Source organism: Parasulfitobacter algicola (assembly GCF_013315265.1).
GTDB lineage: Bacteria > Pseudomonadota > Alphaproteobacteria > Rhodobacterales > Rhodobacteraceae > Parasulfitobacter > Parasulfitobacter algicola.
Genome location: NZ_JABUFE010000001.1, coordinates 345,001 through 758,677, shown reverse-complemented (window position 1 = coordinate 758,677; position 413,677 = coordinate 345,001). Strand labels below are relative to the sequence as shown.

Annotated in this window: 396 protein-coding genes, 2 tRNA genes, 1 rRNA gene, 1 other RNA gene, 5 pseudogenes and 1 riboswitch (1 of these 406 cut by a window edge); of the genes and pseudogenes, 195 read left to right on the top strand and 210 right to left on the bottom strand. The window is 50.8% G+C overall.

Going from position 1 to position 413,677, the window contains the following annotated elements; translation table 11 throughout:
- The 3 genes from HRQ87_RS03710 to HRQ87_RS03700 all read right to left on the bottom strand — a co-directional run.
- Window positions 1-1,792, bottom strand: a 1,792-nt coding sequence (locus HRQ87_RS03710; protein ID WP_174135309.1) for a hypothetical protein, incomplete at its 3' end; no start/stop codon positions are given.
- Between the two features lie 157 nt (window positions 1,793-1,949).
- Window positions 1,950-2,603 (bottom strand): ABC transporter ATP-binding protein, encoded by a 654-nt coding sequence (locus tag HRQ87_RS03705; protein WP_174135307.1) that lies wholly within the window; start codon window positions 2,601-2,603, stop codon window positions 1,950-1,952.
- A gap of 2 nt (window positions 2,604-2,605) precedes the next feature.
- The gene (locus HRQ87_RS03700) at window positions 2,606-3,919 is read right to left on the bottom strand and encodes a KpsE/RkpR family capsule polysaccharide export protein (protein ID WP_425501499.1); all 1,314 of its coding nucleotides are present in this window, start codon (window positions 3,917-3,919) and stop codon (window positions 2,606-2,608) included.
- Between the two features lie 82 nt (window positions 3,920-4,001).
- Here HRQ87_RS03700 and HRQ87_RS03695 point away from each other — a divergent pair, with 82 nt between their 5' ends.
- Complete coding sequence (locus tag HRQ87_RS03695) at window positions 4,002-4,829, top strand: ABC transporter permease (protein ID WP_174135305.1); 828 nt, start codon at window positions 4,002-4,004, stop codon at window positions 4,827-4,829.
- A 9-nt stretch (window positions 4,830-4,838) separates the two neighbouring features.
- On the opposite strand, the gene polA is transcribed toward HRQ87_RS03695, so the two are convergent.
- Window positions 4,839-7,640: a DNA polymerase I gene (polA, locus tag HRQ87_RS03690; protein ID WP_174135303.1), complete on the bottom strand. Its 2,802-nt coding sequence runs from the start codon at window positions 7,638-7,640 to the stop codon at window positions 4,839-4,841.
- A gap of 70 nt (window positions 7,641-7,710) precedes the next feature.
- Window positions 7,711-7,920, bottom strand: a complete 210-nt coding sequence (locus HRQ87_RS03685; protein ID WP_174135300.1) for a zinc-finger domain-containing protein — start codon at window positions 7,918-7,920, stop codon at window positions 7,711-7,713.
- Window positions 7,921-8,019: 99 nt separating this feature from the next.
- Between HRQ87_RS03685 and HRQ87_RS03680 the strand changes: the two genes are divergently transcribed.
- Window positions 8,020-8,955: an ABC transporter ATP-binding protein gene (locus HRQ87_RS03680; RefSeq protein WP_174135298.1), complete on the top strand. Its 936-nt coding sequence runs from the start codon at window positions 8,020-8,022 to the stop codon at window positions 8,953-8,955.
- A 110-nt stretch (window positions 8,956-9,065) separates the two neighbouring features.
- Here HRQ87_RS03680 and HRQ87_RS03675 read toward each other — a convergent pair whose 3' ends face one another.
- A complete protein-coding gene (locus tag HRQ87_RS03675; protein ID WP_174135296.1) occupies window positions 9,066-9,536 on the bottom strand; it encodes a nuclear transport factor 2 family protein in 471 nt (156 codons plus the stop codon).
- Window positions 9,537-9,562: 26 nt separating this feature from the next.
- Window positions 9,563-10,075, bottom strand: a complete 513-nt coding sequence (locus tag HRQ87_RS03670) for a hypothetical protein (RefSeq protein ID WP_174135293.1) — start codon at window positions 10,073-10,075, stop codon at window positions 9,563-9,565.
- 101 nt (window positions 10,076-10,176) lie between these two features.
- Between HRQ87_RS03670 and HRQ87_RS03665 the strand changes: the two genes are divergently transcribed.
- Window positions 10,177-10,773 carry a TetR/AcrR family transcriptional regulator gene (locus HRQ87_RS03665; RefSeq protein WP_174135290.1) on the top strand — a complete coding sequence of 199 codons (597 nt, stop codon included), beginning with the start codon at window positions 10,177-10,179 and terminating at the stop codon, window positions 10,771-10,773.
- 434 nt (window positions 10,774-11,207) lie between these two features.
- Here HRQ87_RS03665 and HRQ87_RS03660 read toward each other — a convergent pair whose 3' ends face one another.
- From HRQ87_RS03660 to rpsF, 4 genes are all read right to left on the bottom strand, one after another.
- Window positions 11,208-12,023: a trypsin-like serine peptidase gene (locus HRQ87_RS03660; RefSeq protein WP_246251658.1), complete on the bottom strand. Its 816-nt coding sequence runs from the start codon at window positions 12,021-12,023 to the stop codon at window positions 11,208-11,210.
- 134 nt (window positions 12,024-12,157) lie between these two features.
- Window positions 12,158-12,793, bottom strand: coding sequence for a 50S ribosomal protein L9 (gene rplI / locus HRQ87_RS03655; protein WP_174135288.1), 636 nt, complete (start codon window positions 12,791-12,793; stop codon window positions 12,158-12,160).
- A 10-nt stretch (window positions 12,794-12,803) separates the two neighbouring features.
- Complete coding sequence (rpsR, locus tag HRQ87_RS03650) at window positions 12,804-13,031, bottom strand: 30S ribosomal protein S18 (protein ID WP_174135286.1); 228 nt, start codon at window positions 13,029-13,031, stop codon at window positions 12,804-12,806.
- 16 nt (window positions 13,032-13,047) lie between these two features.
- Window positions 13,048-13,419 (bottom strand): 30S ribosomal protein S6, encoded by a 372-nt coding sequence (gene rpsF / locus HRQ87_RS03645; RefSeq protein ID WP_174135284.1) that lies wholly within the window; start codon window positions 13,417-13,419, stop codon window positions 13,048-13,050.
- Window positions 13,420-13,621: 202 nt separating this feature from the next.
- Here rpsF and HRQ87_RS03640 point away from each other — a divergent pair, with 202 nt between their 5' ends.
- Together HRQ87_RS03640 and HRQ87_RS03635 are read left to right on the top strand one after the other, a co-directional pair.
- Window positions 13,622-14,248 carry a hypothetical protein gene (locus HRQ87_RS03640; protein WP_174135282.1) on the top strand — a complete coding sequence of 209 codons (627 nt, stop codon included), beginning with the start codon at window positions 13,622-13,624 and terminating at the stop codon, window positions 14,246-14,248.
- 108 nt (window positions 14,249-14,356) lie between these two features.
- The gene (locus HRQ87_RS03635) at window positions 14,357-14,932 is read left to right on the top strand and encodes a YceI family protein (RefSeq protein WP_174135279.1); all 576 of its coding nucleotides are present in this window, start codon (window positions 14,357-14,359) and stop codon (window positions 14,930-14,932) included.
- Window positions 14,933-14,973: 41 nt separating this feature from the next.
- Here the strand turns inward: HRQ87_RS03635 and glcF are convergent, their stop codons facing one another.
- From glcF to HRQ87_RS03615, 4 genes are read right to left on the bottom strand one after another with little or no spacing between them, the layout of a single operon-like run.
- Entirely contained in the window at window positions 14,974-16,260 is a 1,287-nt protein-coding gene (gene glcF, locus HRQ87_RS03630) for a glycolate oxidase subunit GlcF (RefSeq protein WP_174135277.1), read from the bottom strand.
- Window positions 16,260-16,610, bottom strand: coding sequence for a hypothetical protein (locus HRQ87_RS03625; RefSeq protein ID WP_174135275.1), 351 nt, complete (start codon window positions 16,608-16,610; stop codon window positions 16,260-16,262). Before HRQ87_RS03625 ends, glcF begins: the two co-directional genes overlap by 1 nt.
- 3 nt (window positions 16,611-16,613) lie before the next feature.
- Complete coding sequence (locus HRQ87_RS03620; RefSeq protein ID WP_174135393.1) at window positions 16,614-17,741, bottom strand: FAD-binding protein; 1,128 nt, start codon at window positions 17,739-17,741, stop codon at window positions 16,614-16,616.
- Window positions 17,742-17,744: 3 nt separating this feature from the next.
- Window positions 17,745-19,193 (bottom strand): FAD-linked oxidase C-terminal domain-containing protein, encoded by a 1,449-nt coding sequence (locus tag HRQ87_RS03615; protein ID WP_174135273.1) that lies wholly within the window; start codon window positions 19,191-19,193, stop codon window positions 17,745-17,747.
- Window positions 19,194-19,346: 153 nt separating this feature from the next.
- On the opposite strand from HRQ87_RS03615, the gene HRQ87_RS03610 reads away from it, so the two are divergent.
- Both HRQ87_RS03610 and HRQ87_RS03605 read left to right on the top strand, forming a co-directional pair.
- On the top strand, window positions 19,347-20,048 hold the full coding sequence (locus HRQ87_RS03610; protein ID WP_174135391.1) for a DUF599 domain-containing protein: 702 nt from the start codon (window positions 19,347-19,349) through the stop codon (window positions 20,046-20,048).
- Entirely contained in the window at window positions 20,041-20,394 is a 354-nt protein-coding gene (locus HRQ87_RS03605; RefSeq protein ID WP_174135271.1) for a hypothetical protein, read from the top strand. Before HRQ87_RS03610 ends, HRQ87_RS03605 begins: the two co-directional genes overlap by 8 nt.
- An 84-nt stretch (window positions 20,395-20,478) precedes the next feature.
- Here HRQ87_RS03605 and secA read toward each other — a convergent pair whose 3' ends face one another.
- Window positions 20,479-23,163 (bottom strand): preprotein translocase subunit SecA, encoded by a 2,685-nt coding sequence (gene secA, locus HRQ87_RS03600; RefSeq protein WP_174135269.1) that lies wholly within the window; start codon window positions 23,161-23,163, stop codon window positions 20,479-20,481.
- Between the two features lie 172 nt (window positions 23,164-23,335).
- Between secA and HRQ87_RS03595 the strand changes: the two genes are divergently transcribed.
- The 4 genes from HRQ87_RS03595 (at window position 23,336) to HRQ87_RS03580 (ending at window position 27,284) form a co-directional block, all read left to right on the top strand.
- Window positions 23,336-24,202: a peptidylprolyl isomerase gene (locus HRQ87_RS03595; RefSeq protein ID WP_174135266.1), complete on the top strand. Its 867-nt coding sequence runs from the start codon at window positions 23,336-23,338 to the stop codon at window positions 24,200-24,202.
- Between the two features lie 6 nt (window positions 24,203-24,208).
- Window positions 24,209-25,423 (top strand): bifunctional glutamate N-acetyltransferase/amino-acid acetyltransferase ArgJ, encoded by a 1,215-nt coding sequence (argJ, locus tag HRQ87_RS03590; RefSeq protein WP_174135264.1) that lies wholly within the window; start codon window positions 24,209-24,211, stop codon window positions 25,421-25,423.
- The gene (locus HRQ87_RS03585; protein WP_174135262.1) at window positions 25,420-25,818 is read left to right on the top strand and encodes a (deoxy)nucleoside triphosphate pyrophosphohydrolase; all 399 of its coding nucleotides are present in this window, start codon (window positions 25,420-25,422) and stop codon (window positions 25,816-25,818) included. Before argJ ends, HRQ87_RS03585 begins: the two co-directional genes overlap by 4 nt.
- A 518-nt stretch (window positions 25,819-26,336) precedes the next feature.
- On the top strand, window positions 26,337-27,284 hold the full coding sequence (locus HRQ87_RS03580; RefSeq protein WP_174135260.1) for a DUF2927 domain-containing protein: 948 nt from the start codon (window positions 26,337-26,339) through the stop codon (window positions 27,282-27,284).
- A gap of 36 nt (window positions 27,285-27,320) precedes the next feature.
- Here the strand turns inward: HRQ87_RS03580 and infB are convergent, their stop codons facing one another.
- The 5 genes from infB to HRQ87_RS03555 form a co-directional block, all read right to left on the bottom strand.
- Window positions 27,321-29,807 carry a translation initiation factor IF-2 gene (gene infB / locus HRQ87_RS03575; RefSeq protein WP_174135258.1) on the bottom strand — a complete coding sequence of 829 codons (2,487 nt, stop codon included), beginning with the start codon at window positions 29,805-29,807 and terminating at the stop codon, window positions 27,321-27,323.
- Between the two features lie 8 nt (window positions 29,808-29,815).
- Window positions 29,816-30,433, bottom strand: coding sequence for an RNA-binding protein (locus tag HRQ87_RS03570; RefSeq protein WP_174135256.1), 618 nt, complete (start codon window positions 30,431-30,433; stop codon window positions 29,816-29,818).
- Window positions 30,434-30,454: 21 nt separating this feature from the next.
- Window positions 30,455-32,065 carry a transcription termination factor NusA gene (nusA, locus tag HRQ87_RS03565; RefSeq protein WP_174135254.1) on the bottom strand — a complete coding sequence of 537 codons (1,611 nt, stop codon included), beginning with the start codon at window positions 32,063-32,065 and terminating at the stop codon, window positions 30,455-30,457.
- A 1-nt stretch (window position 32,066) separates the two neighbouring features.
- Window positions 32,067-32,639 carry a ribosome maturation factor RimP gene (rimP, locus tag HRQ87_RS03560; protein WP_174135252.1) on the bottom strand — a complete coding sequence of 191 codons (573 nt, stop codon included), beginning with the start codon at window positions 32,637-32,639 and terminating at the stop codon, window positions 32,067-32,069.
- A 213-nt stretch (window positions 32,640-32,852) separates the two neighbouring features.
- A complete protein-coding gene (locus tag HRQ87_RS03555) occupies window positions 32,853-33,116 on the bottom strand; it encodes a spike base protein, RCAP_Rcc01079 family (protein WP_174135250.1) in 264 nt (87 codons plus the stop codon).
- Between the two features lie 223 nt (window positions 33,117-33,339).
- Between HRQ87_RS03555 and HRQ87_RS03550 the strand changes: the two genes are divergently transcribed.
- The 3 genes and pseudogenes from HRQ87_RS03550 to HRQ87_RS03540 form a co-directional block, all read left to right on the top strand.
- Window positions 33,340-34,587: a lipopolysaccharide biosynthesis protein gene (locus tag HRQ87_RS03550; protein WP_174135248.1), complete on the top strand. Its 1,248-nt coding sequence runs from the start codon at window positions 33,340-33,342 to the stop codon at window positions 34,585-34,587.
- The gene (locus tag HRQ87_RS03545) at window positions 34,584-35,135 is read left to right on the top strand and encodes an acyltransferase (RefSeq protein ID WP_174135246.1); all 552 of its coding nucleotides are present in this window, start codon (window positions 34,584-34,586) and stop codon (window positions 35,133-35,135) included. The genes HRQ87_RS03550 and HRQ87_RS03545 overlap by 4 nt, the downstream gene beginning before the upstream one ends.
- Window positions 35,136-35,155: 20 nt before the next feature.
- Window positions 35,156-36,115 (top strand): annotated as a pseudogene (locus tag HRQ87_RS03540) (glycosyltransferase family 4 protein); the annotation flags it as partial.
- 13 nt (window positions 36,116-36,128) lie between these two features.
- Here the strand turns inward: HRQ87_RS03540 and HRQ87_RS20150 are convergent.
- Together HRQ87_RS20150 and HRQ87_RS03535 are read right to left on the bottom strand one after the other, a co-directional pair.
- The gene (locus tag HRQ87_RS20150) at window positions 36,129-37,478 is read right to left on the bottom strand and encodes an O-antigen ligase family protein (protein ID WP_246251652.1); all 1,350 of its coding nucleotides are present in this window, start codon (window positions 37,476-37,478) and stop codon (window positions 36,129-36,131) included.
- Window positions 37,475-38,605 carry a glycosyltransferase gene (locus HRQ87_RS03535; protein WP_174135242.1) on the bottom strand — a complete coding sequence of 377 codons (1,131 nt, stop codon included), beginning with the start codon at window positions 38,603-38,605 and terminating at the stop codon, window positions 37,475-37,477. The genes HRQ87_RS20150 and HRQ87_RS03535 overlap by 4 nt, the downstream gene beginning before the upstream one ends.
- Window positions 38,606-38,769: 164 nt before the next feature.
- Here HRQ87_RS03535 and HRQ87_RS03530 point away from each other — a divergent pair, with 164 nt between their 5' ends.
- The gene (locus tag HRQ87_RS03530) at window positions 38,770-39,702 is read left to right on the top strand and encodes a phage head spike fiber domain-containing protein (protein WP_174135240.1); all 933 of its coding nucleotides are present in this window, start codon (window positions 38,770-38,772) and stop codon (window positions 39,700-39,702) included.
- 3 nt (window positions 39,703-39,705) lie between these two features.
- Here the strand turns inward: HRQ87_RS03530 and HRQ87_RS03525 are convergent, their stop codons facing one another.
- Together HRQ87_RS03525 and HRQ87_RS03520 are read right to left on the bottom strand one after the other, a co-directional pair.
- Window positions 39,706-40,380 carry a sugar transferase gene (locus HRQ87_RS03525; RefSeq protein ID WP_174135238.1) on the bottom strand — a complete coding sequence of 225 codons (675 nt, stop codon included), beginning with the start codon at window positions 40,378-40,380 and terminating at the stop codon, window positions 39,706-39,708.
- A 171-nt stretch (window positions 40,381-40,551) separates the two neighbouring features.
- A complete protein-coding gene (locus HRQ87_RS03520) occupies window positions 40,552-41,856 on the bottom strand; it encodes a UDP-glucose dehydrogenase family protein (RefSeq protein WP_174135236.1) in 1,305 nt (434 codons plus the stop codon).
- 128 nt (window positions 41,857-41,984) lie between these two features.
- On the opposite strand from HRQ87_RS03520, the gene HRQ87_RS03515 reads away from it, so the two are divergent.
- Entirely contained in the window at window positions 41,985-42,998 is a 1,014-nt protein-coding gene (locus HRQ87_RS03515; protein WP_174135234.1) for an SDR family NAD(P)-dependent oxidoreductase, read from the top strand.
- On the opposite strand, the gene HRQ87_RS03510 is transcribed toward HRQ87_RS03515, so the two are convergent.
- A complete protein-coding gene (locus HRQ87_RS03510) occupies window positions 42,995-43,960 on the bottom strand; it encodes a KpsF/GutQ family sugar-phosphate isomerase (protein WP_174135233.1) in 966 nt (321 codons plus the stop codon). The genes HRQ87_RS03515 and HRQ87_RS03510 overlap by 4 nt on opposite strands.
- 244 nt (window positions 43,961-44,204) lie before the next feature.
- Between HRQ87_RS03510 and HRQ87_RS03505 the strand changes: the two genes are divergently transcribed.
- The 5 genes from HRQ87_RS03505 (at window position 44,205) to recF (ending at window position 49,434) form a co-directional block, all read left to right on the top strand.
- Window positions 44,205-44,696, top strand: a complete 492-nt coding sequence (locus HRQ87_RS03505; protein ID WP_174135231.1) for a hypothetical protein — start codon at window positions 44,205-44,207, stop codon at window positions 44,694-44,696.
- A gap of 190 nt (window positions 44,697-44,886) precedes the next feature.
- Entirely contained in the window at window positions 44,887-45,150 is a 264-nt protein-coding gene (rpsT, locus tag HRQ87_RS03500; protein ID WP_174135229.1) for a 30S ribosomal protein S20, read from the top strand.
- Between the two features lie 569 nt (window positions 45,151-45,719).
- Window positions 45,720-47,072, top strand: coding sequence for a chromosomal replication initiator protein DnaA (gene dnaA / locus HRQ87_RS03495; protein ID WP_174135227.1), 1,353 nt, complete (start codon window positions 45,720-45,722; stop codon window positions 47,070-47,072).
- Between the two features lie 106 nt (window positions 47,073-47,178).
- Window positions 47,179-48,297, top strand: coding sequence for a DNA polymerase III subunit beta (dnaN, locus tag HRQ87_RS03490; RefSeq protein WP_174135225.1), 1,119 nt, complete (start codon window positions 47,179-47,181; stop codon window positions 48,295-48,297).
- A 48-nt stretch (window positions 48,298-48,345) separates the two neighbouring features.
- Entirely contained in the window at window positions 48,346-49,434 is a 1,089-nt protein-coding gene (gene recF / locus HRQ87_RS03485; protein ID WP_174135223.1) for a DNA replication/repair protein RecF, read from the top strand.
- A gap of 313 nt (window positions 49,435-49,747) precedes the next feature.
- Here the strand turns inward: recF and HRQ87_RS03480 are convergent, their stop codons facing one another.
- From HRQ87_RS03480 to HRQ87_RS03460, 5 genes are all read right to left on the bottom strand, one after another.
- The gene (locus tag HRQ87_RS03480) at window positions 49,748-50,248 is read right to left on the bottom strand and encodes a ClbS/DfsB family four-helix bundle protein (RefSeq protein WP_174135221.1); all 501 of its coding nucleotides are present in this window, start codon (window positions 50,246-50,248) and stop codon (window positions 49,748-49,750) included.
- Window positions 50,249-50,538: 290 nt separating this feature from the next.
- Window positions 50,539-51,144, bottom strand: coding sequence for a pyridoxamine 5'-phosphate oxidase family protein (locus tag HRQ87_RS03475; protein ID WP_174135219.1), 606 nt, complete (start codon window positions 51,142-51,144; stop codon window positions 50,539-50,541).
- Between the two features lie 12 nt (window positions 51,145-51,156).
- Complete coding sequence (locus HRQ87_RS03470) at window positions 51,157-51,885, bottom strand: 1-acyl-sn-glycerol-3-phosphate acyltransferase (RefSeq protein WP_174135218.1); 729 nt, start codon at window positions 51,883-51,885, stop codon at window positions 51,157-51,159.
- Window positions 51,885-52,790, bottom strand: coding sequence for a cell division protein FtsX (locus HRQ87_RS03465; protein ID WP_174135216.1), 906 nt, complete (start codon window positions 52,788-52,790; stop codon window positions 51,885-51,887). The genes HRQ87_RS03470 and HRQ87_RS03465 overlap by 1 nt, the downstream gene beginning before the upstream one ends.
- The gene (locus HRQ87_RS03460; RefSeq protein WP_174135389.1) at window positions 52,787-53,455 is read right to left on the bottom strand and encodes an ATP-binding cassette domain-containing protein; all 669 of its coding nucleotides are present in this window, start codon (window positions 53,453-53,455) and stop codon (window positions 52,787-52,789) included. The genes HRQ87_RS03465 and HRQ87_RS03460 overlap by 4 nt, the downstream gene beginning before the upstream one ends.
- A gap of 155 nt (window positions 53,456-53,610) precedes the next feature.
- Here HRQ87_RS03460 and HRQ87_RS03455 point away from each other — a divergent pair, with 155 nt between their 5' ends.
- Window positions 53,611-54,372, top strand: coding sequence for a zinc-ribbon domain-containing protein (locus tag HRQ87_RS03455; RefSeq protein WP_174135215.1), 762 nt, complete (start codon window positions 53,611-53,613; stop codon window positions 54,370-54,372).
- A gap of 17 nt (window positions 54,373-54,389) precedes the next feature.
- Here the strand turns inward: HRQ87_RS03455 and HRQ87_RS03450 are convergent, their stop codons facing one another.
- The 6 genes from HRQ87_RS03450 to argH are packed head-to-tail and all read right to left on the bottom strand — an operon-like array spanning window position 54,390 to window position 60,257.
- The gene (locus HRQ87_RS03450) at window positions 54,390-56,942 is read right to left on the bottom strand and encodes a TIGR02302 family protein (protein WP_174135213.1); all 2,553 of its coding nucleotides are present in this window, start codon (window positions 56,940-56,942) and stop codon (window positions 54,390-54,392) included.
- A 34-nt stretch (window positions 56,943-56,976) separates the two neighbouring features.
- On the bottom strand, window positions 56,977-58,242 hold the full coding sequence (gene lysA, locus HRQ87_RS03445) for a diaminopimelate decarboxylase (protein ID WP_174135212.1): 1,266 nt from the start codon (window positions 58,240-58,242) through the stop codon (window positions 56,977-56,979).
- Window positions 58,242-58,559, bottom strand: coding sequence for a DUF2834 domain-containing protein (locus tag HRQ87_RS03440; RefSeq protein WP_174135210.1), 318 nt, complete (start codon window positions 58,557-58,559; stop codon window positions 58,242-58,244). Before HRQ87_RS03440 ends, lysA begins: the two co-directional genes overlap by 1 nt.
- Window positions 58,559-58,678: an argininosuccinate lyase gene (locus HRQ87_RS03435; protein WP_174135209.1), complete on the bottom strand. Its 120-nt coding sequence runs from the start codon at window positions 58,676-58,678 to the stop codon at window positions 58,559-58,561. Before HRQ87_RS03435 ends, HRQ87_RS03440 begins: the two co-directional genes overlap by 1 nt.
- A complete protein-coding gene (locus tag HRQ87_RS03430) occupies window positions 58,675-58,872 on the bottom strand; it encodes a hypothetical protein (protein WP_174135207.1) in 198 nt (65 codons plus the stop codon). The genes HRQ87_RS03435 and HRQ87_RS03430 overlap by 4 nt, the downstream gene beginning before the upstream one ends.
- Window positions 58,869-60,257: an argininosuccinate lyase gene (argH, locus tag HRQ87_RS03425; RefSeq protein ID WP_174135206.1), complete on the bottom strand. Its 1,389-nt coding sequence runs from the start codon at window positions 60,255-60,257 to the stop codon at window positions 58,869-58,871. Before argH ends, HRQ87_RS03430 begins: the two co-directional genes overlap by 4 nt.
- A gap of 21 nt (window positions 60,258-60,278) precedes the next feature.
- On the opposite strand from argH, the gene HRQ87_RS03420 reads away from it, so the two are divergent.
- A complete protein-coding gene (locus HRQ87_RS03420; RefSeq protein WP_174135204.1) occupies window positions 60,279-60,836 on the top strand; it encodes a TlpA family protein disulfide reductase in 558 nt (185 codons plus the stop codon).
- On the opposite strand, the gene HRQ87_RS03415 is transcribed toward HRQ87_RS03420, so the two are convergent.
- Entirely contained in the window at window positions 60,820-61,398 is a 579-nt protein-coding gene (locus HRQ87_RS03415; RefSeq protein ID WP_174135202.1) for a DNA-3-methyladenine glycosylase I, read from the bottom strand. The two genes, HRQ87_RS03420 and HRQ87_RS03415, sit on opposite strands and share 17 nt — an antisense overlap.
- 98 nt (window positions 61,399-61,496) lie before the next feature.
- Between HRQ87_RS03415 and HRQ87_RS03410 the strand changes: the two genes are divergently transcribed.
- The 5 genes from HRQ87_RS03410 (at window position 61,497) to yddG (ending at window position 66,543) form a co-directional block, all read left to right on the top strand.
- Window positions 61,497-62,333, top strand: a complete 837-nt coding sequence (locus HRQ87_RS03410; RefSeq protein ID WP_174135200.1) for an EAL domain-containing protein — start codon at window positions 61,497-61,499, stop codon at window positions 62,331-62,333.
- 149 nt (window positions 62,334-62,482) lie between these two features.
- Entirely contained in the window at window positions 62,483-63,655 is a 1,173-nt protein-coding gene (locus tag HRQ87_RS03405) for an acetyl-CoA C-acetyltransferase (protein ID WP_174135199.1), read from the top strand.
- Between the two features lie 73 nt (window positions 63,656-63,728).
- Window positions 63,729-64,454, top strand: coding sequence for an acetoacetyl-CoA reductase (gene phbB / locus HRQ87_RS03400; protein WP_174135197.1), 726 nt, complete (start codon window positions 63,729-63,731; stop codon window positions 64,452-64,454).
- A gap of 281 nt (window positions 64,455-64,735) precedes the next feature.
- A complete protein-coding gene (locus HRQ87_RS03395) occupies window positions 64,736-65,680 on the top strand; it encodes a transcriptional regulator GcvA (protein WP_174135195.1) in 945 nt (314 codons plus the stop codon).
- Window positions 65,677-66,543: an aromatic amino acid exporter YddG gene (gene yddG / locus HRQ87_RS03390; RefSeq protein WP_174135194.1), complete on the top strand. Its 867-nt coding sequence runs from the start codon at window positions 65,677-65,679 to the stop codon at window positions 66,541-66,543. The genes HRQ87_RS03395 and yddG overlap by 4 nt, the downstream gene beginning before the upstream one ends.
- On the opposite strand, the gene HRQ87_RS03385 is transcribed toward yddG, so the two are convergent.
- From HRQ87_RS03385 to HRQ87_RS03375, 3 genes are all read right to left on the bottom strand, one after another.
- Window positions 66,540-66,707 (bottom strand): YdcH family protein, encoded by a 168-nt coding sequence (locus tag HRQ87_RS03385; protein WP_174135192.1) that lies wholly within the window; start codon window positions 66,705-66,707, stop codon window positions 66,540-66,542. The two genes, yddG and HRQ87_RS03385, sit on opposite strands and share 4 nt — an antisense overlap.
- Before the next feature lie 120 nt (window positions 66,708-66,827).
- Window positions 66,828-67,574 (bottom strand): tRNA1(Val) (adenine(37)-N6)-methyltransferase, encoded by a 747-nt coding sequence (locus HRQ87_RS03380; protein ID WP_174135191.1) that lies wholly within the window; start codon window positions 67,572-67,574, stop codon window positions 66,828-66,830.
- Window positions 67,571-67,786: a putative signal transducing protein gene (locus HRQ87_RS03375; protein WP_174135189.1), complete on the bottom strand. Its 216-nt coding sequence runs from the start codon at window positions 67,784-67,786 to the stop codon at window positions 67,571-67,573. The genes HRQ87_RS03380 and HRQ87_RS03375 overlap by 4 nt, the downstream gene beginning before the upstream one ends.
- A 56-nt stretch (window positions 67,787-67,842) precedes the next feature.
- Here HRQ87_RS03375 and HRQ87_RS03370 point away from each other — a divergent pair, with 56 nt between their 5' ends.
- Window positions 67,843-68,844, top strand: coding sequence for a polyprenyl synthetase family protein (locus HRQ87_RS03370; RefSeq protein ID WP_174135187.1), 1,002 nt, complete (start codon window positions 67,843-67,845; stop codon window positions 68,842-68,844).
- Here the strand turns inward: HRQ87_RS03370 and HRQ87_RS03365 are convergent.
- The 3 genes from HRQ87_RS03365 to HRQ87_RS03355 form a co-directional block, all read right to left on the bottom strand.
- On the bottom strand, window positions 68,837-69,751 hold the full coding sequence (locus HRQ87_RS03365) for a 4-(cytidine 5'-diphospho)-2-C-methyl-D-erythritol kinase (protein ID WP_174135185.1): 915 nt from the start codon (window positions 69,749-69,751) through the stop codon (window positions 68,837-68,839). The genes HRQ87_RS03370 and HRQ87_RS03365 overlap by 8 nt on opposite strands.
- A gap of 22 nt (window positions 69,752-69,773) precedes the next feature.
- Complete coding sequence (locus tag HRQ87_RS03360; RefSeq protein WP_343035126.1) at window positions 69,774-71,474, bottom strand: tetratricopeptide repeat protein; 1,701 nt, start codon at window positions 71,472-71,474, stop codon at window positions 69,774-69,776.
- Window positions 71,475-71,568: 94 nt separating this feature from the next.
- Window positions 71,569-73,221 (bottom strand): electron transfer flavoprotein-ubiquinone oxidoreductase, encoded by a 1,653-nt coding sequence (locus HRQ87_RS03355; protein ID WP_174135183.1) that lies wholly within the window; start codon window positions 73,219-73,221, stop codon window positions 71,569-71,571.
- A gap of 367 nt (window positions 73,222-73,588) precedes the next feature.
- On the opposite strand from HRQ87_RS03355, the gene HRQ87_RS03350 reads away from it, so the two are divergent.
- The 3 genes from HRQ87_RS03350 (at window position 73,589) to HRQ87_RS03340 (ending at window position 75,627) form a co-directional block, all read left to right on the top strand.
- A complete protein-coding gene (locus HRQ87_RS03350) occupies window positions 73,589-74,044 on the top strand; it encodes a hypothetical protein (RefSeq protein ID WP_174135181.1) in 456 nt (151 codons plus the stop codon).
- 129 nt (window positions 74,045-74,173) lie between these two features.
- Window positions 74,174-74,644 carry a transcription elongation factor GreA gene (gene greA / locus HRQ87_RS03345; RefSeq protein ID WP_174135178.1) on the top strand — a complete coding sequence of 157 codons (471 nt, stop codon included), beginning with the start codon at window positions 74,174-74,176 and terminating at the stop codon, window positions 74,642-74,644.
- Between the two features lie 17 nt (window positions 74,645-74,661).
- A complete protein-coding gene (locus HRQ87_RS03340; protein ID WP_174135176.1) occupies window positions 74,662-75,627 on the top strand; it encodes a hypothetical protein in 966 nt (321 codons plus the stop codon).
- Window positions 75,628-76,140: 513 nt separating this feature from the next.
- Here the strand turns inward: HRQ87_RS03340 and HRQ87_RS03335 are convergent.
- Genes HRQ87_RS03335 through HRQ87_RS03320 form a run of 4 tightly spaced genes read right to left on the bottom strand, consistent with a single transcriptional unit; the run spans window position 76,141 to window position 80,276 of the window.
- Window positions 76,141-78,288 carry a molybdopterin-binding protein gene (locus HRQ87_RS03335; protein WP_343035125.1) on the bottom strand — a complete coding sequence of 716 codons (2,148 nt, stop codon included), beginning with the start codon at window positions 78,286-78,288 and terminating at the stop codon, window positions 76,141-76,143.
- Window positions 78,285-78,770 carry a molybdopterin-guanine dinucleotide biosynthesis protein B gene (mobB, locus tag HRQ87_RS03330; protein ID WP_174135174.1) on the bottom strand — a complete coding sequence of 162 codons (486 nt, stop codon included), beginning with the start codon at window positions 78,768-78,770 and terminating at the stop codon, window positions 78,285-78,287. Before mobB ends, HRQ87_RS03335 begins: the two co-directional genes overlap by 4 nt.
- Window positions 78,771-78,774: 4 nt before the next feature.
- Window positions 78,775-79,389, bottom strand: a complete 615-nt coding sequence (mobA, locus tag HRQ87_RS03325; RefSeq protein ID WP_174135172.1) for a molybdenum cofactor guanylyltransferase MobA — start codon at window positions 79,387-79,389, stop codon at window positions 78,775-78,777.
- Window positions 79,386-80,276: a formate dehydrogenase accessory sulfurtransferase FdhD gene (locus tag HRQ87_RS03320; protein WP_174135170.1), complete on the bottom strand. Its 891-nt coding sequence runs from the start codon at window positions 80,274-80,276 to the stop codon at window positions 79,386-79,388. Before HRQ87_RS03320 ends, mobA begins: the two co-directional genes overlap by 4 nt.
- Before the next feature lie 54 nt (window positions 80,277-80,330).
- Between HRQ87_RS03320 and HRQ87_RS03315 the strand changes: the two genes are divergently transcribed.
- Together HRQ87_RS03315 and HRQ87_RS03310 are read left to right on the top strand one after the other, a co-directional pair.
- Entirely contained in the window at window positions 80,331-81,035 is a 705-nt protein-coding gene (locus tag HRQ87_RS03315) for an AzlC family ABC transporter permease (protein WP_174135168.1), read from the top strand.
- Window positions 81,032-81,361 (top strand): AzlD domain-containing protein, encoded by a 330-nt coding sequence (locus tag HRQ87_RS03310; protein ID WP_174135166.1) that lies wholly within the window; start codon window positions 81,032-81,034, stop codon window positions 81,359-81,361. Before HRQ87_RS03315 ends, HRQ87_RS03310 begins: the two co-directional genes overlap by 4 nt.
- On the opposite strand, the gene HRQ87_RS03305 is transcribed toward HRQ87_RS03310, so the two are convergent.
- The 4 genes from HRQ87_RS03305 to HRQ87_RS03290 all read right to left on the bottom strand — a co-directional run bounded on the left by HRQ87_RS03305 (window position 81,358) and on the right by HRQ87_RS03290 (window position 83,135).
- The gene (locus tag HRQ87_RS03305; RefSeq protein WP_174135164.1) at window positions 81,358-81,966 is read right to left on the bottom strand and encodes a hypothetical protein; all 609 of its coding nucleotides are present in this window, start codon (window positions 81,964-81,966) and stop codon (window positions 81,358-81,360) included. The genes HRQ87_RS03310 and HRQ87_RS03305 overlap by 4 nt on opposite strands.
- Before the next feature lie 11 nt (window positions 81,967-81,977).
- Window positions 81,978-82,112, bottom strand: a complete 135-nt coding sequence (locus tag HRQ87_RS03300) for an aa3-type cytochrome c oxidase subunit IV (protein ID WP_174135162.1) — start codon at window positions 82,110-82,112, stop codon at window positions 81,978-81,980.
- A gap of 82 nt (window positions 82,113-82,194) precedes the next feature.
- A complete protein-coding gene (locus tag HRQ87_RS03295; RefSeq protein ID WP_174135160.1) occupies window positions 82,195-82,656 on the bottom strand; it encodes a DUF6173 family protein in 462 nt (153 codons plus the stop codon).
- A 20-nt stretch (window positions 82,657-82,676) separates the two neighbouring features.
- On the bottom strand, window positions 82,677-83,135 hold the full coding sequence (locus tag HRQ87_RS03290) for an Lrp/AsnC family transcriptional regulator (RefSeq protein WP_217430354.1): 459 nt from the start codon (window positions 83,133-83,135) through the stop codon (window positions 82,677-82,679).
- 101 nt (window positions 83,136-83,236) lie between these two features.
- Here HRQ87_RS03290 and HRQ87_RS03285 point away from each other — a divergent pair, with 101 nt between their 5' ends.
- Both HRQ87_RS03285 and HRQ87_RS03280 read left to right on the top strand, forming a co-directional pair.
- A complete protein-coding gene (locus tag HRQ87_RS03285) occupies window positions 83,237-83,476 on the top strand; it encodes a DUF6356 family protein (RefSeq protein WP_174135158.1) in 240 nt (79 codons plus the stop codon).
- Window positions 83,476-84,324 (top strand): class II glutamine amidotransferase, encoded by an 849-nt coding sequence (locus HRQ87_RS03280; protein WP_174135156.1) that lies wholly within the window; start codon window positions 83,476-83,478, stop codon window positions 84,322-84,324. The genes HRQ87_RS03285 and HRQ87_RS03280 overlap by 1 nt, the downstream gene beginning before the upstream one ends.
- Here HRQ87_RS03280 and HRQ87_RS03275 read toward each other — a convergent pair.
- Together HRQ87_RS03275 and HRQ87_RS03270 are read right to left on the bottom strand one after the other, a co-directional pair.
- The gene (locus HRQ87_RS03275) at window positions 84,249-85,307 is read right to left on the bottom strand and encodes an MBL fold metallo-hydrolase (protein WP_174135154.1); all 1,059 of its coding nucleotides are present in this window, start codon (window positions 85,305-85,307) and stop codon (window positions 84,249-84,251) included. The genes HRQ87_RS03280 and HRQ87_RS03275 overlap by 76 nt on opposite strands.
- Window positions 85,291-87,003 carry an acyl-CoA dehydrogenase family protein gene (locus HRQ87_RS03270; RefSeq protein WP_174135152.1) on the bottom strand — a complete coding sequence of 571 codons (1,713 nt, stop codon included), beginning with the start codon at window positions 87,001-87,003 and terminating at the stop codon, window positions 85,291-85,293. Before HRQ87_RS03270 ends, HRQ87_RS03275 begins: the two co-directional genes overlap by 17 nt.
- Window positions 87,004-87,135: 132 nt before the next feature.
- Here HRQ87_RS03270 and HRQ87_RS03265 point away from each other — a divergent pair, with 132 nt between their 5' ends.
- Window positions 87,136-88,062, top strand: coding sequence for an L-threonylcarbamoyladenylate synthase (locus HRQ87_RS03265; protein ID WP_174135150.1), 927 nt, complete (start codon window positions 87,136-87,138; stop codon window positions 88,060-88,062).
- On the opposite strand, the gene HRQ87_RS03260 is transcribed toward HRQ87_RS03265, so the two are convergent.
- Window positions 88,059-89,393 carry an amidase gene (locus HRQ87_RS03260; protein WP_174135149.1) on the bottom strand — a complete coding sequence of 445 codons (1,335 nt, stop codon included), beginning with the start codon at window positions 89,391-89,393 and terminating at the stop codon, window positions 88,059-88,061. The genes HRQ87_RS03265 and HRQ87_RS03260 overlap by 4 nt on opposite strands.
- A 45-nt stretch (window positions 89,394-89,438) precedes the next feature.
- On the opposite strand from HRQ87_RS03260, the gene HRQ87_RS03255 reads away from it, so the two are divergent.
- On the top strand, window positions 89,439-90,701 hold the full coding sequence (locus HRQ87_RS03255; protein ID WP_174135146.1) for an FAD-dependent monooxygenase: 1,263 nt from the start codon (window positions 89,439-89,441) through the stop codon (window positions 90,699-90,701).
- Here HRQ87_RS03255 and HRQ87_RS03250 read toward each other — a convergent pair.
- From HRQ87_RS03250 to HRQ87_RS03230, 5 genes are all read right to left on the bottom strand, one after another.
- Window positions 90,698-90,889 carry a Trm112 family protein gene (locus HRQ87_RS03250; protein ID WP_174135144.1) on the bottom strand — a complete coding sequence of 64 codons (192 nt, stop codon included), beginning with the start codon at window positions 90,887-90,889 and terminating at the stop codon, window positions 90,698-90,700. The two genes, HRQ87_RS03255 and HRQ87_RS03250, sit on opposite strands and share 4 nt — an antisense overlap.
- Window positions 90,886-91,530 (bottom strand): LON peptidase substrate-binding domain-containing protein, encoded by a 645-nt coding sequence (locus HRQ87_RS03245; protein WP_174135142.1) that lies wholly within the window; start codon window positions 91,528-91,530, stop codon window positions 90,886-90,888. The genes HRQ87_RS03250 and HRQ87_RS03245 overlap by 4 nt, the downstream gene beginning before the upstream one ends.
- A 27-nt stretch (window positions 91,531-91,557) precedes the next feature.
- Entirely contained in the window at window positions 91,558-92,472 is a 915-nt protein-coding gene (trxA, locus tag HRQ87_RS03240) for a thioredoxin (protein ID WP_174135140.1), read from the bottom strand.
- Window positions 92,473-92,522: 50 nt separating this feature from the next.
- Window positions 92,523-93,311, bottom strand: coding sequence for an exodeoxyribonuclease III (locus HRQ87_RS03235; RefSeq protein ID WP_174135138.1), 789 nt, complete (start codon window positions 93,309-93,311; stop codon window positions 92,523-92,525).
- Between the two features lie 178 nt (window positions 93,312-93,489).
- Window positions 93,490-94,176: a response regulator transcription factor gene (locus HRQ87_RS03230; RefSeq protein WP_174135136.1), complete on the bottom strand. Its 687-nt coding sequence runs from the start codon at window positions 94,174-94,176 to the stop codon at window positions 93,490-93,492.
- Window positions 94,177-94,312: 136 nt separating this feature from the next.
- Here HRQ87_RS03230 and ribA point away from each other — a divergent pair, with 136 nt between their 5' ends.
- Both ribA and HRQ87_RS03220 read left to right on the top strand, forming a co-directional pair.
- Window positions 94,313-95,398, top strand: coding sequence for a GTP cyclohydrolase II (gene ribA / locus HRQ87_RS03225; protein ID WP_174135134.1), 1,086 nt, complete (start codon window positions 94,313-94,315; stop codon window positions 95,396-95,398).
- Entirely contained in the window at window positions 95,395-95,889 is a 495-nt protein-coding gene (locus HRQ87_RS03220) for a L,D-transpeptidase family protein (protein ID WP_174135132.1), read from the top strand. The genes ribA and HRQ87_RS03220 overlap by 4 nt, the downstream gene beginning before the upstream one ends.
- Window positions 95,890-95,904: 15 nt before the next feature.
- On the opposite strand, the gene HRQ87_RS03215 is transcribed toward HRQ87_RS03220, so the two are convergent.
- The 3 genes from HRQ87_RS03215 to HRQ87_RS03205 all read right to left on the bottom strand — a co-directional run bounded on the left by HRQ87_RS03215 (window position 95,905) and on the right by HRQ87_RS03205 (window position 99,227).
- Entirely contained in the window at window positions 95,905-96,588 is a 684-nt protein-coding gene (locus HRQ87_RS03215) for a YggS family pyridoxal phosphate-dependent enzyme (RefSeq protein ID WP_174135130.1), read from the bottom strand.
- A complete protein-coding gene (locus HRQ87_RS03210; protein WP_174135128.1) occupies window positions 96,588-98,048 on the bottom strand; it encodes a sulfotransferase family protein in 1,461 nt (486 codons plus the stop codon). Before HRQ87_RS03210 ends, HRQ87_RS03215 begins: the two co-directional genes overlap by 1 nt.
- Before the next feature lie 108 nt (window positions 98,049-98,156).
- Window positions 98,157-99,227: a porin gene (locus tag HRQ87_RS03205; RefSeq protein ID WP_174135126.1), complete on the bottom strand. Its 1,071-nt coding sequence runs from the start codon at window positions 99,225-99,227 to the stop codon at window positions 98,157-98,159.
- 243 nt (window positions 99,228-99,470) lie between these two features.
- On the opposite strand from HRQ87_RS03205, the gene HRQ87_RS03200 reads away from it, so the two are divergent.
- The gene (locus tag HRQ87_RS03200; RefSeq protein WP_425501498.1) at window positions 99,471-99,956 is read left to right on the top strand and encodes a DUF3576 domain-containing protein; all 486 of its coding nucleotides are present in this window, start codon (window positions 99,471-99,473) and stop codon (window positions 99,954-99,956) included.
- On the opposite strand, the gene HRQ87_RS03195 is transcribed toward HRQ87_RS03200, so the two are convergent.
- On the bottom strand, window positions 99,910-101,187 hold the full coding sequence (locus HRQ87_RS03195; RefSeq protein WP_174135123.1) for a glycosyltransferase: 1,278 nt from the start codon (window positions 101,185-101,187) through the stop codon (window positions 99,910-99,912). The genes HRQ87_RS03200 and HRQ87_RS03195 overlap by 47 nt on opposite strands.
- A gap of 131 nt (window positions 101,188-101,318) precedes the next feature.
- Between HRQ87_RS03195 and leuS the strand changes: the two genes are divergently transcribed.
- The 4 genes from leuS (at window position 101,319) to HRQ87_RS03175 (ending at window position 105,879) form a co-directional block, all read left to right on the top strand.
- On the top strand, window positions 101,319-103,889 hold the full coding sequence (gene leuS, locus HRQ87_RS03190) for a leucine--tRNA ligase (RefSeq protein WP_174135121.1): 2,571 nt from the start codon (window positions 101,319-101,321) through the stop codon (window positions 103,887-103,889).
- A complete protein-coding gene (lptE, locus tag HRQ87_RS03185; protein WP_174135119.1) occupies window positions 103,876-104,355 on the top strand; it encodes an LPS assembly lipoprotein LptE in 480 nt (159 codons plus the stop codon). Before leuS ends, lptE begins: the two co-directional genes overlap by 14 nt.
- Complete coding sequence (gene holA, locus HRQ87_RS03180) at window positions 104,355-105,377, top strand: DNA polymerase III subunit delta (protein ID WP_174135117.1); 1,023 nt, start codon at window positions 104,355-104,357, stop codon at window positions 105,375-105,377. Before lptE ends, holA begins: the two co-directional genes overlap by 1 nt.
- A gap of 85 nt (window positions 105,378-105,462) precedes the next feature.
- The gene (locus HRQ87_RS03175; protein ID WP_174135115.1) at window positions 105,463-105,879 is read left to right on the top strand and encodes a hypothetical protein; all 417 of its coding nucleotides are present in this window, start codon (window positions 105,463-105,465) and stop codon (window positions 105,877-105,879) included.
- On the opposite strand, the gene HRQ87_RS03170 is transcribed toward HRQ87_RS03175, so the two are convergent.
- On the bottom strand, window positions 105,767-106,981 hold the full coding sequence (locus HRQ87_RS03170) for a TIGR03862 family flavoprotein (RefSeq protein ID WP_174135113.1): 1,215 nt from the start codon (window positions 106,979-106,981) through the stop codon (window positions 105,767-105,769). The two genes, HRQ87_RS03175 and HRQ87_RS03170, sit on opposite strands and share 113 nt — an antisense overlap.
- 50 nt (window positions 106,982-107,031) lie before the next feature.
- On the opposite strand from HRQ87_RS03170, the gene HRQ87_RS03165 reads away from it, so the two are divergent.
- On the top strand, window positions 107,032-107,328 hold the full coding sequence (locus HRQ87_RS03165; protein WP_174135111.1) for an HNH endonuclease: 297 nt from the start codon (window positions 107,032-107,034) through the stop codon (window positions 107,326-107,328).
- On the opposite strand, the gene HRQ87_RS03160 is transcribed toward HRQ87_RS03165, so the two are convergent.
- Entirely contained in the window at window positions 107,325-107,933 is a 609-nt protein-coding gene (locus HRQ87_RS03160) for an enoyl-CoA hydratase/isomerase family protein (RefSeq protein WP_174135109.1), read from the bottom strand. The genes HRQ87_RS03165 and HRQ87_RS03160 overlap by 4 nt on opposite strands.
- Window positions 107,930-108,682: pseudogene (locus HRQ87_RS03155) on the bottom strand (SDR family oxidoreductase). Before HRQ87_RS03155 ends, HRQ87_RS03160 begins: the two are co-directional and overlap by 4 nt.
- A gap of 132 nt (window positions 108,683-108,814) precedes the next feature.
- Here HRQ87_RS03155 and HRQ87_RS03150 point away from each other — a divergent pair.
- The 12 genes from HRQ87_RS03150 (at window position 108,815) to HRQ87_RS03095 (ending at window position 121,807) form a co-directional block, all read left to right on the top strand.
- Window positions 108,815-110,329 (top strand): DUF2125 domain-containing protein, encoded by a 1,515-nt coding sequence (locus tag HRQ87_RS03150; protein WP_174135102.1) that lies wholly within the window; start codon window positions 108,815-108,817, stop codon window positions 110,327-110,329.
- Between the two features lie 93 nt (window positions 110,330-110,422).
- Window positions 110,423-111,766, top strand: coding sequence for a TldD/PmbA family protein (locus HRQ87_RS03145; RefSeq protein WP_174135100.1), 1,344 nt, complete (start codon window positions 110,423-110,425; stop codon window positions 111,764-111,766).
- Window positions 111,753-112,529 (top strand): inositol monophosphatase family protein, encoded by a 777-nt coding sequence (locus HRQ87_RS03140; protein WP_174135098.1) that lies wholly within the window; start codon window positions 111,753-111,755, stop codon window positions 112,527-112,529. Before HRQ87_RS03145 ends, HRQ87_RS03140 begins: the two co-directional genes overlap by 14 nt.
- Window positions 112,530-112,595: 66 nt before the next feature.
- A complete protein-coding gene (locus tag HRQ87_RS03135; protein WP_174135096.1) occupies window positions 112,596-113,336 on the top strand; it encodes a hypothetical protein in 741 nt (246 codons plus the stop codon).
- Entirely contained in the window at window positions 113,314-114,849 is a 1,536-nt protein-coding gene (locus HRQ87_RS03130; RefSeq protein ID WP_174135093.1) for a GH3 family acyl-acid amido synthetase, read from the top strand. Before HRQ87_RS03135 ends, HRQ87_RS03130 begins: the two co-directional genes overlap by 23 nt.
- Before the next feature lie 28 nt (window positions 114,850-114,877).
- Window positions 114,878-116,212 (top strand): B12-binding domain-containing radical SAM protein, encoded by a 1,335-nt coding sequence (locus HRQ87_RS03125; RefSeq protein WP_174135091.1) that lies wholly within the window; start codon window positions 114,878-114,880, stop codon window positions 116,210-116,212.
- Window positions 116,209-117,564: a B12-binding domain-containing radical SAM protein gene (locus tag HRQ87_RS03120; protein WP_174135089.1), complete on the top strand. Its 1,356-nt coding sequence runs from the start codon at window positions 116,209-116,211 to the stop codon at window positions 117,562-117,564. The genes HRQ87_RS03125 and HRQ87_RS03120 overlap by 4 nt, the downstream gene beginning before the upstream one ends.
- Complete coding sequence (locus HRQ87_RS03115) at window positions 117,561-118,631, top strand: hypothetical protein (protein WP_174135087.1); 1,071 nt, start codon at window positions 117,561-117,563, stop codon at window positions 118,629-118,631. The genes HRQ87_RS03120 and HRQ87_RS03115 overlap by 4 nt, the downstream gene beginning before the upstream one ends.
- 43 nt (window positions 118,632-118,674) lie before the next feature.
- Complete coding sequence (locus HRQ87_RS03110) at window positions 118,675-119,259, top strand: nuclear transport factor 2 family protein (RefSeq protein WP_174135085.1); 585 nt, start codon at window positions 118,675-118,677, stop codon at window positions 119,257-119,259.
- Window positions 119,256-120,275, top strand: coding sequence for a Rieske 2Fe-2S domain-containing protein (locus HRQ87_RS03105; protein ID WP_174135083.1), 1,020 nt, complete (start codon window positions 119,256-119,258; stop codon window positions 120,273-120,275). The genes HRQ87_RS03110 and HRQ87_RS03105 overlap by 4 nt, the downstream gene beginning before the upstream one ends.
- Window positions 120,265-121,203, top strand: coding sequence for a fatty acid desaturase family protein (locus HRQ87_RS03100; RefSeq protein ID WP_174135081.1), 939 nt, complete (start codon window positions 120,265-120,267; stop codon window positions 121,201-121,203). Before HRQ87_RS03105 ends, HRQ87_RS03100 begins: the two co-directional genes overlap by 11 nt.
- Window positions 121,181-121,807 carry a phosphatase PAP2 family protein gene (locus tag HRQ87_RS03095; RefSeq protein ID WP_174135079.1) on the top strand — a complete coding sequence of 209 codons (627 nt, stop codon included), beginning with the start codon at window positions 121,181-121,183 and terminating at the stop codon, window positions 121,805-121,807. Before HRQ87_RS03100 ends, HRQ87_RS03095 begins: the two co-directional genes overlap by 23 nt.
- Here HRQ87_RS03095 and HRQ87_RS03090 read toward each other — a convergent pair whose 3' ends face one another.
- Window positions 121,808-122,959 carry an alpha/beta hydrolase family protein gene (locus tag HRQ87_RS03090; RefSeq protein ID WP_174135077.1) on the bottom strand — a complete coding sequence of 384 codons (1,152 nt, stop codon included), beginning with the start codon at window positions 122,957-122,959 and terminating at the stop codon, window positions 121,808-121,810. It lies immediately after the preceding gene.
- Window positions 122,960-123,057: 98 nt separating this feature from the next.
- On the opposite strand from HRQ87_RS03090, the gene HRQ87_RS03085 reads away from it, so the two are divergent.
- From HRQ87_RS03085 to lpxK, 3 genes are read left to right on the top strand one after another with little or no spacing between them, the layout of a single operon-like run.
- Window positions 123,058-123,303, top strand: a complete 246-nt coding sequence (locus HRQ87_RS03085; RefSeq protein ID WP_174135075.1) for a DUF4170 domain-containing protein — start codon at window positions 123,058-123,060, stop codon at window positions 123,301-123,303.
- 9 nt (window positions 123,304-123,312) lie between these two features.
- Complete coding sequence (locus HRQ87_RS03080) at window positions 123,313-124,524, top strand: 3-deoxy-D-manno-octulosonic acid transferase (protein ID WP_174135073.1); 1,212 nt, start codon at window positions 123,313-123,315, stop codon at window positions 124,522-124,524.
- A gap of 3 nt (window positions 124,525-124,527) precedes the next feature.
- Window positions 124,528-125,559, top strand: a complete 1,032-nt coding sequence (gene lpxK, locus HRQ87_RS03075) for a tetraacyldisaccharide 4'-kinase (RefSeq protein ID WP_174135071.1) — start codon at window positions 124,528-124,530, stop codon at window positions 125,557-125,559.
- Here the strand turns inward: lpxK and HRQ87_RS03070 are convergent.
- Genes HRQ87_RS03070 through HRQ87_RS03060 form a run of 3 tightly spaced genes read right to left on the bottom strand, consistent with a single transcriptional unit; the run spans window position 125,495 to window position 127,787 of the window.
- Window positions 125,495-126,607: a CaiB/BaiF CoA transferase family protein gene (locus HRQ87_RS03070; RefSeq protein WP_174135381.1), complete on the bottom strand. Its 1,113-nt coding sequence runs from the start codon at window positions 126,605-126,607 to the stop codon at window positions 125,495-125,497. The genes lpxK and HRQ87_RS03070 overlap by 65 nt on opposite strands.
- Window positions 126,604-127,263: a DsbA family protein gene (locus tag HRQ87_RS03065; RefSeq protein ID WP_174135070.1), complete on the bottom strand. Its 660-nt coding sequence runs from the start codon at window positions 127,261-127,263 to the stop codon at window positions 126,604-126,606. The genes HRQ87_RS03070 and HRQ87_RS03065 overlap by 4 nt, the downstream gene beginning before the upstream one ends.
- Window positions 127,263-127,787 (bottom strand): DUF721 domain-containing protein, encoded by a 525-nt coding sequence (locus tag HRQ87_RS03060; RefSeq protein ID WP_174135067.1) that lies wholly within the window; start codon window positions 127,785-127,787, stop codon window positions 127,263-127,265. The genes HRQ87_RS03065 and HRQ87_RS03060 overlap by 1 nt, the downstream gene beginning before the upstream one ends.
- A gap of 93 nt (window positions 127,788-127,880) precedes the next feature.
- Between HRQ87_RS03060 and mutY the strand changes: the two genes are divergently transcribed.
- Window positions 127,881-128,927 carry an A/G-specific adenine glycosylase gene (gene mutY / locus HRQ87_RS03055; RefSeq protein ID WP_174135379.1) on the top strand — a complete coding sequence of 349 codons (1,047 nt, stop codon included), beginning with the start codon at window positions 127,881-127,883 and terminating at the stop codon, window positions 128,925-128,927.
- A 49-nt stretch (window positions 128,928-128,976) separates the two neighbouring features.
- On the top strand, window positions 128,977-130,110 hold the full coding sequence (locus HRQ87_RS03050) for an alkane 1-monooxygenase (protein ID WP_174135065.1): 1,134 nt from the start codon (window positions 128,977-128,979) through the stop codon (window positions 130,108-130,110).
- A gap of 86 nt (window positions 130,111-130,196) precedes the next feature.
- On the opposite strand, the gene HRQ87_RS03045 is transcribed toward HRQ87_RS03050, so the two are convergent.
- A complete protein-coding gene (locus tag HRQ87_RS03045; RefSeq protein ID WP_174135063.1) occupies window positions 130,197-131,330 on the bottom strand; it encodes an NAD(P)/FAD-dependent oxidoreductase in 1,134 nt (377 codons plus the stop codon).
- 146 nt (window positions 131,331-131,476) lie between these two features.
- On the opposite strand from HRQ87_RS03045, the gene HRQ87_RS03040 reads away from it, so the two are divergent.
- The 7 genes from HRQ87_RS03040 to HRQ87_RS03010 all read left to right on the top strand — a co-directional run bounded on the left by HRQ87_RS03040 (window position 131,477) and on the right by HRQ87_RS03010 (window position 139,260).
- Entirely contained in the window at window positions 131,477-132,376 is a 900-nt protein-coding gene (locus tag HRQ87_RS03040; protein WP_174135061.1) for a MurR/RpiR family transcriptional regulator, read from the top strand.
- A 30-nt stretch (window positions 132,377-132,406) separates the two neighbouring features.
- On the top strand, window positions 132,407-133,984 hold the full coding sequence (locus HRQ87_RS03035; RefSeq protein WP_174135059.1) for an ABC transporter substrate-binding protein: 1,578 nt from the start codon (window positions 132,407-132,409) through the stop codon (window positions 133,982-133,984).
- A gap of 69 nt (window positions 133,985-134,053) precedes the next feature.
- On the top strand, window positions 134,054-134,983 hold the full coding sequence (locus HRQ87_RS03030; RefSeq protein WP_174135057.1) for an ABC transporter permease: 930 nt from the start codon (window positions 134,054-134,056) through the stop codon (window positions 134,981-134,983).
- Window positions 134,980-135,864 (top strand): ABC transporter permease, encoded by an 885-nt coding sequence (locus HRQ87_RS03025; protein ID WP_174135055.1) that lies wholly within the window; start codon window positions 134,980-134,982, stop codon window positions 135,862-135,864. The genes HRQ87_RS03030 and HRQ87_RS03025 overlap by 4 nt, the downstream gene beginning before the upstream one ends.
- Complete coding sequence (locus tag HRQ87_RS03020; RefSeq protein WP_246251648.1) at window positions 135,861-136,817, top strand: ABC transporter ATP-binding protein; 957 nt, start codon at window positions 135,861-135,863, stop codon at window positions 136,815-136,817. Before HRQ87_RS03025 ends, HRQ87_RS03020 begins: the two co-directional genes overlap by 4 nt.
- The gene (locus HRQ87_RS03015; protein ID WP_174135053.1) at window positions 136,814-137,767 is read left to right on the top strand and encodes an ABC transporter ATP-binding protein; all 954 of its coding nucleotides are present in this window, start codon (window positions 136,814-136,816) and stop codon (window positions 137,765-137,767) included. The genes HRQ87_RS03020 and HRQ87_RS03015 overlap by 4 nt, the downstream gene beginning before the upstream one ends.
- Window positions 137,768-137,778: 11 nt before the next feature.
- Window positions 137,779-139,260 carry a M81 family metallopeptidase gene (locus tag HRQ87_RS03010; RefSeq protein WP_174135051.1) on the top strand — a complete coding sequence of 494 codons (1,482 nt, stop codon included), beginning with the start codon at window positions 137,779-137,781 and terminating at the stop codon, window positions 139,258-139,260.
- 70 nt (window positions 139,261-139,330) lie between these two features.
- Here HRQ87_RS03010 and HRQ87_RS03005 read toward each other — a convergent pair whose 3' ends face one another.
- The 7 genes from HRQ87_RS03005 to HRQ87_RS02980 all read right to left on the bottom strand — a co-directional run bounded on the left by HRQ87_RS03005 (window position 139,331) and on the right by HRQ87_RS02980 (window position 145,454).
- The gene (locus HRQ87_RS03005) at window positions 139,331-140,392 is read right to left on the bottom strand and encodes a tartrate dehydrogenase (RefSeq protein WP_174135049.1); all 1,062 of its coding nucleotides are present in this window, start codon (window positions 140,390-140,392) and stop codon (window positions 139,331-139,333) included.
- Between the two features lie 9 nt (window positions 140,393-140,401).
- The gene (leuD, locus tag HRQ87_RS03000; protein ID WP_174135047.1) at window positions 140,402-141,025 is read right to left on the bottom strand and encodes a 3-isopropylmalate dehydratase small subunit; all 624 of its coding nucleotides are present in this window, start codon (window positions 141,023-141,025) and stop codon (window positions 140,402-140,404) included.
- Window positions 141,022-142,419: a 3-isopropylmalate dehydratase large subunit gene (gene leuC, locus HRQ87_RS02995; RefSeq protein ID WP_217430353.1), complete on the bottom strand. Its 1,398-nt coding sequence runs from the start codon at window positions 142,417-142,419 to the stop codon at window positions 141,022-141,024. The genes leuD and leuC overlap by 4 nt, the downstream gene beginning before the upstream one ends.
- A 7-nt stretch (window positions 142,420-142,426) precedes the next feature.
- A complete protein-coding gene (locus HRQ87_RS20420; protein WP_281356565.1) occupies window positions 142,427-142,552 on the bottom strand; it encodes a hypothetical protein in 126 nt (41 codons plus the stop codon).
- 17 nt (window positions 142,553-142,569) lie between these two features.
- A complete protein-coding gene (locus tag HRQ87_RS02990; RefSeq protein WP_174135043.1) occupies window positions 142,570-142,911 on the bottom strand; it encodes a tripartite tricarboxylate transporter TctB family protein in 342 nt (113 codons plus the stop codon).
- A complete protein-coding gene (locus HRQ87_RS02985) occupies window positions 142,904-144,409 on the bottom strand; it encodes a tripartite tricarboxylate transporter permease (RefSeq protein WP_174135041.1) in 1,506 nt (501 codons plus the stop codon). The genes HRQ87_RS02990 and HRQ87_RS02985 overlap by 8 nt, the downstream gene beginning before the upstream one ends.
- Window positions 144,410-144,482: 73 nt before the next feature.
- Window positions 144,483-145,454 carry a tripartite tricarboxylate transporter substrate binding protein gene (locus HRQ87_RS02980; RefSeq protein WP_174135039.1) on the bottom strand — a complete coding sequence of 324 codons (972 nt, stop codon included), beginning with the start codon at window positions 145,452-145,454 and terminating at the stop codon, window positions 144,483-144,485.
- A 111-nt stretch (window positions 145,455-145,565) separates the two neighbouring features.
- Between HRQ87_RS02980 and HRQ87_RS02975 the strand changes: the two genes are divergently transcribed.
- Complete coding sequence (locus HRQ87_RS02975) at window positions 145,566-146,585, top strand: alpha/beta fold hydrolase (RefSeq protein WP_246251645.1); 1,020 nt, start codon at window positions 145,566-145,568, stop codon at window positions 146,583-146,585.
- On the opposite strand, the gene HRQ87_RS02970 is transcribed toward HRQ87_RS02975, so the two are convergent.
- From HRQ87_RS02970 to HRQ87_RS02945, 6 genes are all read right to left on the bottom strand, one after another.
- A complete protein-coding gene (locus HRQ87_RS02970) occupies window positions 146,548-147,435 on the bottom strand; it encodes a LysR substrate-binding domain-containing protein (protein WP_174135037.1) in 888 nt (295 codons plus the stop codon). The genes HRQ87_RS02975 and HRQ87_RS02970 overlap by 38 nt on opposite strands.
- Window positions 147,436-147,554: 119 nt before the next feature.
- Complete coding sequence (locus HRQ87_RS02965; RefSeq protein WP_174135035.1) at window positions 147,555-147,983, bottom strand: cupin domain-containing protein; 429 nt, start codon at window positions 147,981-147,983, stop codon at window positions 147,555-147,557.
- 21 nt (window positions 147,984-148,004) lie between these two features.
- Complete coding sequence (locus HRQ87_RS02960) at window positions 148,005-148,874, bottom strand: haloalkane dehalogenase (RefSeq protein ID WP_174135033.1); 870 nt, start codon at window positions 148,872-148,874, stop codon at window positions 148,005-148,007.
- 430 nt (window positions 148,875-149,304) lie between these two features.
- Window positions 149,305-150,714: an RtcB family protein gene (locus HRQ87_RS02955; RefSeq protein ID WP_174135032.1), complete on the bottom strand. Its 1,410-nt coding sequence runs from the start codon at window positions 150,712-150,714 to the stop codon at window positions 149,305-149,307.
- The gene (locus tag HRQ87_RS02950) at window positions 150,689-151,333 is read right to left on the bottom strand and encodes a hypothetical protein (protein ID WP_174135030.1); all 645 of its coding nucleotides are present in this window, start codon (window positions 151,331-151,333) and stop codon (window positions 150,689-150,691) included. The genes HRQ87_RS02955 and HRQ87_RS02950 overlap by 26 nt, the downstream gene beginning before the upstream one ends.
- A gap of 829 nt (window positions 151,334-152,162) precedes the next feature.
- Window positions 152,163-153,719, bottom strand: coding sequence for a vWA domain-containing protein (locus tag HRQ87_RS02945; RefSeq protein WP_174135028.1), 1,557 nt, complete (start codon window positions 153,717-153,719; stop codon window positions 152,163-152,165).
- 175 nt (window positions 153,720-153,894) lie between these two features.
- Between HRQ87_RS02945 and rtcR the strand changes: the two genes are divergently transcribed.
- From rtcR to HRQ87_RS02925, 4 genes are all read left to right on the top strand, one after another.
- Window positions 153,895-155,469: an RNA repair transcriptional activator RtcR gene (gene rtcR, locus HRQ87_RS02940; RefSeq protein ID WP_174135026.1), complete on the top strand. Its 1,575-nt coding sequence runs from the start codon at window positions 153,895-153,897 to the stop codon at window positions 155,467-155,469.
- A 274-nt stretch (window positions 155,470-155,743) separates the two neighbouring features.
- The gene (locus HRQ87_RS02935) at window positions 155,744-156,877 is read left to right on the top strand and encodes an RNA ligase RtcB family protein (protein WP_174135024.1); all 1,134 of its coding nucleotides are present in this window, start codon (window positions 155,744-155,746) and stop codon (window positions 156,875-156,877) included.
- On the top strand, window positions 156,874-157,515 hold the full coding sequence (gene prfH, locus HRQ87_RS02930; RefSeq protein WP_174135022.1) for a peptide chain release factor H: 642 nt from the start codon (window positions 156,874-156,876) through the stop codon (window positions 157,513-157,515). The genes HRQ87_RS02935 and prfH overlap by 4 nt, the downstream gene beginning before the upstream one ends.
- Window positions 157,516-157,520: 5 nt before the next feature.
- Window positions 157,521-158,759, top strand: coding sequence for an AAA family ATPase (locus HRQ87_RS02925; protein ID WP_174135020.1), 1,239 nt, complete (start codon window positions 157,521-157,523; stop codon window positions 158,757-158,759).
- 203 nt (window positions 158,760-158,962) lie between these two features.
- On the opposite strand, the gene HRQ87_RS02920 is transcribed toward HRQ87_RS02925, so the two are convergent.
- The 3 genes from HRQ87_RS02920 to HRQ87_RS02910 all read right to left on the bottom strand — a co-directional run bounded on the left by HRQ87_RS02920 (window position 158,963) and on the right by HRQ87_RS02910 (window position 161,939).
- Window positions 158,963-160,078 carry a site-specific DNA-methyltransferase gene (locus tag HRQ87_RS02920; RefSeq protein ID WP_174135018.1) on the bottom strand — a complete coding sequence of 372 codons (1,116 nt, stop codon included), beginning with the start codon at window positions 160,076-160,078 and terminating at the stop codon, window positions 158,963-158,965.
- Window positions 160,079-160,167: 89 nt separating this feature from the next.
- Entirely contained in the window at window positions 160,168-160,794 is a 627-nt protein-coding gene (locus HRQ87_RS02915; RefSeq protein ID WP_174135016.1) for a ribonuclease HII, read from the bottom strand.
- Window positions 160,795-160,844: 50 nt separating this feature from the next.
- Complete coding sequence (locus HRQ87_RS02910; protein ID WP_174135014.1) at window positions 160,845-161,939, bottom strand: hypothetical protein; 1,095 nt, start codon at window positions 161,937-161,939, stop codon at window positions 160,845-160,847.
- 168 nt (window positions 161,940-162,107) lie between these two features.
- On the opposite strand from HRQ87_RS02910, the gene parE reads away from it, so the two are divergent.
- Window positions 162,108-164,069: a DNA topoisomerase IV subunit B gene (gene parE, locus HRQ87_RS02905; protein ID WP_174135012.1), complete on the top strand. Its 1,962-nt coding sequence runs from the start codon at window positions 162,108-162,110 to the stop codon at window positions 164,067-164,069.
- A gap of 116 nt (window positions 164,070-164,185) precedes the next feature.
- On the opposite strand, the gene HRQ87_RS02900 is transcribed toward parE, so the two are convergent.
- Together HRQ87_RS02900 and tssH (HRQ87_RS02895) are read right to left on the bottom strand one after the other, a co-directional pair.
- Window positions 164,186-164,665, bottom strand: coding sequence for a type VI secretion system tube protein Hcp (locus tag HRQ87_RS02900; RefSeq protein WP_174135010.1), 480 nt, complete (start codon window positions 164,663-164,665; stop codon window positions 164,186-164,188).
- Between the two features lie 89 nt (window positions 164,666-164,754).
- A complete protein-coding gene (tssH, locus tag HRQ87_RS02895) occupies window positions 164,755-167,358 on the bottom strand; it encodes a type VI secretion system ATPase TssH (protein WP_174135008.1) in 2,604 nt (867 codons plus the stop codon).
- 175 nt (window positions 167,359-167,533) lie between these two features.
- On the opposite strand from tssH (HRQ87_RS02895), the gene HRQ87_RS02890 reads away from it, so the two are divergent.
- The 14 genes from HRQ87_RS02890 to HRQ87_RS02825 all read left to right on the top strand — a co-directional run bounded on the left by HRQ87_RS02890 (window position 167,534) and on the right by HRQ87_RS02825 (window position 186,182).
- Window positions 167,534-168,565 carry a type VI secretion system protein TssA gene (locus HRQ87_RS02890; RefSeq protein ID WP_174135006.1) on the top strand — a complete coding sequence of 344 codons (1,032 nt, stop codon included), beginning with the start codon at window positions 167,534-167,536 and terminating at the stop codon, window positions 168,563-168,565.
- Between the two features lie 141 nt (window positions 168,566-168,706).
- Window positions 168,707-169,225, top strand: coding sequence for a type VI secretion system contractile sheath small subunit (gene tssB, locus HRQ87_RS02885; RefSeq protein WP_174135004.1), 519 nt, complete (start codon window positions 168,707-168,709; stop codon window positions 169,223-169,225).
- Window positions 169,225-170,703, top strand: a complete 1,479-nt coding sequence (gene tssC / locus HRQ87_RS02880; RefSeq protein ID WP_174135002.1) for a type VI secretion system contractile sheath large subunit — start codon at window positions 169,225-169,227, stop codon at window positions 170,701-170,703. Before tssB (HRQ87_RS02885) ends, tssC (HRQ87_RS02880) begins: the two co-directional genes overlap by 1 nt.
- Before the next feature lies 1 nt (window position 170,704).
- Window positions 170,705-172,093: a type VI secretion system contractile sheath large subunit gene (tssC, locus tag HRQ87_RS02875; RefSeq protein ID WP_174135000.1), complete on the top strand. Its 1,389-nt coding sequence runs from the start codon at window positions 170,705-170,707 to the stop codon at window positions 172,091-172,093.
- Window positions 172,090-172,899, top strand: coding sequence for a type VI secretion system accessory protein TagJ (locus tag HRQ87_RS02870; RefSeq protein ID WP_174134998.1), 810 nt, complete (start codon window positions 172,090-172,092; stop codon window positions 172,897-172,899). The genes tssC (HRQ87_RS02875) and HRQ87_RS02870 overlap by 4 nt, the downstream gene beginning before the upstream one ends.
- Window positions 172,892-173,404 carry a type VI secretion system baseplate subunit TssE gene (gene tssE / locus HRQ87_RS02865; RefSeq protein WP_174134996.1) on the top strand — a complete coding sequence of 171 codons (513 nt, stop codon included), beginning with the start codon at window positions 172,892-172,894 and terminating at the stop codon, window positions 173,402-173,404. Before HRQ87_RS02870 ends, tssE (HRQ87_RS02865) begins: the two co-directional genes overlap by 8 nt.
- Entirely contained in the window at window positions 173,397-175,175 is a 1,779-nt protein-coding gene (gene tssF / locus HRQ87_RS02860) for a type VI secretion system baseplate subunit TssF (protein WP_174134994.1), read from the top strand. The genes tssE (HRQ87_RS02865) and tssF (HRQ87_RS02860) overlap by 8 nt, the downstream gene beginning before the upstream one ends.
- Window positions 175,172-176,176 carry a type VI secretion system baseplate subunit TssG gene (tssG, locus tag HRQ87_RS02855; protein ID WP_174134992.1) on the top strand — a complete coding sequence of 335 codons (1,005 nt, stop codon included), beginning with the start codon at window positions 175,172-175,174 and terminating at the stop codon, window positions 176,174-176,176. Before tssF (HRQ87_RS02860) ends, tssG (HRQ87_RS02855) begins: the two co-directional genes overlap by 4 nt.
- Window positions 176,177-176,213: 37 nt before the next feature.
- On the top strand, window positions 176,214-177,371 hold the full coding sequence (locus HRQ87_RS02850; protein WP_174134990.1) for a type VI secretion system-associated FHA domain protein: 1,158 nt from the start codon (window positions 176,214-176,216) through the stop codon (window positions 177,369-177,371).
- Window positions 177,368-178,699: a type VI secretion system baseplate subunit TssK gene (gene tssK / locus HRQ87_RS02845; protein WP_174134988.1), complete on the top strand. Its 1,332-nt coding sequence runs from the start codon at window positions 177,368-177,370 to the stop codon at window positions 178,697-178,699. Before HRQ87_RS02850 ends, tssK (HRQ87_RS02845) begins: the two co-directional genes overlap by 4 nt.
- Window positions 178,699-180,180: a type IVB secretion system protein IcmH/DotU gene (icmH, locus tag HRQ87_RS02840; protein ID WP_174134986.1), complete on the top strand. Its 1,482-nt coding sequence runs from the start codon at window positions 178,699-178,701 to the stop codon at window positions 180,178-180,180. Before tssK (HRQ87_RS02845) ends, icmH begins: the two co-directional genes overlap by 1 nt.
- Entirely contained in the window at window positions 180,177-183,677 is a 3,501-nt protein-coding gene (tssM, locus tag HRQ87_RS02835) for a type VI secretion system membrane subunit TssM (RefSeq protein WP_174134984.1), read from the top strand. The genes icmH and tssM (HRQ87_RS02835) overlap by 4 nt, the downstream gene beginning before the upstream one ends.
- Window positions 183,678-183,689: 12 nt before the next feature.
- A complete protein-coding gene (gene tagF, locus HRQ87_RS02830) occupies window positions 183,690-185,042 on the top strand; it encodes a type VI secretion system-associated protein TagF (RefSeq protein WP_174134982.1) in 1,353 nt (450 codons plus the stop codon).
- Window positions 185,043-185,078: 36 nt separating this feature from the next.
- Window positions 185,079-186,182, top strand: coding sequence for a polysaccharide biosynthesis/export family protein (locus HRQ87_RS02825; protein WP_174134980.1), 1,104 nt, complete (start codon window positions 185,079-185,081; stop codon window positions 186,180-186,182).
- Between the two features lie 170 nt (window positions 186,183-186,352).
- Here HRQ87_RS02825 and pncA read toward each other — a convergent pair whose 3' ends face one another.
- Entirely contained in the window at window positions 186,353-186,958 is a 606-nt protein-coding gene (pncA, locus tag HRQ87_RS02820; protein ID WP_174134978.1) for a bifunctional nicotinamidase/pyrazinamidase, read from the bottom strand.
- A gap of 96 nt (window positions 186,959-187,054) precedes the next feature.
- Here pncA and trhO point away from each other — a divergent pair, with 96 nt between their 5' ends.
- Complete coding sequence (gene trhO / locus HRQ87_RS02815; protein ID WP_174134975.1) at window positions 187,055-187,969, top strand: oxygen-dependent tRNA uridine(34) hydroxylase TrhO; 915 nt, start codon at window positions 187,055-187,057, stop codon at window positions 187,967-187,969.
- A 343-nt stretch (window positions 187,970-188,312) separates the two neighbouring features.
- On the opposite strand, the gene HRQ87_RS02810 is transcribed toward trhO, so the two are convergent.
- Window positions 188,313-189,008, bottom strand: coding sequence for a glutathione S-transferase N-terminal domain-containing protein (locus HRQ87_RS02810; protein WP_174134973.1), 696 nt, complete (start codon window positions 189,006-189,008; stop codon window positions 188,313-188,315).
- A gap of 151 nt (window positions 189,009-189,159) precedes the next feature.
- Between HRQ87_RS02810 and mscL the strand changes: the two genes are divergently transcribed.
- From mscL to HRQ87_RS02795, 3 genes are all read left to right on the top strand, one after another.
- Window positions 189,160-189,591 (top strand): large conductance mechanosensitive channel protein MscL, encoded by a 432-nt coding sequence (gene mscL, locus HRQ87_RS02805; protein ID WP_174134971.1) that lies wholly within the window; start codon window positions 189,160-189,162, stop codon window positions 189,589-189,591.
- 129 nt (window positions 189,592-189,720) lie between these two features.
- On the top strand, window positions 189,721-191,094 hold the full coding sequence (locus tag HRQ87_RS02800) for an L-serine ammonia-lyase (RefSeq protein ID WP_174134969.1): 1,374 nt from the start codon (window positions 189,721-189,723) through the stop codon (window positions 191,092-191,094).
- A 24-nt stretch (window positions 191,095-191,118) separates the two neighbouring features.
- A complete protein-coding gene (locus tag HRQ87_RS02795) occupies window positions 191,119-191,748 on the top strand; it encodes a sulfotransferase family protein (protein WP_174134967.1) in 630 nt (209 codons plus the stop codon).
- Window positions 191,749-191,809: 61 nt separating this feature from the next.
- Here the strand turns inward: HRQ87_RS02795 and rpsU are convergent, their stop codons facing one another.
- A complete protein-coding gene (gene rpsU, locus HRQ87_RS02790) occupies window positions 191,810-192,016 on the bottom strand; it encodes a 30S ribosomal protein S21 (protein WP_007118112.1) in 207 nt (68 codons plus the stop codon).
- A 105-nt stretch (window positions 192,017-192,121) separates the two neighbouring features.
- Here rpsU and HRQ87_RS02785 point away from each other — a divergent pair, with 105 nt between their 5' ends.
- The gene (locus HRQ87_RS02785) at window positions 192,122-192,820 is read left to right on the top strand and encodes a COQ9 family protein (RefSeq protein ID WP_174134965.1); all 699 of its coding nucleotides are present in this window, start codon (window positions 192,122-192,124) and stop codon (window positions 192,818-192,820) included.
- Window positions 192,821-192,831: 11 nt separating this feature from the next.
- On the top strand, window positions 192,832-193,815 hold the full coding sequence (locus tag HRQ87_RS02780; protein WP_174134963.1) for an NAD(P)H-quinone oxidoreductase: 984 nt from the start codon (window positions 192,832-192,834) through the stop codon (window positions 193,813-193,815).
- Window positions 193,816-193,821: 6 nt separating this feature from the next.
- Here HRQ87_RS02780 and HRQ87_RS02775 read toward each other — a convergent pair whose 3' ends face one another.
- Complete coding sequence (locus HRQ87_RS02775) at window positions 193,822-194,451, bottom strand: ribonuclease T2 family protein (protein ID WP_174134961.1); 630 nt, start codon at window positions 194,449-194,451, stop codon at window positions 193,822-193,824.
- A gap of 125 nt (window positions 194,452-194,576) precedes the next feature.
- On the opposite strand from HRQ87_RS02775, the gene HRQ87_RS02770 reads away from it, so the two are divergent.
- On the top strand, window positions 194,577-195,317 hold the full coding sequence (locus HRQ87_RS02770; RefSeq protein ID WP_174134959.1) for a DUF1013 domain-containing protein: 741 nt from the start codon (window positions 194,577-194,579) through the stop codon (window positions 195,315-195,317).
- A 136-nt stretch (window positions 195,318-195,453) separates the two neighbouring features.
- Here HRQ87_RS02770 and recR read toward each other — a convergent pair whose 3' ends face one another.
- From recR to HRQ87_RS02745, 5 genes are all read right to left on the bottom strand, one after another.
- Window positions 195,454-196,044: a recombination mediator RecR gene (gene recR / locus HRQ87_RS02765; RefSeq protein WP_174134957.1), complete on the bottom strand. Its 591-nt coding sequence runs from the start codon at window positions 196,042-196,044 to the stop codon at window positions 195,454-195,456.
- A 16-nt stretch (window positions 196,045-196,060) separates the two neighbouring features.
- Window positions 196,061-196,405: a YbaB/EbfC family nucleoid-associated protein gene (locus HRQ87_RS02760; RefSeq protein ID WP_174134955.1), complete on the bottom strand. Its 345-nt coding sequence runs from the start codon at window positions 196,403-196,405 to the stop codon at window positions 196,061-196,063.
- Between the two features lie 3 nt (window positions 196,406-196,408).
- Entirely contained in the window at window positions 196,409-198,187 is a 1,779-nt protein-coding gene (locus HRQ87_RS02755) for a DNA polymerase III subunit gamma/tau (RefSeq protein ID WP_174134953.1), read from the bottom strand.
- Between the two features lie 58 nt (window positions 198,188-198,245).
- Window positions 198,246-198,611, bottom strand: coding sequence for a YidH family protein (locus tag HRQ87_RS02750; RefSeq protein WP_174134951.1), 366 nt, complete (start codon window positions 198,609-198,611; stop codon window positions 198,246-198,248).
- A 67-nt stretch (window positions 198,612-198,678) separates the two neighbouring features.
- On the bottom strand, window positions 198,679-199,344 hold the full coding sequence (locus HRQ87_RS02745) for a hypothetical protein (protein ID WP_174134949.1): 666 nt from the start codon (window positions 199,342-199,344) through the stop codon (window positions 198,679-198,681).
- Window positions 199,345-199,426: 82 nt separating this feature from the next.
- Between HRQ87_RS02745 and HRQ87_RS02740 the strand changes: the two genes are divergently transcribed.
- Together HRQ87_RS02740 and HRQ87_RS20415 are read left to right on the top strand one after the other, a co-directional pair.
- Window positions 199,427-200,173 carry a DUF6502 family protein gene (locus HRQ87_RS02740; protein ID WP_174134947.1) on the top strand — a complete coding sequence of 249 codons (747 nt, stop codon included), beginning with the start codon at window positions 199,427-199,429 and terminating at the stop codon, window positions 200,171-200,173.
- Window positions 200,170-200,298 carry a hypothetical protein gene (locus HRQ87_RS20415; protein ID WP_281356563.1) on the top strand — a complete coding sequence of 43 codons (129 nt, stop codon included), beginning with the start codon at window positions 200,170-200,172 and terminating at the stop codon, window positions 200,296-200,298. Before HRQ87_RS02740 ends, HRQ87_RS20415 begins: the two co-directional genes overlap by 4 nt.
- Here the strand turns inward: HRQ87_RS20415 and ffs are convergent.
- Both ffs and HRQ87_RS02730 read right to left on the bottom strand, forming a co-directional pair.
- Window positions 200,299-200,397, bottom strand: an RNA gene (ffs, locus tag HRQ87_RS02735) — signal recognition particle sRNA small type.
- Window positions 200,398-200,466: 69 nt separating this feature from the next.
- Complete coding sequence (locus tag HRQ87_RS02730; RefSeq protein ID WP_174134946.1) at window positions 200,467-201,324, bottom strand: LysR family transcriptional regulator; 858 nt, start codon at window positions 201,322-201,324, stop codon at window positions 200,467-200,469.
- Window positions 201,325-201,434: 110 nt separating this feature from the next.
- On the opposite strand from HRQ87_RS02730, the gene cuyA reads away from it, so the two are divergent.
- The 6 genes from cuyA (at window position 201,435) to HRQ87_RS02700 (ending at window position 208,171) form a co-directional block, all read left to right on the top strand.
- On the top strand, window positions 201,435-202,457 hold the full coding sequence (gene cuyA / locus HRQ87_RS02725; protein ID WP_174134944.1) for a D-cysteate sulfo-lyase: 1,023 nt from the start codon (window positions 201,435-201,437) through the stop codon (window positions 202,455-202,457).
- Window positions 202,454-203,137, top strand: a complete 684-nt coding sequence (gene cuyB / locus HRQ87_RS02720; protein ID WP_343035121.1) for a cysteate racemase — start codon at window positions 202,454-202,456, stop codon at window positions 203,135-203,137. The genes cuyA and cuyB overlap by 4 nt, the downstream gene beginning before the upstream one ends.
- Window positions 203,127-204,434, top strand: a complete 1,308-nt coding sequence (gene hisD, locus HRQ87_RS02715) for a histidinol dehydrogenase (protein ID WP_174134943.1) — start codon at window positions 203,127-203,129, stop codon at window positions 204,432-204,434. The genes cuyB and hisD overlap by 11 nt, the downstream gene beginning before the upstream one ends.
- A 651-nt stretch (window positions 204,435-205,085) precedes the next feature.
- Window positions 205,086-205,463 carry a LysR family transcriptional regulator gene (locus tag HRQ87_RS02710; RefSeq protein ID WP_174134941.1) on the top strand — a complete coding sequence of 126 codons (378 nt, stop codon included), beginning with the start codon at window positions 205,086-205,088 and terminating at the stop codon, window positions 205,461-205,463.
- Window positions 205,464-205,541: 78 nt separating this feature from the next.
- The gene (locus HRQ87_RS02705; protein WP_246251642.1) at window positions 205,542-207,074 is read left to right on the top strand and encodes a phosphate ABC transporter substrate-binding/OmpA family protein; all 1,533 of its coding nucleotides are present in this window, start codon (window positions 205,542-205,544) and stop codon (window positions 207,072-207,074) included.
- 77 nt (window positions 207,075-207,151) lie between these two features.
- A complete protein-coding gene (locus HRQ87_RS02700) occupies window positions 207,152-208,171 on the top strand; it encodes a DctP family TRAP transporter solute-binding subunit (RefSeq protein ID WP_174134937.1) in 1,020 nt (339 codons plus the stop codon).
- Window positions 208,172-208,338: 167 nt separating this feature from the next.
- Here the strand turns inward: HRQ87_RS02700 and HRQ87_RS02695 are convergent, their stop codons facing one another.
- Window positions 208,339-208,737, bottom strand: coding sequence for a COG4315 family predicted lipoprotein (locus HRQ87_RS02695; RefSeq protein ID WP_174134935.1), 399 nt, complete (start codon window positions 208,735-208,737; stop codon window positions 208,339-208,341).
- A gap of 130 nt (window positions 208,738-208,867) precedes the next feature.
- A complete protein-coding gene (locus HRQ87_RS02690) occupies window positions 208,868-210,433 on the bottom strand; it encodes a bifunctional AfsR/SARP family transcriptional regulator/alpha/beta hydrolase (RefSeq protein ID WP_174134933.1) in 1,566 nt (521 codons plus the stop codon).
- 540 nt (window positions 210,434-210,973) lie between these two features.
- Between HRQ87_RS02690 and HRQ87_RS02685 the strand changes: the two genes are divergently transcribed.
- Window positions 210,974-211,558, top strand: coding sequence for a regulator of G-protein signaling domain-containing protein (locus HRQ87_RS02685; protein ID WP_174134931.1), 585 nt, complete (start codon window positions 210,974-210,976; stop codon window positions 211,556-211,558).
- A 99-nt stretch (window positions 211,559-211,657) separates the two neighbouring features.
- On the top strand, window positions 211,658-212,467 hold the full coding sequence (locus tag HRQ87_RS02680; protein ID WP_174134929.1) for a M15 family metallopeptidase: 810 nt from the start codon (window positions 211,658-211,660) through the stop codon (window positions 212,465-212,467).
- Window positions 212,468-212,555: 88 nt separating this feature from the next.
- Here HRQ87_RS02680 and HRQ87_RS02675 read toward each other — a convergent pair whose 3' ends face one another.
- The 35 genes and pseudogenes from HRQ87_RS02675 to iolD form a co-directional block, all read right to left on the bottom strand.
- Window positions 212,556-213,533, bottom strand: a complete 978-nt coding sequence (locus HRQ87_RS02675) for a hypothetical protein (RefSeq protein ID WP_174134928.1) — start codon at window positions 213,531-213,533, stop codon at window positions 212,556-212,558.
- A gap of 65 nt (window positions 213,534-213,598) precedes the next feature.
- Window positions 213,599-214,327 carry a PP2C family protein-serine/threonine phosphatase gene (locus HRQ87_RS02670; protein ID WP_174134926.1) on the bottom strand — a complete coding sequence of 243 codons (729 nt, stop codon included), beginning with the start codon at window positions 214,325-214,327 and terminating at the stop codon, window positions 213,599-213,601.
- A gap of 19 nt (window positions 214,328-214,346) precedes the next feature.
- On the bottom strand, window positions 214,347-214,970 hold the full coding sequence (tagF, locus tag HRQ87_RS02665; protein WP_174134924.1) for a type VI secretion system-associated protein TagF: 624 nt from the start codon (window positions 214,968-214,970) through the stop codon (window positions 214,347-214,349).
- Complete coding sequence (gene tssM, locus HRQ87_RS02660; protein ID WP_174134922.1) at window positions 214,970-218,563, bottom strand: type VI secretion system membrane subunit TssM; 3,594 nt, start codon at window positions 218,561-218,563, stop codon at window positions 214,970-214,972. Before tssM (HRQ87_RS02660) ends, tagF (HRQ87_RS02665) begins: the two co-directional genes overlap by 1 nt.
- 2 nt (window positions 218,564-218,565) lie before the next feature.
- Window positions 218,566-219,918: a type VI secretion system protein TssL, long form gene (gene tssL, locus HRQ87_RS02655; protein ID WP_174134919.1), complete on the bottom strand. Its 1,353-nt coding sequence runs from the start codon at window positions 219,916-219,918 to the stop codon at window positions 218,566-218,568.
- Window positions 219,919-219,944: 26 nt separating this feature from the next.
- Window positions 219,945-221,279 (bottom strand): type VI secretion system baseplate subunit TssK, encoded by a 1,335-nt coding sequence (gene tssK / locus HRQ87_RS02650; protein WP_174134917.1) that lies wholly within the window; start codon window positions 221,277-221,279, stop codon window positions 219,945-219,947.
- 31 nt (window positions 221,280-221,310) lie between these two features.
- On the bottom strand, window positions 221,311-221,754 hold the full coding sequence (tssJ, locus tag HRQ87_RS02645; RefSeq protein ID WP_174134915.1) for a type VI secretion system lipoprotein TssJ: 444 nt from the start codon (window positions 221,752-221,754) through the stop codon (window positions 221,311-221,313).
- Between the two features lie 11 nt (window positions 221,755-221,765).
- The gene (gene tagH / locus HRQ87_RS02640; RefSeq protein ID WP_174134913.1) at window positions 221,766-223,139 is read right to left on the bottom strand and encodes a type VI secretion system-associated FHA domain protein TagH; all 1,374 of its coding nucleotides are present in this window, start codon (window positions 223,137-223,139) and stop codon (window positions 221,766-221,768) included.
- Between the two features lie 5 nt (window positions 223,140-223,144).
- On the bottom strand, window positions 223,145-223,435 hold the full coding sequence (locus tag HRQ87_RS02635) for a PAAR domain-containing protein (protein WP_174134911.1): 291 nt from the start codon (window positions 223,433-223,435) through the stop codon (window positions 223,145-223,147).
- A 27-nt stretch (window positions 223,436-223,462) separates the two neighbouring features.
- The gene (locus HRQ87_RS02630; protein WP_217430352.1) at window positions 223,463-224,101 is read right to left on the bottom strand and encodes a DUF6931 family protein; all 639 of its coding nucleotides are present in this window, start codon (window positions 224,099-224,101) and stop codon (window positions 223,463-223,465) included.
- Window positions 224,102-224,112: 11 nt separating this feature from the next.
- The gene (locus HRQ87_RS02625) at window positions 224,113-226,239 is read right to left on the bottom strand and encodes a type VI secretion system Vgr family protein (RefSeq protein ID WP_174134909.1); all 2,127 of its coding nucleotides are present in this window, start codon (window positions 226,237-226,239) and stop codon (window positions 224,113-224,115) included.
- A gap of 27 nt (window positions 226,240-226,266) precedes the next feature.
- Entirely contained in the window at window positions 226,267-226,566 is a 300-nt protein-coding gene (locus HRQ87_RS02620; protein ID WP_174134907.1) for a hypothetical protein, read from the bottom strand.
- Window positions 226,566-228,575 carry a type VI secretion system contractile sheath domain-containing protein gene (locus HRQ87_RS20145; RefSeq protein WP_343035133.1) on the bottom strand — a complete coding sequence of 670 codons (2,010 nt, stop codon included), beginning with the start codon at window positions 228,573-228,575 and terminating at the stop codon, window positions 226,566-226,568. Before HRQ87_RS20145 ends, HRQ87_RS02620 begins: the two co-directional genes overlap by 1 nt.
- Before the next feature lie 330 nt (window positions 228,576-228,905).
- Window positions 228,906-229,376 (bottom strand): annotated as a pseudogene (gene tssB, locus HRQ87_RS20140) (type VI secretion system contractile sheath small subunit); the annotation flags it as partial.
- A 95-nt stretch (window positions 229,377-229,471) separates the two neighbouring features.
- The gene (locus HRQ87_RS02610; RefSeq protein ID WP_174134903.1) at window positions 229,472-230,635 is read right to left on the bottom strand and encodes a hypothetical protein; all 1,164 of its coding nucleotides are present in this window, start codon (window positions 230,633-230,635) and stop codon (window positions 229,472-229,474) included.
- Between the two features lie 175 nt (window positions 230,636-230,810).
- Window positions 230,811-233,510, bottom strand: a complete 2,700-nt coding sequence (gene tssH, locus HRQ87_RS02605; protein ID WP_174134901.1) for a type VI secretion system ATPase TssH — start codon at window positions 233,508-233,510, stop codon at window positions 230,811-230,813.
- Window positions 233,511-233,538: 28 nt separating this feature from the next.
- Complete coding sequence (tssG, locus tag HRQ87_RS02600; RefSeq protein ID WP_174134899.1) at window positions 233,539-234,558, bottom strand: type VI secretion system baseplate subunit TssG; 1,020 nt, start codon at window positions 234,556-234,558, stop codon at window positions 233,539-233,541.
- Window positions 234,522-236,396 carry a type VI secretion system baseplate subunit TssF gene (tssF, locus tag HRQ87_RS02595; RefSeq protein ID WP_174134897.1) on the bottom strand — a complete coding sequence of 625 codons (1,875 nt, stop codon included), beginning with the start codon at window positions 236,394-236,396 and terminating at the stop codon, window positions 234,522-234,524. Before tssF (HRQ87_RS02595) ends, tssG (HRQ87_RS02600) begins: the two co-directional genes overlap by 37 nt.
- Window positions 236,397-236,401: 5 nt before the next feature.
- Window positions 236,402-236,899, bottom strand: coding sequence for a type VI secretion system baseplate subunit TssE (gene tssE / locus HRQ87_RS02590; protein WP_174134895.1), 498 nt, complete (start codon window positions 236,897-236,899; stop codon window positions 236,402-236,404).
- On the bottom strand, window positions 236,892-237,728 hold the full coding sequence (locus tag HRQ87_RS02585; RefSeq protein ID WP_174134893.1) for a type VI secretion system accessory protein TagJ: 837 nt from the start codon (window positions 237,726-237,728) through the stop codon (window positions 236,892-236,894). The genes tssE (HRQ87_RS02590) and HRQ87_RS02585 overlap by 8 nt, the downstream gene beginning before the upstream one ends.
- A 58-nt stretch (window positions 237,729-237,786) precedes the next feature.
- Window positions 237,787-238,323, bottom strand: a complete 537-nt coding sequence (locus HRQ87_RS02580) for an Hcp family type VI secretion system effector (RefSeq protein ID WP_174134891.1) — start codon at window positions 238,321-238,323, stop codon at window positions 237,787-237,789.
- A 73-nt stretch (window positions 238,324-238,396) separates the two neighbouring features.
- Window positions 238,397-239,893: a type VI secretion system contractile sheath large subunit gene (gene tssC / locus HRQ87_RS02575; RefSeq protein WP_174134889.1), complete on the bottom strand. Its 1,497-nt coding sequence runs from the start codon at window positions 239,891-239,893 to the stop codon at window positions 238,397-238,399.
- Window positions 239,894-239,896: 3 nt separating this feature from the next.
- Window positions 239,897-240,406 carry a type VI secretion system contractile sheath small subunit gene (gene tssB, locus HRQ87_RS02570; RefSeq protein ID WP_174134887.1) on the bottom strand — a complete coding sequence of 170 codons (510 nt, stop codon included), beginning with the start codon at window positions 240,404-240,406 and terminating at the stop codon, window positions 239,897-239,899.
- A gap of 65 nt (window positions 240,407-240,471) precedes the next feature.
- Window positions 240,472-241,497, bottom strand: a complete 1,026-nt coding sequence (gene tssA / locus HRQ87_RS02565) for a type VI secretion system protein TssA (protein ID WP_174134885.1) — start codon at window positions 241,495-241,497, stop codon at window positions 240,472-240,474.
- A 62-nt stretch (window positions 241,498-241,559) separates the two neighbouring features.
- Window positions 241,560-242,930 (bottom strand): serine/threonine-protein kinase, encoded by a 1,371-nt coding sequence (locus HRQ87_RS02560; protein WP_174134883.1) that lies wholly within the window; start codon window positions 242,928-242,930, stop codon window positions 241,560-241,562.
- Window positions 242,923-243,795 (bottom strand): Tll0287-like domain-containing protein, encoded by an 873-nt coding sequence (locus HRQ87_RS02555; RefSeq protein WP_174134881.1) that lies wholly within the window; start codon window positions 243,793-243,795, stop codon window positions 242,923-242,925. Before HRQ87_RS02555 ends, HRQ87_RS02560 begins: the two co-directional genes overlap by 8 nt.
- 59 nt (window positions 243,796-243,854) lie before the next feature.
- A complete protein-coding gene (locus HRQ87_RS02550) occupies window positions 243,855-244,916 on the bottom strand; it encodes a peptidoglycan-binding domain-containing protein (protein WP_174134879.1) in 1,062 nt (353 codons plus the stop codon).
- On the bottom strand, window positions 244,913-246,082 hold the full coding sequence (locus tag HRQ87_RS02545; RefSeq protein WP_174134877.1) for a S8 family peptidase: 1,170 nt from the start codon (window positions 246,080-246,082) through the stop codon (window positions 244,913-244,915). Before HRQ87_RS02545 ends, HRQ87_RS02550 begins: the two co-directional genes overlap by 4 nt.
- Window positions 246,079-246,711, bottom strand: coding sequence for an anti-sigma factor family protein (locus tag HRQ87_RS02540; RefSeq protein WP_174134875.1), 633 nt, complete (start codon window positions 246,709-246,711; stop codon window positions 246,079-246,081). Before HRQ87_RS02540 ends, HRQ87_RS02545 begins: the two co-directional genes overlap by 4 nt.
- Window positions 246,698-247,297, bottom strand: coding sequence for an RNA polymerase sigma factor (locus HRQ87_RS02535; RefSeq protein WP_174134874.1), 600 nt, complete (start codon window positions 247,295-247,297; stop codon window positions 246,698-246,700). The genes HRQ87_RS02540 and HRQ87_RS02535 overlap by 14 nt, the downstream gene beginning before the upstream one ends.
- Window positions 247,298-247,996: 699 nt before the next feature.
- A complete protein-coding gene (gene iolG / locus HRQ87_RS02530; protein ID WP_174134872.1) occupies window positions 247,997-248,989 on the bottom strand; it encodes an inositol 2-dehydrogenase in 993 nt (330 codons plus the stop codon).
- A 4-nt stretch (window positions 248,990-248,993) separates the two neighbouring features.
- A complete protein-coding gene (locus HRQ87_RS02525) occupies window positions 248,994-249,821 on the bottom strand; it encodes a class II fructose-bisphosphate aldolase (protein ID WP_174134870.1) in 828 nt (275 codons plus the stop codon).
- Complete coding sequence (locus HRQ87_RS02520) at window positions 249,818-250,660, bottom strand: 5-deoxy-glucuronate isomerase (protein WP_174134868.1); 843 nt, start codon at window positions 250,658-250,660, stop codon at window positions 249,818-249,820. Before HRQ87_RS02520 ends, HRQ87_RS02525 begins: the two co-directional genes overlap by 4 nt.
- An 11-nt stretch (window positions 250,661-250,671) precedes the next feature.
- A complete protein-coding gene (iolC, locus tag HRQ87_RS02515) occupies window positions 250,672-251,652 on the bottom strand; it encodes a 5-dehydro-2-deoxygluconokinase (RefSeq protein WP_174134866.1) in 981 nt (326 codons plus the stop codon).
- On the bottom strand, window positions 251,652-253,553 hold the full coding sequence (gene iolD, locus HRQ87_RS02510; protein WP_174134864.1) for a 3D-(3,5/4)-trihydroxycyclohexane-1,2-dione acylhydrolase (decyclizing): 1,902 nt from the start codon (window positions 253,551-253,553) through the stop codon (window positions 251,652-251,654). The genes iolC and iolD overlap by 1 nt, the downstream gene beginning before the upstream one ends.
- Before the next feature lie 94 nt (window positions 253,554-253,647).
- On the opposite strand from iolD, the gene HRQ87_RS02505 reads away from it, so the two are divergent.
- The 3 genes from HRQ87_RS02505 to HRQ87_RS02495 are packed head-to-tail and all read left to right on the top strand — an operon-like array spanning window position 253,648 to window position 256,820.
- Window positions 253,648-254,751: a Gfo/Idh/MocA family protein gene (locus tag HRQ87_RS02505; RefSeq protein WP_174134862.1), complete on the top strand. Its 1,104-nt coding sequence runs from the start codon at window positions 253,648-253,650 to the stop codon at window positions 254,749-254,751.
- A 15-nt stretch (window positions 254,752-254,766) separates the two neighbouring features.
- Entirely contained in the window at window positions 254,767-255,678 is a 912-nt protein-coding gene (locus HRQ87_RS02500; RefSeq protein WP_174134859.1) for a TIM barrel protein, read from the top strand.
- Complete coding sequence (locus HRQ87_RS02495) at window positions 255,666-256,820, top strand: Gfo/Idh/MocA family protein (RefSeq protein ID WP_174134857.1); 1,155 nt, start codon at window positions 255,666-255,668, stop codon at window positions 256,818-256,820. Before HRQ87_RS02500 ends, HRQ87_RS02495 begins: the two co-directional genes overlap by 13 nt.
- 841 nt (window positions 256,821-257,661) lie before the next feature.
- On the opposite strand, the gene HRQ87_RS02490 is transcribed toward HRQ87_RS02495, so the two are convergent.
- The 6 genes from HRQ87_RS02490 to HRQ87_RS02465 all read right to left on the bottom strand — a co-directional run bounded on the left by HRQ87_RS02490 (window position 257,662) and on the right by HRQ87_RS02465 (window position 262,731).
- Complete coding sequence (locus HRQ87_RS02490) at window positions 257,662-258,660, bottom strand: LacI family DNA-binding transcriptional regulator (RefSeq protein WP_174134855.1); 999 nt, start codon at window positions 258,658-258,660, stop codon at window positions 257,662-257,664.
- 21 nt (window positions 258,661-258,681) lie between these two features.
- The gene (locus HRQ87_RS02485; protein WP_174134853.1) at window positions 258,682-258,885 is read right to left on the bottom strand and encodes a hypothetical protein; all 204 of its coding nucleotides are present in this window, start codon (window positions 258,883-258,885) and stop codon (window positions 258,682-258,684) included.
- 1 nt (window position 258,886) lies between these two features.
- Entirely contained in the window at window positions 258,887-259,660 is a 774-nt protein-coding gene (locus tag HRQ87_RS02480; protein WP_174134851.1) for an ATP-binding cassette domain-containing protein, read from the bottom strand.
- A gap of 13 nt (window positions 259,661-259,673) precedes the next feature.
- The gene (locus HRQ87_RS02475) at window positions 259,674-260,747 is read right to left on the bottom strand and encodes an ABC transporter permease (protein WP_174134849.1); all 1,074 of its coding nucleotides are present in this window, start codon (window positions 260,745-260,747) and stop codon (window positions 259,674-259,676) included.
- Between the two features lie 80 nt (window positions 260,748-260,827).
- Window positions 260,828-261,766, bottom strand: a complete 939-nt coding sequence (locus HRQ87_RS02470; protein WP_174134847.1) for a sugar ABC transporter substrate-binding protein — start codon at window positions 261,764-261,766, stop codon at window positions 260,828-260,830.
- A gap of 431 nt (window positions 261,767-262,197) precedes the next feature.
- Complete coding sequence (locus HRQ87_RS02465) at window positions 262,198-262,731, bottom strand: hypothetical protein (protein WP_174134845.1); 534 nt, start codon at window positions 262,729-262,731, stop codon at window positions 262,198-262,200.
- Between the two features lie 66 nt (window positions 262,732-262,797).
- Between HRQ87_RS02465 and HRQ87_RS02460 the strand changes: the two genes are divergently transcribed.
- The 3 genes from HRQ87_RS02460 (at window position 262,798) to HRQ87_RS02450 (ending at window position 266,299) form a co-directional block, all read left to right on the top strand.
- A complete protein-coding gene (locus HRQ87_RS02460; RefSeq protein WP_174134843.1) occupies window positions 262,798-263,334 on the top strand; it encodes a DUF2975 domain-containing protein in 537 nt (178 codons plus the stop codon).
- Window positions 263,331-263,552: a helix-turn-helix domain-containing protein gene (locus HRQ87_RS02455; protein WP_174134841.1), complete on the top strand. Its 222-nt coding sequence runs from the start codon at window positions 263,331-263,333 to the stop codon at window positions 263,550-263,552. The genes HRQ87_RS02460 and HRQ87_RS02455 overlap by 4 nt, the downstream gene beginning before the upstream one ends.
- A gap of 275 nt (window positions 263,553-263,827) precedes the next feature.
- Complete coding sequence (locus tag HRQ87_RS02450; protein ID WP_174134839.1) at window positions 263,828-266,299, top strand: response regulator; 2,472 nt, start codon at window positions 263,828-263,830, stop codon at window positions 266,297-266,299.
- A 26-nt stretch (window positions 266,300-266,325) separates the two neighbouring features.
- Here the strand turns inward: HRQ87_RS02450 and HRQ87_RS02445 are convergent, their stop codons facing one another.
- The 3 genes from HRQ87_RS02445 to HRQ87_RS02435 are packed head-to-tail and all read right to left on the bottom strand — an operon-like array spanning window position 266,326 to window position 269,110.
- Entirely contained in the window at window positions 266,326-267,003 is a 678-nt protein-coding gene (locus HRQ87_RS02445; RefSeq protein WP_246251640.1) for a GntR family transcriptional regulator, read from the bottom strand.
- Complete coding sequence (locus HRQ87_RS02440; protein WP_174134837.1) at window positions 267,000-268,022, bottom strand: Gfo/Idh/MocA family protein; 1,023 nt, start codon at window positions 268,020-268,022, stop codon at window positions 267,000-267,002. Before HRQ87_RS02440 ends, HRQ87_RS02445 begins: the two co-directional genes overlap by 4 nt.
- Entirely contained in the window at window positions 268,019-269,110 is a 1,092-nt protein-coding gene (locus tag HRQ87_RS02435; protein ID WP_174134835.1) for an isocitrate/isopropylmalate dehydrogenase family protein, read from the bottom strand. The genes HRQ87_RS02440 and HRQ87_RS02435 overlap by 4 nt, the downstream gene beginning before the upstream one ends.
- Window positions 269,111-269,240: 130 nt before the next feature.
- Here HRQ87_RS02435 and HRQ87_RS02430 point away from each other — a divergent pair, with 130 nt between their 5' ends.
- From HRQ87_RS02430 to HRQ87_RS02410, 5 genes are all read left to right on the top strand, one after another.
- On the top strand, window positions 269,241-270,248 hold the full coding sequence (locus HRQ87_RS02430; protein ID WP_174134833.1) for a Bug family tripartite tricarboxylate transporter substrate binding protein: 1,008 nt from the start codon (window positions 269,241-269,243) through the stop codon (window positions 270,246-270,248).
- Window positions 270,249-270,318: 70 nt separating this feature from the next.
- Window positions 270,319-271,068, top strand: a complete 750-nt coding sequence (locus tag HRQ87_RS02425; RefSeq protein ID WP_174134831.1) for a hypothetical protein — start codon at window positions 270,319-270,321, stop codon at window positions 271,066-271,068.
- Window position 271,069: 1 nt separating this feature from the next.
- Window positions 271,070-272,581 (top strand): tripartite tricarboxylate transporter permease, encoded by a 1,512-nt coding sequence (locus tag HRQ87_RS02420; protein ID WP_174134829.1) that lies wholly within the window; start codon window positions 271,070-271,072, stop codon window positions 272,579-272,581.
- On the top strand, window positions 272,581-272,871 hold the full coding sequence (locus HRQ87_RS02415) for a putative quinol monooxygenase (protein WP_174134827.1): 291 nt from the start codon (window positions 272,581-272,583) through the stop codon (window positions 272,869-272,871). Before HRQ87_RS02420 ends, HRQ87_RS02415 begins: the two co-directional genes overlap by 1 nt.
- Window positions 272,868-273,671, top strand: a complete 804-nt coding sequence (locus HRQ87_RS02410; RefSeq protein ID WP_174134825.1) for an N-acyl homoserine lactonase family protein — start codon at window positions 272,868-272,870, stop codon at window positions 273,669-273,671. The genes HRQ87_RS02415 and HRQ87_RS02410 overlap by 4 nt, the downstream gene beginning before the upstream one ends.
- Here HRQ87_RS02410 and HRQ87_RS02405 read toward each other — a convergent pair.
- The 6 genes from HRQ87_RS02405 to HRQ87_RS02380 all read right to left on the bottom strand — a co-directional run bounded on the left by HRQ87_RS02405 (window position 273,668) and on the right by HRQ87_RS02380 (window position 280,738).
- The gene (locus HRQ87_RS02405) at window positions 273,668-274,363 is read right to left on the bottom strand and encodes a Crp/Fnr family transcriptional regulator (RefSeq protein ID WP_174134822.1); all 696 of its coding nucleotides are present in this window, start codon (window positions 274,361-274,363) and stop codon (window positions 273,668-273,670) included. The genes HRQ87_RS02410 and HRQ87_RS02405 overlap by 4 nt on opposite strands.
- Window positions 274,364-274,524: 161 nt before the next feature.
- Window positions 274,525-277,035 carry a hypothetical protein gene (locus tag HRQ87_RS02400; RefSeq protein ID WP_174134820.1) on the bottom strand — a complete coding sequence of 837 codons (2,511 nt, stop codon included), beginning with the start codon at window positions 277,033-277,035 and terminating at the stop codon, window positions 274,525-274,527.
- Window positions 277,036-277,108: 73 nt separating this feature from the next.
- Window positions 277,109-278,287, bottom strand: coding sequence for a hypothetical protein (locus tag HRQ87_RS02395; protein ID WP_174134818.1), 1,179 nt, complete (start codon window positions 278,285-278,287; stop codon window positions 277,109-277,111).
- 144 nt (window positions 278,288-278,431) lie between these two features.
- Window positions 278,432-279,643: a multidrug effflux MFS transporter gene (locus HRQ87_RS02390; RefSeq protein WP_174134816.1), complete on the bottom strand. Its 1,212-nt coding sequence runs from the start codon at window positions 279,641-279,643 to the stop codon at window positions 278,432-278,434.
- Between the two features lie 115 nt (window positions 279,644-279,758).
- Window positions 279,759-280,100: a potassium channel family protein gene (locus HRQ87_RS02385; RefSeq protein WP_174134814.1), complete on the bottom strand. Its 342-nt coding sequence runs from the start codon at window positions 280,098-280,100 to the stop codon at window positions 279,759-279,761.
- On the bottom strand, window positions 280,097-280,738 hold the full coding sequence (locus HRQ87_RS02380; RefSeq protein WP_174134812.1) for a DsbA family oxidoreductase: 642 nt from the start codon (window positions 280,736-280,738) through the stop codon (window positions 280,097-280,099). Before HRQ87_RS02380 ends, HRQ87_RS02385 begins: the two co-directional genes overlap by 4 nt.
- Window positions 280,739-280,916: 178 nt before the next feature.
- Between HRQ87_RS02380 and HRQ87_RS02375 the strand changes: the two genes are divergently transcribed.
- Genes HRQ87_RS02375 through HRQ87_RS02360 form a run of 4 tightly spaced genes read left to right on the top strand, consistent with a single transcriptional unit; the run spans window position 280,917 to window position 283,585 of the window.
- A complete protein-coding gene (locus tag HRQ87_RS02375) occupies window positions 280,917-281,762 on the top strand; it encodes an HpcH/HpaI aldolase/citrate lyase family protein (RefSeq protein WP_174134810.1) in 846 nt (281 codons plus the stop codon).
- 22 nt (window positions 281,763-281,784) lie between these two features.
- Window positions 281,785-282,351, top strand: coding sequence for an NnrU family protein (locus HRQ87_RS02370; RefSeq protein WP_174134808.1), 567 nt, complete (start codon window positions 281,785-281,787; stop codon window positions 282,349-282,351).
- A gap of 1 nt (window position 282,352) precedes the next feature.
- A complete protein-coding gene (locus HRQ87_RS02365) occupies window positions 282,353-282,556 on the top strand; it encodes a DUF1737 domain-containing protein (RefSeq protein ID WP_174134806.1) in 204 nt (67 codons plus the stop codon).
- A complete protein-coding gene (locus HRQ87_RS02360) occupies window positions 282,557-283,585 on the top strand; it encodes a MaoC family dehydratase (RefSeq protein ID WP_174134804.1) in 1,029 nt (342 codons plus the stop codon).
- Window positions 283,586-283,675: 90 nt separating this feature from the next.
- Here HRQ87_RS02360 and HRQ87_RS02355 read toward each other — a convergent pair whose 3' ends face one another.
- The 3 genes from HRQ87_RS02355 to gatB all read right to left on the bottom strand — a co-directional run bounded on the left by HRQ87_RS02355 (window position 283,676) and on the right by gatB (window position 286,935).
- Entirely contained in the window at window positions 283,676-284,146 is a 471-nt protein-coding gene (locus HRQ87_RS02355) for a hypothetical protein (RefSeq protein WP_174134802.1), read from the bottom strand.
- 148 nt (window positions 284,147-284,294) lie between these two features.
- Window positions 284,295-284,993: a pirin family protein gene (locus HRQ87_RS02350; protein WP_174134800.1), complete on the bottom strand. Its 699-nt coding sequence runs from the start codon at window positions 284,991-284,993 to the stop codon at window positions 284,295-284,297.
- 430 nt (window positions 284,994-285,423) lie between these two features.
- Window positions 285,424-286,935: an Asp-tRNA(Asn)/Glu-tRNA(Gln) amidotransferase subunit GatB gene (gene gatB / locus HRQ87_RS02345; protein WP_174134798.1), complete on the bottom strand. Its 1,512-nt coding sequence runs from the start codon at window positions 286,933-286,935 to the stop codon at window positions 285,424-285,426.
- Window positions 286,936-287,059: 124 nt separating this feature from the next.
- On the opposite strand from gatB, the gene HRQ87_RS02340 reads away from it, so the two are divergent.
- On the top strand, window positions 287,060-287,659 hold the full coding sequence (locus tag HRQ87_RS02340) for a transglycosylase SLT domain-containing protein (protein WP_174134796.1): 600 nt from the start codon (window positions 287,060-287,062) through the stop codon (window positions 287,657-287,659).
- 189 nt (window positions 287,660-287,848) lie between these two features.
- Here the strand turns inward: HRQ87_RS02340 and HRQ87_RS20625 are convergent, their stop codons facing one another.
- Window positions 287,849-288,031 carry a winged-helix domain-containing protein gene (locus HRQ87_RS20625; protein WP_425501503.1) on the bottom strand — a complete coding sequence of 61 codons (183 nt, stop codon included), beginning with the start codon at window positions 288,029-288,031 and terminating at the stop codon, window positions 287,849-287,851.
- Window positions 288,032-288,501: 470 nt separating this feature from the next.
- On the opposite strand from HRQ87_RS20625, the gene HRQ87_RS02330 reads away from it, so the two are divergent.
- Complete coding sequence (locus tag HRQ87_RS02330) at window positions 288,502-289,377, top strand: Abi family protein (protein ID WP_174134792.1); 876 nt, start codon at window positions 288,502-288,504, stop codon at window positions 289,375-289,377.
- Window positions 289,378-289,599: 222 nt separating this feature from the next.
- On the opposite strand, the gene HRQ87_RS02325 is transcribed toward HRQ87_RS02330, so the two are convergent.
- The 4 genes from HRQ87_RS02325 to pepN form a co-directional block, all read right to left on the bottom strand.
- On the bottom strand, window positions 289,600-290,457 hold the full coding sequence (locus HRQ87_RS02325; protein ID WP_174134790.1) for a lysophospholipid acyltransferase family protein: 858 nt from the start codon (window positions 290,455-290,457) through the stop codon (window positions 289,600-289,602).
- 95 nt (window positions 290,458-290,552) lie between these two features.
- A complete protein-coding gene (locus tag HRQ87_RS02320; protein ID WP_174134788.1) occupies window positions 290,553-291,092 on the bottom strand; it encodes a hypothetical protein in 540 nt (179 codons plus the stop codon).
- Window positions 291,093-291,167: 75 nt separating this feature from the next.
- Window positions 291,168-291,698 (bottom strand): hypothetical protein, encoded by a 531-nt coding sequence (locus HRQ87_RS02315; RefSeq protein ID WP_174134786.1) that lies wholly within the window; start codon window positions 291,696-291,698, stop codon window positions 291,168-291,170.
- A 35-nt stretch (window positions 291,699-291,733) separates the two neighbouring features.
- On the bottom strand, window positions 291,734-294,286 hold the full coding sequence (pepN, locus tag HRQ87_RS02310) for an aminopeptidase N (RefSeq protein WP_174134784.1): 2,553 nt from the start codon (window positions 294,284-294,286) through the stop codon (window positions 291,734-291,736).
- A 98-nt stretch (window positions 294,287-294,384) separates the two neighbouring features.
- Here pepN and HRQ87_RS02305 point away from each other — a divergent pair, with 98 nt between their 5' ends.
- The 3 genes from HRQ87_RS02305 (at window position 294,385) to HRQ87_RS02295 (ending at window position 295,686) form a co-directional block, all read left to right on the top strand.
- Window positions 294,385-294,762 carry a VOC family protein gene (locus tag HRQ87_RS02305; RefSeq protein WP_174134782.1) on the top strand — a complete coding sequence of 126 codons (378 nt, stop codon included), beginning with the start codon at window positions 294,385-294,387 and terminating at the stop codon, window positions 294,760-294,762.
- Window positions 294,762-295,451 carry a helix-turn-helix transcriptional regulator gene (locus tag HRQ87_RS02300; protein WP_174134780.1) on the top strand — a complete coding sequence of 230 codons (690 nt, stop codon included), beginning with the start codon at window positions 294,762-294,764 and terminating at the stop codon, window positions 295,449-295,451. The genes HRQ87_RS02305 and HRQ87_RS02300 overlap by 1 nt, the downstream gene beginning before the upstream one ends.
- Window positions 295,452-295,524: 73 nt before the next feature.
- Window positions 295,525-295,686: a hypothetical protein gene (locus HRQ87_RS02295; protein WP_174134309.1), complete on the top strand. Its 162-nt coding sequence runs from the start codon at window positions 295,525-295,527 to the stop codon at window positions 295,684-295,686.
- A gap of 10 nt (window positions 295,687-295,696) precedes the next feature.
- Here HRQ87_RS02295 and HRQ87_RS02290 read toward each other — a convergent pair whose 3' ends face one another.
- Window positions 295,697-295,951 carry a hypothetical protein gene (locus HRQ87_RS02290; protein WP_174134778.1) on the bottom strand — a complete coding sequence of 85 codons (255 nt, stop codon included), beginning with the start codon at window positions 295,949-295,951 and terminating at the stop codon, window positions 295,697-295,699.
- Between the two features lie 137 nt (window positions 295,952-296,088).
- Here HRQ87_RS02290 and HRQ87_RS02285 point away from each other — a divergent pair, with 137 nt between their 5' ends.
- The 6 genes from HRQ87_RS02285 to HRQ87_RS02260 all read left to right on the top strand — a co-directional run bounded on the left by HRQ87_RS02285 (window position 296,089) and on the right by HRQ87_RS02260 (window position 301,874).
- Window positions 296,089-297,615 carry an FAD-binding domain-containing protein gene (locus HRQ87_RS02285; protein WP_174134776.1) on the top strand — a complete coding sequence of 509 codons (1,527 nt, stop codon included), beginning with the start codon at window positions 296,089-296,091 and terminating at the stop codon, window positions 297,613-297,615.
- Window positions 297,612-297,773, top strand: coding sequence for a DUF2256 domain-containing protein (locus tag HRQ87_RS02280; protein WP_174134774.1), 162 nt, complete (start codon window positions 297,612-297,614; stop codon window positions 297,771-297,773). Before HRQ87_RS02285 ends, HRQ87_RS02280 begins: the two co-directional genes overlap by 4 nt.
- Before the next feature lie 101 nt (window positions 297,774-297,874).
- Complete coding sequence (locus tag HRQ87_RS02275) at window positions 297,875-300,028, top strand: malate synthase G (RefSeq protein WP_174134772.1); 2,154 nt, start codon at window positions 297,875-297,877, stop codon at window positions 300,026-300,028.
- A gap of 10 nt (window positions 300,029-300,038) precedes the next feature.
- Window positions 300,039-300,467 carry a GlcG/HbpS family heme-binding protein gene (locus HRQ87_RS02270; protein WP_174134771.1) on the top strand — a complete coding sequence of 143 codons (429 nt, stop codon included), beginning with the start codon at window positions 300,039-300,041 and terminating at the stop codon, window positions 300,465-300,467.
- Between the two features lie 92 nt (window positions 300,468-300,559).
- Window positions 300,560-301,336: a gamma-glutamyl-gamma-aminobutyrate hydrolase family protein gene (locus HRQ87_RS02265; protein ID WP_174134769.1), complete on the top strand. Its 777-nt coding sequence runs from the start codon at window positions 300,560-300,562 to the stop codon at window positions 301,334-301,336.
- A gap of 91 nt (window positions 301,337-301,427) precedes the next feature.
- Complete coding sequence (locus HRQ87_RS02260; RefSeq protein WP_246251638.1) at window positions 301,428-301,874, top strand: flavodoxin family protein; 447 nt, start codon at window positions 301,428-301,430, stop codon at window positions 301,872-301,874.
- Window positions 301,875-301,885: 11 nt separating this feature from the next.
- Here the strand turns inward: HRQ87_RS02260 and HRQ87_RS02255 are convergent, their stop codons facing one another.
- A complete protein-coding gene (locus HRQ87_RS02255; protein ID WP_174134765.1) occupies window positions 301,886-302,278 on the bottom strand; it encodes a c-type cytochrome in 393 nt (130 codons plus the stop codon).
- Window positions 302,279-302,372: 94 nt separating this feature from the next.
- Here HRQ87_RS02255 and HRQ87_RS02250 point away from each other — a divergent pair, with 94 nt between their 5' ends.
- On the top strand, window positions 302,373-302,807 hold the full coding sequence (locus HRQ87_RS02250) for a DMT family transporter (RefSeq protein WP_174134763.1): 435 nt from the start codon (window positions 302,373-302,375) through the stop codon (window positions 302,805-302,807).
- 3 nt (window positions 302,808-302,810) lie between these two features.
- Here HRQ87_RS02250 and tig read toward each other — a convergent pair whose 3' ends face one another.
- From tig to HRQ87_RS02235, 3 genes are all read right to left on the bottom strand, one after another.
- On the bottom strand, window positions 302,811-304,142 hold the full coding sequence (gene tig / locus HRQ87_RS02245) for a trigger factor (protein WP_174134761.1): 1,332 nt from the start codon (window positions 304,140-304,142) through the stop codon (window positions 302,811-302,813).
- 24 nt (window positions 304,143-304,166) lie between these two features.
- Window positions 304,167-304,251, bottom strand: a tRNA-Leu gene (locus HRQ87_RS02240).
- A gap of 116 nt (window positions 304,252-304,367) precedes the next feature.
- Window positions 304,368-305,984: an NAD(P)H-hydrate dehydratase gene (locus HRQ87_RS02235; protein ID WP_174134759.1), complete on the bottom strand. Its 1,617-nt coding sequence runs from the start codon at window positions 305,982-305,984 to the stop codon at window positions 304,368-304,370.
- A gap of 176 nt (window positions 305,985-306,160) precedes the next feature.
- Here HRQ87_RS02235 and HRQ87_RS02230 point away from each other — a divergent pair, with 176 nt between their 5' ends.
- The 3 genes from HRQ87_RS02230 (at window position 306,161) to HRQ87_RS02220 (ending at window position 308,394) form a co-directional block, all read left to right on the top strand.
- Window positions 306,161-306,499 carry a P-II family nitrogen regulator gene (locus HRQ87_RS02230; RefSeq protein ID WP_174134757.1) on the top strand — a complete coding sequence of 113 codons (339 nt, stop codon included), beginning with the start codon at window positions 306,161-306,163 and terminating at the stop codon, window positions 306,497-306,499.
- A gap of 63 nt (window positions 306,500-306,562) precedes the next feature.
- Entirely contained in the window at window positions 306,563-307,969 is a 1,407-nt protein-coding gene (gene glnA / locus HRQ87_RS02225) for a type I glutamate--ammonia ligase (protein WP_174134755.1), read from the top strand.
- Window positions 307,970-308,202: 233 nt separating this feature from the next.
- The gene (locus HRQ87_RS02220; protein WP_174134754.1) at window positions 308,203-308,394 is read left to right on the top strand and encodes a hypothetical protein; all 192 of its coding nucleotides are present in this window, start codon (window positions 308,203-308,205) and stop codon (window positions 308,392-308,394) included.
- Window positions 308,395-308,512: 118 nt separating this feature from the next.
- Here the strand turns inward: HRQ87_RS02220 and HRQ87_RS02215 are convergent.
- The 5 genes from HRQ87_RS02215 to HRQ87_RS02195 form a co-directional block, all read right to left on the bottom strand.
- Window positions 308,513-308,586, bottom strand: a tRNA-Thr gene (locus tag HRQ87_RS02215).
- Window positions 308,587-308,758: 172 nt separating this feature from the next.
- Window positions 308,759-309,817, bottom strand: coding sequence for a type 2 periplasmic-binding domain-containing protein (locus HRQ87_RS02210; RefSeq protein WP_174134752.1), 1,059 nt, complete (start codon window positions 309,815-309,817; stop codon window positions 308,759-308,761).
- Window positions 309,818-309,958: 141 nt separating this feature from the next.
- Window positions 309,959-311,512: a phosphate ABC transporter substrate-binding/OmpA family protein gene (locus HRQ87_RS02205; protein WP_174134751.1), complete on the bottom strand. Its 1,554-nt coding sequence runs from the start codon at window positions 311,510-311,512 to the stop codon at window positions 309,959-309,961.
- A 351-nt stretch (window positions 311,513-311,863) separates the two neighbouring features.
- Window positions 311,864-312,418: an ActR/PrrA/RegA family redox response regulator transcription factor gene (locus tag HRQ87_RS02200; RefSeq protein WP_174134748.1), complete on the bottom strand. Its 555-nt coding sequence runs from the start codon at window positions 312,416-312,418 to the stop codon at window positions 311,864-311,866.
- 76 nt (window positions 312,419-312,494) lie between these two features.
- Window positions 312,495-313,118 carry an SCO family protein gene (locus HRQ87_RS02195; protein ID WP_174134746.1) on the bottom strand — a complete coding sequence of 208 codons (624 nt, stop codon included), beginning with the start codon at window positions 313,116-313,118 and terminating at the stop codon, window positions 312,495-312,497.
- A gap of 96 nt (window positions 313,119-313,214) precedes the next feature.
- On the opposite strand from HRQ87_RS02195, the gene regB reads away from it, so the two are divergent.
- From regB to trxA (HRQ87_RS02155), 8 genes are all read left to right on the top strand, one after another.
- Window positions 313,215-314,609 carry a sensor histidine kinase RegB gene (gene regB, locus HRQ87_RS02190; RefSeq protein ID WP_174134744.1) on the top strand — a complete coding sequence of 465 codons (1,395 nt, stop codon included), beginning with the start codon at window positions 313,215-313,217 and terminating at the stop codon, window positions 314,607-314,609.
- 87 nt (window positions 314,610-314,696) lie between these two features.
- Complete coding sequence (locus HRQ87_RS02185; protein WP_174134742.1) at window positions 314,697-316,274, top strand: PAS-domain containing protein; 1,578 nt, start codon at window positions 314,697-314,699, stop codon at window positions 316,272-316,274.
- Between the two features lie 50 nt (window positions 316,275-316,324).
- A complete protein-coding gene (tsaE, locus tag HRQ87_RS02180; RefSeq protein ID WP_174134740.1) occupies window positions 316,325-316,795 on the top strand; it encodes a tRNA (adenosine(37)-N6)-threonylcarbamoyltransferase complex ATPase subunit type 1 TsaE in 471 nt (156 codons plus the stop codon).
- Complete coding sequence (locus HRQ87_RS02175) at window positions 316,788-317,807, top strand: phosphotransferase (protein WP_174134737.1); 1,020 nt, start codon at window positions 316,788-316,790, stop codon at window positions 317,805-317,807. Before tsaE ends, HRQ87_RS02175 begins: the two co-directional genes overlap by 8 nt.
- Window positions 317,783-318,466 (top strand): nucleotidyltransferase family protein, encoded by a 684-nt coding sequence (locus HRQ87_RS02170; protein ID WP_174134736.1) that lies wholly within the window; start codon window positions 317,783-317,785, stop codon window positions 318,464-318,466. Before HRQ87_RS02175 ends, HRQ87_RS02170 begins: the two co-directional genes overlap by 25 nt.
- The gene (gene addB, locus HRQ87_RS02165) at window positions 318,459-321,401 is read left to right on the top strand and encodes a double-strand break repair protein AddB (RefSeq protein WP_174134735.1); all 2,943 of its coding nucleotides are present in this window, start codon (window positions 318,459-318,461) and stop codon (window positions 321,399-321,401) included. The genes HRQ87_RS02170 and addB overlap by 8 nt, the downstream gene beginning before the upstream one ends.
- The gene (addA, locus tag HRQ87_RS02160; protein ID WP_174134734.1) at window positions 321,398-324,760 is read left to right on the top strand and encodes a double-strand break repair helicase AddA; all 3,363 of its coding nucleotides are present in this window, start codon (window positions 321,398-321,400) and stop codon (window positions 324,758-324,760) included. The genes addB and addA overlap by 4 nt, the downstream gene beginning before the upstream one ends.
- A gap of 58 nt (window positions 324,761-324,818) precedes the next feature.
- A complete protein-coding gene (gene trxA / locus HRQ87_RS02155; RefSeq protein WP_174134733.1) occupies window positions 324,819-325,139 on the top strand; it encodes a thioredoxin in 321 nt (106 codons plus the stop codon).
- A gap of 32 nt (window positions 325,140-325,171) precedes the next feature.
- Here the strand turns inward: trxA (HRQ87_RS02155) and HRQ87_RS02150 are convergent, their stop codons facing one another.
- Complete coding sequence (locus HRQ87_RS02150) at window positions 325,172-326,146, bottom strand: phosphotransferase (RefSeq protein WP_174134732.1); 975 nt, start codon at window positions 326,144-326,146, stop codon at window positions 325,172-325,174.
- A gap of 73 nt (window positions 326,147-326,219) precedes the next feature.
- Here HRQ87_RS02150 and hslV point away from each other — a divergent pair, with 73 nt between their 5' ends.
- From hslV to HRQ87_RS02135, 3 genes are read left to right on the top strand one after another with little or no spacing between them, the layout of a single operon-like run.
- Window positions 326,220-326,777 (top strand): ATP-dependent protease subunit HslV, encoded by a 558-nt coding sequence (hslV, locus tag HRQ87_RS02145; RefSeq protein ID WP_174134731.1) that lies wholly within the window; start codon window positions 326,220-326,222, stop codon window positions 326,775-326,777.
- A complete protein-coding gene (gene hslU, locus HRQ87_RS02140; RefSeq protein ID WP_174134730.1) occupies window positions 326,774-328,078 on the top strand; it encodes an ATP-dependent protease ATPase subunit HslU in 1,305 nt (434 codons plus the stop codon). Before hslV ends, hslU begins: the two co-directional genes overlap by 4 nt.
- 50 nt (window positions 328,079-328,128) lie before the next feature.
- On the top strand, window positions 328,129-329,229 hold the full coding sequence (locus HRQ87_RS02135) for an alpha/beta hydrolase (protein WP_174134728.1): 1,101 nt from the start codon (window positions 328,129-328,131) through the stop codon (window positions 329,227-329,229).
- Window position 329,230: 1 nt separating this feature from the next.
- On the opposite strand, the gene HRQ87_RS02130 is transcribed toward HRQ87_RS02135, so the two are convergent.
- Window positions 329,231-329,755 (bottom strand): Smr/MutS family protein, encoded by a 525-nt coding sequence (locus tag HRQ87_RS02130; protein ID WP_217430351.1) that lies wholly within the window; start codon window positions 329,753-329,755, stop codon window positions 329,231-329,233.
- A gap of 55 nt (window positions 329,756-329,810) precedes the next feature.
- On the bottom strand, window positions 329,811-330,473 hold the full coding sequence (locus HRQ87_RS02125; RefSeq protein WP_174134724.1) for a Tim44/TimA family putative adaptor protein: 663 nt from the start codon (window positions 330,471-330,473) through the stop codon (window positions 329,811-329,813).
- 105 nt (window positions 330,474-330,578) lie between these two features.
- Between HRQ87_RS02125 and HRQ87_RS02120 the strand changes: the two genes are divergently transcribed.
- Both HRQ87_RS02120 and secB read left to right on the top strand, forming a co-directional pair.
- Window positions 330,579-331,046 carry an FxsA family protein gene (locus HRQ87_RS02120; protein WP_174134721.1) on the top strand — a complete coding sequence of 156 codons (468 nt, stop codon included), beginning with the start codon at window positions 330,579-330,581 and terminating at the stop codon, window positions 331,044-331,046.
- A gap of 55 nt (window positions 331,047-331,101) precedes the next feature.
- Complete coding sequence (secB, locus tag HRQ87_RS02115) at window positions 331,102-331,590, top strand: protein-export chaperone SecB (protein ID WP_174134719.1); 489 nt, start codon at window positions 331,102-331,104, stop codon at window positions 331,588-331,590.
- On the opposite strand, the gene dnaQ is transcribed toward secB, so the two are convergent.
- From dnaQ to HRQ87_RS02095, 4 genes are read right to left on the bottom strand one after another with little or no spacing between them, the layout of a single operon-like run.
- Window positions 331,587-332,279, bottom strand: coding sequence for a DNA polymerase III subunit epsilon (gene dnaQ / locus HRQ87_RS02110; RefSeq protein WP_174134717.1), 693 nt, complete (start codon window positions 332,277-332,279; stop codon window positions 331,587-331,589). The two genes, secB and dnaQ, sit on opposite strands and share 4 nt — an antisense overlap.
- Entirely contained in the window at window positions 332,272-332,865 is a 594-nt protein-coding gene (gene coaE, locus HRQ87_RS02105; RefSeq protein ID WP_174134715.1) for a dephospho-CoA kinase, read from the bottom strand. The genes dnaQ and coaE overlap by 8 nt, the downstream gene beginning before the upstream one ends.
- Window positions 332,862-333,680 carry a shikimate dehydrogenase gene (locus HRQ87_RS02100; protein ID WP_174134713.1) on the bottom strand — a complete coding sequence of 273 codons (819 nt, stop codon included), beginning with the start codon at window positions 333,678-333,680 and terminating at the stop codon, window positions 332,862-332,864. The genes coaE and HRQ87_RS02100 overlap by 4 nt, the downstream gene beginning before the upstream one ends.
- Window positions 333,677-334,276 (bottom strand): Maf family protein, encoded by a 600-nt coding sequence (locus HRQ87_RS02095; RefSeq protein WP_174134711.1) that lies wholly within the window; start codon window positions 334,274-334,276, stop codon window positions 333,677-333,679. Before HRQ87_RS02095 ends, HRQ87_RS02100 begins: the two co-directional genes overlap by 4 nt.
- A 404-nt stretch (window positions 334,277-334,680) precedes the next feature.
- Here HRQ87_RS02095 and hemJ point away from each other — a divergent pair, with 404 nt between their 5' ends.
- From hemJ to HRQ87_RS02060, 7 genes are all read left to right on the top strand, one after another.
- Entirely contained in the window at window positions 334,681-335,133 is a 453-nt protein-coding gene (gene hemJ, locus HRQ87_RS02090; RefSeq protein WP_174134709.1) for a protoporphyrinogen oxidase HemJ, read from the top strand.
- A 109-nt stretch (window positions 335,134-335,242) separates the two neighbouring features.
- On the top strand, window positions 335,243-336,514 hold the full coding sequence (gene rho, locus HRQ87_RS02085; RefSeq protein WP_174134707.1) for a transcription termination factor Rho: 1,272 nt from the start codon (window positions 335,243-335,245) through the stop codon (window positions 336,512-336,514).
- 27 nt (window positions 336,515-336,541) lie between these two features.
- A complete protein-coding gene (gene mnmE, locus HRQ87_RS02080; RefSeq protein ID WP_174134705.1) occupies window positions 336,542-337,834 on the top strand; it encodes a tRNA uridine-5-carboxymethylaminomethyl(34) synthesis GTPase MnmE in 1,293 nt (430 codons plus the stop codon).
- A 3-nt stretch (window positions 337,835-337,837) separates the two neighbouring features.
- Window positions 337,838-339,709: a tRNA uridine-5-carboxymethylaminomethyl(34) synthesis enzyme MnmG gene (gene mnmG / locus HRQ87_RS02075; RefSeq protein ID WP_174134703.1), complete on the top strand. Its 1,872-nt coding sequence runs from the start codon at window positions 337,838-337,840 to the stop codon at window positions 339,707-339,709.
- Window positions 339,706-340,329: a 16S rRNA (guanine(527)-N(7))-methyltransferase RsmG gene (rsmG, locus tag HRQ87_RS02070; RefSeq protein WP_174134700.1), complete on the top strand. Its 624-nt coding sequence runs from the start codon at window positions 339,706-339,708 to the stop codon at window positions 340,327-340,329. Before mnmG ends, rsmG begins: the two co-directional genes overlap by 4 nt.
- Window positions 340,322-341,137 (top strand): AAA family ATPase, encoded by an 816-nt coding sequence (locus tag HRQ87_RS02065; protein WP_174134698.1) that lies wholly within the window; start codon window positions 340,322-340,324, stop codon window positions 341,135-341,137. Before rsmG ends, HRQ87_RS02065 begins: the two co-directional genes overlap by 8 nt.
- Window positions 341,138-341,141: 4 nt before the next feature.
- Window positions 341,142-342,038 carry a ParB/RepB/Spo0J family partition protein gene (locus HRQ87_RS02060; protein ID WP_174134696.1) on the top strand — a complete coding sequence of 299 codons (897 nt, stop codon included), beginning with the start codon at window positions 341,142-341,144 and terminating at the stop codon, window positions 342,036-342,038.
- Window positions 342,039-342,042: 4 nt separating this feature from the next.
- On the opposite strand, the gene hemW is transcribed toward HRQ87_RS02060, so the two are convergent.
- The 3 genes from hemW to rph are packed head-to-tail and all read right to left on the bottom strand — an operon-like array spanning window position 342,043 to window position 344,512.
- Window positions 342,043-343,200 carry a radical SAM family heme chaperone HemW gene (hemW, locus tag HRQ87_RS02055; protein ID WP_174134694.1) on the bottom strand — a complete coding sequence of 386 codons (1,158 nt, stop codon included), beginning with the start codon at window positions 343,198-343,200 and terminating at the stop codon, window positions 342,043-342,045.
- Complete coding sequence (rdgB, locus tag HRQ87_RS02050; protein ID WP_174134692.1) at window positions 343,193-343,801, bottom strand: RdgB/HAM1 family non-canonical purine NTP pyrophosphatase; 609 nt, start codon at window positions 343,799-343,801, stop codon at window positions 343,193-343,195. The genes hemW and rdgB overlap by 8 nt, the downstream gene beginning before the upstream one ends.
- Window positions 343,802-344,512, bottom strand: coding sequence for a ribonuclease PH (gene rph, locus HRQ87_RS02045; RefSeq protein ID WP_174134690.1), 711 nt, complete (start codon window positions 344,510-344,512; stop codon window positions 343,802-343,804).
- Between the two features lie 105 nt (window positions 344,513-344,617).
- Between rph and hrcA the strand changes: the two genes are divergently transcribed.
- Window positions 344,618-345,682 (top strand): heat-inducible transcriptional repressor HrcA, encoded by a 1,065-nt coding sequence (gene hrcA, locus HRQ87_RS02040; protein ID WP_174134688.1) that lies wholly within the window; start codon window positions 344,618-344,620, stop codon window positions 345,680-345,682.
- Window positions 345,683-345,693: 11 nt separating this feature from the next.
- Window positions 345,694-346,260, top strand: coding sequence for a nucleotide exchange factor GrpE (locus HRQ87_RS02035; protein ID WP_174134686.1), 567 nt, complete (start codon window positions 345,694-345,696; stop codon window positions 346,258-346,260).
- On the opposite strand, the gene mutS is transcribed toward HRQ87_RS02035, so the two are convergent.
- Window positions 346,257-348,878, bottom strand: a complete 2,622-nt coding sequence (gene mutS, locus HRQ87_RS02030) for a DNA mismatch repair protein MutS (protein ID WP_174135367.1) — start codon at window positions 348,876-348,878, stop codon at window positions 346,257-346,259. The genes HRQ87_RS02035 and mutS overlap by 4 nt on opposite strands.
- Before the next feature lie 113 nt (window positions 348,879-348,991).
- On the opposite strand from mutS, the gene HRQ87_RS02025 reads away from it, so the two are divergent.
- On the top strand, window positions 348,992-349,654 hold the full coding sequence (locus tag HRQ87_RS02025; RefSeq protein WP_174134684.1) for a YrbL family protein: 663 nt from the start codon (window positions 348,992-348,994) through the stop codon (window positions 349,652-349,654).
- A gap of 25 nt (window positions 349,655-349,679) precedes the next feature.
- Complete coding sequence (locus tag HRQ87_RS02020; protein WP_174134683.1) at window positions 349,680-351,947, top strand: NADP-dependent malic enzyme; 2,268 nt, start codon at window positions 349,680-349,682, stop codon at window positions 351,945-351,947.
- A gap of 31 nt (window positions 351,948-351,978) precedes the next feature.
- On the opposite strand, the gene msrA is transcribed toward HRQ87_RS02020, so the two are convergent.
- Together msrA and HRQ87_RS02010 are read right to left on the bottom strand one after the other, a co-directional pair.
- Window positions 351,979-352,650: a peptide-methionine (S)-S-oxide reductase MsrA gene (msrA, locus tag HRQ87_RS02015; RefSeq protein WP_425501494.1), complete on the bottom strand. Its 672-nt coding sequence runs from the start codon at window positions 352,648-352,650 to the stop codon at window positions 351,979-351,981.
- A gap of 95 nt (window positions 352,651-352,745) precedes the next feature.
- Window positions 352,746-353,963 carry an argininosuccinate synthase gene (locus HRQ87_RS02010; RefSeq protein ID WP_174134682.1) on the bottom strand — a complete coding sequence of 406 codons (1,218 nt, stop codon included), beginning with the start codon at window positions 353,961-353,963 and terminating at the stop codon, window positions 352,746-352,748.
- A gap of 97 nt (window positions 353,964-354,060) precedes the next feature.
- Here HRQ87_RS02010 and ilvA point away from each other — a divergent pair, with 97 nt between their 5' ends.
- On the top strand, window positions 354,061-355,308 hold the full coding sequence (ilvA, locus tag HRQ87_RS02005; protein ID WP_174134681.1) for a threonine ammonia-lyase IlvA: 1,248 nt from the start codon (window positions 354,061-354,063) through the stop codon (window positions 355,306-355,308).
- Here ilvA and HRQ87_RS02000 read toward each other — a convergent pair.
- Window positions 355,305-355,625, bottom strand: a complete 321-nt coding sequence (locus HRQ87_RS02000; RefSeq protein ID WP_174134680.1) for an Hpt domain-containing protein — start codon at window positions 355,623-355,625, stop codon at window positions 355,305-355,307. The two genes, ilvA and HRQ87_RS02000, sit on opposite strands and share 4 nt — an antisense overlap.
- A gap of 161 nt (window positions 355,626-355,786) precedes the next feature.
- Between HRQ87_RS02000 and HRQ87_RS01995 the strand changes: the two genes are divergently transcribed.
- A complete protein-coding gene (locus HRQ87_RS01995; RefSeq protein WP_174134679.1) occupies window positions 355,787-357,058 on the top strand; it encodes a PP2C family protein-serine/threonine phosphatase in 1,272 nt (423 codons plus the stop codon).
- Here the strand turns inward: HRQ87_RS01995 and HRQ87_RS01990 are convergent.
- Window positions 357,043-357,483, bottom strand: coding sequence for an NUDIX domain-containing protein (locus tag HRQ87_RS01990; RefSeq protein WP_174134678.1), 441 nt, complete (start codon window positions 357,481-357,483; stop codon window positions 357,043-357,045). The genes HRQ87_RS01995 and HRQ87_RS01990 overlap by 16 nt on opposite strands.
- A gap of 80 nt (window positions 357,484-357,563) precedes the next feature.
- Between HRQ87_RS01990 and hslO the strand changes: the two genes are divergently transcribed.
- From hslO to HRQ87_RS01960, 6 genes are all read left to right on the top strand, one after another.
- The gene (gene hslO / locus HRQ87_RS01985) at window positions 357,564-358,562 is read left to right on the top strand and encodes an Hsp33 family molecular chaperone HslO (RefSeq protein WP_174134677.1); all 999 of its coding nucleotides are present in this window, start codon (window positions 357,564-357,566) and stop codon (window positions 358,560-358,562) included.
- Entirely contained in the window at window positions 358,543-359,145 is a 603-nt protein-coding gene (locus HRQ87_RS01980) for a CoA pyrophosphatase (protein ID WP_425501493.1), read from the top strand. Before hslO ends, HRQ87_RS01980 begins: the two co-directional genes overlap by 20 nt.
- A gap of 2 nt (window positions 359,146-359,147) precedes the next feature.
- Window positions 359,148-360,317, top strand: a complete 1,170-nt coding sequence (locus HRQ87_RS01975) for a CCA tRNA nucleotidyltransferase (RefSeq protein ID WP_174134676.1) — start codon at window positions 359,148-359,150, stop codon at window positions 360,315-360,317.
- A gap of 131 nt (window positions 360,318-360,448) precedes the next feature.
- Window positions 360,449-362,281 carry an ABC transporter ATP-binding protein gene (locus tag HRQ87_RS01970; RefSeq protein ID WP_174134674.1) on the top strand — a complete coding sequence of 611 codons (1,833 nt, stop codon included), beginning with the start codon at window positions 360,449-360,451 and terminating at the stop codon, window positions 362,279-362,281.
- 112 nt (window positions 362,282-362,393) lie between these two features.
- Complete coding sequence (locus HRQ87_RS01965; RefSeq protein ID WP_174134672.1) at window positions 362,394-363,212, top strand: ion transporter; 819 nt, start codon at window positions 362,394-362,396, stop codon at window positions 363,210-363,212.
- A gap of 77 nt (window positions 363,213-363,289) precedes the next feature.
- Window positions 363,290-363,784 carry a L,D-transpeptidase family protein gene (locus HRQ87_RS01960; protein WP_174134671.1) on the top strand — a complete coding sequence of 165 codons (495 nt, stop codon included), beginning with the start codon at window positions 363,290-363,292 and terminating at the stop codon, window positions 363,782-363,784.
- Here the strand turns inward: HRQ87_RS01960 and dalA are convergent.
- Window positions 363,768-364,298, bottom strand: coding sequence for a divisome-associated lipoprotein DalA (gene dalA, locus HRQ87_RS01955; RefSeq protein ID WP_174134670.1), 531 nt, complete (start codon window positions 364,296-364,298; stop codon window positions 363,768-363,770). The genes HRQ87_RS01960 and dalA overlap by 17 nt on opposite strands.
- Window positions 364,299-364,465: 167 nt before the next feature.
- Between dalA and HRQ87_RS01950 the strand changes: the two genes are divergently transcribed.
- A complete protein-coding gene (locus tag HRQ87_RS01950) occupies window positions 364,466-365,059 on the top strand; it encodes a L,D-transpeptidase (protein WP_174134669.1) in 594 nt (197 codons plus the stop codon).
- A 35-nt stretch (window positions 365,060-365,094) separates the two neighbouring features.
- Here HRQ87_RS01950 and denD read toward each other — a convergent pair whose 3' ends face one another.
- From denD to HRQ87_RS01925, 5 genes are read right to left on the bottom strand one after another with little or no spacing between them, the layout of a single operon-like run.
- A complete protein-coding gene (denD, locus tag HRQ87_RS01945; RefSeq protein WP_174134668.1) occupies window positions 365,095-366,072 on the bottom strand; it encodes a D-erythronate dehydrogenase in 978 nt (325 codons plus the stop codon).
- A 1-nt stretch (window position 366,073) separates the two neighbouring features.
- The gene (locus HRQ87_RS01940) at window positions 366,074-368,011 is read right to left on the bottom strand and encodes a D-apionate lactonase family protein (protein ID WP_174134667.1); all 1,938 of its coding nucleotides are present in this window, start codon (window positions 368,009-368,011) and stop codon (window positions 366,074-366,076) included.
- A 10-nt stretch (window positions 368,012-368,021) separates the two neighbouring features.
- Window positions 368,022-369,029: an ABC transporter permease gene (locus HRQ87_RS01935; RefSeq protein ID WP_174134666.1), complete on the bottom strand. Its 1,008-nt coding sequence runs from the start codon at window positions 369,027-369,029 to the stop codon at window positions 368,022-368,024.
- On the bottom strand, window positions 369,013-370,932 hold the full coding sequence (locus tag HRQ87_RS01930; RefSeq protein ID WP_174134664.1) for a sugar ABC transporter ATP-binding protein: 1,920 nt from the start codon (window positions 370,930-370,932) through the stop codon (window positions 369,013-369,015). The genes HRQ87_RS01935 and HRQ87_RS01930 overlap by 17 nt, the downstream gene beginning before the upstream one ends.
- A 52-nt stretch (window positions 370,933-370,984) precedes the next feature.
- Complete coding sequence (locus tag HRQ87_RS01925) at window positions 370,985-371,968, bottom strand: substrate-binding domain-containing protein (RefSeq protein WP_217430350.1); 984 nt, start codon at window positions 371,966-371,968, stop codon at window positions 370,985-370,987.
- Between the two features lie 194 nt (window positions 371,969-372,162).
- On the opposite strand from HRQ87_RS01925, the gene HRQ87_RS01920 reads away from it, so the two are divergent.
- The gene (locus tag HRQ87_RS01920; RefSeq protein WP_174134663.1) at window positions 372,163-372,918 is read left to right on the top strand and encodes a FadR/GntR family transcriptional regulator; all 756 of its coding nucleotides are present in this window, start codon (window positions 372,163-372,165) and stop codon (window positions 372,916-372,918) included.
- Window positions 372,919-372,946: 28 nt separating this feature from the next.
- On the opposite strand, the gene HRQ87_RS01915 is transcribed toward HRQ87_RS01920, so the two are convergent.
- The gene (locus tag HRQ87_RS01915) at window positions 372,947-374,020 is read right to left on the bottom strand and encodes an alpha/beta fold hydrolase (protein ID WP_174134662.1); all 1,074 of its coding nucleotides are present in this window, start codon (window positions 374,018-374,020) and stop codon (window positions 372,947-372,949) included.
- Window positions 374,021-374,307: 287 nt separating this feature from the next.
- On the opposite strand from HRQ87_RS01915, the gene HRQ87_RS01910 reads away from it, so the two are divergent.
- The 5 genes and pseudogenes from HRQ87_RS01910 to HRQ87_RS01890 all read left to right on the top strand — a co-directional run.
- Window positions 374,308-375,273, top strand: a complete 966-nt coding sequence (locus tag HRQ87_RS01910) for a TRAP transporter substrate-binding protein (RefSeq protein ID WP_174134661.1) — start codon at window positions 374,308-374,310, stop codon at window positions 375,271-375,273.
- A 67-nt stretch (window positions 375,274-375,340) separates the two neighbouring features.
- Complete coding sequence (locus tag HRQ87_RS01905) at window positions 375,341-375,850, top strand: TRAP transporter small permease (RefSeq protein ID WP_174134660.1); 510 nt, start codon at window positions 375,341-375,343, stop codon at window positions 375,848-375,850.
- Window positions 375,847-377,127: a TRAP transporter large permease gene (locus HRQ87_RS01900; RefSeq protein WP_174134659.1), complete on the top strand. Its 1,281-nt coding sequence runs from the start codon at window positions 375,847-375,849 to the stop codon at window positions 377,125-377,127. Before HRQ87_RS01905 ends, HRQ87_RS01900 begins: the two co-directional genes overlap by 4 nt.
- A gap of 2 nt (window positions 377,128-377,129) precedes the next feature.
- Complete coding sequence (gene ltnD / locus HRQ87_RS01895) at window positions 377,130-378,017, top strand: L-threonate dehydrogenase (protein WP_174134658.1); 888 nt, start codon at window positions 377,130-377,132, stop codon at window positions 378,015-378,017.
- Window positions 378,018-378,073: 56 nt separating this feature from the next.
- Window positions 378,074-378,537, top strand: a pseudogene (locus HRQ87_RS01890) (transposase); the annotation flags it as partial.
- A gap of 247 nt (window positions 378,538-378,784) precedes the next feature.
- Here HRQ87_RS01890 and HRQ87_RS01885 read toward each other — a convergent pair.
- From HRQ87_RS01885 to HRQ87_RS01860, 6 genes are all read right to left on the bottom strand, one after another.
- Window positions 378,785-379,450, bottom strand: coding sequence for a class II aldolase/adducin family protein (locus tag HRQ87_RS01885; protein ID WP_174134657.1), 666 nt, complete (start codon window positions 379,448-379,450; stop codon window positions 378,785-378,787).
- Between the two features lie 4 nt (window positions 379,451-379,454).
- A complete protein-coding gene (locus tag HRQ87_RS01880; protein ID WP_174134655.1) occupies window positions 379,455-380,579 on the bottom strand; it encodes a Tm-1-like ATP-binding domain-containing protein in 1,125 nt (374 codons plus the stop codon).
- Window positions 380,579-381,451, bottom strand: coding sequence for a carbohydrate ABC transporter permease (locus HRQ87_RS01875; protein ID WP_174134654.1), 873 nt, complete (start codon window positions 381,449-381,451; stop codon window positions 380,579-380,581). Before HRQ87_RS01875 ends, HRQ87_RS01880 begins: the two co-directional genes overlap by 1 nt.
- Window positions 381,448-382,362: a carbohydrate ABC transporter permease gene (locus HRQ87_RS01870; protein WP_174134653.1), complete on the bottom strand. Its 915-nt coding sequence runs from the start codon at window positions 382,360-382,362 to the stop codon at window positions 381,448-381,450. The genes HRQ87_RS01875 and HRQ87_RS01870 overlap by 4 nt, the downstream gene beginning before the upstream one ends.
- Before the next feature lie 74 nt (window positions 382,363-382,436).
- Entirely contained in the window at window positions 382,437-383,783 is a 1,347-nt protein-coding gene (locus tag HRQ87_RS01865; RefSeq protein WP_174134652.1) for an extracellular solute-binding protein, read from the bottom strand.
- Window positions 383,784-383,835: 52 nt separating this feature from the next.
- Entirely contained in the window at window positions 383,836-384,909 is a 1,074-nt protein-coding gene (locus HRQ87_RS01860) for an ABC transporter ATP-binding protein (protein ID WP_174134651.1), read from the bottom strand.
- Window positions 384,910-385,058: 149 nt separating this feature from the next.
- Here HRQ87_RS01860 and HRQ87_RS01855 point away from each other — a divergent pair, with 149 nt between their 5' ends.
- The 5 genes from HRQ87_RS01855 to HRQ87_RS01835 all read left to right on the top strand — a co-directional run bounded on the left by HRQ87_RS01855 (window position 385,059) and on the right by HRQ87_RS01835 (window position 389,849).
- A complete protein-coding gene (locus HRQ87_RS01855; RefSeq protein WP_174134650.1) occupies window positions 385,059-385,715 on the top strand; it encodes a GntR family transcriptional regulator in 657 nt (218 codons plus the stop codon).
- A 93-nt stretch (window positions 385,716-385,808) separates the two neighbouring features.
- The gene (locus tag HRQ87_RS01850) at window positions 385,809-386,741 is read left to right on the top strand and encodes an N-acyl homoserine lactonase family protein (RefSeq protein ID WP_174134648.1); all 933 of its coding nucleotides are present in this window, start codon (window positions 385,809-385,811) and stop codon (window positions 386,739-386,741) included.
- Window positions 386,742-386,745: 4 nt separating this feature from the next.
- On the top strand, window positions 386,746-387,591 hold the full coding sequence (locus HRQ87_RS01845; RefSeq protein WP_174134647.1) for a TIGR01459 family HAD-type hydrolase: 846 nt from the start codon (window positions 386,746-386,748) through the stop codon (window positions 387,589-387,591).
- A gap of 3 nt (window positions 387,592-387,594) precedes the next feature.
- Window positions 387,595-388,554: a class II aldolase/adducin family protein gene (locus tag HRQ87_RS01840; RefSeq protein WP_174134645.1), complete on the top strand. Its 960-nt coding sequence runs from the start codon at window positions 387,595-387,597 to the stop codon at window positions 388,552-388,554.
- Window positions 388,551-389,849 (top strand): FGGY-family carbohydrate kinase, encoded by a 1,299-nt coding sequence (locus HRQ87_RS01835; RefSeq protein ID WP_174134643.1) that lies wholly within the window; start codon window positions 388,551-388,553, stop codon window positions 389,847-389,849. The genes HRQ87_RS01840 and HRQ87_RS01835 overlap by 4 nt, the downstream gene beginning before the upstream one ends.
- Window positions 389,850-389,917: 68 nt before the next feature.
- On the opposite strand, the gene hemH is transcribed toward HRQ87_RS01835, so the two are convergent.
- Window positions 389,918-391,006 (bottom strand): ferrochelatase, encoded by a 1,089-nt coding sequence (gene hemH / locus HRQ87_RS01830; protein ID WP_174135359.1) that lies wholly within the window; start codon window positions 391,004-391,006, stop codon window positions 389,918-389,920.
- Window positions 391,007-391,068: 62 nt separating this feature from the next.
- The gene (locus tag HRQ87_RS01825) at window positions 391,069-391,911 is read right to left on the bottom strand and encodes a methyltransferase domain-containing protein (protein WP_174134642.1); all 843 of its coding nucleotides are present in this window, start codon (window positions 391,909-391,911) and stop codon (window positions 391,069-391,071) included.
- 29 nt (window positions 391,912-391,940) lie between these two features.
- Between HRQ87_RS01825 and HRQ87_RS01820 the strand changes: the two genes are divergently transcribed.
- Genes HRQ87_RS01820 through HRQ87_RS01805 form a run of 4 tightly spaced genes read left to right on the top strand, consistent with a single transcriptional unit; the run spans window position 391,941 to window position 394,203 of the window.
- Window positions 391,941-392,654, top strand: coding sequence for a ComF family protein (locus HRQ87_RS01820; RefSeq protein ID WP_174134639.1), 714 nt, complete (start codon window positions 391,941-391,943; stop codon window positions 392,652-392,654).
- Between the two features lie 29 nt (window positions 392,655-392,683).
- Window positions 392,684-392,941, top strand: coding sequence for a glutaredoxin 3 (gene grxC / locus HRQ87_RS01815; protein WP_174134637.1), 258 nt, complete (start codon window positions 392,684-392,686; stop codon window positions 392,939-392,941).
- Window positions 392,942-392,944: 3 nt separating this feature from the next.
- Window positions 392,945-393,763: a nitrilase-related carbon-nitrogen hydrolase gene (locus HRQ87_RS01810; RefSeq protein ID WP_174134635.1), complete on the top strand. Its 819-nt coding sequence runs from the start codon at window positions 392,945-392,947 to the stop codon at window positions 393,761-393,763.
- Entirely contained in the window at window positions 393,760-394,203 is a 444-nt protein-coding gene (locus tag HRQ87_RS01805; protein ID WP_174134634.1) for a MarR family winged helix-turn-helix transcriptional regulator, read from the top strand. The genes HRQ87_RS01810 and HRQ87_RS01805 overlap by 4 nt, the downstream gene beginning before the upstream one ends.
- Here HRQ87_RS01805 and ubiG read toward each other — a convergent pair.
- A complete protein-coding gene (ubiG, locus tag HRQ87_RS01800; RefSeq protein ID WP_174134632.1) occupies window positions 394,200-394,946 on the bottom strand; it encodes a bifunctional 2-polyprenyl-6-hydroxyphenol methylase/3-demethylubiquinol 3-O-methyltransferase UbiG in 747 nt (248 codons plus the stop codon). The genes HRQ87_RS01805 and ubiG overlap by 4 nt on opposite strands.
- A gap of 62 nt (window positions 394,947-395,008) precedes the next feature.
- Here ubiG and pip point away from each other — a divergent pair, with 62 nt between their 5' ends.
- Window positions 395,009-395,989, top strand: a complete 981-nt coding sequence (gene pip / locus HRQ87_RS01795) for a prolyl aminopeptidase (protein WP_174134630.1) — start codon at window positions 395,009-395,011, stop codon at window positions 395,987-395,989.
- A 4-nt stretch (window positions 395,990-395,993) separates the two neighbouring features.
- Here the strand turns inward: pip and HRQ87_RS01790 are convergent, their stop codons facing one another.
- The 4 genes from HRQ87_RS01790 to HRQ87_RS01775 are packed head-to-tail and all read right to left on the bottom strand — an operon-like array spanning window position 395,994 to window position 400,831.
- Window positions 395,994-398,099, bottom strand: a complete 2,106-nt coding sequence (locus HRQ87_RS01790) for a GumC family protein (RefSeq protein ID WP_174134629.1) — start codon at window positions 398,097-398,099, stop codon at window positions 395,994-395,996.
- Window positions 398,086-398,880 carry a metallophosphoesterase gene (locus HRQ87_RS01785; protein ID WP_174134627.1) on the bottom strand — a complete coding sequence of 265 codons (795 nt, stop codon included), beginning with the start codon at window positions 398,878-398,880 and terminating at the stop codon, window positions 398,086-398,088. The genes HRQ87_RS01790 and HRQ87_RS01785 overlap by 14 nt, the downstream gene beginning before the upstream one ends.
- Window positions 398,877-400,190, bottom strand: a complete 1,314-nt coding sequence (locus tag HRQ87_RS01780; RefSeq protein WP_174134626.1) for an O-antigen ligase family protein — start codon at window positions 400,188-400,190, stop codon at window positions 398,877-398,879. The genes HRQ87_RS01785 and HRQ87_RS01780 overlap by 4 nt, the downstream gene beginning before the upstream one ends.
- Window positions 400,187-400,831, bottom strand: a complete 645-nt coding sequence (locus HRQ87_RS01775) for a hypothetical protein (RefSeq protein WP_174134625.1) — start codon at window positions 400,829-400,831, stop codon at window positions 400,187-400,189. The genes HRQ87_RS01780 and HRQ87_RS01775 overlap by 4 nt, the downstream gene beginning before the upstream one ends.
- 88 nt (window positions 400,832-400,919) lie before the next feature.
- On the opposite strand from HRQ87_RS01775, the gene HRQ87_RS01770 reads away from it, so the two are divergent.
- Window positions 400,920-401,330: a hypothetical protein gene (locus HRQ87_RS01770; protein ID WP_174134624.1), complete on the top strand. Its 411-nt coding sequence runs from the start codon at window positions 400,920-400,922 to the stop codon at window positions 401,328-401,330.
- A 4-nt stretch (window positions 401,331-401,334) separates the two neighbouring features.
- Here the strand turns inward: HRQ87_RS01770 and HRQ87_RS01765 are convergent, their stop codons facing one another.
- Window positions 401,335-402,165 carry a fumarylacetoacetate hydrolase family protein gene (locus HRQ87_RS01765; RefSeq protein WP_174134623.1) on the bottom strand — a complete coding sequence of 277 codons (831 nt, stop codon included), beginning with the start codon at window positions 402,163-402,165 and terminating at the stop codon, window positions 401,335-401,337.
- A gap of 126 nt (window positions 402,166-402,291) precedes the next feature.
- Window positions 402,292-402,377, top strand: a riboswitch (glycine riboswitch).
- A gap of 127 nt (window positions 402,378-402,504) precedes the next feature.
- Between HRQ87_RS01765 and HRQ87_RS01760 the strand changes: the two genes are divergently transcribed.
- From HRQ87_RS01760 to HRQ87_RS01750, 3 genes and pseudogenes are all read left to right on the top strand, one after another.
- A complete protein-coding gene (locus HRQ87_RS01760; RefSeq protein WP_174134622.1) occupies window positions 402,505-403,758 on the top strand; it encodes a D-amino acid dehydrogenase in 1,254 nt (417 codons plus the stop codon).
- A 42-nt stretch (window positions 403,759-403,800) separates the two neighbouring features.
- A pseudogene (locus HRQ87_RS01755) lies at window positions 403,801-404,694 on the top strand (SPFH domain-containing protein).
- Entirely contained in the window at window positions 404,691-404,975 is a 285-nt protein-coding gene (locus HRQ87_RS01750) for an NfeD family protein (protein WP_174134621.1), read from the top strand. The pseudogene HRQ87_RS01755 and the gene HRQ87_RS01750 overlap by 4 nt, the downstream one beginning before the upstream one ends.
- Window positions 404,976-405,032: 57 nt before the next feature.
- On the opposite strand, the gene pyrF is transcribed toward HRQ87_RS01750, so the two are convergent.
- A complete protein-coding gene (gene pyrF, locus HRQ87_RS01745) occupies window positions 405,033-405,728 on the bottom strand; it encodes an orotidine-5'-phosphate decarboxylase (RefSeq protein ID WP_174134620.1) in 696 nt (231 codons plus the stop codon).
- A gap of 154 nt (window positions 405,729-405,882) precedes the next feature.
- On the opposite strand from pyrF, the gene clpB reads away from it, so the two are divergent.
- Complete coding sequence (gene clpB, locus HRQ87_RS01740; protein ID WP_174134619.1) at window positions 405,883-408,498, top strand: ATP-dependent chaperone ClpB; 2,616 nt, start codon at window positions 405,883-405,885, stop codon at window positions 408,496-408,498.
- A gap of 39 nt (window positions 408,499-408,537) precedes the next feature.
- On the opposite strand, the gene HRQ87_RS01735 is transcribed toward clpB, so the two are convergent.
- Window positions 408,538-409,035 carry a fasciclin domain-containing protein gene (locus HRQ87_RS01735; protein ID WP_174134618.1) on the bottom strand — a complete coding sequence of 166 codons (498 nt, stop codon included), beginning with the start codon at window positions 409,033-409,035 and terminating at the stop codon, window positions 408,538-408,540.
- 81 nt (window positions 409,036-409,116) lie between these two features.
- Window positions 409,117-409,593, bottom strand: coding sequence for a fasciclin domain-containing protein (locus tag HRQ87_RS01730; protein ID WP_174134617.1), 477 nt, complete (start codon window positions 409,591-409,593; stop codon window positions 409,117-409,119).
- A gap of 264 nt (window positions 409,594-409,857) precedes the next feature.
- Between HRQ87_RS01730 and HRQ87_RS01725 the strand changes: the two genes are divergently transcribed.
- The 4 genes from HRQ87_RS01725 to HRQ87_RS01710 all read left to right on the top strand — a co-directional run.
- On the top strand, window positions 409,858-411,351 hold the full coding sequence (locus tag HRQ87_RS01725; protein ID WP_174135357.1) for an FMN-binding glutamate synthase family protein: 1,494 nt from the start codon (window positions 409,858-409,860) through the stop codon (window positions 411,349-411,351).
- A gap of 70 nt (window positions 411,352-411,421) precedes the next feature.
- Window positions 411,422-412,321 (top strand): protein-methionine-sulfoxide reductase catalytic subunit MsrP, encoded by a 900-nt coding sequence (gene msrP / locus HRQ87_RS01720; protein WP_174134616.1) that lies wholly within the window; start codon window positions 411,422-411,424, stop codon window positions 412,319-412,321.
- Window positions 412,321-412,920 carry a protein-methionine-sulfoxide reductase heme-binding subunit MsrQ gene (msrQ, locus tag HRQ87_RS01715; protein ID WP_174134615.1) on the top strand — a complete coding sequence of 200 codons (600 nt, stop codon included), beginning with the start codon at window positions 412,321-412,323 and terminating at the stop codon, window positions 412,918-412,920. The genes msrP and msrQ overlap by 1 nt, the downstream gene beginning before the upstream one ends.
- Window positions 412,921-413,552: 632 nt before the next feature.
- Window positions 413,553-413,677 (top strand): 16S ribosomal RNA (locus HRQ87_RS01710); it runs 1,340 nt beyond the window's last position.

The following is a 413,677-nucleotide window of genomic DNA, read 5'->3' as shown; positions in this document are numbered from 1 at the left end:
CGCCAGAACCAGAATCACGGTAACTCGCAAAATCAAAACCCAAACCACCGTCCAAAACGTCAGAACCAGAACCGCCACTTAAAGTGTCAGAACCGTCAAGGCCGTAAAGATTGTCAGAGCCAGAACCACCTTGCAGTGTATCATCGCCTGACCCACCATCCAACGTATCATCGCCATCCAATCCCAGAAGAAAATCATTTCCGCTATAACCCATGATTGTGTTGTCAGCACTATTGCCTTCCAGATTTTCTGAATTTGCAGTGCCTTGCAAAAGATTTGCGATGATCATCGCAGGACGATCCGCGCCTGATCTGACGGAACGCATGATATCGTACCAGCTTAAAGACTGACCATTGTAACTATACACTTCGGTTTCATCACCACGCCAACTGATCAATGCACCATAGGATGTAGGAACGATATCCAGCTGAGACGCATCGTATAAGAATGGAAAATGCGACAGATCCAGTTCATCAACAGCCGGGTTAAAGTTTAAAACCCGGTCGCGCTGCTGGTCAAAGTCCAGCACAAAGACGTCGCGGCCTGCACCGCCATCCAAAGTGTCCTCGCCAAAACCATCGCGCAAAATATCATTGCCATCACCGGCCAATATCACATCTGAACCAGACGACCCCACCAGCAAGTCATCCAGACCCGAACCTGTCAAAGCACCACCACTGGCCATCGCCTGCAATACTTGGCCCTGGTCGCTGAGTGAAACGGAAAGTTGTGTCAAACCCGATGAACTCTGCGATGCTGCAAATATCTCAAGACTGTCACTGGTAGACATGGTACTTATCGCCGACACGTTTTCCAGACCGTTTGTCCCAGTACCATTGACCATGGTATCCAGATGCAGCAACTGCCCGCCGGGCATCAAAACAAACAGACTGACCCCATCATCGCCGCCACCTGCAATCACATAAACCCAGTCGCCATCTTCGACGACGGACAGGCTTTGTAACTGCCCAAACCGCGTATCAAGTGTATCCAGAATATGATCTGTAGGGATCAGTGTGCCATGTTCTGTGACCATCATCACACTGATCGCACCTGACGATCCGCCACTGGCCGCAGTCGCGACAATCACATAGGATGTCCCGTGAACCTGCACGACCTCAAGCGCGACAGGAACATTCAGCAACCCCAGACCACGGTCAGCCCCCATCGAACTGGCGATTGTTAACTGACCCGTCACATTATCAATCGCATAAGACGTCACGCCGCGGTCTTCTTTGTTCAGCGCAATCAAATAGCTGTTGTTCCCAATTGTCAGTTCTGCAACATCCACTGGCCGCGCAAATTGGCTGTCATTTGTGGTTTGTGCTGTGACATAACCACCCTGCCCGTCGGGCCGATAAGTTCCCAGCGTACCATCACTGGATACGATAAACAGAAAATCAGAGCTGCTCGGCTGCAACAAATCGCCAGGGCGGGGGCCATTATCCGACAGATCAATCGATTGCTGCGTACCAAATTCGCCATTGGCCTGAAACTCATACCCAATCAGACCAGCTTGGGTATCGGACGCCACCACCGCAACGCTACGATCATTAACTGTCAGAATTTCAATCTGCCCTGTTAGATTTGGCGACATAACCTCTGCAAAGTATAATGTGTCATGCGCCGTCAGGCTGCCATCTGACTGCAGCCGGAAGCTGACGATACCACCAACCTGCCCAGTCGTTGACAGGACATAGCTTTCCCCCCCGATTGTTTCTATCCGCAAGTCACGGATATCCGTTGCCAAAGATCCAAGATCCTGGCCGATAATCGACTTAAACTCCAACACGGCTTAACGCCCCTTTTCACTCACCAAGGACATCATGCAGGAAATTCCCTAACGAGAGCGTTATACATTATGTCAAAAATAAGGCAGTTACATAAAATCAAAATCTGTTTGTTTACTAAGATCGAAATTAAACCCAGATTTTTTATAAAAATAATCGCTATTTCATAATATCTTGGTGAACAGATATCGCTTTCTCTAAATCATCAAAATATTGCAACCGACCTTTTTCCAAAACAATACCGGCATTACAAAACTGGCGAACATCCCCCATCTGATGGCTTACCATTATGGCGCTGGACTGTTGCATACGTTCCTTAAAGACCGCGCGACTTTTTCTGCGAAACTGTGCATCACCAACAGCTGTGACCTCATCAACCAGATAAGTATCAAACCGAATGCCCATGGATGTGCCAAACGCCAGCCTGGACTTCATACCGGCAGAATAGCTGCGAACAGGCATGTTGAAATGCTTACCAATTTCAGCGAAGTCTTCGACAAAACCGATCAGGCTGTCGGTATCGACCCCGTAAATCCGACCGATAAAGCGCACATTTTGTGCACCGGTCAGTTCGGGATGAAACGAACCTGCAAAACCAACGGGCCAGGAAATTGTCCCATCACTGATAACATCGCCGCTGTCTGGTATCATCGTTCCCGCAATAATCTTAAGCAAAGTTGTCTTACCGGCCCCATTACGCCCCAACAAAGCAAGTGACTTGCCAGCCGGAAGCGTTGCCGTCAAATTATCAATGACAACTTTTCTTTCACCATTGACCCGAAAGCTTTTGGTTAAATTCTGGAAACGGATCATGATTACCGTCTGTCACGGATGCTATAGTATATAAGCGCCATTATGCTCCATGCGAGAACCAAAAACAAAACAGTCAGCCCCAAAAGAACGCCGCTTTGCGGAAACTCTGAACTTTGCGCAACGGTAGGCCGAATATAAGCCGCCAAATATCGACTTTGGCGTGACGCATCTGCGCGGGCAATGTCCAAGGCGCTCAATGCAGCACGATAGGTTTCCTCGGCATATTCCCGATCAACGACCAGGCTTTCGTACTCGGCTATCAACGATGGATAATCTGTACCGACTGCACCTGTTGCTGTGCTGTTTGAAGTGAACGTATTGCGTTCTTCTGCGATCCGCTGACGAATGACATCAATCCTACGCTGTACCTGCGACAGACGGGGATCAGATGATGTTGTACTTCCCAAAAGCAGATCATAGTCAATCAATGCTTCGGCCAGTTTTTGCTGCAAATTGTTCATGACGCCCAAGCGTCCCTGCAGATCGGCCTGAGGATCGACAATTTGGGTTCTGGTCCTGAAACTGGTCAAAGCTTCACGCGCAGATTTCAGGCGGTCCAATGCCGTGACCAGGTCAGCCTGTGCATAGCGCATTGCATCTTCGCGGGCAGAAACATTGAGTGCATTTATCATGTTCTGACTTTGCGAAAGAATGGCTTGCGCAATTTGCTGCGCCTTCTCGCGATCAAAGGCCAAAACACGCAATTCAATCAGACCGGTTGATTGATCATAAGAAATTCTGACAACACGCCTCCAGTAATTCAGCAAATCCTCTGTTGTGGCATTATCCGAAAGCGCAAATACAGGATCATAGGGCCATTCGCTGGAATAATGTTCAATCAAACCAACGTCTTCGTTGACCAGTTGCACAAGCTCTTGGCTTTGAATGAATTCATACAGCATATCCGTATCTGATGATACCGACGTGCCGGTAAAGCTTGCCAAGCCACCAAGAAGTTCCGTCGCGCCTGTAGATTCTTCCTGACGCACAGTAAAACCGGTTGTCGATGCATATTGGTCTTTTGCAATCACACTAAGATAAAAGAAAACCATAAAAACCGGCAAAACGACAATGATCAAAAAACTCAGAAAAACGCCCCAATGACGGATGCGCATCTTTGCGGCTGCTGCCATGGGGCGCAGACTAACGATTGTTGCAGCGCCATTATCGTCTTTGGATTTTGGCTGCTGTGCAACGGGTGTATCAGTCTTTGATCCAGTTTCCGAATTCTGGCCTGTTTGCGACGGTCTCGTCACCTGTGGCAGTGCCTGTCCAAGTATAACCGGCTTCGCTTTGTTATTATCAGACAAAAACACATCCCTTTACAAACAAGTGGATTTCATATGGGTATGTGTACATAGTAACTTCGCTATTTCCAATACTGGACTGCGCCAAGCTATGTCTGCGACGCACAATAATACAAAACCACCTGTCCCAAAGTTCAGCAACAGCGGATCAACACGACGCTATGCGACACTTCGCACGATCATAGCGCTTATTCTACGCGAGATGTCTACAAGATATGGCCGTTCACCCGGCGGTTATGTGTGGGCAGTGCTAGAGCCATTAGCGGCCATTATCGTACTGGCGGTGGCCTTGTCGCTTATAATCCGGAACCCGCCACTTGGAACAAGTTTCATACTGTTTTACGCAACCGGATTTCTTCCATTCAGTTTGTACCAGAACCTGTCCCTGACCATATCAAGGGCCATCGTATTTTCCAAAGCACTGTTGTTCTATCCGGTCGTGACGTGGCTGGACGCAATACTGGCGCGCTTCATTCTCAATAGCCTGACAGGCGTCATGGTCGCATATCTGCTGCTTATAATTTTACTGAACCTAACCGAAACCCGCACTGTTCTTGAAATAGGGCCAATCGTAAGCGGCATTGCACTTTCGATGCTTCTGGGCCTTTCAGTGGGTACCTTGAACTGTGCCTTTCTTGGGCTTTTCCCGACATGGGATGTCATTTGGTCGGTGATCACACGACCACTTTTTCTGGCATCCGGGATTTTGTTCATCTACGAAGACTTGCCGACGGTCGCCCAAAATATACTGTGGTATAATCCTTTGATGCACATATCCGGCCTATTCCGAAGCGGCTTTTACCCAATGTACAATCCGATATACGTGTCGGAACTTTATGTAATCATGTCGTCATTAATTGCACTGGCATTGGGGTTGCTTCTTTTGGGTCGATATCACAACGACATTCTTAATAACTAATATCCGGTCTTAATGCGCCTCGGCCCAGTTGGCACCTTGTCCGGCGTCCACTGTCAAAGGCACATCCAGTTTTACCGCAGGATCGGATGCATTTTCCATCACGCCCTTGGCGGCACTGACCAGATCATCCACCGCGTCTTCCGCCACTTCAAACAAAAGTTCGTCGTGCACCTGCAGCAACATCCTGGCAGGCAGGCCCTCAATCGCGGCAGGCATGCGGATCATCGCGCGGCGGATCACATCGGCGGCGGTCCCCTGAATAGGCGCATTGATCGCGGCGCGTTTGGCGAACCCGGCGGTGGGACCTTTGGCGTTGATTTCGGGCGTGTTGATCTTGCGCCCGAACAGCGTTTGCACATACCCGTGTTCTTTGGCGAATTTCGTCGTGTCGTCCATATAGCCGCGAATGCCGGGAAACCGTTCGAAATAGGTGTCGATGAACGCCTGCGCCTCGGCCCGCGGAATGCGCAGGTTACGGGCCAGGCCAAAGCCCGAAATACCGTAAATCACCCCGAAATTGATCGCCTTGGCCTGACGGCGGATCATCGGGTCCATCCCTTCGATGGGCACATTGAACATCTGACTGGCGGTCATCGCATGAATATCCTGACCTTCGTCAAACGCCTGTTTCAACGCGGGAATATCGGCGATGTGGGCCAGGATGCGCAATTCGATCTGGGAATAATCCAGCGCGACCAACACATTACCGGGCTCGGCCACGAACGCTTCACGTATCCTGCGGCCTTCTTCGGTGCGGATCGGGATGTTCTGCAAATTCGGATCGGTCGAGGCCAGCCGCCCCGTGTTCGCCCCCGCAATCGAATAGCTGGTGTGCACGCGGCCTGTATCCGGGTTGATGTGATCCTGCAGCGCATCGGTATAGGTCGATTTCAGCTTCGACAGTTGCCGCCAGTCCAGCACGCGCGCGGGCAGCTCATGTTCGGTTGCCAAGTCCTCTAACACATCGGCACCCGTGGCATAGGCCCCGGTTTTGCCCTTCTTGCCGCCCTCAAGCCCCATCTTATCAAACAGGATTTCGCCCAACTGCTTGGGCGATCCGACATTAAACGTTTGCCCGGCCAGTTCATGAATTTCCGCCTCAAGCCCCGCCATTTTCTGGGCAAAGGCATTGGACATCCGGCTAAGCGTATCGCGGTCGACTTTTACACCGGCCATCTCCATCTGCGCCAACACAGGCACCAACGGACGTTCGAGTGTTTCGTAAACCGTCGTGACCTGTTTTTGATGCAACTGCGGTTTAAAGGTTTTCCAAAGGCGTAGGGTGATATCGGCGTCTTCGGCCGCGTATTTAAAGGCATCATTGATTTTGACCCGGTCAAAGGTGATCGCAGATTTACCCGTGCCAATCAGGCTTTTGATCGGGATCGGCACATGACTTAGATATCGTTCGCTTAGCGTGTCCATGCCGTGATTATGCAGCCCTGCGTTCAACGCGTAGCTCATCAAAAGTGTGTCATCGATCGGCGCGACCGCCACGCCATTGCGCGCAAAAATCTTCTGGTCATACTTCATGTTCTGGCCGATCTTCAGGATACTGTCGTCCTCAAGCACCGGCTTGAGCATCTTGAGCGCCTCGTCTAGATCCATCTGCCCCTCGGCCAGTGCGTCTGAGCCGAACAGATCATCCGACGCGCCATCCTTATGGGTCAGCGGGATATAACAGGCCTGGCCCGGTTCAACACACAGCGAGATGCCCACCAGATCGGCCAGCATTTCGTTCAGGCTGGTCGTTTCGGTATCCACTGCCACATAGCCGCGTTCATAAATCCGGTCGATCCACACCTGCAGGCCAGCGGCATCGCGCACCCATTCGTAATCATCTGGCTTGAACGGCAATGCTTCAGGCGCATCCACCGGGTTGGCACCGGCGGGATCGACATCGGCAATCACAGGCGGCTCAACGTCCAGCGCGGTGGCGATGCGCTTGCTGAGTGTCCGGAACTCCATTTCCACCAGAAAGTCCAACAACTTGTCGGCATCCGGCTCGCGCACCTCAAGATCGTCAATGGTGAAATCCAGCGGTGTGTTTTCGTCCAACTGCACCAACTGCTTTGACAGTCGGATCTGATCCGCAAAATCAATCAACGTTTGGCGGCGCTTGGGTTGCTTGATCTCGCCCGCCCGTTCCAACAGCGTGTCCAGATCGCCGTATTCATTGATCAACAACGCCGCCGTTTTAACACCGATCCCCGGCGCACCGGGGATGTTATCGACCGAATCCCCCGCCAAGGCCTGCACATCGACCACGCGGTTGGGGCCAACGCCGAATTTTTCCTCGACCCCTTCGACATCGATGCGTTTGTTTTTCATGGCGTCCAGCATTTCGACACCGCCGCCCACAAGCTGCATCAAGTCCTTGTCCGAGCTGATAATCGTGCACCGCCCGCCCGCATCACGCGCCTGAACGGCCAGCGTGGCGATGATATCGTCGGCCTCATACCCCTCAAGCTCTTTGCAGGCGATGTTGAACGCCTCGGTTGCGGTACGGGTCAACGGGATCTGGGGGCGCAAATCCTCGGGCATGGCTTCGCGATTGGCTTTATATTGATCGTAAATTTCATTGCGGAAAGTATGACTGCCCTTGTCGAAAATCACCGCCACATGGGTCGGTGCATCAGGGCCGGTGTTGCCTTCAACATAGCGCTGCAGCATGTTGCAAAAGCCGCTGACCGCGCCAATGGGCAACCCGTCAGATTTCCGCGTCAGCGGCGGCAACGCATGATAGGCCCGGAAAATAAAGGCCGATCCATCAATCAGATGCAGATGACACCCTTTGCCGAAATTTCCCATAACCTGCATCCCCCATTCACTGTCACAAGAACAGCTACCCCGTTGCGGCGGGGGGGTCCAGACGCAGGTATCAGCTTTTCACAGCAATCCCGAATTTCGGCAAAACTTCAGCGGCAAAACTGTCATGAACAAACAGCTTATCGCAATAGCCACATTCAACATGACCATCATCGCGATCCACCGAATAATAGACACGCGGATGCCCCAGCGCGCCCTCGCCACCATCACAATGCACGCGCCATGTGGTCACAACTTCATATTCTGGCACGGGAACGGACATATATGGCTCCTTCGGTTGTCGCGGCGGCCGGTTTGGCCTAAGTCGATCACAGCAATAGGCCATCACCCCCGCACGGGCAAGGCCCAGAAGGAAACCGCGATGTCAGAACACGCCATTGAAATCACAGGCCTGCGCAAGACCTATGCCAGCAGTGCGGGCGAACCGCCCAAAGACGCCCTGAAAGGCATCGACCTAACCATTCCCAAAGGATCGATCTTCGGCCTTCTGGGTCCCAATGGTGCCGGAAAATCCACGCTGATCAATATCCTGGCAGGCCTCGTGCTGAAAACCACGGGCCAGGTTCGGATCTGGGGCTTTGATCAGGATGTGAATCCCCGCCAATCGCGTGCATCCATTGGGGTCATGCCGCAGGAACTGAACCTTGACCCCTTTTTCAGCCCCCGCAACGTGCTTGAAGTCCAGGCCGGTCTTTACGGCGTGCCCCGGTCCCAGCGCCGCAGCGACGAAATTCTGGCGATGATCGGCCTGACCGACAAAGCCAATGCCTATGCCCGCACCCTGTCGGGCGGTATGCGGCGGCGGCTGTTGCTGGGCAAGGCGCTGGTGCATCATCCCCACATCCTTGTGCTGGATGAACCCACGGCGGGCGTCGATATCGAACTGCGCAACATGCTTTGGACCAATGTCCGCAAATTGAACGAACAGGGCATGACGATCATCCTGACCACGCATTACCTGGAAGAGGCCGAACAGATGTGCGACGAAATCGCCATTATCAACCACGGAGAGGTCGTGGCCTGCGATACGACCCGCGCCCTGTTGGGCCGTCTTGATACGAAAACTATGGTGATCGAACCCGAAACTGCCGTGCCCGAAGCACTGCAAATGCCCGGCGGGATCGAGATGTGCCCCCGCAGCGACGGCACATTGGCCTTTAACTACAACCGCACCAAAGTCAGCGCCGAAACCGTGCTGAAAGCCGTCCACGACGCAGGTATCCGCATCAAAGACGTCAAAACAGTCGAGGCCGACCTGGAAGACGTATTCCTGTCACTGACATCGTCGACTGCATGAAAATACGGCGGCAGTATAATTGGGTCAAAGTCGGGCTTTAGGCCATACTTTTTGTGTTTAAACCGAAAGCAGCTTCTCAATGACTGCCTCCATTTATTTCATCCAGCTTTTCATTGCCCCGGCGGCGAAAAGAAGCCACGCAACAGGATGATCTGCCCATCTTCGTTAAAGGTGAAGTGGTTGATCCCGTCGAACGTGATTTCAATACCGTCAGGTGTCGTGCCACGCCCTTGCCATTTCGCAACGGCTTCGTTTCCGACAACGTGGACGAAGCTCTCATAAAGGCCGATCTCTTGGAACGCGCCCACAAAGCCCTCGCCTTGTGCCAGTATTGCTTCAGGAGTGTTCTTCACCGGGAACCCCACTGGATCATCCAGCACGGCATCTGTTGCGAATGCAGAAGCCCATTTTGCGGCATCCATACTGCGTGTGCCTTCAAAGTACGTCTCGACCCATTCATGCACAATGGCGGGATCATAGGCACTTGCCTCTGGCGATACTTGCGTTTGCATCACATCTTGAGCATTTATTGCGGTGGTCATCGCGGCAATGGCCACAGCTGCGAGTGTTCTACGAAACATGATGTGTCCTTTCGGTTTAGAATTGATCAGTTATTTTCAGCAAGAATCAGCTGGCCGCCGCCGGTGTCGAAACCATTGATTGATGTGACGCGCAAAGTTCCTGTCGCCCCTTCAAAACGGCCAGTGCCACCGACGAAAGTGCCTTCGACAACGAAACGCGTGCTTGTGCCTTCAAATTCCAACTCTGTGGCGTCATACGACAGGTAAAGCCATCCAGTGCCCGGCGCGCTGCCGTCGATCTCGTGCATATGAAAGCGCATAATACCGCTTAGGTTCGGGCCATCCGGTGTCAACCGAAACAGTGTGGCTGCATCAAGGTGAGCATTGCCGCTTGGGCCGTCTTCGTTTTCAAACCGGAACTTCCAAGCGCCTGTCAGATGCCCAGCACGGGCGATAACCGATTGTTTCATGTCCATGATATCATGCGTTTGTCCAAAGGCATATCCGCCTGAAACCTCGAAGTTCATCTCTGTCTCCTGTGCGAAGGCAGCGCTGGCCGTCAGGGCAATTGCTGCAAGTGCTGTCGTCAGTTTCTTCATGTCATCCTCTTACTTTCGCAACGTTACGTCTCGTATATAAATAGCCATAAGGTCTTGTCAATACGCAACGTTGCGTTTATTAAAAAATAAGGAGAACTCATATGACTGATCAACCATCGCCCCCCCGCGGACGCCCTCGCGACCCCAAAAGCCACGCTGCCGTGTTGGATGCGGCTTTCACTGTTCTCGAACGGGAAGGATACGCAGCCACGACAATTGAACGGATTGCGGCGCAAGCGGGGGTCGCAAAACAAACCATCTATCGGTGGTGGAAGGGCAAGGCGCCTTTGTTCATGGAAGTTCTTGCGCGCAAAGCAAACCAATCGGTCCAATTGCCAGATACGGGTAGCTTTCAAGGGGATCTCACCGCACTGCTCACAGGAACCTTTGCTGCGGTTTCGACGACCCTACGACCATTGATGCGCGCGCTTGCGGTTGAGCTGCTTCAAGATGAAGAGTTCGCAGGCGCGATGCGCGACGTATTCGTTCAACGTCGACGTGCCAATGTGCGCGCACTGGTCCAGCAGGCGATCGGACGAAGCGAATTACCGGTGGACACGGACGTCGAACTTGTCTGCGATCTTGTCTTCGGCATCATGTGGTATCGTTTGATGTTCGATCACGCACCGTTGGATAAATGTGCCGCAAGACAAATCGCCTGCGCCGCGACGGCCGCCGCGGTTCAAAACAATGTCTAACAGAACAGACTTGCCTTGATCCCATAAGCAGGTTTTGCTCGAAAGTCAGCACTGCCCCACATAACTGACCTCTACCGAACCCTTACAATGCATACATCCTTAACAACCGCTTACCTTTTACCAAAACCTTACCCACCGGTTCTTATTGACAGAATCGATAACGCACCCTTTCCATCCATCACACGCAGTTTTGTACAAAACTTTAAGTACAAAACCCGTGTACAAAATATACAAAACTGCGTGCGCATGGGATCCCGGGGCCCCACCTCGCGCAACGGTCGGTGGGGTAAGGTTCAGGGTGACGTAGGGGAATTCGGGCCTAATTCGCGGGATTTACGATGCGTCCAAGGTCGCGGCCTGCGATGATATGGACATAACAAATGGTCGGATTTATTTATTCAAACTAAACGCGCGTAATATTTTATTGTTTAATATCATGGCCTTACGAATTGCGCGCCGATATCACCACGATCTTGCGGGGTGCTAAGTCTGCGCAGGTTTTGCGTGTTGTCCACCGTATACCCCTTACCATTCGTCAGTTCAGCCATAATCACTGCCAAAGGACCGTTCAAATCCGTCCCAATAGAAACATCCCGCCCATCCATTTCAGCCTTGGCCGATATAATCGATACGATCTTTGGTTCGCCTTGCTCAAACGTGAAAACAGGTGACCCGGATGAGCCAAAATCAACTTCGCACGACATCACCAAAGTCCCATGCCGACGCGCGAGTACGTGGCAGGAGTCTTGAATGGATGGCGCGTTAGAGCGATCATGAGCATACGAAACTACGCCAACTTTGGCACCTTTTCTGGGCCTGGAATTCATCTGAAATGGTGTGATACGCGTATCGCGGATCGGGCGTATAAGCTGCAAAACAGCAATATCATTCCTAATCCGACCCCCGCCAACGTCTGTGTTGAACTTATAATCTGGATGAACAACCACGCGCTTGATCTCTCGGTAGGATTGCGCCCTGCCGTTGCGCCAGCCTGCCAAGAACTGCATTTTGTTATGATCCAATGGGGCGCCCGTGTTTTGATCAAACAGGCAATGCGCTGCAGTTAAAACCAGATCAGGCGCGATCAATGAAGCAGTACAGAACCCGCGACCCGAGATATCCAATTGTCCAACTGCATCCCATCCACGACTGTCATCGGCTGTTTGCATCTGCATCAACCCACTATCATCCGCCAAGAGGGGGGCTGCCAGCATGGATAAAAAGCCAGCCATGATAATAGAAAAACGCATCAAAACCCTCGGAATAGTGCAAGTCGCAAAACTGCATGAAATTCTGCGTACAACTTTGACTGGTAAATTGGATTGCGCAACAAAAAAGCCGCGCTGGATTTCAGCGCGGCTTCAAGTGTTGTGAGAAGGCGACTTTATTTATCGTCTTCGTCTGTTTCTTCAGCGTCTTGTGCTTCAACAGACGCAGGCGCGTCTTCGGCCAGTTCGTCCAATGCTGCCCCGCCAATGTCATCAAACAGTTCAGAGATTTCAAATTCAGCCGCAGCTTCTTCTTCTGCCGCCAATTCCTGAATTGATTTACCAGACGCCTGCAGTTCTGCTTCTTCCTGCGACCGCGCAACGTTCAATGTGATCGTCGCTTCGACCTCGGGGTGCAGCGATACTTTCACGTCGTGCAGACCAAGTTCCTTGATCGGTTCAATCAATGCAACCTGCTTGCGATCAACAGAAAATCCGTCAGCTGTTGCTGCATCAGCTGCGTCACGCGTTGTAACAGACCCATACAGAGATCCCGAATCAGAGGCTGAGCGAATAACGATGAACTGTTGTCCATCCAGTTTCGCAGCCATATCTTCGGCTTCTTTTTTAGTTTCCAAGTTGCGTGCTTCCAACTGCGCTTTTTGTTCTTCGAACTGCGTAATATTGGCTTGTGACGCGGTTAGTGCTTTGCCTTGCGGCAACAAAAAGTTGCGGGCATATCCTGGCTTCACATCGACGACTTCGCCCATCTGACCCAGCTTTGCCACACGTTCTAAAAGGATGACTTGCATGTCTTTCTCCTTACTTTACAGCGTATGGCAACAGCGCCAGAAAGCGGGCGCGTTTGATTGCACGGGCCAACTCACGCTGTTTTTTAGCGGATACAGCAGTAATACGGCTGGGAACGATTTTGCCACGTTCCGAGATATAGCGCTGCAGTGTACGCGTGTCTTTATAATCGATTTTCGGGGCATTCTCGCCAGAGAAAGGACAAACCTTGCGACGGCGGAAAAATGGTTTTGCGGCCATAACTTAGTTTCCTTTCTTAACGACGACGGTCGCCGCGATCACCACGATCGCCGCGGTCACGATCGTCGCGCTTTTGCATTTGAATTGATGGGCCTTCGGCATGTTCATCAACTTTGATTGTCAGAATACGCATCACATCTTCATGCAGACGCATAAGACGTTCCATTTCCTGAACAGCGGGTGCCGGTGCATCCGTGCGCAAATAGGCATAGTGGCCCTTGCGGTTTTTGTTGATCTTATAGGCCATCGTCTTGATGCCCCAATATTCACTGTCAACAAGTTTGCCGCCATTGTCGGCAAGGACAGTTCCGAAGTGTTCAACCAACCCTTCGGCTTGCGTGTTGGACAAATCCTGACGCGAAATAAACACATGCTCATACAGTGGCATGGTCTCTCCTGTTTTGTTCCGGCGCACTTCAAAGGGCAGGGTCTTACATCTTCCACATCCCACCCACGAGAGGTCACGCGATTGAATCACCTTGCGGAAGATGGGCCTTCATACACTGTCCGCGAAATTTCGCAAGAGCGCCCAAGTGTTGTCGCAATTAACGTTAGGTTGGAACAGAATAGAATATGATGAGGTCAGACCGATGAACAACAAAACGGCCGAAAAGATACAGCAAGGCGCACAGTTTATAATAGAGGACGAAGACTGGGGATTTATCATCCGCGGCACCTCAAAATCATCACTTCGTACGACAATCGCACAAGTCAGTGCATGGATTACAGCCACCTTGTTATTCTTGGCGGCATTGGGTCTTTGGATTGCGCCGGCCATATCTGCAGGTCAAGATATCGTTTATATAAAGGCGGGCGCATCCATATTTTTTGTCACTATTGGCATTCTGCTTTTGTCTTATTCGGTGCGTGGTACAAAATCTGAATTTCACTTTGATGACGTCAGACACGAAGCACGTGAAGTCATCGTAAACAGATCCGGTGCCCCAACAGAATTGACCTGCTATGACTTCCAAGACCTTGATGGCGTCACAATTCGCCGCCTGAACAAGGACAAGAAAGCCGAAACCCTTTTGTTAAGCTATAAAAATGGTATGCATTTTGTACCTGTTATTTCGGGTGACAGTCAGGATTTGATTGAGCTTAAGAAGCGTGTATTGATGCATCTTGGGGAACGCGAAACGCCAAAAGTTTCACTAAAATCGACAGGCCAAACAAAAAAATTGTTTGGCGAAAAAATTATGTCTAACGCTGCTTGAAAATCTGATCTGTTCGCCAGCGAACAGACCCTGTTGAACAAAGGCCCTTGCCCTGCGACAATTTAAAGCGATGTTACCGGTATGTCCAAATCAACCGGAGAAACGCTTATGAGATCTGTTGCCTTTGCTGCCGCCCTTGCGCTTTTGTCTGCCCCTGCTTTCGCAGCTGCAGAGAAATACATGCTAGATTCCAGTCACAGCCAAGTCGTGTTCAGCTATAACCACCTTGGGTTTTCAACAACTTACGGAATGTTCTCGGGCTTCGAGGGCGAAGTTATGTTTGATCAGGAAAATCCAGAAAACTCTAGTGTTAACGTATCGATGCCAGTCAAAAGCATGTTTACAGGCTGGGAAAAACGGGAAGAACATTTCTTTTCTGCCGATTTCTTTGGTGCAGGCGATGATGATATGATCACATTTACATCGACATCTATCGAAGTGACCGGCGACGACACGGCCATGATCACCGGTGATTTAACGATGAATGACGTCACACAATCTGTTGTGTTGGATGCCAAGTTGAACGCTACAGGCAATCACCCTATGGCCAACAAACAGTGGGCTGGTTTTGATGCAACAACAACGCTGAAACGTTCAGACTTCGGCGTTGGTGCATTTGCCCCTGCGGTTTCAGATGAAGTCGAAGTGGTTATTTCAATTGAGGCCGCAAAAGCGGACGAATAATCAAGAACTAAAAGCGCTGCATCTTGCAGCGCTTTTTACATTTAGTCAGACATCGCTGACGGTTTTGGCCCGCCTGTTGCCCAATCAAGCAATTCGACCGTGTGAACCATCGGGATATCCGTGCCAGATCCAATCTGCATCATGCAGCCAATGTTACCCGTAGCGATGATGTCTGGTGTTTTCGCTTCAAGTGTCTCAACTTTGCGCGCCTTTAGCTGTTTCGAAATCTCGGGCTGCATCAAATTGTAAGTTCCGGCCGATCCACAACATAAATGACTGTCCGCTGGTTCAACAACCTTAAAGCCCGCGCGTTTCAGCAGATCTTTGGGATAGGTCTTGATCTGTTGACCATGCTGCAAAGAACACGCCGCATGATAGGCCACTTTTATCCCCTGATCTTGTAACTTCGGGATATCCAGCTTCATCAAAACTTCGGACACGTCCTTTGCGATTGCGGCGATATTCGCCGCATCTGTGGCTAGATCGGATTGTCGGAACATATGGCCATAGTCTTTGACTGTCGTGCCGCAACCGCTGGTGTTGATCACAATGGCGTCCAGTCCATCCCCCTGTAATTCGCGAGTCCAGGCGTGGATGTTTTTAGCGGCTGTTGCGTGACTTTCGTCGGTTTTACCCATGTGATGGGTCAGCGCGCCGCAACAGCCTTGACCATCCGCGATGACCACATCACAGCCAAGGCGTGTCAGTAGCCGGATCGTTGCATCATTGATATCAGTGTTTAGCGCACGCTGTGCGCATCCGGTCATCAGGGCCACACGCATCTTGCGTTCACCTTGGGCCGGAAACACCTGAGGATCGTCATTTCGACTGACCGGAGGGATCGTTTTCGGTGCCATTTCAAGCATTGCACGCAGCCGTGCGTCTGGCACCAAGGCACGGAACGGACGGCCCAGCTTTGCGCCTGCCAATGCCAGCCGAAACCGCATAGGATAAGGCAGAATTTTCGACAAAATCCACCGCAACGCGCGATCCCCAAGGGGCCGTTTATACCGCTGTTCGATATATTCCCGTGCATGGTCAACCAGATGCATATAGTGCACACCCGACGGACAGGTTGTCATACAGGCCAGGCAACTTAAGCATCGGTCGATATGCTTAACCGTTTTCTCATCAGGGTCACGGTCATTTTCCAGCATGTCCTTGATCAGATAAATCCGCCCCCGGGGGCTGTCCAATTCATCCCCCAGAACCTGATAGGTCGGGCAGGTGGCTGTACAGAACCCGCAATGCACACAACTGCGCAAGATCTCATTCGATCGCTGGATCGCCGGGTCTTTTAGCTGTTCGGGCGTAAAAGTGGTTTGCATTAGAATGGTCCAAACATGATGAAAGCACCCACAGGGGCAATAAGGATGACAAGTGCCGGAAGATAAAGTGTTGGAAGGCCCCTGCGAAGACGATACCAGCGCCAAATCTGTGCTGGGGTGACCAGCGCAATAACAATACCACTACCAATCAGTGGAATTAGTTCGATTCCATGGAACCAATCGTCCGGACCACTTGATGGTTTAAGCGGCAAGACCAACATCGCAGCTAATATCCACAGCACGACAGATCCTGCTAAAGCCCAGAAAAAAACGCGCCCCGCAGGCATACAAGCCAAGAAAAGCAAGACAAGTAACGGTGTACTGAAAGCAAAGATTAAAAATGCCCCCATGACTTATTCCATCAATCCAGTATTCAGTATCCCGTGTGGGTCAAAGCGATCTCTTAATCCTTTTGAGATCGCTGCCACTGGGGCAGGTTCGGGTTGAAAGACAGCCATTTTATTGCGGGTTTCTTCACTGGCCCGGATCAGAGTGGCGTGACCTTCAAAACCGTTTAAACCCGCACGGACATCGTTCCCCCGTGGCACCAAGGCCCAGATCAGCCCACCACCCCAATCATAAAACAGCTTGGACGCATTCAGTTTCGTCGCAACATCGGGCGCATCTGTTGGCTTGGCAGATATGCGCCAGACATCTCCATCTGCTTTTTGAAATCCCATCACATCGCGCGAGGCTTTCCAAATCATTGCAGATTTATCCTGATCCGCTTCCACACTAATTTCACCAAAAGATGCCAGAACATCCTTTAGTTGATCGGCCCTGTAACTGACAGAATTTGCAAAGCCTTCCAGTCTTAGCATCGTCACTGCACCGCCACCCGGAATGTCTGGCGTATGTGCGGCGGCCGATACCTCAAACGGGGAACCAAGTGCGGCAGACATCGCTTTGACTGCATCATGGTCAGATAGATTATGCAACATGACTGTGGCCTGGCTATCTGTTTGCGGCAGAACCTTCAACGATATTTCACTCAGCACACCCAGGGTGCCGTAGCTGCCCGCCATCAGCTTCACCAAGTCGTAGCCGGTGACATTCTTCATAACGCGGCCGCCGTTTTTCACGACCGTGCCCGTGCCATCCACAAACCGAACGCCCAGCATATAATCGCGGCACGCCCCGGCTTGGATACGGCGGGGCCCCGAGACATTGGCCGCAGCGACGCCGCCGATTGTCGGTTCACCTTTGGTGCCCAATAGGCTGCGGTGATCCATGGGTTCAAACGGCAGACGCTGGTTTTCCTTGGCCAGTGCGGCCTCAACCTCAGCCAGGGGTGTTCCGGCCTTGACCACAATTGTCAGCGCGCCAGGTTCGTACAGATCAATCCCGCTAAGACCTTGTGTCGATAAAACCTCGCCGATCACCGGCTTGCCAATCGGGCGTGTACCACCGCCCCTAATACACAGTGTACCTTTGGCAGATGCAATCGCCTCGGCCAATTCAGCTTCAGTTCTAGGAGATATCATTTATTCCGCAGCCACCTGTTGCATTCGCCGCGACTGAGACGCCACCAGCGGAAAGACCTTGGCCGGGTTCAGCAACCACTGCGGATCAAAGACGTCCTTTACGGCCATCTGAGCCTCAAGATCATCGCCGCTGAACTGGTCAAACATCAGATCGCGCTTTTCGATCCCCACACCGTGTTCACCGGTCAGACATCCGCCAGCCTCAACACACAGACGCAGGATGTCGGCGCCGAGTTTCTCGCACAGTTCCAGATCACCGGGTTTGTTGGCATCAAAAAGGATCAGCGGGTGCATATTACCGTCGCCCGCATGGAAAACATTCGCAACATCAAGGCCATAGTCCTTGCTCATCTCGCCAATGCGCTTCAGCACATAGGGCAGCGACGACACCGGGATTGTCCCGTCCAGACACATGTAATCGTTGATCTGCCCCATAGCGCCAAAGGCGGATTTGCGGCCCAGCCAGATGCGCCCGGCCTCATCGGCGTCTTTGGCTTCGCGCAGCTCAACCGGGTTATGCTTGCGCGCGATATCCATGATGACGGACAGTTGTTCGTCGATTTCGGCGTCTGATCCTTCGACCTCGACAATCAGCAGCGCTTCGCACATCGGATAACCTGCCTTGGCGAAAGCCTCGCACGCCTCAATACAAGGGCGATCCATGAATTCGATGGCCACAGGCAACACACCCGCCTTGATGATATCGGCCACACAGGCGCCTGCGACTTCGTTGTCGTTGAAGCCCATCAACACCGGCCGCGCACCTTCGGGCTTGCGCAGGATGCGCAGTGTGGCTTCGGTCACGACACCAAGCTGGCCTTCGGACCCACAGATGACGCCCAACAGATCCAGACCCCCGGAATCCAGATGCGCCCCGCCGATATCGACGATGGTGCCATCCATCATGACCATTTTGACACCCAACAGGTTGTTCGTGGTAACGCCATACTTCAAGCAATGCGCCCCGCCGGAATTCATCGCGATATTGCCTGCAATCGCACAGGCCAGCTGGCTGGAAGGGTCTGGCGCGTAAAAGAAATCTTCTTCCTCAACCGCGCCAGTGACACTAAGATTTGTGCGCCCAGTCTGCACACGGATAAAGCGGTTGTCGTAATCCGTTTCCAGCACCTGATTCATTCGCGCCGTGCCCAGGATCACGCTGTCAGCGGTGGGCAATGCGCCACCCGCCAGAGACGTACCCGCCCCACGCGGCACCACGGGCACATTTTCCTGATGGCAGATCTTCAACACCGCCGCGACGTCTTCGGTCGTGCTGGGCAAAACCGCAGCCAGGGGCGGGCATTTATAGGCCGTCAGCGCGTCACACTCATAGGCTTTGGTTTCAATCTCATCATGGATCACAGCCGATTTAGGCAGTACCTCTTGCAAACGCTCAATAATGCGCGCTTTTTTCGATAATACAGCCATATCGGGTATCGGCATTTCCATTTGAAGGCTCTCCCAATTCAATAAATTGGTAAGAAAATATAACCAATATCAGCATTAAGCAAGAGATTATTCAAAAAAACTGTTCATCAAAATATGGTATATATCTCTAAACTGTTGTTTTCATTAGGGAACAAACTCCGTATGCAAGATGACATGATCATGATGGACATCATAAAGCTGTTCACAGTCTGGGATGGGTTGGCCGTTTCAGTCTTATTCATCAGCTGGATCGGGATGAGTTTCATTATTGAACGTACATCAAACCGTCATCTTTCGGTTTCACTTTTGATGAATGATTACCGCCGAAATTGGATGAAAGAATTCGTCACCCGTGAGCCGCGCATCTTTGACGCACAGATCATGGCAAACCTGCGACAAGGAACGGCATTCTTTGTATCTGCGTGTATGATCGCCATTGGGGGCGGCATTGCGGTTATTGGCAATACAGAACAATTGCTGATGGTGGCCGATGATTTTGCGGTCGATCAAACGCCTGCGGTCGTCGTCGAAATTAAGCTTGTCGTCACGCTTTTATTTATGACCAACGCATTTCTGAAATTTGTCTGGGCGCATCGGCTGTTTGGCTATTGCTCAATCGTCATGGCGTCTGTGCCGAATGATATAACCGATCCAATCGCCCTTACCCGTGCTGAAAAAGCAGCTGAGATTAATATAACAGCTGCCAGAGGGTTCAATCGTGGTATGCGCTCCATCTATTTTGCCTTTGCAGCCGCTGCTTGGCTTTTGGGAACAGTTGCATTGGCCGCTGCGACTGTGATTACGGTGCTGGTGATCTGGCGGCGTGAATTTGCATCGCACTCACGCGCTGTTTTGATGGAGGACGACAATGTATAAATATCTTACCGCACTTTGTGTGCTAACACTTCCGGCACTGGCCGAAGATCCGACAATTGACTCGGTTAAAGCTGTGCAAACTGGGTCAGGATGGCGGTTCGATGTCACAATCAGCCATCCGGATACAGGTTGGGACCATTATGCAGATGGGTGGGACGTGCGCACAACAGATGGCACATCCCTGGGCCTGCGTGTTCTTCATCATCCCCATGTGAATGAACAACCGTTCACTCGTTCCATAAGCGGCATTGATATTCCTGCCGGCATCGACAGGGTGATGATTTACAGCCGATGTAATGAAACCGGATGGTCTGATGACGGTACTGAAGTTATTCTGACTGAATAAACTTTTCACTTCTCGTTTGTTTGCTGCGGCGCACAGCACAAATTATTACACGGGCAAGACGCCGCCCAGCCCGCGCAATATGAATTAAGCCAAACGTCCGTGACAGTGTTTGAATTTTTTGCCCGACCCACAAGGACACTGATCATTGCGACCCGGGTTGCCCCATGTTGATGGGTCATCTTCAACAAAACCATTCTCGGCTGTCTGTGCAGCTGCAGCTTCGGTCGCTTGCGCCATCGCAAGCTGTTGGGCTTTGAACTGATCAAGCATCGCTTGCTGTTCTTCGGGTGTCACTGGTCTGATATTGGCCAGTTTTTGGGTCACCTCTTCACGCAGACTGTCCAGCAGACTTTCAAACAACTGGAAACTTTCTGTCTTATATTCATTCAAAGGATCGCGCTGCGCATAGCCACGAAATCCGATAACGCTGCGCAATTGCTCAAGCACCACGATATGTTCACGCCACTTCGCGTCAATAATCTGCAGCAGCACCTGTTTTTCGACCTGACGCATGTTTTCAGGACCGAATTGCGCAGCTTTTGAGGCCATGAATTCATCGCCCGCCTTTTCCAGACGTTCGCACATCACTTCGTCATCTACACCCTCTTCTGCAGCCCAATCAGCCACAGGTGCGTCCAGGCCAAGGCGTTCCAGAACAGCTTCTTGCATGCCTTTGGTATCCCATTGATCGGCATAGGTTTTAGGCGGCATGAATTCGTCGATCAGATCATCAATCACCTGATGCCGCATATCTTGCGTGATCTCGGAAACGTCTTCCGTTTCCATGATTTCGCGACGCTGGCCAAAGATCACCTTACGCTGATCGTTCATCACATCATCAAATTTCAAAAGCTGCTTGCGCATGTCAAAGTTACGACCTTCGACCTTGGCTTGTGCTTTTTCCAACGATCTGTTGACCATCGGATGCACGATTGCCTCGCCTTCTTTCATACCAAGTGCTGACAATATCTTTTCAAGCCGCTCAGACCCGAAAATACGCATCAGATCATCTTCCATGGACAAAAAGAATGATGACCGCCCTGGATCACCCTGACGACCGGATCGGCCGCGCAGCTGATTGTCAATGCGGCGAGATTCGTGACGTTCGGTCGCCAAAACAAACAGACCGCCTGCCTCTTTGACCTTTTCCTTTTCTTCAGCGACTTCCGCCTCGATCCGGGAACGGACCTGATCTGGATCAGCCTCTGGATCTGCTGTCAGCGCCTGAAGAACACGCATTTCGACATTACCACCCAGCTGAATATCGGTTCCGCGACCCGCCATGTTGGTCGCAATAGTGACCGCATCCAGTTTCCCGGCATCCGCCACGATCTGCGCTTCCTTTTCATGCTGGCGCGCGTTCAAAACATTATGTGGAACACCCGCCTGAGTCAGCAGGTTGCTTAAAAATTCCGACTTCTCAATCGACGTGGTACCGACCAGAACCGGTTGATGTTTTTCATGCGCCATCTTGATTTCTTCTGCAATTGCAGCATATTTTTCGCGCGCTGTACGGAAAACTTTATCGTCTTCGTCAGTACGTGCGATAGGGCGGTTTGTTGGAACTTCGACAACACCAAGCCCATAAATCTCCTTAAATTCTTCAGCCTCGGTTAATGCTGTGCCAGTCATACCTGACAGTTTATTATATAAACGGAAATAGTTCTGGAATGTGACGCTGGCTTGCGTGACGTTTTCAGGCTTGATCTCAACGCCTTCTTTCGCCTCAATCGCCTGATGCAGTCCTTGTGACAATCGGCGGCCCGGTGTCATACGGCCGGTAAATTCGTCAACCAGCACAACTTCACCGTCGCGAACCACATAATCCTTGTCTTTTTCGAACATTCTGTGCGCGCGCAGGCCCTGATTGGCGTGATGGACGATTGTAATGCTTTCAGGATCATAAAGTGATTGATCTTCCGGCAGAATACCAAGCTCGTGCAGGCGCGCTTCCAGAAATTCATTGCCTTCTTCGGTGAAGGTCACATTTTTTTGCTTTTCATCCAATGTGAAATGCTCGTCCGTCAGTTCAGGGATCAGCTTATCAAGCGTGCCATATAAATCAGACCGATCTTCGGCCATGCCCGAGATGATAAGCGGCGTCCGTGCCTCATCGATCAAAATACTGTCAACTTCATCGACAATCGCAAAATTATGACCGCGTTGGGACATATCCCGCAGACTGGATTTCAGATTGTCACGCAGATAGTCAAAGGCCAGTTCATTGTTCGTGGCATAGGTGACATCTGCGGAATAGGCGGCTTTTTTCTGATCATCGGGTTGCATCGAATAGACAACGCTGCAAGTCAGGCCAAGCGCATTATACACTTTACTCATCCATTCGGAATCGCGCTGCGCCAGATAGTCGTTCACGGTAACGATATGCACGCCCTTGCCCGTCAGCGCATTCAGATAGGCCGGAAATGTGGCCACAAGGGTCTTGCCCTCGCCGGTTTTCATTTCCGAAATATTGCCCTGATGCAGAAAGATACCGCCCATCAATTGTGTGTCAAACGCCCGTAAACCAAGGGCGCGGCGCGCGCCTTCGCGGCAATTGGCAAAAGCTTCGGGCAAAAGATCGTCCAGGTTTTCACCGTTCATGGCCCGTGTCGCCAGCTCTTCGGTCTTTTGTTTCAGACCTTCATCGGACAGCGCTTCATACTCAGGCTCAAGCGCATTTATCTGCTCAACCAGCGGGCGCGTCGCTTTAATTTTACGATCATTCGGCGTCCCGAACACTTTTTTAGCGACTGTTCCAATACCCAGCATAATCTCTCCACCAGCGGTCTAACATCTTTGTCATGAGGGAGTTGCTTGCCCGTCCGGGTCCCTGCCCATAGAACATGTGGGAATGCAGGCTCTCACGCACCTTCGCGATGTAAGGGTCCCGTTTCAGAGTGTCAACGTCGCCCTTGCGTGCGACCGATCAAAGGATGAATAGATGTTCAAACGCCATAAGCTTCTTGCTGCAACAATTTTGACCGCTGCGCTGGTACAACCAGCCTTTGCACAAGATGCCGAAACAACGCCGGAAACAGACGTAACTGCGGAAACTGTCGTGACAACGATAAACGGTCAGGACATCACCATAGGTCACCTGATTATCGCGCGCACACAATTGCCGCAGCAATTTCAACAACTGCCAAATGATGTTCTGCTAGAAGGGCTTGTGGATCAACTGACACAGCAAGCACTGCTCTCGCAATCGCTGGATGAATTGCCCCGACGTGCAGAAATGGCGTTGGAAAACGAACGTCGTTCGATGTTGGCCGGTGAAGTTATTCAGGAAGTCACAGGCAGCGCGATCACAGATGAATCTGTTCAGAAAGCCTACGAAGATACATACGCAAATGCCGAGCCAGAGCGCGAATATCAGGCATCGCATATCTTGGTTGATAGCGAAGAAGAGGCTATTACGATCAAGGCAGAACTGGATGAGGGTGCTGATTTTGCAACGCTTGCTGCTGAAAAATCGACTGGCCCTTCGGGTCCCAATGGCGGTGATCTTGGTTGGTTCGGGGCCGGAATGATGGTGGCAGAGTTCGAAGAAGCTACTTTTGCCTTGGAAAAAGACCAGGTATCAGACCCTGTGCAAACACAATTTGGCTGGCATGTTATCAAATTGGTGGACAGCCGTTTGAAAAGTGCGCCTGCCTTGGATGACGTGCGCAGCGAATTGGAAGCTCAGGTTCAGCGCGAAGCCGTTGATGCCCGCATTGAAGAGCTTAAAAGCGCTGCTGAAATCACAACGATCGAATTGGACACGATTGATCCCAACGTGTTGCAGCAATACGATCTTTTGCAGTAACGCATCATGAAAAAATCCCCGCTTGCCCCGGCAGAATTTCCGCAGCTTCCGATTATTGATGGCGTGCGCTTTGCTTCGGTTGAGGCAGGCGTGCGGTATCAGGGCCGCAAAGACGTTATGCTGGCTGACTTGCGACCCGGCACAACAATCGCTGGCGTTTTTACAAAATCGGCAACCAGATCAGCGCCTGTACTGGATTGCCAAAGCAAATTGGGCATTGCCCCTGACCAAGGGGCAGCCATTATCGTAAATTCCGGAAATGCCAACGCGTTCACCGGCAAAAACGGGACAGATGCCACAACGGCAGTAACCAGCGCTGTCGCTGATTGTCTTGATATTCCTGAACAACGCGTTTTTTCATCATCAACGGGTGTGATCGGTGAGGCGTTGGCACACAGTAAGATCACAGAAAAACTGAATGAATTAAAAGCCGGGTTGTCTGAACATGGTATAAAAGGGGCCGCCGAAGCCATCATGACGACCGACACTTTTGCCAAGGGCAGTGCCAAAACCCTGAATATCGGTGGCAAGGCTGTAAATATCAGCGGTATCGCCAAGGGTTCAGGGATGATCGCACCCGATATGGCGACGATGCTGGTCTATATCTTCACTGATGCCAAAATTGCCCATCCTGACTTGCAGGCGATGCTGGCCGAGTTGACTGATATGACCTTTAACTGCATTACCGTTGATAGCGACACATCCACATCCGACACTCTATTAATTGCAGCGACCGGGGCGTCAGGGGTGGATGTCACGAACAGCGCTGACTTTCGACTTGCGTTGCATGAAGTGATGCTGGATCTGGCGCATCAGGTTGTCAAAGATGGCGAAGGGGCCTCAAAATTCGTGGAAATTCGCGTCATCGGTGCCGCGTCAAATACAGAGGCCAAACAAATTGGCCTAGCGATTGCGAATTCCCCCTTGGTTAAAACAGCGATTGCCGGTGAAGACCCAAATTGGGGGCGCGTCGTTATGGCCGTCGGCAAAGCTGGCGCCCAAGCAAATCGTGATCTGTTGTCTATCCGCTTTGGAGATATCCTTGTTGCTGAAAAAGGGTGGGTTTCGCCAGACTACAAGGAACAACAGGGCGCTGATTATATGAAAAATCAAAATCTGCTTTTACAGGTCGATCTGGGCTTAGCTGCTGGAATGGCCACAGTGTGGACGTGCGATCTGACCCATGACTATATCCGTATTAACGCTGATTACCGATCATGAAAGTTGTTTTGGTGTCCGCCGTTGCGCTGATTGACGTGGAAGGCCGGATTTTGTTGGCCCAACGCCCAGAAGGTAAATCGATGGCTGGTCTTTGGGAATTTCCAGGCGGTAAGGTTGAGGTTGGTGAAACACCCGAAGTTGCTTTGATTCGTGAGCTGGAAGAAGAGTTGGGGATCAACACGTGGCAAAGCTGCCTTGCCCCCCTGACTTTTGCCAGCCATGGCTATAACAATTTTCATCTTTTGATGCCGCTATTTGCTTGCCGGAAATGGGATGGAATTCCGCAATCTAAAGAAGGGCAAAAACTGGCCTGGGTGCGTCCGAATGCATTGCGGGATTATCCGATGCCTGCAGCTGACGTCCCACTGATTCCGATTCTTCGTGATTGGCTTTAGCGTCAACATTAAGTTATTTTTACAGGAATTGTTCGCGATCTGCACAAAGTTTCACCAAAAATAATAACAATGTGAGCAATTAGTAGCTGTTTTTTGCACAATATCATTCTACTCTATCATTATCAGACCTTCAAAAAGGTGAAGCATGTTGAAAACAATAATCCTAGGAAGTTGTGTTTCAGTGCAAGGTATTTTGGTTTCAAAACTATCTAACGGTAAGATCCGCGTCCGCGTTGGACAGCAAACATTTGACGGTTTTCCCGTTACTTAACCCATAAATCTTTGGGTAATGAACATGGGGCGCATACGAAAGCCCCGTGTTCAAATTTTTCAAACAAAAAATCCCAGACATAAGGCGGCACAATCATTGCGTGTATCGCCACATCTGTATCTCACTTTCGCCTCTTTTTTTCGTGATAAAAGGGTAGACATTTTCTTGAGATATGTTCGACTGACTGGAAATAAAAATACGAAAGCAGGGTTTATTTCGTAATGATCAACAAGGCGTAAGAGGTGATATGCAGTCTTTTATGAAGGGCGTTTGTTGCGCTGTACTTGGTTTAAGTGTTGCCGTTTGTGGCGCCCATGCTGACCGAAGGCCTGTTCATGTTGAAGGATCCACCTCATCCGCGACGATCAAACAGGGCACAAACTATAGGGCCATCAGTTCCCGCGCGCCCCTTCAAGCCTATTATCAGAATTTAGAAACATATTTTTTGAAACAGGGCCATCTGCGCAATGATTCAAATGCGAGAGGCGTCAACTGGAATTCTGACACACTTATTCGCAATTTCATTCAAATCGCAATGCACAGCGAGTACGGCAGCAAAAGTGGCATGTTTTATTCGATGCAAGCCGAAGGCGTGTTGCGACGTTGGAAAGATCCTATCAGAATAAGTACTGTTTATGGCAAAAGCATCAGCCCCACGCTCAAGCAAAGCTTTTCTGAAGATATCAGCCATACCGTTTCGATATTGCGCAACGCGACGCGGCATAACGTTAGTTTTTCGAACAAGAATCCAAATTTTCTTATGATTGTTGTGAACGACACCGAACGCCGCAATCTTCGCCCATTTTTAAATAAAGTGGCACCGCAGTTAAGCGGCCCGGGGTTACGCGCCATTCTAAAAATGCCCAAAAATGTCATGTGTATGGTTCTGGCGCGCCCTCATGATGATCCTAGATATGGATATAAGGGTGCCATTGTTATCGTGCGGGCAGAACACACCCCGCGTATGCGCAGATCATGTATTCAGGAAGAAATGGCACAGGCCATGGGCCTGCCTAACGATAGTGATGCGGCCAGACCTTCGATCTTTAATGATAACGAAGAATTTGGTGTTCTGACTAATCACGATCTGATGCTACTGCGGATGTTGTATGACCCCAGATTAAAGCCCGGGATGACCATTGAACAAGTCACCCCGATTTTGCCAAAAGTCACAAAGGCCGCTTTAAACAGATAAGGTTGCCGCGAAAATGACGAATAAGCGTTCACTGGATTAATCCAGTGAACGCTCAATCTCTTCGCGCTCGAAAATCTCGATTACATCGCCAGTGCGAATATCATCATAATTCTCAAACGCCATACCGCACTCCTGACCGGATTGTACGTCAGACACCTCGTCCTTGAAGCGCTTCAGCGTTTTCAATGTGCCTTCGTGGATAACAACGTTATCGCGCAGCAAACGTACACCGGCAGATCTGCGGGCGACACCTTCGGTCACCAGACAACCTGCCACTTTGCCAACACCTGATACTTTGAAAACTTCGCGAATTTCGGCATAGCCAATGAAGTTTTCCTTGATTTCCGCGCTCAGCAAACCGCTTGCGGCTTGCTTCACATCGTCAACCAGATCGTAAATTACCGAATAATAGCGTATCTCAACGCCTTTTTGGTTCGCAACATTCCGCGCCGTTGCATTCGCCCGAACGTTGAACCCAAAGACAGGCGCGCCCGACGCTTCAGCCAATCCGATATCAGTTTCCGTAATCGCACCGACACCGGAATGCAGAACGCGAACGCGAACTTCATCATTCCCGATTTTCTCCATCGCCTGAACAATGGCTTCCGCAGATCCTTGTACGTCAGCTTTCACCAAAATCGGCATCTCGCTTACGTCTTCATCCGCTTTTGCATTCGCCATCAACTGTTCAAGTGTTGTGGCGGCACCAGCTGCAGCACGTTTATCCTTGGCGGCATTTTCGCGATATTCAGCGATTTCACGAGCTTGGGCTTCGGTATCAACAACGTTCAGAACATCGCCCGCTTCAGGTGTGCCGTTTAGACCTAGAACCTCAACCGGAACCGATGGACCAGCTTCGGTCACACGGTCACCTTGATCATTGATCAAAGCACGCACTTTACCGTATTGCTCACCCACAACAAAGATATCACCCTGTTTTAGGGTCCCATTTTGCACCAGAACCGTCGCAACCGGACCGCGACCCACATCAAGCTGAGCCTCAATCACCGCACCAGATGCAGCACGATCAGGGTTTGCCTTAAGGTCTAAAAGTTCCGACTGAAGCAGAATATTTTCTAGCAACTGGTCAAGACCTGTGCCTTTGATGGCCGAAACTTCAACATCCAGCACATCACCAGACATCTTTTCGACGATCACTTCGTGCTGCAGCAAATCCGTACGCACCTTGTCAGCATTCGCATCAGGCTTATCGCATTTGTTGATCGCAACAATCATCGGAACCTGTGCGGCTTTGGCGTGATTGATCGCCTCAATCGTCTGCGGCATGACAGCGTCATCAGCAGCCACAACAAGGATCACGATATCAGTGACCTGCGCACCGCGCGCGCGCATAGATGTAAAGGCAGCGTGACCCGGTGTATCCAAGAATGTCAGCTTATGACCTTGCTGCTCAACCTGATAAGCACCGATGTGCTGCGTGATACCGCCAGCTTCGCCAGATACAACCTTGGCGTTGCGGATCGCGTCCAGCAAAGATGTTTTACCATGATCGACGTGGCCCATAACTGTGATGACCGGAGGGCGCGGCTGCAATTCATCGTCTTTGTCTTCAATCTGATGAATGACATCTTCCACATCAGAATCAGATACACGTACAACCTTATGGCCGAATTCTTCGATAATCAGCTCTGCCGTGTCTGCATCAATCGTCTGGTTTTGTGTCGCCATGATGCCATTTGTCATCAAAGCTTTAACAACATCAGCAACACGCTCTGCCATACGGTTGGCAAGTTCCTGAACCACGATAGCCTCAGGCAACTGCACATCACGCATGACCTTTTCACGCGGCTCATTTCCACCCATTGCTTTTTGACGGGCGCGTTCCTGTTTGCGTTTCATCGCAGCCATGGATCGCTGACGTCCGCCTTCACCACCGGCCAAAGCCTGATTCAGGGTTAACTTGCCAGAGCGTCTGCCGCTGTCATCGCCACGGCCCTTGCCACGGTTATTACGGTCATTGTTATTTTCAGCTTCGCGCTCACGACCACGAACCGGTTGTTTTGATGGCGCTGCGCGGGACGGTGTTGTGACCTCTTTTGCAGGGGCTGCCTGTGCAGCGGCCTCGCGTTTTGCGGTCTCTTCCACTTCGCGCTTCTTGCGCTCTTCTTCTTCAACTTTCGCTTTTGCGCGCTCTTCGCGTTCACGCTCTTCGCGTTCTTTGATTTCTTGTTCTTCGCGGCGACGCTTACGATCCTGTTCGCGGGCTTTTTCAGCAGCTTCACGTTCAGCAGCCTCTTGCGACTCGCGGGCTCTGGCAGCCTGAAGCGCTTTTAAGCGACGATCCATTTCGGCATCAGAAATGCCCGCGGGACGCTTGGAAGGATCGCCCACAGAGGAATTTCCGGATGCTTTTGCACCACCAGGTTTGGGCACAACAACGCGTTTGCGTTTCGTTTCCACCACGACGCTTTTCGTCCGGCCATGGCTAAAGCTTTGCTTTACATTGCCCGAACGTGGTCCGCCGCGCAGACCCAAAGTTTTTTTACCGTCGTCTTCACTCATCTAGAGTCTTATCCTTCCCGGCGATCCTTACCGCCGTCCAATCCGCGCACGCCTTTCAGCATTTCAGCGGTCTCTACAACACGCTTGCTGAGTCCACCAGAGGCGAGTGCGCCGTGTATCACACTTTCCCGTCCGAATGCCAAACCCAATTCTGAAGCCGTCAGGATTCCGATGAAACGGCCCCCTTCGGGTGTTCGCAGCTTTGACTTTCCTCGTTCAGAGCCGTCTGTCGCCTGAAGCAGCACTTTTGCTGCATCATTCATCAGCCAGCTTTTAACCTTTTCATATCCCGCAACGGCTTGTCCGGCTTTGCGGGCCAACGATACCAATTCCACCAAACGCCGGGCCAATTGCGTGTCAACGTCATCCAACAACGTATCAGGCACCGTTACATTTTGCTTGGTCGCACGGGAAAACAGCCCCTTATTCACAGCCTTTTCTATAGCATCTTTTTCAGCAGCCACCCAGACACCGCGTCCGGGAAGCTTTTGCAGAATATCAGGAATAACCTGTCCCGTAGGGTGAATCACAAAGCGCATCAGACCTGATTTGGGCTGAACCTCACCGGTTGCAATGCATTTGCGTTCGACCTCATCGCGATCTTTGGTTTTTCCCCCACGTGTCATAACAGTGTCCAAGACCTGAAATCAGGCCTCAGTCTCCTCTTGCTCTTGTTCTGGTGCGTCTTCTTTTCCCAACTCTGTCGGATCGACCCAACCTAGCATGACACGTGCGGTCATAACCAGATTTTGCGCCTCTTCCAGGCTGACGTCAAATTTTTCCAGAACCCCGTCATCCTTGACCCGTTCACCATCGACTGTTGTCCAGCCACCGGCCAGTTCCCAGTCTGCACATGTTGCGAAATCTTCCAGCGTTTTAATATCGTCTTCGGCCAGCGCCTCAATCATTTGGGGTGTCAGGCCTTCGAATTCAACCAAGCTGTCTTCTACACCCAATTCACGGGCTTTTTCCATAGCTTTTTTGTTCATTTCTTCCAGACAATCACGGGCACGCGCCTGTAATTCGCTGGCAGTATCAGAATCAACACCATCGATGACCAAAAGTTCGTCTACTTCGACATAGGCGACTTCTTCAAGCGACGTAAAGCCTTCGGACACCAGAAGCTGGGCAAAAAATTCGTCCAGATCAAGCGTGTCCATGAAAAGCTTTGTGCGTTCCGCAAATTCAGCCTGACGACGTTCAGATTCGTCTGATTCCGTCATAATGTCGATATCAAGTCCGGTCAGCTGTGACGCCAACCGCACATTTTGACCACGACGACCAATGGCAAGCGACAATTGATCATCGGGCACCACAACTTCGATCCGTTCGGCTTCTTCGTCCAGAACAACCTTACTGACTTCAGCGGGTTGAAGCGCGTTCACGAGGAATGTTGGCTGATCTTCATTCCAGGGGATAATGTCGATCTTTTCACCCTGCAACTCATTGACAACGGCCTGCACCCGGCTGCCGCGCATACCAACGCAGGCACCCACCGGGTCAATTGAGCTGTCATAGCTGATGACCGCAATCTTGGCACGTGATCCAGGGTCACGGGCGACCGCCTTTATCTCAATAATACCATCGTAAATCTCGGGCACTTCCATTTTGAATAGTTCGGCCATGAACTCTGGCGCGGTGCGGCTAAGGAAAATCTGCGGGCCGCGCTGTTCGCGGCGCACGTCCTTGATATAACAACGGATACGATCATTCGGGCGATAGCTTTCGCGGCCGATTTTTTCGTTCCGGCGCAGCACAGCTTCACCAGAGCCCACATCAACAATCACATTGCCATATTCTTCGCGCTTGACCTGCGCATTGATGATAGTGCCCGCACGATCCTTGAATTCTTCGAATTGGCGATCACGTTCAGCTTCGCGAATTTTCTGCAAGATCACCTGTTTGGCGGATTGCGCCGCAATGCGACCCATTTCAACAGGTGGCACTTCTTCGATCAGCTGATCGCCAATTTTAGGATCATCCAGATATTGCTTGGCTTGTTCTAAAGTAAATTCAGCCTGATAATTCTCAAGCTCTTCTTCTTCGACCACAGTCCGCACACGGGTAAATGTTGCTTTACCGGTTTTGCGATCAATGGACACATGAATATCCATTTCCGCGCCATAACGGCTTTTGGCTGCACGGGCCAAGCTTTCTTCCATCGCTTCAACAACCAACCCGGGGTCGATCATTTTTTCACGCGCGACGGCTTCGGCCGTTTGCAACAATTCAAGCTGGTTGGCGGAAGTGATTGCCATGTCAGTCCTCCTCAGACTGGGTCTCAGTCTTTATTTCGTCAAAATCGTCTTCATTCACCACACCAGCCGCTTTGCGTTGGCGCAGCATTTCCTTGATCAGATCATCCGTCAGCACAAGTTTTGCATCTGACAGCCAATCGAATTTCAGCCCAATCGTGCCTTCTTCGATATTAATCAAAACCTCATCGCCTTCGATGCCGGCCAGTTCACCTTTGAAGCGGCGGCGGCCATCAATCAGTTCGGTTGTTTCCAACTTGGCTTCATATCCCTGCCATAAATCGAAATCTTTCAGCCGAGTCAAAGGCCGGTCGATTCCAGGCGATGACACTTCAAGCGTATAGGCATCCAGAATCGCGTCTTCCACATCCAACGTTGCACTAACTGCGGTCGAGATGTCTGCGCAATCGTCAACCTCGATCGTACCATCAGATTTTTGCGCCATGATCTGCAAGGTTGATGTTTTACCGCTCATCAATCTGACACGCACAAGTTCAAATCCCATCCCTTCAATCACGGGCAGGATGATTTCAGCCAAACGGCGGTCAATGGCGGCTTTCGCAACAAGATCGTTCATATGGTCAGTTTCTGCATATTCAGAGCACAAAAAAACGGGCGCGCGGCCCGTCGATATTTCCCGGTGGAGCGTTTGGTTTGGACCCCGACGCGCCGCTGTTGTTGTGCATATACGCTTCACTTCGCGAGTCTGCAAGCACTGCTTTGCTTTAATCTTAAAATGAAAAACCCCGCCGGACCGGGCGGGGTTTTAAACGGCAAAGTTTATTGTGCATTAAATCACAAAGGCGTGCAGCCCAGTTGCCGTTGTTCCTGTTGCATTCACCCGAACGATACCCACGGGCAAAACTGCGCGATCACCAACTTCGACAGTACGCTCAAAGCCCTTGATGCTGACAAAGCTGACGGCACCACCATTTTCAACATAAAGCGCAACGGCGACATCGGGTAAATCTTGCCCATCATTCGGTACCACGGGTGCCATATCAGCGGCAGGACCGTTCAGGGGAAGTGTGCGATTCTTGAATGGGTTTGACATATTTATAATCCTTTGCGCAGCCACTGGGGCGTTGTGGGTTCCCGCAAAAACTAGAAACAAAGTCTTAACCATGCCTTTCATCAGCGTACGCACGCAAATTTGCCTGAAGGAAGCACTGTCATTTCAATACGCAAATTGTCGAATTAACCAAAAATCAACCATCGGGGCTTAGCGCATTAACTAAGTTAAACTTTATATAGAGTAACCCAATTTTGGTGATGTATTGACCAATGCAAATGGATCAAATGGCCTGAAAGACCTGTTTGCAGTGGCATCTAATCGTGCATTCGGTCAGATCATTCTGTTTCTGTCCACACTTTATTGCACAACGTTTTTTGACCCTGCCGCGTTTGGGGCTTTGGGTCTTTTTATGTCGGTTGTCGCGCTTCTTGTGCAGTTCACATCTGGTCGCGCTGATGCTGTGGCGTTGGCATCAAAACAGCCCAACACCGCAAGGCGTTACATCGGGATTAGCTACCGACTGAACGGACTATTTTTCCTTTTAATCGCAACTGTTTGCGTCTTTGCGATATTGGGTGGTGCAAACCCGATCTGGGGTTTGCTTCCAATTTCCATTCTCATCACATCGCTCGTTCAATATGTTTTACCCGCACAAATCACACTGTTGGGACATGCTCGCAAAGCGGCACGACCTGTGGGCATTGCATCCTGTATAACTGGGTTTGTTCAAGTGCTTACTGCTTTTCTTTGGCCAACAACCACAGCGCTAATCCTATCGCGCGTCACAGGAAATGTTGTGGGTGCAACAGCGGTATTTAGGTCATTGCGGGAAGGCATGGGGTTTGCCCGAACACACAAACTGACCCGCCGAAATTTACGACCCGTCAAAAGGGAATTCATGCTTGGTGCGCCCTCGGCAACATTAACTATTCTTGGTTTCCAAATTCCAGTTTACCTGCTGTCGTTTTGGGGACAGCCAGAACTAGTTGGGTATTACTGGTTTGGCTTTAATTTGCTTTTGACACCTTATCTTGTGATTGCAGCCAGCTTTCGTCCATTGTTTGCCCGTCAGGTTATAGGCAAAATCAAACAAGGTGCTGCATCGCAATTCATGCTGAAATCAACTGGAATCGCAATCGTGCTTGGCGTTGTGTTTTCAGCCGGTATGACCTTTTTGGCACTTAGCATTATTGCACTGTTTCTTCCCAGCACATGGGCGCCTGCGGTACTGTTCACACAAGCCATTGCATTGATGCTTGTCGGTTTGATCGCAACAACCCCATTGAATGCAGCAGCAACCGCTTTGCGTATTCAACAACAAGCCCTCTGGTTTAACTTTGCACAACTTTGTTTGCGAACAGTGGCGCTAATCTTAACATATTGGCTAACAAATGATGCGATATTGGCAGTTTTTGTCTTTGCGGCCGTATCCTTGACCCTATCACTTGGATACTGCGCGCTTATAATGCGATCGTCACTGGCATCTCAAACACGGGTGGTCATGCCATGACTGTTCGCTTTCATACGCCCGTTCGTAAAGTCATTTGGAAACTGCAGCGGCTGTTTTGGTCAGGTGAAACGCTGGCCCGCAAGTCAGGGGTCACACTTGGTCAAAATTGCCGAATTCTGACCAAGGATTTCGGGTCTGAACCTTTTTTGATCACAATCGGAAACAACGTCACTGTGTCGGGGGATGTAAAATTTATCAATCACGATGGGGCAGGTTGGCTGGTGCGCGATCAAAAAGGGCGGCGGTATTCATTCCGACCTATTCAGATTGGCAATGATGTCTTTATTGGCAGCGGTACGCTCCTTATGCCTGGCGTTAAAATTGCGGACCGCGTAATCGTAGCAGCAGGCAGTGTCGTAACAAAATCAATACCATCGGGCATCGTCATTGGGGGACGACCTGCAAAATACATCTGTGACTACAGCGATTTCGAACAACGCGCGCTTGATTGGGTGTCGGATACGGACATGCCAGATACTGACAGTTATCGTAACAGGATCGAAGCAATGGCAGACCTGTCATTCAAACCCGAGATGGACACTTCGTGACCGAACGAAAGCCCCATATCATGGTGCTTGGCCTGCGCGATATTCAGGCGACTCAAGGCGGGATAGAGACCCATGTGGCGCAATTGGCTAACAGGTTAGCAGATGATTTTCGCGTTACAATTCTGGCGCGGAAACCTTACTATGAAGGTGCTGCAAAGAATGGGGCAATCCATATTGTTCCATTATGGTGCCCGCAAAAAGCCAATCTTGAAACGATCATACATTCACTGATCGGAGTGCTTTATGCAGCATTTAAACGTCCCGATATATTGCATATCCATGCCGTCGGTCCTTGCATCGTTGTTCCACTGGCGCGGCTGTTCGGACTGAAAACCGTCGCGACGCACCACGGCAAGGATTATGATCGCGAAAAATGGGGACAATTCGCACGCTTTATCCTTAAAATTGGTGAACGTTTCATGGCGCGCTTTGCCAACAGGCGGATCGTTATTTCATCCAGCCTGCAAAAAGAATTGGCGCAGAAATATCACAAAAGTTTCACTTTCATACCGAATGGCGCACCTGCCTTATCCAAATCTGCAAATACCGATTTTCTGGATTATCTGGGTCTGAAGCCGGGTCAGTACGGTTTGACTGTCGGACGTCTGGTTCCGGAAAAACGGCAAGATGATCTGATCCATGCGTTTTTGGCGGCAAAGCTGCTGGACGTAAAATTGGTTATTGCGGGCAATGCAGATCACGAGACCACTTATTCCCAAAAACTAAGGGGTTTAGCCATACAATCCGATGATATCGTGCTTGCTGGTTTTGTTACAGGCGAAAACCTACGGCAGCTGTTTAGTCACGCAAGGCAATTTATCCTGCCCTCTAGTCACGAAGGTCTTCCAATTGCGCTGCTGGAAGCCATGCAATACGAATTACCCATCGTTGCCAGCGATATTTCCGGCAATCTTGAGGCAGCTTTGGATCAGGATTTCTATTTTCCAGTGGGCGATATTGATGCGCTGACGCAAAAACTGGAACGGGCTTTTTCTAAACCGCGCGCCGTAATAGATTGGTCTGCCCAACTGTCAAAATACGATTGGGATCTGATCGCCGAAAAAACAGCGCGGGTTTACCACGATTGTCTTTCTGAACACCCTGCAGGAAAGCCAGTGACCAAATCATCAAACACATGAACAAATCGCCGTTCTGCGTTAGATAACTGCCCGTGACATTCAGAACCAATACATATGATACAATAAGTGCCACGCTGTTCGAACGCGGATTATCAAGCTGATTATTCATACATTGGACCATCATCTTAAAAGGGGCAATTAGCACCAAAATCAAACCCACAAGCCCAAGATCCAAGAGTGTTTGTAAGTATCCATTGTGCGCATGGTTCACGACTGCACTCGGACCTTTAATCATATAAAGCGCATCTTTGGCAGATTGCGTCCAACCGACATCATATCCGTGGCCCAGCCAAGGACTGTCAGCCACCAAGGGCCATCCCACAGCCCAAATTGCATCACGGCCTGATAAAGACAAATCACGCCCGGTCAATCCAACCAGATGTTCGATTAAAATCAAGCCATCCAACACTTGGAATAACACAGCACCAATAAGCGCCACATAGGCCGCTGACACGATTTTCACGCCCCACCCAACACGCCATTTCAGACATAAAAAAAACATACCCACAGCGGGTAACGCCATAAACAACTTTGCCGACGCCGACATAAACAGCATCGTCGTTCCTGCGATAACGCACATCCACCAAAGCCATTTTTTTCCAATCAACTCATGGCCAGTCAGTAACACCAGCAAAGCCAACCCCAATATTCTGGCAGTCTCATTCTTATGATAAAATGACCCTCGGAAACGCCCAGCATGTTCGCCGACACCGAAATCCCATGCATTGTGAAAAGCATACATAGGCACCAGAAGCATCAGCATAAGTTGTAAGAAAATAAAGATCATCGCTGACCCGACCAGCGCGCGAAAAACACCTTCGGCTGTCAATATCTTGAGCGTTGCAAAAGCAAATAGAACGATTCCCAGATGGCTTATCGTTTTTTGAAAACTATGCGCAGGATCGCTTGTCCACAGCAGCGAAAGGGCCATCCATACCGTCAGGCAAACTATGGAAATTGTCCCAACTTCAGGGCGCCCTATCTTGGGTTTATACATCAAAACAAGGGCTGATAGTCCAAGAAATGCGACCGATATCAACTGAACCATCAATGATGATGTGACAATGCCATAATGCGATGGATTGCCCGATAACATCCGGTCAAGGCTATTGGAATAAAGCGCGATGCCCAGAACCACAAAAACATAGGAAAAAGGGCGCGATCTAAATGCTAAAGGATCTTGCAGGTGAAACCGCTCCGTCATGCGGGTACAAGCTCCTGCACGCGATCCGTTTTATCAAAGGCCAATTGGAACAATTGATCATATCGATCTGCCACTGTCGGTAAACTGAAATCCATCGCCCTGTGAATTTGCTGATGCCTTGTCAACGGATTTTGCAAAACATTCGCCATGGCATTGGCCGCTGCATTCGCGTCACGCAAGGGAATAAGATGCCCGAATGTCCCATCTGCCAGAATATCAGACGTTCCCCCCGGGGCATCGGTGGCAACGATGCTGGCACCTGCTGCAAGTGCCTCAACAATAACATTTGGAAACCCTTCGAACAGGGAGAACAGCAAAAACCCGTCACAATGACAAAGATAATCCTGTGGCGATTGCCGATATCCCAAAAGATGAACGCGATCTGCGATATACTGCTTTTGCACCATGGTTTGAATTGTATGACGCTCTGGACCTTCGCCCAAAATCACCAGATGGCTGCGATGTTTCTTTTGCAATTTGGCAAAGGCAGTGATCATCGTGGGATAGTCTTTTTGCCTAACCAATCGACCAATGGCTAGAAAAACCGGATCACCATCGTCAGGCATATCAGCGGGCCGGGTGGCAGCTTCAAAACAGCTGTCTGGGACTGGGTTATACGTATTGAATAGGCGCTTTTGATCGATACCGAAAAGTTCAGACATATCCTGTGAGACATCGCGCGACACACATCCAATCGCAGCAGCGCGCGCATAGCTATAGCTTAACAAAGGCTTGATGATGACATGTCGCACAAAAGAATGCTCCCGCAATTCTTGTGACGTGTGATTTCGCACAAGGCATACGACAGGGCAGTGCGATCCAGAAATCCGAGACGCTATAACGCCAGCCACATTCGGACTTAGCAAAGCTGTCACCAATAGGTCAGGACGGTGGTTGCGTAAGTGGCGGGTAAGGCGTGGGATATTGGCAAGGCTGTGTGATGATCCTAACACATACACTGGTACCTTCGGGTTCAACCGCCCGATCAAAGGACCTGTCATTTGATTAACAATCAGCGCAACAGATCGTCCGGCATCATGCCAGTAATTCAAAAGCCTGATGATCGCATTTTCAGCCCCACCACCGTTAAAAGCCGGAATATAAAAGTGAATTTTCTTGTCGTTCATGCATGCCACCCGTTGCGTACGGTGGTCCAAGTCTCTGTTAACGAACCGCGCATAGGTATTGATGAAACATTGATGCACCGTGACAGCACGGCATGCCCAAAGGAGACCCGAAAAATGCGCGTTCCATCATTCCGTAAACCCCACCCTGTCATCGCTGAGGTGAAATGATGTTTGCAATTGGTTTCAGCATCGGTTCGGCAAGTACGATTGGCACTGTAAAAGGCGCCATGGCCCGCGTATTTAACTTTACATCCGGGACACTGCCCAATGGTATTAGCTATTCGCGTAACAGTCCGGCCACGCAATTCGATATTGCAGGACATATGAGCAATGTCGCCAATGACGTACCACGTTTTTCTTTTGATCCTATCATCGCGCAATCTGTTGGGTTGCTGGTCGAAAACGAACGCACCAATATTTTGCCCCATGCCATTGCCACGCGCAACGATTGGTCGCGCAGTGGTGCCACTGTGACAGATCTGACGCTTGATGCATTGGGGTATTTTCCGGGTGTATCGGTCATATCGGGCGGTCAGAACTGGCACCGCATTCTGGATCATGCCACATTGATCGCCAATCAGGTTTATGCGGTGACAATGCTGTATCGCGCAGGCAGTTCCGGCATGGCAGCAGTAACGTTGAAAGACGGCACATCCGGTGCGGCCAGTTCGATTTCGGGCAGCATTGGTATGCTTGCCGCAGAAAATGCCTCTGCGGGCCCAGTTTCGCAACTGACGGAAACACTGCTGTCTGACGGGCTGACCTATCGTTGCACGCTCCTTTACACGCCTAATTTCAGCGGGTCGTTCAATATTGGGTTTGGACCAGACTCTAAAACCGCTGGGGAAGACGTGATACTTCTGGGCATGCAGATGGAACCAGCGTCCGACGCCAGCAGCTTTATTCTGTCGACGAATGCCGCGACCATTCGGGCGGCAGATCAAGTCGGTATTGTGGGGGTAACAGGTCTGCATGATGTTCTAATTACGTATGGTGATAACAGCCAAGAGCTGCTTCAGGCGCAATCCATCGCAGATGGGTATTGGCCAAACATGACACAGAACACTGTGAAACAGATTGCACTGACGGCACTTTAAGCATCATCTTCCTGTGCTTTTCAGAACAACGACCACTGTTTTAAAAAGCAATGCCAAATCATAGCCAAGCGAAACCTGTTCATAATACCGATTGTCATATTTGATCCGGCCCAGAAACGTGGTTTCGTTTCGCCCCTCAACCTGCCAAGGGCCTGAAATGCCGGGCCGCATTTTGAAATAGGCCCGCCCGCCCGCCGCGATATAAAGCTCTTCCTGATCTGTCGTGAAAGGGCGCGGGCCAACAAAACTCATGTCGCCGCGTAATACGTTCCAGATTTGTGGCAGTTCATCCAGACTAGTGGCACGCAAAAAGCGCCCAATCCAAGTGATCCTGGGATCATACGACAGCTTTTGATGCGTATTCCATTCGGCAGCAATATCAGGGTTTTCCGAACACAGGCCCTGTAAAACCTGTTCTGCATCCACGACCATTGTTCGCAGTTTCCAACACTTGAACCGCCGCCCGTCCAGGCCAACACGGTCCTGTCCATAAAATCCGGGCGCACCGTCAAGCCGCGTGATGGCCCAAAGCAAAATAAGAATTGGAATGATGGCGGGCAGAATGACAATCGCCAGAGTGATATCCAGTGCTCGCTTACGTGCACCGATATAGACACCGCGTACTGGAAAAGGCATGGCCGCAGTTTCGAGATTTACATTTGATAAAACATCTTTCATCGCGCGCCTCGTCCGTTGTCGCTCTTGGGACGATTTGCTCGAACAAGTCTCAATTTTTAGTTAAATGCGGCTGTCCTTGGGTCACATATTTAAAAATCTTTTCATAACAGCGCGTTATAAAATTAACCTTCAATCATAGCGTGTATTGCAATACGAAGCTTGTTAAATGATTTAACGACCAACAGCGGAATACTGTTCGAATCCCGCTTTTTCTGCGTCATCATCGGAATAAATATTGCGCAAATCCGCCAACCTCGGGTGCGCCATATTGCTGGCAATGCGTTTCAGATCAAGTGCGCGGAATTCGTTCCATTCTGTCAGCAAGACTACCAAATCTGTGCCTTGTGCTGCGTCATAGGCATCTTCAATCCATGTCACACCGGGCAATAATGCTTCGCCTTCATGTTTGCCTTGCGGATCAACAACAGACACATGCGCACCGCCACCGACCAAAGCTGGTACAATTGTCAAGGACGGTGCGTCGCGCATGTCATCGGTGTTGGGTTTGAATGTCACGCCCAATACGGCGATTTTCTTGCCGTTGAACGACCCATCACAAAGATCCAAAAGCTTGTCGACCATACGGCGTTTGACCGCTTCGTTAACTGCAATCACGGTCTCGGTAATTTCCATCGGGCAGGCGTGATCCTGACCAATGCGCGCCAAAGCTTTGGTATCTTTGGGAAAGCATGACCCACCATAACCGGGGCCGGCATGCAAGAATTTATTCCCGATCCGGCCGTCCAGCCCGATGCCTCTTGAGACCTCTTTGACATCCGCGCCCACGCGTTCGCACAGTGCTGCAATTTCATTGATAAAGGTGATCTTGGTCGCCAGAAACGCGTTTGCTGCGTATTTGATCATCTCGGCGCTTTCCAGATCGGTTCTTACAATGGGAAAATCGCGCAGGAACAGTGGGCGGTAAATCTCAGACATGACATCGGCGGCGCGGTCAGTCTGTACCCCGACAACAACACGATCCGGGCGCATGAAATCATCAATCGCCGCACCTTCGCGCAAAAACTCTGGGTTTGAGGCCACATCGAAATCAGCATTGGCGTTTGTCTGGCGAATAACGCGTTCAACCTCGCGGTTTGTCCCAACTGGGACAGTCGATTTTGTCACAACCACGGCATAATCTTTGATGTTATGTGCAATTTCTTCAGCTGCGGCATAGACATAGGTCAAATCCGCATGCCCATCACCCCGGCGTGTTGGCGTTCCAACCGCAATAAAGACAGCCTCGGCCCCTTCCATCGCCTCTTGCAGATCAAGGGTGAAAGACAACCGTCCCGCTTCGACATTTTTTGCCATCAGCTGATCCAGACCGGGTTCGTAAATCGGAACTTCACCCTTTTTCAGCTTTTCGATCTTTTCGGGGTTTTTATCCACGCAGACCACGTCATGTCCAAAGTCAGAAAAACAGACGCCCGAGACAAGACCAACATACCCGGTTCCGATCATAGCAATGCGCATTTTCCAACCCTTTCATCCATATCTGGAAACTGCACATGACGCTTTGGTAAAATCAAGTCAACCGCTTGGGTCTGGTCATCGGGTGCATTAGCCAGCTATGAAACGGCAAATATCGTGGAAAGGACGCTATGAAAACCGCACTTGTTACCGGGTCTGCCGGCTTCATTGGATATCATTGCTGCAAGCGGCTTTTGGCTGATGGGTTCCGCGTTGTGGGTCTTGATGCGATGGTCGACTATTATGACGTCACGCTGAAAGAACGGCGGCATCAGATGTTGCTGCAATCATCCGGTTTTTCCGCAGACACCCGTCGATTGGAAGAGCCCGACTGCTTGATGGAATTGTTTGAAACCCACAAACCTGATGTTGTCATTCATTTGGCCGCTCAAGCGGGTGTTCGATATTCAATTGATGAACCCCGATCCTATCTTCAGGCCAATCTTGTCGGCACATTTGAACTACTTGAGGCCGCGCGTGCGTTTCCGCCAACTCACATGCTTATGGCATCCACGTCATCAGTTTATGGCGCAAATACCGAAATGCCTTACGGCGAAACCGACAAGGCGGACACGCAGATGTCGTTTTATGCTGCCACTAAAAAAGCCAACGAAGCGATGGCCCATTCCTATGCCCATCTTTATGATTTGCCGATCACCATGTTCCGTTTCTTTACGGTCTATGGTCCATGGGGTCGCCCCGATATGGCCTTGTTTAAATTCACCAAAGCGATTTTGAATGGCGATCCGATTGACGTCTATAATCAGGGCGACATGCGCCGGGATTTCACCTATGTCACTGATTTGGTCAATGCAATCAGGTTGCTTGTCGATACGGCACCGGTCCGCCCAACAAAAGACGCACCGAACGATGAAACCGACAGCCTGTCCTCGGTCGCCCCGTTCCGCGTCGTAAACATTGGTAATTCAGAACCCGTTCAATTGCTGGATTTCATAAAAGCGATCGAAACCGCGACCGGGCGCACTGCCATTCAGAACCTGCTTCCCATGCAACCCGGTGATGTTCCTGCAACGTGGGCTGATGCGACGCTTTTACAAAGCCTGACAAGCTATACGCCGCAAACCAGCTTGTCCGATGGCGTCACAGCGTTTGTTGAATGGTACCGCGATTATTATCAGGTCTAAGCCACACCTGCGCGCAGACAGTCATGTATGCGAACAAGACCGGTCAAATAGCCCTTAGTGTCTGATACAAGAAGAGCTGTGATATTCTGGCTGTTCATGATGCCAAGCGCCTCAGACGCCAATGCGTCTTTGTCAATTGTTCGCGGGTTCGGCGTTGCCACATCCTTGGCAGTCAACTGCATCAAATTTTCAAGATTTCTGCGTAAATCCCCGTCTGTGACAATACCGGTCAGCAGATTATTCTGATCGACAACAGCCGCAATACCAAAACCCTTTGCAGTCATTTCAACCAATACATCCCCCATCGCCCAATCCGGCGCAACACGTGGCAGATCATCGCCGCTGTGCATCAAGGCGCTTACGGTCAATAATTGTGCCCCCAGCTTGCCGCCCGGGTGGAACGACAAAAACCCATCTTCCTTAAAACCACGGTGGTCCATCAAAGCGATTGCCAGTGCATCGCCCAAAGCCAGCGAACATGTGGTGGATGTCGTGGGCGCCTTGCCGATCAAACAAGCCTCTGGCGCATCAGGCAACAGAAGCACCACGTCAGCCTGACGCCCCAACGTACTGTCAGACACTTTGGTCACTGCGATCATCGGAATAGCGAACCGTTTGGCATAGGTAATCAGATCAACCAGTTCGGTCGTTTCGCCCGAGTTTGAGAGCACAATGATAACGTCCTGAGCTGTGATCATTCCAAGATCACCATGGCTTGCTTCGCCTGGGTGAACGTATTGAGCAGGCGTGCCCGTGCTGGCCAGCGTCGCCGCAATTTTGCGTGCCACATGCCCCGATTTGCCCATACCAGACAGAATAACCCGACCTTTGGCCTGCAAAATCAGATCAACAGCCGCTGGCAAATTATCCAGATTTTCATCAGCCATCTGCAACAACGCCTGTGCTTCGGTCTGAATTGTCTTATAGGCCGAAGCTTTGATCGCCTTGGGTGAAGATACCATATCGCAGATCCTTCATGTAATATCATACAGTTGCGTCGCATTAACCAAGAACCGATTTCGAGTCCAGCAGCCGACATTTTCAATTCAATTCGAAAACGTTGAAAAAGCACATAAAATCAGAACGATACCATCTGGCATTTATAATCATTTGTTCAACTCTGATGGTGTTTAACTACCACACGGCAAGGTGGGCTTGCCTGCAGTGTCCTTCGGGGTCGCAGATACATCGTCACGGGGGTGGCATATGAAAAAGCGTTGGATTGGCGCGGCCACTGGGCGCAATTTGTGCTGGCTGGCTGTGTTTTGTGTGATAAGTTTTTGGGTCTTACCCGTTGACGCGCAAACCTATCAGGGCGCTGATGGACAGATTATTGTCAAGGACGACCCTGGCGGTAATCTAGCAGACAGGCTGCGCGTCTTGCAGCGCTTGAAGCAATCAAGACAGCCCGTGGAAATCCGCGGAAAGTACTGTATGTCAGCCTGCACAATGTATCTGGGTCTTCCCAACACATGTATCAGCCGCAAGACGACTTTTGGTTTTCACGGGCCACGGTCTGCAATCTATGGCGTCGGTTTGACACCGGCTGAATTTCAAAAATGGTCCAACATCATGGCCGATCAATACCCCGAACCTTTGCGAAAATGGTATCTTCGGACAGGGCGCAGCATCACCATGGGGTTTTATGAAATCAGTGGCAAACGTCTGATTGAACTTGGTATCGCAGAATGTTTGTAAATGGTCGCTCGTAAGTGATCTAATTCAGTTAGATCTGAAACTCGTCAGACAAAAATGGGATTCTGACTGGGTTTCAGGTCTTTTCGTTAAATAACGCCACGAACACCTTCATCTGCTGTTGACTTGAAACCGACTCGGGTCTAATGACGCGACTTCAGATTTAACCGAACCCTCAAGGGAACGACGAGACATGGCAAATTCGCCTCAGGCTAAAAAGCGCGCGCGTCAGAACGAGACACGCTTTCAAATCAATAAAGCGCGTCGTTCGCGCATTCGTACCTTTTTGCGCAAGGTAGAAGAAGCAATTGAGACTGGCGATAAAGATGCCGCATCGACAGCACTTCGTGCAGCTCAGCCAGAACTGATGCGCGGCGTGACAAAAGGTATTTATCACAAAAATACAGTGGCACGTAAAATGTCACGTCTATCGGCGCGCGTCAAAGCGATCGCTTGATACAATCTAAAAATTGAACTTATCTGAAGGGCGCTCACTAAGCGCCCTTTTGCCATTTCAGGCCCTGAGTGATGCAATAAAAAACACCCAAACAGATTCTTTTTACAAAAGAGTGAGTCAAGCGTGAAGATGAGTTGAAAGACCATGTTTCAACACGCTAACAACATACTCACGATTCACATTGTCTGGGGGGACAAGGTCAAATTCCGGTTTATGCGCCATTGTGCGACAGCCTTGCAGCTATCAAAGGCCGGAATGATCCATAATTCGTGTATCGTGTCTTGATCTTATACGATCTTGGCACATTGCACGTTGGAGGGTTGGTCAGTTTGATCCAACGCATGACCTTATGTCCAGGTCGTAGAATGATGAAACAATGGTCACGCCAATTCGTTTTTGGCGTCCTGTTTGTTTTGTCCTATCGACCCTCATTGTGCAGTAATTTTATTGCTGTTCATTGGGCACGGCCATGGAATCATGTGGGAGTAGGGTTGTGTATTGGTGCGCATAACTCTGGGGTGGGCGATGGCCTGCTCAAGGCGTGGATAAAATGAATGGGTCAAATAAAAATGACAAACGAGACATGGGGACAAGTCCGCAAAGAATTGATCAACACCGTTGGCAAGAATAATTACACGACATGGATTGAACCGCTTGAGTTTCACGACCTGTCAGACGGTGTTGCAACATTCACAGTTCCGACCAGCTTTATGGGCAACTATGTTTCGCAGAATTTTGGCGATCAGATTAAATTTCAGCTTAAGATGAGTGGTGCCGAAGTAAACCGCATTGCGTTTCAGGTGGCCGCAAATTCAACCACACGACCCGCCGTCAAGCCTGCAGTTGCACGCACACATGCGTCAGCCCAAGGCAGTGATGAGTTGACCGGCGCGCCATTGGATGCGCGCTATACGTTTGATGGCTTTGTCGTTGGCAAGCCAAATGAATTGGCCCATGCGGCGTCCAAACGCGTGGCCGAAGGTGGCCCAGTCACCTTTAACCCACTGTTTCTGTATGGTGGTGTTGGTTTGGGCAAAACCCACCTGATGCACGCAATCGCGCACGAACTGCAGACCCGCAGGCCGGAACTGAACGTGCTTTATCTGTCGGCTGAACAATTCATGTACAGGTTTATTCAAGCCTTGCGTGTCAACAAGATGATGGATTTCAAAGAACTTTTCCGGTCAGTCGATGTATTGATGGTCGATGATGTTCAATTCATTGCAGGCAAGGATTCAACGCAAGAAGAATTCTTTCATACGTTCAATGCCTTGGTCAGTGCTAACAAACAGATCATCATATCTGCTGATCGTGCGCCTGGCGAAATCAAGGATCTGGAAGATCGGATCAGATCACGTATGCAGTGTGGATTGGTTGTTGATCTGCATCCCACAGATTACGAATTGCGTCTTGGCATCTTGCAATCGAAAGTTATGCAGTATCGTGATCAATACCCAAATATTGAATTAAATCATGGTGTTCTGGAATTTTTGGCACATCGCATTTCAAAAAACGTCCGTGTTCTTGAAGGGGCCTTGACCCGTCTTTTCGCTTTTGCGTCCCTGGTTGGAAAACCCGTTACGATGGAACTGACACAGGATTGTCTGGCTGATGTGTTGCGCGACAGTGATCGCAAGGTTTCGGTTGAAGAAATTCAGCGAAAAGTCAGCGAACACTATAATATTCGTCTGTCTGATATGATTGGTCCCAAACGCGTCAGAACCTTTGCGCGGCCTCGACAGGTTGCGATGTATCTTTGCAAGCAACTGACCCGACGGTCCTTGCCGGAAATCGGGCGGCGTTTTGGTGGCCGTGATCACACGACAATCATGCACGGTGTTCGCCGAATTGAAGAACTAATCACAACAGATAGCCAGATTGCAGACGATCTTGAACTGTTGCGGCGGGCGCTGGAAGAGTAAGCGCACTTGACGCCACCAGAATTCTTATTGACAGTCTCTTAAAAAAGGCTTGTGCCAGTGGGGGAAACGGGTAGTTTCGCCTTCCCGGCAACGACAGGAGCAAGGGATGAAAATCAGCATTGAACGAGGCGCGCTTTTAAAAGCAGTTGCCCAAGCACAATCGGTCGTCGAACGCCGGAATACAATTCCAATATTAGCAAACGTTCTGATCGAAGCCGCTGATGACAGCGTAAGTTTCCGCGCAACGGATCTGGACATTGAAGTTGTCGACAAAGCGCCCGCACAGGTCGAACGCGCCGGTGCAACGACGGTGTCCGCTGTCACCCTGCACGAGATTGTGCGAAAACTGCCTGACGGCGCCTTGGTGTCGCTGACAGACGACAGTGCCGCTGGCCGCATAACAGTTGAAGCCGGGCGTTCAAACTTTTCACTGGCGACATTACCTAAGGAAGACTTCCCAGTGATGGCAACATCGGAATATTCCGCAAACTTCAGTGCGCCCGCGCCTGTTTTGCGCCGTCTGTTTGATAAGTCAAAATTCGCAATCTCGACCGAAGAAACACGCTATTACCTGAATGGCGTTTATATGCATGTATCCGACGCTGATGGTGGCAAGGTTCTGCGGTGCGTGGCGACCGACGGTCACCGTCTGGCGCGCATCGATGCTGATCTTCCCGAAGGTGCAGGCGATATGCCCGGCGTCATCGTGCCGCGTAAGACAGTGGGCGAAATGCGCAAGCTTTTGGATGATGACGATGTACAGATTGCCGTATCAGTCAGCGAAACCAAAGTGCGATTTGCAACCCCTGATATCACTCTGACGTCCAAGGTCATCGATGGAACGTTCCCAGATTACACCCGGGTCATCCCGCAGGGCAACACACGGAAAATGGAAGTCGATGCCGCGGATTTTGCCAGGGCTGTTGATCGCGTGGCGACCGTATCGTCAGAACGATCCCGCGCGGTTAAGCTGGCACTGGACGAAGATCGGTTGGTCTTGTCCGTCAATGCCCCTGACAGCGGTGCCGCCGAAGAAGAACTGGCTGTCGCTTATGGCGATGAACGTCTGGAAATTGGCTTTAATGCGAAATACCTGTTGGAAATTGCCAGCCAGGTGGACCGTGAAAATGCTGTTTTCATGTTCAACTCTGCGGCGGACCCTACATTGATGCGCGAAGGCAATGACCAATCCGCCGTCTATGTTGTGATGCCAATGCGCGTTTAATAGATACGTCTGCGGCACAGATGCTTTTGAAAAAATGAAGGGCAGACAATGCCCGGCTTAGCCGTAACTGAATTAACCCTGTCCCATTTTCGGTCGCACAAATCTTTGCGTCTGTCTTTTGATGAACGTCCCATTGCGATCCACGGTCCCAACGGTGCAGGCAAAACCAATCTGATTGAAGCCGTTTCCCTTTTGTCGCCCGGCCGGGGGTTACGACGTGCATCGGCCGAAGACATGACGCGCCGACCCGAGGCGCTTGGCTGGAAAGTCAGCGCTGTCTTGCAAAGCCTGAACCAAACCCATGAGCTGCAAACCTGGAGCGAGAATGGAAGCACCAGACAGGTTCGGATCGACGGTAAAACGGCAACTCAAACAGCGCTTGGCAGAATTGCCCGCGTCCTATGGCTTATTCCATCAATGGACCGGTTGTGGATCGAAGGGGCCGAAGGCAGGCGACGCTTTCTGGATCGTATGACCCTTAGTTTTGAACCAAACCATGCAGATGCCACGTTGACCTATGAAAAAGCAATGCGTGAACGGAACCGTCTTTTGAAAGATCAGATACAAGATCCTGCATGGTACAGCGCATTGGAAATACAGATGGCCAAAGCTGGCAGCGTGATCCATACCAATCGTCAAAACACATTGATATTGCTAAGTGCCGCACAACACGAGGCAGAAACCAGCTTTCCAACTGCAGATTTATCATTATCCCATCCGGTTGGATCATCAGATGCCCCGGAAGAGGAAGACAGCCTGCTATTGGCCCTGCAAGGTAGTCGTATGCGCGATATGGCCGCCGGGCGTACCCTGATCGGTCCTCATCGTACAGATATGGGTGCAGTATATCGTGCTAAGAACGTTGAGGCGCGCGATTGTTCAACAGGTGAACAAAAGGCTTTGTTAGTTTCTTTGATTTTGGCAAATGCCCGCGCTTTGGCCGATGAATTCGGCGCGCCACCGATCCTGCTGTTGGACGAAGTCGCCGCCCACTTGGATAAAGATCGCCGGGCAGCGCTTTATAATGAAATCATTACGCTTGGGGCGCAGGCATGGATGACAGGAACAGAGCCTGAGCTGTTTGAGGCCATAGGTGACCATGCGACATATCTGAAAATCCTGCCAGAAGCTTCATAGCTTCTGATGTGAAATGTCAGATGGCATTTACTTTCACGTCACAAACTGAACCGACTTTCGAAAAGCGGCATAGCTGTCGTTCATACAAATCGCAACGAATGTCTTCTTTGCGCCGATTCTGTTAGAAACAACGTGTTGCGAGTGGAGAAAGTGTGGGTACGATGAGTGTGTGAGCGCCTTTGTGATCAGGCTTTGCGGTTTTGCTGTGGTTTGAGCAAATGGAACCTTTAGTGCACAAGGCAAAACTGGTCGAGTATGATTGCGGAACTAGCCTCCTTGGTATCGCAACGAGGTGCGGCCAATGAAACAAGCCTCAGCTGGCGCTGCGTAGCACCTTTCGGATGTAGGTGTTGGCAGACCGGAAATGTGATGGACCGGAAGCCTCGGCAAACCGACCTAGGGTCCATTTGCCTGTCCATGGGTACGTGCCATTGGTGTAGAGCGAGACAGCGTCGTGAGCCTCGATAAAACGACGCAGTTTGTCGTAAGCGGCCTCAAACTCCGAGAGCAGATCTCCCCAAGAGGTCTTATCACCTTTCGCATATAGCGGCGCATTGTACTCCTTGAGCTGGTTCCACTTGTAGCCCTTGGCTGGCACATGCACCTCGCGTCCCGCAATGCCGTCTTCGTACCAGCCGTGGAACATACCCATCCAGTGGGTGCGGTGAGCGATGACACCTTTGATCGTGGTGTCGTCATCAAGCGTCGACAAAGCTGACTGCGCTTCGTCGACGCCATCGAGCGTCTTGCGTAGCTTGGCCAAATCCTTATCAAAGACGGCAAGCAAATCTGTCTTGTTCGTCGCTGCTGGCATGGATCAATGCTACACGAATCAAAAGATCGGTCCCTTGATTTGAGTCAATGATGCTTGGTCTTGTGTAGCGGAGTGGTAGTGGACATTGGAGCTGATGCATTAAATGTCAGCTCCTTGGCACCAAAATGATCTTGGCAGAAAAAGCGGAAATGACCGGTTTAGATCAGAAATCTTTGACATATGGGCCAATATTACCTGACTCTGCTTACTGATCAGCTTCCGAAAACTGCTCCATTCAACCAAAAGTTCCCAACATCGAATATCTGATTACATTTATCTTAGACTAGCGCCTACCACATTGTCTTTGCAGCACGTTCCGCCCAATCATCGTCATAGGTTAGACCGCCCACTTCACCATCGCTCATCTCAGCCAGAATTTGACCGACCGTTGGTAAATCTGTGCTTTTGTCCTGACCGGTCCATAATTCAGAACGGATCAGGGCACGGGCACATTGCGTATATATTTCGCGGATACGAATGATAATGACCGAACGCGGATTTCGGCCGTTTTGATCAAAACGACTGGTCATCGATGTATCCGTCGTCAATCGTGCTTCGCCGTTTAGGCGCACCACATTATTTGATCCTGGTACCATAAACATAAGCGATACGCGGCCATCCCGCACGATGTTACGCAGGCTGTCGATGCGGTTATTTCCATGCCAATCGGGCAATGCCAGCGTTTTTTCGTCCAGCTCAACCACGACCGGACCATCGTCACCACGCGGGCTGCCATCTGTTCCATCAGGCCCCACGGTAGTCAGCACACAAAATCGCGATGCCATAATCCAGCGGCGATATAACGGCGTCAACTGGTGGGCCACCTTGACCATCGCTGCGGGCACCGGGGTGCCATAGATCTTTTCAAGATCGTCTATGGTTGCGATAAATTCCATTTTCACGCACCGTTAGGTATATTGCTTGGCCTCTTCTAATAACCTGTCAGAGGCATCTTCGATGACACGCTCTAGTTCTTCCATGAACTCTTCGCGAGGTTTTCCCGGCGGTATTGGATCAAGAAATTCGACAACCGCCAAGCCAGGTTTGCGAAAAATGCCTGTTCGTGGCCAGAACACGCCGACATTTGTGGCCACAGGCACGCATGGCTGTTGCATTTGTTCGTACAAAAGCCCTGTTCCGATCTTATAAGGCGCCTTAACACCCGGTGCCAGTCGTGTACCTTGGGAATAAATAATCAGTTGTCCTGGGTGCTTGCGCCCCGCTTCAACTTCCTCCAACATTTTTTCGATGGCCGCGCCGCGCTTGTTGCGCACGACCGGCACGCACTCAAGCCGGTATGCATATTGACCAATAACCGGCGTCCAAAGGATTTCCCTTTTCATGATGAACTTTCCTGCCGGAATAGCCGTGAAAATCATCATGATATCTAGAAAAGATTGATGTTTGGCGGCCACCATTGCCTCGTAATCCGGGGGGGTGCCGCGGACTTCGACACGCAGACCGACCATCCATTTAGCCGTCCAAAAAACCCAACGCGAATACGTTTTGCATGCCCCGTACGCGCCTTTACGGGTGAATAATGCAATTGGCGCAAAAGCCAATCCGATCACAGGCATCATAATATAAATCTGTGTCACAAAAAGGATTGATCGAACCCATTGGAATGCATGCTTCACTAAGTTAACTCCCGTAAAAGTCGCAAGGCCGCAGCGCGGGTTGCAAAGAAGGCCAGCAAACCAAACAATAACGGCAAAATTAGCGGCCAAAGCCAGTTTATACCCATCAATCCGAAATCTGTCAGGAAACCAGCGGCCTTGCCAGCGTTAGATAAAAGCATGATTGCAATGATGCCCATTATGACACCAACAGCCGCCCCCACAATCGCACGAAGTGTGAAGCGACGGACAAAGGCTTTGGCAACGAACTCATCCGTCGCACCCACTAGCCGTAAAACATGAATTGTTTTTGCGTTGGCAGACAATGCTGCCTTGGCCGCCAATGTCACCACTGCAATGATTGTTATTGCGATCAAGGACAAACAAAACAGGCTGAACAACCGCAACCTCTGTGCAGCCCTGATCAACGGTTTCTGCCATCGTCCATGATCATCCAGGATAGCATCCGGTGCTTCTCCTTGAAGTCTAAGCCGCAGGCCTTCAGGATCAAAACCATCGGAAGTGGGGATGACTTCTATTAGTTGCGGCAAAGGCAATACATCAACTGGCATATCAGGACCAAACCAAGGGACCAGCAAATCACGCTGCTCATCATCGCTTAAAACGCGTATGGACCCGACCCCGGCCGTGGTTTCCAGCACCCGGACAGTCGCTGCAACTGCGTCCTGCATTTGGTCTTGCGATGCTGTGACCAGGACTGTGGCGCTTTTGGCAAGTTCCTGTGCCCATCTGTCGGCAACACGCCCTGCCGAAAGCGCCATCACAACCGCAAATATCCCAAGAAATGCCATCGTGGCTGTGCTGAAGATCGTCAAATAAGCCGTGAACCCTGTTGGCGGTACAACCATAGCAGCGCGGGTATCCCCGATCAGTAACCCACGTATTTCCGCGAATATAGATTTCATAAATCTGACCCGGCGAATTGAACCTGGCGGTCTTTGATCCTTAGCACACGAACCGCGATTTCTGATTTCGCAAGCCGGATCAGGTTCAAGTCATGCGTTGCGATCAGGACCGTGGTACCCATTTTATTCAGTTCTATCAAAAGGGTCAGCAGTCTTTGCGACATCTCCCAATCGATGTTTCCAGTGGGTTCATCGGCCAGAACGACCTCGGGTGCTTGGATCAAAGCGCGCGCCAATGCAGCACGTTGCCGTTCGCCCCCTGACAACTGCGGCGGTAAAGCATCCGCCCGATGGGTCAAGCCAACCCAAGCCAATAGCTGATCCAAATCATCACGCGCCGATTGCCCTGCGACCGTCAGGGGCAAGCAGATATTTTCGGTCATGCTCAGATGATCCAGAAAATCACAATTCTGATGCACCAGTCCAATCCGACGGCGCAAAAAGGCGATCTGATCGCGGCTCATCTGATCCACGCTTTGCCCAAACAAGCTGACAGTGCCCTCGCTTGGTAACAATTCGGCATAAAGCAATTTCAAAAGCGTGGACTTACCCGCGCCAGATGGACCGGTGAGAAAGTGAAATGATCCCGGCTCAATAGAAAATGACATATCCGACAAAAGCGCCGTATGGCCGTAACTGTAGCTGGCTGCCTGTAATTCGATCACATTCTGATCCCGTTCTATTGTGGCGTTCATGCCGTACACTGAAGACTTTATCAATCATTGCAGTGCTTAAATGCATTGCTCTTCGGCTAAGCATCGTTAAACATAGCGCAAAAGCACGATCAGGTGCAGTATCCTTAACGAGAGCAGGGGACAACATGCGTTTAAAATGTCCAAATTGCAAAGCACAGTATGAAGTTTCGGATGATGTGATCCCCGAAGCAGGCCGGGATGTGCAGTGTTCAAACTGCGGGAACACTTGGTTTCAAGGACCGGATGCCCTGGCCCATGCAGACGACGATGATGAAGTAGATACAGTCGCGGATGATGCGCTTGCCGAAGAAACGGAACAGGTTGCGTCTGAACCAGAGCTGAAATCCGATGGTGGCGGTGATGAGGATGATGATGAAGGCCCATTGCCGGAAAGCGCCCGACCCGCGCCCAAACGTCGTGAACTGCCAGATGAGATTGCCAGCGTCCTGCGCGAAGAAGCTGAATTTGAAGTGCGCGCACGCGATGCAGAACCTGATGTTATAGAAACACAAACAGATCTTGGGCTTGTTGCGGAATCAGCCGATGCAAAACCAGTTGGCGCCCCTATTCTTGGGGCGGCCATTTCATCGGGGTTAACCGGAACAACCCAGCCCGGCGATCTTCCGAATGTTGAAACAATCAATTCTACATTGATCGGAAATCCGGACGCCTCAACATCGCAAACAGCCAAGCCAAACAACGGCTTTCGCAACGGTTTTCTGACAGTTATGTTGATCGGTGTGTTAGCACTGGCCGCGTATGTATATGCGCCCCAGATCGCCAATGGTGTTCCGGCGCTATCTGGCCCCTTGTCAGGCTATGCCGAAACAGTTGATGCATTCAGGCTTTGGATAGACGGTGCATTGCAACCCTCAACTACATCTTAAAACAGCCTTAACCGGCATCAGAACCGGTCAAGCAAGCGGCGCAGATATTCCAGTTCGATTTCAGACCGACCAGTTTCGCTGGACCGTCTGCGGATTTCATCAAGCAGGTTTTGCGCCCGGCGATAGACATCTTCGCCCTGCAGCATGTTTTCTTCCGTACCAGAAGTTCGACCACTTTCATTAAGGCTGCGCCCCAGCGGGTCACGACGCTGTGGTTGCGCCTCGCCCGTGCGTGCCCCTTGCCCATTTTGATTGTTTTGCTGCTGTTCGTTCTGCGCCATGGCATTGCCCAGATTACGCATGCCTTCGCGCAAGGCGTCCATTGCTTCGGCCTGGTTATCAATCGCACCTGGAAGATCGTTGTTACGCAACGCTTCTTCTGCTTCACTCATGGCGCGACCTGCACGATCCAGCGCCTCGCGGGCGGCATCACCTTCGGCCGTTCCAGCACCTGGCAGATTATTACGCTGTCGTTCTAGTTCGCGGCTTAGATTTCGCTGGCGATCTGCCAAGCCTTCTTCGGCGCTTTGTTCGCCAGATTGGCCCTGACCTTCGCCCTCTTCGCTACCGCCTTCGTGGTTCTGCCCTTGACCCTGACCACCGTTGCGGCCTTGATTTTGCTGATTTTCACCCGTACCGGCATTCGGGTTATATTGTTCTTGAAGATCGCGGAATGCCTCGTCGCTTAGCCCTTGCTGGCTGCGCAAACTGTCGGCCAGACCTTCCATCGCCTCTTGCCCCGGGCCACCTTGACCGGGTTGAGACTGTGCGGTCTGCATATTTTCCATCATCTGGTTCAGTTGGTCCAAAAGCTCTTGCGCTTCGGCCATGCGACCTTGTTCCATCAGCTCTTGGATCTGATCCATCATCTGCTGTAATTGATCTTCAGTGATCGTGACGGTGTTCTGATTTTCAGCAGATTGCTGATCGCCATTCTGCGGATTTTGCTGGGCCAATTGGCGCATATAATCGCGGGTCGCATCGCGCAACTCTTGCATCAGTTCTGCAATTTCTTCGTCACTGGCACCGTTCTGTATCGCCTCAGAAAGCCGTTCCTGCGCCTGGCGCAATCTTTCGGCCGCATTCGACAGATCGCCTTCTTCCAGAAGAACGGCCAGATCCCACATCGCTTCGGCAATTTCTTCTTGATGTTCTGTCTTCAAGCCAAATTCGGTCATCGTTTCCAGACGACGCAAGATGACGCGTAAACGAAGATAGGCCGTTTCGGAATCAAACACTTCATCGGGTTTATAGGATACGGCGCGCAAAACCTGCGCCACACGTGGCGCATTTTCGCGGGTCCACAATAAATCACGACGCTGTTCGATAATGGCTGAAGCCATCGGATCAAAAAACCGGCGTCCAGGCAGAATGATTTCAGCAATCTCGGACTGTCCGATTTGACCCTGTTCATCGCGAACATTAAGCTGCAAAGTGACTGGCAAGTTCGCAAAAGGATGCTGTGAGAAATCTTCGATCAAAGTTTCTTCGAAACTGCTGCGATCACCCGAAATTGTAATAGGCAAATCAACGACAATCGGCTCGCGCGTTTCGGGGTCAATCTGCAAACCATGACGCCGTTCAATATTTGCGATATCCAGCGCAATCGTTGCTGTACCCGACATCACGCCATAATCATCTTCGGCCATGAACGGTTGTTGCATCTCACCACTGGGTTGCCGTTTGACCGGCCCAGTGACCGAAACAATTGGCGCTGCGTCGGGCAATATGGTGACCGCCCATTCAGCGCCATTTTGGCCAGCGATTGCAAGTATTCCGCTTTGCGTAATCTCAAAATCATGCGCCATTGCAGGGGGTTCATCTTCGGCAAGCGCTGGTAGATTTGCGACAGATTGCTGTAACTCAAGCGCGCCGACCTCGCCGTAAAACCGCAACGTAATGCTGCTGCCTTCGGGGACCTCAAGGCCCCCTGGCGGAATATCATTCAGATAAAGCGTCGGTTTGCCGGTATAGAATGGCGGCTCAACCCAGCCTTCCCATGTTGCGCCCGCTGCCAATGCTTCGGTCGTTGGGGTCATGCCGCTTACGCTGCTGACGCGATAGATCGATCCGAACAGCAATGCTGTGACAAAAGCGATCAGTGCGACATAACGCAAGGCAAACGGATCACGATCAGAAATTTCCAAGTTTGGATCAACGGGCCGCGCCGCACTTGCGCGTTCCTTCATGCGGACCAAATGGGCCTGCCAGACCTGTTCTGATGCCATATCCCCAGCACCGATGGCTTGTGTATCATTCAGTGCGGAAATCGGCCGACCGGCCATAGTTGCATCAATACGGTCCAACGCCTCGGGCAGTGTGGGCCAGCTGAATTGGCGAATACCGCGTACAAATGTCCAAGCGGCTGCGACGACAAATGTGACCAGACCACCCCAGACGACTTCCAATGGCAACTCGTCGTGCCACCCCATCATCAAACACGCCAAACTCGCGAACATAACGGTCCAGAACGGCCAAAATGAATGGGTTATGCGTTCTGCAATGATACCAAAGCGCGTCAGCGTCGCCGCACGGCGCGTGGATTTAGGAAGCAAAGACTGGTCTAACATCACGTCTCCGGGGGCTAGAAAGCGCAGGATAGCGTTATAGCCATACAGGTATGGTATCGCGTTTTATCATATCGTCAAAGGTCGGACGTGCGCGAATAACTGCAAATTGATCATCCTGGACCAAAACTTCTGGAATCAGAGGCCGTGAATTGTATTCGCTGGACATAACAGCGCCATAAGCACCCGCCGACCGAAATGCGATCAGATCGCCCGCCAATACCGGCGGCATCATCCGCTGTTTTGCAAACGTATCGCCCGATTCGCAAACCGGACCAACGATGTCGTAAGCCGATTGATCCACACCCGGTTTCGGTTCGATCACCGGGATAATATCGTGATAGGCCCCATACATTGCAGGCCGGATCAGATCATTCATCGCGCCGTCCAAAATCAGAAAGTCGCGGTCTTCGCCGGATTTCAGATAGATAACTTTTGTCACCATAATCCCCGCATTACCCGAAATCAGACGCCCCGGTTCAATCTCAATCTCACAGCCCAGATGGCCGACCGTGCGTTTGATCAACGCGCCATATTCTGTAGGCAGCGGTGGCGCATCGTTTGAGCGCGTATAAGGAATGCCAAGCCCACCACCCAGATCAAGCCGCATGATGGTGTGACCGTCAGCGCGCAGTTGTTCTGTTAGTTCCGCGACCTTGGTATAGGCTAACTCAAATGGCTCAAGTTCGGTCAATTGCGATCCGATATGCACGTCGATGCCGATAACCTGAAGGCCTGACAGTTTTGCAGCCAGGGCATATACTTCACGAGCACGCGAAATCGGGATGCCAAACTTATCACCCTTTTTCCCGGTCGAGATTTTCTCGTGCGTTTTTGCATCCACATCCGGGTTGATGCGCACAGTGATAGGGGCAATCACACCCAGACTTGTGGCAACCTCACTTAGTGCGTGCATTTCAGGTTCAGATTCGACATTAAATTGACGAATGCCACCTTCAAGCGCCATGCGCATTTCATCTTGGGTCTTACCGATGCCCGAAAAGACGATTTTGTCGCCTGGCACACCGGCCGCTTTGGCCCGTGCATATTCACCGCCAGACACCACATCCATACCTGCACCAGCACTGGCCAGAAGCTTTAGGATGGCCTGATTGCTGGCAGATTTCATCGCAAAGCAGACCAGATGATCCATTCCCTCCAATGCATCATCAAACAGTTTGAAGTGCCGCAGTAATGTCGCGGAAGAATAGCAATAAAACGGCGTTCCCACCTGTGCTGCGATATCTGCTACAGACACATCTTCGGCAAACAGCGTGCCGTCACGATACAGAAAATGATCCATCAGCGAACGGGTCGCGAACGCAGGAACAAATACAGCGGCAAACCGCAGCTGACCCCGATACAGAAGGTAGCCGGAATAGCGACCAATGCAATCCAGTTTTTGCGGACGGATACTTCGGCAATAACAAAGACCGTCAGGGCGATAGCTGCAATCGTTAGATCCCAAACCAAGCCGCTGCTGGCCGCATTCACATGCCATGCATCAACCATCGCCGACAGGCTGAAGCCATTTGCCAGAAACCAGCTCATGAAATAATACATTGGATGGATGGTGCCCCAGATGGCCAGCACCAGATATAACATGCGTAAAGGTGACATCAGTTAGATCCCACCACACCGACTTCGGCACTGCCACTGACCGTAATGCCGGGTTCAGTCTTGGGCTGCTGAGACGGGCCACATCCAGCAAGTACAACAATCAAAATCAATGCTCTCACAAACTTATCCCCACGCCTGTACCGAATGTTCCTATTTTTACGTTTACGGGGCCTTTTTCGACACCAACAGCAGCACCAGATCGCACTTTATCGCCGTTCGTCCAGACACCTGCATCAAATGTGGGGCGTGTCGGTTCGCCGTCCACCCCGCAGGCAGAAACAGTTATGAAAGCCAGAAGCATCAGTCGTTTCATGCCAGTATTCCTTTCCAACGCACAATTTGTTCGCGCACCTGTGCCGGGGCTGTGCCACCGTAACTTGTGCGTGACGCAACCGAATTATGCACGCCCAATACATCAAAGACATCCTGTCGGATACCATCGTGAACAGATTGCATATCTTCAAGTGTCAAATCCGGCAGATCACAGTTTTTTTCTTCGGCCAAAGCCACCAAAGATCCTGTGATATGATGCGCATCCCGAAATGGCAGCCCCAATTCACGCACCAGCCAGTCGGCCAGATCAGTGGCGGTGGAAAATCCGCTGCTGGCGGCCGCCTCAAGGCTTTCGCGATTGGCCTGCATATCCTTTACCATCCCTTCCATCGCGGCCAAGGCCAGCATCAGGTTATCCGCGGCATCAAAGGTCTGTTCTTTATCTTCCTGCATATCTTTGGAATAGGTCAACGGAAGCCCCTTCATCACCATCATCAGCGCGACATTGGCCCCGAAGATACGCCCGATCTTGGCGCGGATCAGCTCGGCCGCGTCAGGGTTTTTCTTCTGCGGCATGATCGAGCTGCCAGTGGAAAACCGGTCTGACAAAGTGACAAAACGGAACTGGGCCGAAGACCAGATCACCAGCTCTTCTGCCATGCGGGACAGATGCATCGCGCAAATACTGGCGCAGCTAAGAAATTCCAGCGCAAAATCACGATCACTGACAGCGTCCAGCGAATTGGCGGCAGGTCTGTCGAAACCAAGGGCGTCGGCTGTCATATTGCGATCAATCGGAAAAGACGTGCCGGCAAGCGCTGCCGCCCCCAAAGGGCTTTCGTTCATCCGTTCACGCGCATCGCGGAAGCGCGACAGGTCGCGCCCGAACATCTCAACATAGGCCAGCATATGATGGCCCCAAGTTACAGGTTGCGCGGTCTGCAGATGTGTAAACCCCGGCATCACCCAATCGGCGCCACTTTCGGCCTGCGCAAGAAGCGCTCGGCAGAGTGCGACGAGCGCTGCGTCTACCGCATCAATCTGATCGCGAACCCAAAGCCGAAAATCTGCCGCCACCTGATCATTCCGACTGCGGCCCGTGTGCAAACGCCCCGCGGGTTCGCCAATGATCTCTTTTAGCCGCGCCTCGACATTCATGTGGATATCTTCCAGCGCTTTGGAAAATTCGAATTTCCCTGTTTCAATCTCTGACAAGACCGTGAGAAGGCCTTTCCGGATCGCATCTGCATCACTATCACTGATGATGCCACAGGCCGCCAGCATGGCGGCATGGGCCCTTGAGCCGTCAATATCCTGGCGCGCCAACCGCTTGTCGAAATCGATCGAGGCATTAATTGCCTCCATGATCGCATCCGGCCCGGCGGCAAAGCGTCCGCCCCACATCTGGTTTGAGGTTTTTGTCATCGTCAGCCCTTCGGAGGGAAAATGAAATTTATTACGTCAGCGCTTGTCTATACGGCCCTTTTGTTCGGTGCAAACACCGCGTTTGCAGATGCTGAATTGGAAGCCCTGCGCGAAGGCACGATGAAAAAGTTGATGTTCCACTCTGCCCCGGCTGATGTATCAACGACGGGTTTTGTGACAAAGGACGGTGGTGAAAAGACGCTGGCCGACTATCAGGGGAAATACGTAGTTCTGAATTTCTGGGCTACATGGTGCGCCCCATGTCGTAAAGAAATGCCGATGCTGTCCGAGTTGCAAACAGAATTCGGTGGCGATGACTTTGCCGTGGTCACACTTGCGACGGGACGAAATTCACCGATGGGTATTTCCAAGTTTTTTGGCGAAATCGGGGTAAACAACCTGCCTGAATATCGTGACCCCAAACAAGCCGTTGCCCGCGACATGGCCGTTTTGGGGTTGCCAATCACGGTGATTCTAGACCCCAACGGTCAAGAAATTGCCCGAATGCGCGGCGATGCCGACTGGAACAGCAACAGCGCCAAAGCAATTATTGCAGCACTGCTTAATCGCGGATATTAAGTTTTGCGACATCAGCGTGACGTGGGCAATGGGTGACATGATCGTTCACCATACCCACCGCCTGCATGAAAGCATAAACAATTGTTGGACCACAGAACTTAAAGCCTTCTTTCTTAATATCCTTTGAGATTTTCTGCGATAATTCGGTCTGTGCTGGCACATCAGCAAGCGTTTTCCATGCGTTTTGCAACGGCGCACCGCCCATGTAATTCCAAAGATACGTATCAAAGCCTTCGCGCTGTTCAATTTTCTGCCAAACGCGGGCATTGGTGATCGTGGCTTCGATTTTGCCACGATGGCGAATAATACCTTTGTTTTGCAACAGCTTTTCAACTTCAGGTTCGCCCCATGTCGCTATGATGTTGGGATCGAAATCAGCAAAAGCTTCCCTGAAATTATCGCGTTTTTTCAAGATCGTGATCCACGACAACCCCGCCTGAAATCCATCAAGAACCAGTTTTTCCCAAAGCGCGCGACTGTCCCATTCGGGCAAACCCCATTCGGTGTCATGATAATCGATATAAATCTCTTCTTTACCCACCCAGCCACAACGTTCACCCATCACGCAGTCCTTTTTCGTTCAAATTGTATATGTTTACGGCATTTTAGAACATCCAAGGCATGAATGTTTGTGCAGATTGGTGCAAGGGGTGCCGCGTTATGTCGAATAAAAATAAGCCTGGTAAATCTATGGATGCAGCGCAAAGCCCATTGGATTTTGCACTTGGGCAACGCGACAATGCAACTTTGCATATGGTTAAGAATGCGCTTCAGCATAAAGAGGCGATGTTGGCTTATCAACCTGTCGTATTAGCCAATGACCCGGGCCAGATTGCCTTTTACGAAGGGCTAATTCGCGTATTGGACTCAACCGGTCGTACGATCCCTGCGGGGGAATTCATGCCCCTTGTGGAAACCCATGAATTGGGCCGCATGATTGATTGTCTGGCGCTTGAAATGGGGTTGAACGCGCTACTGGCTGAACCCAGCATTCGCCTGTCTATCAATATGTCGGCGCGATCAATCGGTTACATGCGCTGGATGCGAACCCTTGAAAACGGTCTGCGCGAAGATGAAACCATCGCAGAACGTTTGATTTTGGAAATCACCGAAGCATCCGCCATGATGATGCCGGAAGTCGTCATCAGCTTCATGGACGAATTGCAACAAAAAGGCGTTTGTTTTGCGCTGGACGATTTTGGGGCCGGATATACAGCCTTTCGTTATCTGAACGAATTTTTCTTTGATATTCTGAAAATCGATGGCCAGTTTATTCGCGGCATCCACGCAAACCCGGACAACCAGGTTTTGGTGCGTGCGTTGATTTCCATTGGCAGGCAGTTTGAAATGTTCACAGTTGCCGAAAGCGTTGAAGGACCGCGTGATGCTGCGTTTTTACGACAAGCTGGTATCGATTGTGTACAAGGCTATCATCTGGGCGCGCCAACAACATCACCGGTCTGGCGGCAAGATGGCAAAATAAAACAGCGTGCTTAACCTGTAAATACCACCGTCTACAACACGTTCTGCCTATTGCTCTTACTCTGCCAACAGCTTACCTCTGCGTTAAGCGGCGGGGGTCAAGGGGCGCTTTTCATGTGATGCTCTCTTCGTCTGAACTGGATGAATAGAAGAGGGAATCACCTATGACAAACGTTGTTATTGCATCAGCAGCACGGACCGCAGTCGGTAGTTTCGGTGGAAGTTTTGCCAATACACCGGCGCATGATCTGGGTGCCGCAGTTCTGGAAGCCGTAGTCGACCGCGCCGGGATCGACAAATCAGAGGTGTCAGAAACTATTCTGGGGCAGGTTCTGACAGCCGCACAAGGCCAGAACCCCGCGCGCCAAGCTCATATCAATGCGGGTCTTCCCATCGAATCTGCGGCATGGGGCATCAATCAGGTTTGCGGATCCGGCCTGCGCGCTGTGGCACTTGGCGCCCAGCACATTCAGTTGGGTGACGCCTCTATTGTGGCAGCAGGCGGTCAAGAAAACATGACACTTTCACCCCATGCCGCCCACTTGCGTGCGGGTCATAAAATGGGTGATGTCAGCTATATCGACACGATGATCCGCGATGGCCTTTGGGATGCTTTCAACGGCTATCATATGGGGCAAACTGCTGAAAATGTTGCCGAAAAATGGCAAATCAGCCGTGATCAGCAGGATGAATTCGCCGTCGCTTCACAAAACAAGGCTGAGGCCGCGCAAAAGGCGGGCAAGTTTGATGATGAAGTCATCGCCTTTACCGTCAAAAATCGTAAGGGTGATATTGTTATCGATAAAGACGAATACATCCGCCACGGGGCAACCATGGAGGCGATGCAAAAACTGCGTCCGGCTTTTGTAAAGGATGGATCGGTCACGGCCGCCAATGCTTCGGGTTTGAACGATGGGGCTGCAGCAACATTGTTGATGAGCGTCGAGGAAGCTGAAAAACGCGGTATCGAACCGCTGGCACGCATCGCAAGCTATGCCACTGCGGGTCTGGATCCCGCAATTATGGGCGTTGGCCCTATCCATGCATCGCGCAAGGCGCTTGAAAAAGCGGGCTGGTCAGTCGGTGATCTTGATCTGGTCGAAGCCAACGAAGCCTTTGCCGCCCAGGCCTGTGCTGTGAACAAAGACATGGGTTGGGATCCAGCCATTGTGAATGTGAACGGCGGCGCCATTGCAATCGGCCACCCCATCGGGGCCTCGGGATGCCGCGTGCTGAATACGCTTTTGTTCGAAATGCAGCGGCGCGATGCGAAAAAAGGTCTGGCCACGCTTTGTATTGGCGGCGGTATGGGCGTGGCGCTTTGCGTTGAACGCTAACTGATCCAGATCAGCGGCGGCGCGGGAGGCGTCGCCGCTGAGATAAGAAATAACCCAAAAACGGAGGAGAGATATGGGACGTGTTGCACTTGTGACCGGCGGTTCACGCGGAATTGGCGAGGCGATTTCCAAAGCGCTGAAGGATGCAGGCTATACTGTTGCCGCAACCTATGCCGGGAATGATGAAAAGGCGGCAGCTTTTACAGAAGCTACTGGAATTAAAACATATAAATGGGACGTTGGTGATTATGATGCCTGTGCTGCTGGCATCGCTAAAGTGGAAGAAGACAATGGCCCAGTTGACGTTCTGGTTAATAACGCCGGGATTACCCGCGATGCGATGTTCCATCGTATGACGCCGCAACAGTGGAAAGAGGTGATCGACACCAATCTGTCCGGTGTTTTCAACATGACCCATCCGATTTGGCCCGGTATGCGGGATCGTAAATTTGGCCGCGTGATCAACATCAGCTCGATCAACGGACAAAAAGGTCAGGCAGGTCAGGTCAATTATTCTGCTGCGAAAGCAGGTGATCTTGGCTTTACCAAAGCGTTGTCACAAGAGGGGGCGCGGGCCGGAATTACGGTTAACGCCATTTGTCCCGGCTATATTGCGACCGAAATGGTAAAAGCCATCGACGAAAAAGTGCTGAACGAAAAGATTATTCCACAGATACCCGTGGGTCGTCTGGGTGAACCCGAGGAAATCGCGCGCTGCGTAGTCTTTTTAGCTTCGGACGATGCAGGGTTCATTACCGGATCAACGATCACAGCCAATGGCGCACAGTTTTTTGTATAAATGAAAAGGGCCGGCATCTAGACCGGCCCTTTTACTTCCGTTTGACTTGCAACGATCAGCGGGAAGGTCGTCCAAATAGCCAAGCCCAGGCGTTGGCCACCATTTGACCACGCAGATCATGGGCGGCTTTGATTGCATTATGTGTGCGGGTGTCTGTTGCATTTTCTATCATGTCGGTATCCTCTGGATCAGTAATTCTTAACTGTACCCAATATGTTATTTTTTGAATGAACTGACAAACGAGACTTTTCAAAGCATGAGTTAAGTTATACTTATGTGAAATGACGGATCGACTGCCCCCATTAACCGCCCTTCGTGCCTTTGATGCTGCCGCGCGCCATATGTCTTTTGCAAAGGCTGCCGCTGAATTAAACATCACCCCTGCCGCGTTAAGCTTTCAAATCAAATCGCTTGAAGAACACTTGGGGCAGCCCGTTTTTCGCCGCCTGAATCGCGCCGTTGAACTGACTGAAGCCGGGCGTACGCTTGCACCGGGTGCCGCGGATGGATTTGCGACACTGACCACCGCATGGCGCAACACAAGGCGTCTGCAAGATAATACCACCCTGACGGTTACCGCCGGGCCTGCTTTTACCGCAAAATGGCTAGCCCCAAGACTGTATGATTTTGCGCAAGACCACCCCGAAATTGAATTGCGCCTGTCGGCCAGCCTGCGGATTATGGATTTTACACGTGACGAAATCGACGTTGCCATTCGCTTTGGCTATGGACCGGATGACGGTTTATTTTCGCAAAGATTGGCTGACGAATGGATGACGCCAGTGATGACGCCCGAACTGGCAAAACAGGTCAAGACGCCATTGGATCTGGCTGAAATCACTTTGTTGCATGATGACAGTATTCGGTTTTTGAAACCTAGTTGTGACTGGGCGGCGTGGTTCAAGGCTGTAGATGTGAATGTGGATAGCAGCCATGGTCCCCGCTTTAGCCAAGCAGACCATGCGATTGATGCGGCGCTGACTGGCACAGGTGCGGTGCTAGCACGCATATCGTTGTCGCATAAAGAGCTGTACGATGGCCGTCTAGTTGCGCCCTTTGCAACCGCCTTAACCACAAAAGCCCATTTTCGGTTCATTTGTCCAAAGGGAGCCGAAACACGCCCACAGATCAAAGCTTTCTTGGTTTGGATAATGAAAGAGGCTGAAAAAACCCGCAGTTTTGAAGAAGGTCGCAATTTCATTGCGTCCGAGGATATCCAAGGATGACCAAACACAAAGCGACGATGATCGGGTTTATCGCCGTTCTTTTGTGGTCGTTACTTGCCCTTTTCACCAAAGGTTCAGAACCCGTACCGCCGCTGCAGCTGAATGCAATCTGTTTTGCAATAGGCGGCACAATTGGTGTTACTTGGCTGATAGTCACTAAAGAAATCAATACGTTAAGGCATGTTCCAATACGCGTTTATGTTTTTGGGACAGCTGGTCTTTTTGGATATCATTTCCTGTACTTTTCAGCCTTGCGCATGGCCCCTGCTGCCGAGGCTGGGTTGATTGCCTATCTATGGCCTTTACTTATCGTTCTTTTTTCAGGTTTTTTACCTGGTGAACATCTGAAATCCGGCCATGTCATCGGGGCGCTTATCGGCTTTGCGGGGGCGGCTTTGATTGTTCTGCGTGGGGCTGACGGGTTTGACAGTGACGCATTACCGGGGCTTGGGCTGGCCTTTTTATGTGCAATCACATGGGCGGGATATTCCGTTTTATCACGAAGACTTGGCGCAATCCCGACATCGAGCGTGGCTGTGTTTTGTATTTTGACCGCTGTCTTGTCAGCTGCCGCGCATATGGTCATTGAAACGACAGTCTGGCCAACCGATCAGATTGGGTGGGTATCAACAATCCTGTTGGGGCTTGGCCCCGTCGGGTTCGCATTTTATGTCTGGGATATCGGTGTCAAAAAGGGCGACATACAATTGCTTGGCACTGCGTCTTATGCCGCACCGCTTTTATCAACTTTGGTTTTGGTTTTGGCTGGGTTTGCAACTGCAAGTGTGACACTTGTATTGGCGGCCTTGCTGATCACCGCAGGTGCGGCGCTGGCAGCTAAGGCCAGCGCTTGGCAGTCTTAGTTGGCCGAAAGGCGTTCGATCTGCTCTTTCAACTGAAGTTTCTGTTTCTTCAGCGAGGCAATCGTCAGCTGGTCAACACCCGGACTTCGTTGGGCCTGTTCAACCTCGGTTGAGAGATGTTGGTGTTTCTTCCTGAGTTCCTCAATATGGGATGTCAGGGCCATCGGCATTCTCCTCTCAGTTATATGAACATTGGTAGTGCACCATAGATATAGGTACGTGTCACGCCGCAGGTGCATAATTATCAAAAAGATTTTACTAAATTATGTGATGTTGACGGCGCACTAACGCTGCATCAACAATGGTGCCGCATCTCGCAGCACCGCGCGAATTTCAGATCTATAACTTTCACGATCGCCATCATGTTTATCGCCATCATGCAGAATCAACGGGGCAAGCAATTGCGCAGGCGCGCGTGACGCCTTTTGTGACTGAACAATAACAAGTTTCGCTGGCCGTCCAGAACGGGCCGCGATAGGTAAAATCGTAACAGCACCCAAACGTGTATCACAGGCCGCCATGAGGTCGGGCAATCTTTCGGCCCGTTGAATGAATGTCATGTGGCCCTTCGGCTTCAGCCGCTTTATCGCAATATCGACCCAGACATGCAGCGATGTATCGCCAGACCGCGCAATATCACGCCCCGCGTTATCGGATTTTGTGCCATCTTTATAATAAGGCGGATTGGCGATCACATGATCAAAGCTTTGATTGCGCAAATCGGTAGGCATCGACGCCAGATCACTTTCGACAACCGTCAGATCAACATTGTTTTCAGCAGCGTTGCGGCGGGCCAGATCAGCATAATCAACCTGCAATTCGACGCCTGTTATTTTTAATCCCGCAATACGCGTGGCAAGACAAATAGCCGCAACCCCAACCCCGCACCCAAGTTCAAGTACTGTATCGCCAGCTTTCGCGGGAACGCTGGCTGCCAGCAAAACCGGGTCAACACCGGCACGATAACCATTAGCCGGCTGCCAGACCGAAAGCTTGCCCCCTAAAAATGCATCTTGCGTCAGATTGGTCATTCTGACGTATGGATATCATTGTCCGTCATGGCCCGCACCGCCATCCAATGATCCTTTGATCTTACCATTAATCGCCGCGGCATTATGCCTATGGATCCTTCAAGGACGCTCATATTTACGTCCATTTCAAAGCAGTCTATACCCTCACCTTCAAGGAGCGCTTTGGCAAACGCGATGATTGTCGGGTCGTTGGTGCGAAGAAGCTCTTTCATCCTTGTGACATAAGGGCAATAAACCCGGATTGTCGACCCAAGTGAACGGATACGTGATGAGCCTGGATCAAGCCGCTGTCAAACCCCATGAACAGTTAAACGCTGCCCTTGAAACGGAAATGGGCCGGGTCAATGATCTGATCCGCGATCGTATGGCATCAAAGCACGCCCCGCGTATCCCCGAAGTAACGGCCCATCTAGTCGAAGCAGGTGGCAAGCGTCTGCGGCCAATGCTGACCTTGGCCAGCGCAAAGATGTGCGGCTATGATGGGGATTATCATCTGAATCTGGCCGCAGCAGTTGAATTTATTCACACCGCAACCCTGTTGCATGATGATGTTGTGGATGAAAGCGGTCAGCGACGCGGGCGACCAACAGCCAATCTGCTTTGGGATAACAAATCTAGCGTTCTGGTTGGCGATTACCTGTTCGCCCGCTCATTTCAATTGATGGTCGAAACCGGTAATCTGCGGGTTTTAGACATTCTGTCCAATGCCGCTGCCACGATTGCCGAAGGGGAAGTTCTGCAACTGACGGCCGCGCAAAATCTGGCAACGGACGAAGCGATTTATCTGCAAGTGGTTCGCGGCAAAACCGCAGCCTTGTTTTCCGCCGCGATGGAGGTTGGCGGCGTCATCGCCGAAATAGATCATGTCCAGGTACAAGCCCTGTTTGATTATGGCGATGCCCTTGGGATTGCATTTCAGATCGTGGACGATCTGCTTGATTATCAAGGCCAAACCGCAGCGACCGGTAAAAATATCGGTGACGATTTTCGCGAACGTAAATTAACATTACCCGTGATCAAAGCCGTTGCATTGGCGTCGGATAAGGAACGTGCCTTTTGGATTCGGACGATCGAAAAGGGTGATCAACGCGATGGTGATCTGGATCATGCTTTGGCGCTTTTGAACAAGTACAATACATTGTCCGCCACGCGGGATGATGCCTTGGCCTGGTCGGAAAAGGCGAAAACCGCGCTTCAATCCGTACCAGATCACGAAATCCGCCAAATGCTGATTGATCTTGCCGATTATGTGGTGGCGCGCGTTAACTGACTTTGGGCATTGATCGCGCTGATTGGTCACCCAACATGCAGGATTTGACCCACCAATCTGGATATTCTTTCCTGATCACCTTCGCGGCTTGATCAGATGTTTCGCCGTTGGGATAAAGCGCAAAACAAGTGGCGCCTGATCCAGACATGCGCGCAATCAGACATTCATCTGTATCATTCAATGCATTCAGAACATCATCAATCACAGGCGCGATTTCTTTTGCAACTGCTTCCAGATCATTGCGTTGATCCTTTAGCCAGCCAGCCAAATCTGCAGCATGTGTAAATTGCGGCAAAGCGTCGAGCATTGGAGCGTTATCTTTTTGTTTCAACGACTTGAATACATCTTGCGTTGATACAGCCACACGGGGATTAACCAACAGCGCTGACACAGGCGTGAACGTTTCGATCATCTGAAGTTTGTTACCAATGCCAGTCGCCCGGCAAGGCGCGCTAAACAGGCACATTGGAATATCAGCGCCAAGTTTGGCAAGCGCTTCAGTTTCGGCCACCAGATCATCACTTAGTACTTTGCCGTCATGTTCCGCCCAAAGCGGCACCAGCCCGCGAAAAGCAGCGGCAGCATCCGCAGATCCGCCTCCAATTCCCGATGCAACAGGCAATTTCTTGATAAGCGTAAAGGATGCCCCTTGATCTGTCTTAAAGATATCGGCCGTCTTCAGGATCAGGTTATCCGCATCCGCAGACAGGCCATCACCTTCGGCACCATTGATCTTAAGGGAAACAGCTTCACCAGGCCCGATCTTTACAACATCGCCGACCGAAGCGAACGCCACAAGGCTGTCGATCAAATGATATCCGTCGTCCCGCTGGCCGGTAATATGAAGCGTCAGGTTGATCTTGGCGGGCGCAAAAACTTTGACAGAGGTCGTCTTTTTATCTGTCATAGGCCCACCAGTTGTAGTGTGATCAGTTCTGTTCGTTTGCTAGTTGTAACGGATCAGCACCTTCTTCTGCAAGCACTGCGTCCAGGCCAATTTCCAGTTTCCGGCGAATGCGCTTTGTTTCTTCCTGATCGGGATCAAAAGACAACGCACGGTTCCACTGGAACTCTGCTTCGGTCTTGCGACCAACGGCCCAATATGCATCACCAAGATGATCGTTCACAATGGCATCTGTTGGCATTAGTGCGGCAGCACGTTCCATCTGAACGACGGCCTCGTCAAAACGGCCAAGTTTATACAAAACCCAGCCAAGGCTATCGATGATATATCCGCTATTGGGGCGCGCCGCAGCGGCTTGTTCGATCATGCCCAAGGCTTCATCCAGCTTGATTTGCTGCTCGACCAGGGAATATCCCAGATAATTCAGAACCTGTGGCTGTTTTGGGTTCAGCTCAAGCGCTTTGCGAAAGTCAGCCTCGGCAGCATCCCACTGATCCAGGCGTTCATTTGTGATGCCGCGTGCGTAATACATAAACCAGTTGGCGCGGCGCGGTTCTTTGGTCAGATCAACGGCCTGATCATAGGCTGCAATCGCTTCCTCATAACGGTTCATAAATCGCAATGTATCCCCCAGCGTCACATGAACGTCTGGTATTTGCGGGTGGCTTTCAATCAATTGTGTCAACACCTCGACCGCGGCATCCTGATTGCCCGCACGGCGCAAAGATTCAGCACGCCCCAATTCGGCCGTATGGAATGACGGGTGATTTCGCGGGACACGATCATATGTGGCTGTTGCCAGCTTGTAACGATCCAGTTTTTCCAAAAGATCCGCAGACATCAATATCGCATCAACATGATCAGGGCGCAGATGCTCAGCAGCACGTGTGTATAGCAACGTATAATCTTCTGCAGCGTCACCAGACAATGCGGCGGCAATTGTAAAGAAAACCTCAGCCATACCATCGCGGGGCGTTGTCACGTATGTGAAATCCAACATGCTGCCCGCTGACAATTCATTATGAATCGCTTGCAGATCAGGGGAAAGATCCGCACCAAACAAATCATCCAGCATCGCGATTGCATCAGAATTTCTGTCAAGATGGCTTAAAATTTCTGCATGTGCCATAATGCCACGACGGGTTTTGTGCAAAGGTCCCGCTTGAGCACTGGAAAAAATCGCCTCGGATGCTTCAAAATCACCAACAGAGGCTAAAGCCAATGCCTTGTGATAATATGCAAAACTTCTTAACCCTGCAGATCCACCAATATTATCAAAGGCATCGATGGCCTCTGACACGTTTCCATCGCCCATCTTGGCCCAAGCCATGATCAAACCATCGATCAGCGGCCCAATTTTGCGACCCGCTTCAATATCATCGGATAATTGACTGAAATTACCTTTTGCAGATTGATCAACAGCACGAACGATATGCGCGACTTGGCTTTGAATGCCAGCTTCTTGCATTTGCAAGGCAAGCGTTGCGGCTTTGTCCATTTGACCCAGTTTCACAAAGGCTGTCATGGCATTTTCAAGCAGCTCTGCATTTCCTGGATCTTGCAAAAGCGCCTGCACATAAAACCGTGCCGCATTTTCATAATCACTGTGAAACGTCGCATGGCGGGCCGAAAGATAGGCACCTGACGGACTGTCCGCCATAACGGGAACTGATGAAAGCAGACCAACGGTGGCCGCGGTAAGAATGCGAAGAGGGCGTAATGGCACGTAAGACTCCTGTGGCTGCTTGGATTTAAGCTAGTCAGCGATTCTATTCCAAACAATCCTTGCAACCCAAAAAGGCGGCAATGTGTCTTCAATCTTACATATTTGGGTAATTTGGCCCGTCGCCCCCCTGGGGTGTTGCCCAATTTATGTTCTGACTGGGGTCTTTTATATCACAAGTTTTACAGTGCACGCAGTTTTGGAAGTTGATGACAAAGCGCGTATCCTTGCCCTCTTCCTCGACAAACTCATAGACACCGGCCGGGCAATAACGTGCCGAGGGGCCTGCGTATTTCGGCAGGTTTATGTTCACCGGGATCGACGGATCAAGCAGTTTCAGGTGTGCCGGCTGGCTTTCTTCGTGGTTCGTCATCGAAAAGCTGACATTGGTCAAGCGATCAAAACTTAGCGTGCCATCTGGCTTTGGATAGTCGATCACTTTGTGGTCTTCAGCCAGACCTGTGGCTTCGGCATCGGATTTGCCGTGTTTCAGCGTGCCAAATACCGAAAATCCGAACAGGTTGTTCGTCCACATATCAAAGCCGCCCAAGGTCAGTGAAGCCATCAGGCCAAATTTCGACCACAGCGGCTTGACGTTGCGCACGCGTTTCAGGTCCTTGGCAATCGGACCGGTGCGCAGGCTGGTTTCATAGGCCTCAAGCGTATCGCCGGCGCGGCCCGCCTTGATTGCCTCATGCGCAGCTTCGGCCGCGGCAATACCCGACAACATCGCGTTATGGTTCCCCTTGATCCGCGGCACATTGACCAGACCTGCAGAACAACCCAACAGCGCCCCACCGGGAAACGCGACCTGCGGGATCGACTGCCAGCCGCCCTCGGAAATCGCGCGCGCACCATAGGCCACGCGCTTGCCGCCCTTCAGCAGTTCGGCCACCATCGGATGATGTTTAAACCGCTGGAATTCCATATATGGAAACAGGTGCGGATTTTGATAGTTCAGGTGCACCACAAAACCCACATAGACCTGATTATTATCCAGATGATAGATAAACGACCCACCACCGGCGTTGCCGCCCAAAGGCCAACCCATCGTGTGGGTCACAGTGCCTTCGCTGTGCTTTTCGGGGTCGATTTCCCAAATCTCTTTCATCCCCAGACCGAACTTCTGTGGATCTGAATCCTTGGCCAGATCGAACTTGACCATCACCTCTTTGGACAGCGACCCGCGCACGCCTTCGGACAGGAAGACATATTTGCCGTGCAGCTCCATCCCCGGCTCATAGCCGTCAGACGGCGTGCCATCGGCGTTCAGGCCAAACTCACCGGCCACAACGCCCTTGACGCTGCCGTCCTCGGCATAGACCACTTCGGAACATGCCATACCGGGGAAAATTTCGACGCCCAAAGCCTCGGCCTGTTCGGCCATCCAACGACAGACGTTGCCCATGCTGACAATATAATTACCGTGGTTGTTCATCAGTGGTGGCATCACGATATTCGGGATACGCATATGACCCGCTTCGCCCAGCATATAGAAATTGTCTTTTTTGACCGGAACAGTGATCGGGGCGCCTTTTTCTTTCCAATCCGGGATCAAAGCATCCAATCCACACGGGTCCAGGACCGCACCCGACAGGATATGCGCGCCAACCTCGGACCCTTTTTCCAACACCACCACGTCCAGACTGTCATCCAGCTGCTTCAGCTTGATCGAAGCCGATAGACCCGCAGGCCCTGCGCCGACGATTACAACATCATATTCCATGGTTTCGCGTTCGATATCGGCCATTTTGGCTCTCCTCTTGGGCGTAGCTGGTCCAGGTCTTCGCAAAGTCGTATCTTGAAGACTTTCCCACGGTCAATTGTGACACAGCGTTATATGGATGCAAATGGGCAGGTGGCAGCGATTTATAGATAAACTGCGACACTATATCCTTGTTCATTTGGACGATTTGCCAAAACTGGCACAATTACGCGAAAATATTTTAGTTTTATGTATCACTACAACAGATCAAAGCATAAAGCCCCTTAAGAGTGTCACGTGGCTTTGCAAAAGGTAATATAATGTGCGAAATTATCTGATTTTCTTAGCTATTATCGCAGTATTTCTGCCGGGCTGCACAACGCATTCTGTAGCTGAAAATCAAAAGAACGCAATGCAAATCAAAGTCAATGTTGACGTTCCAAGGCAAGTCAATGGGCATTCCATCAATCCTGAAAACCCTGAATATTCCGGCGCATTTCACTATGTACGTCTTGTATTTGCAAATACTGGAAATACAACTGTTGAATTTCCTGCACAGGCTATCGTTCAACAAGTATTGCGTCGCTATAAAAACAACGACACTGGCGACAGTCAGGATTTCTATATAAACGAACCACCCTTTGATACGTTTCAATCTGTAAAATTACAAAGCGGCGAAACATGGACTTATGGATTAGGGTTCGAATATCCTGATACGTTTTTTAGAAAAAACGAAAAGCCAAATAGCCTTTTGATTTGCGCGATCTGGGATAAAAAATCCCTGAACACAGAAATTTACCCGCCCGGCAGCTATGATTGGGCAGAAAGCTTTGAGGCATGCGAAGAAGTTAGCCTGGTTTATAAATAGGTCGTTAAATTTCTGAAATTTACAGCGCTACTTTCGCATTTCCCTTGCAATCGCGGGTCCACTGCGATTGTCTGTATTGATCATACAAGCCAAGTATCGTTTTAAACCAGTAACCTCAGAAGACATCTTATGGAAAAGATACCGTTAACCCGTGCGGGTCATACCCGCCTTGATGAAGAATTGAAACGTCTGAAGTCCGTTGAACGGCCTGCCGTGATCAAAGCGATTGCAGAAGCGCGTGAACATGGTGATTTGTCGGAAAACGCCGAATATCATGCCGCCCGCGAAAAACAGAGCTTTATCGAAGGCCGTGTTAAAGAGCTTGAGGCAATCTTAAGCCGGGCTGATGTGATTGATACATCCAAAATGTCAGGACCGATTAAATTTGGCGCCAATGTCACATTGGTGGATGAGGATACCGAGGAAGAAAAGACCTATCAGATTGTGGGTGAACCCGAGGCTGACATCGAAAACGGGCGTTTGAACATAAAATCGCCGTTGGCACGCGCACTGATCGGCAAAGAAGAAGGCGATAGCGTCGAAGTGCGCACCCCGGGTGGAGAGCGCGCTTATGAAGTGGTAAGCATTGCGTATTCTTGACGCAATTGCAGGCTGGCATGGCCAAAACCGATAAAACAACTCTTGATCTGATGGATCCAGCGAAACCCGCTGTCATCACCTCGACCGAGGTGATCGCGGCGGGTCTTAGTGTGGTGTGGCTGACCGGATCATTGATCTTTTTCTGGATATTAGGTCCGTCATCGCAAGATACAGACGGGCTGATTGTTTTGATGTTGATCCTGGCCGTTATACTGCCCATCGCAATGATCTGGGTTGCAGCATCAGCCGCGCGATCCTTACGGATCGTTCGACAGGAAAGCGAACGCCTGCAATCCGTGATCGACGGAATGCGCCAAACTTATATCCGCGAACAGCAAATGGCGCGGATGAAAGTTCAGCCACCCCAAAAACCCATTGAAGCCATAGAAAAGATCAAAAGCGAAGGCACACCGGTTGCGTTTTCATCCACAAGAGCCCAGCCAGACGTGCTTGAACAAGAAGGCGATCAGGCACTGCTTGAGTTGGATGTGACACACAATGATCCGGGCCCGCCGCTTGAAACTGATGATCTGATCCGCGCATTGCATTTTCCCGAAGATACCGAAGACGAACTTGGCTTTACATCTTTAAGACGCGCCATGAAAAACCCGCGCGCCGGAAAACTAGTCAGGTCAGCCCAAGATATTCTGACCCTTCTTAGCCAGGAAGGAATTTATATGGACGATCTGAAGTACGATCGTGCCCGCCCCGAAATTTGGCGCCGATTTGCAGAAGGCGAACGCGGCCCAGTTATTTCGGCACTTGGTGGCGTGCACGACAGATCGTCACTGGCACTGGCTTCAAAGCGAATGCGCGAAGATCCGGTTTTTCGCGATACAGCGCATCATTTCTTGCGTTTGTTTGACAAAATGCTTCTGGATTTTTCCGAAACAGCGACAGATGCTGAAATCGCCAGACTGTCTATTACGCGCACTGCGATTGCATTTATGCTGCTTGGTCGTGTGACCGGTACGTTCAGCTAACTCTTGGAAAATATGATATGACCCTGAAGCAAATATGTTCCACAGCAGTTTCAAAGCTATCAACTATTACAAGATACCTTTTGTTAAAACATAATACATACTTTGTCATACCCTGCATAATTTTACTTTCCTTGACTGCTGTTTCAGATGCAAAAACTCTTTTAAGACCCGTCGCCCGATCAGTGGAAATTGGTAAGGTTTTTGATGACGGCACATTTCGTGTCAAAGAGGACACTGTCCCCTACATTTACAGGCTATGGGGTGTGCAGCCTGATGTTGATCATTTTCGGACCTTGGTTAAAGGGCAAACTCTTGAATGCTATGATGCCGGAAAATCCTTATCCCCAAGACGTACTATTATCATAATCCTGAACTGCAATATGAATTCTGAAACTACCCCAATTTCCATATCCCAGCATTTGGTTCAATCTGGAAATGGGCGTGAATTATGTATTGAAAGCCGAAACTGGTTCAAGACTTGTGAATGAAACAGCGCTAAAAGCTGACAAAACTCTAGATACCAAAACTTCCAAACGGGATGTAACGCACCATATCACCTGGTTTGATATCGCGTGCCTGATCTTCGATTTCGACGAACCCGTCTGCCCAGCTTAACCCGGATATACGGCCCGACCCTTCGGATTTGAACACCTTTGCATGTCCCTGATCATCCAACCTGGCGCGCAAATATTCGCGCCGTCCCGGTTTTTTGGATTTCGCAAAAGCGGCTGGTACCTGAAACCCGACCGGTGCGGGCCATTCAGCACCTGCAAGCCCCAACATGGCGGGGCGCGCAAAAATCAGCGCACAGGTAAAAGCCGCCACAGGATTGCCCGGCAATCCAAAGACCGGCGTCCCCTTCCACATTCCCATCGCCAGCGGTCGGCCCGGCTTTACGGCAATACGCCACAGCGACATGGATCCAGTTTCATTCAGTAAGGCCGACACATGATCTTCGTCGCCAGCAGACGCCCCGCCAGATGTTAAAATCACGTCTGCTTGCGCGGCCTGATCAAAAGCCTGACGCAGTTTTTCCGGATCGTCCGATATGCGACCGATATCAACCGGCTCAAACCCCCATTGGCGCACCAACGATATTAGCATCGGACGGTTGGCATCATAAATCTGACTGTCACTCGCGTTTTCACCGACTGTTCGTAATTCATCGCCCGTCGATAAAACCGCAACCTTCAATCTTTCACGCACGTCGACGCGATCAACGCCGGTCGCGCTTAACAAAGCCAGATTTGCACCGGTCAAGACACGTCCAGCTTTCAGGACAATGGTGTCTTTTTCGACATCCTCGCCAGCCATACGGGTATTGGCGCCGCGCTTAAGTGGTCCATGAAAGGCGATTTTGCCGTCCGATAGCGTTACATCTTCCTCAAGCACGACCGTGTCCACGCCATCCGGCACAACTGCACCGGTCAGAATGCGTACCGCGTGACCTGTGGGAACCGTTCCATCATAGGGCACACCCGCCGCCGCACGACCATCGATCAACGGCATAATATTTGGGCCGTCGCTGGTGCCACTTTGCGCAAACCCATACCCATCAACCGCCGAATTTGGCAGTGGTGGATTAGACCGTCGCGCATGAACGTCTTTTGACAGAACCCGTCCCGTGGCTGCGGGAACAGCGATTGTTTCAACCGATGTCACGACAGACACCCTTTGACGAAGCTGATTTAATGCATCATCAACGGGGGTCCAATGCACGCCGGGCGGCAAGGCAAAACAGTCATTTTTCAAGGGTGGTGGCGTTATATTTTGTTCTGCACTATGACCTGCACCCAAAATCCAACCTTCTTCCCGGACGACACGGTTAGCGTTTGGCAAATTTGGTATTGCCTTGAAAAAATCTGTCAGATGGCCGCTTTTTTGAAGTCGCGCAAACGCTTCACACATGCCACGCACCTGAACGGCATCTTCGATATCATAAATATCGCTATTGCTTTTCCAGCTGTAATCCAAAGATGGAAACGGGTTTTTATGCGTCAGCATCGACGGATAAATCTCAACCAGAGTGATTGGTGCTGTACCCAAATTCCAGCCCGTTTCCAATGGCCAGACTTGCAGTTTATCGCCGTAACGCTTGCGCAAGGCTTGCAACCTTGGCAATCCTAATAATGTTTGCGACCCGACAGAACCTGTCGTGAACAGCTTCCATACGGGCTGCGCTGACCGAACGACCTGTTCCGCTTGCCGTTTTATAGCAAGCTGCACGTCAGGGGTTCCTTTTTTCTGTGACAAGTTGGGGCCTTCGGCATTTGCAGGACATCCCCACAACGGCCCGTCGCCTATAAATTTCAAATTGATCTGCGCTGCGATATCAAAGCGGTTGTTTTGATTTTTCTCATCATCTTCAATATGCTTTGCAAGCCATTCCCACACAGCCAACGCATCTGGCTTGCCAGTCAGTGTTTCAGCAAACCCGTTTGGATAGCCAAAGGCAAAATCAAAACCCAAAAGCACAGAATGTTCTGCAGAAATAGCCTTGTCCAACAGATCATAAAGAACGTGCATCGCATTATGACGCGTGCGGCAGTACATTGGCACCTTATCATCATGACCAATGTAAATTGCATCTTTGGTCGGTTTTTTCGGCGATGGTTGCGATCGGGCAGACCAATCAACCATAATAAAGCTATCAAATGTCACAGCCCGACCTCGGCCAGAATGAAATCAGCAATTGCTTTGGTGTCATTCAGATCAAACACAGGGCGATCCAGATCAAGGGACGTATCGCTGGCCACCGCCATCACCGTCTTATCCAGGATTAGGTCTTGCCCGGTTTCCGCACGGTGCGCTTCGATCTTGGGATGGAAATCGCGCTTGTATCCTTCGACCAAAATCAGATCGACAGGGGCCAGTTTAGTTAACAGTTCAGACAGCGGTGGTTCGTCCTGATCCCGCAATTCATGCATCAATGCCCACCGTTTTGAAGACGCCAGCAGAACCTGTTGGGCACCAGCGACACGGTGGCGATGGCTGTCTTTACCTGGCTGATCGATATCAAAATGATGATGGGCATGTTTCAACGTCGAAACGCTGATGCCCCGGCGCGTGATATCCGTTACCAGACGTTCCATCAGACCCGTCTTTCCGGAATTTTTCCAACCAACGACGCCATAGATTTTCATAGCCTTATTCCTTTAGCATCGCCTGCGCGTTTTCCAGATCTTCCGGGGTGTTCACGTTAAAAAACGGATCAATGCCGTCAACTGTAAAATGCGCAGTGGCCGCACCATGTCGATCTGTCCACAACACGACCTTGCGCAGCCCATCGTTCAAAGCGGTGCGCAGATCATCACGCAGGGCAACAGGCCATAATCCAAATGTCGGATGCCGTGCCGTACCACGTTTTGGATCAGGCGTTGCGGCCAATGCGATATCAGTTTCAGCAGTTTGGGCCGCCAGTATTAGTTGCGGCACCAGATCACAGGGAAAAAACGGCGTATCCGCGGCGGCCGTCACAATTGCATCTGCACCTTGTGTCGCCGCCCAATCCAAGCCCGCCAAGACACCTGCCAAGGGACCAGCAAAATCATCAATTGTATCGGCCAAAACAGGCAAGTCATATGATGCAAATCTGTTTGGGTCCCCATTGGCGTTGATCGCCATTGCACCCACCTGAGGCGACAGCCGGTCAATCACATGCTGCAGAATTGACTTACCGCCAAGCTGTAAAAACCCCTTGTCACCCCCACCCATACGGGTCGCCTGACCACCTGCCAGGATCACACCAAGCGGCTGTTTCACTGGCCCGATCCCTTGCGGCGATGTTTGGGGCTTTCTTCGACGATTTGCCGCGGATCGATGTCACGCACCAAACGATCTTCGCCCGACAGACACACAAAGCGCTGCCCGCGCATCCGACCGATCAGGGTCAGACCAACCTGCTGCGCGATCTCAACCCCCCAGGCGGTAAACCCGGACCGAGACGCCAGAACGGGAACACCCATCATCGCGGTTTTGATCACCATCTCTGACGTCAGGCGCCCGGTGGTATAAAGCATTTTATCACCGGCACCGACCCCTTCGCTTAGCATCCAGCCTGCGATTTTATCGACGGCGTTGTGACGGCCTACGTCTTCCATATAGACCAGCGGGCGGTCGCCCTGACACAGAACAGTGCCATGGATCGCGCCCGCCTCAAGATACAGACTGGGTGTCCGGTTGATCTTGGCTGCCAATGCATAAAGATCCGAGGTCCGAACAGTCGTCTTTGGTAATTCAAGACCCTCTAGCCCCTCCATCATGTCACCAAAAACGGTTCCAACCGCACAGCCGCTGGTCCGCGTCTTCTTTTTCAGCTTTTCTTCGTATGTGGTCTGGGACGCAGTACGCACGATAACGGTTTCCAATTCATCATCGTAATCAACACCAATAATATTTTCATCAACTGCCAGCATGCCCTGATTACGCAGAAAGCCCAACGCCAGATAGTCGGGATAATCGCCAATCGTCATTGCGGTGACGATTTCCTGGCTGTTCAAAAAGATCGTCAGCGGGCGTTCTTCGACAACAGAAATCTGAATCTGTGCGCCTGTTTGATCAAATCCCACAACGGCCCGTGTCAATCCGGCCCGCGCAGGATCGGGGGCAATCAGGTAATCGTTGAAATCATCACGCGCAGCCAATTGCATCTCTCCTATATGCGGTCTAAAGATTGTGAGTTTGCCAAAACCTAAAGCGAAATCATGACCGCCACCACCACCAAATCAATCTTCTGGAAAGGCGTCCGTGACGGTGCGCCCTTTTTACTGGTGGTCGGACCCTTTGGGCTGCTGTTTGGCGTCATCGCGACCGAAGCGGGGCTGAATCTGTCCGAAACGATGGGCTTTTCCGTTCTGGTCATCGCCGGTGCCGCGCAATTCACGGCCGTACAGTTGATGGTGGATGAAGCCCCTACGCTGATCGTGCTGGCCACATCATTGGCTGTGAACCTGCGTATGGCGATGTATTCAGCGTCAATCACACCGCATCTGGGGGCAGCACCCCTTTGGAAACGCGCCCTGGTATCATATTTTCTGGTCGATCAAAGCTATGCTGTCAGCGTGGCGAAATACGAAAAGGAAAACTGGTCACTTCAACAAAAGCTGGCTTATTTCTTTGGCGTGATCATTCCGATCTGTCCGATGTGGTATGTTTTGACGCTGGTCGGTGCCATGGTCGGCGAAACCATTCCGGACACATGGGCATTGGACTTTGCGATCCCGATCACCTTTCTGGCGCTGGTCGCACCCGCCTTACGAACGCTGCCGCATGTGATCGCTGCATTTGTGTCAATTGTTCTGGCGCTTTTGCTGGCAGGTTTGCCCTATAACTCGGGTCTTTTGATCGCAGCCGTGGTCGCCATGATGATCGGCGCGCAATCCGAACTGATGATTGGGCGGCGCAAATGATCCCCGACAGCGCGCCCATCTGGCTGGTCATCATCGTCCTTGGCGTCGGCACATTCCTGATCCGGTTTTCGTTTTTGGGTCTGGTCGGCGACCGGCAACTGCCGGAATGGCTGTTACGTCATCTGCGCTATACCTCAGTTGCGGTTTTGCCAGGGCTGGTTGCGCCACTGGTTATCTGGCCACAAGCCACAGGTGGTCAGATCGATCCCGCGCGTATGGCAGCCGCGGCGGTTACTTTAGTTGTTGGATATCTGACAAAGAACGTGCTGGCCGCTATCGTTGCTGGCGGCGTCACGCTTTATGCAATGCTGTTTCTGATCGGCTAACTTTCGTCAGGAACATAGGCTTCGCGTGCCACAGTTTTATCATCCGCATCATCTTCATAATGCTTTTGAGTTGTCACGCCAGGTAATCTTGCAAATTGCTGCATCGCGTTTTTCGGAAAAAACGTCTGATTGATGCTTTGTAACCCTGGTAAATCATTCAGAATGTCAGTCACGGCCCGCGAACAGCCTGCTTTTGGAACCGCCCCGTATGTCATGACGCGCTGCAAAGCCATTTCGGCCACCTGTGGCGATACTTCGATACGTTGCGAAATGACGTGAAAGGTTTCGCGTGCGTGATAGCCGACAAAGTATCCTTCGATCCGCGGTGTAGCACCGATGATCACGTCATTGCGTTCCGGAATGGTTTCATGTCCGAATGACCCTGCCGGATCAAAAATCACGCGCTGCGATCCGTTCACCATCAGGGCTGAATGCGCCCCGCTACCGGACCGATTGTTGACCATTGTATATAATGTCAGCGCTGGTGCCCCATCATGGCGATACATGGCACGTGCAACATGTTTGTCAGACGCCCAGACAGACTCACCCGGGCCACAGGCCGCAAGAAAAACAGGCAGCGATAACGCTGCCAGGTACCGTATCATTTTCATCAAGATCAGGACGCGACGATTGCCAGCAAAACCAACGTGACAAGAATCGCGATCACTGAATATTTGGTAAAGGTGACAAAACCCTCAAAGGTTTTTTCCTGTGTGGTGATGTCCATTTCACCTTGCTTATGTTCATCCATAGTTATCTTCCCGGAGTCAATTTTCAAAAGGATTAGACGATTCCCAATAAGAAGTCACGCGGCACATTATCGCGGAAATCACTTACGTTTCGTCGCCATTTAATTCCTGTGCCAGTCGAAAGCCGATACGGTTTGGTTCGGCTTGATCTACCTGCTTGGGCAACGCACGCAGCATAACAGTCAACTGGCTAACATGCTGAATCAACTGTGTTTTAATGCCATTTTGATCGGTGCCATAAAACGTCACGATATCCGGATCAAAATACCCCATGCCTTCGATCTTCAGAATACCAGTGTTGCCGCCGGTAAAGCCCATCGCGACTTCGTGCTCGTTGTCCAGCTGTTCTTCGAAATTCTTTATATAAAGAATAATCCGCTCATATGCCCATTGGGCAGGGCTTTTGGTTTTGACAGATGTCTTCATCTTTTCCGGCAGGACAATATCATCACAGCCCTTGCGATCAGGGTCAGAATGTACTTCACGTAACCGGGGCAGCGCGTCACCTTCATATGCCTCGGCCGAGGTTTGAATTTCACTGTCCATCGTAATCATCCTTCTATCGGCTAAAGTGGCAAGGCTGTGGTATCTTTCATACTTTCCATAACAAAGCTGGCAGAGATATCGGAAACCGGCACTTTGGCAATCAATCTTTTGTAAAACTGGTCATAGGCCGCCACATCGGCCACGCGCACAGTCAGGATATAGTCCAATTCCCCCGTCAGGCGATGCGCCCCCACAATTTCAGGCAGGCTTTGTACCGTTCGATTGAACCGCGCCATCCAACCCGGTTCGTGACTGCTGGTCCGGATCAAAACAAACACCATTTGCGGGCAACCCACATTCTGCGGGTCCAGCAAAGCCACACGCTTGCGGATAACGCCAGATGTCTCAAGCTGTTTGACCCGCCGCCAACAGGCATTGCGCGACAGATGCACCTGATTTGCAAGCTGATCCGCACTAACGGAACAATCATTTTGCAGTATCGCTAAAATTTGATGGTCATATGTATCAAGATTAATCATAATATGGGATGATATCCCAATAATTTAGCAATCAACAGTGATATTTGAGATCAAATATGATGCGAGTTGATATATTCTGCCAAAAACAGGGAGATGTAAGAATGTCAGAGCGTACGCAAGCAGGACTTTTGGGCTTTTTTGTTGAACATCCCAGAAGTGTTGGCGAAACATATCTTGGACATATGTGGTTTGCTGCTACATTTGCGTTTTGGCTGATCGCTGCAGGGCTTGCGGCCTTGGTTCATGCGATTATCCCTGCATTTTTTGAAACAACGGCCAGCAAAATTATCAAACGCCTTCATGCACGGATGGAAAGCCGTGGGCACGGTTCTGACAGCTGATGTGTCGAATTGCGTCTTATCTTGGCCCTGCCATTCCGTTGGAAAACATCATTGTACGGCCAAAGCATTCGCTGTTGACCCAAAGCCATGCCGCGACCGAAGCGAAACTGGCCGTCAACGGCGATGGGTTCGGCATTGCATGGTATAGCGACGACCTGCAGCCTGGGGTTTACCGCGATGTTATGCCGGCCTGGGCAGATGAAAATTTGACCAGCCTTTGCAGAATGGTTAAATCACACCTGTTTATCGCCCATGTACGCGCATCGACCATCGGAACAACATCGCGGGCGAATTGCCATCCCTTTACGCACAAGGGGTGGTCTTTTGTACATAACGGCCAAGTGCCGCACATCCAAAGCATCCGCCGTACGCTTGAAGCGCAGCTGCCTGATCAGCTTTATCAATTGCGGGGCGGGACGACGGATTCTGAGCTGATCTTTTTGACACTTCTTGCAAACGGCTTGAACGATTGCCCGCGAACGGCGTTGCAGACAACAATCAGATTGCTGGGAAAATCCACATCGGACGGGCCAATTCGACTGACGTGTGTTCTGTCAGATGGTCACCGTTTGATCGGGTTTCGCTATGCGTCAGACAACAAAAGTCCAACGCTTTATAGTTCAAATAAACTGGATAATGACGGGATATCGCTTGCATCCGAACCTTTGGATGGCTGCATTCAAAACTGGGCCCGCATTGCTGAAAGCACAATGATCACGATTGATGCCAACAGCACACGCAGCGAACCGATCTTTGACCAATCATCTGCCATTCATGCATTGCGCACCCACAGCCAAGCCCCGTTATCCCCCTTAGATCGTGATACGCGTCCAACATTCAACAAGTGATTCAGATGGGCAACGGCTTCAACCAACGCCAAGCCATATTCTGACCCACCGATCTTGCGCTTGAACAATGCGGGAAAACAATCGTGCGCAGTCTTTGGCTTGGCCAGATGATCTTGCAGCCTGTGCAACGCGCCGTGGTGATTTTCAATCAACTGGTGCATCCGCATACGCAGCCCGGTAAAGGGCAGTTTATGTCCGCCCAAAGCCAGATGATCGTCATGGGCTAGCGCGCCAAGACGTTCGCAGCTTTCCAGCCATTCTGCCAATGGATCTGCATCGGGTTCGGTCGCATAGACCCCAATGTTTGAACTGATTGACGGAATGATCTGATCACCGGACAAGATCAGATTGTCATCTCTGCTCCAGAATGTTGCGTGTTCGGGCGCGTGGCCGTGACCAATGTGAACATCCCAATCCCGGCTACCAATGCGAATGCAATCACCTTGCCGAATGCGATGATAACCAAGGGGCAATGGGTCAACGGCGTCCGCGAAATTGAATGGGCGTTCACCTTCGCGACGCGCGATTTCATCGGCGGGCATTCCGGCACCGCGCCAAAATTTAATTGTCTCGGATGTTGGGCGATCCTGTTCATCAAGCGTCAGCATCCGTGCAAACAGCCAACTGGTACGCGTGGTCCAAAGGCTGGCGTTGTATTCCGACATAAACCACCCAGCCAGACCGATATGATCGGGATGATGATGTGTGACGATGACACGCCCAATGGGTTTGCCAGCCAAGGGACCCTGTATCAGTTTTTCCCAGATACTGCGGGACCGTTTTGAAGCAAATCCCGTATCAATAATGGTCCAGCTGTCACCATCGTCCAGCGCATAACAATTCACATGATCAAGGGCCATCGGCAACGGCAAACGCAGCCATAAGACACCTTCGGCCACTTCGATTGCTTCGCCTTCGGCTGGCGGATTGTCCCAAGGGTATCTGATGGGCGCGAACGTTTTGTCCTTATGCAGCAAGTTCATCAACCGACAGCGCATATAGATCCGCAGCCCCTTCACGGGCATGGACCAGCAGAGCCGTATGATCTGGCAAAAGGCGCTTGATATAGAACGTCGCCAGCTTTTCGCGGGCAGCCCCATCGGCCATTGCGGCCTTTAGATGGAAATGCGCCCCAAGAACGCGTGCAAATGCTCGAAGATAAGGCACCGCACCAGCAAAGCGATCATTGTAATCTTTTTGCTCGACCATCCATTCGGTGGTTTCCCGCAAAGTTTCCGACGCTTGCCAGACAGCTTCGGCCAATTCAGGAAAGTTCGCACGCGCTGCTTCGGCCTGATCTTCCATTTCAGAAATCAACGCAAAGGCCGCATCACCGCCATCCATCAGTTTACGCGCCACCAGATCCATCGCCTGAATACCGTTCGTGCCTTCGTAAATCGCGGTAACCTGCACATCGCGGCAATACTGGGCGGCACCGGTTTCTTCGACAAAGCCCATACCACCATGAACCATCACGCCGGTCTGACTGGTTTCAATACCAACATCTGACCCAAAGGCCTTGGTAATCGGCGTCAAAAATGCAGCGCGTGACTGCCACCCCTGATCACCTGTTGCAGTGCTCATATCGATGGCAACGGCACAAGCGGCTGCAATGGCGCGGGATGCAAAAATATCGGCCTTCATGCCGGTCAGCATACGGCGCACATCGGCATGGTCCACGATGGACCCTGTGCCGTTTTCGATCATCGAACGTCCTTGGCGACGGTCTTGCGCGTAAGACAAAGCATGTTGATAGGCCGCTTCGGCAACGCCGATACCCTGTGCGCCAACACCAAGCCGCGCATTGTTCATCATGGTAAACATCGCAGCCATGCCGCCGTGCTTTTCACCCACAAGCCAGCCCTTGGCGCCATCATATTGCATGACGGCAGTGGGCGATCCGTGCAGACCCAGTTTATGTTCAAGGCTGACGACCTTTAAATTATTTGCCACACCCGCATCGCCGTTTTCGTCCGGCAAACGCTTGGGTACCATAAACAGGCTGATACCTTTCGTTCCAGACGCGCCATCGGGCAGGCGGGCCAACACCAGGTGACATACATTGTCGGTGAAATCGGTATCACCCCAAGTGATATAAATCTTTTGGCCCGTAATCGAATAAGTGCCATCTTCGTTTGGCTCTGCCTTTGACGACAGCGCGCCAACATCCGATCCGGCTTGCGGTTCGGTCAGGTTCATCGTGCCGGACCATTCACCGCTGATCAGCTTCGGCAGGTAAATTGCTTTTAGCTCATCACTGGCGTGATGCTCTAATGCCTCGATCTGGCCTTGGGTCAGAAGTGGGTTCAATTGCAACGCCAAACACGCACCGGACATCATATCATTGACAGCCGTGGTCATCGCCATAGGCAGACCCATTCCGCCATATTCAGGATCAGCCGAAATGCCGACCCATCCACCTTCGGCAATGGCTTTGTGCCCGTCGGCAAAACCGGGAGATGTGCGCACAACACCATTTTCAAGGCGCGCCGGATGCAGATCGCCGGGGCGCTGCAAAGGGGCGATCACATCATCGCACAAGCGGCCCGCTTCGATCAGGATCGCATCAGTAACGTCTTTTGTCGCCTCAGAAAAGGTTTCGGTTTCGCGAACACCGTCCAATCCCACAATGTGGTCAAAAATAAACTGATACTCAGCAACCGGTGCGCGATACGTCATGGTGTCCCCCCTTTACGGTGTCTTGGCAATCATATGCGGTGTCTATAAGGTTTTGCCATTGTGCGCATAACGTTAATCAGACGCGCAGACCTCGCAACCAATACGCAGCGTCATAGATTGATGATCTCACATATGACTAAAATTTTGGCAACGGCTGATGATGCAGCGGAGGTGCTGAAAAACGGCCAACTGGTCGCTTTCCCAACCGAGACCGTTTATGGACTTGGCGCAGATGCCTGTGATGACACAGCCGTTGCGCGTATTTTCGACGCTAAGGGTCGACCAACCTTTAATCCACTGATTATCCACGTTTTTTCCTGTGATATTGCAGAGCAATATGTTGAAATGACCGATCAGGCGCGTATTTTGGCAGAGGCGTTCTGGCCAGGGCCACTGACGCTGGTGTTGCCTTTGAAGGACGGAAAAATATCGCGTTTGGTGACGGCGGGCTTGGTAACTGTCGCGATCAGGGTGCCAAATCACCCTGTTGCACGTGATATGCTGAAAACCTTCGGCGGGCCGGTTGCAGCGCCATCCGCGAATCTTTCCGGCCAGATCAGCCCGACGTGCGCATCCCATGTGCTGCAAGGTCTAAACGGTCGGATAGATGCCATTCTGGATGCTGGCCCCTGCGATGTGGGTCTGGAATCCACGATCATCGGGTTTGATCCTGCCCCCACATTATTGCGCCCCGGTGGGCTTGAGGTTGAAAAGATCGAAAGCGTTTTGGGCCACCCATTGCTTCAGGACATGGATCCGGCAGCACCCAGATCACCCGGTCAGCTTTTGTCGCACTATGCCCCGAAAGCATCGGTTCGCCTGAGTGCAACCGATGTTAAACCTGGCGAAGTTTTGTTGGGGTTCGGTGACGTTGCGGCCGATCTGAACCTGTCCAAAACCGGTGATCTGGTCCAAGCCGCTGCAAACCTGTTCGCGTATCTGCATCAACTTGATGCGCGCGGCGCCAAAACCATCGCCGTATCCCCCATTCCCGAAAAAGGTCTGGGCCGCGCGATCAACGACCGACTGCGACGCGCGGCAAAGCCAAGGTCAAATTAAAGCTCATGCAGCGCTTCTTCAAACGCGTGGCCAAGTCTTAGCAATCGCTCTTCCGACATGGGCGGTGTCATGAATGTGACCCCGGCCGATGGCACGCCCGTTGGCAACGTCAGCGCGCTTAGCCCGAACAGATTGCCGATCCGGGTGTTACGCAGGGCCATCAGGTTTTGCGTAACGAAATAATCCTGATCCGCCTTCAGGCGTTCAAGATTGGGCGGCAGGGTCGGGACGGTGGGCACGATCACCGCGTCATATCCAGACGTTTTTTCAGCAAAGATCGTACGCAGCATATCCAGCTTCTGCCAAGCCGCAACATAATCCGCGGCCAGCACATCCGCACCGCTTTGAAATCTTTTGCGTACCTGATCAAACATCAGATCTGGGTTTGCCTCGATCACATCGCGCCAAGTGCCGTAAGCCTCGGCGGTGTAAAGCGGGCCGGCCAGATCCATCGCGTCTTGCACTTCGGGGATATTGATCGGTTCAACCACGCCGCCAGCGCTTTCGATGCAGGCAACTGCGGCATTAAACCCGGCACGTGGGCCATCGTCCAGATCATCCATCGCCACAGTTTGCAGCAGCGCAAAACGGCAGCCTTTCAGGGATGTCCAGCGCAGATCAATGCGGCCCATGCCTTGCATTGCGGACAGCAGAAAGCCCGCGTCTTCGACCGACCGCGACAACGGCCCCACTGTGTCAAAGCGCGCGCACAATGGGACAACGCCATCCAACGATAACCGACCCGATGATGTTTTCAGCCCCACAAGATCATTCCACGCTGCAGGGACACGCACCGATCCGCCGGTATCTGATCCAACCGCCACCGGGGCCAACCCGAACGCGACCGACGCCGCGGCCCCCGATGAAGACCCGCCCGAAACAGCATCGTGATCATTCACGCAGGGCGGTGTTTGCTTGATCGGGTTATAGCCAAGGCCTGAAAATGCCAGCTCTGACATGTGAGTTTTGCCCAAGCACACCAAGCCAGTGGCCGTTGCAAACTGTACAACCCGGGCATCTTGGGATGGTTTGCGGTCTTTCAGCAGGTCAGATCCCGCTTCGGTCACAGTGCCCGCCGTGTCGAACAGATCTTTCCATGACACCGGAACACCATCCAGCAAACTTAAACGCTGATCCGATTTGGCGCGCATCGCGGCGGCTTTTGCTTCGGCCAATGCACGCTTTTCTGTCAGCCGGGCATATATTCTGTCGCGCATGGGATGAATGCGAATTGCTTCCAGAAATCCTTCGGTCAATTCAACAGGATCAATCTCGCCTGCGCGGATGCCGCGCCCCAAGGCAGCAGCACTCATCTTTTTCCACTGTCTCATCAGACCATTGCCCCATTTAATGTGTGGCCAGCGACACCCAATCGCATGGACAATTCCATGGATACGATCATATTGAAAACTATGAAACACAAAAGCGATATTCTGATTGTTGGCGGCGGTTTAAATGGCTGTGCTTTGGCCATTGCGGCGGCGCAAATCGGGCTGACAGTTACCTTGATCGACAGTCTGCCTGTTAAAACACGGCGGTTGCCGGGCTTTGACGGGCGCAGCTATGCACTGGCGCTGGCATCGAAACGGCTTTTGGGCGCGATTGATCTTTGGGATAATCTGGAAAAAGACGCGCAGCCCATTCTTGAGATCAAAGTTACGGATGGTCACGCAGGCTACGGTCCATCCCCGTTTTTCATGCATTTTGACCATGCCGAAATCGAAGAAGGCCCCATGGGCTTTATGATCGAAGACCGCCATTTGCGCCGCGCATTTCTGGATGCGATGAAAGATATGCCCAATATCACACATCTGGCGGGTGAAACGGTTGTTGCCCAAAATATCACGACGGGCCATGCACAGGTAACGCTGGCATCTGGGGGAACCTGTTCGGCAAAGGTGCTGATCGGCTCGGATGGGCGCAAAAGCGGAACAGCACAGCGCGCTGGCATTCAACGCACCGGCTGGAGGTATGGCCAAACAGCTTTGGTCTGCGCGGTTGAGCATGAAAAACCCAACAACGGCATTGCACATCAATTTTTTATGCCCGGCGGACCCTTGGCGATTTTGCCGCTAACAGGAAACCGCTGTTCGATTGTCTGGGCGGAAAAGACCGAAACAGCAGCACAGATCAGCACACTGTCAGACGCCGATTTCATGAATGCGCTGCGCCCCCGGTTCGGGGATTTTCTGGGCGATATCAAACTGGCGGGGAAACGATTCAGTTATCCGTTGGATCTGACAATTGCCAACAGCTTGATTGCGGATCGTATTGCCTTGATCGGGGATGCAGCGCACGGCATTCACCCGATTGCCGGACAGGGATTGAATGCAGGTTTACGCGATGTTGCTGCTTTGGTTCAGGTTCTGGCCGAAGCCCGCAGACGTGGCGAAGATATTGGATCGCCCTTGGTTCTGGATCGCTATCAAGCTTGGCGGCGGTTTGATGTGGCGACATTGGCGGTTGCGACGGATGCGTTCAACAAACTGTTTTCGAACAATAACCCGGTTTTGCGCGCCAGTCGGGATATCGGGATGGGCCTGATCAACCGCGTTCCAGCCATGCGGCGTGCTTTTATTCGTGAAGCCGCAGGGTTGACCGGACAAGTGCCTAACCTTTTGCAGGGCAAACCAGCCTAGGGCGCAGGGTCATCCAAATTGCGGGCCTCATCCATCAACAGGATCGGGATACCGTTTCGGATCGGAAAAGCCAAATTGGCTGATCTGGAAATCAGTTCCTGCTTTTCAGCATTGTATTCCAACACATTGTGGGTTTGCGGACAAACAAGTGCCTCAAGCATATGACGGTCAAAGGTACCTTCGGTCATTGCAGCATCTCTTCGCTGGTGCCGCCACGCAAAGCGAATTCGATCAGGGTTATCATCGTTTCGCGGCGGGTCGACAATGATGGCGCTTCCAGCAAAGCCTGTTTGTCTTCGGGATCAAAAGGACACAACATCGATAGCGAATTGATCAGCAATTCATCTTCGGCCTCAGTCAGGCTGCCCCAATCTGTCGACAGGTTCTGGGATTCAAAGAATTTTGACAACAATTCCATGAACTCTTTGCGTTTGAACCCTGTGTCATGTTCGACCGGGCCAAGATCGCGTTCGAACCCTTTCCAGCTGACATCACAGCGGCGATAGGGTGCAAAGCCTGTCACTTCGCTTACGACACGAAACCGCGACATTCCGCTTAGCGTGATCATATAGCGACCATCTTCCGTTTCAGAAAAAGCCGTAAGGCGCCCCGCGCAGCCGATCGAATGAAGTCGTTTTTCGTCAGATCCCGGAATTTCATACGGCTGGACCATACCGATCAAACGTTCGGGTGTCTTAAGTGCATCATCCAGCATCGCCAGATACCGCGGTTCAAATATATGCAACGGCAAACGTGCCCTGGGCAACAGAAGTGCCCCGGGCAGAGGAAAAACCGGTATGACGTCAGGCAAATCTGCGTGTTTTAACATAACTGTCAAATTAGCCCGGTTTCGTGATCAGGCAAATATAAGCGACGAAAGTTTGCGACGCCCATTCAGCGCGATGGGGTCTTCCGGCTTTAACGCATCAAAAATGATGAAAAGCTGGGTTTTGGCGGCACCATCATTCCATTCGCGATCACGGCGGAACAGGTCAAGCAGTTCATCCACGGCCTCTTCGATCTGGCCACCAGCATGAAGCGCTGTCGCCAGATCAAATCGCGCCTGATGATTATCAGGATCATTTTCGACTGTAGCCTTTAAATCGGCAATCGGACCTGCGTCTGCAGCCTGCTTTGCCAGCTCAAGCTGGGCGTGGGCCGCTTCTAATTCAGGGCTACCGCTGATCCCCGCGGGTGCGCCATTCAGAATTGCTTCGGCCTGGTCCAGATCATCCATGGCCAGATGCGCGCGCACCAGCCCGCCATACGCTGCTGCATTTTCCGGATCTTCGCCAAGGATCGCAGCAAAGGTCTGGGCTGCATCCACAGCAGCCCCTTCTGCCAACATCGCCTCGGCTACCTCAATCGCATCTGCCAGACCGCCATCTTCTTCGCCGCCGCTAAGGGCCACGATTTTATTGATGAATTCTTCAACCTGCGACTGTGGCAAAGCCCCCTGAAAGCCATCCACAGGCTGTCCCTGCCAAAAAGCATAAACCGTGGGCATAGATTGAATACGCAGTTGTGCGGCGATCGCCTGATTCTGATCAACATCGACCTTAACCATTTTAACCTTGCCACCTGCTTTTGTCACAGCGGCTTCCAATATCGGGCCCAAGGTTTTGCAAGGGCCACACCATGTCGCCCAGAAATCGACGATAACAGGTACAGTCTGGCTGGCCTCTATGACATCGGTCATAAAGGTGGCTTCGGTTGCATCTTTGATAAGATCGTCAGCGGGTGCAGTGGCGTTTTGGCCAAATTCAATCATGGATCAGTTTCCTTCTGTTGGCCTTCATATGTGGAAGACCGCGCACAATGTCAAAGGTCGAAGGTTGCAAAAACCGGGGCGTGATCACTGGGTTTTTCCCAACCTCGTGCAGTTCGCAGAATACGTGACCCATGTACCGCGTTTGAAATATCGGGCGTGGCCCAGATGTGATCAAGACGGCGACCTTTATCAGCCGCATCCCAATCTCGCGCGCGGTAAGACCACCAGGAATAGAGCTTACCATCAGGAATATCGCGGCGGGTGACGTCAACCCATTTACCAGCGTCCTGAGTGTCTTTCAGATGCGCGACTTCAATCGGGGTGTGACTGACAACTTTCAGCAGCTTCTTGTGATCCCAGACATCGTCTTCCTCTGGTGCGATATTCAGATCGCCCACAAGAATGGCCTTTTCAGGCTTGGTGGCATGAAATGCGTCACGAAGTTCGGTCAGGTAATCCAGTTTCTGGCCAAACTTTTCGTTTTGTTCACGATCCGGCACATCGCCGCCTGCAGGAATATAGTGATTATGGATCGTCACACCGTTTTCCAAACGACCAACGACATGACGGGCATGGCCAAGGGACGCGAAATCATGGTGGCCTGCATCCTGCATCGGTAGCTTTGACAGGATTGCAACGCCATTATAACCTTTTTGGCCCCGTGCGACCATGTGGGTATAACCCAAAGCCTGAAACGCTTCGACCGGAATTTTATCAACCGGGCTTTTACATTCTTGCAGACAAAGAATATCGGGAGTCTCTTCTTGTAACAGCTTCACGACCAGCGCTTCGCGCAGCCGGACCGAATTGATATTCCATGTGGCAAGGGTGAAAGGCATGTGGCGCTCCGCAGTATATTTGCGAACACAAGTCCATAAAAAAGGGCCGGGCACAAGGCCCGGCCAAGTCCAACAGGGAGGTTCATGTCATTACCCCGACATGAAAGGGATTTCGCATCGGCCCGCTGGTTGGTTACAGCCCCCCAGCGTGCCGAATAACTTATTACAACAACACTCGTTATGCGACTAATCTATAACCACCAGATTCGGTCACAAGAAGGCGGGCGTTTGACGGATCTGGTTCTATTTTTTGTCTCAATCGGTAGATATGTGTTTCCAATGTGTGCGTTGTGACACCTGCATTATAGCCCCATACTTCATGTAGCAGAATGTCCCGCGCAACAACCCCTTCGGTGGCACGATACAGGAACTTAAGGATGTTTGTTTCCTTTTCTGTAAGGCGGATCTTCTTATCGTCTTCGGTCACAAGAAGTTTCTGCGCGGGCTTGAATGTGTATGGACCCAGCTGGAAAACCGCATCTTCTGATTGCTCGTGCTGTCTTAATTGTGCCCGAATGCGGGCCAAAAGCACCGGGAACTTAAACGGCTTCGTGACATAATCATTAGCACCCGCATCAAGTCCAAGAATAGTATCTGCATCCGAATCGTGGCCGGTCAGCATCAAGATCGGGCACTTCACACCCTGCTTGCGCATCAGACGACACAGCTCGCGACCGTCAGTGTCCGGCAGGCCGACATCAAGAATAACAAGTTCGTACAAACTTTCTTTTGTCTTCTCCATTGCTTCAGTGCCATTTCCGGCCTCAAAGACATCAAAATCCTCAGTCATCACAAGCTGTTCGCTTAGTGCTTCGCGCAGATCTTCATCGTCATCGACCAGCAATATCTTCTTGAGTTGTCCCATCGGGTGCCTCCATTTGCTTTGAACCACATGGAGCGTGTTCACGCATCTGACAAGATTTGCTGCAAACCGCTCACGGTGTCGTGTCAAAAACAGGCGGAATGTTTCATCTTTCAACAAGATAGGCTAGGGAGACGCTATGAGTTTGACGCCAAATCCGACCGAACGCATTGCCCGCGCCCGTGCCGATCTTCGCATGGGTGTTCCCGTCGTCATTGCTGATCGCAAATCTGCCTTGGTTTTTGCAGTTGAAACCCTGAACGAACGCCGTTGGCGGCACGCCCTTCGGTTACTGGAAGATCCAGTAATGACGATTACAGACTGGCGGGCACATACCTTGCGTGCGCGGGTCTATGATGGTGATCTGGCACGTGTTGATATTCCAAAAGACGCCAGTATCGAATGGCTGCAATCGCTGGCTGATCCCGCTTATGACCTGTCATCACCCATGAAGGGCCCACTGAAAACAAAACGCGGCGGAGATACTGTGTTGCACAGGGCTGCCCTGAAACTGGTGAAGTCTGCCCATCTGTTACCTGCTGCGATTGTGATCCCGATCCCAAATGCCTGGACGTTTTCATCGACAAATGACCTGACTGTGATGGAGCTGGACTCTCTGCAATCAGATGATCAAGCCCCCACAATGCACCAGGTCGTTCAGGCCAGTTTGCCGCTTGAGGTATCAGACGCTGGCCGACTGCATGTTTTTCGGCCCGATGATGGGGGGGAAGAACATTATGCCATCGAAATCGGGCAACCAGATCGCAGCAAGCCTGTTCTGTCGCGCCTTCATTCGGCGTGTTTGACGGGTGACTTGCTTGGATCGCTGAAATGCGATTGTGGGCCACAATTACGCGCAGGGTTGCGGCATATCGGGGACGAAGGATCCGGTGTACTGTTATATCTTAACCAAGAAGGCCGTGGTATAGGGCTGGCTAACAAAATGCGCGCCTATTCCCTGCAAGATCAGGGGTTCGATACGGTTGAGGCCAATCATAGGCTTGGCTTTGAAGACGATGAGCGTGATTTTCGCATTGGATCAACCATTTTGAAATCTATGGGGTTTTCATCTGTTCGACTAATGACGAACAATCCTGCCAAGGTCGCGCGGATGGAAGAAAACGGGATTAAGGTTGTCGATCGGGTTCCGCTGAAGGTCGGTAAAAACCATCACAACGCGCATTATCTGGATATCAAAGCAAAGAAATCAGGGCATATTCTGTGACGCCCGAAGATCTGGTACTGACCCGGCGGGGTGTTCGGTTCTGGAATAGATACTTCCCTGCCACAATCGGCCGCACAGGCAAGACAAGCAACAAAGCCGAAGGCGATGGGGCGACTCCGGTTGGGGTGCACCGTATTGTAGGGTTGCTTTATCGACCAGATCGAATGTCAAAGCCAACAGACTGGGCCGTTCCGATCCGTCCACGTGATCTTTGGTCAGACGATGTGAATGATGATGACTATAATCTGATGGTGCGCGCACCTCATGGGTTTAGCCATGAGAACCTGCGCCGTGCTGATCCGCTATATGATATTGTTCTGATCACTGATTGGAATTGGCCGCGCGCGCAAAAGGGAAAAGGATCAGCGATCTTTCTTCATCAGTGGCGCAGGCCAGGATATTCAACAGAGGGCTGTGTCGCCTTTAGGCCAGATCACCTAAACTGGATCATTCAACGTATTACATACCAAACCCGACTAATTGTACGCTGAACGCTTATCAAACCCTTACGGGTTTTCTGCGCTGTCCGTCTGTTTTTGATGCTGCACACGCGCCCCAAAAATCGCAGAACCGACACGGATATGGGTGGCCCCCAGTGCAATGGCACTTTCAAAATCACTACTCATCCCCATAGATAGATCATCAAGTCCATTTCGGGCTGCAATTTTTGCCAATAATGCAAAGTGAAGCGATGGTTCTTCGTCGACCGGTGGGATACACATCAAGCCAACGACGGGCAAATCTAGCGATCGGCATTGCTGAACGAAATCATCTGTATCTGTTGGTAGAACACCCGCTTTTTGATCTTCTTCGCCCGTGTTGACCTGAATGAACAGATCAGGACACTGCCCCTGTTCCTGCGCAAGCCGGGCCAATGTTTTAGCAAGCTTTGGGCGATCAACAGAATGGATCGCATCGAATAAACCCATGGCCTGTCGAGCCTTATTTGTCTGTAATGGCCCGATTAGATGGACAGATACATTGTCGAACTGCGCTTTAAAATCCGGCCATTTCTCTGCGGCTTCTTGCACACGGTTTTCACCAAACACGCGATGCCCCTGATCCAAAACGGCCTGAACCCGGTCGTTTGGTTGAACCTTTGACACAGCGATTAATTTGACAGATCCTGCCGCACGACCAGCCGCCAATTCTGCTTTTTCAATGCGTGCCTGAATTTCTTGCAAAGGCATTACTTGCCCTCCCATGTGTCCAAAAATAGCTTAAGATCATCCTTATAATTTTGCCAGTTTTGCGCAGAGGACGTATAGATCGGCTGACGAACCTGATGGATACTTAGGGTTTTGACCTGTCGCTTATTTTGGCTAAATGAAAGGCAGCTGTCATCCCATTTAAGTCCTGCGGCATCGACAAGTGCGCGCGTTTGCGCCTCGGGCTCAGCAACAAGATTTTCATACTCAATCTCATAAATACTGTCCGGCAGTGTCGCTTTCCAAAACTCAATTATCTTATCAGATGCCTTTATATAGCGCGCTAAATCGTTCAGATCATAGGCATAACGATGTGTGCCATCAGCAAACACATTTTTGTAAACCGACAGCGCAATATCACGAGGATCACGTCGAACAATGATAAACTTGGCCATTGGAAGTGCGCATTTCAGCAAGCCGATGATCAGATGGCTTTGTATTGATTTATCCGTGACAAAGTCCTGAAATTTCAAAATCTCGTGTAGACGATTATGATAAAGCTGGCCCAGTTTGCCGATATCAGTTTCCGCGATATCTGTCAGTTTTTTGAAACTGCCATCAGGCTTACCCATCAAAGCATAGGCCAGTTGAATGCCATGGCGCATCTCTCCGCCGGCTGTCACGTCGGGATGGCTTGATAAAATCTGTTCGACAAGCGTGGTTCCCGAACGGGGTAACCCGGTAATAAAGATCGGGTGAAAATCGTTCGATTGCTTTTGAACCTGTGTGAAATCAAAATCTTTGAAAGCAGTGATCAGGTTTTCAATTTCGGTCTCGCGCGTGGTGATGTCATAGGGAAACGTATCGCGCATCGCATCATTGGCAGGGCGCAGATAAGAAAAGACCTTGGCCGTTTGGCCTGTTTCTTCCATTGCTTTAGCCAGGGCAAAACCCAGATGCATTTTACTGCGACCTTGGACCTTTGGATTGGCATAGGCATTTTCCATCGCGGCAATCAGTGGGTCGCCCACATCTAATTTTTTAGTACCCAAAAAGACGCGATATAATTCGCCATCCAATGGGTTCAGTTTCAGCGCATTTCTGAATTCGACTTCTGCCGTTTTGAAATCCCCCATGCGCTGCATAAGTAAAGCTTTATCTGCCCGTGGCTTTACAGACTTTGGCAGCAATTTGATCAGCGTGTCGTATGTTTTAAGCGCAGTTTTATATTTTCCAACAGCAGCAAAGGCATCGGCTTCGGCCGCCAATAAGGCAGGTTCTTTCGGTTTTAACCTTCGCGCTTTGGAAAAATGGGGCAGCGCATCGTCTGGTTTATTCTGACGCTTCAGAATTTGACCAAGCTGATAATGTGCGTCGGGTACATTCGGGGCACTTGATGCAATCGCTTGAAAAAGTGCTTTGGCCTGATCCAGACGTCCGGCTTTCTGCAGCGCCATAGCCTGTTTGAATTTCGCGGGGATTTGGGCAGGTGGTATATTCATAATCGAGCCTTGGATAAGCAGGTTTCAAAACCCTGCTATCATCCCATACCCACAAAAGAAAAGAGCGGACCAAAAGGCCCGCTCTTTCTTAAACATATCTACGTTAGATTAGAACGAGAATGCCATGCCGAGTGAGAAGTCAGACGCATCATCATCTGGACCACCATCAATGTCATATGCAGACTGTGCAACACCAGCGTGGATAGAAGCGCCACCGCCCAGATCATATGCAGCAACAATCGCAGCACCTGAAAGTGTTACTTCACCATCATCCGCATCAAACATTCCGTAGTTTGCGTGCAAAGAAAGCGGGCCTGATGAATACCCTGCACCAAGACCAAGGTGATAAGCATTATCAATATCTGTTCCGTCGATATCGTCAAAGCTCCAAGTTGAGAACTGAACACCGGCAGCGAAACCACCAGCAAATTCAGTCGCAACACTTACACCGATTACATCTACGTCTTCCAATTCGAACTCAGGATTTCCGAGAATTGGATCACCAGTTACTGGATCAACAGTTCCAGTATCAAACTCAAAGCGATCTGTTCCAAAGTCAACAGTTTCAGCTGTTTGGTAAGCAAGACCTAGGTCAAGTTCTAGACCGCCCAGATCAGCTGCGTATTTGACACCAGCAGCAAAACCTGTGTCTTCATCACCACCATCATCCATTTCAGCAGATACTGCGAAACCAAAATCACCGAATGAATAATCGTAACGAAGGATCTGACCATCGTATGCACCGTCAAGGTATGCACCGTTATAACCAGCATGCTCAGTTTCTGTATCGCTGATTGTGCCTGGGTTGCCAACGTTACCGGCTTCAGTCAACGCCCAATCCATGGCGCCGTCTGTGTCACCCATTGTCAATGTACCGAAAGCACCAGAAATGAAGACTGCAAAGTCAGCATCGCTGCGCTCACCATCTGCATCCAGATCAGGAGCTTCGTCCAGATCAACAGAGGTACCGAAAGACAGGCCGCCGTCTGTTTCACCAGTCATGGTGAAAGTCACGTCAACATCTGTCCAGAATTGTGTAACGCCGTCACCGTCGTCACCAGCAAAACGGTAGTCACCGCCAACAAGGCCCATTTCGGCCGAACCGGAAATTTCAATTTCAGCTGCTGCTACGCCTGCAAAAGCGACCAGAGCTGTAGTAGCTAGGAGAGTTCTTTTCATCTTTTTCCCTCGTTTATAATAAGGATCACCGCAATCCGGGGGAATCCGAATGGGTATGCAGGGTATTTCTAGCTTTCGACACGTGATTGCAAGGAACGCGAATAAACCCTGCACCAACAAAGCGATAATTGGTGCATCTTTGCCACAAATAATCAAACGGGCGTGAGACCTTAGTATATAAGTGGCCCTTGTCGGCCCTTGATCGCTTGGGTATGTGGGACAAAGATCGTTTTAACGGAGCTTTTGATCATGCGGACGGCGAATTTGACCAAGGTCTTTTTAATTCTTGGGCTTGGGGTGCTTTTGGCCGGTTGCGGCGACACATTCAGAAATATCACTGAACCAAATGATGTTGAAGTCCCCGATGATGATCCGCGCGTTCGTCAATCAACCGTCTGGGATCTGTTCGATAACAATCAGGATCCAAATACAGCCGTTGCCGTCAATAAATATCTTTGGGATGCATCGCTGGATGTGCTGAACTTTATGCCCGTTCAGACCGCTGATCCATTTTCTGGCGTTATCGTAATGGGTTACGGCACACCGCCCGGTGGCAGCCGGGCCTATCGCGCAACTGTTTTCGTGCGCGACCCTGCGTTGGATGCGCGGTCCTTGTCGATATCGCTGCAAACGCGCAGTGGGCCAGCATCTATTGAAACAGTTCGCGCGATTGAAGACGCCATCATGACCCGGGCGCGTCAGCTGCGTCTTGAGGATTCGCGTCTTTAGCATAAAGCGCGTGGACCCATTCCAGTTGTTTGGGCAGGCATTTCGTCATAAGATCATAGTGATCAACAACGTGTTGGCGCGCGGCCTGCCCCAAACGGGTGCGCGTCTGCGGGTCATCTAAAAGCTGCGAAATTTCGGAAGTTATGGCGTCTTGGTCGAAAAAATCCACCAATCTGCCCGTTTCATCATGTTTTATGACTTCTCTTACCGGCGCCGTATTGCTGGCGATGATGGCACACTCTGTACTCATCGCCTCAAGCAGGCTCCAACTTAGGACAAAGGGATAGGTCAGATAAATATGAAGACTTGAGATCTGAAGTAATATTTTGAAATCAGGGTATTTAATCCGGCCCAAAAAATGTACCCGCGCCCAGTCATCGTCGGAAATATCTGGCCGGACCTCGTCAATCATGACCTGTTTCCAGCTTTTATTATCATCACGCGCCTTGGAATAACTGACGCTATCCCCACCAACGATCAGAATTTGGGCATTTGGGCGATTTTTCAGCAATTTGGGCAGCGCGCGCATAAAGACATGATATCCGCGCATCGGTTCAAGGTTGCGATTTACAAAGGTGATGATTTCGTCGTTGCGTGAAAACTTCGGAAATCCTTGCAAATCAAGCACTGCATCGGAGTCAGGACGCACGTCGTTCGTATCAATACCATCATGAATAACTGAAATTTTATCACGAAACGGCAGCGGGAAGGTCTGATGTTGATATTGGGTGGGGCTTAGGCCGGAATCAGCCATGGCGAAATGCAGATGATTGCTGGTATTTTTGATATCCAATCGCGACATCGCATAAATCGACGGCTTTTCCTGCAATTCTTTATCGAAATAATTCGTTTCGTCAGACGTTTCGTAAAACAGTTCGCAAAAAATCCCAAGACGCGCGTTCGGCCAGACATGTTTTAAAAACAAACTTTCCCCCCAACCGGGGTGGGCAATGATGACATCCGGTTCAAATCCGGTCTGCTTAAGTTGTAATGCACTGCGGCTGCAGGATTCGGCGCGGATCAACTTGGTCTCAAAATCAATTAACAATGGATTTTCGGACGTACGATGCCGTTTCTGGATGGGATAAGGCAGAATATCGACGCCTTGCCATTGCTTACGCTCCTTGAACCGGCACGTCAGGGCCACAACTTTATGCCCCTGTTTTGCAAGCGCAGGCGCCAGATGTTTGAACTGACCGGGGAAATTCTGGTGGATAAACAGGATATTCATTCAAAGCTCGTTTGTTTTGCCCACATTTAACTGCCTCTGCACGCAATGGAACCGCTTTTTTGCATGACCTCTGGACCACGCAGGCCATGCACCGTATCACATGCACCAACACATAAGACAGAGGGCGAATGATGTCACAGTACAACGCTGGACAGATTGAAAAGAAATGGCAACAGGCTTGGGAACAGGCTGATACGTTCAAGGCTGTGCGCAGTGACGATAAGCCGAAGTATTATGTGCTTGAGATGTTCCCATACCCGTCGGGCCGCATCCATATGGGCCACGTACGTAACTATACCATGGGCGATGTAATCGCACGCTATAAGATCAGCACTGGCCATAATGTGCTGCATCCGATGGGCTGGGATGCTTTTGGGATGCCCGCTGAAAATGCTGCGATGGAAATTGGCGGCCACCCGAAAACCTGGACCTATGACAATATCGCGGTGATGCGCGATCAGATGAAGCCTTTGGGGCTGTCCATCGATTGGTCCCGCGAATTTGCGACCTGCGATCCTGAATATTACGGTCAGCAACAAGCATTGTTCATTGATATGCTGGATGCAGGTCTGATCTATCGAAAAAACGCTGTGGTAAACTGGGATCCGGTCGATATGACCGTTTTGGCCAATGAACAGGTGATCGACGGCAAGGGCTGGCGGTCCGGGGCTGAGGTGGAACGGCGCGAGCTGACGCAGTGGTTCTTCAAGATCAGCGATTATTCCGAAGAATTGCTGGACGCGATTGATACGCTGGATAACTGGCCATCCAAGGTCAAACTGATGCAGGCCAACTGGATCGGTAAATCCCGCGGTCTGCAATTTGCATTTTCAGTCATTGACGGGCCCGATGGTCACGACCGGGTCGAGGTTTATACAACACGCCCAGATACACTGATGGGCGCGTCTTTTGTGGGCATTTCGCCAGATCATCCGATGGCGAAACACTTGGAAAAAGACAATGCTGATATCGCGGCATTTTGCGCTGAATGTCGCAAAATCGGCACCTCAGAAGAGGCATTGGAAAAAGCTGAAAAGCTGGGCTTTGACACAGGTCTGCGCGTGCGGCATCCGTTCGATACAGCGTGGGAGTTGCCCATATATATCGCCAACTTTATTCTGATGGACTATGGCACTGGCGCGATTTTCGGCTGTCCTGCCCACGATCAGCGCGATCTGGACTTTGCACGAAAGTATGATCTGCCTGTCGTTAGCACTTATGCCCCGGCTGTGGCTGATAATCATGTTATGCCAGAAGACGGCGGCGCGGCTTATGTTCCACCAAAGTTGGAAAAGGTACACTATGTCAAAGGGTTCGCGGGGGATGAAATGCAGACCGGCGATCAGGGTATTGATACGGCCATCGCCTTTTGCGAAGCCAACGGTGTGGGCCAAGGCGTCACCAAATTTCGTCTGCGCGATTGGGGTCTAAGCCGCCAACGCTATTGGGGTTGCCCGATTCCTGTTATTCATTGCAACAATTGCGGTGTGGTAGCCGAGAAAAAGGAAAACCTGCCCGTTCAACTGCCTGATGATGTCAGCTTTGATATTCCCGGCAACCCGCTGGATCGGCACGCAACATGGCGCGATACAGATTGCCCGTCTTGCGGCAAACCGGCCAAGCGCGAAACAGATACGATGGATACATTCGTCGACAGTTCATGGTATTTCGCACGGTTCACAGCACCCGATGCCGCAACGCCCACCAATATGGCAGATGCTGACTATTGGATGAACGTCGATCAATATATCGGTGGCGTTGAACATGCGATCCTGCACCTGCTTTATTCCCGCTTTTTCGCGCGTGCGATGCACATCACCGAACATTTGCCCAAAAAAGCGATTGAGCCATTCAACGCGCTGTTCACCCAGGGCATGGTCACGCATGAAACCTATTCAACCGCACACCCTGACAGCAATGACCGCCGTGTCTGGCATCTGCCCGAAGACGTGATCCGCAGCGATGATGGCCCCAAACTGGCTAATGGCACGCCTGTTGAAATCGGCCCTGTGATCAAGATGTCGAAGTCGAAAAAGAATGTTGTTGATCCGGTGAATATCATTTCGACCTATGGTGCTGATACAGCGCGGTGGTTCGTTTTGTCCGACAGCCCGCCCGAACGCGATGTGGAATGGACCGCATCAGGCGCGGAAGCCGCGGCCAAGCATCTGTCCCGCGTCTGGCGCATTGCCAGTGATATCGCGCAAAACGATGCCGCAGGTTCGGGTGATGATGATCTGCGGCGCGCGATGCACAAGGCGATCTTTGATGTGACCCAAGGCATCGAATCCTTTGGCTTTAACGCATCCATCGCAAAGCTTTATGCATTCACCAACACCTTGCAAAAATCCAAAGCTGGTAGTGCGGCAAAACGCGAAGCGGCCAAAACATTGGCGCAATTGATGTCACCCATGACGCCCCATCTGTCCGAAGAGATCTGGACCATGCTGGGTGGTGAAGGATTAATTGCAAACACCCCTTGGCCTGTCGCAGATGAAGCAATGCTGGTAGATGACAAGATTACGTTGCCCATTCAGATCAATGGCAAACGCAAGTCTGAAATCACCGTGACGAAAGACTTGTCCAAGGACGAGGTCGAAAAGCTGGCATTGCAAGACAAAGCAGTGGTTCGCGCTTTGGATGGCGGGCAGCCAAAGAAAATGATCGTGGTACCGGGGCGGATCATCAATGTTGTCGTCTAGGCGGGCTTTCATAACGGGCGCTTTTGCGATCCTGGCGGGATGCGGCTTTGCACCGGTATATGGCCCGGATGGGCGCGGGGCGAAACTGCGTGGCCAGATCGAATTTTTCGAACCGGGCGATCGCAATGCATTTGCACTTGTCAGTCAGCTTGAAAATCGTTTGGGCCGTACAGAGTCCCCAGTTTATCAGTTATCAGTTTCCATTGCGCTTAGTACAGACGGGCTGGCCGTAACATCCGATCAGGCCACGACACGTTTTAACGTCATTGGCACCGCCCGTTATGCATTGCGTGACTTGGATGACAAATTGCTGACCGACGGAACTGTGAAAAGTTTTACAGGCTATTCAACTACAGGTACGACGGTCGCCACCCAGGCCGCTGAACGTGATGCCTATGACCGCCTGATGACGGCCCTGGCAGATCAGATTGTTACACGTTTGATTGCGGCCTCGGACGGGTTCTGATGAAATTATCGGCACGCGATGCATCGGGATACTTTGCGAAGCCTGATCCAAACCGCACCGGATTGCTGATCTATGGTGCTGATGCGATGCGCGTGGCGTTAAAACGACAAGAAGTCATTGCAGCCCTGATCGGCCCACAGGGCGAAGAAGAAATGCGCCTGACCCGCATCCCGGCATCAGACTTGCGCAAGGATCCGGCGATGCTGGGCGATGCGATCAAAGCCCAGGGGTTTTTCCCAGGCCCGCGTGTTGCCTTTGTAGAAGATGCGGGTGACGGACTGGCAAAGATCATCACGGTCGCTTTAGAAGATTGGCAACAAGGCGACGCACAAGTAATCGTGACCGCAGGCCAACTGGCTGCCAGATCAACCCTGCGTAAACTGTTTGAAGGGCATCCCAATGCCTATGCCGCTGGAATTTACGATGACCCCCCGACACGGGACGAGATTGAAAAAACGCTAACAAAGGCTGGATTGAAAAATATCGACTCACAGGCGATGGGTGATCTGACCACATTGGCACGTGTTCTAGATCCGGGTGATTTTCGCCAGACTGTTGAAAAGCTGGCACTTTATAAACTGAGCGATGATACCCCAGTGTCACCGGATGACATCACACTTTGCGCCCCCGCTTCGACCGAAGCGGACATGGATGACATCCTTCATATCGTCGCCGAAGCGCGCACAACTGAAATTGGCGCCGTGTTGCGCAAGTTGGAAGCGCAAGGCGTGCAACCTGTCGGTCTTTGCATTAACGCCACGCGCCATTTTCGCACACTGCACGCCGCCGCATCGGACCCCGGCGGCGCAAGTGCCGGGATTGCCCGTGCGCGCCCCCCTGTTTTCGGGCCACGGCGTGATCGGATGCAACGTCAGGCACAATCTTGGGGCATGCACAGGCTGGAACAGGCGCTTGATGTATTGACCCAGACCGATCTGCAGCTTCGATCAACAGCACGCGCCCCGCAAATGCCATTGGTCGAGCGCGCTTTGATCCGCTTATCCATGCTGGCGCGGCGATAAAGACTCACCCTTTATCGAAAATGCCATGCCCTCTTGCTTTTTGATATCAGCCTGTCACTTTCCCAAAACCAAGCGGAGGATGACAGTGCAAAAATTGCTTCTGTCTTGTATATTGATTGTGCTTTTGGCAGCCTGTGAAACAGAGACATCTGTGACAGACGCCTTTCCTGATCGTGATCCGTTTGAATTTCAGTCTGCCGACAGTACAACTTTGATGCGCTATATCTGTACGCGTGGTGATGATGCCGCAGAGCGCGCGCAATCAGCGCATGAATTCGTCGACAGCAGCTTTACACAATTCGCGGATGATTATGCCAAACGCGTCATTGAAAGCGATGACATCAATATGGACAATATTGATCTGGAAACAGCGGCCTTTGCTGAAACCGTTATTCAAGAGGCTGAGGCACAGTTTCAATGTCTGTTTTATGATCAGGAACAGATTGCAGCCACTTTACCGCCGACCGACCCGCCCAGCGACCCGTCGCAAGACACGCCGTGATCAGATAGCCACCTGTCGGCGCATCCCAGTCAATCATTTCGCCTGCACAAAAAACGCCCGGCAGATGTGTCAGCATCAGGTTTTTGTCCAGCGCATTCCACGCCACACCGCCCGAGGTCGAGATCGCTTCGTCCATAGGACGAGGGCCGGAATGCCGGACCGGCAAGCGTTTGATCACTGGTGCAAGATCATCTGGCAAAGGCTGCGCAAATTCCATCAAAAGCGCCTGTTTGATGGGCGGCATTTTCAACGCTTTGCGCAGATGGTTTGTCAGACTGGCTTTGCCACGATGCGTTAGCCGTGCACGGATACGATCAAGGGGCATGTCGGGCATCAGATCAATAAACAGATCCGCGCCATCCCGCACAGGTTTTGACACCGCATAGATGCCTCCACCTTCGATTCCCTTGGTCGAGATCACAAATTCCCCCGACACCTGCAACGTACCCGCTTTCAGGACGACCGATTTAACAGGCTGGCCAAAATGGCGTGTCATATGACTGGACCAGTCCACGCGAAACCCCATGTTAACGGGCTTGAAATCTTTGATTGGCACATCGCGATCTGCCAGAATATCCGCCCATTTTCCGTCTGACCCCAACCGCCCCCAGCTGGCACCACCCATTGCAAGAACAGTCACTTTTGGTGTCACAACCACACGCCCATCAGGTGTATCAAAAACCACATCTGCACCATCAAACCCGACCCATCGCCACCCCGCACGGATATCCACGCGATCCTGGCGCAGTTGTTCCAGCCAGGCCCGCAGCAACGGCGATGCTTTCATCGCTTTGGGAAAAACGCGACCGGACGAGCCTGTAAATACAGGCTGCCCCAAATCCACCGCCCATGTCTGTACGGCTTGCGCATCAAACTCTCGAATAATATCCAATAACGGCCCGGCTGCAGTATCATAGGCTTTGATCAACCCATCAAACGGCTGGTCCTTGGTCAAGTTAAGTCCCGATTTTCCGGCCATCAGAAACTTGCGTCCAACAGATGGTTTGGCATCGGCCACGACAACCGAATATCCCGCCCTGGACAGTTCGCTGGCCGCCATTAATCCCGCAGGACCACCGCCAATGATCAATGCATCCGTCATGTGGACCGCCCGCAACTGGACACGCGATGATCTGCATTAAATAAAGCCATATGGCACCTGATCCGATCTGTCTGCTGTGTGGTCGCCCGATACCCGGGACTGCAAAGCAAAGTCTGCATCATTTGATCCCAAAACTAAAAGGCGGCAAGGGCGGGCCGACGGTTTTGTTGCATCAAATCTGTCACAATGAAATTCACGCGACCTTGACCGAAGCTGAACTGGCCCGCACTTATAATACGGTTGAGGCCCTGAAAACCCATCCGCGTCTGGCCAAATTCATCAATTGGGTACGCAAGCGACCAGCGGATTTTCATTCAAAGACACCGGGCCAAAGGCGCAAACGTTAGCTGCACAATGATTTTATCTTGTGATGTATATTACTATCTGCGGCGATGGCATCGGCACACAGTTCATTTGCGTGTGCAATCAAGGCGTCTCCTGTTATGATCTGATCAATCAGACCGAACTGATAGGCCTGATCGGATGTGATCTTTTGCCCACCCATCAAAATAAACTTGGTACGGGCAGGACCAATCAGGGCAGACATACGTTTGGGGTCGGATGGCTGCGGCAGAAACCCCAACTTCATCACCGGATAAAAGAATTTAGCCTCTGGCACGGACAGTCGAATATCACACGCCAGCGCCATCCCGAACGCACCACCCGCAAGGGTTCCGTTCAGGGCGGCGATAGTCAAACATGGCAATGCTGCGATATTGCCGGACAGGCGTTCCCACACATCATCCGTGGCAAGGCCGGCGCGTGCTTCCTCTAGATCGGCACCTGCGCTGAATACGCGGCCTTTTCCTGTTATGATCACGGCCTGCGCATCACCGGGGTCGCGGGTCACGTCGCACAACTGTTCCAACATCGCCTTGGTCAGTGAATTGGCTTTGTCAGGGCGGTTGATGGTGATGACGCGCAGCCCATCTTGGTCTTGGTATGTGATCATATCAGACCGGCCCGTTTGCGAATGGCGTCATCCCGAAGCGAAATTTCCTGACCGATAAATTCATCCGCATCCGCGCTGCACATCCACAGCAGTGCTTTGGCAGGCCAGTCGGGTGGAATATGATCATCCCAATCCAGCTGGCTGACCGGGTTTATGCCGCTGGCCTTGATCTCGCGCTGCATCTGCGTGGCGACCGTACCGGGCGACAGACCCATTGCACGGATGCCATCTTGGGCGTTTTCTTTATCCAGACATCGGGTCAACATCGCGGCGGCGGCTTTTGATGCGCAATAATGGCTCCATGCCTCGACCGGGCCGTGGGCTGCACCGGAAGATATTGTCAGAATGGTCCCATGGCCTGCGGCCAGCATCACAGGCAGGGCGGCACGCATTCCATAAAACACACCCTTTAGATTTACATCAATCACCTAACCCCATTCATCAGGGTTCGCCGTTGCCATATGCGATATCGGTTCAATGACGCCAGCATTCCCGATCAGGATATCCAGCCCGCCAAAAGCTTTGACCGTGGCGCTGACAGCTGTATCGACCTGCCAGTATCGGCCGACGTCGCAGGGGATAGCTAGCGCACGCTCCCCGATTTCACCAGCAAGTGCGCCGATCTGATCACTGCTGCGTGCCAAAAGCGCGACATTTGCGCCCGCAGCGGCGAAAACACGCGCAGTTTCAGCTCCGATGCCTTTGCTGGCACCTGTGATCAGAACAGTTTTTCCCGTTAAATCCGTCATTTACAAACCCCCATCGTTTCAACCAGTGATATGAACTTCAATTTCCCGCGTCCAGTCGCTTGACCCCCTTGCACTTCCGTGCATGTAAGCAGAAACTAACTGGGCTTATTTATAGATACCATGAGGATTAATATGACACTCGTAACAAAAACCAGCTGCAGCCTTGCGGCATTTTTCATGACGACCACGGCTGTATTTGCCGATGTGACACCAGAACAGGTCTGGGACGATTGGCAGAAATCGCTGGCAATGTATGGCGAAGAACTGGACATGGGCACGACTGTTCGCGCCGGCGCCAGCCTGAAAGTCAGTGGCGTTGGGTTCACAACTGTTGATGGTACAAACGAAGTGATCGCCAGCTTTCCCGACATGACGCTGACAGACCAGGGCGATGGCACGGTCGCGGTCACGCTGGATACTGACTATCTATTTACATTTAAAGACACATCACCCTTTGCGGGCTTTGCTGAAGCAATCTTCAGAGTAACTGACCAAAACTTTGCAATGGTCGTCAGCGGATCGCCAGAAGAAATGGTTTATGACGTTACCGCTGATGCAATGATCATGGCACTGGACGAAATCAAGCCCGCCCCTGGGGACGAACCACTGGATGTGACATTCAGCATTGCGGCCAACGGGATTGAGGGCAAATATCTTGTCACACCTGGCGATGTTCGTAAAATGACACAAGATATCACGGTCGAAAACAGTATCATCAAATTCAATGTCGAAGAACCGTCTGACGCAGTATCAATCAATCTGGACGGCGTAATCAACACGATCACACTAACCGGCGAAACCGCGACGCCCACGGATATCGACATGTCTAATCCAGCTGCCATGTTTGGACCAGACTCCAATATCGCAGGCGGATACACATTCGGTGATGCGGCCTATACGTTTTTGTTTTCTGAAAACGGGTCTGTTTCATCGGGTGGTTTAACATCGCGTGGCACCAAACTTGATGTGGCCATGGGCGACAGTATCGTCAGCTATACCGGTGAATCGCAGGATGTTGCTTTCAATATGCAATCAAACGCACTTCCGTTTCCGGTTAACCTGAACATGGAAAGCTATGGCTTTGCATTTGGCGTGCCTGTCGCAAAGTCGGATGATCTGAAAGATGTTCAAGTTGGGCTTTCGTTGCGTGAATTTGTGATGGATGATCAGCTTTGGAATATCTTCGATCCAACACAGGTTTTGCCACGTGATCCGGCAACAATTGCCATCGATATCTCGGGCAAGGCAAAAATGCTGGTGGATATCCTTGATCCGGAACAAGCCGATCAGATGATGATGGTCGAAACACCGATTGAGGTGGATCAGATGAACCTGAATAGTCTGACAATCGAAGCTGCTGGTGCGACAGTAACCGGCGATGGTGGCTTTACCTTTGACAACACCGATCTGGATACATTCGATGGCGTGCCGCGTCCACAAGGTGAAGTGAACCTGATGGTCGTCGGTGCAAACGGTTTGATCGACAATCTGATCGCCATGGGCCTTTTGCCGGAAGATCAGGCCATGGGTGCGCGGATGATGATGGGCATGTTTGCCGTACCTGGTGAAGGCGACGACACTTTGACATCCAAAATCGAAGTCAATGATCAAGGCCACGTTCTGGCCAACGGTCAGCGCCTGCGCTGAATATTATGGCGGGGCAGAATACTTGCCCCGCCCCTTGACTTGCATGACTGTTGGCGGGACCTAGGTCACAACAGACCTGTGCAGGAGTTTTCAATGTCCGATCTTTCAGCGCTGACACAAGCGCTTATTACAGCTGCGCAAAAAGCGGGTGCTGACACCGCTGATGCGATAGCCATTGATGGAACATCCATTTCCATCGACGTGCGCGCGGGCAAAATCGAACAAGCGGAACGATCCGAAGGCACAGATATCGGGTTGCGTGTGTTGGTTGGCCAGCGTCAGGCTTGTGTCTCGGCTTCAGATACGCGTCAGGAAACGCTGGATAAAATGGCCGAACGCGCTGTTGCCATGGCGAAAGAAGCTCCCGAAGATCCGCATATCGGTTTGGCCAGCGTTGATCAGTTGGCAACCGCGTGGGACATTGACACGCTGGAATTATCGGACAGCACCGCCGAACCAAGCCCAGCTGATCTGGAGCGAGATGCCCATGAAGCCGAAGCCGCTGCATTGGCTGTGAAAGGTGTCAGTCAAGTTCAAGTCGCATCAGCCGGATATGGACAACGTCGTATTCATCTGGCGGCAAGTAACGGGTTTTCGGGCGGATACAGCCGAACGGACCGTGGATTATCCTGCGTGGCCATTGCGGGCGAAAGCACCGGAATGGAACGTGATTATGACGGTGATAGTCGGATTTTTCAGGCCGATTTGCGACGTGCCGCTGACATTGGAACTTTGGCTGGCGAACGCACTGTTGCGCGGCTTGGGGCGCGAAAACCGAAAACCGGGACCTTTCCGGTATTGTTCGATGAACGAATTTCATCATCCCTGATTGGGCATTTATTAACAGCGGTCAACGGTTCTATGATCACGCGCGGATCGTCATGGTTAAGCGATGCGCTTGGAACGCAGGTGTTACCCGCGCATTTATCTGTAACGGAAAACCCCCATCGCCCCCGCGTGTCTGGATCACGGCCTTTTGATGCAGAAGGTCTGCCGACGGCACAACGCGCAATCGTCCAGGACGGTATTTTACAGGGTTGGACGCTTGATCTGGCCACATCACGGAAGCTGGGCATGGATAGCACCGCAAATGCGGCACGCGGAACATCCGCCCCCCCGTCGCCAAGCCTGTCGAATGTATCTTTGACCCAAGGCGATAAAACGCGGGCCGACCTTTTGGCCGATATGGGAACGGGCCTATTGGTCAAATCAATGATCGGCAATTCGATCAATCCGACAACGGGCGATTATTCACGCGGCGCATCCGGGTTTTGGGTGGAACAAGGCGAAATTCAGTATCCGGTGAACGAATGTACAATTGCAGGTAATCTGTGCGATATGCTGATGACACTTACGCCCGCCAACGATGCCCGCACACATTTGTCGCGCGTTGTGCCATCGTTGCTAGTCCAAGGAATGACCCTTGCCGGAGAATGATCTTGACCTTCTGATCAAAGCAGCCAAAGACGCCGGTAAAATTGCCAGTCGGTTTTTCAACGCATCAGCGCAAGTGTGGGATAAGCCCGATGGCGCAGGTCCAGTGACCGAAGCCGATCTGGCCGTTGATGGAATGCTGCGTGAAACACTGATGGCCGCGCGTCCTGATTATGGCTGGCTTAGCGAAGAAACCGAAGATGATCTGGCGCGTATCGAAACACAGCGCACATTCATCATCGACCCGATCGACGGCACTCGCGCCTTTATCGAAGGCAGCAAAAGCTGGTCGCATTCCCTTGCGATCGTTGAAAATGGTATATCCGTTGCTGCGGTCGTTTACCTGCCAATGATGGAAAAAATTTACAGTGCCTCAGTCGGTAATGGCGCTTATTTAAATGATATGCGCCTGACGGTCTCTGATACTGACGATATGGCAAATGCAACGGCCCTGACCGCAAAACCAAACCTGTTCGCCGAACACTGGAAAGACGGCGAACCACCGTTAAAGCGCAGTTTTCGGTCTTCGCTGGCCTATCGTCTTAGCCTTGTTGCCGAAGGGCGCTTTGATGCGATGCTGACCTTTCGGCCGACATGGGAATGGGACATCGCTGCAGGTGTCTTGATCGTACAAGAGGCAACGGGTCGTGCTAGCACGCAAAATGGCGCGGATTTGCGTTTCAACAACCATAAACCGCAGGTCAATGGCGTTGTTGCAGCTGGCGCAAAGCTGCATGATACGATCACATCGGCGCTGATCTATTGATCTGTTGCATTTGCAAATCAGACAGAATTCCATAGTTTAGATGTATTCGCTGTGCCGAGACACATCATGACTTTATGTTCGAAAATTATTCCCAAAGAGTCCTTTACCGATCAGTTGATCTGCGGACTGTTCGACATCTATCGTAAATATTACAACCCTGCTGATCTTGATGTATTTCATCGCGATTTCAACGAAAAAGCTTGGGTTATCATACTGTCGGACCCTTTGGGAAAACTGTGTGGATTTTCGACGATTGACACATGGCTGCAACCTTCGAAATTTGGGCCAATTCGCATTCTTTATTCTGGTGATACAGTGATCGAACGTGATCATTGGGGCCAACAAATCTTGCCATTTTCATGGATCGAACACGCCGGTTCGGTAAAACGGGCCGCACCCGACATCCCGCTTTATTGGCTACTTATTTCAAAGGGTCACCGCACGTTTCGGTATCTGCCCGCTTTTACGTATTCCTATTATCCGACGCCAGACTGCGCAACGCCGCCTGATATTGTCGATCTGATCACAGCCGTGGGGCACACCAAGTTTTCAAACACTTATGACCCGAATACTGGCCTTGTGCGCCCAAAGGACTGCGCCAGCGGTTTGCTGGAAAGCTTTGATGGTCTGGACCCCGGTGCACACAATAACAAATACGTCCGGTTTTTTCTGGAAAAGAACCCGGATTTTGCCAAGGGCGATGAATTGCTGTGTCTGTGCGAATTATCGCATGACAATCTGAAACCGATGGCACGAAAGCAGTTTGAAAAGGGGTATTCCTGCAATGGGATGGTCATCACTGCTTGAATTGGGCAGGCCCATGTTGGCCAGCTATCACAAGTCTGCCTTGCAGCCGAAAAAACAACAAATCTGCTATCTAACAAACCTGCTGCGTGAAAATGCGCGCAGTCAGTTTGGCCGCGATCATAGCTTTAGCGATATCATGACGCTGGATGCCTTTCAGGCAAATGTCCCGATCAGCGCATACCAGGATCTGAAACCCTATATCGATCAGATCATCGCAGGGGATCACACGGCCCTGACATCAGACCCGACGATAATGTTCGAACTGACAGGGGGCAGTTCGGGTGGGCAGAAGCATATCCCCTTTAACACCAGGCTCTTGTCAGATTTTCAGCGCAGTATCCTGCCGTGGTTTTCTGATTTTCTAACGCATTATCCGAAAATCATGTCAGGCAGGGCGTATTTTGCGATCAGTCCCGTGATGCAAACGCAAAGCGATGTGGGTGGTTTGCCGGTCGGGCTGCCTTCGGATGCGGCTTATTTTGGTGCCGAAGCGGCAAGCCATATTGCAGATGTTTCGGTTTATAGTCCGTCTTTGTCCGACCCTGAACGCTGGTCCATTGCCACTGCCGCATGGTTGGCAGCCACCCACGATTTGACCTTGATATCCGTTTGGAGCCCGACTTTCCTGACCGGTATTCTGGATACGATCACCCAAAACCCAGATCAGGTCGCCAAGGCGATCCATGATGGAGATTTCGGTATCCCAGTGAACCCGGAACAGGCCAAGCTGGTTGAACACGGACCATCGCATCTTTGGCCAGACTTGACTATCGTCAGTACCTGGGCCGACGCCAGTTCAGCCCCGTTTTTTAGCGATCTGCAAAGCCGTCTGCCCGATATATATCTGCAGCCCAAGGGACTGTTGGCGACCGAAGGTGTCTTTACCTTTCCCTTATGTGATGCTGCCAATCCTGTTCCGGCCTTACACAGTGCGTTTCTGGAATTCGAAGATGAACACCGCAAAATCTTCACGGTCGATGCATTGTCCAAAGGGGAAACATATGACCTGATCGTCACCAATACTGGTGGCTTTTACCGCTACCGCATCGGCGATCGGGTTCAGTGCACTGGCTATTATAACGGCAGCGATCTGCCGATGCTGAAATTCATGGGGCGATCTGGGCAAACTGTTGATTTGGTCGGGGAAAAACTGACCGAAGACTTTGTCTTATCCTGCATGCATGATCTGGGATTTCCTTGCATTCTGATCCCCAGATACGACCACCCCTGTCGATATGATATCGGAATTGATGCAAACGTCACGCCAAGACCAGATATCGCCGAGCAAATTGATGAATGTCTGAAAACAAACCCGCAATACGCCTATGCCCGCGCCATTGGGCAGTTGGCACGGCCGCAGGTGATACAATACACCGACTTGCTGGATCGCTATATCGCCTTTAGGCTGACCCAAGGGCACAGGCTTTCAGATATTAAAGTGCCCGTGTTGTTGAAACCGGGTGTCGATAGCTATGATATCTGGGGAAAAGGTAAGGAATTGCAGACTTGTTGAAATCCCGCACGCTGACAAAGTTTGATGTATGCGTATTGCGCTGATCTCTCCCAAAGGGCCGCTTTATCGGCACCGTGGCGGTATTTTCAAAAAATCCCTGCGCTATCAACCATTGACGCTGACGACTTTAACCGCCCTTGCCCCGCCCGAGTTGGATATTGAATTTCAGCTTTATGACGAAGGGATCGAGGATCTGCCAAGTGATCTGAATGTCGATCTGATCGGCATGACCGTGATCACCGGCACAGCGCCGCGCTGTTATGAACTGGCCGCAAAATTTCGGGCCAATGGTATTCCGGTCGTTCTTGGCGGCCCGCATGTAACCCTGATGCCGGATGAAGCCGCGCAGCATTGTGATGCCATTTGCGTCGGATACGCGGAAATGTCTTGGCCACGTCTGTTGCAGGATTTTGCCAAAGGACAATTGAAAGGACGCTATGATCAGGGGTCTGATTTCAATCTGAACCAAATGGTTATTCCTGAACGCGACCGTCTGGATCGCGGGAAATACATCACCCAAGCTGTTTTTGAGGCCACGCGCGCCTGCGCCCACGCTTGCGATTTTTGCGTGTCACCATCCGCATGGGGACGTAAGCAATTCCAGAAGCCAGTTGAACATGTCGCCCATGACATCAAGCAGTTTGGCAAAAAACGAAATATCTTTATCGACCTCAACCTAATTTCGGACCGGGCCTATGCCAAATCACTGTTTGAGGCATTGGTCCCGTTGAATATCCGCTGGTTTGGTCTGGTCACCAGCCTGATCGGCCGCGACCCGGACTTGATGGAACTGATGGCCAAAAGTGGCTGTTCCGGTGTGCTGATTGGCTTTGAAAGCATATCAACCGATGCCCTTGGCAGTGTGCACAAAAAATTCAACCAGCCCAACACCTATACCAAAGTGATCGAGGATCTGCACCGCCTGAACATCAGCATCTATGGCTGTTTTGTCTTTGGCTATGACACGGATGATACGGGCGTGTTTCAGCGGACCGCTGACTTTGCGATTGATGCCGGTATCGACCTGCCACGCTTTGCCATTCAGACCCCGTTCCCTGGCACACCATTGTATCATCGCCTAAACGCCGAAGGTCGCATTACAACGCGGGATTGGGAACTTTATGACGGCCAGCACGTCGTTTATCGCCCATCCAAAATGACCGGCGAAGAACTACAAGACGGCCATGTCTGGGCCTGGCAAAACGTCTATTCCCGTCGCGCAATTCTGAAACGGCTGGCAAAATCGCGGACACAATTGCCAATCTCGATCCTCGCCAACCTTGGATATCGCTTTTACGCCAACCATTTGCACAGCCATTACACCTGCGACTGGCCCATTGGATACGAGTTGAAAGCATCATGAAAGTCACCTTTGTCCATCCATCCATCGGCAGGCGTCCCGGTGAAAACTATATGCGGACGTGGCAGATGGAATCTTTGCCCATTGCGGCACTTGCGCATCTGACCCCGGATGATGTCGAAATCCAGTTTTTCGATGATAGGATGGAGCCGATTGACTTCGATGCCCCCACCGATCTGGTGGCGATCCCAATTGAAACCTATACCGCCAAGCGCGCGTATCAGATCGCGTCGACCTATCGTGCCAAGGGTATTCCGGTTGTGATGGGCGGGTTCCACGCCACATTGATGCCGGATGAGGTCGCCCAATATGCAGAAGCTGTGGTCATTGGTGAAGCCGAAAGCGCATGGGCCGATGTCATTGATGATGCCCGCCACGGGACACTAAAGCCCGTTTATAAAGGCTATGACCGCGGATCTCTGGATAACGTGCACTTCGACAGATCGGTTTTCAAAGGCAAAAGATATCTGCCGCTTGGGTTGGTCGAAACCGGGCGGGGCTGCCGTTTTCCTTGTGAATTCTGTGCGATCCAGGCCTTTTTCGGCCAAACCCATCGCCGCCGCCCTGTAGATAAAATTGTGGCTGAACTGGAACAGATCAAACACGAAAAGCGGTTGTTTTTCTTTGTGGATGATAATTTTGCAGGTTCAATTCCCAAAGCCCAAGAACTGGCCGAAGCCATTGCCCCCGTCAACATCCGGTGGGTCACACAGATGAGCGTTGACGCCGCCCACAATGAAGAGTTTGTGGCGACCCTGGCTCGCAGTGGGTGTCGTGGCGTATTGATCGGATTTGAAAGCCTTGAACGCGACACACTGCGCGCAATGGGTAAGAAATTCAATACGATGGGTGGAGGGTATGCCAATGCGCTGGCCAATTTGCGCAAATATGGCATTCGGATTTATGGTACGTTTATCTTTGGCTATGGCACAGAAACGGCTGAAACCTTTGAAAATGCCTATGATTTCGCGATGGATAATGACTTTTTCTTGGCCGCGTTCAATCACCTGACCCCATTCCCAGGTACCCCGCTTTACAAACGTTTGAAAGACAACGGGCAGCTGCATTATGACGCGTGGTGGCTGAACGATGCCTATTCCTATAATACATTGCCCTTTGATACCGGCGGCATGTCTGGCGAAGAAATCACCCAACGTTGTGTTCAAGCGCGCAAAAAATTCTATTCCATTCCCGGTATGATGAAACGCGGATTTGACAAGCTGAACCGCGGTGATTTCACCATGATGCGCGCCTTTTTTCTGATCAATTACCTGCACCGGCAAGAGGTCAACAAACGCCATATGTTACCTTTTGGTGATCCAAACTGGTCGGGTGAATTGCTGAAGGTTGCATGACGCCGTATCACTTCAAAAAGGCCGATCAGGGCGATCAACCCGCAATAGATCAGCTTTTGAATACCGCCATAATGCCAGGATGGATCAGTCTGTCTTATCAAAGCGCAGCGGGCCACCACGCGCCACTTTGGGCAGACGTAGATCATAATTCGATCATTGGATATCATGGTGAAACACCCACCGGAATGGCCAGCTGCAGTGTTTTCCCATGCCATTTTCAGGGAAAACGGCAGCGATTGGCATGGTTCAATCAACTGCGCATTGCGACTCGTTTTCAAAGCAAACCTGTCATTTTACGCGATGGAATGGCTGCAATTCATACCCATCTGCGGCAAAATGATCCGGGGTGGTATCTGGTTTCGATTGTTGCTGATAACGCCCGCGCAAGGCGTTTGGTTCAGGCCGGTCTGCCCGGATTTCCGCGCTTTGAACCGCTGTTTCGATATCATTCGCTAGCCTTTGGCAGCCGCAGATATCAACACCCCAAGAATGTTCGACATGCGACGGCCCACGATATGACAAACCTGCGAAACTTCCTGAATCAACAAAGTCAGCACCGCCCGTTGTCGCCCTACATCACTGATTTTGGGTCTTTTCAAAATCTAACGCCGCAGGATTTTCTGATTGCAGAAGATAATGGCACGATTACGGGCACAGTCGCAGTTTGGCAGCAATCGCCTGAAAAGCGGATGATCGTGCACGGCTATACTGCACAGCTAGCGCGTTTTCGACCCGTGGTTAATCTGTTTAGCCGGATTATAAATCTGCCCCGGCTTCCCCCTGAGGGGCATGAATTGTCCAATGCATTTTTGTCTTTTCTGACAACGTGCACATCCCAAATTGCCAAGGATTTAGTCCGTGCGGCTTTGAACATCGCACATCAACGGGGCGTCGCGATGGCAACCCTTGGGCTGGCGCAAGATGACAAGCTGCTTGCGCCATTGTGCAAAGCTTTTGGGCACCGGGATTATGAAAGTGTGATTTATGCCGTCACGCTAAGCCCTGATCACCCCATGCCCCTAAAAGATGATTTTAGGAATTCAAAAATTGAAATTGGCCTGCTTTAGCGTAGTCTGATCGTATATAAGGGACAGAAAATGGATCATACCGATGGTACTTAGATTGATAACCATATTGCTGATTGTTTTGGCAGCCCCACTATCCGCCCAGAATACGGACGAGGCGATACACAACGAAATTCGCGCCATGAAAGATCGCACCATCGCTGCACTGGACGCTCGAGATGTGGATGCACTGATGAATGAATTGTCCGACAACGTCTATTTCACAGCCATGAATAACGAGGCTGTGCACGGAAAACCAGCGGCGCGTGAATATTATGATCGCATGATGGCTGGCGCTGATAGTGTGGTCACCGACATGGCCGTGACATTCGACCCTGATGTGCTGTCCGCGCTTTATGTTGACGGCAATAGTGCCGTATCGACTGGTTTCTCAAAGGCCTCATTCAAGATGCGTGGCGGGTTGGAATTTGACGTGCCCCTGCGTTGGACGGCCGCCTTGGCCAGAATAGATGGCGAATGGAAGATCACGGGCATGCATTTTTCCTCTGATATCTTCAACAACCCGATCTCGGGCGAGATCATGAAATATCTTTGGCTGTTTCTGACGATTGCGGCTGTCATCGGTTTGCTAATCGGCTTTTTGTTAGGCCGAAAAAGGCGCCGCACTTGACCGCACAAAGCATAACCATAACGCCGGAACGGTCTTCATACACAAAAGCGTGCGAGGACATTCCTGCGTTACCGGAAAACTGGTATGCTTTGGCCAAATCAAACGAACTCGGTTCGCAAAAAACGATCGTGCGTACGGTATACAATCGGGAATTCCTGCTGTATCGCTCCGCTCAGACCGGACAGGTCACGGTTTATGCTGCGCAATGCGCGCATATGGGATGTCACCTGAAACATGCTTTGGCTGAAAAAAACGGTATCCGCTGCGCGCTTCACCATCGATTGATCGCCCATGACGGACATTTTACAAAGCCGGATGGCACAAAATCGGTTGAACTAATTCAGCCAACATATCCTGTGGCCGAAAAATATGGACTGATCTTTGTCTATACTGGCAACAAGCCACGCTATGATATTCCCGTGCCGGAATTCGATGTATCTTCGTTTCTGGCAGGACCGGCTGGTAGCTATTCGACCAAGACGTCTTGGTTTTCGCTGATCGCAAATGGCTTTGATATGGAACATCTGCTGTCTGTGCATGGTCGCGTTCTGAAAGAACCTGCAAAGGTCAGCGCCCTTTCAAAAGATCGGTTTCGCATTGGATATCGGACGCAAGTAACGGGCAAAAGCCTAAGCGATAGAATGATGAAGTGGCTGTCAGGTAACGATATTCGGGCGTCGATGACCACGATTGGTGGCACACTGATGTTGGTGCAAAGCCAGGCCGGCCCACGCCCAAGTTTCTTTTTGCTGTCGACATGCCCCAGGATGGATGGCGGCACAGATATTCATGCGGTCGTGGGGCTAGTTGGCGAACAAACCCGCCTGACCGACCGCATCCGCTTAAAAGTTGCAGGATGGTTATTCCGAAGTTTCCTTTCGCATGATTTTACCATCTTTGATGATCTGAAATGGCACCCGCCGACCTTTACACATGGGCCGCCCGATGGCTTTGCCCAACAACTTTATATATTTTTGAAAAGCTGCCCATCAGCAGGGGACCTAGATGACAGATAAAGCCATTGATCAAACCCCCGGCACGCTGAACCTGACGATTATGGCGGCCACGATCCTTGGGATTTGTGGTACGCTTTGGGCTGCATCGCACACGCAATCCTGGGTCGTTTTCATTGGCGCCGCGCTGATTTTTTCGTTCCTTGGCAATACGATGTACGCGTTGATGCACGAGGCCGTACATCGCCATTTTCATGACAACCGCACAATCAACGAAAATGCAGGCCGCATTATCGCAGGTTTCTTTCCTACTGCTTTTGCCCTTCAGCGGGTTTTTCACCTGTCGCACCATAAAAACAGCCGAACCGAAAGGGAGCGCTTTGATTACTATGCCCCCGGCGAAAAACGGTTTGTCAAATTCGTGCAGTGGTATTGCATTCTGACTGGGCTTTACTGGATTTTGCTTCCACTGTTTTCAGTGATCTATTTCTTTACCGCAGACCTGATCAAAGGGCGTCGTCTGTTTGGAAAATCCGGTGAATGGTTTGCAAAACAAACAAGCGCGCAGGAATTTCTGGATAGCCTTGATGCGGTGCCCGTTTGGCGGGCGCGACTGGATATTATGATCGGCCTTTCTGTGCAGTTGGCACTGATCTTCTTGCTGGATCTATCGCTTGCAGGGTGGGCCGTTTGTTATGCCGCCTTTGCCGTGAATTGGAGTTCGCTGCAATACACAGACCACGCTTTTTCTGACCTGGACAATCGCGAAGGGGCCTGGAACCTGAAGGTGAACGGGCTGGTGCGTATGGTTTTCCTGAATTATCACCATCATTTGGTCCACCACCGCGATCCATCGATCCCTTGGGTTGCTTTGCCCAAACACGTTCAAGCCACCGATCCCAGTCCCAGCTTCTGGTCGATTTATTTCAAGATGTGGGGCGGGCCGCGACCGCTTCCTGTGACTGATGATGCTGTCAACCCTGCAGAGTGAATGGCGCTTTCGTCTGGGTGTTGGCGCGGCTTTTGGGCTGTGGTTCGGGTTGATTTATGGTGGGACCAACTTCATAACGCACTTTCGGTCTGATCTGCCTTCACTCCGCATTCCGCTAGACGATGCGATCCCGCTAATCCCCGAATTTTCAATATTTTACCTGTCGGCCATGGTCTTTTTCTGTTTGCCGCTTCTGATCATGCCCAAGCGTAATCTTTTGGTTCTGGCCTATGCTCTGTCAGTGCAGGTCCTGATTGCGGGTATCTGCTATCTGATGTTTCCGCTGCAGCCCAACAGCTATGATCCGCCTGCAAATATCGTCTTTCAAATCGCAGACTTCGTAAATCTGACTTACAATGATTGTCCATCATTACACGTGGCGCTGACAGCATCTTTCGCGATGGGCATGTGGCCATTTCTAAGAACCGTCTGGAAACCTGTCATAGCCATCTGGGCGCTTCTGATCATTGCATCGACGCTGTTGACCCACCAGCACCATATCCTGGATGTCGCAGGTGGATTGGTGCTTGCTGTGTTCGGGCTCAAAGTGCTTTTACCAATGGTTGATCGTCGATTTGCACACTTTGCGATGCACGCAGAATAATCAGATGTGTTCTTTGAAAAACGCCGCCATATCATCGCGTAGTTCCGGAATATGGTTCGTGCAGCAATGATCGCCATCGTCAAAGACACGCATGGATACATCACGTGACGCACCGATGCGGATCAGTTCATCGCGCAGCCAATATTTATCGCGCAATGGCACAACGCGGTCTTTGGCACCCATCACAATGCGAATAGCGGCGGGGATACCTGACAGGATCTCAGTCCGGTCGATATAGTTCTTTGACAAGACATGTTTGATTTCGGCATCGGTTTTGGCACCCGTGATCTGGCAGATTTTGCTTTTGATGATGAACGGCACACGGGAAAACGACTTGGTGTTGATGGGTGCGCCCAGATCATAAATCGCCTTGATCCGATCATCCCCCGAAGCCGCCGAAAAACCCCAAAGTGCGCCGATGCTGGTGCCCATGATCCCAACGCGACTGGTATCAACGGGATAACCAGACAGCGTGGTTAAAATAGCACCCACCATTTCGGGAAAACGGTCAGACCAATAAATATTGTCCAGCAAAAATGCCTCGGCCTGGCCCGGACCATCAAAACAGATCACAGCAAAGCCGGCATTCAGCATCGCCAGTTCGGTGGCCAGATGTTCCTCTTTACAGTCATCCAACCCGTGTATGATCATCACCAGTGGAAACGGGCCTTGGCCTTCTGGCAGGTGCAGATTCGCGGGGAATTCCTGGTCGTTCCATGGGATATGAAGTCGCTGATACCGATCACCAAAGGCCAGTGTTTCAGCTTCAATATAATAATCGCGGCTTTTGGTATAACTGCGCAGCTTGGCATCGTTCAGCGGCATGATGCCCCAATGGGCGAGGTTGCTCATGTAAGACATGCGGCGCAGACGGCGGACCAGTTGGTCATGGTCCAGATCTGCGCGATCACGATCTAGCTCGGCTTCCTCATGCGCGATCAGTTGGTCAGCAGCGCGCGACCAGTCATCCAGGTTTTTGATCGAGTCCAGAAAATCAAACAAAACCTTGTCGCTGATATCGCCACCCCGCCAGCGGTTCCAAAACGGCTGTGTCAGCTTTTTTACACTGACAACCCGCGACACCGACCGCAGCGCTTTTAGGAAAAAATGATCATAAGGCGTATAGGCGTCGGTATGACTGACGTTTTTCATAATGCGTCCGATCTATGGCTTCGATATAAACAAGCGTAACTTGACCCTAGGTGTCACATTTCTAAAGTGCCACTATCTTATAATAGAAAGCAAAGCCCATGACACAACGTTTGCACCTTGTTTTCGGAGGTGAGCTGATCGACCCTACTAAAAACGCGTTCAAAAATGTCGATGATATTCACATTGTTGGAATTTTCCCCGATTATGCAAAGGCTTATAATGCATGGAAAGCCGAAGCACAGCGCACGGTTGATAATGCACACATGCGCTATTTCATTGCCCATTTGCATCGGTTGCGTGATGAAGAAACGGCCGCCTCGGCGACGGAAGAACTTGGCAACTAGGATCATAAGATGAGCACGTCCGATGGCATGTTTTTATATCGCACCTTAACGGACAGCGAACCGTCGGACGAAACACCGCGCAAACATAAGCCCGACAGCCCTTTGGTATGGCTGCATGCGTCAAATCTGGCAGATGCGATGGCCATTTGCGAATTAGCCGAACGGCTGCGCCACGAGCGTGATGATTTGTTTATCATGCTGACCACGCCGCCCACGTTGGAATTGCCATCAGACCGCCGTCTTGCCAGTGTGTTTTGTCAAACCTTGCCGAATGATACCGGGCATGGTTCTGCAGAATATCTTGAATACTGGAAGCCTGATCTGCTGATTTGGGCGGATGGAGACCTACATCATGGGCTGTTATCCCGCATGTCCGAACGTAATATCCCAATGTTTCTGATTAATGTTCGCCTGTCATCCATTGAAACATCCGGTCTGCGATGGGCTTTGGGTATGCATCAAAAGACATTCCGGCATTTTGATCGAATTTTTGTAGTTGATGAAGAAGTAGAAAATCACATTCGTCGTATGGGGGCCGAGGCACAGCATATCGAAGTGTCACAGCTGCTGGAAGAAGGCACGCCCGCTTTGTCTTGCGATAAAACCGAACACGCACATCTTACCGATATATTGGGAAGCCGACCAATGTGGCTGGCGGCGATGGTATCCCAAGAAGAAGTTGAAGTGATCGGCCAGGCCCACAGACGCGCAAGCCGCACAGCGCACCGATTGCTTTTGATACTGGTCCCTGATGACGAAACTCAGGGGCTAGAAATAGCCCAAACTTTGGCGCACAAAGGGTGGGAGGTAGCCTTGCGATCCAAGGGGGAAGACCCCACAGAAACAACCCAAATTTTTGTCGCGGACACACCCGACGAAATGGGAATTTGGTACAGACTGGCCCCAATTACGTTTCTTGGATGTTCGCTGATTCACGGCCCTGGCAAAAATCCGTTTGAACCCGCCGCTCTTGGATCAGCCGTTTTACATGGCCCGAATGTTTCACAATATCGCAGCAGCTATGACAGATTGGCCAAGGCGGGGGCGACACGGTCTGTGCGTAACGGCGATCAGCTTGCCACTGCCGTCGAAGATCTGCTTTCCCCCCACCTGGCCGCAAAACTGGCGCATGCGGCGTGGGATGTCACTTCGGGCTCAGCCGAGGTCACAGACCGTATTGTTGAAATGGCTTTGACAGCTTTAGACGATCGAGGGCTATAATACATGCGTCCTCCGCGTTTCTGGTTCACACCGGCCGATAGACCCGATTGGCGGGCACGGGCGTTGGCACCATTGGGTTGGATATACGCCAAGGCCACGGCATCGCGTCTGACCAAACCTGGCTATCGCAGTTCTTGCCCAGTGATCTGCATCGGCAATATCAACGCAGGTGGCACTGGCAAAACACCTACAGCCATTGCAGTTATCGAGCGGCTTCAGGCGATGGGTCTGAAATCTGTCTGCGTGTCACGCGGGTATGGCGGCACGCTGCAAGGTCCGGTGCAAGTGACTCCAAATCACAAAGCATATGCTGTTGGCGACGAACCCCTATTATTGGCAGCATTCGCGCCAACCATTGTATCAAAAAACCGCGCAACCGGTGTACGATTGGCTGAAACTCTTTTGCCAGATATTATTTTACTGGACGATGGCTTTCAAAATCCCTCTGTACAAAAAGATCTGAACATTATCGTCGTCGACGCACATCGGGGCTTCGGGAATGGATACGTTTTGCCCGCAGGCCCTTTGCGTGAACCCGTGGACATGGGGCTAAAGCGGGCTGATTTGGTTTTATCGATCGGCAATGATGCAGCACAGGCGCGGTTTTCTCAAACCTGGGGCGGTGCGATTGATCTGCCGCAAATGCGCGGTCATCTGAAACCACTGCTGACAGGAATGCCATGGCAAGGACTGCCTTGTCTGGCTTTTGCGGGCATTGGTCATCCGGAAAAATTCTTTCAGACTCTGCGTGATCTGGGGGCAACTATTATCCGGGCCGAGGCATTGGATGATCACCAACCCTTGACCGATGCCCTGATGAAGCGGTTGGAAATTGAAGCCAAAGCGCAAAACGCCCAATTGGTTACAACGGAAAAAGATGCCGTGCGACTGCCAAACAGTTTTCGTATGAAAGTTCTGACCTTGCCTGTGCGGCTTGAACTTGACGATTGGTCTGCTTTTGATACAGTGCTTAATCGCGTTTTGGAAAAGCCGGTGCAGGACGGTCAAGGGCAAGATCCGCGTCCGAAAACGTAAACGGCGACCGAACGCCCGGGACACCATCCAACGTTATCTGAAGCGCGCGATGCTTCACCTGTGGGTCAGCAAAGACCTGGTCCATAGTGTTGATCGGCCCAGCTGGAACCGTGGCTGTTTCACAAGCCACCAAAAGATCGGCCATTGTCCGGCTTTTGGTACATTGTTGCAATGCATCCGTCATCGCTGCGCGGTGGGCAATCCGGTCAGAGTTGGTCAGAAACCGCGCATCCTTGGCCATGTCAGGGCAATCAAGCATTTCACAAAGCCGCGCGAATTGCCCGTCGTTCCCAACGGCAATGATGATATGCCCATCGCTGCACTCAAACACCTGATAGGGCGCAAGATTGGGGTGCGCATTGCCCATTCGGGTCGGGGAGACCCCAGTCGCAAGATAGTTCATCGCCTGATTGGCCTGCATCGAAACGGCGACATCAAACAATGCCATATCAATGTGTTGCCCAACACCTGTTGTCTGTCGTTGATGCAAAGCTGCCAGAATGGCCGTGGTGGCGTAAACACCCGTCATGATATCCGTGATCGCCAAACCCGTTTTTTGCGGCGCCCCATCAGGTTCACCCGTGATCGACATCAGACCAGACATGCCCTGAATGATATAATCATAGCCAGCACGGTCGGCATAAGGGCCCGTCTGACCAAAGCCCGTAATGGAACAATAGATCAGGCGTGGATTGATTTCAGACAGTGCCGCGTAATCCAAACCATATTTTGACAAACCACCGACCTTGAAATTTTCAACGACGATGTCAGCATCCTTTATCAGATCACGAACCTGCTTTTGCCCATCGTCTGTTCGAAAATCAGCAATAATCGTGCTTTTACCACGATTGCAACTGTGGAAATAGGCCGCAGACCGGTCTGATCCGCGATCAACAAAGGGGGGCCCCCAACCGCGTGTTTCATCGCCACTTGGGCTTTCGACCTTGATCACGTCTGCCCCAAGGTCGGCCAACGTCTGGCCCGCCCACGGTCCAGCCAGCACGCGCGCCAGTTCAATGACCTTTAGGCCGTAAAGCGGTGTCATCAGTTTGCCAGTTTTTCGTCCAGTACACGCGCAAACTGGGCGTAATCCATATTCGAATAGTTTTCGCCATTGATAACAAACGAAGGTGTTGCACGGATATTATCACGCTGCGCGTTGGCCTCGTACCAGCCAAACAGGGCTTCTGCCTTGGCAGTATCTTCCATACATTCGTTCACTTGCACACTTGTCATGCCCGCCGTACGTCCGATTGTGCGCAATGCGTCTGCGATTTGAACAGGATCACCCGTTCCCAACCAGTCGCGTTGTTGGTCATACAGCATGTCTGCAATTCCAAAGAACCGTGTTTCGCCACCACAGCGCGCCACCATTGATGCCCAAAGGCCAAATCGGTCAAAGTAAACCTCGCGATAGACAAACCGTACTTTGCCCGTATCGACATAATTCTTTTTGATCTGCTCAAACGTTCCATTGTGGAACGTCGCGCAATGCGGGCAGGTAAAGGATGCATATTCGACTATCGTCACTGGTGCATCTTCGGCACCCATCACCATTTCGGCTATGTCAGACTGGGCCACTTCAACAATGCTGGCTGCCTGTACTGTTCCGGGGGTTTGTACAGTGCTGTTTTGCGACATAAACAAATATGCACCACCCGCACCGAACGCTGCAACGGCAGCAATAGCTATCATTCGTTTCATTATGTGCCTCTGTCCAAAGATTTCGGTCTCGATAGAATGTTTGCACCCAGGGTTTCAAGGGCCTGTCTTAGGTCTTTGCTTTTTACGCCTTCGGCTGCCTGCTGTGCATCAGCTTTGACTTGCGGGTCAATCTGCCGTGATTTCTTGGGTTTGGGCGTGAATGCCACTTGCCCTTCGGCAAATCCAGTGGGGGCCGTTTGGGTGATCCGGATGCTGGAAATCGCATTATAGCCATAGCAGGCATTCACCCGATCACGCAGTTGCGGCAATTGTGATTGCAACATCGGTCCATATGCGCCCTTGGTCAGCACTGTCAACGTGGCACCGATACCGTCGCGCCCATACCCGATTTTAACAGGCACTGCCATCTTGGCCGTCGCTTCGCCCACAATTTCAACCCAATGCGTCAACAGCCGCGTCACTGCAAAACCACGCTTTTCGCTTGCAGTCCTGATCCGCGACTGCAACAAATCCGAGGTCGTCTTGAACCCCATCGTGGTTGATCGCCGATGCATAACGGCCATAAGTGTTTTCTCCGATTGTTGAGCTATTTTAAACTGCACGCGTATATTCACCAGTCCTAAAGCGAAAGAAAGACATAAACATTGCGTTATGAAATGTTAAGCGATGCGCTTCTTGACTGGTATGACCGCCATGCACGTACGATGCCGTGGCGTATTGGCCCCGCAGATCGCAAAGCTGGACAAATACCAGATCCCTATCGCATTTGGCTGTCCGAGGTGATGTTACAGCAAACCACTGTCGCCGCGGTGCGTGATTATTTCCACAGGTTTACAACACGTTGGCCGACGCTGACCGATCTTGCATCAGCCAAGGATGCCGATGTCATGGCTGAATGGGCAGGGCTTGGGTATTATGCCCGCGCGCGCAACCTGTTGAAATGCGCGCGGGTTGTCACCGATGAATATGACAACAAGTTTCCAGGTAAATATACTGAACTGCTGAAACTGCCCGGGATCGGGCCTTACACGGCTGCCGCGATATCCTCTATCGCGTTTGATGCGCCAGAAACCGTGGTGGATGGCAATGTCGAACGCGTTATGGCGCGACTTTTCAATATTCACACACCCTTGCCCGCGGCCAAAATGCCTTTGACCGAAAAAGCGGCATTGTTGACGCCGCAAAAACGCCCGGGCGATTACGCACAAGCGGTTATGGACCTTGGCGCAACGATCTGTACACCTAAAAACCCAGCCTGTGGTATTTGTCCTTGGCATGACCCCTGTGTTGCCCGCGCCGAAGGTACGCAAGCCGAATTGCCCAAAAAAATGCCCAAGAAACCTAAGCCAACTCGCTTCGGCATCATCTATATCGCACGTCGCGATGATGGAGCTTTCTTGCTGGAAACCCGCCCAGACAAAGGTTTGCTGGGCGGTATGTTGGGATGGCCCGGATCAGATTGGACCGATGCACCCGAAGAAAATCCACCCCTTGATGCCGATTGGCGCACGCTGGATGCCGAAGCCCGTCACACGTTCACCCATTTCCACCTGCGCCTTACCGTTCAAATCGCGTACGTTGGGTTAAACGCAACCCCAACACGCGGTGAATTCATCGAATTGCACGCTTTTCAATCATCAAGTTTACCCACCGTCATGCGTAAAGCATTTGACTTGACCGCCGGTGAATGGCCAAAATCCTGAACGAGTTGGTAATATCTGGCCTGATACCAAGTCCGTCAAAGGAGCTATTATGATTTCTGCAGATAAAGTCGCCCGTTGGCAAAGCGCCCTTCCATTCTGGTTATCGCTTGCCCTTGTGCCCCTTGCGTGGGTCGGTGCGATCTATGGTGGTTGGACTGTTTTTCTTTTGCCCCTGACAACATGGTATCTATTCGCAATTATTGATGTTTTTGCGGGTCTTAATCAGGAAAATGCAGACCTTGAAACCAATGATCAGCAACTGTTTTGGTATCGTGCTATCACACTGATCTGGACGCCCGTTCAGTTTGCCACAATCTTCGGCATCCTGTGGTACGTCAGCGCGACAGGCCACTTGGCCGTATGGGAAAAAATAGGTCTATTTTTCGGCGTCGGGGTGATCAGTGGCACGATCGGGATTAACTACAGTCACGAATTGATGCACCAGAAAAGCAGACTGGAACGCTGGATGGGCGATATTCTTTTGGGCATGGTGCTCTATTCACATTTTCGCTCCGAACATCTGCTGGTACATCACAGATATGTGGCAACGCCGAAAGATCCTGTGACAGCACGTTATAACGAAGGCTTTTATCGATTTTTTCCGCGCGTTTTGCACCAATGTCTGACATCTGCGTTCAAGGCGGAAAAAGCGATGCTGGCGCGCAAAAATTTGCCATGGCATCATCTCTCAAACCCTTTTTGGCGTTTTGCCGCGCTGCAAATCGGTTTTTTGGCGCTTGCTGCTTTGATTGGCGGATGGGCTGGATTGGGATTGTTTGTGCTGCAAGCCGTCACGGCAATCTGGCAGTTAGAGCTGGTCAATTACATTGAACACTACGGTTTAACGCGCAAACATCTGGGCGACGGAAAATATGAACACGTTCTGCCACGTCACAGCTGGAATGCGTCGCATAAGGCCTCAAACTGGCTGTTGATCAATCTGCAGCGCCATTCAGATCATCACTATAAACCCGACCGCCGCTTTCCGCTTTTGCAAGCGCATACAGAAACCGATGCACCCCAATTGCCCTATGGCTATCCGATCATGACAATGGCCGCGATGATCCCGCCTTTATGGCGCAGTCGCATGAACCCCCGCGTCAAACGCTGGCGCGAGATGTATTATCCTGAAATTACTGATTGGACGGCCTATAAGCAAGGGACGCACCCGCTACCAAGATAAGGAAAGCGGGTGGGACGGCAGACGGCAAAGTCGTCATCAACTAACGCCCTGACTTTCTAGTTAACGCATCCTTATAAAGCGCAAAACTATGTATTGTCTGACAGATCCAGTCGCGTGCGACTCAGATCTGTGACTGCCAATCCAGATGCAACAAAATCATCCGGTAAAGTTTGGTCATGACAAAGTGATGCCACAGCTTTGGCAAGACTGGGCGCCATCATGATACCATATCCGCCTTGCCCCGCATTCCAGATAAAGTTCGGCAAGACATCATCAAAACCAATGACGGGGCCACCATCGGCCACAAAGGATCTTAGCCCGGCCCAACTGTGTTCGATACGGCGCACGGGAAGCAATGTGTGTCGTTGAATCCAATCGGCCAGCACAGCGATATCCATTTCGTCAGGCTGCGCGTCTTGCGGTTCCATCGGTGTCGCATCCCCAGGCGAGGCCATAAGCTTGCCAGCATCAGGTTTGATATAGGCATCATCGCCTGTGAAATCGACGCAAGGCAGACGCGCGACATCATAGCCAGTGGTGGCGTCCAGAATGATCGCTGTACGGCGTTTTGCGACAAGTCCAATAGGCTTGGCACGTGCCAATGCACCGACCTGATCCGCCCAGGCGCCAGCCGCATTCACGACAGTTCTGCCTTGGAAGGTTTGGATTTTCGTGGTCACAGACCAGCAGCCTTGCGCATGCGTCATTGACATGACGGGGTGTCTGGTCTGAACTGTGCCGCCCCGTTTGCGAAACGCTTTCAGATAGGACTGAAGAAGTAAGGCAACATCAATGTCCATCACACCGGCTTCGTAAACTGCCCGGGCAACCTGATCTTCGCGCAGGAAGGGCGCCATGGCCAAGGCGTCTTTTGGCGTCATCTCTATGATTGGGTTTGCTTGTGTCGATGCCATCAATACCTGATCAAGCAAGTTGGCATCTTTTGCATTGGCAACTGCCAAAGCCCCCCTTGGTTGCAACAAAGGTTCGCTTGCAAAGTCTTCCGGTGGATCGGAAAAAAACGGTTCGCTTAGTGCGTTAATGGCGCGCACCAAAGATGTCCCATAGTTGCGCGTAAACAGTGCCGCCGACCGGCCTGTGCTGTGATAGCCAGGTTGCGCTTCGGCTTCGATCAGCAATACTGTACCATTTGCCGCAAGCTCATACGCCGCCGAAGCACCCGCAATGCCTGCGCCAATCACGATGAAATCATAGGTCATAAAGTGGCGCCCTTTTGTCATCGCACACACATGATGCAGTGCCAACCTGGGCACAAGACATTCAATCATGACAATTTGCAAGTTTATTAAAATTTGTTGACTCTATGAAAGTTTTATTACCTATTTGATCTATCTTTGGGGGTTGAATGCCAAAATCATTACGAGAACGGCTGTCAGAAGCAAACAGATCCATGTCCAAATCGGAACGTGCGCTGGCCAGCTATATGATTGCCGAAATCACGACTTTACCCTTTGAAACAGCTGCCAGTCTGGCCGAAAAAGTAGCCGTCAGCGAACCGACCGTAGGACGGTTTTGCCGGTCCCTTGGATATAACAGCTTCAAGGATCTCAAATCGCACTTAAAGCGCGATATTGGAGATCAACCTTGGTTAATCGGCGACCGCTTACGTGATTTACAGGCCCGCTATCATGCCGGTGAAGATCAGCTTGTCCGGGGCCTTGAACTGGAAATGGCAGCCCTTGTAGCTGTCTATGAAATTGCACATTCGCCCGCATGGGCTGTTGTCGTCAGACGGCTAGCCACAGCCAAGGCAGTTTTTGCGACTGGTTTTCAGACCGAACGCGGCATGGCGCAGATTTTTGTCAATCAGTTGCAGTACCTGCGGGACGGTGTGGAACTGCTTGATCTAGGCAGCGGTAACTTCGCGCAAATTCTGGCGCGAAATGATACTGACGCAGCCTTGGTGATATTCGAAGCGCGCCGTTATTCGCGATTGGCCAAGGATCTTGCGACCCAGGCCAAAGCCGCAGGTATCCCCGTGACGCTGATTACCGATCCTTATTGTGATTGGGGGAACGATGTGGCCGATGAGCTGTTTGTTGTACCGACCGAATTCAATCTTTTCTGGGAATCTACCGCACAGATGGCAAGCCTTGCCAATCTTTTGGTCAATGGCGTCTTCATGGAGCTTGGCCCCGAGGTCGAGGACCGGATGAACCACATTGCTGACCTTTATGGGCATTTCACCGGCCATGTCGGCAGCGCGCCTGCTAAAAAACTGACCGAGAAAAAGACAACCGATTAGACCAATTTTTCATATAAAAGGACGATCTTGATGCACTATGCGACCAAGTCACGACTTCTTTCAGCTACGGCGCTTATTGCAGCGGGCCTGATTTCAACCACCGCCTTTGCACAAGAGGCGACGATTGCGTTTGCCTCGGGTGAACTGGGTGCCACATCATACAATCCAGTGACATCCAGCAACCTGAATTCAGCCACGTCACTGATCTATGATCGGCTCGTAGAGCAGGACGCCGATCAATCCTATCATCCGCATCTTGCGACTTCGTGGGAGGAAAGCGCAGATGGAATGTCCTGGACATTCAAACTGAAAGAGGGCGTGACATTTCATGATGGCACCGAATTCAATGCACAATCAGTTGCCGATTGGATCCCGGATTTCGCTGATACAGAAAATGCATTTCTGGTAGCGGCAATCGATGCCGTCGAAGTTGTAGATAATCTGACGGTCAAATTCGTGATGTCCCGACCCGAGCCGAACCTGCTTTACAACCTTGCTTCGTCATTTATGGGTATTCCAGGGGCGGCTGCATACGATGAAATGGGCGATAATTTCGGCGTAACCGGTGCGGTGGGTACAGGGCCATTCAAGCTTGATCGTTTTGATATCGGGCTTGAAACAGTGTTGGTGCGAAACGACGATTATGCCTGGGCGTCCGATCTTTCGGAAAATCAGGGGGCAGCCCATCTGGCACAGGTCACGTTCCGGGAAATTCCGGACCAATCGACCGCGTTTCTAGAATTAAAAACCGGTGGCGTTGATATCTTGCTGGGTGTGCCTACGGATTTCCTGCAAATTCTTAAGGCCGAAAGCAACGTGGCTGTCATTCAGATGCCAGGAACAGGCATCAATTACATGCCAATCAATGTAACAGCACCCCCGTTCGATGATATCAAGGTGCGTCAGGCCACCGGACTTGCGATCAACCAAGAAGCGATCGTTGCTTCGATCTATAATGGTGTCGGGGCCCCAGCACATAACTTTCTGATTTCGTCACTGCCAGAAGCCGATGTGGACCCTGCGTTAGACGTGCGTCATGATCTGGATAAAGCAAATGCACTGCTGAAAGATGCAGGCTGGATCATGGACAGCGATGGCGTTCGTGTAAAAGACGGCACACGTTTGTCGGTCAAACTGTTCACACAAAACGGGACCGAATTCACATCGCTGACCCAGGTTGTTCAGGCGCAATTGGCCGACATCGGCATGGAAGCGATTATCACCGTTTTCGACAGCTCGACCATACGAGACGAATACAAGGAAAACCGACATCAGCTTGCCGTTCGCGGTTATGACTGGAATAATTCGGACATTTTGGATTGGTTCTTTTCAGGCAAACGTCTGGGATATCCCAACGTATCCATGTGGACTGACGCCGAAGGTCAGCGTCTGAATGATGTCGCAATGGAAGAAAGCAAAAATTCGGAAGAACGTATCGCGAATTTCAAAGCCTATCACGAATACATTCTGTCACAGCATCTGTTCGTGCCGATCTATCAGCCAACAACGAACATTGCTTATAATACAAATAAGGTGAACGTGCCTGATCCGATACGGGGCACAAGATTCCGCGCGCAGACGGTACTTGACATAACCGTCGCCGAATAACGCTGACCTAAAAGACGCGCGCCCCCGATGCCCGGGGGCGCAAGGCCCCAATCGGGGGAAAGACAACCTATGCTTTGGCGATATATTTTCTTTCGGGTGCTTATGCTGATCCCGGTATCATTTTCGATTTCAGTCGTGATATTCATGATTGTTCATCTTCTGCCGGGCGATCCTATCGACAACCTGATCCGCGTTGGATCATCGCCCGATGACAGGGCTGCCTTAATCACCAAATACGGGTTGGATCAACCGCTGGCCATTCAATATCTGCGCTGGATCGGAGCCATGTTTCAAGGCGATTTCGGTGAAGCAATTGTGCTGCGGCGCCCTGTTGCTGATCTGATCGCGCAAAATCTGCCCTATAGCCTGGCGTTGGGCGGGTTGGCTTTTGCCTTTTCCAGCATTGTCGGCATCATTCTGGGTACAATATCCGCCACGACACGGTCCAAAATTGTCGAACAATTCATGCGCGGCTTTATCTTGTTGGGCTCAACTGTGCCAGGGTTCTGGTTGGCGCTTTTGATGATCCTGTTCTTTGCGGTGCAATTGCAGTGGTTCCCGGTGTCAGGCGCAGGTGGTTGGAGCGCGCTTGTGCTGCCGGTCTTGACCATTGGTTTCGGCGGCGTGGCTTTGGTGGCCCGCGTCACGCGGGTGGCATTGCTTGATGTAAAACGCGAAGATTTCGTGATGCTGCTGCATGCCAAGGGTCTGCCATCATACAAGATATTATTCGGTCATCTGATGCCACATGCCCTGCTACCTGTCGTGACCATTCTGGCATTGCGCATCGGTTGGATACTTGGGGGCGCGGTTACAGTCGAATTTGTTTTTGGGCGCCCCGGTCTTGGATCGCTTCTGATCCGCGCTCTTGGCCAGCGTGACTATCCTGTTGTGCAGGGGTGCCTTTTGATGCTGGCGCTGGCTGTCATGTTGGGCACATTGATCGGTGACGTGGCACAAGCTGCCATGGACCCACGCATTCGCGAGGCAAAAACATGAGCAGTATGACAGGTATCGCTGCGCGTTGGATGGCAGGTTATCGCGGCACGCCCGTATCCCGTGCCTTCGGGTCGTGGCTTGGCAAGATCGCAGGTGGCTTTCTAGTTTTGCTGGTTCTGACAGCAATTTTTGCGCCTTGGATTACACCGTTCGATTATGCTGCACAGGATCTGACAAACGGAAATGCACCACCCGGATGGCCCCACCTTCTGGGCACTGATCAGTTTGGCCGTGATGTCCTTAGTCGCGTCATATACGGCGCGCGCACATCGCTTTCGGTCAGTGCAACGGCAATTGCCATTTCGATCACTGCTGGCATGACGTTGGGGGCCGCTGCTGGTTACTTTGGTGGATTTTTCGAACGGGCCGTTATGACTGTGGTCGATCTGACCTGGTCTTTCCCCGACATCCTGATCGCGTTGATATTTGTCGCTATCATCGGGCCCGGTCTAACCTCGACCACGTTCGCAATTGCCATTGCCTATCTTGCACAATTCACACGGCTGACGCGGGCACAGATTGTGCGATTAAAACGCGAAACTTTCATCGAAGCGACGATTAATCTGGGCGCAAAACCGCATCATATTCTGCTTAAGCATTTGCTGCCCAATGCGATTGCACCTGTTATCGTGGTTGGCATGCTGGCCATTGGTGACGGCATCGTGCTTGAGGCAACGCTTGGCTTTTTTGGCCTTGGTGCACAGCCGCCGACCCCAAGCTGGGGCGCGATGATGTCATCTGGTACGGCGCAGCTGTTTCTTAGCCCATGGGTCATCATCTTTCCCGGTGTGGTCGTGGCCGTCACAGTGATCGCTGTAAATCTTTTCGGCGACGAATTGATCCGCGCGCTTGATATCCGCGACCGGATCAGGGGGTCATGAGTATGCTTGAGGTCCGCGATCTTGAAGTGGCCTTTGGCCCCGTTGCGCCTTTGTCCGGCGTCAGTTTTTCACTGGAAAAAGGTGAAACACTTGGCATCGTGGGCGAAAGCGGGTCAGGCAAATCCCTGACCGCGATGAGCGTGATGGGTCTTTTGCCGCTTTCAGGCGGCCGGATTACCGCAGGTTCGATTATGTTTGATGGTCAGGATCTGACCAATCTACCTGAACCTGCATATCGTAAATTGCGTGGTGGGCGTCTGGGGCTGATCACGCAAAACCCGATGACATCGCTTGACCCGTTGCAAAAGATCGGACCGCAGGTCGATGCCGTTGCCCGGCTGCACCTTGGCATGAACGCATCAGAGGCACGGGCGCGCACGGTCGAAATCCTTGGCACATTGCGCATTCCGGAACCTGGCACAATCTGCAACCGCTATCCGCATCAAATGTCGGGGGGCATGAAGCAGCGTATCGTGATCGCGATGGCACTGGCCGCTGATCCCGATGTGCTGGTCGCCGATGAACCGACGACTGCACTTGACGTGACCGTACAGGCCCAAATTATTCGCCTGCTTGACGATCTGGTGAAAGAACGTGACCTGTCGCTGGTGCTGATCACCCATGACATGAGCGTGGTCGCGCAAACCTGCGACAAGGTCGTGGTCATGTATGCAGGCCGCGCCATTGAACACGGACCTGTCGAGGCGATCTTTGACGCACCCCAGCACCCTTATACGCAAGCCTTGATCGGCTGCATCCCAAAGGGCTTGAGTGACGATGAACACCTTACAGGCATTCCCGGCACTGTTCCGAACGTCCTGAACTATCCCAAAGGATGTCCGTTTCATCCCAGATGTACACAAGCCAAAGAAATATGTGCCACAGATGTGCCTGCATTTGTTCAACATGGTAACGGGCAGGCCGCGTGTCATTTTCCGGGGGCGCCGCAATGACCAACCTTCTTGAAGTGCGCAACCTGTCGAAACAGTTCAAAAGCCCGGGCGGTCCGTTTCGCAAGGCGCGCGCGATGCATGCCGTTAACGATGTGTCCTTTGATCTGCCCAAGGGTCGCGTTGTTGGCGTGGTCGGCGAAAGTGGCTGCGGCAAATCCACATTGGCGCGGCTGATTTTGCGGTTGATTGAACCGACCGACGGCACATTGCGCTTTGACGGTGAAGACTTGCGCGCCAAATCCCCGGCACAAATGCGCAAACTGCGCGCCAACATGCAGATGGTGTTTCAGGATCCTTATTCCGCGATTGATCCTCGGTACACTATTTCGCGGGCGGTCATGGAGCCTTTTGTCGTTCAAGACCGCAAGCCAGCCAGCAAACCAGAAGAGGAAGTGGCGGCACTGCTTCGTATGGTTGGGCTGGACCCAGGCCTTGCATCCAGCTTTCCGCACCAAATCTCCGGTGGGCAAAAACAGCGCGTTGGCATCGCACGTGCACTGGCGCTGCGGCCACAGCTTTTGGTCTTGGATGAACCGACAGCATCGCTTGATGTGTCGGTGCAGGCGCAAATCATCAGCCTTTTGGAACAATTGCGGGATGATCTTGGGCTGACTTATCTGTTTATCAGTCACGATCTAAGCCTTGTGCGGTATTTTTGCGACGAAATCCTGGTCATGTATCTGGGCCGCGTTGTCGAGGCCTTACCTGACACGGACCTGCCCGCGCGCCACCCCTATACTGCGACACTGATGGACAGCACCTTTGCACCAGACCCCAAATTGCGCCGCATCATCACGCCACTGGAAGGCGAGGTTCCAAGCCCCTTTGATCTGCCGCCAGGCTGTGCATTTGCAGACAGATGCCCCCGTGCCGCAGCTATTTGCCGGACTGAAACACCCGTATTATCATCTGATGGCGGACACGCTGTCGCCTGCCATAACCCAATCTAAAGGCTTATCCATTGGCGCTACGCATTTTGACTGCTGAAATTTCGCACGAAACCAATACATTCAACATTCGCCCCACCGAAATCACGGATTTTCAGGCCCGATATTTGCTTGACGGGCCTGCTGCCATCGCGGCACGTGGCACTGCAAACACCGAACTTGCCGGTGTTCTGCGCAGTGGTCGCCACCACGGCTGGGACATCACCCATGTCATCAGCGCGGCGGCCGGTCCAGGTGGACGTGTCAGCGATCACGCTTTTGATGCGCTTTGTCAGCCACTTCTGACTGCGGCCAAAGACGGCGATTGGGACGGAATTCTGCTAATGTTGCACGGTGCGATGGTAACTGCATCCCATGACGATGGTGAAGGCGAAATCTTGCGGCGTTTGCGTGCCGTCACTGGTTTCGATCTGCCGGTCGCCGTTACGTTGGATCCGCATGCCAACGTGACAACCGCGATGTGTGATCTGGCGCAGATCCTGGTCTCATTTACGACTTATCCACACGTCGATATTCAAGCCACCGGGCAACGTACCGCTGAACTGCTACACAGGACTATGGTGGGTGAAATTAACCCGAAAACGTTACGCGCCTATCGCCCTATGCTAGAGGAGGCAAACGGTGGACGTACCGACCTTGGCCCGATGATTGAACGGCACGCAATGGCCCGCGCCGCCGAGGCCCGCAAAGGGATTTATGCGGTCAGCATCAACGGTGCCTTTCCCTGCGCGGATGTCCCAGAAGTTGGCCCGACGGTGCTGGTCACCGCCGAAGCTGGCCTGCCCGGCGCACAAGACATCGGCGAAGAAATTGCCGACGATATCTGGCAACGACGCAACGAAAGCCTGAACACCTATATCGATGTGACAGAGGCGGCTAAACTAGCCAAGGCCTGGAAAACGGGAAGTGGGCCATTGGTGATTGCCGATTATGCCGACAACCCCGGCTCGGGTGCTTATGGTGATGCAACTTCATTACTGGGCGCGCTGCTGGATGCAGGTGTAAATGATGCATGTTTTGGTCCTATGGTTGATGCACAGGCTGCGGACATGCTTCAAGATCATACCATTGGTTCGACTGTAAGCCTTGCCCTTGGTGGTAAAACGGCAAAAGAGTTTGGCGGTGGGCCGCTAGACATAACTGGCATCCTGAAATGGCGCGGCGAGGGTCTGGTGACAGGTAGCGGCCCCATTTTAGGGGGCCAGCAGCGCAGTTTTGGCGCGACGGCCGTTTTGCAGGTCGACGGTATCGATATATTGATCGTCAGTATCGCACATCAAATGCTTGATCTGCGACAATTCGAAACCTTTGGTATCAATCCGTCAGAATGCCGCGTCGTGGCATTGAAATCCATGCAGCACTTTCGCGCGGCCTTTGCGCCAATTGCCGGACAGATTGTGGTCTGTGACAGCGGCGCGTTGTGCACCGTTAATTATGCCGCATTAAATTACACTAGAGTTCCGCGCCCGATGCATCCGTTGGATCAGGAAAAATAGCTTCTAAACCCAAGTTATTGACCAGTGTTATGGCCGTTATCTTGGGTTAGCGTTTCGCGATTTATCAGACCTACATCGCGTTCAGGATAGTATCTACACAGCCTTGAGTTGTGGCGCTTCCGCCAAGGTCAGCCGTTTTGGTTTCATCATGCATAAGGGATTGCTGCATCGCCGCTTCGATTTGCGCAGCTGCCGCATTTTCCCCAAGATGCTCAAGCAATTCGGCAATCGTCCATATGGCACCGATCGGATTTGCGATACCTTTACCCGCAATATCCGGGGCCGATCCGTGAACAGGTTCGAACATGGACGGAAACTCGCGTTCGGGGTTTATGTTGGCCGACGGCGCGATCCCGATTGATCCTGCAATGGCAGGACCAAGGTCAGACAGAATATCACCAAACAAGTTCGACGCGACAATAACATCAAACCAGTCAGGGTTGCGTACAAAATGCGCGGTCAGAATATCGATGTGAAATTGGTTCGTACTGATGTCGGGATACTGTGCCGACATTGCAGCAAACCGTTCATCCCAAAATGGCATCGAATGTTTGATGCCGTTCGACTTGGTGGCAGATGTCACTTGTTTTCGTGCGCGTTTCTGAGCCAGTTCAAACGCATATTTCATAATGCGGTCAGTGCCTTTTCGGGTGAATACGGCTTCTTGTATTGCCAATTCGTCAGGGGTGCCGCGGTTCATACGACCGCCAAGTTCCGAATATTCGCCTTCGACGTTTTCGCGTACAACGATGAAATCAATGTCTTCGGGCGATCTGCCTGCCAGTGGGGATTGAACCCCGTCCAGCAAGCGAATGTGACGAATATTTGCATATTGGTTCATTTCGCGACGAATGGGCAGCAGCAACCCCCAAAGCGACACATGATCGGGCACCGTAGGCCATCCAACAGCGCCAAGATAGATGGCATCAAACTTCTTGAGTTGCTCAATCCCGTCATCCGGCATCATCTGACCGGTTTCCAAGTAAGTCTCGCAAGACCAGTCGAACACTGTCCATTCAATGGCAAAGCCATGCTGGCGGGCTGCGACATCGGCGATTATTTGGCCGTGCGGAACGACCTCTTTGCCGATACCATCACCAGGAATGCTGGCAATCTTATACGTTTTTTGCATCGTGTCTTGTTACCCTTTGGCCAAGTGCGCCCACAGCCATGGCGCATGAGATTGCTGTTTTTTCTCAAAAGCTCGAATTTGATCCGTCGCATTTAAAGTTGTTTGGATATGATCCGCACCCGAAAGAAGAAGCTGCTTTCGCGTATCGCTGATTTCAAACGGAACGCATAGCGATGAAGCTAGAATGGTTTGGTTATGCAAATCAATCTGCATTTCACTGGTTTCAGGCAAAGACGCGTGTGCGACCAATGGATCAACATCGGCCTGAGGCACTGTGATAGCAAGCAAACCGTTCTTTTCACAGTTTCCAAAGAAAATCCCCGAAATGGACGGCGCGATGATGGCCCGGATCCCCAATTGCAGCAAGCCCCAAACGGCATATTCCCGGCTGGACCCACACCCAAAATTATCGCCGCAAATTAGAAACTTGGCCGATCGATAGGGGATTTTATTCAAAACAAATTCGGGACGTTCTGCACCCGTTTCATCAAAGCGCAGATCATGGAAGGCCCCGATTGCCAACCCTTCGCGATCAATGCGTTTCAGAAATTGCTTGGGCATGATGATGTCAGTATCAATATTTGGTGCAGGCATGGGCGCTGCAATACCGCTGACCTTTGTGAAGGGTATCATTGATGTGTCTCCATCATCTTTCGCACATCTACGATTGCACCGTTCACAGCAGCTGCGGCAACCATTTCGGGACTCATCAAGTGGGTTCGCACGCCACGCCCCTGTCGTCCTTCGAAGTTGCGGTTGGTCGACGACGCACAGCGTTCACCTGCCATGGCGATATCATCATTCATCGCAAGGCACATAGAACAGCCTGACCCGCGCCATTCAAAACCTGCCTGCCGAAAGATAGCATCAAGACCTTCTGCTTCCGCGACGCGGCGTACGTCCTTAGAGCCGGGAACGACAATAGCCGTCACATCACTGCATACTTGATGGCCTTTAAGGATTTTAGCGGCCTTTCGCAGATCTTCAATCCGTGCATTGGTGCAGGATCCAATGAATGCACGGTCGATTTTAAGACCTGACAAACTTTGACCTGCGAATAATCCCATGTAATCCAAGGCGCGATGATCGGCATCATTAGTGGGGTTTGGAATAGTGCGTGTGACAGGCACGCTTTGATCGGGGCTGGTGCCCCAAGTGACCAAGGGTTCGATCATAGTCGCATCAAGATGCACCACCTTGTCAAACTGCGCGCCGGGTTCTGATTGCAGAGTTTGCCAGTTGCCAAGGGCCGCCACCATATCAGCACCCTTTGGGGCATGTGGACGCCCGTCCAAATAGTCAAACACCTTTTGATCAGGTGCGATCACAGCCGCACGTGCGCCTGCTTCAACGGCCATATTACAAATGGTCATACGTGCCTCAACACTGAGTGCTGCGATGGTTGATCCGGCGAATTCCACAGCAAACCCCGATGCGCCGGCTGCACCCACCTTGGCAACAAAGGCCATGACAACATCTTTCGCTGTCACCCCAATCGGCAATATCCCATCAACCTGAACCAACATTGGTTTCAGCGTTTTGTAGACAAGCGTTTGGGTGGCCAGTACGTGCTCAATCTCGGATGTACCGATACCAAACCCAAGCGCGCCGAATGCGCCATAGGTCGTTGTGTGACTGTCCCCGCATGCAATCACCATACCCGGCCAGGCAAAGCCATTTTCGGGCACAACAATATGTTCAATTCCTTGTCGCGGATCAAAAAGATCAAACAGTTGGATATTATGGCGTATGCAGTTCTTGCTTAGAGTTTCGATCTGCAAACGCCCGCCTTCGTCTTCAATATCATTCAGGGATTGGATGGGTCGCGTCGGGTTGACGTGATCCACCACGGCCAAATGGGCTTGTGGCCGCCACACCGGCCGATCTGCAGTATGAAGCCCGGCAAAGGCCTGCGGACTAGTGTATTCATTCATGATATGAAAATCCACATAAAGCAGGACATGCTCATCATCAAGCTGGGTCACTGTGTGCTGGCGGACCAGCTTTTCATAAAGCGTCAGGGACATCGAATTCTCAGGGTAAGGGGACATTCAGAAGTCGTTCAAAAATCACAGCGATAAAAATCACCAACACTGCAAGACCGGCCAATTGGATCAGAAATGTCTTCAAAGCCACTTTATCCTGTTGTGCAATCAGCATACACAGGCCAGCCCCGATCAGGGATGTCGGAATGAACCCCAGTAAAGGCAAAATGACAGGCCAGCCCCGATCAGGGATGTCGGAATGAACCCCAGTAAAGGCAAAATGACAGCCCAGCCCAACAGGGTTGCAAGCATTAAGATTGGACGCAGCAATGCGCCATCGGGCGGTGCCGAAGCTGGCGATACAATCCAGGCGCGCAAGACCATAGCCAACGCACAGAGAACCATTCCAGCCCCGGCTAGCTGAGGAAAAATTGCCCCGAAAACAGACATCTGGCGGGCCTCCCACAGCATATAGCCACCAAGGACAAGCAGTGCGATCCCGGGTACAAGATCGCGGTGCAGAAACCTATTCATGTGTCATCATCCCTTTTAGTCTGCGGGATTTTCGTTCGGACCAGATAGGCCAAAGCAACGTAAGCACCGTGAACACTATGATTGCGATAGAGATCGGGCGCGCAAAGAATTCAGCCCAGATATTCCCAGCCGCATTGCCAATCAGATACCCTTGGACAAAGCCCTGTTCGGCGATCGGCCCAAGGATCAGGCCAAGCACAATAGGCGACGCTTCAAATCCATAGCGCAGGGCAACCCAAGCGAAAGCGCCCAAGACAACCATCATCACGACATGTGTGCTGTTTTGTTCCACTGCGAAAGAGCCGATCATGATCAGTACCCCAACCGCAGGCGCTAAAGCGGCTTTGGGAATGGATGAAATAGTACGAAACGCTGTCCGCCCGATCAGCAACCCAACCGGGATCATCAACAGCGTGGCGAAAAGTAACCCGAAGATAAAGGTATAGACGGTCGATGCCTGTTCAACGAAAAGTTGGGGGCCAACCCTGATACCTTGCACCATCAGTGCGCCAAGAATGATAGCATCAGGTGGTGTGCCGGGAATGCCCAAAACCAGGGTCGGTACAAAACCGCCGCCCACAGTTGCAGAATTCGCAGATTCAGACGCGATAACGCCATCAACAGCGCCTTTTCCGAACTGATCCTGATGCTTTGAGGTTCTGCGCGCCTCGGAGTAGGCCACAAGACCCGCAACTGCACCGCCCGCTGCGGGTAAAATGCCCACAACTGTTCCGACGATTGAACTTCGGATCAGATTAAACTTGGATCGCCACATCAGGCCAAGCGCTTCAAATATCCGCGCACCTTTTCCTTCGGTCGCGCGTTCGATGTGGGGATCTTTTGTTGCAACCATGTTCAGCAAAACAGGCACGCAATAAAGACCGATCAAGGCCGGGATAATGTGGATACCGCCAAGCATGACCGGATTATCAAATGTATACCGCACATCACCGCCGACCACCGCCGAACCTATTGTCGACAAACCCAAACCCACAAAGCCCCCGATCAGACCTTTAAGCGTGGCGCCCTTGGATAATACTGCAATCAATGACAGACCAAAGATTGCCAGCCAGAAATATTCAACTGGCCCAAACTTCAACGCGATCGTTGCAAGTGGCGGGGCTAAGATCAACAAGGCCAATGCCCCGACAACACCACCAAATGCGGATGCGAAACAAGAAATTGTAACCGCTAAGTCACCATCCCCACGCCGGGCCATTGGAAATCCATCCAGTGCCGTCGCAATCGCTGCTGGTGTCCCGGGTGTATTCACCAGGATTGAGGCATAGGCCCCACCATAGATCGCACCAGTGTGGACAGCGCCAAGGGCGATCAAACCCGACGCCGGATCCATTGTGAAGGTAAAAGGAACAAGAACAGCGACAGCCATTGTCGCAGATAGCCCAGGCAAAGCCCCGATGACAGTGCCCAAAACGACACCGATCAGCGCGAGCATCAGATTAAAAGGCGTCGCAGCCGATAAAAGTGCGTCGATCATTAATAACCTCTAATTTTTTGATTGCCTCGCGCGATTAATAAATGCGCGCGAGGAAGGGTATAAATTATCGGAATTACGCCGATTTCAAACGTTCGATAGCAGGTGCATATGCGGCTTTACGTTCTTCGATAAAGGCAGGGACATCGCCCAGGGGAATATCAATTACCTCATAGCCTGCAGCCGTCATTTGCGCTTGAAATTCAGGTTCAGCGTTGATTTGCAGCAAAATATCAGACAGATTTTGTTGAATATCCTGAGGTGTTCCTGCAGGAACCGCAACGCCACGATAGGCGCCGCCGATATGATCAAAGCCCAGCTCTGTAAAGGTCGGCGTATCTGGCAGGGCGGCAACGCGTTCTGCCGTGGCGACCGCAAGCGTGCGCACTTGATCACCAGCTTTCACGCCTTGTGTTGTATAGCTCATCGCGGCAGCAATTTGACCGCCAAGAACAGCCGTCATCGCAGGTGCCGAGCCTTTGAACGGGATATATGTGGCGCGTGCGCCTGTCATATCCGCAAAGATTTCTGTGGCCAGATGATTGGCAGTATTGGTTCCGGACCCACCAAAGGTCACTCTGCCAGGATTTGCAGTTGCGTCGTCAATCAGATCCTGCAAGCTTTGATACGGGCTGTCAGCTTTCACGACAATCGCGTCGGGTGTATAGTGAAAAAAGAATACGTTATTAATATCGGACGTTTGATAACCAACATCCTTCATCGCAGGTTGTAGTACCGTATGGGGCACGATCGTATTCATGATCGTATGACCGTCTGGCTCAAATCCATTCAGCTGCGCCCACGCCGTCGCACCACCCGCACCAGGCTTGGATTGAATGACAACACTTTTCCCAGTGATGCGCTCAAAAAACGGCTGTTGAAAACGCGCAGTTACGTCGCTTTCTCCGCCCGGGTTAAAGGGAATAATATAGTTAACCGCGCGCGTAGGATAGCCAACGGCGCGCAGGATGGACGGTGTACTAAGCGCTGCCGTCGCAACACCGAGGCTCATGGCGCGGATACCAAATGTACGTCTTGTAATCTTCATGAAATCGTTTCCTCCCATTCATTCGCGAAAGGCTACGATCATGTAGTGATCAAGATTTAGCGGAAAACATTATTTAGTTATTCTGTATTAATCAACGACAGATGCTGACATATGCTTTGGCATATTTGGGCAACCTTGGGTGATTTGAATATGCGATCAACGGCTTCGTCAGCGCTTCGTGAAGCGCCCCATGCAGAAAGCTTTTTCGACGGTTTTGTTGAGCACAAAATCGATATTCAAAACGGGCAAATATTTTGCAGAATTGCCGGTAATGGTCCCGTGATACTACTTCTTCACGGATATCCGCAAACCTCTGCCATGTGGCATAAAGTTGCCCCTGTATTGGCAAAAAGCCATACCGTGATTTGCGCGGATCTGCGCGGATATGGGCGATCTTTCAAGCCCGAGACAGACGCTGTGCATTCAACTTATTCAAAGCGCGCTATGGCGAACGATATGATGATGGTTATGAATTCCTTGGGAATTGAAACGTTTTTCGTTGGCGCACATGATCGTGGTGCGCGTGTCGCACATAGGCTGGCCGCAGATCATCCCGAACGGGTTATGGCACTTGCAACGCTTGATATCGCCCCAACCCGAGAGATGTATCGCGATGGCGACAGCAGCTTTGCGCAAGCCTATTGGCATTGGTATTGGCTCACGCAGTCTTATCCATTTCCGGAAACCCTGATTGCAGGGGCAAGTGATTATTATTGGCTTAAGAAATGCGGTTCCGGTTCTGCAGGGCTTAGTCCGTTTTCGCATCAGGCGCTTAAGGAATATCTGACATGCTTTGCCGACCCAGATGTGATTCATGCGTCTTGCGAAGATTATCGTGCAGCGGCCACAATCGATATTGAGCATGATAACGATGATTGCACACGCCTTAAGATGCCGGTTCTAGCGCTATGGGGGAAACACGGGGTGATCGAGCGACATTTCGACTGCTTGACACTGTGGCGCGAACGGGCTGACGATGTGCGCGGTTGGTCCATTGATGGGGGCCACTATTTGGCAGAAGAAAAACCGGGCCAGGTTGCAGATGCGTTTCTTGAATTCTTTGGAAATACCGATATTCACGATCGCAGTGCGTCTATTCAATCGGCTCTACAAATGGCAGGTGATCGATAAAATCAAGAACGCCCTGCATTTTGTCATCGCTTCGCCAAACAGCATAGACATCGACAGTGGGGCCACCGTCTTCGAAGGGTCTGAAAACAACATCATCGCGCTTGAATTCGCTGACCCATTTCGGAACCATTGAAACGCCAAGTCCTGATGCAACCATTGCAATAATCATATGTCGTTCATTAGCCTCTTGGCGAATGTTTGGTTCAACATGGTGGGATCGCAGGTAACTGTGGATAACATCAAACAAGATTGGTCGGCTTGCACGCGCCGGTATAACCAACGGCTCGGATGCGATATCAGAGACAGAAATTTTCTCTTGTCCTGCTTTGGGGTGTTGGGCTGGCAAGGCGATTATGATGCTTTCTGATAGCACAAAACGGGACGTCAAATGTGACTCTGTTGGCTCTTTTCGAACGAACGCAATATCAAGCGATCGGCTTTCCAGCATGTTCAATGCCGCTCCGGATAGCATTTCAAACACTTTCAAACTGACGTCAGGATAAGCAGATCTGAACCCTCGGACAACACTGGGAAGCAATCCGGCTGTCGCAGAATCCACCCCCCCGATTTTCAGAATATGCCGGCCCGTTTCCCCTACTGAACGTGCAACACGAACGGCTTCTTCTGACCGGGCGATAGTCGCCAGTGCCTCTGGTAAAAACGCTTCTCCGGCCGCTGTTAACCTGACCCGGCGGGTGGTACGATGAAACAGAGCAACGCCCAAATCATATTCAAGCAATTTGATCTGGGTTGATAAGGCAGGTTGGGCCAGATGTAATTTTTCAGCGGCGCGACCAAAGTGAAGTTCATCTGCCAATACAACAAATATTTGAAACTGTCTTAGGTTCATACGTGATGGATATCACAACTATGCCAGTCGTATCGAGAGCAATAAACATTGTCTTTGTTTGATTTGATAGTCATAGGCACCATAACGAGTGCCATTGCTTTCATAAATGCCCGCGGCCTTTACCGTGGAACAAGATCGGTTTTCACTAGCCCAACCCCATGATCCAGAATGGAGAAATCGCCATCCAACGCATGAATGAAATGTGGGCTGCCAGCAGGTGTCACAAAGAAGGTTCCCACCGGATAGGCAACCAGCGCACTCTCGTCATAAATCGCACCCGTCCCAACATAAGCAGTGCCTGATGTGACCAGAGTCGTCAGGTCAATGTTGTGGACATGAGGTGGCACAGTTGCCCCGGCACTAACGCGGGCATGTGTTGTGTACAGACCAGCCTCGCGAGGTGACCCATAAACGAATGCGGTCTCGACCCCCTCAAAAGCCGGACTTGGGATATAGTTGAGTGTATTCAGATCTACGGAATATGTTGCTTCTTGAGCCGCCAGCGGTGCTGCCACGTAAAAGGCAAGAACTATAGCAAGATTTTTCATGCGGATGTTCCTTTTGCGCGATTAGTTTTCTAACGTGTCAAGCCAAGTCTGTAGTCCATCTGCAACGGCTTGGGGTGCGTCTTCCTGTAAGGCATGATGTCCTGGACCGATCGAAGCGATGGTGACATTCACTGCGTTGGCTTGCGTCCATTCGGCCATGTCCTGCTTAAACAACCGCCCGGGTTCAGCATACAGTACCAGTTTGGGGATCTCTGTTTTCGTCCACCATTCCACAGCGGCGGAATAAGCCTGCGATACGGCTGCGGGTTCACCGCCAATAGGCAAGCTGCGCGACATATCCAAAAGCGGCTGGCGGCTTTCAGGTGTAGGAAAGGGGCGTTTGTATTCCGCAACAACTGGATCTGGCAGCGGATCACCTGTCATCGTTGGCATGATCACCTCTTGCCAGATGTTGGCCTCAAGTACGTTTTCTTCGGCGTTTTCATCGCGCATGGATTTAAACATGCCCGCTATCCGTTCTGGCATCTGGTCATAAGCAGGGCGCGGATAGACTGGCGGCATTGAACCTTCCATGAAGGCAAAGGCGGCAACATCATCCGGGTTCTGCGCCGCATAGACCAACGATATACCTGCCCCCCAATCATGCGCCATGAGTGTGACGTCAGATAGTCCCATTACATCTATAAAATCGGCCAGATGATCCGCCTGATCCTGAACGCCATATCCGTTCCCAGTACTATCGCCAAAACCTATTAGGTCAACGGCGATAAGGCGTTGATTTTGGTTCATCTCTGGCAACACGTTGCGCCAAATATAGGAAGAAAATGGCAGCCCGTGCACAAAAAGAACTGGCCTGCCAGCTGGATCACCAGTTTCGTAGTAAGAGATGGTCGCCCTTTGGGTTTCGGCGGATTGAAGTGGGGCTGGCAAGTCCAATCCTTGCGCCACCGCTGGCAAAGCTGTCATGGATATGAGGCATATTAGGAAGGGTCGCATTAAACGTCTCCGAATTAAAAACTTATCAGTCTATAATTAATACATTTTATAGACTGTACAGTCTTAATTTATCACAAACGTGTTATATACGTCTGTGCCAGTTGAAGTGATCATACCAGCCGTGGAATAGTCATTGCGATACTCTGGCTTGGCCTAAAACACGGAATAAAGTTGTAATCGTTGAATGCAAAAACCTTTGGGTCGCAAAGGGCTGTTTAGAAATTCTGACGGTATTCAGGACGAAAATGTACCTATCTTTATCAGCTGTAAATGTGAAGACTACGTCACCATTGCCATCTGAGAAAACCATCGACCCAAACCGCTCTTAATAAAGCCCTTTCAAACGATGCTAAAGGGCGCCACATTATCGGCGCCCTTTCTTTTTCTTATTCATCCAAAACGGAGGTATATCCCCGGCCATCATGCAGCCGTAGGGATCGATATAATCCACAATATCAGCCAGATCGAACCTGTCGATTTGGCGCACCACATTGGCTGCGTTTTTGTAAGACGACGGCAGTTCAGATGGATCAATACCGCCCGCAGGGAATCGGATATCAAGACCTTGCGTTTCGACGTCTAACGCCTGTTGCGCCGTCATCCCACCCATCCGACGCTTGTGTTCAGACCGCGAGAAATTGCGCCCTGCCCCATGAGGAGAGAATCCGAGCGCATGGTCTGCGTCCTTGCCACGTACAACCAAGACAGGTTCGGACATGTTCAGCGGGATCAACGTCAGCCCGGTGGCATCATGCGCATAATCCCCCCAAGCAGGGGTCGCCCCCTTGCCGTGATAATAAAGATCACCCCGTTTAAAGACGAAGTTATGTTCGTTCCAGAAGCAATCACCAGGTTGCGCGCCGGACCGTTCCACAGTTGCCTGATGTATGGCGTTGTGATTGGCTTTGGTCCATTTGCGTATCAGCTCAAGGGCAGCCCAGTAGTCTTGACCGTCTTCCGTATCCGCCGGAATCCATGCGTTTTGTTTCAGCGTATCTGGCGACAGCTTTTTGCGATATTTCTGAGCAACTTCCATTCCGAGTTTGTACAAGACCGCCCCCGGCCCTCGAGAACCATGGTGGGTGACAATAGCCGTTCGCCCGGTATTGCGGGACTTACCCACAAACAAGAAATGGTTACCGTCCCCTTGGGTTCCCAGATGTTCTACCGCCATGCGAAGGATTTTGGGATTGTTCAAAAACCGGTTCTCGCGGAATTCATCCATCAGTTTTTGCGACAAGGTAAAGCGTTTGCCATTCTGACGACCACCGGGGCCAAAGTGGGTAACCTTTTCGGCCGCATCCAATACCGCCTTAGGATCGATATCGCCCAAATCCGTCATCATGACTGAACAGCAGATGTCAGCCGAATGCATCCCGGGATGGATCGCGTTTTTCACCGCAACAACCCCACCAACCGGGATCGTTCCTAATGGACCTGCAGGACAGGCATCCGGCATCACCGCAGCCGATACGACTGTGGGTGTGCGGATGACCTCAGTCATGGTTTCGCGGACTTGTTCAAGGTTTTTGACCTCATCTTCGTCGTCTGACGCTTCAATATTTAAGTGAAGCTGGACATCGCCCGCTTTCTGCAGCGGACGCGTTGGGGGTGCAGGCGGGGGCTTCATGCCCTGCAGCTTGGCCTGGATCTGCTCAAGCTCAACGCCAGCAGCATTCGCTGCCTGCGCGATCTCTAAAAGCCGACCAAAGTCAGGTCCGGGGGTATGCCCCCATTCCTTAAGGTGATCACCTGTGATTTCTGGTTTTGTCATTTTCTTTTTCGCTTATCTTTGTTTCAATCCACTTGGTTGTTTTGGTGTCCGGTTGAAACGCGTGGTACTCATAGCAGTCGGAAAACTGCGTACCGACATGTTGTCCGCATTGGCAAACACGATTTGGACCATCCATACCCGATATGTCACAGCAGCCCGAAAGACGTTTGGTCAGCGGTGTCAGCCCGACTTTTTCAGACAAGTCAGAAAGATGAATCCATGCTTCGTTTGCAGCAATTGTTTCTCTCTGCATTTTCTTATGCTTTATGATCGCGTCTTCCGCCAGCAAAAGAAAACGTCCACGTGGCGTGACAGGTTCCCCCACGGCAAATCGACACAGTTTTTCCATTTCTGTATTGGTGGTGATTGCGATCAATGGATCGGTTAGCTTTGCCTTACATTTCCTGCAGATGAGTGTTTTTGCTATCTTTTTCATCATCTTCACTTTCATATCAAACCACGTCTGAAACAAGCTGTTTGCAGGATGTGTCTCCGCCACCAGATTGCTCTGGGCTGGCCTTGAACCAGCGATCTTACTCGCGTACGAGTTACCTGTACGCCGCAGTGATGCCGGACGTGGGTTCGAGGGACAATTCGTGCGTGAGATGCGTTTCTGCAATCGGTTAAAACGATGTAATCCCACGGGCATTTCTCCTGTTTTTATAAGTCCCCGGCGACAAGGAAAGGGTGAAACGTTACGCGCTCTATCCGCTGAGCTATCCCGCCATGGTAGCAGGAGTGGGATTCGAACCCACGACCTCGACATCCACAATGTAGTTCCACTCAGCATTCGCCAGGGATGATTTCGGATCCGGCAACAAGGGTTGGTGAAACGTTTCTGCTCTACCAACTGAGCTACCCTGAAAAATAAACAGGGGCGGGGTTCGAACCCGCGACAGGATGTAATTCCACCAGCATTTGCCGGATTGTACGTTGAATGCAGACACACGCGGTATGAGGTCCCGCCCATGCCAAAGAGCGCCCGCAAGAGTGAGGGAGTCGAACCCACAAGTTCCTCTGATCGTGCCCCCGCGCATGTCAGCATTAAACGCAAAGTTGTTGGTCTTGGCGACAAGAGTAAAGAAACAGTCTGGGGTCCCGCCCAAGCCTAGGGCGCATTGCAGTGGAGAGGAGTCGAACCTCACGGATTATCCCAATTGTTGGAGCAATGTAGTTCCTTTGGCATTCGCCAAGCTGTTTGTGTGTCTGTCCCGGCGACAAGGGGTCGGTGAAACAATCACCTGCGCGTATTTGTTGCCAAACCGCCTTCAGGTCCTTGATGTAGTTCCACCAGCATTCGCCGGGTCGTATTCCTTTCATTCCAATCGGCGTCTTACGATCATTTGGACGACAAGAGGTTTCGCCAAGGCGTGACGTCACCCACGCATTTCCGAGAGTTTCTATTCTTCTGTTTCTCGGGTCAGGCGATCACCGCCTGACCCTCATGTTTAGACCTCCACAGCTTTGATCTGGCCAACCCAATGGTCCGGCCCCATCTTACCCGTTGCAAAGGCCGCGATCTGATCAAAGACCGTGTCCGAGAACCCGCCGATGTTCAGCACGTCCTCACGCTCTTTGGCCTGCGTAGTTCCGTAGGGGGCGATGTCGATGCAGACCAGCTTGGCCTTTGAGTTACGGCTTTTCAGCTTCTCCCATGCTTTCATCATCACCGTCCCAGCGTTACCATATTGGCAATGTGCCCACGACTGGTTGTCCGACACCATGATCACCAGATCAGGGGCACGCCCCTTGGCCAGCAACCATTCCAGTGGTGCGGCGCAGTTTGTTCCACCACCCCACTGTTCTGCCAAACGCGCAGCGTTTGTCAGGATCGTATCGCGGGGTTCCAACCGCAAACCACGCACCTTCATCTCAAACGGCAACACAGTTGCCGATGGATTCTGGCGCAGGATCGCCGCAGAAACAAGGCCTGCCACATCCACAAAACGCATCACTGTGGTGGCACCTTTACGGTAACCAGTCACAGCCCCAGACATAGACCCGGAAACGTCCGGGCAGACCACGACTTGGCCATGCAGTTTTGGTACGTTACGTACCGAAAGCTCCATCGCGTCATGCAGCGCATCCCGGATTTCAGCCGGCATATCAGCAGAAAGTGCCTGATAGGCAGTCATCAACTGATACGGGAACACCCGTGCTTTTGCGATCTTTTCAGGATCGCGCAGGGTGGCCGCTATATGCGCCCGCATCTTGGGCAAGGCCAACACTCCATGACGCTGAAACGTGTTCAGGTTCATGCGGGTCATCTGCCACGATGCGTTTTCAGCGATCTTTGCCCAGTGTTTTGTGGACAACGGCAACTGCGTCAGCATCTGGAACGGCACATCTGGGATCTCTCCCTTGCCGATTTCCTTAAATCGAAGGAAGTCCTGCACAGTCACAGGCAGCAACGCGACATCACATGGCCGCCCGATGATCCAGGCAAACAACGCTTCACGTGCTTTGCTGCTAGGCTTTGGGTGCACCATCTTGATCACATCCGCCAAGGACGGGTCGTTGCCGACATTGGCCTGCAAGATCGCCCGATCAGACGCATCATTCAGCCAGTTGGCCACCATCCGCTTTGGCGCAGAGCCAAGCGACTTACGCCCTGTTTGTCCAGATCGCATGATCTGTACGAACGTCCGCAGCATTTTGCCATTGTCCACAACACGTCCGAAAGCATGCCGAAACAAGACCGGGTCACGACCGGCCAGAACAGCCAACAGCAAGGCAGGCATGTCCTTCATATGCCCGGACTTACGAGTATAGACGGCAGTTTGCGCCAGAAATGACGGATCAACCTTATTTGCCAATTCCAAGGTGCGGGACAATTCGTCCAGCGGGTTTTGGTAATATGTTGCACCAAAGGTTCCAGTCATCGCGACTTGGGCCAAGGCATGTGCATCAGAGTATCGGTAGGCCGGCGCACCCGCAACGTTTCGGGTATTTGTCGCAGGAAGCAACCGGCCTTTGATTGATGCAAACACGGATTTGTTTGCCATTTCTTCCGTCCTTCATTTGTTTAGTGAGACTGTTTTCGTTGATATTGCCCCTAAACCGAAGAAAAAATGAAATCCACTTAAGTATCTGTTTTTAAAAAAATAAAGAAGATCTCTTCAAATACGCTAGAAAAATATTTATTGATATAGATAGTGATTTATTAATATGGATAGTATTATGAGGAAAAATGTTGTTATTGGCTTTTTGGGTACGAATCTAGATGCAGGCAAGCGACGTCGCTGGCGGCCTTCGGTACAAATTGCCCAGCATCCTGACTTTCCGATTGATCGGTTTGAACTGATTTACTCTGGTCGCTGGCTTAGCCTTGCCGAAAAGATCAAAACTGACATTGAACTGGCCAGCCCCAAAACAGAGGTGCTGCTAAACCATATCGACATTCAAGATCCGTGGGATTTCGAAGAAATGTACGGTGCGATGTATGATTTCGCACGCGACTATGGATTTGATGACGAACGCGAAGACTATTACATTCACCTGACAACCGGGACACATGTTGGCCAGATTTGTTGGTTTTTGTTGGCCGAGGCGCGCCATATCCCAGCCAAGCTGGTGCAGACAGGTCCACCACGCAGCGAAGAGGATGGGCCCGGCACCAAGCAAATCGTTGATCTGGACCTGTCCAAATACAACGCGTTACAACAACGTTTCGATCTGGTCACACGTGAGTATAACACGCTTCTGAAAGGCGGTATCGAAACCCGCAACCCTGCTTTTAATGCTATGATTGACCGAATGGAGGTTGTGACTTCGAATTCTGACGCACCTTTGCTGTTGATTGGGCCAACGGGGACGGGCAAGTCCGATCTGGCCAAGCGCTTATACGAATTGAAACTGCAGCGTCGTCGCATCAAAGGACGGTTGGTCCATGTGAATTGTTCCACTCTGAAGGGTGAACGCGCGATGTCGACACTGTTCGGGCATCGACGGCAAGCCGTTCCGGGGGCAGGGGCAGACAGACGCGGTTTGTTGCAAGAGGCGGACGGAGGTGTTCTGTTCCTTGATGAGATAGACGAACTTGGCCTTGACGAGCAGGCCATGATCTTACACGCGATTGAAACCGGGAAATACCTGCCGCTTGGATCTGATTATGAGGTCACCAGCCGCTTTCATTTGATCGCAGGTGCTGGCAAAAACCTTGCTGAAATGGTGGCCAACCAACGTTTTCGGGCAGATCTGTTCGCACGTCTCAATCTGTGGACATTTTCGCTGCCTGCTTTGCGTGACAGGTCCGAAGATATTGCAGCCAATATTGCGTTCGAACTTGAACGCATGGAAAAATTGCTTGGAAATCGCATCGCATTTAATGCGGATGCCCAGGCAGCCTATCAGAAGTTCGCTACTGACCCCGGCACACATTGGCCTGGTAACTTCCGCGATCTTAGCGCGTCGATCCAACGGATGTGTACGCTTGCACCCCGTGGGCGGATTACGCAAGCCATGGTGACAACCGAGATTGAGACACTGACGACAACATGGCACAACGCAAGCCGTGATCCTGACATGCAAATTCTTACACAATACTTGGGCGAAAACGCTGCAAATATTGATGAATTCGATCGCGTTCAACTGGCCGCTGTCATCCGCGTGTGCACGCAAAGCGCCAGCCTAAGTGCCGCTGGCCGCCGCCTTTTCGCAGCTTCTCGGGCGGCAAAGACAAGTCGGAATGATGCCGATAGGCTGCGCAAATATCTTGAAAAGTTCGGACTGGATTGGCGCACCTGCCAAAGCTGAATGGTCATCACGCATGAGCCGTTGCCAATTAGCTACACAATTTTGCCTAAGCAATATTATGTTTGCCAGAATCCAACTTCCAGCCTAGATCAGCGCTCCAATCGGTCCATGGATCCAATTTTCAACCCAAGCCAGGAAAGGGCAACACATGACACTTCATCGCAACGCCCTTCAGGGTCAGATCGCCGCTTAAGCCACATACCGGCCTATTGTGATCTCATGCGCTAACACTGTGGTTAGCATCTCTACATTATGAATAATTGGGTATTACTCCATGGGCAATTCTGTCTTGGGTGATCGCACGTCTGCTGTGAACAGTGACGGCGTAATCACTAAATTCTATACATCTGCAGCTTGGATCGAAGGTCGCGCTGAACAACAACTTGAACACGTCGCCGGATGGCCCGGCGTTCGTAAAATCGCCGCCTTTCCTGATCTGCACCCCGGAAAATACGGGCCCGTTGGGTGTGCCGTATTGGCGGATCGGATCTATCCGCAGCTCATCGGCAACGATATCGGCTGCGGCATGTCATTGTTCCAGCTTGATATGCCTTTGCGCAAATTCAAGATGGAAAAGGCGATGCGCCGAATGCGGGTGCTAAGCGAGCCGGTCACTGACGATATTGGTTCGCGGCTTGAGGGGATTGGTATAAAGCCAGATATGTTTCCGACGTCTCTTAGCACGATTGGCGGTGGCAACCACTTTTGTGAAGTGCAAACGCTTGCGGACAGTGACACTGACTTTTGTCTCGACAAGTCAGCGATTTACCTACTTGTCCACTCAGGATCACGTGGCTTTGGAAATGCAGTTCTGGGCTCTATCCCTCAGGGCGCATTTTCAGGGATGCATCCCAATGACATCGCCACATCGAATTATGTAAAAAGCCACGACAAAGCCGTTCTTTGGGCAAGCCTAAATCGTCAGATCATTGCTGAACGTGCCGCCGAAGCATTGCGCACGGATCTGCATCTGATTGTTGATGCACCGCACAATATACTGACACAGCATGGTGACGGCTGGCTGCACCGCAAAGGGGCGGCCAGTGCTGTCAGTGGTCTTGTTCCACTGGCCGGATCGCGGGCAACACCCAGCTATTTATTGCGGCCGACGGATCAACCTGATGCGTTGATGTCCACAGCACACGGGTCGGGTCGCCGCTATGACCGGTCCTCTATGCATGGGCGGGTACGGGCCAAACGATCTGATATTGATGCGATGCAACGCACGTCCTTTGGTGGCCGCATCATTTGCGAAGATCGCGATTTACTGATCGAGGAAGCACCAATAGCCTACAAATCATCGCAAAGCGTTGTGGCCGATCTGGAAGCAACCCGTGCAGCACAATCAGTTGCAATGTTCCACCCGCTTTTGACCTTTAAGAAAACAAGAGACGGAGGTCGGACATGAAACACAACATGCCAATTTCCCTTCTGATCACCAGTGGCAATGGACCTGCCGAATGCAATCAGGCCATAGCCGGTGTTTTACAGCATATGCTGGACGAAGCCGAAACAATCGGGCTTGAGCTGGATGTCAACACCACGCCTTCAAAGCATGGTGCAAAGTCCGCTGTGATTATTGTTCACGGCCTTGGGAACGATGCGTTCGCCAAACGCTGGTGCGGGACGATCCGTTGGCGCGCCAAAAGCACGTTACGGCCGAATCACAAGCGCGCAAATTGGTTTGTTGGTGTTTTCCAATTGACGCAGAACGTGACCGTAAAAGTTGAGGTTAACCCAAGTGATGTCATGTTTGAAAGCTTCCGCGCAGGTGGCCCCGGCGGGCAACACCAGAACACGACAGATAGTGCAGTGCGGGCAACGCATCGGCCAAGCGGATTGACAGCAGTTGCCCGCGAAATGCGGTCGCAACATCGCAACAAAGCCTTGGCACTAGAGCGCTTGCAAACCTTGATGAATGCGCAAGTTACAGCAGACCATCAAGCCCAAAAGACCAATCAGAACCAGCTTCATAACTCTCTGGAGCGTGGCAATCCTGTCCGTTGCTTCAAAGGCACCAGCTTTCGTGAGGAAAGATGTGGGTGATGGGTATGATTGATAGTTTTCTTATCGATGCATTGAAAAGTGACTTCTTCGCTGGCGGTCTCGCTTTGGGTGCCCTTGGCATTGCTGTCGCGTCTTTGCGCGTCATTATAATGGCGCTCTATAAAATGGTCATGCGTCGCGTTTGGGTTAGTCTGACACTGGATAACCGCAGCGCGGCCTATCGCCATTTTTGCATTTGGATGGAACATAACAATGTTCTGTCCAAATCGCGGCATGTGCGGATGACTGATGGTAGATGGGCCAGCGGCACAAAGGGGTACGCCCCAGCACCCGGACGGCATTGGTTTTTATACCAGGGTAAGGTTTGCTGTCTTGAGCGTGACATTAACGAGAAGTCCAAAATCGGGAATCCACACAGTCAGCGTCCCATGGAAACGTTGAATGTCACGGTACTATTGGGCTGCATTTCAACAATCGTCGGGTGGATTGAATGTGGACGCCAAATCGCACAAGCAAAAGATCGCATTGGTCCGGGGCTGCACATTCTGAAAGGTGATTACTGGGACAACATTGGTGATATTCCACGCCGGTCCTTAGATACTGTTGTTGTGGACGACGACTGCGTACAGCGCGTTTTGGAAGATATGCGTTGGTTCTATTCGGCAAGCAACTGGTATACTCAACGCGGTGTGCCATGGCGACGTGGTTATCTGTTTCATGGCCCGCCCGGCACAGGAAAATCCAGCTTGATCCGGGCGCTTGCATCCGAGCTATCTTTGGATATCGCAACTTTGGATGTTGGCAGGACAACGCTGACAGACGACGATTTGCGCGAGGCGATGATCTGCGCGCCGAAACGATCATTGATCGCTGTCGAAGATGTTGATGCCGTGTTCACGCAACGCAAAAATGGGGACAAGCAGACTGGTGTCAGCTTTTCGGGGCTGCTGAATGCTATTGATGGTGTCGCTGCTCAGGAAGGACGTGCATTGATCATGACGACGAACCATAAGAATAAACTGGACCCTGCTTTAATCCGACCGGGCCGTGCTGATGTACATACCGAATTAGGGTTAGTGAATGCCACAACAGCCAGGCAACTGTTCGATCGCTTTTTCCCGAATGAACCATTACTTGCCAGGCGGTTTCAAGAACGGTTGGGGATGCAAAAAACCAGTCCCGCCGAAATTCAGGGTTGGCTGCTGGCAAACAGCTCTGACCCATCAAAAGCGGCATCTGCGACTGGTTTACTTGCTAAGTTGAACCGCGTAGCTGCGGAATGAAGCCGCAGACAATTGTCGCATTCATTTCACAGCAAGGTATAAAAACTGCAATCACATGATCGGCAGCACGGTAATTCTTCGATGTTCAAGAAATATAGGTAAAAAAACCCCGCCGAGTTGGTGTCGGCGGGGTAAGTAAGTGCCTGGCATAGACTCACAGGCACCGGCGGTAACTGAATTATTGAACTCGTACAGGGAGAAATCTAATTGGGTCGATCCGTCATTTCGGCCCGGATCTGTTGACGCAGCAGGTCGATGGGCACCATTTTACCATCGCGCTTAAAACACCAGTACGTCCAACCGTTGCAACTTGGGGCGCCTTCCAGTTTGGCGCCGACCTGATGAATGGACCCTTTGATATCATCGCCGATTAAGGTGCCGTCGGCACGCACTTTGGCCTTGTGGCGGCCATTCATGCTTAACAACTCTTCGCCGGGGTTTAGCATGCCACGTTCAACCAATTGACCAAATGGCACGCGCGGCTCAGCCCGCTTAGAGGTCGTGACCTGCAACGCCTCTTTGTCAAACTTGCGCACTTTGGAAAGCCGCTTTTCTGCAACTTCGCGATAATTGGCCTCCCGTTCGATGCCAATGTATTCGCGGCCCAACATCTTGGCGACTGCACCTGTGGTGCCTGTGCCGAAAAACGGATCCAGAACAACATCACCGGGGTTCGTTGTGGCCACCATCACGCGGTGCAAAAGACTCATTGGTTTTTGCGTCGGATGTGCCTTTTCGCCAGCTTCATTCTTTAATCGTTCGTGGCCCGTACAGATGGGAAGCACCCAGTCACTTCTCATCTGTACGCCCTCGTTCAACGCTTTTAGCGCCTCATAGTTGAACGTGTATTTACTCGCCTCTTCCTTGGACGCCCAGATCAACGTTTCATGTGCGTTTGTCAGACGCTTGCCGCGGAAGTTCGGCATGGGATTTGACTTGCGCCACACCACATCATTCAGGATCCAATAGCCAGCATTCTGCATGGCTGCCCCCACCCGAAAAATATTGTGGTATGAGCCGATAACCCAGATAGCCCCATTAGGTTTCAGCAACCGGCGCGCGGCCGCAAGCCAATCTTGTGTAAACCGGTCATAGGCGGCAAAACTGGAAAACTGGTCCCAGGCATCATCCACCGCATCGACGCGGGAATTGTCAGGGCGATGAAGGTCACCCTTTAGCTGCAAATTATAAGGAGGATCGGCAAAAATCAGGTCAATTGATCCTGCAGGCAAAGCATTCATAGCCTCAATGCAGTCACCATCCACAATCGTGTTCAAAGGAAGCGCAGCAGCGCCCTTTTTGGTCTTTGTCGTCGTCATATCTGCCTCTTGTCCCCGGCGCATTTTCACGCTCGTTGGTTGGGTTAAACATGAGTCAAAGATGATTCGCCGTCAAATTCTTTTTTGAATCAATGACTTGCAGATTTTTCTTGATACAAGATGTTGTGGACAGGTTTGAACGAACGTCTATGAACGGGGGTCACCCCAAGATTTTGAAGTGCTTCCAGATGCGCTTTTGTCGGATAACCTGCGTTTTTTTCCCACCCATAGCCAGGGTGCTGTTGCGCTAAATCCACCATCAATTTGTCGCGGTACTGCTTTGCGATGATTGATGCGGCTGCGATCGACAGTGATTTGCTATCGCCCTTGATCACAGCTTGCGATGCGATTGTCAGCCCGCGCGGGATCAGATTGCCATCAATCAGCACGTAATCTGGCGGATGCGACAAAGCCGCAATCGCGCGCTCCATCGCCAGATGCGATGCGCGCAGAATGTTGATCTGATCAATCTCAGCGACTGACGCTTGCCCAATCCCGATATCGGCGCAAGACATCAAGGCCGTATTCAAGAGCCCACGTTTTTTGGGAGTCAGTTTTTTGCTGTCATCCAACCCATTGGGAATATTTTGCGGATCCAACCAAACCGCAGCAGCGATTACAGGGCCCGCCAAAGGCCCACGCCCCACTTCATCAACGCCCACAATACGAAGACGCCCAGAAGCATAGGCTGCTTTTTCCAGATCAAAATTTGGCATCAATCAAGATGACGTTCGTTTAAAGTGTAACCACAAGGACATTATACGCACTAAAAGCCAATCACTTTTGGAAGCATCTTTTCAACACTATCCAAAGCAGCAAGTTTTTCCAAAGCAGCTTCGGCCTTTTTCAAAACAACTTTGTTTGTTGTGCTTCCAAACATATCATCATCATCCATTAACTTTTCTTTCTTGTAACCAACATCATCAGCCAACTGTTGGTACAAAGTGTTAATGTCTTTTGCCACTATATTGCCGGTATCGCGATATTTAACCTTCGTACTGTTCAAACCACTAGATTTATTTTGGGGATAACTGGGGCTAGAAGGACTTATATGTATAGGCGTCTTTTTCACGTCACTATCTACATGAATGTATGTACCAGTATCCATTACGGTTGATGTAGTTGTTTTCAGATAATCGCAACTCATCACATAATGCAGAAGAAACGCCAGCTTCATACGATCCTGCAATTTTGATTTATTTGCCATCATTGCTGCATTAACCTCAGATGCTTTTTTTGCAATAAACGGGCTTTTCATCGCATCGTTATAGAACTGCATTTTTTCTGCTTCTGACGCATCGCAATTTCGAATATCGCCAAGATCCTGTTTTATTTTATCAAACGTTCTTATGACGCTCTGCCGCACTGATAGCTTTATGTCTTCAATCGTATCTATTTGCATGTCTGCAGAATTGCCCCCAACCGTTTGGCTTGCAATCCCGATGCGTCCTTTGGTCTTTAGTAGCGATACGGATTCTGCTGACATACCGACCCAAATATACTTGGCGACTCTGTTTTTCCCAAATTTCTCAGCTGTACTGTAAACCTTTGAGCCGACAAAGCGTTTCATCCGTACCATATTTTTCATGTATTTCATGGTTCCAGCAGCGCCCAAAACATAGGACATGGGTGCAAATGCGCCAATAAGTGCAACACTACCGACCATGAGTGTCATAATAACAAATTCAGCCTGAATCTGATCAACGTTTCGTTGCCGGGCCAGAGTATCCTGGTAAAATGTATGTGCGTTATCAATGGCAACATTATACGTATCAATTGGTCTAATTAGCCAATCATTACGAATTTCATTTATACTTCCAATCAATGCATCCAATTTTTGATCTGCAGTTTCATTTACCATGTCTTAAATCACCCCATTTTCGAATTAAATAATCAGAAACAATAACAACAAATACTAGCTATAACTCAACTGATAGGTAACGATTTAGCGGTCTGTCAACAGTACGCTTCAAATTGAACAGCCCCTGCTTTACTATCGTGCAAAATAACTAACAAAATGAGCAGCCAAATGACCGATGATCTTCTGCCGGAACAGCCGGATCCATCCAAATATGATGCATCCTCAATCGAGGTGCTGGAGGATATGGAGCATGTTCGCCTGCGGCCCGGTATGTACATCGGCGGCACCGATGATCGCGCGCTGCATCACATGGTGGCTGAAATCGTTGACAACTCGATGGACGAAGCTGTCGCAGGTCATGCCAACTGGATCGAAGTTGAGCTGCATGAAAACTACCATATTACCGTACGCGACAATGGCCGTGGCATTCCAATTGATGCACACCCAAAGTTTCCCGATAAATCCGCACTTGAGATTATCTTTTGCACGCTGAATGCAGGTGGTAAATTTTCAGGTGACAGCTATCAGACATCGGGCGGGTTGCATGGCGTCGGGTCATCCGTTGTGAATGCATTATCTGATCATCTGCGTGTCGAAGTGGCGCGTAATCGCGAACTTTATGCTATGGAATTTTCCCGTGGTATTCCGCAAGGGTCATTGCAAAAAGTAGGGTCTGCCCCCAATCGACGCGGTACGGCTGTCACGTTTCATCCTGATGCCGATATCTTTGGATCGCTAAAGTTCAAGCCATCGCGTTTGTTCAAAATGGTACGGTCCAAGGCATATCTGTTCTCGGGCGTCGAAATCCGCTGGAAATCTGCATTGCCTGACGGCGATATGCCGATGCAGGCCACGTTTCACTTTCCCGGCGGTCTGGCTGATTATCTGTCTGAAACACTTGGGGCGGCCTCAACCTATGCTGAAAAGCCGTTCGCTGGCAAAGTCGGCTTTCAGGAAAAATTCGGTGTGCCGGGATCAGTCGAATGGGCGATCAATTGGACGCCCAGCCGCGACGGCTTCATACAATCCTATTGTAACACCGTACCCACACCCGAAGGTGGCACGCACGAAAGTGGATTTTGGGCCGCGATCCTAAAAGGCATTCGTGCCTATGGTGATCTGGTTAATAATAAAAAAGTCACTCAGATCAACCGCGAAGATTTAAGTGCAGGTGGCTGCGCGTTGGTCAGCTGTTTCATTCGCGAACCTAAATTCGTGGGCCAGACCAAAGACCGACTGTCAACCGAAGAGGCTGCGCGCATGGTCGAAAACTCTGTCCGCGACCATTTCGACAATTGGCTGGCTGCCGATACAAAATCTGCAGGTGCAATTCTTGATTATCTGATCCTGCGTGCCGAAGAACGTTTGCGCCGCCGCCAGGAAAAAGAAACTGCCCGAAAGACGGCTACGAAAAAGCTGCGCCTGCCCGGTAAGTTGACTGATTGTTCTGCGACGTCACGCGATGGAACCGAATTGTTCATAGTCGAAGGGGACAGCGCCGGTGGATCAGCCAAAATGGCACGTAATCGAAAAACACAAGCACTGCTGCCTCTGCGTGGGAAGATCCTGAATGTGTTGGGGGCGGCATCGAACAAGCTGTCCACGAATAATGAAATCAGCGATTTGACCCAGGCGCTTGGGGTTGGCCTTGGAAGCCGGTTCAATGTCGATGATTTACGTTACGAAAAGATCATTATCATGACCGACGCCGATGTCGATGGTGCGCATATTGCATCGCTTTTGATGACGTTTTTCTTTACCCAAATGCGCCCGATGATTGATCAGGGCCATCTGTATCTGGCTTGCCCACCGCTGTTTCGCGTTACCCAAGGATCGCGCCGCGTTTATTGCCTGGACGAAGCAGAAAAGAATGCAGTCATGGTCAAAGGTCTGGGTGGCAATGCAAAACTGCAAGTCAGCCGTTTCAAAGGTTTGGGCGAAATGGACGCAAAGGACCTGAAAGAAACCACGATGGATCCTACCACCCGCAAACTGATCCGTGTCAGTATTGACGAAGACGAACCCGGTCAAACCGGTGATCTTGTTGAACGTCTTATGGGCAAGAAACCCGAAATGCGGTTCCAGTATATTCAGGAAAACGCAAGGTTTGTAGAAGAGTTGGATGTGTAAAAGCGGTTTGTCTAAAATCTTGAAATTCAAATTCGCTTCATCAAATTTCTGAAGACTTCATCTTAAACGCAAAAAAGGGCGCATACTTGCGCCCTTTTTATTCTATTTGCCGAAAATCAGCCGCCTTTGTTGGTCACAAGTGAGAACCAATAACGCGATGTATCTTTGACTGAGTTATTTTTGTCATATGTATGCGCTGTTACGCTGATCTCTGTAAAGTTCAGCTGGAAGTTTTCTTGCGCAACGTTTCCGTCTGACGAGTCATAGTTGTAATATTCAACCAGAACGTCTTTCAGCTCAACTTCCTTGGTCACAAGGTTCGGGTTACCGTTTGTGACAAAATGAATTTTTGCAGGGCGTCCCTGATGGCCAATCCAGCCTTCTTTTTCAAGCTTTGCAGAAGCTGAACAATGTCCTTTTGAACACGTGATGGGGTTGATCGTCACGGTACCACCATCACGGTTTGCAACATCACCCGCTGGTGACTTGAGAAGTCTGTGTACACCGCCGCAGCAAGTGTCGAGTTTAATCCAATTTTCGTATCCCTCTTCTGTTACGTTTCCAGGGATACCGTCAATTTGAAGGTAAATTGGCATTTTATAAGTCTCCAGGTTTCAGTTCATATAAAAAGCGTACCGAAGTACATATTTTGCCGCCGCCGCTAATAAATTCCAGCGCCGACAACTTAGGTTGCCTTGCTTTGAAGGGGCATATCAGCATCAAGGGTGAACTGATTGTCCGCGTCTAAACCAAGTACGACCATCTTTGGCATATTGCCAGAGACGAGCGATTCTAGAAAATAGTCTGCCATCTTTGGAAGAAGATCTTGTGACAGCATTGTTTCAATTGCACGGGCACCAGTATCACCTGCTGCCGCGTTTTCCACTATATATGTTCTGGCAATATCACTGATTGTCAAATCGGTCCCATAGGTTGATTTTGTACGCTCAGAAATTTTAGCCAATTGTAGATCGACTATACCACCCAGAACATCCTTTGTCAGCGGAATATATGGAAGAATTGCAACACGGCCTAAAAAAGCGGGCTTAAAAGTCTCAAGCAATTCAGGCTTCAAGGCCTTTTCCAGTGCGCGGCCTTCAGGCATCGTGTCGGGGTCTTCGGCCAAGGTCGCAAGGGTTTCAGTCCCGGTATTCGCAGTCATGATTATAGTTGTGTTACGGAAATCGACATCGCGCCCTTCACCATCACGCAATGTGCCTTTGTCAAACACCTGATAAAAAATATCCTGGACGCCAGGGTGCGCCTTGTCCATTTCATCTAACAGCAAAACACCATAGGGCCTGCGCCGAACGGCTTCGGTCAAAACACCACCCTCGCCATAACCGACATAGCCAGGGGGCGAGCCCATCAGCAACGATACCTTATGTTCTTCTTTATATTCCGACATGTTGATGACAGTCAGCCCAGAGGGACCGCCGTAAAGTTCATCAGCCAAACCAAGGGCCGTTTCGGTTTTACCCACACCTGACGTTCCAACCAACAGGAAAACACCGGTTGGTTTTCGTTCGTCGGTCAGTCCGGCGCGCGACACGCGCATCGCTTCGGCAAGTTTATCAACTGCAAAATCTTGCCCCAAAACGCGTGCTTTCATACGATCGCCCAAACTGCCGACAACCGTGATTTCATCGCGCATCAAGCGCCCGGTGGGAACGCCTGTCCAACGGGCCACAACAGCAGCAATCGCTTCGTCATCGACCACACGGTGGATCAACGGGCTTTCCCCCTGAACTTGTGACAAAGCACTTTCCGCTTCCGTCAACCGGCGGAAATTATCACCGTCATCGCTAAGGTTATCTTCGATTTCATCAGCCTCGGACACCAATTCCGTTTCTTTTTCCAACTTGGCTTCAAGATTGGCGGCTTCGGCTTTGGCGGCTTCAAGATCGTTGTTCAATGATTGCAGGCGAGCCGTTGATTCATCTGTTGAAAGCTCGGATTGCAATGCCTCAATTTCGGTTTGCAGCAATTCAACTTCGCGTCGCAAATCCTGAAGGGCCGCAGGCTGTGTCTGACGACTTAGTGTGATTGCAGCAGCGGCCGTATCAAGCAAGCTGACGGCTTTATCGGGCAGTTGACGTTCAGGAATATAACGCGCCGACAGCTCAACCGCGGCTCGCAACGCACGATCCCGAATGCGAACGTTATGATGGTCTTTGAAGCGTGGCGCAATTTTCCGCATCATCCGCACTGCGGTTTCAATATCAGGTTCGTTGACTTTGACAGTCTGAAAGCGACGGGTCAGGGCGGGGTCTTTTTCGAAATATTTCTTGTATTCAGACCATGTTGTCGCTGCAATTGTGCGCAGATCACCACGGGCCAGTGCTGGCTTTAGAATATTTGCAGCGTCCCCCTGACCAGATTGCGCACCTGCACCAATCAGTGTGTGTGCTTCATCAATAAATAGAATAATTGGCTTGGATGAGGCTTTGACCTGATCAACGACACCTGTCAGGCGGCGTTCAAATTCACCTTTCACGCCAGCTCCTGCCTGCAAAAGGCTAAGATCCAATGCCATCAATGACACGTTTTTCAGGCGATCCGGTGCTTCGCCTTCCGCAATCATCAGGGCAAAGGCTTCGGCCACAGCCGTTTTACCCACGCCCGCTTCGCCAACCAAAATGGGGTTGTTTTGACGACGGCGCATCAAAATATCGATCATCTGGCGCAATTCAGTATCACGACCGATAACTGAATCGATGCGTCCCGCTTTTGCTTCGGCCGTTAAATCAGTTGCATAAGCAGACAGGAAATCTTCGCCACCAGCAGCGGGTGGCGCAGCCGCATTTGGGGCAGAACTAACATCTTGTGACACAGGTTTTTCGCGGGCGGCCTTTTCAAGGGCTGCCAAATTCATCTTAAGAAGCGATGGCGACGCAACACGCAATGCAGATCGCAAATCGCTTTCTGTGCCAAGGGTCAAAAGCAGTGTTTCAATGCCAACACGGTTTTGCCCAAACCGCAACGACGCCGTCAGCCAGGCTTCGCGCGCCAAGGTGACAATATTTTGCGACATGGATGGGGCTGATCCATGACCACGCTGCAGCGACGCAATCGCAAGCTGTGCTTCTTTTTGTGCTGCGGATGCTTGGCAATCTGCATCGTTCAAAACATCGGCGACATCAGGATTTTCAGCCAGCACATAAACAAAGTGTTCAATCTCAATGGATTTATTTGCGTTTCTAACGGCAAGCGCTGCTGCTTTTTCTAAAGATGTGCGTAATCCGGGATCAAGGTGTTGAATCAATACGTGCAGATCAATCGCAGCCACAATAACTTACCTCAAATATAGGTCGGCGACTTGCATCTGCACTTTTTATGCCGCTACACTTCGCCTGTATATTTGTTAATTTAATGGCATAAACATGATTCGCAACCTAGTTTAGACATAAAGTTTACATAAAGGTGAACGATTTGACGATCGTGCAACGGTTGAGGAAAAAATATTGAACGAACAAGCGCCAATTGAAAGCGATATTCTGGCGTCGGCTATTTCTGCAGATGCTCCTATTGGTGTGGATGTACGTGAAGATGGTCCAGCTCAGGCGCTGTATTACAAGTTGCGTGATTTACGTAGCAACGTTCGTGCAGAAGAACGCCGGATGGAAAATCTGGAAAACATCGAACAGCGTATCGCGCTTTGTCCTGAATGGGTCGAGGTGCGTGATGTCGCACATCAGCTTCTTGCAGAGTACACAAAAGACGTCGAAATATTGGCGTGGTATATTGAAGCTGAAACAAGGTTGTCAGGATTTGAAGGGCTTGCGAAAGGTTTTTCGATCCTGCAGCAGATCCTTGAAAGCTTTGGCACTGAACTGTTCCCACCGCCTGAAGAAACAGACGCTGATAGGTTTGATGCACTAACAGGTCTGAATGGTGGCGGTCGCGAAGGTGCTTTAATCCAACCAATTCGCCTTTTGCCGCTGGTTCCAGACGCGCCTTATGGTGAATTTGCTTTTTGGTATCGCCAGAATGGGCAGGAACCGGAATTATTGACCGAAATGGGTAAAGCCGGCAATACCGCGATGCTTTCCCAGTTGGGCCATATACAATCTGCAATTGCGTCTATCAAAGTCAGCGATGCTATCCTGACGGGAAAATATGGCGCCGATGCACCCCCTTTTAGCCTTATTTACGAAACTTTGGGTGACGTAGAGATGTGGTTGAAATCCCATGTCACCGCGCCGCTTGAAACGACCGAAAATGATGATGAAATCCAGGATAGCGATGTGGCACAAGACACTAAACCTGTGGGTGCAATCACAACACGAGATGAGGCATTTGCAAAATTGCTGGATGTTGCCGCGTTTTTCCGCAAAACGGAACCGCATTCACCCATCAGCCATGCGCTTGAAACGATTGTTCATCGCGGCAGAATGGACTTCATGACATTACTAGAAGAACTGATCCCGGACGAATCCATGCGGCGCAACGTTATGACGACGGCTGGTATTCGGGAAAAGAATGAACCCCAATAAACGGAAAATAGACTATAGGTGTCATGCAACTGTTTAAATGCTGGTACAGAAGTTGGTTTGACGCCAACCGACATACGTGGCTTCATGACATGGAATTTGAGATTTTTGTCAGACGTTAACTAAATCCGAGAGGAATACTATATGGCCAGTGTACACGACAAATTGGAAAAAGTGCGCAAGCCCAGAGTTCACATCAAGTACGAAGTGGAAACTGAAGGTGCGATGGTTGAAAAGGAATTGCCATTCGTCGTGGGTGTTCTTGGTGATTTTTCCGGGGATCCAACCGAAGATCTTAAACCTTTTGGTCAACGTAAATTCGTGCAGATCGATATCGATAATTTTGACGCTGTGATGAAGCGCATGACGCCGGGCCTGCGGATGAAGGTCGAAAATGCACTTACAGATGATGATAGCCTGATGAACGTTGATTTGAAATTTTCCAAAATGGAAGATTTTGAGCCTGCCGCCATTGTGGACCAGGTGCCTGCGCTGAAAAAGCTGCTGGAAAGCCGTAATCAGCTGCGTGATCTGCTAAGCAAGGCCGACCGCTCAGAAGAGCTTGAGCTATTGCTGGAAGAAATCCTGCAAGACAATGACGCAGTCAAGAAAATGGTCGATGAGATCAAGTCACAATCAGGTTCTGATGGAGACAAAGCGTAATGGCGACTAATCCCGAATCCCAAAGCAATACCGAAGTTGTAACCGAAGAAGCCGGTCTTTTGGATCAGGTGATCGGTGCAACCAAGCAAACCGAAGCTGATCGTACGACTGATCTTATGCGTGCGTTGACCGACGCTGCTATGGAAGGCACGGTTACGTTTAACCGAAACCTGACCATTACCTTGACTAAAGCTGTTGAAGAGATCGACGCGAAAATCTCAAAACAGCTGGCCGCTGTGATGCAATCGCCGGAATTTTCCAAGTTGGAAGGATCATGGCGGGGTTTGCACTATCTGGTGAAAAACTCAAATACCAGTTCAAACCTGAAGATCCGCGTTCTGAACGCAAGTAAGAAAGAGATTGGTCGCGATCTGGCAAAAGCCGTTGAATTTGATCAGTCCCGCTTGTTCAAAGCCATCTACGAAGACGAGTTTGGAACACCAGGCGGCGAACCGATTGGTGCAATCGTTGGGGATTACGAATTCGATAACGGTTTTGAAGACTTGGAATGCCTGCAAAACATGAGCTCGATTTCAGCCGCTGCGTTTGCGCCCTTCATCTCGGCCGCCAGCCCGCAGTTGTTCGGGTTTGATGACTATACCGAACTTAGCAAGCCACGCGATCTGTCAAAGATTTTTGATACGGCTGAATATGCGAAATGGCGCAATTTCCGCGCCAGCGAAGATTCCCGCTTTGTCACTTTGACGCTGCCGCGCACTTTGGCACGCGTGCCATATGGCCCACGGACGCGGACGATCGAAGAATTCAATTATGACGAAGCCATTTCCTATGATGGTGATCGCATTCCGCACAATAATTACTGCTGGATGAACGCATCCTATGTCATGGGCGCACGTCTGACCGAAGCGTTCGGAGACACCGGTTGGTGTACAGCCATTCGGGGTGCGGAAAACGGGGGCAAAGTTGAAGGCTTGCCTATGCATCTGTTTTCAACTGATGACGGCGACATTGATATCAAGTGCCCAACTGAAATTGGCATTACAGACCGTCGTGATTCAGAGCTTGGGAATATGGGCTTCTTGCCACTTTGCCACTATAAAAATACGGATTATGCAGTGTTCTTTGGGGCGCAGACAACGCATAAGCCTTTGAAATACGATACGCCGGAAGCGACTGAAAACGCAGCGATTTCGGCCCGTCTTCCTTACATGATGGCAACATCGCGGTTTGCGCATTATCTGAAAGTGATCGGGCGCGACAAAATCGGGTCGTTTATGGAAGCGGAAGATTGCGAAAAATGGCTGAACCGGTGGATCAGCAATTATGTCAACTCAAACGCGGATGCGGCGCCAGAAATGCGTGCGAAATATCCACTGCGGGATGCCAAGATCACTGTTCAGGAAATTCCGGGCAAACCCGGCAGCTATAACGCTGTCGCATGGTTGCGGCCATGGTTGCAGATGGAAGAACTGACAACATCTTTGCGGATGGTCGCACGGATCCCTGAAAAGAGCTGATATGCACGCAACTGCGGTGCAATTTGAAACTGAAGCCGCCAGCGCCAAGTTCAAGACGCTGGCGGCGCGTATTGATTGCCTTATTGCCAAAATCGATCAAGCGCTGAACGCGCAGGTCAATGCTATTTTGCATACCCCAGAATTCATGGCGCTGTCTGCGCGCTGGCTGGCATTGCAAAAACTTGTCTTTGAAAATGGGAATGACGGCGAAGTTCTGATCAAACTGCTGGATGTCGACTGGAAAACCCTTAGCCGCAATCTGGAACGCAGTGTGGATTTCGACCAAAGCCATCTGCATAAACTGGTTTACGAAGACGAATTGGGAATGCCCGGTGGGTTGCCTTACGGCCTGTTGATCGGTGACTACGACATTGGCATCAAGGTGAATAAGGAACGCGGCGATTCAATTGATATTTTGCGGCGGATCGCATCAGTAGCTGCTGCTGCGTTTTGTCCGTTTATTGCAACAGCTGCGCCCGACTGTTTTGGCCTGGACAGTTATCAGGATCTGTCAAATGCCCCTGATCTTGGTGATGGGGATAGTGCTGCAGAACGCATTCGCTGGGATGCACTGCGTGAACAAGATGATACCAGATTTATTGGCCTTGTTGCGCCCCGCATCCTGATCCGAAAGCCGTATCGTCTGAATGATCCTGACCGGATCGACCAATTCCCTTTTTGTGAAATACCCGGTGTTCTAACCTATGCCAGCGGGGCGTTTGCCTTTGCTACAACTGTGATCGAAACTTACAAGTCAAGCGGTTGGTTTGCAGCCATTCGCGGTGCCTATCAAGACGAAACCGGCGGCGGGCGTATTACTTTGTTTGACGGTCATGATTTTGGAACCGACAAGCATGGGATGTCCGAGCAGCCCCCAGTCGAAGTGCGCCTGACCAGTTTTCAAGAACAATATATGGTCGAAAACGGAATTGTGCCGATTTCATCGCTTTATATGGTCAGTGATCCGGTGTTCAATGCATGTCCGTCGTTTCACCGTCCCGGTCGCTACAGCACTGCAATTGCCGTGCGCAACGCGCGGTTGGCGTCTATGTTGCAATATGTCTTGTGTGCTGCCCGCTTTGCGCATTTTCTAAAAGTGATTATGCGCGATGAAATAGGTAGTATTGCTGATGAAAACGGGCTGCAAAGCCGATTGCACAGCTGGTTGATGAAATATTGCATCAGCAACGAAGACGCGGACACAACCCTGACCGCCCGGTATCCTTTGCGCAGCGCAGGTGTTAAAGTCGCTGCAATTGCGGGGCGACCCGGCGTTTATTCCTGTGCCATTCATCTTCAACCACATTTCCAGTTGGACGATATTGCCACCACATTTCACCTGGTTGCCGACAGCAACGACCGGCAACGCATTCCACAGAGGACCGCATGAGCACCATAGCAGAGCTTATTTCAAACAATGATCTGGACGCCGCGATTACAGCAGTATCAGCCGACGTGAAAGCAAACCCCGGCAAAGCCGAGCCGCGCATTGTGCTGGCCGATTTGTGTGTGTGCGATGGTGATCTGGACAAGGCTGATACCCATTTGAAAATGGCATCGCGCCTGTCACCCGATGTCGCAACGTCGCTTGCGGCGTATCGCAATCACCTTCGGGGCATGTTTGCACGTGGTCGTTGGTATGACGAAGCGGCTATTCCCGATTTCCCACAAGGTCCAACCGAACGCGATAAGCTGGCAATCAAGGTTAATTTGGCTTTGCGTGACGGTGATGGTGATACTGCGCGCGCCGCTATTGATGAATTGGATGCCTTGCGCGGTGAACAACCTGTCTTCTGGAATGATGCGCCTGCCGCTGATTTTCGCGATCTGGACGATCGTCTGCCCCACGCGATTGAGGCTTTGACAACAGGCGGAAGCTATCTTTGGGTGGATTTTACCCTGATCCAATCGCTTGAGTTTGCCGAGGTTTCGCGCCCCCGCGATCTGGCCCTGCGTCGTGCGCGGATGACATTGATGGATGGGGCTTCGGCCGAAGTTCTGATCCCTGCCACATATCACGGATCATCCACCATAGAACAAAAAATGGGGCGTGAAACTGATTGGGTCGAAGCACCGGGCACGCTGATGATTGGGCGCGGGCAACGATCTTTTTTGGTTGGTGACGAAGCACAGACCATCATGTCGGCTACCAATATCACCCTGACACATGCAACGGCTGAGGCAGCGCATGGCTGATAAAATGGATCGGTTTCGGGCGACAAACGAACGGATGGCCACCAGCCTTCTGGACCGCCTGATTGACACCGATCCTGATCTTGTCAAAGAACCGCTGATGACGATGAATGAACAGATCGCACAGATCCGTTCAGCCTTACGGCGTGATCTGGAAACCATTCTGAACACACGCTGTTGCCCGGATTCACCGCCCAAAGGCTTGCCCGAACTGCGCGACAGTCTTGTGCGGTTTGGTGTTGAAGATATGTTTTCGATGCGATTGGTCACCAACAGGCAGCGCGACGCCATGGCACAAGAGCTGCAAAACCGTATTCGCCTGTTTGAACCGCGCTTGGAAGATCTGTCTGTAACGGTTCTGCCGAATAAAGACGCCTCAGACCGTATTTTGCATATCCGAATTTCTGCTACCTATAAAATTCAAAAAGGGCTGCCACCGATTGTCTTTGACACCCGACTGGATCCTGTCATGCAACGGTTTTCCGTGCTGGAGGGCAGTCGTGGTTAACCGCTTTCTTGAATTTTACAGCGATGAACTGAACGCCCTACGCAGCCGCGCCACGCGGTTCAGCGAGGCATTCCCAAAGATTGCCGGGCGGTTACGGCTGTCAAAGGATACCAGCGACGATCCGCATGTCGAACGGCTGATTCAAAGTTTCGCCTATACCTCGGCTAGGATACGGCAAAAGATCGACGATAGCCTGCCAGAACTGACCGACGCGCTTCTGGAAACGCTTTATCCGCATTATCTTAGTCCCGTGCCTGCGATGACGATTGTGCAGCTGCATCCGCAAAAAACGCTTGATACGACACAGGTCGTACCGCGGCACACACAGATTGTGTCTGATCCCATCGAAAGCGATGTCTGTCGGTTCAGAACAACACAGTCCGTAACACTGGCCCCCGTCAGTGTTGCTGATGTGCGCTTGATGGCCCGCCCGATTGACGCGCCACAAACCCGCGAAGGTAAGTCATCGGGCTGCCTGGCCATCACCCTAAAACGCGAAAGCAAAACGCCATTGTTTGCTTGCGGTCTGCAAACGCTTCGTTTCTATATCGCGGCCCCATCCCGTCAGGCCATAGCGTTGCATGCGTTGCTTTTTAATCATTGTACCGAGGTCGGACTGGCCGCCCACGCCAACGATGCTGATGCCGTCTTTTTACCACCCACAGCCTTGCAACAGGTGGGATTTGACGATGCCGAAGGATTGTTGCCTTATCCCGAAAACAGCTTTCTGGGATACCGCACGCTGACGGAATTTTTTGCCCTGCCACAGAAATTTCTGTTCTTTGACGTTGATGTCAGTCGCATATCCCAAAGCGATGAGGTCGTCGTTTATCTGTATCTTGACGCCGCACCAGGCCGTCTGGAACGCGACATAGACAACACCAGTTTGCTGTTGCATTGCACCCCGATGGTCAATCACTTCAAAAAAAGGGCCGAACCCATCACTTTGGATGGCACGCGAACAACCTATTCTTTGATGGCCGATGCGCGGCGAAGTAGAACACAGCGTGTGCATTCGGTCACTTCTGTCACACTGACCGATGATGATGGAAATGCCACCGACATCCATCCGTTTTTCCACCGTCTGTCGGGGACCAATATCGGCAAAGTGGGTTGGCAACTTCGACGGCATACGCGACAGCGTGATGGGGGCGAAGGGGAAACGTCCCTTGCGTTTGTCGATGAAATCAACCGCCCGCGTCCGGTGTCAAAAGCTGTAGCCAGCATTGATGTTCTGGCCACGAACGCCGATTTGCCAAGCCGTTTACCATTCGGTGGCGGCCAGCCGAAACTGTATCTGGCCGATGCGATTGATGCCGTCACTGGCATCAGCTGTCTGCAACCATTGTCCAGCCAATATACGCCCGATGATGTTGATGATCGTGCCTGGCGACTGTTGTCACATCTGTCGCTAAATCATCTGTCGATCAGCAAAGGCGGCGCGCCTGCTTTGCGCAATATCATCAGCCTTTATGATATAACTGGGGCCAAGGAACCCACGCGCCTGATTTCATCCATTCACGAGATCGAAACAAAACCCGGAATTGCGCGTCTTGGCAATGCGATGGTGCCAGGCAGTGACATTACATTGATTTTTGATGATCATGTGATCGACCCGTCTGATGCGTATTTCTTTGGCACAATGATTGATCGGTTTTTGGGCTGCTATGCGACGATAAACACGTTTACGCGTCTGTCGTTAAAAATGAAGAACCGCACTGATCTTTTGGCTGAATTCCCACCCCGCGCCGGCGAAGAGGCGATGGTATGAACAAGATCGTTCCGGTAACAGACCCTGAAACAGACGCGGTTTTCGCCAATCTTCAGGCCGATCCCGCCGCCTTTGATCCCATTTCTGCAATCCGTATCGCCGAGGCCGAAGCAAAAGTACGTGGGCTGGACCTGGTGATATCGGCTCCCCCGCTGACATCGCTTCAACCGACACCGGTGTCTGCCGTTATTGTCAAGGATGACAGAATTCAGGTCGAAGCATCGCTGGCAGGTCTTGTTGGTCCGCTATCGCCCCTTCCGCCCGCATATACTGAGATGATAACGTTATCGAACCGTCGCAGATCATATGGGCTGGGTGCCTTTTTTGATCTGTTTTCGGATCGCCTGACGTGGCTGTTCATTCATGCGGCTGAAAAATACAGTCTTCCTGTGCTATTGCGCTGGAATGCCGATGGGAAAAACCGCATTCGCACAGCACTGTTTTCGCTGATCGGACTGTCCAGCGGGAACCTGCGGCGTCACACGACTTTACCAAAAGACGGTCTGTTGCGATATGCGGGACTTTTGGCGCAACGCACACGATCTGCGCAGGGCTTGCGTGCAGTTTTAGCCGCAGAATTACAGTTGCCCGTTCAGGTAAAGCAGTTTCACAATCGCTGGCTGCCGATTCCGGTGTCAGAACAAACAAACATGGCTTCGAACACCCGCACACCTGCACGACTTGGTCAGAACACGACCGCAGGGGCGTATTTGCCCGAAAGATCAGGAAAAATCCGTATCGTGGTGGGTCCTGTACGATATCATGATTTTCTGGCACTTGAGCCAGGAACAGACAAGGTCAACAGCCTGCAAAATCTAATCAGGCTTTATCTGGGCCCTGTATTGGATTTTGACATTCAGGTGATTTTGGCCCGCGAAGATGTTCCCGACACTCAACTTGGTGGCGCAGGTCCAATGGCGCGATTGGGTTGGAACACATGGGCGAAATCTGCAGAAAGCGACAAAGACAGTGATCAGGCCGTGATCGAGGCAACCGTATAATGATATTTCCAACACTTCATATAATTCGAGAGGACGCATGAGTCTGACGCTTGAGATAACAGGTGGTCCCTATGTCGGGCAGGTCCGTGTGATTGATGGCAGATCTGCCTTCAGTGTCGGCACGATGCGTGATTGCAACTGGATTTTGCCAACCACGGGCAGCGATGAAATAAAGGTCACGATCCGCAGCGGCGGTACGGGTTTTCAAATGGTAACCGAAGGTGCTGTGCAAATCGAAGGCCAGCCCGTGATTGCTGAAAAGCCTATGGATATCGGACATGGCAGTCAGATCGCGATTGCCGAACACAGATTATCGGCACGAATTGAACAGGCGCACAGTTCAACATGGGATACGAAACGTGATGAATTTTCGGCACCGACAATTTCGTCGATTTTATCTGATGTGACACCCGGCGGCGCTGGCGCATCAGGGGTGTTACCGGGCCGTGCGGGCGAAGAATGGATGTCACCAAATGCCGTTCTGCCGCGCGAAGATGCGTCCCCCATGATTACGCAGCCCATCAACCAGCTTGGTAGCAAATTACCAGATGACTGGGATGTGCCAGAGGATCGGACCAATCAGCAAAGCCAAGCGACTGTCACAAATCAGGTCATAAATATTGGCAATACTGCCGAAAAGGCGGAACCACACCCGGAACCTCAGGTCGATCTGGACCTGCTGCGCGTTTTTCTGGAAGCTGCGGGGCTATCCATCGCGGATATCACCGCACAACCAGACGCTGTGATGCACGCCGCAGGTCAAACACTGCGCACCGCGATAGAGGGTATCGAACGGCTGGAACAGGAAGCCCAAAAATTCGAAGCAGAGCTGGACCTGAACACATTGCCTGCGTCCGACGTTGATCGTGCGGCAGCATCATTAGACGTGCTGCTTGGGTTTGCAGGTGTCGATACGGCAAACCAAACACGATCCAGAATTGATACGCTGATTACCAAACAAAAAGCGGTGACTTTGGCGATTGATGCCACGCTGTCCCGCGCACGTCAGGATTTGGCCCCGGATAGCATCGAAACCAAGGCAGCAGTCGACAGCGGTCTGCCATTTGGCAAACGCATGCGATATTGGGACACATATATTAAAGAATGGTCATCGGATAATGCCCCATTGGGCAAAAATGCCTTTAAAGCGGCATATGACGATGCGACCACGGGTATTGGGAAGGAAGACGAGTGAAGACAGCCAACCGCGTCGCATGGACCGAAGGCATGTTCCTTCGGACTCAGCATTTTCAACAAGCAGATCGTTGGGCCGAACACCTTGTTGTTGAATCCACGCGCCCGCTGGCCCCGTATCCTTGGGGTATCACAGAAATATCGATTGATCAGTCTGCCCTTGCAATTGGACGGTTTGGCTTGACGTCGATCAGCGGTATTCTGGCTGATGGTACCCCATTTTCTGCGCCCGAACACTGTGATCTGCCAGCGCCGCTGATCCTTGAGGAAGGCGTGAAAAACGCAACGGTTTTCCTGACATTGCCAATGCTGCGTCCGGGTGCGCCAAGTTTTGCCCCAGAAGATGGCCCCGTTTCGGCGCGTCAGTTGCGATCTGATTATGATGCCGCTGACGCCAACACCGACAGCGCATTTTCTGCTGAAATCGGCGTGGCAAGATTGCGGTTCGCATTGAAACTGGACAGTGATGACATGTCCGGGCTGGAACGCCTGATGCTGGGGCGCGTGATCGAAGTGCGTACAGATCTGTCTGTCGTGCTGGATGAAACGATCATTCCACCGGCACTGAATATCGGGGCAAGCAGACGTTTGTCTGGATTATTGACCGAATTTTTGGGGCTGATCCGCCACCGGGCCGAAGCCATTGCCCGGCGCGCGGGCGATCCCAGTTTGCGGGGTGCGGCCGAAGTCGGCGATTACCTCATGTTGCAGGCTCTTAATCGGGCCAGCCCCGTGATTGCGCATCTGAACGCCCAGGCAAGTCAGATCCACCCTGAAATACTGTATCGGCACTGTGTATCGCTGGCGGGCGAACTGGCCACGCTGACCGAACCGACCCGTCTGCCCGAAGAATTTCCCGCCTATCGCCACGATGATATCGAAGACACATTTGCGCCGGTCTTCGCAGCCCTGCGCCGCGCCTTGTCGTCGGTTCTGGAACAAAGTGCGGTGCCTATTCCATTGGAACAGCGCCGCCACGGCGTTCGCGTCGGCATGATCAACGATGCATCTTTGCTGAAAGAAGCGGGCTTTGTTCTGGCTGTGCGTGCAGATATGCCCAACGAATCCCTGCGCCGCACCTTGCCCAATCAGATCAAGGTCGGCCCGGTTGAACGCATTGCTGAACTGGTCAACGTCGCTTTACCCGGGGTTGCTGTACGTCCCGCGGCAGTTGCGCCACGCCAATTGCCTTTTTCTGCCGGAACTGTGTACTTCGATCTCGATACTGACAGCGATATCTGGGATAGTGTCAAGAAATCAGGGACTTTGGCGATTCATTTAGCCACTGAATTTCCCGGCATTGAATTAGAGCTTTGGGGGCTAAGATAATGGCGTCTTCGTCTGATCCCGTTGATAATAACGACAATAACGATCCAAGGATTGTATTACCGACACCGGGGCGTGATCGCGGGGCAAAATCTGCTGAACCCGATCAGACACCTGTTTATGAAACACCCGTTGAACCTGTTTCTGACCTGCCAATTGCAGAAATGCTGTCCGAATTTCGTCTTTCCGGTGGCGAAGTACCCCTTTTGGTGGCCGAAGCGGCCGCACTTTTAAATCTGGCCCATACCCTGCGCGTGCGCACGGCACCGCCTGATCTTGGCACATTGCGGCGCGAAACCACGCAAGCGGTCAAGGAATACGAGGCGCAGCTGGCATCATCAGGCATTGTCCCTGAACAGTCTCGTGCTGCGCATTATATCGTCTGCGCCACGCTGGACGATGTTATCCGCAACACACCATGGGGTGCGGACTGGTCTGTATCGGGGCTGGTGTCCACATTTCACATCGACGTGACTGGCGGCGACCGCGTTTTTGAATTGCTGAACCATTTTCAAAGCAATCCCGGCGCGCACCGCGACATTCTGATGTTGATCTATCTGTGTTTGTCCCTTGGTTTTGAGGGACGAACCCGTGTGTCTGCCCGCGGGTCAATGGAGCTGGCCCAGATCCGCGATGGTCTGTATCGCACTTTGCGCACACAGCTTGGTACATTTGAACGTGATCTGTCCCCCCGCTGGCAAGGCGAAGATGCCGCCCACGAGCCTATTAAATCCGGTCGGTTACTTTGGGCGATTGCTGGTGCATTGGTTTTGACATTTACACTGCTTTATTCCGCTTTGTCCTATTCCCTTAACCGATCATCGGATGAGGTTTTGCTGACTTTTGCGAACCTGCCACCAAATGCGATTCCAAGTATTTTCATACCCGATCCGCCACCACCCCCGGTCATTCCCGAGGTTGTCGAACCTGAAATTCCCGAGGTTGTACCAGCGCCCGTCTTACCACCGCCGCCTGATCCGATTGAGGAATTTATGGCCTTCCTGCAACGCGAAGTTGACGAAGGTCTGGTTATTTTGGTGCGCGAAGGCGATGCGGTTCTTGTCAGGGTCCTGAACACAGGTGCATTTGCAAGTGGTAGCGCAGTGGTTGAACCAGACTTCTATGATGTCTTTGACCGGATTGGCACTGGTATCGCCATCAATGATTTCGAAGTTACAATCCAAGGGCATACAGACAGTTCGCGTGTTGGATCAGGCTCGCGCTTTGCGTCAAACTTTGAATTGTCTGAAGCGCGCGCAAATGCTGTGCGCGAACGTATTGAAAATATGGTCGGATCGTCTGAATTCATAACGGTAGAAGGCAAAGGTGATACTTCGCCAGTTGCGACAAATGACACCATCGAAGGCCGCCAAGCCAACCGGCGCACAGATATAATTGTGCGCAAAATTGGTGCACGCGTACCACCATCCTTATTGCGCCATGATCTTTATGACGGCAATAATCAAGACGGGACACCGCAATGAATCCTCTCTCAGTATATAGCAGCATCAGATCATATGTTGAAAGCTATGCAGGTGTTCTGGGTCGCAGATTTATTTCGATCATCTGGGTCATTGCGATTTGTGCAATTGTCTGGCTTTACGGTCCATCGCTTGAACTTGGCGGTGGGCGTCCGCTTGCGCCGGTATCGCGCAGATTAATCATCATCGGCGTTGTTTTCGGCCTTTGGATCCTTTGGATGGTGATGGGCTGGCTGAAAGCACGCAAAGCCGAAAAGGCGATGATCGACGATATCGCCGAAAGCCCAGAGGATCGTGAGGCTGCTGAAACAAAAGAAGAAATCGAAGAACTGCGCAATCGTCTAAAAGACGCAATGAAGCTGATGCGCAAGGTTGTCGGCAAGCGGATGGGATACGCTTATAGTTTCCCATGGTACCTGATGATCGGTGCGCCGGGTGCGGGTAAAACCACGCTTTTGGTTAACTCTGGTCTGAAATTTCCATTAGGCGATGCGATGGGTGCAGAACCATTGCAGGGGGTCGGCGGTACGCGCAACTGTAACTGGTGGTTCACGGATCGCGCCATTCTGATTGATACTGCAGGCCGCTATACTACACAGGAAACAGCCGCCGCGCGTGACAAGGCAGGCTGGCTTGGGTTCTTGAACATGCTCAAGCGTCACCGTCCGGGTCAACCGATCAACGGTGTTGTCATCACCATTTCATTGACTGATCTTCTGACGCAAAACCCGGATGAACGGCTGCGCGATATCCGCTCAATCCGGCAACGTCTATCGGAACTGGATGAAACGCTGAAAGCGCGCATTCCGATTTATATCGTTTTGACAAAAACCGATCAGCTGAATGGCTTTAAGCAGTTTTTTGACGGGTTGGGCAAAGAAGCGCGCGAACAGGTCTGGGGCATGACCTTTGATATCAAGGAAAGCGCCTCAAGCGACAATTTGGCGGAACATTTCAGCGGTGAATTCCACGCCCTGCAAGATCGTCTGAACGGTTTGCTGCTGGAACGGCTGCAACAGGAACCCGATATATCGCGCCGTGGGCAGATCTTTCGCTTTCCTGCGCAGATTTCCCAGCTTCACGACAGCTTGGTCGAAATTGTAGAAGAACTCACCTCTGGTACTGATTTTATAAACCGGCCGCTGATGCGTGGCGTTTATTTTGCTTCGGCCACGCAAGAAGATCCGGCGCGGGCAAAGCCTTTGTCACAAACGATGAACCGCAGCTATTTCGTATCCAAACTGTTTTCCAACGTTATCCTGGGCGAAGCTGCCTTGGTATCGCGTGATGACAGGTTAAGCCGCCGCCGCAAAATTCTGCGCGGGGCGGGTATCGGCGTGATGGCGACGTCGGTCGTAGTTTTGCTGGTTAGCTGGCTGACGGGTTTCTTTTTCAACCGTGATGCCATCGCGACAGCTGATCAGAATCTGGCCAGCTATTCATCTGCGTTTCAACTGAACGATATCCCTGTGCGCAACGTGACCGACAGTGATTTTCTGCGTATTCTAGGGCCGCTTGACACGCTAGCTAAAGCGCCAGAGGGCTTTGAACTGGATGAAGGCGGATCAATCGTGGATCGCGTTGCGTCATTGGCACCGGGTCTGAACAAGGAACGTAAGATCCGCAGTGGTCATGTCAGCGCCTATGATCGTGCGCTGAGCAGCCTGCTTTTGACGCGTTACATGGTACATCTACAAAAAGATCTGCGCGATGAAGACTTGCCCACGGCGCAGCGTTTTGACGCGCTGAAATATTACCTCGGTCTGGCCGGCGAAGGTCCAATTGATCGCGATGCAATCTTGGCGCATGCACGTGCAACATTCGAAAGTCTGTATCCGGGATCGGGTCGTCGCACGACGCGCGAAAATCTAATGACACATATGGCAGCAATGCTGGACAGCAAAACGCTGCCCCCCATCGAAACAGATGCCTATCTTGTCGCCCAAAACCGCGAGATGATTGCTGAATACAGCCCATCACAACGGGCGTTTGACTTGTTAGTTAATCTGCCCGTCGCGCAAGCAATTCCAGATTGGCGCCCACAATCAGAACTTGGCCCGATCAGCGCGCGGGTCTTTGCACGCTCATCAGGTCTGGGGCTCGATCAAGGCATTGACGGGATTTATACGCGCCTTGGCTATCAATCTGCAATCTTACCAAACATCATCAGCATGTCGGAAATTGCATCCAATGAATATTGGGTGCGCGGTCTGCCCCGGTCTGAATCCAGATCACCAAGCGATATCGGCGTTGATGTGGCCGAGATTTATTATACTGAATTCCAGCAGGTCTGGCGTGACTTTCTGAATGATTTCACAACACGCGACGTGACTGGTTTGGCCGATGCCGCTGATCTGACATTCCTGCTGTCTGGTGATGCCCGCCCCATTGACCGCTTTGCCGAAGAAGTGGCCAAAGCAACTTATCTGACAGGTATCGGCGATGGTCTGGGCTTTGATCTGCCCGAGGATGCGCCAAATCCGATTGATGGCATTGCCCCAAATTTGCCCTTTGATCCATTGGCAGCACCTGATCCTTACAGATCCTTGCGCGCCGCACTGGCCCCGACATCAGGCGATGATCCCAGCAACAAACTCGCCCCGTTGCAGCCCGCGTTTCAGGATGTGTATGACAACGTGAATCGCGCATTGTCACCGGTTCAAGCTATTAGTGACAGCGACCAGCTGGCAACCAGTCTGCAAGAACTCAATCTGGTCGGACGCGGGCTTCCTGTGCCTGTTGATGCAATTGTCATCAAAGTTGCAGGCGATATCGCCGATCTTAGGCTGGCGCGCGTTCAACAGGAAGTATCAGCCGCCTGGCAAGCCCAGGGGGCCGAACAATGCGAGATCACATCGACCGGGAAATACCCTTTTGTGCGGAATGCGCGTGATGAAATTACGATTTCTGATTTTTCCAGAATATTCGGCAACGATGGATTGTTTGATTCATTTTTCGATGAAAATCTGGTAGAGTTTGTAGATCAGACAACCGATCCGTGGACGTGGAAAGGGGGACTGGGTACTTCGGGTGAAACAACCGACGCGTTAATTGCTTTTCAGAATGCCGATAAAATTCGCACAGCATTCTTCCCTGCAAATGCATTGCAGCCCCGCGTGGTGTTCGGAGCAGACTTGCTATTTTCAAGCGAAGAGGTCAACAGCGTTCAATTCAATATTGGTGGTGATAAACGCATTATTCTGCGCGAAGGCTCAGACATACCTCAAACGCCGCTGCTATGGCCCCCTGAAGATGGTTTGCGAAGAAGTGTGTTGTTCAGACTACCTCGTTCTGTGAATCCTGATATCAGCACAACAGGTGAATGGGCCCCTTTCAGACTGTTTGATCGCGGCGATATTACCGAAACTGACCGCGATAATTTTACCATAACATTTGGGTCAAACGTCCGCATGCGGATCACGGTCACAGGCGTCAATAATCCCGTCACATTGGCAGCACTGACAGAATTTACCTGCCCCAACACGCTTTTGGGCAATTAAGGGCAGATAAGAATGGCAGAGAATAACGGACGACATTCGGGCTATTTCGGAAAAATTCCGACGCACGGTGATTTCGTCAGCAACTATATGGACCGCAGCTTTATCACCAGACTGGACGATTGGTTGCAGGCCTGTATCCGCGAAAGCCAAAGCCAATTGGAAGATGGTTGGCTGGATGCGTATCTTGTGTCACCGGTCTGGCGCATCGCTTTTCCGGCCAAAGTCTGGGGGCCATTGCCTGTTCTGGCGGTCATGATGCCAAGCGTTGATCGCGTTGGGCGCTATTTCCCGCTGGTCCTGACCACAACATTGCCGCAACCCAAAATCACAGCCAAGCGTCTGCGCAGCGCGGATTACTGGTTTAACCAAGCAGAACGGCTTGTACTTTCCACGCTGGAACAAGACTTTTCGCTGCCCGCTTTTGATGCCGCAGCACAGCAATTATCGCCACCATCGACATATAAAATCATCGACGACCAACCCTATGAACCAGGCGAGGATCCATTAAGTGTTTCATGGTGGACCAAAGACACGATACGTAGGCCAATTATTACGCCAGGCTTACCAAAACCCGAAGAGTTCAAGAAATTTCTGGCCCGCCCTGCCGAACAAAAACCCCTAGTCGCTGAGGTCAAAGCGCCGGTTGCAGAAGATACCCCAGTGGAAACGAACCCCGATCAGCCTGCATCGGTTTCGCTTGATTTGGCATATGGTGCCTCTTCAACGCGTGGGGCAATGTCCAGGATTAACGCAGATGGTTGGTATGTATCCGATAATAAACAGCTTTCCATGGTTGTTGGCGGACAAGGCGATATGCCAATCAATGCGTCCGTCGCAAAAACAATCAACGATATGATGGCTACGGTCGACAAGTCATTTTCGATGAACGAATTGGTTGCTGAAACACAAGAACTTCTACGACGATCGCATGATTTGTTGCGGTCGCAAAACCTGCCAAACAGACCATCACCCGCATCTTCGGTGGCTGTTTTGCTAATTCAGGAACAGCGATATTCATTGCTGTGGGCGGGCGATGTGCGTGCCTATCTTCTGCGTGACGGGGAATTGCACAGACTTAGTCGCGACCATTCTGATACTAAAATGCCCGTGGTTTTGACGCGGTCTATTGGGGGTGCTAATAAATTCGAATTAGACAGTGCTATCGGTCATGTTCGTGATGGTGACAAATTTTTATTGTGTTCGGCCGGTGTTCATAAGGCCTTAACTGAAAATGATATTCGCGAGACGCTATTTAATGAGGCAACACCTGACAAGACAGCAACAGTTTTGACACAGGATGCCGTCATTGGTGGCGGATCACTTGACGCAACGGCGCTTGCAATGTTTTTAAGTGCCAAAACATAAGCGAAAAATCGCATATACAGGTTTCGGAGAAGAAATATGATTAGAGCAACCGGTGCTATAATTTTACTTGGTTTACTTTGCGCATGTGCCCCGTCTGACGGTCCCTCCACCAGATCAATGATCAGTTCAGCCCGCTCAAACGATGTTCCTTTGATTGATTTATCCGCCAGAGCAATTAGTGCACAAAACCAAGCGGGTATGCCGACATTGGGCAAAGCTTTTACAGGCGGCACATATAAACCAGGAGTTGTTCGAAAAGGCGACACCATCAACGTTGTTGTATTCGATGCTGGCGACGCCGGGATTTTCACCACCGCCGACAGTTCATCGCTAAACCTTGGTGATTATACTGTTGATGATAGTGGTCATGTGAACTTGCCCTTTGTCGGGCGTGTTCGTGTTGCGGATCGCACAATCAACACAGTGCAGAATGCCATTACGACACAATTACGGGAATCTGCAATTAACCCATTTGTGAACGTTAATATCACACGAAAAGACGCCGATAGCTTTGCAGTTCAGGGCGATGTAGCCAGCAGTGGTGTTTTCCCGCTGACTGCGCGCGGCGAAACCGTTCTTGAGGCGATTGCCTTGGCTGGTGGCCCCACCGAAAAGCCTGGTCAGACAGAGGTGAAATTGATCCGTGGCGATAAAAGTGCTGCCCAGATTTTGACATCGATCTATGATAATCCAACCGACAACGTTACCATGTTGCCGGGCGATATCCTTTTGCTGGCACCCGCACCTCATACATTCATTGCCAGTGGCGCACTGAATAAAAAGGGCGAAATCCCTTTCTCGGCCGGAACCGTGAACCTGAATCAGGCGATTGCACGTGCTGGCGGTCTGGCAGACGGTCGCGCTAATCCACGGTCCGTCTTTGTTCTGCGCACCATCACCGCGCCCGAAGCCCGACAGTTGGGACAAAAAGTTGCAGAACTGATCCCGTCTGGTGGTAATATCATCTATCGTGTAAATTTGCGGAAATCTGATCAGGTCTTTCTGGCTGATCGTTTCATGATCCGCGATGGAGATCAGATTTTTGTGGGCGACGCACCTTTGGCAAAAACCGGCAAGATCACTCAGGTCTTTAGCCGTCCGCCGGAACTGCCGTCAGAACCATCTGTCGAACTTCCCTAGATATCAAAAATACAACGCATAAAGACGGTCGCTTTCCAAAAGAAGGCGGCCGTTTTACTTTTGTGACTATGACTGACGCTATCGTTTTTCTGTGTAAGGTATTGATGATGGAACACTCGGTTCCGCGAAAACGTACTGGATGTCGCCCACCTTCGGATTTCTTCAGGGGACTAATCCCGCAATACGCACCCTGCTTGCAGCATCGCCTGACGGGCCTGATCCAGCGACCCAGCCAGATCAATCGCGCGGCACGCCGACAGTTCAACAGTTACTGAAAACCCCAGTTTTGCAGCATCCTGCGCTGAATAGTTCACACAGAAGTCTGTCGCCAGGCCAACAAGAACGACAGATGATACACCGCACGTGCGCAGATATCCTTCAAGCCCAGTTGGTGTTTTCCGGTCATTTTCAAAAAATGCAGAATAGCTGTCTATCTGAGGATTACAGCCCTTGCGAATGATCATATCCGCCGTATCCGTTTTCAGATCTGTATGGAATTGCGCGCCATGGCTGCCTTGAATGCAATGATCCGGCCACAAAACCTGAGGGCCATAGGGCATATCGATCATCTCATAGGGCTGCTGACCCTCATGGCTGGACGCAAAGGATGAATGGCCGGCCGGATGCCAATCCTGGGTCAGGATACAGACATCGTGTTCGTCCATCATTTTGTTAATCAGTGGAATGATCTGATCCCCCTCAGCCACGGCCAGCGCACCGCCAGGGCAAAAGTCATTTTGCACATCAATCACGATCAAAGCGGTATCAGATGACATTTTGGCCTCATATGTTGTTATCTATTGCTAGAAAGCCCATGCCATGACGTCAATGGGGCTTGCTATATAGAGCACCGATGCCTTACATCGCCGCCCATGTATATCATTGCTGCCCTTTATCACTTTGCCCGCTTCAATGACCCTGCAAAATTACGCGCGCAGGTTTTGAAGGCTTGTCAGGACAACGGTATAATGGGCACGCTTTTAATAGCCCCCGAAGGTATCAATGGCACCATCGCCGGATCACGCCATGGTATTGACGCGATTATCCCTGTTTTGCGCGGATTGCCCGGATGCGAAGCCTTGGAATGGAAGGAAAGCCAATCCGACGAGCCGCCCTTTGGTCGTCTGAAAGTGCGTTTGAAACGTGAAATCGTGACGATGAAGCAACCCGACGTCGATCCAACCGCCGCGGTCGGGCGCTATGTTGAAGCGCAGGATTGGAACGATTTGATTCAGTCTGACGATGTCGTGGTCATAGACACGCGCAATGATTACGAAGTCGCCATTGGCACCTTTGACGGCGCCATCGACCCGCAAACCAAAAGTTTTGGCGAATTTCCAAAATGGTGGGAAGAAAACAAAGATCGCTTTCATAACAAACGTGTTGCGATGTTTTGTACCGGCGGAATTCGGTGTGAAAAATCGACGAACTATCTGATTGGGCAAGGTGTTGAAGACGTCTATCATTTGAAGGGCGGTATACTGAAATATCTTGAAACCGTCCCGGAAACCGAAAGTACTTGGAACGGTGACTGTTTTGTCTTCGATAACCGCGTTTCTGTTGGTCATGGTTTGAAAATCGGTCCGCACCGCCTGTGCCATGCCTGTCGCAGACCCTTGTTGCCCGAAGACTTGCGCAAACCGCAGTTTGAACCGGGCGTATCCTGCCACAATTGCATCAACGATACGTCCGACGATGACAAAGCCCGTTTTCGCGAACGCCAAAAGCAGATTAATCTGTCAAAGGCGCGCGGTGAACAGCACATTGGTACCTTAACACAAAACTAATTTTGTTGATGTCATTGTCGGTTTCTTTGAAAATTACAGCGTTTCATAAAAACACCCTTCCCCAAATATTTCACTCTTCACATCCTTCGTGAAGATCTGGCGAGTACTTGAGTGGGCGTTGTAACATCCGTGCTGCGCTGGGATCGTTTCCCTAATAAACAAACGGGATCGCGTGTGCGAGCATGGCAAGGACCGTTCCCTGGGCGTCGAAGGCCAAGGCCTGTCGCTGAGCGAACTGGCAATGCTGAAAGACCGTCTGGAAAGCGATCGTTCAGAATAATCCAACAACCGTCACCGGTGACAAACAACGGGGCCCGCTGAAATGCTGGGCCCCGTTTTCTTATTAATCACGTGACGGTGTAACCAAACCTTTTTTCACAGCATCGCGGCTGACGAAACGATCCAGATAGGCGACTAGATTTTCATGATCATCCCAGCCCAAAACATTTTTTGCACCATAAAAGTCCAGCGCCCGTAACCATGGGGCAATCGCAATATCAGCAATAGAATAATCGCCTACGATCCAATCTTTGCCATCAAGTTCCTTTTCCAGAACCCCCAATAACCGCTTTGCTTCATTGATATATCGTTCTTGCGGGCGCTTATCTTCCCATTCGCTGCCTGCGAATTTATAGAAAAATCCAAGTTGCCCCAACATAGGCCCCAAACCACCCATCTGGAACATCAGCCACTGCGTGATGTGTGCCTTGTCCGCTTTGTTACTGCCGATCAACTTGCCGGTTTTATCTGCAAGATACAGCAAAATAGCGCCAGATTCGAACAAACCAATTGGCCCGTTTGGTCCAGTTGGATCAATAATCGCCGGGATCTTGTTATTTGGATTCAACGACAGAAATTCGGGGCTTTTGACATCTGCATCTGAAAGCGTGACTTTATGGGCTTCATATTCAAGATCCATTTCCTCAAGCGCGATAGATACTTTGACGCCATTGGGCGTGGGGAAAGAATATAGCTGAATGATATCAGAGTTTTGTGCAGGCCATTTTTTTGTGATTGGGAATGCAGATAAATCGGTCACCGGGATGCTCCGTTATTGTGAGTGCCATCCACACATAACGAATGCACGACGTAAAAAAAGACATAGACCTGTTGGAAAACAGCGGTACGGTTGTGCGCAGGTGCGCATTGAAAACAAAAAGCGCCAGTGTGAACAGTTAAGGAACCGTAAGATGCTGAACGAATTCAAGGACTTCATAGCCCGGGGCAATGTCATGGACATGGCCGTCGGGATTATCATAGGTGCTGCCTTTACAGCCATCGTGACTTCGCTTGTTGGCGATCTAATCAACCCGATCATTGCGCTTTTTACAGGTGGAATTGACTTTTCAGGCTGGTTCTATGTGATGGGCGACGGGGAATTCGCATCAGTCGAAGCTGCACAGGAAGCCGGTGCATCGGTCTTTGCAATCGGCAATTTTATCATGGCGATTATCAATTTTCTGATCATAGCCTTTGTGGTTTTCATGCTGGTCAAAATGGTCAATCGCATCAAATCTATGGCCGACAAAGACGAAGACGTGGCACCCGAAATCGACACGGGTCCGACAGAAAAAGATCTGTTGATGGAAATCCGGGACGCATTGGTCAAGCAAGCCGGTTGATAGTGTTATGGCGCGTCGCACATGCAGCCGCGCCATGGCATTTTGGGCTGAAACCTGTCGCTTTCAGGTGGTTAAGCGTTTGCGGTTCTGTCAGGCTGCCGAAGAGATTAATAAAAAGGCCGCTTTGCGATGTTTCTGTCTGTATTTGAGATGTTCAAAATCGGGATCGGTCCGTCTTCATCACATACTATGGGTCCAATGGTCGCTGCCGGGCGGTTTTTGGACGTGTTGCGGGCCAGTCCGTTTCAGGCGTCAGGTTTGCGCGCATCCTTACATGGTTCGCTAGCTTTTACAGGTGTGGGTCACGCAACCGACAGGGCCGTGACACTTGGGTTGGCAGGGTTTCTACCCGAAACCTATGACGCGACCCAGGCCGAAGACATGCTGAAAAAGATCGCTAAAACATGTCACGTCACGCCATCTAATCTGCCCCGTTTAGCCTTTGATCCAAAAACGGATCTGATTTTCGACTATAATCATCCGCTGTCCGGCCATGCGAACGGCATGATCTTAAGTGCCACAGACCCGCAGGGCGATATCATCTTGCAGGAAACCTATTATTCAGTTGGGGGTGGCTTTGTTTTAACTGCGGATGAACTGGCCTCTGGCGTGGATACCGATGATGGGCCCGCCGTACCGTACCCCTTTAAATCCGCCGCCGAAATGCTACAGATGTGCAAGGATAAGGGTAAATCAATCGCCGATTTGAAACGCGAGAATGAACTTAGCCGCATTTCACACATGAATTTAAACGATGGCCTGACCCGGCTTTGGGAAACCATGTCAGCCTGCATCGATCGTGGGCTGGCAACGGATGGCATTCTGCCTGGCGGTCTTTCGGTGCGACGTCGCGCCAAGGGCATTCATGAAGCCCTGATGGCTGAACGCGGCATGAACCTGACCGCGCCCCATACGATTAATGATTGGATGAGCGTCTATGCCATGGCCGTGAACGAAGAAAACGCCGCCGGGGGGCAGGTTGTCACGGCCCCGACAAATGGCGCGGCAGGCGTTGTGCCTGCAACAATCCGATATTGGCTGGATTTTGTGCCGGGTGCCGCACCATCACGCATTCCCGATTTTCTGCTAACGGCCGCTGCAATTGGTGGTTTGGTCAAGCATAATGCATCAATCAGTGGCGCTGAATGCGGGTGTCAGGCCGAAGTTGGAAGTGCCGCTGCCATGGCTGCCGCGGGCCTGGCTGCTGTTATGGGCGCCACGCCGGAACAAGTTGAAAATGCAGCTGAAATCGCGTTAGAGCATCATTTGGGTATGACCTGCGATCCGGTAAAAGGTCTGGTTCAAGTGCCCTGCATCGAACGCAACGGACTTGGTGCGATCAAGGCCGTTTCAGCCGCGTCACTTGCCCTGCGCGGCGATGGTACACATCTGGTTCCGCTGGATGCCTGCATTGAAACTATGCGACAAACCGGTGCGGATATGTCCGAGAAATACAAGGAAACATCACTTGGCGGACTGGCCGTGAATATTCCAAATTGCTAGGTCAAATAGCACTAAGGACAGAAAATGACCCTGGAAATTATTGGTGCCGGAATGGGACGAACAGGGACTGAATCCTTACGTGAAGCCTTGCTGCATCTTGGATTTGGACCCTGTCATCACATGGTAGAACTTCGCGCTAATGGTGAATTGGTCCCATCTTGGCTTTCAGTTGCACAGGGTGAAACGGCGGATTGGGATGCTTTGTTTGTGGGCTATAGATCACAGGCCGATTGGCCGGGTGCTGCCTATTGGCGTGATCTGGCGGATCATTTTCCCGATGCCAAAGTCATTCTGACACTGCGCGACGCCGACAGCTGGTACGCAAGTATGACAAAGACCATCCTTCCCTTTATCAAAGCCAAGGGGCGCCATGCCCCACCGCACCGCAATGATATTGCGACGTTTTGCGAATTGATCTTTAACAGAATTTTTGACGGAAAGATCAACGATCCCGATCATGCAAAGGCGGTTTACGAGGCGCATAATGCAAGCGTTATTGAAACTATCCCATCTGATCGCTTGTTGATTTACCCCGTCGGATCAGACTGGGTGCCGTTATGTGACTTTCTGGGAAAACCTGTGCCAGATGTTGATTTTCCATCCGGCAACACAACGACGCAGTTTCAAAAACGCATCGCCGATAATATGATCTGACAAAGAAAAACCCCCGGGGCGGATGCCACGAGGGTTATTTCATCATGTCGAGAGGTTCGATTTACATCATACCTTCGCGCTGTGCCTTTTTGCGTGCCAGCTTGCGCGCACGGCGAATGGCCTCGGCCTTCTCGCGTGCTTTCTTCTCGGACGGTTTTTCGAAATGTTGCTTAAGCTTCATTTCACGAAACACGCCTTCGCGCTGCAGCTTTTTCTTCAGGGCACGAAGCGCCTGATCGACATTGTTGTCGCGAACACTAACCTGCATGTGGTGTCACCACCTTCCTAAGTTTGAGTTTGCATGAATTGCAGGAAGTGGTCGTATAGCAAAGCGCCCCTATCTTGTCTAGTATGCGCAGCACAGGAGATTCTGATGACCCAAGCCCCTTATGACAAAGTGAAAAATCAGTTATTGGATGCGGCGTTGCTGCACGTACCCTTTGATGGTTGGAGTGAAGCAACCTTTATGGCTGCCATTGCAGAATCAGGGATTGAGACCGGATTGGCCCGATCCATATGCCCAAGGGGCGCTGTCGATCTGGCGATTGAATTTCACCACAGGGGTGACGCGGCTATGGTTGCGCGGCTGAAATCGGCAAAGCTGGGCGAACTGCGCTTTCGCGATAAAATCGCAACTGCTGTGCAATACCGAATTGAGGTGATCGAAGACAAAGAGGCCGTGCGCCGGGGCACTGCGTTATTTGCGTTACCACAACACGCCACCGATGGTGCAAAGCTGATCTGGGGCACCTGCGATCTGATCTGGGATACTCTGGGTGATACGTCAGATGACATTAACTGGTACACCAAACGGGCGACTTTATCAGGGGTTTATGGTTCGACCATTCTGTATTGGTTGGGCGATGACAGCGTCGGCAATCAGGCCACATGGGATTTTCTGAACCGCCGGATTGATAATGTGATGCAATTCGAAAAGATCAAAGCACAAGTCAACGATAATCCCATCCTGAAACAGGTTTTCGCTGGGCCGAATTGGGTGCTAAGCAAGGTCAAAGCCCCATCGCGCATGCCGCGCGTCGATCTGCCCGGGTCGTGGAATGGCCCCAACTAAGGACAAATATCATGACCAAAACTATGCGCGCCGTCGAAATCACCAAACCCGGCGGGCCAGAGGTTTTGGCCCTTTGTGACCGACCTATTCCGCAACCAGGCTATGGCCAGGTTTTAATCAAGATTGCCTATGCCGGGGTGAATCGCCCCGACGCGCTGCAACGCGCGGGCCTTTATGCGCCACCCCCAACGGCCAGCGATTTACCGGGCCTTGAAGCCGCAGGCCGGGTTGAGGCGATTGGCCCGGGCGTTACCGATCTGACCCTTGGTGATCAGGTTTGTGCGCTGCTGCCGGGTGGTGGATACGCCGAATATGTGGTCACGCCCGCCGCACATTGTCTGCCTGTGCCGGATAATATGTCATTGGATCAAGCCGCCTGCCTGCCCGAGACATATTTCACCGTCTGGTCCAATGTTTTCATGCGCGGCGGCCTGAAAGCGGGCGAACGGTTTCTGGTCCACGGTGGCTCCAGCGGTATTGGTACGACCGCCATTCAACTGGCCGATCACTTTGGTGCATGCGTGTTTACGACCGCCGGATCGGATGACAAATGTCAGGTCTGCCGCGATCTGGGCGCAGACTTCGCCATTAATTATCGCGATCAGGATTTTGTTCAGGTCATCAATAATGAAGGCGGCGCTGATCTGATCTTGGATATGGTCGGGGGTCCGTATTTACCGCGCAATGTCAAAGCGTTGGCGGATGATGGGCGCTTGATACAAATCGCTTTTCTGCAAGGCCCACAGGTCGAATTGAACTTTGCCCAGATCATGATGCGACGGCTGACGATCACCGGATCAACCCTGCGCCCTCAAAGCGATCTGGCTAAGGCGAACATAGCTGAAGAATTGCTGAAACATGTCTGGCCGCTTTTATCCAAGGGCAGCATTCGCCCTATTATGGACAGTGAATTTCCGTTGGAAAACGCAGCCGATGCCCACGCCCACATGGAAAGCTCAAAACATATTGGAAAGATCGTGCTAAAGGTCAGCTGACACCATTCAGCGAACCGGCTGGAACAAGGCGTCACCAAGTGAACAATCCTTGATCACATCACGTCCACATTGCACGGGCGCCAGTTCCTTGGATAAACATAGCCGCGCTTCCTGAATATGATCGTTGCGACATGTGATCGTTATCATGTCGGCGCTCCAATCAGGATTGGCTTGCAGAAATGCATCTTCGACAACGCTGGCCGGCAATTTCACAGTGGTCTGTAGTTTTCTGAAAACCTCGGGCCGGTTGACGTTTTCATAAGCGCGTCGGGATAATGCATAATAATCATTCGATGACAGGCCTGCACAGCTTCCGTGCTTTTTCCACTGATGCCACGCAAGCCCGGCTGTGCCCATGATATCTGCCATTGCGGCTGTTTCTGATCGGGATGGTGGGCGTTGTGAGGTTTGGCAAAAGCTGGGCCAGCCGCGATTATACTGCGGCCAAAGCCCATGCAGCGTCCAGCCAAAATCATGTCGATCATCGCATTGATCAGACCCGCGTGCGTCGCCCTCTAATGCACACCAATTCGGTGTCCAACTTAGCGCCAAAACATAGTAATCAAACTCTCCGGCACGGTCACTTTCCGCTTGGGCAAGCATGGATGACAGCAAAACCAACAAAAACCAGCGCATTTTGACCCTTTTCCTTTTGATCTTTGCTGATTATATACGTCTTAAGTTCCCCGACAATGTGAACCTGCCCAAATCCGGGCCGCCCTTGCCGGGTCGTGGGGAAGATATGTACGAGGAGAGATACGATGGGCAAACCCCTGATGGCCAAAGCCACCGCCGTTTGGCTGGTGGACAACACAACAATCAGTTTTAAACAGATCGCAGATTTTTGCGGTTTGCATGAACTTGAAGTCCAGGGGATTGCCGATGGTGATGTCGCAAGCGGCGTCAAAGGGTTTGATCCGGTCGCCAACAACCAGTTAACGCAAGATGAAATTCATACCGCGCAAGACAATCCGCTGCACAAGCTAAGTCTTAAGTATAATGCGGCTGCTCAAGGCGAAGAAAAACGTCGTGGGCCACGCTATACACCCCTGTCCAAGCGCCAGGATCGGCCTGCGTCAATCTTGTGGTTGGTTAAGTTTCACCCGGAACTGACCGATGGTCAGATCAGCAAACTGGTCGGTACAACCAAGCCCACGATCCAAACGATCCGTGAACGGACGCACTGGAATATCTCGAACATCCAGCCAATTGATCCCGTGGCTCTGGGTCTTTGCAAGCAATCCGAATTGGACCTGGCCGTTCAGAAAGCCAATGCCAAAAAGGCCAAAGACGGCGGCGTTATGAGCGATGATGAACGCCGCAAACTGGTCAGCACCGAACAATCCCTTGGTATGAGTGCCGAACCCAAGATGCCAAGCTCAATTTCCGGGCTTGAGACATTCACCCTGACCGAGGAAGAAGAAAAAGAAGACGAAATCGTGGACGCAGACAGCTTCTTCAACCTGCCTGATGACAAAAAAGACGAAGACGAACAGCCCTGATCAAACATCAGATTGCGCAAAAATGGCCCCTGATTATGAAAAGTCAGGGGCTTTTTTTTGATTGGTCAAAATGCTGATAATGCGTTTTCGAACAGGAATAACGTTTGGTGAAATCAAAAGACAACGCGTGAAACGTTCAAAAACTTTTACGCGCTTTCAGTGCTGCTGTGATCGTACCATCATCCAGATAGTCAAGTTCACCGCCGATGGGCACGCCTTGGGCCAGCGACGTTACCTCAACATTTGGCAATTGATCCGCTATGTAATGCGCGGTCGTTTGACCGTCGATTGTGGCATTCAGGGCCAGGATCACTTCGGTTATGTTTTCCGCCGCCACACGGTTCATAAGCTGCGGAATACGCAATTCATCAGGACCAATCGAATCAAGCGCCGAAAGTGTACCGCCCAACACGTGATAGCGCCCTTTGAAGACGCCAGACCGCTCCATCGCCCACAGATCAGCCACATCTTCGACAACGCATAATTCACCCGTGGCACGTTTTTCGCTGTTACAAATGTCACAGATGTCCGACGTTCCGATATTGCCGCAATTCAGGCACTCGCGCGCCGTTGCGGCGACCGTATGCATCGTTTCGGCTAATGGAATAAACAACAGACTGCGCTTTTTAATCATATGCAACACAGCCCGACGCGCCGACCTAGGGCCCAAGCCCGGAAGCTTTGCCATCATGTCAATCAGCGCATCGATGTCTTTTGAATTGCTCATTCGGTCGTATTGCCGATCACGTTGGCAAATTCATCCCGGGCGGTAGGCCCATTTCTTCGGTCAATTTCGCCATTTCTTCCTGCGACCGTTCTGCGGCTTTCTGTTGTGCGTCTTTGATTGCAGCCAGGATCAAATCTTCGACCACTTCTTTATCATCGCCTGAAAAAATCGACGGATCAATATCCAGACCCTTTAATTCACCTTTCGCGGTTGCCGTCGCTTTGACCAAGCCCGCGCCACTTTCGCCCACGATCATAATGTTGTGCAAATTGTCCTGCATTTCGGACATCTTTGACTGCATTTCGGTCGCAGCTTTCATCATTTTGGCCATATCGCCCATGGCGCCAAGTCCTTTGAACATAGTCTAATCCTCTTCAAATGGGTCCCATTCGTCATCAACCTCGGGCAGCGCGTCTGTTGCTGCAGCGTCGGCAATGGCTTTGGGTGTTCTGATTTCGATGATTTCTGCGTCTGGAAAGGCGTCAAACACAGCTTTGACCAGCGGATGTTCAGCCGCCTTGGATTTCAGTGCTGTGTCCTGTGCGTCACGCTCTTCGGCAATGGTGGCTGCACCCCCATCTTGCACAATACTTACCGCCCAGCGATTGCCAGTCCATGCCTGCAACCGCGATCCCAGACGTTGCGCCAGATCCCCAGGGGCGTTGTCAGTCGGCTGAAATTCGATCCGTCCCGGGCTGTATTTTGCCAATCGCAAACAGGTTTCAACCTCAACCAACAGCTTCACATCGCGGTTCGCACGGATCAGATCGACAACCTGTTCAAACCGCGCATAGCGTTCCAACCCGGCATCCACTTGCGGGGCCAGGGCTGTCGCTTGTGCGGTCACTGATCCCGTAACCGCTGAGTGATGAGGCGCCGAGGCGCCAGCCGAGGTCCCGCCGCCCGCCGCAGGCGAACCAGCACCCATAGGGGCTGGCTGACTTGTACCACTTGGTGCAGATGCCGGTGGCGGCGTGTCCTGCAGCTTGCGCACCAAATCCTCGGGCGAAGGTAATTCGGCCACATGGGTCATGCGGATCACCGCCATCTCAGCGGCCATCATCGCGTTCGGGGCCATCGCGACCTCTTCCAGCGCTTTCAGCAGCATCTGCCACATTCGCGTCATCACGCGCATCGGCAGTTTGGCCGCCATATCCTGCCCGCGCATCCGTTCATCGGGGCCGATCGTGGGATCCTCTGCCGCCTCGGGCGTGATCTTGATCACGCTGATCCAATGGGTGATCTCGGCCAGATCGCGCAGCACGGCCATAGGATCGGCGCCATCGGCGTATTGTCCCGACAATTCCGTCAAGGCGGCCGCCGCATCACCGCGCATGATCATATCGAACAGGTCCAGCACGCGACCCCGATCCGCCAACCCCAGCATCGCGCGCACCTGATCTGCGGTCGTTTCACCTGCGCCATGGCTGATCGCTTGATCCAAAAGCGACTGCGCATCGCGGGCAGATCCTTCTGCCGCGCGTGTGATCAAGGCCAGTGCATCATCGCTGATCTGGGCGCCCTCGGCCGTCGCAATCCGGCGCAGCATCGCGATCATATCCTCGGGCTCGATCCGGCGCAGATCAAACCGCTGACACCGCGACAGAACCGTCACAGGAACCTTGCGGATTTCAGTCGTCGCAAAAATGAACTTCACATGGGCGGGCGGTTCTTCCAGCGTCTTCAGCAGCGCATTGAACGCACTGTTCGACAGCATGTGAACTTCGTCAATGATATAGATCTTGTAGCGCGCCGAAGCGGGTGCGTAATAGACGCTGTCCAGAACGTTGTTTCGAATATCGTCGATCTTGGTCTGGGACGCACCGTCCATCTCGATCACATCGACATGCTGACCGTGCATGATCGACACACAATGTTCGCACTGCCCGCAAGGGTCCGTCGTAGGCCCACCCGTGCCATCAGGGCCGATGCAATTCATCCCCTTGGCAATGATCCGTGCTGTCGTCGTCTTTCCCGTTCCGCGAATACCGGTCATTATGAACGCCTGCGCAATGCGATCGGCTTCGAACGCGTTTTTCAGCGTGCGCACCATTGCATCCTGGCCGACCAGATCGGCAAAGGTTTCCGGCCGGTATTTCCGCGCCAGAACCTGATATTTGGTTTTCTGGTCCGTCTCTGACATCATGCCTCGCTGGATTCTATGTTTAACGAACTTAAGCCTGTCCGGGGGCAACGTCCACCTATAGCAGCCAAAGAATAACGCCTGTCGCCAATGCACCAACTGTCAGGATACTGGCCAGTATTGTCATGCGTGATCTGGTCTGTGCTTTTACATCATGGCTGGTAAAGCGTTCATTCGCCTGACAGGATTTATGTCGAGCCGACCAGAAAATCGCAACGGCCGCAAATATGAATATCGTTGCCACGGATTTGGCGATCCATGTGGGTTCAAAATCACCAAAAACCGCCCTTAGACCCAAGGCCAAGGCGACACAGGCCATGCCCGTGCGCATCCACCCTGCGAATGTGCGTTCATTTGCCAAAAGTGTGCGATCTTCGGCCCAATCGGTCCGCTCTTTCGCCATTTCATTGCTGTCTTTGCTCATGCAGGCCAGCTTAGTTAAGCCTGCGGGAAAGGAAAGGGCGCAAATGACGCGCGCCCTATTCCTGAATTTATTGTCCTGCTTTCAATTGGGCGAAGACGCCTTCAACATCGGGCATCATTTCTTCGAATGCATATTGTGCCGCGCGGTCTTTATAGGTTGACGTATTGCGCCCACCCAGCCGAACTTTGCGATCATTCAACGACTCTTGTATCGCCGCATAGGCATATCCGTTCCGCACATCAATCAGGGCCGCTTGTGCCACGATTGTGTTACGTGGCGTACGTTTTCTTTCCCAGCGGCTGGCATTCACGTCATGCACATCAATCTTATAGACCAGCAAATAATCAAAATGCTGGCGCGCGGCCACGTGGCGCAATTCAATCACTGACAGAACATCGCCTTTGTTATTTATAACCGTTTCTGCAATCAGCTGACTGACCGGCGCAAAGGTCCCGTATTGCTGATTTCGTTTTGCAAAATCCTGCATTAGTGCCGCTTCCTTGGCGGGGGCGATCCTAAGACGACCGTTGATTATTCTGGCGACACCGATGCGCGCTGGGAATTTCAAATTCGGCTCAACCTTGGCCGAACGTGCAATACTTTTATCGATCTGCATTTGGCTGCCATCAGAGTTGAGTTTCTGGATATATTGCTCACTTGGCATCGTATTAACGTGCTGCGTGCAGGCTGACAGCCCAAAGCCAATTAGCAAAAGGATCGGGAACAGTTTCATTGTCATCTCCTAAAAATGTGTAAATTGCACATTTCATGAATTCCATTTGACGTCAACGGTAAATGTGCATATTGCACATATTATGAAATCAGTGATTGAGATAACTTTGCGCGCTTTTGTGCGTCTGCTGGTAGCCAAAGGTATTGGCTTTCCCGACGCTGCCGAAACTTTAAAGAAGCTTTATATCAAGGCCGCACAGGATCTGACGACCGACGGCAAACTGACCGACAGCCGCATCAGCGTTATGACCGGGCTGCAACGACGCGATGTGGCGCGATTGCGCAATATACCTGAGCCGGCAGATTCAAAACCAAACCATCAGGTGCGTCTTATGGCCCTTTGGCAGACAGATCCGGCTTATAAGGACCATCCCACTTTGCCCCGCACCGGGCCCGCCCCATCGTTTGAGGCATTGTCGCGCGATATCCGTAAAGACGTGCATCCGAGAACAGTTCTAGAACATCTTTTGACCGCTGACGCCGTTAGCTATGACGCAGACACCGATCACGTCAGGCTGGAACAAAGCTCGTATCAGCCTATGGCAGGGTCCGATGATCAAATGGCATATCTGGCGCAAAACCTGGCCGATCACAGCGAAGCGGCCGTGCAAAACGTACTTACAGAACCGTCGCCCTATTTTGACCGATCCGTTCATTACAATAACTTGCCGAAAGAGGCTGTACTGGCATTGCAAAACGAATATCATCACGGGCAGATGAAATTGTTAAAGGCGCTCAATCAGAAAGCAGCCAGATTGCAAACCGATCAACCCGGATATCGCTTTCGCGCGGGCGGATACTTTTTTCACCAAAAACAGGACACCGAATGAAACGCCTGATTGCCCTAAGCCTTATCCTTCTGCTGGCCAGTTGCGCCCAGCCCACACAAGTCTATCCAACCGAACCTGACGGCGGGATTGGCGGGACCGGCACAAAATCACCTGAAGTAAGATAAAGGTGAGAGGCTGGACAACGACCCAAGCGAGGCTCGTTACGGCTGCTTCCTTCCGGATCTGACCGGGTTGGCGAGGTGCCTGCCCGCGCCAACCTCTCATCGCTGCATATAGGGATGTGCCACAGGATTCGCAAGACTGCATGATGCTCTGCAAATTTGACAGTATGGCTAGAACGTGATCTTCGGCAAATGATCCCATGCCCGAATTTCGGCCTTGTTATGCTTGCCTGACAAGCGCGCGGCAATCACTTGCATGGATAGGCTTGGCAGATCGGTCAGTTGTTTTAATGATCCATCCCGCAATGCACTACGCGCCAGCGTTGCCGGCACCCAGGCAATACCGATACCGTTGCGCGCCAGTTCAAGTGCGGCCGTTGTCAACGCAGTTTCCACACGGCGCGATATGCGAAAACCAGGAAAAATTGCGCGTTCGCATAACTGTCCAAGATACACATCACGCGGATAGGCAACGACAGGCAGTTCGTTAGTTGCATGTTCAAACGTAGCAACAGCGATCAACTGTTCCTGCCCCATATCTATGATATCGAAAACACCATCACGACCGGGCAGTTCATCGGCAGGCGCACGATATGTTACCGCGATTTGGGCTTCTCGCGTGATCAGCTGTGCAAAACAATCGTCCCAATTGGCAGATCGCAGTCGGATTGTCAGATTATCCTGGGTCACAAGGTGTTTTAGGATTTGCGGGGTGTGCGTTGTGGCCAGCGCATGTTGGCTGACCACGATGATATGATTGGCTGCGTTCTTTTCCTGTTGGCGTAAATCATGGACCAGTGACCGTAGTGCATCAGATAATTCGCGTATCCGCGGTTCTTGTTCAGCAGTTGCCGCATTCAATTGTACCGGCTTACGCGTGCGATCGAACAATTCGATCCCTATCGATTCCTCGATCATACGAATGCGTCTGGAAAATGCAGATTGGGTCAGAAATCTGCGTTCAGCCGCTTCGCTGAAGGATCCGGTTTCAACCACTGCCAATATATCTTCTAACCATTCAAGTCGCATAAATTTTCCTAATATGCATTTTTTGCAAGTTATAGCCGATATAATGCATTTGATCAAAGCTGAAACCTTGATAACTATCACATTGCGCATATTATCAAAGGACGTGACCCATGCACCTTGCCCGCTTTCCCAGACTTCACCTTGCCCATTTGCCCACACCGTTGGAACGGCTTGACCGTCTAAGCGCGGAATTGGGTGGCCCTGATATCTGGATCAAACGGGATGACTGCACGGGCATGTCCACAGGTGGCAATAAAACCCGCAAGCTGGAATTTCTGATGGCCGAGGCTGTGGAGCAAGGTGCTGATCTGATTATCACGCAGGGCGCCACACAATCGAACCACGCCCGCCAAACCGCAGGCTTTGCGGCGAAACTGGGCATTGATTGCCATATTTTGTTGGAAGATCGTACAGGATCGAATGACCTGAATTATAACAACAACGGCAATGTCTTTCTGGATGATCTGCACGGTGCAACCCGTGAAAAGCGCGGGCCCGGTCTAGACATGAATGCCGAGATGGAGGCTGTGGCGGATGATATGCGTACCAAGGGTCGCAAAGTCTATACCATTCCCGGCGGTGGATCGAACGCAACCGGCGCGCTTGGATATGTGAATTGCGCCTATGAGATGATTGGTCAGGCCAACGATATGGGTCTGAAAATCGACCACATCACCCATGCGACTGGCAGTGCTGGTACGCAAGCCGGGTTGATTGTCGGTCTGAAAGCCATTCATGCCAATATACCGCTTTTGGGTTTTGGCGTCCGTGCACCGAAAGATAAGCAAGAAGAAAACGTTTATAATCTGGCTGTGAAAACCGCTGATAAAATCGGTGCATCTGGCTGTGTGAAACGCGAAGACGTGGTGGCTGACACGAATTATGTGGGCGAAGGATACGGTATTCCGCGCGCTGATACGATTGAGGCGATCGAGATGTTTGCCCGTTACGAAGGCTTGTTGCTGGACCCAGTTTATTCGGGCAAAGGCGCGGCCGGATTGATTGATTACTGCCGCAAGGGCAAGTTCAAAAAGGGTGAAACGGTTGTATTCCTGCACACCGGCGGTGCGGCTGGGTTGTTCGGCTATCTCTCAGCCTTCGATTATAAACCGCAACCCATCGCGGCCGAGTGATCACGCCCCGGACCATAGGTGTTCTGGGTGGTATGGGCCCTGCAGCGACCGTTGATCTGATGCAACGTGTGATCAACGCCGTGGGTGCCGGGGATGATGCCGATCATGTGCCCATGCTGGTCGATCAGAACCCGCAAGTACCGTCGCGCATTAAAGCACTGATTGATCAGACTGGCGATGATCCGGCACCTGTGTTGATCGCCATGGCCCAACGATTACAGACAGCGGGCGCCAAAGCGTTGGTGATGCCCTGTAACACAGCCCACCATTATGCTGATGCGATTGCAGACAGTGTCGATATTCCATTTCTAAACATGATCCATCTAGCGGCAAAGGCGGCACAAAAGCATGGCGCGGTCGGCGTTTTAGGATCCCCTGCAATCAAGCAGGTCAGTCTTTATGCTAAGGCTCTGCCAAACGCCCTTTATCCAGCAGATCAAGATGCATTGTTGCAGGCCATTCGTATGGTGAAAATGGATGGTCCTACGGATAGTGCACGAGCAATTCTGCAAGCCGCATCAGACGATCTGGCAGCACAGGGGGCGGCTGCTCAGCTGATCGCATGCACCGAATTTTCCCTTATTTCTGATGCGGTGCCCAGCCCTTGTATCGATACGCTGGACGTATTGGTGGATGCCATTATCGACTTTTCATTCAGGAGTGACCGTAATGACGGTTGAATATCTCAAAAAAGCCACGCACACAGCCGATAGCGGCCAGAAAGATGTCAGCGATCAGGTTGCTAAAATGCTGACGACAATTGCGGAAAAGGGCGATCAGGCCGCGATTGACTATGCCCATGAGCTGGATAAATGGGATGGTGAAATTCTGGTATCCAACGACGCGATCAAGGCGGCGGCTGATCAGGTTCCTGATCAGTTGAAGGCAGACATTCGCTTTGCACATAGCAATATTCAGCGATTTGCCGAAGCCCAGCGTAACACCATCACAGATTGCGAGATTGAGATTATTCCCGGCCTGCGTGCCGGGCAACGCACGATCCCTGTGGATGCGGCCGGATGTTATGTGCCCGGCGGACGTTACAGCCATGTCGCCAGCGCAATCATGACGATCACGACCGCGAAAGTGGCGGGTGTGGGCCATGTGACAGCCTGTTCACCCCCACGCCCCGGTATTGGAATTCCACCAGCAATCCTGTTTGCGATGGATATTTGCGGGGCGGATCAAATTCTGAACCTTGGCGGTGTGCAAGGAGTTGCGGCCATGGCGAACGGTCTGTTTGGCTTACCATCCGCAGACATGCTTGTGGGGCCGGGCAACCAATATGTGGCCGAAGCCAAGCGTCTTTTATTCGGTCGTGTGGGCATCGATATGTTCGCGGGGCCAACCGACAGCATGGTGATTGCCGATATCACGTCTGATCCGGAAATCGTGGCGACTGATTTGGTCGGGCAAGCCGAACATGGTTATAATTCACCTGTTTGGCTGGTCACGGATCAACGCGAACTGGCCGAACGTGTGATGCAAATTGTGCCACTTCTGATCGCAGACCTGCCCGAGATTAATCGCCAAAATGCCGAATTAGCCTGGGAAAACTATGCCGAGATTATGCTGTGCGATACGCGCGAAGAAATGGCGCAAACAGCTGATGAATATGCGCCCGAACATCTGCATGTGCAATGCGCCGAACTGGAATGGTGGTTGAACCGCTTGCGTGCCTATGGGTCGTTGTTTCTGGGCGAAGAAACCACAGTTGCGTTTGGCGACAAATCATCGGGTCCAAATCATGTGCTGCCAACATCCGGGGCTGCGCGCTATACGGGCGGATTGTCGGTGCACAAGTTCCTGAAAACTGTCACGTGGCAACAAGCCACCCGCGATGCAGCCCGCCCTGTCGCCGAAGCCACCGCACGCATTTCCCGTCTGGAAGGGATGGAGGGTCATGCCCGCAGTGCCGATATACGTTTGCAAAAATTCTTTCCCGGTGAAGTCTTTCAACTGCACAACGACCCCTAACTTCGCATAAAGCTATATTCGATGCAGCCAAAAGATGGACAGCATTGCATTTGTCCATATATCATTTGACATGTGTCCATACACGGCTTTGATCAAAGTATTTGGCTGTCATAAACTGTTCATAATCAATTAATGGATCGTTAATCCAAGGTTTATGTCAACGCAATCCACTCAGCTTAGACATGTTTTACAACTATCACCTAAGACATGCCGTCTGCTGACAGAACAGTATGAATTTTGCAGCAGACATGACGTGGATACGGAAACAGTTACACGGCTTTACAATGGTATTGATCTGATAGGATTTGATTACAGCCCCCCAAATCTAAGCGGAACTACTATTACTGTCGTGGGGCGTCTGGTCTTAATAAAGGATTTCATATCCTGCTTGGGACCATTCTGATGATGTTTGAGCGAGGGGAATATACGCACTGCAAAATCATCGGCGCGGGTAAGCATGACTGATACCTGCGCGCCCAATCCGCGTTCCTTAATATTGCATAACCATTTATCATGCAGGCTTTGAGTACCAAATCTTTTTTGTTTTGCAGTATGGCGTTAGTGCAAGCTAGATAACTGGATGGTTCCCAAGGCGTTGACTGCGTTTGTTTGATTATTCACCGTGGCTCGCTGGTCGAGTCGGCGACCACTATGAATCTTAGTCAACCTGCCGTTTCACGCCTGATTTCAAATCTTGAACACGAGCTTGGCTTTACGCTGTTTCACCGTGACAGACGCGCATTGCGGCCAACGCAAGAAGGGCAGCGTTTTTTCCGCGAGACAGAGCGTATCCTGGCACGCATGGAGCAGCTTGCGGATATTGCGCCCGATACATTGCTGCAACAACAAATCAAAGTTGCTTTTACCGTTACGGCTGTTGAGCCACGTGTCGGAATGTGCACCTCATCTTCGTTGATTGCAGTTAACTTGGTCGCGCAAGGGTTCGGATATACGATCACAGACAGATTTACAGCTTCCTGCGTAAAGGGGTCGGTTGTTATTCGCCCGCTAAAACGCCATTATCGCTAGAATTTGGTATACTTACCGCAAATAATGCCGTCATCTACAGACGTCTTTATCGAATGTATGAAAGAAGCTTTTGCTTTTATGGCAACGTCGTCCTTTGCCCAAAAAGTAACGCTAACCGATTTAACTGGCGATGTATCCATTCAAGGTGAATTATTGAATTTTGATGGCTCGCACTATATGCTCCGTACCTTTTTGCGCGATCTGAGATTAGATGCAAGCCTTATGCGCTGCGAAGGGGTAGCCTGTCCTGCAGATACGATTGAAGTCTCAGAATTTCGTATTTCAGGCTCAAAGACATTGGGCGAGAAACTAATTCCAAACTTGATCAACGCATACGGCGTCAACAGATTGGGCACATTTGGATCAGTATCCCGTACTCAGGGCCAAAACGGTTCCGTTAATTATGAAGTTCTTTCAACATCAGGCGACATGATCGCAGGCGTGGATGTTGCGGCATCAAATACAACCGATGGGCTGTCTGACCTTTTACAAGGCAATACCGCAATCGCCTTGGCTTCGCGTCCAGCCCGGAACCGTGAAACACGTGCATTCCAAGAAGCAGGGTTTGGCAATATTCGAGCAACTGAAAACGAACATATCGTGGCGTTGGATGGGATTTTGCTGATCACATCCCCGGACAACCCTGTGCGTGCAATCACGCAGCAAAACGCAGCATTGGCTTTTGCAGGCCGGATTACCAATTGGTCAGAACTTGGCGGTCCAAACCAGCCAATCAACATTTATGTGCGCGACGACAACTCTGGTACTCGCGAAGTATTCGATAACCTCTTGATGCGTCCAGCGGGTCTGCAGGTTTCTAACAACGTCCGACTTGCCTCAAGTGATGAGGCATTGTCGCAGATGGTGACCAACGATCCGAATGGATTGGGATTTACTAACTTTACGAATGGTTCAGATGCATCAGCATTGGCGATCGAAGGGGTTTGTGGTCTGCAAACGCCGCCAAACGCTTTTACCATCAAAACTGAAGAATATCCGCTAACACGATTGTTATATATGTATAAGTCTGATCAAGCCCTGCCAGTACATGCAAAAGGACTGTTGGATTTTACAATGTCGGATACAGCGCAAGATCTGATTTCGGAAGCGGGCTTTATCAACCAGTCGATTCGCAAGACATCTATTGATAATCAGGGTCTGCGTGTTGCTTCAGCCGTGGTAGCCAATCGCGACTTTGAAACTTTTCCGCAACTACAAGAGATGATCCAGCAGCTTATCAGCTCTGAACGTCTTTCAACAACGTTCCGTTTTGAAACAGGTTCAAGCCGCTTGGATGCCCGTGCAAAAGACGACATTGTACGTCTGGCACAATTGTTAAGCACTGATGCATATCGCAACAAAGAAGTTGTGTTTGTTGGGTTCACAGATTCGATTGGTAACCCTGAACTAAACCGTGAGCTGTCTGAAAGTCGTGCACAGCAAGTGGTCGATGAGTTGCTGCAAGAAAATGCTAACCTGCAGTCTAGGGTCGCGTTGCGGGCCATAGGGTATGGTGAAATTTCTCCGCTTGGGTGCAATGAAACCAATACAGGCCGCCGTATCAATCGTCGTGTCGAAGTTTGGGTTCGTGATATTTTGGCGCGCAACTAAAGCGTTTACTTATCTTATCAAAGCTCAACCAAGCTGACCCGATGTACGTGTAACATCCTTTGTACGAGGACCCCCAAATGAAATTCTTTCAAACTCTTCTTTTGGCAGCTGCGACTATCCTGCCAATACAGCTTTCAGCCCAGTCGGAATGCGACCCAGGAGAGCGGGTCACCCGCTTTAGCCTGGTCACAGCGCTGCAAGGTCATCCAAAAGGTGAAGCAGCAATCGCCTTCGCCGAACAAATTAACCAAAAACTCAATGGTACACTTTGCGTCGAAGTTTATGGCGGTGGTGATCTGTATAACGATGATGATGTCTTCGGAGCATTGCTAAGTGGTGACGTTCATTTTGCAGCACCAGGCCTTGCAAAATTCGGTCCTTATACCGACCAGTTTGAGTTGTTTAATTTGCCGTTCCTCTTTGATGGCCCACTTCAAGTTATGGCGTTTTTAGAAACTGAGATGGCACAAGATCTGACAGCTGGCATCAGTGATGATGGCTTTGTCGGTCTGGGTTATTGGGCGAACGGGATGCGGCAGTATTCCGCATCTGTACCAATGCGTTTGCCTGGTGATGCAAGTGGGTTAAGTTTTCGGGTATCATCCAGTTCTCCTGTCACTGCAGAAGTGCTGCGTCGGATGAATATAACACCTGTTAAACTTTCTTTCAGCAAAGTTTATGATGCGCTGCGTACCGGCGAAGTGCAAGGACAAGAAAATACCTGGGCCAACATTCAGACAAAAGGTTTCTACCTTGAACAGGCCGCCGTGACTGAGACCAACCATAGCTACATCGGGTATCTTGTTGTGACGTCTCAGTCGTTTCTTGATAGCCTTGATCCGGAAACACGTCAGGCTGTTATTGATATTATGGCGCTTACGACACATGAACGTAATCGATTTGCCTTTGAGATCAATCAGCAGCGTCGGCAGGATATTCTGGATGACGACGGCGTGATCATCACGCTTACACCTGAAGAACTTGCAATCTGGCGCGCTGAAATGAAGCCTGTTTGGGATCAATTCAGATCATCTATCGGACCAGAACTGATTGATGCTGCCGTTGAAATAAACGCAACAGTGGATCCATTTAACTAATATAAGTTAATATCTTGGGGGGCCTTTATATCCCATCCATAGAAAATAATTTTGACCCGACTACTGATGTAGCGGGTCAAATTTAGTTTGTAATAGCCATTTTGAAAAAGATTTTTGGCAATGTCGGGTGCCGGTCTGATTATCAGACCAGAACCCGCAATACTGCATTACTTTGCAAGGTGCCAAACACCACCGACGCCATCGCCATTTGTGTCACCAGGGGCACTGTCGCCAACCCAGAAATAAAGCGGTTCGCCATTTTTGGCCCACTGGCTTGTGCCATCGCGGCGCTTGATGATTGTGAAACCATCACCTGGTGCTTTTGCACCGGCCTGCGCCAGATAAGGGGGCCAGCTGTCAGCGCAGCTGTCATAGCAATTTGATGTGTTGGCGGTATCTTTGTCGAATGTATAAAGTGTCATGCCGTTGGCTGCGGCTAGGGGGCCATGCGCTTTGACATTTGTAACGCTTTCCTGAGGTGTCTCAGTCGAATAATACCCGGCTGCATAAACATCTTCACATCCTGCGACCAGCACACCCAGGGTAATAGCGGCGATTAGTTTCATTTCATAAATCCTTGTGTCATTTATGAGCAGCCATCAGCGGTGCTCTTATAAGGGTTACGCACGGGGTTAGTGTTCTATTCTCATAAAAAGGTTTTATTTTTTTCATGGCAGACGCAGATCGTTTCCGACCCTAGGTGTATTCCCGCAGGAATTGATTGATTTCTTCCATGCAAACCTGCCATGCGGGTTCGTCGCCAAGGATGATATGATTGTTACTTTCCAAGGTCACAAGGCGCGCGTTGGGAATGTTAGCCGCCAGTTCCCGCCCGTGATCAAGGGCAATTCGCTGGTCGCCACGGGCATGCAAGATCAGGGTGGGCACCTTCACCTGTGGCAACAGATGTCTGACGTCGATGTCGCCGAAAGCCTCTTGAAAGCGGACAGCATTTTCAGGCGATGTTGTCTGGCGTTGAAAGTCATCAAACCACGCTAGCTGATCTGCATCTGCATCCGGCATGAATGTTTGCGAAAAGATATGACGATATGCCGGGTTTGCGGTGCCCCAACCCAAACGGGTCAGCGTCAGGACGGCTTCGCGACGTTCGCGTTCTTCCTGTGACATGCCAATACGCCATCCACTGGCATAACCGCCAATCAAAATCAATGCCGACACCCGTTCGGGATGGCGCACCGCATATTCGATTGAAACAGCGCAGCCCTGCGACATGCCCAGTAACGGAAATTGGTTCAGCGACTGGCTGTCTACGACTGTTTCAAGATCATCCACAAATGATTGGTGGCTGATCTCAGGTACGTTCCAATCCGACAGGCCGTTGCCCCGTTCATCATACCGAATGAGCGTATGATTTGCGGCTAATGCCTGAAACGTATTGCCCCAAATCGGGCTTTCCCAGTCAAATTCCAGATGGTTCAGCCAGTTGGCTGTCTTTACCAATGGGGGACCTGACCCCACGTTGGCATAGGCAATTTTTACACCGTCCGTGGCCTTGCAAAACCCGATCTTTTGGCCTTGTAAAAAGCGGGTGATTGGCTTTTTGATAGGGTCATGTGCGCCCGACCAATCTTTCGCGTCTTCGCCCATCAATGTCTTATAATCATCAGCGACGGTTTTTGCGTCATCCTTGCGGTCTAGGGCAGATAGCTTCTGCCATAACGCAAGGGGGGCATCATGGGAAAAAGGATCAAGACGGCACCAGATCCGCAGCCACTTGACGGCTTCGCGATCTGTAATGTCCGGCACTTTTATAAGCTTCTGGATGATACCGCCTCGTAAGCTCTGAAGCTCTTCGCACTCACCCAGCAGCCAAAGTTCGTAATCTTCAGACCCCGGCAGGGCCAGACTTGCCAAAGGTCTTTGTGACAGCAAAATAGCCGCATCGCGCAGCTGTTTTGTCGACGGGTTGGGATGATCATGTATGGTGCGTACGAAATTTGCATCAAGATTGATGGTCGTCATATCCAGATGCACGCAGTCATTGCATGTGATCAGTCGGGACTTATCCCCGTTATTCAACGGCGATCGAAGTTTGCTAAGCGACCACCGTAAGGCACCGCGCGGATCACTGGTATTGTCATAAAACATCTCGCACAGGTGTTCGCGACGATGCGATTTGCCTGTAATGGCAAGATAGGCCAGAAGTGCCCGTGTTTTGCGAGAAGGTATAAGCGACACCTCACTACCGCCTTGATAAAGCGCCATTTCGCCCATTACGTTTATTTCAACGTCATCAAACATTTGTCACACCGACTGATCTTGCAGCAACGCATGGGTTGGCGTGGCGTGGCGTATAGAAGTTGGCAAAACAACAAAACAGGGCGCAAACACTTACCCAATTTAAATAAATTCTATTAATCATTTGATATAAAAGGATTATATCGCCTTCACATACAGTTGTATCTTGCGTTCTGCTGTCCACAGGCTTCATCCATCATAAGTAAATCGCTTACAGGAGTTACGCAGAGCGAACCGATATTATTCTTGAAGGCAGGGATAATTCGCATTTTTTTTAAATAGCGCATACTGCGCACGTCCGGTTTGAGAACAGGGTGAACACAGGTTTGTTGCTTTCAGCGCATGCGGATACTGCTGCTTCAGGCATACACCCAAGCCGGTCGCTTAACCTTTTCTTACGGAATGTCGTGGCTTTACGTCCGGCAAAATGAACCTTTTGGGTCCGAACAAGCACATACAGCAGCATATGCACGTAAAAATGAACCTTTGCGACAGGCCAAAGGCCATCTGCAAGGATTTTACGAACTTGTTAGGAAATATAGTATGGCTAGAAAAATTGATGGAATTTCGTATCCCGATAATGTGCTTGACGTTTTGCGCAGTAGAGCGATCGGACCAGCCTTCAGGGCGTTTGTGAAATCGCGACAGGCCGACGAAAACATCGATTTTCTGGATGACTCTACCAAGCTAAGCCCCCAAGAGCATTTCAAACTTTATTTTACCGAAAACGGTGCAAAATCGATCAATATTACGGCTCCTATACGCGAAAAGGCGAATAAACTGGCCAAAAGCCTGCTTTGGACGAATAAGGCGGGCTGGCATGATGTTTACGGCACCGCACGTCGGGAAGTGATCCAACTTGTTCAAATGAACTTCCTGGATGAATTTTTTCGAACCGATTACTTTCTTGCACAGCACGAACAGAACCTGATGAAGAAAACAAAGGTTCCCGCAAACCTGCTGAAGGATATCGGCGTCAAGAACGCCAATGAACTTTCCGAGGTTATCACCATGTTCCGGTCAAACAAAGACAACGCGATTAAGGCGGCAGACAAGCTTGCCAAGAACCGCGGGTCGCGCGTGGACGGCAAGGAAATTGTTGAGGAACTGGTTAAGAGCAACAAATAAGACCTGAAATAGATTAAAAAACAATATTTTAGCTGTGGTTCAGCCTTTCGAATGGGTTGCAACGATACTGCTGTTGGCCCTAATTGGAGTACCCTTGTGATGAAAATTCTGCCTGGCGTGCTGATTGCACTGTCTATCACCGCAGCTCCGATCATATGGCACTTTGCTGATGCCCAGTTTGCCACACCGCCTGCGGTTGATATGGGCCCGCTTGAAAACGATATCGCGGCATTGCGTGATGAAGTGCAACGTCTGAAAGGCCGCATCGACGGACTTGATGCGCGCACATCTCTTGCGTTTTCAAATGCGACCCAATCCCCTGAACCTGAAAACCGAAATCCCACCGCGTCAGACAGCCTGAAAGATGCTTTTGCGCAGGTGGTTTTGATTGCGGATCGTCGGTCCGCAAATGATGGTCTGACCGTTGCGTCACCGTCATTTTTATCGGGGATATTCGGTCTGCCGCGCACGGATTTGACGGACGATTGCCAACCCGCCACCAATCCGAAACTTAAAGCGCTTCTGTCGACCGAAGATGTCGGGCCGATCCGGGCGCGAATGGTCAACCCGGCACTGGTTTCGCTTCGGCAAGTTTTTGCGAATGTTCAGGTTTTTGAGCCTGAGCTTTATGATCGCATCAAAAGTGCAGGATCGCTTTGTGTGCGATTGATCCGCGGGTCAACCAGTTCTGCATCCGCACATGCCTATGGTCTGGCGGTTGATATCAATATCGACGGTGTTCTGGATGGGCTTGCAGATGGCAAAACGCAGCTTGGCCTGATCCTTCTGGCTGATTTCTTTAAGAAAGAGGGCTGGATCTGGGGCGCTGGTTTTGGCCGCGAAGATTCGATGCATTTCGAGGTAAGCCGCGAGAAGCTGGAACAATGGCGCAGACAGGGGCTGATCTGATTCCGTGAACATCGACACTGCAAGACTAAGGCGGTCGCGCCTGGTATTTGACCAGGACGCGACTTTTGTCATCACGGGGTTACGCGCCTTACGAACAAGGGCACATGCTGCACATGTCGAAAGGCGGAATGTCGAGTGACATCGTCATGGATGCATTCAAGGCAAGCATCACATTCATAAACGGCATAATCGCCAGCTTGGGCGGTGAAAATCGCATATTGAGTGTAGTGCCAGACATTGATCCAGCCATTTGTTCGCCCAACCGGATATCCTCAAGCGGTGGCAAAGCATCAAGTTTGGCGTTCAGAGCCAACGCTGGCAGCGGCGGGATCGGAATTGGAAAGCCACCCCAAAGGCGCAGCATTGAACGTACCCGCTCAATGCCAGCAGGCGAAAAGGCATCCCCGAATGCTTCTTCGATGGTGGCCAGTGACTCTAGCACCATGGCCAGTTTCGTGAGCATAGGCATCGATACGATCAGCTTGGGCGGTGTTAGCCGGGCAAAGCCATTAAGCCGGTTGTTCATCGCAGACATTGCACCAGGATCGCCAAGCGCAGGGATATTCAGCGCAAGCGGCAGGTTAATCAGCTGGGGAAGCCCTGCTAAAATCCGGGCCATGCGAAGTTTTGGCGGCGATAACGCAAACCTGAAGTTATGGCGTATTCGCGCCGGAGGCGGTGCAAGGGATTCAATAGCAAAAGGATCAATCCCAAGACTTCGCAGATCAAGCACCAGACGGGCGATGATCGCAAAATTCAAAAGGGGCTGGATCTTCAGTGTGGTCAGCCAGCCAAGCCGTGGCCAGACATTGCGGTTAAAACTTTCGGCCGCCTGCTGCATTTGAAAGTCCAGCTGCGGCAAATCGTCGATCGCAAAGGTGCCAGCCATCATCGATAGCGTCATAGCGATTTGAGCCATTGCGCCGCCACCAAAGTCGATGTTCGGAAGACGCATCGCTTCAAACCCAGCGGCGATCTGCATATCCAGACGCGCATCAGGGTCCAACGCCGGCATGGCCACAGCAAGCTGTAAGGACAACGGTACTGCCGGTAATGCCAAGCTCATGCTTGGGCTAAATCTGTTCGTAAGTGCGGCGGCAGGTACAGTGCAGAAACAGGGCATTGCGAACCTCAGGTTTCGATAACGATGACGGAAATATTGTCTGCGGCACCGCCATCCAGCGCGATCTGGATCAGATCATCGGCAACAGTTTCGATTGGTGATTGCATTAGGTGGCTATGTAATATGCTGTGATCAGCATATTTTGTCAGACCATCCGAGCAGAGCAGAAAGCGGTCGCCCGGCAAGACATCACCGCGGCGTTTGTCGATCAGCAGCGTTTCATGAATGCCGACGGCGCGTGTGATCTGATTGCCGTGGGGATGATCTTCGGCCTGTGCCCAGGTGATTTGGCCAGCCTCAACCAATTCGCCCACAACGGAATGATCAAAGCTGACCATTTCCAGTTGTGCGTCGCGCAGGCGATACAGACGGCTGTCCCCGGCCCACAGACACATGAAATGTTCACCCGACAAAACCAACAGGACAACGGTCGCGCCAATTGTGACATGGCCACGCCGGGTCGCTTCTTGCTGGATCGTGTGATGTGCTGTGTGCAAGGCGGTGCGGGCTGCGTGCATCACGTCGGCCGGGGCCAGATCATGGGGCAATGCTGTCAGGGCTTGGATAACGGTTTGGCTGGCAAAATCACCACCGTCGTGCCCGCCCATGCCGTCTGATACGACCCACAGCCCAAGCTGAGGAAGGGCCAGAATTGCGTCTTCGTTCACTTTCCGCACAAGCCCTACATGGGTCTTGGCGTTGTAGCGTTTCAGAGTGTTTGTAGAAGAAGATGTCATCTTAGTTGCCTTGGTCGGTTCAATTGGTAAGGGCCCAGTACGGATCATTCAGGTCGAAAAGGGCAGTGGCCTGCGCCGCACCTTGGGGCAGGGTGGGCGTGACAAGCACGCGGCTTTGGGTGTCAATCGTGGCGACCCAGATCGACGTCGTATTCTTGATGTCATGGCATGCCGCAAAACCTGCCGAGTGGGTGTTAACAAGCGTGATCTTTGCCGGGGGTGGCAGTTCTGCAAGCGTATCTTGAAGGTGTTCAAGCGTTGCGTCGTCGTCAAGCGTACGCAATGCGGCCTGTTCAAGGCGATCAATGATCGGGTGAACGGCTAGACATGCTGTCCACGCAGTCGCATCCATTTCAGCGGCAACGCACAAGGGAAACCGGCGGCCGACGCGATCGATACTGGGCATCATAAGGCCTGTCACAGCATGTGGTCCACACATGCCCGGCGATAGGGCAAAGCGCCAGATCGGTGCGCTAAGATAGCAGTCGTGCCAGCGTACGCCCATTGCGGTTTCACCCGCCATCAGCAGTGTCTGCATCCACTCGTCCCAGACAGAAACAAAGGGCTGCGACAGACCCCGCCGAACGAAATCGCCAACGCAGGGCATCTTGCCATAAAACCCGTATGCAGGTTGGTCTGTCATCACAACGAACTTGGACAGCTGAAACTGTCCAGCGCCGACACTGTGAACGGGTTCAACGCAGATCCTGCGCGAAGCTGGAAAATCGAGATCCGGCCACCCACGTTAAAGATCACTCGGTTGCGGTCTGACACGTTCGTGCGCCGCACCTCGGCCGTGTCAAGCAAGCGGAACCAGGCCCATGGGCCATCGCGCGTGATGGTGTTTTCAAGATCTGACCGCACAGGCGAAAACGCCACTCGCGTCCGCCCACTTGCCTGACCCGGCCATGTCAGTGCGGTGACCTGGGGCGGACCATGGGCATAGACCACGGATTGCCCTTCAATTTCCAGTGTGATCTGTTCGACATTTGGATCAAGCGCAACGGGCGTCAGGTCAAATGTCACTGATGGCAGACCGGGGGCCAAAAAGAAGCTGTCGCGGATCTCGGATGCCTTTTGAAACTGTGCGATTACGGCGTTTGAAATACCAATATCCACACCATTTACGCGCTTTACTCGCCAAGGATTTGTCGTGGTGTCGACAAAGGAAGTCAGGTTTTCATTGAAGAACGTATCAATCAGCCCACTTGGCCCGAAAAGCCGCCCGAAATCCTGCAATGCCACGTCTGATGCAGACTGGCGATTAAACGGATAGCGGCCGTCAATGGCCCGCTGGCAAAACGGTAGGACCTGCGCCTGCCATTTGGCGTTCAATTCTGTCCGCGCACCACCAACAGCAGCCCCGGATGACGCCGCCGAAACTTGCGTGGCCCATCGTTCCATTGGGCTGGGCAAACGACGGATTTCGGCCTGAAGGCGCGCTGCTGCATTATCGCCTTGGCCGACAATCGATGTTCCGAGATTTTGGCCAAGCGACAGACGGTTCAGTTCGTTATAAACATCTGTCATGATGTCGATGATTTGGTCAAGCTGTGATGGCCCACCGTCAAAGCCATCAACCAGCTCATGCAATCGGCTGAAGCGATCTTCGACAAACTGACCCGGCTTGCTTTGTGCTGCGCCACCTTCATCCGCAGGTAATGCGGATTCAATGGCAGCAAATATGGCGGCTTGCTGGGAATCCAGGCCTGAAAGCACTTCGTCCAATACAAAACCACCAGCGCTGGATGCGGCACCTTGGGCAAGGGCTTGATTATCAGGCAATCGCGTCAGCTTGGTTTCCTCAGAAACGGCCTCAAGGATATTGCGGATCGGGGATGTTGGGCCGGAAAGGATGTTCATGATGTCCGTCGCCTGGCCCAGACTTTCCACGGGGATGACATCAATATCAGCCAGAAGCTGGTCATAACGGTTTACGTAATCGTTTTCGTAAAGATCCAGAACATCGCGCGTGATCCGAGCAAGAGCCTGTGGCGTTGTCTCGGCCTGACCCCTGGGCCCCAGAAACCGGCTTTCTTTCTGAATACGCTCGGCCACGACCAGCACTTCGGGCAGGAAATAGGTGTGAAAACCGGTGTGGGTATAAACACCTTCGACGCCCACGCTAAGCGGTGTACCGGATGGCCGCAGCATCACACGCGATACCGCAGGCCCACCAATATCGGTAATGCGGAACGGGGCAAGCTGTTGTGCGGCCGGTGCATTGACGATGCTTTGATACGCCCGTTCAGCCAGCGGCGTTTCGGCCAGAATACCCTGGATCTGTTCGACCAGTGGACCGTTCAGCGCAATTTCCCGCATTGGCTGGTTCATCATTTCATCAAGATGGCCTGCAAGGTCTGCGCGCAGATCATTCTGGGCGGGAAACGCAATGGCCCAATCGGCCTGCATCCACTGCTTGACCTGGGTTTTATCCATTGGACCCTGAAGACCAAGCATCAGGTAAACTTTCAGAGCCTCAAACAGAAGGTCAGAGTTGTTCAGGTTCGCCTGCATCTGTTGCTCCAGCCGGAACAGCAAGCGGGGCAACAGTAAGCTGTTCAATGCACCGCGATACGATTGCGCCGTTTCACTGCCGATGGCGTCACCTTGATACAGGCCAAATGTCAGCGAAACGGGTGGCTTGGGATCATTCGCAGCCGGGTTGCCCGGCAGATCACGCAGAATATTCAGCGCGGGTACAACAGCGGGAATGTTCTGATCCGAAATGGGCGAACCAGGTATCTGTGCAGATACGTCTTGGAATTCTGAAACCTGTGTCTGTGCCGCGGAAATCAACGCGACATTGCCGCGATAGCTGTTCACCCAAAGCCCCACGACGCCGACAAAAGCCAGAATGCTTGTCGCGATGGCCCCGCGTGTGACCCAACGATAGCGCCGTTCAACCGCATCATCGGCTGATACGAGCCCCGCTTCGCGAAAGATCACACCGTTCAGCAGGCGTGTCAGGAAATAGCTGCGGCCCTGACCCTGTCCGGTGCCGATTGCCTGACGACCGATGCCAAAAGTCTGGGCCATGCCCATCATCAGCCGGTCGATTGGCATCCCTTCCTGCGTGCCAGAGGTGAAATAGACCCCGCGCAGCAGTTGGCTTTCCTCATAGCGGCTATCCTGAAAGACCTTGCCAAGGAATTCTTGGGCGACACCACGAAGCGACGCAATCTGCGACGGAAAGCCTGAAATAAGACTACGGCGCTGGTAATCAGTTTCTGCCTGCATCCGTTCCAGGCTTTGATTGCCAAGCTGTTCCAGAAGGGCGTCGAATTCAGCATTGAAAGCCCCCATTGATGGGCTGTTTTGCGTACCTTTTTCGAATGGCAGCGTAAAGCCCCAGACCTGTTCGCGCTGTTCGCTGCCCAGATTATCAAAGAATTCCTGAAAGCCGGCGATAAGATCTGACTTGGTGAAAAGTATATAGACCGGAAAGCGCACACCCAGGCGTTCGCGTAGCTCGTGCAGTCGGGTCCGGATCGCCTGTGCATGGTCTTGCCGCGTTTGTGCATCTTGTAACGACAGATCGGACAGGCTGATCGCGATCATTGCACCGTTGATTGGTTGGCGTTTGCGATGTTTTTTGAGCATGTCAAGAAAACCGGTCCAGGCCTTAGCGTCCGCTTCCTTGTCACTATCCTGGGTCGTATAACGCCCTGCGGTATCCAGCAGCACCGCTTCGTTGGTGAACCACCAATCGCAGTTGCGCGTACCGCCCACACCGCCAATCGCAGTCTTGCCCATACGTTCGGCCAATGGGAATTGAAGACCCGAATTGATGATCGCCGTTGTTTTACCAGCGCCGGGCGGGCCGATCATGATATACCACGGCAGTTGGTAGAGGTGACGTGACCCAAAACGACCACCCAGCTTGGATTTCTGTAGCATCACCAATGCATCTTTCATCCGCTGCCGCATTTCGCCCAGCTCTGCCTCGACAACAGCGTCGCCGGGATCTGTATCAATGGGCGTTGCGGTGATGGACTCGGTGATTTGATTATCACGGGCACGGCGGTTCAGAAGGATAACCAGAATCATGATAACCGTACCGGCCGAAAGTGCGCCAATTGCGATCAAGCGGTTGAAGACGCTGTCAAAAGGCCGGACATCTGCAATCGAAAGAAGCGGGCCGATAAACCAGATCGACAGCGCCAGGATCAGGCTAGACCAGATCAGAATACCGATTGTGCTAAGAAAGACGGATCGAATGATGCGGAGGAACATGATTAGTCTGCTTTCACTAGAATGACTTCGATGCGGCGGTTTTGGGCGCGCCCATCAGGGGTGTCGTTTGTGGCGATAGGTTCTTCGTCTGCGCGACCTTCGGCAGTAATCCGGCTTGGATCCGTCAGGGTTGTAGACATTTTGTCCATGACGGATTTTGCGCGCGCGAGCGATAAAAACAGGTTCGATGGAAAGCGCGCTGTGCGGATCGGAACATTGTCAGAATGCCCTGCCACGATGATGCGTCCGGGCTTGTCATTCAACGCATCAGCGACGCGGTTCACAATTTCAAGAAAGCGGGGTTCAAGCGTGTCTGAACCCGAACCGAACATGCCATTGCCCGAAATGCGGATCGTCAGAACATTACCGTTGTTCAGCACTGTGACCAGACCTTGTGCAATCTCAGGTGCTAAAAAGGTCTCAACCTCAACGGTTTCCGCGACTTCTTCGATCGTCGGAGGTGGTGGTGGAGGTGGGGGTGCGACACGCGCCAATTCAATAATACCATTGACGTTCAGAGCAGATAACTGGCCGCGCAACCGTTCGGTATCGGACGTCAGTGCAAAAGAAAATCCAAAAAAGGTCACGCAGATCGCGCCAATAGTCAGCCCGCCAATCAACCAGATTGGCATCCACGCTGATACCGGCCGATGCGCGATATCGACGCCTTTCCATCGGGGTGCCAAATCAGGTTCTATTTGCCCGCGATGCGCACGGATCAATCTGGCAAGACCGTCGCGGATGGACAGATGTTTTTCAGACCCACGGTTTTCGACCCGCAAACGGCCTTCGAAACCAAGACTAAGGCACATATATAGAAATTCCAGCAGGTCACGATTGACAGCTGGCTCTTTTTCCAAATGCGCCAAAAGGTCGAAAAACCGGTCACCGCCATGGGTTTCCTTGTGGAATGTGCCCACCATGCTTTGCTGTGCCCAAATGCTTTGGCCGCCCCAAGGGGTGTTCAGCACCACATCATCCACAGTCGCGCAGATCGCATACCGCGCGATCTTGACAGATTTAGCCGGAATACCCGCTTGTAGGGCTGTATTTTCGAATGCTCGGATTTCGGCGATCACACTATTACGCAGCTCTGCAGGATTTGCATGCTGCGACCGGTTTCGGATACGTCCGACAAGCGAAAAAAGCATCGATGCGGCGGCGTTCAAAGGGTTCATACCCGTCGCGGCCGTTCCGATTGCAACATTTGGCCCGGTCTGCGCGGGGGGTGGGGCGGGGCTGATCTGTTGTTGCTGAGGTGTTGCAGCTGGCACAGATCTTCGTCCGCCCGGGTTAGGTCGGATGACCGTTTTGTCCGTATCGGACGGTTCAGCAAAGGGATCGTCGTGGTTCATCATACGCTCCTTGGCGGGTGTCCGGGTTACCGGATCGCCCAAAGCTCCATTTCAAGGCCGGGGAAATCGCCGGAAACATGGACGGCAAGACCGCCTGAGGTTGCCATCTGCTTCCAGTATGGGCTTTCGCTATCCAGTTCGAAGTAAACGACGCCTGCGTGATAGGGCACTTGCCGCGGGGCGACTGGCAGCGGGCGCAGTTCGACGCCCGGCAATGCCGAATTCACAAGCTGCCGGATCTCTTCGACCGGGCCAAGTTTGGCTTGTGACGGAAAATGGCGGCGCACACTTTCGGGCGGCACGCTTGCCTTTGCGGCAAGGACGAAATTTGCCGATGTCAGCAGTCTTTTGTCTGTGATCATGGCGACCGATATCCCGTATTTACGCGGCTCTATCGGGATCGCGACAGCATTTTGTTCCAGAACCGCACTAAGATGCTGGCGAAGCGCACGAAAGACTGGCTGGAACACGTTGACAAGATCATCGTGGCGATAGATCGGGAATTCTGTTGATAATTTCTCGGGCGTCATAAAGGTTGCCAATTCACCTGCCAGCCCGACCAGAAATTGATAGATGCTGGCTGGATGCGCGTTCTCAATCGACAACAAATGCCGGACTTGCGGCAACACTTTGTTGACAGTGATCAACAGCAGAAAATCCGCAATTTCGGCAACGCCCTTGGCAGAACCAGTTTGGGTCAACCGACCGGCCAGCGCCTCTGCCCGATGGCTTAGAAGGCCCTCAAGTTCGCGCATAAAACCATGCAACGGCGGGGCCGCACGTACGTCAGTACAGGATGGAATGAATGATCGATCTAGGACGATCTCTTTGTCCGGTCTGACTTCGATAATGCGGGCAATTGGAATGACAAGCTGATCGGAAAGATCATCGACGTCCAGCGCAAATTGAATGCGCAACTTGCCCACAGCCATGTGAAGCGCCCGCTGATCACGCCCCATTGTATCTGTGATCTCGATCTCGGATGGCAGAAAGCGGGATGCAGATTGCGCAGCACCACTCATGTCAACCTCGACCGTGCCTTGCCTGCGGATCGGGATCGCCAGATAAACAACCGTGTTCTTGATGCCATCCGGTACGTCCAGGGCAGCTGGATGGTCGTCTGTCTGCGGTATGCGGAACGTCGCACCATCGGGTGTTAGGCCAACGCAGGATTTCACAGCGATCTTGCCCAGCTTGAGAAGCTCATCATCCAGCGTCAGTTCCTGAACACCCCAGGCATATGGCGCGACAGATGTCGCCACCCCAGCCACCAGAGATTCGACATATCGATCATGCTGCTGGAAATGGTGGGGCTGCAAAAACAACCCTTCCTGCCAGATGACTTTGCTGTCCCAAGACATGGTCAGATCACTCCTTTTGGAATCCGGATCGTCATCGGATCGTGACAGTGTTGCCGGTTACAGTGATCTGGACGGGATTTGCGGTGTTTGGGATCAGTGGCTTGACCGCAAGAAAGTTTGCACCATCGATATCGCGGAAGGCCGCGACCACACCAATCGCAGCGGGGGCCGTATTAAAACTGGCGGTATCTGTCACAGTTCTACCCGGTGCCAGCTGGAATTCATCGACCGTCACCAGATCAGCACCCAAGGTTTCTTCTGCTGCATTAAAGACAGCAAAGAAATCCGAGGATCTGAATATCGCGGGCGAATTCAGATAATAGACCTTGATTTTGGCTGGTGCGCCTCCATTCATGTTTGCCGCCCCCGTGATGCCAAGCTGTACCGTTGTCGGGGTAGGTACCTGGGTTGATGAGCATGCCGACAGTGCAAGCAATGCTAAGATACCAAAAGATATGCGAACTTTAGATAACATCTTGTTTCCTTTCATAATTTCTTCAATTGTTCTTCATAAGCACGTGCGAATTCCTTGCCGAAAGCAGATTGAAAATCATCCTCGGTTTGTCTTGCAATTTGTGCATAGGTTTTTTCATAGGCTTCCCAGTAACGCGCCTTTTTCCCGCCCAGCAGGTTGCCCAAGGTGGAACTTGCTTCGATACGCGCTGACAGCTGGTCGGGCCCAAGCCGCATCAGCAAGTCTTTCAACGCAGCTTCCATGCCGGACATCGTGGCAACTTCGTGTGCTTTAATGTCGTTCAGCGCTTCGGCTGTTGCTGTATCGGCATCAAGATAGCCACTAACCGATGGTCTGATCATGCTTTCGATGGCCTGCTCGGCACTCACGGAAAATTTCAGCGGGTTGTTTCCGCCTGCGTTGATCATGGTGCGATCCATGCGCATTTCGCTTTTGATCGAGGCACGAGTCATCAGAATATCACGCATGCCCGTAATCATCGCCGCCATAACCCGACCCATACGAGCCATTGTTTGTTCGATCTCGGCGGCAGGTATGTCGATATGCCCCGCACCCGCCGCATCCAGAAAAGCGCGCAAAGCGGCATCATGCACGTGGGGCGGCATATCAGGCTGTGACTGTGTCACTGGCTTTGAGGCGGCGCCTAAAGGCGCGTTATCAACGCTGGCATTTGTTGTTGGGCTGGTCTGTGTGGCGGGTGTCAGCAGCGAATCTTCCCAATTGTCCGGAATCGTCGGCATTGTTGAGTGTGGCGCTGAAAAATAATCTTGTGATGCCGCTGAATGATCCGGGGCGCTGGTCCCATCTGACAGACCTATTGGTGCAAGTGGTGTTGCAAAGGGATCATCCAGCATCATTCCGTCTTGCGAGGCAGGCAAGCTGTGGTGTGGATCTGGATCAACGGGTCCACCAAGCAAGTCGTCAAGAAAATCTGCGCCTGTGTCGCCCACATCATCAAGGGCGCTGATCGGGTTGTGGTTCGGCAGGGCATCTTTTGTGGGGCCGGGCGATACCGGCACATCATCCATAGGCGGAAGCGGGGCATTGAATTCTGGTGCGGCCGTGGCGCCGTTGCTGATTTCAACGACCAGTTCGAACGTACCGACAAGAATAACGTCACCATTATTCAGCGGGGTCGGAATATCATCCAATCGTTCAGAACCGTAGTTCAGAAATGTACCATTCGTGCTGATATCAAGGATAACATAATCACCGTTTCGCTTTTCCAGCACGCAATGCCGCTTGGACAGCGTCCGGTCTGGATCAGGCAGAACAAGATCGTTTTCTTCTCCACGGCCGATCGTCAGTGTTCCACCCATCATTTCGACCGAAGACTGCCCGCCGGGCAAGGCGCCTGAATTCTGGAAACGCAATAGAAGGCTCATGACTTTTATCCTCCGACCAGGACTGTGGGACAGCCCATTACGATGGCCCCACCATGGGAACAGGTGTCGCCCAACCGCGCCTGTGGTTTCTTGCCAGTCAGTACCTTGGTCGATCCTTTGATAATCATGTCTGGGGGGCCTACGCACACTGCCATGGCGGTTGCTGTGGCCGCAGGCATCTTACCAATCAGAACGGTCGGCACGGGTACCACGATGGGGCCGCCAACATGGGGGACAGGTCCGGTCATCATTGGGCAAACATGGGTATCGGCCACGCGGGCAGCTGGCATGGTCATTGCGCCACCTCAAACATCAAAGTGAACTCAGACCGGATCATTTGCATGACCTCCACTTTCTGTTGTGGCGGCCTTGGTCATGGCTGGTTTATCCATCCGTCCGTTCCCACCACGCGCAATATCAAGCGCGCGTTCCAACAGTAACCGGCCGTGGGTGTCGATCTGATCTTCGTCATGAAACAAGGACGTCAACGCCATGCTGAAAGCAGCCACACCAACAGCACCCGGAGGTGCTTCGTAGTCTTCGTGCTGTCCTGGCCCCAAGGTTCCATTTGCAAAGCTGGCCGCCATCGCACACAGAACCGTTTCATCTTCGTTATGTGCGGTATCAAGAGCTTCGCGCGCGCGCGTCCGGGTTTCTTCGCTTGGCTGCAGTACCCATGCCTCGGCGGCTTTTACAGAGGGCGTTAGCTTGCCATCAGGCAAGGTGTCACGGGCCGAAAGGCATGCCCACCAAGTTGCTTCCCGGGCGGGAAGAGCGTGGGCCAAAAGCTGAAGCATATCAATCAGCGCGCCCTTTGCATCAAGCTCTGACAAGACCTCGGCAACGGATGCATTCGCAGCTGCATCCACCGGCGTTTGCAGCACAACATTATTGTGCGCCATTGTTCTGGCAGCAGGGTGGTCAGGCACCTTTTTAAGTGCGCCGAAACGGGGATCAATCATCACGGCCACCCTTAATTAATCATCGTCAAGCTGCCCTTGACGTTCAGCAGACCCGAGGATTTCAATTGGGTCATGCCACCACCTTCAAGCTTCAGCATGCCAGCGCCTTTTAGGGCTGCTTGCCCCTTGCCCTCCATTTTCAGTTGACCACCGGCGGTCAGCTTTGCGGTTGCATCCGCCTTGATGTCGATCTGCGCCGACGAGATGGTGACTTTGGATGGCGTCATCTCGATCTTCGATCCACCGCAATTCAGGGTGATCTTGGATTTTGCCGTGATTTCCAGCGCAGATCCGACGTCAATTTCATATCCTTTTGAAATCACATCTGTTTTTGCGCCTTTGATGGAAAAATTCTGGTCTTGATCAACCGTCAATTTATCTGCGCCGCCAACAGTGGTGGTGCGTTTCTTGGCAATTTTAATGGTTTCTTCGCCTTTGGCGACGGTGAAACTGTGATCGCCTTCTTGGATCGTTTCTGTCTTGTCGCCATGGATGGTTTGCTTGAAAAAACCTTCTTTTTTATGTTCCAGACCAACGGTGATTTCAGCGTTATTCTTGATGATTTGTTTGAAATCACGTTCTGACTGCAGGCGGACGAATTCTGCATCTTTCTTATCTTCGAAAACCAGTTCGCTGAAACCGCCACCCCCTTTGGTCCGGTTTGTCTTGATCCCGGTTTGGGTCTGGTTTGACGGCAGATCATAGGGAACTTTCGTTTCGTCATTATAGACCATGCCGGTGATGATCGGGCGGTCAGGATCGCCTGCCTCAAACTGTACAACGACTTCCTGACCCACGCGGGGAATGCTGATCATGCCCCAGTTCTTACCGCTCCAGGGTACTGCAGTACGCACCCAGCAGGATGCGGTTTCGTCTTTTTTCCCTTCGCGATCCCAGTGAAACTGCACCTTTACGCGACCGTATTTATCGGTCCAGATCTCTTCGCCGCGCTTGCCGACAACGATGGCCGTTTGCACACCTGGGTTTTCGGGACGCGGTGTGATTTGGGGCGCGCGATACGGGTCGTTGATCGGCTGCACTTCGATGACACAACGATACATGTCCGAACTGTTCGAACGTTCAAAATCCAATGTCGGCCCAAGAATGGCATTGACAATTTCCTGGTCCAAAAGATCTGTATCGATCTGTAATTGGTGACGCGCCGAGATGACCAGATATTCGGCATTCTCTGCCTTGCGCGGATGCTTTTTCAATTTGAATTTCGCACCAACCGCCATCTGACGAACATTGCAGGCCGCGCGTGAACGTTGGCAATGCGCGGCATATCCTTCGACTTTGACACGGGCGTGATGTTCGCCTGTTCTGACATCGCCATGCCGGCCGGGATATTCATAAACCTCGTAAGAGTTATAGGCATGCTTACCTTTGGTTAAGGCCTTGACCGATTGCAGATCTGACTTTGGTTTTTCAAAATCGTAATCTTGCAATGTCACCTTACCGGTCTGAATGCTTTCGCTGCCACGCCATTCAAAAATGTGATCCTCATCGCGCTGATATTGCGCCCCACGATGGAAAAAATCGATCTCTCCATGATCCTCGACAGCTTTATGCGTACTTGCCTCATCTGTCAGGATCAGCGTTTCTTTAGTTTTATCGTGAGAGTGATAATAATAGATACCTTCTTCTTCCATCAGTCTGGAAATAAAGGCAAAATCGGTTTCCCTGTATTGAACGCAATATGTCCGTTTTGTATAAGAATGCTTAGTCTTATCCTTGAAATCAGAAAAGCCACGCTGTCCGAAGATTTCCTTGATGATATCAATGACAGACTTGTCCTGAAAAATCCGGCAATTCGATGTACGGGTCAAAAACCAAAGCCACGGCCGCACTGTCGCGCGGAAATATCCCTGTTCACCGTGCGACCCCAGATATTCGGTCGCAACGCAATGTCCTTGAAAATAACGGATCTTATCTTTGGGTGCGTCGATTTCCAGACACAGACGTTCCCCGACAAGTTTTTGCAAATCCAGATCAAGATCGGTCGACATGAATTCGATTTGGGTTTGCGTGATGCAGCTAAGACCTTCATCGACCTGGGCACGGATCAGCGAACCCTTTAGATTGTTGGGCAGCTTCAACTCTATTTGCCGACCCTTCAGGATGATGTCATTTGCCATCTTTTTTCTTTCTTGCTGCCGGGCGGTTTATGCGGCGTCCACAGGGCTGATTTGAACAATCTCATCTTTGCGTTCCAGACGTGTGATGATCGCCGGGTTGATCCCCCACAAAGCAGACAATTCAGTGCCTTGGGCTTGCAGAAATTCCGTCAGATGAAAGACGGATGTGAACATAACGCATTGAATGGGCGTCGGATAAGGACCAAGCCCCGATAACATCGCACTGAAATGCGGCTCTCCATCCAATAGCCAGTAAGAGTCGCCAGCTTGGGCAATGACCAAATGATCATCGTTAGGTTTTTCAGGAAAATCATTGGTATCGCGCATTACAATCCCTCCAGTAAGGCTGCCAGTTCGGGGTCAAGTTCTTCATCATCGTCGTCGTCGTCAGCAGCCTGATCGTCGTCATCAAAGCCAGCCAACAAATCATCCAGATCAATGTCATCGTCCGAACTGTCTTCGTCATCATCATCCAGATGATCAAACTCAGGCAGATCATCGTCCGTATCCATCGTGCTGAAGTCGACGTTCGTATCCTCTTCATCCGCACCGTCGGTCTGTTCAGATCCATCCGGGGTTTCATCTGGCTTGGCTGCTCCACCTATGCCCACATCGGATGTATTCGTTGTCATAGTGGACCCTGCACTTTGACCCCACGGTCCAGCCAGTTCACTTGCACCAAGCGCCTGAAAGGAGCCTTGGCGGACCTGATTTCGGCCTTTCATCGACAACAGCGGGATAAAACCGCGCGCGACGACATCGGCTGTGGTGCGGGTATTCAACAGCCGTTCGGTGCACGGCAGCGCGATCTGATCACCATATTGGTCTGTCATGTAATGAAACGGCATATCGTCAAGTGACATGATCTGCCCCAAACGCATCTTCTTTCCATGCTGGTTCACTGTTTCGGCCATCAAGATTGCAGACAGCACGACCGGGTTGGCCCACAACATACCTTTTAGGCCGCTGCGCAGATCGAACTCCTCAAACTCAAACGGATCAACAGGTTCAGTTTTCTGTCCATAGGGTAAACGCAGTAGAAAACGCGGGGCAGCCAGGCCAATATATTGCGCCTCGGGCAAAGCGCATAACGCATCCCAGGTCTTGCGAACCAACGGGTGTCGTTCATGTTTTGGTGTTTCCAGAAACTTGGGCGAAATTGCTGTCATGAACGGGGCGTTCATCCAAGCGGAAATCTTGGACATACGGGCCAGAAGTTCGGCGTGCGGCGGTGTTTCTTCCAGTGTATAAAGCCCAAAGACAGCCGACAGTGGCCCTTGCGCGTCATCCAGACGTGGTTCTTCGGCCAGCATTTGGAAAAGCCCGCTTTCGGCCAGATCGTCTTGCGCGGACAAATCTGCTGCCCATTCCTCGGCCGAGACATCGTAAAGAACGATCTCAAGATCAGCCCCGGTGTTCACGCGGCGTGCAAGCAATTCCAGCGACCGCCATGTCGACTCAAACGTCTGAAAATCCGGATGATGCAGGATCGCGCGCATTGCGCCAGAAAGGGCTGCGTCAATTGCGGTCAGCATGCTGTCTTGCGCAGGATCCGGGGCCGCTTGGACATAGGGGCCAACGATCCGTCCGATCAGTTCAGAGGCCGGGCTTGGCTTCGCAAGCTGCCCTTGCATGTCACCAATCAGTGCTTGAAATGCGCTTAGCTTACGATCGGCAGGTACAGCGTTTCCCTTGGCGCGCTTGCGCGAGGACAGGGTCTGCCCGCCAAAATCCCCAGCCCATCCTTGCATGTCTGCAATAGCTGCGGTCCCGTCACCCATGGCGACCTGTTGGCGCAAAGCTGATAGTTCTTCAAAAATGGCAACATTTTCATAAAGTTCATCGGGGTGCAGATCATCAATTTCATTCAGCTTGACCTCAACACCAGTGCCATCATTACCAATGGGCAGCACCAGCGTCGTTGCAAAACGGCTGATGACGCTATCCAGACTATCGACATCGAATTTGATCGGCTTGCGGTTTGCAAGACCCTGTCCGATTTCCAGGTTTCCGCGGCTGGCGCGCCCCGAAAAATCGCCAAGGATTGCGATGCGGAATTTTCCAGATATCTGATCCAGATCCGCAGGGCGTTCTGCCGACATCGTCCCAAATGGTTCATCGATGACTGTTTCGTCGTCTGTTTGCAGTGTATCATCTGCGCTGTCGGCTTCATCGCGAATTTCACTTATATCCAGCGTATCTTCGTCTTGACTGGTGGCGTCACTGTTTTGGTCCGGGTCGTTTTCTTTAATAAATTCGTCTAAACCCAGATCACCATCTATAACGGCGCTTTCGTCTTCCTGTTCGCCGTCGTCTGTATCAATGGGCGCATCCATACCAAGACTTTCATCGTCGGGTATGCTTGTGTCGGATACATCGGTGCCCGTTTCTGAAATCACAGTTTCCAGAATATCTGTCGTGCTTTCTGCCTGCATGGCATTTGCCGCCATATCGTCCGCAGCATTGGTTAATGCATCCAAAGCATTAGCCGTTTCAGATGGGGTATTGTCTTCGGTAATCGCGTCGGAAACCTGTCGTAATTCTTCAAAAGCCGCATCAACTTTGGCCTTTGTATTATCGGCGCTTGTCACATCAACCTTAGCAGCGCGCAGGCTTTCAAGCGCATTTTCCTTATCAATCGGATCTTCCCCAAACGTCGATATGTTGGCCATGGCCGCAAAAGACGCCGGGTCCGAAATCAACTTTCCAATCAGATCTTCCGCACCTGTTTTGCCGTCCATATAAGTTGCGAGATGTGCAAGCTGTGTGCGCGCCTCAAGCAGTTTGCTTAGCGGCTTAACCTTTTTGGCAATTGCAGCGGGCGAAAAATCATCCATTTGTTCAAAGTCAAGTTCAACAGACAGATTGCCCTGGCCGGTCAGCGTGTTTGGAACGTTGAAAGCGGCCCGCGGCTTGATGGCCTTCATTCTGTCATCAAAGTTATCAACATCTATCTCAAGAAATTTACGGTCAGCGACAGCTGGCAGCGGCTCGGCCGACTTGCCTGACAGATCGGACATAACCCCCATGATGAATGGCAACTGTACTTTTTTCTCAGCGCCATACAGCTCGACATCATATTCGATTTGCACGCGCGGCGCCCGGTTGCGCGCAACAAATTTCTGACCGCTATCCATCGGGGTTCTCCATATATCGGCCGATCGCGGGCATAGTTTCGCGCGAACCGGCCTTTTCTTTGTAAGAGGGGTTTAAAAATGACGGCGTGCCATCATTAACCAACAGGCGCGCCCATTCTCACCTGTTCTTCTTCAACAAGGGTTTCTAATTGCCCCACTGCGGCTTCGAACCAATCAGATAGTTCTGTTGGATCCTCAACGGCCAAGACGACATCTGTCACAAATGCTGCACCTGCCTGAATTTTCTTCCACTTATCAGTTTTCATATTTTCAAGTTCATTCAGAGCATCGTCAGTGTTTTTCTGGAAGTCCCGCCCACCATCTAGCTTTGTGTTCAGGTTGCTTATCTTAGAAAGGAGATTATTCACTTTTGTCTCAATGGAAGTGATTTGTTTTTTGACTTTTGCCGATGACTTTCCTTCGGGCGTTTTGGAAATCTTTTGCATCTGTTTTAGAAGCTTATCCAACGCGCCAGACATAGTGTCTGCTTTTTGATCTATATCTATGAGTTTATTAAGATAAATCTTATTGTCGGCTTTAACCGAACTGATTGTCTTGGTGTAATCAGAGCCGAAAACCTTGTTCAGAATAGTTTTGCCAGTTTCCTTAGCACCAAGAGCATTTTTCTTGTTTGCGTTGTAGCTTTTTTGAAGCTTTGCTAGATTTTTAGTAATATTTTTCTGAGTTTTGTCAGCGTCTTTGGCAAGTTTTGCAATCAGACGACCCATCCGAAAGGTCACTCTGGCCAATTCAAGAGAAGCCGGAATAAGAGCAAGCCCACCGGTACCGACAGCTGAAACAGCCAGACCTGTCAATTCAATGGCATCTTTTGCGATTTTCATGCCCATTTTAATCTTGAAGGCTTGCAGTTCGGCTTGGTCTTTTTGCATCTGTTGCCAGACCATATTGGCAGCGGCCACACCTTTTTTCTCAAGATCTGCCAGTTGTTTTTTTACTGATATTTCAAGTTTTTGAATGATCTTATAGCGTTCGTCGGGGTCTGGGGTGCGTACATATATCTTATCAAAAACCATCAAATCTTTTGCGATTTTGTCGACTGTAGCATTATAAACCTTACCTGCGGCAAGGGTTAGTTTTTCCTGAACCCGTGGTTGTTTAACGGCTTTGAAAACTTCATCATCGACAACGGCCACGCATTTGCAAAGAACCTTGCCTTTCACTTCAATGCCTTTTGGCTTCACCCGTTCGATAAGCATTTTCCGGATGTCGTTTTCGATCAAAACTAAATTAGTAGCCATCATTTTCTCCTATTTTCAAAATGCGCGCTCTGTAAGATACGGCTATCGTCATGGCGTGTTTGTTTGCGGCGAAAATGGATTGATCATCCTGTCCGCCTTGTGTCGTCTAATAAGTGCCGAAAAATCGCCGTAAGGTTCGTATGGTCAGCAGAAATTTCTAATTTTCCTGATCGCCTCAGGAAAACCCATAGGTGAAATCCCCGTCAGCCACATCAATCGCCACGCGTTTGACCGTTTCACCATCCAGCATGCGGGTCAGAAACTCGGTCGAGATTGCAGGCAGCATTGTGTTGGTCACGATGGCGTCGATCATGCGTCCGCCACTTTCCAATTCCTGACATCGTGACACAATCGTATCGACCACGCCGTCGGTATAGGTGAACGGCACTGAATAGGTGTCGTGGACGCGCTGTTCGATCCGGCCCAGTTGCAGCCGTGTGATGGCGCCGATCATATCGGGGTTCAGCGGGTAATACGGAATTGTGACGATCCGACCCAGCAATGCCGCGGGGAAAACCTTCAACAACGGGTCGCGCAGGGCCTTGGTCACACCTTCGGGGTCTGGCATAAGTTCAGGGTCGGCGCAAAGATCCATGATCACGTCCGACCCCACATTTGATGTCAGCAGGATCAGCGTGTTGCGAAAATCGATCATGCGCCCTTCGCCGTCTTCCATCATGCCCTTATCGAAGACCTGAAAGAAGATCTCGTGCACATCGGGGTGGGCCTTTTCAACCTCGTCCAACAAGATGACAGAATACGGTTTGCGGCGCACCGCTTCGGTCAGCACGCCGCCTTCGCCATAGCCGACATATCCGGGGGGTGCGCCTTTCAGACTGGAAACGGTATGGGCCTCTTGATATTCGGACATGTTGATGGTGATGACGTTCTGTTCGCCGCCATAAAGTGTTTCAGCAACAGCCAGTGCCGTTTCGGTTTTGCCCACGCCGGATGTTCCGGCCAGCATAAAGACACCGATAGGTTTTGACGGGTTGTCCAACCCTGCGCGTGATGATTTGACCCGCTTGGCGATCATCTCCATCGCATGATCCTGTCCAATCACCCGTTTCGACAGATGTTCCGCCAAGTTCAAAACTGTCCGCATTTCATCCTTGACCATGCGGCCGACAGGAATGCCCGTCCAATCCGCGACCACCGTTCCAACCGCATGGGCATCGACAATTGGCAACATCAGCGGGGTTTCCGCCTGCAATTCGGCGAGTTCGGCCTGTTTGGATTTCAATTCTCTTAGTGCCGCGTCGCGATTCTGTCCGGTCAGGGCAGTGTCTTCCGGTGGTGTATCAGCCGCCTGATCGTCATCAACAACACCGCCCCCTGCGCGTAACTTGGCGCGCAGATCAAGAACTTCAGCGACCAGTGCTTTCTCGGCGTCCCAACGGGCGGTTAGATCTTTCAGGCGATCGTTTTCTTCAGCCAAGTTGGCCATGACCTGAACACGCCGGTCTTCAACATCCGATCCTGCTGTTTCGTCACGTTCGATGATCTGCAACTCAGTCTGAAACGCATCAATGCGGCGCTGGCAATCATCCACTTCTGCGGGCATCGCATGCAGACTGATCGCAACACGAGCACAGGTCGTATCAAGGACACTGACCGATTTGTCAGGTAACTGGCGCGCCGGGATATAGCGGGCTGACAGTTTCACCGCCGCCTCAAGCGCTTCGTCAAGGATCTGTACCTTATGATGACGCTCAAGCATCGACGCGATGCCGCGCATCATAAGGATGGCCTTGTCTTCATCGGGTTCGGCCACCTGAACGACCTGAAAGCGGCGGGTCAGGGCGGGATCTTTTTCAATATGCTTTTTATATTCCGCCCAAGTCGTTGCGCCAATGGTCCGCAACGTACCCCTAGCCAACGCAGGCTTGAGCAGATTGGCCGCATCGCCCGTACCCGCTGCACCACCCGCGCCAACCAGCGTATGAGTTTCATCCACAAACATCACGATGGGAACGGGGCTTGCCTGAACTTCATCAATGACAGTCTTAAGCCTGTTCTCAAACTCGCCCTTCATCGACGCGCCAGCCTGTAACAAACCGACATCAAGCGACAGCAGGCGCGCAGCGCGCAACGCGGGCGGCACATCACCGCGCACGATTCGAAGCGCGAAGCCTTCGACCACGGCTGTTTTGCCAACCCCCGCTTCGCCAGTCAGGATCGGATTGTTCTGGCGGCGACGCATCAATACGTCGATCAGCTGGCGGATTTCATCATCACGCCCAACAATGGGGTCAATTTCGCCCATTCGCGCCTTTTCGGTCAGATCGGTGCAGAACTGGGCCAACGCTTCCCCGCCTTGCATCTGCGGTGGCATTGCAGATGATGCCTGACCGGGTTCATCGCTTATGCTGGTTCCATCCTGCGCACACAGACCTTCTTCGGGAGAGCCACTGACGGCGTCGTCGAAGTGGTCTGTTAAATGCTCGGCCTTTAACTTTCCAAATTCAGGCGAAATTGTCGTCAGCACATTGCGCAAACCCGCTGTTTTCAGCATGCCAAGCATCAGATGTCCGGTGCGCACTTGGCTTGATCCATACTTTAACGAAGCATAGATCCACGCGCGCTCTACGGATTCCTCTAGATGTGCTGACAGGTCAGAAATTGCCGTGGCCCCCCGCGGAAGTGTATCAAGGGTGCGCACGATATCACTGGCGATACGCGCTGCATCCAGTTCGTAAAACTGAATGATCCTGTGCAGATCACTGTCCTGACTTTGCAGGATTTGATGAATCCAGTGAACCAGTTCGACATAAGGATTGCCCCGCATTTTGCAAAATACGGTGGCACTTTCGATGGCTTGGAACCCAGGTTTATTTAGCTTACCAAACAGCGCAACGCGGCTAATTTCAGACATATCGTTCTTCTTTCTTTTCGGGCCCAGATCACAAAGCGTGCTGTGTAGGGGGTGTCAGATAAAGATCAGCGGCATTCCGGTCTGGGCGTTTTCCAATCCAGCTGGTCAGGCCCAGATCGCCGGACTGTCCAAGGATCATCTGCGGAACCTCGGCCGCCTCAAGAACCAGATTTACGTCCCATTCCAGCGTGTCGCCGACATAGTTACGGATGATAGCGGCAAGGCGTTTGAAACTTTCCCCGCCGGGCAAAAGCCGTTTGTAATCATCCAGTGCCAAAGGGCCGATGCGAATGCGAAACTTCGCCTCGCGCGACCACACCTTGTCGCCCAAACTGGCGCTGCGACCCAATGCGACACTGCCTAATTGACCACGATCATGCGGTTCAAGTTGCAGCCAGCTGCCCACAAAACTTTCGATCACAATATCTGTCTTGAAAAATTGTGATATGATCGCCTCAAGGCCTGCCTCATTGCGTGTGGAACTTGCCAACAGGCCAGAAAAATGACGCTTGGCCAAATCTGGCATCGCGTCCCGGCAGTCAAACGTAGGACCGGACATGCCAGAAAGAGCCGCCACTTTACCGTCAAACGGATCATCATCTGGCCGGTCAAAACATGACGCAGGCTGACCACTGGCCCAAGCCCGATACAGCAGCGAAAACATGCGATGATGAAACATATCGGCAAATGCGATAAACGTCGGATCACCATGGTTGCGCTTTCGATCGCGCGCATATTCCGTAATGTGCAGCGGGAAAGCACCATTCGGGCCAAAAAGACCGAAAAACCTTTGGCTTAGCTGGTGGGCGCCGCCGTCTGGATCCTGCTCAAACGCCGCGATTGACGATGTTGGAAAAGCAAGTTCGGCCGCTTGTGTCAGCCTGACGGGATCTTCGCTTGGCCGTCTGGACCGACCAAGTCGGGGCCGGTCTGGATGGGCGGCCTCGATCAGTCGCAAGGCATGAAAAATGTGGTGGGAATGGGGGGTGTCACCAAGCGCTTGCAAGCGCGTCAGATCAGAACCCGCCTTCCGCTTCTGGCTGGCCATCTGGTAATGTCCCCGCGTTGTTGTGAATGAATGACGGTCTCGGTGAAACTGTTCAGCGCGACGTATTTGGCAAAGAATGCCTCAAGGACAGCGCCAAGAAGATAGCATCCGGTGCCTTCGAAAAAACTTTCATCAAAGCCCACCTTGATCTCAATGCCACGGACGGCAGTTGACAGGACGTCTTCTGCCATACGCCGTACGATGGGGCGGGACACGACCGTGACAAGGCCCTCCATCTGTTTGATCAATGTCGGATCACCAAGGGGCGTGTAAAGCCCCACAATCTCGCGCAGTGCGGCGGCCGCCTGTCCCCGATCCGCGTCAGCAATCGAAAGATAATTCAAGCTAAGATGGCTGATCAGTTGCCATGCCTGCTGACCGTCGGCCAAACTGGGGTTGGGCTTGGTTGGCGGCACGATGGCGCGCACTTCTGTCACAGGACCCCCTTCAGGCAAAGTGAAATCTGTCCCATCTGATCCGATTGGTGTAAGCATCGGCAGGTCCCGATTGGTACACAGCGCCTTTATGGCAAGCTGTTTGATGGAACCAGGATAGGGGGCCTGCGTGCGATCTGTCAGAGACAAGTAAATTTCCGAGCCCAGATATGACGTCCGTGCGCCTTTCAAACGCTGCTTTTCAGAGCGTTGCCGCATTCGCCGTCTCTGACTGTAATACGCTTTATGCGTTTCGCCGTTGGGCGTAAAATCCTGAGCGCTGTAAAAGGGCCGAAAGGCTATATCATCCATGCCTTCACCACTGATACCGGTTACAGTCTCAAGTTGATAAATTTCAAAATCAAGCGGTGCGGTGCGGTCAACAGTGACATGATGATCGACTTCGGTTCCACTGATATGCATCCGGTCGCAGCGCTTCGAAAACAGGTTAATGGCAGGGACAGCATCCAGCTCAAAGCTGGTCTCATTAATCGTTTTCAGGGCCGGGTTTCCGTCACGCAGCAACACATAGATGTCTATGGTATCGCCTTGCACCCGCTGGATCGCGGGACGCAGATTGCCCAATTCGATAAAGAAAAACCGCTGCGGCATCGCAAAATATTCCTGCAACAACCGATACCCGTCAAAAGATTGCCCCGGCGTTGGCAAAAGCGCTTCGGTGGCATCAAAACCGCGTGGGCGGATCGACGCACCAAGGTATTCCGCCCAATCAGCCCGTCGGTCGGTTGATCGGCCTGCAATACCCACGCCCTGCCCAAGCAGTGCTTCATAAAGTCGCCATGGTTCGGCGGCAGCACCGGACAAATACAACGTCAACTGATCAATGGGCAGTTCTGAAATCGTGGCTCCGTCAGTGCGACGGATACGCAAACGCACAGCGGCCTTGGCCGGGGTATATTTCGCCAGACCTGCCGCAACTAAGTCACTTCGCCCATCGATGTATTCTGCCTCGGTCACCTCAAGCGGCCAAAGTGTCGTATCTTGAGATGTGGTGAAAATACAGGCTGTCTGCTCGCCTTCGCGGACACGACCGCGCAGTTGTGTGCCCCGCGCCAATGTGAACCCTTCATCAAGGTTACCCTGTGCGGCATCGGCTTTAAGCCTGGCAATCATCATCGAAGGGATCGGCGCCAGAAAATGCGGATAGACAATCTCAAGCAAGTTCTGAGTGAAGACCGGGTATTGCTGTTCCAGCTCAAGCTGCACACGAGCGGCAAGAAACGCAAAGCCTTCCAGCATCCGTTCGACGTATGGATCAAGAACCTCAAGCTGTTCCATGCCCAAACGACCCGCGATCTTGGGATAGGCGGTTGCAAATTCACCGCCCATTTCGCGAATGAATGCCAGTTCCTGTTCATAATGTTTCAGCAGCCGCGTATCCATATCCGTCAGCCTTGCCTGTTCAGTTTGACTTCGCCGGTCGTCACATCAAGTGCCGTCCGAAGATACAGATCGACGGGTACGGGATCGGCCCAAAGTTCGGCGCGGATTTCGAATGATATGATTGCACCCGAACCAACTGCCTCTTGCCGCATATCAACCACAAGCGTTTCAGTCAGAAGGCGCGGTTCAAAGGCTTCTATTGCAGCACGGATTGCCTGACGGATCTCGTTCGCCCGTCCTGTTGTCGCCGTAGATCCAGATATATCGCTGATACCATAGTTCAGGACCGATCTGGCCACGTTCGGATAAAGCTCCAGATCATGTTCGGCTTCCATGTTTGATGTATTAAGCAACCACCCCAGATCACGTTGAATGATGTCGCGCAGTCTGCTGACATCGATAATCCAGTTGGATGCAGGTTCGGTTTTCTTTTCTGGCGCATCATCGGTCAATCTATCCAGCAAAGATGGCTGAAGCCGTTCTTTCAACATGGAATCAGCCATGATGCGAAACCGGTATATCAAGATCATCGGCCACTACCGGGGCGTCACCAAGCGCCATTTCACGGATGTCCAGCAGGGCAAAGTCCTGCATATCGCTTACCAGCATTCGCTGGCCCAGCCCTGCCTGTACATTATCACCGTCGCCGGACCAGCCGGTTGCACGTGACAGCATATAAGACGGATCGCGTGATTGTACCGACCCGACATATCGGGTGGGGATCAAGACGATACCATCACCACCATTCGACCATGTGATCGTCGCTGGTGTCCAAACCGCATCGCGCAAATCAGCAGGCGGCTCAATGACGATACGATGAATTGCGGTAAAGGGGACCCAAAAATACTTGCCGTCAACAATGATCTCAAGGATCGGCCCCAGTCGGGGATCAGCATCCGCAATCCAGTTAAATGCTGTGCCGTTCAAGGTACCCGAAATCGTTGGGGCTGCATCAAACGCCTTTGCGCGCAAATCATAAGCTGCACTTACATCCCCTTGTGCCTGCAGTTTGATAGCCTGAACCAGCCACGCGATCCAATCTTGGGGTTTCCCAAAAATCAGTGGTATGTGCTGTCCGCTAAATACTTTTTCGCGATGGACCTCACAGATGATCGCTTCGCGGTACATCTGGGCCATTGTTCTTGCAGCGGGATCAAGTGTGGCACATGTCTTCAGCTGCATGATCGCCCGTGTCCAATCGCCCTGAATGCAAAGCAACTGAAACAGAAAAACGCGCAGGCGGGCATCCTGGGGTGATTTACGAATACTCTCCTGCAAGGCAGACAAAGCTGCGTCAAGATCACCTTGTTTAAGAAGGTCTTCGGCTGTCATGGCGCATACCTTGAATAATATGGACGGGCGCAAAATCGCACCCGCCAAAGGGGTCAGATTACTTGATGCGATAGACGTTTTCGTTGACCGTTCGGCTCCACTTGGCTTCGCCCTGATCGCCGTCTGCTTTCTTCAATTTGCCTGTTTTATCTTGCTGGAAGTATTCAAGCCGGATGGCGCCATATTCAAAGGTGATATCTTCGCTAAGACTATCTTCGTCACCGGACCAGGTCATCTTGCTTAAAACAACCATCAGGAAATGAATTTTCATGAATGTCGCGCCCGACTTACTGCTTGATCCACCTGCGCGGCGAAGCTCTAAGATCGCTTCGTCAAAGTGTTTGCTAAGACACAGCATCTGAAACAACCCACAAGAGGCTGTATCGGTTTTCTTTTTGATCTCAAACTCTTCGAAATCAGTCTTTCCGCCACCGGCACCGCCAGTATCCGAACTGATCTTGATGCTGTTATTTGCACCAAACCCAAAACTCTCAAGTTCAAAGGCTTTTTTTTGTGACATCTCGCTGTCAAGCGTTTCGCCCGCAACGTTGATTTCGTTGTTTTTTGGAAAATAAAGATATGCGTCGATTGCCATTGTAGGTTCCTTTTTAGATTAAAGACTGAAGATCATTGGCGGCCCAGACACTGCTGCGCGCGCCAGTTCTGGATTAAGCTTTCTTCTGAGACGGTAGTTTCGACACCAGCCGAAGCGACACCGATAGCCCCTCAAGCTGATAGTGCGGCCGCAGGAAAAATTTTGAAGTATAGTAACCGGGGTTGTCCTCGACCTCTTCCACCTGCACCTCTGCCGAGGCGAGTGGTTTGCGCGCTTTTTCTTCTTCGGGTGAGCTGCTGGCGTTGTAATCAACATAATTGTTGATCCAGTCCTGCAACCATTCCTGCATATCGTTGCGCCCTTGGAATGATCCGACCTTGTCGCGCACGATGCACTTCAGATAATGGGCAAACCGACAAGTCGCAAAAAGATATGGCAAACGGGCTGCAAGATTTGCGTTGGCTGTCGCATCAGGATCATCATATTCTGCTGGTTTGTGCAGCGACTGTGCGCCGATGAATGCGGCTGTGTCTGAGTTCTTGCGATGGATCAACGGCATCATGCCATTTGCTGCAAGCTCGGCCTCGCGGCGATCCGAAATCGCAATTTCGGTCGGGCACTTCATATCGACACCACCATCATCAGTTGGGAAGGTGTGGTTTGGCAGATTGTCAACAGTTCCACCGGATTCCACACCGCGGATGCGTGTACACCAGCCATACTCTTTGAAGGATCGGGTAACATTGCGCGCCATGCCATAGGCCGCATTGACCCAGCAATATGTCTCGGAATTCGGGCTTTCGGTGTCCTCTTCAAAAGCGAACTCCTCGACCGGGTCCGTTTTTGCACCATACGGATAACGCCCCAGAAACCGTGGCATGGCCAGACCCAGATAACGGCTGTCTTCGCTTTCACGTAGGCTGCGCCATGCAGCATATTCCGGCGTCTGGAAAATCTTGGTAAGATCCCGTGGATTGGCGAGTTCCGACCAGTTGTCCATCTGCAAAAGCGACGGATCAGCGCCCGTCAGGAAAGGCGCGTGTGACGCGGCCGCAACCTTTGACATCTCACTTAGAATTTCGACATCCTGCGGGTTATGGGCAAAATGATAATCGCCGATCAGACACCCATATGGTTCGCCGCCAAACTGTCCGTATTCTTCTTCGTACAGCTTCTTGAAAATAGGCGACTGGTCCCATGCTGTGCCTTTGAATTTCCGCAGCGTTTTTGACAAATCTTTCTTTGAAATGTTTAGAACACGGATCTTCAACATTTCGTCTGTTTCGGTGTTGTTGACCAGAAAATGCAGACCCCGCCAGGCACTTTCCAGCTTCTGGTAATCCTGATGATGCAGGATCTGATTAACCTGTTCAGTTAGCTTTTTGTCGATCTCGGCAATGATCCCCTCAATCGACCGCAGCGCATCGTCGGATACAAGCGTTTCGTTTTCAAGAACCTGCGCTGCCAGCGTTCTAACAGCCTCTTCGACTGCAGTTCTGGCTTGATCAGACTTGGGTCGAAATTCTTTTTGAAGAAGGGATGCAAATTCGGAGGACGCAAAAATCGTCTCTGTCGTCGCGTCCGCAGTATTATTCTTTGTCTTTGTCATGACCTATTCCTCATTCTCGGAGGTCGCGGCGGGCGCTGATGCTAAAGCTTTCAGCAATTTTGGATCCTTTATGACCTCGGCCATCAGGTTTTCCGCACCGGTCTTTCCGTCCATGTAAGTGGTCAGGTTTGCCAATTGGGTTCGCGCCTCTAGTAAATTTTTTAGCGGCGCTACTTTTCGGGCGATTGCGGCGGGCGAAAAATCATCCATACTTTCGAAAGTCATATCGACAGACAGGTTGCCTTCGCCGGTTAGCGTGTTGGGAACGCTAAATGCGGCCCGGGGTTTCATCGACTTCATCCTGTCATCAAAATTGTCGACATCGATTTCCAAGAATTTCCGGTCAGCAACCGACGGTAACGGTTCTTCGGACTTACCCGAAAGATCCGACATGACGCCCATGACAAAAGGCAATTGAACAGATTTTTCGGCACCATAAAGTTCGACATCGTATTCGATCTGAACCCGTGGCGCCCGGTTGCGTGCGATGAATTTCTGACTGCTTGTTGTCATCGTGTGTATCCTTTTGTTTTATTTGGGTTTATCTGCCATCCAGCGCGGGTTGCGCCACGCGGGCATTAGTCTTCATCTTCGTCCAAACCACCGATCAGGGCGACGTTTTCCACGCCCAGCGGGGCCATATCTTTCATGATCGTAAAGAAATCCGCGGAAACCAGTTTCTTGGCCCGGGTCAGCAAAAGCGGCAGCGGGCTGGACGGTTCATTGCGGGCATAATAATCGACGATACGGTCGATTGCGTTCACAACATCCTTGGGGCAATTGATTGCACCGATGCCCTGTAAATTCGGTGTTGCCTTTGGTGCTGCCGTATATACGTTCGGAGCCACATCATCATCTTCAGCCAACGTGTTATCTGTATACTTGGCAAGATGCTGTTTAATATCGTGCAACATCTTCAAAAGTGGCGTCAGATCTGGCCCAAGCGCCCCAAGCTTGTCATCAAAGATCGCCAGAATTGCCTTGGCATGGTCTTGCAGGGCGACAATTGCAGCCATGGTTTCAGTAAGATTGTCAGCACCCTGATCCTGAAATGCTGCAGAAATATTTTGCGCCGAAGGTACATTTTCAATCTCGGACCCAGGCGTGATCTCTCCGGCTGCAATTTCCAGATCACGCAGACAGAACCGCCCAAAGGCACGGCTATTCGTCAGTGGCGCCATTCGCAGTGATCGTAAAACCGTTGTCCGGTTTGTCAGGCCAAGTACGGCATTGACCCGCATTGTGGGGTCATCATCATCTTCTTCATCCAATTGCGGATGCACGCTGTCCCAGAAATTCTCAAGACAATCTCGGATATAGCGTAAAACCTGTTCAAACGCAGGCAAACCCTGTGTCCGAAGTGCCGCGTTCGCAAGCGTCACCGCAATGCGCAGATCTTTTGTGCGGTCAAGCAATGCAGTGGCCAGATCAATGACCTGATCATAATCCGGATCTGCCGCCGGTATCACCGACTCTCCGATCATGCGTTCTTCGCCGGGCTGATTGGCCGTTTCCAGCTCTATAAAGTCAGCGTCATATTCAAGATCTTCGCCGCTTGGTGCCTCATCAGCTATGGTTTTAAAAAGTTTATCCAGATCAAGCATAGCGCTTCCCTTTGATGCACAGCGCGTTGAAATGCTGCTGCATTTGTATTTTCAACATCAGTTCATATTCCTTTTCCATCAGGATGCGGTCGTTGGTCGCTTTGGGCTGCCTTAAGAAAACCGGCTTTTTCGGCCGGATCATTCAGCGTGTCTGACAAGGCTTGAACAAGATCTTCGATGGATGTGGACTTCGCCGCATGGCGCTTGACCAAAACCGTTGAAATCGGACCAAGCAGCGGCTTGAGAAGTGCAATAAGATGATGTAAGTTATCGTCCGAAATTCCAGCCGGCGCAGGCCCCACATTTGCAGCCAGCAAACGTAAAAGCGATGCATGCATTTCGTGACGCTCGTCCTCCTGCGTCAGTTCTTTAAGAATGATATCAAGCAGTTCTTCGTTGTTTGTGGCGCTTGCAGCAGCACGACGCGCAATAACCCGGCCCATTGGACCAATCTTGTCGATCAAATGGCGTTCAACCTGTGTCAGTGTCTGCGATGACATCCGGCTCAGCATGGTGTTGGATCCGACTTTTGCCTGATCTCGCTTGGGACGCGCGGATGTCGAAAGGCGTATCGACGCGGTCCCGTCTGCTGTCGGCAGGGCGGCCACAAGTGCGTCACGCATGTCCGCAGCACTGGCAAAACGGTCCTTTGCATCCGCATTCATCGCCTTTAGGACAACATCATCCAGTGCCGATGGTATTTCAGGTACGATCTGGCTTGGCGCAGTGACGTTTTCGGATCGCGCCGCGACCAGCAATGCCTCGATGCCACCGCCTTCGAAGGGCTTCTTACCAGTCAGCAATTCGTAAAGAACGATGCCGGTTGCATAGATATCTGCGCGGGCATCAACATCGCCGCCCGAAAATTGTTCCGGTGCCATATAGGACGGTGTTCCGATCATTCCCGCGCCGGTCTTGTCCATGGCGGTGATCCGGGCGATGCCAAAATCAGTCAGCTTGACCGTTCCGTTTTCGGTGACCATCACGTTGGCAGGCTTCATGTCGCGATGCACGATCCCTGCTGCGTGGATACAGGCCAGACCATCAAGGATCTGGGCCATGATCGACAGAACTTCCTGCAAATCCAATCCGTCCGGGGCGGCCAGCCGATCTTCAAGGGTGGTCGACCGGATACGCTCCATCACCAGATAGGGGACCTGATCTTGCTGAAGGTATTCAAATATCGTGACCAGATTGGGGTGCAGAACACGACCCGCCGCCCGGGCCTCGCGCGCAAACCGTTCCAGCCAATCCCCGTCGCCGGATGCATCAATCAGATGCTTGTGGACGGTTTTGATGGCGACTTGGCGATCAATATCAGGATCGTGGCCCGCATAGACCACACCCATAGCCCCTTCGCCCAGAATACCATCCACATGGTACTTTCCGATCCGCCGATGTTCGCGGGGCTTTATGATCGTTTCATCATTCATCGATCATCTTCATGGCGCTTTCCAGACTGCGCCGCATACGGTTGAAAGATTTCGAAAGTGAACTGATCTCATCCCGCCCGGGCTTTGCGTATTCCGGGATGGAAAAATCACCAAGACTGACTTGTTCGGCCACTTGTGACATGCGCGCCACAGGGCGCAGTACGATCCGACTGAGCATGATATTGGTTGCAATCAGAACAATGATGAATGCAGCCACAAGCGCGGAACTCAGGATAATGCTTGTTTCCTGCGCACGTTCATCAACCAAGGACATTGGTGCCGATATGATCTGCGCACCGACCGTTTCACCCAACTCCCAACCGAAGCCATTCTCAGATCCATACAGATCGACCATAGCCGGTGGCGCAAACTCTGGGTTGCCATGGCACCGCAAACAGCCAGGTTGATTGATCGTTACTGGGAACGCCACTGTCAGAAAACGTTCGCCGTTGTCTTCGACAATCGCAGACAATTGATCAAGTGCCGGGTCGGCCCGAAACTGTTCAATCAGCGACGTTTCCAGTTCATTTGGCAAATCCGCCGGATTGGTTGGATTAAGGGCCGCTTCTTTATAGCTGTACTGAGGAAACTGCTGCCGGAAAATCGAAAAAACCGTGCGCGCGGCATAAGACGTGATTGTCTCGGGTAGGAACAGAATATCATTATCGTCCGACAGAAGCGGGTCAATGCTGTTCAGGGTATAGGATCGCACAGCCGTGGCATTGGCACGTAAAAGATTGATTTCTCGCTCGACGTCTTGCACTGCGGACTCTTGCACAATCCAATAAGACATGCCTGTCGCAGCAACGATCCCAAGCACACATGCCAGAACCAGAACGATGTTATATTTAAAGCGAAGACCCATGCGGTTCATCCTTAGTCAAAGATTGCGATATCGGTGCTCGAAGCTGTTAAAAGGGTGCTCTATCCCTGCACTCTCAGGTCAAGCAGTTGTCGTCTGGTCAGAAGACCTGTCTGTTCTTCGGATCGTGTGGTTTGAAAAATTGTGATTGCTTCGCGGGTTTGCGGACCGAAAATTCCATCAACAAGACCCTTGTAATGGCCAAGGTCCCGTAATCTGCGCTGGATTGACCGTTTTGCAGACCGCGACATCGACCGTTCCAGAATTTCCAATTCCTCAAGCGTTTCGGGCGCTTCCACGACCTGAGGCGGCACAGTTGCCACTGGATTTTCCACCACTTCACTGGGTTCCGTTTCATCGGGCACCACAGTAACAGGGTCGGGCACAGACACAGGTTCAGGTGCGCGTTTCAGGAAAATTGGGGCGTTCGGTAGTTCTGACACCGACACGCCATCATGAACGGTCATCCGGCGGAACATCGCACCGATTTCCACAGTATCATCTTGACCTGCAGCCGCGATGACCTGCAGCACCAGATCTGCAGTATTGTCACTGACAACAACGATGGAACTGGCGCCTGCAACGGGATCGGGTGCAGTCACGATCTGAGCCATACCAGTTGGCAATCCGCCTGGCGGTTCGCTGACAGTTGTGACCACAGCACCACCTTGTTCAGCCTGTGCGGCGGTGCGCGCAAAGGCAAGAAGTGGAATGGCTTGTGTGAACAGATCCGTGGGTCTGCCCGTGCCATCAGTATAGGACAACAGGCCTGCACCATTCGGCATGACGTATTCGCGCCCTTCAAACGAAACAGCGGGCATATCAAGATAAACGAAAGTTGCGCTTGCATCCTCGGACTCGTCCGCGAAACGCCGCACCATTGATCGTAATTCGGCATTGTTCGGATTGATCGAACGCAATGTTTCAACCCCCATTGACTGAAGTTGGGATTGCACATCATCTGCACGCGCTTCGCCGTCACCAACCGACACAACAAGCGCCACAACGCGGTCATTTTGCGCTGATGCTTGCTGGGCGCTTAAGATCAACCCGATGGCCAGCAAAAGACCGCGTGCAAGGATGTCGGGCCTGGACCAAGCATATGTCTGCCGCTGTAAAATCATGGTATGCACAAGGCCGCGCTGTCGACGACGGCATGTATCGCTTTACACGCATCCAACATCGGAACCTCCCCTTTTAAAGTTATCGCAGCACGAAGGGCCTGCATGGTTTCTTCAAATGTCAGGTCCGCCTGATGCGCCAACAACAAGGCCACAACGCCAGACACATGCGCCGCAGAAATGGATGAACCTGATACATAGCGATGACGGTTTTCCGTGGCCGTGCTGATCACATCGACCATTGGTGCCGGGATACGACCAGTGGCGATCCCGCCTGCCGCGATCACACCATCAATCGATGCGGGAAACGACATTTGGTCGGTTTCGCCCGATGCAGCGACGATGATCATCCCGTTTTGGATAGCGGCTAGCACAAGTTCTTCAATCAGCGGATCGAACGGTCCGCCAATGCTTAAATTAAGAACGTCAACACGGTTCAGAATGGCGAAGTTCAATGCACGGGCCAGTGAAAAGCTGTTACATTGCCCGGATCGACCCGGTGCCTCCCAACATGCCCTAAGCCCGATTAACGTGGCACCCGGCGCAACACCAACCATACCAGTGGCGTTTGTTGCATCGGCAGCAATAATACCTGCGACTGCGGTTCCATGTGCCTCGGGGATATTTGGCGGGGATACAGCCACGAAATCATGCGTTTCAAACACCTGGCCCATCAGATCCTGATGTGTACTGTCGATGGCCGAATCCACGACGCCAACCCTGATGCCCGCCCCAGTAGACAACAGATGTGCTTTTGACACATTCATATGGTCCAACGACCACTGCAAGGGAAAAAGCGGATCAGCATAACGCTGCTCATACGTCTGGAAATCCTGCATACGCTGGACCGTTCTGATGCGCGCATCAGCGCGCATACCGGCGATCAAAGCATCAATATTCGGATGGCCGCTTGTATCGAAAATTAGGCAATGGACGGAAATGGCCCGAAGCGGCCATTCTGCGGTAAAAGGTACACCAAATTGTGCCTCGATTCCTTGTGCGATCACGGCAAGATCCGCAGGATCATCCAAAGGTACGGTTAGAATAAGAAAACTGTCTGATGTGATCTGATCAGCATCCACCAACTGCCAGTCCTGCGCATTAGCAAGCTGAGCAAACCCAAGCATCAGTGTCCCAACCAACGGAAAAATCAATTTAGCAAAAGTCATTGTGACACCTGCGGGGCAGCAAACATGATCTGTGATGTTGCCATAAGGGCGTCCGCCACAGCCTGCATATCGGTGCCACCGGATACTGCGGCTTCGTAAATACCGACGTCAGACGGACCTGACACAAGCACTGCATCAAATTCGACAAGAAGACGGTCCAACTGGTCTGCTGTGACGTTGGGTGCGGTCTGAAATTTGATGATATGTGTGGCTGCTTCAACCTCGGTCGTCAGGGTTTCAAAGCTGTTTCCAAAAGGCAGAACAACGATAATTGCAAACGCGACAGCTGCAACACCTGCAAGTGCGATGAATTCCCCCTGCAATCCCTCAAAGCGCCACCATTTGCCCGCTGTTGGCAAACCAGTCAGCTCTTCCGCTTTGACTTGCGCCCGCAGATGTTTCCAGCTTCGCGAGAGGGGGGCGTCAAAAGGGTCAATTTTGATAATGTCCTTGGCAAGACGACGCTGGCGTTCGATCTCGGCTGCACATTGGGAACACCCTTTGCTGTGATCCCGGACTTGCTGGGCCTGATCAGACGGCAAGGATCCGTTCACATACCAAGGGATCAATTCCCAGACAGAGCCACGGCATTCTTCGGGCCCAGGATTTTGTGGGTTATGCAACTGCATTCTGATTACCTATGTTGATGTCTTCGGACAGCATTGCGCGCAGACGTCGGCGTGCTGTCATCATGCGGGTCTTGACCGTGCCCACGGGGCAATCAAGAATTTCAGCGATCTCGGTGTAAAGATAGCCATTATAGTATGTCAGCTCGACCACTGCCCGCAGTTCGGGGCGCAGTTGCTTCAGGGCTTTGGACAGGTCTCTTGTCAGAATAACCGCGTCTGCGGTGTCTTTGTTATCGCTGACCATATTTTCATCCAGCGCGACATCGCCCCGGCGCAAACCAAGTTTTTGGCGCTGCTTCAGGGCCATGCGATAAGCGATACCGAACATCCAGGTCGATGGCTTTGATCGTCCTTCAAACCGATCGGCGGTGCGCCAGACAGTCATCAGAACGTCGTTTGCAACTTCTTCTGCAGCTTCCTGATTGTCAGCAATCCGTTTCGCAAAATGCATCAGTTTCGGAAAGTATTTACGATGGATGTGTTCAAACGCGTTCATATCTTTCTGCGCGATGGCAGAAAGCAAGGCTTCATCTGACTGATGCGCCGACCCATTGGACCGGGTTCGGATTGACTTGAGTATACGCATGACGCGGCTTCACTTTCTTGTCTCTGGTGATAAGTCCCGCGCTGCGACCAAAAGGTTCATTCCCCGGCCCCACAAACTTTGCGGAACTAAAATTCACGGGTTGATGTTTGGGGGGCGGTCGACACAGAAAGTGCCAAAGTTTGGCATCAAGGATCCTGTCTTGGCCTTGGTCCATGTTTGGTCGCTTCTGAAATCACACACGCTCCGGTCTCCTGAAAATCGCTGCTTGGGGTTCAAGCAGACGGTCATTGTCTGGAAGGCACTCACGAACGAAGTGCCGACGGATCAGGGTTTAGGAGGCGGGTGTTGTGGCCAGCGTTGTGACAACCGTGGTAGAAAACGTGTTTGTTAACTTTTCTGACCAGAAAACAGCCAGAAAACGGTAAAATTCATGAAATTTTAAGGTGTAGGTACAGGCGTTTTGATCAAAGCGGGAATCAATCACGCAACAAGCTGCCAATTAAGGAAAGGGTGTGCCTAATGCTAATGTTGTTTATCTGCGCACAGCATGCAGGAAACGATACAACTTATAATGTGTGGACGTTTAAATATGATCTTTGGTTTTGTTTGCCTGTTGCTTGGAATGCTAAGGATTGGTGCGGTTACATTGTCTGGCTAAATTTATGCCATTTGTGCATGCCTATCCGAAGGTCTGAAACGGACCAGTGTTTCTTGATCAATCTTTCAAGTCATGAGGGATCATAAGCTTAGCGACTTAATCATTCCATCCTGTGCTGCGGCATCGGCGGCATCTGCCAACATCTGGGCTTTCAGCCCATCCACACCCGTTGGCGTGACTTGCATACCTTTGGTCAGCGCATCGACGAAATGCGCCATTTCGGCACGATAAGCCGCAGCATAACGTTCCAGAAAAAACGGTTCGGGCGTTGCTTTGCACATACCGCTGGCGTTTGACAGCTCGATAGTATTTTCAAGCATATTATCAGCGCGCAACATACCGGTACTGCCGTGGACTTCGATACGCTGGTCATAGCCATAGGTTGCACGACGCGAATTCGAAATCTGACACAGCTTTCCGCCCGCAGTCTTTAGCGTTACGACAGCTGTATCGAAATCACCCACCGCGCCGATTGCGGGATCAATAAGGCAAGATGCGGCAGCCGTCAGCTCAATAGGGTCTTCACCCAACAAAAACCGCGCCATATCCAGATCATGGATCATCATATCGCGGAATATCCCACCCGACGTTTTCACATAGTCAATCGGGGGTGGCGACGGATCACGTGACATGATCGTCACCAACTCAATACTTCCGATAGCCTGTTCAGAAATCTGACGCTGCAGATGGGCGAAATTTGGATCAAACCGTCGATTGAATGCAGTCATGAACGGCACGTCAGCTTTTTCGACAACCGCAAGGCAATCCTTGATGCGATCAACTGACAAATCAACCGGCTTTTCACAGAAAATCGCTTTGCCTGCGGCTGCAGCCGCATGGATAAGATCGTAATGCGTGGTCGTGGGTGTGCCGATAATCACCGCATCAATGCTGGGATCCGCCATCATTTCATCTGGTGTGACAACATTTGCGCCCAAAGTGACGCCCAGCGCTTGTGCTGCTTTTGGCATTACATCTGATACTGCCGCCGCACGTGCATTGACCATCCCACGCAAAGTTGTGCCATGCACCTGTCCAATACGGCCACATCCTAATATCCCGATGTTGATCATCACGTCAGCCCTTCAAATTACAAAGAATATGGCGTGCGGCTTTCACCATTGGATCATGTGTATCTTTCAAGATAGCCACACGATCAAACCGCGCAGGGTCACTGTTGACGGCCTGGCGTAATGCGGCGCCAAAGGCCATGCGCAGCTCGGTTCCGATATTGAATTTGCAGATGTTGGTTGTGCGTGCCAGATGCTGGCGCTGCGCAACCGGCACGCCGGATCCGCCATGAATGACCAGCGGAACATCGGTCGCGGCCTGGATTGAAGCGATGCGCTGTTCGTCCAGACCACCTTCGTGATTTTGCTGCAAATGAACATTGCCAACTGAAACCGCCATCGCATCAACACCCGTTTCAGCGCCAAATTGTGCAGCTTGGCCAGGGTCAGTACCGTCCGATGCTTCGCCCCCTGAATAACCCACGAAACCAATCTCTCCTTCACAAGAAATGCCCGCTGCATGGGCCATCTTAACGATTTTCCGGGTCTCGGCGATATTTTCGGCCAAGGGCCTGCGTGAGCCGTCAAACATCAGCGAGGTAAAGCCGCAATCTAAAGCCTCGGCACATTCATCATAGGTGTAGCCGTGATCAAGATGGGCAACGACAGGCACGCTGGCCGTTTCGGCCAAATGACGAAACATATGTCCTAAAACAGGCAGTGGTGTATGCGCACGGCAACTTGGTCCAGCTTGCAGGATCACAGGGCATTTCTCTGCCTCGGCCGCCTCAACAAAGGCGCGCATATCTTCCCAACCCAGGGTGACCAAACCACCAACGGCATACCCATGCTGCAATGCAGGCTGCAAAACCTCTGAAAGCGTCGCAAGGGTCATTTGAATTTGGCGATCATGTCTTTGATACCTGGAATGGTTTCCAGTTGATCGGCATGGGATGGTTGAAAATACTGCACCAGACTGCGTTGCGACAGGCCACCCAGGATGGTGAAATAATACATCTGATAGCCGGGCAAGACCGCACAGGGGTGATAGCCGCTATCAAGGCAAATCGTCGATCCATCCACCAGATGATAAGCGTCGCCCGGCTTGCCATCTTCACGCTGAAGCATCTGAACACCCGATCCATGGTTTGGCTTAAAGCGGAAATTATATGTTTCGTCATGGCGCGTCTCAAGCGGCAACCGGTCAGTATCGTGTTTGTGGCTGGGGAAACCAGACCAGCCGCCTTCGCCGACAGTGAACAATTCTGACACCAGAAGTCGGCCAACCTTGTCATGATATTTTGTGCCAAGGATATGCTTGATCTTGCGATGTGTCTTGGTGTCATCGGAACCATATTGGACCATATCCAGTTCATCTGCGCGCACAGAAAAGGCATCAAGGACGCCATCATAACGCGCACCGCAAACAAACACCTCTGCCGCATTGCTGGTGCAAACCATGGTCGCACGGGCTGCAGTGGGTACATAAACGCCCTCTGGTTCACCATCCCATACATCTTCGCTGCGCTGACCAATGCCCGTGGCCTTGAACCCTTCGATGTCGATATCCACGGTGCCTGTAGCAGGCACGATACAGGTCTCGTAACCGGGCACAACGTATTCAAATGCCTGGTCTTTGGTCAGCTTGACTATGTTGAAATAGTTAAGCGGAACCGTTGGATCATCCACATCCACGATTGGTTTATTTTGGTTATCAAACGGCGGAATATGCATGTGTTGATCCTTTATGCGGCAGTCGGGCCAGGGTGTTCAGCCATGAATTTTTCAAGTATTTGGGTATCTGGCATAGCGGGCGCGCAGCCCGGGCGTGACACGGTAATGGATGCACAGGCCGACCCGCGCAAAATCGCGTCATGCAAGGACCGGTCTTGCGCAAGACCGGTCATCAGACCTGCCATAAAGCTGTCGCCTGCCCCAGTGGGTTTTAGCGCGGTTACAGGCCAAATTCCTGTATGAATTTCTTCACCATCAGAAAATGTTACAGCGCCCTTTTCACCCATTTTATAGATGACAATACGCCCTGTGCCATCGGCCAGTTCGCGCGCTTTGGCCAGTCCTTTATTGATGTCACCTGCCATAAAGCCAAATTCTTCATCATTGCCCACAATCATGTCGCAGTGGGTGGCGGCGCGGCTTAGCACATCTTCGGCAACCTGTGATGATGGCCATGAATAGGGACGGTAATCCACGTCAAAGATGATCGGCAATCCAGCGGCTTTTGCACGCGCAAAGGCATCAAAAGTTGCACTACGCGATGGCTCGGCGGCGAATACAGTCCCTGCGGTAATCAGTGTGCCAAAATGACCATAGTCGACGGCGGCCACATCATCAGGGCCCATCTGAAAATCAGCAGCGCCATTTCGATAGATTACATTGCGATGCCCTTTGACACGGCTTTCATAAAAGGCCAATGAATTGCGATATTCACCGCCGACGGGGGTCACATACGCAGTGTCAACACCGTATTTTTTCAACTGACCTATGCAATAACTGCCTATGCTGTCATCTGACACACGGGTCACCAAAGACGCACGTCCACCCAGCTTGCAAATACCAGCAGCGATATTGGCTGAAGATCCACCAAGACCAACAGCGACCGTTTCAGCATCCTCGGCCGCCACGCCCGCATCGGTAAAAAAATCAATGCCCGCGCGGCCTATGATCACAAAATTATTTGCGCGGATCCCGTCCAGAAGTGTGGTCATCATACACCTTTTCGCTGGCGCGATCGGGCGCTTTCAATCTCGGTATGAGCAGCTGTCACCTTGGTGTTGTCTGAAATACCAGGCGTGCCCACTTCCCACCATGTGTGCCCTTCGGTTGTCCAACCTTCATAGGCGTCGACCTTCATGCAAATCACATAAGTCCTGTCAGCACTTTTGGCGCGGGCAAAGGCATCAGCCAGATCCGCAGGTGTTTCAACTGTTTCGGACAATGCACCAAGGGATCGCGCGTGCGCTTCGAAATCCACGCCCACTTGCAACGTAGCCGTTGGCGTATCTGCAATCAGATTATTAAAGCTTTCGTTGCCGGTATTGTTTTGCAGCTTGTTAATGACTGCAAAACCGCCATTGTCCAGCACAAGCACGATCATCTTTTTTTGCGTTAAAACAGAAGAATAAATATCTGAATTCATCAGCAGATACGATCCGTCACCGGTGAACACGATCGTGTCCTTGTCGGGTTCCTTTTCGGATTGGGCGATGCGTGCACCCCACCCGCCAGCGATCTCGTATCCCATGCAAGAGAACCCAAATTCCACGTCAACAGTACCGATATCCAGCGTTCGCCAGTTTGCAGTCACCTCGGCTGGCAATCCACCAGCGGCTGCGACCACGCGATCGCGTGGATCACAAAGCGCATTCACCACCCCGATGGCCTGTGCATAGGATGCAGGACCATTTCCGATGCGGGTGTTTTTAGACACGTAATCGTTCCACTTTGCCCGTTTTTCTTGCGCAGATATGGTCCAATCACTGGGGGCTTTGTAAGCGTCCAAAGCGTCACCCAAAGCTGTCATTGCCAGTTTGGCGTCACCTATCACCGTCATCGACATATGCTTGGCCGCGTCATGACGGGCGACGTTCAATCCGATGATCTTGGCATCATGTGCGAAAGCGGTCCAGGAACCGGTGGTAAAATCCTGCAATCGTGTGCCCACGGCAAGGATCACATCCGCCTGTTCTGCAATTGCATTGGCACTGTCTGAACCCGTAACACCAATAGGACCCATGTTCAGCGGGTGATCATTTAACATATTGGCGCGACCGGCAATGGTTTCCACGACAGGTATGTTATGTGTCTCGGCAAAAGCGGTCAGCTTAGATACGGCACCGGAATACTGCACACCACCACCGGCGATGATCATTGGACATTTGGCGTTTGATAAAACCGCGGCAGCATCTGTGATCTCATCTATATCGGGGGCCTGACGGCGAATGCGGTGTACGCGGTCGGCAAAGAATGACAGCGGATAGTCATAGGCCCAGCCCTGCACGTCTTGTGGCAAGCCGACAAAAGCAGGGCCGCAATCAGCAGGATCCAGCATGGTATTTAATGCCGCTGGCAACGACTGAATAATCTGCGCAGGGTGGGTGATGCGATCCCAATAGCGTGTGACGGGTTTGAATGCGTCATTTAAACCAAGCGTTGGATCATCAAAGTGTTCCAGTTGTTGTAATACAGGGTCGGGTAAACGTGTGATGAACGTATCCCCACACAGCATCAGCATCGGCAAACGGTTCGCATGGGCAAGGGCCGCTGCGGTCAGTAAATTTGCCGTACCTGGCCCGGCAGATGCAGTGCAAAACATAAACCGCCGACGCAGATGCGCCTTGGCATAAGCGGCCGCGGCAAACCCCATGCCTTGTTCATTCTGTCCCCGGTATAATGGCAGTACATCTTTATGATCAAAAAGTGCCTCGCCTAGACATGTTACATTTCCATGGCCAAAAATCCCAAATCCACCGCCGCACAGGCGGGTTTTAGCCCCTTCAATCTCAATGTATTGTACTGCAAGATAACGCACGATGGCCTGTGCGACCGTCAGTGTCACGGTTTGGTGCGATTGTCCCAAGTTGTCCTCCCGAGGGTGGCAGGATTTCATTTCAGTTCAGCCAACATTCCTATTGACCCACGCCACGAAACAAAGATAACCATTTTGCAACCGGTTGCAATTTGTTTTTTGGGAGACCTGCAGAATGACCGACATTGGGATCGGAATTGTCGGTGGTGGTTACATGGGCAAAGCCCATGCAGTGGCCTATGCAGCCGTGGGCGGGGTATTCGAAACTGCGCTGCGACCAAGGCTTGAAATGGTTTGCGCCACATCAGAACAATCAGCCGAAAGATATCGTAAGGCCTTTGGGTTTGCCCGTTCGACCGATGATTGGCGCGTCCTGGTGAATGACCCTAACATACAGGCAATCATTATCGCTTCGCCACAAGAGACACATCGCCCCATTGCAGAGGCGGCTTTCGCCCTTGGTAAATCCGTTTTTTGTGAAAAACCTTTGAGCGCCACACTGGACGAAAGCCGCGCCATGGTTGCCGCAGCCAAGACCGCGGGCAGTATAAATATGGTTGGCTTCAACTATATTCGCACGCCCGCATCGCAATATGCCCGTCAGCTTGTGGCTGATGGACGAATTGGGGAAATCACATGGTTTCGTGGCGAACATACAGAGGATTTCTATGCCGACCCCAAGACCCCGCCCAGTTGGCGCACGAAAGGGGATGCCAATGGCACCATGGGTGATCTAGCACCCCATATGATCAATGCGGCAAGGGCGCTGATCGGGCCGATATCGGCGCTTTGCGCATTGGTCGAAACGGTGCATGAGGACCGTAGCGGTATAACCGTGACCAACGACGATCAGGCGCAGATGATGTGCCGCTTTGACAATGGTGCACAGGGTCATCTGTTCTTTAGCCGTATCGCGACAGGGCGCAAAATGGGCTATGCCTATGAAATCCACGGCACCAAAGGTGCCATCCGCTTTGATCAGGAAGATCAAAACGCGATCCATCTGTACACAATGGAAGGGCCCGAGGCTGAACGTGGTTTTCGCAAAATTCTGACAGGTCCGGTCCATCCCGATTATCTGCCTTTTTGCCAAGGCCCGGGACACGGCACAGGGTACCAAGATCAAATCATTATCGAAGCGCGGGATTTTCTGCGTGCAATCTACGAAAATCGTAACATCTGGCCCACATTTGCCGAAGGAATGGAGGTCAATCGCATCGTCGCCGCGGCCATGGATTCCAGTCGCAAGATGGCATGGGTCAATGTCGCTGATTATTGATAAGGAACTGAAAGCATGATTGAAATTGGAAATGCGCCTTGTTCCTGGGGTGTTGAGTTCGCAGATGATCCACGCAATCCTGAGTGGCGGAAAGTGCTTCGGGAAAATGCGGATGCAGGTTACAGCGGGATCGAATTAGGGCCCATCGGCTTTATGCCCGAAGATCCGGAAATCCTGCGCCCTGCTCTGGACGAGTTCGGGCAAAAACTAGTTGGTGGTGTTGTCTTTCGCCCGTTTCACGACCCCGACAAATGGGACGATGTGTTGGATGCATCTGTACGTACCTGCAAAGCGCTTGCTGCGCATGGTGCGCAACATTTGGTGCTGATCGACAGCATCTCAGCGCGGCGCGCGCCAACCGCTGGTCGCGCTGATGAAGCGGAACAGATGGACAAGGCTGAATGGACAGCCTTCCGCGATAAGATCGCCATGGTCGCAAAAATGGGAACTTTGGAATATGGATTGACCGTTGGCATTCACGCACACGCAGGCGGCTTTATGGACTTTGAACCGGAATTGGAACGGTTACTGGACGAAGTTGACGAAAACATCCTGAAAATCTGTTTTGATACCGGTCATCATTCCTATGCCGGCTTTGATCCAGTGGCCTTTATGAAACGACATATCGGTCGCATCAGCTATATGCATTTTAAGGACATTGATCCTGATGTAAAAGCGCGCACTGTTGCCAATCGTACCGACTTTTACAAGGCCTGCGGCCAGGGTATTTTCTGCAACCTTGGTGATGGCGATGTAGATTTTCCTGCTGTACGTCAGGTTTTGCTGGATGCAGGATTTGATGGCTGGTGTACAGTCGAACAAGACTGCGATCCCAATGGCAACACATCCCCTGTAGAGGACGCGAAGTTAAATCGGGCCTATTTGAAATCTATCGGCTTTGAAGGATCTGAGTCATGGCAAAACTGAAGTGGGGCATGATCGGCGGCGGGGAAGGAAGTCAGATAGGACCAGCACATCAGCTAAGCGCTAGACTGGACGGGTTGTTTGATTTCTGCGCTGGCGCTTTGGATCATCGTCCAGACTATGGGGTGGATTATGGGCAACGGCTTGGGCTGGGCGATCGTGCCTATGGCGGATGGCAAGAAATGCTGCAAGGCGAGAAAAAGCGCGATGATCGTATAGACCTGGTCACCGTTGCAACGCCCAATTCCACCCACTTTGAAATTACCAAAGCTTTTCTTGAAGGCGGGTTCAACGTATTGTGTGAAAAGCCGATGACGATGACAGTCGAAGAAGGTGAACATATCGTCAGTATCGCCAAAAAGACCGGCAACATCTGTGCTGTAAATTATGGCTATACCGGTTATTCGCTTGTCCGGCATATGAAGGCGATGATTGCACGCGGCGATATCGGCAAAATCCGTTTGGTAAACACCGAATTCGCCCACGGGCACCATGCGGATGCCGCCGATGCGGATAACCCGCGAGTACGATGGCGCTATGATCCGGCGCTAGCGGGTGTTTCTGCCCAATTTGCCGATTGCGGTATTCACGCGCTGCACATGGCCAGCTTTGTCACCGGCCAGAATGTTACCAAACTGTCCGCTGATACGGTCTCCTGTATCGACATACGCACGCTTGAGGACGACGCAATGGTGAATTTTCGCATGGATGGCGGCGCCGTGGGGCGGCTTTGGACATCATCCATCGCCATCGGACGCCAACATGGGCTGGCTATTCAGGTATTCGGGGAAACCGGCGGACTGCGCTGGTCGCAGGAACAACCGAACCAGCTGTACTACATGCCGCTTGGTGAACGGCTGCAAGTGATTGAACGTGGCGAGGCAAACCTGTCACCTGAGGCCGACCGCACCACACGTGTGACTATCGGACATGCCGAAGGGATGCCGCTGGCCTTTGCCAATATTTATGCCGATCTGGCCGAAGCCATCAGCGCACGCAAAGAAGGTCGTGCGATAGACCCAGCCGCAAATCTTTATCCAAAGGCCGAAGATGGGTTGCGATCAATGGCAGCTGTGCACGCCGTCGCCGCATCTGGCAAGGCAGACGGCGAATGGCTAGACGCAAGGCCAAAGTCAATGCGATGAACATCTAAGCGTAAAAAAAGGCTATGGTGTGTAACGCCACGCACCTTTGACTCATCGCCACTGATTTTTTGAGTCTGATCAATGGGCCGCGTCATGTAATATTGCCCCAAACGTCACGGATTTCTGGCCTACACAGGGTGTTCAAGGTCTTGGGGCCAATCTAAACAATACGGAGGAAACCGACTTCGGGTTTGAGGCAGCTACGTAAGCGAAGACTACGAAATTTACTTGGACGGTCGATCATTTGGCGATCTCTCGATGGCTTGGCACTATGCTTGTTCGCTGTGCTTTTCCAACGATGATCTATTCAGTCGAAAGATCAAAGACGCTCACCCGGTAGTACGCGAGACCTTCCTTGAATGGGTCGATGATGAAGAGCAAGAAATCGTTTACCTTCTAGCGCCCGCTGACAAAGTGAGGCGACGAATGCACATTCAAGGATATACCGACGAACGATGCATAGCCCTCTGGGAACGTGAGTAACGGACGATGACGGTTCCATGCATGAGATACGTAGGACGAATTGGAGCAGTCAGATTGATTGCTATCATGGCGCTTTAGAGAACAAAGATGCTATCTCAAAAAGATTTCTTGAGAGCATAAAACGCCCGACAACACCTGAAGAACTAAAGGTAGATTATCCAGAAATGGATCTACTACTTAACGCTATCTTTCGGGCATTTCATTGAGAAAATTTCATCGAAATCAGGTTACTCAATGACAGAAAGGTCAAAGCTATCTGACGTTCGGCATATGGATTACTTTGATTGTTACATAACATTTCGCCATGTTCTGCAAATTCATACTCAGATACTGAAACAAACTTTGAGGTTAATTTACTCTATGGCTTGGGTCGCAAAGTCCCGCGCTCAACAACGTGACAGTCAAATAATTGTGCAACTGGCGTTCGACTGCTGTCGTTAAGCGAAGCCGCTATCAGTTCGACAGAGGATGTGATGATCTGGCGGATCGGGTTGTGGATGGTTGTCAGATTGATGTTATCCCAACCAGCCATTTCCATATCATTCAGCCCAATGATGCCAATGTCACCCGGTACACTTAAACCGGCGGTCTGAACAGCCGACAAAGCCCCAATCGACAATACGTCATCACCGCAGAAATATGCCTCGGCAGGGGGGCTTAGCAACAAACGAGACATCTCTAGATGACCCGCTGCAAAGGAATAATTGCTTGCAAAGCTTTTGGTCAACCGGACGGATGGCACAGCAGCAATGGCGTCTTCAAATCCCTTCAGACGATCCTGCGTCGATGTCGCCGTCTCTGGCCCACCAAGAAACGCAACACGCCGATAGCCATGCGCGATCAACGTCTGCGCCGCCAACCGCCCGGCCGCAATATTATCTATGCCCAGAACATCCACCTTTGGATTGTCGGACTGGCGACCAAACGAATGAACCACCGGCACCCCTGCATCACCAAAGGCTTCTGCAAAGCTGGCTGGCAATGTCGAAGAGGCCACAATCACACCATCAACAGAATAAGCCCGCAGCATCCGCAATGAATTCTCGGGGTCGACTTCATCCGTCAGGTTAACCAGCAAAGGTCGTAACCCACGATCTTGCAGGCCCTTGGTAAAAAGGTCGAATACCTCAAGAAATATCGGATTATGAAAGTTGTTTGATACCAGGCCGATCAGCTTTGTTCGACCTGTAGTCAATGATGACGCCAATGCATTCGGGCTGTAACCAAGTTCCTCCGCTGCCGCCTGTACTTTGGCACGTGTTTTAGCGGACACTGATGCGCCTTCGGTATAGGTGCGTGACACGGCAGACCGGGATACGCCTGCGCGCTTTGCCACATCCTTCAATGTCACGGCCAAACTATGCCCTCCTGAAACAGTTCAGGGATCTTTATCCATTGCAGCCACGGCTGACCAGTCCGTTGTCCAGAATTTCCAAGCGGCAAAGCCGCCCATACCTATAAAAATAATTGCCCAGAACGGCTCTCCTTTCCACAGTTCAAACAGGCCCCATCCAATAGCGATAGCGACTACAGATACACGTCGCCAAACCGGTAAAAAGAATGGAACACCTAATTCAAACATCCTAGGCTGCCCCTTCGTATTCTGCCCCGGTTTTTGCCCCTGTGATATAGGCAACCACATCTTGCCCATCTGTGTCATCCTTGTTCAGGTTGGCAACGATCCTGCCCCGCCGAAATACAACAATCCGGTCCACCAGATCAAATACCTGCCGCATGTTATGCGACACCAAAATCAGACTTTCGCCTTGCTCTTTCAGTGTTCGTACAATGTTTTCCACCTGTGCCGTTTCCTGCACACCCAACGCAGCAGTCGGTTCATCCATGATGGTCAGTTTTGACGCAAAGGTTGCAGTGCGCGCGATGGCCACACATTGTCGTTGTCCGCCTGACATATTTGCAATGGTATTGCGGATATTAGGGATTTTAACAGCTGTTTTTTCCAGACCCGCCAATGTTGCTTCGCGCATGGTTTTGTAATCTAGAATGCGAAACGGCCCAAGCCAGTTGAACATGGTTTTTTCGCGTCCCAGGAACAGATTATCAGGCACATTCAGATCGTCAGCAAGGGCAAGGGTTTGAAACACCGTTTCAATTCCCGCCTCGCGTGCGTCCAATGGACCTGAAAAGTTGACCTCTGTCCCATCAAAGACAATCGTGCCGCGTGTGCGTTGTTCTACGCCAGTGATCTGACGCACAAAGGTAGATTTGCCAGCCCCATTATCGCCCATGATGGCCACGTGTTCACCTTTTTCAAGGATGAAGTCCGCGTCCTCAAGTGCATGTACGCCGCCATAATGTTTGGTCAGGCCCTTGGTTTCCAGAATTGTCTCTGACATCTTGTGCCCTTCCTTACGACCGCGTGGCTGCGCGTTGTTGTTGCCATTGATCCAGTGCGACGGCACCCACGATGATGCTGCCCAGCACCATTTCCTGATAGTACGCGCCAAGACGCAAGAAGGTGAAACCAGACGTAATCACACCGATGATAAGCGCCCCGATCACCGTTCCAATGATTGATCCGCGCCCGCCAAACAGCGACACACCGCCAATCACTGCCATAGCAATTGCATCCAGCTCGTAAGACAGCCCCATGCCAGATTGCGCTGTCAGGTTCTTTGAGGTCAGGATCACAGCTGATAGCCCGGCCAACATGCCTGCAATTGCATAGACAAGCACCAGATGACGGGGCACATTAATGCCTGACATCCTGGCTGCAGCTTCGTTTGATCCAATGGCATAGGTATGTTTGCCATAGATCGTATAGTTCATGATTAGGTGAAACAGCACAGCCAACGACAAGAATATAATCACCGGCATCATACCGGCACCGATCTTGCTATAAGCTTCTGTCGGGAAAGATACCGGGTTTCCTTTTGACCACCACTGGGCCACGCCGCGGGCAAACAACATCATGCCCAGTGTCGCAATGAATGGCGGAATACGGGAATAGGCAACCAACACACCGTTCACGATCCCAGCAATAATACCGCAACCCAGTCCAACCATCACCGGAACAACTACCGGCAGATCAAGAAACGCAGGACCGAAAATCGCTTTAGGGTTTGGGCCGCCGTTCACTTCTGACACCTGCGCAAAACTCATTGCGATCATCGCAGTGGCTCCAAGAACAGAACCCGATGACAGATCAATCCCAGCGGTGATAATCACCTGCGTCACCCCAAGGGCAATGATGCCGACAATTGCCACCTGAATGATAATGATGCGCAGGCGCTGTTCATTAAAAATGCTGTCAAATCTGTTATTGCTGTCAAACAACAGGCTTTGGCCCACATAGATCGCGCCAAGGATTTCGAAAATCACAATAATCAGGATAAGTGCGCCAAAGACATTCAGCTCGTTTGGCCACTGCCTTTTGGATTTATCGAAAGTCAGCCCACCGGTACCATGGCTTTTGTCTGACATGTGTCAGCTCCCCTTGGATTTTATTAATTTGGTGATGCGGGGCAGTACATTGCCGCCCCGCATGTGTGATCCGCAGGTTTTTACTGCAGGAAATCACCGATATTTTCAGGTGTCACCAGTTTGAAGGGGATGAAAACAGCCTTATCAACTTCTTCACCTGCAATCAGCTTTAGCGCAGTATCGATGGAACCCGCGCCCTGTCCGGCAAGATCCTGAAACACGGTTACATCCATTTCACCCGCTTGCATCGCAACAAGCGCATCAGATGTGGCATCAACACCGCCAACGACAACATCATCCATGGAAATGCCTGCCGCTTTCATAGCCTGAATCGCGCCGATGGCCATTTCATCGTTGTTGCCGAAAACTGCATCGAACGGTTCGCCCGATGAAATCCAATTCGTCATCAAATCCTGTGCTTCGTCACGTGACCAATTGGCTGTCTGTTTGTCGATCAGCGTGATGAAATTACACATATCCATGTCAATAACATCTTCAAAGTCTTTTGATCGCTGAACAGCGGCCTGGTTCGACAATTGCCCCATCAGCATATAGGCTTTAGCGCCAGCTGATTTCCCTTGCGCACGCAAATCCTGGCACATGCGAAACGCCGCGAGTGTGCCGCTTTCAACTTCGTTAGATGCAACGAATGCCTGACCGTCTGGCAGTGTATCCATGTTGATTGGCTGGCGATTTACGTAAACCAACGGAACGCCTGCGGATGCCGCTGCATTTGACATGGCCTCAGTTGCATTCGTGTCCACAGCATTCACGATAATCGCATCCACGCCAGACGCTATGAAGTTATTAATCTGGTCTAATTGTTTGGCTACGTCATCTGTCGCATCTTCGATCTGCAGGCTAACACCATCAAGCGTATCTTCATGTGCGGTCATGCCGTTTCGCATTACAGTCAGGCCGTTGTCATCAAAACGGGCGACCGATACGCCAATCTGTTGTGCAACAGCCGATGTGCCAATAAGTGCGGCAAATCCTGCGGTAAGTAATAGATTTTTCATGGTTTCCTCCCAGAAATCGTGCCCGGCACACGTTGGTTTCGCCGGGACCCCTTTTGGGGTGATTGATTCACCACACCGATCAGGCCAATTCCTAGGTCAATTGTGATGTGATGAATTGCTGTGATCCAGCCAATGCATAGTCCGCAGCGCTTGATCGTTGGATTAGTGACTTCCATCGCTTTCCACTGAAAGGTACATGGCATCGTCATATCACTAGACCAACAGACAACATTTCTCGCAGTAATCCCCCTTGTTGCTGAGACTCACATTAGCGATAAAAATGTTTTTTGCAACCGGTTGCATTTTTCAATTATAATCCTTTTTACCCCTTCAGATGCAGCAGCGTTGGGTCTATTGCAGTCGCTATTTGATGAACTAAGGCTTTTGGAGTTTTTGATGGTTACGCTTGTTGCAAACAGCTGTAAAACCAATCAATTTCTTACAATACTGCAATTGCCCATCTGATGCAGTTGGGCTTGTTCTGCGACAGCCGCTATGGGGGCATTGCGGACAAGCGGCATAAACGGGCCGTCTTTTTTGACACGGATCGCCACGCTTACGCGGGCGTCTTCTGCCGGCCCTGCGCCTAATTTACAGGGCGTTAAGGTAACCCCAAGCGAACCATTGGTATCATTACTTTCTGCTTTCCATTGCTTGGCGACAGCTTGTATCGCGCGCAACGCGTCCAGATCATTGGGTGCAACACGAAAGACTGTCTGGTCAGCATCAATACGATCCAAAACAAAAGTTTCTTTGCGGGCTTCATAGGTGTCATTTCGGGTCACAATAAATACAAGCCGCGCCGATTTTGGTTCAATATCAAATCCCTTGGGCATCGTAATCGCCAAGGCAAACCCTGCTGGATCAGCTTCAAACGGGGATATGGTGCTTAGCCGCAACGCCGTGGTTGGAACGATACTTGTACAAGCGGATAGAATGAAGGCGGACAGAATAGCGAAACGCATACGAATCTCCTTTGACATGTAATATTTATTGTTTTACGATAAAAAATAAATATTCAAAGGTGAAAAATGATAAACCTAAACAATGTTCAAAAATGGGCCCGAAATCTTGAATGGTTAACCATGATCAGTCTGATTGTCATTCCCGTCGCAATTGCCGCAACTTTGTTCACAACACCAATCACGCCCGATATGCTGGATCAGCGGTTAGAGACATTTGCCGTTTCGCCTAATATTTCACAGCCAGAAATGTATATCGCCGTTACTCTTAATCTGATCCCGGTGATCATCCTGCTTTTTACCTTGAACACGATGCGGCAGCTGTTTGGCCTCTATCGTCAAGGTCAGATATTAACGGATACTTGTGCACGCCTAATCCAGCGTATCGGTCAAGGATTTTTGGCTTTGGCATTGGCGCCATTTCTATTAAACCCAATGCTGTCTTACATATTAAGCCGTGCCAACCCTTCTGGCGAACGGTCAATCTCAGTCAGCCTGAACAGTGATATGTTCTTTTTTGCCATCGCAGGTGGTCTGATCATCATAATCGGCTGGGCTCTGCGTGAGGCATCTGATCTAGCCGCCGAAAATCGGGCCTTTGTATGAATGAGCTTGAGATTATCGTTCGACTGGATGTCATGCTGGCTATGCGCAAAATGAAATCGCGTGATCTGGCGCAGGCCGTTGGGATTTCAGAACAAAACATCAGCCTTCTAAAGTCAGGGAAAGTCAAAGGCATCCGATTCGAAACACTGGCCAAAATATGTGCGGTTTTGGATTGCCAACCAGGCGATCTGCTTGAGGCCGTTACTGATACAACTTAAGCTAATTATTAGCGATCCAATCTGCAGATGATTGATCCAATACATCGTCGTACCAAAGAAGCCATCTTCGCCTAATTGGCTGTGTGTTTATCCCCCTTAGGGGGCACACAAAGTTAAGACGTATTCGAGTCACATTTTTCTAAAATTCTCAAAAAATATTTCCCGTCAAGCAAGCCGTAAAAGATGCCGGTTAATGGCTTTTTATATCTTCATGCGCAGTCTGATCCCCAAAAGGCATTACGCGCAAATATGACAAGTAGGCTGGGGTTTAGAAAATGAATGATAAGATCGATATAAGCAGACGATTTATCAATCGCAGATTGATTATGGGCGCGATTGCACTTTTGCTTCCACTTTTGATCGCCCCGTTGATCTTTGTCAAAATTCAGGATTTTCATTCTGTAAATGCAAAATATGCAGTCGCATTCAACGACTTGGGTATGTCACTTACAAGATTGAATATCTCAATCGAAAACTTGCGATCCGATCCAACTTCTGCTGAGTTTTATGAAAATGCCAAAACTTCTCTGACCGATGCATTGTGTTTGTTCAGCGCCTTGCGTGTCGCTGATGCTGACGGCGATGAAATCGTTGACGGTGATGATGGTGAGGCAAGCGATGACCTAGCAACGATCTTTGAAAAATATGACATAGACGCCGTTTCGGTCAGTCAAGAAATGGGTCTGCTTGGAACAGAAATGCCCGAAACGCTGGAAAACATCTGGGAAGAAGAAGACGGATGGATAGCAAGCGACATAGAAAATGCACCACTTGAAGTTCTGGTCGCCGAAATGCTTATTGTATCAGATGATCTGATTTCAAACGCAGCATCCACGTCAGATCAAAGTGCATTACTTGTTGATGAACTTAAGACTGTCTCCAACACCTTGTTGTTCAATCATTTCCAGCACGTATCCGAATTGCTCAATGAAGAAACCAACCATATCGCCACGGCGCCCTTGATTACTGCAATTTTTGCAATGATCGTTGCGATTTTCAGCGTTTTCACGACGTATATCGTAGTTTTTCGCAAATTGCGCGAACACATCATTTCAACTCAGGTAGCATTGAACTATGAGGCTGAAAATGCGCGTTCAGCAGAACGTGCCAAATCGCAGTTTCTTGCCAACATGAGCCATGAGATTCGCACGCCGATGAACGGCGTACTTGGCATGACCGAACTGCTTCACGGAACACAGCTTGATCGTCAGCAACGCACATTTGTTGAAACGATACAGAATTCAGGCCGCACTTTATTGGGCATTATCAATGACATTCTTGATCTTTCCAAGATTGATGCAGGATTTATGGAAGTTGCTGCCGAACCCTTTCGTTTGCGTGCAATTGCAGACGAACCTGGAAAGCTGTTGTCGGTCATCGCACGCAGCAAAGGCATAGAACTTTTGACAAGAGTTGATCCAAGTCTGCCAAAGAAGATCAAAGGTGATCTGCCGCGTATCCATCAAGTGGTTACGAACATGACCAGTAACGCGTTGAAATTCACGAACGCGGGCCAGGTCATGATTGATGTCAGCCGTGTGCCCTCGACAGATGATACATTAACGCTTCGTATCGAAGTCAGTGATACTGGATGTGGCATTCCAGAAGATCGTATCAATTCGATTTTCGAAAAATTCACTCAGGTCGATGATTCCTATACAAGACAACAAGAAGGCACTGGACTTGGCTTGGCTATCAGCAGCGGCCTGGTCAACCTTTTGGGTGGGCAAATTGGTGTATCATCGACCCCTGGTCATGGTTCGAAATTCTGGTTTACCGTTCCCGTTGAAATCACAGACCAGACTGACGATGCGACGTCACGACTTACCCCTGTTGATATCGCAGATAAGCGTATTCTTATCGTCGATGACAATCAAACCAACCGCATGATCCTGTCAGAACTATTGGATGCGTGGAACATGAATGCCGATATCGCAACAAACGGTGAAGAAGCACTGCGCCAGTTATTATCCGCTGCGAAACGCAACCATCCTTATGATCTTGTTATTCTGGATCAGCATATGCCGATTATGTCAGGCTGCGATGCGCTAAACATCATTAAATCTGATCCCGCCCTGATCCAGACTGCCGTGATTTTGTTATCTTCTGTTGATGCTGGCGCCGAGGTTCCGAAAAACAAAGTCAACAGGCCTGATGCTATGCTGACCAAACCTGCTGGAACATCGGAATTGTTCGATACAATCGTAACAGTTCTAAGCAAAAAGCAAATTGAGAAATGCACAGCCATCACGTCAGAAAGTAACACACCGAAGCTTGAAATTGTGTCTGAGAAAGAGCGCGATACAGCCATCGACGCGGCTGAATCAAATGGCTGGCATGAAAAGAAAATTATGGTTGTAGAAGACAATGAAACCAATCTGTTTCTTGTAAAAACGATCCTGTCGAAACTGGATATCCACCCCATAGTCGCAAGAAATGGGGCCGAAGCTGTCGATCTTTTCGATACATACAAACCTGATTTGATCTTTATGGATATAAGTATGCCAGTGATGAACGGTTTTGATGCGACCCGTCAGATCAGAAAACACGAAACCGCAAAAGGCTTGGATCCAAGTCATATCGTTGGCCTGACAGCCCATTCTCGCGCTGGTGACAAGCAAGCCTGTCTTGAGGTCGGGATGAACGACCATCTCGCAAAGCCGATCTCAGTATCTGCGTTTAAAAACATAATTTTTGATAATGCTGCACAGCAAGAAACAAATCCGCCTTCAAGTTATGCGGTCTGATGCCTGTTACTTATCGTATGGCCAAATCACAGACGGCTCAGGCGATGCTTTTTAAGCAAGTCAATTATGATTTGCTTGGCTTGCTGTCGGTGGGCCCGATGTCTTAGCCGTGCCGTGTCTTGCTGACCTGTTCGGATTGCCTCAAGCACGCTGCGGTGATCTTCGTTGGATTGTGTTGGCAAGGGGCGCATGAACAACGTCGTCGCACGTGCGCGACGCACCTGATCGGCCATCATTCCAACAATAGATGCAACACGGGAATTACCACCAAGCCGCACAAGTTCCGCATGAAACCGATCATCCGCATCTGCCCACGCCTGAAGATCATCGCGCGACAAAGCATCATCCATATCTTCGATCGCGGTTGCCAACACCATCAAATCGGCATCATCATAAGCCATACCCGCCGCCTGTTCTGCCGCCAAACTTTCAAGCTCTGTCAGAACATCATAAATTTCGCTCATGTCTTCTGGCGAAACCGGTAAAATGCGAACTCCTTTCCGAGGTCGCAATTCAAGCAAACCCTGGCTTTCCAGCGTTAACGCGGCTTCCCGAACCGGTGTTCGTGACATACCCAGACGATCTGCCAATTCTGATTCTAGATGATCAGATCCTGCGGACAAGTCGCCTGAAAAAATCATCTGCCTCAGTTGGCCAATCGCGCGTTGACTGTTCGATTTCGGTTTTGCGCCCTGATCTTTCAAAGATCCTCCAACGTGATTTTTTTGCCTTGTTCTGCAGATTTATATATCGCGTCTTCAATCTGAATCACAGTCAGATAGTCATCAGCCAGATTTTCAAAGCCCGTTCCATCCAACAGACCTGCAATCACATGACTTTGCAGCGCATGCACGCAGTCGCCACCAAAACCATTCCAGTGATCTGCAGACAGCAATACATCTTCAGCTTCACACGCAAAGCCCCGCAACTTAACCGCACCATCACCCGTCAATCGAATGATCCCTGATGTGCCTTCGATCAAGGCTTCACCCATCGTGCGGCGCAAGTTATCAGCGGCATGGTCCAAATGACGGTTTCCATCGAACAGGGCGCGAACACCTGTTGCGTGATCAAAAATCAGATACCCCGCATCTTCACCAGAAATCACAGGGTTCATTTTGCGCAAATCCGCGTAGACAGCTATTGGATTTCCCAGCAAAAAGCGGAACGTATCCACCCAGTGGACTGCTGTTTCATGCACCAAAAACCGATCCATTTTCTGGAAATAGGGTTGACGGGCCATATAGGCCTGCGGCCCCTGACCATCGCCTGGACGAAACCGAAATGTCACCTGTTGAAGTATGCCAATTTTATCATCGCCCAACGCTTGTTTGATCGCGCGATACCATGGTTGGAACCGAAAATTTTCGTGTATAATAATGTGCGCGCCTGCCGTATCCGCTTTGACCACCATCTGGCGCGCCTCTGCCAGATTATTGCAGAACGGTTTTTGGCAGATCATCGTTTTTATGCCCGCATCAAGTGCCGTTTGTATAGCCATCCCATGCGCCAAGGGCGGCAGGATGATATCAAGCAGATCGGGTTGCGTTTCATGCAGCATTTTCGCCAGATCGCCATAAGCAGGCAGCCCCGTCGCACGCGCTTTTTTGATATCGCGATTACAAGATCCAACCAGTTCAACCCGATCCATTCGAGCCCAGCTATCATAGTGAAACTGGCTAAAATATCCCGCTCCAACACAAGCAACGCGAACCTTGGTCATGTGACAAAAAGCATGTCAAACACCGCGTCCGCAGCAGTAGTCGTACTGGCCGAACCACCCAGATCACGCGTCAGAACTTGTCCATCTGCCACGATACCTTCGACCGCTTCGCGCAATCGCGTTCCATCCGCGACCAGTGCGGCATTACTATGTCTGATCCCCAACCAATCCAACATCATGGCCGCCGACAAGATCATCGCAAAAGGGTTGGCTATCCCTTGACCGACGATATCTGGTGCTGATCCGTGGCAGGGTTGAAACACCGCATGATCCAGCCCGATATCCGCTGACGGAGCCAGCCCAAGCCCCCCCATCAAGCCTGCCCCAAGATCAGAAAGAATGTCACCGAACATATTTTCGGTCACCATTACATCGAAATCCCACGGCCTTTGAACCATCCAAAGCGCTGTTGCATCCACATAGGCGTGATCTGCTTTGATATCGGGGTTTTCAGCGGCCTCGGCATCGAAAATATCACGAAAAAATGCAAAGGCGCGGAAAACATTGGCTTTATCAACACATGTAACCTTACCAGGACCACGACCAGTACGTTTACGGCCGCGGGCAAGGTGAAAGGCGAACTGGAACAGCTTTTCCGATATGTCGCGTGTGATCAGCAACGTCTCGCGCGCCTCATTTTCAGTTACATCCCCACGACCCTGACTAAAAAACAGCCCTTCGGTACTTTCGCGGATCAGAACAAAGTCAATTTCCTTACCTTCGGGCATAGAAAGCGGTGTCGGCTGACCCGCTTTGACCGTCACCGGACGCACACCAGCAAATAAAACAAGGGCTTTGCGCAGATCAATCTGCGGCGAAATCTCGGTCCCATCAGGATAGCGAACATCAGGCAGACCCATCGCTGACAGCAAAATTGCATCGGCGCTGCGTGCCGTTTCCATGGACGCATCAGGAAAAGCCTGGCCGGTTGCCGCGTAATGCGCTGCCCCCGCAGGCGCATCGACAAATTGCAGATCATATCTGTCCGAAGCATCAGACATCTGGCGCAGAATTTTAACCGTAGGCCCCATAATTTCAGGGCCAATACCGTCGCCCTCAAATACTGCGATTTCAAATGTCTGTGCCATCGCCACCGTCTTCCTTTGCATCTTTATCGTTATATTCGTCAGGAATTCCATCTGAAAGTTGACAATGCATTCATTAATGCATACGCAAATAAATGCAACAATAAACAATACGTCAGGGAGGACCGAAGAAATGAAGTTTGAATTCGGTAAGATTACAGCCATAGTCGCATTGGTGGCCACGTTTGGCACCGGCGCCACGGCACAGGATTATCCGTATCGTGATATTACAACTGCTGTCGTTTGGGGTGCCGGCGGGGGAACCGACACCGTCAACCGTATGATCATGGCCGAAATGGAAAAGCATCTGCCCGTTTCGATCAATGTAACCAACCAAACCGGCGGTGTGGCCGGTTCGAACGGCATGGTCTATGTGATGAACCAGCCAGATGACGGTTATACGCTGGTTGGTCTGTCGGAATCCAATGTAACAGCAGCTGTTCAAGGCGGCTGGGATCAGAAATTCGACTATTGGTATCCCTTTATCGTCGGCGGATCACCTGATCTGATTTCGGTTCCAGCAGACAGCCCATATCAGACCCTGCAAGATCTGGTGGACGCGGCCAAAGCGGCCCCCGGTACAATTCCGGCAGCCGCCGGTGGTGCCGGATCGATCCATCATTTGAACCTTTTGGCGATACAAAGCGGTGCGGATGCGACATTCAAATTTGTGCCCTACAAAGGATCAGCCCCCGGTCAAGAGGCCGCAATCGCAGGCGAAGTGGCATTGGTCGTGACATCACTGGCCGAACAAGCCGCCCTGATCGAAGGCGGACAGCTGCGGCCATTGGCGATGCTAACACCGGAAACGGCTGAAATTGCCGGAATGACCGTCCCATCCGCGTTTGATATCTATGATGGGCTTGACGCGCATCTACCGTTGAAACAGGCCATAGGCTTTGCCGTTCACAACTCGGCCTCTGACAATGTCAAGGCTATCCTGACCGAAGCTTTCGACAAAGCAATGGCAGGCGACACAGTCAAAGAATGGGCAATGGCCAACAACTATGACATCGGCGGCCAATCAGGGGCAGACGCGCAAGCACTGTTTTCAAAGCTTGAGGCGACATTCGCTTACACGCTCAAGAATCTGGGCTCGACCACCGTTGATCCAATGTCGCTTGGCATCATGAAGCCCTGACTAAACCATTCATAAACAATAACTTGAAGACGCAAGTATGTGCGTCTTTTATCAAACAAGGGCACGGGATTTGGAAACCAACGACGATATCGCGACCCTAAGAACCCGCGATTTTTGGTCTGCGCTTATCATAATGGCGCTGTCGGTTTTCTTTTTGTGGAAAACATTCGCGATCCCGCTTTTTGGCGGTGATCGTGCGGGTGTCAGCGGCGCAGAATGGTATAATTCTGCCGCGATCGTTCCGCTTGGTATCTTTGGCGGATTGCTTATTTTATCAGTTATTCTGCTAATCACGGCCATTCGCCAGGGTGGCGCAACAGCCGCGCTGACCGCCACGGGCATCGGCTGGAACAGGGCCGAGGCGATCCGCTTTACCACCATTGGATTGATCCTGTTTTTCTATCTCACAGGTCTTGTCCCCCGCGTTGACTTCATCATTGCAAGTGGGCTGCTGATCACTGCGCTAACCTACGGATACCACAGCGGTCAGCAAAAACGCATGATCATCACTGCAGCTGCGGTTGTGGTCCCGGGCGCGTTTTCGTTGGTTTTCTATCTGCCACAAGCCAAATGGAACGGCCATGTTGATGACTATGTGACACTTGTCTTTTGGATCACCCTAATGCTTTGGGTGCTATGGCACTCTAGAACCGATAAGATCCTGCGCCTCGTACCAATTATTGCAATTACGGCACCGATCTTGCTGATCTGTGTCATGGCTTTTGGCTTTCGCCAAAATATCCCGGCACGCGGCGGACTGATTTTCAAGCAGATCGAATATCATTATTACGTTACCCTGCGCCCGATCTGGAGAGGATGATATGGATTTTATCCTGATCCAGCTTACAGGCTTTGGTGGTGAATTCATGGATCTGGTGACAGATCCACTGACCTATTTCTATCTGATCCTGTCAGTCTTTCTTGGCATCACATTCGGCGCATTGCCCGGTCTGACCGCAACACTGGCCGTCACAATACTGACCGGGTTTTTCGGTAATAAAATCCCACTGGATTATTCCATGATCGCCCTGCTTGGTGCCTATGTCGGTGCGATTTACGGCGGGTCTTATCCGTCGATCCTGCTGAACATTCCCGGAACTGCGGCAAGTGCGGCCAGTGCAATGGATGGCTATCCATTGGCGAAAGCTGGACGCGGGGGCGAAGCGCTTGGTTTAACTACAACAGCCAGCTTTATCGGTACGCTGATCGGAACAATCGCCTTGTTGATCTTCGTCTGGGTTCTGCTGTTGATGTCGAAAAATATTGCCAGTCCGGAAAAGGCACTGCTGGCGTTGTTCGGCATTCTGCTGTCCGGCACATTGATGTCCGAAGACCTTGTGATCAAAGGTTGGATCGCCGGATTGATTGGCCTTGCCATGGCGATGGTGGGCCTTGATCCGATCTTGTCCGAACAACGTTATACCTTTGGCTGGTCCTATCTTTTATCAGGGTTTCAGGTTGTACCTGTCTTAATGGGCGCTTTTGCCATTCCGCAAATCATTGACGGAATGAGATACGCCAAAATCGGTCAAGTGATTGAATTACAAGGGCGTATTATGCCCAACCTTGCGGCCATAAAGCGGTATATGCCAACTATTGGGCGGTCAGGCGTGATCGGTACCGGCGTCGGCGCATTGCCCGGTGTGGGCGAAGATGTCGCCGGTTGGGTCAGCTATGGGGTTGGCAAAACTGTCAGCGCCGAAGGCGATCAGTTCGGCAAAGGGTCACTGGAAGGATTGCTGTCATCAGAAACTGCCAACAACGCCTGTATCGGTGGCGCGTTAATCCCGCTTTTGGTGTTGGGCATCCCTGGATCACCGCCTGCAGCAGCCCTGATGGGGGCGTTCAAGATCAATAATGTCATCCCAGGACCAACCATTGATCCACAAATTATTTTACGGGTTGTCGCGATCATGGTACTTGCGTCGTTCACCATGTTTTTGATGGGCCTTTTTACCGCCCGCATCTTTATCAAAATCCTGCGCATCCCGAAAACCATCTTTCTTCCGATTGTCATGGTGCTGACCACAATCGGATCATTCAGCGTGGGTGGCGGCATCAACGATCTTTACCTTATGTTGGGTGTCGGCTTTGTCGCGTATTTCATGAATATGTTGAAATATCCCATCGCCCCACTGGTCATCGGCGTGATCCTTGGCGGCATGTTTGATGAAACCTTCAGACGGACACTGCTGATATCAGACGGCGATTTCATGGCCTTTGCGTCACGCCCCGGCGCCTTGATCCTTTTGGTGTTGAACATCGCCCTGATCCTAAGCCAAATTCCGATCACGAAACGTCTGTTTGCCCATCTGAAAAGAAAGGTCGCCTGATGTATGCAGTCACTGTAACCTTGACATTAAAGGAAAATCAGCACGAGGCCTTTATGTACCTGATGCTTGAAAATGCACACGCGTCGCTGGCAAATGAGCCGGGCTGCCAGCGATTTGATGTTTGTGCTGACCCAAATCAACCCAAGACCGTCTTTCTTTATGAACTATACGACGATCAGACGGCGTTTCAGGCCCATTTGGCCAGCAAGCATTTTCAAGCCTTTGACACGTTCACCGCCGATATGGTCGTGGATAAGCAAGTTCATTGCTTTTCACAGGTCTTTCAATGAGCGTTTGGGAAGTCCACGCGATCAAATATGCAGATCGCAGCGCGCGCACCCGTACGGACAGTTTTATCTTTGATGACAATCACGATCAGCCCCACGCGATGGATTATTTTATTTGGCTGTTACGCCGCGATGATGAAGTTATTTTGATCGACACCGGATACGACGCGGCCGAGGCCGCAAATCGTGACCGCCCAATCCGTCATGACCCCGTTCGCGCACTGGCCCCGCTTGGGATCACGCCCGGGGATATTACACAGCTGATTGTGACCCATCTGCATTATGATCATGCGGGTGGATTACATCTGTTTCCGAACGCGACACTGCATCTGCAAGCGGCTGAAATGGCCTATGCGACCGGTCCGTGTATGTGCCACGACACCCTGCGAATGCCGTTCACTGCGGATCATATATGCGAAGCGATCAAGCGGCTTTATTCCGGTCGGGTGATTTTTTATGACGGCGATGGGCAGGTGGCCGATGGTGTGACTGTGCACTGCATCGGTGGGCACAGTCGCGGATTGCAAGCCGTACGGGTCAGAACGCAAGCCGGTTGGATGGTCTTGGCATCAGACGCGTCGCATTATTACGAAAATCTATGGCTTCGAAAGCCATTTCCCATTGTGGTCGATCTGCAGGATATGCTGGATGGCTTTGTTACGTTGGAAAACTTGGCCAGCCATCGCGATTTGATTGTGCCAGGCCATGACCCGCTGGTGCGACAGGTTTTTCCGCAAGGCGTCGCCGATCACATCAGCCGCCTTGATAAGGGTCCGACCCGAAAAATCGAGATATCATCCTAATCCAGCAAAGCACGGATATCGCGGAAAACAATCTTTTTACGGCTGGCTTCGATGACACCCTTGCGGCTAAGACGCGCGATGACACGGCTGACCGCCTCGCGATTGGCGCCGATAAACGCAGCCATCGCTTCATGGGTCGCGGCAGGTTGCAGAACACCGCCCGGGAAAAGCTGTTCTTTGGATTGCGCCAACCGCGATAAATACAGACACACCCGCTTTTCAACGTCATGAACCACCAGACCATAGATCCGTTCGGTCAATGCACGATTGCGCTGCGCCAGATTGATCGCAAGATTTTGCAGAATGACCGGATGGGCAACCATCCATTTTTGAAAAACCGCATGGCTTATGCGGCCCAGCTTGCAGTCTGTTTCTGCTGAAATTGTGATCGAACGCGGTCGTCCATCCAGCGCTGAAATCTCGCCGAAATAGCTGCCTTTGGTAATTTCGGTATAAGACACCTCTTTCCCGTTTTCAGACAGCAAAAGACCCACAAGTTTGCCCGACAACACCAGATATATATCGCGAGACAGTTCGCCTTCCTCAATGATAATCTGCCCAGGCTTATAGGATGTCACAACGACATCGTCCGACAGTCCGTCACACAGTTCCTGATCCAGCCCGGCAAAAAGCGAAAAGTCTGGAATGTGGTATGTGTCTGGTTCAGATGGTTCACAGATCAGCAAGGTCATCAATCATATCCATTTTAATCAGCCAGTTTTTAACCAAAACGACATGTACGGATACCAAAGGCTATTAGCTTGTATAAACGTGTTCGGGAAAATCACCAAACACGTGATTTTCCCGAACTTGCGGTGCTTGGGGAAACACCGCATGGGGTTGCAACCGCGGGCTAAAGAAGCTGCCGCCCCAGAACATCAGAAAGCAGGAATTCGGCGCTTTTCTTGCGGCTAAGTCGTAGATCGAAGTCGTGGCTATGCGCCGCGCGATCTGTAAACAACCTGACCAGATCACGGGTCGAGGCGACAGGCCAGCCATCGACATGATCCATGATCCGCGCGATCTCTGAGCCTTTTTCTTCAGCCCGTATGACAAGAACAACCGGCTTATCGGGCGAGATCGTCAAACCATTGATCGGCGTGTCAGACCGCACGACCACCGCAATATGATCCCTGTTTTCGATCAAATCAGCGGTAATGCCCGGAATAGCATTCAAACGTGTCGGTAAATTTCTAAACGCCCACACAGGATGCACGGAACCAGTGCGATAAAGAATTTCAACAACATCCGTTGCACCCATACTTAGAAGATCATTTGAGGGTTGCTTTGCATGTGCTGTTTGCATCCGCCCCGCAAGCCCGCCCGATACATAGAACAAGCCAAAGGTCGGGTTTACCGCGTTCAATGAAATGACACTTTCGATCGCGGCTTTTACAGGCTTCCACAACGGCACATCTGCCAATTCAGGCCCCCCAATTGCTTGGGCATAGATCACGTTATCTGCGACAATCCGACGTGATACAGTGCTGATCGCGTTCTGTGCGATCAAAAGATTTTTGACAGCCGGACGGTCAGATACGTCAATGCTGCGTTCAATCTGCCGCCAAAGGGCATCGATAGGGCCAGCGCTTAGCAAAGCCGCAGCATTTGTCTGAAGATAATCATCCAATTTGGCGATCCACCCCGGACGTGTCCACGCATAGGGCATTGAATTCACAAGACCCGCCAGCACCCAACCTTTTAACTTGGCGGCAGTGTTACGATCACCAACGCCAAAGGCAGTGGTTGCCTTGGGCAGTGTATCACGAACCGTCTGGTTTGCCTTTGCAACAGCCCGCGCCAAAGTTGCGTCATCACTGTTCAGCACAAGATTCAACCGCACCAACCGTTTGGCCAGTTTTCGATCTGCCGTGCCATTGGTCAGCGCTTCACGAATGATGGTTGAAAAATCATCGACAAAATATGGTAGCGTCGGAACTGGGATCTTTTCCGCGTCATCGCCACCCACACCGGGAAGATCAACGATATTGATATCGTGCCAATGCTCTATCAGTTCGACAGAACCACGTTTGGAAATACCGATATCGATCAGCTCGCCATTGATCCCGACAGTCCGGTTTCGTTTATGAACGGCCAGCGCTGCACCGTTGCGCTGGCGCAATTGTGCATCTTGCAGGCTTTCTTCGCCATGTTCGGCCATCAGACCAAATCTGGTGAAATCTCGCATGTCAGTCGGATCGACGGCCAAAGATGCCATGGGTGGCGGTGGAATGTTCAGCACATTCTTGTGCTTATTCAAAAGTGCCGTATATCCAAATCGCGCCTGATCCAGAAACGTGACCACCGTATCATTTACAGCTGCAAATGCCTGATACCATTGTTCTGGCAGCAGATTTGGGTTGATCAAAATGCCAGTATCCCAGTCATTCTTCCCCTTTTTGGCATCACCAAGGGCTGTGTACATGGCACGCCCGCCTTTCAGGAAAAAATGGATGATGTCCTGATCTGTCTCAAACTGCACCTTTAGAACACTTTGAAGCGTGGTCAGGCGTGTCTTCAGGTCAACGATCTGTTTTTGATGCCAACGGGCCAACCATTCCCAATCTGCACGATGCATCGCGCCGGTGGCGGCACCGCTGGCAATACCTTTTGAATTCAGGTCCATCGGAACCGCCTGATCACCGCCCAGAAAACGGTGCATCAGGCGAAACAGGTAAAACGGTTCTATATTATAAAGACTTCTGGCCGAAGCGACTGCGTTTTCAGGCTTTTTCAGCGGGTCAATCAGGTTTTTAGCAACGTCCTTAATATAGTCGGCTGTTTTACCTTTATCCTCATGCGTCTCGGCCCACTTATCGGCGGCCTCATCTGCGGACACATCGAACATACCCAAGTAACCTGCGGCGTCTTGCACACCTGTGCCGGCAAAGTCCAATTCATCGGCCGTTGTCATCAAAGCAATCAAGCGCGCAGCATCCGATATCAGAGATAACAACGCGTCATAGACATCCGGCACCCCTTCGGCTTGCATGTCTTCAACCAGGTCGAAAAAGGCCAACAGAGATTTTTGTCTTTCTTCAATCAAAGGGTCCGTATCGGGCTGCAATAATGGAGGCGCATCGGCCGCAAGTGAAAAGAATTGCGACATTGCCTCAAACGCATTTTCCTTGGCTTGTTCAGGATTGTTGCCCGCCCGCTTTTCTGCTGCGTGCACCACGCTGACATATTCGGTTTCCATGACCGACATCGGGTGCACAGCAATGGCCGTCCAGGCAGATGCGCGCGCGTTCTGGTCTGTGTCAAACACAGGCGGATTTTTCGGCAAAGGGGGGTCTTGCGCCTTGACGGCATCGAACGCAGTTTTGGCAAGGCCTTCAAAATAGTCTTCAACAAGGTTTGTCATTTGGATGATCCTTTGTCAGCATGGCAAAACGAACGGCGCGAAACAGATCCGCGCCGTTCTTTGACTTTCAACCTTAGTTCGGTGCGTCTTGAATGGTGGCACCCCAGATCTGGATCAGACCTTTATCCAACTTATAGACGACGCTTAATGTGCCATCCTCATTGTGGGTAAAGGTCTCCGTGTGCGTCGCTTCAGTCTTGGCCGAAAAGAATGGCCAGACACCGAAAGAGGCACCCGTTTTAATCTGGGTAAAGTCTTCCTGTGAATAGGTCGCATGGGACGTAACAGTCAGCTCATAGTCACTGACCAGCACAAGTTGCGACACGCGGCGGGCCAAAGACCCATCACTTTCGAAAAAAGACGACCAATCGCCGACGTTTGAATTCGGATCCCAGATCGAATTGTCATCCTTGGCATTATAGCCGCGGCTGACCATCGCGCCGTCATACCAGTCGGCCGCATTACATGCGATCGTGGCAAATTTTCCGATCTGTCCTTTGATTGAAAACGCACTGCTGGTTGCCAGCTTATTCAGCTTTTCAAACGATCCATCGATCGAACCGCTGAAAATCTCATAAAATCCAGAAGCAGACCCAGATACAGTCGTACCGTTTGACTTTGTGCTTGCTGTTGTTGAGTTGTAATCAATTTCAGCCGATGCACCGGTGTTGATTGCCTCTTTCGCGCGGTCAATCTCGCAGGAATATGTTGGCAGTTTATAGGATTTACCAGCACTCGTCACAAATGACGTATAAAACATGTCATCGATAAAATTATCCAGGGCCATGTTCAGTGGATCGCTAAGTGCCGCTTTGAATGCCGTTAAGGCCGCCGCTTGTTTACCCGGATCAAGATTGCGATCTGCCCATTTCTTGAACAAATCCATCTGGGATAGATCACTGGTGTCAGCATTGCGGTAAGCAATCCAGCTGGCATACTGATCGCCAAGCGCTGCTTTCAATCCGCTGGATGTGGATGGCAGCATCGCATGCAGCATCTGGTTATAGGCGCTGGAGCGTTTGTTTTTGCCTGATGGATCATAATAGGCTGCCACCGATTTCGGTGGAACGGCATCGGCCATCAAAAACAGACCGCTTGAATCTGTGCTTTGCAGGCCAACAGTCCCTTGGGCGATTTGAAATGTGTTCATGTCCAGACCAAGCGCCTTGGCAACTTCATTCCGCCAGCCGGCGTTCATATCGTCAATTATTTGCTGAACATTCGAATTTGCAGCTGTGATTTCGTCTTTCATTGGATCGTCTCGCTTAATTAGGTCCGCATGGGGCGTGCGGATGGGGTCATGCCGGAATTGGCACGAGCAAGACTGCTTCCCTTACGTCAATTGTTCTGTGCGCTTGGACACACAGGTGCAAAATTTAATAAATTATTTACGATTTCACGCGGTGACAGTCGCATGTGCTCGCAAGATCAGCATTAAACAAAATGCCAAAATCGCACAAATCAAGACACCGATAGCAACAGGTAAAGGTGTGCCGTCAAACATTTGTCCTATGGGAATGGCGATTAAAACTGACCCTACCGTTGATACGGCCCCAACAACCGATGCCGCCATGCCGGCAATATGGCCCAGCGGCTCAAGCGCGATGGCGTTTAGATTACCAAGTGTCATGCCTGCCAGTGCAAAAACCGATGTTGTCCACAGCACGTAATAGGCGAAATAGCCGAATTCAGGCAAAACATCACTGATCGAAAAAATGATCATGGTACCGCATATAAAAATCTGCGCCGCCAGAACGGTGATAACCATTTTCTGCATCCCTAAACGCACCACCAGCATTGCATTCAAGATGCTTGCCCCTGCAGCAAGGGTCGCGGTCAGGGCAAACCAAAGATGAAATTCATCCCCACGTCCAAATCTGATGTCGTAAATCTGCTGCGTGGTCGTCAACACACTGAACAGCATGGCAAAACACAGCGTTTGCACCGCAATCGACAGTCGTACAACCGGATGGGCAAAGACCTGTCCGACCGCTGACAAAAGCGGCTTGACCTGCAAGGGGCGGCGATTTTCAGGCGATAAAGACTCAGGTTGCCGTAGGGCCAGCCAAATGCAGGTCACGATAATAAAACCGATGAAAACACCGAATATTCCACGCCATCCGATAACAAGGATAAGCAAAGCCCCAATCGTCGGCGCAATCGCAGGGATCAGCGAAAAGACCAGCATCACGAATGACAAGATCCGCGCCATTTCGCGCCCCTGAAACAAATCACGCACCATGGCCAGCGACACAATTCGTGGCGCGGCAGCGCCCATACCTTGCAGTACACGCGCCATGAACATCATCTCAAGCGTTGGCGCCATCCAAGCCAGCGCGGCCCCGATCACATAGATCGCAGCCCCGACGATAATCACCGGTTTGCGGCCAAAACTGTCAGAAATCGGTCCCACAAAGAACGTGCCTAGCCCAAGACCCAGCACAAAGCTGGTGACCACCAACTGCGCGTTATTGGGATCATTCGGGCTTAACGCGGATCCAATTTTAGGCAACGCAGGCAGCATCGCATCAATCGAAAAGGCCACGGTCGCTGATAGCATCGCAATCAGGGCAATAAATTCGGTACGCCCAAGGGCTGCTTTGGTCATCTGCGATCTTTCAGAAAAAGAAAAAGGGCCGCACCCCAGATCACAGTTTCAAAGAAAAAAGTCCAGTGCAGCAAAAAATTCAGGATCTATTTGTCATGAAGCCCAGGCACGGCAATCATCGCTTGGGATTATCTTTCTGAACCGGCCGGCCTGATGCCTGGGACCCGCTGCGCAATATCCGACGGGCTTGCGACTGACGGCGGATTGCAAAATGTCCGAATTGTTGGATTGCCACCGCAAAGATGCCCAGCCCAACAAAAATCAACACCGTCGTGCCGATTTTTCCCGCCACAGTAACCGGCACCAGATTGCCATACCCCACGGTCGAGATTGTGACGACCGTAAAGAAATAAGCGTCGATCCACGCCCAGCCTTCGACAAATTTAAAAAAGACAGTGCCGCTTGTGATGATCGTCACCATCATTCCCAAAAGCGTTAATGCCTTGTATTGGATCATTCAGCCGCCACCTGATCTTTGATGTCCTGAATGACTTTTGACCATAGCTCAGGCGGTTGCGCGCCCGGCACAGCATGTTTTCCAGCCACAATAAAGGTCGGCACCGAATTGACACCCATCTGCCGTGAATGTGCGTCACGGTCGCGGATATCTTGCAGATCAGCGTCTGAATCCAACAGCTTACGGATAACAGAGGCGTCCATTTCAGCCGCGTCAGCCAGATCGGCCAGCACGTCAATATCACCAATATCACGCCCCTGTTCAAAATAGGCCTGAAATAGATTGTGCACCATCGCGGTCTGTCGACCTTCGATTCCGGCCCAGTGGATCAGACGATGCGCATTCAGCGTGTTGGGTGTTCTTTTGATATCGCCCAGCTTCATCTTTAATCCCGCGTCTTCGCCAGCCTGCACAACCGGGGCATAGGCTTTGATCGCACCGTCTTTGCCCCCGAACTTATGTTCCAGATACTCGCGCCGATCCATCCCATCCATCCGCATATCCGGGTTCAGCTGGAACGGATGCCATTCAATGGTAAACGGATGATCGGGATGCGTCTCTAACGCTTTGAAAAGATGTGTTTTCCCGATATAGCACCACGGGCAAATCGGATCAGATATGATATCAAGCTTGACCATGGGGTCCCCAAAATACGTACGATTTTACACAGCATAAACCGATTGATCCCAAAGCGAAAGCAGGCCACCATGCCGCAGCGTCAAAGTCATTATGGCGATCCATCTGGCGACTTACCCTTGAACAATCCTGTAAAATTATGCCAGTTCTGCGCAAGAATATTACAGAAAGGTCAAATCCATGACGGCGCGCCCTTACCGTTCGGTCCTGTACATTCCCGGTTCGAAGGAACGGGCGCTGGAAAAGGCAAAAACCTTACCAGTGGATGCGATTATCTTTGATCTGGAAGACGCGGTTGCCGTCGATGAAAAGGCAAACGCGCGCGTATTATTGGCTGAAACCCTGAAAACCACTGATTATGGCGCACGCGCGCGGATCATCCGCATCAATGGGCTGGATACGGAATGGGGCGCCGATGATGTAGCAAGCATAACGAAGGCAGACGCCGTTTTGCTGCCCAAGGTCAACAGCGCCGCAAATGTGCAGACACTCGCAGATATGATCCCTGATATTCCGATCTGGGCTATGATGGAAACGCCCATGGGCATTCTGAACGCAGCTGAAATCGCGGCGCACCCCCGTTTGCAGGGCTTTGTTCTGGGCACGAATGATCTGGCCAAGGATCTGAATACCCAGTTTCGCGCTGACCGCGAACCGTTGCTGACATCGCTGCAACTGTGTCTTTTGGCGGCCCGCGCGCATGGCGTTGTGGCCATCGACGGGGTCTATAATGCCTTTAAGGATGACGATGGCCTGCGCCACGAATGCGAACAGGGGCGCGATATGGGCTTTGATGGCAAGACCCTGATTCACCCCGCGCAAGTTAGCATCGCAAATGCAGCCTTTGCCCCATCAGACGCTGAAATCGACTTGGCCCGCCGTCAAATCGACGCCTTTGAACAGGCTAAAGCCGCAGGCCAAGGCGTCGCCGTCGTGGACGGAAAGATTGTCGAGAACCTTCATATTGTAACCGCCCAAGCGACCTTGGCAAAAGCCGAAGCCATCGCCAAAATAGAAACCAACTGAACCGATTACAGGGATAGGCACGATGTTATACTGGGCATTTTTGATCATTGGCATCCTGGGTTGGTTTGTCGTCCATCTATTCAAACGCTGGTTCCCAGATGCGCGCGCCAAGCTGGGTAATCCTGGCAAAGGCTTTGTGGCCCTGGGCGTAATCGTCAGTCTTGTTTTGATCGTGGTCGGCTATCGCGGTGTTGACTATATCCCGGTCTGGCAACCCCCGTTCTTTCTGACGCATCTTAACAACCTTCTGATGTTGCTGGCCTTTTACACTTATGGCGCCAGTGCAGCCAAGGGGGCAAAAGTCTGGCTTGGCACCAAAATTCGCCACCCGCAACTGACCGGCGTTAAAATCTGGGCCACTGCGCATCTGTTGGTCAACGGTGATCTGGCCGCGATCATTCTGTTCGGCTCAATGCTGGCGTGGGCCGTTATTTCGGTCATTACCATCAATAAGGCCGAAGGTCCGTGGCAACGCCCCGAACGCGCGCCCATCAAAAAAGAAATCGTGCTGATCGGCATCACGATTGTTCTGTTCACCATTGTCGCCCTGATCCACAACTGGCTTGGCGTTTACCCTTTCGGAGGATGACATGAAACTATACCGCCTGCTGACGGCCGACGACACATCCGCCTTTTGTCACAAGGTCACCGATGCGCTTAACAAAGGCTGGGATCTGTACGGCAGCCCCACCTATGCCTTTGACGACGCCAACGATGTGATGCGCTGCGGGCAGGCCGTTACCAAGGAAACCGACGGCACCTATACCCCCGACATAAAACTGGGCGAACAATAAATGACCAAAACCAACGCGGGCCGCTTTTTCGAAGACTACGCCGTTGGCGACGTGATCCACCACGCCGTTCCGCGCACTATATCGGGGGGTGAACGCGCACTGTACCATGCGCTTTATCCTGCCCGCCATGCGCTTTATTCTTCTGACGAATTTGCGCGCAACTGCGGTCTGCCTGCAGCCCCCATTGATGATCTGGCCGCGTTCCACATCGTGTTTGGCAAGACCGTTCCTGATATATCACTGAATGCGGTCGCCAATCTGGGCTATGCCGAAGGGCGCTTTACGCAGCCCGTCTATCCCGGCGATACGCTACGATCAGTGTCCAGGGTGATCGGGGTCAAGCAGAACTCAAACGGGAAGACCGGTGTGGTGTGGGTCCGCACCCAAGGTTTGAATCAGCGCGATGAAATTGTTCTGGAATATGTCCGTTGGGTGATGGTCCGCAAAAACAATCTTGACGCCCCCGCGCCCGAAACTGTTATCCCTGATCTGGCCCAATCTGTCGCCGCAAGCGATCTGGCCATTCCCGACGGTATGACATTTGAAGATTACGACTTTGCGTTGGCCGGTGAATCGCATCGTTGGGGTGATTATCAGATCGGTGAACAGATTGATCACGTCGACGGCGTCACAATTGAAGAGGCCGAACACATGATGGCCACGCGTCTGTGGCAAAACACCGCCAAGGTCCATTTCGACGCCACCTTTCGCCCCGACGGCCAGCGGCTGATCTATGGCGGGCATGTCATTTCGGTGGCGCGCGCGCTGTCCTTCAATGGTCTGGCCAACGCCCAGATGATCGCGGGCCTGAACGCAGGTGCCCACGCCAACCCCTGTTTCAGTGGCGATACGATCAAGGCTTGGTCCGAAGTTCTGGACAAAGCCGAAACGTCAGCCCCAGGCGTCGGCGCCATTCGCCTGCGCCTGGTCGCCACCAAAGGCGCGCCTTTTGAGCTGAAAGGCGGAGATGGTAAATACAACCCGGATGTTCTGCTGGATCTGGATTACTGGGCCTTGATGCCGGTTTAAAATCACCGCGATCAGAACATAAGATCCCGGATCGCATCCGGGACTGCGCGTGGTTCATCGGGCGTGTAAGCATAACACACCAGGTTAATCCTACTTCACCGTATACGGTTTCAGATAAGAATACCCTTCTTTCGAAAGCTCTAGAATATAACCATCGATACTTCCCATTGAGGTCAGGGGCAGCACACGGTTTATTCTCACTCCATTTCTCAAAAGAACTTTTTGGACGGCTTCAAATGAATTGTTTGAGGCCTTGTTTTGTTCTTTATTTAAGGCCCCGAACACATTTACCGTTTTTCTGGCTATCCCATCTGGGTCCATGACAAGAATGGTTTGACCATCCCCTGTTGCGGCAACATTTACACGAAATCCTTCAATTTCTAGCTTTCGTTTTGCACCAACCCAATTAGAGCAGTCCTGCGTAAATGGGTAATGCGAGTTGCATAGTATGGTTAATGTGCTGATGCGATTGTCATAATCTGTTCCAGCTACACCTTGATCTTCAACACAGCCTGCCAAAGTGATGAATGTGCAAAAAGCAATCGCACTTGATCTAATCATTTCTATAACTCCAATAGTAAAAATGTTCTTTTTATTGATAGGGTTATATAATCTGAACAGGGGGTTTCAATATCATATATCTGCTTGAAACTATAAGCGGTGGAAACATGCTAACATATGGGGACCATTGCCCCATATGTAATGTCAATTATGCCAGATCAAACAACAGAATCTCGGCTTCACTGTGGGCTGTGACCTTAAGCAGGTCAATGTCGTCAAACTGCAGCCCATCGCCCGCAGAAAAACGTTCGCCCTGCACCTCGACGATCCCATCGGTGACTTGCAAGAACCCGGCACGCCCTTTGGCAAAACTATGCGTTGCGGTCTGCCCATCGTCCAGGCGGGCCACATAAAGCGACGTGTCCGACGCCAACGCAATCGCATCGTCCTGCGGCATCGGTCCGGCGATCAGACCGAACTGATTGCGCATCGCATCCTGATCAATCGACCGTTGATCATAACTGGGTTTGATGCCGCGTTTGTCCGGCATGATCCAGATTTGCAGAAAATGCACCGGATCCGTGTCTGACGCATTCATTTCCGAATGCATAACGCCAGTGCCCGCCGACATATGCTGCACCTCACCGGGGCGAATAATCGACCCGTTGCCCATCGAATCCTCGTGCCGCAACGCGCCCGAGATTACATAGGTCAGAATATCCATATCCGCATGCGGATGCGTACCAAAGCCAGCACCCGGAATAACGCGATCTTCATTGATCACCCGCAACGCACGGTGCCCCATCCGCGCGGGGTCGTTGAAGTGCCCAAAGGAAAATGTGTGAAAGCTGTCCAGCCATCCCATATCAGTGCGGCCCCGAACGGCCTTGTCGTGAATCATAGGCATTGTGATATCTCCATCAATTTCTGAGTTACCCCAAAGATGGCTACAAAAGACCCCGATACAATCTGCCCCATCCGCACCGATGCTGTGCCTGAATGCGCAAAAGGGGTGGAGCACTATTCACCCCAATCCGCCCGGCGGGCACCACCGGGCAGCGCCCCACCTCGGGCCGGGCGCTGCCCTCAGGGCTTAAATTCGTCAGAAGCAGATTTAATGGCTGACTTTAAATAATAATAACGGAAGTAAGGGAGCAATATTCAGCCCCTTAAAATTTTCTCTGCTTGTTGTGCATAGCTCTGTTTCCTACACAAAAGGAATTTTCACGACTTATCGCTAAATTTTCAAAGTTTTGTACAAAACTTTAAGTACAAAACCCGTGTACAAAATATACAAAACTACGTGCGCAGGGGTAGGGGTTCGTTAACGAAACCGCCTACCCTTGCAGCTTTTTGGCGACGATTTCGTTCACGGTCTTTGGGTTCGCCTTGCCGCCTGTGACTTTCATCACCTGACCCACAAACCACCCTGCAAGCTTTGGATTTTGCTTGGCTTTTTGCACTTGTGCCGGGTTTTCAGCAATCACCTTATCTACCGCTGCCTCAATCGCACCGGTGTCAGTGACCTGCTTCATACCGCGTTCTTCCACGATTTTCGCAGGGTCGCCGCCTTCGGTATAAACGATCTCAAACAGGTCTTTCGCAATCTTGCCCGAAATCTCACCTTTAGAAATTAGTTCAATTATATCAGACAGTTGCGAAGGGTTGATCGGGCTTTCGGTGATGTCGTGATCTTCTTTTTTCAACCGACCAAATAGTTCGTTGATAACCCAGTTTGCGGCCAGTTTGCCGTCTTGACCGTCGGCCACGGCTTCAAAAAACGCGGCATTTTCAGCCTCGGCCGTCAATACGCTGGCATCATAGTCGGAAAGACTGAAGTCTTTGATAAAACGCGCTTTTTTCTCATCCGGCAATTCCGGCATATCTGCGGCAATTTCATCAACCCAGGCTTGCTCAATCTCAAGCGGCAGCAGATCGGGGTCGGGGAAATAGCGGTAATCATGCGCTTCTTCCTTGGATCGCATCGACCGTGTTTCGCCCTTGTCAGGGTCGTAAAGCCTTGTTTCTTGGTCAATTTTCCCGCCATCTTCCAAAATCGCAATCTGGCGACGGGCCTCGTGATCAATGGCCTGCTGAATGAACCGCATTGAATTCATATTCTTGATCTCGCACCGTGTGCCCAGATGGGAAAAATCCTGTGTTTCCTGATACTTCTCATACTGGCCAGGCTTGCAAACCGATACGTTCACGTCTGCACGCAAATTGCCGTTTTGCATGTTGCCATCACAAGTCCCAAGATACCTAAGTATCTGACGCATCTTGGAAATATAGGCGGCGGCTTCTTCGGGCCCACGGATATCGGGGCGGCTGACAATCTCCATCAGGGCAACGCCGGTGCGGTTCAAATCCACAAAACTCATCGCTGGGTCCATATCATGGATCGACTTGCCCGCGTCCTGTTCCAGATGAATCCGTTCGATCCGCACCGTCCGCGCGGTTCCGTCACCCATTTCGACCAACACTTCGCCTTCGCCCACGATCGGGTGATACAATTGCGAAATCTGATAACCCTGCGGCAAATCAGGATAAAAATAGTTCTTGCGGTCAAAGGCTGACCACAAATTGATCTGCGCTTTCAGTCCTAAACCGGTTTTGACAGCCAATGCCACGCAGCCATCATTGATCACTGGCAACATACCCGGCATGCCCGCATCCACGAATGCCACGTTCGAATTCGGCTCGGCCCCGAATTGCGTAGACGCGCCAGAAAACAGCTTGGCCTTTGACGACACCTGCGCATGGACTTCCATCCCGATCACAAGTTCCCAATCGTGCTTTGCACCAGCAATTACCTTGGGTTTGGGTGTGTCATATGTCAGATCAAGCATGGCACGGGTCCTTTACATTTCACTGCGTTCTAAAACAGCCGTGCCAAGGGGGCAAGCCCGCCGATGATTGCGACAGATGCAGAAAAGACTTGTGTCGCAAGCATAAGTTTTCAAAGTTAGCAGTATGAAAACTGTAAAGATGATATCTTGTGCCTTTTTGCTTGCGCTTCCTATTGGGTGCGGGGCGGATACGTCAGACAATGACGAAGACTATCTGCCTGTTATGCAATGGGATTTTCATGAAGATGGGGATGATTGGACGCGCGCAAGCCTAAGTGCGCTTCAATCACACGGCGCGCCACTGATCAGCACGGTTCCCAACGATATAGACACATGGTGCCCCGCCTATGCCGAGGCGAACCCGGCCGAGCGTCGCGCGTTTTGGTCTGGGCTTTTGTCAGCCTTGGCGAAGTATGAAAGCACGTGGAACCCACAGGCCGTTGGCGGTGGCGGACAATGGTTTGGTCTGGTGCAGATATCGCCAGCGACGGCCGAAGGGTACGGCTGCAAAGCCAAATCCGGGCGTGCGTTGAAAAATGGCGAGGCTAATTTAAGCTGCGCCATTCGGATCATGGCAACGACAGTTACGCGCGACAATGCAGTGGCCTTTAAAGAAGACGGCAATCGTGGTGGTGTGGCCGCCGACTGGGGCCCGTTCTTTAGCGCAGAAAAACGCGAAAGCATGGCCGCATGGACATCATCGCAAAGCTATTGCAGCTTATAGGGCCTGTGTGTGATGTGCCCTAGGAAGTACAGAACATGGCTAAAACCGCACAACAAATAGCCAACTGGGTTTTTGATGCTCTTCTTTTAATCGGATGGTTTAGCCAAGGGAACCCCTGCCCCGTGGTTTTGGGCCGACGAAGCGTCCGGTAACGGCTTCCCGGATTTGTCGGCCCCGTTTGGGTAAGTCCTACGCAGGGAGCCAATAGTAGGAGTAAGTTGTGGCTTTCTTGATTACTCCGCGATCTCGCATTTTGGTTACGTAGCTGCGTAAGGTGTTGTAGTTTAGCTCGTATCCTCGCTTGGTTATGTGTGTATGTATTTCGCCCGTTCGCAGGCCACGGTTTGAACTGTTGAGTGCTTCTAGGATCATCGCCTCAAAGAACAATCGATCAGCATTCTTCAGGTTCACTGCTGCGCCTTCGGACGCAGCCAGGCCTTGGGAACGTCTTCGATATATTAGATTGTTGATTGTCCGCACCTCAGATTGGAGGTCGGCTATACGTGCTTCGAGCGCGGCCTTATCCGCTTCGAGCTGCTGGACGTATGTATCAGGATCGGGCATAGTGTTATCTCAACATGTTGCAAGAATAACTATAACAAACATTCTTTTAAAACAGAAGGTTATAGTTCTAAAAATGAGTTGACAAGTGCTCAAAGGTCCGTTATACAACAACTGCTTAAAGCAGTTGTTGTATAACGGACCTTTGGAATCTCAACATATATTTACTTGGTATTAACACATTCTGATGCCATATCGGAGGTGATCAGAACCCCCACGCCTCTCTACGATGCGCACCAGGGGGTTTATTTTTTGCCCGCTTAAGATAATCATAAGCCATTATGGCAAAAAGAAAATTCAACAAACCCGCACTTTCAGTTGCTGACCTTATCGCCTTTATGCAGCGCAAAGGGATGGTGATAGCGGATCAACCCTATGCGGTAAGGTGCCTTTCTTACTTAGGGTACTATCGCCTGAAAATCTACACCCGCCCGTTTGAAGATGCTTCGAAACAGTTCACAGCCGGGACGACTTTCGAACAAATCGTGGACGTATACAACTTTGACCGAAAATTGAGACTACTCTGCCTTGATGCAATTGAGCGCATTGAGGTCGCGCTTCGGTCACACATCATTAATGTAATGGGCGCACACGGTGGGCCGCACTTTTACTATGATGAGGCATTTTTTGATAGCAAAGACGCAGTAACAAATATGCGGCAGCTCGGAGAGAGGGGAAAACATCTCTCTATAACCCATTACAAAGCCGAGTACAGCGAACCGCATTTGCCAGCGATTTGGTGTCTTACCGAGGCTTCAACTTTCGGCCAACTTTCGAAGTTATATGCCGACTTGGAGCTTAAATATCGCAAGGAAATTGCCAAAGGCTTCGGCTTTGACGAAACAATCTGCGTGTCTTGGTACAAAACCATAGCCACTCTTCGGAACATCTGCGCCCATCATGGTCGCCTTTGGAACGCAGAACTCCGTGTGAATGCACCTAAGAAAGCCAAGTCTTACGCATCCGACTTAACAAACAATACGCGGTGCTATTCGAGGCTGATAGTGTTGGCGGCACTTTTGGTGGAAATTGACCCGAATGGTGGACATGGCTGGATACCACAGCTTGTTGATCTGATCGAAAATCGCCCCGCCTCAGTGAACGTGGATGCTATGGGTTTTCCAACTGACTGGAAAACGCGTGCCATTTGGAAATAGCGTCGCTAGGCAATATTGGCTTATTGACCACCAGTGACACAAAAGGCACAACATCGGCGGCGCGCGGAATGCTACTTTTGCTACCCCGCACGCTACCCTGAGCAAATATGCTCAACGCTCAAGATGGGATTTACATAATTAAATCAAATAGATGGCCCCCGTGGCTCAACTGGATAGAGCAGCCCCCTCCTAAGGGTTAACAAAGCAGAAACCCGCGTAAAGTCAGACCCAGCTGGGACGTTTGGTCATTTGTACCAAAGACACAGCCGGGGCGTGGCGACCGCCAAGGGCAAGGGTGGCGTCACGCAGGGTTTTGATCGCTTCTTCGGATTTCGCCGGCAGTGCCTTGGCCGAAATCGGCTCACCTATGGTAACGCGAAACGGCTGGCGGTGTTTGTTCAGGGTTTCATGAAACAGTGTGATATCCCGCAAAGTCGGGTGGATCAGATCAAACAGATAGAACAGCGCGGAATTACGGGCCCGAATGTTCACAGGGATCACCTGCAGATTAAACTTACGCGCGATCATTGCAGCCGATGCCATCCAGGGCCGTTCATACAGGCGTAACCCGCGCCGCTTGGCCAGCCGACCTGATGGAAAGATCACACCAAGCCGCCCATCGCCAACAGCAGTGCGCGTGTAATCCATTGTCGCACGTGTTTTTGCCAAGGTGCGCTTTTCCTCGCGCCATTCAACAGATGCGATCATATTCTGCATTTGCGGCAAAACCCGAAGAATGTCGCCGTTTGCAAAGAAAAACGCATCCGTTCTTAGCCGGTTCAGCACATGGTTCAGTATCACACCATCGGCAATACCCGTGGGATGATTGGCAACGATTAAGGCAGCGCCATATCGGGGAATATTATCCAGCCCACTTACCGTAACATCGCGTGCCAGCAAACTGGCCAAACGCGACATGATCTGGTCAGTTGGCTGATTGTGATAGTCCGATGCAAGTTCCAATGTGCGCGCATAACCCAGCATCTGATGCAAAGCTTTTCGCGCAAGCAGCGTTCCGGGCCGATCGCTGAAAAGCCAGGGGGCGCGTTCTTGGATAAGTGGGTCTATTCGATCCTGCATAGATAGGTCACACCATGTGAATGCAACGTTGCTATGACAGGTGTGTGTTTTTCATCTGACTGCAAGTCAGCCCATAAATTTCGGCTGATATCAGCTTAAATCAGACCACGCAGGATAGATTGCGCGCGATAATTTGCCAAAATTTGCTCAATTGCGGTTAAATCCCACGTTAGATCCTGCTGGAGCCCGTTTCGGTCGGTAAAAGTAAATCGCAAAGCATCCCCCTGACGCATCAGGTCAAGTAACTCTGCCGCAGCGGGTCCGGCAAAGGTGCAATCCTTGCCGCGTAAACAGGATGGATTGGTATTCACCCAAATCGTCTGATCATCTTTGACAATTTTAAACCCGTCTTCATTAAAGCGTGTGCCGCGTTCAATCCCAAACTCAAGACCTTCAAGCGTCAGGAAAAAGAACTGCGCGGCAAAATCGGGTTTTTGCGAAAAGACATCAACATAGCGAACATAGCAACGCTGTTCCAAGACATCCCCAGTGATCCGTTCATCACAAAAGCTGTCCCAAAGGCCGAACGATTTATGATATGTGATAATCCATTCGCCGGGTGTATCGCGACCTTGGCGATCTTGCGCGAACAAGGGGCCTGCGATCAACACAAGGCAAAGAAGGATGTACCGCATGACGTATCTCCGAGCTTTTGCAACAGGTTAAAGCTAGCGCGGATCAAAGTCTTTTCACTTATACGGCAACGGATGTTACGTGATGCGAAAGGCCCGTTTGACGTCATCCAAGGCATCGCGTTGCTTTTCGTTCATTTCACTATCACCAGCTGACAAAGTGTCACGAAGAACTGTTAGAAGTGGTGTAAAAGCTGCAGCCCCAGACATTTTATGTAATTTGCGGGACAAGCGTGACACGGCCATGTCGGGCCCATTGCATTCATTCATCAGCCAACGACCCAGAACTGTCATTTCTTCTGCGTCTTTGGCCGAAATATCCAATGTGGATTGCATATTCAGATGCAGCGCCTTGCGATGTTCCTGTGTTGGGTAATCATCCAGCTCAAGAAAAGAAACAGCCAGCGCTGCAATCGCAATATTTGGATCATCGATATCTTCGACTGGGTGCGTATTGGACCGGCGTTTGAATCCAAATCGGCGGGCCGCGTTTTTTACATCAACAGCAGCATCTAGAATGTCACCGGCGATATTTGCGGCATTGCGGGAACGCAAAATAAAGAAATAGGCAGCGACGGCAATACCCGCCAAAGCGATTAAAAATGGCATCTTCAGTCCTTTACATCGTCAAGAATGGTACACATTCAGCCGTTCAATATACGGGCCATCATTTCAGTTACATCACGCGATAAATTGGGCTTATCTGCGATTCTTTGCAATGCGGCTTTCATCTTTGCCTGACGATCTGTGTCATAACGGCGCCAGGTCTCGAATGCGGTGCACATGCGCGCGGTGGTCTGCGGATTGACCGGATCCAACCGGATCAGCCAGTCTGCCACAAGATCATATCCAGCGCCGCTTGGGTGATGAAAGCCAGCAGCATTTCCCGTTAATGCGCCCAAAGTACTGCGGAACCGGTTGGGGTTTTTCCAGTCAAAATCAGGATGCTGGGTCAGGTGTTCAGTAATCTCGGCCGCCTTTGCCGGGGCGGCATATGAAATCTGCAGGCCAAACCACTTGTCTATGACCAGTCGGTCGGCTTTCCACTGGTGATAAAATGATTGCGTTGCAGTGTCGGACTGATCGATATTCAACAAGCACCCGAATGCCGCCAATTGCTGGGTCATATTGTCAGCAGAATCATATTGCTTTTGCGCCTGCGCACCGCCGTCGGTCAACGAAATTAAGGATAAAACAGTATTGCCCAAGGCCCGTTTTCCCGCCGCTTCGGCATCGGGGGAGTAGGAGCCACCGACATGCATTGCTGCATAGATCCGCGGAAGAGCGTCCTGCATATGCTGTGCCATTGTCTGGCGCAGCGTTTCAAGCGCCTGATAAATCGCCATCGGATCGGGCGTGTGCCCCATGTCAAACAAGGTTTGTGCCAGTTCATCCTGTGTCGGCAGGCGCATAACAAGCGCACGAAAAGCCGGATCAAGGCTATCATCCCGCAAAACCGCCAACAGCGCATCAAGGAATGCTTGATCGGGCGCCGCACCTTTGGTGATCATGTCGATCAGGGTCCTACGGGCCAGCGCGCGACCGGATTCCCATTTGTTGAACGGGTCTGTATCATGGGCCAGAAGGAAGGCAGCATTATCGCCAATCCCGTCTGTTTCAAGAATGACCGGGGCAGAAAATCCGCGCAGAATGGATGGAATGGGCTTTGCCCCAAGGCCATCGAAGCTGAAACTTTGTTCGGCCTCAGTCATCTCAAGCACCTGGGTTTCCACGACCTCGCCCCCATCCGGGTTCAGCAGCCCAACCGCGATGGGGATGACAACCGGTTGCTTGGCCTCTTGCCCTGGCGTGGGTGGCGTATTCTGGCGGAAGGTTAGCGTATAGGCACCATTTTCAAATGCCTCACTCACCTTTAACCGCGGTGTTCCGGCCTGCGAATACCAGCGTTTGAATTGGGTCAGATCGCGCCCTGTGGTGTCTTCGAAAACCTTCAGCCAATCTTCGATTGTGCAAGCCTGACCGTCGTGACGGCGGAAATACAGATCAAGCGCTTTGTAGTAATCCTGATCACCCACAAGCGTTTTGAGCATCCGGATAAGCTCGGCCCCTTTTTCATAGACCGTGGCGGTATAGAAATTGTTGATCTCGACAAAGCTTTCGGGCCGCACGGGGTGTGCCAGTGGTCCGTTATCTTCGCGGAATTGACGCCCACGCAACGCCATCACATCGTTGATCCGTGCAACAGCCGCACTGCGTTCATCTGCGGTGAACTGCTGGTCGCGGAAAACGGTCAGACCCTCTTTCAGGCAAAGCTGAAACCAGTCGCGGCAAGTGATCCGATTACCCGTCCAGTTATGGAAATACTCATGGGCAATGATCGCCTCAATCCGTTCATAGTTGGCATCGGTTGAGGTTTCAGGCGATGCCAGCACGGCGGCAGAGTTGAAGATATTCAGCCCCTTGTTTTCCATTGCGCCCATATTGAAGTCGTCCACAGCGACGATGTTAAAGATATCCAGATCATATTCAGCGTTATAGAAATTTTCGTCCCAGACCATGGACCGTTTCAGCGCATCCAGCCCGAAATCGCACTTGTGTTCGTCCCCCGGGCGGACATACAGGTTCAGATCGACCTGCCTGCCGGACCGCGTGGTGAATGTATCGGACTTCGCAATCAGATCGCCCGCAACCAGCGCAAACAGATAGGCGGGCTTGGGCCATGGATCGTGCCATTCTGCCCAACCTTCGCCCTGCGCCACTGCGTTGCCGTTCGACAATAGTACCGGCAGGTTGCCTTCAATGCGTACAGTGAATACGGCCATCACATCGGGGCGATCGGGGTAATAGGTGATCTTGCGAAACCCTTCGGCCTCACACTGGGTGCAATACATACCGCGCGACATATAAAGACCTTCAAGTGCGGTGTTGGTGGCGGGGCTGATTTCAACCTCGGCCTCCCAGATGAATGGTGCGTTGGGTACATCCAGCTTTAGACTGTCGCCTGTCAGATTGGTCTGAACATCCTGACCGTCGACTTTGGCCCAGATCAGCTTCAGATGTTCGCCGTGCAGCATAAAATCCTGTGATGTCGCATCAGGGTTCGGACGAAATTCGATCCGGCTGATGACGCGCGTCGCATTCGGATCAAGACGAAAGGTCAGATGAACCGCATCCACCAGAAAAGCAGGTGGCGTGTAGTCAGCAAGATAAATCGTCTGAGGCGTATCGGTGCGCATCTTGGCCCTTTCTATTTCAATCCTGACACCATGCTGACAGAACGCTGTCAGCAGGCCTGTGCCATTGATGTGTCACGTTATAACTTAAGGAGCAATTGATGACATTCCATCCTGATCATTTTACAGTCTGGATCGAAATTCCGGTGACTGACATGGCGCGTGCGACCAAATTTTACGAAGATGTCCTGTTAACCAAACTGCGGTTGGATGAAACGGGGCCAAACCCAGTGGCGTTTTTCGTGACAAAAGAAGATGACAAAGGCATTGCGGGCCATCTTTATCCTGGTAAGCCCGCGCCTAGGGGCACAGGGTCAACGGTTCACCTGATAACGCCAGATACACTGGAAGATACCATGAAGCGCGTAAAAAAAGCAGGTGGGCAGGTTTTATCCCCTGCTATTCCCATACCTAGTGGACGCTTTTTCTATATCGAAGATCTAGACGGCAATTCTGTCGGTTTCTTTGAGGTCACCTGATGCGCCGCGCCGACCGTCTTTTCAGGATTGTTCAGGATCTACGTGGCGGTCGGCTGATCACGGCTGAAAAATTATCAGAATTGCACGAGGTTTCGACCCGCACGATTTACCGCGACATTGTTGATCTGCAAGCCAGCGGCGTTCCGATTATAGGCGAAGCGGGTGTGGGATACGTGATGCAGGGCGGCTTTGATCTGCCGCCTTTGATGTTTTCACAAGACGAGATTACAGCACTTGTCGCCGGTGCCCGACTGGTTAAGGCATGGGGTGGCGTGTCTATGGCGTGCGCGGCCCAAGAAGCCCTGATCAAGATCGAAGCTGTTTTGCCCGATGAGGGACGCCACAGACTGAAACACGTCCAGATCCATGCAATCGCCCCAGAGATGAACCCTGAACTGCGCGACAGGATTGATCAGATTGAAGCCGCTATCGAACAGCTTGAACGACTGGAAATAACTTATGCCGATGCGGATGGCGTTGGGTCAACCCGGTGTATACGGCCCTTGGGTCTTTGGTTCTGGGGCAAGGTCTGGACGTTGGTGGCCTGGTGCGAGTTGCGCGAAGATTTTCGAATGTTTCGGGTGGATCGCATTTACACCACCAAACCAATGGGAATCTTCCGCGCCGAACGGAATAAATCCTTGATCGCATTTTACCACCACATGGAGTGCGATGATCTGCAACCATAAAAATAATGAACTTTTTCAGATTTCATGCGTTTTGGGATCGAATGTGATTTAAATCATCCAAAGGAGGCATAGTATGTCTGCGCCAAATACGAATATTGAAAAGCAAGAAAAAAGACACAGCGGATCCCTGATCGGTATCGCTGTTGTCGTCGTTTTTGCCCTTATATTACTGGCTGCGCTTTTGGGCTGGACCTTTTATTCCGGTCAAGAAGCATCACTGGCCGGTATAGAATAACTGTCTAATTCTATACCTTTTCTTCATCATCTGAAGAAAAGGCAGCCCAGATGAAGTAAATTGCGGCCGCAGCACCAAGACCCATCAGCAGCAGACCGGCATTCGTCATGCCCAATTTGCTGATAAGCCAGTCCTGAACCTGCAAAAACATCTGTGCTTTGCGATTGCCACTAAAAGCTGGCGTGCCTGAAAACAGCATAAATCCCAGATACCCAAGTGCGCCACCAAGTGTGACTGCACCGATAAGACTATAAATACGTTCCATTCCACCGTCCCTGATATTTTCGCAGTGGGTAACAAATATGAATAATACTGCCCAGCGGCATCTAAATAACTTCGGTACGAACGTGATATTTTTGCTGTGATGGATGACATCATTTTCAAGCGGGTTATCTGTGGGTCATGACAACTCTTTTATGGTTTAAGCGCGATTTACGGATCTATGATCATCCTGCATTGGCTTCGATCAACGGCGATATTTCCATAATACCACTGTTCGTGGTTGAACCTGAATATTGGCAATTACCTGATACATCAGCCCGGCAGTATCAATTTATTGCTGAAAGCTTGCAGAGCTTGCGCGGCGATTTGGCCCAGCTTGGCGCGCCATTGATTGTGCGGGTTGGGGATGTGCTGGATGTTTTAAATTCATTGCACCATCAACACGAACTGATACATATGGTCAGTCACGAAGAAACCGGTAATTTATGGACATTCCGACGCGACCAGCGTGTTGCGGCTTGGGCACGTCAGAAAAGTATCCAATGGGATGAATACCAGCAATCCGGCGTTGTGCGGCGATTGCCCGGGCGGGATGGCTGGGCTGCAAGACGGGAAAAATTCGTCAGACAACCTTGTGTAAACACCCCGAAAACCCTGAAGGGTATTCCCATTGACGCAGGCGCAATTCCATCGGCCCGCGACCTGGGGTTAGTGACAGACACATTCCCCGAACGCCAACCGGGTGGGCGTGACAGTGCGCTGACATTGCTAGATGGGTTTTTGACCAAACGCGGTTTGACCTATCGCAAAGCGATGTCATCCCCGGTTCAAGGCGAATGGGCTTGTTCCCGATTGTCCCCACATCTGGCCGTTGGAACACTGTCGATGCGCGAAACCGTTCAAGTGGCCAGCGCGCGCAAGATCGAAGTCAAAGGCACACGGGACGGATGGGCTGGATCGCTGAAATCTTTCACAAGCCGTTTGGCCTGGCGCGATCATTTTATGCAAAAGTTGGAAGATGCGCCCAGGATTGAAACCCATTGCCTGCATTCGGCCTATGAAAATCAGCGCCCCAGAACACCGGATGCAACACGACTGCAAGCATGGGAAACGGGCGAAACGGGGCTGCCTTTTGTCGATGCTTGTATGCGCTATCTGAATGCGACAGGCTGGTTGAATTTTCGAATGCGGTCGATGTTGATGGCGGTGGCTTCGTATCACCTGTGGTTGGATTGGCGCAGCAGCGGACCACATCTGGCGCGGATGTTTACCGATTACGAACCCGGCATTCATTGGTCGCAATGTCAGATGCAGGCGGGCACAACAGGCATGAACACGATCCGCATCTATAACCCGGTCAAACAAGGGTATGATCAGGACCCAACAGGTGTCTTTACCCGCCGTTGGGTACCGGAACTGGCGGATGTGCCTGATCAGTTTTTGCAAGAACCCTGGAGATGGGAAAATGCGGCCAAGGTGCTGGGGCGCAAATATCCAAATCCTATTGTCGATGTGAAATCCGCCGCAGCCACTGCCCGCGATAAAGTTTGGGCAGTGCGAAAGGGCGACCATTTCCAAAATGAGGCCGCACAGATTGTTGAAAAACACGCAAGCCGCAAAGACAGCGCGCGGAACTTTGTGGATGACCGTGCACCCAAGCGCAAACCCCGCAAGACCGATGACGCACAACTGAAACTTGACCTATGAAGCAACGCAAAAAATCTGATCTTCCGCAAAAGGTATGTGCGACTTGTGGATTGCCATTCACATGGCGCAAAAAATGGGAAAAGGTCTGGGGTGACGTGCGATATTGCAGTAATCGCTGCAGGCGGGAGCGGGCGAAACCTTCAGTTAAGAAAAACTAAATCGACACCAAAAAAGTTTTGGGTGTGAAAGCATTTGGCTTTGTTGCCTATTACCGCGCTGACACCTAGGTTGCAGTCTAACATGAAAACGGGAGGTGACGATGGTGGATCGGGTTCAGCGGTCAGAGTTGCACATAGACACGCAACTGGCTGATTTTATCGAAAAAGAGGCTTTGCCGGGAACGGGTGTATCAGAGGATCACTTTTGGGCCAGCCTGTCCGATCTTGTGCATGACATGGGGCCAAAGAACCGCGCCTTGCTGGAAAAGCGCGATGAACTTCAAACCAAAATCGACGATTGGCATAAAGCACACAAGGCTAAGCCGTTGGATCAGGCGGCCTATACTGATTTTTTGAAAGAAATCGGTTATTTGCTGCCTGAAGGTCCTGATTTTCAGATCGATACTGCGAATGTTGATCCTGAAATTGCGACAATCGCGGGTGCGCAACTTGTTGTTCCCATTATGAACGCCCGCTATGCTCTGAACGCCGCAAATGCACGGTGGGGATCGCTTTACGATGCGTTCTACGGCACTGACGCATTGGGTGATCTTCCGAAATCGGGTGGCTATGACACAGAACGCGGGGCACGTGTGATCGCGCGCGCCAAGGCATTTCTGGATCAGGCAGTGCCGTTGACAAATGGTCAATGGGCCAATGTGACCGGCATTGAAACTGGTGCAAAACTTATCCTGACAACAGCAAACGGATCGACACAGCTGAAAAACCCCGATCAATATGTTGGATATGCAACAAGCCAGGGGGACTGGGGCCATGTTCTGTTGCGCAATAACGGTCTGCATATCGAAATTTTGATCAACACCGATAATCAGATTGGCAAAGATGATCCCGCAGGTATCGCGGCCATCAATCTTGAAGCCGCGATGTCAACCATTATGGATTGCGAAGATTCCGTTGCTGCTGTTGATGGCGAAGACAAGGCACTGGCCTATCGAAATTGGCTTGGCCTTATGAAAGGCGACCTGACCGAACAAGTCACAAAGGGCGACAAAACGATCACCCGCAAACTTCACGATGATTTTGAATATGCCGGCCCAGACGGTAAGCCGTTTATGGTTAAATGCCGTTCGCTGATGCTGGTCCGCAATGTGGGGCATCTGATGACCAACCCCGCAATTTTGGATCGTGACGGCAATGAAATCGGCGAAGGTCTGTTGGATGCGATGTGCACGGTCATGATCGCCATGCACGATCTGAAAAAGACAGAAGGGCCGCGCAATTCTGTGACGGGGTCTGTTTATATCGTGAAGCCCAAGATGCACGGCCCCGAAGAAGTGGCCTTTGCTGATCAGATTTTTACCCATGTCGAACAGGCACTTGGCCTGCCCGCTAATACAGTCAAAATCGGGATCATGGACGAAGAACGCCGCACTTCTGTCAATCTGAAAGAATGCATTCGCGCAGCTAAATCCCGTGTGGCTTTCATCAACACCGGCTTTCTGGATCGTACGGGCGATGAAATTCATACCTCAATGGAGGCAGGACCCTTTGTGCGCAAAGGCGAGATGAAATCGACAGCCTGGATTGCATCATACGAGGATCGCAACGTCGATATTGGGCTGGAATGCGGACTGCAAGGCAAGGCGCAGATCGGCAAGGGAATGTGGGCGATGCCGGACCTGATGGCCGATATGCTGGACGCCAAGATCGGCCATCCGAAAGCGGGTGCAAATTGTGCCTGGGTGCCAAGCCCGACAGCGGCCACTCTGCATGCCATGCATTATCATCAAATTGATGTTTTTGCCCGTCAGGATGAAATCAAGGCACAGGGTCGTCGAGGCACACTGGAAGACTTGCTGACCATTCCTGTGATGGACGGTGAAAACCTAAGTGACGCCGATATCGCCGCCGAGATTGAAAACAACGCCCAAGGCATTCTGGGCTATGTCGTGCGTTGGGTTGATCATGGTGTTGGCTGTTCCAAAGTGCCCGATATCAATGATGTGGGCTTGATGGAGGATCGTGCGACCTGCCGTATCAGTAGCCAGGCGCTTACCAACTGGTTGCATCACGGCGTGGTCAGCGAAGATCAGGTGATGACAGCGATGAAGAAAATGGCGGCCGTTGTGGATCGCCAGAATGCAGATGATGCAACATATACTGCAATGGCGCCCGGCTTTGACGGGATTGCGTTCAAAGCTGCTTGTGATCTGGTGTTCAAAGGGCGCGAACAGCCATCCGGATACACAGAACCCGTTCTGCACGCCCGCAGACTAGAACTTAAAGCACAATAAAGGGACAGACATGGCCGAAATTTCATTAAGACGCGCGAAAAGTATTATCCGGGCAACGCTTGCAGAAGGACGCGAAATGGATCTGAAACCGCTGTCCGTCATTGTTCTGGATGCTGGCGGTCACGTCAAAGCGTTTGAACGCGAAGATGGTGCCAGCCCAGGGCGTTTCGCGATCGCACATGGTAAAGCCTATGGTGCTGTTATGCTGGGCATGTCTGGCGGTGCGCAAATGGCACGGGCTGAACAGCAGGCATATTTTATGGCTGCGGTGAATGGCGTCTTTGGGGGCCAAGTAATCCCTGTGCCGGGTGGCATTTTGGTTAAGGATAAGAAGGGCGATGTCATCGGCGCAGTCGGCATCACTGGCGATACATCTGATAATGATGCAATCGCAGGCATGGCTGGTATTGAAAGCGTGGGACTGACCGGCGACGCTTGATGTGCGTCCAAGCACAGCCTTATCACGGCCAATGGGGACTTTTTTGATCCGTCTTTACGCTATATAAAGGCATATGGATACAAGAGGACCCCATGGCACGCCCAATCGTCGGTATTATCGGCAACAGCTATTTGATCAATGATCAGTACCCCGCGCATGCGGGCGGTACGATGAATTCTGAAGCTGTTAGCCAAGTCTCAAATGCAGTTCCGATGGTCATACCGTCAGATCCGGCGTTGGTCAGTGTCGCCGAATTACTTGAAATTTGCGACGGCTTTTTGCTGACTGGCGGGCGACCCAATGTGCATCCCAATGAATATGGCGAAGCCGAAACCGAAGCCCACGGCGCCTTTGATCGTGCGCGCGATGCGATTACATTGCCACTAATCCGTGCTTGCGTTGAACGCGGGCAGCCCTTTTTAGGTGTCTGTCGCGGCTTTCAAGAGGTCAACGTTGCCATGGGTGGCACACTTTACCCCGAAATTCGCGATCTGCCGGGGCGCGACAATCACCGCATGCCGCCTGATGGCACTTTGGAAGAAAAATTCGCACTGCGCCACAAAGTCAGATTTTCAGAAAACGGCGTGTTTCATCGTTTGATGGGTTCGCAAGAGGTTATGACAAATACCTTGCATGGCCAGGGCATCAAGTCGCCAGGACAAGGTGTGGTTGTTGATGGCCATGCACCTGACGGCACACCAGAAGCTGTCTATATCGAAAATGCCTTAGGTTTTACCCTTTCAGTGCAATGGCATCCGGAATGGAATGCCTGCAATGATCCTGTCTCACGACCCTTGTTCCAAGCGTTTGGCGATGCGGTTTATGCCTGGGCTGCAGGTCAAGATACGCCGATCCGCAAACGCGCATGACAACAGTTTACAATTTTTCATACTTCGCCAATTGCATGTTGTCCCCAAGTTTGGTTTGAATCAGTGGATTCGCGCCTTGGGGGGTAAGAATTTGACAAATGTGGAAGTAATTTACGTGCCAGGCCATGGCACAGCTCAGCATGCGCAGGCTGTGTGTGATGGTGCCGCACAGGCAGCCAATGCCAACGTGCTGCGCATTCCGGAAAACGGTGAAATCACCGATGATATTTGGAATGCGCTTGATGCAGCAGACGCGATTTTGTTTGGCAGTCCCGCCGATCAGGATGATGCGCCCTGGCAAATACGCAAGCTTGCCGCTGAAAGTGCAAAGCGTTGGTCCCAAGACTGGCAAGACAAGATCGCTGGTGGTTTTGCTGTGCGCGATCGCACCAAAGGGGATGCCATGCAGTACTTTAATCAGATGGCAGTACAGCATGACATGACTTGGGTGTCACTAGGTGAACCGGATAGAAATACGCTTTTGACAGCACGTCTTTACGGAAAACGTGTTGCCGAACTGGCCGAGATGATGAACTAGCAAAAGCGGCACTAGCGCTGGATGCTTTCCAAATAGCTGACGATATCGACCATCATTTCACTGGTCAAAATGGGCGTGCCATCTTCGGCATCCATGGCCGCACTTTTACCATCCAGCATATATCCAAACATCGGCATGGGGCCACCATGCGACATGATAGGATCACGTCCATCAATACGGAACACAACACGGACGCGCGGAAAAACCCCTTCGTTATTGGCATTCAGTTGTGTCAGATCAGGGGGCTGAGTCGTCAAAGCACCCGTCATAGGGCCGTCACCACGCGCAGATACACCATGACAGGTTGCGCAATTTTGCAAGAAAATCTGACGGCCTTCATCAATATTCTGGGCCAAAACCGGCATAGCAGAAAGTACGAATGTGACTACAAATCGGGTGAACATATTGCCTCCATTCTGTCAGTGTCAAAGACATGTTAGACCGGTATGTTAATGTTGACTTTGATCTTAGTCAGTTTGGGGAAATAAAGGATAAGCCATGCCGATCTATGCCATCACGATGCTTGCCGCAGGGATCGGCATTCCGGTTCTTGCAGCCCTGAATGCAGCCCTTGGGACGCGGATCGGATCACCGGCTGCAGCCGCATTTATATTATTTGTCGTCGCACTTTGCGTAACGGCGATTGTAACCATTATTACCGGACCACAAGCCGTGACAAAGATCATATCAGCGCCAAAGTATCTTTTGCTGGCCGGTGTTTTGATTGCATTTTACGTATTAACCATCACCTATATCGCCCCGCATTTTGGGGTCGGCAATGCCGTGTTCTTTGTTTTGCTGGGTCAGTTGATTTCGGCGGCTGCCATAGACCATTTTGGTCTATTTACAGCAGTCCAGACACAATTAAGCGCCACACGTGCAGCCGGAATTGCACTTATGGCGCTTGGTGTTTTCATAACGCAAAAAGCGTAGAGATTATTCTTCTTCTAGCGCTTCAACTGCTTTTTGAAGATCGTCTTTGCTGACTTCTTTTTCGCTGACTTTTGCCAGTTCAAAGATATAGTCGATCACTTTGTCTTCGAACAACGGCGCACGTAGCTGTTGCTGCATTTGCGCATTTTGCTGCACGAATTCAAAAAACTGGCGTTCTTGGCCCGGGTATTGACGCGCCTGATTCATAATCGCTTGCGTCATTTCCGCGTCAGACACCTGAACTTCGGCCTTCTGCCCAAGCTCTGCTAACAGCAAGCCCAGTTTCACGCGACGATCTGCCAATTTCTTATGTTCATCCGTCGTTTCAATTTCGGGATGATCGTGACCTTCGACGTCGGGGTTATCTTCGTGCCATAGTTGGTGCGCAATTTGACCAGCTTCTGCATCAACCAACGAAGGTGGCAGTTCAAAACTGACTTTTTTGTCCAACGCGTCCAGCAAAGATCGCTTCATCACAGCGCGGGCAGCGCCGGCAAATTCAGCTTCAAGCCGTTCACCAATTTGAGCTTTTAGACCAGCAAGGTCCTCTGCACCAAATTTCTTGGCCAGTTCGTCATTGATTTCAGCCGCTTTCGGAGCTTTGACGGCTTTGACTTTACAAGTGAAAACAGCGTCTTTGCCCGCTAGATTGGCGGCACCGTATTCTTCGGGGAAAGTAACTTTAACTTCGACCTCGTCATCAACTTTTGCGCCGACAAGCTGATCTTCAAAACCAGGAATAAAGCTGTTTGATCCCAAAACAAGCGGATAGTCATCAGCAGCACCACCTTCAAAGGCTTCGCCGTCGACTTTACCAAGGAAATCGATCACAATCTGATCACCATCCTTCGCTTTTGATCCTTTTTTGCGATCATCAAAGTCTTGGGCCGTTTCAGCCAGATTTTTCAATGCTTCATCAACTTCAGCATCGTCTGCCTTAACCACAAGTTTTTCCAGTTTGATCGATTTCATATCGACCTCAGGAATTTCAGGCAGGGCTTCATAGCTTAAATCGACGTGGATATCTTCGCCTTCTTTCCAGTCCTCATTGGTCATTTTGACCTCGGGCTGCATGGCGGGGCGATCACCGCTGTCTTCAAAATGCTTGGTCATCGCGCCGTCGATGGTTTCCTGCATGGCTTCACCCAACAAGCGTTGTCCAAACTGCTTTTTCAGCAGCGCCATGGGCACCTTACCCTTGCGAAAGCCCTTCATCTCGACATCAGGCTGCGCCTCGACCAGCTTTTCATTGACTTTCTCGTCAAGCTCGCCCGCGGTGACGACTATGGAATAGCCACGCTTGAGGCCGTCGTTCAGGGTCTCGGTGACCTGCATTCTATTATCCTTCTCACATTAATTTGGTGCGGGTGGAGGGACTTGAACCCCCACGCCTTGCGGCGCTAGAACCTAAATCTAGTGCGTCTACCAATTTCGCCACACCCGCAAAACCAACAAGGCAGCCCCGATTCTTGCGCGAAGCGCAGGGCCACCCCGATTTCCGGCGTCTCTAGCAAAGGTTTTTACCAGATGCGAGAGAAAAATCATGTAAATCTGTTCGAATTACATCCCAAGGCTGCGAAAAACGCCAGGTAACTGTTCGGGCAGGTCTTCGGCGATCAATCCTGGGCCGAATTGAAGCGCACATTCTACATGCAGCCAAGCGGCGGTTTCGGCGGCTTGCATGGGTTGAAAACCACGGGCCAACAACCCTGTAATAAAACCCGCAAGCACGTCGCCCGACCCGGCGGTGGCCAGCCATGGGGCGGCGCGTTCATATTGCGCCGAGTTGATCGAGGCGCTGCCGTCAGGACTGGCGATCACGGTATCTGGGCCTTTGAACAAAATTGTGCAACCCGCACGCTTGGCCGCGTCGCGTGTGGCATTGACCTTGGAATAGGCGGGGCCGGTGGTTGCGGGCGCGTTGAGCTTTTCAGCTATGTCAGGGAAAAGGCGGGCGAATTCACCGGCGTGGGGTGTTAGAACGCAGTTTTTATGAAGCAGGTCGAAAAGGTCAGGATTCTGCGACAGGATGGTTAGCGCATCGGCGTCAAGAACTGTGGCGCGACCGCTTTTCAAAGCTGCCGAAACAAGGCGTCGGGTGTCATCGCTAATCCCAAGACCCGGACCGATGCAAAGGGCGTTAAGGCGGTCGTCTTTCAGGATTTTGGTCAGCGCCGTGCCATCGGCCACGGGCTTTAGCATGATAGCCGTCAGCTGAGTGGCGTTTTCGACCAAAGCATCCGGCGGACAGCCAACAGTCACCAACCCGGCACCGATCCGCAGCGCCCCCCGCGCCGCCAACCGCGCCGCACCGGTTTGACCGGATGGGCCCGACAGGACCAGGGCGTGACCGTGGCCATATTTGTGAGTACGCTGAGATTTTTGAAGGCCGTCTTCAAAGAAACCCTTCAAATCCAGCTCTAAATTCCATTCGTCGAATAAGTTGACAATAGGATCATCGCGCAAATTACCAGCGGAAAGATCCAGATCTACGATCTTCAGTTTTTCGACATCGTAATGATCTTGACCCAGATAATGCCCAACCTTAGCGAATCCGAAAGTCACCACCAGTTTGCTGAAAAAACAGTCAGACTTGATCGGAAAGCCGCTGTCAGCACAAAGCCCTGATTGGATATCCACGGCGACGCTATATTCATAGCATAAATCGTGCCATTCGCGTCTTACAGCGAGCAGATCATCGTCGAAACCACGTGTAAAACCGGTTCCGAAAAGTGCGTCTATATAAACAGTTGTTGGTCCACGGTTATCATCCATAGAGTCCGGGTGATAATCTGCTTTACTCAAAGCCCGTTCAACGGACGCTGCAAACGCGTCTTTCGTAAGCGCTGCGACCTGCCCTAACTCACCCCACCGCTCATAATTCACCCGCGCATCCGGCGGTAATTTCTCAGGATCACCGTACAGAAAAACCTCGACCTCCCATCCCCATTCCTTCAGCAGTCGTGCCACGACAAAACCATCGCCGCCGTTATTGCCGGGGCCGCACAGAACAACTGTGCGGTGGGATGTCTTTGCCAGTTCGGGCCATTCTTCGAAAACCGCGTCGAAAACACCGCGGCCTGCGCGCTCCATCAGCTCAAGGCCTGTGACGTCCCCGCTTTTTATCGCGGCTTGTTCGATGGCGCGCATTTGGGCAGATGTCACCAGTTCAATCATTCCATATCCTTTAAGCGATTCAAGTAAGATTAATTAATAAGCATATTGCCTATTTTTCAGGCGACACCAAAGGTTTCCCCTTATACCACACCATCAGTCTACCTTAGCCAATTGTCGCAGGTCGGGGAAAGTGATCTCACGACTGACACACACAAAAGGGCACAGGAGTCGCACCCATGAAAAAGATCGAGGCGATCATCAAACCCTTCAAGCTGGACGAAGTGAAAGAAGCACTGCAGGAAATTGGCGTGCAAGGTCTTTCCGTCGTCGAAGTCAAGGGATTTGGGCGCCAAAAGGGACACACCGAACTGTATCGCGGTGCTGAATATGTGGTCGACTTTTTGCCCAAAGTTAAAATCGAAGTTGTTTTGGCCGACGATCAACTTGACGGCGCAATTGACGCCATCGTCGAGGCCGCAAAGACCGACAAGATCGGTGACGGCAAGATTTTCGTATCTACGATTGAGCAAGCCATCCGGATTCGCACGGGTGAAACTGGCGACGACGCACTTTAAGTATCAATAACACCGGGGCTAGGCCCTAAAACTATACGTCTAACGAGAGGGAAGACTGTCACAATGAGCAACGCTGACGTTCTTAAAATGATCAAAGATGAGGATGTTGAATATGTCGACATCCGGTTCACAGACCCACGCGGCAAGCTGCAGCACGTGACGGTCATGGCCGATCAGGTGGATGAAGATTTTCTGGAAGAGGGCTTTATGTTTGACGGCTCGTCTATCGCTGGCTGGAAATCAATTGACCAGTCCGATATGAAGCTGATGCCAGATACAGACAGCGCTTATCTGGATCCGTTTTATGCGGAAAAAACCGTTTGTATTCATTGCTCAATTGTTGAGCCTGATACCGGCGAGGCTTATGAGCGTGATCCACGTAGCACTGCTGAAAAAGCTGAATCGTATCTGAAATCATCAGGTATAGGTGACACGGCTTATTTCGGACCCGAGGCGGAATTCTTTCTGTTCGATGACGTACGTTTTTCGGTTGAGATGAACAAAGTGTCCTATGAAGTGGATGCACTAGATGCATCATGGAACAGTGATACTGAATATGAAATGGGCAATATGGGCCATCGTCCTGGTATCAAGGGCGGCTATTTCCCCGTGAACCCAATTGATGACGGTCAGGATATTCGATCTGAAATGCTGTCAACAATGAAGAACATCGGGATGAAGGTCGACAAGCATCACCACGAAGTTGCCAGCTGTCAACATGAGCTTGGTTTGATCTTCGATAGCCTAACTAAACAGGCTGACGAATTGCAGAAATATAAATATGTGATCCACAATGTGGCGCAGGCTTATGGCAAATCGGCAACTTTTATGCCCAAGCCGATTGCCGGTGATAACGGTACTGGCATGCATGTGAACATGTCGATCTGGAAAGATGGCAAGCCTCTGTTTGCAGGCGATCAATACGCAGACCTTAGCCAAGAAGCACTATATTTCATTGGTGGTATCCTGAAGCATGCAAAAGCTTTGAATGCGTTCACGAACCCATCAACAAACAGCTACAAACGTTTGATTCCAGGGTTCGAAGCCCCTGTTCTGCGTGCCTATTCTGCGCGTAACCGGTCAGGTTGCGTACGTATTCCATGGGCTGAATCGCCCAAGGCAAAACGTGTCGAAGCCCGTTTCCCTGATCCTTCGGCAAACCCTTATCTGTGTTTTGCAGCCTTGTTGATGGCCGGTCTTGACGGCATCAAGAACAAGATTGATCCGGGCCCATCGTCAGACAAAGACCTGTATGATCTGCCACCAGAAGAACTGGCGGGTATTCCAACGGTTTGTGCATCATTGCGCGAAGCCTTGGAGTCACTGGAAGAAGATCATGACTTCCTTCTCGCAGGTGATGTTTTCACAAAAGATCAGCTAGAAGGTTATATGGGGCTGAAGTGGGAAGAGGTGTACGCCTATGAGCACACGCCGCATCCCATGGAGTTCAAGCTTTATTACAGCTGCTGATCCGGCTGAAACAATTCCGGTGGATTTCCCCCACCAAACAGCAAAAGGGCGCCCATTGGCGCCCTTTACGTTGGGTAGGCTGCCCCATTTCAGGCACAAATGATATTTAAATTCATAGATAGATTCTTCTGGGGGGAAGAGTTTTCTGCCTGTTGTTCGAAAATCTACAAAGATTTTTAAGAATTTTGGACATCAGATAAACATAACCAGTATGTCATTATGGTGATAAACTCATGTCTGATACAGCCCAAAGCCTGCCTGCGACGGAACACAGAAAAAATCGTAAATTCAGAAATATGCTGATCGCATTGACGTGCACAGCACTTTTGATCGGAAGTTTTTATCTGAGTGATCGGTCATTCGTAACCGAAGCATCAATCATACCATTTTCCGCCCCAATGACCGTGGAAATAGAACAGCTTTGATTGGTGTAATTGGGACCTTATATTCAGTCCTGTAAATTCACTTCATAAATATAAAACTTAGGATCAGTCTATAACTGACAATCCTTACAAATGATTCATTAAAACTAACGGCTTTAAATGGTGCCCCGTGGTGGAATTGAACCACCGGCTGATCATTACCAATGATCTGCTTTACCATTAAGCGAACGGGGCAGATGTTATGCGGCAGTTCCTACAATCGAGTCAGCAATCCTGCAAGAGTAATATTTTTAGCCCCCATTCAAACAAAGCATAAAAGACTAAATATTTAAGGGTTACATATAAAAATACCCAAGACATCATAATATCCTGGGTACTTGGTTCTTAGTCAATCACAGTAGCAATATCAGAAATCTTCTCCGAAAATCGGACGTGTACCGTTTCGTATTTCTTCCAGTGCAGTATTTGCCAGGTCGTATAATTCTTGACCTGGAAAGCCTTCGGCTTCCATATCTGCAATCCATTGCTGGTGAACAGGTGCCGCGGCACGTTCGCGGAATGCATCAATTTCTGACTGTGGAATTGTGACTTTTTCAACTTCGAAAAGTTCCAGAATCTCGTCCCATTTATAAATCAGGTCCGTATAGTATTCCAGAAAATGCTGAAGTGCTGGTGCGACAGAAGAATCTAGTGCGGCGCGGTGTTCTGGTGACAATGCGTTATAGGCATCGATATTTACCACAATCGGACAGTTCACGCTGCCCGGGTTCAAGTTGCTTGTCCACCAATCTGCTTGGTCAATCGTTTTGAACGAAAAATGTGCGTGCTGTGCAAACGCAACGGCTTCCACATCACCACTTTCCATGGCCTCAAACGTTTCAGTGGCTGTCAAGGAAACTGGTTCTGCGCCCAATGTCGCAAAGGCTTTTCCTATACCGCCGGTTGCACGGATACGTACGTCATCAAACCAACTTAGGTTTTGAAGCTGATTACCGGTACCAACCAGATTATACTGCGGTAGCGGTGTTGCCATCAAAAGTTTTGCGTTCCAATTGGCCAATTCACCCGCCGTTGCCGGATGTTCATAGATCGCATGACTGATCGTCATTTCTTCTTCAAGGGTATTCACGCCCAAGAAAGGCAGTTCAAGAACAGTGATCGTTTTGTTCTTTTCAGCATGATAGCCCGCACAAAACTGAGCCATCTCAAACGCACCTTTGGAAATCCCGTCAAGGTTTTCCCGGTTTTTCGACAATCCACCGTATGAGATGTTGATCATAAACTCGCCGTTTGTCTTTGTTTCAACTAATTCAGCAAGCTTTTCAACATGTTCTGTAAACGCACGGCGGCTGCCCCACAGTGAAACGTTCCACTCAGTCGCCATCGCTTCTGTTGCAAAGCAACATGCAAGTGTAACGGCTAAGCCTTTACCAGACAACAATGCCAATTTACTATTCCGACGCATATTCTGTACCTCTGTGTATCAAGTACTCGTTGTAACTTATCCAGAAATTATGGTGACATAATGAAGTCATATTTCTGTATTTGCACACCGTGTTTCTTTCTTGATGATCTCTTATCATCAATGTTTCCGTTTGACTGAAAATCAACGCACCCAAATTTCGACACGGCGGTTATCCGCGCGACCTTGCTGAGTTTCATTACAACCGACAGGTGCAAGAGGTCCAAAAGACTTTACTTCAACCTGACTTGCCGAAAGTGCGCTTCCGCTTGATGCCAAAATTGCGTCGCGTACTTGTTCCGCCCGCCTGTTGGCAAGCAAAAGGTTAAGATCTTCACGTCCGACACTGTCCGTAAATCCGACAACCATAATTTCACGACCAGCCGCTTCGGCCACCAGATATTCGCCGACACGACCGATATCGTTCACAGCTTTGTTGTCGAGCTGTGACGACCCGGTTCTGAAACGAAATGTCGTGGATAACCGCTGCGCTTCTGCAAGATCATCGGCAAAGTCTTTGACCTTCAGCACCTGATCATTGTTAACCGCTTGCGTCAAAGCCGTCGCGATGCGTGTTCCCTGAAAGTCGATCGGTAGTGCTGTAACTTGCTGATCAACAAATCCACTTGCGCTAATCGCATTGTTAGATGCCTCGGACAGCGCAAAGTTGGTAAAAGCGCTGGCTGATCTGCTTGGGTTTTCACTTGTGTACAAGAATACACGATTTGTCAGCGGATATTCTTCCGCTTTGATGTTGAATGTTGTCGGATAAGCAACCGGACCACAGCTTAGGCGAATTGGAACGACTTGCGTGTCACCTTCTTCGCCGAAACTTGCGATGCTGATCGCGCTGGTGTCTCTGAAAACGACATCCGTTGGACGTTCATTTCTGGAAAGCCGATCTACGCTATTGTTAACCCTTACACGATTAGGGTCGGTAACGCGTGATTTGAACAACTGAAATTCCGGTGTATCATCAGCAGGCAAAACCATGCGGATTGTCTGATTTGCGCCGCCAAGCTGGGACCAGTTTGTTATTTCGCCAGATGCGATTCTGGCCAACTGCTCAAGCGTGACAGATCGAACAATATTATCAGGGTGAACAATTGGCACAATGGCCTCAAGCGCGATAACTTTTTGGCGGTCTGCGTCTGAAAGAATTTCTTCGGCATTGCCACGCAGTCGGCGCGCGATTTGCGGTGTAACTGCAGCCGATGACAATGTGATATCTGACTGGCCATCCAACACATTTTGCAAACCTTGCAAAGCAGGTACAGACTGAACGTCGACCTGACCACTGCTATCACCGCTTTGATTTGTAAAACGCACACGCTCAACACCGCCAGCACCGTTAAGCGATATGTTTGGGTTCAAATTTGCACTTTGGGCAAACCCTTGCATCAATTCGCTTAATAGCTTGGGGGCAAGTTCGCTGGTCGCTACAACAGAAAAATCCATATTCTGGCTAACAGCAGGGCAACCAGGGCCCGAACACGTTACCATTGAAGCTGCGATCTGAACCTGTCCGATCGTTGTTCTGACTTGAAAGACGGATCCGTTGAATGAAACCAGTTCACCCGTAATAGAGAGTGATTGATCATTAGAAACCAGAGTAACTTGTTCAGCTTGGGCTAAACCAGCTACAGAAACAAATACTGAGGATACAAACACATTTTTTAGTATGCTTCGCAACTTCATCTTCTATTCTCCTTGCCCGGTGGCAGATTTTTATCGATTGTATCTGCGCCTGCAATTCCACCGAACTTTGTTTTCATTTGGGCAGCAGTAGGGCGAGAAAAATAAGATTTATGACAGTTTTATGAACACTGACTTGAAAAATAACGTGTTCTTCGATTGATTGATTAGTGGAACTAATTTTCAAACATGCTCAAGTTTCTTTGTTTTAAAGGTTTTTCACAATTATTTTGAAGTATGCGCGAAATATTCATTTAATTAGACTGGGTAAAAAACTGTGTCTAAAGAAGAACTTAATACACTCAATTCCTGTAATTTTATCATTGAAGAGTAGCCAAGAAGACACATCATACCTTAGCGCGGCGATCTTTTTGCCAGGATTCGCTGCAGTGTACGACGATGCATATTCAATCGGCGCGCCGTTTCAGACACGTTGCGATCGCACAACTCATATACGCGCTGGATATGTTCCCAGCGAACACGGTCTGCTGACATAGGGTTTTCCGGGGGCGGTGGCAGTTCATTTTCAGGCGACAAAAGCGCGTTTGTAATATCGTTCGCATCCGCTGGCTTTGATAAATAATCGGTCGCACCAATTTTGACGGCAGCCACAGCTGTCGCGATGGCGCCATATCCGGTCAGAACAACAACACGACAGTCGGGACGTTTACCGCGCAGGACTTCTACGATGTCCAGCCCGTTTCCATCTTCCAGCCGCAGATCAACCACCGCGTATGCAGGTGGGCGTGCTGTGGCGATGGCCCTTCCCGCAGCCACGCTTTCGGCAATCTCGGGTTCGAACCCGCGCTTTTCCATGGCTTTGGCCAAACGCCTGAGAAACGGTTCGTCATCATCAACAAGCAGAAGTGTCTTGTCTTCTCCTAGCTGGTTTACTCTTTGATCCATCATCGCTGTCTATCCTGAATTTCAGTATAGATATAGTGCGGTTGGCCGTCGCGACCAGAGCATTTTACCCGAACTCAGCTCAGGCAGCATCTAAAAAGCAAGACAGTTGTTGCGCCATTTGGTCCGGGCGTAATGTGCGATCAAAATGCTGGACAAATCCGTCTTCGGGAAAAACCAGATAGCTGAGTGTTGAGTGATTGATCAGATAATAATCCGGGTCATCATCCTGTCTTTGGTAAAATGTTTTGAAGGTTTTTGAAGCGGCCGCCACTTGTTCCTCTGATCCGGTCAATCCAACCATACGGGGATGATGGTTGGCCGCAAAATCGCCAACCACTTCGGGTGTATCCCGTTCTGGATCAATTGAGATAAAGACAGGTTTCACGATTTTGCCCTGTTCTGTTTCCAATATGTCAATTGCTTCGACATTCCGGGCTAGATCAAGTGGGCAGACATCGGGGCAGAAGGTATAGCCAAAATAAATAAGCGTCGGTTCAGTGATGATGTCCTGATCTGTAACGGGCTGACTGTCTTGATTGATCAGCGAAAATGGCCCGCCAATTGAACTGGGACCGCCTGCAACCACTGATGTGCGGCAATCTGCAAACCTGTCGGCCGGTGCCATAACGGTCGTCAACAACACAGCACCCGCAACCAATGCAGCGACACTGACAGTAGCTGCGACAGCAAAGCCTTTGGACATATTATGTTTCCTTCTGCGAATATGGTGCGATTGATGCGCGATCCATGACAGACTAACAATGGCACATCTTACCGCACCGCAGATATAGGCAGTTTTATGTCAGACACCAGTACCGGACTTTTTGAACCCGAAGCCGGCAGCGACTGGATCCGCTTGCGGACATTGATCCTTTTGCGGTGGTCCGCCATTTTGGGACAGATCATCGCGATCAATGTCGCGCAACATCTGTATAACCTGCAGCTTGAACTTGGCTGGTGTTATCTGGCAGTTGGCGCATCCATTATTGCCAATCTGATTTCAACCTTTGTTTTTCCCGAAAACAAACGCCTAGCCGAAGGCGAAGCAACCTTGATGATCTTGTTCGACGTCTGCCAGCTGTCGTTCTTATTGTTTTTAACAGGCGGTCTGAATAATCCGTTTGCAGTTCTGATCTTGGCGCCCGTCACAATCTCGGCAACTGTTTTGCAATTACGGTCAACATTTATTCTGGGTGTCGTTGCGCTGTGCCTGGTAACCGCTTTAACCGTTTTTTACATCCCATTGCGCACCGAAGACGGTATGATCTTGCGAATTCCTGACATTTTCCTGTTTGGTTTCTGGTGCGCATTGGTCATCGGTCTTGTCTTTCTGGCGTTTTATGCACGCCGGGTCACAATGGAAATGCACACAATGTCCAAGGCGCTTTTAGCAACCCAAATGGCTTTGGCCCGGGAACAAAAGCTGACTGATCTGGGCGGCGTTATCGCAGCAACAGCGCATGAGTTGGGTACACCACTTGCAACGATCAAGCTGGTCAGCGCCGAACTGATGGATGAGTTAAGCGGCGATGTGGATCTGTTTGATGATGCCAGGCTGATCCGCGATCAAGCCGATCGATGTCGTGATATATTGCGATCCATGGGGCAGGTGGGCAAAGACGATCTGCATCTAAGGTCTGCGCCGTTGTCCACTGTTATCCGCGAATCTGCTGATCCGCATCTGGAGCGGGGCAAAAATATTAATTTCAGCATCTCTCCTATAGAGAATGGTGAAACAAAGCAGCCGATTATCCTGCGACGCCCCGAGATTATTCACGGTATCCGTAACCTTGTGCAAAACGCCGTTGATTTTTCCGACAGCAAGGTATGGATCAGCGCGCATTGGTCAGATGACGACGTGATTTTGCGGATCTCGGATGATGGTACGGGCTATCCGCCCCATGTGATTGGCCGTCTGGGTGATCCGTTCATGCGGCGACGTCGGTCAAGTGGTGATCAAGCTGAACGGCCCGGTTACGAAGGAATGGGTCTGGGTTTGTTCATTGCCAAAACCCTTTTGGAACGATCTGGTGCGGTTCTGAATTTCGCCAATGGCACAGACCCATTTGTTATTGATCAGGAATTGCCCGAACAACGCGGCGCTATTGTCGAAGTGCGCTGGCGCCGTGATAAAATCGAAGCGGCAGACAGCAGCAAGGTACCATTGGGCCTGAATAAGAAGATCGAAATATAGGTCTTGTTTAGAATAGTTAACCATAGATTAACTATTGTTATGGAATCTACGCCAGCTAGGGCCATCACATAAAGGACGACCTGCGTGTTGACCGACTTGAACATTGCTGAAATTGCTGCCCTTGCAGGTCTTTCTTTTGTAATTGCCTTTTCTGTGCTTTGGGCGATCTCGGTTTTTTATCCACGCAAAACCGCGTCAGCACGTGCTATTATTAACGGCGCTGATCAGGATATTGTTTTTGTATTTGATGAAGATCAGCTGATCGATGCCACCCCACCTGCACGAAAACTGCTTCAAACGGCTGAGTCTGAAACTGGCAGATCAGACTGGGATAAGTTGATTGCGCTTTTGTCACCAAGGTTTCCCACCATAAGCCAGGATGCAGCAGCGCTTTTCGAAAAAGGCAAAATAAAAATCGTTGCGGCTGACGAAAATGACGACAGTTGGGTTGATATTGAATGGTGGGATAATTTGGCGCGTGTCTCTATCATACAATCCGTCTCACATGATGAACGCAGCTTGATGGACGGCCCCAGCGTCAATGCGATGACAGATGAACTTGGCATACTGCGATCCGTAGTTAATTCCGTTCCCTATCTGATGTGGAAACAAGATGATGAACAAAATATAACCTGGGCTAATAAGGCATATACTGACCTTGCCATCGAACATTCTGAACCAAGTACCGCTGGCAACTGGCCCATTAAATCTTTGTTTGAAACGCTTCCGGCACTTTTGGAAGATGATGGTCGGCGCGTTTGGCGTGCGTCATTACAAAAATCAAACAATGAGACACTTAATTGGTTTGAAATCGAAAGCTTTCGTCATGGCGACCAAATGCTATTCAGCGCAACAGGCATTGATGCTACGATCCGCGCCGAACAGTCCTTGCGAGATTTCGTGCAGACTCTTAGTAAGACTTTCGCGCAATTGCCCACCGGTTTGGCAATTTTCAATCAAAAACGCCAGTTGGTTCTGTTTAATCCGGCACTTTTAAATCTGGTTGGCCTTTCGGCGGAATTTCTAAGTATACGGCCAACGCTTTTTGCGTTTCTCGACAAACTTCGGGAAAAACAAATGGTGCCTGAACCAAAAGACTATCGCAGCTGGCAGCAACAGATATCAGACCTGGAAGCCGCCGCTATTGACGGGACATATGCCGAAATCTGGAATTTACCGTCAGGGCTGACATATCGCGTCACAGGCAGACCGCATCCAGGTGGCGGTGTCGCCTTTTTGTTTGAAGACATCAGCGCCGAAGTGTCGTTGACCCGTCGTTTCAGATCACAGCTGGATCAAGGACAAGCCGTGATTGACAGTATGGGCGAAGCGATCATTGTATTTGCCTCAAACGGCATGGTTGCCCTGTCAAATCAAGCTTACAAAAAATTATGGGCGCTAGAAACCGAACGACCGGTGGTCGAGGTGAACGCACAAGAGGCCCTTGCCCATTGGGAAGCGATGCTTAAACCATCAGAAAATCTGCTAAACATCCGCGCCTTTATCAGTCAAACTGGCAATAGATCCGCACTATCGATGGAACTTGCCTTGAATACCGGGCCTGTTTTGAAATGCCGGCTTGAACCGATACAGGGGGGTGCAACATTGGTGGGTTTTACTGAAACACAAGCCCATTTTACACCAAAGCAAAGTATCGCCCTTTAAATCACATTTATTCCGCTTGCGACGCGATCTGCCATCGGTAATGTCGCGCAATGACCCGAACTTCTGTCACGCTAACCATGGCCGATGAGGCCGCGACCCGGACATTGGCGCAACGAATTGCACCTTTTTTACGGGCAGGTGATACAGTTTTGCTCAACGGTCATATCGGGGCTGGCAAAACCTTCTTTGCGCGGGCCTTGATCCATCATCTGTTAGGGACGACCGAAGATGTCCCATCACCCACCTTTACCCTTGTTCAGACATATACCACAGGTCGCTTTGATATCTGGCATTGCGATCTGTATCGCTTGACCCATCCGGACGATGTTTTCGAATTGGGTTTGGAAGAGGCATTAGAGACCGCACTATGTCTGATTGAATGGCCAGATCGTTTGGGTGACTTTGCCCCGAAAAATGCGCTAATACTGGAACTCAAGGCTTTGGAAAATGGGCGGCATACCATCACAGTTGGTACAAAAGACCCAAAATGGCAGCCTATGTTGGAGCAGTTGAGTGAGTGACCGAAAAGATCAAATTCTGGAATTTCTGGCCAATACTGATTGGAAAGATGCGAAGATTACGCCGTTGGCGGGCGATGCGTCAAATCGACGGTATGACCGTTTAACTGATGCTGAAACGGGCAATACAGCCGTTTTGATGGATGCAGATCCCACAAAAGGCGAAAGCATCCAGTCTTTCATAGCCATCGCACAATATCTGAAAGGTATCGGCCTAAGCGCGCCTGCCATCTTTGCAAAAAACATGAACCAGGGCTTACTTATTCTGGAGGATTTGGGGGATGCACTTTATGCCAAAGTCGTTTTGCAAGATCCAAAATTGGAAGAGCCGCTTTATGAATATGCAATCGACGTCCTGATCGCATCGCATCGCCACGATCCACCCGATGGTTTGGCGATTTACGATCCTCAGATTATGGCTGACATGGCATGTCTGTCGCTTGACTGGTACGCAATGGGTGTCGGTCAACCGGTCACCACATCTGACAGGGAAGATTTTCATAATCTGATCAAACTTACTTTGGACGATCTTGAGCCCTATTCAAAAGTTCTGATCCAACGCGATTATCACGCCGAAAACCTGATCTGGTTGCCGTATAGATCTGATGTTGCCCGTGTTGGATTGCTGGATTTTCAAGATGCGATGATGGGTCATCCAGCGTACGATCTGGTGTCGCTTTTGCAAGATGCACGCCGCGATGTCGATACCGGACTGGCCCAACGGATGATCACACGATATGTGGATAGTACCGACCAGGATTCTGACACTTTTCATAAAGCAATCGCAATGATGGGCGCCCAGCGAAACTTGCGAATTCTGGGCGTCTTTGCGCGACTTTCCATGCATTTCGGCAAACCACATTATGTCGATTTTATCCCTCGGGTTTGGAACTATCTTCAGGCCGATCTGATCAATGCCAAACTGAAAGACTACGTGGATCGTCTTTTGCCACCTCCAACACCGGATCGGCTTCAAATGCTGAAAGACAAATGCGCGACAATCCCAAATCTATAATGCTGTTTGCGGCCGGGTTTGGCACGCGAATGGGATCGCTGACAGCACATCAGCCAAAACCAATGATCCCAGTGGCGGGTAAGCCATTGATTGATCACACCTTGAAGATCGTCAAAGATGCCAAAATAGACACCATTGTTGCGAACCTGCATTACCTGCCTGATATTCTTCGTTCCCATCTGCAGGACAAGGATGTCAGGCTATCCTTTGAACCTGAAATTCTAGAAACCGGCGGCGGACTGAAACACGCCCTTCCCCTTATGTCGGGCCAGGACGTCTTTACAATGAACACCGATGCCGTTTGGCGCGGGCCGAATGCGTTAACGATCTTGATGGATCAATGGCAACCAAAAGATATGGACGCTTTATTGCTGCTTGTGCCCCAGTCAAATGCGCATGGTCATAGTGGAAATGGCGATTTTGCATTAAACTCGTCCGGCCAACTGACCCGCGGTGGTGATTTGACTTATACTGGCGTGCAAATCATAAAAACCAAAGCGGTTCAGGACATTCAGAATGATGTCTTTTCGCTAAACGTTGTCTGGAATGAAATTGCCAAACATGGCCGTCTTTTTGGAACCACATACCCCGGCCGGTGGTGCGATGTTGGTCATCCTGAAGGTATAAAGTTGGCCGAAGCGATGCTGCTTGATGTTTGATCCTGCTGATACGCCCCGCATATTCGGACTATCACCCGGTGTTGATTTTGCAGCCGCTTTGATTGCAGGTTTGAACACCCGCTTACATTACCACCCCCCCGAAGCCATGGCGCGTGTGCAGATTTACGTGAACACCCGCCGGATGCAGCGCCGATTGCGTAAATTGTTTGATGCCGGGCCGCCATGCCTATTACCGCAGATCAAACTGGTGTCAGATATCGGCGGAACGGTTATTCAGAATGACATTCCGCCTGCAACGCCCAAATTACGAAGACGACTTGAGCTGACGCAGCTAATCGGACAACTGCTTGAACAACAACCCGATCTGGCCCCGCGCACAGCTTTGTACGATTTAGCCGACAGCCTGGCGGATTTGATGGATGAAATGCAGGGCGAAGGCGTGACGCCCGATGTGATCAAGTCATTAGACGTTAGTGATCAGTCCGGCCATTGGCAACGTGCACTAGAATTCATTCGCATCGTGCAGCGCTATTTTGAAAAAGACGCTCAACCAGATCAGGAAGCCAGACAAAGACTGATCATCAACAATATGGTAAGCCGCTGGGATGCCGAACCGCCCGAAAATCCTGTTTTAATTGCGGGCTCAACCGGGTCGCGGGGAGCAACTGCATTGCTGATGCAGGCAGTCGCAAAACTGCCACAAGGTGCTGTGATCCTACCTGGCTTTGATTTTCATCAACCTGCTGAAGTTTGGTCTAAAATCGACAGCGCTGACGGATTGGAAGATCACCCGCAATACCGGTTTCAGGCGCTTTTGTCCAAACTGGACATGACTGCAAAACAAGTTGCGGAATGGCATAATACTGCGCCACCAAACCAGGATCGCAATCGCTTTGTCTCTCTCGCGCTGCGTCCTGCACCCGTTACTGATCAATGGCTGACCGATGGTCCGAAACTTGGCAATCTTGTCTCTGCGATGCAAGATGTGACGCTGGTCCAGGCCCCATCCCCCCGGATTGAGGCCTTGGCCATTGCATTGCGCTTGCGACATGCTGCGGAAACCGGACAAACCGCCGCCCTGATCACGCCTGACCGTCAGTTGGCGCGACAGGTCACGGCTGCTTTGGATCGGTGGCGCATTATACCAGATGACAGCGCGGGCGTCCCATTGACACAATCATCACCCGGTCGGTTTCTTCTTCAGATCGCAGGTCTTTTTCAGAAAACCATGACATCCAAAGCACTGCTGGCACTATTAAAGGATCCGATCTGCAATACCGGTGGCAAAACACGTGGGCCACATCTGCTTTGGACGCGCGAGTTGGAATTATGGCTGCGGCGCCATGGTCCACCATTTCCATCGGCCGATACCATGATCCATTGGGCCAGTTTGCAAAGCGAAGATGACGGCAGGCTTGTTTGGGCCGAATGGATTGGCAGATTCCTTACAGCGCTGAACGTGATCAAAGATGGTCATCTTGAAACAATCATTCGCGCCCATCTTGATCTGGCCGATCGTCTGGCACGGGGTCCAGATGGCGATACAAACGGCAAGCTATGGATCAATGATGCTGGTGTTGAAGCGGCGAAAGTCATTCAGAATTTTCAGGAAGAAGCTGCTTTTGCCGGGGATCTTTCCGTATTTGACTATAACGCGCTTTTATTCGGGGTCTTAAATCAGGTCGAGGTTCGGAATGCTGAAAAGCCCCATCCAAAAATCCTGATCTGGGGCACACTTGAAGCCCGCGTTCAGGGGGCGGATTTAACAATTATTGCCAACCTGAACGAAGGCACCTGGCCCAATGCGCCAACACCCGATCCCTGGCTTAATCGTGCATTGCGCAAGAAAGCAGGATTGCTTTTGCCCGACCGTAAAATCGGTCTTTTGGCTCATGATTTTCAACAAGCTGTTGGCGCATCAGAAGTCTGGTTGACCCGGCCCATTCGTGACAGCGAAGCAGAAACAGTGCCATCGCGGTGGCTTAATCGAATTATCAATCTGTTACGCGGGCTTGATGCGCAAGGCGGACAAGCAGCCTTGGATGATATGTGTACACGTGGCGATCACTGGATTGCGCTGGCCGAACACATTGAAATGCCGCAGACGTCAGAACCCTCTGTCCTGCGCCCGTCGCCCAGACCACCGATATCTGCCCGGCCCAAAGAATTATCCGTTACACGGTTTAAAACCTTGGTTCGCGATCCCTATGCCATTTATGCGCAGTATGTTCTTCGTTTGAAACAGCTGGACCCTTTGCATCGCCAACCTGATGCACCTTTGCGCGGAACAATATTGCATGATGTCTTTGAACAGTTCGTGGCCAATAATCAGGATGAAACCCGTGAACAGGCCAAATCCCGTTTGATTGCGATTGCTGATCAGGTTTTGATGGAACAGGCCCCTTGGCCCGCATCACGGCGTATTTGGCGTGCCAAGCTGATCCGTGTCTCAGATATTTTTCTGGATGGCGAAGATGTCAGGCGCATTCTTGGGCATCCCGTTGCGCTTGAAAAATCCGGTCGGGCGGACCTTAGGGGGCTTGATTTCACCATCACAGCCAAAGCGGACCGTATCGACAGGTCCCCAACGGGCAGTGTGTATGTTTACGATTATAAAACCGGAACACCGCCCAGCACCAAAGAACAGATTTATTTTGACCGACAGCTGCTGTTGCAGGCAGCGTTGATCGAACAGGGCGCTTTCAAGGATATCGGGCCTGCGCCCATTGCTGGTGCTGAATTTATTGGTCTGGGCGGCACACCTAAAAACATACCCGCCCCATTGGAAGAATTGACCATAGAACAGGTTTGGGATGATCTTCATGATTTGGTCGCCGCATATCTGACCGAAAGCCAAGGCTTCACGGCGCGCCGTTCCATGCAAAAGGATACGGACGTCAGCCCCTATGATCAACTATCGCGATTTGGCGAATGGGATGCCACGATGCCGCCCACACCAAAGGATGTCAGATGATCAGGCGCGACGATGCAACCCAGCGACAGGTGACAGCGGCACAACCGGATCAATCGTCCTGGGTCGCTGCAAATGCAGGATCAGGGAAAACGCGGGTCTTAACCGACCGTGTTGCACGGCTATTATTGCAAGGTGTGCCACCGGAACGCATTTTATGCCTGACATATACAAAAGCCGCTGCAAGCGAGATGCAGAACCGTTTGTTCAAGCGTCTTGGCAATTGGGCAATGCGTCCTGATACAGAATTGTCAAAAGATCTGCAGCAACTTGGCATCGACGGACATGTCAGCAGTGATGTATTGCGTCAGGCGCGCCGACTGTTTGCCCGTGCGATCGAGGCGCCGGGTGGACTGAAAATCCAAACGATTCATTCATTCTGCGCGTCGCTTTTGCGACGTTTCCCGCTTGAGGCGGGCGTGTCACCCCAATTCAAAGAAGTGGAGGATAGGTCTGTCCAACTGCTGCGCGATGAGATCGTCGAAGAAATGGCCGACAATCCCGATACCGTGCATTTAATCGATGGGCTGGCCGCGCTGTATTCCGGCGAAAGTTTTGAAAAGCTATTGGGGGAAATTGCAAAATACAGATCCTTGTTTCTTGCAAAGACAACCACTTTGGAACGAAAGCAACAGTTCGGTTTATCAAAACATGAGACCGAACAGACCCTGTTTGAGAATGTCTTTCTGGGTGATGAGGTCACGCTGATCCAATCATTGGTAAGTGCAATGAAAACCGGCACAGCGTCCGAAGCAAAGACAGCAGATAGGCTAGCGGGCTTTGCGTCTTATGATGCTGCAGGTTTTTCCATTCTTCGCGATGTTCTTTTGACGCAAGCGGGAACACAGCGAAAGACTTTCCCCAACAAAGGTACACAAGCCAAAATCCAAGACAGCATGGAAGATTTTTGGGCTCTGATGCAGCGTGTCGAAAATGCTGTTGAAAACCAAAAGGCGCTGGCCGCTTTTCATAAAACCGAAGCGCTTTATGCTTTTGCGCAGATCTTTTTGCCCCTTTACGAGGCCCGTAAACAGTTTCGTGGCTGGCTTGATTTTGATGATCTGATTGAACGCGCCTCGCGGCTTTTGAATGATCCGACTGTGGCGCAGTGGGTTTTGTTCCGACTAGACGGCGGCATTGATCATATTTTGGTTGATGAAGCCCAGGATACCAGCCCATCACAATGGCAAGTCATTGAACGATTGGCACAGGAATTTACCAGCGGGGACGGCGCACGTAAGGATGTGCAGCGCACAATCTTTGTCGTGGGCGATCCAAAACAATCGATTTATTCGTTTCAGGGTGCCGATCCATCTGGTTTTAGTCGAATGCGTCATTTATTTCAGGACAGGTTGGCCGTGGTCGGCTTGCCCTTTCAATCGCTAACACTGGAACATTCGTTTCGATCTGCAGAACCCATTTTGCGGCTTGTAGATAAGACTTTTGAAGGTCGCGATCTGGACAACGATATATACCATCGTGCTTTTAAATCAGACATGCCGGGGCGCGTTGATTTATGGCCTGTGATTGAACCGCAGAAAATCAGTGATGATCCACGTTGGCGCGATCCGGTTGACCGGCTTAACCCAGAACATGAAACCGTCATTCTGGCCCGTCAGGTTGCCACACAGATCAAAATGCTGATCGACACCAAGTCAACACTGCCTGATGAAATCGAAAGCTCTGGCAGATATACGCAGCGCCTGATCCGGCCCGGTGATTTTCTGATCCTGGTACAGCGCCGCAATGATCTGTTTCGCGAAATTATTCAGGCATGCAAAGCAATGGATTTGCCCATCGCCGGTGCAGACCGACTAAAGATCGGGGCCGAGTTGGCAGTCAAGGATATTGCAGCCGTTCTTTCGTTTTTGGCTTTGCCTGAAGATGATCTGGCATTGGCTTGTGCGCTGCGGTCACCTTTGTTTGGCTGGTCCGAACAGCAGCTTTTCGATCTGGCCCATAAAAGAACGGACAAATATCTGTGGCGCGCTTTGCAAAACCGCAAAGATGACTTTGCGGAAACAGTTAATATCCTTGAGGCATTGCGCGATGGAGCCGACTTTCTGCGTCCTTATGATCTGATTGAACGTCTTTTGACCAGATTCGAAGGTCGCACAAAACTGCTGGCACGATTGGGGCCCGAGGCAGAAGATGGCATCGATGCCCTTTTGGATCAGGCGCTAAGTTATGAACGAACCGAAATTCCAACTCTGACTGGCTTTTTGGCTTGGCTGGAAACGGATGAGGTCGAAATCAAACGGCAGATCGACAACGCCAGTGATCTGATCCGTGTTATGACTGTGCATGGTGCCAAAGGTCTTGAAGCGCCAATTGTTATATTGCCCGATTGCGCCACACGTCACGTCAGTTTTAGAAATGAATTACTGGCAACGAATGATTTGGTCTTCTGGACACCTGGTGCCACTGAACAGCCCGAAATAATTCGATCACAGGTGGATGAATGGAAGATAGCCCAACAACAAGAACGGCTTAGACTGCTGTATGTTGCCATGACCCGTGCGGAAAAATGGCTGATCATTGCCGGCGCAGGAAAAATAACCGAAAATGTACAGTGCTGGCATTGGCTTGCACAACAAGGGATGGAAAAAGCAGATGCAGCCGCACATGACTTTGGTTTCGGTCAAGGGTTAAGACTGGAAACCGGGGATTGGTCACAAAGCCAGATTAAAGGTATTCAAAAACCTGGGCCCGACATCCCAGATTGGCCCGATTATTTCAGACAACGCCCCGCTACTATCAAGCCCGCACCACCAACGCTTTCCCCGTCTGATCTTGGGGGGGCCAAATCCCTTGAAACGATAATAGATCCAGATGTTGATGATGCCGTTTTGCAATATGGTCGGCATGTGCATTTGCTATTGGAACATTTACCAACGCCTCCGCAAAGCAGTTGGAACAGTTTAGCCACAGATATTCTGAGTTTAGACCAATCACCTGCGTCCCAATCCCAAGCGCAATCGGCGTTGATCGAAGCAACGACAGTCTTAACAGCCCAACACCTGCATCATCTTTTTGCACCTGATACACTGGCCGAGGTTTCGATAACGGCCACATTGCCGGAATTGGGCAATCAAAGAATACATGGCACCATTGACCGGCTTATTGTTTTTGATGATCACGTTCTGGCTGTCGATTTCAAGACAAACCGCGTGGTTCCGACCACGCCTGAAACGATACCACTGGGTTTGATGCGCCAAATGCGCGCTTATCAAACAGCATTGCAACAAATTTATCCTGACAAACAAATCAAGACTGCAATTTTATGGACTAAAACGGCTGAACTTATGGTATTACCGCACGACATCGTGAGGCAGACGGTTATGTTGGACACAGTATCTTGACGGGACGTCTGCACATTCTTACGTTCCGCATCCGACCCTGGCCCCAAGGAGATAACTTATGGCGACCCTAGCCGTTACTGACGATACTTTCGACGAACATGTCAAAAACTCAGATATTCCCGTTGTTGTGGATTTCTGGGCGGAATGGTGTGGTCCCTGCAAACAGATAGGCCCCGCATTAGAAGAATTATCCGATGAAATGGGTGGAAAAGTCAAAATCGTCAAAGTTGACGTTGACAGCAACCCAAACGTCGCCGCCCAGATGGGTGTACGCGGCATCCCCGCTTTATTTGTTATCAAAAATGGCGAAGTTGTTTCAAACATGAGCGGCGCAAAACCAAAAGCGGCACTGCAAAGCTGGATTGAAGAGTCGATTTGAATCATCTTGAGCCAGGGCCGTACGGCCCTGGCTCAGACAAACGCAGTTTTAGCAATTTTTTGTATACGCTTGAAGCGAACCATATGCGCAATGCTGGTTTGTGTCAGATTACGCGGCAAACGGTTCCAATCCAGAAGCAGCTGAACTTTCAACAAAAATTGTACAGCGGGATCATTTTGACCAACAAATGTATATCCTGTGAAAAAGGCATCTAGATCACATTTTGGGATAACGTCACCTGGCGCAATATCATCAAGATCCGCAAAGGTTTCTGCATAGTTCAAAAGAAACCGCGCAATGTCGAACCCGACAGGCGCATTTGATATTTCACCAAAATCGATCCCCCAGCTCATATCGCTGCCAATTAAAAGGTTACGCATATTCATGTCGCCATGTTTTGCAGAAATAATGCTTTCCTGGCCTTCGAAGTTTTTCGCAAAATCCTGGATGTAGGTCGCCGTTTTAATGAACTGCTGTTGCGCCCGGATGCGGCGCTTACCGCTTTGCATTTCATCAACCAAATGATTGATATGATTGACCATAAATTTCGGTTGATAAATACGCCGTTGTTCTTCTGTCGCCTGATGAAATGCAGACATCCACGCCCCGGCTTTCGCAAGTATCGCAGTTCGATCTTCAATCTGTTCACATACCCCAAAGAATGTCGTGCCTTGGACAAATTCTGTTATATAAACAAGCTGTTGATCATCTTGAAAAAGAATGGAAGGCACTTGGGCCGTTTCATGATCGCGTAATGCATTATGCGCGCGATGATGATTTTTAACGGTATTCACGAACGCATCTTGATCGGTTGGTCGATAAAGTTTTTTCAGGATAATTGATTTACCCGTTTGATCCTTGAGTTGCAGAACAATATGGTCGCGTCTGCGATCCTGCTTGCGCCATGTTCGCACAGGGGTATAGGCATAAGGGTCAAAACCTTCTTTTGGCGCCATAATGCGCCACGCCTCCAACGCGCCGTCAACTTTTTTATCCCTTGTCAGCATCACGCATCCTGACGATCACGGGTTGCAACATACCTCATGGGGTCACATATATCCGCGAAACGGAAGGACAGCTATGCATAATGATGAATTTCCCGGTTGGCATGGCACAACCATCATCGGTGTGAAAAAAGCAGGTGAGGTTGTGATCGCTGGCGACGGGCAGGTCAGCCTTGGACAAACCGTTATCAAAGGCACAGCGCGCAAAGTTCGTCGTCTGTCGCCCGGTGGTTTTGACGTGGTCGCCGGATTTGCGGGATCAACTGCAGATGCATTTACCTTGCTAGAACGGCTTGAGGCGAAATTAGAAGCAACACCGGGCCAATTGGCGCGTGCTTCCGTCGAATTGGCGAAAGATTGGCGGACAGACAAATATCTACAAAAGTTGGAAGCAATGTTGATTGTATCGGATGGCAATGAATTATTGGTCATCACAGGGGCGGGCGATGTTTTAGAGCCTGAACATGATGTCGCGGCGATCGGATCAGGCGGCAATTATGCTTTGGCGGCCGCACGTGGATTAATGCAAAGCGAAAGATCAGCAGAAGATATCGCGCGTGAAGCGATGAAAATCGCGGCTGATATCTGTGTCTATACAAATGGCAATCTGACCATAGAGAAAATTAACAAATGACAGATTTAACCCCCCGCGAAATCGTTTCAGAGCTTGATCGCTTTATTATTGGCCAAAAAGATGCAAAGCGCGCGGTTGCTGTTGCTTTGCGCAATCGTTGGCGGCGTAAACAATTAGGCGATGATCTACGCGAAGAAGTTTACCCAAAGAATATCCTGATGATCGGGCCAACCGGTGTTGGTAAAACGGAAATCAGCCGTCGTCTGGCAAAACTTGCGCGCGCCCCCTTTATCAAGGTTGAAGCCACGAAATTCACCGAAGTCGGCTATGTCGGTCGTGACGTTGAACAAATTATCCGCGACTTGGTGGATGCCGCGATTGCGCAAACCCGCGACTTGATGCGCGATGATGTCAAAGCCAAAGCCTATAAAGCCGCAGAGGATCGCGTGATCGAAGCCCTTGCTGGCGAAGATGCCCGCGAAGGCACACGTGAGATGTTTCGCAAGAAACTTAAAAGCGGCGAACTGGACGATACTGTTATTGAATTGGATTTGTCAGAAGCGCCTTCAATGCCAACCTTTGAAATTCCAGGTCAGCCCGGTTCAAATGTCGGCATGATGAATTTAGGCGATATTTTCGGCAAAGCCTTTAGTGGGCGTACCGTAAAACGCAAATTGAGTGTTGCAGAAAGCTATGAAATTTTAATCGGTGAAGAAGCCGATAAACTGTTGGAAGACGACGTTGTTAACAAGGCTGCGTTAGAATCCGTACAGGAAAACGGGATTGTTTTTCTGGATGAAATCGACAAGGTTTGTGCGCGATCTGATGCACGTGGCGGGGATGTCAGCCGTGAAGGCGTGCAACGAGATTTGTTACCTTTGATCGAAGGAACAACCGTTTCGACGAAATATGGACCTGTTAAAACAGATCATATCCTGTTTATCGCATCTGGTGCATTCCATATTGCGAAACCTTCGGATTTGCTGCCCGAATTACAAGGGCGGCTTCCGATCCGCGTGGAATTGCGCGCACTGACACAGGAAGATTTCGTTAGAATCCTATGCGAAACCGACAACGCACTGACACGTCAATACACGGCATTGATGAAAACAGAGGAAGTCACGGTCGATTTCACCGAAGACGGTATCGAAGCCCTTGCCAAGATCGCTGCCGAAGTAAACACGGCGGTCGAAAATATAGGGGCTCGCAGGCTTTATACCGTGATGGAACGCGTGTTTGAGGAGCTGTCCTTTACGGCACCTGACCGTCCTGGCGAAAGTATTTTGGTTGATGCTGATTTTGTCGAAACAAATCTTGGCGAACTAAGCCGTTCGACTGATCTTAGCCGCTATGTCTTGTAGAACACTCATAATATGATTAGCAGATTAACCAATTACATTATTGGTTTACAATGAAACGATACATCGCAATCCTGTTTTTTCTGCTAAGCGCCTGTGCTGAAAGGTCTTTCCCGGTTTTGGTCGAAGGGTCCGATCAAATCGGGGTCGCCAATGTCGTGTTTGCCGTAACGACCCGCGCCGAAGATGCTAAGGTTTTCTTTGGTGTTGACAGATCTGAAACGGTTAGCTTTGGAAGGTATGTTGTTTCCGTTCCCCCAGATCGTAAGCCGGGTGATATCAGGTTTCCTAGACGAACGCCTGATCCGACGCGTGATTTCGTTTTAGCGGGCGTTGATCACTTCTTAGATAATCGTGCTTTTCAAAGTTCGCTTCGTCGGGAATTTTCAAAGCTTCCAAAACAAGATCGTGAAGCAACAATCTATGTTCACGGCTTTAACAACACATTTGCTGACAGCATTTTCCGAAATGCCCAGATGAAAAATGACCTTGGTATTCCGGGTGTCCCGATTAGTTTTTCTTGGGCCAGCTCTGCTAACCCGCTTGGGTATGCCTATGACAGTGACAGCATATTGATTGCGCGGGATGCTTTGGAAAAAATGATATTAGATGTTCGCCAATCTGGCGCGGAACAGATCATTATTGTTGCGCATTCTATGGGTGCTTTTCTGACGATGGAAACACTGCGACAAATGGCGATTGGATCAGGACGGCATCCGTCAGATATAATTGATGGCGTGATTTTGATTTCGCCCGATATCGATGTCGACGTGTTTCGGTCGCAAGCAAAACGTATTGGTGAACTGCCTGAACCCTTTGCAATTTTCATATCTGAACGCGATCGCGCATTGCGTTTGTCTGCACGTTTGACGGGCCTAACATCCCGCTTAGGAAATCTGGTCGATGTTGAAAGAGTATCAGAATTCAATGTCACATTGATTGATGTCACAGCATTTTCAGATGGGGATGAGCTTAACCATTTTACTGTCGCCAACTCACCATCGCTTTTGGCTTTGGTATCGCGCGTGTCTGAGATCGACAGAGCGTTTAATAGCGATGCATCAGTGCGGTCAGGTCTTTTGCCGGGAACAGTATTAACCGTTCAAAACACAACTAAAATTATTTTGTCACCAACGCAAAATATCCAAAGATAATTCAGCGCAAACGTTTCAGATATACATAAAACGCGCCAGAACCACCGTGTTTTTGATGGGCTTCGGTGACTTGAAGAATGTGTCGCGAAAGCGGGGGCAAGGCTAACCATTGTGGCACCTGACTGCGCAAGACTCCAGTTGGTCGTGACATAAAATGATCTGTGTCCGACTTCTTACCTTTACCCGTGACAACCAAAACCAGTCTTTTTTGCTTAGCAAAGGCATCGCCAACAAAAGCGATCAAAGCTGCGTGTGCTTGGACAAGAGTTAAGCCATGCAAATCAAGTTTTGCTTCTGGACGCAACGCGCCCCGCTTCATCTTCTTGAATGACTTTGCATCCATCGCAATATGATCTGCGGTGGAAATCTTGGGACCAGGTTTTTGAACTTTTGAAACAGCCGCGACAGAGGATGACAGTTTTGCCTTTTTCACAGGCGCCATTTTTTCGTCAACCGTTACATTCAGTTTTGGTTTATCACGATGGATGGGTTGCGATTTTTCAGCAACCTTAGTCCAAAGCACCATGTCTTCGTCAGTTAGGAGTTTCTTCTTTCGCGCCACAAATATTGACCAGGGGCTGCTATTCCCCGGTTGCCGTTAATTGCCAGTTTGGATCACCAGAATTCATCACACGGCTAAAGGTCCACATGTCTTTCTGTCGCTTGATTTCACTGTCGCTACCTTCAATGATATCACCACCACGATCGCGCACGACTGATGTCAGCTCACCTACAAAACGCACAACAATATCTGCATTTGAAGTTTCGGGATCGAACACTGCATCGACCAATGACATTTCACGGATACCAATAAAGTTTGCTTCAATCGTGATACCTTGATTTTCACGAGCTTCAACGACCTCGGCGAATGTATCATAGACATCTTCTGCCAAAAACGGCTTGATCGATGCAAGATCGCCTTTTTCGAATGCCATCAAAATCATTTCATATGCGCCGCGTGCACCAGACAGGAATTCACCAACACTGAACGATGGATCAGCTGATTTCATCTGCGCCAATGCATCGGCCTGTTCTGACCCTTCAGGCACATGGTCGGTGATATCACGATCCGGTCCGCCATCTATCACCTCAAAATCAGGACGCGACCGCGAAGGCGCATCCTTTTGAACAGGCACAGGCGGTTTTTCAAACCCCTCGCGCTTACCCAGAACACTTTTCAGGCGCATAATTAAAAAGATTGCAATTGCGGCCAGAACCAAAAGGTGGATCACTGAGTTGTTCATCTAAGCCTCTTTAAGGGGGTGAAACGTGGTAACATCGCTACAAGGCACATATGTATGTCAGGACACCCGTCAAGTCCACTACCACAGCAACGAGGAATCCTCTGAATGAGACTTCTACTGCTTTTTATCCTTGTTCCACTGATTGAAATTGCGCTTTTTATACAAGCTGGCAAGTTTATTGGGCTATGGCCTACGCTGATTATTGTTATTTTAACTGCGATTTTGGGCACAAGACTGGTCAAAAGTCAGGGTTTATCGATTATTCGGCGGCTACAAGACGCAATGTCAGATCTAAAAGATCCAACACTTCCGCTGGTCGAAGGGGCAATGGTTCTTTTTTCCGGCGCATTACTGCTGACACCTGGATTTTTCACAGATGCCGTTGGTCTTTTACTGCTTGTCCCGGCAGTCAGACAGGCAATCTATGAAAAAATGCGTAATCGGATCAGTTTCAAAATGCAAAATCGCAGATCCCAAGGCCCGAATGCCGAGAATATTGTTGAGGGTGAATACCGGGAAGTTGATCCAGTAAAAAAGCCGACGCATGTCCCATCTGAATGGACTAAGCATTGAGACACTGCAATCAAGCTGTTAGAGACACCGGCAACTGATCTTTAGGAGTTTTAAAATGTCAGAAAATGGCAATGGCGCCCAGCAAACGCAGCCTCAAATCAAAATGCAGGTTCTTGCCCAATATATTCGCGATCTATCCTTCGAAAATATCTTGTCACAAAAAGGTGCAAGTGGCGAAGTGCAGCCAGATGTTCAGGTTCAGGTGAATCTGGATGCCAAAAAACGGCCCATTGATCATCAGTTTGAGGTTGTTACAAAACTTAACCTGACTTCAAAAGTAAAGGGCGGAACAGAAACGTTGTTCATAATGGAGCTGGAATACGCTGGCGTTTTCCATATTGAAGGTGTTCCGGAGGATCAGTTGCATCCGTTCCTTTTGATCGAATGTCCGCGGATGTTGTTCCCATTTTTACGCCGCATCGTCAGCGACGTTACCCGTGATGGTGGTTTTCCTCCTCTTAATCTGGAAAATATTGATTTTCTTCAACTTTATCGCACTGAAATGGCCAATCGGACCAAAGAACAGGAAACACAGCCAAACTAAGTCTGGTACTTGGTCCAAAGGGCTTGTGACCCCAGGTTTTCCACGAAATCAGAGTGCGCTTTTGCTTCCGCGTCGGTTATCCGGTGCGGAAGTTTTTTTGTCCGTACTGTCGGGCGCCAGTTTTCAGTAATATCGCCAGATTTTTGATTGCTTTTCGCAGACAATCCAAAGTCAGGTTGGCGGCCACCTATCAGTTCAAGATAAACTTCGGCTAGAATTTCAGAATCTAACAAAGCGCCATGCAATGTTCGGGCTGAATTATCTATATTAAAGCGGCGACACAGTGCATCAAGTGACGCCGGTGAGCCAGGGTATTTACTACGCGCAATGGCCAGCGTATCAACAGCACGGTCCATTGGCAGGGCTGGCTTTTTGATCCAACTTAATTCGGCGTTTAAAAACTTCATATCGAACGCCGCGTTGTGAATAACCAGCTTTGCATCACCTATAAAATCAATAAAGGCTTGTGCAACCGTTGCAAAAACGGGTTTGTCCCGCAAAAAATCGTCGCCAAGGCCATGCACTTCAAACGCGCCTTGGGGCATGCTGCGTTCAGGGTTGATATATTGATGATAAGTATTACCGGTTGGCATATGGTTCATTAGTTCAACCGCACCGATTTCAACAATTCGGTCACCTTGGTCAGGTTCAAATCCGGTTGTTTCGGTATCAAGAACGATTTCACGCATTTGCAATTTGCCCTTTTATTTTTTGAATAATTGCATCGACCTGTATCTGTGCGGCATTCAAAGTTTCTGTTTCAACAACAAAATCAGCTTGTTTACACTTTTCTTCATTTGGCATCTGTTTTGATAAGATCATATCCAATTGCGAAGCTGTCATTCCAGGTCTTTCCAGCACTCGGTTGCGCTGGATATCTGCAGAAACAGAAACGCATACTACAGTATCCACCCATTGATCTGCGCCTGTTTCAAATAAAAGCGGGATATCCAGGACGATAATATCCGACTGTGTTTCTTGTATAAACTTCTGACGTTCTTGCGCGACCAAAGGATGAACGATCTGTTCAATACGTTTCAGCACAGTTGGATCGCTTTGAATGATTGATTTCAACGTGCTGCGATTTATACCGCCATCTTTTACTGCATCAGGAAATTCGATCCCAATTGGACCAACAGCTGCACCACCTTTTGCGTAAAGCTGATGGACGGTGCTGTCGGCATCCCAAACCGGAATACCGGATTTTTCAAACATCGCAGCTGTCGTCGATTTTCCCATTCCGATTGAACCGGTCAAGCCAATGATGTGGGTCATGACAAAATATGGGTTCGAACGTCGCTATCAATGGTTGGGCGTTGGCCGAACCACGCTTCAAATCCTGGTGCAGCCTGATGCAACAACATACCCAATCCATCGACTGTTATACAACCGCGATTTTTGGCGTCTTTCAATAATTGCGTCTGTAAAGGCGTATAAATGATGTCTGTCACCAAGACGTTTTGATTTATCTTTTGCAGATCAAATTTCAAATCAGGTTGCCCGATCATTCCAAGCGATGTCGTATTCACAAGAAGATCAATTTGATCCACGTATTTTTCAATATTTGACCACTCAGCTACAATAATTTTAGATCCAAAAAGGTTTTGCAGATCTTCAGCACGACTTTGGGTTCGGTTGGACAGTATGATGTTATCCACACCAGATTGCAAAAGCGACCAAATCACAGCGCGGGCAGCGCCCCCTGCACCCAGAACCAATGCTATATTTCCTGCAAAATTCCAATCAGGTGCCATTTGATGGATATTCTGAATAAAGCCATACCCATCTGTATTATCAGCTTTTATTTTACCGTTCTGAAATGTCAGCGTGTTCGCAGCCCCAATTGCTTTGGCGCTTTGCGTTATTTCATCAGAAAATTTCAAAACGCTTTCTTTATGCGGGATTGTTATATTAACGCCCTGAAATCCGATCTGAGGTAATATATTCAACATATTTTCAAGGTTTTCCGGATCAACATGCAGTGGTACATAATGACCATCAATATTATATTTACGCAGCCAATATCCATGCAGTTTTGGAGATTTACTGTGCCCAATCGGTGATCCAAGAACTGCGGCCAATCTGGTCATGACGCAAGAACCTTGTTTGTTATGAAGAATGTCAAAATCTGGGTAAGAGGCAAGCCGAGGATATTAAAATAATCACCTTCAATGCGTGAAAACAATCGAATACCTTCATCCTCGATCTTATATCCACCGACACTTTCAGACACCAAAGACCAATTTCGATCAACGTAATCCACCAAAAACTCTTTCGACAAAACACGCATTTGCAGTTTTGTTTTGCCAACATATCGCCATACTGGTTGACTGCCATCATAGATTACTGCAGCGGAATAAAGTGTATGGGCTTTGCCTTGAAGCTGCGTCAGTTGACTGATCAAGTTTTGCTTATCTTTGGCTTTAGAATAAAGCTGCCCATCAAATTCAAGAACTTGGTCGCATCCCAAAACATAAGCATTAGCCTGTTTTTCGGATACACGTCGCGCTTTCATCTCGGCAAGTGCATCAGCAATATCATGACATGTCGCACCTTCAGCCAAAAGAGATGCCTTAATCATTTCTTCATCCACAGTTGGGCGAACAACTGTAAACGGCAAACCTGCATTGCGAAGCAATGTCTGTCTGATAGTCGAGCCAGAGGCCAAAACAACTTGTTTTGTCATGTCCATACTTCTGAGGAAAACAGCCGGGAAAATAAAGTTATAATTCTGGGGATAAGTGACAAATCAATAGTTTTACATGCAGCCGAGGGATAAAATGGAATTTCATATATGAATTGTACGTTCTGAATAGGGATAAGTAATTGGCGTTGATAACTTTTTCTATTCAATCATATTTTTAAATTATCCAGCAAGTTATCCACAAAGAAAAACTAGGTAAAGCATTATATACAAAAGATTTTATAGAAAATAAGGCAATCTCTTTTAAGTTGTATCCCCATTTATCCTTATATTGGAAAACTTGGCCATAACTCAATAATCCACAAAAAATATATGCTCTAAAACAACATCATCTCTTTTAAATATCTTTATTTATTAAGTAAGTAATACAGCGAAGAAGGAAACCGATGTTAGATTTACTTTCAGACTTATATCTTTGGATAAAGGCGTTGCACATTATGTCAGTCATTGCATGGATGGCAGGTATATTTTATTTGCCACGATTGTTTGTCTATCATGTCGAAGAAGCAGATCGTCTTGGTGATCATAAATCTCTTTTTGAAACGATGGAGTTGAAACTTTATCGTGTCATCATGAATCCAGCGATGATTTCAACGTGGGTATTCGGATTATTGCTTGTTTCAATTCCAGGCGTTGTCGACTGGTCAGCTGTGTGGCCTTATACAAAAATTGCAGGCATTATCGGCATGACTTGGTTTCACCATTGGCTTGGGCGCAGGCGCAAGGATTTTATCGCTGGTGAAAACACACTGACAGGGCGCCAATATCGGGTAATGAATGAAGTTCCCACGCTTTTGATGGTTCTGATTGTGATTTCTGTGATTGTCAGACCGTTTTGATTGACTCTTGTCTGTGAACCAAACTATATGCGCGCAGCTGCCAGTTCTGGCAAAGCATTTTCAGATATCGAAATGATGATCACCTTCGGGCTGATCCAGGAATTATCATATGACCCAAGACCGCGTTAACCTTGCTGATCTAAAGGCAAAAAGTCCTAAAGATCTTTTATCTATGGCAGAAGAGCTTGAGATCGAAAATGCATCGACCATGCGTAAGGGCGATATGATGTTTTCGATCCTTAAAGAACGCGCGGAAGAAGGCTGGGAAATTTCTGGCGATGGTGTTCTTGAGGTTTTGCAGGATGGATTTGGATTTCTAAGATCACCTGAGGCAAACTACCTGCCTGGTCCAGACGATATCTATGTTTCACCTGATATGATCCGTCAGTTTGCTTTGCGTACCGGTGATACCATCGATGGTGTGATCCGTGCACCAGGCGAAAATGAACGCTATTTCGGAATGACCAAAGTTGAGAAGATCAATTTTGAAGAACCTGAAAAAGCGCGTCACAAGGTGGCATTTGATAACCTGACACCGCTATATCCTGATGAACGTATGACGATGGAAGTCGAAGATCCAACAATTAAAGACCGGTCTGCACGGGTGATTGATCTTGTCGCACCGATCGGGAAAGGTCAGCGATCTTTGATTGTCGCCCCACCGCGGACAGGTAAGACGGTCCTTTTACAAAATATTGCGTACTCGATCGAAAAGAACCACCCGGAATGCTATCTGATTGTTCTTCTTATTGATGAACGGCCGGAAGAAGTTACTGATATGCAAAGATCGGTGAAGGGCGAAGTTATATCATCCACTTTTGATGAACCGGCAACACGTCACGTGGCGGTGTCGGAAATGGTGATCGAAAAAGCAAAACGTCTGGTTGAACATAAGCGAGATGTCGTGATTTTGCTGGATTCGATCACACGTCTTGGTCGTGCGTTTAACACCGTTGTGCCATCTTCAGGTAAAGTTTTGACCGGCGGTGTTGACGCCAATGCACTACAACGTCCTAAACGTTTTTTCGGTGCTGCGCGGAACATTGAAGAAGGCGGATCACTGACGATTATTGCGACTGCTCTGGTCGATACCGGATCGCGCATGGATGAAGTGATCTTTGAAGAGTTCAAAGGGACCGGTAACTCTGAAATCGTTCTGGATCGAAAAGTGGCTGACAAACGTGTTTTCCCGGCGATGGATATTTTGAAATCCGGTACACGGAAAGAAGATCTGTTGGTTGATAAGATTGATCTGCAGAAAACATATGTTCTGCGCCGTATTCTGAACCCAATGGGTACAACCGACGCGATCGAATTTTTGCTATCGAAGTTGAAGCAAACAAAGACAAATTCGGAATTTTTCGATTCAATGAATACCTGATGTCATTGCCCTGAATGGGGGGCGTTCATGGATACAATTTTCGCTGTCGCAACAGCCAGAGGAAAAGCTGGTGTTTCTATTGTGCGCATTTCGGGTCAGAATGCGTTTAATGGTGTATCGCAGCTTATCAAAGGTAATTTCCCAAAAATCCGTCAATCAAGTTTAAGACAACTATTTGATTTAAAAGGAAATATAATAGATCAAGTCGTAATACTTGCATTTTCTGAAAAGGCAAGTTTCACGGGTGAACCGACGGTTGAACTGCATTTACATGGCAGTATTGCTGTTCAACATGCTGTTCTTGATACGTTGTCAAATATCGAAGATTTTCGCATTGCCGAGCCAGGCGAATTTACACGTAGGGCATTAGAAAACGAAATGTTAGACATTTCCCAAGTGGAAGGTTTAGCGGATCTGATTGATGCAGAAACCGAAGCACAGCGAAAGCAAGCTTTGCGTGTTTTTTCAGGTGATCTTGGTAAAAAAGCAAATGAATGGCGATCTGCTTTAATCCGCGCTGCGGCGCTTCTTCAAGTTACGATTGATTTTGTGGATGAAGATGTACCTGTCGATGTTACACCAGAAGTACTTTCGCTTGTTAAAAAAGTGAACGCGGCGCTAGAAAGTGAAATCAAAGGATTTTCTGCAGCTGAACGCATTCGAACCGGGTTTGAAGTTGCGATCATAGGACCGCCGAATATTGGTAAATCGACGCTTTTGAACGCTTTGGCAAAGCGGGATGCTGCGATCACGTCACATATACCCGGTACAACACGGGATGTTGTTGAAGTCAGAATGGATCTAAAGGGTCTGCCGATCACAATTATCGATACGGCTGGTCTGCGTGAGACAGATGATATTGTCGAAGGTATGGGTATCGAACGTGCCAAACAAAGAGCATTTGCAGCTGATCTTCGTGTTTTTCTAATTGAAAATTTGCAGGATGATCTGGGTATACAGAAAGATGACGATGACATTGTCTTGATTGGTAAGGGTGATCTGACTGATCAATCTGACCAATCTATATCTGGTAAAACAGGTAAAGGTCTTAATCGTTTAATTGATACTATAACGGACATTTTGGAAAAGCGCGCTTCCTTTGCCGGATCTGCTATTCGTGTTCGACACCAGATTGCCATGCAGGACGCATTCAAGGCATTACTGCATGTTGAAGATCTAGTTCAAAAAGGTGCTGAGTTTACGGATATCGCTGCTGAAGAATTACGGGTAGCAACTCAGTCTATCGCTTCAATTATTGGGCTCGTTGATGTAGAAGACGTTCTTGATGAAGTGTTTTCTTCCTTTTGCTTGGGAAAATAAGGAGTGTTTCACGTGAAACATTACGATGTCATCGTTATTGGTGGTGGTCATGCGGGATGTGAAGCTGCACATGCATCTGCGCGTGTTGGTGCTGAAACGCTTCTTGTGACGATGAAGAAAACCGATCTGGGCGTGATGTCCTGCAATCCAGCCATAGGGGGTCTTGGTAAAGGCCATTTGGTTCGTGAAATCGATGCCATGGACGGTGTGATGGGGTGTGTTGCAGATCTGGCTGGTATTCAATTTCGTTTGCTTAACAGACGAAAGGGTCCTGCAGTACAGGGGCCGCGCACCCAGGCTGACCGTAAACTATATCAAACTGCGATGCAGGACAGATTTAAAACCCAAAAGAATCTGACAGTTCTCGAAGGGGAAGTGGCAGATTTTTTAGTTAACGCCGATAAGGTCAACGGTATAGCGCTGGCAGATGGTTCAGAAATTAGAGCATCTAAAACCATTCTGACGACCGGTACATTCTTACGCGGCGTGATTCATATTGGTGATGTATCATATTCTGGTGGTCGTATGGGCGATAACCCATCTATTCGGTTAGCTCAAAGGATTGATAATTTCGACTTACCATTAGGAAGGCTTAAAACCGGAACGCCGCCGCGTTTGGATGGCAGTACAATTGACTGGTCTGATTTGGAAATGCAGCCTGGTGATGGTGATCCCGTATTATTTTCATTCCTGTCGTATGCACCGACTGCAAAGCAAATTAGTTGTGGTATCACACATACGAATGAAAAAACGCATGATATTATCAGAAATAATCTTGATCTATCTGCTATGTATGGTGGCCATATCGAAGGTATAGGCCCCCGGTATTGTCCGTCGATCGAAGATAAAGTTGTTCGTTTTGCTGATAAGTCTTCTCATCAGATTTTTCTGGAACCTGAAGGACTAGACGTTAGCACTATATATCCAAATGGTATATCCACTTCTTTACCAGTTGATCTACAATTGAAATATGTTCAAACTATCAAAGGCTTGGAAAAAGTCGAAATACAGCAACCTGGATATGCAATCGAATATGATTTTGTTGATCCAAGAGTGTTAGCAACGACTTTAGAGCTGAAAGATATTAAAAATCTTTATTTAGCAGGGCAGATCAACGGTACAACCGGTTATGAGGAGGCAGCGGCCCAAGGGCTTGTTGCCGGTCTGAATGCGGCATTAAGTAGTATGGATAAAGATAAAATAGAATTCAGCCGTTCTGATTCATACATTGGTGTCATGATCGATGATCTCATTACTCGCGGGGTCACCGAGCCCTATCGTATGTTTACATCGCGCGCTGAATTCAGATTATCTTTGCGTGCTGATAATGCTGATCAAAGACTTACGCCAACAGGAATTGCCTTAGGGTGTGTGTCTGATAGGCGTAAAAAAGAATTTGATAATAAAATGGCTAGTTTGCATAGCGGTATAGCAATGCTTAAATCTCGGTTATTTACACCCAAACAAATTATGGATCTGGGTTATAAAATAAACCAAGACGGGTCTAAGCGAACAGCTTTTGAATTGCTTTCTTTTCCAGATATAGACTTTGATGTGATTGCTGACCTTCTTCCTGAATCAAGTGCGATACAACCGGATATTCGTACGCAGATCGCTCGTGATGCTTTGTATGTCAATTATATTGAAAGACAAAAAAAAGATGCTGAAGCCCTGCGTAAGGATGAGGCAATTAAAATTCCTGAAGATTTTGATTTTTTACAAATTCAGGGTCTTTCGAACGAGCTTAGATCAAAGCTTACTAAAACAAGACCTGAAACGCTTTCGCATGCAGCGCGTATTGATGGGATGACCCCAGCCGCTCTCACGTTGATATTAGCGATTATAAGAAAAACAACGCGCCAAAAATCAGCATGAGCAATAATTTTTCGACTGTTGAGCGCTTTAATGTTTCACGTGAAACATTCGACAAACTCAAAATTTATGAGGATTTAACTAAAAAATGGAATCCACATATTAACCTTGTATCAAAGAATACACTTAACAGCATGTGGAACCGCCATATATTGGATGCGCTACAACTTGTAGACTATGTTGATGCTAGTACCAATAAATATAGTGATCTAGGAAGCGGAGGTGGGTTTCCTGGCATGGTGCTTGCGATTATTTTTTCAGAACAATCGCCTAGTACAGAAACAATTCTGGTTGAATCTGACAAAAGAAAAGCAGAGTTTTTACGAACGGTAAGTCGCGAGCTGGAGGTAGAAGTCAAAGTTATCGCAGAACGAATCGAAGAAATACCTGATCTGAAGGCAAATTTAATCACCGCACGGGCATTGGCACCATTGGATAGACTTCTTTCATTTGTCTATCGGCATCTTAATGCAGATGGAATAGCCTTACTTCCAAAGGGAAATTCTTATCAGGACGAGATAACGGCCGCCAAAAAAAACTGGCGCTTTGATTTGGAAGTAAAGCCAAGTATGACAAGTACCGATGCGACAATTCTGAAAATCGGAGCTTTATCCCGTGTCTGACCTGAATACTTTGGCCACGCCAAAAATCATTGCTATAGCAAACCAAAAAGGCGGTGTGGGAAAGACGACCACAGCTATAAATCTCAGCGCGGCGCTTGCAGAAGAGGGATACAACGTTTTGCTAGTGGATCTTGATCCACAGGGTAATGCATCAACAGGTCTTGGGATTGAACGTGGCAGTCGTGTGGTAACAGCATACGATTTACTATTAGAAGAAGCGACGCTGGAAGAGGCTGTACAGCCGACAGAGGTTGACGGTGTTTTCATAATTCCAGCCACTACAGATCTAAGTTCAGCGGATATTGAGCTTATTTCCAATGAAAAACGCAGTTTTTTGCTGCACGATGCTTTGCGTCAACCTGCAATCGAAAAATATGCGCTGGATTATATTCTAATTGATTGCCCGCCATCTTTAAACCTTTTGACTGTGAATGCTATGGTTGCAGCCCATTCCGTATTGGTGCCGCTGCAAAGCGAATTTTATGCGTTGGAAGGTGTGTCCCAACTTATGCTGACGATCAGAGAAGTACGTCAGACAGCAAATGCAAACCTTCGGATCGAAGGTATTATTCTGACGATGTATGATGGACGTAATAACCTTGCTCAACAGGTTGAGGCGGATGCGCGGACAAACTTGGGTGATTTGGTCTTTGATACTGTTATTCCCAGAAATGTTCGGATCAGTGAAGCACCCTCTTACGCACTACCAGTCATTGAATATGATACAACATCTAGGGGTAGTAAAGCATATCGCGCACTAGCCCAAGAGCTTATGAAAAGACAGCCCGAGATTGCGAAGGCAGGATAAAACGATGGCGACGACTAAAAAAGGTAAATCACGTGGTCTAGGACGTGGGCTATCAGCACTTATGGCAGATATCTCACAAGACGAGACGTCTGATAAAACCTCGGGGTCAAAGTCATTTGATCAGATGATCCCAATTGAAAATATCGCGGCCAACCCCGATCAGCCGCGCCGTAGTTTTGACAGTGATCATCTTCAGGAATTAGCGGATTCAATTGGTCAAAGGGGCATCATACAACCTTTGATTGTACGCGAAGAAAAGACGAAACCCGGCTATTACCAAATTATTGCGGGTGAACGACGCTGGCGCGCTGCACAAATGGCTAAGTTGCATGAAGTGCCTGTTATTGTTCGTAATCTTACAGATATTGAAGTTCTGGAAGTTGCGATTATTGAAAATATTCAACGTGCAGATCTGAATGCATTGGAAGAAGCTTTGGGTTATCGCCAGCTTATGGATCGTTTTGGTCATACACAGGAAAAATTAGCCGAAGCTATGGGTAAAAGCCGCAGTTATATCGCCAATTTACTGCGTCTTTTACAGCTGCCGGAAGACGTTCAAGAATTATTGCGTTCTGGTAAATTATCGGCAGGTCACGCGCGTGCTCTGATCACGTCGGAAGATCCAAGTACCCTTGCCAAGCTGGTTGTCGACAAACAGTTATCAGTACGCGAGACTGAAAAACTTGCGAAAACTGTTATCAAAAAGCTTGAGAAAAAAGCAGTTACTGCACCAAATAAAGACGCGGATACGCGCGCATTAGAAGGTGATCTTAGCGCGCAGCTTGGTATGCGGGTGTCTATTGATCATAAAGATGGGCACGAAACCGGGTCTATCACAATTAAATACAAATCACTTGAACAACTGGATGACTTTTGTCGGAAACTATCTGCAGCGGAATAAAGTATTAATCTCGCAAGAGAGCTTCGATAACAGCGTTCAGAATTAAACGGCCTCGTCTGGTCGTTTTAATTCTGTTTTCATCTAATATCATTAAATCATCTTCACATAGCTGTTTTATATGATCTTGATTAATTGGCATTCCACTGATTGCGGCAAAGCGGTCAACATCTACACCCTCAGACAAACGCAGACCCATCATCAGGTATTCAGCCGCTTGATCTGAAGATGAAATAACCGTTCTAGGCAATTCAGCCATTCCTGACGAAACTCCACTTAACCACTTTCCAGGCAACTTTTCCGCTTCTGTGGCAATCTTTTGTCCTTGGATTGTTAGCCTTCCGTGCGCACCGGGTCCGATACCGGCATAATCACCATATCGCCAGTAAATCATGTTGTGTCTGCTTTCTGAATCAGCAGGTGCATGGTTTGAAACTTCATATGCGGGCAAGCCGTTATGTTCACAAATTTCCTGAGTAATTTCAAATAGTTGAACGGAAAGATCATCATCTGGCAGACCAAGTAATCGTCCCGCCTTATATCTATCGCCAAAAGCAGTACCGTCTTCAACTGTCAGCTGGTACAGCGACAAGTGATCGGCGGCAAAACCAATCGCCTCATTTAATTCAGCTTCCCAGTCTTTTGCCGTCTGATCTTGTCGCCCGTACATCAGATCGAAACTCATGCGGGGAAATGTATTACGGGCAATCTCGATGGCGCTCAGGGCTTCATCTTTGGAATGTAATCGGCCAAGTCGGCGCAAATCATCATCGCGAAGCGATTGCACGCCGATCGAAACCCGATTGACGCCCGCATCATGATATCCGGCAAATCGCGATGCTTCGACAGAGGTTGGATTAGCTTCAAGCGTGATTTCAATATCATTTGCAAAATGCCAGGTCTTGCGGGCATGGGTTATTACCGCATCAACAGTTTCAGCCGCCATCAGGCTGGGCGTTCCACCACCAAAAAACATGGTATTCAAAACGCGATCTGAAGTACCCAACCCGATACGATCAATCTCGGATATATAGGCATTTGCCCAGGTGGATTGATCAATTTGAGCAGTTACATGCGAATTAAAGTCGCAATATGGGCATTTTGCCTGACAAAATGGCCAGTGAATATACAGGCCGAAGCCCGCGTTTTGCCAATCCTCAGGCAAGACATCCGTCGATCAATTTACGAAATGCATCCGCGCGGTGACTCATGCCATGTTTTTTTGCGGGGTTCATTTCTCCAAAGGTTTCTGTTTCGCCATCGGGCAAAAAAACGGGATCAAATCCAAACCCAAGTTTACCCCGCATCGGCCAGACAACCTGGCCATTAACGCGACCGTCGAAAACCTCATCGTGACCGTCAGGCCAAGCAAGACATAGCGTGCAATTGAATGCAGCAGTTCGCGGGGCAGGGGCGTTTTTGGCTTCTAATAGCTTCCAAACTTTGGTCATTGCCATGGGAAAATCACGGCCATTGTCCGTTTCTGCCCAATCTGCAGTGTAAACACCAGGGGCGCCACCAAGCGCATCAACAGTGATACCGCTGTCATCTGAAAAAGCAGGTAAACCACTGTTTTCGCTTGCAAAATGTGCTTTGATACGGGCATTTCCGGCAAACGTGTCTTCGGTTTCTGCGGGTTCTTCCAGGCCAAGATCACCGGCTGAAACGACTTCGATCCCATATGGCACCAACAGCTCTGCGATCTCGCGCAGTTTTCCGGCGTTATGCGACGCCAGAACGATCTTTTTCTCGACCAGCTTGCGCATTCAGGACACAGCCGCCTTTTGCGCTGCAACCAATTCGCCAACACCTTTTTCAGCTAGGTCCATCAACGTGTTCATTTCGTCGCGCGAAAAGGTCGATCCTTCGGCAGACATCTGAACTTCAACCAGACGACTACTGCCCATCATGACGAAATTGCCGTCAACGCCAGCTTCGCTGTCTTCAGGGTAATCCAGATCCAGCACTGGCTGACCTGCATAAATACCACAACTTACGGCGGCCACGTGATCCAGCATCGGGTCTGAAATCACATCGCCCGCCTTCATCAGCGCATTGATTGCCAACCGCAGGGCGACCCATCCGCCAGTGATCGATGCGCAACGCGTTCCGCCATCGGCCTGAATGACATCACAATCGACGGTGATCTGGCGTTCACCTAAAGCAACGCGATCAATGCCTGCCCGAAGACTGCGCCCAATCAGACGCTGAATTTCCTGTGTCCTGCCAGATTGACCATTTTTCGCCTCGCGTCGCATTCGAGTATGGGTTGCACGAGGCAGCATACCATATTCCGCCGTTACCCAGCCCAGCCCAGAGTTTTTCAAAAATGGGGGCACCCGATCATCAATTGAGGCCGTACAAAGCACATGGGTTTCCCCACATTTGATCATACATGAACCTTCCGCATAGCGGGTCACGTTGGTTTCAATGGAAATCGTACGCATTTGATCAAGATCACGAGAAGATGGCCGCATTGGGTGCTCCGTTCTGTTGCAATGTCGGAATACCCACGGCATTAGATCAAGCGCAACCACTTTCCTGCTCTTGCTCTTTTGAAAATTGGCCTCAAATATCTAAACATGCCACATACGATGCCGCCCTTTGATGAATTGAACAACAGATCGCGCGAAGTCTTTCGACGCGTTGTCGAAGGATATCTGGAAAATGGTGATCCAGTTGGATCACGAACCTTGACGCGAACGTTGTCCGAAAATATCAGCGCCGCCACCATTCGCAATGTGATGCAAGATTTGGAATATATGGGTTTGCTGGACAGTCCGCATATATCTGCAGGCCGTGTACCGACCGATCTAGGGCTGCGTATGTTTGTGGATGGGCTGCTTGAGGTCAGCAACCTGAACGATCAAGATCGCGAAAAGATTGATCAAACGCTTGGATCAAATGATCCAGATGTGTCTGCGGTTATGGACAGGGTCGGATCAGCACTGTCGAGTGTCACGCAAGGGGCCAGTCTGGTGCTGACGCCGAAACGCGAAGCACCAATCAAGCATATCGAATTTGTATCCCTGGGCCATGATCGCGCTTTGGTGGTTTTGGTATTTGCCGATGGTCAGGTTGAAAATCGTGTTTTCACGCCACCATCTGGTCAAACACCATCGTCTATGCGCGAAGCGGCGAATTTTCTGAATGCGCTGATCGAAGGTAAGTTTCTGGGTGATGTTCGCAAAATCATTGAAACTGAAATTTCAAAACGGCGTCAGGAAATTGATAGCCTTTCGCGCGATCTGGTTGAAAGCGGTCTTGCCCTTTGGGAGAATCAGGGCGAACAAAATGCACGTCTGATTGTTCGTGGGCGGGCGAATCTTTTGGAAAACAGTACAGCACCTGAGGATCTTGAACGCATCAGAACGCTGTTTGATGACCTGGAACGCAAGCAAGACATCGCAGAATTCCTTGAATTAACTGATCAAGGCGAAGGTGTGCGCATTTTTATTGGGTCTGAGAACAAACTCTTTTCACTTTCGGGTTCCTCTTTGGTGGTCTCTCCCTATATGAACGCTGATCGTAAGATCATTGGCGCAGTTGGTGTGATTGGTCCGACTAGGCTGAATTATGGGCGCATTGTTCCCATTGTCGATTATACGGCGCAGTTGATCGGGAAACTGATCTCAAACCGCGGTTAGAGGTAAGAAGAATGGCAGAGCCAAAGAACGAAGAAGACTTTCTGGATGATATCGCAGCCACTGAGGCTGAGTTGGAAGAAGAGCAATCGATCGAATTTTCCGACGAAGAGCTTGAGCTAGACGCACTACGCGCTGAACGTGACGATTTTCGTGATCGTTTCATGCGGGCCTTGGCGGATACGGAAAATACGCGCAAGCGCAGCGAACGGGACCGACGTGAAGCCGAAAATTACGGCGGATCGAAACTGGCCCGCGATATGCTGCCGGTTTATGACAACATGAAGCGCGCGATTGAAGCAGCGACTGAAGAACAACGCAAAACATCAGCGGCCTTGTTCGAAGGGATCGAATTGACCATGCGCGAACTTTTGAACGTGTTCAAAAAGCATGGGATTGAAGTGATCGCACCCGAAGTTGGCGATAAATTCGACCCACAAGCTCATCAGGCGATGTTCGAAGCACCTGTTCCGAATACCTCTGCCGGTGATATCATTCAGGTCATGACCGAAGGCTTCATGTTGCATGATCGTTTGCTGCGACCAGCACAAGTTGGTGTTTCGTCAACACCCGCCGGTTAGTCAGGTAACAGATCTTTCAATTCATAAAGCAATGTCAGCGCGTCTTTTGGGGATAAATCATCGGGCATAATGTCCCGAAGTTTATCCTCGACCGCTGATTGTTTTCGCATAGTGGCTTGAACTGGTGGTGTTGCTGCAAACAAAGGCAGATCATCAATTAACGCTTTTGGCTTTTTACCACCTTCGCGTTCACCTTGTTCTAACGCATCCAGCACGACGCGCGCGCGCGCAACAACTGCGTCTGGCAGTCCGGCAAGGCGCGCAACCTGGACCCCATATGACCGATCTGCAGCCCCTTTTCGGACTTCATGCAGAAAAATCACATCGCCTTCCCATTCCTTGACGGCAACGGTGGCATTTTGCACGCCAGTCAGTTTATCGGCCAGGGCTGTCATTTCATGATAATGCGTTGCGAAAAGTGCGCGGCATTTATTGACATCGTGCAGGTGTTCCAATGTGGCCCATGCAATGGACAAACCGTCATAGGTTGCCGTGCCGCGCCCGATTTCATCTAAAATAACTAACGCACGATCATCAGCCTGATTTAGGATCGCAGCCGTTTCGACCATCTCAACCATGAAGGTCGACCGACCACGCGCCAGATCATCTGATGCCCCAACACGGGAAAAAAGCTGTGACACAATTCCGATCTGGGCCTTTTCAGCTGGTACAAATGATCCAGCCTGCGCCAAAAGGGCAATCAAAGCGTTTTGGCGCAAAAATGTTGATTTACCGGCCATGTTGGGCCCTGTCAAAAGCCAGATATCCGCGCCATCATCACCCTTAGACAAGGCGCAATCGTTGGCAACAAAAGACTGGCTGCCCTGACGACGCAGTGCTTGTTCGACCACCGGATGTTTTCCGCCAGTGATATCGAAGGCATTGCTGTCTTCCATTTGCGGCCGACACCAGTTTTCACCACTGGCCAGATCTGCAAAAGCGGTAAACAGATCAAATTTTGATAAGGCACTTGCTGTTGATAAAACCTGCGCTGCGTTATCCAGAATGGTTTGTCGGAGGCTGGCAAACAGCTGCTTTTCAATCTCAAGCGCGCGATTGCCAGCGTTCAGGATCTTTGTTTCAAGTTCTGATAATGGCACAGTCGTAAAACGCACCGCATTTGCAGTGGTTTGGCGATGAATGAATGTTTCGGACAGGGGGGCTGACAGCATTTTTTCAGCATGGGTTGCGGTGGTTTCAATGAAATAACCAAGGACATTGTTATGTTTGATCTTTAGCGAAGAAACCTCGCATTGTTGTGCATAATCTGCTTGCAGACCGGCAATCACCCCGCGGCCTTCGTCACGCAGTTTGCGGGTTTCATCAAGCTCAACGTGATAGCCGCTTGCAATAAACCCGCCATCCCGCACAATAAAAGGGGGTTCGGCCACCAATGCGTCATCCAATAATGCGATCAAATCATGGTGTCCGCCTAAATCTTGACAGGTGTGTTGCAAATCATCGGGCAAATCAGCGCTTTCCAGGTATTTAGCTATCTGTTCAGCCTGGGTTAGCCCGTTACGAATGGCGGTCAAATCACGCGGGCCTGCACGGTCCAGCCCGATCCGCGATATCGCCCGATCCATGTCAGGTGTTTTTTGCAATGCTGCGCGCAAATCATTGCGTAGGCGTGATGTTTCTACAAAAAACTGAACTGAATCATGGCGCGCATTGATCGTGACCAAATCGCGTGAGGGTGACGCGATACATCCTTGCAACAAACGACCCCCCCCAGCTGTGACGGTTCTGTCAATCGCATGTAAAAGCGATCCATCCTTACCACCAGACAGACTTTGAGTGATCTCAAGATTGCGCCGTGTGGCAGGATCAATCTGCATTACACCGCCGGTTTTTTCCCGTATGGGCGGACGCAGAAGGGGCAATTGACCTTTCTGCGTGATGTCCAGATATTCGATCAGCGCACCCATCGCGCCATGTTCAGCGCGGCTGAATTCCCCAAACGCATCCGGGGTTGAGATTTTGAACAGATCACACAGACGTCTTTCGCCTGATGTACTATCAAAACTGGCTTTGGAAAGCGCTGTAACAGATATGCCAAGGTCATCTGTTAGATCTGATAATTCAGCCTGTAACCCATCTACGATCAACAATTCACGTGGACCAAGCCGTGCCAGTTCAGGCGAAAGTCGAATACGCGGACAATCGGTGACATGAAATTCACCGGTTGAAATATCGGTCCAGGCTATGGCACCTGTTTTACGCACTTCAGCGTAAGCGGCTAAATAATTATGTTGTCGCGCATCCAAAAGGGTTTCTTCTGTCAGGGTGCCGGGTGTGATCAATCGCACAACATCGCGTTTCACAACGGCTTTATAGCCACGCTTTTTCGCCTCGGCCGGGTTTTCAAGCTGCTCGGCTACGGCCACGCGAAACCCTTTGCGGATCAATGTTAGCAGATATCCTTCGGCTGCGTGAAACGGCACACCGCACATTGCGATATCATTGCCGTCATGTTTGCCGCGCTTGGTTAGTGCAATATCCAAAGCGGCCGATGCAGCCACGGCATCGTCAAAGAACAATTCGTAAAAATCGCCCATACGATAGAACAAAAGCGCATCTTTATATTGCGCTTTGATCTCAAGATATTGCGCCATCATTGGCGTGACGTTTGCAGCAGATTTCGTCACAACATCCCCCGTTTTATAACGGAGTAGTTGTGGCGCGAGCCAGTTGCAACTATCTATGCCCAACTTCGGAAGAAAACCGACACATGTTGATTGATAAACAGCCCCTTATTCTAAATGACAAGCAGCCGTTGGCGCGCGGGTCCAAACGCGCGATTTACACGATCGACGATATGCCAAATGTCATGGTTAAGGTTTTATTACGGGGCGCTGATCATCTGGATGCAAAAGGCGCTAAACGCATTGTGCGCCAGTTGTTTCCGTCGACATATTACAGGTTTTTGTTTCGGGAATACGATTGTTATCTGCGGGCAAAACTTCAGCAGGATAAAGCAACAGGCGAAATGCCGATTTCTGAACTGCGCGGCCTTGTGCAAACAGATCTGGGTTTGGGCATGCTGGTCGAACGCATTGGTTTGAAAGATCAGCCAACAGGCCCGCGGCTTCGCGATTTGGCGAAACAAGGGTCGTTGCAGGATTATATCCCACTTTTGGATGATTTTGCCCAACGGATGTTCAGCTGGCGCATTCGGGCCAATGATATTAACTCATCCAACATCGTTTTCGGTCACCGTAACGGGCATGATCAGTTTGTTTTGATTGACGGGTTCGGCGACAGTCATTTGATCCCACTGCGTAAATGGTCGGATACCATCAACGAAAGATCCCTGAATAAAAGGTTTGCAGGAACGGCGGAACGCGTCAATCTTGTCTGGCACCCGGACACGCGGACGTTTTCGCAGAAATAAGCCCAGAACAGGACTGATACTTCACATGAGCAGAAATTCACGGATCACGCCAGAAGAGGCGCTGAATTATCACATGCAACCCCGACCGGGAAAGTTTGAGATTAATGCGTCGGTTCCGATGACGACACAGCGAGATTTATCGCTGGCTTATTCGCCAGGCGTTGCCGTTCCTGTGCAGGCCATCGCCGATGCACCCGAAACAGCGTATGATTATACAAATAAGGGCAACATGGTCGCTGTGATCTCAAACGGAACGGCGATTTTGGGGATGGGGAATTTGGGTGCGCTGGCCTCAAAACCAGTGATGGAGGGCAAAGCGGTTTTATTCAAACGCTTTGCAGACGTGAATTCCATTGATATTGAGTTGGATACCGAAGATCCCGATGCCTTTATCAACGCGGTCAAACTGATGGGCCCGACGTTCGGCGGGATCAATCTGGAAGATATCAAAGCGCCGGAATGCTTTATCATTGAACAGCGCCTGAAAGAGGAAATGGATATCCCCGTTTTCCATGATGATCAGCACGGAACAGCCGTTATCTGTGCGGCGGGTCTTATCAATGCGTTGCATCTGACGAAGAAAAAGATCGAAGACTGCAAGATCGTTCTGAACGGTGCAGGTGCTGCAGGGATCGCTTGTATTGAGCTGATCAAAACAATGGGGGCCAAGCACGACAACTGCATCGTTTGTGACACAAAAGGCGTGATTTATCAAGGCCGTACCCAAGGAATGAACCAATGGAAATCGGCTCATGCGGCAAAAACGGATGCACGATCATTGGAAGAGGCAATGAAAGATGCAGATGTCTTTCTGGGTGTGTCAGTCAAAGGCGCAGTAACATCTGATATGATCGCCAGCATGGCCGAAAACCCGGTGATTTTTGCCATGGCAAACCCTGATCCTGAAATTACGCCAGAAGAAGCCCAAGAGGTTCGTGCAGATGCCATTGTTGCAACAGGCCGGTCTGACTATCCAAATCAGGTCAACAATGTGCTTGGCTTTCCGTATCTTTTCCGTGGGGCATTGGATATTCACGCCCGTGCGATCAACGATGAAATGAAAATTGCCTGCGCCAAGGCGTTGGCTGATCTGGCCCGCGAAGATGTACCGGACGAGGTTGCTGTGGCGTACGGTCGTAAATTAAGTTTTGGTCGTGAATATATCATTCCGACCCCCTTTGACCCGCGCTTGATCTATAAAATCCCGCCCGCTGTTGCCAAAGCGGGCATGGATACGGGCGTTGCGCGTCGCCCAATTGTGGATATGGAAGGGTATGAGGTCAGCCTGAAAGCACGCATGGATCCGACAGCGTCAATCCTGCGCAGTATTCATGCGCGTGCCAAGCAAGCACAGGCACGTATGATTTTTGCCGAAGGGGATGATACTCGCGTTCTGCGTGCCGCTGTTCAATACCAGCGCTCTGGTATGGGCAAAGCCTTGGTTGTGGGTCGCGAAGCGGATGTGAAAGAAAAACTGGATGCTGCAGGTCTTGGTGATGCCGTACGCGAGCTTGAAATCGTGAATGCGGCTAACACGACACATTTGGATGTCTACAAATCCTTTTTATATGACAGATTGCAACGCAAGGGGCACGACAGACAGGACATCCACCGCCTTGCAGCCCGCGACCGTCATGTATTTTCCGCATTAATGTTGGCACATGGGCATGGAGACGGTCTGGTCACTGGCGCAACACGGAAATCAGCGCATGTTTTGGGTCTGATGAACCATGTTTTTGATGCTTCTACCCAAGATGGCGCGGTGGGTGTCACGGCTGTTTTGTTAAAGGGCCGAATTGTTTTGATCACAGATACACTTGTCCATGAATGGCCTGATGAACATGATCTGGCCAATATCGCGACCCATGGGGCTGCTGTGGCACAAGAATTAGGGCTAGAACCGCGTGTTGCATTTGTTAGTTTTTCGACTTTTGGTTATCCGGTCTCGGAACGTGCCGAAAAGATGCACATGGCCCCGCGTGTTCTGGATGAACGCGGCGTTGATTTCGAATACGAAGGCGAAATGACAGTGGATGTTGCACTAAATGCGCAAGCGATGGCGCAATATTCGTTTAGCCGTCTGACAGGTCCGGCAAATGTTTTAGTCGTGCCAGCCCGCCATTCTGCGTCAATATCAGTCAAACTTATGCAGGAAATGGGTGGCGCGACAGTGTTGGGACCGATTTTGACAGGGGTAAATAAATCTATTCAGATTTGTTCGACAGTCTCAACAGAAACCGACATTCTGAATATGGCTGTTATCGCAGCTTGTGGTGTTGGCAAAGCCAGTTGAATGAAAAAGGGCGGCCTGAGCCGCCCAATTTTTACGAATGACCACCAATAAATGGGGCGTCTTTCCCCCAAAGTTGCTTAACGCGTTGATCGCGTCCACAGGCAGATCGGTATCTTTTATAAGCCTCTGCTTTGCTGCGTGGGCCAAAGCGCGTCAGGATAACGGCCCCGCTTTTATAATAATCCTGATGATAGGCGTCGGCCGGATAAAACCGTTGTGCCGCTAATACAGGTGTTACGATCTTGCGGCCCAGATCTGATCGCGCTTCGGATTTTGCACGTTCTGCCGCCTGTTTTTGATCGGCACCTTCAAAGAACACGGCTGTACGATAGCTTTCACCGCGGTCACAAAACTGTCCACCGGCATCTGTTGGGTCGATTGAGCGGAAGAACAAATGCAACAGCTGATCGGCTGAGATTTTATCAGGATCATAGCTGATCTGAACGGCCTCATAATGACCGGTTCCGCCACTTGTCACCTGCTTATATGTCGGATTGCTTACCGTTCCGCCAGTAAAACCTGAAACGGCTTCAATAACACCAGGCACCCTTTCAAAATCGGACTCAACACACCAAAAGCATCCGCCTGCAACAGTCAGTGTTTTAAGGTCGGCGGCCTTTGCGCTTGTGCAGTTCGCAATAAAGCCAAAAGCCATCGCAATGATTAAGACAATGGGTTTTGCTGTTTTAAATGTGTACGTCATGGTGCATCTCCTTTGAAATGACCCTTGTCCGTATGGGCACAGTCAATCAACTCACGCCCGCGTGACGTCACAGGATGTTTACCGTTTAGCCCTGACTATTTCAAACGACGGTTCCGCATGGCGATCAAACGCAGACGCAAAGCGTTCAGTTTGATAAAGCCCGCGGCATCTTTTTGATCATAGGCACCGGCATCATCTTCGAACGTTACATGTTCTTCGGAATATAGCGAATAATCTGACCAACGGCCAACAGTGCGGCCCAAACCTTTGTACAGTTTCATACGCACGGTTCCGGTGACATGTTCCTGGCTTTTGTCGATCGCGGCTTGCAGCATGTCGCGTTCGGGGCTGAACCAAAACCCATTGTAAATCAGTTCGGCATAACGCGGCATCAGTTCATCTTTCAGGTGTGCGGCACCGCGATCCAATGTGATTTGTTCAATGCCGCGATGGGCTTCCAGCAACAATGTGCCGCCTGGTGTTTCATAAATCCCGCGGGATTTCATCCCGACAAAGCGCCCTTCGACCAGATCAAGACGCCCAATGCCATGTTTGCCACCCAATTCATTGAGTTTCGTCAAAATTTCAGCTGGCGACATGTTTTGTCCGTTGATTGAAATAGCGTCTCCTTTTTCAAAGCCGATTTCAATGAATTCGGGTTTATCTGGCGCATCTTCTGGGTGGACGGTACGCTGATAGACATAATCCGGTGCATCTTGTGCGGGATCTTCCAGAACCTTGCCCTCGGATGAGGTGTGCAGAAGGTTTGCGTCAACACTAAAAGGCGCTTCGCCGCGCTTGTCTTTGGCAATCGGAATTTGATTTTTTTCAGCGAAATCAATTAGTTTTGTCCGGCTGGACAGATCCCATTCACGCCAAGGGGCAATGACTTTGATATCAGGGTTCAGAGCATAGGCCGAAAGTTCGAACCGGACCTGATCATTACCTTTGCCTGTCGCACCGTGGGCCACGGCATCTGCACCCGTTTCTTCGGCAATCTCAATCAGGCGTTTCGAAATCAAAGGCCGTGCGATCGATGTGCCTAACAGATACAATCCTTCATAGACCGCATTAGCGCGGAACATCGGGAAAACGAAATCGCGTACGAATTCTTCGCGCAGATCTTCGATATAGATGTCGCTTGCGCCCATCATTTCGGCTTTTTTACGGGCAGGTTCAAGTTCTTCGCCTTGGCCAAGATCGGCGGTAAAGGTTACGACTTCGCATCCATATTCCGTTTGCAGCCATTTCAGAATGATCGAGGTATCAAGGCCGCCGGAATAGGCCAGCACAACTTTTTTAGGGGCAGACATGCAAATGCTCCGATTTGGGTTTGGGGCGCGATATCGGGTTTTCGACCTTAGGGCAAGATTGCTTGCGTCAAACTGATTTTCGCGCCAAGTGTCTGGGATGACATCTTTTGCTAAAAAAGCCCAAGCGGCAGAAGCCGCCATGCGACAGCTTTTCCCTGAAACGCCATTGCAGAAGAACATTCATTTGTCTGCAAAATATGGCGCAGACATTTGGTTAAAGCGCGAAGATCTGACACCTGTGCGATCTTATAAAATTCGCGGGGCTTTCAATGCGATGCGCAAAAGCCTTGAGACATTGCCAGATAAGCGGACATTCGTCTGTGCAAGTGCAGGAAATCATGCGCAGGGTGTCGCATTTGTTTGCAAGTATTTCGGTGTAAACGGTGTGATTTTTATGCCCGTTACAACACCGCAGCAGAAAATCGATAAAACGCGGATGTTTGGCCAGGATCATATCGAAGTGCGTTTGACGGGTGATTACTTTGATGAAACCTTGTCGTCTGCAAAGGCATATTGCAAAGACGTTGGTGCACATTTCCTGTCACCTTTTGACGATGTGGACGTTATCGAAGGTCAGGCGTCTGTCGCAGTTGAGATGCTTCGACAGACCGGTCAAAAACCTGATATTGTCATTCTTCCTGTTGGTGGCGGGGGGCTTTCAGCTGGTGTAACATCTTATTTTAAAACCAAAGGTTTGAACATTAAACTTTACTATGTTGAACCAACTGGCGGCGCGAATTTTGCGGCAGCCCTTAAGGCGGGACATCCCATTGCGCTGGATAAAGTGGACACATTTGTGGATGGTGCCGCAGTTGCAAGGCTGGGCGAAAAGACATTTTCAGTTCTGAAAGATGTTCCTGGCGCCCATGTTATTCATTGCGATGAAGATCGTATCTGCACCACGATGCTTGAAATGCTGAACATCGAAGGTATCGTTCTGGAACCCGCAGGTGCCTTGGCGATTGATGCGCTTTCAGATTTAAAAAGTGAAATTCAGGGAAAAAAGGTTGTCTGTTTGACGTCTGGCGGCAATTTTGATTTCGAACGATTGCCCGAAGTGAAAGAGCGCGCACAGCGATATTTGGGATTAAAGAAGTATTTTATTCTTCGTCTTCCACAACGACCCGGTGCTTTAAAGGAATTCCTGTCCATCCTGGGGCCGGATGATGATATCGCCAGATTTGAATATTTGAAAAAGTCTGCGCGTAATTTCGGATCAGTTCTTATTGGGATTGAGACAAAAAATGCAGACAACTTTATGAAACTCGAAGATAAACTTGAAAAAGCAGGTTTTACCTTCAGTGATATTACAGATGATGATTTGCTTGCGCAGTTCGTGATCTAAGAATTCAGATTTTTGAAAAAATGTGTTTTTGACGTATTATAAGCCTCAAATAATGTCTCAATCTCACGGTGGTTATAATTGCTTTCGTCCAAGCGTTTTTCAAGTTTGGTACAAATTACAGCAACATGGTTAAATCCGATGTTTAACGCGCTTCCTTTTAAATAGTGCAAATATTCTAGTAGTTTATCTTCTGGTTGGTCTTGTTTTAAATTGGCTAAAACGTCCTCTGCTTCTTCAAGAAAAAGCCCGATGACTTCATCAAAGTCATCAAGCCCGATTTCTTTTTTCAATTCATTGATGCGGTTCCAGTCAATCATCTTCCAAACCTGCGAGACATCTAATTTTAGGCCACAAGCTTTGTTGGTTAGGTTTAATAAAAGATGAGTAAAAATTTATAATCCATTTCAATTTTAACTTTCACTTATTTTTAAATCTCAGCGGTGCATGAAGTGCATGGATCTGAAAAAGCGTGTTAGATATGGCGATAGAAATTGCAGACGATGGTCTGAAAAGTCCGGTTGATGATCAGACATCGATCAAACGCGTGCTTGTCGTGGATGACAGTCGCTTGCAAAGACGTATTTTAGCCGCTTCGCTTGTTCGCTGGGGGTACGAGGTCATCGAAGCATCATCAGGCGAAGAGGCTTTGGCGATCTGCCAAACGGATACCATTCATTTTGTTGTCAGTGACTGGATGATGCCCGGCATGAATGGCCTTGAATTTTGCCGTGAATTTCGGGCTTTGGATCGCAGCAAATATGGTTATTTCATTCTACTTACATCAAAGAGTGAAAAACGGGATGTTGTGCAAGGTCTGGACATTGGTGCGGATGATTTTTTAATCAAGCCTGTGAATGCGCTGGAATTACGATCGCGTATCAGCGCTGGCGAACGAATTTTGCAAATGCAACAAGAGCTGGTTGAAAAAAACAGGTTGGTCAGTTCAACGCTGGACGAGCTGCGTGCGCTTTACAATAGCCTTGATAATGATCTTCTTGAAGCAAAGAAGCTTCAGCAATCCTTGGTTCCTGAACGCGTAAAGGATTTTGGGCCTGCGCAAGTGTCACTTCTCTTGGAATCGTCTGGGCATGTTGGTGGGGATCTGGTTGGATTTTACCAAATAAACGAAACATCGATTGGGCTTTTTGCAATCGACGTTTCAGGGCATGGTATTTCATCTGCCCTGATGACCGCACGGCTTGCGGGATATTTGTCTGGAACAAATCCAAATCAAAACATTGCGCTGAAAAATGTTGATGGGCGTTTTATCGGGCGATCACCAGCGCGGGTTGCCAGATATTTGAATGAACAGATTTTCAACGAAATTGACACAGAACTATATTTTACACTTGTTCTTGCCCATTTTGATTTGCGGACAGGCAAAGTGGTGATGACCCAGGCAGGGCATCCGCATCCTGTTGTTCAACGCCGCGATGGACAGACCGAGGTTTTAGGAACCGGTGGATTGCCAATTGGCCTTATTCCAGGCGCAACATATGACGAATTTGAAGTACAACTTCAGCCTGGGGATCGGATCTTAATCGCATCTGATGGCGTAAATGAATGCATGAACCCGGCCCAAGAATTATTTGGCGACGAAAGAATAGACGAAATTCTAAGTCAAAATGTGGATGGAAGGGGCGATGAACTGCTCAATACCATTCATGAACATCTTGTCACATTCTCAGAGGGTCAGGAATTTTCAGACGATGTATCGGCAATTCTGCTGGAATATCAGCCAGAAAAATAACGTATCAAGAAGGCGCGATCCCCATCATTTTCTACAGCCTCTATCGCTTGATCAACAGGCATCCAAACAGCAAGATGTTCAGGTTCCGGCGGATCACATATCGCAAGTGTTGGGCGTGCATAATAGACTTGGCATATTTTCTCGGCCGATAAATCGTATTCTGGCATGTATGTGAAACGACGAAATGCGCCAAGACGGCGGGGCTTTGTAATATGCCAGCCTGTTTCTTCAAACACTTCGCGATAAAGCGCACGCACGGGGCTTTCGCCGGGGTCAATTCCACCACCCGGCAGCTGAAATTCATGATGCGGTGCCATCTGATACGTCAGCAAAATCGCCCCATCGCGCTCCAATATAGCATAAGCGCCCGGACGCTTTTTATAGGTGGTGCTTTGCTGTATGGGTTCCCCGAAACGGCGTATCATTGTATTTTTTCCAGATTGGACCACATATACTTGCTGCTATATACTTGAGATATGCCAGACAAGGCAGTTAAGGAAAATCCATGACGTTTACTTCGAAAATCGCGTGGGACGACACGGTCCTGCCGTTCCAACTTGATCGTTCAGACATCCGTGGACGGGTTGCACGGCTGGATGGTGTTTTGGAACAGATCCTGTCACAGCATAACTATCCTGCGCAAATTGAAGCGCTGGTCGCTGAAATGGCTGTGCTGACGGCGCTGATCGGTCAGACAATGAAGCTGCGCTGGAAACTGTCGTTGCAAGTGCGTGGCGATGGCGCGGCGCGTCTGATTGCAACGGATTATTACAGTCCCAGCCAAGACGGCACCCCGGCAAAAATTCGGGGGTATGCCAGCTTTGATGAAGAAAAACTGATCCCAGGTGCAGACCCGTTTTCGCAGATTGGCAACGGGTACTTTGCGATTTTGATCGATCAAGGGCAAGGGACGACACCTTATCAAGGCATTACACCTATTTCCGGTGGATCGCTTTCTGCCTGTGCAGAAACCTATTTTGCACAGTCTGAACAGATTCCAAGCCGTTTTGCGATCAGCTTTGGGCAATCGCAACGACCGACAGAAAAAGCAAACTGGCGCGCGGGCGGTATATTGTTGCAGCATATGCCGAAAGCATCGCCCTTTGCCGATCAAGGCGGGTCGGGCGAGGCCGGATTGCTGAATGCATTAGATATTTTGGACGGTGATGAAGGGGAAAACTGGAACCGTGCCAACATCCTGTTGGATACCGTAGAAGAGCTTGAGCTGGTCGGACCAAATGTAGACCCGACTGATTTGCTGATCCGGCTTTTTCATGAAGAACAACCGCGGGTGTTCGATGCGCAACCGATTACATTCGGATGCACCTGTTCTTCGGATCGTGTGCGCCAAAGTTTGTCGATCTATTCTGCAAGGGATATAGCACATATGACGACCGACGACGGTATCGTGACTGCAGATTGCCAATTCTGCGGGGCGCATTACGAATTTAATCCCTTAACCTTGGGGTTTGAGGCAAAATTAGATGATGCTGAAAAATCCTGATTTCAGACAAGCACTGCTGAAATCCATCAACATTGATGGGCGCCCGACATCTGATTACGATCTGAACAAGGACGTTCAGTTGCCTGAAAATCGCAAGTTGCGACAGGCTGCGGTTCTTATTGGGCTTCAAAGGATCAATTCTGAATACCATGTGGTTTTGACCAAACGATCATCGGCGATGAAACATCACCCCGGGCAGATCGCCTTTCCCGGCGGTAAGCGGGATGATGGGGATAAAACACTGACGCATACCGCCCTGCGCGAAGCTTTTGAGGAAATCGCACTGCCGCAAGATAACGTGGATGTTATCGGTGTATTGCCGCCTCACGAAACGGTCACGGGCTTTCAAGTGACACCTGTTCTGGGTCTTATCCACCGCATCTATGATCCGATTGCTGAAATCGGCGAGGTAGATGAGATTTTTTCTGTTCCCTTGGCCTATGTCACAGATATTCAGAATTTCCGAATAGAGGCGCGTGAATGGCGCGGGCAAATGCGCCATTATTACTGTGTGCCATATGGCCCCTATTACATTTGGGGCGCAACTGCGCGTATTTTGCGTGCTTTGGCGGATCGACTGTAAAAATGGTATCACTTGATCCAACTAAAGTCGAAGGCCCAGGCACTCGTGAAGTGATGGAATGTTTGAATGCGCAAGACTTTCAGGCGCTTTATGTCGGGGGTTGTGTTCGTAATGCGCTTATGAATTTGCCCATTGCAGACATCGACATTTCAACCAATGCACTGCCGCAGCAAGTGATGCGAATGGCCCAAGATGCGGGATTTAAGGCCATTCCAACGGGAATTGATCATGGCACTGTCACGATCATCGTAGAACATACCCCGCATGAGGTCACAACCTTTCGCCGTGATGTGGAAACAGACGGCCGGCGTGCTGTTGTCGCCTATTCTGACCATATCGAAGATGACGCGCGACGGCGCGATTTCACCATGAATGCCCTTTATGCTGATATGTCAGGCCAGATTATTGACCCGCTGGGCGGTTTACCGGATCTGCAGGCACGTGTTGTTCGATTTATCGAAGATCCGGATGCCCGCATTAAAGAAGATTATCTTCGCATCCTAAGGTTTTTCCGATTTCACGCGCATTACGGAAACATGAACGTGGGTCTGGATGCGGATGGCTTAAGTGCTTGTGCTGAAAATGTGGATGGTCTTGAAACGCTTTCCAAAGAACGTGTCGGCAGTGAAATGAAAAAACTGCTTTCTGCCCCTGACCCTGGCCCAAGTATTGCGGCGATGTCGCAAATTGGTGTTCTAGCGCAGATATTGCCCGGGTCGGACCCAAAGTTCCTGTATCCGCTTGTGCATTTGGATCAGAACAGATCGCCCGATCCTATCCGGCGTCTTGCAAGTCTTGGTGGTCTGAATGCGCCAGACGCGCTGCGATTAAGCAAGCAAGAAGCGCGCCAGCTAAAAATACTTCAAGAGGCTGTGTCAGAAGACCGTGGTCCTGCGGCTTTGGGCCATTATCACGGGCTTTCAATCGCAGAAGATGTTCTGTTGATCCGCAAAGCTATTGCTGGGCAGGAATTAAAACTGATTGATTTTGATGAAGCGGCCAAGGGTGCAGCTGCACAGTTCCCTGTTAGCGCCAGCGATCTTTTGGATCATTATCAAGGTGCTGCATTGGGTAAAAAACTGTCCGAATTGGAAAACCGCTGGGTTGCATCGGATTTTCAGCTGACGAAATCTGAATTGCTGTCTACGGATAACGGCCAAACCAAAGACTAACGGCTTTCTTTGGGCACGTGGTCTGCTATATCAAATATTAAGCCATGAAATTATCTGTCTGAATGCCACCCTTATCAAAGGGACGGCATTTGTTTTCGTCTGTTCAAGCTAATTCAACATCTGAGTCGTTTATGAAAATATCAAACCTTATCAATGCCTTTCAGCATTCTGACGGCCCGCCACCCCAAAGCCTTTTTGCTTTTTTCCAGTGGTGCTTGTCAGGCGCCGGGCTTGTCATTCTGGTAGCAGCTTTCTTTTCTGTGATCGTTGGCGCGCTTGAGGTCATCAGTGCTCTTATTCTGGGCGTTATTATTGATCAGGCGTTGGATGCGGGCCCTGGGGCTTTTTTTGCACAGCATTGGTTGGCACTTACTATCTTTATTCTCTTTTTCATTGGAATAAGGCCCGGGTTTATTGGCATTTCTGCCCTTATGAATTCAGCCGTGATTGGCCCTAACCTTTATCCGATGGTTCTGTCGCGATTGCACCGGTGGACGATGGGTCAGTCAGTCAGCTTTTTTGACAATGATTTTGCAGGCCGTATTGCACAAAAACAAATGCAGACAGCGCGAGCCGTCACGGATGTGATGGTTGAATTGGTGACTGTTGTTGCGTTTGCTCTTGCCTCTATCATTGGGGCTGTTTTGTTGCTGACGACAATTGATTGGCGCATATCGATCATTCTTGGCCTTTGGCTGGTTGGATATATTTTTCTGATCAGGTGGTTCATTCCAAGGGTGCGCAAAAAATCGTCAGCGCGTGCAAACGCCCGTACAATGGTCTCGGGCCAAGTTATTGATACAATTACCAATATCAAAACAGTTAAGTTGTTTGCCCATGCAGATCACGAAGATCGCGCAGCCCTGAATGCGATGGATGTATTTCGGAACCGTGCTGTTGATTTTGGCTATCTTTCTGCGGGGTTTCGGTTTGCGTTAACTGCACTAGCGGGCCTTCTGCCGGTCTTTCTGATCGGTAGTGCGTTGCTTTTATGGACGAATAATCTGGCAAGTGCAGGTGATATTGCAGCGACGGGTGCGATTGCTTTGCGCATAGCGCAGATGTCGAATTTCGTGAGTTTCACCTTGATGGGAATTTATGCGAATATTGGTGAAATCGAAGACGGTATTCGCACACTGAACAGACCCTATAGTCTGACCGATATCAAAGATGCTGATACACTCAGCATTAATGAAAGCCGAATTGAATTCAAGGATGTCACATTTACTTACGGCCGTAAGGAAGGCGGGATCGCGGACATCAATCTGACAATAAAGCCTGGTGAAAAATTGGGTATTGTCGGAGCTTCGGGCGCAGGAAAATCGACTTTGGTTGCTCTTTTGCTTCGACTTTATGAGTGTGAAAAGGGTGCTATTTTCATCGACGGCCATAATATTCGCGATGTAGGACAGGAAAGTTTGCGTCGTCAGATCGGCATGGTTACTCAGGAAACGGCCATGTTTAACAGATCCGCACGCGATAATATCCTTTATGGTCAACCCGGTGCGTCTGAAGATCAGATAATTGAGGCTACGCAAAAGGCCGAAGCCCATGAATTCGTTCTTGGTTTGCAAGATCACAAGGGCCGCAGCGGTTATGATGCCTTTCTTGGTGAACGGGGTGTAAAATTGTCGGGTGGCCAGCGCCAACGCATTGCGCTTGCGCGTGCCATTTTGAAGGATGCCCCGATTTTGGTTCTTGATGAAGCGACAAGCGCCCTAGACAGTGAGGTCGAAGCGTCGATTCAGCGTGCATTGGTGCATGTGATGACCGGTAAAACCGTGCTGGCCATTGCACACAGGCTTTCGACAATTTCCCAGATGGACCGGATTATTGTTTTGGAAAACGGTGCGATCGTGGAACAGGGCACACATCAGGAATTGCTAGAAATGGATGGTGTTTATGCGCGGTATTGGCACCGTCAATCTGGTGCGTTTTTGCCATCAGAAGAGGCAGCAGAATAAAAATCTTATGCACCAAAGCCTCAATCCCGCCTGTTTTTAAAGGTTTTCACAGAACACCCTTGCTGCATTGCCGCGAAATCACGATATGACATTGGCAAACCTGAGGAAATCGATGACATTCAGAACTCGCCTTGCCGATTGGCTGCAAAGTCCGCTTGTGACCAATACAATTATTGGTGTCATTCTATTCAACGCGGTTATTTTGGGTCTTGAGACCTCAAAACCGCTGATGGATCAGTTTGGTGATGTGATTTTGATGCTGGATAAAATTTGTCTGGCTGTTTTTGTTGTCGAAATTGTTCTGAAACTGATTGCTCATGGATTTCGGTTTTTCAAGTCGGGCTGGAACCTGTTCGATTTTGCGATTGTCGGCGTGGCGATTATTCCCGGTGCGCAAAGTTTCAGCGTGCTGCGCGCCTTGCGTGTATTACGTGTGTTGCGTGTTATTTCCGCCACCCCCCGGCTGCGCCGCGTTGTCGAAGGATTCATTAGCGCCCTTCCCGGGATGGGGTCAGTTTTCCTGCTGATGGGGATTATTTTCTATATCGGTGCGGTTATGGCGACCAAGCTTTTTGGTGCTGGATGTCAGCATTTGATGATCGACGCGTGTACGGATGCGCGTCATGCTCAGTTGCTTGAATGGTTTGGCACATTAGGCAAATCGGCTTATTCCTTGTTTCAAATTATGACCTTGGAAAGTTGGTCCATGGGTATCGTGCGCCCTGTGATGGAAGTGTATCCCTATGCTTGGGCGTTTTTCGTACCGTTTATCATGGTGACAACGTTTGCCGTAGTGAACCTTTTGGTCGGCCTGATTGTCAATTCGATGCAAGAAGCCCATTCACAGGAAGAAAATGAACGTACAGATGCATACCGTGATCAGGTGATGGCCCGGTTGGAGTCAATCGAAAAACGGTTGTCTGAAAAATAAGATCGGCGAAAAATTGCTTCCCCAAATTGCTGTTTTCAAGTAATGGCCTGTTAATAAAAATCGGGCAATTATCGTTCATGCAATACTTCAGACTTATCTTTTTGGTATTTATAGTTGCTGCTGTTTCCGGCTGTGCAAATAAGTTTAAGACATATAATGGCCCGGAAGTGACGCAACTTTATGTACTAAAAAGCGAACGCAAGCTGGTTTTAATGCATCATGATACGGTGCTTGAGCAGTATGAAATTGATCTTGGGTTTGCGCCTGACGGTGACAAAAAGATCGAAGGTGATGGCCGCACACCTGAAGGTGATTATTTTATTGATCGCCGTAATCCAAACAGCGATTTTCACCTTTCGATCGGTATTTCATACCCCAATGAATACGATATCGCCGAAGCCAAAGCCTTGGGTCAACCACCTGGTGGCGACATCTTTATTCATGGCCGTGGTCCAATTTATCGCAAAGCCGGCGCTGATTGGACATGGGGCTGTATTGCGGTGACTGATCGTGAAATGGAACGCATTTACGCTATGGTTCAGGACGGAACGCCGATTACGATCCTGCCCTAGCGCCGCGACCCATAACAAGTGTCCACCAGATTTTACCTCCACGATCCTGATACCATGCGATACCAAGTTCATTCGCGCTAGGATCTAGAATAACTGATCTCGTATCTGGCGTTTCCATCCATGCGGCCAGTGTTTCAAGTTCAGTCTCATAGGTTTCTGATATATTTTCACCGGTCAGGCGTCCCTTATATCCGACACGACGCACACGATCCAAAGGTGACGATCCATCGGATCCAAAATGCCATGGGCGGTTTTGAACCGACATGTCACGGGAATGAGTTTCCGCCGCAGCAACCAATTCTGAATTTAACTCAACAGCACCCGCACCTGCCGCTTTTCGCAGAGCATTGACCGAATCTAATACACGAAACTGAATTTGAGCTCTGTCAGAGGAATTAATCCTATAAACCTTTGGCAAGGGTTTACCGTCTGATCCAGTAGGGGCCACCGTATAGGTCGCACAGGCAGAAAGCGTTAAAGCCAAACCCAAAAAAATGGATAATAGTCGAGTCATTTTATGATCACCTGCATATAATTCGCTTTGCTCTATACCTTACTGCGTTGCGGATCAAACCCACATCGGCGGAACTTTGAGCTTTTAACAAGAGTTTGATTTGTGACTGCGGCATTCCCGCAATATCTAAGGAAAGCTTAACAAGCGAATCTGCTAGAAGGTCTGATATGAAAAAGAAATTACACAATCCAATAAATCGTCGGGCATTTCTAAGCGCGACGGCTGCAACCTTGGCTGTACCTGCAATTGCGCAAACGCAAAACTCAATTGAATTTGAAAATGAGATTTCATCAGAAATCCGTCGCAACATCTCAAGTTTCCGTTCACTTGATTGGCGTCCTTATTTCTCTAATCTGCGCAATGGCGCTGTGCTGGTTGATATCACGTCGCGCGCTTTGCATTACTGGTCAGAAGATCAGCGCGTTTATAAGTTATATCCATCCAGCATTCCGATTTCCGAAGAACTGACACGTCGCGGTCGCACAAGCGTGACACGCAAAGTGGACGGTCCAAGCTGGCGTCCGACACCGTCAATGAAACGCCGTAACCCGGAATGGCCTGATTTTGTAGGTCCTGGCCCTGATAATCCACTGGGCACGCATGCACTATATCTGTCTTGGACATATTATCGTATCCATGGCACGCACGACACGCGCAAGATTGGCCGTAAATCGTCAAACGGATGTATTGGGCTTTACAACGAACACATCCAGGAACTGTTCGCGATGACAAAAGTTGGCACGCAGGTGTTGTTGATTTAAAAAATCGGCCCTTTGGGGCCGACGTTTTATAGCGATTAAGACTTATCTACCTCTAGTTCGTCTTCAATATAGACTTTTATGATATCGTAAAACGATGCTTCTGCCCTAAACCCAAGGGCATGTGCCCGTTTCACCTCAAAGTTGCGCGGCCATCCTGCGACGATTGCAGCGATGTCAGGGTTTGGTTCGTGCCGAATAAGACGAACAACGTCCGGTCCGGCAATATCATGCAGGGCTTTGATCTGGTCGCCCACAGTTGCAGAAACACCCGGCATAGTAAGGCTTCGTCTGTTTCCAAGCAGCGTTGTATCCATCACGGCAGCCTGTTCGATAAAACCAACCGCCGCACGGGGGCTTGCGTGCCAATGGCGGACGTTTTCATCAACCGGAAGAACGGCTTCGGTCCCGTTCAATGGTTCACGCAGGATACCTGAAAAGAAACTTGAGGCAGCCTTGTTCGGTTTGCCAGGGCGAATACAGATCGTTGGAAAACGTATTCCAACACCATCCAGCAGACCGCGGCGGGAATAGTCGTCAAGCATCAATTCGCCCATTGCTTTTTGCGCCCCATAGCTGGTGAGCGGCGTCAGATGAAAGTCGTCGGGGATTTTATCGGGAAATGGGGCGCCAAAAACTGCAAGCGACGATGCATAGACAACCCGGGGGACATATCCGTCGATATGCCGGATAGCATCGAAAAGCGCGCGTGTGCCATCAAGGTTGATCCGGTAACCCTTTTCCAGATCTGCCTCTGCTTCGCCCGAAACGATGGCGGCCAGATGGACGATGACATCCGGCTGATCGGCGACCAAAGCCTTGGCCGTTCCAGCAAGGGACAAGTCGGCAGCGATCGCCCGTCTTTCACCGGCGAAATCTGATGCCACATCAGGCATAACAATATCTGCCAGCGTCAGTACGTCGACATTGCGTTGACCAACCCTTCCGGTCAAAGCGATTTTTTCTGCAAACTTGCGGCCGATCATGCCCGCTGCGCCGATAATAAGAACGTGCATGTTAATTTCCGATCAAAACACGCGCCACTGCGAACGCATCAAGGTTATAGGGGGATGAAAGATCCTGAAGTTGATCCATATATGTGGGATCAACGGCGGCTTTGGCAAAGGTTGTTGCATCCAGAATGGTACCTTTGGCCGGTGTCTGAAAGGTAATATCGGTCGCGCTTGGCGTCTTGTTTGCCACCCAGATTTCAATACCTGCGTCAGTGCCCGCTGCAAGCGCAGTTATTGGTCCGGCTGCGTTAAGGTTCAGGCTGCGCATCTTTACGGCCTTAAGTCGTGCAAGCCCCCGCAAGACATGGAAGACGGGATAAATGCCGCCAAATTCGTCAAACCAAGGTTGTGGAAAATCAGCAGGGGCACTGACCACTCCGAACGGCCCCGTTGCGCCGCCCAGCGCTATGGCCGCAGCGCCACCTGATGCAAAATCGGCAAAATAACCAAGATTCCATGCCGCCCCAAGCAAGCCACGTTGCCGTGGGTCGTTCCAGTTCATCGCCTGACGGATGTTGTCAGGATTATCTTTAGCGGCCTTTCCATATGGATTGTCGCGCACACCAATTGCCGAAGGACCTACAGCCCAAGGCGCGCCATCTGCAATATTTGATACGGATTTGATAATGGCCGCATGTGCTTCGTGTGTTTCCATGACGGACCTATCGTCGCCTGCATGGACGATCGGAGATGTTGTGAAACTAATCAGGTCAAGCGCATCGGTGGGGGGGCGTTTTCGGTTCAATTCGGTGAAATAACTGAACATGCCACCGCCGATGCGCGCATTGGGGAAAGCCTGACGTGTGGCATCATAAAGCGCTGTTGCATCCGGCGCTGGGGGCCATACAGATCCAGGCAAGGTGCATTTTAAATCGGGCGCGGGTGAAACCAACACTGTTTTAAAGGGATCGCCAAGAGCCTTGGCCGTTTCACCAAGCGCTTGAACTTCAGCGACTGCATCAGTGGTTTCAGGACTTTCGATCACAGCTTCCAACCATGGGTCTGCACCAATGGTGTCTGCGACTTGCAGCATTGAAGTCAAAGTTGAAGCATCATGTCCTGATCGTTGGTCATGATGCAGGATAATATAAGCGGGTTTCAGGATTTTTAGGGCCGTCGCGTTTGCAAGTGCACTTACTGCATCTTTGGGGCGCAGACCAATACCAAGGGGCGGCACCGTTCTGATAGGATCACCTGGTTTTAAGCTAACAGCATCATCATCTTCAGCGCCATGCCCAGTACCCGAAATTGTAACTGTGATTGTCTGATCTATAACCTCGCCCGGTTCAATTCGATAAGGCCAAGGTTTGGCCAACGGTCGCACATAGGTTTTATAGGAAGCGTCGGTCCAGTTGCGCTGGTCCTCCATCTCGAAGGTGTCGCCTTGCATCAGGGTGTTCACACGCAGTCCGCCCGGCGTGGTGTGGGTTAGCGCGTGCAGGTCCATCATTGGCTGAACAGGATCGACAATCTCTGGGAATGTACTGTCGACAACCTGGCCGTCTGTATGTTCAATCGATACAGCCGCCCCTGCAATTCCATCAATCGGGTGAAGGATAACAAAGCCGGTTCGATTGGTCAGGAAACCATCGTTTGTTTGACCTTTTCCGTGAAATGAAAGATGTCCCTTGGCGTTTCCTTCAATTTTCGCTTCGTACTCAAAATGCTGGCCTGCATCACCGGCAACCGCATGAAGCGTCACACGGAAGTGTTCGCCGTCTTCTTTGATCTTTAGGTCAGAAATGGTTGGACTATAGGTGCCCCAATCCTTGTCGCGTACAATGAACGATATGGCGCGCAACACCTCTTGGCCGTCCCAACGGATATAACGCAGATTGCCTGCCTCAAGCTCAGCGCTTAATTTTCCAGCACGCAAGATGCGCGGGGGTGTGACCGCTTCGTCGGTACCATAAAGTGCGATAGCGCGGGATGGATTTTGCATGAAACCTCTATTAGTTGCGTGTTGATCGCCAGTTGATCAGGCGTTCTGCGAGCAATGCTATGATGATAATGCTGCCGATCGCGGTGCCTTGCCAGTATGGCGATACTTCTATCAGATTAAGACCGTTTCGGATCATGACCATGATCAGGACACCCAGTAAGGTACCGATCACTGATCCTCGTCCGCCATAAAGACTGGCGCCCCCGATTACGACTGCTGCAATCGCGTCCAGTTCCAGTTGATTTCCCGCCATTGGGTCTGCTGACATGATCTGCGCCAGCGAGAACGTGACAGCCACGGCCGCAAGTGCGCCGGAGACAACATAAGGCAGGATCGAATAGAACATTGTCGAAAGTCCCGCAGCACGGGCTGCTTCGGCATTTGATCCGATCGCATAAATCGTTCGACCGCCTTTGGTATAGCTAAGATAACCCCACGCGCACAGATAAAGGCCAATCAGGAAAAGGACATTCGCCGGTATGCCAAGAAAAGTTGAATAGACAATGGCATCAAGGTCGAGTGGCAAGCCCGAAATTGAACGTTGTCCGGATGCGATGAATGACAAGCTGCGCCCGATTGCCATGACGCCCAATGTCACGACAAAGGGGGCTAGCCCAAACACCGCGATCAGAACGCCCGAAAACAAGCCAATACCCGCCCCAGCCAGCACGGCAAGGGGGATAGCCAACGGAATTGGCATGATCTGAAGGGCTTGCGCAAGAATGATGCCCGTTAGCCCGAAAACAGCGCCGACGGACAAATCAATACCACCTGTTAGAATCACAAATGTCATGCCAACCGCGACAATCCCGATGACGACGGATTGATCAAGAATGTTAAAGATGTTGCGTTCGGTCAGAAAGTGGGGCGACAAAATTGATAAAATGCCCGCAAGCAAAAGGGCAAGGCAAAGCATTCTGAATTCAAGAGTGCGAAAGACAGCATGAAGCGGATGTGCGGGGGCAGTTGAGACATGATCGGGGATGTCAGAATTTGGCGTGTTAGGGGTGTCGGCCATTTAAGTCATCCTTGTCTGTGCTGGTCAGGTTGCTGATTTTGGCTCGGATATTCTTGGGATCTGGGGCTTGGGCGGTACCTGCGATTGTTAGACTGATCCAGCCAAGATCATGCCCGCGTTTGTCGGTCAGCTGTGTAAAAAGTGTCTGTCGCAAGCCGTCAGTTTCGGTCACAAAACCTGGCCCATGTTCGCGAATGGCTTTGGGGATCAATGTTTGATCAACCATAATAGCTTCGCCGGGCGTTAAGCCCGCTGAAGGTGCATTGTCATGTGCTGCTTGCGTCAGGCAAATCAGTTCATCACCATCAAGCAATGTCCAGACGGCATCGGCGTGATACGTTTCGGCCAGTTCGGCAAGCAAAGCCTGGTTGCGCGCTGCTGAGGTGCGAGGCGCTGCCAAAAGTGTCAGCTTTTCTTCGGTCAGACGCGACGCAGGCAGATCGGCGATGGTTATACCATCGGACATCACAACGATACGTTCTGCGATGCCCAGAAGTTCCTCAAAATCTGACGATATAACGATCACGGCAAGACCTGCATCTGCGGCTTGTTGCAAAAGACGATAGATTGATGATCTGGTACCAATATCCACACCTTTGGTTGGTTCATCCAGGATCAGAATTTTGGGTTGGGTCAAAAGCCAGCGCGCAATGATAATCTTTTGCTGCATCCCGCCCGAATAATTCAAAAGACTTGTATCCAGTCGGTGCGCGGGCAACCCAAGATCACTAATTAGTTCGGCAACTTTATTGGCACGCTTGCCATAGCCACGACCAAAGCCACGGTGTTGCCCCATCTGTGCCAGTAGCAGATTTTCACGGACGCTAAGGTCAGGCACGATATTCTGTGCCCGTCGATCTTCGGCGACAAAGCCCATTCCAGCCCGAACGGCGTCGGCTGGTTTGTGCAGGCGTATGGGCTTTCCATTGATTTGGATATCACTGTTTTGACGTGGTCGCAGACCCCATATCGCCTCAACGGCTTCTGATCGTCCGGCACCAACCAATCCGCCAAGCCCAAGAATTTCGCCACGGCGCACTGAAAAACTTATATCGCGCACCCATGGTAGCGCTTTAAGATTTTTCACCTCAAACACCGTTTCGCCAATGGCTTCGGGCTTGACCGTACGTTTCTTATAAATCGCCCCAATGTCGCGGCCCACCATGTATTGAATGATATCTCCTTGTGTCAGGCTTGACGTCGCAACATCTTCGGCGACAACTTTGCCTTCGCGCAGGATGGTGACACGATTGGTTATGGCAAAGACTTCCTCAAGCCGGTGCGACACAAAAGCCAAGGCGCGCCCGTTGTTTTGCAGGTTTTCCATGATATCGAATAGACGATCCACTTCTGTCGCCGAAAGCGATGCCGTGGGTTCATCGAAGATGATCAGTCGGGCATCCAATGCTAAGGCTTTTGCAATTTCAACCAGCTGACGCTGGGCGGCTGAAAGGGTTCGTACCTCGGCATCAAGTGGAAGAATATGTTCATGCCCAAGTCCCGCCAAAAGCCGGTTCGCATCAATCCGCATGGCGCGGTACGAAAGACGACCTTTTGTTGCCAGATTGGGCAGAAAGATATTCTCCAGGACAGACAGATCAGGCGCAAGCGAGGTTTCTTGCGCGACAAGCGCGATGCCGCAGCGAAGCGCATCGCGGGTTGAATTAAGCGACAGTGTGGCGCCATCGAAAAATATGTCGCCGCCCGATGGCTGGATATGGCCTGAGATAATCCGTGACAGTGTGGATTTTCCGGCCCCATTCGCCCCAAGCAACCCAACAGTTTCGCCCGGACGAAGTGTCAAAGAGGCATCGACGAGCGCACGCGTTTTGCCAAAATTCTTCGACACGCCCGTTGCAGTCAAAAGCGGTTCAGCTTCAGCTTTCTGAGATGTTTGTAACATGACTGGATATCAGGCCGTTGCTGGGGCGAACGCAGCCGTCCCAGCAAATTCTTTATTCGACCTCATTGGCGAATACCGTTTCCTTAATTGTCGGAAGCATTTCTTCGATGTTGTCAGATGTCACGATCAAGATTGGCACTGTGATTTCTTTTTCTGGTGTACCACCGTCCAGATGACTGATCATCGCTTCGGCTGAACGAACGCCCATCAGGTAAGGCTGCTGCATGCCAGACACAACCAGATCGCTAGATTGTAAAAGCGGCACGAATTCAGGGATGCCGTCAAACGCTGCGACAAGAACATCGCCATCCATGCGCGCGGCTTTAATCGCGCGAAGTGCGCCAAGGGTCGGGCCGTCGGTCTGTACAAACATACCGCCCATATTCGGGTTCGCGGTGATCATATCCTGGGTGAACCTGAATGTTTCATCCGCTGTATAGGCCTGCATTTGCTGAAGGCCTGCTTCACCGGTCACGCCACCTTCTGACATTGCATCCTTGAACCCTTTGGTTCTGGCTTGTCCGTTCAACCGCGCTTGGCTGATCCCAATAATTCCGACGGTCGAATCTTGTGTTCCAGCAGCGTTCATCGCTGCTGATAAAGCCTGGCCGACACCATAAGCACCTTCGTAGTTATCCGACCCTATGACAGATACATATTCGCCTGAATCGGTTCCGATATCTGCAATGACAACCGGGATACCAGCGGCTTTTGCAAGATCAAGCACGGTTGGGGCCGTAGAACTGTCGGTTGGTGATAATATGATACCAGATACACCGCGTGCGATGGCATCTTGCGCATTCTGCAATTGGGTTTGGGGATTATTTGTGCTGTCAAGTGCTGCAAATTCATAACCATTTTCTTCGGCAACCGATTTCACACCTTCGGAAACATAGCGCCAGAATGCCAGATCAAGTCCTGGGGTCATATAGACCAGTTGGCCTTTTTCTTCTGCGGCAATAGGTGCTGCCATACCAAGCGTAGCTGCTGCAAGTGCCGCCGATGCAAGCATCGTCAGGCTTCGACGATTCATCATGTGTAGATCCTCCCAGATCGTTCTTTTCCACCGCTGTGTTAAACATCAGGCGATGGTACTGTCCGATTTTGTATCGGATCACTGGTATGGGAAATAGACCAATGTTGCCTTTGCGTCAAGATGGCTGGCTATATTTGCCCGCGCATCTCTGATAGTGTTTAAGTGATTGATCAAAAGAAAAGAGATACTGAATTATGAGCCAAGCGCGACTTGTGCAACTTGCCACGACCAAGCAACTGATGGGTGATGTGCCACGCAGATCGGTACGCGATCTTATTGCGGAAAAATTGGCAACGCTGATCTCTTCGGGCGTGATTGCGCAAGGGGATGAACTGCCCGGCGAACGTGAACTTGCCACGTCGCTATCAGTTAGTCGCGAGACGATGCGAGGGGCGATTGGTATCCTTGCGGCGCATGGTATTTTAAAGGTTTCTCATGGTGCCCGGACGGTGGTGGCGAACTGTGATGTCAGCGCCCTTGTTCCCCAAGGTCCAATTACACCCCTGGGCGGGCGATACGATCTTGCAAGCGTACACGAAGCACGGCTTACGGTCGAACAACGCATTGCGATCAGCGCAGCGGTTCAAATCACGGATGATCAACTTTCCGGGCTAGAAGCATCCATTGCTGCGCAAGAGGCTTGCGGCGAAGATGCGGTGCGGTTTTTACTAAGTGACCGGGAATTTCATGCATTGTTGTATCGTGCTGGGGGAAACGACGTTTTATTCGACATGGCGATGGCGCTTTATAATCATCAATTGGATCATCGTCGCCGCATCGTGGCCCGCCCCGGATCGATTGTACAAAGTGTTGCGGATCATCGCGCTATCTTGTCAGCGTTGGCAAGTGGTAACGCAGAAGACGCTGCTGCCGCTGTTGTTGGTCATGCTACGCGAATTTTCGAAACGACAAGACAATTTCTGGAAGACGAAGGCGGTCAATCGCGTTGATTGCGACCGACTGCCAACACTGTTTTGCCTATTCAGGGGCGTTCGGTAGACCTTTCAGAAACTCTGCAAGCTGATCAGCGTAATAGCTTGCATCGTATGTTGTGCCATGACCTCTGGTTTCGGGACCTTCAGGCACGATATAGACTTGGCCGTTCGGCACCATCGCCATCCCTTCGGCCAACATCGGAAGCTCGACCGGATTGCGTTCATCATCTTGACTGATGAGCAGAAGCACTTGGGCTGTTATATCGCCCAGTTTCGGCGTCGGATCAAAGTTACGCGAAGCGTTCCACATATACATGACGTCGTTGGCATCGCCGACCTTTTGGTTGGCTTTTCTTTCATCGACATAAGCACTTGCCATTTCATTGGTGGCGCCAAGTTCCTGAAGGCGTAAATTACCACCCGACGTGGCCATTCCGAACCATGCACTCATATAACGTAGCATTGGTGGCTGTTCTTCATAGTTACCATCGTTCCAAGCCGGGTCATCCCGCACTGCGTCGATAACCATGCGCCGCATCATCCAGTTGCGCCCTGCCATGGGCCCCGGCAATGACGCGATGGGCACACCACCATCCATAAAGTCAGGATATTCTGTCAGCCAGGTCCAGGTCAGCATCCCGCCCATTGAAAACCCGATCTTTACATGAAGCCGGTCAATTCCAAGCCCATCTTCAAGCAGTATCTTTTGGGCATTCACCATATCCAAAAGAGTATGTTCTGGAAAACTGGCCCGCATCCCGTCAGATGGTTTTGAGCTTTCCCCCGCACCGATGGTATCGACTAGGATTAGAAAGTATTTTTCAGCATCCAGTGGTTGGCCGGGGCCATAAAGATTGCCGGCAAAAGCGTCACCCAGCATTGATGTGGCCTGACCCGTGGTTCCATGTGTTATCAAGACGGGGGGATTTTCTGGATCACCAATCGTTAGATAGCTAACGTTCATTTCTGGCAATATCTCACCTGTTTCGAATTCGAAATTCTCGATGACATATGTATTTCGTTCTGGTTCTGGATATGCTGCGTCTTGTGCCAACACCGGTTGGATCACCGATGCTGTTGCCGCAATGAACAGCGTTTTGAATAATATATTTTTCATTTTTTCCTCCCAAATGACAAACCAAGTGATATACTGGTCTGATCACAGTACCAGTTAGGCAAACAGGTTTTCTGATATCTGTCAACATTTTGGGTTTATGTGTTTTGAACAAGGTCATTTGACGGAAACCTGACAGAGTAATCTGAGCTTGCACTTTACATATGAGGTCTGCTTAGCGTACCACTTAAAATCTGTTAGGGTCTCAAGTGTTGATACACTCGAAATAATTATAGCCAAAAAGGCATCAAACAGACCGACGAATAACGTAAGCTCATGGGAGGAGCATTATGAAATACTTAATTACCGGCCTTTTTACGGCCGTCTTTTTGACGACAACTGCACAGTCTGAACAAAGAATTGTAGTGGGTCATGCACTATCCCCAGCCTCGCATTATGGGGTTGGTGCGCAAGCTTTTATCGACAAATTAACCGAAGTCTCAGATGGTGCCTTCGTTGGCGAACAGGCGCCGGCAGGTCAGCTGGGCGGTGAACGCGACATGATCGAAGGTTTACAGATCGGCTCAATGGATGTGGTTATCACATCAACTGGCCCGCTGGGTAACTTTGTGCCCGAAGTGTTTGCGCTGGATCTGCCATTCCTGTTTCGTGACTACGATCACGCACGCAAAACACTTGATGGAGAAATCGGGCAGGAACTTCTGGCTAAGATTGGTGAAAACGATCTGGTCGGTTTGGCCTGGTCCGAAAACGGATTCCGCCACGTGACCAACTCACAACGTCCTGTTCGTACACCTGCAGATCTGAATGGTCTTAAGCTGCGTACGATGGAAAACAAGGTGCATATGACCGCATTCAGCGGCATGGGGGCGTCACCAACACCAATGGCATTCCCTGAACTTTTCACGGCCCTTCAGCAAGGTGTTGTAGACGGGCAGGAAAATCCTGTCACGGTGATCACGGCCTCAAAGTTCTGGGAAGTTCAGAACTACGTTTCACTGACAGGCCATGTCTATTCGCCTGCAGTTGTGCTGGCATCCCCTTCGTTGATTGACGGTTTAAGCGATGAACAGAAGGACTGGTTTATGCAGGCCAGCGTAGCCTCTGCTGCGGCCACCCGTGCCGAAGTTAACAGACTGGAAGAAGCCGGCGTTGCTCTTCTGCGCGAAAATGGCATGGAAGTGATCACTGATATCGACAAGGCACCTTTTGCTGACCTCGCAAGAGCGTCGTATTCAGTCTATATAGACGAGTATGGTACTGAAATGGTGGATCGCATTATCGCCGTGAAATAACTGTCATTCTATCCTACAGGCCGGCGCAGTTGCTGCGCCGGTCATGTCGCCATGACAGGAGTTTTCCATGCGCGCATTCCTGAAATTTGAAGACCTGACCACAGGTCTGGCACTGCGTTTGTCGATTGCCTTTCTGGTGGTTGCGGCGTCTCTGGCGCTTTTCCAGGTGATTACCCGGTTTGTATTTTCCAGCCCCTCAACCTGGTCCGAGGTGATTACACGTTCCGCGATGATCTGGTCTGTGTTTCTTGGTGTTGCAGTTGCCTTTCGGCACGGGGCTATGATCGCAGTAGAAGTGATCCAGCGTCTGCTGCCACCACGCCTTGGGCTAATCCTATTTCTGATATCAAACACGCTTTCGATCATCTTTTTTGCGATTTTGTTTTGGCAAGGGTGGGCAATGACCAAAAGGGTCGTAAATCAGAAACTTGCAGCGCTTGATGTATCAATCGCCTGGGTCTACGCGGCGCTTCCTGTCGGGTCGGTCTTTATCATCATCGCCATTCTGGCTGTTATGATCCGCGGTGTGCAGGGCGACTGGGCCGCAGGTCAAACACAGACGGAGGCTGCAGAATGAACAGCGCCCTTGGTCTGTCGCTTGTAATCTTTTTTCTTCTGGGTGTTCCGATTGCCGTCGCGATCGGTCTTGCGTCTGTTATCGGAATTGAAATGCAGGGCCGTCTGCCCTTACTTCTTGTCGCGCAGCGTATGTTTACAGGCATCGACAGCTTTCCACTGATGGCGATTCCGCTGTTTATTTTGGCGGGCAACCTAATGTCGGCGGGTGGCATATCGCACCATCTGGTCGAACTGGCAAAATCCATCGTTGGCGGAATTCAGGGTGGTCTGGCCTGTTCTTGCGTGTTGACCTGTATGATGTTTGCAAGTGTTTCTGGTTCCAGTGTTGCAACGACGTTTGCAATTGGTGCCATTTTGATCCCGGCTATGGTCAAGCACGGGTATCCCAAACCAATGGCTGCTTCAATTCAGGCCAGTTCGGCTGAATTGGGTGTGCTGATACCACCATCAATCCCGCTGATCCTTTATGGCGTATCTACGGACACCTCTATCGGCAAACTTTTTGTCGCTGGGCTAGGCCCGGGGCTTCTTGTGGCCATTTCGCTTATAATCCTGGTTCTCGTGCTGTGTCGCGTGCGTGGTATCGGCATGATGGATGGTGAAGACAGAACCAGTATTGGAAATGCTGCATGGGCGGCTTTGCCGGCATTATTGGTTCCATTCGCGATCCTTGGCGGCATCTATTCCGGAATCTTTACCCCAACCGAAGCAAGTGCTGTTGCTGTTGGTGCTGCGCTAATAGTGGGGATGGGCATTTATGGAGAGCTAAAATTCAGCCAACTTCCCGAGATTTTAAAGCAGACGGTCATTTCAACGTCGGCAATTATGATCATCATTGCTGCGGCATCGCTTTTTTCGTTCTTGATCACCCGGTCAGGTTTGCCAAACGAAATCGCGGCGTGGTTCAAGGACGTCTTTGAAAGTCGTATCGCATTTTTGCTAGTCGTCAATCTGATGCTACTGATCGTTGGCATGTTCATCGAAACATCGGCCGCTATTCTGGTACTGGCGCCGATTTTGACTCCGATTGCCATCGCCTATGGCGTCGATCCGGTGCATTTTGGTTTGATCATTGTGGTCAACCTGGCGCTTGGCATGATTACCCCACCGTTGGGTGTGAACCTTTTTGCAGCCTGCGCGGTGGCAAGATTGCCGGTGGAAAAGATCATCCCGCAACTTCTGTGGTTCGTGTTGACAGTCTTTGGTGCGCTGATGATCATCACCTATGTGCCTGCGATCAGCCTGTGGCCGGTTGAAATGATATTGGGGAACTAAGGATGAGCATTATTTATACGATTGGATTGGGATCAATGGGTCAGGGCATGGCGTTGTCATTGCTGCGCGCAGGCCATGAGGTCTATGGATTTGATCCTGATAATGAACGGCTTGCCAAAGTAACGGCCAGTGGTGGACATGCGCTGACAAGAAAGACACCAGCGGCAGATGTGCTGGTGTGTGTTGTCCTAAACGCCACCCAGACCCAAGACGCGTTATTTGGCGATGATGGTTGGGCGAAGCATCTTAAATCTGGGGGCACAATTGTATCTTGTGCCACAGTCGCCCCTGATTTCGCCATTCAGATGGAAGCCAAGGCCCAGGCGCTTGGGTTGCACTATCTTGATGCTCCGATCTCGGGCGGTTCGGTGCGTGCAGCTGATGGACAATTGTCGATAATGGCGTCCGGTACGCCAGCCGCTTTCGATGGCGCGGACAAAGCACTTATGGCCATGGCTGACACAATCCACAGACTTGGCGATCAGGCTGGGCCCGGCTCGGCCATGAAGGCGGTTAACCAATTGCTGGCAGGCGTTCATATCGCCGCCATGGGCGAGGCACTGGCATTGGCCACGTCGCAGGGTCTTGATCTGGCCCGTGTCCTTGATGTGATACGCGTTTCAGCGGGAACATCATGGATGTTCGAAAATCGTGCACCGCACGTGATTGATGCGGATTATACGCCGCGCTCAATGATTAACATATGGCCCAAGGATTTGGGTATTGTTACTCAGATTGCTGACACCGCCAAGCTGCCATTGCCGCTGACCCAAACAGCGCTTGATCAGTATCGGGCTGCCGCGGATGCGGGATTGGGGCTTGAAGACGATGCGGCGATTACAAAGCTAATCGCATCCAGCGCAGGTTTGCGCTTGCCGGTTGATACGTAAATCCAAGCACGCTTTCCCTAACAGCTTATTTTGTTGAAAAACTCTTCCTTGATCGCATCCCAGACCACTCGAGCTTTTCCAAGAACCGGCACGGTCGGTTCCGGGACAGCGAACTTCTGCGCCATCTGTTCGAGACAACCTTGGCGCACTGCATCGCGGAAGGTCTGTTCAGCGGCCAGCGCATGGCAATCGATGCCAGCCTGATCGAAGCAGATGCGAACAAACAGCTTTCTGCCTCGAAGGAAGAATGGGCCACCGGTCGGATTGATGTCGGTGCCGCACCCCGCGCGGTGCGCGAGTATCTCGACACGCTGGATGAGCCTTTGAAACGCCATTGGTCCGAGAGACAATGGCGAACGCATTCGTTGCCTATTCCAACAATTACCTGATCGACACGGACCACGGCGTCCGTGTTGATGTGGAAGCGACCAGATCAATCCGACAAGCTGAAGTGGGATCAACCAAGACCATGCTGAACCGCGTCAAAGAGAGGTTCGATTTACATCCCGAACGCATCCTCGGGCTGGGACGTCTCCGATTACGTGCTCCATGTGGTGCAAATGGTTCGAACGGCTTACGCGGCCCCACTGGGGCCACAGTCCATTCTTACTCTATCTTCGCCGCAACCGCCCAAAACCTCCGCAAACGCGCCAAGATCTTTTCCGCACCACAGCAAACCCGCAAAGCCTGATCACAAAGGCATCCGCAACGTGTTCCGGGAGACACTTTTTGCGCCCGCAACACGTTGTTTCTAAAAGAATCAGATATCACCGGGCTTTGGCTGCGCGGGCATCCATAGCTGTACCATATGTCGGAAGGTCGGCGGCCGTCTTTCCGTGAGCGGCCATCAAAGTATCGCGGACAAAGGCGATATGGGCGGTTTCTTCGATAATCTCGGCCAGATACTGCGCTGCCGTCAAAGTTTTTCCCACACCTATGGTGCCATGGTTTGCCAGAACCGCCGCGCGGATGGACGGGTCATTGAACACCGGGCTGATTTCGACTTCTGTCTGGGGACCACCATTGCTGGACAGTGGGATCAGCGGCATGCGGCCAATTTTTTCAATCGTTTGAACGGTCAGACACGGAATTTCGATACCCGCACTCGCAAACCCTGTGGCCCAAGGGCTGTGGCAGTGCACGATCGCATTGATGTCAGGCCGAATGCGATAAAGGTCCAGGTGAAATTCCATATCTTTGGATGGCTTGAAGGCGGAAGGTTCTATTGTACCGTCCAGATGAACCACTTGCAGATTATCGCGACTGCATTCTGCAAAGCCGACGCCAGATGGCTTGATCACAATTGCATCGGCTGACGGCAGACGTACTGACAGATTGCCACCTGCATTGGTTTGCAAGCCCAGATCAAAACACCGGCGGGCCGACCAGATCAGGGCGTCTTTTTTAGCTTCGATATCAGAGGGGTCGATCATCATGTCAGTCCTTTGTTATGTCACGCAACGCGTCGACGGCAGCATGGGCCACAGCGCTATCGTTGATGTGTCCTTTAAGACGGGTCAGGGGAATGTGGGTTTCCAGCGTGTCCGCAAAGACATGCCGCAGGCCAGGGCTTTCGATGGCACCATCGGGGCGGTCTTCCGACGAAAAGCCGCCCATGGGGATCAGAACGCGCACGGGGGCAGTGGCTTCTTTCAAGGCCGCACCAAGAATATTGGCGCATTTTTCCATTTCATCTTCGGCGCACTGCACATGCGTAAAAAGCGGGGAATGCGAATAATGCGGGCGATTGCGATATGTTTCAGGCATCAGATCAGGTTCGCCCAAGCCGATGAAATTCACACCACCGGGCAGCACCACGCGCGGCAAATTCCCCATGCTTGTAAAACGCCCAGGCATATCGGCATGAACGCCCGCGATATAGCAGCGCGTCAATTCATGTGGGGTATAGTCGATCACCGACTTGAACGCACCAATCTTCGCCCATCGGGTGAATGCCGCGCCACCAAAGCCATTGGCATGAAAGACGGTAACCTCTTGCCCATCCGTTTTTAGCCGCGCGCAAAGCGCATCGGTGCCCGGCCCAGTGACGCCCAGCGCGGTCACCCCGATGGATGGTGTGTGTGACACGGGACCAGTTGGTAATGACGCATGATAAAGCCCACCCGTGATAGCGGCGGCTTGATCAAGTGCTGCGCGGGTCGTCGCATTCAATCCACAAAGATCGGCGATGGTTGGCACCAGAATGATCGAACTATCCGCAATGATATAGCGCGGATCGAACGGCAGGGTGGTCACCAACACTTTGGGCATAGCAACTGGTAATGATTGCAAAACGCGTAGCGCGATCTGCCCTCCTGTACCACCGCCGATCGCCACGACCATGCGGCGCCCGGTTTGGGGCTTGGCTGAGATCTGGGTGATGGCGCGATCTGTGGCCTGCGCCATTCCTGCAATCTTAGCCTTGGGTGACCATTGCACGCCGCCTGCATGCAGTGAGATATCGCAGGTTTCAACTGCAACACCCAAAGCCATAAGAGCAGCGATCAGGTAATCAGCCTCTTCTTGCTTGGTCTCATAGGTCGCCAGCAGCAGAACAGACATCAGCCTTTCACGGCCCCCGCTGTCATGCCGGTAATAATTTGACGACTGGCGATAAAGGTAAAGATAATTGGCGGGATCGCCAGTAACATGCCTGTCGCCATGATAACGCCCCAGTCGATGTTGAACTCTGTCAGACTGTTGACGATGGTGACAGGCACCGTACGGCTGTTACGATCTGCCAGCGCATTGGCCAACAGAAATTCATTCCATGCGACCCGGAACGTAAAGATCGAAGCCGCCGCAATGCCAGGTTTGATCAACGGCAGGACAACCAGAAAGAAGACCTGAAAGGGACCTGCGCCGTCCATCCGGGCGGCTTCCTCTAGCTGGATCGGTACTTGCACGATGAAGCTTTGCAAAATCCAGATCACGAAGGGCAGGTTCAGCGCGACATAGACCAGGATGATGCCGCCACGTGAGCCGTCGATGCCAAACTGGAACGTCCAGATACCAAAGACGGGAACCAGCAGAACGGCAGGCGGTACCATACGCATCATCAGCGTCCAAATCGACACGACATCGCGACCCATGAATCGAAAGCGCACCAAAGCATAGGCGGCCATGGTGCCAATGATCAGCGTGATCGCGGTTGAGATCAGACCAATAATAAGCGAATTCGTCAATGCGCGGCCAAAGGTCGGGTCGCAGCGGCGTAAGTATTCAGGTTTGTACCACAGAAAATCACACAGGGCGGTTTCATAATTCCGCAATGTAGGCATGAACAAAATGTTCGTGCTGTCGGACATGATATCGACGTTCAGCTTAAGCGACGTGACAAGCATCAGATAGATCGGTCCAATCGCCATCACGACCAATGTAATCAGCAGTGCATAGAACGCCGGGTTTTGACGGTCATAGGTCTTAGTGCTCATGCCTCTTCCTCCACTGCGCGCAGCCGGGCTGCGCGTGCGTCCTGTGCCTTGTTGTAGATGAACATCGCAAATGTCAGCAGAAGTAAGACGATCAAAAGCAGGTTCGACATGGCAGCAGCTTCGCCCAGTTCCCGAAATTCTGAGGCGGTTCGATTGATGCGTAGCGACAGGATTTCGGTTGATAACCCCGGGCCGCCATTGGTCATCACCAGGATCACTTCAAGCACTTTGAAGCTGTCGATCAGGCGCAACAGAAATGTCACGATCAGCACGGGCAACATCAGCGGCAATTTGATGTAAATGATCTGTTGCCAGCCGCTTGCACCGTCGATCTTGCTAGCTTCGACGGCCGAGGTGGGAAGTGATTGCAGCGCAGCCAACGACAGAATGAAGATGAACGGGGTCCACTGCCAGACATCTGCAATCACGACTGATGCGAACGCCCAATTGCCGTCTGACAACCAAGGGATCGTGTCGAACCCCCATGATTTCAGCGTCTTGTTAAAAATGCCGACTGTCGGGTGATACATATACCGCCACATCAGTCCAACAACGATGGGCGCAATCATCATGGGTAAGATAAAGAGTGTCCGCAGCAGTGACATACCGCGAATATTACGATCAAGAAGAAGGGCAAGCCCGACACCCAGAAACATCTCAAGCGTTACAACGACACCAGCAAATTTCAGGGTGACCCACATGCTTTCGCGAAAACTGGGATCGCTAAACAATTTGGTATAATTCCGCAAGCCAACAAAATCAGCCTCGCCGATCCTCTGGCTGGGGTTCCAGTCCAGAAAACTGGCGTAAATCATATAGCAAATCGGATAGAACAACGCGAAAAGTAACACCAATCCAGCAGGCGCCAGAAAAAGATAGGGTGTCATGCGGTTCGTGCGAGCAATGCTCATGAAAACGGGCCTTTTCGATCATTGATCACAGTATTGGGCCGACGCGTTCAGCGCCGACCCGAATGGGAAGTGTATTACTGCCAGGTGTAATAACCGGCTTCTTCCATTGTGGCGCGGGTGCGCTCTGCGACACCATCCAAAGCTTCCTGGATGTCCAGATCTTCGGTCAGTACTTGCGATAAAGTTGTGCCAAGATCCGCATTGATTTTACCCCACGGCGGGATGATCGGACGCCAGTTAGGATCGGCATATTTCAGGGCTTCACCAAATGTTTCAGCATACGCATAGGCTGCCTGATATTCAGGGTTCTCATAGGTTGAGAAGCGTGACGGGTTACCGCCGGCCATCGCAATCATCAAATCAGCTTCTTTTGAGGTCAGCCACTGCATCAGCAGAAACGCGGCCTCTTTGTTTTGCGCATTTGATGGGATCGCGATACCAAAGCCACCCGTTTGGCTGCCGCGCCGCACGCCTTCGGGGTGCAAGGCCCAACCGACATTTCCGGCAACCGTTGATCGGCTTTCATCTTCAAAACCCGCTGCGAATGCAATGGAATCAAGGAACATGGCAGATTGCCCCTGGGCAAAAGATGCAGCCGCTTCGGCAGGACCGAACGTTTCTGAACCTTCGACACCACAGTCGATGATTGTCTTCAAGGCTGTTGCCGCTTCGACAGCAGCGGCATTATTTATGGTTGGGTTCCACTGTTCATCAAACACACGCCCACCAAGTGGCGCGAGGTGCAGCAAAAACGCATGAGAAGCCTGGTGGCCCGATGCGGCGCGCGATGCGAGTCCGCCCATACCTGGTTCAAGCTCTGGGATTTTGCAGGCAATTTCCAGCAATTCATCATACGTTTGTGGAACTTCTAGCCCATGCTTTTCAAAGATATCCTTGCGATATCCTAGCACCGATGTTTCGGACCCAAACGGGATACCAAACAACGAACCCGTTGGACCGGGCAAATAGCCCTGGGCACCGCCAGCAACACCAATATTCTGAACATAACCGTCGATCAGATCTTCGGCATCATAGTTCGGATCAGCCAAGGCCGGATTCATGAAATACTTGGCTAGATTTTCCAGCTGATCGGCGTAAACATAGTCAGCTTTGGAAAAGACAACATAAGAAATCAGGTCATAATCGCCTTCATCCTTTGTCAACTCAAGCGTCTGTCGTTCGCGCATTTTCAAGTACTGAAGTTGATCAACTTCCACTTCAATCCCGGTCTGCTCGGTAAATTCTGGCAGAACATCCAGAACGGCGTTGTAATGCGGATGCGCGGGGAAATTGACGACCAGTGTCGTTCCTTCATAGGGCGCATATACGTCTGCGGTATGCCCGTCTGAATAGGCCGCCCCCGTATATGTCAGGGTCACTGCAATGGCAGCAGACCAGACTTTGTTTCGATTAAGCTTCATTTCATCCTCCCAGATGGTTACAGCCGTCTAAGCGGCCTTTGTTCAGACCGCGCTAAAGTGCGGCCTCTGTTTGTGGGTCAAAAAGATGAATTTCATCCCCCTGAACCTTGAATTCACGTTCTTCACCGGCACGAATGGGCACAACGGTGTTAACTTCGATCGCCACTTGCTGTCCGCCAAGTTCAGAAATCAGCACAGATTGCGCGCCGATGTATTCAGACAGGATCACGGGCATTTTCAGACCACCCGGACCCTCAGTAAAGCTGGATGGCCGAATGCCAAGGTGGATGTTGCGGTCTTTGTGCGCCTGCAAGCTGGCTCTGCGCGCGTCGGGTAGTGGAATGGAAAACCCCTGACCTTTTGCAGATAAAACACCATTTTCCTCGATAAGTTCAGCAGCCAGAAAGTTCATCGTGGGTGATCCGATAAACCCTGCGACAAACTTGTTGGCGGGGTTGCGATACAGCTGCTCCGGCGTTCCCGCTTGCATGATTTCGCCAAACTTCATGACAACGATCTTGTCACCAAGGGTCATCGCTTCGACCTGATCATGGGTCACGTAGATCATGTTTTTTCTGATCCGCTGCGACATCAGCGCAAGTTCGGCGCGCATCTGACCTCGTAGTTTTGCGTCAAGGTTCGATAGCGGCTCATCAAACAGGAATGTCCCGGCATCGCGCACCAATGCGCGCCCCATGGCAACACGCTGACGCTGTCCGCCCGACAGTTCTGCGGGTTTACGATCAAGATATGCGGTCAGGTCCAGTGTTGCTGCAACCTCTTTCACCCGTTTTTCGATGTCTGATTTATTCATACGCGCAAGGCGCAGCGCAAATGACATGTTCTTTGCGACGTTCATATGCGGGTAAAGCGCGTAATCCTGAAACACCATCGCCAGATCGCGTTCTTTCGGCTCAAGCTTTGATACGTCACGGTCACCGATAACAATCTGGCCACCTGTGACGCTTTCCAGACCGGCAATCATCCGAAGAGTTGTTGATTTTCCGCAGCCCGATGGACCAACAAGGACAGTAAATTCACCATCTGCCATCTCAAGGTTGAGATTTTCAATCACGTTCACTGCGCCGTAATCTTTGCGCAGCTGCTGAAGCCGTATTTCGGGCATATGTGGTTTTCTCCCCCTATAGCGTCCAAGGGAATATCACTTTGTATACAAAATCAACCCAAAATATCCAAAATTGTTGGTTTTAGTGGTTTTAGTTTGCGTAACATGCTAGGGATAGGACAACACAAGGTCACCCTGGGGGCGTCATCATGGACCGCAACAGTACACAATCACGCGAATCGACCGGTCAAAAAATCGAAAGCGTTCTGCTGGACGATATCGCTGCCGGGTTGTTGCAACCGGGCGAGCGTTTAGATGAAACGAAACTTGCACAACGCTTTGGTGTATCACGCACCCCCGTTCGCGAGGCACTTAGTCGCCTTACTGCACAAGGTGTGTTGATCGCAGGTGAAAAAAGGGGCGTTCGTGTTGCAGAATATTCACGCGAAGAATTATCGCAAATGTTTGAGGCTATGCAAGAAATAGAGAGCATTTGCGCACGCCTTGCCAATCAACGCCTTACCCTTCTAAACCGATCTGAAATAGAAGCAGCACAAGCCAATTGTAAAACGGCCGCCCAAGCAAATGATCGGATCGCTTATATCCGCGCGAACGAAGCGCTGCATATGGCAATCTATCGTGCGACCGATAACCCTTATATCTTTGAATTAGCGTCTGATTTTCGTCGTAAAACCGGACCGTTCCGCGCCAAAAAACTGGAATCGCAAGCAGATCTGATTGCGTCTGTCGCGAACCATGAAGACCTGCTTGCTAAGATTTTTTCGGGAGATTCACAAATGGCTGTCGATGGTATGCGACAGCATATGACAGAAAGTTTTATGCGTGTTTTGGCGGTAAATAATTAATCTATAGAATGAAAATTATAAAATTCTGATCAATCTGTAGACATTTACTATATTTTGTATACAAACATTGTGACTCGTAATGTGGAGGACTCAATGGGCGTTGCAGAGACTAAGATTTATCCCATCAATACCGGCTGGCTTGAGGCTGACCTTGGCACCTATATTTTCTGGAAAGGGCCTGCAGGCCAAAAGATCTGGAACCCGGTTTACTGCCATTATGTTGATACGGGTGAACATAAGATCCTGATCGATACCGGTCTTTGCGATGAAGAACGCGCCACTAAGTACCACCACAAATGCGACAAACGCGGCTGTCTGCAGGTGCATGAGCATCTGGAACAAAAATTGGGTGTTCACCCAGACGAGATTGACGCGATCGTCTTTACCCACCTGCACTGGGATCACGTGCAGAATATGAAGCAATTCAAGAACGCCCGCTATATCGCCCCCAAGGCCGAGATTGAAATGGCCTATAACCCGCTACCACTTTACTATCGCACGTATGAAAGCGGTGTTCTGGATATTGAACCTGCCTATGCTGGTTGTCCTTTTGAGGCGGTTGAAGATGAATGCGAGGTTCTGCCCGGCATCACGATGTTCCATACCCCCGGCCATTCGGTGGGTCATATGGCCGTTACCGTGGCGACCAGCGCAGGTGATATCGTGGTCGCGGGCGATGCGATCTTTCAGGAACGCAACATGGAACCCAATCCCGACGAAGGTTGGCGCTATTGGGTGCCTGCGCGGTTCGTGAACAGCTATGAAGGCTGGAAATCGGTCGAAGAGCTAGACAAGCGCGCAGATTATATCCTGGCGTGTCATGATAAAGTGGCCAACGGGCGTTCAGACGTTTTCCCGTATGAAGGCATGCCGATACGCAAGCGTCGTCAGGTTATCCCGGGCTATCAATTTTATTTTGGTGACATGCCAGCAGGTAGCGTCGATAAATCGGCATCGGCCTTAAGCCGCGAAGAGGCTGACGCCTATATCGCAGCGCTTGTTCCGCCAACGCCAGACAAACCCTAATCTGATGACGCAACTTATCGACAGCATCAGCAGCATTGCTGATCAGTTCGAAGCGATCGTTCTGGATCAATGGGGCGTGCTGCACGACGGCAGCGCGCCTTATCCCAAAGCGATCCAAACGCTTGAACATCTTAAGAACAGCTGCGCAAAGCTGGGCGTTCTTTCTAATTCTGGCAAACGCGCCGTACTCAATGCCATGCGCATCTCTGATATGGGATTTGATGTATCGGTATTTGATACCATCATGACCTCGGGCGAGGCGCTGTGGCAGGTTTTTGCATCAGGTGACGAAACGGCGCAATTTTTGTACCCGATTGAGGCGCGCCCCGGTGACGCGGCAAATTGGGCCGAAGGTTTACAGTTAAAGCTGGTGGATGATGTGTCGGCGACAGACGCCGTGCTTCTGATGGGCTTGCCGGATGGTAGCGATTTGAGCGCATATGATGAAATTTTGCACGCCAGTTTAGACCGCAACCTTCCATTTTATTGTTCAAACCCCGATTTGACCGCTCCCAGGGGCGGTGGAACCTATGTCACATCACCGGGTGCATTGGCTGAACGTTATAAGCAGATGGGTGGGATCGTACATCTATTCGGCAAGCCGCACCGCCCGATCTTTGACGCCATGCAAAAATCACTTGGTTGTGCACCAGATAAGATCCTGATGGTTGGTGACAGTTTGCATCATGACATTCTTGGGGCCCAAACTGCCGGATGGCAAAGCCTGTTGATCCAGGTTGGGGTTCATCGACCCGACATCTGTAATAACACCATCGCGCAAGATATCCTGCGGCTTTCAAAAGCTGCCATGATGGACCCACCCAATTATTCCCTTCCTGACCTGAGGTAGCCGATGGACGATCTGCTGACACCTGAATTCCGCGCCTTTTCTGCCCGTCTTGGACAAGACCCGCTTCGTGTTCAGGGACCGGGTGGGAATACGTCGATTAAGTCAGATGATATCATGTGGATCAAGGCGTCTGGAACGGAATTGGCCGACGCCGAACATAAATCTATTTTTGTCTCTGTTGATAGAAACGCTGCCAAAGCTGAAGCCGCGGGCGCGGGTGATGGAAGTTGCAAGGCGACAGTGCTGGATAAAACGAACACGCTACGGCCCTCTATCGAAACAACATTCCACGCCGCCCTTGATTGGCCGGTGGTCGCCCACACCCATTCAATTGCGACCCTGGTGCATGCGATTAGCCCCGAAGGCCGGTTGGCGGCCCGTGAAAAACTGAATGGATTATCCGCAGTCTTTGTGCCTTACGCCAAGCCGGGTCTTCCGCTGACCCGTGAAATTCTGGCCCGTGTCACACCGCAGACGCAGGTCATAGTCCTTGAAAATCACGGGTTGATATGCTGCGGATCAACCGTTGCTGAAACTGATCAGATTATGGGCGTGGTTGAAATGCGGCTTTCCATGCCGAAACAATCGCGCCCCAAAACGCCGCAAGGACCATTGCAAGATGGCTTTGAACGGGTTGGTGAAAGCTGGATGGCGTTTGATGCGCGCATAACTAATTTTGTGCTTAGCGGTTCCTATTATCCTGATCATGTTGTTTTTCTGGGTCCTGCGTTGCCCGAAAACGACCATAATGGACAGCCGCCGGTGTTTCTTGTTCAGGGCGAAGGTGTCTATTTGCGTGATGGCGCAACGTCATCTCAACGTGCAATGATCCGTTGTTTGTCCGATTGTCTGGTACGTTTACCAGAAAATTGGACCGCACAGCCCATTGGTGCGGATTCAGAGGCAGAGCTGATGAATTGGGATGCCGAAAAATATCGTCAGACGCTGGCTGCACGGACATGACCGAATTAAGCCTTGGGATCGATATTGGAACGTCTGGCATACGCACGGCAGTACTGAACAAGGTCGGTGATCTGATATCGTCCCAACGCGTTGCGCACGAACCCCAGGATCCAAACCAAATTGACGCGATGGCATGGTGGCGATCCGTGGTGCAATGTGTGCGGGCGCAATGTGCGGTATTGCGTGAAATCGGCCATTCACCAGATGATATTATGCGCATTGGTGTTGATGGCACTTCGGGCACTATGGTTTTGACTGACGCTAAACTGCGCCCTGTCACCCGTGCACTGATGTATAATTCGTCAGGTTTCGAAGCTGAGGCGGCTATCATCGCCCGTCATGCCCCTGACACCCATATCACAAGGGGCTCGAACTCTGCCCTTGGGCGCGCGCTGCGATTGCAGTCTGAGGATACCGGTAAGTCAGCGACACATCTTTTGCATCAGGCCGATTTCATAATCGCGCATTTGCTGGGTCGTGGCGGTGTGTCTGATTATAATAATGCCCTGAAAACCGGATTTGATCCTGCCACAAGGACATGGCCAGACTGGTTTGCCGCAACCGGATTGTGCACATCATTGTTGCCGAACCCTGTGCCAGCCGGTGCCTTGGTCGGGCAAATATCATCTGTTACAGCGCAAGCACTGGGTGTGGCAACGAGCACGCAAATTCATGCAGGAACAACAGACAGCATCGCGGCGTTTCTTGCAGCCGCACCGCTGAAGTTGGGCGCGGCGGTCACATCCCTTGGGACAACGCTGGCCATTAAAATCCTAAGCGATACCCGGATAGATGATCCCAACGTTGGTCTTTATTCACACCGGCTTGGTGATTTCTGGCTGGTTGGTGGAGCCTCAAATACGGGCGGCGGTGTGCTGGCAGACCTTTTTACCGCTAGCGATCTTGACCGCCTTTCGAACGCCATTGACCCTGATATGGAAAGCCCATTGGATTTATATCCGCTGCTAAAGCCCGGTGAACGTTTTCCGATCAATGACCCTGAATATCCCCCGCGGATGAATCCACGCCCTGCCAGCGACGCTGACTATCTGCACGGACTGCTTGAAAGCATCGCCCGGATCGAAGCTCAATGCTATGATACCATCGTGAACAGAGGCGGGGCCGCACCCAAACTGCTTTTCACTGCAGGGGGCGGCGCCGAAAACGATACCTGGACTCATATTCGCGCCCGCGTGCTGGGACTTTCGCCAAATAAAGCCAATCATTCCGAAGCATCGGTTGGCATCGCACGGTTGATACAGGATATGGCTGGCAATCGGGGTGATGAACAGTAAACCCAGATCGGTTTTTCAAAGGATAACCGTAGTATCGTAACCTATCGTCAACCAGATTTTCAGCAGCCTTAAATCCAACCTTTAAGGTTGTCATCGATGATAGCAGTCAGCGCTTTCATGTGGGCGTCATCGTCGTTCAGGCAGGGGATATATGTGAATTCTTCTCCGCCTGCTTCCTCAAAACTCTCTTTTATTTCTTCGTTGATCTCTTCAAGTGTTTCGATGCAGTCAGCTGAAAACGCCGGGGCCATAACGGCAATTTTCTTTTTCCCATCTTCTGCCAAACGTGCGACTTCCTCAACAGTATAAGGTTTCAGCCATTCTTCGGGGCCAAAGCGCGACTGAAATGTGGTTGTGATTTGCGTATCGTCCCAGCCCAACCGTTCTTTCAAAAGCCGCGTCGTTTTCTGGCATTGGCAATGATAGGGATCGCCTTCCATCAGATATCGTTGTGGCACGCCGTGATATGAACACACCAGAATATCAGGTCGGTTTTCAATGTCTGCATAGGCTTTTTCGACGGATTGTGCCAAGGCTTCGATATACAACGGTTGTTCGTAATATGCTTGCACTGTTCGGGTGGCGGGTTGCCATTTTTCTTCCATCAGACAACGGAAAAACTGGTCATTTGCCGTGGCCGAGGTCGCGCCTGCATAATGAGGATAGAGTGGAAAGAACAAAATTTTCTGACATCCCGCTTCGATCATTGCCCGCACTTTGGATTTTGTTGACGGATTGCCATAGCGCATACAGAAATCGACCATGACGTGATCGCCATGTTGCTGCGTCATGATATCTTTAATCTTTGAAGTTTGTGCCTTGGTGATCGTCATCAAGGGGCTTTCGCCATCTTTTTCATTCCAGATCGATTTGTAAGCCTCGCCGCTGGAAAAAGGGCGTTTTGTCAAAATAATTAACTGCAAAAGCGGCTGCCAGATCCATGGGCTGTAATCAATCACGCGGCGGTCGGACAGAAATTCGTTCAGATATCGGCGCATTGACCAATAATCATAGTTGTCGGGCGTTCCCAGATTGGCCAGCAAAACACCGATTTTCGCAGGTGGGATTTTTGGATGATCGGCAGGGGCATGGACAGGGCATTTGGCCTGCTTCACCTCATCGCTGACAATCGTCGCGCTTGCTTTTGCATCCAGCATCATAATACCCGCATCCTAACAGAACAGTTCCCTAACGCCAGATAAATGCTTTTCACCGCAGGTCAATGCGATGATGGCTTTGACAGGTCGCCTGCCTTGGTTTCAACCGTGCTTAAAGCATCCGCAAGACGGGCTTTCGCTGATCCAGGCCGCAAAGGTTGCGGTTGACTGTCATGCGGAGCCCATCCGGTCAGGCAAATCAGTTCAAACGTTGCAGGAATGCGGCCGGTATCATCGGAATACTCTTGTTCATAAAGCATCGCCGCTTCGTTAAACATCTGACGGCGGCTTGCGGTTTTCTTGCGGGCGGCCAATGCGTTTCCTTCGCCCATCGCCCGCAGTTCACGCATCAGATCCCAGGCGGTTGCATAGCTTGTGTGCAGGGAAATGCTGTCTGCCACAGGCAACGCAAAGCCTGCGCGCTGAAGCAGGGCACCGATCGATCTGATCTCAGACATTGGGGCGATGCGGGGTGACAGGCCGCTGGAAACACCGATCTCGGCTGTGGCAAGAACACTGCGCAATTCGTTCAAGGTCTGTCCACCGGGGAATATCGCAATAAAAAGCCCATCTGGCGTCAAAGCGCGTTTGCACTGGATCAGTTGCCCCACTGGATCATTGCTCCAATGCAGGGACATGGCGTGAATGACCAGATCGTGGTCGCCCTGTTTCAGCGACAAAGTATCATCATCAGCAATAATTTTGGCGCCAGGAAAGCTGTCAGACCAAATATTTGAAAAAGGTGCGATGATTGCTGGGGTTTTAAAGGCCCTATTAACCTCATTCAGTCTTTCCTGAATTTCGAACGCAGCTTCCTCATGCAGGAAAAGCGCCTTGGGATTAAGGCGGTTTTTACGATTTCGGCGCAGGGCCGTGATGTCGGTCAGACGTGGGGGTTTGTCCATACCTGCTAACTTAGAAAGGTCATACCCAGATGCAAACCGCTTTAAGAATTATCTATCCGTCGCAATGCCTGACCTGTGACGAAATGACCGAGACTGATTTTGCATTATGCGGGCCGTGCTGGGGCGAAACACCGTTTTTAGGTGGTACAGTTTGCGATAAATGCGGGGTACCTTTGCCAGGCGATGCGGATCATGCCGTGCATTGCGATGACTGCATGACATTGGCGCGCCCATGGTCACAGGGACGCGCGGCAGTGGCCTACACCGGTAATGCACGCAAGATGGTTTTACAGCTGAAACATGCAGATCGAATTGATTTTGCCCGCCCTGCTGCGGGTTGGATGGCGCAGGTGGCAAAGCCATTGATCCTGCCGAACATGATTGTGGCACCTGTTCCCTTGCACTGGCGTCGCCTTCTGAAACGCCGCTATAACCAGTCTGCACTGCTGTCAAAAGAGCTTGCCGTGCAGCTATCGCTGGAAAACTGCCCCGATCTTTTGGTTCGCGGCAAGCGCACGAAACCGATGGAAGGTATGACGGTAACAGACCGCTTTAAGATGCTGGAAGATGCAATTCATGTGCACAGCAAACGGCTTAACCGCATTCAAGACCGACCAATTTTACTGATCGACGATGTGATGACGTCAGGTGCAACACTTGCCGCCACGACCGAGGCGTGTTTTGTAGCAGGCGCAAGTCACGTAAATGTCCTGGTACTGGCGCGCGTGATGAAACAGCCCTAAGTAAAGCAGGAACCGATAAGGATACTGCTATGAAAATTGTCGAGATTTATACATCCCCCTTGTGTGGCTTTTGCCATTCTGCCAAGCGTTTGTTGAATGAAAAGGGCATCAGTTTTTCCGAAATTGATGTGCTGGCCGATGCATCCCGTAAGCCTGAGATGATTCAGCGCGCCAATGGCCGCCGGACGGTGCCGCAGATTTTTGTGGGCGATACACATGTGGGCGGATGCGATGATCTTTATGCGCTGGAACGCAGCGGTAAGCTGGATGACTTATTGGCGGCTTAGACCGTGAAAACGGCTCTGATTCAGCTGAACTCTGGTGATGATCCTACTGTAAACATTGTCAGTACACAGGAATTTCTGCGCGAAGCATCTGGTAGCGGTGCGCAGTTTATTCTGACACCCGAAGTCACGAATTGTGTTTCGACCAGCCGGGATCATCAGAATAAGGTTCTGTGCCCAGAGAACGAAGATCAGACTTTGTTTGCCCTTCGTCAGCAAGCTGACACTCTGAATGTCTGGCTTTTGATCGGATCGCTTGCCATTAAAACAAATGATCCAGATGGGCGCTTTGCAAATAGGTCTTTTCTAATTTCGCCCAAGGGCGAAGTCGTGGCGCGATACGACAAAATCCATATGTTTGACGTGCAGATTTCCGAATCTGAGACATATCAGGAATCCAAGGGGTATCGACCGGGTTCAAAAGCTGTTTTGGCGCAAACGCCCTTTGCACGGATCGGAATGACGATTTGCTATGATCTACGTTTTCCACATCTTTACAGAACACTTGCGCAGGCAGGGGCCGATATTCTGACTGTTCCGTCCGCGTTTTCGTCGATCACAGGTCAGGCGCATTGGCACAGTTTGTTACGTGCGCGCGCCATTGAAACAGGGTGCTTTGTACTTGCGCCTGCGCAAACCGGACAACATCCGGGTCGCCGAACATTTGGACACAGCCTGGCCATATCGCCATGGGGTGACATTTTAGTGGATGCGGGAACAAAGGCCGGAATCAGCTTGGTTGATTTGCACATGGAAGACGTGGCAAAAGCACGTAAACGAATTGCTTCACTTAGCCATGACAGACCCTTTGAGGGGCCAGAATGACGGACTCAAACGATGCGCTGGCCGCGTCGCTTTTCAGTGAAATCCTGACCGCCGATCAGCTTGCGCGCAATCGGGTTTCAAAGGTGTTGCCCAAAGGGATGGAGCTTTCGCATTTTTCGGTGTTGAATCACCTGGCGCATACCGCTTCTGAACGAACACCGGCGCAGTTGGCCAGTTCGTTTCACGTGACGCGCGGCGCAATGACCAACACATTAAACAAACTTGAGATGTCCGGATTTGTCCACATTCGCCCTGATTGGGATGATGCGCGACGCAAACTGGTAACAATCAGCCCAACAGGTCGATCAGCCCGCGATGCTGCTTTGCAAGCCATCACACCCCTTATCGCAGAAGTCGTCCGCGATATCGGTGCAGATCGGGTGCGCGGCATAATTCCGGTATTGCGCGAACTTCGGATTAAGCTGGGCGAACGGGATTAAGCTGGTTTTACGCTGGCCGTGACATAATTCACGCTTGTATCGCGTTCTGATACTTTCCAGCTCCAGGTTATTGGATTGAAAACAAAGCCTTTTCTGTCCACTGGATCTAGGCCGGCTTTTTTCAAAAGCTCGAACAATTCATCCGGGGTGATGAATTTTTGCCATTCGTGTGTCCCTTTGGGCAGCCAGCGCATCACGTATTCAGCACCCACAATCGCAGCAGCAAAGCTTTTCGGATTGCGATTGATGGTTGAACAGATATGCAACCCGCCAGGCTTTAAAAGGCGCTGACAGGCTGTCAGATATGCCAGCGGGTCAGCGACATGCTCGACGACTTCCATGTTCAGCACGATGTCAAATTTTTCGCCATCTTCGACCAGGGCTTCTGCAGTAGTATGGCGATAATCAATCTCAAGCCCGGATTGTTCGGCATGCACCCGCGCCACAGGGATGTTGCGTTCTGCAGCGTCGGCCCCGACAACAGTTGCACCCAGCCTTGCCATCGGTTCAGACAGCAAGCCACCACCGCATCCGATATCCAAAAGGCGCAGACCCTCAAACGGTTTATCGGTATTCAGGTCGCGCCGAAAATCAGCGGCAATCTGCTTGGTGATGTAATCCAACCTGCATGGGTTCAGCATATGAAGTGGCTTAAACTTGCCGTTGGGGTCCCACCATTCGGCTGCCATCGCTTCAAACTTGTCGATTTCTGACGGATCCACAGTCGTTTCGGCGGCTTGCATTCTTACATCCTTTCGTTCAATTCCTAATGGCACAACACGTTCAAGACTTATATAGGTCATTTATGGACAAAAACGCTGATCATAAGCGCGCAACGCAATATCTTTATCCGCAAATTGATCCGTTTGATCAACGGATGCTTGATGTTGGGGCGGGCCACAAGCTTTATGTTGAACAATGTGGCAATCCCAAAGGCGTGCCTGTCATCGTTCTTCATGGTGGTCCTGGTGGTGGCTGCAGCCCGGCGATGCGGCGTTATTTCGACCCGGATGTGTATCGCATTATTTTGTTCGATCAGCGCGGCTGCGGCAGATCACGACCCCATGCAAGTGTCGAAAACAACACCACATGGGATTTGATCGATGATATCGAAAAGATTCGCACAGTTCTGAAGATTGAACGCTGGATGGTTTTTGGCGGCAGTTGGGGCGCAACGCTTTCGCTGCTTTATGCGCAAAGCCATCCCGATCACACGGCTTGTTTGATTCTGCGCGGCGTTTTCCTGATGACGCAGGCAGAACTTGATTGGTTTTATGGGGGCGGAGCAGGCCGTTTCTATCCTGATATTTGGTCGCGCTTTACAAATCTGATCCCCGAGGATGAGCATGATAACCTGATCGCAGCCTATAACAGGCGGCTTTTTTCAGGGGATATGATGCTGGAAACCCGCTTTGCCCGCGCCTGGGCGGCTTGGGAAAATGCGCTTGCATCTATCAACAGTGACGGCATGGTCGGAGAAAGCCCTGCAGATTATGCCCGCGCTTTTGCACGTCTGGAAAATCACTATTTTATCAATAACGGCTTTTTGGATACTGATGGTCAGATCCTTGAAAGTATAGACCGCATCAAGAATATCCCCGGATATATCGTGCAGGGTCGTTATGATATGATTTGCCCGCCCAAATCTGCGTGGGAATTGGCCAAGCGCTGGCCCAATGCGGACCTGCGTATGATTGCACGGGCCGGGCATGCCTTGTCAGAGCCGGGCATTAGTGCGGAATTGGTACGTATAATGGATCATCTGCGAACCAATACTGATGTGTGACGTATCAGGCGTCGACGTAATATCCCTGAAGCCGCCGGCGATCTTTTGATGTTTGTTCCAGATTAAGCACGTTGATTATGGGTACGTCCTTTTTAACAAGCTGCTTCAGCTCTGCCATAGCTGTACGAACATCGGCTTGCGGTGTCTGTCCAAACCGCACCGACATCACAGCAATATCAGCATGATGTGCGATATAGCGGGTGTCGACCACGGACAGCAGTGGCGCGGTGTCCAGAATAATGACGTCGACGACATTGCGTGCGTCACGGATCAATTTGTCAAAGACGTTTGATGCCAGCAGTTGATCAGTGGGAATATCACTGCCGCCGGCACCCATGATCACAGCTGCATCACTGCGCGGGTCGCGGTCATAAAAACTTGGCTGTTCGGCACCGCTTGGCATCGGGTTTTGCAGATAATCCAGAAACCCGCTGTCTGGCGACATATTCAGCTGAGTGTGCAGACTGGGCTTTCGAAGATCGCAATCAATCAACAAAACATCTTTGCCCGACATGGCATACGTGCGTGCCAATGCCAGTGCGGTCGTTGATTTACCTTCGGATGGAATGGCCGACGCAACAAGTACAACTTTTCCCCGTGTTTCAGTTTTGCCTGTGGTTATATCGATTTCAGATCTTAGCCTGCGCACGGCTTCAGAATAGGCAGACAGTGGTACGTCTATGATTTGATCCGCAGCCAACCCGGATCCACCAATTGCAGGGATGCTTGTCACACGTGATGCTTGAGTAATATTGCGCAACTGTGCAGCAGACGTGATCCCGCCGATATAATATTCATTCAGAAAAGCCAGCCCTATGCCCAACCCGATCGCGACTGCAAAGGCAAGCACAAGGATCTTTGTTTTTTGCGGACTACCGGCTGATCTGGGTGGCAAAGCTTCAGATACGATTCTACTGTCGGCGATCTGTGCTGTGGCTTGTGCTTCCAGGTCCCGCAATCGGGATAAAAGCGCCTGATATTGATTGCGCGCGATGGCGGCTTCTTGTTGTAGCGAAAAGACCCGGGTTACCATTTGCGATGACATCTGCCCTTGCAGCACGGACTGGCGAATTTGGTCCGTGTACTTGTCCGCGTCCCTATCAAATTGCGCGATTTCGTCCCGAAGTCCGTTCAGACTTTCTGCCACATTTTTATCAAGCGTTTCTTCGATCTTGCGGATTTCAGCGCGCAAATTGACGTTTTCGGCTGTATTGGTCGTGATTTGTGACAATCTGCGCTGTAATTCAGCGCGCTCGGCTGCCAATGATTGCAATGCTGTATTTCCAAGGGTTTCTGAAAAGCTATCCCAATTGCCCGTTTCACGTGCAATTTGCACCCTGTCCGCCCTTGCTTTTGCCTGAAGACGATTCTTGTTGGCTTGATCCAATTGTATCTGAAGCTCGCGCAACGCCTGCGCGCTGCTTTCGGCTGTAAATTGATCCAGGTTTTCGACAATAAATGCGTCCAACGCATCCTCTGTCTGGGTTAGATTTTCACTGGCTCGATCTGTTTGTTCCTTAAGAATATCACGCGCCCGGAAAGAACTGGCAATTTTGGCCTGCAATTGCCGGTCGATATAGGTTTCAGCCACGGCATTTGCTAAACTTGCGGCCCGATCCGGGTTTTCTGCGTCAACTGAAACCGCGATCAGATATGTCAGGCCGCGACGTTTGACTGTTATTGCGTTTCTGAATTTGGACAGGGTATCTTGAACCAAAGCGATCCCGGTCTGCCCATTGCTTGGCGCTACACCAACGGACTGTTTCAGTTTGTCGGTCAAAGATAAGCGAGGCCCGAATTCAGGATCTGCTATAAGACCTATTTTTTCAATTGTTGCTAATGCCGTTGCAGCTGAACGCAGAATCTCGACTTCGCTTTCGACGCGCGCGTTTTCTGTGGACCCCGCGACTGACGCCTGTTGCCTGGGGTCAAGTACGTTGCGCTGAACTGGATCTATCAGAACCAAAGCCGTCGCGCGGTATTTTGGCGTGACCGAAAACAAATAGACCAATGTCAGGGTCAAGCATAAGAAAACCGTCAATAAAATCAGCCGAAATTGGCGTTTTGCAATGCCTATGACGTCTTTTAATGTAAGATCAGTGTCCTGCATGTGGATCACCTATTATTTTGCCTTGCGAGTGGCGTGCGGTTTCAATGAAAAGTGGCTTTGCATCCGGCATCAGCCTGACAGCACTTAAAACATTCGTGGCATAGGCGCGTGTATCCAGTGCAATGCGGTCTTTGTAATTCCGCGCCCTTTCAACGGCTGTATGCCCATGGACGATGATGGTATCAGGGTGGGCTTTCACACCGTGTGTACCCCATATCAATGCATCTTCTGGCTGATTTTTCAGATTGTATTCGGGGTCTGCCCCTGCGTGTGACAGAAAATATGGTCCGACCTGCAGGCAGATTGGCAAATTTTGCAGGAATTCAACGTGGAACTGAGGAATATACTCATCAATCACATCCTTGCTGATATCGGCCTTGGATATAATCCCGTATGAGCGAAGCGTTTTCCATCCGCCTGCCGTCAGCCATGGCGATGTGGGCGATGGGTTTACCAAAAACTCAAGCATCATATGTTCATGATTGCCCATCAAGCACAGTCTTTGCAGATCCGGCCCTGGGGGATCAATCAGATGATCCAGCAAATTGGCTGAATCTAAGCCGCGATCAACCATATCACCCAACACAACTATAAGGGCGGGACCCATAATGCGTTTTGCATCGTTCACAATCCAGTTTTCAACGGCACGGTACAGATCAAAGCGCCCGTGTATATCCCCAATCACATATGTGGCGGCAGGCATTTCGGACAAAGCCAATCGCTTGCGTGCAGATTGCGAAGGCTTGGGTTGACGCCAAGGAAGATGCGCAGGGGCAATCATTGATCAACACCTTTACGATCCGAACTGGCAAGCCCGATGCCGATTAATGTAAGGAAAACAAACATGTTTGCAGGGATCTCAAGCCCAAAATCGACTGTAGAGTGAACAGCACACAAGCTTAGCGAAGCAATGGCTGGCGCTGTGATCTGATTTTTTTTGATCAACCGACAGACGACCATAAGCCCAAGCGCAATTGGCAGGCTTCCAATGATCAAACCGTATTCCAACCAATTGGTCAAATAACTGGAATGACCATACTCCCATACCAAATTCATGGTCATCGGGGGTGCCTGGAACTGTTCAAATGCCAATTGAAAGCTGTTTAATCCAAATCCGATGTACGGACGCTGGATAATCATATCGATCATCTGAAGATACAGTGTGCTGCGGTCTATTTGGTCTAACTTTAGGAATACCAACCGCTGAAACACATCGCCGCCCCAAAAAAGCAACATGACAACAAGCCCAGCAAGAAAAATGCCGATGGTGATCAGGACAGATTGCAGCGTTTTATGTCTTTGCAGGCAAAATATGCACACCAGACAGCCCACACACGTCGATAAAATGCCCATGCGTGACTGCGTTGCGATGATGCACATGGCAATGACACCAAGACAGACACATAAACAAAGCTTTTCAAGCCCCTTGGCGCTTAGAACATCGCTTTTTGTACTGCGCGCAATAACAAGCGGTATCCCGGCGATAAGGCCCATACCCAGAAACATTGCAAACGTATTTCGATTGATGAACACACCCGTTGCTGCCCCGGCATAGGCCGTTTTTTCACCCCAGATCGCAAAATCATTTAGAACAGCAAGCGCAAATATTGCCCAGATTGCATGCGCGCTGGTTGCCAAAAATATCGCCCAAAGCAAAGCTTCGGCATTTTGCTTTTTGGTGGCAAGTTCCAGAACCAGCAAGAAAAATAAAAGATACCCTGTCAGACGCATTGCCCCCGACAATGCGGCATCGGGCGTCAAACTAAGACCTGCCAAGGCTTGAAATATCGCAGTGGTTGGCAAAAGCGCACCAATGAAAAACAAGATCTTATGCGTTTTTAAAGCAGAGAATATATTAGAATTTGCAGGGCTTCGCATCACATAATAGATGAAAGCAAGCGATAGAACCGTAATCCAAAATAACCAAAATACAGGGCGATTGCTGGCGATTATCAGCGGGGCGCCGATAACGACAAATCCGCAAACCCATGTCAGATGCTGCTTTAATGCGCGCTGACGATTTCGTTCATCCAGATTTTGCGCAGCTTTGCAGCGCGGAGTATGAACTTCGAACGCAAACAGATCGCTCATGACGCAACCCTGCGCAGTGCGGATAAGAAGCGATGCTGTAATTTTGGGTTTTGATATTCAATCATACCAAACACAATGGGCTTTGCTGTTGGATGAAGGTACAGACGGTCAGACAGAAATTCAGCGCCGCGGTCTGATTGCAAAAGGCGGGTAATGTCGCGACTGAAGGCGTCTTCTATAAACTCTGTGTGCGTGGCTGTGATTTTGATCAAAATATCGATGCGCCGCTCAACCAGCCAAAGCGGTCCGGGCGCAAATTTTTCTGACAACGCAACCGACGCCAGTGATTTTTCATAATCTTCCAGATTAAAATATGCTTGGGCAGCAATTAAATGTGCAAACGAAAATGCAGGCGTTTTTTCAAGAATGCGACTCGCATAAGACTTGCAGCTTTCTGAAATCTGCACAATTTGCACCGTTGGTTGCATCTTGGAATAGGGGCTGGACATAACCTTTTCGCATGTATGCAGCACTGTAAGTTGACCGTTCATTGACAGCGGAATTGGTTGATCTTGATATAAAAAACCTGTCGTGAAGACACGCAATTCACGGCCCATCTGGACCAATGCGATGACAAAAAGCATCACAGCCAGAAATACGAAAACAGCGCGTTTCAGCGACTCGGACAAATCGTTAAACATTTAACCGTTTGGCCATTGAAGCGTTAATAAACGATAAACCAAGTTCTGATTTAAAAGTGCAAGGCGGTAAATCTGAAAGGTGCGGCACGTGAATCAGGGTTTTGGCTATTTGATCGCGGCCGTGCTGGCTTTGCTTGCCAATCAAGCTGTTGCACAAAGTCTGGGTTTTGATGCAAACGCTGTACAAGCGGTCTGCGGGCAAAGTGGATCGGCATGCCAGAAAGTAACACTAGACGCATTGGATCGCATCGCGCGCGCGGATTTGACGGACGCGGCCTTGAACACGCAGCTGGGCGCATTGGCGGCAGCCGTTGCTGCGGGCGCTGAAACAACGCCACAAGATCAGCGCATTCAGATTTCCCAGTCACTTATGTCGATTGCTGATCTGTCCACAGACAAACGCCAAGCACAGTCAATCAATGATCTTGCAGGGCAGATTGCACAAGGTAAAGGTCGCCCGCTAGAGGCGTTGGAGCCCGTGGGCAGCAGCCCTGCTTAATCTATTAGCTGTCCGCGTCAATCACGGATCGTTGTGTGCCAAGGCCATCGATATTAAGCTCTAGCCGATCGCCAGGCTTTAAAAACTGCGGCGGTCTAATACCGGCGGCAACACCGGCAGGTGTGCCAGTTGCAATGATATCGCCCGGTTCAAGCCGCATCATTTGGCTAAGATAGCTGACAATATGCGCGACCTTGAAAATCATGTCCGCAGTTGATCCGTTTTGCATGATCTGATCGTTGACTTTGGTTGTCAGTTTCAAATCTTGTGGGTCAGCGATTTCATCCGCGGTGACAAGCCATGGTCCGACAGGCGCAAAGGTGTCGCAGCTTTTGCCCTTGGTCCATTGACCGCCACGTTCAGCCTGAAAGTGCCGTTCTGACACATCGTTGATCAATGTATAGCCAAATACATGATCCAATGCATTTTCTTCGCTGACATATTTGGTATCTTTGCCGATCACGACGCCCAATTCGACTTCCCAATCGGATTTTTGTGATCCACGCGGAATGCGGATTGGATCATATGGGCCATTCAGGGCCGAGGTCGCTTTCATGAAAACAATCGGCTCTGACGGGACATCTTTGCCGGTTTCGGCTGCATGATCGTGATAGTTCAATCCGATGCAGATAATTTTGTTGATGCCACGAAAGGGAACACCATAGCGCGGGGTGCCGTTTATTACGGGAAAATCAGCAGGATTGATAGCAGAAATATCATCAAAGACGTCTGGTGTTATATCAGAAAACAGCTTTGATAAATCGCGAATTTGACCTGCTTCATCCATCACGCCGGGCTTTTCCTGACCCATTTCACCGTATCGTACCAGTCGCATCTTTTTCCCCTTATTTGTGGACAGTCATAAGACCGTCACACGCATGTTACTATCGCAAAAATCATCTTGATCTTGTATGAATTTTATTTGTTTTGATCCAAATATCATGCAATGCACCCAACAGGAACAGCCCCGCCGGGAGAGCGCGGTCGCCGTCGCCGAAGGAGCAACCGCCCCGGTAAACTCTCAGGCACAAGGACCGGTTGGGTTGCAACACTCCGAAGAGCCGCCGCAAGGCGCACCGAAGGAGCAAGCTTTGCGCATATCGCGCCAAGTGAATCTCTCAGGTTACATACGGAGGGGGCGTGGGCAAAATGGATATGCCCATAGGAGTGTACAATGTCACATATCGCCGTGATTGGCGCCGGAATAACCGGTGTCACGACAGCTTTTCAATTGCATAAACGGGGCATGGATGTGACGGTCTTTGATCGCCACAGATACCCCGCCATGGAAACCAGTTTTGCAAACGGTGGCCAGCTCAGTGCCAGCAACGCCGAAGTCTGGAACACTTGGACGACGGTTTTCAAAGGTATCAAATGGATGCTTCAGTCTGACGCCCCGCTGTTGGTTAATCCAAAACCCAGTTGGCACAAGTTCAGTTGGATGGCGGAATTTTTGATGAATATTCCAAAATACCGTAAAAATACCATTGAGACGGCCAGAATGGCTGTGATGGCGCGCAAAGTTCTTTTGGACATGGCAGAACATGCCGATGTTGACTTTGATTTTTCGCCAGCCGGGATCATGCATTTTTATAAGAATGAAAAAGACCTGGCCCATGGACGTAAGGTAACAGATCTCTTGGCACAGGGCGGGGTTGAACGCCGGGAACTGACCGCAAACGAAGTGCGCGAGATTGAACCAACCTTAAAAGGGGATATCACAGGCGGTTTCTGGACCGAAGCGGATGCAACGGGCGATATTCACAAATACACGGTCGGACTAGCCACTTGGCTTGAAAAGCAGGGCGTTACATTTGCATTTGGTGAAGATGTGTCAGATGTGCTGGTTGAACAAAATAAGGCCAAAGTGATGCGCAACAGTGGATCACAGATTTTCGACGCAGTTGTTGTATCTGCAGGTGTGGCCAGCCGCGATATTGCGAAATCCTTAGGGGATCGTGTGAATATTTATCCTGTGAAGGGGTATTCGATTACTGTAAATATGCCTGATCAGATAAGCCAGGATGCTGCGCCAAATGTGTCGTTGTTAGATGATAATTCCAAAGTTGTAACGGCTAGACTGGGGCCAGACCGGCTTAGAATTGCGGGTACAGCCGAATTCAACGGTGCAAATCGCGATATACGTGCAGACAGGATCGCACCGCTTGCCAGGTGGTGTGAAACGCATTTTCCGGCAGTTTCAACTGAAAACGCAGTCCCTTGGGCTGGATTACGCCCGATGATGCCAAATATGATGCCGCATGTCGGTCGCGGAAAGAATGAACGTGTATTTTACAACACCGGCCATGGACATCTTGGATGGACGCTTAGTTCGCTGACGGCTGACATTATTGCCGAGTGTGTCCAGGGTGCAATGAAGGACAAGACAAGTGTGTCAACAGGCGGCTTTCACTTCAAATCCGTGTGATCGATACCATATATAGGGTGTGTAATCAGGAGTATGCACCCTATGAGTTTTGAAGAAGTCGTATTAAACTTTCTTGGCAACAACATTGTTTTGTTGCTTTTTGCTGTCTTTGTCATCGTCTGTATTTTTCTGGGCGTACGGATCGTTCCGCAGTCGGAAAAATACGTTGTCGAACGGTTTGGCAGGCTGCGTTCCGTTCTTGGACCAGGCATTAATTTTATCATTCCTTTCCTTGATCGTGTTGCGCACAAGATTTCCATACTTGAACGCCAATTGCCCACGATGAGCCAAGACGCCATTACTGCCGACAACGTGCTGGTTCAGGTCGACACAAGTGTCTTTTATCGTATTATTGAACCTGAAAAGACCGTGTACCGTATTCGTGATATTGATGGCGCGATTGCAACAACTGTCGCCGGTATCGTTCGTGCTGAAATCGGCCAGATGGAACTGGATGAAGTTCAGTCAAACCGCTCAAGCCTAATCTCGTCTATTCAAGTCGCCATTGAAAATGCGGTGGATGACTGGGGTGTTGAGGTTACGCGCGCTGAACTTTTGGACGTGAACCTTGATCAGGCAACGCGGGATGCGATGTTGCAGCAGCTGAATGCCGAACGTGCGTGACAGGCACAAGTGACCGAAGCCGAGGGTAAAAAACGTTCGGTCGAGTTGAATGCAGATGCGGAACTTTATGCAGCCGAACAATCTGCGAAAGCCCGCCGTGTTCAGGCCGATGCCGAAGCTTATGCGACGCAGGTCGTTGCTGTGGCCATTCAGGAAAATGGACTTGAGGCCGCGCAATATCAAGTCGCCTTGAAACAGGTTGAGGCATTGAATGCGCTGGGTAATGGTACTGGCAAGTCGACCATCGTTCTGCCTGCCAATGCGATCGAAGCTTTTGGTGATGCCTTTAAAATGCTAAGAGGTAAAGTATGAGCGAATACTTCTTCCAATGGTGGGTTTGGGCCGCAGGGGCCCTGATCCTTGGTATTCTTGAGGTGATTGCGCCCGCATTTGTTTTGCTGGGCTTTGCAATCGGGGCTGCTGTCGTTGCGATCTTGCTGGTCATCGGTGGACCTGCCTTAGTGGGCGGCACAGTGCCTTGGATGCTGGTGATCTTTGCGCTGGCGTCATTGGCGGCTTGGATCGGCCTAAAGAAAACCTTTAAGTTGAAGCATGGTCAGGTCAAAATCTGGGATACAGATATTAACGACTAAGCACGTGTTTTTGCTTTGCCCCGGATACAGTCCGGGGCTTTTTCATTTTATAATGCGTTAGATATTTGCGATTTCGTCCAATATCATCGTTGCAGCTGATCTTGGGTTTGGTGCCTGCCAAATCGGGCGTCCGACAACAATATGATCGGCGCCGTCCCTGATCGCTTGTGTAGGCGTTGCGACCCGCTTTTGATCTCCAAGACCTGCACCTGCCGGACGAACACCAGGTGTTACGATCAACTTGCCTGCTGCTTCCGGCAAAGCGCTGATCAAGGCAGCTTCTTGCGGGGATGCGATGACGCCATCTGCACCAGCCGTGAATGCATTGACTGCGCGTTCGATAACCAGATCTTGGACATTGCCCGCTTTCAGACAACTTGCATCCAGATCGGCCCGATCTAGCGAGGTCAAAATCGTTACAGCAAGAATTTTAAGATCTTTGGACCCTTTGCCTTCTTGTGCTGCGCGAACGACATGGGGATCACCGTGCACTGTCAGAAAATCTAGATCGAATTGCGCAAGCCCGCGCACTGCGGCCTCGACAGTGGCGCCGATGTCAAACAGCTTCATATCCAGAAAAATACGTTTCCCATAATCTTGTTTCAGCTCATTGGCCAAAGCCAATCCGCCACCGGTCAACATGCCCAGTCCGATCTTGTAAAAAGAAACAGCATTCCCGATTTGTTCAGCCATCTGTAATCCGCGAAGCGCGTCAGGCACATCAAGGGCGACGATCAATCTGTCATCAGGCATCTGTTATCCTTCTTGGAAAAATCTTGCGCGAACCTTTGCTTGAATATCTTGAATTTGGCAATTGTGATCTCCATCTTTTGGATAAGGCCCAAAACCGATGTGCCGCTTGGCGGGCATCAAATCACATGGGCGCTTAACGAAAAGGAGAGACACGATGAACTTAGAGAAGTTCACCGAACGGTCCCGTGGGTTTATTCAGGCTGCGCAGACCATTGCAATGCGGGAAAGCCATCAGCGGCTTGGGCCTGAACATTTGCTAAAAGCATTGATGGATGATGATCAGGGGCTGGCCAGCAATCTGATCAAAAGCGCAGGTGGCGCGCCGGACCGCGTGCTTGAGGCGGTTGATGCCGCACTGTCCAAACAACCGCAGGTCAGCGGTGATGCGGGACAGGTGTATCTGGATAATACCACCGCTAAAGTTCTGGATGAGGCCGAGAAGATCGCCAAAAAAGCGGGCGACAGCTTTGTCCCGGTTGAACGTATTTTGATGGCACTTAGCATGGTGAAATCCAAAGCGAAGGATGCTTTAGATGCGGGTGCCGTGAACGCGCAGGCACTGAATGCTGCGATCAATGATATCCGCAAAGGGCGCACGGCTGATACCGCCAGCGCCGAAGAAGGCTATGACGCGCTGAAGAAATACGCGCGCGATCTGACAGAGGCCGCCGAGGAGGGCAAGATTGACCCAATCATTGGTCGCGACGAAGAAATTCGCCGCACAATGCAGGTTCTTAGTCGCCGGACCAAGAACAACCCGGTTCTGATCGGCGAACCCGGCGTGGGTAAAACTGCGATTGCTGAAGGTTTGGCTTTGCGGATTGTGAATGGCGATGTGCCAGAATCATTGCGTAACAAGAAATTGATGTCGCTTGATATGGGGTCATTGATCGCGGGCGCGAAGTATCGTGGTGAGTTTGAAGAACGGCTGAAGGCGATTTTGTCTGAAGTTACCTCTGCCGCGGGCGAAATTGTTTTGTTCATCGACGAAATGCACACCTTGGTTGGTGCAGGCAAAGCGGATGGGGCGATGGATGCATCGAACCTTCTGAAGCCTGCTTTGGCGCGGGGGGAATTACACTGTATTGGTGCGACGACGCTGGACGAATACCGCAAACATGTTGAAAAAGACGCAGCTTTGGCGCGGCGGTTTCAGCCTGTGATGGTCATGGAACCGACAGTGGAAGATACGGTATCGATCTTGCGGGGCATCAAGGAAAAGTATGAGCTGCACCACGGCGTGCGGATCAGTGACAGTGCCTTGGTGGCAGCGGCGACGCTAAGTCATCGCTATATCACAGACCGTTTTCTGCCAGATAAGGCTATCGACCTGGTGGACGAAGCTGCCAGCCGTTTGCGGATGGAAGTCGATAGTAAACCCGAAGAACTGGATGCGCTGGATCGTGAGATCTTGCAAAAACAGATCGAGGCAGAGGCATTGCGGCTAGAGGATGATACAGCCAGCAAAGATCGTCTGGAAACGTTGGAAAAAGAACTGTCTGATCTGCAGCAAAGATCAGCAGAGATGACAGCGCAATGGCAGTCAGAACGTGATAAACTGGAAGGCGCGCGTGATCTGAAAGAGCAGTTGGATCGTGCACGGGCCGAGCTGGACATCGCCAAGCGTGAAGGCAACCTGGCCAAGGCGGGTGAGCTGTCTTACGGCGTGATTCCGAACCTTGAGAAAAAACTGTCTGAAGCTGAGGCATCAGACAGCGAAATCATGGTTGAAGAGGCCGTGCGCCCCGAGCAGATCGCCAGCGTGGTTGAGCGTTGGACGGGTATCCCCACCAGCAAGATGCTGGAGGGCGAGCGTGAAAAGCTGCTGCGGATGGAAGAGGAAATCGGCAAGCGGGTGATCGGCCAGAAACAGGCGGTGACGGCTGTGGCCAATGCAGTGCGCCGCGCGCGCGCAGGTCTGAACGACGAAAACCGTCCATTGGGTAGCTTTCTGTTTCTTGGGCCAACGGGTGTTGGCAAGACCGAGTTAACCAAGGCCGTCGCCGAATATCTGTTTGATGACGACAATGCGATGGTTCGGATTGATATGTCCGAGTTCATGGAAAAACACGCCGTCGCCCGTCTGATCGGGGCGCCCCCTGGCTATGTCGGTTACGACGAAGGTGGTGTGCTGACCGAGGCCGTGAGGCGCAGGCCCTATCAGGTTGTCCTGTTTGATGAAGTCGAAAAGGCGCATCCGGATGTTTTCAATGTGTTGTTGCAGGTTTTGGATGATGGCCAACTGACCGATGGTCAGGGGCGCACTGTGGATTTTAAGCAGACACTAATTATCCTGACCTCAAACCTTGGGGCGCAGGCGCTTAGCCAATTGCCCGATGGATCTGACAGTTCAGATGCCAAACGTGATGTGATGGATGCTGTGCGGGCACATTTCCGACCAGAGTTCTTGAACCGTCTGGATGAGACAATCATATTTGATCGTCTGGCACGGGGCGACATGGCTGGCATTGTTGATATTCAGCTGGCTCGGTTACTCAAGCGTCTGGCAGATCGTAAAATTGATCTGCAGTTGGATGATGGCGCGCGGAAATGGCTGGCGGACGAAGGTTATGATCCTGTGTTTGGTGCGCGTCCGTTGAAACGTGTAATTCAACGCGCGTTGCAGGATCAATTGGCCGAAATGCTGCTGTCTGGTGATATCGTTGATGGTGATACAATTACTGTATCGGCAGGTTCAGATGGTTTGATTGTTGGTGATCGTGTGTCAAACTCAAACCGGCAACCGCCGGAAGATGCGGTTCTGCACTAAGAAAAAGCCCCCACTTTTCGCAAGTGGGGGCTGATTTTTTTATCGTGGCAACAAGACTTTGTCGATCACGTGGATCACGCCATTGTCTGCCATAATATCTGCAGAAACAACGTTTGCATCATTCACACGAACACCGCGACGACCATCAACACGAACGGATTGTCCGTTGGCTGTTAGAACGCCAGTACGTTTCCCGACAAGGTCATTTGATGTCGCAACACCTGGTACAACGTGATAGGTGAGAATGGCTGTCAGCTGATCTTTGTTTTCTGGCTTTAGAAGGTTTTCAACAGTACCAGCTGGCAGTGCATCAAACGCAGCATTCGTCGGCGCGAAAACAGTAAAAGGACCATCGCTTTTCAGGGTGTCGACCAAATCAGCGGCTGAAACAGCAGCGACCAGCGTTGAAAAATCGCTATTTGCAGATGCAACATCAACGATGTCGTTTGATTTTTCCATCTTCGGGCTTGCACAGGCAGCAACCATTGCAAGTACACCGACGGCAGCCAGTGATTTCAGTGTTGTACGTCTTTTCATGAGTATTTCCCTCATCCCTTGGTTAATAAAAAAACAGGCGCAGTAAAGATTAATGCGCCTGCTGTTGGTTTTGTTCCCAGATTATTGTGGCAAGATCACTGCGTCGATGACATGGATCACACCGTTCGAGGCTTCGATATCCGCAGTTACGACATTGGCCTGTTCAACGGTCACGCCGCCTTCCGTCATGATTGTCACGTCTGTACCTTGTACAGTTGTGGCTTCCATATTGTTTGATAGGTCTGTCGACATCACTTTGCCTGGTACAACGTGATATGTCAGGATTGCCGCCAATTGCTCTTGGTTTTCTGGTTTCAGCAGCTCTTCTACTGTGCCTGCTGGCAATGCTGCGAACGCATCATCTGTTGGGGCGAAGATTGTGAAAGGACCATCGCCTTTCAGGGTTTCGACCAAGCCGGCGGCTTCAGCGGCTGCAAGTAGTGTTGAAAAACTACCGGCGTCGGTTGCTGTATCAACGATATCTTTTTCACCCATCGCAAAAACAGATGTTGCCATGACAGCAGCGGCCGTCAGGCCAAGGAAAGTATTGCGAAGCATTTCGTATCTCCCACTAAGTTAATGTCTTCACTGACATCGAAACATATACGGCACGGTTTTCAGATTAGATCTGCGGGGAAAGTCGCCGATCATGTTTGACGAATTTAAAACCGCGACTAAGCCGGGCTGATTTGGCGTTTCAAATGACAAATTTGTCAGTGTATTTTATCTGGAGTGATTGATCCGAATGATCACAAGGGCTTGCCGTTGCCGTTTTTGCAGATCAAGACTGACGCGATCAGGAAAGGTCTGAATATGGTTTTCATGGATGTCGCGGGTTATGCTTTGCAATTTCTTGCATTGGGGTTTGTGTTTGTTATCGGTGTGGGTGTTGCCGTGGCGATTGTGCTGTTTGTAATTGACAGATTTCAGACCCATGACGCGATCCGTCGAAACTATCCGGTGATCGGGCGGTTCAGGCACCTGTTTTCCACATTGGGCGAATTCTTCAGACAGTATTTCTTTGCGATGGACCGCGAAGAATTGCCCTTTAACCGCGCGCAGCGTGAATGGGTAAAACGTGCAGGCGATGGTATGGGCAATACTGTCGCTTTCGGATCAACCCGCAATCTAAGCGTTGTGGGCACGCCGATTTTTGTAAATGCTGCGTTTCCACCGTTAGATAATCAGTTTGCCAGCACCGAACCTATGGTGATCGGTTCGGGCGCGCGCGTCCCCTATACGGCGCATTCTATCTTTAATATCTCGGGCATGAGTTATGGCGCGATTTCCAAACCAGCTGTATTGGCGCTTAGCCGTGGAGCCAAAGACGCAGGGATCTGGATGAACACAGGCGAAGGGGCGTTGTCACCTTATCATTTGGAAGGTGGGGCTGATATTGTATTTCAGATTGGCACGGCAAAATACGGTGTGCGAACGGATGATGGTCGCATGTGTGATGATCAGCTGCGCAAGGTTGCGGCCCACAATCAGGTAAAGATGTTCGAAATCAAGCTGGCCCAGGGCGCAAAGCCCGGCAAGGGGGGCATATTGCCTGGCGCCAAGATCAACGCCGAGATCGCTGAAATTCGCGGAATCCCAAAGGCGCAGGACAGTATTTCGCCCAACCGCCATCATGAGGTCGATAATTTCAGTGATCTTCTGGATTTCATCGCGCACGTGCGCGATATAACTGGCAAACCCGTCGGCATTAAGACAGTTGTCGGATCGCCCGAACCCTTTCAGGAACTGTTCGAACTTATAAATGAACGTGGGGTCGACAGTGCGCCCGACTTTATTACAATTGATGGCGGCGAAGGGGGGACCGGTGCTGCACCCATGCCCTTGATCGATTTGGTTGGTATGCCAATCCGTGAAGCATTGCCGCTGATCGCAAATCTGCGCGACGAAGCGGGGCTGAAAGATCGCATTCGCCTGATTGCCAGCGGCAAGCTGGTCAATCCCGGTGATATCGCATGGGCCATGGCAGCGGGCGCCGATTTTGTAACATCTGCCCGTGGTTTCATGTTTGCGCTGGGCTGTATTCAGGCATTGAAATGCAACAAGAACACGTGCCCAACGGGGATCACGACCCATGACCCAAGACTTCAAAAGGGTCTGGTTGTTGAAGATAAGTACATAAAGGTCACGCGTTATGCGGCCTCAATCGTCAAGGAATTAGAGACGATCGCCCATTCTGTTGGCGTATCCGAGCCACGCCAGATGCGCCGCCGCCATGTTCGTTTGGTCCAGCCAGATGGGACGTCGGTGCCGATGAACCAGATTTACCCAAGTTACAATCCCAGCACGCCTTCGTGAAAAGGCTTTGTTTTGCCTGACAATGACCTTGATTTAAGTAGAGTAAGCAAAATCGATAAGGGATATACGCATGGCCAACCGCTGGAAAAACGATCTGACTTTGGATGATGTCACGCCAAGGCAGGCATTTTTAAACCGTCGTCAGATTATGGCCGGTATGGCCGGTGTGACTGTTGGTGCGATCGCAGGCCCTGCCTTTGCACAAGAACTTGAACCAAACAGCTATGAAGACATCACCAGCTATAACAACTATTATGAATTTGGCACCGACAAAGGCGACCCCGCGCGCTATGCCAGTGCGCTGACAACAAAACCCTGGAGCATCAAGATCGATGGTCTGGTTGATCGGCCCGGGGATTATTCCTTTGATCAGATCATGGAGGGGATGACGGTTGAACAACGCATCTATCGGTTCCGCTGTGTGGAAGCGTGGTCAATGGTGGTGCCATGGGATGGGTTTGAGCTGAAAGATCTGCTGGATCGTGCCGGCGTGCAAAGTGATGCGAAATATGTTGCCTTTGAAACTGCCTATCGCCCCGATGAAATGCGCGGCGTGGCTTATCCGGTTTTGGACTGGCCTTATCGTGAAGGATTGCGTCTGGACGAAGCGATGCATCCGCTCACGATGATGGCAACAGGTATCTATGGCAAAACGATCCCTAATCAGAATGGCGCGCCGATCCGTTTGGTTGTGCCGTGGAAGTATGGGTTCAAATCGATCAAGTCGATTGTGCGGATCACTCTGACCGACACGCAGCCCAAGACCAGTTGGAATATGGCGAACGCGCGTGAATATGGTTTCTATAGTAATGTGAACCCCGAGGTGGATCACCCAAGGTGGACACAGGCGACCGAACGCAAGATCGGTGGCGGGTTGTTTGCAAAGCGTCAGCCGACGTTGATGTTTAATGGGTATGAAAAAGAGGTTGCTGATCTTTATCGCGATATGGATCTGTCAAAATTTATCTAATGATTGATGTGTTGAATAAAGGGGTCCGTCGCATTCATGCGTGGCCCTTGTATATAGTAGGCGTTATTCCTGCGGTTTGGTTGATTTATAGCGGAGCCACAGGTGGTCTGGGGGCGGAACCCATCAAGGCGTTGGAACATCGTTTGGGTCTGATCGGTTTGCAGCTGCTGATTGCCGGGCTTGCGATTACCCCATTGCGAAAGTGGGCTGGCTTGAACCTGATCAAATTTCGCCGCGCCATCGGGCTGCTGACTTTCTTTTATATCTTGCTGCACCTTTTGGTCTGGCTTGTGTTGGATGTGCAGATACTAAGTCAGATCTGGGCTGACATAATTAAACGTCCTTATATCACGATTGGCATGATTGGCTTCATCCTGATGATCCCGCTTGCGGTGACATCGAATAACTACTCGATCCGTAAGCTGGGTGCAAAATGGCGCAGGCTTCATCAACTGACGTATGTAGCGGCTGTGCTGGGGGCGATTCACTTTGTGATGTTGTCCAAAGGTTTCCAGCTGGAGCCTTTTGCCTATCTGATCGCGATTTTGACGCTTTTGGCGACTCGAATCCGATGGAATCGCAAAAGAGTCGTCGCATAATTCGGTGAATCACCCACTGAGTCTTAAAGATTCCACTTAAATTGAGCCCTGTTCTGGGGATAGAGCTGTGGAAAACTCAATATATGGTATGTAAGGCCATTAGCGCTAACTAATGAAATTGCGTCGTGACCCTGGGTCGACGAATAATTGTTTCCATAACCATATGAAAATAAAGAAAAAACGAGATTTTTGAAGAAAGATGTCATTTTTTTCAAAAAAGCACTTGCGGACACCCGCTACTCTCCGTAAATACCCCTTCACCGGCGGCGCTGATGGTGCTAGTCGGGAACGCCAAGCGGGCCGCACGGTTCGGGAGGCAAACAAAAAACAGAGATAGATGAGGCGGGGCGCGCCAAATAAGTTAGGGCGCATCCAGTCACTTTTGTCTCTACGCTCTTTGAAATTGATAGACACTGAAGAGATATGTGGGCGGTTTGGTTCATTCGATGGATCAACCTCTTCATATCGACTTACTAGGGTTTCGGCCCGATAATGTAAGGTCAGCTTCACTGTTTGAACGGCTTTCGGTTTCTTATGAAACCTGAAGCACATCAAACAGATGACTGTCCCGTTTGAACAACGGGACGATGTGCAGAGGTTCGAACGTCAAGGATAAGCTAGCAATAGCTTTTCAACTTGAGAGTTTGATCCTGGCTCAGAACGAACGCTGGCGGCACGCCTAACACATGCAAGTCGAGCGCTCACTTCGGTGGGAGCGGCGGACGGGTTAGTAACGCGTGGGAACATACCCTTCACT

Coding starts and splice junctions, on each gene's coding strand:
- HRQ87_RS02420 (WP_174134829.1), top strand. CDS start 271,070: ATGGATTTTATCCTGATCCAGCTTACAGGCTTTGGTGGTGAATTCATG.
- dalA (WP_174134670.1), bottom strand. CDS start 364,298: ATGACTCGACTATTATCCATTTTTTTGGGTTTGGCTTTAACGCTTTCT.
- pncA (WP_174134978.1), bottom strand. CDS start 186,958: ATGTCATCTGATACCGCTTTGATCGTGATTGATGTGCAAAATGACTTT.
- HRQ87_RS03040 (WP_174135061.1), top strand. CDS start 131,477: ATGCCAAAATCATTACGAGAACGGCTGTCAGAAGCAAACAGATCCATG.
- HRQ87_RS02985 (WP_174135041.1), bottom strand. CDS start 144,409: ATGATCGACGCACTTTTATCGGCTGCGACGCCTTTTAATCTGATGCTC.
- HRQ87_RS02555 (WP_174134881.1), bottom strand. CDS start 243,795: ATGGGTCTTCGCTTTAAATATAACATCGTTCTGGTTCTGGCATGTGTG.
- HRQ87_RS02120 (WP_174134721.1), top strand. CDS start 330,579: ATGAGACTTCTACTGCTTTTTATCCTTGTTCCACTGATTGAAATTGCG.
- HRQ87_RS03300 (WP_174135162.1), bottom strand. CDS start 82,112: ATGGATGAACATAAGCAAGGTGAAATGGACATCACCACACAGGAAAAA.
- pepN (WP_174134784.1), bottom strand. CDS start 294,286: ATGCGCACCGATACGCCTCAGACGATTTATCTTGCTGACTACACGCCA.
- HRQ87_RS01960 (WP_174134671.1), top strand. CDS start 363,290: ATGCAATACTTCAGACTTATCTTTTTGGTATTTATAGTTGCTGCTGTT.
- HRQ87_RS03570 (WP_174135256.1), bottom strand. CDS start 30,433: ATGACACGTGGGGGAAAAACCAAAGATCGCGATGAGGTCGAACGCAAA.
- HRQ87_RS03380 (WP_174135191.1), bottom strand. CDS start 67,574: ATGACCAATCTGACGCAAGATGCATTTTTAGGGGGCAAGCTTTCGGTC.
- tssC (WP_174134889.1), bottom strand. CDS start 239,893: ATGACAAAGACAAAGAATAATACTGCGGACGCGACGACAGAGACGATT.
- addB (WP_174134735.1), top strand. CDS start 318,459: ATGTTTGATCCTGCTGATACGCCCCGCATATTCGGACTATCACCCGGT.
- HRQ87_RS01765 (WP_174134623.1), bottom strand. CDS start 402,165: ATGCGACTGGTACGATACGGTGAAATGGGTCAGGAAAAGCCCGGCGTG.
- HRQ87_RS03020 (WP_246251648.1), top strand. CDS start 135,861: ATGAGTATGCTTGAGGTCCGCGATCTTGAAGTGGCCTTTGGCCCCGTT.
- HRQ87_RS02485 (WP_174134853.1), bottom strand. CDS start 258,885: ATGTTTGAATTAGGTGTTCCATTCTTTTTACCGGTTTGGCGACGTGTA.
- HRQ87_RS02255 (WP_174134765.1), bottom strand. CDS start 302,278: ATGTTCACCCGATTTGTAGTCACATTCGTACTTTCTGCTATGCCGGTT.
- tssE (WP_174134895.1), bottom strand. CDS start 236,899: ATGGCTGATTCCATGTTGAAAGAACGGCTTCAGCCATCTTTGCTGGAT.
- dnaA (WP_174135227.1), top strand. CDS start 45,720: ATGACAAACGAGACATGGGGACAAGTCCGCAAAGAATTGATCAACACC.
- HRQ87_RS03290 (WP_217430354.1), bottom strand. CDS start 83,135: ATGATTAATCTTGATACATATGACCATCAAATTTTAGCGATACTGCAA.
- holA (WP_174135117.1), top strand. CDS start 104,355: ATGAAATTATCGGCACGCGATGCATCGGGATACTTTGCGAAGCCTGAT.
- tssL (WP_174134919.1), bottom strand. CDS start 219,918: ATGAACCACGACGATCCCTTTGCTGAACCGTCCGATACGGACAAAACG.
- HRQ87_RS03145 (WP_174135100.1), top strand. CDS start 110,423: ATGTCCGATCTTTCAGCGCTGACACAAGCGCTTATTACAGCTGCGCAA.
- mobB (WP_174135174.1), bottom strand. CDS start 78,770: ATGAAAATCTATGGCGTCGTTGGTTGGAAAAATTCCGGAAAGACGGGT.
- HRQ87_RS02770 (WP_174134959.1), top strand. CDS start 194,577: ATGGGCAAACCCCTGATGGCCAAAGCCACCGCCGTTTGGCTGGTGGAC.
- HRQ87_RS03450 (WP_174135213.1), bottom strand. CDS start 56,942: ATGTTAGACCAGTCTTTGCTTCCTAAATCCACGCGCCGTGCGGCGACG.
- HRQ87_RS02380 (WP_174134812.1), bottom strand. CDS start 280,738: ATGGTCAAGCTTGATATCATATCTGATCCGATTTGCCCGTGGTGCTAT.
- ubiG (WP_174134632.1), bottom strand. CDS start 394,946: ATGCAAGCCGCCGAAACGACTGTGGATCCGTCAGAAATCGACAAGTTT.
- HRQ87_RS03605 (WP_174135271.1), top strand. CDS start 20,041: ATGTATAAATATCTTACCGCACTTTGTGTGCTAACACTTCCGGCACTG.
- trhO (WP_174134975.1), top strand. CDS start 187,055: ATGTATATCATTGCTGCCCTTTATCACTTTGCCCGCTTCAATGACCCT.
- rho (WP_174134707.1), top strand. CDS start 335,243: ATGACCCAAGACCGCGTTAACCTTGCTGATCTAAAGGCAAAAAGTCCT.
- HRQ87_RS03060 (WP_174135067.1), bottom strand. CDS start 127,787: ATGGCCGTTATGCATCGGCGATCAACCACGATGGGGTTCAAGACGACC.
- ltnD (WP_174134658.1), top strand. CDS start 377,130: ATGAGCATTATTTATACGATTGGATTGGGATCAATGGGTCAGGGCATG.
- tssC (WP_174135002.1), top strand. CDS start 169,225: ATGGCGACTAATCCCGAATCCCAAAGCAATACCGAAGTTGTAACCGAA.
- HRQ87_RS02705 (WP_246251642.1), top strand. CDS start 205,542: ATGGCAACGTCGTCCTTTGCCCAAAAAGTAACGCTAACCGATTTAACT.
- HRQ87_RS02305 (WP_174134782.1), top strand. CDS start 294,385: ATGACATTCCATCCTGATCATTTTACAGTCTGGATCGAAATTCCGGTG.
- HRQ87_RS03115 (WP_174135087.1), top strand. CDS start 117,561: ATGACGCCGTATCACTTCAAAAAGGCCGATCAGGGCGATCAACCCGCA.
- mutY (WP_174135379.1), top strand. CDS start 127,881: ATGTTAAGCGATGCGCTTCTTGACTGGTATGACCGCCATGCACGTACG.
- HRQ87_RS03250 (WP_174135144.1), bottom strand. CDS start 90,889: ATGACCGAAGGTACCTTTGACCGTCATATGCTTGAGGCACTTGTTTGT.
- HRQ87_RS03595 (WP_174135266.1), top strand. CDS start 23,336: ATGTTCAAACGCCATAAGCTTCTTGCTGCAACAATTTTGACCGCTGCG.
- tssA (WP_174134885.1), bottom strand. CDS start 241,497: ATGCTTGATCTGGATAAACTTTTTAAAACCATAGCTGATGAGGCACCA.
- tsaE (WP_174134740.1), top strand. CDS start 316,325: ATGACCCGAACTTCTGTCACGCTAACCATGGCCGATGAGGCCGCGACC.
- HRQ87_RS03675 (WP_174135296.1), bottom strand. CDS start 9,536: ATGTTTCGTAGAACACTCGCAGCTGTGGCCATTGCCGCGATGACCACC.
- HRQ87_RS02455 (WP_174134841.1), top strand. CDS start 263,331: ATGAATGAGCTTGAGATTATCGTTCGACTGGATGTCATGCTGGCTATG.
- HRQ87_RS02025 (WP_174134684.1), top strand. CDS start 348,992: ATGTTGATTGATAAACAGCCCCTTATTCTAAATGACAAGCAGCCGTTG.
- secA (WP_174135269.1), bottom strand. CDS start 23,163: ATGCTGGGTATTGGAACAGTCGCTAAAAAAGTGTTCGGGACGCCGAAT.
- HRQ87_RS03320 (WP_174135170.1), bottom strand. CDS start 80,276: ATGCAATTGGCTGCGCGTGATGATTTCAACGATTACCTGATTGCCCCC.
- HRQ87_RS01880 (WP_174134655.1), bottom strand. CDS start 380,579: ATGTCTGTTCTGCTGCTGGCGACCTATGAGACCAAGCAAGAAGAGGCT.
- HRQ87_RS02440 (WP_174134837.1), bottom strand. CDS start 268,022: ATGACCAAGGTTCGCGTTGCTTGTGTTGGAGCGGGATATTTTAGCCAG.
- HRQ87_RS01995 (WP_174134679.1), top strand. CDS start 355,787: ATGGCGATAGAAATTGCAGACGATGGTCTGAAAAGTCCGGTTGATGAT.
- HRQ87_RS03685 (WP_174135300.1), bottom strand. CDS start 7,920: ATGTCCGTTCCCGTGCCAGAATATGAAGTTGTGACCACATGGCGCGTG.
- HRQ87_RS03385 (WP_174135192.1), bottom strand. CDS start 66,707: ATGGCCCTGACATCCCATATTGAGGAACTCAGGAAGAAACACCAACAT.
- rpsU (WP_007118112.1), bottom strand. CDS start 192,016: ATGCAGGTTAGTGTTCGCGACAACAATGTCGATCAGGCGCTTCGTGCC.
- HRQ87_RS02395 (WP_174134818.1), bottom strand. CDS start 278,287: ATGAAAGACGAAATCACAGCTGCAAATTCGAATGTTCAGCAAATAATT.
- tssK (WP_174134917.1), bottom strand. CDS start 221,279: ATGTCTTGGGACAGCAAAGTCATCTGGCAGGAAGGGTTGTTTTTGCAG.
- HRQ87_RS02785 (WP_174134965.1), top strand. CDS start 192,122: ATGACCCAAGCCCCTTATGACAAAGTGAAAAATCAGTTATTGGATGCG.
- HRQ87_RS02925 (WP_174135020.1), top strand. CDS start 157,521: ATGATTGATAGTTTTCTTATCGATGCATTGAAAAGTGACTTCTTCGCT.
- HRQ87_RS03215 (WP_174135130.1), bottom strand. CDS start 96,588: ATGCCTTTGCAAGAAATTCAGGCACGCATTGAAAAAGCAGAATTGGCG.
- HRQ87_RS02760 (WP_174134955.1), bottom strand. CDS start 196,405: ATGTTCAAAGGACTTGGCGCCATGGGCGATATGGCCAAAATGATGAAA.
- gatB (WP_174134798.1), bottom strand. CDS start 286,935: ATGCTTGATCTGACATATGACACACCCAAACCCAAGGTAATTGCTGGT.
- tig (WP_174134761.1), bottom strand. CDS start 304,142: ATGCAGGTCACCGAGACCCTGAACGACGGCCTCAAGCGTGGCTATTCC.
- HRQ87_RS01760 (WP_174134622.1), top strand. CDS start 402,505: ATGTCACATATCGCCGTGATTGGCGCCGGAATAACCGGTGTCACGACA.
- HRQ87_RS01730 (WP_174134617.1), bottom strand. CDS start 409,593: ATGCTTCGCAATACTTTCCTTGGCCTGACGGCCGCTGCTGTCATGGCA.
- HRQ87_RS02170 (WP_174134736.1), top strand. CDS start 317,783: ATGCGCGACAATCCCAAATCTATAATGCTGTTTGCGGCCGGGTTTGGC.
- HRQ87_RS03050 (WP_174135065.1), top strand. CDS start 128,977: ATGATTTCTGCAGATAAAGTCGCCCGTTGGCAAAGCGCCCTTCCATTC.
- HRQ87_RS02670 (WP_174134926.1), bottom strand. CDS start 214,327: ATGACATCTTCTTCTACAAACACTCTGAAACGCTACAACGCCAAGACC.
- HRQ87_RS02355 (WP_174134802.1), bottom strand. CDS start 284,146: ATGATTAGATCAAGTGCGATTGCTTTTTGCACATTCATCACTTTGGCA.
- HRQ87_RS03065 (WP_174135070.1), bottom strand. CDS start 127,263: ATGAAACGAATGATAGCTATTGCTGCCGTTGCAGCGTTCGGTGCGGGT.
- ilvA (WP_174134681.1), top strand. CDS start 354,061: ATGACATCTTTTGCTAAAAAAGCCCAAGCGGCAGAAGCCGCCATGCGA.
- HRQ87_RS03120 (WP_174135089.1), top strand. CDS start 116,209: ATGAAAGTCACCTTTGTCCATCCATCCATCGGCAGGCGTCCCGGTGAA.
- HRQ87_RS03430 (WP_174135207.1), bottom strand. CDS start 58,872: ATGAAACGACTGATGCTTCTGGCTTTCATAACTGTTTCTGCCTGCGGG.
- HRQ87_RS03195 (WP_174135123.1), bottom strand. CDS start 101,187: ATGAATATCCTGTTTATCCACCAGAATTTCCCCGGTCAGTTCAAACAT.
- HRQ87_RS02320 (WP_174134788.1), bottom strand. CDS start 291,092: ATGCGGTACATCCTTCTTTGCCTTGTGTTGATCGCAGGCCCCTTGTTC.
- HRQ87_RS02275 (WP_174134772.1), top strand. CDS start 297,875: ATGGTGGATCGGGTTCAGCGGTCAGAGTTGCACATAGACACGCAACTG.
- HRQ87_RS02550 (WP_174134879.1), bottom strand. CDS start 244,916: ATGATTTTACAGCGGCAGACATATGCTTGGTCCAGGCCCGACATCCTT.
- HRQ87_RS02325 (WP_174134790.1), bottom strand. CDS start 290,457: ATGCAGGATCGAATAGACCCACTTATCCAAGAACGCGCCCCCTGGCTT.
- regB (WP_174134744.1), top strand. CDS start 313,215: ATGTCAGACACCAGTACCGGACTTTTTGAACCCGAAGCCGGCAGCGAC.
- coaE (WP_174134715.1), bottom strand. CDS start 332,865: ATGACCCACATCATTGGCTTGACCGGTTCAATCGGAATGGGAAAATCG.
- HRQ87_RS01860 (WP_174134651.1), bottom strand. CDS start 384,909: ATGCCCGAAATACGGCTTCAGCAGCTGCGCAAAGATTACGGCGCAGTG.
- HRQ87_RS02350 (WP_174134800.1), bottom strand. CDS start 284,993: ATGCCTATGATTCACGACAAGGCCGTTCGGGGCCGCACTGATATGGGA.
- HRQ87_RS01975 (WP_174134676.1), top strand. CDS start 359,148: ATGGTATCACTTGATCCAACTAAAGTCGAAGGCCCAGGCACTCGTGAA.
- tagF (WP_174134924.1), bottom strand. CDS start 214,970: ATGACAGACCAACCTGCATACGGGTTTTATGGCAAGATGCCCTGCGTT.
- infB (WP_174135258.1), bottom strand. CDS start 29,807: ATGAGTGAAGACGACGGTAAAAAAACTTTGGGTCTGCGCGGCGGACCA.
- HRQ87_RS02100 (WP_174134713.1), bottom strand. CDS start 333,680: ATGACCAGATTGGCCGCAGTTCTTGGATCACCGATTGGGCACAGTAAA.
- HRQ87_RS01840 (WP_174134645.1), top strand. CDS start 387,595: ATGGACGATCTGCTGACACCTGAATTCCGCGCCTTTTCTGCCCGTCTT.
- rtcR (WP_174135026.1), top strand. CDS start 153,895: ATGAGGAAAAATGTTGTTATTGGCTTTTTGGGTACGAATCTAGATGCA.
- HRQ87_RS02695 (WP_174134935.1), bottom strand. CDS start 208,737: ATGAAACTAATCGCCGCTATTACCCTGGGTGTGCTGGTCGCAGGATGT.
- HRQ87_RS03515 (WP_174135234.1), top strand. CDS start 41,985: ATGAAAACCGCACTTGTTACCGGGTCTGCCGGCTTCATTGGATATCAT.
- rpsF (WP_174135284.1), bottom strand. CDS start 13,419: ATGCCACTGTATGAGCATGTGTTTATTTCGCGTCAGGATTTGTCCAAC.
- cuyA (WP_174134944.1), top strand. CDS start 201,435: ATGCACCTTGCCCGCTTTCCCAGACTTCACCTTGCCCATTTGCCCACA.
- tssG (WP_174134899.1), bottom strand. CDS start 234,558: ATGGCCAGCCAGAAGCGGAAGGCGGGTTCTGATCTGACGCGCTTGCAA.
- HRQ87_RS03420 (WP_174135204.1), top strand. CDS start 60,279: ATGAAATTTATTACGTCAGCGCTTGTCTATACGGCCCTTTTGTTCGGT.
- HRQ87_RS02585 (WP_174134893.1), bottom strand. CDS start 237,728: ATGACAGCCGAAGACCTTCTTAAACAAGGTGATCTTGACGCAGCTTTG.
- HRQ87_RS03455 (WP_174135215.1), top strand. CDS start 53,611: ATGCGTTTAAAATGTCCAAATTGCAAAGCACAGTATGAAGTTTCGGAT.
- HRQ87_RS02150 (WP_174134732.1), bottom strand. CDS start 326,146: ATGCTGACAAGGGATAAAAAAGTTGACGGCGCGTTGGAGGCGTGGCGC.
- HRQ87_RS02755 (WP_174134953.1), bottom strand. CDS start 198,187: ATGTCAGAGACGGACCAGAAAACCAAATATCAGGTTCTGGCGCGGAAA.
- rdgB (WP_174134692.1), bottom strand. CDS start 343,801: ATGCGCAAGCTGGTCGAGAAAAAGATCGTTCTGGCGTCGCATAACGCC.
- HRQ87_RS02680 (WP_174134929.1), top strand. CDS start 211,658: ATGAAAATTCTGCCTGGCGTGCTGATTGCACTGTCTATCACCGCAGCT.
- HRQ87_RS03625 (WP_174135275.1), bottom strand. CDS start 16,610: ATGGGGGCATTTTTAATCTTTGCTTTCAGTACACCGTTACTTGTCTTG.
- HRQ87_RS03305 (WP_174135164.1), bottom strand. CDS start 81,966: ATGATACGGTACCTGGCAGCGTTATCGCTGCCTGTTTTTCTTGCGGCC.
- lysA (WP_174135212.1), bottom strand. CDS start 58,242: ATGGATCATTTTCTGTATCGTGACGGCACGCTGTTTGCCGAAGATGTG.
- msrP (WP_174134616.1), top strand. CDS start 411,422: ATGGCCAACCGCTGGAAAAACGATCTGACTTTGGATGATGTCACGCCA.
- HRQ87_RS03030 (WP_174135057.1), top strand. CDS start 134,054: ATGCTTTGGCGATATATTTTCTTTCGGGTGCTTATGCTGATCCCGGTA.
- HRQ87_RS20420 (WP_281356565.1), bottom strand. CDS start 142,552: ATGCTGATTGCACAACAGGATAAAGTGGCTTTGAAGACATTTCTGATC.
- HRQ87_RS03640 (WP_174135282.1), top strand. CDS start 13,622: ATGAACAACAAAACGGCCGAAAAGATACAGCAAGGCGCACAGTTTATA.
- HRQ87_RS01940 (WP_174134667.1), bottom strand. CDS start 368,011: ATGCAAAATCCATCCCGCGCTATCGCACTTTATGGTACCGACGAAGCG.
- HRQ87_RS02370 (WP_174134808.1), top strand. CDS start 281,785: ATGTTATACTGGGCATTTTTGATCATTGGCATCCTGGGTTGGTTTGTC.
- HRQ87_RS01900 (WP_174134659.1), top strand. CDS start 375,847: ATGAACAGCGCCCTTGGTCTGTCGCTTGTAATCTTTTTTCTTCTGGGT.
- HRQ87_RS02495 (WP_174134857.1), top strand. CDS start 255,666: ATGGCAAAACTGAAGTGGGGCATGATCGGCGGCGGGGAAGGAAGTCAG.
- rplI (WP_174135288.1), bottom strand. CDS start 12,793: ATGCAAGTCATCCTTTTAGAACGTGTGGCAAAGCTGGGTCAGATGGGC.
- HRQ87_RS02520 (WP_174134868.1), bottom strand. CDS start 250,660: ATGCATATTCCGCCGTTTGATAACCAAAATAAACCAATCGTGGATGTG.
- HRQ87_RS02415 (WP_174134827.1), top strand. CDS start 272,581: ATGTATGCAGTCACTGTAACCTTGACATTAAAGGAAAATCAGCACGAG.
- HRQ87_RS03100 (WP_174135081.1), top strand. CDS start 120,265: ATGACAGATAAAGCCATTGATCAAACCCCCGGCACGCTGAACCTGACG.
- HRQ87_RS01980 (WP_425501493.1), top strand. CDS start 358,543: ATGATGCTGAAAAATCCTGATTTCAGACAAGCACTGCTGAAATCCATC.
- HRQ87_RS02625 (WP_174134909.1), bottom strand. CDS start 226,239: ATGGCAAATGACATCATCCTGAAGGGTCGGCAAATAGAGTTGAAGCTG.
- HRQ87_RS02450 (WP_174134839.1), top strand. CDS start 263,828: ATGAATGATAAGATCGATATAAGCAGACGATTTATCAATCGCAGATTG.
- HRQ87_RS02955 (WP_174135032.1), bottom strand. CDS start 150,714: ATGACAAAACCAGAAATCACAGGTGATCACCTTAAGGAATGGGGGCAT.
- HRQ87_RS03025 (WP_174135055.1), top strand. CDS start 134,980: ATGAGCAGTATGACAGGTATCGCTGCGCGTTGGATGGCAGGTTATCGC.
- HRQ87_RS01885 (WP_174134657.1), bottom strand. CDS start 379,450: ATGATCGACCCCTCTGATATCGAAGCTAAAAAAGACGCCCTGATCTGG.
- HRQ87_RS03585 (WP_174135262.1), top strand. CDS start 25,420: ATGAAAGTTGTTTTGGTGTCCGCCGTTGCGCTGATTGACGTGGAAGGC.
- HRQ87_RS03230 (WP_174135136.1), bottom strand. CDS start 94,176: ATGGGACAACTCAAGAAGATATTGCTGGTCGATGACGATGAAGATCTG.
- HRQ87_RS01910 (WP_174134661.1), top strand. CDS start 374,308: ATGAAATACTTAATTACCGGCCTTTTTACGGCCGTCTTTTTGACGACA.
- rsmG (WP_174134700.1), top strand. CDS start 339,706: ATGAGCAATAATTTTTCGACTGTTGAGCGCTTTAATGTTTCACGTGAA.
- HRQ87_RS02060 (WP_174134696.1), top strand. CDS start 341,142: ATGGCGACGACTAAAAAAGGTAAATCACGTGGTCTAGGACGTGGGCTA.
- HRQ87_RS02500 (WP_174134859.1), top strand. CDS start 254,767: ATGATTGAAATTGGAAATGCGCCTTGTTCCTGGGGTGTTGAGTTCGCA.
- HRQ87_RS01775 (WP_174134625.1), bottom strand. CDS start 400,831: ATGTTTAACGATTTGTCCGAGTCGCTGAAACGCGCTGTTTTCGTATTT.
- HRQ87_RS03370 (WP_174135187.1), top strand. CDS start 67,843: ATGAGCCTGGATCAAGCCGCTGTCAAACCCCATGAACAGTTAAACGCT.
- HRQ87_RS03545 (WP_174135246.1), top strand. CDS start 34,584: ATGACTGTTCGCTTTCATACGCCCGTTCGTAAAGTCATTTGGAAACTG.
- greA (WP_174135178.1), top strand. CDS start 74,174: ATGGAAAAGATACCGTTAACCCGTGCGGGTCATACCCGCCTTGATGAA.
- recF (WP_174135223.1), top strand. CDS start 48,346: ATGCCCGGCTTAGCCGTAACTGAATTAACCCTGTCCCATTTTCGGTCG.
- HRQ87_RS01835 (WP_174134643.1), top strand. CDS start 388,551: ATGACCGAATTAAGCCTTGGGATCGATATTGGAACGTCTGGCATACGC.
- HRQ87_RS20415 (WP_281356563.1), top strand. CDS start 200,170: ATGAAACGCCTGATTGCCCTAAGCCTTATCCTTCTGCTGGCCAGTTGC.
- HRQ87_RS01825 (WP_174134642.1), bottom strand. CDS start 391,911: ATGGACAAACCCCCACGTCTGACCGACATCACGGCCCTGCGCCGAAAT.
- mnmE (WP_174134705.1), top strand. CDS start 336,542: ATGGATACAATTTTCGCTGTCGCAACAGCCAGAGGAAAAGCTGGTGTT.
- HRQ87_RS02405 (WP_174134822.1), bottom strand. CDS start 274,363: ATGACCTTGCTGATCTGTGAACCATCTGAACCAGACACATACCACATT.
- HRQ87_RS01865 (WP_174134652.1), bottom strand. CDS start 383,783: ATGAAGCTTAATCGAAACAAAGTCTGGTCTGCTGCCATTGCAGTGACC.
- HRQ87_RS03525 (WP_174135238.1), bottom strand. CDS start 40,380: ATGAAAGATGTTTTATCAAATGTAAATCTCGAAACTGCGGCCATGCCT.
- HRQ87_RS03035 (WP_174135059.1), top strand. CDS start 132,407: ATGCACTATGCGACCAAGTCACGACTTCTTTCAGCTACGGCGCTTATT.
- HRQ87_RS03015 (WP_174135053.1), top strand. CDS start 136,814: ATGACCAACCTTCTTGAAGTGCGCAACCTGTCGAAACAGTTCAAAAGC.
- HRQ87_RS02800 (WP_174134969.1), top strand. CDS start 189,721: ATGTTTCTGTCTGTATTTGAGATGTTCAAAATCGGGATCGGTCCGTCT.
- HRQ87_RS03270 (WP_174135152.1), bottom strand. CDS start 87,003: ATGACGTATCGCGCACCGGTTGCTGAGTATCAGTTTATTTTTGACCAC.
- HRQ87_RS02700 (WP_174134937.1), top strand. CDS start 207,152: ATGAAATTCTTTCAAACTCTTCTTTTGGCAGCTGCGACTATCCTGCCA.
- HRQ87_RS02430 (WP_174134833.1), top strand. CDS start 269,241: ATGAAGTTTGAATTCGGTAAGATTACAGCCATAGTCGCATTGGTGGCC.
- HRQ87_RS02400 (WP_174134820.1), bottom strand. CDS start 277,035: ATGACAAACCTTGTTGAAGACTATTTTGAAGGCCTTGCCAAAACTGCG.
- HRQ87_RS02020 (WP_174134683.1), top strand. CDS start 349,680: ATGAGCAGAAATTCACGGATCACGCCAGAAGAGGCGCTGAATTATCAC.
- HRQ87_RS02850 (WP_174134990.1), top strand. CDS start 176,214: ATGAGTCTGACGCTTGAGATAACAGGTGGTCCCTATGTCGGGCAGGTC.
- HRQ87_RS02780 (WP_174134963.1), top strand. CDS start 192,832: ATGACCAAAACTATGCGCGCCGTCGAAATCACCAAACCCGGCGGGCCA.
- HRQ87_RS02900 (WP_174135010.1), bottom strand. CDS start 164,665: ATGCCAATTTACCTTCAAATTGACGGTATCCCTGGAAACGTAACAGAA.
- argJ (WP_174135264.1), top strand. CDS start 24,209: ATGAAAAAATCCCCGCTTGCCCCGGCAGAATTTCCGCAGCTTCCGATT.
- HRQ87_RS01870 (WP_174134653.1), bottom strand. CDS start 382,362: ATGAGCATTGCTCGCACGAACCGCATGACACCCTATCTTTTTCTGGCG.
- HRQ87_RS20150 (WP_246251652.1), bottom strand. CDS start 37,478: ATGACGGAGCGGTTTCACCTGCAAGATCCTTTAGCATTTAGATCGCGC.
- HRQ87_RS02610 (WP_174134903.1), bottom strand. CDS start 230,635: ATGGCTACTAATTTAGTTTTGATCGAAAACGACATCCGGAAAATGCTT.
- tssG (WP_174134992.1), top strand. CDS start 175,172: ATGAACAAGATCGTTCCGGTAACAGACCCTGAAACAGACGCGGTTTTC.
- HRQ87_RS03045 (WP_174135063.1), bottom strand. CDS start 131,330: ATGACCTATGATTTCATCGTGATTGGCGCAGGCATTGCGGGTGCTTCG.
- HRQ87_RS03480 (WP_174135221.1), bottom strand. CDS start 50,248: ATGCCAGCAGCGACGAACAAGACAGATTTGCTTGCCGTCTTTGATAAG.
- HRQ87_RS02465 (WP_174134845.1), bottom strand. CDS start 262,731: ATGCGTTTCGCTATTCTGTCCGCCTTCATTCTATCCGCTTGTACAAGT.
- HRQ87_RS03130 (WP_174135093.1), top strand. CDS start 113,314: ATGGGATGGTCATCACTGCTTGAATTGGGCAGGCCCATGTTGGCCAGC.
- HRQ87_RS02460 (WP_174134843.1), top strand. CDS start 262,798: ATGATAAACCTAAACAATGTTCAAAAATGGGCCCGAAATCTTGAATGG.
- HRQ87_RS03255 (WP_174135146.1), top strand. CDS start 89,439: ATGGACAATTCCATGGATACGATCATATTGAAAACTATGAAACACAAA.
- HRQ87_RS03635 (WP_174135279.1), top strand. CDS start 14,357: ATGAGATCTGTTGCCTTTGCTGCCGCCCTTGCGCTTTTGTCTGCCCCT.
- HRQ87_RS02825 (WP_174134980.1), top strand. CDS start 185,079: ATGATTAGAGCAACCGGTGCTATAATTTTACTTGGTTTACTTTGCGCA.
- HRQ87_RS03160 (WP_174135109.1), bottom strand. CDS start 107,933: ATGATCACATACCAAGACCAAGATGGGCTGCGCGTCATCACCATCAAC.
- HRQ87_RS02910 (WP_174135014.1), bottom strand. CDS start 161,939: ATGGTAAATGAAACTGCAGATCAAAAATTGGATGCATTGATTGGAAGT.
- HRQ87_RS03310 (WP_174135166.1), top strand. CDS start 81,032: ATGATCCCCGACAGCGCGCCCATCTGGCTGGTCATCATCGTCCTTGGC.
- HRQ87_RS02750 (WP_174134951.1), bottom strand. CDS start 198,611: ATGAGCAAAGACAGCAATGAAATGGCGAAAGAGCGGACCGATTGGGCC.
- HRQ87_RS02435 (WP_174134835.1), bottom strand. CDS start 269,110: ATGGCACAGACATTTGAAATCGCAGTATTTGAGGGCGACGGTATTGGC.
- HRQ87_RS03365 (WP_174135185.1), bottom strand. CDS start 69,751: ATGACAGATAAAAAGACGACCTCTGTCAAAGTTTTTGCGCCCGCCAAG.
- HRQ87_RS02195 (WP_174134746.1), bottom strand. CDS start 313,118: ATGTCCAAAGGCTTTGCTGTCGCAGCTACTGTCAGTGTCGCTGCATTG.
- HRQ87_RS03520 (WP_174135236.1), bottom strand. CDS start 41,856: ATGCGCATTGCTATGATCGGAACCGGGTATGTTGGTCTTGTCTCGGGC.
- clpB (WP_174134619.1), top strand. CDS start 405,883: ATGAACTTAGAGAAGTTCACCGAACGGTCCCGTGGGTTTATTCAGGCT.
- HRQ87_RS02795 (WP_174134967.1), top strand. CDS start 191,119: ATGACCCTGGAAATTATTGGTGCCGGAATGGGACGAACAGGGACTGAA.
- HRQ87_RS01965 (WP_174134672.1), top strand. CDS start 362,394: ATGACATTCAGAACTCGCCTTGCCGATTGGCTGCAAAGTCCGCTTGTG.
- HRQ87_RS01925 (WP_217430350.1), bottom strand. CDS start 371,968: ATGATGAATCGTCGAAGCCTGACGATGCTTGCATCGGCGGCACTTGCA.
- HRQ87_RS01850 (WP_174134648.1), top strand. CDS start 385,809: ATGGGCGTTGCAGAGACTAAGATTTATCCCATCAATACCGGCTGGCTT.
- HRQ87_RS02035 (WP_174134686.1), top strand. CDS start 345,694: ATGGCAGAGCCAAAGAACGAAGAAGACTTTCTGGATGATATCGCAGCC.
- HRQ87_RS02095 (WP_174134711.1), bottom strand. CDS start 334,276: ATGACAAAACAAGTTGTTTTGGCCTCTGGCTCGACTATCAGACAGACA.
- tssF (WP_174134897.1), bottom strand. CDS start 236,396: ATGGATACGCGGCTGCTGAAACATTATGAACAGGAACTGGCATTCATT.
- HRQ87_RS03210 (WP_174135128.1), bottom strand. CDS start 98,048: ATGAATATACCACCTGCCCAAATCCCCGCGAAATTCAAACAGGCTATG.
- argH (WP_174135206.1), bottom strand. CDS start 60,257: ATGACAAAAACCTCAAACCAGATGTGGGGCGGACGCTTTGCCGCCGGG.
- HRQ87_RS03260 (WP_174135149.1), bottom strand. CDS start 89,393: ATGAGACAGTGGAAAAAGATGAGTGCTGCTGCCTTGGGGCGCGGCATC.
- HRQ87_RS03265 (WP_174135150.1), top strand. CDS start 87,136: ATGACTAAAATTTTGGCAACGGCTGATGATGCAGCGGAGGTGCTGAAA.
- HRQ87_RS01845 (WP_174134647.1), top strand. CDS start 386,746: ATGACGCAACTTATCGACAGCATCAGCAGCATTGCTGATCAGTTCGAA.
- rimP (WP_174135252.1), bottom strand. CDS start 32,639: ATGAACGATCTTGTTGCGAAAGCCGCCATTGACCGCCGTTTGGCTGAA.
- HRQ87_RS03005 (WP_174135049.1), bottom strand. CDS start 140,392: ATGCAAAAAACGTATAAGATTGCCAGCATTCCTGGTGATGGTATCGGC.
- HRQ87_RS01855 (WP_174134650.1), top strand. CDS start 385,059: ATGGACCGCAACAGTACACAATCACGCGAATCGACCGGTCAAAAAATC.
- HRQ87_RS03080 (WP_174135073.1), top strand. CDS start 123,313: ATGAGCACGTCCGATGGCATGTTTTTATATCGCACCTTAACGGACAGC.
- tssE (WP_174134996.1), top strand. CDS start 172,892: ATGGCTGATAAAATGGATCGGTTTCGGGCGACAAACGAACGGATGGCC.
- tagH (WP_174134913.1), bottom strand. CDS start 223,139: ATGAGCCTTCTATTGCGTTTCCAGAATTCAGGCGCCTTGCCCGGCGGG.
- pip (WP_174134630.1), top strand. CDS start 395,009: ATGGACAAAAACGCTGATCATAAGCGCGCAACGCAATATCTTTATCCG.
- HRQ87_RS03110 (WP_174135085.1), top strand. CDS start 118,675: ATGGTACTTAGATTGATAACCATATTGCTGATTGTTTTGGCAGCCCCA.
- HRQ87_RS20145 (WP_343035133.1), bottom strand. CDS start 228,575: ATGGATGCGCCCATTGATACAGACGACGGCGAACAGGAAGACGAAAGC.
- hslV (WP_174134731.1), top strand. CDS start 326,220: ATGCATAATGATGAATTTCCCGGTTGGCATGGCACAACCATCATCGGT.
- HRQ87_RS02220 (WP_174134754.1), top strand. CDS start 308,203: ATGTCTGATACAGCCCAAAGCCTGCCTGCGACGGAACACAGAAAAAAT.
- HRQ87_RS03660 (WP_246251658.1), bottom strand. CDS start 12,023: ATGCGTTTTTCTATTATCATGGCTGGCTTTTTATCCATGCTGGCAGCC.
- HRQ87_RS03280 (WP_174135156.1), top strand. CDS start 83,476: ATGTGTCGAATTGCGTCTTATCTTGGCCCTGCCATTCCGTTGGAAAAC.
- HRQ87_RS01935 (WP_174134666.1), bottom strand. CDS start 369,029: ATGGCCGACACCCCTAACACGCCAAATTCTGACATCCCCGATCATGTC.
- HRQ87_RS03355 (WP_174135183.1), bottom strand. CDS start 73,221: ATGGCCGATATCGAACGCGAAACCATGGAATATGATGTTGTAATCGTC.
- rpsT (WP_174135229.1), top strand. CDS start 44,887: ATGGCAAATTCGCCTCAGGCTAAAAAGCGCGCGCGTCAGAACGAGACA.
- HRQ87_RS03125 (WP_174135091.1), top strand. CDS start 114,878: ATGCGTATTGCGCTGATCTCTCCCAAAGGGCCGCTTTATCGGCACCGT.
- HRQ87_RS02300 (WP_174134780.1), top strand. CDS start 294,762: ATGCGCCGCGCCGACCGTCTTTTCAGGATTGTTCAGGATCTACGTGGC.
- HRQ87_RS02915 (WP_174135016.1), bottom strand. CDS start 160,794: ATGCCAAATTTTGATCTGGAAAAAGCAGCCTATGCTTCTGGGCGTCTT.
- HRQ87_RS02740 (WP_174134947.1), top strand. CDS start 199,427: ATGAAATCAGTGATTGAGATAACTTTGCGCGCTTTTGTGCGTCTGCTG.
- HRQ87_RS03535 (WP_174135242.1), bottom strand. CDS start 38,605: ATGAACGACAAGAAAATTCACTTTTATATTCCGGCTTTTAACGGTGGT.
- tssM (WP_174134984.1), top strand. CDS start 180,177: ATGAATCCTCTCTCAGTATATAGCAGCATCAGATCATATGTTGAAAGC.
- tssM (WP_174134922.1), bottom strand. CDS start 218,563: ATGTTCCTCCGCATCATTCGATCCGTCTTTCTTAGCACAATCGGTATT.
- HRQ87_RS01735 (WP_174134618.1), bottom strand. CDS start 409,035: ATGAAAAGACGTACAACACTGAAATCACTGGCTGCCGTCGGTGTACTT.
- HRQ87_RS03505 (WP_174135231.1), top strand. CDS start 44,205: ATGAAAAAGCGTTGGATTGGCGCGGCCACTGGGCGCAATTTGTGCTGG.
- hemJ (WP_174134709.1), top strand. CDS start 334,681: ATGTTAGATTTACTTTCAGACTTATATCTTTGGATAAAGGCGTTGCAC.
- HRQ87_RS02730 (WP_174134946.1), bottom strand. CDS start 201,324: ATGCGACTTGAATGGTTAGAAGATATATTGGCAGTGGTTGAAACCGGA.
- HRQ87_RS02525 (WP_174134870.1), bottom strand. CDS start 249,821: ATGACCCTTGCGACGCTTTCAGAGGTTTTGCAGCCTGCATTGCAGCAT.
- HRQ87_RS01805 (WP_174134634.1), top strand. CDS start 393,760: ATGACGGACTCAAACGATGCGCTGGCCGCGTCGCTTTTCAGTGAAATC.
- hslO (WP_174134677.1), top strand. CDS start 357,564: ATGACGTTTACTTCGAAAATCGCGTGGGACGACACGGTCCTGCCGTTC.
- msrQ (WP_174134615.1), top strand. CDS start 412,321: ATGATTGATGTGTTGAATAAAGGGGTCCGTCGCATTCATGCGTGGCCC.
- HRQ87_RS03165 (WP_174135111.1), top strand. CDS start 107,032: ATGGCACCTGATCCGATCTGTCTGCTGTGTGGTCGCCCGATACCCGGG.
- HRQ87_RS01780 (WP_174134626.1), bottom strand. CDS start 400,190: ATGAGCGATCTGTTTGCGTTCGAAGTTCATACTCCGCGCTGCAAAGCT.
- pyrF (WP_174134620.1), bottom strand. CDS start 405,728: ATGCCTGATGACAGATTGATCGTCGCCCTTGATGTGCCTGACGCGCTT.
- leuD (WP_174135047.1), bottom strand. CDS start 141,025: ATGATACCCTTCACAAAGGTCAGCGGTATTGCAGCGCCCATGCCTGCA.
- hslU (WP_174134730.1), top strand. CDS start 326,774: ATGACAGATTTAACCCCCCGCGAAATCGTTTCAGAGCTTGATCGCTTT.
- HRQ87_RS02980 (WP_174135039.1), bottom strand. CDS start 145,454: ATGAAGATTACAAGACGTACATTTGGTATCCGCGCCATGAGCCTCGGT.
- trxA (WP_174135140.1), bottom strand. CDS start 92,472: ATGATTGAATTTGGCCAAAACGCCACTGCACCCGCTGACGATCTTATC.
- HRQ87_RS03090 (WP_174135077.1), bottom strand. CDS start 122,959: ATGAAAAACGTCAGTCATACCGACGCCTATACGCCTTATGATCATTTT.
- HRQ87_RS02270 (WP_174134771.1), top strand. CDS start 300,039: ATGGCCGAAATTTCATTAAGACGCGCGAAAAGTATTATCCGGGCAACG.
- parE (WP_174135012.1), top strand. CDS start 162,108: ATGACCGATGATCTTCTGCCGGAACAGCCGGATCCATCCAAATATGAT.
- HRQ87_RS02295 (WP_174134309.1), top strand. CDS start 295,525: ATGTCTGCGCCAAATACGAATATTGAAAAGCAAGAAAAAAGACACAGC.
- HRQ87_RS02315 (WP_174134786.1), bottom strand. CDS start 291,698: ATGCCATTTTTAATCGCTTTGGCGGGTATTGCCGTCGCTGCCTATTTC.
- HRQ87_RS03350 (WP_174135181.1), top strand. CDS start 73,589: ATGCAAATCAAAGTCAATGTTGACGTTCCAAGGCAAGTCAATGGGCAT.
- HRQ87_RS01750 (WP_174134621.1), top strand. CDS start 404,691: ATGAGCGAATACTTCTTCCAATGGTGGGTTTGGGCCGCAGGGGCCCTG.
- HRQ87_RS03275 (WP_174135154.1), bottom strand. CDS start 85,307: ATGAACTTGCTGCATAAGGACAAAACGTTCGCGCCCATCAGATACCCT.
- HRQ87_RS02000 (WP_174134680.1), bottom strand. CDS start 355,625: ATGATTGACTGGAACCGCATCAATGAATTGAAAAAAGAAATCGGGCTT.
- HRQ87_RS01915 (WP_174134662.1), bottom strand. CDS start 374,020: ATGAAAAATATATTATTCAAAACGCTGTTCATTGCGGCAACAGCATCG.
- dnaQ (WP_174134717.1), bottom strand. CDS start 332,279: ATGCGTGAAATCGTTCTTGATACCGAAACAACCGGATTTGAACCTGAC.
- HRQ87_RS03610 (WP_174135391.1), top strand. CDS start 19,347: ATGATCATGATGGACATCATAAAGCTGTTCACAGTCTGGGATGGGTTG.
- HRQ87_RS03295 (WP_174135160.1), bottom strand. CDS start 82,656: ATGGACAGTGAAATTCAAACCTCGGCCGAGGCATATGAAGGTGACGCG.
- HRQ87_RS03285 (WP_174135158.1), top strand. CDS start 83,237: ATGTCAGAGCGTACGCAAGCAGGACTTTTGGGCTTTTTTGTTGAACAT.
- HRQ87_RS02250 (WP_174134763.1), top strand. CDS start 302,373: ATGCCGATCTATGCCATCACGATGCTTGCCGCAGGGATCGGCATTCCG.
- HRQ87_RS03170 (WP_174135113.1), bottom strand. CDS start 106,981: ATGACGGATGCATTGATCATTGGCGGTGGTCCTGCGGGATTAATGGCG.
- HRQ87_RS03235 (WP_174135138.1), bottom strand. CDS start 93,311: ATGCCTTTCACCCTTGCCACATGGAATATCAATTCGGTCCGGCTGCGC.
- HRQ87_RS03395 (WP_174135195.1), top strand. CDS start 64,736: ATGACGGATCGACTGCCCCCATTAACCGCCCTTCGTGCCTTTGATGCT.
- HRQ87_RS03085 (WP_174135075.1), top strand. CDS start 123,058: ATGACACAACGTTTGCACCTTGTTTTCGGAGGTGAGCTGATCGACCCT.
- HRQ87_RS02620 (WP_174134907.1), bottom strand. CDS start 226,566: ATGCGCGATACCAATGATTTTCCTGAAAAACCTAACGATGATCATTTG.
- tssC (WP_174135000.1), top strand. CDS start 170,705: ATGCACGCAACTGCGGTGCAATTTGAAACTGAAGCCGCCAGCGCCAAG.
- tagF (WP_174134982.1), top strand. CDS start 183,690: ATGGCAGAGAATAACGGACGACATTCGGGCTATTTCGGAAAAATTCCG.
- tssH (WP_174134901.1), bottom strand. CDS start 233,510: ATGTCTGAAATTAGCCGCGTTGCGCTGTTTGGTAAGCTAAATAAACCT.
- HRQ87_RS02775 (WP_174134961.1), bottom strand. CDS start 194,451: ATGCGCTGGTTTTTGTTGGTTTTGCTGTCATCCATGCTTGCCCAAGCG.
- lptE (WP_174135119.1), top strand. CDS start 103,876: ATGTTGTCGTCTAGGCGGGCTTTCATAACGGGCGCTTTTGCGATCCTG.
- HRQ87_RS02235 (WP_174134759.1), bottom strand. CDS start 305,984: ATGATTGAACTGGTGACATCTGCCCAAATGCGCGCCATCGAACAAGCC.
- HRQ87_RS02470 (WP_174134847.1), bottom strand. CDS start 261,766: ATGAAAAATCTATTACTTACCGCAGGATTTGCCGCACTTATTGGCACA.
- HRQ87_RS03465 (WP_174135216.1), bottom strand. CDS start 52,790: ATGAAATCTATATTCGCGGAAATACGTGGGTTACTGATCGGGGATACC.
- rph (WP_174134690.1), bottom strand. CDS start 344,512: ATGCGGCCATCTTCTCGTGATCTTGATCAAATGCGTACGATTTCCATT.
- HRQ87_RS01930 (WP_174134664.1), bottom strand. CDS start 370,932: ATGTTACAAACATCTCAGAAAGCTGAAGCTGAACCGCTTTTGACTGCA.
- mutS (WP_174135367.1), bottom strand. CDS start 348,878: ATGATGGCGCAATATCTTGAGATCAAAGCGCAATATAAAGATGCGCTT.
- HRQ87_RS03415 (WP_174135202.1), bottom strand. CDS start 61,398: ATGGGTGAACGTTGTGGCTGGGTGGGTAAAGAAGAGATTTATATCGAT.
- HRQ87_RS02285 (WP_174134776.1), top strand. CDS start 296,089: ATGACAACTCTTTTATGGTTTAAGCGCGATTTACGGATCTATGATCAT.
- hisD (WP_174134943.1), top strand. CDS start 203,127: ATGACGGTTGAATATCTCAAAAAAGCCACGCACACAGCCGATAGCGGC.
- HRQ87_RS03475 (WP_174135219.1), bottom strand. CDS start 51,144: ATGGAATTTATCGCAACCATAGACGATCTTGAAAAGATCTATGGCACC.
- HRQ87_RS03135 (WP_174135096.1), top strand. CDS start 112,596: ATGACTTTATGTTCGAAAATTATTCCCAAAGAGTCCTTTACCGATCAG.
- HRQ87_RS03205 (WP_174135126.1), bottom strand. CDS start 99,227: ATGAAAAGAACTCTCCTAGCTACTACAGCTCTGGTCGCTTTTGCAGGC.
- secB (WP_174134719.1), top strand. CDS start 331,102: ATGTCAGAAAATGGCAATGGCGCCCAGCAAACGCAGCCTCAAATCAAA.
- HRQ87_RS02135 (WP_174134728.1), top strand. CDS start 328,129: ATGAAACGATACATCGCAATCCTGTTTTTTCTGCTAAGCGCCTGTGCT.
- HRQ87_RS03530 (WP_174135240.1), top strand. CDS start 38,770: ATGATGTTTGCAATTGGTTTCAGCATCGGTTCGGCAAGTACGATTGGC.
- trxA (WP_174134733.1), top strand. CDS start 324,819: ATGGCGACCCTAGCCGTTACTGACGATACTTTCGACGAACATGTCAAA.
- addA (WP_174134734.1), top strand. CDS start 321,398: ATGATCAGGCGCGACGATGCAACCCAGCGACAGGTGACAGCGGCACAA.
- HRQ87_RS02685 (WP_174134931.1), top strand. CDS start 210,974: ATGGCTAGAAAAATTGATGGAATTTCGTATCCCGATAATGTGCTTGAC.
- HRQ87_RS02975 (WP_246251645.1), top strand. CDS start 145,566: ATGCTTTGGCATATTTGGGCAACCTTGGGTGATTTGAATATGCGATCA.
- HRQ87_RS02340 (WP_174134796.1), top strand. CDS start 287,060: ATGAAAACTGTAAAGATGATATCTTGTGCCTTTTTGCTTGCGCTTCCT.
- HRQ87_RS02375 (WP_174134810.1), top strand. CDS start 280,917: ATGACGGCGCGCCCTTACCGTTCGGTCCTGTACATTCCCGGTTCGAAG.
- HRQ87_RS01875 (WP_174134654.1), bottom strand. CDS start 381,451: ATGAGCACTAAGACCTATGACCGTCAAAACCCGGCGTTCTATGCACTG.
- leuS (WP_174135121.1), top strand. CDS start 101,319: ATGTCACAGTACAACGCTGGACAGATTGAAAAGAAATGGCAACAGGCT.
- HRQ87_RS02410 (WP_174134825.1), top strand. CDS start 272,868: ATGAGCGTTTGGGAAGTCCACGCGATCAAATATGCAGATCGCAGCGCG.
- HRQ87_RS02535 (WP_174134874.1), bottom strand. CDS start 247,297: ATGCGTATACTCAAGTCAATCCGAACCCGGTCCAATGGGTCGGCGCAT.
- HRQ87_RS02010 (WP_174134682.1), bottom strand. CDS start 353,963: ATGTCTGCCCCTAAAAAAGTTGTGCTGGCCTATTCCGGCGGCCTTGAT.
- HRQ87_RS02280 (WP_174134774.1), top strand. CDS start 297,612: ATGAAGCAACGCAAAAAATCTGATCTTCCGCAAAAGGTATGTGCGACT.
- lpxK (WP_174135071.1), top strand. CDS start 124,528: ATGCGTCCTCCGCGTTTCTGGTTCACACCGGCCGATAGACCCGATTGG.
- glcF (WP_174135277.1), bottom strand. CDS start 16,260: ATGCAAACCACTTTTACGCCCGAACAGCTAAAAGACCCGGCGATCCAG.
- HRQ87_RS02540 (WP_174134875.1), bottom strand. CDS start 246,711: ATGCAGTTGCATAACCCACAAAATCCTGGGCCCGAAGAATGCCGTGGC.
- HRQ87_RS01905 (WP_174134660.1), top strand. CDS start 375,341: ATGCGCGCATTCCTGAAATTTGAAGACCTGACCACAGGTCTGGCACTG.
- HRQ87_RS03695 (WP_174135305.1), top strand. CDS start 4,002: ATGTCTGCGACGCACAATAATACAAAACCACCTGTCCCAAAGTTCAGC.
- HRQ87_RS02385 (WP_174134814.1), bottom strand. CDS start 280,100: ATGATCCAATACAAGGCATTAACGCTTTTGGGAATGATGGTGACGATC.
- HRQ87_RS02635 (WP_174134911.1), bottom strand. CDS start 223,435: ATGACCATGCCAGCTGCCCGCGTGGCCGATACCCATGTTTGCCCAATG.
- HRQ87_RS02505 (WP_174134862.1), top strand. CDS start 253,648: ATGACCGACATTGGGATCGGAATTGTCGGTGGTGGTTACATGGGCAAA.
- iolG (WP_174134872.1), bottom strand. CDS start 248,989: ATGATCAACATCGGGATATTAGGATGTGGCCGTATTGGACAGGTGCAT.
- glnA (WP_174134755.1), top strand. CDS start 306,563: ATGAGCAACGCTGACGTTCTTAAAATGATCAAAGATGAGGATGTTGAA.
- HRQ87_RS03705 (WP_174135307.1), bottom strand. CDS start 2,603: ATGATCCGTTTCCAGAATTTAACCAAAAGCTTTCGGGTCAATGGTGAA.
- mscL (WP_174134971.1), top strand. CDS start 189,160: ATGCTGAACGAATTCAAGGACTTCATAGCCCGGGGCAATGTCATGGAC.
- HRQ87_RS01820 (WP_174134639.1), top strand. CDS start 391,941: ATGCAAACCGCTTTAAGAATTATCTATCCGTCGCAATGCCTGACCTGT.
- HRQ87_RS03245 (WP_174135142.1), bottom strand. CDS start 91,530: ATGTTAAAACACGCAGATTTGCCTGACGTCATACCGGTTTTTCCTCTG.
- HRQ87_RS02390 (WP_174134816.1), bottom strand. CDS start 279,643: ATGACCAAAGCAGCCCTTGGGCGTACCGAATTTATTGCCCTGATTGCG.
- HRQ87_RS02230 (WP_174134757.1), top strand. CDS start 306,161: ATGAAAAAGATCGAGGCGATCATCAAACCCTTCAAGCTGGACGAAGTG.
- HRQ87_RS03340 (WP_174135176.1), top strand. CDS start 74,662: ATGGCCAAAACCGATAAAACAACTCTTGATCTGATGGATCCAGCGAAA.
- HRQ87_RS02870 (WP_174134998.1), top strand. CDS start 172,090: ATGAGCACCATAGCAGAGCTTATTTCAAACAATGATCTGGACGCCGCG.
- icmH (WP_174134986.1), top strand. CDS start 178,699: ATGGCGTCTTCGTCTGATCCCGTTGATAATAACGACAATAACGATCCA.
- HRQ87_RS02965 (WP_174135035.1), bottom strand. CDS start 147,983: ATGAAAAATCTTGCTATAGTTCTTGCCTTTTACGTGGCAGCACCGCTG.
- HRQ87_RS03440 (WP_174135210.1), bottom strand. CDS start 58,559: ATGTCACCTTTACGCATGTTATATCTGGTGCTGGCCATCTGGGGCACC.
- HRQ87_RS02200 (WP_174134748.1), bottom strand. CDS start 312,418: ATGATGGATCAAAGAGTAAACCAGCTAGGAGAAGACAAGACACTTCTG.
- HRQ87_RS01990 (WP_174134678.1), bottom strand. CDS start 357,483: ATGATACGCCGTTTCGGGGAACCCATACAGCAAAGCACCACCTATAAA.
- tssB (WP_174135004.1), top strand. CDS start 168,707: ATGGCCAGTGTACACGACAAATTGGAAAAAGTGCGCAAGCCCAGAGTT.
- HRQ87_RS01920 (WP_174134663.1), top strand. CDS start 372,163: ATGAGCCAAGCGCGACTTGTGCAACTTGCCACGACCAAGCAACTGATG.
- HRQ87_RS01790 (WP_174134629.1), bottom strand. CDS start 398,099: ATGCAGGACACTGATCTTACATTAAAAGACGTCATAGGCATTGCAAAA.
- HRQ87_RS03680 (WP_174135298.1), top strand. CDS start 8,020: ATGTCAGAACACGCCATTGAAATCACAGGCCTGCGCAAGACCTATGCC.
- HRQ87_RS02690 (WP_174134933.1), bottom strand. CDS start 210,433: ATGTTTGATGACGTTGAAATAAACGTAATGGGCGAAATGGCGCTTTAT.
- HRQ87_RS01785 (WP_174134627.1), bottom strand. CDS start 398,880: ATGATTGCCCCTGCGCATCTTCCTTGGCGTCAACCCAAGCCTTCGCAA.
- HRQ87_RS03510 (WP_174135233.1), bottom strand. CDS start 43,960: ATGGTATCTTCACCCAAGGCGATCAAAGCTTCGGCCTATAAGACAATT.
- HRQ87_RS02360 (WP_174134804.1), top strand. CDS start 282,557: ATGACCAAAACCAACGCGGGCCGCTTTTTCGAAGACTACGCCGTTGGC.
- hrcA (WP_174134688.1), top strand. CDS start 344,618: ATGCCACATACGATGCCGCCCTTTGATGAATTGAACAACAGATCGCGC.
- HRQ87_RS02210 (WP_174134752.1), bottom strand. CDS start 309,817: ATGCGTCGGAATAGTAAATTGGCATTGTTGTCTGGTAAAGGCTTAGCC.
- hemH (WP_174135359.1), bottom strand. CDS start 391,006: ATGCTGGATGCAAAAGCAAGCGCGACGATTGTCAGCGATGAGGTGAAG.
- HRQ87_RS03580 (WP_174135260.1), top strand. CDS start 26,337: ATGCAGTCTTTTATGAAGGGCGTTTGTTGCGCTGTACTTGGTTTAAGT.
- denD (WP_174134668.1), bottom strand. CDS start 366,072: ATGCACGTTCTTATTATCGGCGCAGCGGGCATGATCGGCCGCAAGTTT.
- iolC (WP_174134866.1), bottom strand. CDS start 251,652: ATGACCACACTTCTGGACGGGATCCGCGCAAATAATTTTGTGATCATA.
- HRQ87_RS02290 (WP_174134778.1), bottom strand. CDS start 295,951: ATGGAACGTATTTATAGTCTTATCGGTGCAGTCACACTTGGTGGCGCA.
- msrA (WP_425501494.1), bottom strand. CDS start 352,650: ATGACGTACACATTTAAAACAGCAAAACCCATTGTCTTAATCATTGCG.
- HRQ87_RS02330 (WP_174134792.1), top strand. CDS start 288,502: ATGGCAAAAAGAAAATTCAACAAACCCGCACTTTCAGTTGCTGACCTT.
- HRQ87_RS01950 (WP_174134669.1), top strand. CDS start 364,466: ATGAAAAAGAAATTACACAATCCAATAAATCGTCGGGCATTTCTAAGC.
- HRQ87_RS01725 (WP_174135357.1), top strand. CDS start 409,858: ATGGATGTCGCGGGTTATGCTTTGCAATTTCTTGCATTGGGGTTTGTG.
- HRQ87_RS02560 (WP_174134883.1), bottom strand. CDS start 242,930: ATGAATGATGAAACGATCATAAAGCCCCGCGAACATCGGCGGATCGGA.
- HRQ87_RS02945 (WP_174135028.1), bottom strand. CDS start 153,719: ATGGCAAACAAATCCGTGTTTGCATCAATCAAAGGCCGGTTGCTTCCT.
- HRQ87_RS03150 (WP_174135102.1), top strand. CDS start 108,815: ATGACACTCGTAACAAAAACCAGCTGCAGCCTTGCGGCATTTTTCATG.
- dnaN (WP_174135225.1), top strand. CDS start 47,179: ATGAAAATCAGCATTGAACGAGGCGCGCTTTTAAAAGCAGTTGCCCAA.
- HRQ87_RS01970 (WP_174134674.1), top strand. CDS start 360,449: ATGAAAATATCAAACCTTATCAATGCCTTTCAGCATTCTGACGGCCCG.
- HRQ87_RS02675 (WP_174134928.1), bottom strand. CDS start 213,533: ATGAGCTTGGCATTACCGGCAGTACCGTTGTCCTTACAGCTTGCTGTG.
- HRQ87_RS03315 (WP_174135168.1), top strand. CDS start 80,331: ATGACCGCCACCACCACCAAATCAATCTTCTGGAAAGGCGTCCGTGAC.
- HRQ87_RS02265 (WP_174134769.1), top strand. CDS start 300,560: ATGGCACGCCCAATCGTCGGTATTATCGGCAACAGCTATTTGATCAAT.
- nusA (WP_174135254.1), bottom strand. CDS start 32,065: ATGGCAATCACTTCCGCCAACCAGCTTGAATTGTTGCAAACGGCCGAA.
- leuC (WP_217430353.1), bottom strand. CDS start 142,419: ATGTCCCTGACGCTTTATGAAAAGCTGGTCCGCCAGCACACAGTGACC.
- HRQ87_RS20625 (WP_425501503.1), bottom strand. CDS start 288,031: ATGATCCTAGAAGCACTCAACAGTTCAAACCGTGGCCTGCGAACGGGC.
- HRQ87_RS02710 (WP_174134941.1), top strand. CDS start 205,086: ATGAATCTTAGTCAACCTGCCGTTTCACGCCTGATTTCAAATCTTGAA.
- HRQ87_RS03555 (WP_174135250.1), bottom strand. CDS start 33,116: ATGTCAAACCCATTCAAGAATCGCACACTTCCCCTGAACGGTCCTGCC.
- HRQ87_RS02920 (WP_174135018.1), bottom strand. CDS start 160,078: ATGACGACGACAAAGACCAAAAAGGGCGCTGCTGCGCTTCCTTTGAAC.
- HRQ87_RS02745 (WP_174134949.1), bottom strand. CDS start 199,344: ATGAAACTGTTCCCGATCCTTTTGCTAATTGGCTTTGGGCTGTCAGCC.
- grxC (WP_174134637.1), top strand. CDS start 392,684: ATGAAAATTGTCGAGATTTATACATCCCCCTTGTGTGGCTTTTGCCAT.
- HRQ87_RS03375 (WP_174135189.1), bottom strand. CDS start 67,786: ATGAAAGAGCTTCTTCGCACCAACGACCCGACAATCATCGCGTTTGCC.
- HRQ87_RS02130 (WP_217430351.1), bottom strand. CDS start 329,755: ATGGTGCTTTGGACTAAGGTTGCTGAAAAATCGCAACCCATCCATCGT.
- HRQ87_RS02545 (WP_174134877.1), bottom strand. CDS start 246,082: ATGACTTTTGCTAAATTGATTTTTCCGTTGGTTGGGACACTGATGCTT.
- HRQ87_RS02990 (WP_174135043.1), bottom strand. CDS start 142,911: ATGAATAGGTTTCTGCACCGCGATCTTGTACCCGGGATCGCACTGCTT.
- HRQ87_RS03095 (WP_174135079.1), top strand. CDS start 121,181: ATGCTGTCAACCCTGCAGAGTGAATGGCGCTTTCGTCTGGGTGTTGGC.
- prfH (WP_174135022.1), top strand. CDS start 156,874: ATGAAACACAACATGCCAATTTCCCTTCTGATCACCAGTGGCAATGGA.
- HRQ87_RS02475 (WP_174134849.1), bottom strand. CDS start 260,747: ATGTCAGACAAAAGCCATGGTACCGGTGGGCTGACTTTCGATAAATCC.
- HRQ87_RS02205 (WP_174134751.1), bottom strand. CDS start 311,512: ATGAAGTTGCGAAGCATACTAAAAAATGTGTTTGTATCCTCAGTATTT.
- yddG (WP_174135194.1), top strand. CDS start 65,677: ATGACCAAACACAAAGCGACGATGATCGGGTTTATCGCCGTTCTTTTG.
- HRQ87_RS02935 (WP_174135024.1), top strand. CDS start 155,744: ATGGGCAATTCTGTCTTGGGTGATCGCACGTCTGCTGTGAACAGTGAC.
- HRQ87_RS02970 (WP_174135037.1), bottom strand. CDS start 147,435: ATGAACCTAAGACAGTTTCAAATATTTGTTGTATTGGCAGATGAACTT.
- iolD (WP_174134864.1), bottom strand. CDS start 253,553: ATGAAATCCTGCCACCCTCGGGAGGACAACTTGGGACAATCGCACCAA.
- HRQ87_RS03665 (WP_174135290.1), top strand. CDS start 10,177: ATGACTGATCAACCATCGCCCCCCCGCGGACGCCCTCGCGACCCCAAA.
- polA (WP_174135303.1), bottom strand. CDS start 7,640: ATGGGAAATTTCGGCAAAGGGTGTCATCTGCATCTGATTGATGGATCG.
- ribA (WP_174135134.1), top strand. CDS start 94,313: ATGAGTTTGACGCCAAATCCGACCGAACGCATTGCCCGCGCCCGTGCC.
- recR (WP_174134957.1), bottom strand. CDS start 196,044: ATGAGCAATTCAAAAGACATCGATGCGCTGATTGACATGATGGCAAAG.
- HRQ87_RS02480 (WP_174134851.1), bottom strand. CDS start 259,660: ATGTCAGAGACAATTCTGGAAACCAAGGGCCTGACCAAACATTATGGC.
- HRQ87_RS02580 (WP_174134891.1), bottom strand. CDS start 238,323: ATGGCAATCGACGCATATCTTTATTTTCCAAAAAACAACGAAATCAAC.
- HRQ87_RS02365 (WP_174134806.1), top strand. CDS start 282,353: ATGAAACTATACCGCCTGCTGACGGCCGACGACACATCCGCCTTTTGT.
- HRQ87_RS02125 (WP_174134724.1), bottom strand. CDS start 330,473: ATGAACAACTCAGTGATCCACCTTTTGGTTCTGGCCGCAATTGCAATC.
- phbB (WP_174135197.1), top strand. CDS start 63,729: ATGGGACGTGTTGCACTTGTGACCGGCGGTTCACGCGGAATTGGCGAG.
- HRQ87_RS03410 (WP_174135200.1), top strand. CDS start 61,497: ATGTCGAATAAAAATAAGCCTGGTAAATCTATGGATGCAGCGCAAAGC.
- HRQ87_RS02630 (WP_217430352.1), bottom strand. CDS start 224,101: ATGATTGATCCCCGTTTCGGCGCACTTAAAAAGGTGCCTGACCACCCT.
- HRQ87_RS03670 (WP_174135293.1), bottom strand. CDS start 10,075: ATGAAGAAACTGACGACAGCACTTGCAGCAATTGCCCTGACGGCCAGC.
- HRQ87_RS03405 (WP_174135199.1), top strand. CDS start 62,483: ATGACAAACGTTGTTATTGCATCAGCAGCACGGACCGCAGTCGGTAGT.
- tssJ (WP_174134915.1), bottom strand. CDS start 221,754: ATGTTATCTAAAGTTCGCATATCTTTTGGTATCTTAGCATTGCTTGCA.
- HRQ87_RS03615 (WP_174135273.1), bottom strand. CDS start 19,193: ATGGAAATGCCGATACCCGATATGGCTGTATTATCGAAAAAAGCGCGC.
- rpsR (WP_174135286.1), bottom strand. CDS start 13,031: ATGGCCGCAAAACCATTTTTCCGCCGTCGCAAGGTTTGTCCTTTCTCT.
- tssB (WP_174134887.1), bottom strand. CDS start 240,406: ATGACAACAAGCAGTCAGAAATTCATCGCACGCAACCGGGCGCCACGG.